This window comes from Methylobacterium sp. 17Sr1-1, assembly GCF_003173775.1.
Taxonomy (GTDB): Bacteria; Pseudomonadota; Alphaproteobacteria; order Rhizobiales; family Beijerinckiaceae; genus Methylobacterium.
The window spans coordinates 2580001-3037734 of sequence record NZ_CP029552.1 but is presented as its reverse complement, the minus strand read 5'-3'; the positions used below and the strand labels follow the sequence as shown (position 1 = coordinate 3037734).

The window sequence follows — 457734 nt, the reverse complement described above, 5'->3', positions numbered from 1 at the left end:
CTCGAACAGCCGTCACGTCGCCGTGGCGGACGGCCCCGGATCGCGCGTCGTCGCGGTCGCCGACCTCGCCGCGTCGCTCGGGGTCGACGCGCTGATCCGCCTGCACGAGGAGGATTTTTCGGGTCTGGCCCGGGTCGGCTGCGACCTCGTCCACTTCAACCTGGAGCGCACGATCAACCGCGCCGGCCTGCGCTACGCCCTGCTGCCGATCCGGCAGGCCGGCCGGCGCCGGCCGGGCGGGGCCGAGGAACTGCCGGTCCTCGACCCGACCCGGTTCCGCACCGGCCTGTGCGTGGCGGTGCGCCAGGGCGTGCCGGTGGAGGCGGTGCCGCCGGCACTGTTTCGCGCCTCGCTGCCGGCGATCCGCGACGCCGACGCCCTGGCGGCGGCCCTGGTGCGCCGCTACGCCGGCCTGTTTCCCGACCTCGCCCCGGCCGACCTCGTGGCGCGGGGCTGCGCGATCACGCGGCTGCGGCTCGCAGAGGACTGAGCGGTCTCGTGCGTTCCCGGGGGCGAGCCGGTGCGGGCTTCCTCTGGGGCATGCGCCGGCCGCGGCAGGACGAGACTTCGGTCCTGCCCAAGCGTCCATCGGTCCCGACGATCGAAGATCGGCCCCCGCTGACCCAACCTAACCGGTGCAATTCTGTGCGGTTCGCGCCGGAGCGGCCGAATCCCCCGATGTGTTTTACCGCTTCGCAACCGGCTTCCCGCCACGGTGCCGGGAGCCGAGGCTGGACCCGAACCTCTCATGCTGCAGACCGCCGAAACCCTGCTCGCCCTGCACGATGGGCGGCTCATCGGCCTGTCGCTGCTGATCGGCGTCCTGTCGGCGATCACGATGATCGACCTGTTCCAGCACGCCCGCGCCACCAGCGGCTCGAGCCGGGGGATCTGGATCTCGGCCGCCGGCATCGCCGGCGGGTTCGGGCTGTGGGCGAGCCAGTTCATCGCCCAGGCCTCGATCCGCCCCGCCGCCGAGCTGTTGCGCGGGAGCGAGACCCTGCTGCTCGGCCTCGTCCTCATGGTGCTGCTGGCCGGGGGCGGCCTGCGGGCCGCGGTCTCGGCGCCCCGGCGCATCGCCCGGACCCTCGGCGGGGTCCTGATCGGCCTAGGGCTGGCGGCGGTCGCCGCCGCGGTCTCGGCGAGCCTGCCGGGGGCGGGCGGACCGGCCTGGGTCGCGGGCCTCGCGCTCTCCGCCGCCGCCGGGATGGGGCTGTCCGGCCTCGCCCTGTCGTGCAGCCTGAAGGAGAATCCCGCGAGCCGCGCCGCCGGGGCCCTGTTCCTGTCCTGCGCCGCGCTGCTGCCGCACGCCGTCGGCCTCGTGGCGGCCGGCGGCGGGCTCCGCCCGGCCGTCCTCGACGGCGAGTACGCCGCCTCGCTCGGCTTCGCCAGCCTGACGCTGCTCGTCCTCGTCTTCCTCGGCCAGACCCTCGACGGCCGGGTGCGGCGTCGGCGCGAATCGCAGGACCTGATGAGCAGCCTCGCCGACGCCGCGGTCGAGGGCATCGCGATCTGCGAGGGCGGGCGCATCGTCACCGTCAATTCCAGCCTCGCCGAGCTGATCGGCCGGGCGCCGGCGGCTTTGATCGGCCGGCCGATCGGCGACATCCTGCCCGCTGCGGTGGTCGCGCGGCTCGATGCCGGTCCGGACGGCCAGGTGGTCGAGGCCGAGCTCGTCGGCGCGGAGGGCGAGCCCCTGCCGGTCGACGTGATCCGCCGGCCGCTCGGCAACCGGCCCTGCCGGGCGATCGCCGTGCGCGACCTGCGGGCGCGGCGCCAGGCCGAGCGCGACATCCAGTTCCTGGCCCACCACGACACCCTGACCGGCCTGCCGAACCGCGCGACCTTCCGCGCCCGCCTCGACGAGGAGATCGTCCGGGCGCGGGCCGGCGGCCGGCTGGTGGCGGTGCTCTGCCTCGACCTCGACCGGTTCAAGGACGTCAACGACCTCTACGGTCACGCCATGGGCGACGGGCTGCTCCAGGCCCTGGCGCGGTGGGTCGCGCCGGTGCTCGGGCCGCGGCAGTTGATGGCGCGCCTCGGCGGCGACGAGTTCGCGATCCTCCTGCCCGACGTCGAGCGGGACGAGGCCGGCCGGATCGCCGAGGAGGTGCTGCGGGTGATCCGCGAGGGCAACCAACGGGCGGGGAGCGGCCCGATCCTGGCGACCAGCATCGGTATCGCCCTCTGCCCGACCGACGCGGAGGACGGGCAGACCCTGCTCAACCACGCCGACGCCGCGCTCTACTGCGCCAAGAACCACGGACGGGGCGTGCACCGGTTCTTCGAGCCGGTCCTCGCGGCGCAGATCCGCGACCGGCGCTCGATGGAGCACGACCTGCGCCACGCCGTCGAGCGCGGCGAGTTGCGGATCGTCTACCAGCCGCAGATGGCGATCGACAGCGGCGTCGTGGTCGGGTTCGAGGCGCTCCTGCGCTGGCACCATCCGGAGCGCGGCACCGTCCCGCCCGACCTGTTCATCCCGATCTCGGAGGAGACCGGCAGCATCCTCGGCATCGGCGAGTGGGTCCTGCGCGAGACCTGCCGCGAGGCCGCGTCGTGGACGAAGCCCCTGCGCATCGCCGTCAACGTCTCGGCGGTGCAGCTCCACGCTCCCGGCTTCTCGGAGCTGGTGCACGAGGTGCTGTTCACCACCGGGCTGGCTCCCGCCCGCCTCGAACTCGAGATCACCGAGACCGCGCTCGTGCGCGACCCGGTCCGGGCGCTGTCCGCGCTCCGGCGGGTCAAGGCGATGGGGGTGCGGATCGCGATGGACGATTTCGGCACCGGCTACTCGTCGCTGTCGAACCTGCGCGCCTTCCCGTTCGACAAGATCAAGATCGACCGGTCGTTCATCCGCGCCGTCGACGTCAACCGGGAGACCGCCGCGATCATGCGGGCGGTGCTGGGCTTAGGGAGAGGCCTCGGGCTGCCGGTCCTCGCCGAGGGAGTCGAGACCTCGGCCGAGCTGGCCTTCCTCGGCGCCGAGAACTGCCACGAGGCGCAAGGCTATCTCCTCGGCCGCCCCGGCCCGATCGAGCAGTTCGCCGAGCACACCTTCGTGGAGCACGCCTCCTCCGAGAAGACCGGCGAGGCGCCCGGCGCCGAGACCGCGGCGGCCTGAAGCCCGCGTCGCCGCTCAGTCGACCCGCCGCAGCCCTTGCGCGAAGCGCTTGGCGTTGGCGACGTAGCGCTCGGCCGAGGCGCGCAAGCCCGCCACCGCCGTCTCGTCGAGCACCCGCACCGCCTTGGCGGGGGCGCCCACGATCAGGCTGTTGTCGGGAAATTCCTTGCCCTCGGTGACGAGCGCGTTGGCGCCGACGAGGCAGTTGCGGCCGATCTTCGCCCCGTTGAGGATCGTCGCGCCCATCCCGATCAGCGTGTCGTCGCCGATCGTGCAGCCATGCACGATGGCGCCGTGGCCGACCGTGATCCCCGAGCCGAGGGTGAGCGGGAAGCCCGCATCGGTGTGGAGCACCGCGCCCTCCTGGATGTTGGTGCGGTCGCCGACCGTGATCGGCTCGTTGTCGCCGCGGATGACCGCGCCGAACCACACCCCGACCTCGCGGCCGAGCCGCACGCGGCCGATGACGTGCGCGTCGGGGGCGATCCAGGCGCTGCCGTCGTCCGGCACGACCGGGCTGACAGTGTCGAGGGCGTAGAGCGGCATCGCGGGATCCTCCTGTGGTTGAGGCTTCCTTTCGCATGCCGGACGGGCGCCGTCAGCCCGATCACCCCCTTATCCTCCCATCGCCCAATCCTCCCATGGCCCACGGCATCGGCGCCGCGGCGCCGGCCCGGGAGGCGATCACCTGGTGGCCGGTGCCGTCGCCGGCGCTCTGGATCGCCAGCGCCACCTCGGTCAGGTGCAGCGCGAGGTCGGCGTCGAGGCGGCTCGCGCGGCCTTCCGCCTTCGCCGCCAGCATCTCCTGCGGCCCGAGGGCGAAGTTCATCGCCGTCGCGCCCTTCCGCCCGACCTTGGCGTGGGTGGGTCGTCCGGGGCGCAGGCGGCGGGTGAGGGGAGAGTCGATCAGGCGGCGGCGCACCACGTGCCGGCGCCGCACCCGCACGGCGGCGTCGTTCGACCAGCACTCGCCCACCTCCAGGATGCCGTCGTCGCCGAAGATCCGCAGCGAGTGGTCGTGCGGCGCCACCACCGAGCAGGTCAGGCGGGCGACCACCCCGCTCTCGAAGAACAGCGAGGCGCAGGCATAGGTGGGCGCCGCCGCCGCCCCCTCCGCGAGGGTCAGGCCAAGCACCTCGGCGGAGGCCGCCGAGACCCGGGTCACCGAGCCGAACATCGCGATCAGCCAGGTCAGGTAGTAGCCGGCATGCTGGAGGGCGCAGCCCACCGCCAGCTCGTCCTGCACCGGCCAGGGCGCGCCGGATTCGCTGCGCCAGGTCTCGTGCGGCGCGCGGATCAGGAAGCCGTCGTCGATCTCGGCATAGACCAGCCGCGGCGTGCCGATGACGCGCTCGCGCAGGGCCTTCCAGAGGATCTGGGCGCTCTCGCCCAGCGCGCTGCACGGCGCCGAGGCGAGCATCACGCCCCGCTCGGTCGCGACCCGGTGCAGGTGGCGGGCGTCGTCGAGCCGGGTGGCGAGGGGCTTCTCCGAGTAGACCGGCAGCCCGGCCTCCAGGCAGGCCAGGCTGACGGCGTAGTGCGAGCCCGGATTGGTCAGGTTGAGGATCAGGTCTGGCCGCCGGCCGATCAGGTCGTCGAGGCTCGTGGCGGCCGGGACGCGCCAGTACTTGCGGAAGGCGTGCAGCCGGTCGAGGTCGATGTCCCAGGCCCCGGCCACCGTCACCTCCGGCAGCGTCGCCAGGGAGCGCATGTAGTAATCGGCCACGAATCCCGTGCCGACGATGCCGATGCTCGCCACCTGATGTGCTCCCCGATCGCATGTTGCGCCGCGAAGGCTAGACCAGGGTGCGGCAAATCGAACGAGCGCAAAGGGCCGAGGAGCGGCCCGCACTCCAGGGGAGGAGTAAGTCGCCCCCTACCGCTTTCGGAGCGATCGCGACGGGCCACCCGGATGGGATTAAACAGCTGGGGAGTATCTAATCTGACGAATAACTGAGCCTGGGCCGCGAGCGGCAAGTGGAGGCGGCGTCCCGGCTCAGGCCTGCATGACGTAGTTTAAAATCGTTCAAGATTTGATGGCGATGAGACGGCTGTGCCTCAGGGGTCGGCCGGATGCAGGGGGCGTCGGGGGCGATGCTCTAGACCGACCCGACGGTCTTCAGCCGGGCCCGCGGGTGGATCTCGGCCTGGCTCATCACCGGTGTCTCGCGCCGGAAGCGCTCGATGATCGAGCGCACGAAGGGCCGGGCCTGGACCGAGGTGACGAGGACCGGCATCTCGCCCAGCCGCGCCGCCTCCTCGAAGCGGTCACGCACCGTGGTGACGAAGTCGGACAGCTTCGAGGGTTGCATCGCCAGGTGGCGCTCGTCGCCGTGGCCGACGATCGCCTCCATGAAGGCGCTCTCCCAGGCCGGCGACAGGGTGATGATCGGCAGGACGCCGCCCGGGCCCTGGTACTGGGCGCAGATCTGGCGGCCGAGGCGGGCGCGGACGTGCTCGACGATGTCGCGCGGGTTCTTGATGTGGCCGGCGACCTCGGCGATGCCCTCGACGATGGTGCCGAGGTCGCGGATCGAGACCCGCTCGGCGAGCAGGTATTGCAGCACCCGCTGGATGCCCGTGGTGGCGATCTGGCCCGGCACCACCTCCTTGAGGAGCTCGCCGTGCTCCTTCGGCAGTTCCTTCAGGAGCTTGTGCACCTCGACGTGGTTGAGGAGGTCGGCGACGTGGGCCTTGATCACTTCCGTGAGGTGGGTCGAGACCACGGTCGCGGCGTCGACCACGGTGTAGCCCTTGAGCTGGGCCTCGTCGCGCAGGGCCGCGTCGATCCAGGTCGCCGGCAGGCCGAAGGTCGGCTCCATCAGGTGCTGGCCCGGCAGCTGCACCTGGCCGCCCATCGGGTCCATCGCCATGAACTGGCCCGGGAAGACCTGGCCCTGGCCGGCCTCGATCTCCTTGACCCGCACCACGTAGGTGTTGGCGTCGAGCTGGACGTTGTCGAGGATGCGCACCGAGGGCATCACGAAGCCGAGCTCGGCGGCGAGTTGCCGGCGCAGGGCCCGGATCTGGTCGGTGAGCCGGTCCTGGCCCTCCGGCCCGTTGACGAGGGCGAGGAGCGCGTAGCCCATCTCGAGCTTCAGGTCGTCGAGCTTGAGGAGGTCGGCCGCGGTCTCCTCCTTCGCCGGTGCCCCGGGCCCGGCCACGGCGCCGTCGGCGCCGGGCGCGCCCCCGGTCGCCTCGTCCTCGGCGGGCTTCGGCAGGAGCGCGATGCGGCGGGCGAGGTAGGCGGCGCCGAGCCCCAGCGTCAGGAAGGGCAGCATCGGGATGCCGGGCAGGAAGCCGATCAGCAGCATCACGCCGGCCGACATGCCGAGCGCCTTCGGGTAGTTGGCGATCTGGCGCCCGAGCGCCCGGCCGGCGGCGCCGCGCACGCCGGCCTTGGAGACGAGCAGGCCCGCGGCTGTCGAGACGATCAGCGCCGGGACCTGGCTGACGAGGCCGTCGCCGACGGTGAGCAGGGTGTAGGTCTTGCCCGCATCCGAGAAGGTCATGCCCTGCTGGGCGACGCCGATGATGATGCCGCCGACCACGTTGATGAAGGTGATGAGGAGCGCCGCGATCGCGTCGCCGCGCACGAATTTCGAGGCACCGTCCATGGCGCCGAAGAACGAGGATTCGTCCTCCAGCGACTGGCGCCGGGTCCGGGCGGTCTTCTCGTCGATCAGCCCGGCCGAGAGGTCGGCGTCGATCGCCATCTGCTTGCCCGGCATCGCGTCGAGGGAGAAGCGGGCCGCCACTTCCGCGATGCGCCCCGAGCCCTTGGTGATGACGACGAAGTTCACGATGATCAGGATCGCGAAGACGATGATCCCGATCAGGAAGTTGCCGCCCATCACGAAGTGCCCGAAGGCCTCGATGACGTGGCCGGCCGCCGCCGTGCCCTCGTGGCCGTGGCCGAGGATCAACCGCGTCGAGGCGAGGTTGAGCGCCAGCCGCAGCATCGTGGTGATGAGCAGCACCGTCGGGAAGACCGTGAATTCGAGCGGGTTCTCGATGAACAGCCCGGTCATCAGGATCAGGACCGACAGGATGATCGAGATCGCGAGCAGGAGGTCGAGCAGCAGGGCCGGCAGCGGGAAGATCAGCACGACCAGGATGGCGAGCACCGAGACTGCGAGCACGAGGTCGCTGCGGCGCGTCAGCGCCATCAGGTCCGCCCGCGTCGGCAGGGCGAAGATGCGGCCAACGCCGATTGCCCCCGTCTCGCTCATCGCCATTCCACCTTCCCGTCGACCCGGCAATAACTGCCGGGTGCATGGTTAGGGAACGGTTAACGACGCCCCCGGCCGCCTGCCGCAGCGATCGGGCCGGCGCCCTGGTGCGCCGCACAATAAGGAATGTTCAGTTTCCGGCGGGAACAATCGTCGCGTTCCATTTTTGTGCGACGCGATACACACGAAAAACAAATGTTCTCTTCTGAACGGTCAAGCTCCGCACGAGCTTCCGCCAAATGCGGAGACCGTATTCGGTTCAACGTTACTCCTGCGGAACCAAGCCGCCCTGCAACGATTGAGAAGGCATCGATCAATCGGACAAGGTTCGAGGAGACCATGCGCAAGACCCTCATCACCCTCGCGGCCCTCGGCATGCTCGGCGCCGGCGCGGCGCAGGCGCAGACCACGGTGACGGGCGACCCGGCCCGCGACGCCAAGCCCAGCACCCACTCGCAGGGCCAGGAGGCGGTGACCCGGCCCAACACCGACATGATGGACAAGAGCAACCCGGGCACGACGGGCACGGTCGCCACCAACGCCAAGCTCGAGCCCGGCGCCAACAGCTTCACCGAAGCCCAGGCCCGCAGCCGCATGGAGCAGGCCGGCTTCAAGGACGTGAAGGACCTCAAGAAGGACGACCAGGGCATCTGGCGCGGCCAGGCCATGCAGTCCGGCAACACCGTGATGGTCGGCCTCGACTTCAAGGGCAACGTCTCGACCGCTCGATAACTGGATTTAGGCCCCGCATTCCCCCGCTCGAAACTTGAGGAGGACGCCCATGGCGACCCGTACCATCTCGGCCCTGTTCGACAGCTACGACGACGCTTCGGCGGCGGTGCGCAAGGTGGAGGCGGCCGGCGTGCCGCATTCCGACATCAGCATCGTGGCCAACAATCAGGGCGACCGCTATTCGGGCCACATCGGAACGCGTGACGCCACCACGACCGGCACCACCACGACCGGCGAGACCGCGCACGACGCCTCGAACGGCGCCGGCGCCGGCGCTTCGCTCGGCACCGTGCTCGGCGGCGGCGCCGGCCTGCTCACCGGCCTCGGCCTGCTCGCCATCCCGGGCGTCGGCCCGGTGGTCGCCGCCGGCTGGCTCGTCGCGACGGTCACCGGCGCCGGCGTCGGCGCGGCGGCGGGCGGCCTGATCGGCTCTCTGACCGGTGCGGGTCTCAGCGAGGAGCACGCCCACACCTACGCCGAAGGCGTACGTCGCGGCGGCACCCTGGTCACCGTGCGGGCGGACGACGCCCATGCGGACCGGGTCGCCAGCATCCTCAAGGAGCACGGCTCGGTCGACATCGACGACCGCACTCGCGGCTGGCGCCAGGAGGGCTGGACCGGCCGTCACGACGAGACCGCTCCCTCGCTGACCAACCCGGCGGCGGTCGCCGGCGGCTCGTCGGCGGTGGGTGCTGCCGGCAGCACCACCACGGGCCTCAACACCGGCGGCATGCCCTTCGCGGCCGGCGCTCCGCCGACCACCCAGTCGGTCGATGCCGGCCTGCCCGGCACCACCCGCGAGCGTCATGTCGGCATCGAGGACGAACTGCCCCCGGTCCGTCAGCCGATGGGCACCGAGCGGCGCTAACGCGACGGCGCTAAGCGCATCGAGTCGGTGTGAACAGGCGGCGGCAGGGGAGACCCTGCCGCCGCTTCCTTTTGCGCGTCGCACCTCCTGAGGCCGCGGTCCCGGGGCCGGATTGTCCGTCGCCTGCCCGGGCGGCGGGTCGAGCACCTCTCGACTGATGCAAACCTTGCGTTCGACTTCGTCGAACCGTGCGCCAGCGCACGCCGCCTCCTTCAATCGGAGGACGCGCGGCGCCGGGTTTTGGCATCTTTATGGCACCCGAGCGGCGCCGCGTGCGCCGGGGGGATGCCGGATGTTCGACGCCGATGCGTGGCCCGCCCTGCTGGGGCCGCTCTTCACCGCCTATGCTCCCGTCCTCGCCTCGCCCGGACCCAACCTGCTGGTGGTGCTGCGGGCGAGCGTCGCGGCGCCCGGGCGCGGCCCGGTCGTCGCCGCCCTGGGCGTCGCCTGCGGGGCCGGCCTGGCGGCGGCCTTGGCTGGCCTCGGCGCCTCGCTGCTGCCGGCGGGGCGCTTCGTCGCCGGGATCGGAACGGCGTTGTTCGTGCTCCTGATGCTGCGCGCCGCCTACCGGCTGGCCAGCGGCCGGGCCGGTCTGCCGGACGACCCGACCCGCTTCGCGCCGGGGCGCGACGTCGGCACCTTCGCCCTCGGGCTCGGGGCGGCGGTGACCAACCCGGTCAGCCTCGCCTTCTTCGCCGGCTTCTTCCTGGCCCATCCCGACCGGGCGGCGGTGCCGCTGGCGGGAGCTGCGGTGTTCTGCATGGCGGCGACGTGGTTCGGCCTTCTCGGCCTCGTGCTGGGGCGGCCGTCCTGCCGGGCGCGCCTCACCCGCGCCGGGCGCCTCGCCCGCCTCGTCCTGGCGGCGCTCCTCGTCGCCTGCGCGGCGCTCGCGGTCCGGCGCGCGCTCCAGGGGTGAGCGCCGGCGCGGTGCACCAGGCTTGAGCGCTGGCGCGATTCTCGAGCCTAGAGCGCTGGCGCGGCCGGGCCGTCCTCTTCTACAGTGTCGGCAACAACGATACCGGGAGGAAGACCTATGCGCTGGATCGCCGTCCTCGTCGCCCTCGCCTGCGCGGCGCCCTGTGCGGCGCCCGTCCGGGCCGAGGAGCCGCTGGCGTTCCGGGTCGATCCGGCTTGGCCGAAGCCGCTGCCGAACAACTGGATCATGGGCCAGGCCGCTGGCGTCGCGGTGGATGCCCAGGACCACGTCTGGGTGATCCAGCGCCCGCGCACGCTCACCGACGACGAGAAGGCCGCGAGCCTCAACCCGCCGCGCACCCGCTGCTGCGTCCCCGCCCCGCCGGTCCTGGTCTTCGACCAGGAGGGCAATCTCATCAAGTCCTGGGGTGGACCGGGCCAGGGCTACGACTGGCCGCAGAACGAGCACGGCATCCACATCGACCACAAGGGCTTCGTCTGGCTCGCCGGAAACGGCGAGCAGGACGGGCAGATCCTGAAATTCACCCGGGACGGCACTTTCGTGATGCAGATCGGCAAGTCCGGCCCGCAGACGAACAGCCGCGACACCACGCGGCTGGGCAAGCCGGCCAACATGCAGGTCGATCCGGAGACGAACGAGCTCTACGTCGCCGACGGCTACTTCAATCACCGGGTGATCGTGTTCGACGCCGAGACCGGGGCGTTCAAGCGGATGTGGGGCGCCTACGGCGAGCCGCCCACCGACGAGGCGCAAGGGACCTACGACCCGGCGGCGCCGTTGCCCCGGCAGTTCCGCAACCCGGTCCACTGCATCCAGGTCGCCCGCGACGGCCTCGTCTACGTGTGCGACCGCACCAACGACCGGGTCCAGGTCTTCCGCTGCGACGGCACCTTCGTGAAGGAATTCCGGGTCGAGCCGCAGACCCGGGCCAACGGCTCGGTCTGGGAACTCGCCCTGTGGCCGGACGAGGCGCAGACCTACCTGATGAACGCCGACGGCGCCAACAACGAGGTCCGCACCCTGCGGCGGGAGGACGGCGCGGTGCTCGGCCGCTTCGGCCGCAACGGCCGGATGGCCGGCGACTTCCACTGGGTGCACAACCTCGCCGTCGATTCCCGCGGCAACGTGTTCACCACCGAGGTCGATACCGGCAAGCGGGCCCAGAAATTCCTGTTCCAGGGCAACATGGTGCTGCGCAAGCGCACGCCGTGAGGGCGCTCACGCCTCGCCGTTCGTCTCCGGCCCGGAGAAATCGGCCGCCCGCTCGGCGAGGTCGTCGAGGTTGCGCCGCAGCTGCTCCAGGCTGAAGGCGAGCCAGAAGATGCGCCCGACGCCGTCGGTGGAGAGGGTCCGGGTCACCTGGCGCCGGCGCATCCCGTCGATGGCCTCGCGATAGCCGCCGATCGCCGCCGCCAGCGCCGCATCGTCGCCGGCCGGGCGGCGCCCGGCGCTCAGCGCCTCGGCGAGGTCGCGCAGGCGCGCGGCCGCCGCCCGGGCGGCCTCGCCCCAGGCCTCCGCCAGATGCACCCGCAGCACGTCCGCATCGGCCTCCGAGATGGCGCGGCGCAGGAGCACGAGGTCGTGGCGCAGGCGCATCAGGGTGCGCAGCAGCGGGTCCGGGTCGGGTGCGGCCGAGAGCCGGCTGCGGCGCTCGCGGGCCGCCTCGCCGGCCAGGGTCTCGAGGCGCGCGAGGCTCCGGCGCACCGTCGGCGGCAGGGCCTTGGCCTCCGGCGTCTCCTCCGCGTCGAGGCGCGCCAGTGCGTCGAGCTGGTCGGCGAGCAGGCGCGCGAGGCGGGCGGCCTGGCCCGTCACGGCGCGCGCAGCCCGGGCCGGCGCGACGAGAAGCGAGACGGCGAGCCCGACGACGCAGCCGAGCCCGATCTCGAGGATCCGGTCGAGGGCGAAGGCGAGGGGGCCGAGCGTCGAGCCGGTGGTGGAGAGCAGCACGATGATCGCGGTGATCGGCGCGATCCGGAATCCCGCCGAGACCGTCGCCGCGAAGGTAAGGGGGGCGACTGCCACGAACAGGGCCGCGAAGGTCGAGGCGCCGCCGTGATGCGGGATCGCGAAGGCCACCGCGCCGCCGTAGCAGGCCCCCAGCACCGAGCCGAGGAACCGGTCGAGCGCCGCCTTGAGCGAGCCGCCGACGCTGCTCTGCGTCACGATGAGCGCGGTGATGACCGCCCAGTAGCCCTGGGGCAGCCCGCAGGCCTCGGCCAGCACGAAGGTCGCGAGGCTCGCCACCGTCATCCGCAGCCCTTGCGTCACGCGCGGCCGCTGGCGGTCGAACCAGCGGCGCAGGTGATCGGAGCGGCTGTCGGGGAGCGAGTCCATGGCCGGGTCAGAGCGGCTGCCGGCCCTCGAGTCAACCGTCGCGGATGGCGTTCACGCGGGATCGTGCCGTCATCCGGGCTTTACCGCACCCCTGCACACTCCCTACGACTGAGAGAGTTAACGGCAAAGCAAGGGTCAGGGCGGTGACGATGCGCGAGATCATGGGAGTTGTGGGCGTTCTGGCCGTCTTGGCGGCTGTGCCGGCGGAGGCACGGTCGTTGTCCGCGATCAAGCAGGACGGCAGCTTGCGGGTCGGGCTGACCGGCGATTACGCGCCCTATTCCCTGCGCCAGCCCGACGGCAGCATCAAGGGTGCCGACGTCGTCATGGCGGGCGAACTCGCCCGGGCGCTCGGCGTCAAGGTCGAGATCGTGCCGACGACCTGGAAGACCCTGAAGGACGACCTGCTCGCCGACCGCTACGACGTCGCCATGGGGGGCGTCAGCGTGACCCCCGACAGGGCGGCGGTGGCCGATTTCTCGGTGCCGGTGCTCACCGACGGCAAGCGTCCGATCGTGCGCTGCGCCGATGCGAACCGCTATGTCACGATCAAGGACATCGACAAGCCGGAGGTCCGGGTCGTGGTCAATCCCGGCGGCACCAACCAGCGCTTCGCCGACGCCAACTTCCCGCACGCCTCGGTGCGGGTGTTTCCGGACAATCGCGCGATCTTCAAGGAGGTGGCCGAGGGCCGCGCCGACCTGATGGTGACGGACGGCGCCGAGGTCGATTACCAGTCGCGGCGCAATCCCGGCGTGCTCTGCCCGGCCGCCGTGCCGGGCACCTTCGACAAGGCCGACAAGGCCTACTGGATGACCCGGGACCCGGCCTTGAAAGCGGCGGTCGACGAGTGGCTGACGAAGACGCTCAAGAGCGGGGCCTACGCCAAGGCGCTGGCGAAGGCGGCGGAGTAGGGGGCGGGTCCTTCTCCATCGAGCATCAAAAACTCCGCGTCATCCCGGGTTCCGCTTCGCGGCCCCGGGATGACGCGGAGGGTGTCAGGGACCGTGATCCGGTCAGCCCCGGATCAGCCCAGGAACCCGATCGAGATCCACGGCACCAGGATCACCACTACGAGCCCGACCAGCAGCGCCGTCATGTAGCCGACGATCGGCTTGATGCCCGCATCCGGATGGATCCGGCTGATCGCGCAGGCGGCGTAGTACCCGACCCCGAAGGGCGGCGCGAACAGGCCGACGCCCATCGCCAGGATCACCACCATCGCGTAGTGCACCTCGTGCACGCCGACCTGCCGCGCGATCGGGAACAGCAGCGGGCCGAACAGCACGATCGCCGGGATGCCCTCCAGCACCGAGCCCAGGATCACGAAGGCCACCGCCGAGACGACCAGGAAGCCGAGCGCCCCGCCGGGCAGGCTCTTCATCATCACCGCCAGGCTCTGCGAGAAGCCCGACTGCGTCAGCGCCCAGGCCATGCCGGTCGCCGCCCCGATGATCAGCAGGATCGCCCCCGAGAGCGAGGCGGTCGAGACCAGCATCGGGTAGACCCGGCGCCAGTCGAACTGGCGGTAGATCAGCAGGCCGGCGAGGATCGCGTAGACGATGCCGATCGTCGAGACCTCTGTGGCGGTCGCCACGCCCTCGACCACCGCGGCGCGGATGACGAAGGGCAGGGCGATGGCCGGGAAGGCGATGACGAAGGCCTTGGCCACCTCGCCCTTGGTGGCGCGCTTGACGTGGCGCAGGTCCTCGCCGCGGTAGCGCCACCAGACGAGGGCGCAGAGCGTGATGCCGAGCACGATGCCGGGCATCAGGCCGCCGGTGAAGAGCGCGGTGATCGACACGCCGGTGACCGACCCGATGGTGATGAGCACCAGCGAGGGCGGGATGGTCTCGGTCTGCGCGCCGGTGGCGGCCAGCAGCGCGACGAGGTCGCCCTCCTTGGCGCCGCGCTTCTTCATCTCGGGAAACAGCACCGGGGCCACCGCCGCCATGTCGGCGGCCTTGGAACCCGAGATCCCTGAGACGAGGTACATCGCGCCGACGAGCACGTAGTGCAGGCCGCCCCGCACGTGGCCGAGCATGCTGGCGAGGAAGCCCACCATGGCCTTGGCCATGCCGGTCATCTCGATGAGCAGGCCGAGGAAGACGAAGAGCGGCACGGCGAGCAGGATGAGGTGGCTCATCCCCTCGTCCATGCGCCCGACCACCACCATGGCGGGGGCCCGGGTGGTGAGCATCAGGTAGCCGAAGGTGGCGAGCCCGAACGCGAAGGCGATCGGCACGCCGGTGAAGACAAGGGCGCCGACGCCGAGCACGAAGAAGATCAGGAGGTTCCAGTTGCCGAGCGTGCGCAGCAGCGGCTCGGCCAGCATCAGCGCGACGATGACGAGGCCGGTGACCGCCACCGCGCCGACCGCGTGGCGCCAGTCGGCGCATTCGATCAGGCGGAGTGCCGCCACCACCAGCATCAGGGCGAAGCCGACCGGGAGCGCGGCGGCGCGCCAGGCATTGGTGATCTCGAGCGCCGGCGTCTGGACGAAGACTTCTTCCGCCGCGAACTCGTAGGCCGGATGCAGCAGCATCAGCACGAAGGCGAGACCGGCGGCGAGCGCCACCGCCTCCAGGAAGGCCTGGGTCTTGATGGACGCCATGCTGACGAGGGCGGTCATCCGCATGTGCTCGGCGCGGCGATAGGCGACGACCGAGCCGAGCATGGCGAGCCAGAGGAACAGGATCGAGGCGAGCTCGTCCGACCACACGATGGGCGAGTGGAAGACGTAGCGGCTGACGACACCGGCGAGCAGCACCACCACCTCGGCCACCACCAGCAGGGCGGCCGGGATCTCGATCAGGGGCCCGAGCGCGGTGTCGAGCGTGCGCGCCCAGGCGCGCTTGGCCGACGCTGCCGGCAAGGCAGGCGTCTCCGTCGCGATGTCGACATGCATCGTGTGCCTCCCTCAGGCCAGCTTGCCGGAGACGGCCTCGAGGTGCTCCCAGGCGGCGTCGCCGTACTTGTTCTTCCAGTCCTTGTAGAATGTCGTGCGGCCGAGCGCATCGCGAAATTTCTGGCGATCGACCTCGACGAAGGAGATTCCCTTGGATCCGAGGTCCTGGCGCAGCGAGGCGCTGAGTTTGACGATGTCGGCGCGCTGGTCGTCGGCCGAGCGGTCGAGCTCGCGGGACACGATGGCGCGCAGGTCCTCGGGCAGGCGCTGCCAGGCCTTCTTGTTGCCGAGGATCCAGTAGCCGTCCCAGACGTGGCCGGTGAGACTGCAGCTCTTCTGCACCTCGTAGAGCCGGGTCGTCGCCGTGATGGCGAGCGGGTTTTCCTGGCCCTCGAAGATCTTGGTCTGCAGCGCCGAGTACAGCTCGTTGAAGTTGAGCGGCGCGGCGCCGGCATCGAGCGCCTTGAACAGCGAGGTCAGCATCGGCGACGGGGGAACGCGGATCTTGAAGCCCTTCAGGTCCTCCGGCGTCTTGATCTCGCGGGTGGAGGAGGTGATGTGGCGGAATCCGTTGTCCCACACCTTCGAGACGGTCTGGATCGGCGTCTTGGCGATCTGCTCGCGGACGTAATTGCCCAGGCCGCCATCCATCGCCTTCCAGACGTCGTCGTACTCCTTGAACGCGAAGCCGGTATTCGGCAGCGCGGCGGCGGCGACGAAGGTCGAGAGGATCGAGGTCGAGAGGTTGAAGAACTCGACGCTGCCGTTGCGCACCTGCGACAGCAGGTCGGTGTCGGAGCCGAGCTGGTTGGCCGGGAACAGCTTGATGTCGAGGCGGCCGTTCGAGGCCTCGCGGATGCGGGTGAGCGCTTCCTGGGCCCGGGTGTTGACCGGGTGGGTCGGGTCCTGGCCGGTGGCGAGCTTGTAGTCGAACTCGGCGGCGCGCACCGGGCGGGTGAACACCGTGGCGAGGGGGAACGCGGCGGCGCCGGCGAGCAGCGTGCGGCGGGAGAGGGCGTGGCTCATGGGGGTTTCCTCGGAAGGGGGAGGGCCGGTGAGCCGGCCTCTGGACGTGAGTGGTCGGTCTTTCCGCGGCGATGCCGCGGATTCCGGAAGAAGCGCGGGATCCCCTCTCCCGTTTGGGAGAGGGGTAGGGGTGAGGGTGGAGACGGTGCAGCAAGAAGACTGAACCAATCCGCTGCCAGCACCATGCTCAATGCACTACACTGCAGCGTGTCACCCTCACCCCCGGCCCCTCTCCCACACGGGAGAGGGGAGGTGTGCTTGAACTACTTGCCGTTCAGCGCGCGGTACGAGCCGATGACCTGGCTGTCGTCTTCCGCACCCGCCCCACGGCCCGACGCGGCGAGGAAGAGCTGATGGGCGAGGGCCGCGAGGGGCAAAGCCGCCTTCTCGCTGCGGCCGGCCTCGAGCACGATGCCGAGATCCTTGACGAAGATGTCGACGGCGCTGGTGACCCGCGGGGTCTCCTCCAGCATCCGCGGACCGCGGTCGCGCAGCATCCAGCTCGACGCCGACGAGCCGGAGACGATCTCCAGCGCCGTCGCGCCGTCGATCCCGACCTTCGCCGCCAGCGACAGGGCCTCCGCCGCCGCGGCAAGGTTGACCCCGCACAGGAGCTGGTTGACCGCCTTCATGGTGGCGCCCTGGCCGGGCTCCGGCCCGACATGGAACACCTTGTCGCCCATCGCCTCCAGCAGCGGCCGGATCTCGGCGATCACGGCGGAGGGGGCCGCCGCCATGATGGTGAGGGTCCCGGCCTCGGCACCGACGACCCCGCCGGAGACCGGCGCATCGACGAAGGCCCGGCCGGTGGCGGTCACCCGCTTGGCGAGCGCCGCGACGGCGGCCGGCGGGCAGGTCGCCATCAGGACGACGCCGGCGTCCGGGGCCAGGCGTTCCAGGGCGCCCGCGCCGAACAGGATGCTCTCCGCCTGGTCGGCGTTGACCACCATCAGCACCAGGGCCCCGGCACCCTCGGACACCGCCGCGATCGTGTCGGCGGGGGTGCCGCCGGCACGCGCGAAGGCGCTGCGGCCTTCCGCCCGCACGTCGAAGCCCCGCACGGGAAAGCCGTGCCGCACGAGGTTGCGGGCCATCGGCAGGCCCATCGAGCCCAGGCCGACGAAGGCAACCGGGGATTCTGCGCTCACAGCCATTCGCGGATGCTCCTCACCATGGCGCTCGTCGAGATGCCGTAGCGGTCGTGCAGGGTCGGCAGGGCGCCGGCATCGAGGAACTCGTCCGGCAGGCCGACCTGGCGGAAGGCCTTGGGGACCGTCCCGGAGCGCAGGAGCAGCCCCGCCACCGCCTCGCCCAAGCCCCCGACCACGGTGTGGTTCTCCGCGACCACGACCAGGCGTCCGCCCTTGCCGGCCTCGCGCAGGATCGTCTCGGTGTCGAGCGGCTTGATCGTCGGCACGTGCAGCACCGAGACGTCGATCTTGTCCTCGCGGAGCGCGTCCGCCGCCTCGAGGGCCCGCATGGTCATCAGGCCGGTCGAGATGATCAGGACGTCGTTGCCGTCCCGGATGGTCTTCGCCTTGCCGAGCTCGAACGTGTAGCCGTACTCGTCGAGCACGAGAGGGACGTTGCCGCGCAGGAGCCGCATGTAGACCGGCCCCTTGTGATCGGCGATGGCCGGCACGGCCTGCGCGATCTCGTGCGCGTCGCAGGGGTCGAGGATCGTCATGTTGGGCAGGCCGCGGAAGATCGCGATGTCTTCCGTCGCCTGGTGGCTCGGGCCGTAGCCGGTGGTGAGGCCGGGCAGCGCGCAGACGATCTTGACGTCGAGGTTCTCCTCCGCGATCGCCATGCAGATGAAGTCGTAGGCGCGCCGTGCCGCGAACACCGCGTAGGTGGTGGCGAAGGGCTGGAAGCCCTCACGTGCCAGGCCGGCGGCGGCGCTGATCAGGAGCTGCTCGGCCATGCCCATCTGGTAGAAGCGCTCGGGGTGCTTCTGGGCGAAGATGTGCAGGTCGGTGTACTTGCCGAGGTCGGCGGTGAGCCCGACGATCTCCGGCCGCTCTTCGGCGAGCTTCGCCAGCGCGTGGCCGAAGGGCGCCGGCGCGGTGCGCTGGTCGGGACCGGCGAGCGAGGCGATCATCGCCGAGGTGGTCAGGCGTTCACCCGTGTTGGCTTCCGTGAGCCACGCCGGGCGCGTGTATTTCGAGCGTTTCATGTGGGCCTCCCGGCATCCAGGATTTTTATCGCGTCCTGCCATTCCTGCGGCTCCACCCGCAGGAAGTGGTTGCGCTCGCGCGCCTCCAGGAAGGGGATGCCCTTCGCCATCGTGGTGTCGCAGATGATGATGCGGGGCTTTTGCTCCGCGCAGGCCTTGGCCGCGTCGAAGGCATGGACCAGGGCGTCGATGTCGTTGCCGTCGACCCGCTGGACGTGCCAGCCGAAGGCCTCGAAGCGCGACGCCGCCGGCTCGAAGCCGGTGACCTGCGAGGCCGGCCCGTCGGCCTGCTGGTTGTTGACGTCGACGATCGCGATCAGGTTGTCGAGCTTCCAGTGGCTCGCCGACCAGGCGCCCTCCCAGATCGAGCCCTCGCCGAGCTCGCCGTCGGAGATCAGGCAGTAGACGAATGACTCGGACTTCTTGCGCTTCAAGCCCAGGCAGAAGCCGACCGCGAGCGCGAGGCCGTGGCCGAGCGAGCCGCCGGTGATCTCCATGCCGGGGGTGTAGGCGGCCATGCCGGACATCGGCAGCCGGCTGTCGTCGGCCCCGTAGCTCGTCAGCTCGTCCTCGGGGAGGATGCCGGCCTCGAGGAGCGCGGCATAGAGCGCGATGGCGTAGTGGCCGATCGAGAGGAGGAAGCGGTCTCGTCCCTCCCATTCCGGCTCCTCGGGCCGGTAGCGCATGGCGTGGAAGTACGACACCGCCAGCACGTCGGCGATGCCGAGGGCCTGGGCGATGTAGCCCTGGCCCTGGACCTCGCCCATCAAGAGGGCGTTGCGGCGGATCCGGTAGGCCCGCTCGGCGAGCGAGGGGCTGTTCTGCCGGGGGGGTGATTCGGTGGTCGGCATGATCGGCTCCTCAGTGGATCAGCATGCCGCCGTTCACGTCGATGACGGCGCCGGTGATGTAGGAGGACAGGTCGGAGGCCAGGAACAGGCAGGCCTTGGCGACGTCGTCGGCGACGCCGAGGCGGCCGAGCGGGATGCCCTTGGCGATCTCGACCTTCAGTTCGTCGGTCAGCTTGCCGGCGGTGATGTCGGTCTGGATCAGGCCCGGGGTGACGCTGTTGACCCGCACTGAATCGGGGCCGAGCTCGCGGGCCATCGCCTTACCGAGGCCCAGCACGCCGCCCTTGGCGGCGCTGTAATGCGGCCCGCCGAAGATGCCGCCGCCGCGCTGCGCCGAGACCGACGACATGCAGACGATCGAGCCGGAGTGCTGCTTGCGCATCTGCGGCACCACCGCCTGGCTCATGTAGAGCGTGCCGCGCAGGTTCACGTCGAGGACGGCGTCGTAGTTGCCGGGCTCGATCTCCATGAACTTCAGCGGCTGGGTGATGCCGGCATTGTTGATCAGGACGTCGATGCGACTGAGCCGCGACACCACCTCGGCGGCGGCGGCCTCGCAGGCGGCCTTGTCGGTGACGTTGCAGGCGAGCCCGACATGACCCTCGCCGAGGGAGCGGGCGGCCTCTTCGGCCTGGCCGGCATCGAGATCGAGGATCACCACCGTGGCGCCGTGCTGGGCGAAGAGCTTCGCCGTGGCGCGGCCGATGCCCCGCAGCGATGCGGCGCCGGTGATCAGGCACACCTTGTCGTTGAGCAACATGTCGTCCTCCCTGGCTCGTTTCGGCGCGTGCCCGTTACGTCGGGCCGGCCTTCGGGCACGAGGGAGATTCTCAGCGGTGTGAAGGGCTCACCCCCGCATCGCCGCCCGCCCGTGGCGGTGCCTCCCTCGTCTCGTTGCGGGCACTGTGCCCGGCGGGAGGGAAGCGGACAAACGCGGAAATTGCAGCTGGAGGTGAATGAGATTCATGTGATGGGCGGCGAGGACGGCGCTTTCAGGCGCGGCCGCTTGCGTGCCGCAATCTTCGATCACCGATCATTTGGAGACGTGCAGGATTGTTCGGAGGAAGAAGGAGCGCGGGTCCCCCCTCTCCCGTGCGGGAGAGGGGCCGGGGGTGAGGGTGGCGCGCTTCCGCTCAAGGCGCTGAGCGTGGTGCTGGCAGCATGACGGTTCAGATCTATCCTGAAGCGTATCACCCTCACCCCTACCCCTCTCCCACACGGGAGAGGGGATCCCGCGCCTGAACTTCAAAGGGTTTGACCCGAAAGGGTTCGACTGGGACAGCCCGTCGGGATGAAACCCGGGCCGCCCCCCTCAGAGCGACTTCAGCAGCGTCTCCGCCCCCGAATGATCCGCCTTCGACGGCGCGTCCTCGACGTTGAGCGCCCGCACCACCCCGTCCTCGACCACCATGGCGTAGCGCTTCGAGCGCACGCCGAGGCCGAAGCCGGTGCCGTCCATGTCGAGGCCGAGCGCCTTGGCGAAGTCGCCGTTGCCGTCGGCCAGGAACTCGATGCCCTCGGCGCCGGCCGCCTTCGACCAGGCCTCGAGCACGAACACGTCGTTGACCGAGGTCACCGCGATCGCGTCGATGCCGCGGGCCAGGATGTCGCCGCGGCGGGTGACGTAGCCGGGCAGGTGGTTGCGGTGGCAGGTCGGCGTGAAGGCGCCCGGCACCGCCACCAGCACCACGCGGCGGCCCTTGAACACGTCGTCGGTGGTCTTCGGCGTCGGGCCGTCGGGGCCCATGACCCGGAAGGTCGCCTGGGGCAGGTGATCGCCGACCTGGATCGTCATCGTGGCTCTCCTCGCGAAAAAGTCGGGCGGGGTCTAGCGCGGCGGCCCCGGCGAGTCGAGGTTGCGGGACGAGGGGTGCACCACCGTCGTCCACCGCCCCGCGACCGTCTTTCACCGCTCCGCGACCGACTTTCACCGCTCCGCGACCGACTTTCATCGCTCCGCGACCGACTTTCATCGCTCCGCGACCGTCTTGCACCGCTCCGCGACGCGGGCGACGGGACCCCGCGGCCTCCCCGGGCGTTCCCGCACAAGCGGACTATGGACAACGCCGGGGCGGAGCGTAGCATGGGCTTCATGCGCAGCAGATTTCCACAGGACCTCCTCTCCCAGGACCCCGGCCAGAGCGGGGCGCCGGACCTGCGCGCCGGCGACCGGGAGGACCCGGCCCGCGGCGGGCCGAGCTACCTCGACGGGCAGTTGCTGGTGGCCATGCCGGGCATGGCCGACGAGCGGTTCTCGCGCTCGGTGATCTATCTCTGCGCGCATTCGGCGGAGGGGGCGATGGGGATCATCGTCAACAAGCCGGCCGCCGACCTCAACATGCCGGACCTCCTGGTCCAGCTCGACATCATCGGCCAGGACGACGCCATCCGGCTGCCGAGCCGGATCGGCCACATGCCGGTGCTGATGGGCGGGCCGGTCGAGGCGAGCCGGGGCTTCGTGCTGCACTCGCCCGACTTCCACATCGACCAGTCGACGCTCCTGATCGACGACGGCATCTGCCTCACCGCGACGATCGAGATTCTGCGGGCGATCGCGGTCGGCAAGGGTCCGGCGAGCGCGGTGCTGGCGCTCGGCTATGCCGGCTGGCAGGCCGGCCAGCTCGAGAGCGAGATCCAGGCCAATGGCTGGCTGCACTGCCCGGCCGATCCGGACCTGATCTTCAACAGCGCCCTCGAGACCAAGTACGACCGGGCCCTGCGCGGCATCGGCATCGAGCCCGCCATGCTCTCGGCCACCGCCGGCCACGCCTGACCGGCGATCCGGCCCCGGCGGACGAGCGCCTACTGGTCCTGCGCCCCGGCCTCGAAGCCGGGATTCATCCCCTCGACCGCCGGGGCGGGCCGCTTGCGGGCGGCGGGACGCGGCGCATTGCTGGCGGTCGGGGCGGCGCCCGAGAGGCCGAGGCGGGTGGCGAGCGACAGGGCCCGCGCTTCCGAGAAGCGCAGGTGGCAGAAGCCGTGCGAGCCCTCGCGGACATAGGCGCGGCAGAACTGCTCCCGATCGGCCGAGAAGGCGGCCTGCTCGGTCACGATCGGCCGCACGTCCTCGCGGGAGGCGCGCTTCGTCATCACCTTGTAGTTCTCCCGCACCGCCTTGTCGGCGACGCCGCGGGCCGAATCGAATTCCTGCGCCCGCGGCATCAGGGTGGCGGCGCCCGGCCCCCACAGGCCCTTCGGGGTGGTGGCGCAGTCGGCGGCCGTGAACACGCAAGCGTCGGCCTCGCCCAGAGGCGTGACCATCACGCTGCCCTCCAGGATCTCGAAGCGCAGCGGGCAGGACGCCCCCGCGGAGGCGAGCTGGGTGATGCCGTTGGGCTTGCCCTGGTCGGCGAGCGCGAGCGGCTGCCCGTCACCGATCGCGACCTTGCAGCTCTCCGTCGGCTGCGAGACCTTGGTGCCGGCGAGGGTCAGGCGCGCGGTGAAGCCGCCGCCCGCCCGCTCCAGGCGGAGCGACCCGGCATTGCCGTTCTGCTGCAGGTCCTGGCCGAGGATCGCGTCGTCGTTCGGGGTCTTCAGCACCACGGGCTTGGGCGGCGCGGGCGGCGCCGGCGCGGGCCGGGGGGCGGCGTCGGGCGGTGGCGCCTCGCCCGGGGGGCGGGCGCCCGGCACCGGGGCCGGGGGCACCGGTGGGCGGGCGGCGCGGCCGATGCCGAACAACTCCTCGAGGAAGGACTGGGCCGAGGCCGGGGCCGGCGCCGCAATCAGGACCGCCGCCAGAATCGCCGCGAGGGGCAGGGCCGCCAGCGCGGGCAGGGCCACCGGGCGGGGGGAGGGGCGAACGGGCTGCATCAGGCTCCAGGCGACAGACAAGGGGCGAACGGCAGGGGATAGAGCTCGCGCCGAGTCCTAGCATGGGGTCCGTGGCACGGGCGTGGCAAGTCCGCAACATTGTCGTGGCGGCTTGACCATAGGTCTGGGGAGGAGCGGCCCGGGCGAAACCGCCTCGGCGGGCCCGCGCGAAACGCGATGCGCGAGCCGGCCCGGCTCGCCTTGCGGCCCCGAAACGGCCTTCTTATATCCGGCTCGGCGCGGGCAACGCCCCCGCTCGCCGGTCCTCCGGCGATGCGTGGTCCGGTCCGGCCCGCCCCGGCTCAAACCATTCGACAAGTACCGCCATGGGCCGAGCTGCTTCGGGGCTCGGCGGTCTGCTTAAAAAACACCAACGAGGGATCCCACCATGGGTAAAGTGATCGGCATCGACCTTGGCACCACGAACAGCTGCGTGGCCGTGATGGAAGGCACGCAGCCCAAGGTCATCGAGAACGCGGAAGGCGCGCGCACCACCCCGTCGATCGTCGCCTTCACCGACGACGGCGAGCGGCTCGTCGGCCAGCCGGCCAAGCGCCAGGCTGTGACGAACCCCGAGCGCACCTTCTTCGCGATCAAGCGTCTCATCGGCCGTACCTACGACGACCCGATGACGCAGAAGGACAAGGGGCTCGTCCCCTACAAGATCACCCGCTCGAGCGGCGGCGACGCCTGGGTCGAGGCGGACGGCAAGCCCTACTCGCCGTCGCAGATCTCCGCCTTCACGCTGCAGAAGATGAAGGAGACGGCCGAGGCCCATCTCGGCCAGCCGGTCACCCAGGCGGTCATCACCGTCCCGGCCTACTTCAACGACGCCCAGCGCCAGGCGACCAAGGATGCCGGCAAGATCGCCGGCCTCGAGGTGCTGCGCATCATCAACGAGCCGACCGCGGCGGCGCTCGCCTACGGCCTCGACAAGAAGAAGACCGGCCTGATCGCGGTCTACGACCTCGGCGGCGGCACCTTCGACGTCTCGATCCTGGAGATCGGCGACGGCGTGTTTGAGGTGAAGTCGACCAACGGCGACACGTTCCTGGGCGGCGAGGACTTCGACAACCGCATCGTCGAGTACCTGGCGGCCGAGTTCAAGCGTGAGCAGGGCATCGACCTGACCAAGGACAAGCTCGCCCTCCAGCGCCTCAAGGAGGCCGCCGAGAAGGCGAAGATCGAGCTGTCCTCGGCGACCCAGACCGAGATCAACCTGCCCTACATCACCGCCGATGCGAGCGGCCCGAAGCACCTGGCGCTGAAGCTCAGCCGCGCCAAGTACGAGTCGCTGGTCGACGACCTGGTGCAGCGCACGATCGAGCCGTGCCGCAAGGCGCTCAAGGATGCGGGCGTCTCGGCCTCCGAGATCGACGAGGTGGTGCTCGTCGGCGGCATGACCCGCATGCCGAAGGTCCAGGAGCAGGTGAAGACCTTCTTCGGCAAGGAGCCCCACAAGGGCGTCAACCCGGACGAGGTCGTGGCGATCGGCGCCGCGGTGCAGGCGGGCGTGCTCCAGGGCGACGTCAAGGACGTGCTGCTCCTCGACGTGACCCCGCTGTCGCTCGGCATCGAGACGCTGGGCGGCGTGTTCACCCGGCTCATCGACCGCAACACCACCATCCCGACCAAGAAGTCGCAGGTGTTCTCGACGGCGGAGGACAACCAGAACGCGGTCACCATCCGGGTCTTCCAGGGTGAGCGCGAGATGGCGGCCGACAACAAGCTGCTCGGCCAGTTCGACCTCGTCGGCATCCCGCCGGCCCCGCGTGGCCTGCCGCAGATCGAGGTGACCTTCGACATCGACGCCAACGGCATCGTCAACGTGACGGCCAAGGACAAGGCGACGGGCAAGGAGCACCAGATCCGCATCCAGGCCTCGGGTGGCCTGTCCGACGCCGACATCCAGCGCATGGTGCAGGAGGCGGAGGCCAACGCGGCCGACGACAAGAAGCGCCGCGAGCTGGTCGAGGTGAAGAACCAGGGCGAAGGCCTGATCCACGCCACCGAGAAGTCGGTGGCCGAGCACGGCGACAAGGTCCCGGCCGGCGACAAGGCCGCGATCACCACCGCCATCGACGCCCTGCGCCAGTCCCTGGCCGGCGAGGACGTCGAGCAGATCAAGGCCCGCACCACCGACCTGATGCAGGCCTCGATGAAGCTCGGCGAGGCGATGTACGCGGCGAGCCAGGCCGCCCCGGACGCCGCCGCCGGCGCCCCGGGGGCCGAGGCCAAGAAGGACGACGTCATCGACGCCGACTTCCAGGAGGTCGACGACAAGGACCAGAAGAAGCGGGCGTAAATCACGCCTTGAGGTTGCCGCACGGATCTGAGATCCGTGCGGCCCAGTGATTACGATGCGACCCGGTCCCCGGCGCCCCAACGGCGCCGGGGACCGGACGTGTATGGACGATGCCCGACGGGGATACGGCGGGGCCGGGGACAGGAATGTCGAAGCGCGACTACTACGAGGTGCTGGGCGTCGCCCGCACCGCGACCGACGGTGAGATGAAGTCGGCCTTCCGCAAGCTGGCGATGGTCTACCACCCCGATCGCAACCCCGGCGACAAGGAGGCCGAGCTCAAGTTCAAGGAGCTCAACGAGGCCTACCAGTGCCTCTCCGACGGGCAGAAGCGCGCCGCCTACGACCGCTTCGGCCACGCCGCCTTCTCGCAGGGCGGCCAGGGCGGCCCCGGATTCGGCAACGAGTTCGGCGACTTCATGTCGGACATCTTCGACACGTTCTTCGGCGACGCCCGCGGCGGCCCTGGCGGCGGGCGCCCGGGCGCCGGTCCGGGCGGGCGGCCGGGCGGGGGCCGCGAGCGCGGCGCCGACCTGCGCTACAACCTCGAGATCAGCCTCGAGGAAGCCTTCACCGGCAAGACCGAGACGATCACGCTGCCGACCTCGGTCACCTGCGAGGTCTGCGCCGGCTCCGGCGCCAAGGCCGGCTCGAAGCCCAAGACCTGCCCGACCTGCGCCGGCTACGGCCGCGTGCGGGCGGCGCAAGGGTTCTTCGCCATCGAGCGCACCTGCCCGAACTGTCAGGGCCGCGGCGAGATCATCGAGGATCCATGCCCGGCCTGCTCGGGTGCCGGCCGCGTCACCCGCGAGCGCACCCTGTCGATCAACGTGCCGGCTGGCGTCGACGACGGCCTGCGCATCCGGCTCGCCGGCGAGGGCGAATCGGGCCTGCGCGGCGGGCCGGCGGGCGACCTCTACATCTTCCTGTCAATCAAGCCGCACCCGTTCTTCCAGCGCGACGGGGCCGACCTGTTCTGCCGCGTCCCGATCTCGATGGTGACGGCGGCGCTCTCGGGCGAGATCACCGTGCCGGTGATCGACGGTTCGCACACCTCGGTCCGGGTCCCGGCCGGCACCCAGACCAACAAGCAGTTCCGCCTCAAGGGCAAGGGCATGCCGGTCCTGCGCTCGCGCGACGTCGGCGACCTCTACATCCAGGTCTTCGTCGAGACGCCGCAGAACCTCACCAAGCGCCAGCGCGAGCTCCTGCAGGAATTCGACACCCACGGCAGCCAGGCCGACAACCACCCGGAGAGCGCCGGCTTCTTCTCCCGGGTGAAGGAATTCTTCGACGGCCTCAGCGGCTCCGGCCGCGCCTGACAGCCGGGCTCGCGGCTCCGGCCACGCCGATTCCAGGGGCTCGCGAACCGGCGCAATTCTCGCGCGTTCTCACGCGCGACGGGATTGCGTGGGGCGCGGGTCTCGTTCCGGGCGCGTCAGGCTTGACGGCGGCGCGCCTTTGAACGACAGCCGTTCCCCGAGCAATCTTTCTTCGCGTGTTCAAGGGTCTTCGGTCTTGCCTTTGCCTCACCGATCCAGGGCCAAAGCCGTCGCGGTCTCGAGCCCGCTGCCTCATCCGAAGCCCCAGAAGAAGCGCGACATCCTGGAGGACGAGGCGCGGTTCCTGCGCTCCTGGTTCGAGCGGCCCCTGGTTACCGGCGCCGTGACGCCGTCGGGCCGGATGCTCGCCCGCACCATGGCCTCCTACGTCGATCCGCGCCTGTCCGGACCGGTGATCGAGCTCGGGCCCGGCACCGGTCCGGTGACCGACGCGCTGGTGCGCCGCGGCATCGCGCCGGAGCGCCTGGTGCTCGTCGAGTACAACCCGGATTTCTGCAAGCTGCTGCGCCGGCGCTTCCCGAAGGCCACCGTGCTGCAGGGCGACGCCTACGACATCCGCGCCACCCTGGAGGGCGTGGTGGCCGAGCCGGCCTGCGCCACGATCTCGAGCCTGCCGCTCTTCACCAAGCCGCTGGAGCAGCGCCTCGACCTGCTGACGGCGGCCCACGATCTCATGCATGCGGACGCGCCGTTCGTGCAGTTCACCTACGCGGTGGTGCCGCCGATCCCGGCCAAGTCGACGACCTACACCGCCAGCCGCTCGAACAAGGTGTGGCTCAACCTGCCGCCGGCCCGGGTCTGGGTGTATCGCCGGCCCTGAGGGGCTCTTTGAGGCGGGTGGATGCGCACTGGGCCGCTTTCCCAACCGCGACCCTTCCCTGATGACCGCAGGGCTATACGGGAAAAGAAATGGCGCGGGTTTCCCCTCTCCCCGCGGGCGGGGAGAGGGCCGAGCCCTCGTCCAGAGGGCGCGGCAAGCGGAGGCGCAGCCGGAGCGAGGGTGAGGGGGTGTTTCCGGAGGAGCCTCATCCGGAGACACCCCCTCACCCCCGCCCTTCGGGCTCCCTGAGCCCCTTCGGAGCTCAGGCCTCTCCCTGCCCGCGGGGAGAGGAGAGTATCCGCGCCACTACTTTCCCCGGACAGCCCTGCGATAACCGGGCGTGGTCGATCAGCGTGGCAGCAAAGCTGCGAACTGCACCCCACTCCGCGCGCCGATCCCGGCCGGGGTCGCGCGGCCCTCACGCAGGCTGCTCTGCATCCTCCGCCGGCTCCGGCAGCGCCATCACCCGCGGCGAATGCCCCGTCGCCTCCAGGAAGCGGATCAGGTCGCCCGGCGCCACCGCGGTGGTGGCGCCGTTGTGGAGCGGGTGGAAGTTGACGGGGTCGTGCGCCATCAGCCCGGCATCGAGGATCACCGCCACCGTGCCGTCGCGGTCGTTGATGAGCCCGAACGGCGTCACCGAACCGGGGCGCACGCCGAGGCGCTCGTAGAGCAGCTCGGCCGAGCCGAAGGAGAGCCGGCCGGTGGCGCCGATCGGCCCGTGCAGGCGCTTGAGGTCGATCCGCGCCTCGGCCTCCGCCACGACCAGAAAAAGTTGCCCGCGCTTGTCCTTCAGGAACAGGTTCTTCGAGTGCCCGCCCGGCATGTCCGCCTTGAGGTCGCGGGACTCCGCCACCGTGTGCACGGGAACGTGCTCCACGGTGGCGTGGGCCACGCCGAGACCGTCGAGGAAGGCGAACAGGTCGCCCGGCGTCGCCATCATGCCCATGCGAATTGGCTCATGCGGCGAGATGCCGGGCGAGCGCCGCCGGATCGACGTTGCCGCCCGACAGGATCACGCCGACGCGCTTGCCCTTGACCGGCACCGCGCCTTCGAAGGCGGCAGCCGCCGCGAGGCAGCCGGTCGGCTCGACCACGAGCTTCATCCGCTCGACGAAGAACCGCATCGCCGCGACGAGCTGCGCGTCCGTGGCGGTGACGATGCCGGCCGCGTCCCGCTGGATGATCGGGAAGGTCTGCTGGCCGAGATGCGTGGTGAGCGCCCCGTCGGCGATGGAGACCGGGACCGGGATGCGCACCACCTCGCCCTTCGCCAGCGATTGCTGGCCGTCATTGCCGGCCTCGGGCTCGACGCCCCAGATCTCGATCCCCGGCGACAGGGCCTTGGCCGAGAGGCAGGACCCGGCAAGCAGCCCGCCGCCGCCGAGGCAGACGAGCAGCACGTCGAGGGGGCCGACCTCCTCGATCAGCTCACCCACCGCCGTGCCCTGGCCGGCGATCACGTCCGGATGGTCGTAGGGCGGGATCACCGAGAGGCCGCGTGCCTCGGCGAGGCTCCGGCTCACCGCCTCGCGGTCCTCCTTGTAGCGGTCGTACGTCACGATCTCGGCGCCGTAGCCGCGGGTCGCCGCGACCTTGATGGCGGGCGCGTCGTGCGGCATCACGATCACGGTCGGCACGCCCTGGAGCGCGCCCGCATAGGCGATCGCCTGGGCGTGATTGCCGGAGGAAAAGGCGAGCACCCCGCGCCGGCGCTGCTCGGGCGAGAGCGCCGCGATGGCGTTGCAGGCGCCCCGGAACTTGAAGGCGCCGGCCCGCTGGAGCGGCTCGGCCTTGAAGAACAGGGTGGCGCCCGTCCGCGCATCGGCGGTGCGGGAGGTGAGCACCGGGGTGCGGTGGGCGATGCCGGCGATCCGTCCGGCGGCGGCCTCGACGTCGGCGTAGGTGATGCTCATCTCAGCGGTTCTCGAAGTTGGGCTTACGCTTCTCGACGAAGGCCTTCATGCCTTCCTTCTGGTCGTGGGTGGCGAAGAGCCCGTAGAACACCCGGCGCTCGTAGCGGATGCCCTCGGTCAGGGTGGTCTCGAAGGCCCGGTCGACGCTCTCCTTGGCGACCATCACGGAGGGCAGCGACATCGACGCGATGGTCTCGGCGGCCTTCATCGCCTCGTCGAGGAGGTCGGCGGCCGGGATCACCCGGGCGACGAGGCCGGAGCGCTCGGCTTCCGCGGCGTCCATCATCCGGCCGGTGAGGCAGAGGTCCATCGCCTTGGCCTTGCCGACCGCGCGGGTCAGGCGCTGCGTGCCGCCGGCGCCGGGGATCACCCCGAGCTTGATCTCGGGCTGGCCGAACTTCGCAGTGTCGGCGGCGAGGATGAAGTCGCACATCAGCGCCAGCTCGCAACCGCCGCCGAGGGCGTAGCCCGCCACCGCGGCGATGATCGGCTTGCGGCGCCGGCCGACCTTGTCCCACTCGCCGAACGGGTCGGCCATGTAGAATTCGGGGTGGGTGCGGTCCTGCATCTCGCGGATGTCGGCGCCGGCGGCGAAGGCCTTCTCGGAGCCGGTGATGACGATGCAGCCGATGCCGTCGTCGCGCTCGTAGCCGTCGAGGGCGTGGTTCAGCTCGGCGATCAGCGCGTTGCAGAGCGCGTTCAGCGCCGCCGGACGATGCAGGGTGACGAGCGCCACCCGCCCGCGCGTCTCGACCCGGATGTTCTCGTAAGCCACGGCGTTCCTCCCGATCCTCTGCTGCTTGGCTAGGGGAGGGCGGCGCGGCGCGCAAGCGCCCGCGGGTCGGGTCAGCCCGGCGGCGGCGGGTCCGGTGCCTCCACCACCTCCTGGCGCTGGAGCTGGAGGGCGACGAACCAGCACAGGGACGCCCACGCGGCCCCGATGCACCAGCCGGCGAGCACGTCGCTCGGCCAGTGCACCCCGAGATAGACCCGGCTCATCCCGACCAGCAGCGTGGTGACGACGCCGAGCCCCATCACGAAGGCCTTGACCTTGCGCGAGCGCTCGACCCGGGCGAGCAGGATCGCGAGCGTCAGGTAGGCGATGGCCGACAGCATGGCGTGGCCGCTCGGGAAGCTCGCCGTGAAGGTTTCCATGCCGTGCGGCACCAGGTCCGGCCGCGGGCGGCGGAAGAACAGCTTCAGCCCGGTCGACAGCAGCTCGCCGCCGCCCACCGCCACGAGGACGAACAGGGCGGCGCGCCGCCGCGCCGTGACCGCGAGGTAGAGCACCACGCAGGCCGTGACGTAGACGATGCCGAACACGCTGCCGAAGGCGGTGATGTCGCGCATCGTCTCCGGCAGCCAGGAGGGGCCGATCGGCTGGGCGAGGTCGCCGGGCACGCGCAGGGCCAGCAGGAGGCGGTCGTCGAAGCCGAACGAGCCGCCCTCGCGGATCTCGTCGGCGAGCTTGAAGAAGCCGAAGCCGAACAGGCTGACGGCGAGCAGCGAAGCGAGCGGCCCGATTTCGTTGAGGCGGAGCCGCAGCCAGACCGCGGTGGCGTGGCGCCGGAACGGGATCTCCATCATGCGCCCCCGAACGGAAACCGGCCGCGGGCCTCCCACGGACCGCCGAGATAGCGCCAGAGCAGCAGGCCGGTGCCGGTGATCTCCCGTGGCACGAAGGCAGCCTCGAGCTCGCGGTGGAGCGCCCGCGCCTCCTCCGGCGCGACCTTGTTCTGCACCGTCACGTGCGGCCGGTAGCCCTGGCGGTCCTGCGGCGTCAGCCAGGGTTCGAACGCCGCGGCGAGACGCCCGCGCAGGGCCGACAGGCGGGGCGATTCGAGCCCGTAGGCGACGCCGCGGCCGATGAAGCGCAGGGACGCGACCTCGACCGGCAGCGGCGCTTGCGCCCGGACTTCGGCCGCCAGGGTCTCGACGACGCCGCGCTCCTCCTCGCCCGGGAGGTGGTGGAACAGCGTGACGTGGGCCGGAATCTTGTTGAGGGCCGGCGGGAAGTAGCGGCGGCGCTGGCCGTCGAACTCCGCGAAGGCGGCCTCGTCGAGTTCCAGGGTGAGGATCAGGGGGGGCTGCGACATTCTCCCGCCGAAAATGGCGCGGGCTTCGGGAATGGCCAGGGGCTGCGCTGTTCAGCTGGGTCCCGGCCCGCTACACGGCGCGGATGCGCGACAGCACCGACATGGTCCATCTCGGCCGGGATGGCTGGCTCTTCCTGACCGGCGGCACCAACCGGGTGCGGCAGCAATACCGGGCGAGCCTGCCCGTCGCCTGGCGGCTGTGGCGCTGGCGCCGGCTGATCGAGGCCCGCACCGCGACGGCGGCGGCCTTCGGCGTGCGCGCCTTCCACGTCGTGGTGCCGGAGAAGCTGAGCATCTATGACGACCGGCTCGACGGGCTCGTCCTCGATCCCGCCCTGTCGCCGGCCCGGCGCCTCGGCGCGCGCCTCGCCCGCTCGCCCGCGGCGCGTGCCTGGATCGACCTCGTCGGCCCGTTGCGAGCGGCGCGGGATGCGGAGCCGCCGCTCTACCTGCGCACCGACACCCATTGGAGCCAGGAGGGCTGCCGCCTCGCCTTCGGGGAGATCATGCGGGCGCTCGGCGCGGTGCCGCCGGCCGATCTCGCGACGCGGCCGTTCCACGACCATGACGGCGTGCTCGACCTCGGCGCCAAGCTCGATCCGCCGCGGCGCGAGACGATGCGGGTGTACGAGGTCCAGCGCGACGCCGTTCGCACCTACGCCAATCCGCTGGTCGAGGCCCACGAGGCACGGGGGACGGCCGCCGACCTCCATGTCGGCGCCCACGTGGTCTTCCGCAACGAGAGCCCGGCCGCCGATCCCCGCACGCTGATGCTGTTCGGCGATTCCTGCTCGCACTTCCACCCGATCTTCCTGACCGGGCTCCTCGCCGAGAGCTTTCGCGAGCTGCACTTCGTCTGGTCGGCGAGCCTCGACTGGGGTTACGTCGAGCGGGTGCGCCCGCACCTGCTGCTGGTCGAGGTGGCGGAGCGCTTCCTGGCGCGGGTGCCGACGGACCGGTTCGACGTTGCGGCGGAGGGGGCCAGGCGGATCAATGCGGGGAGGGGTGATGGAGGTGAGACCTGAGGTGTTTTCCGCTCGATCGACCGAAAAAAGCTAAAGCGCGTCTCCCCTCTCCCCGCGGGCAGGGAGAGGAGAAATTCCGTGCTCGACTTGCCTCGGAACAGATCGAGCAGGGACCTGGTCACTCCTCCGCCGCACACCGCGCCGCGCCCGATTCCGCCGCGTCGCACCAATTCGTTCCCGTCCACAGCCGCACCTGCACGGTGGCGACGCCGTCCGCGACGGTGATGCGGTTATACGCGTTGGGCTCGTTGCCGCGCAGGCGGGTCGAGGTGGCGGAGCCGGCCTGGACCGCGAGCAGCCGCCGGCCGGTCGCCTTCGCCTCCGGCCGGTCGATCTCGGCCTTCGGGCCGTCCGGGGTCGGCTCGGCGAAGCGGGCGTAGCCGCGGTGGAGGTGGCCGGCCAGCGTCAGGCCGACGCCGTGGCGCTGGAAGGCGTCGAGGGCCTCGTCGGCGCGGCCGACCAGGCGCGCCTCCTCGTCCCAGGGCGGCGGCATGAAGGGATGGTGGCCGACCACGATCCGGAACAGGCCCGGCGGCAGGGAATCGAGCCGCGCCTCCGTCCGCTTGATCTGCGCACGGGTGATCTTGCCCTGCGACCAGTCGGTCTCCGGCGCCCAGGTCCGCACGGTGTTGAGGCAGATCACCGCGATCTCGTCGTCCTGGAAGACCGGCTCGGTCTCGGGCGCGACGTAGCGGCGGTAGCGCCGGAACGGATGGAAGAAGCGCTGCCAGAGCCGGAACGGCGAGATGTCGTGGTTGCCCGGCACGGCGATCCAGGGATGCGGCAGCCGGTCGAGGAAGGCCTTCGCCTCCAGCCACTCCCGGGTGCGGGCGCGCATGGTGAAGTCGCCCGAGATGATGATCAGGTCCGGCTGGTCGCGGGTCAGCTCCGCCACCAGTCCCTCCACCACCGCCGGGTCGGTGCGGCCGAAATGCAGGTCGGAGATATGGGCGATCCGCTTCATCGGGGATCCTCCGCCGGCACGAGGACTTGCAGGGCGCTGCGGCGGAGGCGGTAGCGCAGGGGTGGGGCGATCAGCACGACCTCTCCGTCATTCATCACCCGCAGGGCCTTGCGGGCGTCGAGGGTCAGGGCGTCGGTCTCGTGCCGCTCCAGCCCGGGCAGGCGGCGCCACTCGCCGACCGCGAAGCCGAGCCCGAGGCGCACGAGCCGCGCCGCCGACAGGGTCTCGACGAGGTAGAGCGTGAGGTGCCCGCCGTCGACGCCCGCCCGCGACAGAACCTGGCCGAAACCCTCCCGGTAATCGCCGCAGACCACCGCGAGCGCCCGGAAGCGCACCCGCCTTGTGGTGCCGCGGAGGGTCAGCACGGCGCGCTCGCGCGGGTAGCGCCCGAGATGGCGCAGGAGACCGGCGGCCATCCGCAGGAGGTCGGGAAGTCCCATGCGGCCGCGCCGCGCCTCGCGGTGGCGCGCCATCCGGGCCGGCATGCCGAGCACCGAGTTGATCAGGAAGACGTGGCCGTTGACCTCGCCCGCATCGATCCGGTGCGCGAGGCCGGTCGCCAGCACGTGCACCGCTCCGTCGAGGTCGAGGGGCAGCCCGAGGTCCTTCGCCAGCAGGTTCATGGTGCCGAGCGGCAGGATGCCGAGGGGGACGTCCTGGCCGGTGAGCGCTTGCGCCGCGCAGGCCAGCGTCCCGTCGCCCCCCGCGACCGCGACGGCGTCGATGCCCGGAATCGTCGCGGCGGCCTTCAGCCGTTCCGGCAGGGGCGCGTCGGGACGCGGCTCCGGCACGACCGCGAGACCTGCCGCCTCCAGGCGCTCGCGCAGGCCGCCCGGCGTCAAGCCGCCGTCGACGAGCGAGCCCGCCGCGAGATTCGCCACCAGCACGACCCGGCGGGCGGGTGATTCACCACTCTGATTGGTCACACGGATCGTCCCGGGCGGCAGGGGCGCCGCCCGGGCAGGATGCCGGGTCCGTATCTCAGGCCGATGGCGGGGCCGGATTCGACCTCATGCTTCCCTTCATCCCACCCACACCCTCATCGTGAAGTGTCAGCCGATCGAAGATCGACTGACCTCGAAGGAAGCTTCCAGATCCCGCTGAGATCTCTGGGGGCCTCCTTCGAGGCCAAGCGATCTTCGATCGCCCGGCACCTCAGGATGAGGTCGCGGGTGGGGCGAGGAGATCGATCAGGGGATCACGCCGCCTGTTTCGCCGCCTCGCCGTAGAAGGTGCCGCCGCGCCCGGCCATCGCCACCAGCGTCTCCGGCGGGGAGAAGCGGGCGCCGTGCTTGGCTTCCAACTTGCGACAGAGTTCCACGAACCGGGCCGCCCCCATGAAGTCGATGTAGGACAGAGCCCCCCCGGTGAACGGCGCGAAGCCGAAGCCGAGGATCGAGCCGACATCGGCCTCGCGCGGGTCGGTGACCACGCCCTCGCCGAAGGTCCGGGCGGCTTCCAGCGCCTGGGTGACGAGGAGGCGCTGCTTCAGCTCCTGGAAGTCCACCGCGTCGGGATCGATCCGGGTCTCCTGGAGGTCACGCAGACCCGGCCACAGCTTCTTCGGGCCCTGCTCGGGATAGTCGTAGAAGCCCTTCCGGTTCTTGCGCCCGAGCCGGCCCTCGCCCTCGACGAGGGCGGTGAGCAGGCGCTCCTGCACCGGATTGACGGCGGCCTCGCCGACCTGCGCCTTCGTCGCCTTGACGATCTTGAGGGCGAGGTCGACGCCGACCTCGTCGTTGAGCGAGAGGGGGCCGACCGGCATGCCGGCCTGGCGCCCGGCATTCTCGATCATCGCGGCGGGCACGCCCTCGCCGAGCATCAGGTGGCCTTCGAGGATGTAGGCACCGACGCAGCGGTTGGCGAAGAAGCCGCGGGCGTCGTTGACGACGATCGGGGTCTTCTTGATCGCCCGGACGTAGTCGAGGGCGACGGCGAGCGCCCGCTCACCGGTCGCCTTGCCCATGATGATCTCGACCAGCATCATCTTCTCGACCGGCGAGAAGAAGTGGATGCCGATGAACTGCTCCGGCCGGCTCGACGCCTTGGCCAGCCCGCTGATCGGCAGGGTCGAGGTGTTGGAGGCGAAGATCGCGTCGGGCCCGATCACCGCCTCGACCTTGGCGATCACCTCGGCCTTGACCTTCGGGTCCTCGAACACCGCCTCGACGACGAGGTCGCATCCCGTCAGCGCGCCGTAATCGCCGGTCGCGGTGATGCGTCCGAGGAGCGCGTCGCGGTCGGCGGTCTTGGCGCGGCCCTTCATGATCTGGTCGGAGACGAGCTTGTGGGCGTAAGCCTTGCCCTTCTCGGCGGCCTCCGCCGACTGGTCGACCAGCACGACCTCCAGCCCGGCATTGGCCGAGACGTAGGCGATGCCCGCTCCCATGAAGCCGGCGCCGACGACGCCGACCTTCTTGAGCTGGACGGCGCCGACGCCCTTCGGCCGGCGCGCGCCCTTGTTGAGCTCGCCCATCGACAGGAACAGGGTGCGGATCATCGCCGCCGCTTCCGGCGAGCGCAGGATCTTGGCGAAGTACCGGCTCTCGACCTTGAGCGCCAGATCCATCGGCAGCTGCAGGCCCTCGTAGACGGCGTGCAGGATCGCCTTGGCGGCGGGGTAGTTGTCGTGGGTCTCACGGCGGTAGATGGCGTTGGCCGGCGGCCAGGTCATCATGCCGGCCGGCGAGTAGACCTTGCCGGACGGCGCCTTGAACTTCGGCTGGTCCCAGGGCGCGACGGCCGAGCCGCCGGCCTTGATCCACTCGCGCGCCTTGGCGACGATCTCGGCCTTCGGCGCGACCGCGTGGACGAGGCCCATGTTGCGGGCCATCAGCGGGCGGATCTGCTCGCCCTTGAACAGCATCTGCAGCGCGTCGCCGGTCTGCATCAGGCGGGCGACGCGCTGGGTGCCGCCGGCGCCCGGAAACAGCCCGACCTTGATCTCCGGCAGGCCGACCCGGGTCTTGTCGTCGTCCGACAGCACCCGGTGGTGGCAGGCGAGCGCCAGCTCGAAGGCGCCGCCGAGGCAGGTGCCGTGCACGGCCGCCGCGAACGGTTTCCCGCAGGTCTCGAGCTTGCGGTAGAGGAGCGTCAGCCGACGCGACTCCTCGAAGAAGAAGGTCATCGCCTCCTCCTGTCCGCGCTCGCGGGCCAGCCGCGCGTATTCGGCGCCGAGGCCCTGGAGCATCGTCAGGTCGGCGCCGCCCGAGAAGGTGTCCTTGCCCGACGTGATCACGCAGCCCTTGACGGCGGAATCGGCCACCACCGCGTCGATGATCTGGTTCAGCTCCTCCATCACCTCGGGGGTGACGACGTTCATCGAGCGACCGGGCATGTCCCAGGTGGCGAGCGCCACGCCGTCGGCATCGGTCTCGAAGCGGAAATTCGTGAGGTTCATGGCGAAGGCCTCGTGAGAGCGATTACGGCTTGGCCGGTGCAGGCGCCGGCGTCGGGGCCGGGACGCCTTGGGACGGCGGCGTCTGGCCGTTGCCCTGCTGCGACAGGGCCGCCAGCGAGAGCAGGTTCATCATCTTGGTCACCGCGTCCTTCGTGATGGTGGTGACCATCGAGGTCGGGTCGGCGTTGAGCGCCTGGAACTTCTGGTAGACCGGGTCGTCGTAGATCGAGACCAGCCGCTTCAGCTCGGCGGCGTCGAATTTCTGCGCGTATTCCTTCGACAGTCCGTCGACGAGGGTGTCGCGCTCCTGCGCGAAGGTCTTTTCCAGCTCCGGACGCAGCTTGGCCGATTGCTCGGCGCTCATCGAGGCGAGGGTCTTCTCCTCGGCCTGCTTGAACGCCTGCGTCAGGTTGCGGGCGACCGTCTTCGAGACGATGTCGCGGGCGAGCGCCAGTCGGTCGTCGTCGGCCCGGGCCGGGCCGGCGAGCGCCAGCCCGAGCGCCAGGAGGGGGAGGGCACGCATCGCCCTCACACCCGCTCGATGATCGTGGCGGTGCCCATCCCGGCGCCGATGCAGAGCGTGACCAGCGCCGTCCGCTTGTCCGTGCGCTCCAGCTCGTCGAGCACGGTGCCGAGGATCATCGCACCGGTGGCGCCGAGGGGGTGACCGAGCGCGATGGCGCCGCCGTTGACGTTGACCTTGGCCGGATCGACGTCGAAGGCCTGGAGGAAGCGCAGCACCACCGCCGCGAAGGCCTCGTTGACCTCGAAGAGGTCGATGTCACCGATGCTCATGCCGGCGCGCTTGAGCACCTTGCGGGTCACGTCGACCGGGCCGGTCAGCATCAGGGCCGGGTCGGAACCGATATTGGCGAAGGCCCGGATCCGGGCGCGGGGCTTCAGGCCCGCCTTGGCTCCGGCCTCTTGCGAGCCGATCAGCACCGCGGCGGCGCCGTCGACGATGCCCGAGGAATTGCCGGCATGGTGGACGTGCTCGACCGCCTCGACATCCGGATGCGCGTCGACCGCGACCGCGTCGAAGCCACCCATCTGGCCCATCTGGACGAAGGAGGGCTTGAGGCTGGCGAGCGACTGCATGTCGGTGCTCGGGCGGCGGTGCTCGTCGTGGTCGAGCAGCGTCAGGCCGTTGACGTCGCGCACCGGCACGACCGAGTTCTTGAAGCGGCCGTCCTCCCAGGAGCGGGCGGCGCGCTTCTGCGATTCGACCGCGTAGGCGTCGCACTCGTCGCGGGAGAAGCCGTACTTGGTGGCGATCAGGTCGGCCGAGACGCCCTGGGGCATGAAGTACGACTTGATGGCGATGGCGGGATCGACCGGCCAGGCGCCGCCCGACGCCCCGATGCCGATGCGGCTCATCGACTCGACGCCGCCGCCGACCGCCATGTCGTGCTGGCCGCTCATCACCTGCGCGGCGGCGAAGTTCACCGCGTCGAGGCCCGAGGCGCAGAACCGGTTGATCTGCACGCCCGGCACGTGGGTGCCGTAATCGGCGACGAGTGCCGCGGCGCGGGCGATGTCGCCGCCGGCCTCGCCGACCGGATCGACGCAGCCGAGCACCACGTCGTCGACGAGCGTGGTGTCGAGGGCGTTGCGGTCCTTGAGGGCGCGGAGCGCGGTCTCGGCGAGGCGGAGCGCCGTCACCTCGTGCAGCGAGCCGTCGGGCTTGCCGCGGCCGCGGGGCGTGCGGACGTGGTCGTAGATGTAGGCGTCGGGCATGGGGCGTCTTCCCGGGATTGTCTCGCAGGCGGCCCGTTCGCGGGCCGCAGGCACGTCGGGCCGTCCCGGTCGGGGACCGGGACGGCGTTCAGGCATCGGGTAAGCCTAGAACAGCTCCGCCGGCATCGCCATGACGGCGTCCGACCCGGCCGAGATCCGGGCGAGGCGGGTGCCGGTCTCCGGCAGCACGCGCTCGACGTAGAACCGGCCGGTGGCGAGCCGCGCGTCGAGGCGCTCGGCGATGCCCTCGCCGGACTTCTTCTTCTCGGCCGTGGCCTTGGCGATCCGGCCCCACATGTAGCCCATGGCGACGAGGCCCATCAGGTGCATGTAGTCGGTCGCCGCCGCGCCCGCATTGTCCGGCTTGGCCATGGCGTTCTGCATCAGCCACATCGTCGCCTGCTGCAGGTGGCCGAGGCTCTTCATCAGAGGGGCGCAGAACACCTTGAGGCTCTCGTCCTCGGCGTTCTCCTTGCAGAAGCCCTCGACCTCGGCGAGGAAGCGCATCATCGCCCGGCCGCCGTCGCGCGGCAGCTTGCGGCCGACGAGGTCCATCGCCTGGATGCCGTTGGCGCCCTCGTAGATCTGGGCGATGCGGGCGTCGCGCACGAATTGCGACATCCCCCATTCCTCGATGTAGCCGTGGCCGCCGAACATCTGCTGGGCGTCGACCGCGTTGGCGAAGCCTCGGTCGGTCAGCACGCCCTTCACCACCGGGGTGAGCAGGCCCATGTGGTCCTCCGCCGCCTGGCGGGCGGCCGGGTCCTCGGAGCGGTGGGCGATGTCGGCCTGGAGCGCGGTCCAGATCACCAGCGCCCGGGCGGCCTCGTTGAAGGCGCGGATGGTCAGAAGGGTCCGGCGCACGTCCGGGTGGACGATGATCGGGTCGGCGGGCTTCTCGGGCGCCTTGGCGCCGGTCAGCGAACGGCCCTGGAGCCGGTCGCGGGCGTAGGCGACGGCGTTCTGATAGGCGACCTCGGACTGCCCGAGCCCCTGGATGCCGACGGCGAGGCGGGCCTCGTTCATCATCACGAACATCGCGTTGAGGCCACGATTGGCCTCGCCGACGAGCCAGCCGGTGGCGCCGTCGTAGTTCATCACGCAGGTGGCGTTGCCGTGGATGCCCATCTTGTGCTCGATGGCGCCGCACGACACGCCGTTGCGGGCGCCCAGGCTGCCATCGGGCCCGACCAGGAATTTCGGCACCACGAAGAGCGAGATGCCCTTGGTGCCGGCCGGCGCGCCCTCGATCCGGGCGATCACCAGGTGGACGATGTTCTCCGACAGGTCGTGCTCGCCCGCCGAGATGAAGATCTTGGTGCCGGTGAGCGCGTAGGAGCCGTCGCCGTTCGGCACGGCCTTGGTCTTGAGCAGGCCGAGATCCGTGCCGCAATGCGGCTCGGTCAGGTTCATCGTGCCGGTCCAGGTGCCCTCGACCATCTTCGGCAGGTAGGTGCGCTTCTGCTCCTCGGAGCCGTGGACCAGGAGAGCGGCCATCGCACCTTGCGTCAGGCCCGGATACATCCCGAGCGCGACGTTGGCGCCGGAGACGAATTCCTGCATCACGCTGTTGAGGGTGTGGGGCAGGCCCTGGCCGCCATATTCCTCGGGCATCGACAGGCCCATCCAGCCGCCGCCCGCATAGGCGTCGTAGCCGGCCTTGAAGCCCTTCGGCGTCGTCACGCTGCCGTCGGGATGGCGGGTGCAGCCCTCTAGGTCGCCGACCCGGTTGAGCGGCGCCAGCACCTCCTCGCAGAGCTTCGCGCCCTCCGCGATCACCGCCTCGACCACGTCGGGCGTCGCCTCGGCGAAGCCGGGCAGGTTGCTGTAGCGCGCGATCCCGAACACGTCGTTGAGGAGGAACAGCACGTCCTCCACCGGCGCCTTGTAGCTCGGCATGTTTCCCCCGCTCCCACGATCTGATCCAGATCCGTCCGCGGAGCCTCCGCGGCGAGATAGTTCATATGTAAACTATCTCGGTGCGGAACGGCAAGGGGTGCACCGGCGCACCGCCGGGCTTCGTGCCCGACAAGGTTGACGCAGGATGAGCCCCGGGCGCGAGCCGAGGTGTGATCCGGGCGGCGCCCGCCCCCGCAGGGCGCCGCCAGAACTCCTGTCGCTCTCCGCCTCAGGCGCTCGCGACGGCCTGGCCGTAGCCCCGCAGCGCCTCGAGCGCCCGCTCGATCTCCGCCTTCTGGTTCTCCAGATGGGTGATCTGCTCGGCGACCTGGGCCGGGGAGAGGGCGAGCGTCGCACCGGCGCCGGCCTCGGCGAGTTCGTCGCCGTCGACCATCGCGGCGATCTCGCGCAGGGTGAAGCCGAGCTCCTTGCCCCGCAGGATGGTGGCCAGCCGCGAGCGGTCGTCCTCGGTGTAGAGCCGGGTCGTGCCGCGGCGCTGCGGATGCAGGAGGCCCTTCGCCTCATAGAAGCGCAGCGCCCGCAATGTTACGCCGAACTCCTCGGCGAGATCGCCGATGGTGAGCGTCGCCGGTGCCGTCGAGCGGCCGGCCGGCCGGCCGGTGCGCGGAGCGACCCCGCCGGAACGGGCGGACGCCCCTCTGCTGCTCTCGGTCTGCCGATCATAAGCCATGCCGATTCCCCCGTTGAGACACGCACGCTGTCGATACCAGGGACGCCACTCGGGTGCCCTGTGACACAAAGAAGGTCAAATGACCTACCTAAGGGAAAGGTAACGTCAACTTGAGCGTGTGTTACTTACGGTAAAATGGGCGATGTTTCAAGCTCTTACGACGGAAATCAGTTTACCGTTACGGGCTGCCAGCCGGAGGCGTGGAGCGGAAAATGCTCGTTCGGCTTGCGTCAAATCGCCCCCAGGTTGTGAACATAAATTGGTCATGAGTGAGTTGCGCGTGCAACGATCGAGAGCGTTAAGCGTGCCGGGGCGGACGTAAGGTTGCTGCTTAACCGCTTGTTTACCGTGTCGCTCGAAAGTGCGGGAGGGAACCTTCACAGGCGGCCGCCACTGACCGGATCTTCACGATCCAGCAGGGCGCAGGGTTCCTGCCGGCGACGCGCCGACGCCTACCCGCGAGATCCCCAGGCCCCTTGCGCAGAGCCCGCTATGAGACGGACCGCTCCCTCACTCGATGCTTTCGATCCGGAGCTGCGCGACGCCGCCCGCGAGGCTGCCCGGCGCGCCGGGTTGTCAGTGGACGAGTGGCTGGCCGAGGCGATCAGCGAGGGCTCCGCCCGCGCCGGCGTCCGTCAGCAATCGCGCCGCGTCGCCGGATCCCGCCGCGCGCGGCACGATCCATTCCAGGCCCAAGGTTTTCCGGAGGTCGAGCCCGAGGGCCGGCGGGCCGACCGGTCCTGGCCGCACGACGCGCCGCGGGCGCAGCGTCCGCGTCACGGGCGCGGCGCCGAACCCGCCATCGTCCCGACCGGCTCCGTCCCGGCCGCCTTGCCGGCGGCGAGCGACGCGCAGCTGGTCGAGGCCGTCGCAGCGATCGGCCGCCGCCTCGACGCGATCGACCGCCGCATCAGCGAGAACCGCGAGGCTGTCGACGAGGCGGTGACCAAGGCGGTGCAGGACAGGAAGGCGGAGCAGGCCGGTGCGGCCCGTCCGACCGACGATGCTTCCACCCCGCGCGACGCCGCGGCGCGTCCGGCCGGCCGTCGTACCCGCCCGGCCCCCAACAGCCTCGCTGCCGCCGTGGCGGAGATCCGCCAGCGCCAGCAGCAGCTCGACGACGGCACCCCCGGTGACGACCAGGAGATCCTGGTCGACGGCCTGCGGCGCGACCTCGCGCGGGTGATGGAGACGACCGAGGCCGCCGCCGACAAGCTCTCGCCGGCGATCGCCGGGTTGCAGGCCGAGACCACGCGCCTGCGCGAATCGATCGGCACGCTCGCCACCAGCGGCGATCTCGTGACCCTGGAACAGGCGGTCCGCACGCTGGCCGACGAGGTGCAGCGGGCCCGGGACCCGGCCGACCTCGTCGCCGTCGCCGGGCCGATCGACCTGATGCGGGTCCAGGTCGGCCGCCTCGCCGACGACGTCGCCGCCAACGTGCATGCCCGGGTGGCTCAGGACGTCGAGCGCCTGGCGCGGCAGATGGACGGGACGCTCGGCGCCGGCCGGACTGGGCTCGCCGACAGCGACGCGGCCGCCAAGCTGTTCGCCGAGCTCGAGGAGATCCGCGGGCGGCTGGCCGTGCTCGCCGAGCCGGCCCGGGTGCAGAACCTCGCCCGGTCGGTCGACGAGCTCACCGAGACCGTGACCCGGCTCGGCAACGGCATGCTCGACAGCCCGGCCCTGATGAACGAGCTGCGGCCGCTCCTGGAGGAGATCCGCGAGGGCGTGCGCGCCCCCGGCGCCGACGCGCCGGCCCTGGCCCAGGGCATCGCCGATCTCGACCGCAAGCTCGACGACCTGCGCGCCGAGCGGCGCGAGCAGCCGAACGCGGCCGGCGACATCCTCGGCCGCATCGACGCCCTCTCGGCCAAGGTCGACCAGGTCGCCTCGGTCAACACCGTCGGCGACGTGATGGGGCGGCTGGAGCAGATCGGCGAGGCCTTGCGCCAGCCGGCGCTGCCGAGCAGCGACCTCGCGTCGATCCACGGCATGCTGCGCAGCCTCGCCGACAAGCTCGACCGGGTCGGGCAGGGAGCGGGCGGCGAGACCCTCGACGGGCTCGAGCGTCAGGTGCTGGCGCTCGCGAGCCGCATCGACACCCGCGGCAGCGATCCGGCCCTGGCGGGCCTGGAGCGCACCATGGGCGACCTCCTGGCCCAGGTCGCGCTCCTGCGCGACGAGGCGCCGATCCAGGCCGCGGCGGAGCGCGCCGCCCGCAGCGTCGCCGATTCGATCGGGGCCGAGCGCAAGGGCGCGGCGGAAACCGAAGGCCTCGGCGGGCTGCAGGCGATGCTCGCCGACATGCGGGCGCAACAGGCGGCTTCCGACAAGCGCCTCCAGGCGACCATGGAGGGCGTGCATTCCGCCCTCGAGCAGCTCGTCTCCCGGCTGACCCATCTCGACGGCGAGCGCCGGAGCGAGGCCGGCCCGGCCGCCGTCGCGGCGCCGGCCCGTCACGCCCGCAACCTGCGCGACACGTTGCGCGAGACCACGACCCCGGCGCCCGAGCCGCGCCCGGCCCGCCGGCCGGAGGCGCCCAAATCCGGCCCGGCGAACCTTGGCCCGGCGAACCTTGGCTCGGCGAATCCCGGCCCGACGAGCCCGGCCGACGAGATGATCGAGCCCGGTGCGGTGCGTCCGCGCCAGCCGCACGGCGCCGAGACCATCTCCGCGCCGGAGCTGCCGGCCGGCGACATCAAGGCGAGCTTCATCGCGGCGGCCCGCCGCGCCGCCCAGGCCGCGGCGGCGGAGGCGGCCGGCACCGGATCGGTCCCGCCCGTGCCCGAGCGGAGCGTCGAGGCCCGGGGCAGCCTGGTTGAGCGGCTGCGGGCCACGATCGAGCGCCGCCGCCGGCCGCTGCTCCTCGGCATCGCCGCGATCGTGCTGGCGCTCGGCACGCTGCAGGCCCTGCAGAGCGCCGGCCCGCGTACCAGCACTCCGACGATCTCCTCGCACGAGGCGACGCCGGCCGATCCGACGACGACCCAGGCCACCGGTGCGCCCGCCCTGCCCAGGGGAACGCCCCCGGTCGCGGCACCCGCCGCAACGGCGGAGGCCAAGGGTGCGGACACCAGGGCCGTCGAGGCCAGGCCGGCTCCCGCCAAGCCCGATGCCGTCAAGCCCGACACCGTTCCCCAGAAGGGCGTGGAGACGGTGGCCCCCGAGGCGGCCAAGCCGAGCCTCGCCGCCAGGCCGACGACGCCGCGGGTGACCGACATGGCGTCCCTGAACAACGAGCTCGCCGGCCTCCCGGCCGGCGCCTCGTCCCTGCGCCAGGCGGCCCTCGACGGCGACGGTGCGGCGATCTACGAGCTCGCGAGCCGGGCCGTCGACGGCCGCGGCCTGCCGCGGGACACCGCGCTCGCCGCCAAGCTGTTCGACCGCCTGGCCGGCGCCGGCTACGCCCCGGCGCAGTACCGCCTCGGCAGCCAGTACGAGAAGGGCCTCGGCCTGGTCCGCGACCAGGAGAAGGCGCGGCTCTGGTACGGCCGCGCGGCGATGCAGGGCCATGTCCGGGCGATGCACAACCTCGCGGTGATGCTGGCCGAATCCGGCGCCGCCGGCGGCAAGCCCGACTACACCTCCGCGGCGACCTGGTTCCGCAAGGCCGCCGAGTACGGGGTGCGCGACAGCCAGTACAACCTCGCGGTGCTGCAGGCCCGCGGCCTCGGCGTCACCCAGGACCTGACCCAGGCCTATGGCTGGTTCGCGGCTGCCGCCGCGCAGGGCGACGACGATGCCGGACGCAAGCGCGACGAAGTCGCCGGCAAGCTGGCGCCGAAGGACCTGGCGGCGGCCCGCAGCGCGGCCGAGGCCTGGAAGGCGAGGGTCCCGGATCCGGCGGTGAACGATCCCCCGGCCGCCCGCGTCGAGACCGCGGCGACCCCCGGCGCGATGTCGCTGATCGGCGCGCCGCCGCCCCTCAGCGTCGGCAAGGGAACGGGACTGGGAACCGGCAAGGTGTAGGCACGCCGAAACACTCGAAGCCACAGCCGAGATCGACGGGCGCGGACCGGCCGGTTCGCGCCCGACCGCGTCCGGTGCCGGCGGTTTCCCCCGCGGCGCGACATGGTCTCGATCGCGTTGCAATCGTGGAGCGCTCTAGATCTCTGATCTTGCCGCATTTTCGACGACGAACCGGGATCCACTCGGTCGGAAAATGCTCTAGAGCGGGGATCCCCGCCGCACCGGATCCGCCCCGTCGTTGCAGATCTACCTTCCGATCGCCGAGATGCCGGTCAGCGTCCTCGTCCTCCTCGGGCTCGGCGCGGCGGTCGGCTTCGTCTCGGGGCTGTTCGGCATCGGCGGCGGCTTCCTGATGACCCCGATCCTGATCGTGATGGGCATCCCGCCGGCCATCGCCGTCGCGACCCAGACCGCCCCGATCGTCGCCTCCTCGGCCACCAGCGTGCTGGCGGCGCTCCGGCGCAACGCCCTCGACCTGCGGCTCGGCCTCGTCCTGGTGCTGGGGGGCTTCGTCGGCACCAGCCTCGGCGTCTGGTTCTTCGCCGCCATGCGGCGGGCCGGCCAGCTCGACCTCGTCATCACGGTCGCCTACGTGACGCTGTTCACGGTGGTGGGCGGGCTGATGCTGGCGGAATCCATGCGCAGCGCCTGGGCCCGCCACCGCGGCCGGCCCCGCCCGGCGCGGCTCGGCGGCGACCACGCCGCCTACCTGGCCTGGCCGCTGCGGATCCGGTTTCCGCGCTCGCGCCTCTATGCCAGCGTGATCCCGATCCTCGGCCTCGCGCTGTTCGTGGGCTTTGCCGGCGCGGTGCTCGGCATCGGCGGCGGCTTCATCCTGGTCCCGGCGCTGCTCTACCTGATGCGGGTACCGACCGGCGTGGTGGTCGGCACCTCGCAATTCCAGATCGTCTGCACCAGCTTCGTCGCGCTGGTGCTGCACGCGGTGCAGAACCAGGCGGTCGACATCGTGCTGGCGGTGATCCTGATCGCCGGCGGGGTGTTCGGGGCGCAGTTCGGCGCGCGGGCCGGGCGCAACCTGCGCTCGGAGTATTTTCGGTTTCTCCTCGCCATCCTGGTCCTGGCGGTGGGCCTGCGCTTCGCGGTCGAGCTGGGCCTGCGGCCCGAGGAGCCGTTCTCGATCGTGGTCCAGGAGGCGCGCTGATGCGCGCCGTTTTCGCCCATGGAGGCGCGCTGATGCGCGCCGTTCCTGCGCGTGGAGGCGCGCTGATGCGCGCCGTTTTCGCCATCCTGGTGGCCCTGCTCGCCGCGGGCCCGGCCCGGGCGGAATCCCTCGTCGTCAGCCTGTCGTTCAACCGGCTCGCCGTCACCTCGACCTATGCGGGCACGTCGGTCGCGGTGTTCGGCGCCATCGAGCGCGACGGGCAGGCGGCGGCGCGCTCCGGCGGCTACGACGTGGTGGCGACGATCCGGGGTCCGCGCCAGGCCCTGACCGTGCGCGAGAAGGAGGCCCTCGGCCCGGTCTGGGTCAATCGCGGCCAGCAGAAATTCGCCGAGGTGCCGAGCTTCCTGGCGGTCTTGTCCTCCCGCCCCCTGGCCGAGATCGCCGACGAGCCGACCCGCCGGCGCCTGCGGCTCGGCCTCACGGCCATCGTGGCCGCTCCCGACCTGACCCTCGCGGCGCCGGCGCCGGACGACCCTTTTCGCCGGGCGCTGCTGCGTCTGCGTCGGCGCGAGCGCCTGTTCAACGAGAACGAGGCGGGGATGCGGTTCCTGTCGCCCACGGTCTTCCGCGCCACCGCGCCGTTGCCGGCGACCGCGCCGGTCGGTTCCTACGACGTCGAGGTGCTGCTGCTCGCCGGCGGCGTGCCGCTCGCGCGGCAGGAGGCGCGGTTCGACCTCGTCAAGTCCGGCCTCGAGCAGGGGATCGCGACGGTGGCCCGCGATTGGTCGCTGGCCTATGGACTTGCCGCCGGCGCCCTCGCGCTCATCTCCGGCTGGCTCGCCAGCGTGATCTTCCGGAGAGACTGAATGCACCGCGCCGCGTCCCCCGCCGCCCTGATCCTCGGTGGTGCGGGCCTGATACCGTTCCTGGGGCTCGCCGCCCTGGTGATCCTCGGCCAGTCGCCGTTCGGGCTGGCGCCGCGCCCGCTGCTCGCGGCCTACGGCGCCGTGATCGCCTCGTTCCTCGGCGGCCTGCGCTGGGGCGCCGCCGCCGCCTCGCCGGAGGGGAGGGGCGTCGACTACGCTGTGTCGGTGGTGCCCTCGCTCATCGCCTGGGCGGCCCTGTTCGCGCCGGCGCCCTGGGACCTGCGGGCGCTCGGCGCCCTGGTGCTCGCCTGGGGCCTCGTCGACCAGGACCTGCCGCGGCGCGGGCTGGTGCCGGTCTGGCTCGGGCGGTTGCGGCTGGTGCTGTCGGGGGTGGCCGGGCTGGCGCTGCTGGCGGCGGGGTTTCTAGGATCCTCGTAGTATTCGACGACAATCCAGCGATCAGAATAAATCGCGGGATCCCCTCTCCCACACAGGAGAGGGGGGACGCGCTCGACTTGAAGGCCGCGTAGGAATCGTAGGATGGCGCGGCTCACTCCCGCGTCAACATCGTCCGCGCAATCGCGAAAACCCGCCCGTCCCCGATCAGGTGCGCGGTGAACCCGCCGGGAAACAGCCCGTCGAACGTCTCGGAGCGCACGTTGAGCCCGCCGGTCAGCGATCCGAAGGCGGGCATCACGAGGCGCGTCGCGTCGAGGACGAAGCAGCGCCGGCGCACGGCGCGGCCGCGCATCGCGACCTTGCCGACCGGGTGGTAGTGGCCGGCGACCTCGCCGGTCTCAGGCGCCGCCGCCGGCTCGTGCCGGAGCGTCAGGCCGCCGATCGTCAGGAGGTCGGCGAAGCGGCCGCCGATGCCGTCCTGGATCGCCCGGTCGTGGTTGCCGGTGATCCAGACCCAGTCGCGGCCCTCCTGCAGGGCGGCGATGAGCGCGCGGTCCTCGACCGCGAGGCGGGCCGGCCCCTGCGCGTCGTGGAAGGAATCGCCCAAGGCCACGACGCAGGCCGGGTCGAGCCGCGCCACCGCCTCGTGCAGGCAGGCCAGCGTCTCGCGGGTGTCGTAGGGCGGCAGGAACTGGCCCGAGCGCGCCGCGAAGGCGGAGCCCTTCTCCAGGTGCAGGTCGGAGACCACGAGGGTGCGGTGCTCCGGCAGCCACAGCCCGCCGCTGAGGTCGAGGGCGAGGGTCTCGCCGGCGAGCGTCACGCCGGGGGTCTTGTGGGTCTTCTCGAGCTTCAGCGGCAGCGCCACGATGTCACAGTCCTTCAAGCGGAGCGGGGCGCCCTCCGGTGTCACGCCAGCGCCTCGTCGAGCAGAGCCGCCTCGGCCTCGGCCAGGATCTCGTCCGCGCCCTCGCCGTAGACCCGCTCGCGCCCGATCTCGAGCATCACGTTCACGGCGAGCGGCGACACCCGGTCGAGGGCCTTGTGGATGATTCGCCCCTGGATGCGCGCAAGCATCATACCGAGGCGGGCCACGTCGAGGAGTCCGGTTGCCGCATCCTGCCGCGCCGCCCGCAGCAGCAGGTGGCCGGGCTGGTGCTTGCGCAGCACGTCGTAGATCAGGTCGGTCGAGATCGTGACCTGTCGGCCCGTCTTGCGCAGGCCCGGATGCCGCCGCTCGATCAGCCCGGCGATCACCGCGCATTGGCGGAAGGTGCGCTTCATCATCGCCGATTCGTCGAGCCACTCCTCGAGGTCGTCGCCGAGCATGTCCTGCGCGAACAGCCCGTCGAGGAAGCCGGGCTCGCGACCGATGCGCTCCGACAGGTCGCGGGTCCCGAAGACCGCGAGGCCGTAATCGTTGGCGGCAAAGCCCAGCGGCCGCATCCCGGCCCGCTCCAGCCGCCGGGTCAGCAGCATGCCGAGCGTCTGGTGGGCGAGGCGCCCCTCGAAGGGGAAGCAGGCGAGATAGTAGCGGTTGGCGCGCGGAAACGTCTCGACCAGGAGGTCGCGCGGGCCCGGCAGCACCGAGCGCCGGCGCTGCTGCACCAGGTAATCGGCGACCTGCGCCGGCAGGCGGTCCCACTCGAAGGGATCGGCGATCAGCGCCCGCACCCGGGCGGCGAGGAAGGTCGAGAGCGGGAATTTCGATCCGGCGTAGCTCGGGATCGCCGGGTCGGTGCCCGGGGGCCCGCGGGTGACCAGCGCCTCGTCCTCGTGCAGGCCCTCGAAGCGCAGGATCTCGCCGGCGAACAGGAAGGTGTCGCCGACGGTCAGGGTCTCGGCGAAATCCTCCTCGATCTCGCCGAGCACCTTGCCCCCCGCCGGCAGCACGCTGCCGGGCTTGGTGCGGTTGCGCCGGGCGAGCCGCACCTTGACCTTGGTCGACTCGATGATCGTGCCGATATTCATCCGGTACTGCTGCGCGGTGCGGGCGTCGCGCACCCGCCACAGCCCGTCCGGCCCGCGCAGGATCTTGGCGAAGCGCTCGTAGGCCCGGAGCGCGTAGCCGCCGGTGGCGACGTAATCGAGCACGAGCCCGAAATCGTCACGGGTCAGGTCGGCGTAGGGGGAGGCGGCCCGCACCTCGTCGTAGAGGTCGTCCTCGGAGAACGGCCCGGCGCAGGCCATGCCGAGCACGTGCTGGGCCAGCACGTCGAGGGCGCCGAGGCGCGGATCCGGCGTGTCCTGCGCCGCCTCCTCGACGGCGTCGAGGGCGGCGCGGCATTCCAGCATCTCGAACCGGTTGGCCGGCACCAGATAGGCCTTGGACGGCTCGTCCATGCGGTGGTTGGCCCGGCCGATCCGCTGCATGATCCGGCTTGCCCCCTTCGGCGCCCCGATATTGATCACGAGGTCGACGTCGCCCCAGTCGATGCCGAGATCGAGGGTCGCGGTGCAGACCACGGCGCGAAGCACGCCCGCCGCCATCGCGGCCTCGACCTTCCGGCGCTGGGTGGCGTCGAGGGAGCCGTGATGGAGGGCGATCGGCAGCCCGTCGTCGTTGAGGTTCCAGAGTTCCTGGAAGGTGTATTCGGCCTGGAGCCGCGTGTTGACGAAGACCAGGACCAGCTTGTGCTGCCGGATCAGGTCGTAGACTGCCGGCATCGATTGCCACGCCGTGTGCCCGGCGAGCGGCAGGGTGCGGCCGGTCTCCAGCATGCGCAGGTCGGCGCGCGCCCCGCCCTCGACGGTGATGAGGTCGGCCATCGCCGGTTCGGGCGCTTCTCCGGTTCCTTGCCCGCTTCCTTGCGGCACCAGGTAGCGACGGAGCGCATCGGGCTCGCGCACCGTCGCCGACAGGCCGGTCATGGCGAGGCCGGGCGCCAGCCGGTGCAGGCGGGCGAGGCCGAGGCTCAGGAGGTCGCCGCGCTTCGAGGTGACGAGGGCGTGCAACTCGTCAAGGACCACGCGCCTGAGGCCCGAGAACAATTCGGCCGCCTCGCGGTGGGCGATCAGCAGCGCCAGCTGCTCGGGCGTGGTGAGCAGGATGTGGGGCGGGCGGGCGACCTGGCGGCTGCGCTTGTGCGACGGGGTGTCGCCGGTGCGGGTCTCGATCCGGATTCTCTGCTCCAGCCCGAGGCCGGCGACCGGCGCGTCGAGGTTGCGGGCGATGTCGACCGCGAGCGCCTTGAGCGGCGAGATGTAGAGGGTGTGCAGGCCCCCCTTGGGCGTCCCCTCCGCCAGCTCGACCAGGGTGGGGAGGAAGCCCGCCAGCGTCTTGCCGGCCCCGGTCGGCGCCACCAGCAGGGCCGAGCGCCCGGCTTGCGCCGCCGCCAGCAGGGCGAGCTGGTGCGGCCGCGGCGCCCAGCCTCGCGCCGCGAACCAGCCCGCGAAGGCGGTGGGGAGGGCGGAGACTGGCGGCGAAACGGATCGCCCGGGAGCGGAGACCGTGCGGGCCGCCGTCTTGGGGGAGGATGTTTTGGGGGCGGATGTCTTGGGCACGCCCCCGATGTAGCGCGCGCAGCGGTTTCGTGGGATGGCGGCGGCCTCAATCGGTTCTCGGGAGCGCCGTCGTGGGTCTCGAATGCACGCCCTGGATCACCCTCGACGAGTCCGAGCTGGAGGAGAGCTTCGTGCGCGCCTCCGGTCCGGGCGGCCAGAACGTCAACAAGGTCTCGTCGGCGGTGCAACTGCGCTTCGACGTGCGGCGCTCGCCCTCGCTGCCGAACGCCGTGGCGATCCGCCTGATGAAGCTCGCCGGGCGGCGGCTCACCGCGGAGGGCGTGCTGGTCATCACCGCCCAGACCCACCGTACCCAGGAGCGCAACCGCGCCGAGGCGCGCGAGCGCCTGGCCGATCTCGTCCGCGAGGCCGCCGTACCCCCGACCCCGCGCCGCCCGACCCGCCCGACCCTTGCCTCGAAGAAGCGGAGGCTGGAGGAGAAGGGCCGGCGGGGGGACGTGAAGAAGCTGCGGGGCGGGAAGCCCGGGATGGATTAACCGGGTAGGTGGCAGCCCTGCATCGTCATCGGCTCCTCCTCACGGCCCCGTCGGCCGCATCACCCCGTCGGCGTCGCGCTTGAGCGGCGCGGGTTGCAGCGGCAGCGGCGCGCCCGGCACCGCGTCGACGCTGACGCCGTGCGGCCAGCCCGCCGGCGCGATGGCGACGTAGCGGGCATAGCCCCCGGTGCCGCCGAGCGGCTTGGCGAAGCCGATCGCCACCAGGGCGCCGGCCTCGGGCACGAGGTCGAGGTTGGTCACGCCCTCGGCTTGCGCGAAGTTGTTGTGCATCAGCCAGGCCTCGCCCTCGAGAGTCGGCGTCGTGTCGGTGTCGAGGGGCTCGTGGCCGTGGAACAGGATCTTGCGCTCGAGGTGCAGGAACTGCAGCGCCGCGAGGCTCACCCCCGGAAACGGCTTCTGCCGGAAGCGCTCGGCCTCGCCCCAGCGCTTCGACCAGTCGGAGCGCACCATCACGACGGCGCCGGCCGGGATGCGGCCGTGCCGCTCCTCCCAGGCCGTCACGTCGGCGACCTGAAGGTGATAGCCCTCGTCGCGGATGACCTTCTGCGAGATGTCGATCACCGCGAGCGGGCGCAGGGTGTAGGTCGCCGGCAGGTCGCTGATCGTCGCGCCGCGGGGATTCCAGTGCGCCGGCGGGTCGAGCTGGGTGCCGTACTGGTCGGTCGGCAGGTCGTAGGCGGTGGCGACGAAGCCGTGGGTCTCGTAGGTGAAGACGTCGCCTTCCTTGGCGAACCCCTCCAGCGTGCGCCCGGCCCGGGCCGGCTTGAACGTCGCGCCGGCAAAGCCCGGCCAGACCGGCTGCACCGGCGCGAAGGCGTGGGTGAGGTCGATGTACTTCGCCGACCGCAACGTCTTGTCGTAGACCGACCAGAGGGAGAGGTCGTCCGCGATGGCCGGGCGGGCGAGGAACCCCGCCGCCAGCACCATTCCGATCAGCCGCTTCATCGCGCATCCCCGCGGGTCGAGAGGCGCCCAGAGTGCCGGCCCGCGGGTGGAGCCGCAACCGTCGCGGCGATGCCGCGCTCTCGGCTTCCGGCGATCCGTCAACGTTACGGAACGCGGAACGCTCGTCCCTGCATCCGCCGGTCCGGATTCGCGGAGGCGCTGCGGATCGCCGTGGCGCGGATGCGGGTCGAGGTCGAGGGCGCGACCCTGTCGTTCACGGTCAGCGCCGGCCTCGCCGTCGCGGAAGCCGGCGACGAGGTCGATGCGCTGCTGCGCCGGGCCGACAATGCCCTGTACGAGGCCAAGCATGGCGGGCGCGACCGCGTCGTCGTGGCCGGCCAGACGGTGCCGGCGCGGGCGGCCTGACCGGCCCCGTCAGTTCGCGGTCTGCCGGTAGCAGCGGATCTCCGCCTCGGCCTGGGCCCGGCGCAGCTCCGCTACCTTGTCGTCGAACATCTTGGTCGAGCGGAACTCGTTGGCGCGCTGGCCGATGCCCTGGCGCATGCCGAGGATGGTCGAGGCCTGGACGTACTTGTCGTAGGGCAGGATCGCCGCGATGGCGTCGATCGAGCAGGCGCATTTCGTCAGCGCCTCGCGGGTCTGGCCGTTGGCCGCCATACAGCCGAACACGTAATCGGCCCGCGCCTCGGTCGGATAGTCGTTGTCGTCGGCGCGCGCGGGCCCGAACCCGGCCGCGACCAGCACGCCGCCGGCGATCAGCGCCTTAACCAGCATTCGGTTCATAGCTCAGCGTTTCCTGCAGCAGGATCCCGCCCTCCGGGCTCGTCGCCCGGGCGTCGATCGAGACGATCTGGCCGGGCACGGCGGCCGAGACCACGAAGGTGTAGGTCAGGCTGTCGAAGCCGCGCAGGCGGTCGCGCACCGGATCGTCGACGAGGGGCCGCGCCACCACGCGCCAGCCCGGCTTCTTCGCGCCGTCGACCTCGACCTCGGCCGGGGTCACGCTCGCGCTCTCGCGGAGCGCCCGCCGGATCGCGTTCTTGATGTAGCGCGGGTTGCCCTTGAGCACCCGGGCGAGATCGTCGAGGTGGTGCTCGAGGAAGCGCACCAGCACGGGGTTGCCCGGTACGTCCTCGTAGGTCGCGGTCGGCATCCGGCGCTCGCCGGAGAACATCTCGACCTTGAGGTTGCGGGTCTCAGGCGTCGCGCCCAGGCCCACCTCCTCGCGAATGCGGTCCTCGACCGGGGGGCCGAATGGCGCGCCGTCGATGCCGCTGAAACGGGTGTAGCGGTAGGTCAGGGGCCGGCCCGGCGGGGCATTGGCGAGCTGGTTGGTCTCGAACAGCAGCGCGGTGGCGTTCGGTGGCGATCCTTGCGGGGCCGCGTCTTGCTGTGACGGGTCTTGCGCGAGGGCCGGCCCGCCGAGGAGGGCGGAGAGGATGGCTGCCAGGACGAGGCGTCTCACACGGGCGCTCCCTCGGGGAGGGCGGCGCGGGGCGCGCCGCCGATGGTGCGGTACTGGTAGTCGGGCGCGGTCTCCAACGCCGATTCGGCGATGGCCAGGGCCTGCACCTTGCCGTGGAGGGGCGAGAGCGAGCAGGCCGGATCGGTGGCAGTGGCATCGCCGGCGAGCGCCAGGGCCTGGCAGCGGCAGCCGCCCCAATCCTTCTCGCGCCGGTCGCAGGAGCGGCAGGGCTCCTGCATCCACTCGGTGCCGCGATAGGCCCGGAACGCCGGTGAGTCGGACCAGATCTCAGCGAGCGAATGATCCTGGACGTGCCAGAACTCCAGGCCCGGGATCGTCTCGGCGGCGTGGCAGGGCAGCACCTTGCCGGTCGGCGTCACGTTCATCAGCCGCCGGCCCCAGCCGCCGGCGCAGGCCTTGGGGTACCTGGCGTAGTAATCCGGCACCACGAGGTCGATGACGAGCTGTCCCTTCAGGCGCTCGCGCGCCTCCTCGACGGTGCGGATCGAGCGGTCGACGTCGGCCTTGGCCGGCATCAGGGCGGCGCGGTTGACGTAGGCCCAGCCGTAATACTGGGTGTGGGCCACCTCCAGGCGCTTGGCGCCGAGGCGGACCGCCAGATCGATCAGCGCCGGCACCTCGGCGATGTTGCCGCGGTGGATTACGGCGTTCAGCGTCAGCGGCAGGCCGAGCGCCGTCACCCGCTCGGCGAAGGCGAATTTTTGCGGCTGCGCGTTCTTCAGGCCGCCGATGCGCTCGGCATTCCCCGCCTCGACCGCCTGCACCGAGAGCTGCACGTGGTCGAGCCCGGCCTCGGAGAGGGCGTCGAGCTTGTCGAGCGCGCCGGCCACGCCGGAGGTGATCAGGTTCGAGTAGAGGCCGAGCTCGGCGCAGGTCCGGGTGATTGCGACGATGTCCTGCCGCGCCGTCGGCTCGCCGCCCGAGAGGTGGACGTGGAGGACGCCGAGCGCCGCCGCTTGGCTGAGCACCCGCTGCCAGGTCGCCGTGTCGAGTTCGGCCGAGCGCCGGTCGAGATCGAGGGGGTTCGAGCAGTAGGGGCAGCGCAGCGGGCAGCGATGGGTCAGCTCGGCGAGGAGCCCGATCGGGGCCGGTAGGGTGGGCGTGACGGCGTTCATGACTGTCCCTCCGGGAGCCTCACGCCGCCGGCACGGTCTCGAGCACGCGCTTGAGCAGCAGGCCGTCCAGCATGGTGATGACGTCGGGCTCGATGACGCCGCGATCGGTCTCGTATTGCTGCGCCAGCGCCTCGGCGATGGCCCGGATGCTGCGCGTCCCGTCGACGAGGCCTAAGACCGCCACGGCGTTCTGGTCGAGGTCGAAGGTGCGCTCGGGCGCCAGCAGCACGTGGGCGTTGCGCACCGTGTCGTGGCGCAGCCGCACGCCCCGGGGCAGGCGCGGCACGCTGTCGGGGGTCAGGCTCATGCGCCTGCCCCCGTCCGCAGACCCTCGCCCGGGCGCCAGGCATCGGGCGGGATCATCCCCGGCGCTACGTAGGCGAAGTAGAGCGCGTCGAGCTGGGTCCACAGCACGTTGCACTTGAACCGCAGCGCGTCGAGGGCCTGGGCCTGCTGCTCCGGCGTCACGGCGTGGCGCTTGACGTAGTCGAGGGCGAAATCGGCGTCCCGCGGCGCCTGGGTCAGGCGCTTGTCGAAGTAGGACAGGGTCTCGCGGGTGATGAAGTCGTAGTTCTTCAGCATCCCGGACACCCGCTCCGAGATGATCGTCGGCGAGAACATCTCGGTGAGCGAGGAGGCGATGGCCTCCAGGAGCGAGCGTTCGCCGACGAAATGCACGTAGGCCTCGACCGAGAAGCGGGTGGCCGACAGGATCCCCCGGGTCGAGAGGACGTAGTCGCGGTCGAAGCCGACGCCCTCGGCGAGCTTCAGCCAGCGCTCGATGCCGCCGTCGCCCTCGTGGTCGCCGTCGTGGTCGACGATGCGCTGGCGCCAGATCCGGCGCAAGTTCGCGTCCGGCAGGCGGGCCAGCAGGGTGGCGTCCTTCACCGGGATCATCGCCTGGTAATAGTAGCGGTTGAGCGCCCAGGCCCGCACTTGATCCTTATCGAGCTTGCCGTCGTGCAGCAGGCGGTGGAACGGATGCAGGTTGTGATAGCGCCGCGCCCCGATGTCGCGGAGCGCCGCTTCGAGTTCGTCCGGGGAGAGCAGGCGGTCGGTGGGCTCGCTCGGGCTCACGGACAGGGCGAGGGAGGCGGTCATGGCGTCCTGGCGTTTCCGGTTTCTTCGGCGTTTCCGGTTTCTTCGGCGTTTCCGGTTTCTTCGGCGTTTCCGGTTTCTTCGTTGTCGGCGGTCCCATGGGGCGGGAGATTGATCCGCCGCGAGGAGGGGTCAAGGGGGACCAAAGTGATCGGGAGGCCGGAGACGGAGGATCGACCGGTCGCCGCTCACAGCCGCAAGGCCAGCCCGTCCTGCGCCACGACCCACCCCGCCGCCTCGACGCCGCGGCGCTCCTCGGAATCCTCGACCAGCACCGGATTGGTGTTGTTGATGTGGACGAACACCCTCCGCCCGATCGGCACCCCGGCCAGGGCCTCGACCGAGCCGCCCTCGCCGATCATCGGCACGTGGCCCATGCGCCAGCCGGTCTTGGTGCCGACGCCGGCGCGGATCATGTCGTCGTCGGCGAGCACCGTGCCGTCGAACAGGAGCGCGTCGACCCCGGAGATCCGCGCCTTCAGCCCGTCCGTGACGCGGGCGCAGCCCGGCACGTAGGCGAGGCGCTTAGTCCCGGCCTCGATCATCGCCCCGACCGTGCTCTCGGTCTCGGCGCCGATTTCCGGCGTGCCGTCCTCGAGCCAGAGCGGCACCTTGCCGGGGACGGGGAACAACGTGACGGTGAGGCCCGGCACCGGCGCGAACGGCTGGTTCAGCGCGATCTCGACGCGCTCGACCACACCGGACGCCATCACGTCGAAGACGCGATTCGCCCCGATCGAGTCGAGGATGCCGCGCGTGGCGTGGAGGCGGAAGGGCTGGCCCTCGCGCAGCGTGAGGAGGCCTGCGACGTGATCGACGTCGCCGTTGGTGAGCAGCACCGCCCGGATCGGCGAGTGCCGCAAGCCCTCGCGCGGATGCAGGGCCGGCGTGTCGAACAGCTGCTGGCGGATGTCCGGCGAGGCGTTCACCAGGAGCCAGTGATCACCGTCGGCGGAGACGGCGAGGCTCGACTGGGTGCGGGGCAGAACCCGGCGGTCGCCCGCCCGGGCCATGGCGCAGATCGGGCAGCGGCAGTTCCACTGCGGCACGCCCCCGCCCGCTCCGGATCCCAGAACGATGGCGTGCATGGTCGACCGTCGTTCCCGCTCAGTTGAAGGGATCGATCTCGGCGGACTCGTAAGAGGTGACCTCCATGCCGACGCAGATCTCGGCGACGACAGGCAACGACCAGGTCTTGGCGCAGGTCTTGTCGGTGGTCTTCATCGGCGTTCCTCCTGCGACTTCGGCGGACGGTCCGGCTTGTGGCGCCGGGCTTCTGAAAATGTCCGGGTCGAGCGCCGTCCGGCGGTGGCCGCCGGAGGCGCGAATCAGGCGAGCCCTTAGTTGAAGGGATCGATCTCGGCGGACTCGTACGAGGTGACTTCCATGCCGACACAGACCTCGGCGACGACGGGCATCGACCACTTCATGGCGTTTCTCCTGAGCGGCGGAACCCTCTAAGAGGTTCCTAAGACTTTGAGATGACAGTGTTTTCCGTCACCCCAGGATATATCGGCAATCGGCGCCCGGAGCGCAAGCGCTATTTTGCCGAATCCCCGGGACGGACGGGGCCCGTTCTTCTCAGACCGGTCTTATTGTGCATCACGGCCAGCGCTTTAGCCAGCATCGATTGCGCCCAAAATAATTTCGTCATTGACGGAATCCGGCCTCGTGCAGGTCGAGCATGAAGCCGCGGCCGCGCACGGTGACGAGGCTCGGGCCGCCGGCCCGGACGATGTCGGCGAGCTTGGTGCGCAGGTAGCCGACATAGACGTCGACCACGTTGAGCGAGAGGCCGCCCTGGCTCGCCCAGAGCCGGTCGAAGATGTCGCCCCGCGTCACCGGGCGGCTCGCCTGCTCCATCAGGATCGCCAGCAATTCGGCCTCGCGCTGGGTCAGGCGGGCGGTGACCTCGCCGAAGCGGACCTGCCGGGTTGCGAGGTCGAGGGAGAGGCGCCCGGCACTGACGAGGGTGCGCGATTCGCCGGTCACGCGCCGCCGCTGCAGGTGGGTGCGCAGGCGCGCGAGCAATTCGTCGAACACGAACGGCTTGACGATGTAGTCGTCGGCCCCGACCGCGAGGCCGTCGACTCGGTCGCCGACCTCGTCCTTGGCGCTCAGGAAGAGGATCGCCCCCGGATAGCCGCCCTCGCGGAGCGAGCGGCAGACGTCGTGGCCCGAGCCGTCCGGCAGCATGTTGTCGAGGAGCACCGCCTCGGGCACCCGCTCGCGGGCCGCCGCCAGCGCCTCGTCGACCCCGCCGGCGACGTCGACGGCGAAACCCTCGGCGGAGAGGCCCCGTGCCAACATGGCGCGGATGTCGCCGTCATCCTCGACGATGAGCACGCTCGTCATGCGCGCCGTTCCGGTCGCCCGGTCATGCCGCATCCTCCCTCGTGTCCTCGCCGGGCAGTTCCAGGGTGACCCTGGCGCCGAACCCCCGGCCAGCGGTCCGGCCTCTTGGATCCCCCGATTCCAGGCGGATCACCCCATCATGGCGCTCAACCACCCAGCGCGCCAGTGCGAGCCCGATGCCGAAGCCGGCCGAGCCCGAACCCGAACCCGAGCCGGGCCCGTCTCCGCGGCGGAAGCGCTCGAACAGGACGTCGGACTCGTCGGGGAAGCCCGCGCCGTCATCGGTCACCGTGATGGCGGCGCCGCTGCCGCTTGCGGTGAAGCCGACGCCCACCCGGGTCGCGCCGGCGGCGTGGCGGAGCGCGTTGTCGATCAGCCCCTCGACGATCTGGCGCAGCCACTCGGCATCGGCCAGGACCTCGACGTCGGCGGCGCTCGGCTCCAGGACGAGCGCGATGCGACGGCGCCCGGCCTCCGGCGCGCAGCTCTCCACCGCCTCGGCCAGGATGGCGGCGAGGCTCACCGGGCGGCGCTCCAGCGCGATCTGGCCGGATTCCGAGCGGGCGACCCGCAGCATGTCGCCGACCCGGCGGTGCAGCCGCAGGGCGCGCTTGCGGATGGTCGCGATCACCGGCCGGAGATGGTTGGGCGTGTCGGGGGAGCGGGCGGCGAGGTCGCACTCGCCGAGGATCACGGTGAGCGGCGTGCGCAGCTCGTGGCTGACATCGGCGAAGAAGCGCCGGCGCGAGCGGTCGATCTCCTCGAGCCGTGCATTGGCCCCGCGCAGGTCGGCGGTGGCGCGGGCGACGATCTCTTCCAAAGCCGCCCGGTCGGCGGCGACCCGGGTCTCGCGCCGCTTCAGTCGCGCCGCCATCCGGTTGAAGCTCGCGACGAGGAGGCCGAGCTCGTCGCGGCTCGCCACGGTCAGGCGGGTGTCGAGCTCGCCCCGGCCGATCGCCGCGGCGCCGGCCCGGATCGCCTCGATCCGGCGCAGGATCGGCCGCGTGAGGCTCTGGTGCAGCAGGACGAGGAGCAGCACGATCACCAGGGCCCCCGCCACCGCGGCGCCGCGCATCCGGGCCGCCAGCGTCCGGACCTCCGCCGCGGAGGCCTCGACCGCCCGGCGCTCGGCCTCGACCAGGAAGGTGAGGGGCTGGCCCGTCACCGCCCCGAAGGCGTTGAGCGCTCCCCGAATCGCGTCGGCGCGCCGGCCGGGCTCCGGCTCGCGCTGGATCTGCGCCACCTGCCGGTCGAGCATGGCGCGGGCGGCGCGCAGGCGGGCGAGCGGGCGGGCCCGGGCGGTGTACTGCGCCCGGTCGAGGACGCCCCCGGCCCCGGCCACCGCCCGGCTCAAGCCCTCGTCGACGGCGTTCAGCGCCCGGTCGACCTCGTTGCGGGCATTGGCCAGCCGCTCGGGCCGGCCCGGATTGTCGCTCACCGCCTCGACGGAGGCGAGGCCGAACTCGGTCAGGCGCCCGGACAATTCGGCGATCAGTTCCAGTCGCACCTGCGCGTCGAGCGTCGCGTCGAGGGTGCGCTCGGCGGCATGCATCGCCCCGTAGAGGCCGAGGGCCGCCAGCACCACGAGGGCGGCGGCGCTGCCGACGAGCAGCCCGAAGCGGAGTCTGAGCGATCCCATTCCCGGCTCTGTCCTCCCGTCGTTCCGGCCATCCTGGCACGGGATCGCGAGGGAGCGCGAGAGGGACACAAGGTGCCGTCTGGCGACCGGGGCAACGGCGTGTCACCCTGCCCGGCGACGCTGCGTCAGGAGACGACGACCATGCTGAGCATCTGGGGGCGACGAACGTCCTCGAACGTCCAGGCCCTGATGTGGTGCGTCGGCGAACTCGGGCTTCCTCACGAGCGGCACGATGCCGGACATCGCTATGGCGGGACCGACACGCCCGCCTTCCGCGCCATGAACCCGAACGGCACGATCCCTGTCCTGCGCGACGGGGACGGCGAGCCGCTGTGGGAGACCAGCGCGATCCTGCGCTATCTGGCCGGCCGTTACGGACCCGATGCGTTCTGGCCGGCGGAGAGTGCGGCGCGGGCGCGTGTCGACAAATGGGCTGAATGGGCCAAGCTGAACGTCGCCATGAACTTCACGGCGCCGATCTTCTGGCGGGTGGTGAGGACCGCCCCGGCCGATCAGGATCCGGTCGCGCTCTCCCGAGCCCTCGCCACCCTGGGCCGCTTCCTCGACATCGCCGAGGCACGCCTGTGCGGCTCGGCCTTCCTGGCGTCGGACGCGCTGACGCTGGCCGACATTCAGTTCGGACACGTCCTCTTCCGCTACTTCGACGTCGCGATTCCCCGGGAGGACCGACCGGCCCTACGCCGATACTATGACGGCCTCCTGGAGCGACCGGCCTTCCGTGAGCACATCGTCGTGTCGTACGAGGAACTGAGGCCGGACGGGCAGCAGGAGCGGCCGTGACGCCGGAGGCGGCGAGCCGCCGGCCCCGCGGGGATTCAGGTCGTCACGCGCAGCCCAGCCCCGCCAGCGTCTCGCGCACCGCCTCGTCCAGCGGCGTGTGGGGCTCGACCCCCAGAAATGCCACGAGCCCGGCATTGCCCATCCGCAACGGCTCCCGCCACAGGTAGCGCATCTCGCGGATCTCGCGCGCCAGCGGCCAGAAAGGCGCCGCCAGCGGCAGGAGACCCCAGGGGAAGCGCCGCACCCGCACCCGGCGGCCGACCGCGCGGGCGATGGCGGCGACCATCTGGCGGCCGTCCGGGTCCCAGTGGCCGTCCATGTTGAAGGCCGCGAAGCGGGGAAGCTCGGCCTCGCGGGCGGCCAGCCGCACCATGGTCTCGGCGACGTCGGGCAGGAAGGCCCATTGGTGGCCGATGCCGGGCGTACCGGGATCGAGCACCGCCCGCACCGGCCGGCCCGGCCGCACCAGGGCCGAGGAGAACCAGGAATTGGCGGTGGTGCGCGGCCCGAAGAAGTCGCCGGCCCGCACGACCAGGCTGCGCACGCCCGAATCGCGCAGGCGCTGCTCCATGGCGATGCGGATGCGGCCCTTGGGCGTACGGGGCGTCTGGGGGGCGTCGTCGCCCGGGTTCGGGCCGGCGTCGCGGCCGTAGACGTAGACGTTGCCGGGCAGGAGCAGGCGGGCGTCGGCCGCCCCGGCGGCCGCGATCGAGGCATCCAGCATCGGCAGGACCAGCCGGCCCCAGTCGCGGTAGCCGGGCGGGTTGACCGCGTGGACGATCAGCGACGCCCCCGCGGCCGCCGCGACCACGTCCGCGGGCACCATCGCGTCGCCCTGCCGCCACGCGAGCCCGTCCGCCTCCCGGCGCACCCGGGCGGGATCGCGGTGCAGCGCCCGCACCGTCCAGCCATCCGCCGCGAGGCGCCGCGCCACCGCGCCGCCCACCCCGCCCGTCGCACCCAGCACCAGGGCCGTTCTCGTCGTCATCGCACGCTCCTCGTTCGCCACGAGGGTGATGTGCCAGGGCGCCTGGAATACGAAAATTGCCGAATGCCGGCGATCGGCTATACGGTTTCGCATGACCGAGCCGAGTTGGGACCATTATCGCGCCGCGCTCGCCGTGCTGGAGGAAGGCTCGCTCTCCGGCGCGGCGCGGGCGCTCGGCCTGACCCAGCCGACCCTCGGCCGACAGATCGCGGCCCTGGAGCAGGCGCTCGGCGTCGCCCTGTTCACCCGCTCGCCCGCCGGCCTGACGCCGACCGGGGCGGCGCTGACTCTGGCGCCCTACGCCGCGTCCCTGAAGGCGACGGCGGACGCCTTGCGCCGGGCGGTGACGGCGGAAGCCGAGGGCCTGTCGGGCAGGGTGCGGATCACCGCCTCGGAGGTGGTCGGCGCCGAGGTGCTGCCGCCGATCCTCGCCGCCCTGCACGCGCGCCATCCCGGCCTCGCCCTCGACGTGGTGCTCTCAGACCGGATGCAGGACCTGTTGCGGCGCGACGCCGACATCGCGATCCGCATGGCGCCGCCGAGCCAAGCGGCGCTGGTGGCGCGCCGGGTCGGCACGGTGGAGTTGGGCCTCTACGGGCACCGCCGCTACCTCGACCGGCGCGGCGTGCCCGAGCATCCGGCGGAGCTCGCCCGCCACAGCGTGATCGGCTTCGACGCCGAGACGCCGTTCCTGCGGGCGATGATGCGGGCGGCGCCCGCCCTCGGCGAGACGCCCTTCGCCTGGCGCAGCGACAGCACGCTCGCGCAGCTCGCGGCGCTCCGGGCCGGCTTCGGCCTCGGCGCCTGCCACACGGCGCTCGCCGCCCGCGACCCGGACCTGGTCCGGGTGCTGCCGGAGCTGGTCTGGGCGCTGCCGACCTTCGTGGCGATACACGAGGACCTGCGTGCCTTGCGCCGCTGCCGGGTGGCCTTCGACGCGCTGGCGGAGGGAATGGCGGCCTATTGCGCAGAATAGTGCTGTGTCTGTCTTGCAGGTACCTGTTAGAAAAAAGCGCGGGATCCCCTCTCCCGTGTGGGAGAGGGGTAGGGGTGAGGGTGGAGACGGTTCAAACTAGAACTCGACTGTCGAGATGCCAGCACCACGCTCAGTGCATTAAACTGAAGCGCGCCACCCTCACCCCTAACCCCTCTCCCACACGGGAGAGGGGAACCGCGCTACACTGTCGAATATCGTAGCCGCACCAACCTGTAAGGGGCGAGACACCCGCTCATCACCCCTTCTCCAGCCCCGCGATCGCCCGGGCGAAGTCCCGCGCCGCGAAGGGCTCCAGGTCGTCGACCCCCTCGCCGACGCCGATATAGTGCACCGGCAGGCCGAACTTGGCGGCGAGCGCCACCAGGATGCCGCCCCGCGCCGTGCCGTCGAGCTTCGTCATGACGAGGCCGGTGACCCCCGCCATCTTCTGGAACGTCTCGACCTGGCTGAGCGCGTTCTGGCCCACCGTGGCGTCGAGGACGAGGAGCACGGCGTGGGGCGTCTCGGCGTCGAGCTTGCGGATCACCCGGATCACCTTCTCCAGCTCGGCCATCAGCCCGGCCTTGTTCTGGAGCCGGCCGGCGGTGTCGATCAGCAGGATGTCGGTGCCGGCGTCGCGGGCGGCCTGGAGCGCGTCGTAGGCGAGGCCGGCGGCGTCCGAGCCCTGCGGGCGGGCCACCACCGGCGCGCCGGTGCGCTCGCCCCAGACCCGCAGCTGCTCGATCGCCGCGGCCCGGAAGGTGTCGCCGGCAGCCAGCATCACGCTGTGCCCCTGCGCCCGGAATTTCTGGGTCAGCTTGCCGATCGTCGTGGTCTTGCCGGCGCCGTTGACGCCGATCATCAGGATCACGAACGGCTTCTTCGTCGTGTCGATGACGAGCGGCTGCGCCACCGGAGCGAGGGCGCGCTCGACCTCGGTGGCCAGGATCGCCCGCACCTCGTCGGGGGCGATGCCCTTCTCGTAGCGGCCCTTGCCGACCGCCTCGGCGATCCGGGTCGCGGTCTCGAGACCGAAATCGGCCTGGATCAGCGCGTCCTCCAGCTCCTCCAGGGTGTCGGCGTCGAGCTTGCGCTTGGTGAACAGCCCGGTCACCCGGTCGGACAGGGCCGAGGAGGTGCGCTTGAGACCCCCGGTCAGCCGGCCCCACCAGCTGCGCTTCTCCGCCGGCGCCTCGGTCTCCGCCGGGGGCTGGTAGATCACGAGCGCGGCAGGCTCGGAGTCGAGAGTCTCGGGCTCCTGGATCTCGCTCTCGTCGACCCCGAATTCCTCGACCGCGGATTCCTGCATCTCGGGCTCGGCGGCCGCCGGCACCTGGCCTTCCGGCTGCACGCCCTCCACCGGCTCCAGGTCGGCGCCGGCCAGCTCGTCGGGCAGGTCGTGCTCCGGCTCGGTGTCGGGCGAGGCTTCCGTCACGGTCGGCGGCGCCGGCAGCACCTCGTCGGCGCCGGTGGCGAAGTCGGGCACGCCCTCCGACAGGGTGCCGGTCGGCTCCGTCGGCATCGTCTCGGCGGGATCGGGCGCGGCACTGGTCTCGGGAGCCGCGGCGGGCGTCTCGGCGGGAGTCTCCGCCGGCGCCTCGGCCTTGCGGCCGAGCAGTCGGCCCAACCAGCCCGGCTTCTTGGTGTCACTCATCCGCACTTGCTCCCGACCCACCGGACGATCTAGGGCGGCCTGCCCCGGACTTCGCCCGCATCCGCCGCCCCTGCGACAGGCTCATGATCCAAAGGCCCATGATCGACAGGCCCATGATCGTCGACGACATACTCTCGCGGCTCCTCTACCGCGATGCCCTGGTGCTCGTCATCGACAAGCCGGCGGGATTGCCGGTGCATCCCGGGCCGAAGGGCGGCGAGACCCTGACCCGGCACCTCGACGCCCTGCGCTTCGGCCTGCCGCGCCGCCCGGAGGCCGCCCATCGCCTCGACCGCGACACGTCGGGCTGCCTCGCCCTCGGCCGGCACGCCAAGGCGCTGGCCCGGCTGAACGCCCTGTTCGCCCAAGGTCGGGCGGAGAAGACCTACTGGGCGCTGGTCGAGGGCGGCCCGTCGGAGGAGACCGGCGAGATCGATCTGCCGCTGATGCGCCGCTCCGACGACCCGCGCAGCTGGTGGATGAAGACCGATCCCGCCGGCGACCCTTCGCTCACCCGCTGGCGGGTGATGGGGCGCGATCCGGCCGCCGGGCGGACCTGGCTGGCGCTGACCCCGGTGACCGGGCGCACCCACCAGCTGCGGGTGCATTGCGCCGCGATGGGCTGGCCGATCCTCGGCGACTCCGTCTACGGCAGTGCCCCGCGCCAGGGCGGGCCGGGCCTGCAGCTCCACGCGAGGGCGCTGGCGCTACCGCTCTACCCGAAGAAGCCGGCGATCACGGTCGAGGCGCCGGCGCCGGGGCATATGCGGGAGGGGTTGAGAGCGTGCGGGATGGGGGAGGGGTGAAGGTCAGCAAAACTTCGGCCCTCGCCGTTTCGTCCGACCCACGCCACTCCACAACTCTCCTCGCCATCCCGGTGCCGCGAAGCGGAACCCGGGACGGCGATGGAAGATGGCACGACCGACGCCGGACATCCCTCACGCCGCCCGCAACACCCGCCCGTCATGCCCGGCGATGCGCAGATCGACCAGGGCCCCCGCCTCCATCCCTTCCGGCAGCCGCACCGGCAAAAAACCTTCCGTCCGCCCGGTGCCGCCGCGCTCGGCGAGCACCCGGCGGGTCTCTCCCACCTCGCGGTCGAGGCGGCGGGCGAAGGCCGCGGCGCCCGCCTCGCGCAGGCGCGCAGCCCGATCGCGGATCTCACCTGAGGCGACCTGCGGCATCCGGGCGGCCGGCGTGCCGGGGCGGGGCGAGTAGGGGAAGACGTGGAGCTGCGCGAGGCCGCATTCCTCGACGAGGTCAAGCGAGCGGGCGAACTGGGCCTCGGTCTCGGTCGGGAAGCCGGCGATCAGGTCGGCGCCGAACACCGCGTCGGGGCGCAAGGAGCGGATCTCAGCGCAGAACCGGATCGCGTCGTCCCGGCCGTGGCGGCGCTTCATTCGCTTGAGGATCAGGTCGTCGCCGGCCTGGAGCGAGAGGTGGAGATGCGGCATCAGCCGCGGCTCCTCGGCGAAGGCCGCGACCAGTTCCGGATCGGCCTCGACGGAGTCGATCGAGGACAGGCGGAGGCGGTCGAGCGCGGGCACCGCGCGCAGGATCGTCCGCACCAGCGCGCCGAGCGTGAGGTCGCCGAGGTCGCGGCCATAGGCCGTCAGGTCGACGCCGGTGAGCACCACCTCGCGGGTGCCCTGCTCGACCAGGGCGCGGACCTGCGCCACGGCCGCCGCCACTGGCACCGAGCGCGAGTTGCCGCGGCCGAAGGGGATGACGCAGAAGGTGCAGCGGTGGTCGCAGCCGTTCTGCACCGGCAGGAAGGCGCGGGTGCGCGCCCGCATCGGCGTCGCCTCGGGGAGCGGGTCGGCACCCGGCGCCATCACGTCGTCGATCCGCACCCGCTCGGGCGAGGCCTCGGCCCAGACCGCGGGATCGAGCTTGCGCCGGTTGCCGAGGATCTCCGCCACCTCCGGCATGGCGGCGTAGGCCTCGGTCTCGACCTGCGCACCGCAGCCGGTCACCACTACCCGCGCCGCGGGGTTGGCCCGCACGGCGGCCCGGATCGCCTTGCGGGCCTGCCGTCCGGCCTCGACGGTGACCGCGCAGGTATTGACGAGGAGAAGGTGGGTGCGGCCCGCCTCTTCCGCCTGCCGGCGCATCGCCTCCGATTCGGCGGCGTTGAGGCGGCAGCCGAAGCTCAGGACCTCGACGCTCACGCGGCCGCCTCGAATAGCGAGGCCGCGAAGGTGCCCTCGTGCTCCAGCTCGGTCGGGCCGGTCATGCGGACGTGGTCGTCCTCGCCCCAGGCGATGCGCAGGTCGCCGCCGGGCAGCGTCACCGTGGCCTCGCGGCCGGTGAGGCGCAGGCGCGCGGCCGCGACGAGCGCCGCGCAGGCGGCGGTGCCGCAGGCCCGCGTCAGCCCGGCGCCGCGCTCCCAGACCCGCAGGCGGATATGGGCGCGGTCGATCACCTGGGCGATGGAGATGTTCGCCCGGTCCGGGAAGATCGGGTGCGATTCGAGCAGCGGGCCGACCCGGGCGAGGTCGTAGGTGTCGGGATCGCGCTCGACGAAGAACACCGCGTGCGGGTTGCCCATGCTGACCGCGCCCGGCGAGTGCAGCACCGGGTCGTCGATCGGCCCGACCTGGAGCTCGATGCGGCGGGTATCGGGAAAGGGCTCGGCGAGGGGGATCTCGTTCCAGGCCAGCCGCGGCGCCCCCATGTCGACGGTGAAATCCAGGGCTGACACGCGCACGACCTCGAGGAGGCCGGGCCTCGTCTCGAGCACCAGATGCTCGCCGAGGGTCGGACGCGCCATCACGGGATCGTCGAGCATCGCCCAGGCGACGCAGCGGGTACCGTTGCCGCAGGCGCCGGCCTCCGAGCCGTCGGTGTTGTAGATCCGCACATAGGCGTCGGTGCCCGGGGTGACGGGGTCGTGCAGCACCATCATCTGGTCGAAGCGCGAGGCCGGGTCGGCGGCGATGGCCCGGGCCTCCTCCGGCTGGACCCGGATGTCGCTCCCGCGCAGGTCCAGCACCACGATCTCGTTGCCGAGCCCGTTCATCTTCAGGAAGCGGCGATGGGCGAGGGGGGACACGGGCGGGATTCTCCGGCGGGCGGGGCTGAGATGGGGTCGGGGCGGTGTATGGACCAGAACCGGCGCGGGGGCGAGCCGGGTGGGCATCGCTTCGAGACCGGCGTCCTCACGCTCTCGCGATGAGCCCGCAACGGCTTTGCGCTTGACGCGTTCGATCCGGCCGGCGATGCCGGCCCACGCTGAAGCCGCCCGGAGCGCTCCGCCCGTGATGAAGACCCGCCTCCCGACGATCGCGATCGGCCTCGCGGCCGCCCTGGCCTGCAGCGCCCCGGTCTTGTCCCAGCAAGTCCCGGCGCCGCAGCCCGCCCCGGCGCCGGCTCCCTCGCCCGCCGCGCCCCCGGCCGGCACGCCGTCGCCGGCGCAATCGACCCCGCTGCCGACCACGACGGCGCCCGGCCCGGGCCCCGGGACCAACCAGGCCCCGACCCCGCCGGCGCCCGAGAAGGCGCTGCCGCCCGCGACGCCGGTACCCCCGGCCGCGGGGCGCCCGCCGCTGGTCGCCAATCCGGGCGACCCGTCCGACGTCGACGAGGTGACGCTGCCGGCCAAGCCCGCCGCGATCCTGTCCGGCAACGCCAAGTGGGACCAGGCGCTGCCGAGCCTCAAGGACGCCATCGCCAAGGTCGAGGCGGCCCTCGGCCAGGCCGGCATCAAGGCCGTCGGCAAGCCGATCTCGGTCTTCACCCGCACCGACGACGACGGCTTCCAGTTCGAGGTGATGGTGCCGGTCGAGGCCGCCCCGAACCCGCGCCCGGCCGGGCTGCCGGACGACCTGCGCTTCGGCGCGACGCCGAGCGGCAAGGCCCTGCGCTTCACCCACAAGGGCTCCTACGAGGGCATCGACCAGACCTACGAGACGGTGACGGCCTATCTCGACGCCAAGGGCATCCTCGTCCAGGACGCCTTCGTCGAGGAGTACCTGACCCCGCTCGGGGGCCCGTCGGACGATGCGCTGGAGGTGAATATCTACGCGCTGCCCAAGTAGGGGTGAGGCGATAGCCTCACCCCTATCCCGGACGACTGGAGCGTCAGCGGAAGGAAATCCGGGACAGAGGGCGAGGTCTGAGCCTCGCCCCTATTGCATCGCCCGCACCCGGGCCAGGAACGCGTCGTAGTTCTCCGGCGTCAGGATCCCGACGAGCTTCTCACGAATGCGCCCGTCCGGCCCGATGACGAAGGTCTCCGGCACGCCGTAGACCCCGAGATCGATGCCGACGCGACCGGCCTCGTCGGCGCCCACGGCCCGGAACGGATTGCCGTGGCGGCCGAGGAAGCGGCGGCCGTTCTCGGGCTGGTCCTTGTAGTCGATGCCGACGAGGTTCACCCCGTCGCGGGACAGCCGCACCAGCATCGGATGCTCGACCTGACAGGGCGCGCACCACGAGGCCCAGACGTTCAGCACCGTCACCTTGCCCTTGAGGTCGGCGGCCGACAGGCCCGGTACCGCGGCGCCGTCCTGCCGGGCCAGGCCGGGCACCGGCGGCAAGACGAAGTCCGGCACCGGACGGCCGATCAGCGCCGAGGGGATGGCCGAGGGGTCGTAGCCGGTGGTGAGGAGCTTGCCGAGGAAGATCCCGGCCAGCGCCGCGAAAGCGAGGAGCGGCAGCAGGAACAGCAGCCGGCCGCGGCGCGGCGCCTCCTCGGTCTCCTCCACCGGGTGCACGGGGGCGTCGCTCACCGGCGGCCCCGCGGTGTCGGTTCCTGCGCGAGCCGGGCGAGCGCCCGCTCCTGCGCCCGCCGGTCGAGGATCGCGTTGGCGACCAGGCCGAGGATCACCAGGGCGGTGAAGCCGTAGGCGCCGAGGATGAAGGCGGCGTGAGGTCCGAGATCCATGCGGGTCAGGCCGCCTGCGGGGCGAGGAGGGCGGCGTCGAGCCGCTCGGCCTCGAGGATCGTGAGCGTGCGCACGCGCCGGCGCAGGATCTCGGTGCGCATCGCCTGGATGTGCAGGGCGATGCCGAGCACGGAGGCGGCGGCGATCATCACCAGCAGGGGATGGAGCATGGTCGGGTGGATGGTCGGCCCGCCCATCCGCAGGATCGAGGCCGGCTGGTGCAGGGTCGACCACCAGTTCACCGAGAACTTGATGATCGGCAGGTTGACGGCGCCGACGAGGGTCAGGATCGCGACCGCCCGGGCGGCCCGGTTCGGGTCCTCGATGGTGCGCCACAGGGCGAGCAGCCCGCAATAGATCAGGAACAGCACGAGCATCGAGGTCAGGCGCGCGTCCCACACCCAGTAGGTGCCCCACATCGGCTTGCCCCAGAGTGAGCCGGTGACGAGGCAGATCAGCGTGAAGGCGGCGCCGATCGGGGCGGCGGCGCGCTGCGCCACGTCGGCCAGCGGATGGCGCCAGATCAGGGTGCCGAGCGCCGAGACCGCCATGGCGCCGTAGAAGAACACCGCCATCCAGGCCGCCGGCACGTGGATGTACATGATCCGCACCGTCTCGCCCTGCTGGTAGTCGGGCGGGGCCACGAACCAGGTCATGTACTGGCCCACCGCCAGCAGCAGGAGGGCGAGGCCCGCCACCCAGGGCAGGAGGGACCCGGACCAGCGCATGAAGTGGCCGGGCTGCGCCAGCCGCGTGAGACGACCCATCGCCTTGGGACCCATCGCCTTGGCATCCATCGACATCGGCGCCGGGTGTAGCGCGCGGAGGCGTCGTTCAGCAATGCGGACGAACGGCGCAGCCCGGCGGGGCGGGGAGCGGTGGACGGCTCGGAACGAAGCGTGGCGGTGTCGGTTATCGCAGCGGCTTTTTTCTCGGACCGGAGTGCTCCCGCCATGTTGAAATGGGCGATCATCTTCTTCGTGATCTCGCTGGTGGCCGGCGCGCTCGGCTTCACCAACGTGGCGTCGGGCGCCCGCGGCATCGCGCGCCTTCTGTTCGGGCTGTTCCTGGTGATCGCCGTGGTGATCGTGATCGCGGCGGTGCTGATGGGGCAGGCGGTGTTCTAGGCCGGCGCCCCAGCGCAGTACGGGGGAAGGTGGTCACCTGCGTGACGGAGTCGCTCGCGTCACGCTACGGAAATACCACCCTCTTCGTCATTCCGGGGCCGCGCAGCGGAGCCCGGAATCCAGAACCGCGGATGGTTCAGGACAAGGCGGAGAGCGCTCCGCCTCTTTCTGCATAACCTGAGTGTATGGATTCCGGGCTCCGCTGCGCGGCCCCGGAATGACCCTGTGGGTGTGAAATCCGCCGGAGCCAAACGCCTGCCCTCACGCCGCCTCCGGCGCCGCCCCCACCAATTGCCGCGCCTGCAGGACCGACATCGGCTCGCCGAAGGCGAAGCCCTGCGCGTAGTCGCAGCCGATCTCGGCCAGCGCCAGGGCGTCGGCTTCCGACTCGGCGCCCTCGGCGACGATCTCGAGCCCCAGTTCCTGCGCCATCCGGACGATCGAGCGCAGGATCCCCGAGCGCCCGTTCGCCATCTGGCGCACGAAGGAATGGTCGATCTTGATCGTGTCGAAGGGGAAGCGCTGCATGTAGGTCAGCGCCGAGTAGCCGGTGCCGAAATCGTCGAGGCACAGGCCCGCGCCGAGCTCGTGGATGCGGGCGAGCATCTGGGCGGCGTATTCCGGGTTCTCCATCACCAGGGCCTCGGTCAGCTCCAGCTTGAGCGAGCCGGGGACGACGCCGGTGCGGGCGAGCACGGTCTTCACGTCGTGCAGCAGGTCGTGGCGCAGGAGCTGGCGCGAGGACAGGTTGACGGAGGCGAAGATCGGCGGCTCGACCACCAGCGCCTGCTGCCAGGCGGCGAGTTCCGCCGCGGTGCGCTCCAGGGCGAACACGCCGAGATTGACGATGAGCCCGGATTCCTCTGCGATCGGCAAAAAAACCTGGGGGGCGACGCGGCCGAGCCGCGGATGGTCCCAGCGCAGGACGGTCTCGAACCCCGCCACCGTGCGGTCTTCCAGGCGCACGATCGGCTGGAAGAGCACCTTGATCTCGTTGCGCTCCAGCGCCCGGCGCAGGTCGCTCTCCAGCATCATCCGCTCGCCGCGGTCGGAGCGCATGGTCGGGCGGTAGACCTCGATCCGGTCGCCGCCCTGGCGCTTGCCGTTGATCATGGCGAGCTCGGCGTTCTTCACCACGTCGTCGCGCTTCACCACCGCGCCCGCCTCGTGCAGGGCGACGCCGATCGAGGGCGTCAGGAAGATCTCGCGGTCGGCGTAGGTGATCGGCGTCGTGATCGCCCGGCGGATGCTGTCGGCGAAGGCGATGATCCGGTCGGGATCGCGCTCGGAGAGCAGGATGATGGCGAACTCGTCGCCGGCGACCCGCGCCAGCGTGTCCTGCGGCCGCAGCAGCCGGTTGAGGCGGCGCGACAGGGTCAGCAGGATCGAATCGCCGGCCGAGAGCCCGATCGCGTCGTTGACCTGCTTGAACCGGTCGATGTCGACCACGAACAGGGTGGGCTTCAGGCGCGGGTCCTGGCTCGCCAGCGCCAGCGCCGCATCGAGCCGGTCGTTGAACAATTCGCGGTTGGGCAGGCCGGTGAGGTTGTCGTGGACGGCGTCGTGCAGCAGCCGCTCCTCGGCGATCTTCGCCTCGGTCACGTCCGCGATGGTGCCGACGATGCGCACCACCTCGCCGTCGGTGCCGATCACCGGCCGCGCCTTGAGGCGGAACCAGTAATAGGGGCCTGCGGCCGAGCGCAGGCGGAAATCCTGGGAGATCCGGCCGCGCCGCTCCTCGATCACGGTATCGAGGGCGGCCGAGTAGCGCTCGACGTCGAAGGGGTGGAGCAGGGAGAGCCAGTTCGCCTGCGGCCCCTCGAGCGCCCCGCGCTTGAGGCCGAGCTGCCCCTCGATCTCGGGTCCGGCGAAGACCCGGTCCCCCGGCACGTCCCAGTCGAACACCACGTCGCCGGCGCCGGTCAGGGCCAGCGCCCGCCGCTCGGTGTCGGAGACGAGGCTGTTGCCGAGGCCCCCGCCCGCGAAGGCGTGCTGGAGCACCGTGAAGCCGATCAGCATCACGATCAGCACCAGGCCGCCGATGAGGGCCGGCTGGACGAGGTCGTTGTGGAGCTGGCCGGTGATGGCGAAGCCCGCCGCCACCACCCAGGCGAGCAGCAGCAGCCAGGTCGGGATCAGCAGGATCGCCCGGTCGTAGCCGTTGTGGATCGCCAGATAGACCACCAGCAGCAGCCCGACGCCGGCCACCGTGGCGACCGAGATCCGCGCCACGCCCGCCGCCACCGGCGGGTCGATGACGGCGAGGCCCACGAGACCGGCGAGGAACAGCAGCCAGATCAGCGCGACGTGGCTGTAGCGCACGTGCCAGCGGGCGAGGTTGAGGTAGGCGAACAGGAACACCAGCAGCGTCGCGCCGAGCACCGCTTCCGCCGAGGCGCGGTAGATCCGCTCCGCCGCCTCCGTCACCGGGAAGATGCGCTGGAAGAACCCGAAATCGATGCACGCATAGGCCAGCACCGCCCAGGCGAGGGCCGCCGCGGCCGGGAAGATGATGGCGCCCTTGACCACGAACACGATGGTCAGGAACAGCGCCAGCAGCCCGGCGATGCCGATGATGATGCCCTTGTAGAGGGTCAGCCCGGTCGCCTTCTTGCGGTAGGCGTCCTGGTCCCAGAGATAGACCTGCGGCACGTTCGGCGTGCGCAGCTCCGCCACGAAGGTGACGGTGGTGCCGGGATCCAGCGTGATGACGAACTGGTCGGCGTCCGGGCTCTCGTCGCGCTCAGGGCGAATGCCCTGGCTCGCCGTGATCGCGGCGATGCGCGAGCCGCCGAGATCGGGCCAGACCACGCCGGAGCCGACGAGGCGGAAATGCGGGGCGACGAGGACGCGATCGATCTGCTCGTCGGTGTCGTTGGTGAGCGCGAACACCATCCAGTCCGGCCGCGCCCCGGTCTCGCGCGCCTTCACGGCGATGCGGCGCACGATGCCGTCCTTGCCGGGCGCCGTGGAGATCTGGATCAGGTCGCCGTCGGAGCGGTAGCGCTCGATCGCCGGGGTGAGATCGATGGCCTGCGAATCGAGGGTGACGCGCACGGCCTCGACCGCGCGGGCCTCCGGCGCGGCGAGGAGCAGCCCGGCAAGGGCCGCGAGGCAGGCGAGGACGAGTGAGAGCGTGCGCAAGCTTCGGCGACTTCCGACCGGACAGGGACGGCCACGGGGCGGCTCGGGGAGGTGCCGGACCGTACTGACGCCCAAGCTTCCGAGCAAGGCGGAGGCCCCGGATCTCCCCTGTCGCCTACGAGCGCGACCGTCGTCCGGCTTCGATCGCTCCGCTTTGCGGCCAAATCAAGTTGTGCCGATCCCTTCGCGATCGGTGCCGACCGCTTCGTGACCGGGCTCGGCCAGCGAGACCACCTCCCAGCATTCCGGATGGCGCATCAGCTCGGTGAGGAACGCGAAGGTCAGCGCGTGGGTCGGGCAATTCGCCACGATGCGCCCGAGGATCGGCCGGCCGGCGAGAGCCAGATCGCCGACGAGGTCGAGGATCTTGTGCCGCACCGGCTCGTCGGGGAAGCGCGCGCCGCCGAGCACCCGTCCGCCGAGCAGGATCGCGACCCGCCCGGGACGGGCGCCGCGCAGCAGCGGCTCGCGGTCCCGCGGGTGCATCCGTTCCTCCGTCTCGGGACAGATCGAGCGCCGGCATTCCGGCCGCGTGACCGTGGGCACGAGGTCGTCGGCCCGCACGGTCTGGGACTCGAACGAGCGGGCCCAGAGTGTCTCCCGAGTCGACGCCGGCAGGAGAGTGCGGGCGAGGCGGGTCTTGAGCAGGGTGCGCCAGATCAGCGAAGCGTTGCCGAAGCTGCGGCTCGGGGCGATCTCGGCCCGGAACGTGGCCGGATCGATCGGGCCCGACCAGCGCAGCACGCCGAAGCCCGGCAGCCGGTCGGTGCTGACATCGACCTCGAAGGCGTCGGCCGGCTCGGCGCGCAGGAAGCCGTGCATTCCGTCGACCTGAAACGGCGCGCGAATGCGCAGAACCTGGCGTGGCCGGTCCTGCGGTACCCGCCCGGCGGCATCGATCAGCGCGCACCAGCGCGCCGCCGAGCCGTCGAGGATCGGGATCTCGGTCCCCTCGACGGTGACCGCCGCATTGTCGATGCGGGAGGCCGCGAGGCCCGCCATCAGGTGCTCGATGGTGCGCAACTTGCGCCCCTCGCCGACAGCGAGGGCGGTGCTCATCCGGCTCGCGACCCAGTCCGCCGTTCCGGCCGGCACCTCGGCCGAGGTCCCGGCGCAGCGCACCGCGAAGCGGATGCCGTGGCCGGCGGGCGCCGGTGCCAGGGTGACGCGGGCGGCCCGGCCGGTATGCAGCCCGGGCCCGCGCGCCGATACGCTCCGGCCCAGCGTCGCCTCGCGCCACGCGACGCTTTCGAATCCCATGTCTCGCACCCGACCGTTCCGCCGGCCGCCCCCGGCCGTCGTGTGCTTTTTCCAAGGCGCTGACGCGGTTGTTCCGTGGGCGGGAGGGCGTGAGCTGCCAATCTCCTCGACCCCGGGACTTCGGCCGCGCAGGACCTGCCTTCGGGCACTCGCGCGCTCGACTGCAGGTTGCTTCTACGGAGACTGGCGGAGAGCCGACACTCGACCGTTCGGCCTAGTTCGGGCGGCGGGGCAGCAGTCGAGACGTCTTGCTGCGCGCGGGATGGAGTCGATTCGATTGTCGATTTTGGGCGGAGCGCTAGGGAACACCTCGCGAGGGCGCCGCCCCGAACCCTCCCCCCTCTGTGGGGGAGGGTGGCCTGCGGAGCAGGCCGGGAGAGGGGCGGCGCGACGCTGATCCAGGTGGCGCCCTTCACACCGGTTCGGTCCTATCCGGAAGCGGCGTCCCCTCTCCCGCCCCACTTCGTGGGGCACCCTCCCCCGCAGAGGGGGAGGGTTAAGGCCGTGGCGCGTGCCGGGACCCGCTCACCCCGCCTTCAGCACCTTGCTCACCGCTTCCAGGCTCTGCAGCTTCTTGATCGGCCCGATCGCCGCGATCGTCGGCGCCCCGGCGATCAGCGCGCGGCCGGCCGCCCGCACGTCGTCGGGGGTCACGGCGTCGACCTTGGCGATCACCTCGGCGGCCGGGATCACCCGGCCCCAGGCCAGCAACTGGCGGGCCGTGCGCTCGATGCGCCCGCCCGGCGTCTCCAGCGCCGAGAGAAGGGCCACCTTGAGCTGGGCCTTCGCCCGGGCGAGCTCGGTGGAATCGACCGTGTCGGCCGCCTCGCGCAGGCAGGCGAGCGTCACCTCGACGAGGCCCGGCAGGTCGGCGCCGGCGGTGCCGGCGCCGATGCCGAACAGGCCGCAATCGCTGAACGGCCAGTGGAAGGCGTGGATCTCGTAGGCGAGGCCGCGGGTCTCGCGCACCTCGTGCCAGAGCCGCGAGGTCAGCCCGCCGCCGAGCACCTGCGCGAAGAGGTGCGTGGCGTAGTAGGATTCGTCCCGGAACGACAGGCCGGGCAGGCCGAGCACCAGGTTGGCCTGTTCGAGCTTGCGCGGCATCCTACGCTCGCCGCCGCGATACTGGCCGGGCACCGAATCGGGCGCGGACGCCGCCGGCATCGCCCCGAAATGCTTCTCGGCCGCAGCGACGATCGCCTCGTGCTCCACGGCACCGGCCGCCGCCAGCACCATCCGGCCGGGTGTGTATTCGCGAGCGAGATAGGCCTCGATCGCCATCTTGTCGAAGCTCTTGATCGTCTCCGGGCGCCCGAGGATCGGCCGGCCGATCGGCTGGTCGGGGAAGGCGGCCTCGGTGAAGGCGTCGTAGACGACGTCGTCGGGCGTGTCCTCGACGGCGGCGTATTCCTGGAGGATCACGCCCTTCTCGCGGGCGAGCTCGCCGGCCTCGAAGGCCGAGCGGGTCAGGATGTCGCCGAGCACGTCGAGGGCCACGTCGGCATCCTCGCCCAGCACCCGGGCGGTGTAGCTCGTCTGCTCGACGCTGGTGGCGGCGTTGATCTCGCCGCCGACATTCTCGATGTCCTCGGCGATCTGGCGGGCGGAGCGCGTCGCCGTGCCCTTGAACGCCATGTGCTCGATCAGGTGGCTGAGCCCGTGCTCCTCCGGCCGCTCGTTGCGCGAGCCGGCGCCGATCCAGACCCCGAGGGTCGCGGTGGCGACCCCGGGCATCGCCTCGGTGGCGACGGTGAGGCCGTTGGAGAGCCGCGTGATCTTGAGGTCCGGCGAGGCGCCGAGCGTCGCGAAATGCTGGTTCATGCGGCTTGTCCCAGGATGCGGGCGCGCTCGCGGATCGCCCGCTCGACCGCCGCCTCGTCGTTCGGCAGCACGGTGAAGCGCTCGCGGCGCTCCAGGAGGTCGGCGAGGTGGGGCGGCAGGGCCGGGCGGATGCCGGTCGCGGCCTCGACCGCGTCCGGGAACTTCGCCGCATGCGCGGTGGCGAGCGCCACCACCGGTGTCGCCGGATCCTCGGCCACGAGCTTGCGGGCAGCGCGCACGCCGATGGCGCTGTGCGGATCGATGATCTGGCCGGTGCCCTCGTAGACGTCGCGGATCTCGGCCACCACCTCGTCCTCGGGCACGGCGGCCGCGTCGAACTCGGCCCGGATCCGCGCGAGCGTCGCGGGGTCGAGCGTGAAGGCGCCCGACTGCTTGAGGCCGGCCATCAGCCGGTTCACCGCGGAGGCGTCGCGGTCGAGGGTCTCGAACAGCAGGCGCTCGAAGTTCGACGAGACCTGGATGTCCATCGACGGCGAGGTGGTCGGGGCCACGCCCCGGACCTCGTACGATCCCGTCGCCAGCGTGCGGGCCAGGATGTCGTTGGCGTTGGTGGCGATCATCAGCCGGCCGACCGGCAGGCCCATGCGCTTGGCCGCCCAGCCGGCGAGGATGTCGCCGAAATTGCCGGTCGGCACCGAGAACGAGACCGGGCGATAGGGGCTGCCCAAGCTCACCGCGCTGGTGAAGTAATAGACCGCCTGCGCGGCGACGCGGGCCCAGTTGATCGAGTTGACGCCCGACAGGCGCACGTCCTCGGCGAAACGCGGGTGCTGGAACAGCGCCTTCACGATCGCCTGGCAATCGTCGAAGGTGCCCTCGACGGCGAGCGCATGGATGTTGTGCGCGTCGACCGTGGTCATCTGCCGGCGCTGCACCTCCGACACCCGGCCGTGGGGATAGAGGATGAACACGTCGACGTTGTCGAGGCCGCGGAACGCCTCGACGGCGGCGCTGCCGGTATCGCCCGAGGTGGCGCCGACGATCGTCGCCCGGCTGCCCTTGGCCTTGAGCGCGTGGTCCATCAGCCGGCCGAGGAGCTGCATCGCCACGTCCTTGAAGGCGAGCGTCGGGCCGTGGTGCAGTTCGAGCAGGAAGAGGTTGTCGCCGAGCTGGGTCAGCGGGCAGACCGCCGGATGCCGGAAGGTGGCGTAGGCCTCGTCGATCATCCGGTCGAAATCGGCTTGTGCGATCTCGCCGTCGACGAGGGGCGACAGCACGGTCTTGGCGGCCTCCGCGTAGGGCCGTCCCGCGAGCCCCGCGATCGTCTCGGGGGAGATCTGCGGCCAGCTCTGCGGGATGTACAGGCCGCCGTCGCGGGCGAGGCCGGCGAGCAGCGCGTCGGTGAAGGTCAGCGGCGCGGCGGCGCCGCGGGTCGAAACATGAAGCACGGTGATCAGTCCTGAGGCTGCCGCAGGCCCTACACGAATCTGGCGCGCGCGTCAGCCGTGCGTGCGGGCAGGCCGATCAGGCGCCGGCGCCCGGCGCCTTGCGCAGGCGGCAGCCGGTGATCCGCCACGCCCCGTCCGCGTCGCGCTCCAGGGTGTAGAGCGCCTCCCAGTCGGTGCCGTCCTGGTCCTGGATGCGCACCCCTTGCGCGAGGCTGCCGTCGGGCAGTTCCTCGTCGGTGCCGAACTCGAACCGGCGGTTGCGGTAGATGGCGGCGTAACCCTGCCGCACCATGCCGATGAAGGTCTCGGGGCTCGTGAAGATCGACCGGATGGCGGGGGCCGCCTCGGCGTAGGCGGCAGCCGCGTCGTCGTGCCGGAACGCCTCCTGCTGGCGCAGGATCGCCCCGCGCACCGCATCCCGGTCGCCGCTGCCGGCGGCGAGCGCGCCCTGGCCGACGGCCAGCAGGGTCATCAGGGCGACGAGGGTGCGCATGGGCCAATGACCCTCTCGGGACGAACGGTCTCGTCCGGATGCCCTAGCGTAGCAGGCCGATCCGGTGCGCACAACTTGAAGTCGTTTGAACCTTTTGGGGGTTGCGGGATGGGGGATGATGGGAGCGTCCCTCGGTGCGGCGCTGGGGCTTCGTGCCTACCGCCGCCGAACGCTTGTCCCATCCGCGACCTCATCCTGAGGTGCCGGCGATCGGAGATCGCGCACGATCGAAGATCGCGGAGCCTCGAAGGAGGCCTCCAGATGTCGCCGAGACCACTGGAGGCCTCCTTCGAGGCTCACTTCGTTCGGACCTCAGGATGAGGTTGCGGGTGGGACGGAAACAGCACAGGGATGACCCCGAGTGGACGGATTCCGTCGTACGACGACGCAACCTACACCCCGCTCGCCTTCCGCCCCAGCTCCACCACCCGCAGGTTATTCGTCGTCCCCGCCCGGCCGAACGGGATGCCGGCCACCGCCACCACCAGGTCCGGCGCCTGCGCGAAGCCTTCCTGCGCCGCGACCTCGGCGGCGCGGTCGACCATGGCCTCGTAGGATTCGATCTCCGGGCCGAGCACGGAATGCGCGCCCCAGTACAGGCTGAGGCGGCGCGACACCGCCGTGTCGGAGGTGGCGGCGAGGATCGGCACGTTGGGGCGCTTGCGGGCGATGCGGGCGGCGGTGGTGCCGCTCGACGTGAAGGCGACGATCGCCGCCGCCTCGATCGCGTCGGCGAGGGTCGCGGCGGCGGCCGCCACGGCGTGGGGCGGGCTGTCCTCGACCTCCGGCTCGCTCGCCCGCACCAGCGAGCGGTAGAGCCGGTGCTGCTCGGTGCGGCGGATGATCCGGTCCATGATCGAGACCGCCTCGATCGGGTACCGCCCCGCCGCGGACTCGGCCGAGAGCATCACCGCGTCGGCGCCGTCGTAGACGGCGGTGGCGACGTCCGAGGCCTCCGCCCGGGTCGGGGAGGGCGCCGAGACCATCGATTCGAGCATCTGCGTCGCGACGATCACCGGCTTCACCGCGTGGCGGCAGGCGCGCACCAGCTCCTTCTGGCGCCCCGGCACGTCCTCGGGCGGGAGCTCCACGCCGAGATCGCCGCGGGCGACCATGATCCCGTCGGCGATGCGGATGATGTCCTCGATGTGATCGAGCGCCGACGGCTTCTCGATCTTGGCGATCAGCCCGGCCCGGCCGGCGATCAGGCCGCGCGCCTCCATCACGTCGGAGGGGGTCTGGACGAAGGAGAGCGCCACCCAGTCGACCCCGAGCGAGAGGCCGAAATCGAGGTCGCGCCGGTCCTTCTCGGTCAGCGGCGAGAGGGCCAGCACGGTGCCCGGCAGGTTGACGCCCTTGCGGTCGGAGATCGGCCCGCCCACCACCACGTCGGCGTCGATCGCCGCGTCGTCGACGCCGACGACCCGCACCCGGACCCGGCCGTCGTCGATGAGCAGCTCCTGGCCCGGCGCCACCGCGGCGAAGATCTCGGGATGGGGCAGGGGGATCGCGTCGGTTCCGCCCTCCCGGCCCTCGCGCACGAAGCGGATCCGGTCGCCGGTGGCAAGCTCCGCCTTGCCGCCCCGCAGGGTGCCGATGCGGATCTTCGGCCCCTGGAGGTCCTGCAGGATGCCGATCGGCCGGCCGGTCTCCTGTTCGAGCGCCCGGATCGCGGCGTGGACCTTGGCGTGGTCGTCGTGGGTGCCGTGGGAGAAGTTGAGCCGGAAGGTGTCGACCCCGGCGAGAAAGAGGGCCTTCAGCCGTTCCGGCGTGTTGCTGGCCGGGCCGACGGTGGCGACGATCTTGGCGTGGCGATGGCGGCGCATGGGGGTCGCTCCTTGCTGATCCGGATCAGGGCTTGGTGCGGCGGTAGACGGTGGCGAAGGTGACGTTCAGGCCGCCGCAGGCGCTGTTGTCCTCGGCGAGCAGGAATGGCGGCAGCAGCTGAAGGCGCAGGCGGCAATCGGTCGGCGCGCCGGCCGTGAAGGGGAGCGTGCCCTTGTCCCCCATGGTGAAGGCGAGGGTGTGGCCGCTCGGCGCCGCCTCTCCCGCGACGCTGCCCATGTTGACGGCGCCGCGACGGACCCGGTCGGGATCGAGGGTGCCGTAGGTCGCGTCGCCCTCGATCGCCAGGGTGCCGGCGGCCTTGCCCGGACGGATCGTGATCGTCTGCTCCGGCGCCGTCCAGGTGCCGGTCCAGTCCTTCGGTGCCGGCGCCGGTGGAGCCCGCTCCCGGGCCACCGCGCTCTCCGGCAGCCAGCCGGCGCGGACCGCGCCCTTCTGCCCGACGTAGGTGGCGCAGACGAAGCCCGGTACGGTGCCGCCGAGGATCACGGTATTGCCCGGCACCAGGAAGGCCTTCTCGCGGCAGGCGGGATCGGCCCCGGGGCAGCCCTTGCGGCCGGATGCGCTTGCCACGAACGGCACCCGCGCCTCGCCGGGCTTGATCGTGCCGAGGCTCGGACCGGAGCCGGCCCCGAGCGCGCCGTAATCGAAGCAATCGCCCTCGGCGGCGAGCGCGCTCCCTGCACCCGCGAACCAAGTCAGCGCGATCAGACTCGAAACGATCCGCTCCCGGCCGCGCCGCGTTCCGCCCCGCATCGTTGAGATTCCTTGGCCGTTGCCTCACCGCCGCGGAAGCTAGGGCATCTTGGACCAAAGGAGCACCCGTCGGCTCCCGAATAGCATCGCCTGCCGCAACGCCGTGCTCTTGACGGCGGTTATGCTGCATCGCACCCTGTCGCTCGCTAACCATTCGGCGACACGACGTCAGGGGGGTATCGACGGTCATGCTGTTCCAGCCGCCCGTCTTCGAGACGATCTTTCGCATCCCCGTCGAGCATCGCCTGGTGATCCGGGGCTCGCGCAGCCGCGGCGCCCCGACCGACGGCGTATGCTGGTACCACGACGAGTTCGACGCCGCCGGCACGCTCGTCGCCCGCTACGAGACCTACGACGAGATCGATGACGACGGCCGGGCCCGCTGCGGCTGGCGCCGCTACGACGCCGCCGGACGGCTGGTCGCGCGGCACGAGGTGGCGATGCGCTGGTCGGGCCTCGTCGCCCTGAAGCAGTCGCGCCGCGGCGCCGAGATCGCGCTGCAGCGCCATAGCGGGCACGGCACTCCTGCACCGCTCGCCCGCCGGGTCCAGGCCGCCGGATCCTGGCGGCCCGACATCGTTCCGGCCGCTTGACCCTCGGACCGGCTGCGGTCACGATTACCCCATGACCTTCCCACGCCCCATCGCGCCGCGGCGCCGAATTCTTCTCCCGGCCTGAAGCGTCGGGCCGGGTTGTCGGCTGTCCGCGTCCCCGTGACGCCCACGGCGCTCCTGTGGCGCCCCCGGAAGGTCTCGTCCCAGGCCCGTCACCGATGCGGTGCTGTACCTCCTGTGCGGCAAGATCTCGGCTGGACAATCGACGCTCGCCGCTGCGCTGGCCACGCGGCCCGGCACGATCCTGGTCCGGGAGGACCAGTGGCTCGCCGGGCTCCATCCGGGCGAGCAGGCGACCCTCGCCGATGACGTCCGCAACAGCCGGCGCCTGCGCGCCACGATGGGGCCGCACCTCGTCGCGCTCCTGCGGGCCGGCCTGTCGGTGGTGCTCGATTTCCCCGCCAACACGCCGGAGAGCCGGACCTGGATGCGGACGCTGTTTCGCGAGGCGGAGGTGGCGCACCAGCTGCACTCCCTCGCGGCCGACGACGCCCTGTGCAAGGTGCGCCTGCACCATCGCAACGCGGCCGGGACGCACGAATTCACCGTGAGCGACGAGGAGTTCGACCTGTTCACGCGCTACTTCGTGCCGCCGACCGAGGAGGAGGGGTTCACGGTGGTGCGGCATCGACAGGTCGAGGAGGGAGGGACGTCGGCTTGAGCCGGTGAGTGACGGCGCGTGCCTGTTCCGACACTTTCGTCGGTTCGATCGAGGGTATTGTTGCCCTCCTCGTCATCCCGGGTTCCGCTTTCGCGGCTCCGGGATAACGCAGTGAGCGCTCGATTCCTTGGGTCTTCTTACCAGGATGATCGAAAGTAATTACTCGTTGATTGGATTTTTAGCCTGCCGTCAGCCACACCAGATGCCCGTCCGGGTCACGCAACAGCGCATCCGCGCCGCCGCCGGGCCGCGGGCCGCCTCCGCCCGAGACCAATCGTCCGGCATGAGCGGCGCAGGCTGCTGCCAGAACCTCTTCATCCGCCATCGCGATCACCAGGCGGGTCGCCGCGACGTCGTTCACCGCGAGGTCGGAGGCCGGCCGGGAGGGGCCGCCGCGGTAGCACAGCAGCTCGACATGGGGCGGCCGCCCGTCCGGGAAGCCGAGACCCGTCACCTCGACCGTCGGGTCGGCGACGGCGTCGAGGCTTGCCTGTTCCGGTCCGGTATTGAGCGAGCGCGACGCCACGCGAAGCCCGAGGGAGTCGTAGAACGCGACGCTGCGGGCGGTGTCGGCGACCGAGATCGCCGAGTGGTCGAGGCCGAGGCAGGGATCGGACGCATCCGGCCGCCGCCACGCCGCGGGCGTCGCCGCGGGCGGGAAGGCCAGGAATTCGAGGGGATGGCCCTCGGGGTCGCGGAACTTGAACGCGGTCACGCCGCCGGACGAGTCGGGCAGCCGCACCGGCCCGTCGGTCGAGATCGGGCGCCAGCCCGGATGGGCCGACAGGCGGGCATGGGCCGCCGCCATGTCGGCGACGATGATGGCGCAGTGCTGGAACAGCGGGCTGAAACCCGGCACGTCGCCCGGATAGGGCCGGCCCGCCGGGGTCACTGCGACGAGGTCGAGGCGCTGGTCGCCGAGGCGAAGCGGCACGGTCCGTGCCCCGGGCACGTCCGAGGCCGGCGGCGCCTCGGCATCGGTGAAGCCCAGAGCCCCGCGGTAGAAGCCCGCCAGCGCGTCCGGATTGCCTGAGACGAGGACGATGCGGGCGAGGCGCAGGGCGCCCGAGCGACCGGCGCTCACGGCGTCTGCACCCCGCGCCGGTCGAGGAAGATGGAATAGAGCGTGTGCGAGCCGCCGATGAACAGGCGGTTCTTGGTCGGCCCACCGAAGGTGAGGTTCGAGACCGTGTGGGGCACCAGGATCTTGCCCATCAGCTTGCCCTCCGGGCTGATGCAATGCACGCCGTCGCCCGCGCTCGACCAGACGTTGCCGTCCTCGTCGACCCGCATTCCGTCGCAATAGCCCGGCGAGATCGTGTGGAAGATGTCGCCCCCCGACAGCGCGCCGTCGGGGGCGACGTCGAAGACACGGATGTACTGGCGCGGGTTCGGCTTCGACTGGTCGCCGGTCTCCGCCACGTAGAGACGGCGCTCGTCGGGCGAGAAGGCGAGGCCGTTCGGGCCGTCGAAATCGCCGGCCATCACCGTGATCTCGTTCGTCGCCGGATCGAAGCGGTAGAGCGCCGGCGGCTGCTCGGAGGTCTGGCGGCCGCCCTCGTAGTCGTTCGCGATGCCGTAGACCGGATCGCTGAACCAGATCGTGCCGTCGGACTTCACCACCACGTCGTTCGGCGAATTGAGGCGCCGGCCGGCGTGCCGCTCGACCAGCGTCGTGACCGTGCCGTCGTACTCGGTGCGGTACAGGCAGCGGCCGCGATGCGAGCAGGCGATCAGTCGGCCCTGCCGGTCGCGGGTCTGGCCGTTGGCGTAGTTCGAGGGCGCGCGGTAGACCGAGAAGCCGGCCCCCTCGATCCACCGCATCGTGCGGTTGCGCGGCAGGTCCTGGAACAGCAGGCAATCGGCGTCGCCCATCCAGACCGGGCCCTCGATCCAGCGGAAGCCGGAGCCCAGCTCTTCGAGCGGGGCGTTGCCCAGGATGTAATGCTTGAAGCGCTCGTCGTGGATCTCGAACCCATCCATGGCGTCACCGGAACCGGCAGGCCGCGCCGGTGGTCGGGGCCGAATCGTACTGGACGATCATCAGCACCGCCGGCTCGTCCCCGATCGTGCCGGAGCGGTGGCCCTTCTTGCCGTCGACTTCGCGCACGTTCTGGTCCTCGCCGAACGAGATCTCGCCCGGGCCCATCTCGACCCGCGTGCCGTCCATCGATTCGACGAACCAGCGGCCCGAGAGCGGGATGATCCATTGCGGCTTCGGGTTCGGGTGCCAGTCGCCGGTCCAGCCGACCGGCTGCACGGTGACGAAGACCGTGGCGCCGTCATGGGTCTTCTGCCCCTGCCATTGCGGCGGGGCCGGCGGGGACATCGACTTCTCCTCGAACTCGGTGAACGCGCACCGGGTCTGGTGGCTGATCCCGTCCGCGTCGGCCCAGAGGTGCCAGTAGGGGATTTTTGGCTTGTCGTCGCTCATCGGGCGGTCTCGCTGACGCTGTAGGGCTTCGACGAGGCGAAGGGGTCGGAGAAAAAAGTCTCGACGGTGCTCGCCCCGGTGCCGAAGGTGACGAGCAGAAACCCGCCGGCGAGCGCGAGGTTCTTCCAGAAATCCCAGAAAAGCTCGCGCCCCTTGCCGCCGGACCAGAAATCGCCCGGCTTCCAGAACTGCTTCCACAGGAGCGCGGTGACGCCGCAATAGCCGGCGAGCACGAAGGCGGCGAAGCGGTCGGCGATGCCCGTGAGGATGCCGAGCGACATCACGATCTCGACGAACAGGCCGGCGAGGATCAGCGCCGTGGCGGGTGCGGTGGCGTGGACCGCCTGCTTCGCCTGGCCCACCGCCCCGCGGAAATTCAGGATCTTGTCGAGCGCGCTGAACGGCAGGAACAGCATCACCAGGAGGAGCCGGACGCCGAAGGCGACCGCGATGCTGAAGCTGGCCATCGTCCCGGATCCCCGCTGCCTTGTTTCGCACTGCGAAAAGCTAACTGGGGCGGGTCGACGTTCGCGCCAGCCCCGCCATATCCGGCTCGCACGACCGAGCGGCCCGGATCATCCCGTGCCTGCCGCAGGAGGGACGACCGCCGATGAGCGAGAACCGGCATTACGACGTCGTCATCATCGGCTCGGGGCCGGGCGGCGGCACGATGGCGTGGCGGCTGGCCCAGACCGGCAAGCGCATCCTGCTGCTCGAGCGCGGCGACTACCTGCCCCGCGAGCGCGAGAACTGGGACAGCCAGGCGGTCTTCGTCGAGGCGCGCTACCAGGCGCCGGAGACCTGGTACGGTGCCGACGGCTCCAGCTTCCATCCCGGCCTGCACTACTTCGTCGGCGGCAACAGCAAGGTCTACGGCTCGGTCCTGCTCCGCCTGCGTGAGAAGGACTTTTTCGAGGTCCGCCACCCGGACGGGATCTCGCCGGAATGGCCGCTGAAATACGACGTGTTCGAGCCCTACTACCAGGCGGCGGAGGAGCTCTACTACGTCCACGGCCTGCGCGGCGAGGACCCGACCGAGCCGCCCGCCGCGAAACCCTACGCCTACCCGCCGATCACCCACGAGCCCCGGATCCAGGAGCTGTTCGACGGCTTGAAGCGCGAGGGCCATCACCCGTTCCACCTGCCGGTGGGCGTGCGGCTGGAGGAGCGGGACGGCAAGCCGCTGCCGCACTCGGCCTGCATCCGCTGCGACGCCTTCGACGGCTATCCCTGCATCACCAACGGCAAGGCCGACGCGCAGATCGCCTGCGTCGATCCGGCTTTGGCCGCGCATCCGAACCTGACCCTCAAGACCAAGTCCTACGTCGACCGGCTGCTGACCGACCCGTCCGGGCGGACGGTGACCGGCGTCGAGGTCAGGCGCGGCAGCGCGACCGAGACCTTCACCGGCGACATCGTCGTGGTGGCCTGCGGCGCCCTGTCCTCGGCGCTGCTGCTGCTGCGTTCCGCCAGCGACGCCCACCCGCACGGGCTGGCGAACCGCTCGGGGCAGGTCGGCCGCAACTACATGCGGCACAACAACTCGACGGTGCTGGCGATCTCCCGCACCCCGAACCCGACCAAGTTCCAGAAGACGCTCGGCCTCAACGACTTCTACTTCGGCGCCGACGACTGGGAGTTTCCGTTGGGCCACATCCAGATGGTCGGCAAGTCGGACGGGGTGCAGATCCACGGCGAGGGCCTGCCCGGCTTCCTGCAATGGTTCCCGGAGAAGCCGTTCGACTGGCTCGCCAAGCACTCGCTGGATTTCTGGCTCACCACCGAGGACCTGCCGATCCCGGAGAACCGGATCTTCTACGACGGCGACAAGGTGCGGCTCGACCTCAAGCAAACCAACGAGGAGGCGCTGCACCGGCTCAAGGCCAAGCTGCGCGACCTCTGCGGGAAGCTCGACATCCACCCGCACCTGTTCGACCGCTCGCTCTACCTCGGCAAGGACGTGCCGATCGGCGGCACCGCCCACCAGGCCGGCACGCTGCGCTTCGGCCCCGACCCGGCGACCTCGGTCCTCGACCTCGACTGCAAGGCGCACGAGCTCGACAACCTCTACGTGACCGATGCGAGCTTCTTCCCGTCGATCGGCGCCGTGAACCCGACGCTGACGATCATCGCCAACGCGCTGCGCGTCGCGGACCACATCATCGGGCGGTTGGGGGCGTGATACTCTCAACCCCTTTCCGGGCCCGGAACGGGCCTGCACGACTGGAACGAAGTGGAAGGAGATCCGGGATCCAGCGAAAAAAGCCGCGAAGCGTCCGTCCTTCTGGGACGGTGCACCATTCGGAGCCGCTTCGCGGCACTTCCTCCGCTGGATCCCGGATCTCCTTCCGCTTCGCTTCAGTCGTCCGGGAAAGGGTGGGGAGGCTGATGTCATTGCAGCGCGCAAGCCCCTACGCCTCCAGCGCATAGATGCCGCACCTCCGTACGGGCTATGACGGGACGCCCGCCTCGAAGGAGCCCCCGATGCCCCTGGACCCCGCCCTGCGCGACCGCATCATCACGGCCGTCGCCGACGGCTTTTCCGACCAGATCGCCCATACCCAGGCGCTGATCCGCTTCCCCTCGACCCGCGGGCAGGAGCAGGCGATCCAGGATTTCGTGTTCCGCAGCTTTCGCGAGCGCGGCTACGCCATGGACCGCTTCGCGATGGACCGGGAGCGGATCGAGGCGCATCCGGGCGGAGCCAGGTTCGCGCCTGAGCACTCCGACGCGCCGATCGTCGTCGGCATCCACCGGCCGCGGGAGGAGACGGGGCGCTCGCTGATCCTCCAGGCCCATGTCGACGTCGTGCCGGCGGGCCCCGCCGACCTCTGGACCCACCCGCCCTTCGAGCCGGTGGTGGAGGGCGACTGGCTCTATGGCCGCGGCGGCGCCGACATGAAGGCGGGCCACGCCGCCAACCTGTTCGCCCTCGACGCGCTCCGCCGCATCGGGCTCCAGCCCGCCGCCACCGTGACGCTGCAATCGGTGGTCGAAGAGGAATCGACCGGCAACGGCGCCCTGATGACCCACCTGCGCGGCTACCGCGCCGACGCGGTGCTGATTCCCGAGCCCGAGGAAGAGATGCTGGTGCGCGCCAATACCGGCGTGCTGTGGTTCCGGGTCGAGGTCCGGGGCCGGCCGGTGCACGTGCGCGAGATGGGCACGGGCGCCAACGCCATCGACGCCGCCTACCGGGTGATCGGGGCTTTGCGCGGGCTCGAGGCGCGCTGGAACGAGGACAAGGCCGGGCGCCCGCATTTCGGGGGCGAGGCGCACCCGATCAACCTCAATATCGGGCGGATCGAGGGCGGCGACTGGGCCTCCTCGGTGCCGGCCTGGTGCCGGATCGACTGCCGCATCGCGATCTATCCGGGCACCAGCGCCGCGGACGCGGCCCGCGAGATCGAGGCGGCGGTGGCGGCCTTCGCCCGGGACGACGCCTTCCTGTCGAACAGCCCGCCGAGCGTCACCTTCCACGGCTTCTTCGCCGAAGGCTACGTGCTCGACGAGGGCTCCGAAGCCGAGGCCGTGCTCGGCCGGGCGCACGAGGCGGCCACCGGCAGCGCGCTGAAGAGCTTCATGACGGCGGGCTACCTCGATACCCGGGTCCACGCCCTCTACGACCGGGTGCCGGCGCTCTGCTACGGCCCGAAGAGCGAGAACATCCACGGCTTCGACGAGCGGGTGAGCCTCGCCTCGCTCAAGCGCATCACCACCGCGATGGCGCTGTTCGTCGCTGAGTGGTGCGGGACGGAAGCCCTCTGATGGCGCGGGCCCTCGCGGGCCCGCGACCTCGCCGATCGAAGCTGCGCTTGTTCAATCGAAGCTGCGCTTGGCGCCCGACCCGCCGAGGCTGATCTTGCGGGCCTGGGGTGCCGCCGGGGCGGCCTGGACGGGCTTGGGCGGCGGCAGGTGGGCCTGGCCGTGGACCACGGCGCCGATCTCGCCGAGCGCCTTCACCAGGTCGTCCTTGCCGCAGGTGCGGGCGACGGTGAGGCCGAGCTTGTGGGTGTGGCTCTTGGCGTAGAGATAGCCCGCGAGCTTGGCGCGGGTCTCCACCGGCAGGGCGTCGAGGAGGTCCGGCAGGTCCTCCGGCTCGGCCCGGTAGATCTCCCCGAGGGTCGCGAGGGGAACCGGGCAGTCGCGGTCGGCTTCGGCGCCGCTGGTGGGATGGCCCTGGATCATGATGCGTCCTCCGGCTGATGGCGTGGCGCCGAAACTAGGGCCGTCCGCGGGAGGAAGAAACCGCAGGGGCCGCGAATCGGGGCGCTCGCGCTCCGGCGCCTCGATGCCCTATGCTCGCCCGGGAGACCAGGGGGCGCGGACACATCATGACCATGGACACGGCAACCGACGCGGCGCGGCCGCAGGGTGAACTGACGGTGCGCACCATCGCGATGCCGGCCGACACCAACGCCAACGGCGACATCTTCGGCGGCTGGGTGATGTCGCAGATGGATCAGGCCGGCGGCATCGCCGGGGTCGAGCGGGCACAGGGCCGCGTCGTCACGGTGGCGGTCGAGGGCATGACCTTCCTGCGCCCGGTCCGGGTCGGCGACGTGCTCTGCGTCTACACCCAGGTGGTCGGCACCGGCCGCACCTCGATGCGGCTCCAGATCGAGGCCTGGGCCCGGCGCTTCCGCACCCAGACCCGCGAGAAGGTGACCGAGGGCGTGTTCACCTTCGTGGCGATCGACGACGACGGCCGCCCGCGCCCGATCCCGCCGGCGGCGCCGGGCCTGTCGCCGTGAGCCCGGCCCACGCCGATCCGGACACGTTCGCCTGCCAGGAATGCGGCGCCTGCTGCGCCTACTCGGCCGAGTGGCCGCGCTTCAGCATCGAGGACGACGCCGACATCGCCCGGATCCCGGAGATCTACGTCGACGATCCGGCCGGGCGCATGCGCTGCGAGGGCGAGCGCTGCTCCGCCCTCGACGGCCGGGTCGGCGAGCGGGTGGCGTGCAAGGTCTACGCGGTCCGCCCCGAGGTCTGCCGCACCTGCGAGCCCGGCGACCCGGAATGCCTGATCGCCCGGCGGCATCACGGGCTGCCGGTTTAGGATCTGTCGTGACATAGTTCCCATCGGGTCGCGGAAGCAGGCGCAGGAACGGCCGCCATCGGCCACGCTCCCTGGGACACAACTGATAGTTGGTCGAGCAACGGAAAGGCGCGGGCGCGTCCGCGCCGAGTCGCTCCCCGCGTTGCGCGGCACCCTGTCGCATCTCATCATCCGACGGACGCCTCGGTCGCGGTGCGAATCCCCACCGAACGACTTGACGGCCGACGCTCGAACACATCTTCTGTGCAACTTGCACGATGCTGGGACGATCAGTTTATTGTCCTGCATCGTCGTGACGGACGACAGATGACGTGAATGCCGAAAGAGCATTCCGCCAGGGGGGATCGATGACCGACCTGACGCGCCGGGCGTGGCTCGGGGGCCTTTCCGCGGCCGGATTCCTGACTGCGACCGGGGCTGCCCAGGCCGCGATGGGACCGAACGACAAGTTCGACCTCGTCATCAAGGGCGGCGAGGTCATCGATCCGAGCCAGTCGCTGCGCGCCAAGCGCGACGTCGGCATCCGCTTCGGCCTCGTCGAGGCACTCGACCCCGACATCCCGACAAATCGCGCTCAGCGCGTGCTCGACGCGTCCGGCAAGCTCGTCCTGCCCGGCCTCGTCGATCTCCATGCCCACACCTACCCCTACGGATCGGCCATCGGCATTCCGGCCGACGAGACGGTGCCGTATTCCGGGGTGACCACCGTGGTCTCGGCCGGGGATGCGGGGGCCAACAACCTCGCGGCCCTGCGCCGGCACATCGCCGCCCAGACCCGCACGCGCATGTTCGCCTTCGTGCACATCGCGAATAACGGCCTGTCGGCCTTCCCGGTCGCGGAACTCTACAACATCGACAACGCCCAGGTAGAGGCCTGCGCGCTGGCGCTCGCGGAGAACCCGGACTTCGTGATCGGCGTGAAGGTGCGCATGTCCGAGAACGTGATCTTCAAGCACGGCGTCGAACCGCTCAAGCGGGCGATCCAGGCCTGCGAGATGTCCGGGCGGCCGGCCAAGGTCATGGTCCATATCGGGGGCGTCGAGACGGCCGAGCTGATGAGCCGGATCCTCGACCTGCTGCGTCCCGGCGACATCCTCACCCATTGCTATTCCGGCGCGCCGAATATCGGCGGCCAGTTCACGAACATCGTTCAGGACGGCAAGCTGCTGCCGGCCGCCCTCGAGGCCAAGCGGCGAGGCGTCGTGTTCGACATCGGCCATGGCGGCGGCTCGTTCGACTTCACGGTGGCGGAGGCGGCCATCGCCCAGGGCGCCCCGCCGGACACGATCTCCTCCGACCTCCACGTCGTCTCGGGCAACACGGCGGGCATGCCGTTCCTGCCCTGGGTGATGAGCAAGTTCCTGCCGCTCGGCTTCAGCCTCGAGCAGGTCGTGGCGATGACGACCTCGGCCCCGGCCCGGGTGATCGACCGCGGCGCCAAGCTCGGCACGCTCCAGGTCGGCGCACCGGGCGACGTCTCGGTGATGGAATGGGTGGAGAGGCCGGTCAGCTTCGTCGACACCCGCAACAACACCCGCAGCGGCACCGCCTATCTGAAGCCGGTGCAGACGGTGAACACGGGCGTGCCGTTCGGGCGACCGTTCCAGGCGCCCTTCGCGGTCCGATAGGGCGGCCATCGGAACCATCACGGACGACGGTGTCCGGGGACCGGTTCTCCGGTTCGGGATCGTCCCTGCGATCGCACGCTGTCGGCGAACGCGCTCGTGGTGCGGTCGCGGGTGTCCGCGCGCGAGGTGCCGCACCCTCTCGTGCCGCGCGTGCCCCTTGCGCCGCGGGCCCAAGGTCGGCACATCCGCCGGATGATCGATCATCCGACCCGGGACGTCGGCTTCGGGGTCTACCTGCACTGGCCCTTCTGCGCCGCGAAGTGCCCCTATTGCGACTTCAACAGCCACGTTCGCCACGGGCGCCTCGACCAGGCGCGGTGGCGGGCCGCCTTCGCGCGGGAGATCGCCCACGCGGCGTCGCTCGCGCCGGGGCGAACGGTCACCAGCATCTTCCTCGGCGGCGGCACGCCCTCGCTGATGGAGCCCGAGACGGTGGGGGCGCTCCTCGACGCGGTGGCGGGCGCCTGGAGCGTGGCGCCGGACGTCGAGGTGACGCTGGAAGCCAATCCCACCAGCGTCGAGGCCGGCCGCTTCCGCGGCTACCGGGCGGCGGGGGTCAACCGGGTCTCGCTCGGGGTCCAGGCCCTCGACGACCCCTCGCTGAAAAAACTCGGCCGGCTGCACAGCACCGCGGAGGCGATGCGGGCGGTGGAGACCGCCGCCGCGCATTTCGAACGCTACTCCTTCGACCTGATCTACGCTCGGCCCGACCAGACGCCGGAGGCCTGGGCCGCGGAACTGCGCGAGGCGATATCCAGAGCGGCGGAGCACCTGTCGCTCTACCAGCTCACCATCGAGGAGGGGACGCCGTTCTACGGGCTGGCCGCCGCCGGCAAGCTGACGGTGCCGGACGACGACACGGCCCGGATCCTCTACGACGTGACGCAGGAGGTCTGCTCAGGCGCAGGCCTGCCGGCCTACGAGATCTCGAACCACGCCCGGCCCGGCGCGGAATCGCGCCACAACCTGCTCTACTGGCGCTACGGCGAGTATGCGGGCATCGGCCCCGGCGCCCATGGCCGCCTGGTCCTGCCTGACGGCCGCACCGGCACCTCGACCGAGCGCAACCCGGAGGCCTGGCTCGCCCGGGCCGAGGGCGAGGGGCACGGCATCGTCGAGACGGAGCGCTTGAGCCCCGGCGACCAGGCCGACGAGTTCCTGATGATGGGCCTGCGCCTGCGCGAGGGCATCGACCCCGCCCGCTACGCGGCGCTCAAGGGCCGGCCCCTCGACCCGGAGCGCGTCGCCGGGCTCGTCGCGGCCGGGCTGGTCGCCCGGACGCCGGACTCGCGCCTCGCCGCGACGCCCAAGGGCGCGCCGGTGCTCAACGCGGTGGTGGCGGAACTGGCGGCATGATTACGTTCCCGACGGCCCCAGCGCCCGCGGCGCCGGGCTGACGATCGTCGTGGCGCCTCCGCGGATCTCGAACACCGCCAGCGTCCGGTCGCTGGTGCCCTCCGGGCGGAACCGGAAGGTGCCGTCGATCCCGGCGAAGCCCGAGGGGTTGGTGAGCGTCGTGTCGGCGAAGCGCTGCGACCCGTACTGGCGGTTCAGGGCCGCGGCGAGGGATACGGCGTCGTAGGAGAGCGTCGCGACCCGCACCGGATCCGCCCCGAACCTCGCCCGGTAGCGCTGGCTGAAGCCGGTGAAGCCCGCCGGATCGGCGGCGGCGAACCAGCCGCCCTGGAAGGCCGGCAGCGCGAAGACCCGCGGGTCGTTCCACACCGCGGTGCCGACCGGCTTGACCCGGGCCGGGCTGAAGCCGGCGCGGGTCAGCGCGGCGCCGGCGGCGCCGAGGCCCTCCGGCGTATCGGGCAGGAACAGCGCGTCGGCCTGCGGCGCCGGGCCGGAGATCAGCGGGGCGAGGCGCCCGACCGAGGCGGCGGGGTTGCCGGCGGGGTAGCGCTCGATCGCCACCACGCGGCCGCCGCGGCGGGCCACCGCCTCGCGGAACTGCGCCTCGACGACGTGGCCGTAGGTGGAATCCGGGATCAGGGCCGCGAAGGAGCGACGCCCCGCCGCCGTGGTCTCGTCGATGATCCGGTCGACCTCGGTCTGCGGCAGGAAGCTCAGCAGGTAGACGCCGCGCGCCGCGACGCTGGTGTCGGTCGAGAAGGCGATCACCGGCTTGCCGCTCGGCCGCACAGTGGCGGCGGCCGATTGCACCGTGGCGGAGAAGAGCGGGCCGATCACCAGCTCAGCCCCCTCGGCGAGCGCCGCCGCCGCGGCCTCGCGGGCGCCGTCCGGCGTGCCGCGGTCGTCCTTCACCAGGATCTTCAGGTCGGGGCTCTGCGATTCCTGCAGCGCGAGGTCGGCGGCGTTGCGCAGGGCCGCGCCCACGGACGCGCCGGGGCCCGAGAGCGGCAGGATCAGCGCGACCTTGACGCTGCCGGCGCCGAGCGTCGCCCCGTCGCCGGACGGGGCGGCCGGCGCCTCGACGACCGGCGCCGTGCGGGTGGCGACGACCGGGCTGTCGACCCCGCCGCAGGCGGCGAGCCCCGCCAGTACGGCGAATGCCAGGGCGCTCCGCTTGAGGCGCCTCACAGTGTCGAGGCCGATGCCCCCCATCGCCCGCTCCCCCGGTCCGGTCGTCCTGCGCCGCGAATCGGCGCCGGCAACCCGGCAGCAACATCCATGCCTCGGTGCATAAAGTCTGCCGCCGAAAAGTAAACGACCGCTCCCGTCCGCCGCGTTCTGGCGCCGCGCGGTCGAGCCGTGGCATTGTGGCGGCGATGACCCAGCGCAGCGACGATTCCCGCCCACGTTCCCACGGCCGCGCGACCGGTCGGGGACCGGCCGTCTACACCGCCTTCGGCCTCGCCGCCGAGGCCGAGCCCCTGTCCCCCGGCCTGCACGTGGTGGCGACCCCGATCGGCAACCTGAAGGACGTGACCTTCCGGGCGCTCTCGACGCTCGCCGCCGCCGACGCGGTGCTGGCGGAGGACACGAGGGTCACCCGCACGCTGCTCGCCCATTACGGCATCACCACCCCGCTCGTCGCCTATCACGAGCATTCGGGGGAGGGGGTGCGCGAGCGGATGATCGCCCGCATGAAGGACGGCGAGGCCCTGGCGCTGGTCTCGGATGCCGGTACGCCGCTGGTCTCGGATCCGGGCTTCAAGCTGGTCCAGGCCGCGATCGAGGCCGGGCTCGCCGTCACCCCGATCCCCGGCCCCTCGGCGGCGATCACCGCGCTCGTCGCCGCCGGCCTGCCGACCGACCGGTTCTTCTTCGAGGGGTTCCTGCCGCAGAAGAGCGGGGCCCGGCGCAACCGGCTCTCGGTGCTCGCCGGCGTGCCCGGCACGCTGGTGCTGTTCGAGGCGCCCCACCGCCTGCCCGAGATGCTGGCCGACGCCGCCGAGGTTTTGGGCGGCACCCGTCCCGCCGCGGTGGCGCGCGAATTGACCAAGCTGTTCGAGACCGTGCGCCGGGGCGACCTCGCGGGGCTCGCCGCGGAGTACGCGGCGTCGGGCCCGCCGAAGGGCGAGGTGGTGGTGGTGATCGGCACCGCGCCCGAGGACGCGCCGGGCCCGGAACACGACGCCGACCTCGACGCCCGGATCGAGGCGGCGCTCGCCCGACACTCGATCAAGGACGCCGCCAGCCTCGTCGCCGACGAGACCGGCCTCAAGCGGCGCGAGGTCTATGCCCGCGCCCTGGTGCTCGCCCGCCGCGCCGACGATGCCGGCGACGCCTGACGCCGCGCGCCGCCGGCTCCATCTCGCCCGCGGCCGGCGGGCCGAGCTGCTGGCGGCTTTCGCCCTCCTCCTCAAGGGCTACCGGCCGCTGGCCTGGCGCGTGTCCCTCGGCGGCGGCGAGATCGACCTGATCGTGCGCCGCGGCAGCGCGATCGCCTTCGTGGAGGTCAAGGCGCGGCCGACCCTCGACGCGGCGCAGGACGCGATCGACGCCCGCAAGCGGCGCCTGTTCTCCCGCGCCGCCCGGGCCTGGATCGCCCGCGCGCCCTGGAGCGCCGGCCTCACGCTGCGGGCCGACGCGGTGCTCGTGGCGCCGGGCCGCTGGCCCCGCCACGTCGTCTCGGCGTTCGAACTCGAGATGGGCCGTTAACCCGGATTCTCCGGTTCCGTTCATCTCGCGTGCAGCGCAGCATGCTTAAGCTCGCAGTCGCGATTGCGGGCGAGAGCAGGGGGGCACGAGATGCGCAGCGGTTTCGGATGCGAGTCCTGCGGCTCGCCGGGGGTTCGGCTGCCGGCCGACCTCACCGACGACGCGATGATCCAGTGCGACGGCTGCGGCTGCACGCTGATGGCCTGGGGCGCGTTCAAGCGCCGCGTCGAGGCGCAGGAGGCGGCCGACTCGCGCGAGCCGGCGGAGCGACGGACCGTGGCTGCGGCGCACCGGGGCGGGCGCTGAGGCTGTCTCGCCGTCCGGGCGTGAGTTGATGTGACAGGCGGGAGCTTGGGCTTTTCGTCTCGCCACGTCATGCCGATGACGCGGAACAATCCGTGGGCGTCAGGAGGCGCAGGACCTCCCCTCTCCCCGCGGGCGGGGAGCCGTACGGGGAAAATCCCTTTTGGAATCGAGCGCGGGATCTTCGATCCCCGCGGCCCTTCTCTCACATAGGAGAGGGGAGACGCGCCGTTTCTTTTCCCAGACAGCCGTGCGCCAACGGCGAGAGGGGAAGTAACAGCGCCTCTCGATTGGCGCGACAGTCAGGCTGATGCCCGGGACCGCCTGTCCCGAACCGACGGCCTCGAAGAAATTCTCGGAGATCCGAGCCCGCCCCTCAGCCCCCCGCCGCGATCGCGGCGATCAGGGTGCGCTTGAGGTCCTGCTGGCTGAACGGCTTCTGCACCACCGGGCGATCGCGGAACGGCTCGCGGATGCCGGCGCCGCCGTAGCCGGTGGAGAACACGAGCGGCAGGCCGCGGCGCACGATCGCCTCGGCGACGGGGTAGATCGGCTCGCCGGCGACGTTGACGTCGAGGATCGCGACGACGAAGCTCTCGCTCTCGGCCATCTCGAGCGCCTTGCTCAGCCGGGCCGCCGGACCCACGACCTCGCAGCCGAAATCGAGCAGCATGTCCTCCAGCAGCATCGAGATCGCCGCCTCGTCCTCCACCACGAGGACGCGGGCACCGTTCAGGAGGTCTTCGCTTGTGTCCGTGCCCACGCCGGAGTTCTTTCCCTCAACGCCCCGAATCGAGGCCCGATCGATCTGTCCCTGCCGCAGCGGCAACCGCGCGACCGTCAGGGGCTCCATCCGCCCGCAACCCAGGCGGGTCCGCGCCGGCCGCCACGGCCCGCGCCGGTGAGCCGTCGCCCGGAAAGCCAGACATGTCAAGCGCACGGACCTGGGACGCGATGCAGCGGCGGCCAGATACTCCCCACCCCTTGAATCGGAGGGGCCTGATCGCGGGGGGACTTGCGGGTCTGGCCTTCTCCGCGGATGCACGGGCCGACCGGCCGGTCGTCGTCGCCTCGAAGTCGCACGGGGAAGGGATCCTTCTCGGCGCCGTGATGGTGATGGTGCTCCAGCGGCTCGGCGTGCCGGTGACGGCCCGGCTCCAGCTCGGCCCGACCCGTATCGTGCGCACGGCGCTCACCGCCGGCGAGATCGACGCCTATCCGGAATATACCGGCAACGCCGCCTTCTTCTCCGGTACCGATACCGATCCGGTCTGGCGCCGGGCGGACACGGCCTATGCGGCGGCGAAGGCCTTCGATGAGAAGAATGGCCTCACCTGGCTGAAGGCGGCGCCCGCCAACAACACCTGGCAGATCGCCGTCAAAGGCGATCTTGCCCGGGCCGAGCGCCTCGCCACGATGGCCGACTTCGCCGGCGCGGTCCGCCGGGACCTGATCGAGCTCTGCGCCTCGGCGGAGTTCGTCGAGAGCCCGGCGGCCCTGCCGTCCTTCGAGCGCGCCTACGATTTCGTGATGCCGCGGGAGCGGATCGTGATGCTGCCGGGCGGCGACACCGCCGTCACCCTGCGGGCGGCGGCGCAGGGCATCAGCGGGGTCAATGCCGGCATGGTCTACGGCACCGACGGGGCGATTGCCGCCCTCGACGTCGCCGTGATGAGCGATCCGGCCGGCGCGCAGATCGTCTACGAGCCGGCGCCTTTGTTCCGCACCGCCGTCCTCGACCGCTATCCCCAGATCGCACCCGCCCTCGACCGTCTCTTCGCCGGCCTCGACCTCGCGACCCTGCGGCGGCTGAACGCCCAGGTCGCGGTCGAGGGCGACACCCCGGAGGCGGTCGCCCGCCGCTACCTCGGATCCCTCGCGCCATAATTCTCCAGCCATGATTCTCCCGCCATGATTCTCCGACCATGACTCTCGGCACCCTGACGTCCGGCTCCCTCATGCGCGGGATGACGACGCGGCCCGTCGCCTGGCTGCCCGCGGCGGCGGCCGGCCTCGCCGTCGCGAGCCTCGCCGGCCTGCCGTTCCTCACCCTGGCGCCGAATCGCCTCGTGCCGGGCAGCCCCGTCGGCTGCGGCCTCGCCGGGGCGGCGGCCGGCGCGCTCGCGGTCGGTGCGGCCGTGCTGCTCGCCGGTCCCCGGCGGCCCTGGCGCGCCTGGGCCGCCCTCGCGGCGGCGCTCGCCGCCTGGTGCGCGCTGCTGCTCGGGGCCGGGCAGGGGGCGGCCGGGCTCCTCGCGGGCCAGCCGCCGGCGGCGCGCGCCGCCCTCGGGTCGGGGGCGTGGCTCGCGCTCCTGGCGCTGGCGAGCCTCGCCGCGGACGCGGCCAGGGCCGCCCTGCCGCGCCGGGGCGGCCTCGTCGGCGCCCTGCTGCTCGTCGGCCTCGCGCTGATGATCGCGGGGGCGGGCCTCCTCGATTCGCTCTCGCTCGCGGTCGAGTACCGGGCGCGGGCGGGCGTCGTGGCGGCGGCCTTCGTGCAGCATCTCGGGCTCGCCGGCGCTTCGCTCCTGCTGGCGCTCGCGGTGTCCGTGCCCCTGGCGCTCCTGCGCCTGCGCGACGGGCCGGCCTCGCGCCTCGTCGACGGGCTCGTCGGCGGGATCCAGGTCGTCCCGGCGCTCGCCCTCTTCGCCGCCCTGGTGGCGGGACTGTCCGGCCTCCTCGCCCTGGTGCCGGCCCTGCGCGGCCTCGGCCTCTCGGCGATCGGGCCGGTGCCGGCGGTGATCGGCACCGGCGCCTATCTCGCCCTGCCGCTGGTGAGCGGGATCGCCGCCGGGCTCGCGGCGGTCGATCCCGACGTGCTCGCCGCCGCCCGGGCGATCGGTCTCACGCCGCGCGAGGTGCTGCTGCGGGTCCGCCTGCCCCTCGGCGCGCCGGTGCTGGTCGGGGCCTTGCGGGTCGCGGCGGTGCAGAGCGTGGGGCTTTCCACACTCGGCGGCCTCGTCGGGGCCGGCGGGCTCGGGGCGCTGGTCTTCGAGGGAATGGCGCAGTTCGCCCAGGACCTGATCCTGCTCGGCGCGCTCCCGGTGATCGGCCTCGCGCTCGCAATCGATGCCGGGCTCGCGCTCCTCGCCGGCGGGAGGGAGCCGGCATGACTCACGCACGCCGGACCCGCGCGCGCGCTCCCCGCGCCCTCCTGCCCCTGCTGCTGGGCCTGGGCCTCGCCGTCCTCAGCCTGCCGGACGTCGCCGGGTTCGTCGTCCGGATCCTCGGCCTCCAGGCGGGCACGCCCGTGCCGGCGGGGCGCCTCGCCTGGCTCGCGCGCCAGCATCTCGTCCTGGCGCTCGCAGGCTTCGGCCTCGCCGGCGGGGCCGGGCTCGGCCTCGGCATCCTGGCGACCCGCACCGCCGGCGCCTCGCTGCGCGCCACCCTCGACACCCTGGCGGCCGCCGCCCAGGCCGCGCCGCCGGTGGTGGTGGTGGCCCTGGCACTTCCGGTGATCGGCTTCGGGGCGCCGCCGATCCTGCTGGCGCTCGCCGCCTACGGGCTGATGCCGGTGATGCGCGGCACGGTGGGGGCGCTCGCCACCGTGCCGGAGGAGGTGCGCCGGGCGGCGACCGGGATGGGGCTCACGCCGTCGCAGACGCTGCTGCGGGTCGAGCTGCCGCTCGCCGCCGGGCCGATCCTGGAATCGTTGCGCGTGGTGCTGGTCCTCGCGGTGGCGACCGCGGCGGTCGGGGCGCTTGCCGGCGCCCAGACCCTCGGCACCCCGATCGTGGTCGGGTTGCAGACCCAGAACAACCTGGCGCTGATCCAGGGCGCGGCCGCCGCGGCGGCGCTCGCCTTCCTGACCGAGGCGGCGTGGCTCGCCGCCGCGGCTTGTGTGGGTCGGCTGCTGCGGCGGTAGCGGTTACGCCGCCAGCCCGCGCTTGCGCAGCAGCGGTCCGGTGCTCGGCAGCCGCCCGCGGAACGCCGTGTAGGCGCTGCGGGCATCGCGCAGGTTGCCGGCACCGTAGATGTAGGTGCGCAGGCGCTCGGCGGTGGCGGGATCGAAGATGTTCCCCGCCTCCCGGAAGGCGTCGAAGGCATCGGCGTCCAGCACCTCGGACCAGAGATAGCTGTAATAGCCCGCCGCGTAGCCTTCCCCGGCGAAGATGTGCTGGAAATGCGGGGTGCGGTGGCGCATCGCGATCTCGGCCGGCATGCCGATGCGGCGCAAGGATTCCGCCTCGAAGGCCAGCGGGTCGATGCCGCTCTCGGCCTGCGGCGAGAGGTGCAGGTCGAGGTCGACGATGGCCGAGGCCGTATATTCCACCGTGGCGAAGCCCTGGTTGAAGGTGCGGGCGGCGAGCAGCCGGGCCAGCAGGTCCTCGGGCATCGGTTCGCCGGTGCGGTAGTGGCGGGCATGGGCCCGCAACACCTCCGGCTGCTCCAGCCAGTGCTCGTAGAGTTGCGAGGGCAGTTCGACGAAGTCGCCCGCCACCGCGGTGCCGGCGAGCATCGGGTAGGTCACGTTCGAGAGCAGGCCGTGCAGGGCGTGGCCGAATTCGTGGAACAGCGTGCGGGCGTCGTCGAAGGACAGGAGCGCCGGCTCGCCCTCAGCCCCCTTGGCGAAGTTCATCACGTTGACGATGATCGGCGTGACCTCGCCGGTCAGACGCTCCTGCGAGCGGAAGCCGCTCATCCAGGCGCCCGAGCGCTTGCTCGGCCGCGCGAAGTAATCGCCGAGGAAGAGGCCGATCACCCGCCCGTCCCGGTCGGCGACCTCCCAGGCGCGCACCTCCGGATGGTAGCGCGGCACGTCCGACAGCTCCGTGAAGGAGAGGCCGAACAGGCGGTGCGCGGTGTCGAAGGCCGCCTGGATCATGCCTTCGAGGGGGAGGTACGGCTTGATCTCGCCCTCGTCGAGGGCGTGCTCGCGCCGGCGCAGGCGCTCGGCGTAGTGGCGCCAGTCCCACGGCGCGAGGTCGGAGGTCTGGCCGTCCTCGCGGGCGAGGGCCTGGAGCCGGTCGCGCTCGGCTTCCGCCCGGCGGCGGGCCGGCGCCCAGACCTCTTCCAGGAGCCCGACCGCGGCCTCGGCGCTGCCGGCCATCGTGTCGTCGAGGCGGTAGGCGGCGTAGCTCTCGTAGCCCAGCAGGCGGGCGCGCTCGGCGCGCAGGCGCAGGGTCTCGGTGATGATCGCCCGGTTGTCGGTGTCGCCGCCATTCTCGCCGCGGCTGATCCAGGCGGCGTAGGCGCGCTCGCGCAAGGCGCGGTTGGTCGAGAAGACCAGGAACGGGTCGATCAGCGAGCGCGACAGGGTGATGACGTGACCACCCGTCAGCCCGCGCTCCTCGGCGGCCCGCGCCGCGGCGGCGCGCAGGAAGGGCGGCAGGCCGGCGAGGTCGTCCTCACCGGTCAGCTCCAGCGCGAAGGCGCCCTCGTCGGCGAGCAGGTTCTGGCTGAACTGGGTGCCGAGCTCGGCGAGCCGCGCGGCGATCGCCGCCATCCGCTCCTTGGCCTCGGGCGCGAGCTCGGCCCCGGCGCGGCGGAAGCGCAGGCGGTAGCGCTCGCGCACCCGTTTCGCCTCGTCGGAGAGACCGTCCTCACCGACTGCGGAGACCCGCGCCCACAGGTCCGGGTTGAGGTAGATCGCGCTGCCGTGGCGGGCGAGCCGCGGCGCCACCGCCCGCTCGACGGCCTGAAGCTCCGGGTTGGTGTGGCTGCCGGTGAGGTTGAAGAAGGTCGAGGAGACCCGCCGCAGGGCCTGGCCGGAGCGCTCCAGCGCCTCGATGGTGTTGGCGAAGGTCGGCGGCTCGGGATTGCCGGCGATCGCCTCGATCTCGGCGATGTGCTGGGCGAGCGCCCGCTCGAAGGCCGGCTCGTAATGCGCGGGCGTGATGCGCTCGAAGGGCGGCAGCCCGTGCGGCGTGGTCCAGGCCGGCTCGGAGAAGGGGTTGGGCTCGTGCTCCGCCGTGACGCCGCGCATGCTGGTCCTCTCGCTGATTGGGCGGGCGACGATAGACCCTGGGGCGGGGGGCGCAAGCGCGGCCGGGATCGCGCGAGCGCGGCATGGTGCGCTGGAACGGTCACGCTTGCCTTCCCGTTGAGGAGTGGGACTCTGGGGAGGGCGGGATGCCGGGGACGATCGTGGGGCGGATCCTCGCCGCGCTGGCGGGGGCGGCCGTCGTCGCCGGTTCGGCGATGGGCCAGACAGCGCCGGCTCCGCCGCCGCTGAGCCGGGTTCCGGCCGAGCAGGTGCCGCTGCCGCCGCCGCGGCCCGAGGAGGCGAAAGTCCCGGCGACCAGCGAGCCGGCGGCCAAGGATGGGGCTCCCAAGGAGATCGCCAAGGACGCTGCCAAGGACGCTGCCAAGGACGCGCCGGCCGGCCCGATCCCCGCGCCGGCGCCGCTGCCGCCCGAGCGGCCCGCGGACGTGCCCTCCGGCCCGGCGCCGACCCCCGCCACGGCGGTGCCCGACGACACCGCCTGCCTGCGCCGGCTCGAACGCCTGGGCGTCAAGGCCGAGCCGGTCGCAGCCCTCGCCGACGGGATGTGCGGGGCGGCCAAGCCCCTGCGGGTGACCGCCCTGCCCGACGGCGTCGCCCTCGCGCCCGCCGCCACCCTTACCTGCGTCGCCGCGGAGGCCCTGGGCCGCTGGAGCACCGAGGTGCGGGCGATCGCCGAGCAGACCCTCGGCAAGGCGCCGCAATCCTTCCAGATCGGCGGCTCCTACGAGTGCCGGGGCCAGAACCACGATCCGAGCGCCAAGCTCAGCGAGCACGCCTACGCCAACGGGGTCGACGTGATGGGCTTCACCGTCGAGGGACGGGCGCCGGTGGCGGTGGGGGCGGCGCGCGAGGGGACCCCGGAGGCGGCGTTCGTGGCCGCGGTCCGGGCCCGCGCCTGCGGCTTCTTCCGCACCGTGCTCGGGCCGGGTTCGGACGCCGCCCACGCCAACCACCTCCACCTCGACGAGCGCGAGCGTCCGGCCGGCCACCGCCTGTGCCAGTGAGTGCGGGGAAATCCGGGAACGGGACGCAGCATCCGGCGCTTTTAGGACTTGCTGGTTTGACATGCGGGAGAGTGTCGGATGCGCAGGACGGCGAGGCTCGGGGTGGCTCTGCTGGTGGTGGGCCTGTCGGGCGCGGCCGGCGCCGCGGAAAATCCCCTGACCGCGGAGGCGATCAACCAGGCGCAGTTCGGCGCCGGAGCGCCCGATGGTCGGGAGAAGGGCAAGGACGCCGGGAAGAAGGAGACGAAGTCGTCGAAAACCGCCGACCCGCTGACCATTCGGGTCCAGGTGCTCCTCGACCGGGCCGGCTTCTCGCCCGGCGCCATCGACGGGCGCGACGGCGACAACCTGCGCGGGGCGCTCGCTGGCTTCGCCAAGGCCAAGGGGCTGACCGCCGCGAAGGAGCTCGACGCGCCGTTGTGGCAGGCCCTGTCCGGCACCAGCCAGGACCCCGCGGTGACGCAGTACACGCTGACCGAGCAGGACGTTTCCGGCCCATACGTGGAGGAGATCCCGCCGAAGATGGAGGAGCAGGCCGACCTGAAGGCGCTCTCCTACGCCTCGCCCGCCGAGATGCTGGCCGAGCGCTTCCACATGAGCAAGGGATTGCTGGACGCCCTCAACCCCGGCGCGGCCCTGACCAAGGCCGGCACGGTGATCACGGTCGCGGCGGTGCCGCCGCTCGAGACCGGCCGCATCCCGGGCAAGGAACTGCCCCAGGCCCCGAAGGTGACCCGCATCGAGGTCGACAAGGATGCGCTCCAGGTCCGGGCCTACGGCGAGGACGGGGCCCTGGTCCACCTCTACCCGGCCTCGATCGGCAGCGAGGAGAAGCCGGCGCCGAGCGGCGTCCTGAAGGTCGAGAGCGTCGCCTTCGATCCGACCTACACCTACAATCCGAAGTATGAGTTCAAGGGCGTCGAGGCGAAGCACAAGTTCACCATCAAGCCCGGCCCGAACAACCCGGTCGGCGTGGTCTGGATCGACCTGTCGGGCAATGACGGCTACGGCATCCACGGCACGCCCGAGCCGGAGAAGGTCGGCAAGACCGAGTCGCATGGCTGCGTCCGGCTGACGAACTGGGACGCGCGGGATCTCGCGAAACACGTCGCGAAGGGCGCGACGGTGGATTTCGGGAAGTGAGGGAGCCTTGCCGATTCAACAGCCCTGGCGACGGTACCCAAAATAGTAGGTTGTGCGGGAGCAGGAGCGACGGCCGCTGCGCAACTCGTTGTCTTGCGTCCTGTGGTTCCCATCATTCTGGGATCTGACGCCCGAACCCGGAATGACGCAGAGAACCTAAATCCTAGTCGAAGCAAAAGCCATCATCCAAAACGAAGAACGCCGTATCTGCGAGCTAGCTTGCTCACAGATACGGCGCTGCTCTTCAGGCAGATGAAAGGGCCCGATTAGTTCCCCTCGACCTCCCCGCCATCTCCCTCGATCTCGGCCTCCGCCTCGCCCTCGCCCTCGATGTGCTCGACCGACACCACCTTCTCGGTCTTGTCGGTGTTGAACACCGTGACGCCCTGCGAGGCGCGGCCGACCACCCGGATGTCGTCCACCGGAACCCGGATCAGCTTGCCCGCGTCAGTGACCAGCATGATCTGGTCGCTGGTCTCGACCGGGAAGGAGGCGACGAGGGTGCCGTTGCGGGCATTGACCTCCATCGCCTTGATGCCCTTACCGCCGCGGCCGGAGATCCGGTACTCGAAGGACGAGGTGCGCTTGCCGAAGCCGCGCTCCGACAGGGTGAGGACGAACTGCTCCGCCGCCCCCATGGCGATGTAGCGGTCCTGCTCGAGGTCGATCGAGGCCGCGGCCTCCTCGGCCTCGGGCTCGGGCGCCGCCGGCAGCTCGATCGCCTCGCCGGTGGCGCGCCGGTCGGCGTTGGCGCGCTTCAGATAGGCTTGGCGCTCCTCGGGCGAGGCCTCGAAATGGCGCAGGATCGTCATCGAGATGACCTGGTCGCCCTTGGCGAGGTTGATGCCGCGCACGCCGGTCGAATCGCGGCCCTTGAACACCCGCACGTCGGTGGTGGGGAAGCGGATGCACTGACCCGCCCCGGTGGTCAGCAGCACGTCGTCGGCTTCGGTGCAGATCTCGACATGGACGATGTGGTCGCCCTCGTCGAGCTTCATGGCGATCTTGCCGTTTCGGTTCACCTGCACGAAGTCGGACAGCTTGTTGCGCCGGACGTTGCCGCTGGCCGTGGCGAACATCACGTCGAGCGTCTCCCAGGACGCCTCGTCCTCGGGCAGCGGCATGATGGTGGTGATGCGCTCCTTGCCCTGATCGAGGGGCAGGATGTTGACGAGCGCCTTGCCCCGCGCGTTCGGCGCCGCGAGCGGCAGCCGCCACACCTTCTCCTTGTAGGCCTGGCCCTGCGAGGAGAAGAACAGCACCGGCGTATGGGTGTTCGCCACGAACAGCCGGGTGACGAAATCCTCGTCGCGCATCGACATGCCGGCGCGGCCCTTGCCGCCGCGGCGCTGGGCCCGGTAGGTCGAGAGCGGGACGCGCTTGATGTACCCGGCATGGGACACGGTCACGACCATGTCCTCGCGCTGGATCAGGTCCTCGTCCTCGACGCTCGAATCCCAGTCCAGAATCTCGGTCTTGCGCGGGGTCGCGTACTCGGCCCGCACCTCCGCCAGCTCGTGCTTGACGATGCCCATGATCCGGGCGCGGGAGCGCAGGATGTCGAGGTAGTCGGCGATCTCGTCGGCGAGCCGCTTCAGCTCGTCGCCGATCTCGTCGCGGCCGAGCGCCGTGAGGCGCTGGAGCCGCAGGTCGAGGATGGCGCGGGCCTGGGTCTCGGACAGGCGGTAGGTGCCGTCCTCGCTGACCCGGTGGCGCGGATCGTCCACGAGCGCGATCAGCGGCGCGATGTCCTCCGCGGGCCAGTCGCGGGCCATCAGGGCCTCGCGAGCGGAATTCGGATCCGGCGAGGTGCGGATCAGCCGGATCACCTCGTCGATGTTGGCGACCGCGATGGCCAGCCCGCACAACACGTGCGCCCGCTCGCGCGCCTTGTTCAGCAGGAACTTGGTGCGGCGGGAGACGACCTCCTCGCGGAAGTCGATGAAGGCCTGGATCAGGTCCTTGAGGTTGAGGAGCTCGGGCCGCCCGCCGTTCAGCGCCACCATGTTGCAGCCGAAGCTCGTCTGCAGCGGGGTGTAGCGGTAGAGCTGGTTGAGCACCACGTCGGCGACGGCGTCGCGCTTCAGTTCGACGACGATGCGCATGCCGTCGCGGTCGGATTCGTCGCGCAGGTCGGCGATGCCCTCGACGCGCTTCTCGCGCACGAGATCCGCGATCTTCTCGACCAGCGAGGCCTTGTTCACCTGGTACGGGATCTCGGTGAAGATCAGCGCCTCGCGCTCTTTCCGCAGCTCCTCGATGTGCGACTTCGCCCGCATGATCACCGAGCCGCGGCCGGTCATGTAGGCCGAGCGGGTGCCCGAGCGCCCGAGGATCGAGCCGCCGGTGGGGAAGTCCGGCCCCGGGATGATGTCGTTCAGGCCCTCGATGGTGATCGCCGGATCGTCGATGAGCGCGATGCAGCCGTCGATCACCTCGCCGAGATTGTGCGGCGGGATGTTGGTCGCCATGCCGACCGCGATGCCGCCGGCGCCGTTGACGAGGAGGTTGGGGAAGCGGGCGGGCAGGACCGCCGGCTCGTCCTTCGACTCGTCGTAGTTCGGGTTGAAGTCGACGGTGTCCTTGTCGATGTCCTCGAGGAGCGCCATCGACGGTTTGGCGAGGCGCGATTCGGTGTAGCGCATCGCCGCCGGCGGGTCGCCGTCGATCGAGCCGAAGTTGCCCTGGCCGTCGACCAGCATCAGCCGCATGGCGAAGTCTTGGGCCATGCGGACGAGGGCGTCGTAGATCGACTGGTCGCCGTGCGGGTGATACTGACCCATCACGTCGCCGACGATGCGGGCCGACTTCACGTACTTGCGGTCCGGCAGGTAGCCGTTCTCGTACATGGAGTACAGGATGCGGCGGTGCACGGGCTTGAGGCCGTCGCGCGCATCCGGCAGGGCCCGGCTGACGATGACGCTCATCGCGTAGGCCAGGTAGGACTGGCGCATCTCGTCGGTGATCGAGACGGGCTTGATGTCGGTCGCGGGCGGCGGTGCGCCGGTCGAATCGTTCTCTGCCAAGGTCTGTCTCTCGTCGCGGCCCGCGCGGGCTCACATTCTCTTGCCGGAGGGCTTAGCCGATTTGCGCTCCGGGTGCCAGCGGAACGCATGGAAGGCGAAGCAAATCAGCATCTTAGATGGGTGTTCCGGAGATGTTCCACAACCCCGCCGGACTTCGGTGGACGAGTGTCCCGCGAACTCGTTAGAGATTGGCAAAGGATGCGGGAATCGGGCGCCGGTCCTCATGCCCGCCCGAAGCGGGAGGCCGCCGATGGACGTCGTTCTGGACCACGCGCGGGCTTGCGGCCCGGGCCCGGCCGTCTCGTGATCGCGCAGAGGCGCTGGCCGGTCATCTCGGCGCTCGGCATCGTGCAGATCCTCGCCTGGGGCTGCAGCTACTACCTGCTGACGGTGCTCGGCCCCTCGATCGCGGCGGAGACCGGCTGGGGACTGCCCTGGATCTTCGGCAGCCTCACCGCCGGCATGCTGGCGGCGGGCCTCGTCGCGCCCTTCGCCGGCCGGACGATCGGCCGCCGGGGCGGGCGGCCGGTCCTGGCGGTGTCGGCCCTGCTGCTCGCCGCCGGGCTGGTCGTCCTGGGTCTTGCCCCGAACCTGCCGGTCTTCGGCCTCGGCTGGCTGGTGATCGGCGCCGGGATGGGGTCGGGCCTCTACGACGCCGCCTTCGCGACGCTCGGGCGGCTCTACGGCGCCGATGCGCGCCCGGCGATCACGACGCTGACCCTGTGGGGCGGGTTCTCCAGCACCCTGTGCTGGCCGCTCTCGGCCTTCCTGCTCGCGCATCTCGGCTGGCGCGGCACCTGCCTGACCTACGCCGCCCTGCAACTCGGCGTGTGCCTGCCGCTGATCCTGGGGGCGGTCCCGCGCGCCGCCCCGCGGCCGGCGGCAGGGGGCGGACGGTCCGATACGGTGTCGCTCGACGCCGACGAGCGGCCGGTCTTCCTGATGCTCGCCGCGATCGTGACTTGCACCGGCATCGCCACCTCGATCTTTTCGGTCCACCTGCTGACGCTCTTGCAGGATCGCGGCCTGTCGCTGGCGGCGGCGGTGTCGCTGGGCACCCTGGTCGGGCCGTCGCAGGTCGGGGCGCGGCTGCTCGAAGTGGCGAATCGCAGCCGGCACCACCCGATCTGGACGCTCACCGCCGCGGTGGTGCTGATGGCGGTCGGCCTACTCCTGTTGGGGAGCGGGCTGCCGGCACCGGGCCTGGTGCTGGTGGTCTACGGTGCCGGCAACGGGCTCTACTCGATCGGCCGCGGCACCCTGCCGCTCGCCCTGTTCGGGCCCGACCGCTACGCCGCCCTGCTCGGCCGGCTGGCGAAGCCGAGCCTCGCCGCGCAGGCCGTCGCGCCGTCGGCCGGGGCCTACCTCATCGCCCATGCGGGCGCCGACGCGACACTGGCGGCTCTGGCCGTCCTGGGGGTGATCGACGTCGTCCTCGTCGGCGCGCTGTGGCGGATCCGCCGCCGCGGCAGGCTCACGGTGCGGGTCGCGACCGAAAAAAAGCCCCTCCCGCAGGGCGGAAGGGGCTGAGCGCCTGCTTGTTAGGCGAGGACAGCGTTACGAGACGCTTTCCAATCCCATCTGCGACCCCATCCTGAGGTGCCGGGCAATCGGAGATCGCGCGGCCTCGCAGGCTCTGTAGTCGGGTCGGGCGCGGCTCGCGCCCGACTGTCATTTTAATGCGTCGTGACGTTCTCGACCGCGGCGGCGGCGCGGCGCCGGCGCGGGGCCGGCTTCGCTGCGGCCTCGGCCACCTCGGCCACGACCTTGGCCGCGGCGCTCTTGGCAGCAGCGGGTTTGCGGGCCGCCGGCTTGCGCACGGGCTTGGCGGCGACCGTCTCGGCGGCCGGCGCCTCGGCCGGCGGCGCCGCCGGCCGGGTGAGCTCCTGCTCGGCCAGGCGCCAGTAATGCTCGTCGCGGCCCGGCGCGCGGCCGTCCCGCTCCCACAGGGCGTAGGCCCGCTCGCGGATGCTCGTCTCGAAGTGATCCATCCCGACCTCCTCGGTGTTCAGTTGAGCGGACCATCGCGGCTCGTGGTTAAGGAAACCCTAACCCGCCGGTCCGAGCGGCCTGCCACCGGAAGCGGCGGGACTTCGGGAGGCGGGAGTTCGAAAGACGAGACTTCGAAAGGCGAGACTTGGCGCCACACTCCCCAGCCCGATACCCCCGTGGCGCTTGCCGCGGCGACACGCCTCCGGCACACCGGCGCAGGCGCGGGCGGGTTTTTGGGCGCGATGGCACTGGTGAAGAAGGCGAAGCTCGCGGCCCGGGACGGTGCGCCCACGGCGCCGGAGGCGGAACCCGCGCCCCGGCCGGGCCGGACCCGCGAGCCGGCGGATACGCGCCGCGAGCCAGCGGATATGCGCCGGCGGAAGGCGACCGAGCGCCTGGGCGCCGCCACCGAGGAGCTGGCGGCCGGCGTCACCGAGGCGTCGGCGGCGGCCGAGGAGCTGCGCCGGGCGATGGAGCAGATCGCCGGCGGGGCCGAGGAGGCCGCGGGTGCGGCGCAAGAGTCCCTCGCCGCGGTGGCGGCGATCGTCGGGCGCTTCGGTGCGGCGCGGGAGCGGGCCGACCTGTCGCGCCAGCGTACCGCCGCGTTCCAGTCCGTGCTCGCCGAGGCCAGCGTCCAGGCGACCCAGTCGGTCGCGGCGATCGAGGCCGAGGCCGGGCGGCAGGCCGCGACGGTCGCCATCGTCGACGACCTCGATCGCGGGGCGGCGAGCATCGGCGAGGTCACCGGCACGGTCGCGGAGATCGCCGACCAGACCGGGCTGCTCGCCCTCAACGCCGCCCTGGAGGCGGTCCGGGCCGGGGAGCACGGCCGCGGCTTCACGATCGTCGCCGACGAGGTGCGGGCGCTCGCCGAGACCGCGGAGGCCGGGGCCGGGGAGGTGCGGGAGCGGGCCGAGGCGATCCGGGCCGAGATCCGGGCGCTCGGCGCCGCGATCCGGGACGCCGCCGCACGGGCGGTGACGGAGGCCGCCTCGGGGACGGGGGTCGCCCGACGGCTCGAGGCGGCGCGGACCGATCTCGGCACATTGGCGGAAGGCGCCCAGAGCATCCTGGCGGCGGCGCTCCGGGCGGAGGCGACCACCCGCGAGGCGCAAGCCGGCGCCGAGCAGGTCGCGGCGGCGGCCGAGCAGCAGGCTGCCGCGGCCGAGGAGGCGCAACGCGCGGTGAGCCAGCAGACGGAAGCCCTCGACCAGGGCCAGGCCACCGCCGAGGCGCTGGCGGCCCTCGCCGAGACGCTGGGCGGCGCGAGCGCGGACCGCGCGCCTCCCGCGCAGCCCGCGGGCGTGGCCGGCGCGAATCCCGAGGCGATCGCGGGGGCCGCCGACGCGCTCTCCGCCTCGATCCAGGAATTGTCCGGCGCCGCGGCCGAGATCCTGGCCGCGGTCGACCAGATCAGCCGCGGCCTGACCGTCCAGAGCGCCGCGGCCCGGCAATCCGCCGCCGCGATGACGGAGATCGAGCGCGCCGCCGCAGAGGCCCGGACCGGTGCCGACCATGCGCTCGCGCAGGTCGCGGGCCTCGCCGGGACCCTGCGCGAGGCCCGCGCCACCCTCGGCGCCCTCGCCGACGGGGTCGGGCAGTCCCTCGACGGGATGCACGCCTCCCTCGACCGCCTCGGCGCGATCGAGGCCGATACCGGGCGCATCGAGACGATCGCGGAGGGCATCGCCCTCGTGGCGGTGCAGATCGGCATGCTGGCCGTGAGCGGCGCGATCGAGGCCGCCCGCGCCGGCGAGGCCGGTCAGGGCTTCGCTCTCGTCTCGGGCGACATCCGGGCGCTGTCGCGCGACGCGAGCGCCGGGACCGAGCGGATCCGCGCCACCCTGCGCACGATCCGGAATGGCGCCGCCGCGTTGCGCCGCGCCCTCGAACGCGCGGCGGCCGCCGCCGAGGCCGAGGTGGCGAAGAACCGGGCCCTCACGGCCGGCCTCGCCGCGGTGGCCGCCGACGTGGCGGAGCTGGAGCAGGCCAACCGCGAGATCGCCGGCGGGGCCGACGAGATCCTCACCGCCGCCGCCGATGTCGCGGCGGGCGCCCGCCAGATCGCCGCGGCCGCCGAGGAGGCCGACCGCGCCTCGACCGAGGCCGCCACCGCCGCCCGCCAGCAGGCCCGCGGGGCCGAGGACCTGGCGGCGGCGGTCGAGGAGATCGCCCTGCTGGCCGACGAGCTGCGGGCGGATGGCTGAGGCCGGGCGCGAGCGCGTCCTCGTCGTCGCCCTCGACGGCGAGGGCCTGCGCGTCGCCCTCCCGGCCGAGCTGGTGCGCGGCCTGGCGCCGGTCCCGGCCCTGACCCGGGTGCCGGGGGCGCCGGCATGCCTCGTCGGACTCGCCGAGAGCCGCGGCACGGCGCTCCCGGTCCTCGACCTCGCCCGGCTGCTCGCGCCGGCCTCGGTGCGAGAGACCCCGAGGCCGGCCCTCCAGGGTCGGATGGTGGTGGCCGAGGCCGACGGGCCGGTCGGGCTCCTGGTCGCCGGAATCGTCGGCCTCAAGGCGGATCCGGGCGGGGCCGCGATCCTCGACCTGCCGGGCCTGATCGCGGGCCGTCTCGCGCGACGGCCGGGGGGAGACGCCGATGCCGCGGCGTCGCGCAGCCATGCGGTTCCGCCGCGGGCCGTCCCCGACAGCGCTCCGGACGTCGCCTTCCTGGCCCTCACGGCCGCCGGGCGATCCTACGCCCTGCCGCTCGACGCGGTCGAGGCGGTGACGCGTCGTCCGGAGAGCGTCGCGCCGGCCTCCGATGCGAGGGCCGTCCCCCTCGGCACGATGTCGTGGCGCGGGCGGGCGCTGCCGCTCGTCGACCTCGCCGCCCGGCTCGGGCTCGCGGGCGGCGCCGGCACCCGGGTCGCGGTGCTCCGCGGCCTCGGGCTGGTGGCCGAGCGGGTCGGGCCGGTGCTGCGGGTGCGGCCGGAGGCGATCGACCCGGTGCCCCGAACCCTGCGCCGCGCCGGCCCGGCCGCCGGGCTGGCGGCGGGCTTCCTGCGCCGCGACGACGGGACCCTCGTCTGCCTCCTGTCGCCGCAGGCCCTCGCCGGCGCGGCGGAGCCGGCGCGGGCCGCTCCCTTCGCCGCCGGCACCGAGCCGATCGTCGTCGTCGACCTCGCCGGCAACGCCTACGGCCTGCCCGCCGGGGCGGTGCGCCGGGTGGAGCGGGCGCCGGACGCCCTCGTGCGGGTGCCCCGGGCGCCGGACGGCCTCGCCGGGATGCTGGCCGTCCGCGGCGGGACGCTGCCGGTCCTCGACCTGCGCCGGCACCCCGGCGTGCCGCCCGGGATCGGCTCGCGGCGCCTCGTGGTGGTCGAGGCCGGGGGCGCACGGGCCGGCCTCCTCGTCGATGGCGCGGCGCGGCTGGTGCGGCCGGAGACCGCGGCGATCCGTCCGGCGCCGCACGGGGCCGCCGGGGAATTTGCGGAGGGGCTCGGCGCCGCGCTGACCCGGGTCGCCGACCTGCCGGGCGGGCCGCTGCCGCTGATCGATCCCGCCGCGCTGCTCCGTCGTGCCGCGTTCGCCGGGAGGTCCGTGGCATGATCCGCCTCCTCGTGGTCGACGACTCGGCGCTGATGCGCAAGGTGCTGGGCGGCATCTTCGCCGCCGAGGGCGATTTCGAACTGGCCTTCGCCCGCGACGGGCTGGAAGCCCTCGACCTCTTGCCCCGCTTCGCGCCCGACGTGGTGACCCTCGACGTGACCATGCCGGGCCTCGACGGGCTCGCCTGCCTCGACCGGATCATGCTGGAGCGGCCCTGCCCGGTGGTGATGCTGTCCTCCCTCACCGGGGAGGGCGCGGAGGCGAGCCTCGACGCCCTGGCGCGGGGCGCGGTCGACGTCCTGGAAAAACCCGCCGGCGCGGTGTCGCTGGCGGTCGACCTCTTCGCGCCGGTGCTGGTGCGGACGGTGCGGGCGGCGGCCCGGTCCCGGCCGCGCACCGCCCTCGGGCTCGCGGCGCGCCTGCGCGCCCGGCACGCCGATCTCGCGCCACGCCCGGCGCCGGCGGCCCCCCCGGTGAACTCGGCCCCTCCGGCGAACTCGGCGCCGCCGGCGGATTCGACCCCGCCCGCGGACCCGGCCGGCGGCCTCGTCCTGGTCGGCGCCTCGACCGGGGGGCCTCCCGCCCTGACCGCCCTCCTGGGCGAGCTGCCCGCGGACTTCCCCTGGCCGATCGTCGTCGCCCAGCACATGCCGGCGACCTTCACCGGGCCGCTCGCCCGCCGGCTCGACGGGCTCTGCGCGCTCGGCGTGCAGGAGGTGACGGCGCCGGTGGTCCTGGCGCCGGGCCGGGTCTATGTCGGGCGCGGCGATGCCGACGTGATCGTGGTGCGCCGGCCCGGCGGCCTGATGGCGGCCCCGGCCCCGGCCCGGGCCCAGTATGCCTGGCACCCGAGCGTCGACCGCCTGGTGGAGAGTGCCCTCGACCTCGTGCCGCCGCGCCGCCTCGTCGGGGTGCTGATGACCGGCATGGGCCGCGACGGCGCCCGGAGCATGGCGGCGTTGCGGGCCCGCGGCGGGCGCACCATCGCGGAGGCCGAGGCGACGGCGGTGGTCTGGGGCATGCCGGGCGAGCTGGTGCGCGCCGGCGGCGCCAGCGTGGTCGCGCCGCTGGAGGCCATCGCGGCCGAGCTGACGGCTTTGGTGACATGACGCCTGACAGCGCCGGCACGCTCGCCGAGCCCGACCTCGCGCGGGTCTGCGACCTGCTCTACCGCCAGACCGGCATCCTGGTGCCGGGGAACCGGCGCGCCTTCGTCGAGCGCCGGGTGCTGGAGCGGATGCGCGCCACCGGCACCGGTGACCTGCCGGCCTACCTCGCCCGGCTGCGGGCCGATCGCGACGGCGAGGTGCAGCTCTTCGTCAACGCCTTCACGGTCAACGAGACCTACTTCAACCGCGAGGAGCACCAGCTGCACTGCCTCACCGGCTCGCTCCTCGCCGCCGTCACCGCCGGGCGAAGCTTCGGCGATCCGATCCGGATCTGGTCGATGCCCTGCGCCACCGGCGAGGAGCCCTACTCGCTGGCGATCTGGCTCCTCGAGCACTGGCCGGCGGTCGATGCCTGGGAGATCGAGATCGTCGGCTCGGACATCGACACCCGGGCGCTCGCCGCGGCGCAGGCCGGGCGCTACGGCGCCCGGGCGCTCGGCCGGCTGCCGCCCGCCGTGGTCGCGCGCTACTTCACGCGTGAGGAGGGGACGGCCGGGGGGCCGACCTGGCGCATCCTGCCGGAGCTGCGCGGCTCGGTGCGCTTCAGCCGCCGCAACCTCGTCGACGGGGCCGGGATGGCGCAGGAAGGGCGCTTCGACATCGTGTTCTGCCGCAACGTGCTGATCTACTTCGACGACGCATCGCGACAAATCGCTGCCGACAACCTCTTTTCCGCCCTGCGGCCGGGCGGCTTCCTCTGCCTCGGCCACACCGAGTCGATGGCCCGGATCCCGTCGCGGTTCCGCACCCGCCGCTTCCCCGAGGCCGTGGTCTATCAGCGCCCGGAGGACGCGCATGCGTGAGGCGCCCCCCGCCGACGACATGGTGGCGGATTTGGTCGCGGATTTCGTGGCCGAGGCGCGCGAGCTGATCCAGGCCGCGGCCGAAGACCTGCTGGCCCTCGAAGGCGCCCCCGATCCGGCGGTGCTGAATCGGGTGTTTCGCGCCGTCCACACCCTCAAGGGCTCGGCCGCCCTGTTCGACTGGCCCGACATGCTCGCCGCCCTCCACGCCGCCGAGGACGGGCTCTCCGCCGCCCGCGCCGGCCGGCTCGCGACCGGTGCCGGCCTCGTCGATGCGTCGCTCGCCGCCCTCGACGCCGCGTCGCGCTGGACCGGGGCGATCGCCGCGACCGGGGCGCTCCCGGCCGGGAGCGCGGCGGAATCGGCCCGGATCGTCGCGGGCTTCCGAACCCTGCTGGCCCCGCCGGGCGGAGCGCCCGATCCGGCGCCGGCCGGCCCGACATCGGGTCCGGTGCCCCGCTGGGCCGCCGACCTCGTGGCGGGTCTGCCCGCGCGGCCGGACGGTGCCGTCACCGCCCTGCGCTACGTCCCGCGGGCCGATTGCTTCTTTGCCGGCGACGACCCGATCGGTCTCGTGCGCCGGCTGCCCGGACTGCTCGCCCTCGACGTCGCCCCCGCCGCGCCCTGGCCGCCGGCGGAGACCCTCGACGTCTTCGCCTGCAACCTCGCGGTGACGCTGCTCACCGCGGATCCGCGGGAGGCGGTCGACGCGGTTTTTCGCCTGGTGCGCGACCAGGTCACGACTGTCACCCTGGCGCCGCCGGATCCGGCGGCCCCCGACACCGACACCGACACCGCTGCCGGCGCCGACGCGGCTGGGGGCGCCGACGCGGCTGCCGGCGCCGATTCGGCGCCCAGGACCCTGCGGGTCGATGCGGGCCGGATCGACGCCCTCGTCGCCCTGGCGGACGACCTCGCCACCGCCCGCGCCGCCCTCGGCGCGGTGGTCGCCAGGGCGATGTCCGGAGACGATCCCGCGAGCCTGGTCCCAGCCCTGCGGGCCAGCGACGAGCGCATCGGGCGGCTCTCCACCGAGCTGCACCGCGAGGCGGTGGCGCTGCGGCTCCAGCCCCTGGCGCGGGTCTTCCGCCGCTTCCCGCGGCCGCTGCGCGACATCGCCCGCGGGCTCGGCCGGGAGGTGGCGCTGACCCTGGAGGGCGAGGCGACCGAGGTCGACCGGGACGTGGCCGAGGGGTTGTTCGAGCCCCTGCTGCACCTCCTGCGCAACGCCGTCGACCACGGCATCGAGCCGCCCGCGGCGCGGGCCCGCGCCGGCAAGCCGGCGACGGGCCGGATCGTCCTGCGGGCCGAGAGCCGGGGCGAGCGGGTCGTGGTCTCGGTCTCCGACGACGGGCGCGGCCTCGATCCGGCCCTCATCCGCGACCGCGCCGCCGCCCGCGGGCTGATGGCGCCCGCGTCCCTCGCCGCCCTCGACGCGGCCGGGGTGATCGACCTGATCTTCGCTCCCGGCTTCTCGACCGCGACGGAGGTCGGTGCCGTCTCCGGCCGCGGCGTCGGCATGGATGCGGTGCGCGAGGCCGTCGCGCGCCTCGGCGGCCGCTGCACCGTCGAGAGCCGGATCGGGGAGGGGACCACGGTCCGGCTGATCCTGCCGCGCGCCCAGTCCCTCGCCCGGCTGTTCCTGCTCGGGATCGGCCCGGACCTCTACGGCCTGCCGATGGAGGCCCTGGACGAGTTCGCCCGGGTCCCGCGGGAGCGCATCCGCGACCACGGTTTCGGCGCCGCCACGGTCCTGCGCGGCCGGACGGTACCGGTGCTCCACCTCGCCGACCTGCTCGACTTAGGCCCCGGGCCGCCGCCGGCCGCCGCGCGGCTGGCGGTTTTGCGGCTCGGGGACGAGCGCGTCGCCGTCGAGGTCGATCGCTTCGCCGGCCGCCTCGACGGGCTGGTGCGGCCGCTGCCAGGCCTCGCCGCCCTGCCGGGCTTCGCCGGGACCGTGCTCACCGGCGACGGCGGCCTTCTCCTGGTGCTCGATCCGGAGGCCCTGGTCGCGCGGGAGCAAGCGTAAGGACATGGGCAAGAGATGGGAGGAGGCACGCCGTGACCGTGCGCCGCGACGGTGAGTGGATCCGCCTCGAGGGCGCCTGCCCGGTGGAGGAGGCCGAGACCCTGGCCGCCCTGCTCCTCGCCGATCCGGGCGCCGGGGTGGAGTGGAGCGCCTGCACCGGGCTGCACAGCGCGGTGATCCAGGTGCTGTTGCGGCTGCGCCCGCCGCTCCACGGCACCTGCGGCGATCCCTTCGCGGCCCGCTGGCTCGCACCGCTCCTGGCGGCGCCGGAGCGCTGACCGACCGCGCCGCGGCCCGGTCCATGACGACGGCATCGAGCCGTGGACGGGATGCTCTCCGCGCTTTGAGCATGGCCTGCCGAGCGCCCGGTCGGGCGGGCAGGCTAGAGCAGCGCCCGATCGCGATGCAACACGGTGCACGACACAGGAGGTTGCGCGGGTGTGGGAACGACGGCCACCGCGCCTGAACCCTCCCCCCCTCTGCGGGGGAGGGTGGCCCCCGCGTCAGCGGGGGTCGGGAGAGGGGACGCCGCTTCCGGAGAGGTCGCGAGCGTCCTGACAGGCGCCACACTTGGCACTGTCGCGCTGCCCCTCTCCCGCCCGGCTCCGCCGGGCACCCTCCCCCGCAGAGGGGGAGGGTTCACGCGCGGCGACCGCTGCTCTTGCGGCGCGCAGCCTGCTGCGTCGTGTACCGTAGCGTTACATTCGGGCGCTGCTCTAGATCTTTAGTTTTGCCGCATTTTCTTCGCCCAACCGGTAGCCACTTGGCCGGAAAATGCTCTAGCCCCTCACGGCTCCCGGATCCCCTCGTCCGCCACCTGCATCAACGGGTACAGGAAGTACGCGATCACCCGCTTCTGGCCGACCCTGACCTCGCCCTGCACCGCCATGCCGGGGATCAGGCCGGCACCCTCGGGCAGGGCGCGCAGGCCCGTGTCGTCGAGGCTGATGCGGGCGCGGTAGAACAGGGCCGGCGGCTGGCCCGGGCCGGAATTGCCGCGGCCCTCCCCGTCGGACGGGAAGGCGTCGCGGCTCACCGTGCGGACATGGCCCGAGACCGTGCCGTGCTTCTGGAACGGGAAGGCATCGAGCTTGATGCGCGCCGGCTGGCCCGCCGCGACGTGGCCGATGTCGCGGGGGTGGATCATCACCTCGGCCTCGAGCGGGCTGCCCGCCGGCACGAGCGTGAACAGCGCCTCGGCCTGCTTCGCCACCGAGCCGGCGCCGCGCTGGGCGATGTCGAGGACGGTGCCGTCGGCGGGCGCCGTCAGCGTCACGAGCTCGCGGCGCAGGGTCGCCTTGCGCAGCTCCTCGGCCGCGACGATGCGCTTCTCGCGCGCCTCCGCCAGGGCTTCGAGCACGGTGCGGCCGGTCTCGTCGAGGAAGGCCTGGCGCTGGGCCGTCGCCTTGGCGAGGTCGTGGCGCGCTTCCGTCTGCGCGCCGCGGGTGCGCACCAGCGAGGCCTCGACGTCGAGGCGGGCGTCGCGGGTCTGGAGCAGGTTGAGCTTCGAGCCGATCTGCTGCTCCAGCAGCGTCGTGCGCATGCCCTCGATCTCGCGCAGGCCGTCGAGGCGGGCGAGCAGCACCGTCTCTTCGCGGCGGTTGCGGGCGAGGCTCGATTCGGCCCGGGCCAGTTCCTCGTCGAGGCCGCGCAGGCGGCTGTCGCGGAGCGCCCGGCGCTGCTTGGCGAGGCGGGCCTCCAGCGCCTGCTCGGGGCGCTTCAGGTCGAAGGCGGCGTCGCGGTCCGCATCCTCGGCCTCGAGCCGCCGCACCAGGGCCTCCGCCGCGGCGAGCCGGGCGGTGAGCTGCTGCACGTCGGCCTCGCTGAAGGTCGGATCGAGGACCGCCAGCGTCTCGCCGGCCTTGACCGACTGGCCGACGGTGACGGCGATCGAGCGGATCGCCGCGGTCTCCAGGGGCTGGACGACGATGTTCGGCACCGTGGTGACGAGCCGGCCCCGCGTGCTGGCGATCTCGTCGATCTCCGACAGGCACGACCAGGCCACACCCGTCGCGAGGAGTGCGGCGACCGCGTAGAGCGTCGCCCGGGCGATCCGGGGCGGGGCGCGTTCCTCCACCGCCAGGGCGTCGGGCTGGAAATCCGAGACCAGGGCCGGCCGGCGCCGGGAGGGCAGGACCACGACCTCGCCGCGGGGAGGGGCCTTGGTGGGAGCCGGGTCCGATGCCGGCACCGAGGCGAGCGGCGGCCGGGCCGCGTCGTCACCGGAGCCGGCTTGGGGCTGTGTGGCGCTCATGCGGCCTGCCTCGTCTGCTGGTTCCACAGGTGGCGGTAGGTCGTGCAGGAGGTGAGCAATTGGTCGTGGCGCCCGGTCGCGACGAGGCGGCCGCCGTCGATCACCAGGATCGCGTGGGCATCGACCAGGGTGGCGAGGCGATGCGAGACGATCAGCACCGTCCGGCCCCGGGCGATCCGGCGCAGGTTGCGCCGGATGATCGCCTCGCTGTCGGGATCGAGCGCGCTCGTCGCCTCGTCGAGGATCAAGAGCCGCGGATCGGTGACGAGGGCCCGGGCGATGGCGAGCCGCTGGCGCTGGCCGCCCGAGAGATTCGAGGCGTTCTCCTCCAGAACCGTCTCGAAGCCCCGGGGCAGGCGCTCGATGAACTCGTCGGCGCCGGCGGCGCGGGCGGCCTCGGCGATCTCCTCGAAGCTCGCCGAGGGCTTGGCCGCCGCGATGTTCTCCCGCACCGTACCGCGGAACAGGAAGCTGTCCTGCAGCACCACGCCGACCTGGCGGCGTAAGTGCGCGAGGTCGATCTCGCGGATGTCGTGCCCGTCGAGGCGCACCAGCCCCTGCTGGACCGGATAGAGGCGCTGGATCAGCCGGGTGATCGTGGTCTTGCCCGAGCCGCTGCGCCCCACCACCCCGACGATGCTGCCGGCCTCCAGGGTGAAGGAGACGGAATCGAGGGCCGGCGGCCGGTCCGGCCCGTAGGCGAAGCGCACGTCCTCGAAGGTGATCTCGCCGCGCACCGGCGGGCACAGGCCGCGGGACGGCCCCTCGGCCTCCGGCGCCCGGTTCATCACCTCGCCGAGCATCCGCACCGAGAGCGCGACCTCCTGGTACTCGTGCGCCATGGTGAGCATCTGCACGAGCGGCCCCGAGACCCGGCCGGCCAGCATGTTGAAGGCGACGAGCGCGCCGACCGTCATCGAGCGGTCGAACACGTCGAGGGCCCCGAGCCCGATGATCGCCACCGAGGTGAGTTTTTCGAGGAGCCCGGTGACGGCCTGCGCGATGGCCGAGATCCGCTCGACGCCGTAGCGCATCTGCACGGCCTGCGCCGAGGCGTCCTCCCACTGGCGGCCCTGGAGGGGCTCCATCGCCAGCGACTTGATGGTGCGCATGCCCTGGACCGATTCGACCAGCAGCGCCTGGCGCTCGCCCTCCGCGTCGTAGAGCGCCTGGAGCCGGCGCCGGAACGGCCCGATCAGGCCTAGGATGGTGAGCGCGACGAGGCCGGTGAAGACCAGCACCACCAGGGTCAGCTTCGGGCTGTAGAGCAGCAGCACCGGCACGAAGACCAGGAGCGAGCAGGCGTCGAGCGCCGTGGTGAGGAGGCGCCCGGTCAGGAATTCCCGCACCCGGGAGGCCTGCTGCATGTGCTTGACCAGGATGCCCGCCGGCACCTGCTCGAAATGGGCGAGCGGCAGGCCGAGGAGGTGGGCGAAGGTCTTCACCGCGACCCGGATGTCGATGCGGTTCGAGGCGTAGAGCAGCAGGTAGCGCCTGAGGAACGTGAAGCAGGCCTCGAAGACCAGCGCCAGCACCACCCCGCCGGCGAGCACCGTGAGGGTCGCGTAGGATTCGTGGGTCAGCACCCGGTCGATGACGAGCTGCGAGAACAGCGGCACCGCGAGGCCGACGGCGTAGAGCGCGAGCGCCGCCACGATCACGTCGGAGAAGAGCCGGCGCTGGCGCAGGATCTCGGGCACGAACCACAGGAGCCCGAAGGGGCGGCGCCCGTCGGGCGTGCGCCGCCTGGCCTTGGGGCGCATCAGCAGCACCTCGCCGCCCCAGGCGGCGCAGAAGGCGGCCTCGTCGAGGAGGAACGGCTCGAGCCGGGCGGCCTTCGGGTCGAACACGATCAGGCGCGGCGTCTCGGCGTTCCGGTCGGTGCCGGTGACGACGACCCAGTTGCCGTTCCTCAAATGCGCCAGGGCCGGGAAGGCGCCGCCGAGATCGGTGAGATTCCGGAAGGACAGGCGGGTGCGGCCGGCCCGGAGGCCCACCTCCCGCGCCATCCGGGTCAGGCGCGGGGTCGACACCGCCTCGTCCCCGACCGCGTAGGCGTGGGCGAGGCGCTCAGTATCGAGGTCGACGCCGTGGTGGCGCGCGACGGCGACGAGGCAGTGCAGTCCGGTATCCACGGCGGCGCCCGAGCTTTTTTGGAGGATCAGGAGAAGTTCGGCGAGGTGTTGCGGCCCGGGCGGGCACCGGCGAAGGGCACGGCCTCCCGCTGGGGCTGGCCCGGATGAATGACACCGGACTCGATCAGGCTGTTCTTGACCTGCTGCATCAGGTCGGCGGCGTTGGCGAAGGCGTCGGCCGGGAGGATCAGGCGCTGGCGCACCATCGGCACCGGGTTGCCGTTGGCGTCGCGCTCGGACGGCGACAGGCTCATTAGGTCGACCCGGACGATCGAGCCGGTCACGGTGATCTCGCTGATGCCGTCGGTGTAGGTTTCGGTGATCATTGATGACGATCCCTGTGCGTTGTCAGATGCTTGCGAACGATTTTGTCCCATCCTCGACCTCATCCTGAGGTGTTAGTCGATCGATTGACCTCGAAGGAGGGCTCCAGAAGTCTCGGCGGTTTCTGGAGGCCTCCTTCGAGGCCAAGCGATCTTCGATCGCCCGGCACCTCAGGATGAGGTCGAGGGTGGGATGAGGGGGCTTGTGATGGTTCGTGCCGATCCTCACGCCGCCGCCGACGGGTTGAAGACGACGTCCACCCAGTAATTCGTCTTGTTGTAGGTGTTGGTCGGGAACAGGCTGGAGCTGCCGTAGGCGTAGACGCCGTTGCCGGCCGACGGCGCCGTCAGCGGGCCGCTCGTCACCGCGTTGGCGAAGCCGTTGGCGGTCTGCGAGTAGCGGCCGGTATTGGTGTGGTAGGACGCCGTGTAGGTGGCGCCGGGCGTCAGCGCGACCGGGTTCGAGAAGGTGGCGGTCTGCCAGCCGCTGGCAGACTCGTTGGTGAAGGTGGCCGTCGCGAGCTTCTGCCCGGTGCTCGACCACAGCGTGCCGGTATGGGTCCCGGTATCCTGCGTGCCCTTGTAGAACTTGACTGCGCTCACCGAGCCGGCCGAGGAGGCCTGGAACTGCACGCCGAGTTCGACCGGGTTGAGGTCGTTGGTGTTGGTCGCCGCCGGCGTCGCCGACGAGGAGAACAGGCTGACCGCGCCGGTGCTGGGGGCCAGCACCGTCAGGGCGACGCTCGCCGACGAGGTGCCGCCGCGCCCGTCCGAGATCGCGTAGGTGAAGCCGGCGGACCCGGTGTAGTTGGTGGTCGGCGTGAACGTGATGGTGGAGTTGGTGGAGTTGAGCGAGACGGTGCCGTTGGTGGCACCACTGACGCTCGTCACGCTCAGCGGATCGCCGTTCGGGTCGGTGTCGTTGGCGAGCAACGTCGAGGTCGAGAAGGTGACGGCGGTGTTCTTCGTCACCGCCGGGCCGGTGTCGTTGACCGCGACCGGCGACTGGTTGGTGGCGTTGCTGTTCGGGTTGAAGACGACGTCGACCCAGTAATTGGTATTCTGGTAGGTATTGGTCGGGAACAGGCTGGAGCTGCCATAGGCGTAGACGCCGTTGCCGGTGGACGGTGCGGTGAGCGGCCCGTTCGTCACCGCGCTCGAGAAGCCGTTGGCGGTGGTCGAGTAGCGACCGGCATTGGTGTGGTAGGAGGCGGTGTAGGTGGCGCCGGGCGTCAACGTCACCGGGTTCGAGAAGGTGGCGGTCTGCCAGCCGCTCGCGCTCTCGCCGGTGAAGGTCGCGGTGGCGAGAACCTGGCCGGTGCTCGACCACAGGGTGCCGGTATGGGTGCCGGTATCCTGCGTGCCCTTGTAGAACTTGACCGCGCTCACCGTGCCGGCCGAGGAGGCCTGGAACTTCACCCCGAGCTCGACCGGGCTGGTATCGTTGGTGTTGGTGGCCGCCGGCGTCGCCGAGGACGAGAACAGGCTGACCGGGGCGGTGCCGGGCGCCGACACCGTCAGGGCGACGCTCGCCGACGCGGTGCCGCCGCGCCCGTCCGAGATCGTGTAGGTGAAGCCGGCGGACCCGGTGTAGTTGGTGGTCGGCGTGAACGTGATGGTGGAGTTGGTGGAGTTGAGCGAGACGGTGCCGTTGGTGGCGCCACCGACGCTCGTCACGCTCAGCGGATCGCCGTTCGGGTCGGTGTCGTTGGCGAGCAACGTCGAGGTCGAGAAGGTGACGGCGGTGTCTTTCGTCACCGCGGGGCCGGTGTCGTTGACCGCGACCGGCGACTGGTTGGCGGCGGTGCCGCTCGGGTTGAAGACGACGTCGACCCAGTAGTTGGTGTTCTGGTAGGTGCTGGTCGGGAACAGGCTGGAGCTGCCGTAGGCGTAGACGCCGTTGCCGGTGGACGGTGCGGTGAGGGGCCCGTTCGTCACCGCGTTGGCAAAGCCGTTCGTCGTCGTCGAGTAATGCCCGGTATTGGTGTGGTAGGAGGCCGTATAGGTGGCGCCCGCCGTCAGCGCGACCGGGCTCGAGAAGGTGGCAGTCTGCCAGCCGCTCGCGCTCTCGTTGGTGAAGGTCGCGGTCGCCAGCGCCTGGCCGGTGCTCGACCACAGGGTGCCGGTATGGGTGCCGGTATTCTGGCTGCCCTTGTAGAACTTGATCGCGCTCACCGTGCCGGCCGAGGAGGCCTGGAACTTCACCCCGAGCTCGACCGCTCCGGTGTCGCTCTCGTTGGCGACCGCGGGAGTCGCCGAGGACGAGAACAGGCTGACCGGGGCGGTGCCGGGCGCCGACACCGTCAGCGCCGCGTTGGCCGAGGACGTGCCGCCGCGCCCGTCCGAGATCGTGTAGGTGAAGCCGCCCGGACCCGTGTAGCCGGCGGTCGGCGTGAAGGTGACGGTGGCGTTCTGGATGTTGAGCGATACGGTGCCGTTCGAGGGAGCGCTGACGCCGGTCACCGTCAGCGGATCGCCGTTCGGGTCGGTGTCGTTGGCGAGCAACGTCGAGGTTGCGAAGGTCGTGGCGGTGTCTTTCGTGACCGACAGGCCGGAATCGCTGACGGCGGTGGGGGCCTGGTTCGTCGTGGTGCCGCCGGCGTTGAACAGCACGTCGACCCAGAAATTCGTGTTGTTGAAGGTCTGGGTCGGGAACTGGCTCTGGTTGTAGGCATAGACGCCGCTGCTGGCGGTGAGCGGCCCGCTCGTCACGTTGCTGTTGAAGTAGTTCACGTCGCTCGAATAGTGCCCGAGCGTCGAGTAGTACGAGGCGGTGTAGCTCGTGCCCGCGGTGATCGGGACCGGATTCGAGAAGGTGGCGGTCTGCCAGCCGTCCGTGGTCTCGTTGGTGAAGGTCACGGTGGCGAGCTTCTGGCCGGTGCTCGACCACAGCGTGCCGACATGGGTCCCGCGGTCCTGGGTGCTCTTGTAGAAGCGGAGGCCGCTGATCGTGCCGGCGGTGGAGCTCTGGAACTTCACCCCGAGCTCGACCGGGGTGCTGTCGACGGTGTTGGTGACCGTGGGCTTCGCCGAGCCGGGGAAGATGGTGAGGGAGGGGGAGGCCGTCACCGTCAGGCTGCGCCCCGCCGACGGGGTTTCCAGGTTGACGCTGTCGTCGGTCGCCCGGGTGCGGATCTGGTAGGTCCCGGCGACCTGCGGCGCGAAGGTGTAGCTCCAGCTCTCGTCGCCGGTGGCGGCGCGCCAGGTGGCGCCGTTGTCCGTCGAGACCTCGACGCCCGCGACCACGCCGCCGCCGGCATCACTGGCGGTGCCGGTGATCGTCACCGGGGTGAAGGCCGTGACGCTCGATCCCGTCGTCGGCGTGGTGACGGTCGAGGTCGGCGCGGTGTGGTCGGTCGAGGCGGTGGCGGGTTTCAGGTTCGGGTCGAGGGTTCCCGGCTGCACGCCCATGTCGGCGAGCAGGTTGACCATCGCCTGCTGGATCCGCGGATCGGTCGGCGTCGCCTCGTTGTCGTGGTTGGCCGACAGGCCCCAGGACCAGTAGACGGTGCCGGCGCCGAAGACGAGGGCGCCGCTCGGGGCGCGGTAGAGCGTCAGGCTGTGGGTCGCCGTGCCCTTGCCGGTGGTGTTGCCGAAATCCTGGAGGTAGGTCGTCTCGTCGAGGGTGGTGGAGGACAGGCGCACCAGTCCGGCCGGCGCGCTGGCATTGTCGGGCGCTTCGTCCCACTCGTAGCCGAGATAGTTCTTGTTGAGCGAGGCGGTCTGACCCGGCTGCAGGTTGGCGATGCTGGTATTGCGCCAGAACCGCTGGTTGGCGTCGTCGTAGGGCACCGTGATCGTGTCGAGCACGTAGGCGTCGACCTGGAACATCGTGCCCGTGAGGGCATTCTCGGGGTCGTTGTTCCCCACCGTCCCGGCCGGCCCGCGCGGGTCGCGCCAGGTGCCGGTCCACTGGTTGCTCGGGTCGGCGTTCTGGTCGGCGTCCCAAGTCTCCTTGTAGGAGACCAGCGTGCGGTACGGCGTGGCGTCGCTGCTGATGCTGCTCGCGAACCGCGTGCGCCAGTAGACCTCGTTGCCGCTCCAGAACGCCAGGTTGACCCCGGCGTCGCGGGCCGCCTCGACGTTGTCGCGCTGCGGGCCCGACCAGTACTCGTCATGGCCGACATCGAGGTACATCTTGTGGTTCTTGAGCAGGCTGCCGTACCGGTCGGCATCGACGCCTGACATGTACGAGACGTCGTAGCCGTTCTGCTCCAGCCACATGATCGCCGGGAACTCGGCGCCGTAGATATAGTCCTGCGGCCCGGCCGCGAGGGTGCCGCCGCGGGTGGTGATCGGCCGGTTGTAGCTCACCGCGTAGGCGCGGCCCGCGCCCTGGCCGGTGGCCGGGCCGTTGCCGCCGTAGAAGTTGGCCCCGCCCCACGGGTTGTAGGCCTGCCAGGTCTGGTCCGAGGTCTGGAAGATGATGTCGCTGTGGCTCGAATCGTCCCGGACGATGAACGGGATCTCGTTCTCGCCCGCCGTGCCGTCCTGGCGCGTCAGCTTGGCGATGTAGACGCCCGACACCGCGTCCGTCGGCACGGTCCACGAGGCCGAGATCGACCAGTTGCCCGCATCGACCATCCCTGTCGCCGCGTCGCGCAGGGGATTCGGCTGGTTCTGCACCCCGGTATGCTGGATCGTGTCGATCTTGCGCGCACCCAGGCCCCCGTAATAGCCGAGCCGGTAGATGTCGATCCGGTAATTGCTCGAGTTGGTGTTGATCTTGAAGTTGACGGTCTTGCCGACATTCGTGCTGATGTCGGTCGCGAAGCCCTCGATGTTGTCGTCGCCCGAACCGTCGATGCCCCACTCGCTGACCGGGTTGCCGACCTTCTGGTTCTCCAGGACGATCTTGTTGGTGGTCGAGGCCGTCGCGGTGGTGCTGAGCGAGGTGGCGGTCAGGGAATTGGCGGTCAGGGTGTTCGTGCCGGACTTCGACGGCGCGACGGCGGTCGTGATCGGGCCGCTCAACTTGGCGATCTGGGTCTTGCTCGGGCCCGTCGCGGCGGTCTCGGCCCCGCCGGGCAGGGTGGTGACGGCGCCCAGCGGTGCGCTGCTGCCGTAGCCGGGCAATTGCCCGCTCGCCGACAGGATGGTGCTCGACGGCAGGTCGAGGATCCGCGTCGGGCAGTTCACGTAGCCGCAGGTGCCGCAGCAGAAGATCGCGTTCGAGGCCGCCGACGGGCCGGACTTCACCGTTGGATCCTGAAGGATCGAGGCGGCCGCCGGATCGGGCGCGCCGCTCGAGCCGACGGGGCTCGCGCCGAGCAGCGTGGCGACCTTGCTCGCGGAGGCCGGATCCTCGGCTCCGGGAGTCGGGGACGAGGCCGCAGACGAGGCATTGTCGCCGGTCTGGACCGGATTGAGGACCGGATCGACGGTCGTCTCGTCGGAATAGAGCATGGCGTCTGCTTTCGACAAGAAAGATTCGCGTTGAACGGCACTGTCACATCCTGGCCTGGATTGTGGAAGGAGCCATAGGCCGGCTGCGCACACAGCCTTTCGGTGCGGACGACAACTGTCGCCTACGCCTTTCGAGGGTGCTTCACGATTGATCCGCGCGATGCTTGTGTCGCCGGCAAGCCGGCCCGGGGCAGATCTGCGATTCGTGAAGGATATGGCGGTTGTCGCCAGTCGTCGCAGGTATGGTTTCGGGGATCGTCTTCGGCCTGCAAGTCGTCGCGCCCGATCCGATTGCGGGTGAGGCCGGCCTGGTCTGCGGGCGTCCCGGGCGCCGCACAATCGACGGGCAGCTTCACGGTCTTCAACATCGGCTCTCGTCGCCGGCCGCCACGCCATGTCCCATTGCGGGACGATCATTCATCTTATGTACGGCGCCCAATACGGATCGTCCGACAGCTGTACGAGCCAATTTGCCTGCTCTCAATACGGCTACGTTGCTGCGCCGCATCATGATGCCGAGAGTTGTCGCCGCCGATCTCTTGGCGCGGCGACGTCCGGATGCCGCACGGATTCCAATTCACTGCGCAAATTTTTCCGGTGAGAATCGGCGAATCACCGTTCCGTCCTGAATCGATATCGAATTATTTGCTGAAGTATCGGTAAGACTACATTTATTAACACAGGCTTGACAGGGAAACGTTGCTACTTATTGTCCGCTTCGCACATCGGATCGAGCCCCTGACGGGCGCTGATCTTCTCACGATGACGCATCCCTGCCGCCGCGTCCTGCGGCCCGGCACCCGTTCCACAGATCTGGAAGTGATACATGGCTTTTCAAACGGTCGCGCAGCCTTTTGCGCCGAGCAGCATTTGGAACACCCCGATTGGGTCGAACGCCCAGTTCCAGTCTGCATCCGGAGCGCAGACCGCCTCCATCCAGCACCAGGCCGGCGTGAACACCTGGATCGGCCAGGACGCGATCCCGATCTATCAGGCCAAGTCGACCGATCCGATGGCGACCTGGAGCTACGACAGCCGCGGCACCAATGCCGACTGGACCTTCGGCAACACCTCGTCGATGAACGGCACGTTCCAGATGCGGACGCCGACCGACGTGCAGTTCAAGACCGGCGACGGCTGGGCGATCATCGTCTCGGAGGACGGCAAGCACTACATCGAGACCTGGCTCGGCTCGAAGACCGGGAGCAACAGCTACCACGCCAACCTCGTCGTCGAGAACACCGTGACGGGTGACGGCATCGCCGACGTGCCCGGTGCGCACGAGGGCATCCGCGCCGCCGGCATGTCGCTGATGGGCGGCGTTGTGCAGAAGGCGGACCTCGACGCGGGCCACATCGACCACGCCGTGGCGATGGCGATCTCGACCACCCAGGCCGGCTCCGCCAAGACCCCCTACGTCTGGCCGGCGACCACCGCCGACAGCTTCAGCGGCAGCTACTCGGGCTCGATCCCGCTCGGCTCGCTGTTCGCGATCCCGAAGGACGTCGACCTGACCAAGATCGGCATCACGACCGCCGAGGGCATGGCGCTGGCCAAGGCCTACCAGAACTACGGCGGCTACGTCACCGACACCGCCGGCCCGAACACGCTCCAGCTCGCCTACCTCGAGAAAGGCGTGAGCCAGAGCCAGGTCGACAACCTGTTCAAGGACATGGCCGCCATCCGCTCGCATATCGAGCTGGTGACGAACAACACCGCCGCGACCCCGGCCGGCGGCGGCGACCACAGCGTGCCGAGCACGCCCACCACGACGACCCCGGTCACCACCGCGCCGGTCACGACGCCGTCGACCACGCCCGTGACGACGCCCGTCGCCGCGCCGTCGACCGGCGGCACCGCGCAGCCGAGCGTCAGCCTCGGCAGCGGCTCCGACCAGCTGCTGCTGAAGATCAGCCAGGACGCCTATAACGGCAACGCGCAGTACACCATCTCGGTGGACGGCAAGCAGATCGGCGGCGTGCAGACTGCGAAGTCCCTGCACAGCGCCGGCCAGTCCGACCTGATCTCGGTGCGCGGCGACTGGGGCCAGGGCGACCACGACGTGGTGGTCAAGTTCCTGAACGACGCCTGGGGCGGGACCGACGCGAAGGACCGCAACCTCTACGTCGACAGCGCCAGCTACCACGGCCAGGACGTTCCGAGCGCCCACATCACCTTGGCCGACAACGGCGCCAAGCACTTCACCTTCCACGACTACCTCGTCTGAGGCGCGCGACGCCCCGCCCGCCGGCCGGCGGGCGGGGTTCCTCGCGTCTCCTGCGATTTCCACGGGATCTGTCCAAATAAAGATAAAGCGCAACTCCCCTCTCCCGTGTGGGAGAGGGGTCGGGGGTGAGGGTGCTACGGTTCTGAGTCAGGCTCTGGCCGTACCGATATCAGCACCACGCTCAGTGACTTACACTGAAGCGTGTCACCCTCACCCCTACCCCTCTCCCACACGGGAGAGGGGATCCCGCGCTTGATCTTTATTTGCACGGATCAACCGGAATTCGTTTCCCTTGCATCCGCCGCGCCGCCCGCCCCGATCCGGGCCCGTTGCCGCGCGCCGACGACCGGAGCCCACCGCGCCCCATGACATCCTCCGCTTCCCACCTCCCGACGGCCGGCGCCGTCCGGCGCGCCCGCGACGCCGCCCAGAGGCTTGCAGCGCCGGCCTTGAACCGGGTGCGCGACCGCTTCGCCTCCGCCCCCGCCGGCACGACCGAACCCCCCGAGGACGGCCTCCGGCAGGACGCGCTGACGGCCTTCGGCCTCGGCCGGTCCCGGGCCGCCTCGGCGCCGCCGATGGTGGCGGCCCTGGCGCGGCTGCGCCACGTCGTCCTCGGCGTCGCCGTGCTCAGCGGCGCGGTCAACCTGCTGGCGCTCGCCGGCTCGTTCTACATGCTCGAAGTCTACGACCGGGTGATCCCGAGCCGCAGCGTGCCGACGCTGGTGGGCCTGAGCCTGATCGTGCTGGTGCTCTATCTGGGCCAGGGCTACTTCGACCTGATCCGCTCGCGCCTGCTCCTGCGGGCCGGCCGCGCCTTCGACGAATCCCTGAGCCGGCAGGTCTTCCGCGCCGTCGTCACCCTGCCCTTGCGCGGACGGGCGGAAGCCGACGGCCTGCGCCCGATGCGCGACCTCGACCAGATCCGGTCGGCGCTGGCCGGCGGCGGTCCCGGCGCGCTGTTCGACCTGCCCTGGATCCCGGTCTATCTCGGCCTGCTCTTCGCCTTCCACGTCTGGATCGGCCTGACTGCGCTCCTCGGCGCCCTGGCGCTCGTCGGCCTGACGATCCTCGCCGAGATCCTCACCCGCCATCACGCCCGCGACGCCCGCGAGGCCTCCGCCGCCCGCGGCTTCGTCGCCGAGGCGAGCCGGCGCAACGCCGAGACCGTGCGGGCGATGGGCATGGAGCCCGACCTCGCCGGCCTGTGGTCGAAGGTCAACGCCGCCTCGCACGCTACCCAGGAGCGCACCGCCGAGATCACGGGGGCGATCCACAACACCTCGAAGGTGCTGCGGGTGGTGCTGCAATCGGCGGTGCTCGGCGTCGGCGCCTTCCTGGTGATCCGCCAGGAAGCCACGGCCGGCGTCATCATCGCCGGCTCGATCCTGAGCGCCCGGGCGCTGGCGCCGATCGACCAGGCCATCGGCTACTGGAAGACCTTCTCCGCCGCCCGCGAGTGCTGGCGCCATCTCGGCAGCGCCCTCTCGGCCGCAGGCCCGGAGCCGGAGGGCCTGACCCTGCCAGCGCCGCGCGACAGCCTCACCGTCGAGCAGGCGAGCGTCGGCCCGCCCGGGGGCCAGCGCCTCACCGCCCTCGACGTCAGCCTGACGCTCCGGCCGGGGCAGGGGCTCGGCATCGTCGGCCACAGCGCGTCCGGCAAGTCGTCGCTCGCGCGTCTCCTCGTCGGGATCTGGCCCGCCGACCGCGGCGCGGTGCGCCTCGACGGCGCCCGCCTCGACCAGTGGCGGCCGCAGGATCTCGGCCGCCATGTCGGCTACCTGCCGCAGGAGGTCGAGCTGTTTCCCGGCACGGTCGCGGCCAACATCGCGCGCTTCCGGCCCGGCGCCGAGGCCGAGGGCATCATCGCGGCGGCCAGGGCCGCGCGAGTCCACGACCTGATCCTCGCCCTGCCGGACGGCTACCAGACCCAGATCGGCGAGCGCGGCGCGCTCCTCTCCGCCGGCCAGCGCCAGCGCCTGGCGCTCGCCCGCGCCCTCTACGGCGAGCCCTTCCTGGTGGTGCTCGACGAGCCGAACTCGAACCTCGACCAGGAGGGCGAGGCCGCGCTCACCGAGGCGATCGCCGGGGTGCGGGCCCGCGGCGGCATCGTGGTGGTGATCGCCCACCGGCCGAGCGCCCTCGCGGCGGTCGACCAAGTGATGGTGATGGCCCATGGCCGCGTGCAGGCGCTCGGCCCCCGCGACGAGGTGCTGCCCGCCCTCAACCGGCCGCGCCCGATGCAGCCGATGCAGGCCGGCTCGGCGAGCTTCGCGCCCGGCTTCTCCCTCAAGGTCGCCCAGGGAGGGCGCGCGTGATGAATCCGATCGCTCCCGAGACCCAGGCTTCGATCCGCCGTCATCTGCTCGCCGGCGTGGTCGGCGGCCTCCTCCTGTTCGTCGGCGCCGGCGGCTGGGCCGCGCTCGCCGAGTTCTCCGGCGCCGTCGTCACCGCCGGCTCGCTGGTGGTCGAATCCGACGTCAAGAAGGTGCAGCATCCGACCGGCGGCGTCGTCGGCGAGTTGCGGGTGAAGAACGGCGACCGGGTCGCCGCCGGCGACGTGTTGCTTCGCCTCGACGAGACGGTGCTGCAAGCCAACCTCGCCATCGTCACCCGCTCGATCGACGAATCGACCGCGCGGCGCGCCCGCCTTGAGGCCGAGCGCGACGGCACCGACGACGTCGCCTTCCCAGGCGAGCTGATCGCGCGTGCCGCCGACCCGGTAGTGGCCGGGCTGATGAACGGCGAGCGCCGCCTGTTCCAGACGCGCGGGAGCGCCCGGGAGGGCCAGAAGTCCCAGCTCGCCGAGCGCGTCGGCCAGCTCGCCGAGCAGATCCGCGGCCTCGACGAGCAGATCGCCGCCAAGGCCCGGGAGATTGTTTTGATCGAGCGCGAGCTCGGCGGGGTGCGCGACCTGTGGGAGAAGAAGCTGGTGCCGATCCAGCGGGTGAGCGCCCTCGAACGCGACCTCGCCCGGCTGGAGGGCGAGAAGGGGACGCTCGTCTCCACCATCGCCCAGGTGCGCGGCCGCATCACCGAGACGCGGCTGCAGATCCTGCAGATCGACCAGGATTTGCGCACCGAGGTCGGCAAGGAACTGGCCGAGATCCGCAGCAAGATGTCGGAATACGCCGAGCGGCGCATCGCCGCCGAGGACCAGTTGAAGCGCGTCGAGATCCGGGCGCCGCAGGACGGCCTCGTCCATCAGCTCGCGGTCCACACGGTGGGCGGCGTCGTGGCGCCCGGCGCCGAGATCATGCAGATCGTGCCGACCGCCGATCACCTGACCGTCGAGGCCAAGCTCGCGCCGCAGGACATCGATCAGGTCCATGTCGGCCAGGCCGCCACCTTGCGGTTCTCGGCCTTCAACCAGCGCACCACGCCGGTGATCATGGGGACGGTCTCGCGGATCTCCCCCGACCTGACCACCGATCCGCGCACCGGCCAGAGCGCCTACACCACCCGGGTCGCCGTGGCGGAATCCGAGCTGAAGCGCCTCGGCACGGTGCGGCTCACCCCCGGCATGCCGGTCGAGGCCTTCATCCAGACGCAGTCCCGCACGGTGATGAGCTTCTTCGTCAAGCCGTTGTCCGACCAGGTCGCCCGGGCCTTCCGGGAGAAGTAGGAGAAAGGGCCCGCCCCCGGACGCGGGGGCGGGCCCTCAGCATTCCTTAGCCGCCGATGACGCCGGAGGCGCCGACAACGGCCACCATCAGCCCGCAGGCCAGGACGCCGATCATCGCGTAGGTGATGGTCTTGAGCATCGAGGATCTCGCTGTGCCGGGTTGGTCGATGCCCGCCGCGGACCGCCCGCGCGGCCGGCGGGCGACTCTAACGTAAAACGGCGGACGCTGCGGAAAGTTCACCGCACCGCACCAATCGCTCAGGCGCGATTGAGACGAGGGCATCGGAACGTGCGCCGGCGCACCTCGACTGGTGCGTGGCCGGGACGTCCGGTCTGTCTCGAGGAAGCACGGGTTTCCCCTCTCCCCGCGCTTCACCCGAAACCCGACGATCACCGCACAGGCCGCCCCTGTGCCCCTGCCGCCACGCTCCCCGAAATCCCTGTGCGCCGCCCCCCGACGCCGCTTGAGGCAACGCCCCGTTGAGTGCGACCGCGGCAGGATGGTCGCCGGGCCGCAGCGGGAGTTCGAATGGGTATCGAGGGGTTCGTCGTCGACGGCCTGACGCAGGCGGCGCAGCGGCGGGCGGCGGATCCGCGGGCCTCGGCCTGGGTGTCGGCCAATGCGGGGGCGGGCAAGACCAAGGTGCTCACCGACCGGGTGGTGCGCCTGCTGCTGCACGGCGCGGCCCCGGCCAAGATCCTCTGCCTCACCTTCACGAAGGCCGCCGCCGCCAACATGGCGATCCGGGTGTTCGAGCGGCTCGGCCGCTGGGTCACCCTCGACGAGGCGCGCTTGCGCGAGGAGCTGACCGCCCTGGAGGGCGAGGCGCCGGACGGCGCGACCTTGCGCCGGGCGCGGCGCCTGTTCGCCCGGGCGGTCGAGACGCCGGGCGGGCTCAAGATCGAGACCCTGCACGCGCTCTGCGAGCGCCTGCTCCACCTCGTGCCGTTCGAGGCCAACGTGCCGGCCCGCTTCGTGGTGCTGGACGAAGCCCAGACCCGCGAGGCGATCGACCGGACCATCGACAACGTGCTCGCCGACGCGGTCGACACGCACCATCCGAATCTGGCCGCGGCGCTGAGCCTGGTCGCTCCCGAGGCGGCGGGCGAGGCCTTGCGCCGGGCGATGACGGCGGCGGTGCAGCATCGCGGCCTGATCGGGCACAAGGACGGGTTGCCGGCCCGCCTCGACGCCCTGCGCGGCGCCCTCGGGCTGGCCCCCGGCGAGACCCTGGGGGCGATCGAGGCGCGGATGCTCGATGGCGGGCCCGACCTCGCCGGGTTGATCCAGGCCCTGCGCACGGGCAAGGCCACCGACGAGAAGCGCGCGGACGCCCTGGCGCTGGCCGCCGCCGCCACCGGCCCGGCCCGGCTGACGCTCCTGCTCGCGGCCTTCTTCAAGGACGAGGGCGAGGGCGACGCCTATGCGGCCGCATCGCTCGGCACCAAGGCGGTGCCGATGGCGGCCAAGGAGGCCCTGCTCGCCGAGCAGGCGCGGCTGGCGAGCCTGCGCGACCGCCTCAAGGCGGCTCGGGCGTATCACCGCACCGAGGCCCTGTTCACGCTGGCGGCCGAGATCCACCGCCGGATGGAGGCGCAGAAGGCGCGGCTCGGCGCCCTCGATTTCGACGACCTGATCCACAAGACGCTGGACCTGCTGACCCGGGTCGATTCGGCCTGGGTGCTGTACAAGCTCGACCGCGGCGTCGACCACGTGCTGATCGACGAGGCGCAGGACACCAACCCGCAGCAATGGGAGATCCTGCGCCGGATCACCGAGGATTTCTGCGCCGGCGACGGCGCCCGCGAGGTGGGCAGCGGCCTTTCCCGCACGCGCTTCGCCGTCGGCGACCCGAAGCAGTCGATCTACAGCTTCCAGGGCGCGGCGCCGGAAGAGTTCGAGACCACGCGTCGGGCCTGGCGGCGCGACGCGGAAGGGGCCGGCCTGCCCTTCGCCGATGTCGGCCTCACCCTGTCTTTCCGCTCGGCGATCGGGGTGCTGCGGGCGGTCGACGCCACCTTCGGGATCGAGGACCATTACCGCGGCCTGTCCTTCGGCGACACGGCGATCGGCACCGTGCATTCGACCGCCCGGGTGCGGGCGCCGGGCCAGGTCGAGCTGTGGCCGGTCGAGCGGCCGAGCGCCGAGGAGGAGCCCGACGCCTGGACCCACCCGGTGGACGCGATCGAGGCCGGAGCCCCGGCGCTCGTCACGGCGCGCCGGGTCGCGAAGGCCGTGCGGCTCTGGACCACCTCGGGCGACGAATCCGGCCGGGTCTGGCGGCCGGGCGAGGTCCTGATCCTGGTGCGCAAGCGCTCGGCGGCCTTCGAGGGGGTGATCCGGGCGCTCAAGGCCGAGGGCGTGCCGGTGGCGGGCCAGGACCGCCTCGACATCGCCGCTCATATCGCGGTCCTCGACCTCGTGGCGGCGGGCCGTGCCGCCCTGCTGCCGCAGGACGACCTGACGCTCGCGACCGCCCTCAAGACGCCGCTCGTCGGCCTCACCGACGACGACCTCGTCGGCATAGCGGCGGGCCGCGATCCGGCCGAGTCGCTGGTCGCGGCCTTGCGCCGCCGCGCGGAAGCGGGCGATCCGGCGGCTCTGCGCGGCCGCGATGCCCTCGACGGCTGGGCAGCGCTCGCCCGGGCGCACGGGCCCTTCGGCTTCTACGCCGAGCTTCTGGGACCCCGGGGCGGCCGGGCGCTGCTGGTGCAGCGCCTCGGCGGCGAGGCGGGCGACGCCATCGACGTCTTTCTCACGGCGGCGGCCCAGGCCGAGGCCGGACCCGACGCGCCCTCGCTCACCGGGTTCCTCTCCCGCTACGCCCCGAGCGGCGGGCGCGACGCCGGCGGCCACACGGTGAAGCGCGACCTCGATTCGCCCCGCGACGAGGTGCGGGTGATGACGGTGCACGGCGCCAAGGGGCTGGAGGCGCCGCTGGTGCTGGTGCTCGACGGCTGCGACGCGCTCGGCCGCGATCCGCCGCTGATCCCGATGCGGCTCGCGGATGGCAGCACCGTGCCGGTCTGGTCGAGCGCCAAGGCCCATGACAGCCCGGCGGTCGGGACCGCCCGCGACGCCCTCCACGCCAAGGCCGGCGAGGAGCACAACCGCCTGCTCTACGTCGCGATGACCCGGGCCAAGGACCGGCTGGTGGTCGCGCCGTACGCGAACAACGACAAGGAGACCCCGGCCGAGGCCTGGTGCGAGATGATCCGCCGCGGCCTCGTCGCGTCCTTCGGCGGCGTCGAGGTGGCGGAGATGCCCTACGGCCCGGCCGAGAGCTGGCGCGAGGGCGCCGCGCTCCCGGAGTCCCCCGCCACCGCCGTGCCGGCGCCCGCGCCCGAGGCCGTGCCGGACTGGCTGCACCGCCCGGTCGTGCCCGAGTCCGAGCCGCTGCCCCCCTTGCGCCCCTCCGGCCTCGGTGCCGCCGACGAGCCGCGCCGCTCGGAAGCCCGTTCCAGCGACCCGGCGGCCCGCCGCCGCGGCGTGCTGGTCCACGCCCTGCTGGAGCATCTCCCGAGCCTCGCCCCCGGGCGACGCCCGGCGGCGGCCGAGGCCTTCGTCGCTGCCCGCGCCCCGGGCCTCGACGCGGACAGGCGCGCTGCAATCGCCGCGGAGGCGCTGCGGCTCCTCGACGATCCCGACCTCGCGGTGCTGTTCGGACCGCGGGCTCAGGCCGAGGTGACCCTCGCCGGCAGTCTCTCGGTCGGCGGCGCACTGCGCCCGGTGCATGGCCGGGTCGACCGCATCGCGGTGACGGAGGAGGCGGTCTGGCTCGTCGACTTCAAGACCGGCCGCCCGCCGGCCCCCGGCGCGCCGACGCCGCGGGGTCAGGCGGCGCAGGTCGCGCTCTATGCCCGCCTCCTCGGCACGATCTATCCGGGGCGCGCCCTGGTGCCGCTCCTGGTCTGGACCGCGGGGCCGGTCTTGCGCCGCCTGACGCCGGAGGAATGCGACGCTGCCCTCGGCGCGCTGGCGTGACCCGAGGTGCGGGAGCACACGGGCAGAGTGGGGATGGCGTGGCCGTCAAGCTTGATCGACCCCGATCCGGTTCTTACCTTCACCCTCACGCGAACCGGTCCGCGCCGTCGGCCGGCTTCATGACGAAAGGAATTTGGCGATGGCAACCGTGAAGGTGACCGACGCGAGCTTCGAGCAGGACGTGCTGCAATCGGCCGAGCCCGTCGTGGTCGATTTCTGGGCCGAGTGGTGCGGCCCCTGCCGGGCGATCGGCCCGGCCCTGGAGGAGATCTCCAGCGAGATGAACGGCCGGGTGAAGATCGCCAAGGTCAACGTGGACGAGAACCCGGGCATCGCCTCCCAGTACGGCATCCGCTCGATCCCGACCCTGATGATCTTCAAGGGTGGCGAGCTCGCCGGTCAGAAGGTCGGCGCCGCGCCGAAGGGCGACCTGTTCCGCTGGATCCAGGCCAGCGCCTGAGCCCTTCAGGATGGTTGATTAACGAGAAAGCCCGGCCGCGAGGCCGGGCTTTCTTTTTGATGCGTGTACGAACCGGTTATCGTAAATCTCTACCCTTTCCCGGACGACTGGAACGAAGTGGAAGGAGCTCCGGGAAAGGGGTGAGATATATTCTGGCTGTCGCCCGAAACTGCCGCCTCACCCCCGCCGCAGCAACTGCAACGGGCTACCGGGCCCGTACGCCACCCAGATCGCCTCGCAGGCCGCCCGCTTGTCGCTCCGCAAGCGGCCGTCGAGGTCGTCGAGGGCGGCCTGGAGGCGGACGGAGCGGGGCTTCTGGAAGAAGTCGGCGTGGTTGAGCTGGACCTGCGACGAGAAGGCCCGGAAATGCTCGGCATCGATCCGCACGCCGTCGCAGCGGCGGCTGGCGAGGTCGGCCTCGATGCCGGAGAGGAGCACCGGATCCTGGGGCGATACCTGCTCCCGGTGCGGCTGAGCGGTGAAGCAGAAGGCTGCCCAAGCGGCAGCGACGATGAGAGGCCGGATAATCATGGCAGCGCTCGTGCAAGGGCACGGGGTGATCCTGCGCCGGAAAATCGTCCGCGCCGACTTGCGTTCCCGCATTTGCGCGCCGTCATGTGCGCGAGCGCACGAGGCGTCGCGGTCCCAGGATCGGCCTGGTCGGGCGCGTCGTCGATCCGGCGCCTCGGTCAGCCCGCCCGGCCGTCCGAAGGCAACCAGGACGCCACGGCCTCCAGGACCGCCGCCATCGTGTCGGGATGGTTCATCAGCCAGGTGTGATGCGCGGGCACGGCGTGCCAGCGCTCGCCGGTGCCGAGCCGCGCGCTCTCCACGCTGACCAGGCCGTCATGCGGCCGCGGAATGCGGGTGCGGAAGAGCGGGATCGGTGCCCGCGTGCCGGCGATCGCGGCCATCGGGCAGGCCGGCACCGGGATCGCCCCGGCGGCGTCGGTGCGCAGGTCGCCGAGCGCCGGGCCGAACACGGCGCGCCCGAGCCGGAAGGTCGACACGCAATCGGCCGCCTCGCTGCCGCGGTTCGGCGTACCCAGCATCACGAGGCCGGCCGCCAGGGCGGGATCGGCCGCGGCGAGGTGCCGGGCGACGAGGCCGCCCATGGAATGCCCGACGAGGACGATCGGGACGCCGGCCCGGGCCCGGATCGCCGCGACGGCAGGTTGCAGGTGTACGGCACAGGCCGCGAGTCCGAGGCGGCGGGACGGGTAATCGAGAGTCTCGACGCGGTGGCCGGCCGCGGCGAGACGGGAGGCGAGCCGCGCCATGCTGCGCCGCGTGCGCCCGAGGCCGTGCAGGAGCACCACGGTCATGGGAGGCATGGAACGGCGCGGCTCCGCCGGAGCCGCCGCTTCGCTTGACGATCCATCGGGGAGGGGAGTGGTGGGCGCACTAGGGCTCGAACCTAGGACCCGCTGATTAAGAGTCAGCTGCTCTACCAACTGAGCTATGCGCCCGTCGCTCGCGAGAGCGAAAGGGGAACGGCCACCAACCGCTCCTGTAGTATCGGTAACCCTTAGGGCTCCCGGTTCAAGCTACCGCGAAGTAACCTGAGATCTTGTGGTGGGCGCACTAGGGCTCGAACCTAGGACCCGCTGATTAAGAGTCAGCTGCTCTACCAACTGAGCTATGCGCCCGCTCTCACAAGAGCGCCTCCGGGGAAGCCACCAAACCGCCCCGGCGGTGAGGGTCGTTTAAGGGGCCGGCGGCGGGCTGTCCAGCCCCGATGCCGCCGACCCGCCGATTTTTTGCCGGCGCCGCTTACTCGGCGGCGGCGTGCTGGGCGTGCAGGCGGCTGGCGCCAGCCATCAGCTTGTTCAGCGCGGCGAGGTAGGCCTTGGCCGAGGCGACCAGGGTGTCCGGATCGGCGCCGCGGGCGGTGACGATGCGGTCGTCCTGGCGCAGGCGCACCGAGACGTCGGCCTGGGCGTCGCTGCCGCCGGTCACCGCGTGGACGTCGTAGAGCTCCAGCGACGCCTCGTGCGGCACGAGCGCCTGGATGGCGTTGAACACCGCGTCGACCGGGCCGTTGCCGTCGACCTCCTCGGTGACGACACGCCCCTCGATGTCGAGCTTCATCGTCGCGCGCTGCGGGCCGCGGGTGCCGGCGACCACGGTGAGCGAGACCAGCCGGATCCGGTCGTGGGCGGTGGCCAGGTTCTCGTCGACCAGCGCCTCGATGTCCTCGTCGTAGACGTGCTTCTTGCGGTCGGCCAGCGCCTTGAACCGCTCGAAGGCGTCCTGGAACTGGTTGTCGGACAGCCGGTAGCCCATGTCGTCGAGCTTGGAGCGGAAGGCCGCCCGGCCCGAATGCTTGCCCATCACCAGCGAGGTCTTGTGCACGCCGACCGATTCGGGCGTCATGATCTCGTAGGTGGTCTGGTTCTTCAGCATCCCGTCCTGGTGGATGCCGCTCTCGTGGGCGAAGGCGTTCCGGCCGACGATCGCCTTGTTGTACTGGACCGGGAAGTGGGTGGCGCCGGCCACCAGCTTCGAGGCGCGCACGAGCTGCGTGGTGTCGATGCCCGTGGCGTAGGGCAGCACGTCGGCGCGGGTCTTGATCGCCATCACGATCTCCTCCAGCGCGGCGTTGCCGGCCCGCTCGCCGATGCCGTTGATGGTGCACTCGATCTGGCGCGCGCCGCCCTCGATGCCGGCGAGCGAGTTCGCCACCGCCAACCCCAAGTCGTTGTGGCAATGGACGGAGAAGACCGCCTTGTCGGAGTTCGGCACCCGCTCGCGGACAGAGCGGAACATCGCCCGGTACTCCTCGGGCGTCGCGTAGCCGACCGTGTCGGGCAGGTTGATGGTGGTGGCGCCCATCCGGATCGCCGCCTCGACGCAGCGGCACAGGTAGTCGATCGGGGTGCGGGTCGCGTCCATCGCCGACCACTCGACGTCCTCGACGAGGTCGCGGGCCTGGGCCACGGTGGTCAGGATGATCTCCAGGACCTCGTCCTCGGTCTTGCGCATCTGGTGCGCCAGATGGATCGGCGAGGTCGACACGAAGGTGTGGATGCGCCCGCGCTTGGCAAAGCGCACCGCCTCGCCGGCCCGCGCGATGTCGGCGGGAATCGCCCGTGCGAGGCCCGCGATCACCGCGGACTTCGAGCGCCGGGCGATCTCGGCCACCGCCTCGAAGTCGCCGTTGGAGGCGATCGGGAAGCCGGCCTCGATGATGTCGACGCCCATCGCGTCGAGCATCTCGGCCACCGCCAGCTTCTCCTCCAGCGTCATCGTGGCGCCGGGGCACTGCTCGCCGTCGCGCAGGGTGGTGTCGAGGATCAGCACGCGCTCGGCCGGGGAGGGGGTGCGGGCGGTCTGGTCGGTCATGGTCTGGAATCCTGGTTCGCCCGGGATCAGGGGTCGCGCGGGCGCGGCATTTGGGAAGGTGTCTCGGTCCTCAAGCTCCCCCAAGGGCCCAGGCGCATGCCCGGACGGCCCTCAGGGGCTGATAAGGAGGAGAAGGCCGCCGAGGAGGAGCGCGCGCGCCCGCGCCGCCGAAAGGGCGGTCGTCGGAAGCGTCAGCGGGGAGCCGGCATGAGCCACGGCTCGCGTCTCCTGAAGGGTTTGAACCCGGTGCGAGGGCCGCCTGTGTACCGGTCCGAGGGCAGGATGACAAGCCGTCGCGGATGGAGGCCCGTCCCGTGATTGACCGCCCCGCCGGTGCTTGCCACAAGCTTGGCCGCACGTGCTCACGTCAAGATGGAGCTGCCCCGTGTCGTATCGGAAGCCCGGGCTTGCCCTCGCGGCCCTTCTCGCCCTCGCCGCCTGCCAGTCGAAGCCGGCCGTCCCGCCGCCGGCCGCGCTCGGCCCCGTCGCCGCGCTCCCCGCCGGCGCGCTGCCCGCCGGCACCGGCTGCGGCCCGGCCATCGCCCGCACCCAGGCCGTCGTCGAGAGCGACGTCGCCACCGGCAACCTCAACGCCCCGGTCGGCAAGCGCTTCTCGGCCGATCTCGCCAACGCGTCGAACGCCTGCGCGGCCGGCCGGGACAGCGAGGCGCTGCGCCTGCTGGCGGCGGCGAAGGCCCGGTACGGCTACCCGTAGGGTCTTTTGAGACCGTTCGATTGGACCCTGCAGAATAACACCCTCCGGGTCATTCCGGGCTCCGCTACGCGGCCCCGGAATGACATGCAGGGGGTCAACTCTGTGGGCTCCAATCAGGCAGGCTCTCAATCCAGCGTCCCGCGCGATGCCTGGTCGAGGTCTGCGACCAGGTCCTCGGCCTCCTCCAGCCCGGCATTGAACCGGAACATCACGCCCTTCGGCAGGCTCTCGGGCGCGCGCCGCGGATGCACCGGCAGCGCCAGCGAGACGTGGCCGCCCCAACTCTCGGCGACGCGAAACAACAGCAGCGCGTCGACGAAGGCGTGGACCCGCTCGGCGGATAAGCCTTCGGCGAAGGCGACCGTGAACAGGCTGTTGCCGGCGCCGAAATACTGCCGGAACCGGGCGTGATAGGGGCTGTCCTCCCGGACGGGGCTGAGGATCCCGGCCGTGAAGGGCCGGCCCTCGAACCACCGCATCAGCGCCGCGGCGGTGGCAGCGTGCCGATCCAGGCGACTTCCCGCGCTGTCGACCCGGTGGAACAGGCGGGTGCAGGTCTGGGGCGAGACCGCGCCGTGGCCGCTGATCCGGAGCTGCCGGCGCAGGCGGGCGAGGTCGCCCTCGTCGCGCGCCACCACGATGCCGCTCGGCGTGTCGCCGTAGCCGCCCTCGTACTTCGTCGTCGCCTGGACCGCGATGTCGATGCCGTGGTCGAGCGGCCGGAAGCGCACGTGGCTCGCCCAGGTGTTGTCCATCACGGTGCGCAAGCCCGCCTGCCGCGCCTCCGCGACGATGCCGGCGATGTCCGGGATCTCGAAGGTGCCGCTCGCGGGCGCCTCGAGGTAGACCATCGTGTCGGCGGGGGCGAAACGCCGGCCCGCTTCCCGGACGAGCGCCCCGACCTCCTCTCCCGAGGCGCCGGACGGGTAGGTGACGAGCGCGGCCCGGCCGGTCTCGGACAGGTAGCGCCAGGCCGGGAAGTACAGGGCGTCCGGGATCAGCACGGCCTTCGGGGCGAAGGCGTCGAGCGTGATCGCGATCGCCGCCAAGCCCGACGCGGAGACGATCGCGCCGGCGCCGCCGTGCAGCTGCGCGAACTTGGCGCAGACCGCCTCCGCCTCCGGCGACAGGACGACGCCGTACTCGGCGCCGCCATAGACCGCGCGGCCGGCCGCGTCCGCCTGCTCGTACTCGCCGAGGCTGTCGAAGCCGACACTGCTCTGGCCGAGCGAGCCGAGATCGGAGAAGGCCCGGGCCTGCCCGAGGCCGCGGGGGTTGAGGTGGCCGCGCGAGGCGGCGAGGTCGACGATCGGCACGTGGATCCGGCGCGTCGCCGGCCGGCACCCGGCGAGGAAGGCCGCGCGCCGCTCGGGCTTGAGGCCGGCCTCGGTCGGCGATGGAGCGGGCGGGGAGTGGGACACGGCGGCGTCTCCTGCGGGGCGCGGGTAGCGTTTCGTATAGGCCCGGCCCGCCTCGTTCGCCACGCCGCCGGCGTCCGGAGCCGATGCCCGCCGGGAACGTCTGGCGCTGCCGGCGGTTCGGGTTCTCGGCCGTGCGTCCTCTCTCGCACCGCCCGACAGGAGCCCGGCCGAGCCGATGCAATCCCCGCCCGACAACCTCGACGCCCATGCGCTGGGCCGCGCCGCTCCCGAGAAGGGCCTCGCCCGCGAGGCCTGCCCCTATGCCGAGGGCACCGAGGCGCGGGAGCGCTGGCTGTCCGGCTACGACGAGGCCGTGGCGGCGGGGGTCGCGCCGGTGACCGGCGGCCTCAAGCGCGAACCGGGCCGCTGACCTTATCGCATGGACGCGCGCAATCCGGTCCGCGCCGGCCTCGACCGCAAGGCGGTCGGCGCCGTGGTGCTCGGCAACGCCCTCGAATTCTACGACTTCACCGTCTACGCCTTCTTCGCCAAGGCGATCGGCGAGGCGTTCTTCCCGGCTTCCGACGCGAGCCACAGCCTCCTCGCCTCGCTCGCCCTGTTCGGCGTCGGCTACGTCATGCGGCCGATCGGCGGCGCGCTGATCGGGGCGCTCGCCGACCGGGCCGGGCGCAAGCCCGCCATGCTCGTCACCATCGCGCTGATGGCGGTCGGCATGCTGATGCTCGCCGCCTGCCCGGGCTACGCGCAGATCGGCGGGTGGGCGCAAGCCATCGTCATCGCCGGCCGGCTGATCCAGGGCCTGGCGCTCGGCGGCGAGGTCGGCCCCTCGACCGCCTACCTGCTGGAGGCGGCGCCGGCCAAGCATCGCGGCTTCGTCACCAGCTGGCAGATCGCCAGCCAGGGCTGTGCGGCCCTGTTCGCCGGCCTGCTCGCGACGAGCCTGGCGCTGGTCCTCGGCGACGCCGCGATGGCGGAATGGGGCTGGCGGGTGATGTTCCTGGTCGGCCTCGCGGTGGTGCCGGTCGGCCTCGTCATCCGCAGCCACCTGCCGGAGACCGCGGGCGCCGCCGAGGACCCGGACGCCGCCGCCTCGACCGGGGCGGTGATCGGCCGGCTCCTGCGCGAGCACGGCCGCCTGCTCGGGCTGACCTTCCTGGTCATCGCCGCCTCGACGGTCTCGAACGCCGTCGGCACCAACATGCCGGTCTATGCCGGCGCGACCCTGGGGCTGTCCGAGACCGCCGCGACCGCGGTGCCGATCGCCCTCGGCCTCGCCTCGGTCGCCTTCCCGCTGCTCGGCGGAGTCCTGGCGGACCGCTACGGCCGGCGGCCGGTGATGATCTGGCCCCGCGCCCTGATCCTGATCCTGGCGGTTCCCGCCTTCGCCTGGCTCCTGCGGGCGCCGGGACCGGCGGCAGTCTACGCCGTGACCTTCCTGCTCTCGGCCCTGTCCTCGATCAACGCGGCGGCGATCATCGTCGGCATCCCGGAATCGCTGCCGCGCGCGGTGCGCAGCTCGGGCCTCGCCATCGTGTACGCGCTGGCCGTGTCGGTGTTCGGCGGCAGCACCAACTACGTCATCAACTGGCTGATCGCGGCCACCGGCGACCGAATGGCGCCCGCCTACTATCTCGCCGCCTTCAGCCTGATCGGCACGGTGGCGGCGTGGTGGCTGCCGGAGACGCGGGGGCGGGACCTGGAGGAGGGCGGTAGACGATCGGGGCCTGCTTGATTGCGCCGATTAGAGTTCCCCCGTCGATGTCATCCCGGGTTCTCGACTTCGTCGAGCCCCGGGATGACATCGAGAGCGCCAGTTGCGCCGAGGACCTGCCTGAAGTCGTCACGACAGCCGCCGGCCCCGCGCCATTCTCCCGAACACGACCGCCGCCGTCGCCGCCAGTCCCGCGGCGACGCCGGCGCTCGCCAGCGGGTGCAGGGTCGCCCGCGTGTAGGCGCTGGTGCGCATCACCGGGACCGGCGGGTCGCCGCGCTCCTCGCCGGCCCGCACCGGGGCGTGGAGGGCGCCGACGGGATCGCGCGGCGGTTCCCCGCGCTTCTGTAGGGCGATGATGGCGGGGGCGAGCTCGTCATAGGCGCCGGGCGCGAATTCCTTGCCCATCACGAACAGCTTGCCGCCGCCGCCGACGAAGACGTCGCGCTGCGGATGCACGGCGGCGTGCAGGATCGCGTTCGCGACCTCCTGCGGCGGGTAGATCGGCGGCGGCAGGGTCGGCTGGCGGTCCATGTAGTTGCGGGCCCGGTTCGGCAGCGGCGTGTCGACGGAAGCCGGCTTGACCAGCGTGACCGAGACCGGGGCGCCCTCGGCGATCAGCTCCATGCGCAACGTGTCGGTAAAGCCCTTCACCGCGTGCTTGGAGGCGGCGTAGAGGCCCTGGAACGGGAAGGCGAGGTCGGAGGCGATGCTGCCGACGTTGACCAGAGCGCCGCCCCGCTCGCGCAGGTGCTCCGCGGCGACGAGGGAGCCGTTCACCGTACCCCAGAAATTGGTGCGGATCAGCCGCTCGTGGTCCTCCTGGGTGATCTCGCGCAGGGGCCCGTAGACGGTGAGCCCCGCGACGTTGACCCAGGTGTCGAAGCCGCCGAAGGTCGCGATCGCCCTCTCGGCGATCGCCTCGACCTGCGCCCGATCGCCGACATCGGCGGTGACGGCGACGGCCCGGGCGCCGATCTCCGCGGCCAGCCGCGCGAGCACGTCGCCGCTGCGGGCCGCCAGCACCACCCGGGCGCCGCTCTCGGCGGCCATGCGGGCGGTGGCGAGCCCGATCCCGCTCGACGCGCCGGTGATCACGATGACCTGCTCGCGCAGCGGCTTGTGTCGCATCATACTCACCCTGAGTTCTTCGGCCCCGAGGTGACGTGCGACGGGCGGCAATGTTTCACCCTGTGCGGCTTTCGCGCACCCCGTCCCCTGTCGGAGGCTGAGCCCCACGCTCTTTCGGCCTTGCGCTCGCGGGCAAGCTCCGGCTCCTGTCGCGAACAATTCGGCCGCCGGCCGGGCGGTCGATGCGGGGGATCGGGCGTTGCATGACGGACGCGGCGCCGCCAGGGCCCGGAGAGCAAGGTGACATGAGCAGCAAGACCGCCTCCACCCAACGCTGGCGCTTCCTCGCCCCCGGCCGGCGTCTGCCGGGGTCGCCGCTGGCCTTCCTCCTCCTCGTCGTCGCGGTGGCGGCGGGCGGCTGGAACACCGTCGAGGGGGCGCGCAGCCGGGCCGAGGCCGACCGGCTCGGGCGCGTCATGGCGCTGAGCGAGCGCGTGCTCTCGAGCCTGAAGGACCTCGAGACCGGTCAGCGGGGCTTCGTCCTGACCGGCCGCGAGGATTACCTCGATCCCTATACGGCGGCGGTGGCCCGGATCGACGGCGAGCTCGCCGCCCTCGACGGCGTCACCCCCGACCGGGGATTGCGCGAGCGGCGCCGGGGCGTGATCGCGGCCGAGACGGATTACGCCGCCCGGGTCGTCGCCGCGCGCCGGGCCGGCGGCCAGGAGGCCGCCCTGGCGCTGATCCAGACCGGGGAAGGCAAGCGCACCATGGACGCGGTGCGCGACGTGACGCGGGAGGTCCAGGACCGGGCCGCGGCCGACCTGCGCCGCCTCGCCGCGGCCGATGCCTTCCGCACCCCGCTCCTGCCCCTCGTCACGCTCGCCGCCGCGCTGGCGGCGGTCGGGCTGCTGGCGCGCCTCGCCCTGGTGCGCCGCCGCGAGAGCCAGCGCATGGCCGACCTCCTGGAGAGCGTTCTGGAGAACGCCCCCGTCGGCCTCGGCTTCCTCGACCGCGACCTCAATCTCCGGCACATGAACCGGGCGCTCGGCAACATGAGCGAGCGCGGCTTCGGCGCCGATCTCGGCGCACCGATCTGGGCGCTGCTGCCGTCCCTGCGCGACGCGCTCGGGCCGAAGCTCGCGGCGGCGCGCGACAGCGGTCTCGTCACCGCCAACGTCGCGGTCGCGGTGCCGGCCCCGAGCGCGCCGGGCGGGACCCGCCACTTCGAGGCGAGCTTCTTCCCCTTGCGCCGCCGCGGCCGCGGCCCGGAGGCCGAGCGGGCCGACGGCGTCGGCATCGTCATGGCCGACGTGACCTTGGGAAAGATCGCCGAGCGCCGCCTCGTCGACAGCGAGGAGCGGTTCCGCTCCCTCACCGAGGCGACCTCGGCCATCGTCTGGACCACCACGCCGGACGGCGTCTTCCGGCAGGCGACCTCGGAATGGACCCGCTTCACCGGCCAGGCGCCGGCCGAGGCCGCCGGCCAGGGTTTCCTTGAGGCGGTCCATCCCGACGACCGGGAGGCGACGCGGGACGCCTGGGAGCGGGCGGTCGCCTCGCGCACGCTCTACGCCATCGAGCACCGGCTGCGCCGCCACGACGGGGAGTGGCGCCACATGGAGGGCCGCGCCGTCCCGATCCTGGAGGAGGACGGGCGCGTGCGCGAATGGGTCGGGGCGCATGCGGACGTCACCGCCCGCAAGGAGGCCGAGCTGGCCCTCGAGGCCGCCAAGGAGGCGGCCGAGGAAGCCAACCGCGCCAAGAGCCAGTTCCTCGCCAACATGAGCCACGAATTGCGCACGCCGCTCTCGGCGGTGATCGGCTACGCGGAGATGCTCCAGGAGGAGATGGAGGATCTCGGCGAGGAGAGCCTGCTCGCCGACATGCGCAAGATCGAGGCGAATGCCCGCCACCTCCTCGGCCTGATCAACGACGTGCTCGACCTCTCGAAGATCGAGGCCGAGCGGATGGAGGTCTATGCCGAGGAGCTCGACGTCGCCGAGACCGTCCGCGAGGTCGCCACCACCGTCGACGCCCTGGTGGAGAAGAAGGGCAACACCCTGACCCTGACCCTCGGCGATCATCTCGGGCGGGCGCATACCGACGCGACGAAGCTGCGGCAGTGCCTGATCAACCTGTTGAGCAACGCCGCGAAGTTCACGGAGGGCGGCACCATCACCCTCACGGCCGCGCGCGAGCATCGGGAGGGCGGCGACCGGCTGGTCTTCACCGTCGCCGACACCGGCATCGGCATGAGCGAGGAGCAGCAGGCGCGGCTGTTCCAGCGCTTCACCCAGGCCGACGCATCGACCACCCGCCGCTTCGGCGGCACCGGGCTCGGCCTCGCCATCACCCGGGCCTTCGCGCACATGCTCGGCGGCGAGATCACCGTGGCGAGCCGGCTCGGCGAGGGCACCACCTTCACCCTGGAGCTGCCGGCGCTCTACGAGGAGCGCGATCCGGCCGAGCCCTCCGGCCAGGGCATGCCCGAGGCGCCGGCCGCCGTCGCGGCCCGGCCCGATTCCGGCTCGAACCTCGTTCTCGTCGTCGACGACGATCCGGCGACCCGCGACCTCCTCGCCCGCTTCCTGCGCCGGGACGGGTTCACGGTCGCGACCGCCCCGGACGGCCGCGCCGGCCTGGAGGCGGCGCGCGCTCTGCGCCCCCGCGTCGTCCTCCTCGACGTGACGATGCCGCGCATGGACGGCTGGGCGGTGCTGCGGGCCCTGCGCGCCGACCCGGATTTCGGCGCGACGCCGGTGATCATGGTCACGGTGCTCGACGAGCAGAACCTCGCCTTCTCCCTCGGCGCCACCGACTACCTGCACAAGCCGGTCGAGTGGGGCGCGCTGAAGGAGGCGATGGAGCGCTTCCGGCCCGCCATCCACGAGGGCCCGGTCCTGGTGGTCGACGACGACCCGGACGTGCGCGAACGCATGACCACCATGCTGACCCGCGAGGGCTGGCGGGTGGCGAGTGCCGAGAACGGGCTCGCCGGCCTGGAGGCGGTCGGCGTGCGCAAGCCCGGCCTGATCCTCCTCGACCTGATGATGCCGGAACTCGACGGCTTCGGCTTCCTGCGCTCCTTGCGCGACCGGCCGGACTGGCGCGACATCCCGGTCGTCGTGCTGACCGCCAAGGACGTCACAGCGGAAGATCGCCGCCGCCTCGCCGGCCGGGCCGACCGCATCCTGCCGAAGGCGGGCCTCGGCATGGCCGACCTCGCGGCGACCCTGCGCGGGCTGATGAGCCCGGGGGTGGGCGGCGAGGCGGTGGTGGAGGCGCCGGATCGGGCGGTGGCGCCGTGAGGGAGGCGTGTCGGAGATAGTCGGGAAAGAGGGTGGCAGTCTATTCGCGAACCCGATTGGCTGCGCAGCAGAACGGCCACTGATCGTCCCGCCGCTTACAGTCAGAGTAATGGCGTCCGGTGGAAGAAAAGGCACAGGATCCCCCCCTCTCCCGTGTGGGAGAGGGGATCCCGCGTCTGCTTCTACCCCCGGATAGCCCTGTCATCAGAGGGCTCATCCCAGCCATGCTCGTCTACGGCGACGTTCGACGCCAGTCCGGTCCCGACGACGAGGTCGCCCGCCTCCTCGACGCCGTGGACGCCGCGCGCGGGCTCGGCCCCGGCCTCGCGCGGCACGCCGCGCTGGTGGGAGCGCTGATCGCGGCGGGCGAACTCGTGCAGGGCGTGGCCGACGCGGCGTTCCGGGAGACCGGCCGGGACGCGCACGAGGGCGCGACGGCCCGGCTCACCGGCTTGCTGGTGCGCCTCGCCGGGGCCGTCTGGGCCTCGTGGCGCAGCGGCTTCGCGGTCGGCGCGGTTCCCGATCGGGCCGAGATCGCCCGGGCCTGCGCCAGGCTCGGCCCCGCCCCCCTGGAGATCCGCCTGCCCGAGGGCTTCGCCTTCTACGCCGTCTACCCGGAGGCCTACGCCGCCGCAGCCGCAGCCTCCGGAAGAGGGGCCGGCACGACGGTGATCGGGCTGCGCAGCATCGGGACGAGCCTCGGCGCGATGGTCGCGGCCGGCCTCGGGTCTGCCGACCTCGTGACCGTCCGGCCGACCGGCCATCCGTTCCGGCGCGGCTTGCGCCTGTCGGAGCGCCTGCGCGACCGGTTGGGGCCGGGCGGCGGTTTCGCCGTCGCCGACGAGGGGCCGGGGCTCTCGGGCAGCTCCTTCGGGGCGGTTTTGCGCGAACTGGAGAGCCGGGGAATCGCGGCGGACCGGGTCGCGCTGTTCCCGAGCCATGCCGGGGTGCCGGGGCACGCCGCGAGCGAGGAGACGCGCCGGCTCTTCGGGCAGGCCCGGCGCCACATCCTCACCTTCGACGACCTCGTGCGCGGGGCCGAGCGGCCTGAGCACCGCCTGGAGGCCTGGCTCGCTCCGCTCGTCGGGCCGCTCTGCGCGCCGCTGGAGGAAGTCTCGGGGGGAGCCTGGCGGGCGCGATCGTTCGCCGATCGCGACGCCTGGCCGCCGGCCAACCCGATGCAGGAGCGGCGCAAGTTCCTGGCCCGGACTGCCGGCGGATCCTGGCTCGCCAAGTTCGCCGGCCTCGGGGCGGAGGGCGAGCGGAAGGTCCGGCGCGCCCGGGCCCTGCACGCGGCCGGGTTCACTCCGGAGGTGGCCGGGTTCTGCCACGGCTTCCTCGTCGAGCGCTGGATCGAGGGAGCGACGCCGCTCGCGCGCGGCCGCGTCGATCCGCTCCGTCTCGCCGAGCGGGTCGGCGACTATCTCGGCTTCCGCGCCGCGGCCTTCGCCCGCGAGCCCGGAAGCGGTGCCTCTCTCGACGCCCTGTGGGAGATGGCCCGCCACAACGCCGCCGAGGCGCTCGGCGACGCGGCGGCCCGAGCCGTCGACGGCTGGCGCGACGCCCTTCCGCGTCTCGGCGCGGGGGTCCGCCCGGTCGAGACCGACAACCGGCTGCACCCCTGGGAATGGCTGGTTCGGCCAGACGGCACGATCCTGAAGACCGACGCGGTCGACCACCACGCCGCCCACGACCTCGTCGGCTGCCAGGACATCGCCTGGGACCTCGCCGGGGCCGCGATCGAGCTCGGGCTCGCGGGCGCGACGGGGCAGCGTCTGCGCGCGGTCGTCGCCCGGCGGACCGGCCGCGAGCCGGATCCGGATCTGGTCGCGTGGCTTGAGATCGCCTACGCCGCCTTCCAGCTCGGCGCCGCGACGATGGCGGGTCAGGCCGCCGAGGCCGAGGAGCGGGCGCGGCTCGACGGCGAGGCCGGGCGCTACCGCCGTCACCTCGCGGCGCGGCTGCGCGTCGCGAGCCCAAGTTGAACCTGCGCCCTATGTCTCCCGCCATGATCCTGCTTCGCCATGGCCAGAGCCAGTTCAACCTCCACCATCACGCCACGGGCCTCGATCCCGGCATCGTCGATGCGCCCCTGACGCCGCTCGGCCACGAGCAGGCGGAGGCCGCCGCCCGCGCGCTCGCAGGAGAGGGCCTGCGGCGCATCCTGTGCTCGCCGCTGACCCGCGCGCTCCAGACCGCCGCCCCGGTCGCCGCCCGCCTGGACCTGCCCGTCCTGGTCACGCCGGCGGTGCGGGAGCGCAGGGGCGCGAGCTGCGACGTCGGCACCTGCCGGACCGACCTCGCCCGCGCCTGGCCCCATCTCGACATGAGTCAGTTGGACGAGGTCTGGTGGCGCGAGGCCGACGACGAGGAGGAGCACGAGCCCGACCACTTGTTCGCGGCGCGCATCGCCGCCTTCGGCACCGGGATGGCCGGGGATCCCGACTGGGCCCATACCCTGGTCGTGTGCCATTTCGGGTTCATCCACGCGGTCACCGGCTGCACCCTCGGCAACGGCGAGTGGGTCCGCTGCCGCATGGACGAGGGTGGGCGGCTGCTGGCGGTGGAGCGCTGACCTTTCGGTTAACCTGGGTCAAGGCGGTGGGGCGGTCGTTGCCGCATCCCCACTCGTAGGGCTGGCCGGTGCCCTGATGAGGCGCGGGTTTCTCCTCTCCCCGCGGGCGGGGAGAGGGCCGAACCGTCGTTCAGAGGGTTCGGCGAGCAGCGAACCGCAGGTTCGCCGCGAGGGTGAGGGGGTGTCTCCGGAGGAGCCTCACTCGTCGAGACCCCCTCACCCTTGCTCCGGCTGCGCCTCCGCTAGCTCCGTCGACGACAAGGTCGCCGGAGCCCTCTCCCCGCCCGCGGGGAGAGGAGAGATCCTGCGCCTCTCCTTGCCCTGGACAGCATGACCGATTCCTCACCCGACCGACCGGCCACGTCCCCGGACACACGGCCCCGCGACACCGCCCTCGTGCTGGCCGGCGGCAACGCCCTCGGGGCCTACCACGCCGGCGGCTACGAGGCGCTGCAGGCCCGCGGGATCGAGCCCGGCTGGATCGTCGGCGCCTCGATCGGCGCGGTCACGGCCGCCATCATCGCCGGCAACGCGCCGGAGCACCGGGTCGAGCGGCTGCGGCAATTCTGGGACGAGGCGACCCAGCACACCGCGCCCAGCGCCACCGAGATGCTCAAGCCGCGGCAAGTCTATAACGGCCTGCACGCGCTCCTGACCCTGACCTGGGGCCGCCCCAACATCTTTCGCCATCGCCTGCCCGGCCTGTGGTCGGCGCTGCCGTGGGTGCCGAACGACGTGGCGTTGTTCGACCACTCGCCCCTGCTCGACACCCTCGCGCGGCTCGTCGATTTCGACCGTCTGAACCGGGGCGACATCCGCGTCACGATCGGCTGCGTCGACGTCACCACCGGTGAGGAAGTGTACTTCGACACCGCGCACCAGGAAGTCCGTCCCGAGCACGTCCTGGCCTCGACCGCGATCATCCCGGCCTTCGCGCCGGTGGAGGTGGATGGCCGCCTGCTCTGCGACGCCGGCTACACCAACAACCTGCCGCTCGACCCACTCTTCGCCGCCGAGCCGCCGCGGGACCTGCTCTGTATCGCCCTCGACCTGTTCGGCCTCGAGGCGCCCCGCCCGGCCTCCCTCGACGCCGTCCTGGAACGGGCGAACGACCTGATCTTCGCCAGCGCCGGCCGGCGCGCCATCGCCGGGCTGGAGCGGGAATACGCCTTGCGCCAGCAGCTCGACCCGCACGGGCCGGCCGTCACGCTCCTGCACCTCGTCCACCGGGCCGAGGCCGACCAACTCGCGGCCAAGAGCTTCGACTTCTCGCCCTCCTCGATCCGCGACCGCTGGCAGGCCGGCAGCCGCGACGCCGGCCGCGGCGCCGACTGGCTCGCCGGCCGCGCGGAGCCTGAGCGCCGCTTCACTTATGTCAAAATCTAACGGTCTAGGCCGCTGCTCTTCGTCCGAATGAGGGTGGGTCGCCCCGCGCGACCAGTCCTTTCGGTCATCCCCCACGCAATACTGGCGCAACAAACCTCCGCCACACTGCGAGGTGAAAGCTGGAAGTTCGAATTTGTCTCTTATTTGATGTATTGATCATGCATCATTGTGATGAGACAGGTTCGTTTCCGTACTGTAACGATAGCGTCGATGTAGCGGTTTTCCCGGTCTCGAGAAGGGTCAACGCGATGACGGTTCAGGCACGGCGCATGGTCGACTTCTTGGAGAGCGCCACGACCGCGTCCGGCGAGGAGATCCGGGCGCATGTCAGGGCGCAGCTCGACAGGCTCGTCTCCGCCCTGAAGGCGGAGGGAGCGGGCGCCCGGCTCGACGCGGCCTGAACCTCAGCCCGCCCGTCGGAACGGATCGGCGACGATCGGCCAGAGCGGGCGGGCGGTCCTTGGCAGGCGCAGGGCCTTGAAGTCCGGATTGGCGCTGCCCGGCACGGCGACGTGGAGGATGCGGTCGGCCCGCGGGGCGAAGCCGGCGGTGAAGTGCTGGGCCGACTTGACGAACACCGTCGCGTAATCGGTCAGGCGCACGCCGAACTGCTCGAACACGCTCGGCTGGAAGACCTGGCTGCGCAAGGCGTTGAGCACGATGTGCAGGCCCCCGGCCTCGACCATTACGCAATCGCCCATCGGCTGCTTGCCGTTGCCGTAGGTCTGGACCGCGTCGGGCACGATGCCGAGGACGCGCACTGCGAGATCGACCGGATCGCCCGACATCGGCCCGGTCTTGCCGCCGATGCGCAGGGGCAGCCGCGCGCCCTCGCCGGCCTCGCGGCAGAGCCGGACAGCGACCGGATCCCAGAAGCTGCCGATGGCACAGGCCTTTGCGCCGGCCTCGACCAGGGCGCGCAGCAGGAAGGTCGAATCGCTCGCCGACCCCGCCCCGGCATTGTCGGAGACGTCGGCCAGCACCGTCACGCCCGCCGGCGGATCGAGCGCCACCCGCACCGCCTCGTCGAGGGAGAGCAGCCGGTCGGTCGTCGCCTCGCGCATCTCCCACAGCTCGCGGGCCAGCGCCTCGGCCGTGGCTTTGGCGCGTTCCGGATTGCCGTCGGTCACCGCCACCACCTTGGCGCCGACATCCGGGATGTCGGCCCAGGGGAAGCCGTGGGCGAGCGACAGCGACAGGATCCCGTCCCGCCCCTCCGCCGCGCTCATCCGGTCGACGAAGCCGCGGGTCGGCGGGTTGGGCGTGCGCCACACCGCCAGCATCCGGCAATCCGCCACCGCGATCACCGGATTGGTGCGGCCGGCCCGCGCGTCGTCGCAGAGGCGGAAGAGGTCGCGCGCCCGGTCGTCGACGTCGATGTGAGGGTATTCCTTGTAGGTGAGCAGCACGTCCGCAGCCGCGACGATCCGGTCGGTCAGGTGGCAATGCAGGTCGAGCTCGACGCCGATCGTCGTCGTGTCGCCGAGGATCGCCCGGGCCGCCGCGACGAGTTCGCCCTCGCAATCGTCCTGGCGGTCGGCGATCATCGCGCCGTGGAGGTTGAACAGGGCGATGTCGACCGGGCCGGCCGCTTTCAGGTCGGCGAGGATGCGGTCGCGCAAGCCTTCCCAGACGTCCTGGCGCGTCGGTCCGCCGGGCGGCGCGAAGGCCGCCAGACTCTCCACCACCTCGTAGCCGGCGGCCTCTCCCAACTCGCGCCAGACCCGGAGCGGCCCGGCGAACCAATGGTCCGAGCGGCGCGAGGCGCCGGTCTCGACGTGGAGATCGTCCAGGAAGGCGGCGCGCCCGGTCGGGATCGGCGAGAAGGTGTTGGTCTCGGTGCCGAGCGCGGCGATGAAGAGCTTCACGGATGCTTCTCCTCTGGGAGATTTTTCGACCGGGAATCGTCCGTCAAACCAAGGTTTTCCAAATGCTCCGCGCCATCCCGGGACTCGCCGCAGGCGAGAACCCGGAATGGCGATGGAGGGTGTCGAGGCCGTCTCGGATCGTACCGACCTTGTGGCCGCTCAGCGTTTCGCCGTCACATGCACCCCCGGCCGCCGGCCGTCGTTCCATTTCCCCCCGATCGCCCGCTCCACCTGCGCGGCGAGCTGGAGCAGCAGCCCGTCCTGCCCCTGGCGCGCCTGGGCCTGGATGCCGAGCGGCAGGCCGTGCTCGTTCCAGGCCAGCGGCATCGACAGGGCCGGAATGCCGCACAGGTTGGCGAGCGGCGTGTAGGCGAAGTTGCGCCACAGGTTCTCGAACCAGTCGTAGACCGACGGGTTGTCGCTGATCGTCAGGTACTCGGTCGTGCCGACGCGTGGCGTCGGCTTCGCGGTGATCGGCGTCAGGATGATGTCCCACTCCTCGAAGAACGCACCGAAGCCCCGGGCGGTGGTGTTGAACGCCGCCTGCATCGCGGTCCGCTCGGCGTAGGTCGCGTGGCGCCCGGCCTCCCAGATCCGGATGTTCATCGGCTCGATCAGGTCCTCCGGCGGACGCTCCAGACCCTTGGCGGCGATGAGCGCGTTGATGGTCTGGGCGAAGTTGGTGATGTAGCAGGTGGTCTGGGCCTCGAAGGCGGCCCGGATGTCGACCGCCGGCAGCGCCCACTCGACATGGTGCCCGAGGCCTTCGAGGAAGCGACCGATCCGCTCCAGCTCGGCGACGTGCTGGGGCACGGCGCGGTAATCGCCCCATTCGTGCGACAGCGCGATGCGCAAGCGGCCGGGATCGCGCTCGATCAGCGTCGCGTAGGGCTCGGGCGCCGTCCAGTACGGCATGAACTCGCCCGGCGCAGCCCCCCTGCAATGGTCGACGAAGGTCGCGGTGTCGCGCACGGTCCGCGACTGGCAGCCCTGGATCGACACGACGCTGGTGAGGTCCGAGCCGTAGGGGGCGATCGAGAACACGCCGCGCGAGGGCTTCAGCCCGAGATTGCCGTTCACCCCGGCCGGGATGCGGATCGAGCCGCCGCCGTCGGTGGCGTGCGCCATCGGCACCACGCCGGCCGCCACCGCGGCGGCCGAGCCGGCCGAGGAGCCGCAGGTGGTGAAATCGAGGTTCCACGGGTTGCGGGTGACGTAGACCGCCGGATTCTCGGCCGAGCTGCACACGCCGAATTCCGGCGTGGTGGTGCGGCCGACGAGATTGAGACCGGCCTGGCGCATCTTCGCCGTGAGATGGCTGTCGCTCGCCGCGCGGTTGCCGCGCATCAGGAGCGAGCCCATCTCCTGAAGTCGGCCCTTCAGGGTCGGGCCGAGATCCTTCATCAGGAACGGCACGCCCGCGAAGGCGCCGTCGAGGTTGGTGCCGGCCTCAGCGGGATCGGCGATCGCGTCGTCGAACAGCTCGACCACGGCGCTCGTCGCCGGGTTCGTCAGCGCCACGCCGGCGGCGGCCTGCGCGGCGAGCTCGGCCGCTGTCACCTCCCCGGCGCGCACCCGCGCGGCGAGCGCGCAGGCATCGTGCTGGGCCCATTCCTCCCACGTCATGGCGAGGGTCATTGGTGTAGTCCTGCTGTGGTTACAGTTACTGTTTCAAGACAAGGCGCGTTCCCCTCTCCCGTGTGGGAGAGGGGTTAGGGGTGAGGGTGCTACGGTTCTGAGTCAGGCACCAAGCGTTGATCTGTCAGCACCACGCTGAGCGGTTCACACTGAACCGTGTCACCCTCACCCCTACCCCTCTCCCACACGGGAGAGGGGATCCCGTGCTCGATCTTTATTCGGTGGCATCAGGCGGAGGCCGCTTCCTGGTGGTGCTCCGCCCCCCGCCCGAACTCCCGCCCCGGCGCCGCCTCGATCAGCGCCCGGGTATAGGCCGCACTCGGTCGGGCGAAGACCTCCCCGGTCGGGCCCTCCTCGACGATCCGGCCACGCTGCATCACGATCAGCCGGTCGCAGATCTGCGCCGCCACCCGCAGATCGTGGGTGATGAACAGGATCGCGAGGTCGAAGCGGCGCTGCACGTCGTCGAGAAGGGCCAGCACCTGGCGCTGCACCGAGACGTCGAGGGCCGAGACCGCCTCGTCGGCGATCAGGATCTCGGGCTCCATCGCGAGGGCCCGGGCGAGCGCGATGCGCTGGCGCTGGCCGCCGGAGAACTGGTGCGGATAGCGGGCGAGGGCCGCAGGGTCGAGGCCGACGAGGCCCATCAGCTCGCGCGCCCGCGCGGTCGCGGCCTCCGGCGTGGCACCGAAATTCACCGGGCCCTCGATGATCGAGGCGCCGACCGTCCGGCGCGGGTTGAGCGAGCGGAACGGATCCTGGAAGACCACCTGGATCTTCTGCCGCAACGGCCTGAGGCGGCGTTCCGGCAGGCGGGCGATGTCGTGGTCGCCGACCATGATCTGCCCGCCGCTCGGGGCGATCAGCCGGGCGATGCAGCGCGCGACCGTGGACTTGCCCGAGCCGGATTCGCCGACGATGCCGACGGTCTCGCCGCGATGAATGCGAAGCGCGACGTCGGCGGCGGCGTGGACCTCACGCGTCTTCTTGAACAGGCCGCCGCTGCGATAGGTCTTGGCGAGGCCGGCGGTCTCGAGCGCCAGCGTCCCGGTCACCGGGGGCCTGGGGGCTGGCGTCATCGTCGGCACCGCGGCGATCAGCATCCTGGTGTAGGCGGCTTGCGGGCTGCCCAGCACCTGCGCCGCCGGCCCCTGCTCGACGATGCGGCCGCGCTGCATCACCACGACCCGGTCGGCGATTTCCGCCACCACGCCGAAATCGTGGGTGATGAACAGGACGCCGGTACCGCGCCGCTCCTGCATCTCGCGGATGAGCCGCAGGATCTGCGCCTGCGTCGTGACGTCGAGCGCCGTCGTCGGCTCGTCGGCGATGAGGAGGGCCGGGTCGAGGATGAGCGCGGCGGCGATCATCACCCGCTGCCGCTGGCCGCCGGAGAGCTGGTGGGGATAGGAGGCGTGCATCCGCTCCGGATCGGGCAGGTGCATCGCCTCCAGCATCGCCAGCACCTTGGCGCGGCGCGCCGAAGGGCCGAGGTCGGTGTGGATGCGCAGCACCTCCTCGATCTGGTCGCCGACGGTCAGCACCGGGTTCAGCGCCGTCATCGGTTCCTGGAAGATCATCGCCATCCGGTCGCCGCGCAGCGCCCGCAGGCGCTGCGGGCTCGCCGTCAGCACGTCCTCTCCGAGCAGACGGATCGCCCCGGCGACGGGCTTCAGGACGCGCGCGAGGAGCCCCATCACCGAGAAGGCGGTGACCGACTTGCCGGAGCCCGATTCGCCGACGACGCAGACGATCTCGCCCGGGGCGACCGTGAAGGAGACGCCGTCGACGGCGCGCAGCCGGTCGCCGCCGCCGGGCAGCGCGATGGCGAGGTTCTCGACCTCGAGGACGGGGGAGGGCGCTTCGCTCATCGGCGCGGTCATCGGCCGGTCATCTTCGGATCGAGGGTGTCGCGCAGGCCGTCGCCGAGCATGTTCACGGCGAGCACCGTCAGGCCGAGAAAGATTCCCGGATACAGGATGTTGTGCGGGTAGACGCGGAACAGGTTGCGGCCCTCCGCCATGATGTTGCCCCAGCTCGGCGTCTCCGGCGGGATGCCGATGCCGAGGAAGGAGAGCACCGCCTCGACCAGGATCGCCGAGGCGGCGATGAAGGTGCCCTGCACGATCAGCGGCGCGATCGTGTTGGGCAGGATGTGGCGCGCCATGAGGAGCGGCAGGCGGGTGCCGGCCATGATCGCGGCCTCGACGTAGGGCTCCTCCCGCACCGAGAGCACGATGGAGCGCACCAGCCGCACCACCCGGGGGATCTCCGGCACCACGATCGCCGCGATGACCGCAGGCAGGCCGGCCCGGAACAGCGAGACGACCGCGATGGCGAGCAGGATGCCGGGGATCGCCATCAGCCCGTCCATCAGCCGCATGATCGGCCCGTCGAGGGGGCGGATGTAGCCGGCGACGAGCCCGAGCAGGAGGCCGATGGCGAGCGAGATGGCCGCCACCGAGACGGCGATCAGCAGCGAGACCCGGGCGCCGTAGAGCACGCGGCTGTAGACGTCGCGCCCGAGGCTGTCGGTGCCCATCCGGTGGCGGAAGGTGCTGGTCGTGCCGTCGTCGGCCCGGATCGTGCGCTCGAAACCCGGCGGGCGGTTGCGGGTGGCCGGGTTGATCGCGGTCGGATCGAGGGTGCCGAGGAACGGGGCGAACGCCCCGATTAAGGCCATCAGCAGCAGGAAGCCGGCGCCGAAGGCCACGACGGGGTTGCGCAGGAGGCGCGCGGCGAGCGACCGGCCGGGCGGCGGGAGCGCGGCCGAGGGCGCCAGCAGGGTCGGCTCGGCACTCATGACAGGCCCCTCAATGACGGATCCTCGGGTCGAACAGGCTGTAGGTCAGGTCGATCAGGAGGTTGATGAGGACGTAGACGCCCGAGAACATGAGGATCAGCGCCTGGATCGTCGGGTAGTCGCGGGCGAGCACCGCATCGACGGTGAGGCGGCCGAGGCCGGGGATGGCGAACACGCTCTCGGTCACCACCACGCCGCCGATGAGGAGCGCGATGCCGATGCCGACGACGGTGACGATCGGCACCGCGGCGTTCTTGAGCGCGTGGCGGAAGAGGATCTTGCGCTCGACCTGGCCCTTGGCCCTGGCGGTGCGGATGTAATCCTCGTTCAGGACCTCGAGCACGCTCGCCCGGGTCATGCGGGCGATGAGCGCGATGTAGACGACCGAGAGCGTCAGCGCCGGCAGGACCAGCCGGTGCAGGTAGCCGCCGAATCCTCCGGAGAGCGGCTGGTAGCCCTGGACCGGGAACCACCCGAGGGTGATCGAGAACACGTAGATCAGCCCGTAGCCGATCACGAAGACCGGCACCGAGAAGCCGAGGACCGAGGCGCCCATCACGATCCGGTCGAGCCAGGAGCCGTGGCGGTAGGCCGCCACGACCCCGAGCGGGATCGCGACGCAGACCGCGATCAGCATCGTGGCGGCGGCGAGCGACAGGGTCGGCTCGATCCGCCCGAGGATCAATTCGCCGATGCTCTTCTTGAAGAAGAACGACTCGCCGAGATTGCCCTGGAGCATATTGCCGATCCAGATCGCGAACTGCGCCGGCAGCGGCTGGTCGAGGCCGAGCTTGTGGCGCACCTGCGCGATCTGCTCGCTCGACGCGTTGTCCCCGGCGATCACCGCCGCCGGGTCGCCGGGCGTGAGCCGCAGCATCAGGAAGACCAGCACCGCGACGATCGCCAGGACCGGGATGGCGGCCAGCAGCCGCCGCAGCACGTAGCCGAGCATCAGACTATTTCTTCTTATCGACGTTCCAGAACACCGGCGCGGCGGCGGTCAGGATGCCGGAGATGTTCTTGCGCGCGGCGATCGGGATGTAGAACTGGCCGAGATGGACGTAAGGAACGACCTCGCGCCAGCGGGTCTGCACGGTCTCGGCGATCGCCTTCTGCTTCGCCGGATCGACCTCGCGGGCGAATTCGTCGCGCAGTTTCTCCATCTCGGCGTCGCAGGGCCAGCCGAACGGTGCCTTCTCGCAGCTCATGTTCATGAAGCTCGCCATCACCGGGTTCAGGATGTCGGCCGAGACCCAGGAGGTGTTCATCAGGTTCCAGCCGCCCTTGTCGGCCGGATCCTTGCGCACCCGGCGTGCCACCACGGTCTGCCAGTCGGACGACTGCATATCGACCTTGAAGCCGCCCTTCTCGAGCAGCTGCTTGGCGACCGGGCCGAGATTGGTCAGGGTCTGCAGGTCGGTCGAGTGCAGGAGGACGATCGGCGTGCCGTCGTAGTTCGCCTCCTTCAGCAGCTGCTTCGACTTGGCGAAGTTCGATTCGAGCAGCCCGTCCATCCCCTTCTCGGTGGCGAGCGGCGAGCCGCAGACGAACAGCGCCTTGCATGTCTTGTAGTAATCGGGGTCGCCCACCACGGCCTGGAGGAAGTCGGTCTGGTTGAGGGCGTAGGTCAGGGCCTGGCGCACCTTCGGGTTGTCGAAGGGCTTGATCAGGTGGTTCGGCCGCATCGCGTATTGCAGGCCGAGGGGATTGTAATCGACGAGCTGGACGCCGGAATCGCCCTTGAGCAGCGGGATCAGGTCGTAGGCCGGCTGCTCGATCAGGTCGATCTCCCCGGCGAGCAGGGCATTCACCGCCTGCTGCTGGTCCGAGATCGCCAGCCACTCGACCCGGTCGAGCTTGACCACCTTGCCGCCGGCGAGGCCCGAGGCCGGCTCCGCGCGCGGCTTGTAGTCCTTGAACTTGGTATAGACGATCTTGTCGCCGGGCTTCCACTCGTCGGTCTTCATCACGAAGGGACCGGAGCCGGTGAAGTCCGAGATCTGCTGGTTCGGGTCGGTCTCGGCGACCCGCTTCGGCATCATGAACGGCACGTTCGAGGACGGCTTGGCGAGGCCGAACAGCAGGAGCCCGGTCGGCGACTTCAGCTTGACGGTGAAGCGCTTCGCGTCGTCGGCGCTCATGCCCTCGACGAAGGTCATCAGCTTCTGGCCGAGGGAATCGCGGGCCGCCCAGCGCTTGATCGAGGCGACGCAATCCTCCGCCGCCACCGGCTTGCCGTCGTGCCATAGCAGGCCGTCGCGCAAGGTGAACGTGTAGGTCAGGTTGTCGGGCGACACGGTGTAGGTGTCGACCATCTGCGGTTTGACCTCGCCCTGTCCGTCGAGTGCGAACAGGGTGTCGTAGATCATGTAGCCGTGGTTGCGGACGATGTAGGCGGTCGTCCAGATCGGGTCGACGATCTTGACGTCCGAATGCATCACCGCCTTGAGCGTCTGCGCCGGCGCGACTCCGGGGGCGAGCAGGGCCGCGGTTGCGGCGACGAGGCCGAGAACGGACCGACGAAACGCCATCAAGTTGTCTCCTCGCAAGGCTCGCCGAAGTCGACGCTGCCATCAGGGGCGGGCGAGGCTGCCCGCGGCGACCGAGCATGCAATCGACAGACCAGCTTGCCGAAAGATGCCGGGAACGACGGATTGTTGTGAAGACGCAAGCTCGACGCAAATATCGGGACAGCAGACGCGGCGCCGCGCAGGTTGTCCCATGAGCAGGACGGCCCATGGTCCGAACTGCCGCGGACCGTCGCAGGATGCGGGAGGTCGGGCGGGCTGACTACGACGAAATCGTGCGAGGCGTGCACCGCTTTTCGTGGCACTTCCCGGGCGGTCAGGCCCTGACTTGGAGCAGTGCGGCCTCCAGGTCGCGACGCAGGCGCTCGGCGGCGAAGCTCGGCTGGCGGTCGGCCGGGACGCAGAGGTCGAGGGAGGTCTCGACCGGCATCGTGTCGGGGAAGGGCACCGCGACCATCGTGCCGGCGGCGATGCCGTCGGCCACGGTGGCGCGGGGCAGCACCCCGAGGGCGCCGGCCTGCACGATGAGCGTGCGCTGGAGGTCGAGGGAGGCGGCCTCGAAGGTCGGCACGATCCGGCACCCGGCCTCTGCCGCCGCCCGGTCGAGATAGGTACGCACGCCGAAATCCGGGCCCGGCAGCACCCAGCGATAGCGCGCGAGCGCGGCCGGAACGGCGCCGCCCTCCCGCGTCACCGGGTGGTCCGGCGGTGCGATGATGAATTGCGGCAGCCGCACCCGCTTGACCACCGCGATCGCGTCGGAGGCCGGGGCGAAGAAGGTGAGGGCGAGGTCGCAGGAGGCGTCCTCGATCGCCCGCACCGCGTCCTTCGCGGTTCCGGTGCGCAGCCGGGCGCGGACATGCGGGTGGCGGGCGGCGAAGGCGGCGAGGACCGGCACCAGGATCGCCGAGGCGACGCCCTCGGCGGCGTGGACGCCGACGAGGCCGCCGCGCAGGCCCTTCAGGTCGTCGATCAGGCGGACGACGTGGTCGAGCTCGTTGATCGTCCGGTCGAGCTTGGCGGCGAGCAGCTCGCCCGCCGCGGTCAGGCGGATGCCGAGGGGACTGCGCTCCAGGAGCGGCGCGTCCATGTAGTATTCGAGCTGCGAGATGTGCCGCGCCAGGACGTTCGGATGGATGTCGAGCTGGGTGGCGGCGTCGCGCAGCGACGTGCAGCGGGTGACGACCGCGAAGTAGTGGAGAGCGACGATCTTCGCCATGCCGGAGAGCCCGTGACCGAGACCGGCCCGCCTCCCCGAAGGATGGGGCGAGCCGGCGCGCAGGCCGCTATGTCACGAAACTCCCGCATCGTCATGGCGTGGCTCAGGCGCCGGGATTCGCGTTCGGGATCGTGCCCCGGAGCGCGGCGTAGCTCGTCATCAGGTTGCGGTAATCCGGGATATGGTCGCCGAGGAGCGTCGCCAGCCCCTCGACGTCCCGGCGCCAGTCGCGGTGCAGTTCGCAGGCGACCGCGAACCAGTTCACCAGCTGCACGCCCGCCGCCGACATCCGGTTCCAGGCGCCGTCGCGCACCACCGGGTTGAAGGTACCGGAGGCGTCGGTGACGGCGAACACCTCGTAGCCCTCCGCGATGGCCGACAGGGCGACGAAGGCGACGCAGACCTCGGTGACGACGCCGGCGATGACCAGCTGCTTGCGGCCGGTCGCCTTCACGGCGGCGACGAAATCGGGGTTGTCCCAGGCGTTGATCTGGCCGGGCCGGGCGATGAACGGCGCGTCCGGGAACTTGGCCTTCAGCTCCGGCATGATCGGGCCGTTCGGGCCTTCCTCGAAGCTCGTGGTGAGGATGGTCGGCAGCCTGAAGTAGGCGGCGAGGTCGGCCACCGCCAGCACGTTGTTCCTGAAGCGGTCGGGGTCGAGGTCGCGCACCAGCGACATCAGGCCGGCCTGGTGATCGACGAGCAGGACGACGGCCTGGTCGAGGTCGAGGCGGGTGTAGGGCTTCGTCATGGTCGTCTCCATCGGGGGCGGCCGGTGCGGCGCCGTTTCGATGGAGGGAGTATGTCTGCGGCGTTTCTGGCTGGAAACAGAAACGATGGAAAACGATCGTTTCCGAAATTGCACCGAACGGGGCGGGTGGTGATTTGGCTCGGCCTTGAGAGTGCCAAGACATCCAACGTCAGAATGGAGTCCAGCCATACGATTCTCGTCAGTCCGTCCCTTTCCCGGACGACTGAAACGAAGTGGAAGGAGATCCGGGATCCAGCACAAAAAGTCGCGAAGCGTCTCTGTGTCTGCAACGATACAGTAGACAGAGCCGCTGCGCGGCACTCTCTCTGCTGGATCCCGGATCTCCTTCCGCTGACGCTGCACTCGTCCGGGAAAAGGGGTCGGCTCCCGAGCAGCCGATATGACGGGGCGACGTGGTGTCGGACCTATCGGAAGCCGTGATCCTCCCGGACCCCGGCCCCGTCCCGGCTAACGGTAGAAACCGAGGATCGCCTTCGTCTCCAGGTACTCCTCCAGGCCCTCGCGGCCGTATTCCCGGCCGTTGCCCGAGCGCTTGTAGCCGCCGAACGGCGCGGCCGGGTCCCAGTCCGGGGCGTTGAGATGGACCTGGCCGGCGCGGATCTGTCCCGCCACCGCCCGCACGTGGTCCAGGTCGGCGCCCTGCACGTGGGCGCCGAGCCCGTAGATCGTGTCGTTGGCGATCTCGACTGCCTCGTCCACGCTGTCGTAGGGCAGGATCGCCAGGACCGGCCCGAAAATCTCCTCCTGGGCGATCGCCATGTCGCGGCGCACCTCGGAGAAGATCGTCGGGCGGGCGAAGAGGCCGGTCGTCAGGCCGTCGGGCCGCCCGGGGCCGCCGGCGACGAGCTTGGCGCCCTCCTCGATGCCGATCCGGATCATCTGCTGGATGCGGTCGAACTGCGCCCGGTTGGCGATGGCGCCGTGGGTCGTCGCCTCGCGCCGCGGATCGCCGACCACGAACGCGGCCACGGCTTGACCCGCCAGGGCCTCGACCTCGGCGAGGCGGGTGCGGGGCACCAGCATCCGGGTCGGCGCGCTGCACGACTGGCCGAGATTGCGCATCGCCGCGGCGACGCCGTGGGGAATGCAGCGGGCGAGATCGGCGTCCGGCAGCACCACGTTCGGCGACTTGCCGCCGAGCTCCTGCGCCACGCGCTTGACGGTGGGGGCCGCGGCCTGCGCCACCAGCACGCCGGCCCGGGTCGAGCCGGTGATCGAGACCATGTCGACTTGCTCGTGGGTCGCCAGCGCCTCGCCGACCACCGGCCCGGTGCCGTTGACGAGGTTGAACACGCCCGCCGGGCAGCCGGCCTCGTGCATCACCTCGGCGAAGAGGAGCGCGCTCAAGGGGGACAGCTCGCTCGGCTTCAGCACCACCGTGCAGCCCGCCGCCAAAGCCGGGCCGACCTTGGCGGTGATCTGGTAGAGCGGCCAGTTCCACGGCGTGATGAGCGCGCAGACGCCGATCGCCTCGCGGGCGATGGCGGTGGTGCCGCGCTGCGACAGGAAGGGGTAGGTCGCCAGCAGGTCGCGGGCGACCCGCAGATGGGCGGCGGCGAGCGGCACCTGCGCCTGGCGCGCGTACGAGATCGGGGCGCCCATCTCGGCGCTCAGCGCCCGGGCGAACAGCTCCAGCCGCTCCATCACCAGCCCGTGGACCCGGTCGAGGAGCGCGGCCCGCTCGGCGGCCCGCGTGCGCGACCAGACCGGGAAGGCCCGCCTGGCGGCGGCGACCGCGTGCGCGACGTCGTCTCGATCGCAGAGCGCGACCTCGGCGATCACCGTCTCGCTCGCCGGGTCGACGACGCCGGCGCGCTCCGTCCCCGCCGGCTCGCGCCACGCTCCGTCGCTGTAGAAGCGGCCGAGGAACCCGGCCTGCATCAGGTGCCGAAGCGGATCGGTCATTGGAAACGGTCCTTGAGGCGGTAATAGGCGCCGATCACCGGCAGGAACCAGGGCGGGCCGAAATGGCCCGGGATCGCCGGCCAGGCGAAGCCGCCCCAGGGATTCAGCTCGGCGCGCCCGTCCATCACCTCGGCCATGATGGTGCCCATCAGGGTCGACATCTGGGTGCCGTGGCCGCTGTAGCCCATCGAGTAGTAGACCCCGTCGCGCTCGCCGGCCCGGGGGAGGCGGTCGCGGGTCATGTCGACCATGCCGCCCCAGCAATAGTCGATCCGCACGTCCTTCAGCTCGGGGAAGACGTCGTGCAGGGCGGCGCGCAGGATCTCGCCGCTCTTCTCGTCCGAGGCCGGGTTCGAGACCGCGAAGCGGGCGCGGCCGCCGAAGAGCAGCCGGTTGTCGGGCGTGGTGCGGAAGTAGTTGACGAGGTTCTTGGTGTCGGTGGCGTTGCGGCGGCGCGGGGTCATCCGGTCGAGCATCGCGACGGGCAGCGGCTCGGTGGCGATCAGGAAGGCGCCGACCGGCACGATGCGCCGGCGCACCCAGCCGAGCGGCCCGGCCTGCGAGATGCCGCTGGCGAGCAGCACCTGACGCGCCCGCACCGTGCCCTTCGGCGTGCCGACGAGGTGGCCGCCGCCCGGTGCGGCCTTCAGGCTGGTCATCGGCGTGCGCTCGTGGACCGCGACGCCGCGCCGGGCGGCGGCCTCGGCGAGTCCCCGGACGAAGCGCCCGACATGCAGGGCCGCGCTCTTGCGGTAGATCAGGCCGCCGTAATAGCGCTGCGACCCGATCTCGGCGGGGAGGTCGGCGCGGCTGACCATCTCGGTGTCCGGATCGACGGTCGCGGCGAGCAGCTCCTGGCTGCGCGCCAGCTTGTCGTAGTGCTCGGGCTTCGCCGCGAGCTTGATCTTGCCGACCCGGGCGAAGCTGCAATCGATCCCTTCCTCCCGCACCAGCCGCTCGACCGTGTCGACCCCGGCATCGAAGGCGCGGTAGAGCGTGTTGGCGGCCTCCTGGCCGAGCTTGCCCGAGAGGGTGGCGTAGTCCTGCGCGAAGCCGTTGTTGCACATGCCGCCGTTGCGGCCGGACGCGGCGCCGCCGATCACGTCGGCCTCCAGCAGGACGACGCGGGCGCCCTTCTTGGCGAGCGCCAGGGCGGCGGAGGACCCGGTCAGGCCGCCGCCGATCACCGCGACGTCGCACGTGCCCTCGACCGGCCCCGTGGCGCCGCCCGTGAACGGGTTCGACGTGTCCAGCCAATAGGATGTGAGCTTCATAGCGGCACCGGGAGATTCGAGGTCGGGAGGGGCGAGGGCTTTTCGCGTCGCGCTAATGGAACGACTGGTTGGCGAGGGCGAAGAGGCGCGCCGGCCCGGCCGGCGGGAGAGCGCCGCGCACCATGGTGAGGGCGTCGCCGACCTGCGGCAGGCCGTTCCCGGTGAGCCACGGCGAGAGCCCGGCCCCCTCCGGGACGTCGATCCGCACGAACTGGCCGTCGAGCCGGGCGAGCGACGCTGCGATCAGGCGGCGCGCCTCGTCCGGGCTGCCGGCGACGACCGGGCCGATCACGTGGCCGCGGCCGAAGGGCCGGGTGATCGCGTAAGCCGCCGGCGCGCCGTCGCGCAGGAGCACCCGGCCCTCGCCGGCTGCGATTAGGCGCTCCAGCAGCGGGCGCCGCGCGAAGCCGGTCGCCGCCCGGTCGAGCGCCGCGATCGCTCCGAGGTCGCCCAGCGCCATCGCCCGCAGGTCCGGATCCGGCGCGGCCGCGCCGCGGTGCCGGTACGGGCCCTGGTGCTGCCGGACGGTGCCGGCCGGCTGAAAGCCGTAGCGCGCGTAGAGCGCGCGGCCCTCGGCGGTCGAGTTGAGGAGCAGGGTCCGGGGGCCGGCCGCGCCGAGCAGCGCCTCCACCAGCCGCGTCCCGTAGCCCCGCCCCTGGGCCGCACCCGCGACGATGATCATGCCGATCGTGGCGTGGTCCGCCTCGTCGGGGAACCAGGCCGCCGTGCCGATCACCGCGCCGTCGCGCTCCAGGGCGAAGCCGCGGCCGACCCGCAGGGCGAAGTCCCAATCCTCGAGCCGGTAGGGCCAGGACATTTCTCGCGATAGCGCGAGCGCGCCGGGCAGGTGCGCGGGCGCGAACGGCACAAGGGCGACTGGGTCGGCCGCGGTCCGGTGGTCCGGGAGGGTTGCGGTGTCCATGGCAGGTTTGTCCCGGTCGATGGGGCGCGCGCGACGCGGCCTCCGCCCGTCGGGGAGGGCGGTCCGCGCCGTGCGCGACGGACTTCGAGGAGTGTATTCGCCCGGTCTAGCTCAGGGCGTGCGCCGCCAGCCCGTAGACGCCGGGGCGCCCGGGCTCGACCGTGGGGAGCGGGGCGCCGCGGGTCAGCGTCCGCACCGTGTCGAACAGGCGCAGGCCCGCCGCCTCGAGGTAGCTGCGCAAGGGTCCCGTCTCCTGCCGGGTGTCGAGGCGGACGAATTGACCGTCGAGGCCGGCGAGCAGGCTGGCGACCAGCGCCGCGGCCTCCTCCTCGCCCTGCGCCACGACCGGGCCGATGACCAGGCCGCGCCCGAACGCCCGGCGCATGGCGTAGCCCACCAGGCGCCCGTCGCACCGCAGGCCGCGGATCTCGGCGGTCCGGGCGAGCTGCGCCATCAGCCGGGGGCGTTCGGCGCCGAAACCGGCCGCGTCGAGCGCCGCGACTTCGTCGAGATCGGCCGGCGCGAGCACCTCGACCGCGTCGGCGAGGCCGGGCAGGGGCGCGGCCGCCGGCGTCGCGTGGCCCTGGCACTGGTAGACGGTGGCCTGCGGCTCGAAGCCGAGCGAGACGTAGAGGCGATAGGCGGCGCGGGTCGAGTTCAGGATCAGCCGGCGCTCGCCGCATTGCCGGAGGATGCGCTCCATCATCCAGCGCCCGCCGCCATGGGTCTGGAGCCGCGGCGAGGTGATGACCATGCCGATCGTCGCGCAATTCTCGCCGTGGGGAAACCACATCGCCGAGCCGAAGACGCGGCCGATCTCGTCGATGGCGGCGACGCCGTGCCCGAGGGCCCGCAGGGCCTCCCAGTCGCCCGGGCGATGCGGCCACTCGACCCCGAGGGACAGGCCGTGGAGCGCTTCCACGTCGACGGTGGCGATGTCCTGCGTGGCGAGTTCGAAGGACTTCAGCCGCATCGTGTTGGGGGGCGTCGTCACCACATCCTCTCCTTGCCGGCCGGCGCCGTGCGGGCGACACGTCGGGCTCGAGGCCCGCGCCGCACCGCCATGGCGCCACCGCTCGCCACACAATGACCCGGACTGCGCCGACAATTCCGCTGGAGATCGGGCGGTCTTCGGAATTTTCGACCGAAGCCTCCCGGTTTACGGCAGGAGCCCCGGGTTCCCGCCGTTAAGCTCGTGCCGGTTCAAGGGGAAGCCGGCTCTGCGCCGCCGGTCTTCCGCGTCGATCCGCTTGCCGCCGGCGACCGGCGCGGCCGCGGATCCCGACACCCTACAAGCCCAGGAGACCGGCATGAGCCTTCTCGTCACCCTCGACACCGATCCGCGCTTTCCCCCCAAGGAGGCCCTGCCGCTGCCCGAGCGCCTGATCGCGGGCTCGCCGGCCTTCAAGACCTGGGCGCAGGACGACACCCGGGACGGGATGATCAAGACCGGCATCTGGGAGGCGACCCCGGGCGAGACCCACTCGATCAAGGGCACCACCTTCGAGTTCTGCCACATCCTCTCCGGCCTGGTCGAGATCGAGGAGACGGGCGGCGAGACCCGGACCTACCGGGCCGGCGACAGCTTCGTGATGAAGCCCGGCTTCGTCGGCATCTGGCGCACGATCGAGACGGTGCGCAAGATCTACGTCTGCGTCTACGAGTGAGCAGGAACTGACGCAGCATATCGTCGGGAATGGGTGAGGCGGCCGGGAGGCCGCCTTTTTCGTGTCTGGCTGGCCGGGGGAAACTTTTCCATTCTTTGCAGGTGCAGGGCTGCCCGGGCGAAATTTTTCCGAAAATCAAGCGCGGGATCCCCGCTCCCGTTTGGGAGAGGGGTGGGGGCGATCGAAGATCGCGCAGGGTGGCTCGGGTGCCGCAATGACCCTGAACCGTAGAGCTGCGCAGCTCTACGGTCCAAGCTTCATCCTGAAGCCGAGCCACCCTCACGCGGGATCTTCGATCCCCCCGGCCCCTCTCCCAAACGGGAGAGGGGAGACGCGCCATCTCCTTTCCCCAGACAGCCCTTTGCAGAGGGGGAAGGGTTCTGGCATGGCGGCTTCAATCGGATGGGAGTGAGCGGCTCAGGGCAGAGGTTGCGACCGCAGCAGATTGTTGCGCATCGCCCCTCGCCCCCGGCATCGCCGGCGCGTCGCCGGGACCAGCGATCCGCGCGGCCCGCCATTCCGACGAGACCGGACATCCCCCGCTCGCCGCGTTCCACAAATGGCTCCGCCCCGGATCCGTAGAGGAACGCCGCCGGCCGGAAGCGGTCGTCCCCGATCCGGCGCTCACGCCAGTCGATGCGGAGCTGCACGCCCCCTCTGTTCTGCCAAAACAAAAACGTCACCTCGCCCTCGACTGCACGACGCCCCGCACCGCCCAAGCTGTAACAGAGCCGGACATGCCGGGTCGTCGCCGGAGCGGCGCGCGGCGACCCGCCGCATAAATTTTGCCGGGACCGAAGATTCGGAATTTTGTGCCGTCCCCCTCCGTCGTTTCGGTGCAAACCGCGAGGCGGATCCGCCACACTGCTTCCATTGAGAGCCGGGCCGGGCCTCGATCCTCCGGAGGGTGAGGGCGCCGGACGGGATCGGATGGCACGGACATTGCGCCATCCGCGGAATTTCACCCGCCGCCGCCCGGATCGCCGGCGGCGTCGGGCGGCCCTCCCGCCGCAGGCGCGGAGCGGCACGATAGGAGCGTCACGGCCCGCGAGACCGGATGTCGCCCGCGTCCCGGGCTCTTGCCAGGGCTCGTGAACTCCCGGTCCGTTCGCGTCCTCGTCACGACCGTCGTCGCGGGATGTGGCCCGCATCGACGCGAAGAGCGTCCCGATCTTTCAAGCCGACGACGGATCACCGTCGCACCAGGAGACTTGCGATGAGCGACAGGATGGCCAACTGGACTCCCGGTGACGACGCGATGGTCGAGACCGCCATCCGGCGCGGCGCCGACCGGCGCGAATTGCTCAGGATGATGCTGGCGGGCGGTGTCGCCCTCTCGGCCGGCACCGCGATTCTCGGCCGCGCCGGCGCGGCGCTCGCCGCCGAGCCGATCAAGGGCGGCCACCTCAAGATCGCGGGCTTCTCGGCCTCGACCGCCGACACCCTCGACCCGGCCAAGGCCTCCAACGCCACCGACTACACCCGCTGCTGCGCCCTCTACAACCGGCTGACCTACATCAACGGCGCCGGCCAGCTGACGATGGAGCTGGCCGACAGCGTCGAGAGCGCCGACGCGAAGACCTGGACCGTCAAGTTGCGCAAGGGCGTGACCTTCCACGACGGCAAGAGCCTGACCGCCAAGGACGTGGTCTACTCGCTGAAGCGCCACCTCGATCCGGCCACCGGCTCGAAGGTCGCCACCATCGCCAAGCAGTTCGCCGACGTCACCGCCGCCGACGACCTGACGGCGACGATCACGCTCACGGCCGCCAATGCCGACCTGCCGACGATCCTGGCCCTGCACCACTTCATGATCGTGGCCGACGGCACCACCGACTTCACCAAGGGCAACGGCACCGGGCCGTTCGTGCTCAAGGAGTTCAAGCCGGGCGTCCGCTCGATCGTCGCCCGCAACACCAACTACTGGAAGTCGTCGGGTCCCTACTTCGACACCTTCGAGTATTTCGCCATTTCGGACGAGTCGGCGCGCCTCAACGCGGTCCTGTCCGGCGACATCCATGTCGGCGCCAATCTCAACCCGCGCTCGCTGCGGATCATCGAGGGCAATCCGGCGATCGCCCCGTTCATCAGCAAGCTCGGCACCTACACCAACCTCAACATCCGCCTCGACCTCGCGCCGGGCGACAAGGCCGGGGTGGTCGAGGGCTTCAAGTCCCTGATCAACCGCCAGGTGATCCAGAAGTCGGTGCTGCGCGGCCTCGCCGAGATCGCCAACGACCAGCCGGTCCCGCCGTGGAGCCCCTACTTCAACGCCGAGCTCAAGCAGCGCGAGTTCGATCCGGAGCGGGCGAAGTCCCTGTTCCAGAAGGCCGGCCTGCTCGGCCCGGAGATCCGCATGGTGGCCTCGGACGCCGCCAGCAGCTCGGCCGACTACGCCGCCGTGCTGCAGCAGGCGGGCGGCAAGATCGGGCTGAACCTCGTCATCGACCGCGTCCCCTCGGACGGCTACTGGTCGAATCACTGGCTCAAGGACGCGGTCGGCTTCGGCAACATCAACGCCCGCCCGACCCCGGACATCATCTTCTCGCAGTTCTACCAGTCGGCGGCGCCGTGGAACGAGAGCCGCTACAAGTCGGAGAGGTTCGACGCGATGCTGCTCGAGGCGAGAGGCGCCCTCGACATGCCCAAGCGCAAGCAGATCTACGGCGAGATGCAGGCGATGGTCGCCAACGAGGCCGGCACCATCATCCCGGCCTTCCAGTCGAACCTCGACGGCGTCTCGCCCAAGCTGAAGGGGCTGGTGGCGAACCCGCTCGGCGGCATGATGGCCTACGGCCTCGCCGAGTACGCCTGGTTCGGGGCGTAACAACCCATGGGTCCCGGGGGCGGTCCGCCGCCCCCGGGACCGCCCTCGTCGTCGCGGCCAGCGCGGGAGCGCCCATGAACACTCTCATCCTCCGCATGATCGCGGGCCGCGTGGTGGTCACGGTGGTGACGCTGCTGATCGTCGCCGTGGTCATCTTCTTCGCGACCGCGCTCCTGCCGGGGGATGTGGTGCAGATCCTGCTCGGCCAGGCGGCGACGCCGGAGGCGGTGAAGGGCCTGCGGACCGCCATGCATCTCGACCAGCCCGCCGCCCTGCGCTTCCTGATCTGGCTGAAGAACCTCGCGACGGGCGATCTCGGTATCTCCTACGTCAACAACATCCCCGTCGCCGAGCAGATCGCCGGCCGGCTGTCGAACTCGCTCAAGCTCGCCGGCGTGACGGCGGCGATCTCGGTGCCGGTCGCGCTGACCTTAGGGGTCACCGCCGCCATCCTGCGCGGCACGCTCGTCGACCGGATCGTCGCGGTCTTCACCATCGCGGTGATCTCCGTGCCGGAATTCATGGTCGCGACCCTCTCGGTGATCGTCTTCGCCGTGTATCTCGGCTGGCTGCCGGCCCTGTCGATGACCGGCGACGTCACGACGATCGGGGGCCTCCTCAAGGCCTATGCGATGCCGGTGCTGACGCTGAGCTTCGTCGTCTCTGCGCAGATGATCCGCATGACGCGGGCCGCCGTGATCGAGACCCTGAACACGCCCTACGTCGAGATGGCCCTGCTCAAGGGCGCCTCGCGTCGCCGCATGGTGCTGCACCACGCCCTGCCGAATGCGCTCGGGCCGATCGTCAATGCGGTGGCGCTCTCCCTGTCCTACCTCTTGGGCGGCGTCATCATCGTCGAGACGATCTTCAACTATCCGGGCATCGCCAAGCTGATGCTCGACGCGGTGTCGACCCGCGACCTGCCGCTGATCCAGGGCTGCGCGATGGTGTTCTGCCTCGCCTACCTGCTGCTGATCACGGTCGCCGACATCGTCACCATCGTCTCCAACCCGAGGCTGCGCCACGCATGAGCGTCTCCCTGTCCAGCACGCGGCCGGCTCGGCGCTGGCGCCTCGGCTACCGGATCAGCCCGGTCGGCGCGGTCGCCTTCCTGGTGATCCTCGCCTGGGCGGCCGTCGCGGTGATCGCGCCGCTGATCGCGCCCCACCCGGTCGGCGAGATCGTCGACTTCGACTTCTTCCAGCCGGTCTCGGGCGCCTACCCGATGGGGACCGACTATCTCGGGCGCGACGTGCTCTCGCGCATCCTGTTCGGCGCCCGCTACACGGTGGGGATCTCGCTGGCCGCGGTCGCGATCGCCTGCTTTTCCGGCGTCACCCTCGGCATGGCGGCGGCGGTGGTCGGCGGGTTCTTCGACGCCGCGCTCAGCCGCTTCCTCGACGCGCTGATCTCGATCCCGAGCAAGATCCTGGCCCTGGTGCTGGTGGCGGCGGTCGGCTCCTCGATCCCGGTCCTGATCCTGACGCTCGCCGTCATCTACATTCCCGGGTCCTACCGCTTCGCCCGGGCGCTCGCCGTCAACGTCAACGCGATGGACTACGTCACCGTGGCGCGGGTGCGCGGCGAGCGGCTCGGCTATCTCATCCGCGCCGAGATCCTGCCGGGCATCGTCGGCCCGGTCCTGGCCGATCTCGGCCTGCGCTTCGTCTTCATCGTGCTGCTTCTCTCCAGCATGTCCTTCCTAGGACTCGGCGTGCAGCCGCCGAACGCCGATTGGGGGGCGCTGGTGAAGGAGAATATCGGCGGCCTGTCCCTCGCCGCGCCGGCGGTGATCTTCCCGCTCATCGCCATCGCCAGCCTGACGATCAGCGTGAACCTGCTCATCGACAACCTGCCCCAGAAGATCCGCGACCGGAGCGAAGACGCATGAGCCGCCTCGTCGAAGTCCGCGACCTGAGGATCGCGGCGCGCACCGATGCGGGCCGCACCGTCGAGATCATCCGCGGCGTCTCGTTCGATATCGACGAGGGCGAGATCGTCGCCCTGATCGGCGAGAGCGGGTCGGGCAAGACCACGATCGCCCTCGACCTGATGGGCTATACCCGCCCCGGCTGCCGGGTCACCGGCGGCACCGTCACCCTCGACGGCGTCGAGATGGGGTCGCTGCCCGAGAGCCGGCGCGCCGCGATGCGCGGGTCGCTGGTCTCCTACGTGCCCCAGAGCGCGGCCGCCGCCTTCAATCCCGCCCACACGATCATGGACCAGGTGGTCGAGGTCGTGCGCATCCACGGCACGATGCCGATCGCCGAGGCCCGCGCCAAGGCGGTCGCGCTGTTCCGGGCGCTCGCGCTCCCCAACCCCGACACGATCGGCGAGCGCTACCCCCATCAGGTCTCGGGCGGCCAATTGCAGCGCCTCTCGGCTGCGATGGCGCTGATCGGAGACCCCAAGCTCGTGATCTTCGACGAGCCGACGACGGCCCTCGACGTCACCACCCAGGTCGAGGTGCTGCGCGCCTTCAAGTCTGTGATGCGCAAGGGCGGTATCGCCGGCGTCTACGTCTCGCACGACCTCGCCGTGGTGGCGCAGATCGCCGACCGGATCATCGTGCTGCGCCACGGCGAGATCCGGGAGGAGGGGCGCACGGCCGACATCCTGGAGCGCCCGCAGCACCCCTATACCCGCGAATTGCTGGCGGCCTTCCGCCCGGCTGCCGCGCCGCGCGCGACTCCCCTCGACCAGGACGAGGCGCCGCTCCTCGTGGTGCGCGACGTGGTGGCCGGCTACGGCAAGCCGGACGAAGAGGGCCTGCCGGCCCTGCGCATCCTCAAGGGCGTCGACCTGACGCTCGCCCGCGGTCGCAACCTCGGCATCGTCGGCGAATCGGGCTGCGGCAAGTCCACCCTCGCCCGGGTGATCGCCGGCATCCTGCCGGCGGCGAAGGGCGAGATCCGGCTCGACGGCCGGATTCTGGCACCCGACTTCCGCAGGCGCCGCCGCGAGGATCTTCGCGATTTGCAGATCGTGTTCCAGTCCGCCGACACCGCGCTCAACCCGCACCAGTCGGTCGGCGAGATTCTGGCCCGGCCGCTCGCCTTCTACCACGGCATGGGCGGTCGCGAGCGCGAGGCGCGGATCGAGCAGTTGCTCGACATGGTGCGGCTGCCCCGGCCCCTGCGCCATCGCCGCCCCGGCGAGCTCTCGGGTGGGCAGAAGCAGCGCATCAACCTCGCCCGTGCCCTCGCGGCGGATGCCCGGCTGATCCTGTGCGACGAGATCACCTCGGCCCTCGACACGGTGGTGGCCGCCGCGATCATCGATCTCCTGAAGGAATTGCAGCGCGAACTGTCGCTGTCCTACCTGTTCATCAGCCACGACATCGAGACCGTGCGGGCGGTCTGCGACGAGGTGGTGGTGATGTACAAGGGCGAGAAGGTCGAACAGCTCCGCCCCGACGTGAATGGCGGACACCCGACGCACGCTTATGCGCGGCTGCTGTTCTCTTCGGTGCCGCAGCTGCGGACCGGCTGGCTCGACGGCCTGACGCAGGATCCCGAGCTCACCCGGGTCTTCGCGCAACGATAACCGCGTCGGGGATCCCGGGCGCGGTCGTCAGAGCCGGAACATCGTGTCGAGCGGCAGGTACGACCGCACGATCGGCGACTTCAGCACGACGAAGCTGAAATACTGCTCGATGCCGATGTCCAGATCGAGCAACCGCTCCATCGTCGTCTGGTACTCGATGACGTCAACGGTGACGAACTTGAGCAGATAGTCGTAGCCGCCGGAGATCAGGTGGCACTCCATCACCGAATCGATCTTCTCGATCGCGGCCAGGAACCGGGCGAAGTCGGCCTGGCGGTGGTTCTTGAGCGTCACCTCGGTGAAGACCGTCAGGGCCTGGCCGAGCTTCGACAGGTTGATCTGCGCCGAGTAGTTCGCGATGTAGCCCTCGCTCTGCAGCTTCTTCACCCGCATCAGGCAGGGGCTCGGCGACAGGTTCACCCGTTCGGCAAGCTCGACATTGGTGATGCGGCCGTTCTTCTGCAGTTCGGAGAGGATTTTCAGGTCGATCCTGTCGAGCTTCATCGGGGTCTGTCTTGTTCGTCGTCGGCGCGGAGGCTCGGAGGAGGCTTGGAGGAGTTTTGCCGCTTTTGCCACGCCCCGCAATCGAGCGATCGGGCCTTTGGCCGGCACATTCCCCTCCGGTTTCGCGCGCGACGGCATGAAATGCCACCGGGCCGCCGCAGTGGCGTTCCGGCCGGTGCCGGCGCGGGCAGGGCGAGGACGGCGAGGCGCGCGGCTACGCACGCGAATTCCGGTTCGGCGTGCCAGACAATACAGCGATGTCCTTCAATCTGATGACGCGACCGGACTCGAATCGGCAGATAGATGCTGCCCGATCGGCCGCGTAGACCACGCAGTCTTTCGGCATACAGACAATAACCGGGATCCCGGGAGGGAGAGATGCGCTTGTTCGCTGCGCCGTTCGCGGCCTTGTTGATCGCCGGCTCTCTGGTGCCCGCAGCGGCACGCTGCCCGCTGTACCTGCCGATGCGCGTCGGCCCGACCACCGGCAACCCGGAGAAGGACACGGTCGGGCTGTTCTGCGCCCAGCCCGAGGCCGCTCTGCCCGCCGCACCCCGATCCGGCAGCCGCCCCTTGGCGCATGTGGGCGCGGCGATGGGAGACGCGGAGAAGGACACGATGGGATTCACGTCGTCGCCGGGCATGGAGCAGGCCGCGCGCTGACGCCTCGTCCAGGGCGAGAGTCGTGATCGGCCGGCGTCGCGCCGCTGCGGCATCGGACCTGCGCAAGGAACCTGGCAAAGTGGGCTTGGCAAAGGGCTTGCCGACGCCGTGGTCCCCAGGTACCTACGGGCAGGTCTTGCGTCGCCGTCTCTGCCGCGGAAGCGCCCGGGGACATAGGGACGAGGACCGAGGGCCTGTAGCTCAATGGTTAGAGCCGACCGCTCATAACGGTCTGGTTGTAGGTTCGAGTCCTACCGGGCCCACCAAGACACTCGACGGCTGATTTTCTGCAATATAATTCCACGGCGGGTGCGTCGAACCCGAGCTGTGCTGCGATGTGGCACGAACAGGCTCCATGTTGGGCCTTTTCTCTTAGCTTGCGCAGGATTGAAGCCCTCAGGGTCATTCCGGGGCCGCGCAGCTGAGCCCGGGGTGCCGCGCGCCCAGAACCGCAGAGGGTTCAGAATAAGGCGGCGCTCGTTCCGCTTCATCCTTCAGCATCAGCGTTTCTGGAGTCCGGGCTCCACTGCGCGGCCCCGGAATGACCCTGAGGATATTGAGCCTGTCAGGCGAGCCGAAACGGGCTCCGGCGCAAATCGAGCCGCCAGCCAGTCTACCCTCAACGATAGCGCGACCGCGACCATGGGCAGAGCCCGGCCCGGCACCCCAGGCGAAAATCCCCGTTTCAACGCCCGGCGGCGACGCGGCTCGGCGGCTCGTCGACCGAGAGGCTGCCGAGATAGGTCTCGACCACCCGGGCATCGCCCTGCAGCGTGCCGCTGTCGCCCTGGAGCACCACGCTGCCGCCGTCGAGGACGTAGCCGTAATCGGCGATCTGGAGCGCCGCGCGGGCATTCTGCTCGACCAGGAGGATCGCCACCCCCTCGTCGCGCAGGCGCGCCACCGTGCGCATCACCTCCGCGACGATGAGCGGCGCGAGGCCGAGGCTCGGCTCGTCGAGCATCAGGAGGCGTGGGCGGCCCATCAGGGCGCGGGCCATGGCGAGCATCTGGCGCTCGCCCCCCGACAGCGTGCCGGCGTGCTGGCGCCGGCGCTCGGCGAGGCGGGGGAAGAGGCGGTACATCTCGTCCAAGTCGCCGCCCCCGCCGGTCGCGCGGAACCGGAAGGCGCCGAGCTTCAGGTTGTCCTCGACGCTCATGGTCGAGAACAGCTCGCGGCGCTCGGGGATCAGGCTCAGGCCCTGCGCCACTCGCGCCTCGACCGGCAGCCGCGTCAGGTCGCGCCCCTCGAAGAGGAGGCGGCCGCGGGCCGGCAGCACCCCCATCAGGGCGTTGAGCAGCGTCGTCTTGCCGGCGCCGTTGGCGCCCAGCACCGTGACGAGCCGCCCGGGCTCGACCGTCAGCGACACGCCGCGCACCGCCTCGACCTTGCCGTAGGCGACGGAGAGGTTGTCCGCCTCGAGCATTGCTTGCGTCATGCGGCGCTCCCCAGATAGGCCTCGACCACGGCGGGGTCGCGGCGCACGGTCGCCGGCGCGCCCTCGCTCAGCTTGGCGCCGAAATTCATCACCACCAGCCGGTCGGCGAGCCCCATCACGAAATCCATGTCGTGCTCGACGAGGAGAATGCCCAACCCCTCCTGGCGCAGGCGGCGCAGGAGGTCGCCGAGCGCCTGCTTCTCCTGGTGGCGCAGGCCCGCGGCCGGCTCGTCGAGGAGGAGAAGCTGAGGCCCGAGGCAGAGCGCCCGGGCGATCTCGACGATGCGCTGCTGGCCGAGCGCCAGGCTCCCGGCCGGCAGGTCGCGGCAGGCGGCGAGACCCACCCGGGCGAGCTGGCGGTCGGCCTCGGCGAAGAGCGCCGCCTCCTCCGCCGCGTCGAGGCCGAGCGCGCCGCGGACCGGCCCGGCCGAGCCGCGCAGATGGGCGCCGAGCGCCACGTTCTCGATCACCGACATGCCGGCGACGAGCTTGACGTGCTGGAAGGTGCGGGCGCAGCCGAGCCGGGCGATGCGCCGGGCCGGGAGGCCCGCGACGTCGCGGCCGGCGAACCGCACGGCGCCGGCGGTGAGGCGCGCCACGCCGGTGACGAGGTTGAAGGTGGTGCTCTTGCCGGCACCGTTCGGCCCGATCAGCGCCACCACCTCGCCGGCCGCGACCTGGAAGCCGATGTCGTTGACGGCGACGAGGCCGCCGAAGGTCTTTTTGAGGTTGGCGGCCTCCAGCAGCACCGTGCCGGGGGCGGCGGCCGGGCGGGGTGGCAAGGTCTCGGTCACCGGGCCGCGATCGGGCGGCGCCGCGACGGAGCGCCGGACGAGCAGCGGCCACAGCCCGTCGGGGGCGCGCTGGAGCATCAGCACCAGCAGGATCCCGAACACGATCGCCTCGAAGTTGCCCTGCGCGCCGAAGACCAGCGGCAGCACGTTCTGGAGCTGGTCCTTCAGCACCGTCACCAGCACCGCGCCGAAGACGCCGCCGCCGATCGAGCCGGCACCGCCGATCACCGCCATCAGCAGGTACTCGATGCCGGCATTGATGCCGAACGGCGTCGGGTTGATGGCGCGCTGGATGTGGGCGTAGAGCCAGCCCGACAGGGCCGCCAGCAGGCCTGCGTAGACGAAGGCGACGATCTTCACCCGCGCCGTGTCGACCCCGAAGGATTCCGCCGCCACGACGCCCCCTTTGAGCGCCCGGATCGCCCGGCCGGTGCGCGAGCGTAAGAGGCGGTGGGTGAGCCACAGGCAGAGGCCCAAGCATCCCCAGGTCAGCAGCAGGGCTTCGCCGCCGCCGAGGATCGGATGGCCGAGAATCGCGATGGGCGGCAGGCCGGTGAGGCCGTCGTAGCGGCCGAGCGCGTCGGTGTTGCCGAGCACGTAGAAGAACGAGATGTTCCAGGCGATCGTGCCGAGCGGCAGGTAATGGCCCGAGAGCCGGAGCGTGATCGCGCCGATCACCCAGGCGGCGGCGGCCGACAGGAGCAGCGCCACCGGCAGGGACAGCCAGGGCGACAGCCCGCCTTGCGTGGTGAGAAGGGCGGTGGCGTAGGCGCTGATGCCGACGAACATCGCCTGCCCGAAGGAGGTGATGCCGGCGACGCCCGTCAGAACCACGAGCCCGGTGACCACGATGGCCGAGAGGCCCGCATAGGTCAGCAGCGTGAGCCAGAACGGCGGCACGCCGGGCAGGAACGGCAGGGCGACGACGACGAGCGCGGCGAGGCCGGCCAGGAAGGTGGTGGGCGTGAGGCGGGCGGGCATGGTCATTCCTCGTCCTCCACCGGGGCCGAGCGCAGGGAGCGCCAGAGCAGGACCGGGATGATCGCCATGAACACGATCACCTCCTTGAAGGCGCTGGCCTCGAAGGAGGCGACGGATTCGATGATGCCGACGAGGATCGCGGCGGCGGCGGCGGCCGGATAGCTCGCGAGCCCGCCGATGATCGCGGCGACGAAGCCCTTCAGCCCGATGAGGAAGCCGGTGTCGTAGTAGACGGTGGTGAGCGGCGCGATCAGCACGCCCGATAAGGCCCCGATGAAGGCCGCGACGGAGAAGCTGAGCCGGCCGGCGAGGGAGGGCGCGATGCCCATCAGCCGCGCGCCGAGGCGGTTGACGGCCGTTGCGATCAGCGCCTTGCCCAGCAGCGTGCGCGAGAAGAACAGCCAGAGCGCCACGATGATCGCGAGGGTCAGGCCGATCATCCACAGCGACTGCCCGCTGACCAGCAGGGGGCCGGCCGGGAACGAGGCTTCCGACAAAGGCGGGGTGCGCGAGCCCTCGGCGCCGAAGAACACGAGGCCGAGGCCGGTCAGCGCCAGGTGGACGCCGACCGAGGCGATCAGCAGCACCAGCACCGAGGCGTGGGCGAGGGGCCGGAACGCCACCGCGTGCAGGAACCCGCCCATCGGCGTCACGATGGCCAGCGTCAGCAGGATCTCGACGACGAGGCCGGGCTTCATCGGCGCGAGGAGCCAGGCCGCGAGCGCGACCACGGCCGGCAAGGCGAGGTCGCGCAGCGCGAGGCGCGCGAGCACGCGCCCGCTCATCGTCGGGCGCGCCTCGGCGCAATCGGCCAGGAAGGCGAGACCGCCGAGGCCGAGGAGCAGCGGCACTGTGCCCGGCAGGGTGCCGGTCTCCAGGCTCGCGAGCGTCAGCGCCCCGTAGGCGACGAACTCGCCCTGCGGGATCAGGATCACCCGCGTGACGGTGAAGACCAGGACCAGCGACAGGGCGATCAGCGCGTAGATCGCGCCGTTCACGACGCCGTCCTGGAGGAGGAGAAGGAGGATCGTGGCGTCCACGGGGGAGGGCTCGGGGCGTCTTCGGGAATGTCTTTATCGAGACGGGTCCCGCGCGCGACAGAAGGTGCGCGGCGACCTCGCGTGGCTTCCGCTTGATCCATCCGAAAGAAGCTTAGGGCGTGTCCCCCTCTCCCGTGTGGGAGAGGGGCTAGGGGTGAGGGTGGAGACGGTGCCGCAAGAAGGCTGGACCGTTCCGCTGCCAGCATGACGCTCTCAGCTTTACACTGAAGCGCGCCACCCTCATCCCTACCCCTCTCCCACACGGGAGAGGGGATCCCGCGCTTTACTAGCTTCTCGAACAGGTCGAGGCGGTAGCCCCGCCCGTCAGTTCGTCGCCGACAAGAGCTTCCACTTGCCGTTCTCGATCGTCACCATCACGCGGGCGCGGTCGTCCTGGCCGACATGGTCGGTCGGGGTCATGGTGACGACGCCGTTGGTGTAGACGACCTCCTTCAGGCCCTCGATCGCGTCGCGGAGCGCCGTGCGGAACTCCGGCGTGCCGGGCTTGGCGGTCTTGAGCGCGACGGGGATCGCGTTCGCCAGCAGCACCTCGGCATCGTAGGCGTGGCCGCCGAAGGTCGCCAGCGAGCCTGCCCCGAACTTCGCCTCGTAGGCCTTGGTGTAGTCGAGGGCGACCTTGCGCACCGGGTTCGATTCCGGCAGCTGCTCGGCCACCAGCAGCGGACCGGCCGGCAGCACCGTGCCCTCGAGGTCCTTGCCGCCGACGCGCAGGAAGTCGGCATTGGCGACGCCGTGGGTCTGGTAGTACTTGCCGGCGTAGCCGCGCTCCTTGAGCGTCTTCTGCGGCAGCGCCGCGGGGGTGCCGGAACCCGCGATCAGCACCGCGTCGGGCTTGGCCGCCATCACCTTCAGCACCTGGCCGGTGACGCTGGTATCGGTGCGGGCGAAGCGCTCGGTCGCGGCGAGCTTGATGCCCTTGGCCTCGAGCCGGGGGGTGATCTCGGCGAGCCAGCCGTCGCCATAGGCGTCGTTGAAGCCGACGAAGCCGACCGACTTCACGCCGGCCTTCGCCATGTGCGTGGCGATCGCCTCGGCCATCAGGCCGTCGTTCTGCGGCGCCTTGAACACCCAGCGGCGCTTGTCGTCCATCGGGGCGACGATCTTGGAGGAGGCGGCAAGGCTGATCAGCGGCACCTTGGCCTCGGCCGCGACCTCGATCAGCGCCAGCGAGACCGGGGTCACGGAGGAGCCGACGATGGCGTCGACCTTGTCGTCGCTCGCGAGCTTGCGGGCGTTGGCGACGCCCTTGGTGGTGTCGGTGGCGTCGTCGAGGACGATCCACTCGACCTTCTGGCCGCCGATCTCGGTCGGCAGCAGCGTCACGGTGTTGGCCTGCGGGATGCCCAGCGAGGCCGCCGGGCCGGTCTTGGCGATGGTGACGCCGATCTTGATCGGCTGCGCCAGCACGGGGCCGGCCAGCACGGTGCCGGCGAGGGCGAGCGCCCAGATGATGCGCTTCATGGTGATGTTCCTCCCCTTCAGCCGCGCCGGTTGAACTCCGGTCGCTGGCGTCACGGGCCTCCGCGAGCCCGCCCGTTGGTGCTTTGCAGCCCCGCGCGCTCTCCGTCCACCCTGGCGTTCGGCTAACGGCACGCGCGTTTGACTTCGCCCGCACAGCTTTATAATTTACCGTCCGGTTGGTCAATAGATCGCGCCGGCGGCGATGGCCGGCACAGGCGCGACGGGGAGGGCGCACCATGAGCGAGGCACAAGGCGAAACTCTCGTGCTGACGGAGCATCATGCGGGCTACCGCGTGCTGGTGCTCAACCGGCCCGACCGGCTCAACGCCTTCAACGAGCCGCTGCATCTGGCCCTGCGGAGCGCCTTGAGCGACGCCGCCGCCGATCCGGAATGCCGGGCGCTGATCCTGACCGGGGCCGGCCGCGGCTTCTGCGCCGGCCAGGACCTCGCCGCCCGCAACTTCGCGCCGGACGTCGAGCCCGACCTCTCGCGCACCCTCGAAGAATTCTACAACCCGCTGGTGACGCAGATCCGCGACCTGCCGATGCCGCTGATCTGCGCCGTCAACGGCGTGGCGGCGGGCGCGGGCGCCAGCCTCGCCTTCCACGGCGACCTCGTACTGGCGGCGCGCTCGGCCAAGTTTCTCCAGGCCTTCGCCAAGCTCGGGCTGATCCCGGATGCCGGCGGCACCTGGCTGCTGCCGCGCCTCGCCGGCCGGGCGCGCGCCCGCGGCATGGCGCTCTTGGCCGAGCCGATCACCGCCGAGCAGGCGGAAGCCTGGGGCATGATCTGGCGGGTGATCGACGACGCCGAGCTGATGGGGGAGGCGCATCGCCTCGCGGCGCAGCTGGCGCAGGCGCCGACCTACGGCCTGGCGCTGATCCGCCGGGCGCTCGACGCCTCGGAGACGAACGACCTCGAGGCGCAGCTCGCCGTCGAGCGCGACCTGCAGGGCGAGGCCGGACGCTCGCCGGATTACCGCGAGGGCGTGGCGGCCTTCCTGGACAAGCGCCCTGCGCGCTTCACCGGACGCTCCCGGTGACGCCGGAGGAGACGGCCCGCGCCTGCGCCGCGGCGATGTGGGCGGAGGACCGGGCGAGCCAGGGGCTCGGCCTATCCCTCGACCATGCCGGGCCGGGAGAAGCGGTGCTGTCGATGCGGGTGCGCGACGACATGGTCAACGGCCACGGCTCCTGCCACGGCGGCTTCATCTTCGCTCTCGCCGATTCGGCCTTCGCCTTCGCGTGCAACGCCTACGATCAGCGGGCGGTGGCGCAGCATTGCGCGGTGACCTTCCTGCGCCCGGGGAAGCGCGGCGAGGTGCTGACGGCGCGGGCGGTGGAGCGGGTGCGCGAGGGGCGCTCCGGCCTCTACGACGTGACGGTGAGCGATGCGGAGGGCCGGGTGGTGGCGGAGTTCCGCGGGCATTCGCGGACGGTGCCGGGGACGGTGCTGGCGGGGGAGGGTGGGGCGGATCGCAGGTAATCCCCCCACGGTTTGTCCACTCTCCGCGTCATCCCGGGGCCGCGCAGCGGAACCCGGGATCCATCGCCGCCGAGGTGGCAGGATGAGGCGGAACGCCAGACGCCGTTCCGGAAGAGGTCAGCGGTTGTGGATCCCGGGTTCTCGCCTTCGGCGAGCCCCGGGATGACGTGGAGAGTGCCGGATCTGTCGATGATCTCGTGTCGAACTTCATAAAAATACTTCAGGGAGAAGACGCCATGCTCCAGATCGCCCCCCGCAAGCTCGCCCGCATGGTGCCGGAGGCCTCCGAGCTCGACCGGTTCGAGACCGCCTCGCGGGCCGAACTCGCCGCTTGGCAGCGCGAGAAGCTGCGCGAGACCCTGCATCACGCCTACGCCAACGTCCCGCATTACCGCGCTGCCTTCGACGCCGCGGGCGTGCACCCGCGCGACTTCTCCGATCTGCCCGACCTCGCCCGCTTTCCCTTCACCGCCAAGGCCGATCTGCGGGCGAACTATCCCTTCGGGATGTTCGCGGTGCCGCGGGAGGAGGTGGCGCGCATCCACGCCTCGTCCGGCACCACCGGCAAGCCGACGGTGGTGGGCTACACCAAGGCCGATATCGACGTCTGGGCCGACGTGGTGGCGCGCTCGATCCGGGCCGCGGGCGGCCGACCCGGGATGCTGATCCACGTCGCCTACGGCTACGGGCTGTTCACCGGGGGGCTCGGGGCCCATTACGGCGCCGAGCGCCTCGGCTGCACGGTGATCCCGATGTCGGGCGGGATGACCGAGCGCCAGGTCCAGCTGATCCAGGACTTCAAGCCTGACATCATCATGGTGACGCCGTCCTACATGCTGGCGATCCTCGACGAGTTCCGCCGCCAGGGGCTCGACCCGCGCGCCTCCTCGCTCAAGGTCGGCATCTTCGGGGCCGAGCCCTGGACCAACGCCATGCGCCAGGAGATCGAGGAGGCGTTCGACCTCCACGCCGTCGATATCTACGGGCTGTCCGAGGTGATGGGGCCGGGGGTCGCGAGCGAGTGCGTCGAGACCAAGGACGGGCTGCACATCTGGGAGGACCACTTCTACCCGGAGATCGTCGATCCGCGCACCGGCGCGGTCCTGCCGGACGGGGAGGAGGGGGAGCTGGTCTTCACCTCGCTCACCAAGCAGGCGATGCCGGTGGTCCGCTACCGCACCCGCGACCTGACCCGGCTGCTCCCCGGCACCGCCCGGGCGATGCGGCGGATGGAGAAGATCACCGGGCGCTCCGACGACATGATGATCGTGCGGGGGGTCAACGTCTTCCCGAGCCAGATCGAGGAGAAGATCCTCACGATCCCGGCCCTCTCGGCCCATTACCAGGTGGTTCTCTCCCGCGAGGGCCGGCTCGACACCATGACAATCCGCGTCGAGGCGCGGCCGGAGGCCGACATCGCCGACCTGCGCGAGGCGGCGGCCGACCGGCTCTGCCACGCGGTCAAGGACACGATCGGCATCACCGCGACGGTGGAAGTGCTGCCGCCCGGAGGCATCGAGCGCTCCCTCGGCAAGGCCCGCCGCGTCATCGACCAGCGTCCCCGCGAATAGTGTGAGTAGCGACGAGCATGGCCCGCACCCGCGCCAGCGACTACGACGACAAGCGCCGGGCGATCCTCGATCGCTCGGCCGAGCTCTTCGCCGCCCACGGCTACGACCGCGCCTCGATGAGCCGGATCGCCGAGGCCTGCGGCGTCTCGAAGGCAAACCTGTATCACTACTATCGCGACAAGGACGAGATCCTGTTCGACGTGATCCGGCTGCACCTGGAGGAGCTGCTGGAGGCCGTCGAGGCCGCCGACCGCCCGGGTCTCGCGCCCGAGCCGCGCCTGCGCAGCCTCGCCGGCGCGCTGCTCGAGGCCTATCGGGACGCCGATGCCCAGCACAAGGTGCAGATCAACCATCTCGGCCTGCTCTCGGCCGAGCGGCAGGCGGAGCTGAAGGCGAGCGAGCGCGAGCTGGTGCGCCTGTTCTCCGAGGCGATCGCCGGGGTGGCGCCGCATCTCGCCGGTACGGCGCTCCTGAAGCCCGTGACCATGTCGTTCTTCGGCATGGTCAACTGGCACTATCTCTGGTTCCGGCCGGGCGCAGGGCTGACCCGGGCGGATTACGCGGATCTCGTCACGCGGCTGATCGCCGAGGGGGCGCGGGGGATCGCGGGGGGGCGGGTGCCGGAGGTGAGGGTGGTGGGGTGAGATTCTCTCCTGCCGTCGCGTGCGTTCCCCTCTTCCCGCCCGCGGGGAGAGGAGATGCCTGCGCTCTGCTGGTTACGCCGCGACGCGGAACGCGTCGGCCGGCAGAACGCTCGGCACCACCCGCCCGGTCGCCCGCACCATGCCGTCCGCGCCGTCGAGCGCGCCCGGCACGAGGTCGAGGGCCAGGAACCGCTCCGGCGCGTAGGGTCCGGGCAGGCCCAGGCTTCCGGCCCGCTCGCGGGTGAAGCCGAAGCGGGCGTAGTAGGGCGCGTCGCCCACCAGGATCACGGCGCGGTGGCCGAGAGCCGCGGCGCGGGACAGGGCCTCGCGCATCAGCCTGTTGCCGATGCCGAGCCCGTGCAGGCCCGGATCGACCGCGATCGGCCCGAGCATCAGGGCGGGGGTTCCGCCCGCATCGACGTCCCACAGGCGGACGGTAGCGACCAGCCGACCGTCCATCTCGACCACGAGGGCGAGGCCGTCCGCCGGAAGGCGCCCCTCGCGCAGGCGCTCGCAGGTCTTGGTGAAGCGGGCCTCGCCGAAGCAGACGTCGAGCAGGTGCTCGCGGGCGGCACTATCGGCGGCGCGCTCGTCGCGGATCTGGATCACGGCCGTACTCTCCCGAGACTCACGCAAAAACGGGCAAAGGACAGCCCTCGCACCCGCCGCGACGCGGCGGGCCGTCCGGGACTTCTGGGGGATCGTGGAGGCGCGGACGCGCCGGGCCCGATAGAACGGGAAGCCCGGCGCATCGTTCCGAGAAAACCGGCGCTCCGGGCGCCGATCGGTCAGATCACGTAGGACTGGAGCGGCGGGAAGCCGTTGAACGCCACCGCCGCGTAGGTGGTGGTGTAGGCGCCCGCGCCCTCGATCAGCACCTTGTCGCCGATCGCGAGCGAGATCGGCAGCGGGTACGGGGTCTTCTCGTAGAGCACGTCGGCCGAATCGCAGGTCGGGCCGGCGAGCACGCACGGCACCGTGCGGTCCTCGTCGCGGTCGGTGAGGATGCGGTAGCGGATCGACTCGTCCATCGTCTCGGCGAGGCCGCCGAACTTGCCGATGTCGAGATAGACCCAGCGCACCTCGTCGGCGGCGTCGGACTTCTGCGAGACCAGCACCACCTCGGCCTCGATCATGCCGGCATTGCCGACCATGCCGCGGCCCGGCTCGATGATCGTCTCCGGCAGCTGGTTGCCGAAATGCTTCGTCAGCGCCCGGAAGATCGCGTCGCCGTAGGATTCCACGCCCGGCACCGCCTTGAGGTACTTAGTCGGGAAACCGCCGCCGAGGTTGACCATCGAGAGATGGATGCCGCGCAGGGCGCATTCGCGGAAGATCATCGAGGCGGAGGCGAGCGCCCCGTCCCAAGCTTCCGTGTTGCCCTGCTGCGAGCCGACGTGGAACGACACGCCGTAGGCGTGCAGCCCCGCCCGGGTGCCGTGCTCCAGCACGTCCACGGCCATCTCCGGCACGCAGCCGAACTTGCGCGAGAGCGGCCACTCGGCGCCGGCGCCGTCGCACAGGATGCGGCAGAACACCTGCACGTCCTCGCGGGCGACCTTGACCGCGTCGGCGGCGCGGGCGATCTTGTCGACCTCGGCCTGGCAGTCGACGGCGAAGAGCCGCACGCCGAGCTGCAGCGCGCGGGCGATGCAGCGCTCCTTCTTGATGGTGTTGCCGAACGACACCCGGTCGGCGGTGGCGCCGGCGGCGAGCGCCATCTGGATCTCGACCACCGAGGCGGTGTCGAAGCAGGAGCCCATCTCGGCGAGGGCGCGCAGCACCTCGGGGGCCGGGTTCGCCTTGACGGCGTAGAACACCCGGGTGTCGGGGAGGGCGCGGGCGAAGGCGGTGTAGTTGTCGCGCACGACGTCGAGGTCGAGGACCATCACGGGACCCTCGTCCCGGCCGAGCTCGCGGCGCACGCGCAGGAAATCGCGGATGCGATCGGTCATGATCAGCCCCACCAAAGGTTCGAGAGGGCTCCCGCGGGAACCCGAAGTCGAGATCAAGACGGCGCGCGTCGGCCGTCCGGCGTCAGGGGGCGTTGCGACGCGGCGCGGACGTGCTGTGGAGACACGCCGTGCGACGCGGGCGCAGAGCACCCGGAAGCTGCCTTTGCTTGGAACGGGGAAACCCGATCCGCACTCGGGGCAAGGAGAAACAAGCCTCTTCGGTGTCGGCCTTTGGAGGGCCGACGAGACCAAAAAAGCCCGTTCGTCGTTGCTTTAAGCTGCGTCCCCCGTGGAGAGCGGGGTTCGCCGGTTTTGCCTCCGGCTGCCGGTTGTTGTCGGGGTCCGGTGTTGCCACCTGGATGCCGGCCGGAGGGATCCACCCTTCCCGGCCATCGATCCTTTAAGACCCCTGGCGGCTGTCCGGCCTCTTGTCCGGATGCCCACCAACCGGCACGCGGCCACAGGCACGTGCGAAATTGGGCAAGGCGGTAGATACGGACCATGCCCCCCGGCCGCAAGCCCCGATGCACCGATTTCCGCCGGATTTCCCCAGGGTGGCCGAAGTGCCACGGTCTCCGGCGCCGGCTCCTCCGCCGCGGAACGCTTCCCGCCCGCGGGGCCTTCTCAAGCGGCGCCGGACGGGCCATTCAACCGGCCGACGCGCACGCGCGTTCAGGACGCGCGCCTTATATCCGGACCGCCATGACCATCGCACCCTCGCGCCGCGCGCTCCTCGCCGGCCTGCTCTCCTCCGCCGCCCTGAGCCGGGCCGCCTCCGCCCAGGTCGGACCGACCCAGCCCGGGCCGAGCGCCCTGCCGCCGCCCGATCCGGCCCCGGCGCCGTCGGGCCCGCCCCGCTTCCGCTTCGACGAGGTGGTGCGCCGGGCGAAGGCGCTGGCCGGTGCGCCGTTCGAGGCCAACGTCGCGCCGCTGCCGGCCCCGCTCGGCTCCCTCGACTACGACGCCTGGCGCGACATCCGCTTCCGGCCCGACAAGGCGCTGCTGGGTGACCAGGATGGCCCGTTCCGGCTCCAGCTGTTCCATCTCGGCTTCCTCTACACCCGCCCGGTCACCGTGAACGTGGTGCGCGACGGGGTGCCGACGCCGATCCCCTACCAGCCCGGCCTGTTCGATTACGGCCGCACCACCATCGACAAGCCGCTGCCGGTCAATCTCGGCTTCGCGGGCTTCCGGCTGCACTATCCGCTCAACAAGCCGGGCGTGCTCGACGAGCTGATCTCGTTCCTCGGCGCCAGCTACTACCGCTTCCTCGGCCGCGACCAGCTCTACGGGCTCTCGGCCCGGGGCCTGGCGGTGAATGTCGAGAGCGTCGGCGGGCCGGAGGAATTCCCGGTCTTCCGCGAGTTCTGGATCGAGATGCCGCCGAAGGGCGCCGACCGGGCGGTGATCTACGCGCTGCTCGACGGACCGTCCTGCACCGGCGCGTTCCAGTTCCTGGTCTATCCGGGCGACGAGACGGTCGTCGACGTGCGCTGCTCGCTGCATCCGCGCCGCGAGCTCGCGACCGTCGGCATCGCGCCGCTGACCTCGATGTTCTTCATCGGCGAGAACGACCGCCACCACTCGGACGATTACCGCCCCGAGCTGCACGATTCCGACGGGCTCCTGATGCAGTCCGGCGGCGGCGAGTGGATCTGGCGGCCCTTGCGCAACCCCAAGGAGCGCTGGATCTCGGCCTTCGAGGACCGCAACCCGAAGGGCTTCGGCCTGATGCAGCGCGACCGGGTGTTCGAGGATTACCAGGACCTCGAGGCGTTCTACCACCGCCGGCCGGGCTACTGGGTCGAGCCGCAGGGCGAGTGGGGCGAGGGCACGGTGCGCCTCGTCGAGCTGCCGACCGGGAACGAGACCCACGACAACATCGTGGCCTCCTGGCAGCCGAAGCAGCCCTACAAGCCCGGCGAGGCGGTGGAACTCTCCTACAAGATCCGGGCCCTCGCCGAGACCGACGACCTGCATCCCGGCGGCCGGGTGGTGAACACCTACGTCGCCCGCACCACCGCGAGCGGCGGCACGGCGGATGCCAGCGAGCCGCGCACCCGGCGCTTCCTCGTCGACTTCTCGGGCGGCGACCTCGCCTACTGGCTCACCGATCCGAAGGCGGTCGAGATCGTGCCCTCGACGACGCAGGGCAAGATCACCGCGATCTCGCTGGTGCCGAACCTCCACGTGAAGGGGTTCCGCGCGGCGATCGACGTACGGCTCGACCAGGCCGGGCAATCGACCGAGCTGCGCGCCTTCCTGCGCGCCCGCGGCCAGACGCTCACCGAGACCTGGACCTATCCGTGGAAGGCCGCGTGAGCGGTCATCCCGCCTCCTCCTCGGCCGTGACGATCCGGCCGGCGGCGCCTGAGGACCTCGACGCCCTGATGGCGCTCGAGGTCGCGGCCTTCGCCACCGACCGGGCGGAGCGCCGGGCGATCCGCCACGCCATCGCGTCGCCGTCGATCTCGCTTCTCGTCGCCCTCGACGGTGCGGTGCTGGTCGGCGCCGCCACGATCGAGCGCCGGCGCGGCAGCCGGCGCGCCCGCCTGTCCTCGATCGCGGTGGCGCCGAGCCGGGCCGGCACCGGCCTCGGCCGGGTGCTGCTCGCCGCCGCCGAGGCCGAGGCCCTGGCCCGGGGCTGCGGCTTCTTGCGCCTGGAGGTCCGCGAGGACAACGGCGCCGGCATCCGCCTCTACGAGCGCAGCGGCTACCGACGCTTCGAGACCGTGGAAGAGTATTACGAGGACGGCACCACCGCCTGGCGCTACGAGAAGGCGCTCGGGGAGAGGGCTGAGACGCCTGCCCCGTCCTGATACAACCACGCTACGAGCGGGACGGGTCGCGATTCCACCGATGCCGCCGTCCCGGTGAAAATGTGCCGTAGCGGCATGGTTTCCGACTGGTTTCGATTGGCACGCCAGACGCAAGACACCCGGTAGACGAGGCACATCGTGCCTCACCCGAGATCTCGCGACGAGGTTGCAGCCATGGCCCTGACCAACGCCGATTTCCGCAGGATGGTCGCCGAGACCCGCGAGACCGCCGCCCGTCCGCTCCCGCCCCTGACCCTGCCCGACCGGATGCCGGCGCGCGTCGAGCGGGACCCGTCGCAGTCCGTCCCGCGCGAGAGCCGCGACGTGCGCACCATCGAGCTCGTCTGGACGACGGCACCCGCGCCGTCGGGCAGCCGCCTCCTCGCCGGTCTCGCGCTCGTCGCCAAGGTGCTGGCCCTGCCGGCGCTGGTCGCCGGCAGCGTCGTCGCCCAGCCGGCCTACGAGTGCCACAAGCAGAAGAGCCGCGGCATGCTGTATTACGGCACCACCGTGCAGATGTGCCTGAACGATCGTCTGGCCGAGCGCGCCGGGAGCGTGCAGGCGATGCTGGGTCGATCGACGCGGGCGATGTGATGAGCGTATTTTCCCCGGGTTCATCCGCGAATCCGACAACCACCGTGTCATCCCGGGGCTCGTCGGAGACGAGAGCCCGGGATCCATAACCGCTGATGTTGGAGGGAAGAAGCGGATCGCGTTCCGCCCGATCCTGAAGCCTCGGCGTTCATGGATCCGGCGTTCCGCTTCGCGGCCCCGGGATGACATCGAGGGTCGGGACTTCGGCCGCCCGACACAAACAGGCTTCTGGGGTGCAGGCTTCTGGGGTGGAGGCGGGAACGGCCAGCCTCCCTCGACGGCGTCGGGCAGCACGGAACGCGGAGCGACCCCTTTCACGCCTCCGCCGCACGCGATGCCGCACCCGCGCCCCTCCCGGGACCTCGCCGCCCGCCCGAACGTTTTGTGAGCGATCGCGTCGCGGCCCAACGGCCGAGGCGGCGCAGGCGCCCTCGCGCCGTCACCTCGTTTCGGGCCGGGAGGCACCATGGACAAGTCCGATTCCGCGCCGCGGTTGACGCGCCGGAGCGTTCTGGAGAGCGGCGTCGCCGCCGCGGCGGTACTGGGCTTCGCCGGACCGCTTCGGGCCGCGACCCCGCCGGCTCAAGCGCCCACGCCGCAGGCCCTCGCCGCAGAGCCGGCCACGCCGCGCATGCCGGTGACCCTCCAGGTCAACGGCCAGGCCCGGCCCCTCGAGGTCGATCCGCGCACCACGCTCCTCGATGCCCTGCGCGAGCGCATCGGCCTCACCGGCTCGAAGAAGGGCTGCGACCATGGCCAGTGCGGCGCCTGCACGGTTCTGGTCAACGGAAGGCGGATCAATTCGTGCCTGACCCTCGCGGTGATGCACGAGGGCGACGAGATCCGGACCATCGAGGGTCTGGCCGAGGGCGATGACCTGCACCCGCTCCAGGCCGCCTTCGTCAAGCATGACGGCTTCCAGTGCGGCTACTGCACGCCGGGGCAGATCTGCTCGGCCGCCGGAATGCTGAACGAGGCCAAGGCCGGCTGGCCCTCGACCGTGACCCAGGACCTGACCGCCAAGGTCGCCCTGACCGACGCGGAGATCCGCGAGCGGATGAGCGGCAACATCTGCCGCTGCTCCGCCTACCCGAACATCGTCGCGGCGATCCGCGAGGCCGGCGGCGCGGCGACGCGGCTCTGAGGGGGCGATCATGAAGGCTTTCACCTACGAGCGCCCCGCCAGCGTGGCGGAGGCCGCCAAGGCCGTGGCGGGCCAGCCGAACGCCCGCTTCATCGCCGGGGGCACCAACCTCCTCGACCTGATGAAGCTGCAGATCGAGACGCCGGCCCACCTCGTCGACGTCAACCGCCTGCCACTCGATAAGATCGAGGCGACGGCGGACGGTGGTTTGCGCATCGGCGCGATGGTGCGCAACGCCGATCTCGCCGCCGACGAGCGGGTGCGGCGCGATTACGGCGTGCTGTCGCGCGCGCTGCTCGCCGGCGCCTCGGGCCAGCTGCGCAACAAGGCGACGACGGCCGGCAACCTGTTGCAGCGCACCCGCTGCCCGTACTTCTACGACACCGCGATGCCGTGCAACAAACGCCAGCCCGGCTCCGGGTGCTCGGCGATTCAGGGGTTCAACCGCATCCTGGCGGTGGTCGGCACCTCCGAGCACTGCATCGCGACGCACCCTTCCGACATGGCCGTCGCCATGCGGGCGCTCGACGCCACGGTCGAGACGGTCACCCCGGAGGGCGCGGAGCGAAAGATCCCGATCGCCGACCTGCACCGCCTGCCCGGCGACACGCCGCAGGTCGAGACCACGCTCACGCCCGGCGAGATCATCACCGCCGTGACCCTGCCGGCGCCGGTGAAGGGCCGACACGTCTACCGCAAGGTGCGCGATCGCGCGTCCTACGCCTTCGCCCTCGTCTCGGTGGCGGCGGTGATCGAGGCGGAAGGCAACACGGTTCGCTCGGCCCGCCTCGCCTTCGGCGGCCTCGCCCACAAGCCGTGGCGGGTGACGGAGGCGGAAGCCGCTCTGGTGCGCGAGGGCGTCGGCGCCGCCGGCGAGGCGGCGTTGAAGGGCGCCCGCGGCTACGGCGCCAACGACTTCAAGATCCCGCTCGCCAAGCGCACCCTCGCGGCCGCCGTCGCCGAGGCGATGCGCGCCTGATCGCCGGATTCGGAGAACAGTCATGGACATGAGCCAGCCGATCGGCGTCACGCCCCTCGATACGCACGCGAACGGTCCGGTGGGCCAGCCGATCGACCGCGTCGACGGCCCCCTGAAGGTCACCGGCCACGCTCCTTACGCCTACGAGAGCCGGGAGATGGCGAATCCCGGCTACGGCTTCGTCGTGACGGCGACGATCGCCAAGGGCCGCATCCGCGACATCGATACCGCGGCTGCCGAGCGGATGCCGGGCGTCGTCCACGTGCTGACCCACCGCAACGTGCCGCCCCAGGGCGAGAAGAAGGAGCAGGTCGGCCCGCTGCTGACCGGCACCGAGATCAAGCATTGGGGTCAGCCGGTCGCCCTGGTGGTGGCCGAGAGCTTCGAGGAGGCCCGGGCGGCGGCGATGGCCGTGCGCGTGACGTACGACCAGGAGAAGGGATCCTACGTGCTCGCCGACGCGCTCGGCGAGGCACGAAAGCCCGAGAAGGCGAAGACGCCGCCGGATACGAGCCTCGGGGATTTCGAGGGCGGCTTCGCCTCGGCGCCGGTCAAGATCGACGTGCGCTACACCACGCCGGTGCAGAGCCACGCGATGATGGAGCCGCACGCCACGATCGCGGCCTGGGAGGGTGACAAGGTCACGCTGATCACCGCCAACCAGATGCCGAATCGCGGCCAGGACGCCCTCGCCTCGGTGTTCAAGTTGCCGAAGGACAACGTGCGGCTGATCAGCCGCTTCGTCGGCGGCGGCTTCGGCGGCAAGCTCCAGCCGCAGGCCGACGCGATCCTGGCGGCGCTCGCCTCGAAGACCCTGAACGGCCGGCCGGTGAAGATCGCGCTCACCCGCCAGCAGGTCTTCCACGTCACCACGCGGCGCTCGGACACGGTGCAGCGGGTGCGCCTGGGCGCCGACCGGGACGGCAAGCTGACGGCGATCGCGCACGAATCCTGGTCCGACACCACGCCGGGCGACAGCTTCTTCGAGACCTCGGCCAACGTCACCCGCTCGCTCTACGCCGCGCCGAACCGCCTGACGGCGCACCGGCTGGCCTCGCTCGACCTGCCGCTCTCCTCCTCGATGCGCGCCCCCGGCGAGGCGGTCGGCATGCTGGCCTTCGAATGTGCCATGGACGAACTCGCCGAGGCGCTGAACCTCGACCCGATCGAGCTGCGCATCCGCAACGAGCCGGCACAGGACCCCGAGAAGCACGTCCCGTTCTCGACCCGCCAGCTCGTGCCCTGCCTGAAGGAGGGTGCGCGCCGCTTCGGCTGGGACAAGCGCAACCCGAAGCCCGGTTCGGTCCGGGACGGGCAGTGGATGGTCGGCCACGGCGTCTCGGCGGCGGCGCGCCTCAACCCGCTTCAGCCGGCCAAGGCGCGGGTACGCCTCGACCCGGACGGAACGCTCACCGCCCGGATGGCGATGACCGACATCGGCACCGGCACCTACACGATCCTGAGCCAGATCGCCGCCGAGATGCTCGGTGTGAAGGTCTCTCAGGTGAAGATGGTCCTCGGCGACACCGCCGATCCGATGTCCTCCGGCTCCGGCGGCTCGTTCGGTGCGGCCTCGTCCGGCTCGGCGCTCTACATGGCCTGCGACGCCCTTCGCGCGCAGCTCCTGGCGAAGACCGACCTGGAGCCGAAGAACGCGGTCTTCGCTGACGGCCGGATCACCTCGGGCAACCGCTCGGCGGCCTTGGCCGACCTGATCGGTTCCGGAATGGAAGCCGAGGGCGAGATCAAGCCGGGCGAGAACGAGAAGAAGTTTTCGCAATACTCCTACGGCGCGCATTTCGCCGAGGTCGGTGTCGACTCCGACACCGGCGAGATCCGGCTGCGGCGGATGCTCGGCGTCTTCACCGGCGGGCGCATCCTCAACCCGAAGACCGCCCGCTCGCAGGCGATCGGCGGCATGGTGTTCGGCGTCGGCGCGGCCCTGATGGAGGCGATCGAGGTCGATCCGCGCTACGGCAGCTTCGTCAACCACGACCTCGCCGAGTACCACGTGCCGGTCCATGCCGACCTGCCGGAGATCGACGCGGTGTTCCTGCCGGAGCTCGACGACAAGGCGAACCCGCTGAAGAGCAAGGGCTTAGGGGAGCTCGGCATCTGCGGCGCAGGGGCGGCCTTGGCGAACGCGGTCTACAACGCGACCGGGATCCGGATCCGCGACTATCCGCTGACGCTGGACAAGATCCTGGAGGGGTTCACCGCGCGGGAGACCGGGCAGCGGCGGGCGTGAGCGTGCTCGCGAAAGCCCGATTGCCTGGGTCTGTCCAATAATGAAACCCTCCATGTCATCCCGGGGCTCGCCGCAGGCGAGAACCCGGGATCCATAGCCGCTGACAGCTCGGGACACAGCGACCGGCGTTCTGCTTCAACCGGCATCCTCGGCGGTTACGGATCCCGGATTCCGCTACGCGGACCCGGGATGACCCGGAGGATGTCAATCCTGCCAGTATCATCGGCCACCTTCCGGCCGACGCCTACGACCGGAAGATCCGCGTATACTGCGTCTCGTGCCGGAACGAGCCGAGATCGAGCCGCACGGTCGCCGTCCCGGCCTCGTCGAGGGGCACACCCTGCACCGCATGCGCCAAGGAAGCCGCCCGGGGCATCAGCGCCGCCACCACCCGCGTGCCGGCGGTCTGGCCGACGGGAGCCAGGCGCAGGCTGGCCGAGACGAGGTTCTGCAGGAAGGCCGCCAGATAGGCCGCCAGCACCGTGCCGCGGTCGAGCCCGTGGGCGCCCGCCGCCGCGCCGACCGCGACCGGGTAGGCCACCGGCCCGTCGAGACGGGCGCCGAGGTCCGCGAGGCGCGGGACGTCCCAGGCGGCGCGGGTCGCGTCGAGGAACGAGCGGCCCTGCTGGCTGGTCTCCAGGTGGAGCTCGCGCGAGGGGCTGAGCGCCAGGGCGAGGTCGTTCACCGCCACCAGCGCGTCCGCGTCGCCCGCCGCCGCCGCGTCGTGCGCGTGGGCGGCCAGGATCGCGTCGCTGCGGCCGGCACCGTGCTCCAGCACGTCGGCGAGCCAGTCGCGCAGGGACGCCTCGTCGCGCACGTCGCCGGCCTCCACCGCCCATTCGAGCCCGTGCGAATAGGCATAGGCGCCCACCGGGTAGCCGGGAGACAGCCAGGCGAGCAGCACCAGGGCGTCCGGAACCCGCTCAGCCATGGGAGTGGTCGTGCGAATGGCCGTCATGGTGGTGGTGCCCGTGCCCACCATGCCCATGGTCGTGCGCGTGCCCGCCCGCATAGGCCCCGCCTTCGGGCCGGAACGGCCGCTCCACCGGGGTCGCGGTGCCGCCCAGGCCCTCGACCATCGCGGCGAGCACGTGGTCGTGGGCGATCCACAGCGCGTCGGTGCCGATCTCGGCCGGGATGTGCCGGTTGCCGATGTGCCAGATCAGCCGCTTGAGGGCGCGGTCGGTGGGCGCCCGGATCTCGAGCAGCCGCTCGGGCGCGGCCTCGACCCAGATCAGGCGACCGTCCTCGAGGCGCAGCGCGTCGCCGTCGTCGAGCACGGCGGGTTCCGGCAGATCGAGCAGGAAGGCGAGGCCGCCGACGCCCCGCATCGCCATGCGGCGGCGGTGCCGGTCGCCGGAATCGAGCACGATGCGGTCGACGATCTCGCCGGAGCCGAGGGCGTCGCGGCGGATGACGCGGGTGGCGCGGATCATCGCGTCGCCTCGCGCCGCCACCAGCCGGCCCCGCGGATTGCATCGTCGCCGTGAGGGTCCGGCAGGAAGCCGGGCGTCAGGATCTCCTCGTCCGTGAACGAGCAGGATTCCGAAAAGCTGTCGTCGAACAGGGCACTCTCCAGCACGGCGCGGGCCTTGGCCTCGGGATAGACCTCCGCCACGAGCCAGGGAAGCTCCGGCCGCAGGCTCGGGCTGTCGTCGAGGCGGGACGCGACCAGCCGGCGCTGCCGGTCGATCGTGATCGCCCAGGCGTCGCAGCGCAGATCGACCTCCGCGGCCCAGGGCAGGAGGCCGGTCAGGATCACCCCGAGGCGGTCCCGGATCTCCCGCCGCTCGCGGTCGCCGAGGTCGCGGACGATCTCGGCGATGTGGGCATGGTCGATCGCCTCGACTTCGCCCGCCGCGAGGAGGTGCACCTGCTCCTCGGCCCAGGCGCTGAGGTCCATCGAGAACAGAGCGCGCCGGTCGGTCTCGCTCACGGCTCGAATTCCGGGTCGAGGATCTGATTGAGCGTGAAGGGCGCGGCCTGCGGAAAGAGGCGCGGATCCATTCCGGTCTCCCCGGCGGTATCCCGCGCCGCGTCCCGATAGGTCGCGTCGAGAATCGCCGCGGGATAGGCGCGCAGGCTCGGGTTGCGGGCGATCAGGCGGGCGAACGCCGTGCGCTGCGCCTTGAGAGTGTGACGCCAGCTCGGCGTCGCTCGCTGCGGCTGCATCCGGAACTTCAGCAGGTGGACGAGGAGCACGCACAGGTGGGATTCGAGCGCCGTACGCTGGCCGCGGTCCACGCTCTCCACCTCATCGAGCAGGTTGACGACATCGAGACGTGCGTGATCGCGGGAGGCGAGGGCATCGGCCTGCTCCCGGGTCCAGCGATGGAAGTCCGTGACGTAGGCGGCGCCGGGATCCGGCGCCCGGTCGGCGAGCCTGGGCATGACGATCGCTCCTGCCCGCCAGTTTACCTCAGAACAGGAAGTAGCGCTGCGCCATCGGCAGCACCTCGGCGGGCTCGCAGACCAGCAATTCGCCGTCGGCGCGCACGTCGTAGGTCTCGGGGTCGACCTCGATCACCGGGGTGGCGTCGTTGTGGATCATGCTCTTCTTCGAGATGCCGCCGCGCACGTTCTCGACCGCGACCAGCTCCTTCATGACGCCGAGCTGCTCGCGCAACCCCGCCTCGATCGCGGCCTTCGACACGAAGGTCAGCGCGGTCTTGGCCGGCACGCGGCCGAAGGCGCCGAACATCGGGCGGTAATGCACCGGCTGCGGCGTCGGGATTGAGGCGTTGGGATCGCCCATGGGAGCGGCCGCGATGGCGCCGCCCTTGATGATCAGGTCCGGCTTCACCCCGAAGAAGGCCGGCGACCACAGCACGAGGTCGGCGAGCTTGCCGACCTCCACCGAGCCGATATGGCGCGAGATGCCGTGGGCGATGGCCGGGTTGATCGTGTACTTCGCCACGTAGCGCTTGGCCCGGGCGTTGTCGTTGCCCGACGCATCGCCCGGGAGCGCCCCGCGCTGGCGCTTCATCTTGTCGGCGGTCTGCCAGGTGCGGATGATGACCTCGCCGACCCGGCCCATCGCCTGGCTGTCCGACGACATCATCGAGAGGGCACCGATGTCGTGCAGGATGTCCTCGGCGGCGATCGTCTCCTTGCGGATCCGGCTCTCGGCGAAGGCGAGGTCTTCCGGAATCGACGGGTCGAGGTGGTGGCACACCATCAGCATGTCGAGATGCTCGTCGATGGTGTTGCGGGTGAAGGGCCGCGTCGGGTTGGTGGAGGAGGGCAGCACGTTCGGCAGCCCCGCCACCTTGATGATGTCCGGCGCGTGGCCGCCGCCGGCGCCCTCGGTGTGGAAGGCGTGGATGGTGCGGCCCTTGAACGCCGCGATCGTGTCCTCGACGAAGCCCGACTCGTTAAGCGTGTCGGTGTGGATCATCACCTGGATGTCGTGGGCATCGGCCACCGACAGGCAGCAATCGATCGCGGCGGGCGTCGTGCCCCAATCCTCGTGCAGCTTCAGTGCGCAGGCGCCGGCCCGGATCATCTCCTCCAGGCTGTCGGGCTTCGAGGCGTTGCCCTTGCCGGCGAACGCCAGGTTCATCGGGAAGGCGTCGGCCGCCTCGATCATCCGGGCGATGTGCCAGGGGCCGGGGGTGCAGGTGGTGGCGAAGGTGCCGTGGGCCGGGCCGGTGCCGCCACCGAGCATGGTGGTGATGCCGGAATTCAGCGCCTCGTCGATCTGCTGCGGGCAGATGAAGTGGATGTGGCTGTCGAACCCGCCGGCGGTGAGGATTTTTCCTTCGCCCGCGATGACCTCGGTGCCCGGCCCGACCACGATGGTGACGCCGTCCTGGATGTCCGGGTTGCCGGCCTTGCCAAGGGCCGCGATCCGCCCGCCCTTCAGGCCGACGTCGCACTTCACGATGCCCCAGTGATCCAGCACCACCGCGTTGGTGATGACGGTGTCGACGGCGCCGCCCGCGTTGCTCGCCTGGCTCTGCCCCATCCCGTCGCGGATCACCTTGCCGCCGCCGAACTTCACCTCCTCGCCGTAGCGGGTGTGGTCGTGCTCGACCTCGATGACGAGGGCGGTGTCGGCGAGGCGGATGCGGTCGCCCTTGGTCGGCCCGAACATCGCCGCGTAGGCGGCACGGGGGAGGCTGGCGGGTTTGGGGGTGTTGGACATCAGACCGCTCTCCGCGCCGCGACGGCGGATTGATCGAAGATGGATTCGAGGGCCGCATTCGTGCCGCGGCAGCCGGCGACGACGCTCTCGGCCCAGGCGACGTAGTCGAGGACTCGGGTCCGGTCCCAGTCGTCAGGAGGGCTTGCCACAAGGGATCGCAGGTTGCTGATCTTGTCGGCGACCTTGATCGCCTTGGCATCCGGCGACTTGTGCGGTGCCCGCTCGACCTGCAGTCGCTTGCGCTCTGCCTTGGGCAGCGACTTGTCGTCGGTGACCTCGGCCACGAGGTCGGCCACGGCGGTACCGAACAGTTCCGTGAGTTCGGCGTAGGTCGTGCCGGTATCCTCGATCGTGTCGTGGAGCCAGCCGGCCGCGATCAGCCAGGCGTTCGGCTCGCTCAGGGAGTCAGCGAGGAGCGCTGCAACCTCTGCGAGATGATTTACGTAAGGTTCCCGGGCAGATCCCTTGCGACGCTGATCCGCGTGCCGACGGGCCGCGAAGTCGGCCGCCCGCGTCACCAGCGACACGTGATCGCGCAGAACCTTGTCGTAGGGGCTCACAGCACCCCCATCACGTCACCCCGGAACCCGTACACCGCGCGCCCGCCGCCCATCGGGATCAGCACCACCTCCCGGGTCGAGCCCGGCTCGAAGCGGACCGCCGTGCCCGGCGCGATGTCGAGGCGCTGGCCGCGGGCCTTGTCGCGGTCGAAGCGGAGCGCCGGATTCACCTCGAAGAAGTGGTAGTGCGAGCCGACCTGGATCGGCCGGTCGCCGGTATTGGCGACCTCGATCACCGTGCGGGGGGCGCCCTCGTTGAACACGATCTCGCCGTCGGGCGTCGTCACCGCGCCCGGCACGTCGGCGGCGGGAGTGCCGCGGATCGGGTGGTGGACGGTGACGAGCTTGGTGCCGTCCGGGAAGGTCGCCTCGACCTGGATGTCGTGGATCATCTCCGGCACCCCCTCCATCACCTGGTCGGCGGTGAGGACCTGGGCGCCCAGCCGCATCAGCTCGGCCACGGTGCGGCCGTCGCGGGCGCCCTCGACCACGAAGTCGGTGATCAGCGCCACCGCCTCCGGGTGGTTGAGCTTCACGCCCCGGGACAGGCGGTTGCGGGCCACCATCGCCGCCATGGCGACGAGGAGCTTGTCCTTCTCGCGGGGTGTCAGCAGCACGGGAGAATCCTCTGGGTCACGGGCCGCCCCATCCTTCACCGAGGCTCGGCCGCGAGGCAAGATTGGGCAGGCAAGAACCGAGCCGCGTGCTCAGGTCTGCCACACCCGCGGCAGGGGCCGGCCGCGGAACCCCTCGAGGATCCGCGCGGCGGCGAGGCGCAAGGGGCCGATCTCCGCCCCGAGCAGGCGCATCACCAGCATGCCGTTCCAGGCGCTCGCCCCGGCCTCGACCGAGAGGGCCTCGCAGCCGGCGGCCTCGATCAGCGCGCGGGCCTGGTCGAGGCGGCTCTCGGCGTCGGGCGCGAGGTGGAGGAGCGTCGCCATCGCGCGGGCGCCGCCGGCCACCGCCCGGCGGGCGAGCGTGTCCGCGATGGCCCCGTCGAGCCGGAAGGAGTCGGCGTAGGTCAGCCGCCCGGCGCGGCGCAGGCGCCAGGAATCCGCGAGCAGGCCGTCCCGCATCACCTCGCCCTTCGCGGCGCGGCCGAACACCAGGGCCTCGAACAGGGTGAGCCGCGCATCCGCCGCCATCTCGGCCGAGATGCTGCGGGTGAGCCGGGCGCCGTCGAACAGGATCGTCTCCTGGGGCAGCCAGGCCAGCGCGGCCTCGGGCTCCAGGGTCAGCGCCACGTCGAGCCGCGTCACCGGCCCGTCCGAGCGGTAGATCTTCTCCGCCGCCGTGGTGGTGAGCACGAGATCGGCGCCTGCCGCCAGCCGCGCCTCGACGGTGAAGCGGTCGCCGCAGGCGATGCCGCCGGCGCTGTTGAGCAGCACCGCCTCCATCGGGCCGGGCTCGGGCCGTGGCAGCCGCAGCCGCAGCGGGCCGGATTCGGCGAGGTCGGTGACCCGCGTGGCGCCGCCCGGCATCCGGGCCACGCTCAGCGCGACGTGCCCGACCGAGCGCTGGCGGCGAAGGGCGTCGGGAACCGGGGAAGCTTGCATCGTGAGCCCAAGGCTGACGCGGGAAGGCTGGCGCGGGAAGGCTGGCGCGGACGGCCTTCACGGTCACGCTTAGACCGCGCGAGCGGCCCCGCAGGCAAGCCCCTCGGGACAGAACCTTGGCACCATCCGATGATGCCGGCGAGCGGCCGGGCGCCCAGCAGAATCTGCCGCGAAGGCCGGCCTCTCCGGCGTCCGCGCGCGGGCGGCCCTGCTAGGCTCCGGCCGTCAACGGGAGCCCACCATGCCTGCACCTCTCCTCCACATCGACACCACGCCGGACCTGCCGGCCGCCGCCGAGGTGGTGGTGATCGGCGGCGGCGTGGTCGGGACCTTCACGGCCTATTACCTCGCGCGCCGGGGCGTCAGCGTGGCCCTGGTCGAGAAGGGCCGCATCGGGGGCGAGCAGTCGAGCCGCAACTGGGGCTGGTGCCGGCAGCAGAACCGCGACGCCCGCGAATTGCCGATGGCGACGAAGAGCCTCGACCTGTGGGACCGCCTCACGGCCGAGATCGGCGAGGATCCGGGCTTCCGCCGCTCCGGCCTGCTCTACCTCAGCAACGACGAGGCCGAGATCGCCCGCTGGGCGAAGTGGCGCGACTTCGCGGCCGGGGAGGGCGTCGTCACCCACATGCTGAGCGAGAGCGAGGCGCGGGCGCGGGGCGAAGCCACCGGACGGGCCTGGAAGGGCGGGGTGTTCTCGCCCACCGACGGCATCGCCGACACCTCGCGGGCGGTTCCGGTGGTGGCCCGCGGCGTGATGAAGGCCGGCGGCAGCGTGCACCAGTTCTGCGCTGCCCGCGGCCTGGAACTCGAGGGCGGCCGGGTGAGCGGCGTGGTGACCGAGAAGGGCACCATCCGCACCCGCGTCGTGGTGATGGCCGGCGGCGCCTGGGCCTCGTCGTTCTGCCGCCAGCTCGGCATCCGCTTCCCGCAATCGGCGGTGCGCTCGTCGATCCTGGCGGTCGGCCCCCATGTCGAGGGCCTGCCCGACGCGCTCCACACCGCCGAGATCTCGGTGACCCGCCGCGGCGAAACCGGCGGCCACACGTTGGCCATCAGCGGCCGGGCCAGCGTCGACCCGACCCCGCAGCAGATCCTGTTCGCGCGGGAATTCGTGCCGATGTTCGCCAAGCGCTGGCGCGCCTTGAGGCCGGGCGGCACCGAGGGCTGGCGCAGCGGCCACGAGACCGCCGCGCGCTGGCGCCTCGACGAGCAGACCCCGATGGAGCGCATGCGCATCCTCGATCCCCGGCCCGACGCGCGCCTGGTGGCCGAGACCCATCGCCGGGCCCTCGAGCTGCTGCCGGCCCTGCGCGGCACCGCGATCACCGCCTCCTGGGCCGGCTACATCGATTCGACCCCCGACGGCGTGCCGGGAATCGGCGAGGTCACGGGCGTGCCGGGCCTGATCCTGGCGGCGGGCTTCTCCGGCCACGGCTTCGGCATCGGCCCGGGCGCCGGCCACCTCATCGCCGACCTCGCCTCCGGCGCCGCGCCGATCGTCGATCCCAAGCCCTACCACCCGGACCGGTTCACCGCCTCGGCCTGGGGGAAGGTGGCGGATTTCTGAACCCGACGCCTTCGCCTATTCTGTCCTCCGCTCTGGAGCACCGTCCGATCGCATCGCCATCGAACGGTGCTCTCGATCGATGATTCTGCCGCATCCGCTCGACGAACCGGTATCCGCTTCGTCGGACGATGCTCCAGCGGAGGACGCGTCATGGACCTGTCGTCACCCCAGACCACCTGCCGGGTCGTGCGCCCGGGCCCGGACTACGTCGGCAAGCAGGCCCTCACCTACGCGCCGGCAGTCTCGGCCGAATCGGTGGGGTCGAAGGCGCTGCACATGCAGCTCGTCACCCTGCCGCCGGCGGCTCGCGCCAAGGCCCACCTCCACGAGGCGCACGAGACGGCGCTCCACGTGCTCTCCGGCGTCGCCGGCATGTGGTACGGCGAGCGGCTGGAGCAGCACCTCTGGAGCCGGGCCGGCGATTTCGTCTACATCCCCGCCGGGATGCCGCACCTGCCCTACAATGCCAGCCGGACCGAGACCTGCACGGCGGTGATCGCCCGCACCGACCCGAACGAGCAGGAGAGCGTGGTCCTGCTGCCGGAGCTGGACGGCTTGCGGCCGGCGGACGGGGATCTGATGGCGTAGGGAGCGTCACGCCCGGTTGGTCCGGGTCCGGAACCGCCCCGCGACGTGGCCGCGACCCCGTTCGCGGTCACTCGGCGTGCCGGTGCGAGACCTCGGGCGCTAGAGCATTTTCCGACCAAGTGGTCGCCGGTTGAGCGAAGAAAATGCGGCAAAATCAAAGACCTAGAGAGCTTCGCGATTGCAGCGCGATCGTGAAGTGCTCTAGAAAGATCTGCATGTGCATAGGTCTTGCAGATGCCATGATAGGAAAAAATGGATATTTGCGATGATTAGTGATTCCACGATTGTGCCGGATTTTGTAAGACCTTAGACCGGGGCAACCACCCGAAAGCCGATCGCCCCGTCCGAGATGCAAACGTTATTCACGACCGCCGACGTCCGTCCCGAGGACCGGTTTCGCCAGTGGCGTGAGCTCTGCGAGGATCGTTTGGTCCCCATGGTGCAGAGTAGCTCAAGCGACGAACCGTTCCACGCCGTGATCGAAGGCGCCACGGTCGGTTCGTTCGTCCTCACAAAGTTTTCCCTACAGAATTTACGCGCTTCGACAACGCCACAGACAATCCGGCACAAGAACAACAAGACAGATCATCTATTTTTGAGTGTCGTGCTCTCCGGATCCGTGAAGGCGAGCCAGAACGACCGCTCCAACATCGACCGGGCGGGGGATTTGTCGGTGCGGGATCCAAACACGCCTTGGACCATCGAACACGAAGGATATAGCGAAGTTCTGGCCATCGAGATTCCGCGCGATCGCCTGGAGCGCGTCCTCGGATCGTCGCGCCTCTTCGTCGGCTTGGGCGTGGGAGGACATCTTCCGGTCACGGCGCTCGCGCGGTCGTTCCTCAACAATCTCAGCCAGGTGAGTGAACAGCTGACGCCGGAAGCGGCAGAGCGCATGAGCGCGACGGGCATCGATCTCGTCGCTGCGAGTATCGCCGAGCGGATGGCGATGGAGGTTCCCGGATCCCTAAGATCGTCTTTGACCATGCAAAAGGCGAAGTCCTACATCGATAACAACATCGGCAATGCCGATTTGAGCCCGATGCAAGTATCGAGCGCCGTCGGCGTGTCCCTGCGCCATTTGCAGGTTTTGTTTCGCGAGAGCGGGCACAATATTGCCGCCTGGATCTGGCACCGGCGGCTGGAGAATGCGGCACGCCGTCTCGCCGATCCAATCAGCGCCCACATGATGCTGCAGGAGATCGCCTATCGATGCGGCTTCTCGGATCAGGCCCATTTCTCTCGACGATTTCGCAATCAGTTCGGCATGAGTCCGAGCGAATATCGCCATGAGGCGCTCGTTCGCAGAGCGAATGCGAGAACGACGAGCGGCTAACGGTTTTCCTTGTCGATCTGACGCCCGAATCCGCTTCGCTCCTGTCGGGTGGCTTCGGCCATCGGCGGCTGCCCGCGGTGGACCGTTACGGCCGGCGCCGCCGGCGCCGCACCATTCGCCGTCCGACCGGTGGCTGGATTGCGTCGGATGCGACCGAACCCGACGCTCTTGGCGAGTTTGGAGCGCTGGGCGGTGTAGTTGGCGGCGACCATCGGGTAGTCGGGTGACAGGCCCCACTTGCGGCGATACTCGTCCGGGGTGAGCCCGCGCGTGGTCAGGTGGCGCTTGAGCGCCTTGTAGGGCTTGCCATCTTCCAGGCTGATGATGTGATCCGGGGTGATCGTCTGACGAATCGACGTGGCCGGCAGCGGCTTGCCGTCCCCGGGCGCCGACGGGGGGCAAAGCTTCACCAAGGCCGCATGGGTTGCCGCCACGAGGCCCGGCACCTCGGAGACCGGAATGTTGTTTCTCATGGCGTAGGCGCCGACGAGATCGGAGGCGAGGCCACCGATGTCAGCGTCCTTCTGCGTGACGTCATCCATCCGAGAGGCCCGAACTCTCTATTGTCTGCAAAAGGACGATAGAGACGGCGCGTCGAGATGGATCAAGCCTTGATCCGCCGCATCAAAATGAATTGCGCGCTGGAGCAAATCCCGAGTAGCTCAAGTTGTGCTGCGCTCGCGCTCCGTCGCCTTGGTTGTGGCGGAACGGCTCCGCGCTCGACGGATGGCGGCAGCGCGCCCCGAGGCGACCCGTCGAGGATGGCCTCGCCGCTCCCGCGACCTCGGTGGCGAGGATCGTCTCGAACGAAGGCGCCGCCAGCACGCTGGCGAGGCCTCGCGGCGGTGGTGGAAGCGGGGCGATCGCAGGACCGAGATCGGCGGGACGGCGCGGGTGAGCCGTGCCCCGGCAACCCGACCTCCGCGTTCCTGCCGTCTCGTCAGGCGCCCGAAACCTCCCGCGGAGCGATCCCCTCCACCGCCGCGACCAGCCGCTCGAGATCCGCCGGCCCGGAGAGGCGGTGGTCGCCCTCCTTGATCAGGGTGAGGACCACGCCGGTCTCCGGCAGCCGCTCGACGAGCGTCATCGCGTGCCGCCAGGGCACGTCCGGATCGGCCATGCCTTGCAGGATGTGCACCGGGCAGCCCGGATCGATCGGTCCCCCGAGCATCAGGTGACGCCGCCCGTCCTCGATCAGCGCCCGGGTCACCGGGGTCGGCTCGGGCGAGTATTGCGAATCGCGCCGCCACACCCCGTCCCGCATCACCTGCTGGCGGATCTCGTCCGGGAACTGCTTCCACATCAGCTCTTCGGTGAAATCCGTCGCGGGGGCGATCAGCACCAGGCCGGCGGGCCGGATCGTCGCCGCGGCGAGAAGCGCGATCCAGCCGCCCATCGAGGAGCCGACGAGGACCGGGCGCTGAGGTGCCAGGGCGGCGACGACGTCCTGCGCGTCGGCGAGCCAGTCCGAGATCGTGCAATCGGCGAAGGTGCCCTCCGATTCGCCGTGGCCGGTATAGTCGAAGCGTACGAAGGCGCGGCCCTCCCGCGCCGCCCATTCGTCCAGGGCCTCGGCCTTGGTGGCGCGCATATCCGAGCGGAAGCCGCCGAGCCAGACCACCGGCGGTCCGGCACCGGGCCGCACCAGGGTAGCGAGGCGGCGGCCCCGCACGGGCAGCATCGCGGCAGGCGGATCTTTGGCAAGCGTGCGCGCGGGTTCTTGCATGACGTTATCCCCGTTATTCCGTGTGCAACCCTGGTCGCGGGCGGCCGGCGCCCAAGGTTTACCGATCCGCAACACGGTAGGGAGACCTTGATGCATCGTCCGTGAGCGGACCGCGACGGCCGGCTTCTACACCGGCGGCGGCCGGCGACCATATGCGAGAGAGGCCCGGCGTGCCGCCGGTCATCCATCGAGTCCTGCTGTCGAACCCTGCGCGGAGCGGGCACCGTCACGCCGCGAGTGCTGCGATCAGAACCCTGACCCGGAGTCCCATGCCGTCGAGCCAGGCCACGCCGTTCCCGGCCGCGAGCCATCCGCTGGCGGGCCGCACCGTGCTCCAGATCATCCCGGAGCTCGACGCCGGCGGCGCCGAGCGCACCGCCGTCGACGTGGCGGCGGCGCTCGCCGCCGCGGGCGCCCGCGCGCTCGTCGCCACCGAGGGCGGCCGCCTCGTCGGCGAGCTGCAGGCCAAGGGCGGCGCCTGGGTGCCGTTCCCGGCGCGGACCAAAAACCCCTTCGTGATGGCGCTCAATGTCGGGCGGCTGACGCGGATCTGCCGCGCGGAGCGGGTCGACCTGATCCATGCCCGCTCCCGCGCCCCGGCCTGGGTGGCCCTCGGCGCGGCGCGGCGGCTGCGCGTTCCCTTCGTCACCACCTATCACGGCAGCTATGCCGGCCGCTCGCCGGCGAAGCTCCTGTACAACTCGGTGATGGCCCGCGGCGACGCGGTGATCGCCAACTCGCACTTCACCGCCGACGCGATCCGGCGCCTGTTTCCGCAGGTCGCCGGGAACCGGGTGCGGGTGATCCACCGCGGCACCGATCTCGCGGCCTTCGCCCCCGCCCAGGTGACGCCGCAGCGGGTCGAGGCCCTGCGCCGGGCCTGGGGCGTCGCCCCGCACGAGCGGGTGGTGCTGCTCGCCGCCCGCCTCACGCCGTGGAAGGGCCACCGCGTGCTGATCGAGGCGGCGGCCGCCCTTCGCGCCCAGGGGCTGTCCGAGTTCACGGTGGTGCTCGCGGGCGATCCCCAGGGGCGCACGGGCTACCTGCGCGAGATCGACGCGATGATCGCCGCCCACGGCCTCGCGGGATCGGTGAAGCGCGTCGGCCATTGCAGCGACATGCCGGCGGCCTACCGGGCGGCCTCCGTCGTGGTGGTGCCCTCGACCGAGCCCGAGGCCTTCGGCCGCTCCGCGGTCGAGGCACAGGCCCTCGGCACGCCGGTCGTGGTCTCGGATCTCGGCGCCGTGCCGGAGACGGTGCTCGCCCCGCCGGAGGTGCCGGCGCACGAGCGCACCGGCTGGCGCGTGCCCGCCGGCGACCCGCAGGCCCTGGCCGGCGCCGTCGCGGAGGCGCTGCAGCTCGGCGCCAGCGCCCGCGACGCCCTGGTGCGCCGCGCCCGCCGTCACGTCGAGACGCATTTCTCCCTCGAGCTGATGCTGGCCGACACCCTGGCGATCTACGCCGAGCTCCTCGGCGCCGCGCCCGCGGGGGAGGGGTCCTGACCGGGGCGGCTTGCCGGGATCACGAACTTGCCGGGATCACGAATCCGGGATCGTCTCCCGGGCCGCCCCGGCTCCCGGCAACCAAGTTCCGCCTCCACGAGTTGACAAATCGGGCAATCTTGCCAAGGTGCTATCGTACACCACGAGTATGCCCGCGCGGTGGTTCGGGACCGGTCCGAAAGGACGTGGTCGGCGGGCCGCCGCCGGACGACGTGATTGAGGAGAATGAAGCCATTCGCAGACCTATGAGAGCCATGCCGGCCCCGCAGAAAGACGGGCCGCGCGCCAACCGGGACATCCGCGGCGTCCGCGAGGTGCAGCTCATCGACGATACCGGTCAGAACCGCGGTGTCATGGGCTTCTTCGAAGCGCTGCAGGTCGCCGAAGAGGCGGGCCTCGACCTCGTCGAGATCGCGCCGAACTCCGTGCCTCCGGTCTGCAAGCTTCTCGACTACGGCCGCTTCCGCTTCAACGAGCAGAAGAAGCAGGCCGAGGCGCGCAAGCGGCAGAAGACCGTCGAGGTCAAGGAGATCAAGCTCCGGCCCGGCATCGACAAGCACGACTACGAAGTCAAGATGAAGGCCGTGCAGCGGTTCTTCGAGGAAGGCGACAAGGTCAAGGTGACCCTCCGCTTCCGCGGCCGCGAGATGGCGCACCAGGATCTGGGCCTGCGTCTGCTCGAGCGCGTGAAGGCCGAGACGCAAGAGGTCGCCAAGGTGGAGAGCGAGCCGCAGCTCGAAGGCCGCCAGATGATCATGATCCTGGCGCCGCGCTGACGCGCACGGCGCCTTGTCCGCGCTGTCGGCGCGAGGCGGATCACGGAGCGCTCCGGGCGCGGGCCTCTCGCGAGAAGACCCGCGCGGGGAGCATCGAAGGGCCGGGCATGTCCCGGCCCATCGCTTTTTTACTTCAGCAACACCACTTCATTTCAACAGGACGACTTGCGCGTCGCCGGTCCGGCGCACCACGTTCACCGTCACGTCGCTGCCGTGGCGATGGATCAGCAGGTCGACGTGGCTGTCGCCGAGCTTCAGGTTGCGGATCAGCACGTCGTCGAGGAAGGCCGGCAGGATCGGGTCGCGGAAGCGGATCCGGTTGCGGTCGTGGCGCAGTTCCAGTCCGAGGCAGGCGGCGAGGAACGCGAAGGGCGCGGCCGCCGCCCAGGCCTGCGGGCTGCACGCCACCGGATAGTTCGTCGGTCCGCGCTGCTTGCGCTGGATGAAGCCGCAGAACAGCTCCGGCAGCCGCCGCCCCTCCTGGTAGAGCGAGGCGCCGTGCTGGCCCTCGAACACCCGGGCGGCTTCCGCCTTCAGGCCGTAGCGGGCGAGGCCCAGCGCCACCAGCGCGTTGTCGTGCGGCCAGATCGAGCCGTTGTGGTACGACATCGGGTTGTAGCGCGCCTCGCCGACCGCGATCGTGCGCACGCCCCAGCCGTTGAACCCGTCCTTCGACATCAGCACCGCGGCGACGCTCTCGGCCCGCTCCGGATAGGCGATGCCGGTGAACAGCGCGTGCCCGGCATTCGACGAGCGCACCGCGCAGGGGCGCTTCTCGCCGTCGAGGGCGAGCGCGTAGGTGCCGAGCTCGGGCAGGTAGAACTTCTCGTCGAAGGCCTCTCGCAGCCGCTCGGCCTCGCCCTTCAGGCGCTCGGACAGCACGTCGTCGCCCATGAGGGCGGCGAGCTTCGCGGCGCCCTTCTTGGCGGCGTAGACGTAGCCCTGCACTTCGCAGAGCGCGATCGGTCCCTGCGCCATGCGGCCGTCGGCGTGGAAGATCGAGTCGTGGCTGTCCTTCCAGCCCTGGTTGGCCAGGCCCTTCTCGGTCTCGCGGGCGTACTCGACGAAGCCGTCGCCGTCGCGGTCGCCGTACTCGTCGATCCAGTTCAGCGCCGCCAGGATGTTCGGCCAGATCGCCCGGATAGTCGCGAGGTCCCCGGTCTGCTCGTAATACTGCCCGGCCAGCATCACGAAGAGCGGCGTCGCGTCGATCGTGCCGTAATAGAGCTTGAACGGCACCTCGCCGAGGATCGCCATCTCGCCGTTGCGGGTCTCGTGCAGGACCTTGCCGGGCTGGGCGTCGGCGGCGGGGTCGACGGTCGTCGCCTGCGTCGCCGCGAGGTGGCGCAGCACGCCCTTGGCGATCTCGGGATCGATCCACAGCGTCATCATGGCGGTGATGATGCCGTCCCGGCCGAAGACCGTGCTGTACCAGGGGATGCCCGCATAGGGGTAGACGCCGTTCGGCGTGCGGCTCAGGAGCATGTAGAGGTCGGCCGTCGCGCGGCAGGCGGCCTCGTTGAACTGGTCGTTCGAGCTCTCGATCGTGGTGATGTTGGCGGTGGCCTTGCGCAGGTCGCGCCGTGCGTCGCGGTAGGCGAGCGCGAAGGTCATGCCCTCGCCCTTCGGGTGACCGTCCTCGCGGCGCGGGCTCGGATAGGCGGCATGGGTGAAGGGCAGGGCGCTGCCGACCGCGGCCACGCCCGCGCGGCCGAGATCGACCGTGTCGCAGATCGCCCGCACGAAGAGCGAGGCGCGCCCGCCGGGTGACAGCTTGACGTCGAACTCGGCCCGGTTCGCCTCGAGCCGCGCGGGCTTGGGGCCGAAGCGCAGGCGGGTGGTGCGGCGGCGCTCGTCGAGCCCGTCATAGGTGAACGTCACCTCGTTGGCGCCCGTCACCTCGACGCTGCGCTTGCCGCGATGCGCCCGGTCGCTGCCGCGCACCTCGAACAGATCGCGAAAGTCGGCATCGAAGCTCAAGGACACGCGCAGGTGGCGCGGCTTGGTGTCGTAGTTGCGTAAGCCCAGGCGGTCGTAGCAGGTGCCGCGAAACAGAAACTTGGTCCGCTCCAGCGCGATGATCTCGCGCGGGATGCTGGTCTCGTCGCCGGCGTCCAACCGGATGTCCGGCGTCGTCAGGTCGACCGAGAGGGCGCCGTTGTCGTCCTGCACCACCGAGCCGAGCAGCATCGGCCGCTGGCCCTCGACGGTCAGCTCCAGGCGCGACAGGAAGCGCGTATCCTGGAAGTACAGCCCCTCGGGCCCCGGGAAGACGCCGATATCGCCGTAGCTGTCGAGCACCGCGAAGGCGTCGCCGTGCTTGAGCGAGCGCAGCTGGCGCTCGACCAGCGAGGTCTGGGCCTCGATGTGGTATTGCGGCAGCGTCTCGTCGTCGGGGGCGGTCGCGACCATCGGCACGGCTTCACTCCTTGGGGCTCCGCGCGGCGACGCGGGGAAACGGGGCGGATCTCGGGGCGCCGGACGAAGGTCCGGGCGGCGGCGGGGAGGCGGCACCCGCGGCGATTCGCGGGTTGGACCCCACGCTAGAGCGAATGTGGGCCATCGTACGGCGGGCGCCAGGGGGGATCCGGCGCGGGGTCGGCCCGGATTTCAGGCAGGGGCGATCAAGGTGCGCGCAGGTACACCCTGTTCCGGTCGGCGCGTCGTCGTTAGCTCCAGAAGATCTCACACCCTCCGCGTCATCCCGGGTTCCGCTGCGCGGCCCCGGGATGACGCGGCGGAGATGAGGAACATTGCGCGAGGCGAAATTCTCCGCGCAAAACGAAAGGCCCGGCCCCCTCTCGGGGACCGGGCCTCGTCATCGTCGGGACCGTGAAGCGGATCAGACCGCGCGGAGCACCGGATGCGCGACGCCGTTGGCCGCGCCGTTGAGCGCCGCGGGCGCCCCGATGGTCAGGCCCGGGATCTTGATCGCGTCGAGGTCACCCGCGAGCAGCGACTCGTAGGCGGCGACGTAGGAGCGGGCCATGACGCTCGCGGTGAAGCGTGTCTCGAAGTAGCGGCGCACACCCTCGCGGCTCATCGCCTTGCAGGTCTCGACCGCGGCGATCGCCTCGTCCATCGAGTCGACCACCACGCCCGACACGCCGTCCTTGATGACCTCCGGCACGGAACCGTTGCGCCACGCGATCACCGGGGTGCCGGCCGACATCGCCTCGATCATCACCAGGCCGAAGGGCTCCGGCCAGTCGATCGGGAAGGCGAGCGCCAGGGCGTTGCCGAGGAATTCGTGCTTCTGGTCCTCGTTGATCTCGCCGATATATTCGACCAGCGGATGGTGGGTCATCGGCTCGATGACCTCGTCCCAGTATTCCTGGTCGGCCTTGTCAACCTTGGCGGCGATCTTCAGCTTCACGCCGGAGGCCTTGGCGATCTCGATCGCCCGGTCGGGGCGCTTCTCGGGCGAGATGCGGCCGAGGAAGGCGAGGTAGCCGCCGTCCTTGGGTTTGGCCGAGAAGCGGCAATTCTCCGCCGGCAGGCCGTGATGGATGGTCTGCAGCCAGTTGGCGTTCTCGGGCATCGGCCCGCGCTGGTGGTCGGAGATCGACACGAGCGGCATGCCGGTGAAGGTGCGGTAGACCGGCATGAAGTCCGGCACGTCGAGCCGCCCGTGCAGGGTGGTGACGCACTTGTGGTTCAGGTCCTCGAACAGCGGGTACTGCAGGAGGTCGATGTGGAAGTGGATGACGTCGAACTCGTCCGCGCGCCGACGCAGGTGATAGAGCATGGCGAGGTGGCTGGCGACGTGGTCGCGGATGCCGGCGAGCCGCAGGCCCTCGGGGCAGCAGGCGACCAGCTTGGCGCTCGTCTCGGAGTCGCCGCTCGCGAACAGCGTCACGTCGTGGCCCTGCCGGACCAGCTCCTCGGTGAGCCAGGACACGACACGCTCGGTGCCGCCGTAGAACTTCGGCGGAACGGCCTCCGCGAGAGGGGCTACCTGGGCAATGCGCACGACGGATTCTCCTGAGACGCCAGACGGGGGCGGTTCACGTTGGCGGGACTTAAGCAGGATGGGGCCTGAGCGGGACATGAACGAAACCGCGCACCCGAGCTTATGGTTCCGGTGCAATGCACAATGCCACCGCGGGGGCCCGGCCGTGCCCACCTCACACAGGCAAGCGCGGCCCGACGATGCGACGATTGCGCGACGCTCCGCTCCCTGCTATAGCGCGCCCCTCATCGAACCGCCCGGCCGTGAGGGCTGCCGTGGCGGTTCGTGTCGCTCCACATCGTCGATCGCGCGTGATCGTCGGGGCCCGCCCGTGGCGGATCCCCGGTGGAGTTCGCGTCAGGAGAGCAAAATGCCCAAGCTGAAGACCAAGTCGGGCGCCAAGAAGCGCTTCAAGATCACCGGGACCGGCAAGGTCATGTACGCCCAGGCCGGCAAGCGCCACGGCATGATCAAGCGGACCACGAAGCAGATCCGCAACCTGCGCGGCACGACCACCCTGTTCGAGGGCGATGCCGCCAACGTGAAGAAGTACTTCCTGCCGAACGCCCGGTAAGAACCGGCTTCGCGCCAAGAAGACGCTTCGTCCGTAAATCTGTTTCGTAGAATCCTCAGGAGATCACCATGGCCCGCGTCAAGCGCGGCGTGACCAGCCACGCCAAGCACAAGAAGGTTTTCAAGGCCGCCAAGGGCTATTACGGCCGGCGCAAGAACACGATCCGGATCGCCAAGCAGGCGGTCGAGAAGGGCATGCAATATGCCTACCGCGATCGTAAGAACAAGAAGCGCAACTTCCGCGCCCTGTGGATCCAGCGCATCAACGCCGCGGTCCGTCCGCACGGCCTGACCTATTCGCGCTTCATCGACGGCCTGTCCAAGGCCGGCGTGCAGGTCGACCGCAAGGCCCTGTCGGAGCTCGCCATCCATGAGCCGGCGGCCTTCGTCGCCGTGGTCGAGACGGCGAAGTCCGCCCTGCCGGCCGAGCTCGTCAAGGCGGCGTAAAGCCAATATTGGTCCCGCCCCCTCAGGCGGGCCCGAGACCTGTCGAGACTGCACCATCACGGCCCGCAAGCGCGGGCCGTTTTGCGTTGTGCAGGCTCTTTCCCAGCCCCGGGTTGACGGAGCGGGGCGGCGCGTTGCAGGGCATCCGCGAGCCCCGATTGAGCAGACCATGACCGATCTCACCAGCCTCGAAACCGATCTCCTCGCCAAGGTCGCCGACGCCGCCGACGAGGCGGCCCTCGACGGCGTGCGCGTCGCGGCCCTCGGCAAGAAGGGCGCCGTCTCCGAGCTGCTGAAGACCTTGGGCGGCATGAGCCCCGAGGCGCGCAAGGAGCAGGGGCCGTTGATCAACGGCCTGCGCGACCGGGTCCAGGGCGCGATCCAGTCGCGGCGCGACACCCTCGCCGAAGCCGCCCTCGCCGCGCGGCTCGCCGCCGAGCGGATCGACGTGACCCTGCCGGTGCGCGAGGGGCCGGAGACCCGCGGCCGCATCCACCCGATCACCCAGGTGATGGACGAGATCACGGCGATCTTCGGCGATATGGGCTTCTCGATCGCCGAAGGCCCGGACGTCGAGACCGACGAGCTGAACTTCACCGCGCTCAACTTCCCCGAGGGCCACCCGGCCCGGGAGATGCACGACACCTTCTTCCTGCGGCCCGACCGGGACGGCAAGCGCAAGCTCCTGCGCACCCACACCTCGCCGGTGCAGGTCCGCACCATGCGCTCCGTGCAGCCGCCGATCCGGGTGATCTGTCCGGGCCGCACCTACCGGCACGATTCCGACCAGACCCACACCCCGATGTTCCACCAGGTCGAGGGCCTGGTGATCGACAAGCAGGCGAACATCGCCCACCTGAAGTGGATCCTGGAAGAATTCTGCAAGGCGTTCTTCGAAGTCGACAGCGTCAAGATGCGCTTCCGGCCGTCGTTCTTCCCCTTCACCGAGCCTTCGGCCGAGGTCGACATCCAGTGCTCGCGCAAGGGCGGCGAGATCCGCTTCGGCGAGGGCGACGACTGGCTCGAGATCCTCGGCTGCGGCATGGTCCACCCGAACGTGCTGCGCAATTGCGGCCTCGACCCGGACAGCGTCCAGGGCTTCGCCTGGGGCATGGGCATCGACCGGATCGCGATGCTCAAATACGGCATGCCGGACCTGCGCCCGTTCTTCGAGGCCGACGTGCGCTGGCTCGAGCATTACGGCTTCCGGCCGCTGGACATCCCGAGCCTGGTCGGCGGCCTGACCGGCTGAGCGATTTCGCCCCGAGGGGCATCATGGCCGGGAGCGAGGTCCTGACCCGCACCTCGCCGCCTCCGGGCACGAGCGGGCCGCGCTGCCCTCCAACGACGACCGGCGCCGCTTGGCCGTCCTCCTCGTCACGAAGACCCGGCTCGCCTGAGCCGAGAGGTTTATCCCGATGAAATTCACCCTCTCCTGGCTCAAGGACCACCTCGACACCGACGCCTCCCTCGACACGATCGTCGAGACGCTGACCCGCATCGGGCTGGAGGTCGAGCGCGTCGAGGACAAGGCCGCGGATCTCTCGGCCTATCGCATCGCCGCGGTGCTCACCGCCGAGCAGCACCCGAATGCCGACCGGCTGCGGGTCTGCACCGTCGAGACCGGCGAGGGCGCCCCCGTGCAGGTCGTCTGCGGCGCGCCGAACGCGCGGGCCGGCATGAAGACCGTGTTCGCGCCTCCCGGCACCTACGTGCCGGGCAAGAACATCACCCTGTCGGTCGGGGTGATCCGCGGCGTCGAGAGCCGCGGCATGCTGTGCTCCGGGTCCGAGCTCGGCCTGTCGGACGACCACGACGGCATCCTCGATCTGCCCGCCGACGCACCGGTCGGCCAGTCCTACGCGGCCTTCGCCGGCTTCGACGACCCGGTGATCGAGATCAACCTGACGCCGAACCGGCCCGACTGCACCGGCATCCACGGCATCGCCCGCGACCTCGCGGCGGCCGGCATCGGCACCCTCAAGCGCGAGCAGCTGGCGCCGGTCCGCGGGGAGGGGGCCTGCCCGGTCGCGGTCACCCGCGACTTCGCCCCGGAGGACGCGCATCTCTGCCCGCTCTTCGGCCTGCGGCTGGTGCGCGGCGTCAGGAACGGGCCGTCTCCCGAGTGGATGCGCCGGCGCCTGACCGCGATCGGCCTGCGGCCGATCAATGCGCTCGTCGACATCACCAACTACGTCACCTTCGACCGCGGCCGGCCGCTCCACGTCTTCGACGCCGCCAAGGTGAAGGGCAACCTCACCGTGCGCCGCGCCCGGGACGGCGAGGAGATCGTCGCCCTCGACGGCCGCACCTACCGGCTCGACGACGGCGCGATCGTCATCGCCGACGAGAACGGCGTCGAGTCGATCGCCGGCATCATGGGCGGGGAGCATTCGGGCTGCGACGAGGGCACGACCGACGTGCTGATCGAATCGGCCCTGTGGGATCCGCTCACCATCGCCCGCACCGGCCGGCGCCTCGGCATCGTGACGGATGCCCGCTACCGGTTCGAGCGTGGGGTCGATCCGGCCTTCGCCCTGCCGGGCCTGGATCTCGCGACGAAGTTGGTGCTCGACCTCTGCGGCGGCACCCCGAGCCAGGCCACCGTCTCGGGCGAGGTGCCGGATACCGACCGCATCATCGACTTCCCGTGGACCGAGGTGCGCCGGCTGTCCGGCCTCGACCTGCCGCGGCCGGAGATGAAGGTGACGCTGGAATCGCTCGGCTTCCACGTCGCCGGCACCGGCGACCGGGCCAAGGTGCTGTCGCCGTCCTGGCGTCCCGACGTCGAGGGCAAGGCCGACCTCGTCGAGGAGATCGTGCGCATCGCCGGCCTCGACCGGATCGAGCCGAAGCCCCTGCCGCGGATCGAGGCGACCGTCATCCGCCCGGTGCTCACCGTGATGCAGAAGCGCACCCGGCAGGCCAAGCGCGAATTCGCCGCCCGCGGCCTCGTCGAGGCGGTGACCTGGTCGTTCATCGCGCATGACGACGCCACCCTGTTCGGCGGCGGCAAGCCGGAACTGGCGCTCGCCAACCCGATCGCCGCCGACCTCTCGGACATGCGCCCTAGCCTGGTGCCGGGCCTCGCCCGCGCCGCCCAGCGCAACGCCGACCGCGGATACGGCGACGTCGCCCTGTTCGAGGTCGGCCAGTGCTTCGCCTCCGATCAGCCGGAGGGCCAGACCACCAAGGCCACCGCGCTCCGCCGCGGCTCCGCCCGCCACGGCGGCGCCGGCCGGCATTGGGACGGGGCGGCGCGGCCCGTCGACGCCTTCGAGGCCAAGGCGGACGCGCTGGCGCTCCTCGCTGCCCTCGGCGTGCCGACCGGCGGCCTCCAGGTCGTGGCCGGCGGGCCGGACTGGCTGCATCCCGGCCGCTCCGGCACGCTCCAGTTCGGGCCGCGCAACCAGGTCGGGTTCTTCGGCGAGCTGCATCCGCGGGTGCTGAAGGCCCTCGACATCAAGGGCCCGGTGGTGGTCAGCGAGATCACGCTGGACGCCCTCCCGCTGCCGAAGCACCGGCCGACCAAGATGAAGCCGGCGGCGAGCCTGCCCGACTTCCAGCCGCTCACCCGCGACTTCGCCTTCGTGGTCGCCCGCACCGTCTCGGCGGGCGACATCCTGAAGGCGGCGCAAGCCGCCGAGCGCACCCTCGTCACCGGCATCGAGGTGTTCGACGTCTACGAGGGCGCCGGCATCGGCGAGGACCAGAAGTCCGTCGCCGTGGCCGTCCGGCTCCAGCCGACCGACCGCACCCTCACCGATGCGGAGATCGAGGCCGTGAGCCAGAAGATCGTCGCCGAGGTGACGCGCAAGACCGGTGCGACCCTGCGGGGTTGATCGCTGAAACAGCCGGCGGCGCCTCGGGCGCCGCCGATCGGGCGAGGAGCCGGGCATGACGGACGACACGGACAAGACGGATATCGGGCTCGTGCAGGAGCTCTCCCGGGCGGTCCACCTGCCGGAGGCCGCCCTGCGTCGGGCGGCGGCGGACCCGGAGACGATCACCGTCCCGGTCCTCAACTTCCTCTACCGCGCCGCGGCGGCCGGCCTTGAGGAGGGCACCGAGCCGCTGAACGACGCCGAAGCGAACGTGCTGTTCTGGGGCATCCACGTCCTGGCCTCGATCGGCGAGAGCCGGATCCACGAGCCGCTGATGCGCCTTCTGTGCCGCGACGACGAGGCGATCTCGTCGGCGCTCGGGGAGGACTACCCGACCACCCTCACGGGCCTGGTCGCCAGCACCTTCGACGGCGATGCCGACCGCCTGCTCGCCGCCATCGCCGGCGAGGCGCCCGACGGCCTCGTGCGGATGGAGCTGTTCCACGCCCTGGCGCTGCTGACCGCCGACGGCGACATCGACCGCGAGACCGTCCGGGCCTTCCTGGTCCGCTTCGACGACGAGCGCCTGGGCGATTCCGACGAGGAGGCGTGGCAGGGCTGGGAGGATGCCGTCGCGCTGCTCGGTTTCGACGACCTCCTTCCCCGCCTCAAGGCGGCGCGCAAGGACGGCCGCAACACCGGCCTCTTCATCGACTGGGAGTCGGTGCAGGAGACCCTGAAGGAGGCCCGCCTACGACCGAAGAGCCGCGAGCGCTTCAACCAGATGACGATCGGCTACCTCGACGACCTGATCGGGGCACTGGAGCACACCCGCGAGGGCGCCGACGCTCACTTGCCCAACCTCGACGAGGACGGCTATCCGATCCCCGAGCGCAACCCCTACCGCGACGTCGGCCGCAACGACCCCTGCCCCTGCGGCAGCGGCAAGAAGTTCAAGAAGTGCTGCCTCGACAAGGTCGAGCAGGGCCTCGCCGCCCTGCCGCCGCTGCCGCCGGCGCGCTGATCGCGAAGGGGCCGGACCGAGCCGGAGGGGGCGACGGTCCGGCACGTCCGCCGCCCTGATCTGTCGCGGACGCCGCGCCGCATTGTCGGGACGGCGCACGGGGTCACGGACTCTCCGTTCCGCACGAGGCGAACGTTCAAGCACGAAGCCGCGAATGCCGGCAGGTGCAACGGCTGGCGTGCTCGGTGGATGCCATGCGACGTGCCGGCTCTCAGGCGAGCAATGCTCGCCTCGGCTTGGCTTGCGGCATCGTCGAGATATAGAATAAAATCCTATTTATCGTAAGCCCAGGAATCTTTACGGAATCTTCCAAAATCTGTCGCAGCGTCGCCGCCCTCTCTCTGGCGGGTGAACGATCCGATGCGCATCCAAATGCGTGCACGCCTGTACGGCGGCTTCACGCTTCTGGCGATCCTCGCGGCCGTGATGGGCGGCTTCGCCTATCGGCAGACCGCAAGCCTCGACGAGATGTTCAATACCAGGGCGATGCTCGAGCGGGCGGCCCGCGAGCTGTACACGCTGAACGGCCTGACCGACCGCTTCCTGGCGCAGAGCCTGACGTACCGGATGACGCCGAGTGCGGACGGGGCGACCGGGATGCAGTCCAGCCTGTCGGAGATGACGCAGCTCGCCGACGGGCTCGCCGAGCGGGCCTTGTCGGACGAGCGGCGCACGCTCTACGCCGGTCTGCGCGACCAGTCGAGCCGTCTCGCCGCGGAGCTCCCCAAGCTGGTCGCGCTCGGCACGCAGATCCGCGAGAACAAGGCCGGCGTCTACAGCGCGGGCGACGACCTGACCAAGGCCTCGGGCGCGCTCGTCGCGCAGCTCCGGTCCGGCGGCGACGACGCGATCCTGGACCAGGCGGTGGAGATCGAGCGGACCCTGCTGCTGTTCCGCGTCATGAACTGGCGCTTTCTGGCGACCACCGACCCGAAGACCCGTGCGCTCTCGGCCGCGACCTTCACCACCGCCGAGGCATCGGTCGGAAAGCTGAAGGCGCTGAGCCTGACGCCGGCGCAGCGGCGCGATCTCGCTACCGTCGAGGAAGCCCTGCATCGCCTCAACCGGCACATCACGGCGGCGGCCTCCGCCATGATCGAGAGCGAGGCTCTGTACGAGCAGAGCCTGAAGCCCAAGGCGGAGGCGCTCGTCGGCACGGGCACGCAGGTCCGCACCAAGCTGGACGCGGTGCTTCAGGACATCACCGCGCGCAGCAACGCCACGATGGCCGCGACGAAGCCGGTGCAGGTCGGGCTGCTGGCGCTGATCCTGGCGATCAGCGCGGCGTCGGCCGTCCTGATCGGGCGCAGCATCACCCGTCCGATCTCCGGCATGACCCGGGCGATGAGCCGTCTGGCCGCGGGCGAGATCGCCGTCGCGGTCCCCTCGCAGGACGCGACCGACGAGATGGGCGAGATGGCCCGCGCCGTGGAGGTGTTTCGTCAGAACGCGGTAGCGCGCCTCGCGCTGGAGGCCGACCAGGCCGCGCAGGCCTCCGCCCGCCAGCGCCGCGCCGACCGGGTCGACGCGCTGATCGCCGCCTTCCAGCAGCGGGTCGCCGGCTCGCTCGAGATCGTCACCTCGGCCGCCTCCGAGCTCGACGCCACCGCCCGCTCGATGACTCAAGTCGCCGACGGCACCAATGCCCAGGCCGTCGCCTCCAGCGCCGCCGCCGAGGAGACCTCGGCCAACGTCCAGACCGTCGCGGCGGCCGCCGAGGAGATGGTGGCGTCGCTGCGGGAGATCGAGCGCCAGGTCGTGCATTCCCGCGAGGTCGCCGGCCACGCCGCGCACGAGGCCGACGCCACCAACACCGCCATGGCGAGTCTCGGCACCGCCGCGACCCAGATCGGGGCCGCCGTCACCATCATCTCGGCCATCGCCAGCCAGACCAACCTGCTCGCGCTCAACGCCACGATCGAGGCCGCCCGGGCCGGCGAGGCCGGGCGCGGCTTCGCGGTGGTCGCGGCGGAAGTGAAGGAGCTGGCCGGACAGACCGCGCGGGCCACCGAGGAGATCAGCGGGCAGATCACGGCGATCCAGGCGGCCACCGAGCAGGCGGGCGCCGCCATCCGGCAGATCGGCGGCACGATCGCGGCGCTGAACGAGATCAGCAGCGCCATCGCGGCGACGGTGGTGGAGCAGACCGCCGCCACGACGGAGATTTCCCGCAACGCGAACGAGGCGGCGCGCGGCACCCGGGATGTCTCGTCCAGCGTCGCCCGCGTGCGGTCGCTGGCGGACGAGACCGGCGGCGCGGCCGCACAGGCGCTCGCGGCCGCCGCCGACCTGGCGACGCACTCCCTGACGGTCAAGCAGGAGGTCGACGGCTTTCTGGGCGAGATCCGGGCGGCCTGACAAGGCTCGATGGCGGGACGGGCCTCAATGGTCCGTCCCGCTCAACGGATTGCCCGGGTCCCAGGCGTAGGACAGCGTCTCGAAGCGCAGGGAGCGGGCATCGACCATCAGCAGGCGGCCGACCAGGGGCTCGCCGAAGCCGGCGACGGCGCGGATGACCTCCAGCGCCATCAGCGATCCCATCAGGCCGGCGAGCGCGCCGAGCACCCCGGCCTCGGCGCAGGTCGGCACCGAGCCGGCCGGCGGCGGGCTCGGGAACAGGCAGCGATAGGTCGGGTTCGGCCGTCCGTCCGGCCCGGTCTCGTGGGCCCGGATCGTGGTGAGCGAGCCGTCGAACTGGCCGAGCGCCGCGGTCACCAGCGGCCGGCGGGCGCGGTAGCACGCGTCCGAGACGGCGTAGCGGGTCGAAAAATTGTCCGAGCCGTCCGCGACGAGGTCGTACGCCGCGATCAGCGCCTCGGCATTCTCGGGCGTCAGGCGGGTGGCGTGGGTCTCGACCCGGACATTCGGGTTGAGCCGGGCGATCGCGTCCGCCGCGCTCTCGACCTTCGGCCGCCCGATGTCGGGCGTGCCGTGGATCACCTGCCGCTGGAGGTTGGAGAGCGAGACCGTGTCGTCGTCGACGATGCCGACCGTGCCGATCCCGGCCGCCGCCAGGTATTGGATCAGCGGCGCGCCGAGGCCGCCGGCGCCGATCACCAGCACCCGCGCCGCCTTGAGGCGGACCTGGCCGGGGCCGCCGACCTCCCGCAGCACGATGTGGCGGGCGTAGCGTTCGATCTCGTCGGGGCTGAGCGCGGTCATGCGGCCTAGTTAGGCGAGACGCCGGTCGCCGGGAAGGGTCTCGAAGGGCGGGGGCCTCAGAGAGCAAGGGTCCCGACGCGGAAGCGGTGTCGATCGCGGCGGTTCTCATCAGGGCCGTTCGGCGCTACGGCTCGCGGCCACCGAGCCTTCGACTTCTTTGCGGATACACGCCGTGACCGATTCCCATTCCCCCCTCGCCCTGGCTCAGGGACTGATCCGCTGCCCCTCGGTGACGCCGCACGAGGGCGGGGCGCTCGCCTATCTCGCGGTAATCCTCAGCGAGGCCGGATTCACGGTCGAGCGCCCGGTCTTCTCGGAAGCGGGCACGCCGGACATCGAGAACCTCTACGCCCGGATCGGCGAGGGGCCGTGCCTGCTCTTGGCCGGCCACACCGACGTGGTGCCGCCGGGTGATGCCGCGGCTTGGCGCCACGACCCCTTCGCCGGGGCGGTCGAGGGCGGGGACTTGTTCGGCCGCGGCGCCGTCGACATGAAGGGCGGCATCGCCTGCATGCTGGCGGCGGTGCTGGCCTTCCTCGCGCGGCGCGGACCGGATTTCGGCGGCGCGATCGCGTTCCTGATCACCGGCGACGAGGAGGGGCCGGCGGTCAACGGCACCGTCAAGCTCCTCGATTGGGCCAAGGAGAGGGGCGAGCGCTTCAGCCACTGCCTGCTCGGCGAGCCGACCAATCCCGATACCTTAGGCGAGATGATCAAGATCGGGCGGCGCGGCTCGCTCACCGCGACCCTGACCGTGCACGGGGTGCAGGGCCACGTCGCCTATCCGCACCGGGCCGAGAACCCGATCCCGGGCCTCCTACGCCTTGCGCAGGGGCTCCTCGCCGGCCCTCTCGATACCGGCACGGCGCATTTCGACGCCTCGAACCTCGAATTCACCACGATGGATGTCGGCAATCCGTCGACCAACGTGATCCCGGCCGAGGCGCGAGCGACCTTCAACATCCGCTTCAACGACCTCTGGACGCCCGAGACCCTGGCCGCCGAGTTGGAGCGGCGCTTGAAGGAGGCGGCCGGCAACGCGGTGCGCTACAGCCTCGACGTGCGCCCGACCAACTCCGTTGCCTTCCTGACCACGCCCGACGCCTTCGTCGAGCGGGTGGCCGACGCGATCGAGGCCGAGACCGGCCGCCGGCCCGCCCTCTCGACCACCGGCGGCACCTCGGATGCCCGGTTCATCAAGGACGCCTGCCCGGTGATCGAGTTCGGGCTCGTCGGGCAGACGATGCACCAGGTCGACGAGCGGGTGGCGGTGGCGGACCTCGACCGGCTGGCGGCGATCTACGGGAGGGTGCTGGACGCGTATTTTCCCGCCGGACCCGCGACGCCGGGTCAGGCTTGACCGGCATTAGACGAAAGTTGAATCTGGCGACCTCGATCCGGGAGGCCGCCGATGTTCTTGAGCGCTGACGAGGTGACCCGATCCTTGCGCGGCACCGCCGGCCTGATCGGCCGCCGGCCGGACGCGCTCACCCATTTCGACGTGAGCGAGCGCGGCTTCTGGCGCTCCTTCGGGGCGGTCTGGCTCACCGCACCGGCGGTGACGGTGGCGCTCGCCCTGGAACGCGGGGCCGGCTCCGCGCCGTTCCAGCTCGACCACGTCACCGTGGCGGTCCTCGCCGGATGGGCGGCGGGGTTCCTGGCGGTGCCGCTGGCGATGATCGCGGTGCTGCGCCGTCTCGGTCGCACCCGGGCCTACGTGCCCTTCGTGGTGGTGACCAACTGGTGCCTGGCGACGGGCTTGGCCGCCCTGGCGCTGCCGGGCTGCCTGCTGCGTCTCGATCTGGCGACGCCGGGCCTCGCGGCGCTCGATGCCGGCGCCTTCCTGGTGGTGGTGCTCTGGCTGCACGCCCGCGCCGCCCGGACAATCCTCGGCCTGTCGGGGCCGGTCGCGGCGCTGATCACGCTCGCTTGCTTCGGGCTTATCGCCGGCTTTGCCGGCGGGGCGCACGTCCTGGTGTGAGCGGACTTCCGGCCATCATGGCCGCGCTCAATGGCCGGCAGGTGGCAGATAGCGGAAGGCAGCGATCATGATGCCGATGCCGGCGGCGACCAGCGCCCCGAGCTTCACGGTCATCCGCTGTTCCAAGAGCCTCATATCGGCTCGGCCCGCCGCCATGCCGAGATCCACGCGGTGAGACAGGTCCGTGACCCTCTTAGAAAGGTCCGTGATTTTCACGTCCAGGCGACCTTCGGACTCCCGCAGATCCGCCTCGAGCCGATCCTCGGTCTCACGCAGATCCGCCTTCAGCGAGGTCTCGACGTCCCGCAGATCCGCCCGCAGCGCGACCTCGCTCTCCCGCAGGTCGGTCTTGGTCGCCAGCGACGCCAGATCCGATTCGCGCCCATCCTTCAGCGCGCCCGTGATCGCCTCGGCCTGATCCTCGGAGAAGCCGGACGCCTTGAGCCGGCGGACCATGGCATACGTATCGAAGGCGATGGCGGTCATGGTCAGCGGCTCGGCTCCGGCGATGCTCACGATGCCAGAAACGCCGGACCTGGCCAAGCGCCTCGATGACGCAAGGTCATCCTAAATCCGCCGGATAATCCACCCCGATCAGCGTCAAGCCCCCCGAGGGCGCCAGCGGCCCGCAGCGGGTGCGGTCGCGGGAATCGAGCACGTCGCGCACGCCCTGCGGCGTCAACCTTCCGCCGCCGGCGAGCATCAGCGTGCCGACCATGCCGCGGACCTGGTGGTGCAGGAACGAGCGCGCGGCGGTGACCACCACGATCTCCTCGCCCTCCCGTGTCACGTCGAGCCGGTCGAGGGTGCGCACCGGGCTGTTGGCCTGGCACTCCGCCGCCCGGAAGGCGGAGAAATCGTGCCGGCCGAGCATGAGCTGCGCCGCCTCGTGCATCGATCCGGCATCGAGGGCCCAAGGCACGTGCCAGACGAAGCCGCGGGTCAGGGCCGGCGGGGATCGGCGGTTGAGGATGCGGTAGCGGTAGTGGCGCTTGATCGCCGAGTGGCGGGCGTCGAAATCCGGCCCGACCTCGGCGGCCGCGATCACCGCCACCGGCTCGGGCCGGAGGTGCGCGTTGGCGGCGTCGCGCACCGTGTCGGTGCGCCACGGCTTGTCGAGGTCGAGATGGACGACCTGATGCGTCGCGTGCACGCCGGCATCGGTGCGCCCGGCGCAGTGGACCCGCACCGGACCGCCGACGAAGCGGGCGATCGCCTCCTCCAGCGCCTGCTGCACCGAGCGGTCGGCGGCCTGCCGCTGCCAGCCGGCGAAGGCGGTGCCGTCATACTCGACGACGAGCTTGTAGCGGGGCATCAGGCGAGGCGGGCGCCCGGCGCGAGCTGCCGGCCGCGGGCGAAGTCCTCGAACGCCATCGCGCCCTTGCCGGCCGGCTGCACGGTGACGAGGCGTAAACAGCCCTCGCCGGCCGCGACCGTGCCGGCGGCGTCGAGCAGCGTGCCGGGCTCGCCCTGGCCTTGCGCGAGGCGTGCCCGCAGCACCTTCACCCGCTCCGGCCCGCGGCCGAGATCGGCCGTGACGTAGGCGCCCGGGAACGGGGACAGGCCGCGCACCCGGTCGTGCAGGGCCTTCGCCGGTTGCGACCAGTCGAGCCGCGCCTCCTCGTTGGTGATCTTGCGGGCGTACTCGACGCCCTCGGCGCTCTGCGCCCGAAACTGCAGGTTGCCGCGCTCGAGCGCGCCGAGCGCCCGCGCCATCAGGTCGGCGCCGAGCGGCATCAGCCGGTCGTGCAGCTCGCCGGCGGTCATGTCGGGGGTGATACCCACCCGCTCGACCATGCCGACCGGGCCGGTATCGAGGCCGGGCTCCATCCGCATCACCGCGACGCCGGTCTCCTCGTCCCCCGCCATCACGGCGCGCTGGATCGGCGCGGCGCCGCGCCAGCGCGGCAGCAGGGACGCGTGCAGGTTGAGGCAGCCGAGCGCCGGCGCGTCGAGGATCGCGGGCGGCAGGATCATGCCGTAGGCCACCACCACGGCGACGTCGGCCGCGTGACTCCGAAACGTCTCGGCGGCCTCGTCCGTGCGCAGGGTCTTCGGGGTCAGGACGGGGAGCCCGAACTTCTCCGCCAGCGCCTGGACCGGCGAGGGCCGCAGGGCCATGCCGCGGCCGGCGGGGGCCGGCGCGCGGGTATAGACCGCCGCGACCTCGTGGCCGCCGCCGACGATCTCGGCCAGCGTCGGCACCGCGAAATCCGGGGTGCCCATGAACACGACTTTGAGGGACATCGTCGTTACGCGGCTTCGCGCTTGGCCGCCTTGGCGAACTTCTTCATCACCCGGTCGCGCTTGAGCTTCGACAGGTGGTCGATGAACAGCACGCCGTTGAGATGGTCGATCTCGTGCTGGAGGCAGGTGGCCAGGAGCCCGTCGGCCTCCTGCTCCACGGTCTCGCCGTCGAGGGTACGGAAGCGCACCCGCACCCGGTCGGGCCGGATGACCTCGGCGTAGTATTCGGGGATCGACAGGCAGCCCTCCTCGTAGGGCCGGGTCTCCTCCGACGACCAGACGATCTCGGGATCGAGCAGGACCAGCGGCTTGCGGTCCTCCTTCTCCTTCGAGGTGTCGATGGTGACGATGCGCACCGGCTCGCCGATCTGGATGCCGGCGAGGCCGACGCCGGGGGCGTCGTACATCGTCTCCAGCATGTCGGCCGCGAGCTTCCGCACCTCGCCGGTGATCGTGCCGACCGGGGCCGAGATCTCGCGCAGGCGCGCGTCCGGCAGGATGACGAGGGGACGGATGCTCATTGGTGCGCCAGCGAAGTCGGGGAACCGGGCGCCGACGGGCACCCGCAAGTGTTTCGGGAGATAAGGTTTCGTGTCGCCCGGGTCAAACCCGATGTCGCAGCGCCGCTAGAGCATTGCCCGATCGCGCTGCGATCAGGCAGTGCTCTAAGCGTTTGATTTTGCCGCATTTTCTGCGACGAACCGGCGCCCACTTCGTCGGAGAATGCTCTAGAACGCCGTGCGCTGGCGGATCGCCGCCGAGAGCGTGCCTTCGTCGAGGTAGTCGAGCTCGCCGCCGACCGGCACGCCGTGAGCAAGGCGCGTGACCTTGATCGACAGGTGGGTGAGCAGCTCGGTGACGTAGTGGGCGGTGGTCTGGCCGTCCACCGTGGCGTTGAGCGCGAGGATCACCTCGCGCATCTCAGGCTGGCTCACCCGCTCGACCAGGCGGCTCAGGTTCAGGTTCTCCGGCCGTACCCCGTCGAGGGCCGAGAGCACGCCGCCGAGTACGTGGTAGCGCGCCGTCACGGCGCCCGAGCGCTCCAGCGCCCAGAGATCCGAGACGTCCTCGACCACCACCAGCATCGAGGGGTCGCGGCTCTGGTCGCGGCAGATCGTGCAGGGATCCTGCGTGTCGACGTTACCGCATTCGTGGCACACCACGATCCGGTCGGCGGCGACCTTCATGGCGTCGGCGAGCGGCGCCAGCAGCGTCTCGCGCTTCTTGATGAGCTGGAGGGCGGCCCGCCGGGCCGAGCGCGGCCCGAGGCCGGGCATGCGGGCCAGGAGCTGAATCAGCCGCTCGATCTCGGGGCCCGCGACGGCCTGGGGCATGGATGGCTCGACTTTCGTGATCGTGTCTCCCCGGCGGGGAGGGGCGATGCCCTAGAACGGCAGCTTCATGCCCGGGGGCAGGGGCAGGCCCTTGGTCAGCTCCTGCATCCGCTCCTGCGTTGCGCGCTCGGCCTTGGCCTTGGCGTCGTTGAGCGCCGCGACGATCAGATCCTCCAGGATCTCCTTCTCGTCCGGCACCAGCAGGGCGGGATCCAGGGTGAGGCCCTTCACGTCGCCCTTCGCGGTCATCGTCACCGAGACGGAGCCGCCGCCGGAAGCGCCCGTGACCTGGACGCCGTCGAGCTCGGACTGGATGTCGGCCAGCTTCTGCTGCATGGCCTGGGCCTGCTTCATCATTCCCATGATGTCCATGGCGGCGTTCTCGCGCTGGGAGAGAGAATTGAGGAGTGATGTGGGGTGCCGGCGCGCTGCCGGCTACGGGTGCGGGGCCGTCACAGATCCGGATCGTCGGCCTCGGGCGGCGGCGCGCCGTCGAGGGCAGGCGGCTCCGGGGTCTTGTCGCGCACGTCGACGATCTGGGCGCCCGGGAAGTTCTTCAGCACCGCCTGGACCAGCGGGTGGCTCGCCGCGCCCTGGTGGCGGCTCTCGACCGCGGCCTTGGCGCGGGCGTCGAGCGTCGCCTCGCCGGCCTCCTTCGACAGGGCGACCACCCAGCGCCGGCCGGTCCAGGCCTCGAGGGCGCGGGCGAGGTCGGTGGCGAGCGTCGCCCGCCCGCCCTCGGCGAGGCGGAATTCGATCCGGCCGTCCTCGAAGCGGACGAGGTGCGCCTCGCGCTCCAGCGCCATCTTCAGGCCGATGTCGCGGCGCTCGTCGGCCAGCGCCACCACGTCCTCGAACCGGCGCAGGCGCGGGCCGGATTCCGCCCTGGCGGCGGGTTTCGGCGCCGGGGCGGACTGGACCAGGGTCGGGCGCGGCGTCGCCGCGGGAGGAGGCGCGGGGCGGGGAGCCGTCTCGGCCGGAGGCGCCTCCGGCAGGCTGCGGGCCAGGGCCGGCGCGGCTGCAGTCGCTTGGCTGCGCAGGGCCGCGACGGGCGCGGATGCCGGAATCTCGCGCAACGCCGGCGCGGCCTGCAAGGATGCGGCTTGTGTAGGCGCGGCCTGCGAGGCGGGCTGCGTCACGGCCGGCGCCCGGGCCGGGAGGGTCAGGCTGCCGCCGTCGCGGATCTGGCGCAGGGCCTCGTCCGGGGTCGGCAGGTCGGCGGCGTAGATCAGGCGCACCAGGGCCATCTCGGCCGCGGCCAGCGGCCGGGTCGCCGCCTGCACCTCGGGGATCGCCTTCAGCAGGATCTGCCAGGCGCGGGACAGCGCCCGCACCGAGAGCCGGTCGGCGAAGTCGCCCCCGCGCACGCGCTCGACCTCGCTGAGCGAGGTATCGACGCGGGCCGAGTCCGGCGCGAGCTTCAGGCGGGTGACGAGGTGGGTGAACTCGGCGAGGTCGGAGAGCACGACGGCCGGGTCGGCCCCGGCCTCGTGCTGGGCCCGCAGCTCCGCGAAGGTCGCCGGCACGTCGCCGCGCATCGCCGCCTCGAACAGGTCGACGACCCGGGCGCGGTCGGCCAGCCCCAGCATGTCGCGCACCGTCTCGGCGGTGACGTGGCCGGCGCCGTGGGCGATCGCCTGGTCGAGGAGGGAGAGCGAATCGCGCACCGAGCCCTCGGCGGCCCGCGCGATGGCGGCAAGGGCCTCGGCCTCGGCCGCGACGCCCTCGGCGTCGCAGATCTTCTGCAGGTGGGCGATCAGCGCCACCGCCTCGACCCGGCGCAGGTCGAAGCGCTGGCAGCGCGACAGGATGGTGACCGGAACCTTGCGGATCTCGGTGGTGGCGAAGACGAACTTCGCGTGCGGCGGCGGCTCCTCCAGCGTCTTCAGGAAGGCGTTGAACGCCTTCTCGGACAGCATGTGGACCTCGTCGACGATGTAGACCTTGTAGCGCGCCGACACCGGGGAATAGCGGATGCCGTCGATGATCTGGCGGACGTCGTCGATGCCGGTATGCGAGGCGGCGTCCATCTCCAGCACGTCGATGTGCCGGGATTCCATGATGGCGGCGCAGTGCAGGCCGAGCCGGGGCAGACGGATCGTCGGCCCGGCCTCGGCATCGTCGGGCAGGGCGTAGTTGAGGCCGCGGGCGAGGATGCGGGCGGTGGTGGTCTTGCCGACCCCGCGCACGCCGGTCAGCATCCAGGCCTGCGGGATGCGGCCGGCCTCGAAGGCGTTCGCCAGGGTGCGCACCATGGCGCCCTGGCCGATCAGGTCGTCGAAATCCTTGGGACGGTACTTGCGGGCCAGGACCCGGTAGGCCGGGGCCGGCTGCCGGCCGGGCTGCCGGCTCTCGGCCGCGCTGAACCCGGGGAGACCCGGCTCGTCGATCGAGGGCGTGCCGGAGGTCTCGTCCATGCGCTCGCAGGGTCGTGAGGGCGGCCCCCGGGATGGGGGCGCACGCGCTCCTGAAAGGAGGTAGGGTGGGAGGCTGGACGAAAACCCGCTCGGTCTCGTTAGGGCTGCTTCCTTCCGGACCTGACCCGGTTGGCGAGTGAAACGTCCCTCGCCAACCTCCCGGGGCCTATATGGCGGCACGTCGCCGGAAACGCAAGCGCGGGACTGGCCGAGACGGACACGCTTGGTGAACGCTCACCGTCCCCGCTCATCTCCCCTTGCGCCACGGCGCGTCGCGCTCCCAGTCGCCGGCCATGATCGACCCGTACGGCTCGATCTCGTCGACGACCTGCGCCAGGTCGTATTTCGCGATCTGGGCCCGCACCGAGGCAGCGTCCTTGTAGGCCGAGGGCAGCTCCGAATGGTCAGGGATGCCGCAATAGGACCGGATGTCGAGGCCGCGCGCCTGCAACGCCGCGAGTTCCCCGGCGAGCGCGTCCCCGTTCTCTCGCAGGTGCTGCGTGCGCGAGGCGTTGCGGCCGGCGCCGTGAGGAGCGAAGCCGAGCGAGCCTTCGTGGTCGCGGTGTGCCGCGATGAGGATCGGTTCGCTCATGTTGAGCGGGATCAGGGTCCTGCCGTCATCGTCCGCCGCGTAGCCCGACCACGACGGCGTCGCGCCCTTGCCGTGGTAGAACAACCCGTCGGCGCGCTGGAACACGAAGTTGTGCTCGTTCCAGAACGCGTCGGCGACCGTGTTGCCGATCTCCTGGCGTACCATCGCGTGGATGATCGCGTGATTGGCCTTCGTCCAGCTCCGCACGACCTGGAGCGCCCGCCAGTAATCCTGGCCCTCCCGGCTGTCGGCCTCGATCCAGGCATTGTGCTCCGGCACCTCCGGCGCCACGATCGCGGTGTGGCGCCGCGCCGCCGTCATGCCGCGCTTGTAGAGCTGCGCGCCGAGGCCGCGCGAGCCGTGATGCGTCACGAGCGCGATCTGGCCCGTCGACTTGAGCCGGCCGACGAAGGCGAAGTGATTGCCGTCGCCTTGGCTGCCGAAATGCTTGAGCGCGACGGTCCCGAGGTCCTTCAGGAACGGGTTTTCCGAGAAGTCCGCCTCGCCCTCGAAGACCGGGCGAACCGGTACGGCGCGGCCGCCGGGTCCGAAATGCGTGACCCGCTGCACGGCGTCGAGCACCGTCACCGGATCGTCGTCGCGCGCGAAGACCGTGACCGCCACCGAGCAGCAGATGTCCGACGAGTGGAAACCGGGATGGATGGCGTTCTCGCACGCCACCGCGCCGCCGACCGGGATCGTGCCCATCTCCTTGCCGGAAGGGCAGGCATCCGGCATCACGGCGCCGGCCTTGATCGTCGGCACCCGCATCAGCGCGTCCATATGGGCCGCGACCGCCGCGGCATTCGCTCGCTCGGACGGCGTCTCGGCATCGAGGAACAGGCCGAAGGGCAGACCGCTCGCGCGCATCGGGACCTCGACCGGTGCGAGACTCCGCAGGCGGGCGAGGATCGCGTCGTCGCTCTCGCCTGCGGTACGCATGGCGTTGGCGGTCGCGATGCCCTGCTTGAACCAGCGCCCCGGCTGGAAGCCCCACGCGATCAGATTCGCTCCATCGATCACGGTGTCCTCTCCTGTCATGACGATCCGTGGTGGTCGGCCGTACCCCTTCGGGACGGCCGCGGAGCCGGCACTTCCTCTCCGGGGTCCGAACCGACGCGATCGGTGACAGGTTAACCCGACGGCAGGCAGCGTTCCAGCCGGCCTGCGATTCGCGGCGGTGCCCCGCCCGGCATCGTCCTCCCGAGCGGCGATCGCCATCCAGACGATCGAGGCTCCGCGACGAGGCAACCGGGTTGTAAGAGCTTCGCGTTCCGTTTGACGACACGCCCGCTGTTGGAGACTTGCCCGATGCGCCTCCCGCTCCTCGCCGCCGCCCTCCTCTCCGCCACGACGGCCTCGGCCGCGCCCTCCTACGGCCCCGAGCTCGAGGGCTTCGACTATCCCTATCCGGTGAAGCGCCACGCCTTCGCGTCGCAGGGGCAGGACCTGTCGATGGCCTACATGGAGGTGGTGCCGGAGCGGCCGAACGGCCGCACGGTCGTGCTGCTCCACGGCAAGAACTTCTGCGCCGCGACCTGGGGCGACACCGCCGCGGTGCTGGCGCGGGACGGCTACCGGGTGCTGGCCCTCGACCAGGTGGGCTTCTGCAAGTCGACGAAGCCCCTCGGCTACCAGTTCAGCTTCAACCAGCTCGCCACCAACACCCACGACCTGCTCGCGGCGCTCGGCATCGGGCGGGCCGCCATCGTCGGCCACTCGATGGGCGGGATGCTGGCGGCCCGCTACGCCCTGATGTTCCCCGATTCCGTCGAGCAGCTGGTGATGGTCGATCCCCTCGGGCTCGAGGACTGGCAGGCCAAGGGCGTGCCCTACCAGACCATCGACGCGGCCTACGCCGCCGAGCGCAAGACGAGCGCGGCCGGCATCAAGGCCTACCAGCTGAAGTTCTACTACAACGGCGAGTGGAAGCCGGCCTACGACCGCTGGGTCGAAATGCAGGCTGGGCTCTACGCCGGCCCGGGGGCCGAGCGCGTGGCCTGGAACCAGGCTCAGACCTCCGACATGGTGTTCACCCAGCCGGTGGTGCACGAGTTCGACCGCCTGCGCGTGCCGACGGTGCTGATGGTTGGGACCAAGGACCGGACGGCTCCGGGCGGCAACCGTGCCGCGCCGGAGGTAGCGCAGACGCTCGGACGCTACGACCTGCTCGGGCCCGAGGCGGCGGCGCGGATCAAGGGCGCGCGGCTGGTGATGTTCGAGGGCCTGGGCCACTCGCCCCAGGTCGAGGCGCCGGACCAGTTTTACGCCGCGCTGCTGCGGGAACTCGCGGCGAAATAGGCCTCTGTCGGGGGCCGGCGGGGGCGTCGCCCCCGCACGCCCGCCGAAGACCGGCGCTACTGCAGCGATTGCATCTCGCAATTCGCGTAGGCCACGCTGCCGTCGGCGTAGGCCTTGAGCTTGCGCGCATAGGCCTCGGCGCCGGTGCGGTAGGGGCCGAGCTGCGCGTTGTAGGCCTTGATCCCGTCATTGTAGGTGTAGGCCTCCCAGCCCGGGCAGCCGCCCTTGGCGTCGAGGCAGGCGGGCTTCTGCGGCAGCGCGGGCTTCACCGGCTTCTCGCTCGCCGGCGGCGGCGCCGGCGCGGTGCAGGCGGCGAAGGCCGCGGTCGGAACCGGCATCAGGAGCAGGAGGGCGGCGAGGGCGTTGCGCGGCACGGCTTGTCTCCTCAGGGGGCCGCCTCTCACGCCATCGTGTGGTCGGCCGAGCGGGTCAAACCTCCGCTCGCGGCTTATCTGTGGCGCATTCCGCACTGCACTCAGGTCCCGCATGACCGTCCACCCCCGGATCGCCGCTCCCCGCCCCGCCTCGCCGCGCATCGACTGGCCGTGGCTCGACCGGGCCGGCCGCCTGTCGCGGTTCAAGCTCGCGGTGTTCCTCCTCGCGTTGGCGCCCGGGCTGTGGTTCACCGCCGCCTACGCCCTCGACCGGCTGGGGGCAAAGCCCCTCACCGCCTACTTGCACGCCATGGGCGACTGGTCGGTGCGGTTCCTGATCCTGTCGCTCGCCGTCACGCCGATGCGGCGCATCGCCAATGCGCCGAAGCTGATCCTGGTGCGGCGGATGCTCGGGCTCACCGCGCTCGCCTACGCGCTGGTCCATTTCACCCTGTACGTCGCCGACCAGAAGTTCGACCTCGCCCGGGTGGCGAGCGAGATCGTGTTCCGCATCTACCTCACCATCGGGTTCGTCGGCCTGCTCGGCCTGACGGTGCTCGGCGTCACCTCGACCGACGGCATGATCCGCCGCCTCGGCAAGACCTGGCCGCGGCTGCACCGGCTGGTCTACCCGCTCACCGCCCTGGCGCTGCTGCACTTCTTCCTGCAATCGAAGATCGACGTCTCGAGCCCGGTCTACTGGAGCGGCCTGTTCCTCGCCCTGATGGGCTGGCGGCTGATGCACCAGCTCAAGGTGCCGAGCACGCCGCTGCCGCTCTTGGGCCTCAGCCTCGCGGCCGGCCTCGCCACGGCGGGTCTCGAGACGGCCTGGTACGCGCTCGCCACCGGGGTGCCGGCCGGCGCGGTGCTGGCCGCCAATCTCGACTTCTCCTACGACGTGCGGCCGGCCTGGTGGGTGCTCGCCACGGTGATCCTGATCGTGCCGCTCAACCTGTGGCAGAACCGGACGGCCTCGGGGGGGCGGGGCCCCGTCGGGCGGCCGGCGCCGGCGCGCTGATCCCGCCCGGCCGCTCTCCGGCATCGCGCCGAAAGCGGCCCCTGCGATCGGGAGGCCCCCGGGACGAGCCCTACGGCGCCGTCCCGCCGACCGCTCGCTCCAGGATCCCCACCGGATCGCCGGCGGGACCGGCGCCCGCGAAGGCCACGAACTGGTCGGGCCGCACCAGGATCAGGTCCGCCTCGTAGCGCGACAGGTCGTCCGAGCCCGGATCCTCGACCACGCTCAGCGGCACGCCGAGATCCGAGGCTGCCCGGGCGAAGGCGCCGGCCTGCCGCCGGCCCTCGCCGATCGCCAGGAGGGTGAAGCCGGGGCCGAGCGCGTCGTAGGTGCTGCGCCCGTCGGTGAGCGTGAGCGGCGTGAGATGGCGGCCGGCCCGGGCCGCGTAGGCATGCGTGCCGACGGCGCTCGGGGCGGCACCCGGCTCGGCCGGCACGATCGGCGAGCCGGCATAATGCGGCGCGTAGGCGCCGACCTCGGATTTCGCGCCGCTGCCCCGCGCGCTCCAGGCGGCCGCGAAGGCGGCGGGATCGCGGGCGGGATCGTGGGTCTCCAGGAAGTCGCGGTCGTCGCGGATCGCCCGCTCGATGAAGTCGCGCGCCGTCGAGGCGAAGACCGGCCGTCGCTCGGCGGTGTAGGAATCGAGCAGGTCCGGGCCGGCCCAGCCTTGCAGCGTCGCGGCGAGCTTCCAGGCCAGGTTGGCGGCGTCCTCGAAGCCCGTATTGATGCCGTAGCCGCCGTAGGGCGGGTGGCTGTGGGCGGCGTCGCCCGCGATGAACAGGCGCCCGGCGCGGTAGCTGTCGGCGGTGGCGAAGCGCAGGTCCCAGAAGCCGACATGCTCGATCGCGACGTCGAACGTCGCGCCGACCGCCTCGTGCAGCAGGGCGGCGAAATCGTAGTTGTCGCGGGTGGTGCCCGGCGGCACCGGCGCGTGGAAGAACCAGGTCGTGCCGAGATCGACCCGGCCGAAGAAGCGCCAGTAGCCCTTCAGCTCCGGGTGCAGCACGTTGTAGAACGACTTGCCGGGGAAGCGTTCGAGCAGCCGGTGCAGCTCGTGCGAGCGGAAGACCAGCAGCACCATCAGGCGGTCGTGGTCCTGGCGGGTCTGGGTGATGCCGGCCGCCTCGCGCACCACCGAGCGGCTGCCGTCGCAGCCGACCGCGTAGGCCCCGCGCACGCTCCGCCGCCCCGCGCCGTCCCGCGCCGCGATGTCGACCCGGATCCCGGTCTCCTCCTGCGTCACGCCCTCGGCCGACCAGCCGTAGAGGGCCTCGATCGCCGGCAGGGCCGCGGCGCGGCGGCGCAGGACCGCCTCGGTGGCGTATTGCGGCAGGCGCTCGTTGTCGGTGAAGTAGTAGGGCCGCACCAGCTCGCGCTGGAGCCAGTCGTAGGTGTGGCCGCCGAGCAGCGTGCCGTAGGCGGTGAGCCCGCCGATGCCGTAGCCGCGCGGCACCGTCCGGGCGGCGCGCAGCTCCGCCTCGCAGCCCCAGAAGTGGAAATGCTCCATCGTGCGCTGGGTCAGGTTCTGGCCGCGCGGGATCGGCTGCGGCTCGGGGGAGCGCTCGACGAGGATGGAGCGGATGCCGCGCTGGGCGAGGTCGATGGCGAGCCCGGTCCCGACGGGACCGCCGCCCACGATGACGACGTCGGTGGAAGAAGAAGCGTCGGACATGGTGGTCTCGTCTGGTCAGCGGCCGGTGGCGGCGGCGGGGTGGGCCTGCGGCGCGGGACGGCCGCGGGAGAGCGCCAGGGCGGCCAGCGCCGCGCAGAGCGCCGGCACGGCCGCGACCAGGAACAGGTCGCCCGTCGCCCAGTGCAGGGCGAGCAGCGCCCCGCCGACGAGCGGGCCGACGATCGACCCGACCCGGCCGATGCCGAGCGCCCAGCCGATGCCGGTCGCGCGGATCGCCGTCGGGTAGGCCGCGGCGGCGAGCGCATTGGAGGCGATCTGGCCGCCGACGATGCAGAAGCCGGCGCCGAAGATGGCCAGCGCCGCCGGCACCACCGCGTGGGCCGAGGCGCCGATCGCCGCCACCGCGCCGGCCGCCACCAGGTAGGTCAGCGCCAGCGCGCCGAAGGAGAAGCGGTCGATCAGGCGCCCGAGGGTGACCGTTCCGGCGACGCCCCCGACCTGGAGCAGCGAGCCGACGACCGCCGCGACCGGAACCGAGGCGCCGAGGTCGTTCAGCACCGTCGGCAGCCAGTTCGACAGGAAGTAGAGGTCGAGCAGGCTCATGAAGAACACGACCCAGAGCAGCACCGTCGTGCGCGCCCGGCCGTGGGAGAACAGGTGCGCCACCGGCAGGCCGTGGAGCGCCGGCTCGTGCACGGTGAAGCGCGCCTCGGGCGCGAGCCCCGCCGCCGGGAAGGTGCGCCGCAGGATCGCGGCGGCCTGCGCATCCGCCCGACCCGAGGCGGCGAGGAAGCGGACCGATTCGGGCAGGGACCGGACGAGAACCGGCACCAGCATCAGCGGCACCGCCCCGCCGATCACGAACACCGCCCGCCAGCCGAAGACCGGCATCACCGCTGCGGCGATCAGGCCGCCGAGCGCCGCGCCGATCGAGAAGCCGCAGAACATCGTCATCACCATGGTGGCGCGGCGCCGGTGCGGGCTGAACTCCGAGGTCAGCGCGATGGCGTTCGGCATCGCGCCGCCCAAGCCCAGCCCGGTGAGGAATCGCAGGGCCAGCAGGGTGGTCAGGTCCGGCGCGAAGGCGGTGGCGAGCGTGCCGAGCCCGAAGGCGGCGGTGCTGGCGACGACGATGCGCTTGCGCCCGATCCGGTCGGCGAGCGGCCCGAAGACGAGCGCGCCGAGCATCAGCCCGACGAGCCCGGCGCTGAAGACCGGCCCGAGGGCGCCGCGGGAGACCGCCCAGGCCCGGACCAGCTCGGGCGCGACGTAGCCGATCGCCTGCGTGTCGAACCCGTCGGTGAACAGGACCGCGGCGCAGAGGACGAGGAGCCGGATCTGGGCGCGGCCGACCGGCTGGCCGTCGATGAACGCCGTGACGTCGATCGGGCGCCTTGTGCCCTTCGGGATTTCGGCCGGACGCGGGGCGCTCTTCGGAAAGTCGGCCGGGCGCGGGGCGCCCTCGGGCTGGTCCATGGTTTCCTCCGCGCCGTCTCGCGCCCGGGCCGGACCCGGGCTGTGCCGGGCTGAGTCCCGGCATCGATCGCCCATGATAATCAGACGTCTGACGATTTGTCGACGGGCCGCTTGTCCGGCCCCGGCGCGCGGCCTATCAGGCGGCGCGCTCCCTCTTTCCTGGATCCGATGGCCGCCGACCCCCTGGACGACCTCTACGAGCGGCCCGGCTTCATGATCCGGCGCGCGCACCAGATCGCCGTGTCGGTGTTCCTGGCCGAGACCGACGATCTCGGGATCACCACGACCCAGTACGGCATCCTGTTCATGCTCCGGCACCGCCCGGGCATCGACCAGATCACGGTGGCGCGGCTGCTCGGCCTCGACCGCTCGACCACCGGCATGGTCGTCAGGACCCTGGAGGAGGGCGGCCTCGTCGCCCGGGTGGTCGACCCCGCCGACAAGCGCCGCCGCAGCCTCGAACTGACGCGAGAGGGCGGCGACCTCCTCGACCGGCTCGCCGCGCCGGCCGAGCGGGCGGTGGCGCAGCTCCTCGCGCCCCTCGATCCGGCGGAGCGGCCGGTCTTCCTGGCGCTGCTGCGCAAGCTGACGGGCGCCTTCGACGCGACCTCGCGGGTGCCGCTCGCCAAACGCTCGCGCGCCGAGGCCTAAGCGGACTTGCGTTGGCTTGCCAACGCTTCGGCCGCTTAGATTCTTGTTTTGTCGCAGGTTTTTATCGCAAAAACCGGCAGCCACTTTTGCGAAACCTGCTTAGCCGTCCACCGACCCGATTTGACAGCTGCCCGCGGCCACGCTCAAGGGACCACACTCGAGGAGCGCGGGAGCGGCGGGACATGAACGCGAACGAGGCGCGGACGCGGACGCTCCTTCACGAGCGCCGGGCGCTGATCGGCATCGTCGGCCTCGGCTATGTCGGGCTGCCGCTGGCCCTCGCCGCGCTCCGGGCCGGTTTCCCGGTGCTCGGCTTCGACGTCGATCCGGACCGGGTCGCGGCGCTGAACCGGGGCGAGGGGGCGTTCCACCACATCCCGGGCGAGGCCTTGGGCGACGCGCTCGCGGCCGGCACCTTCGCGGCCACCGGCGACATGGCGCGGCTCGCCGAGCCCGACGCGGTGCTGATCTGCGTGCCGACGCCGCTGACCCGCCACCGCGAGCCCGACCTGTCCTACGTCGAGGCCACCGCCCGGGCGATCGCCGCGGCGTTGCGCCCCGGCCAGCTCGTGGTGCTCGAATCGACCACCTACCCGGGCACCACCGCCGAGGTGATGCGGCCGATCCTGGAGGCTGGCGGCCTGCGCTCCGGCGCGGACTTCTTCCTGGCCTACTCGCCGGAGCGCGAGGACCCGGGCAACGGCGAGTTCGACACGGCCCGCATCCCCAAGGTGGTGGGGGCCGACGACGTCGCCGCGCGCGGCCTGGCGGAGGCGCTCTACGGGGCGCTGGTGGTGCGCACGGTGCCGGTCTCCTCGGCTGCCGCCGCGGAGGCGGTGAAGCTCACGGAAAACATCTTCCGGTCCGTCAACATCGCCCTCGTGAACGAATTGAAGCTCGTCTACGATGCGATGGGCATCGACGTCTGGGAGGTGATCCAGGCGGCGGCCACCAAGCCCTTCGGCTTCATGCCGTTCCAGCCCGGGCCGGGTCTCGGTGGCCACTGCATCCCGATCGACCCGTTCTACCTCGCCTGGAAGGCGCGGGAATTCGACGTGCCGGCCCGCTTCGTGGAACTGGCCGGCGAGGTCAACACGCGGATGCCCTATCACGTCGTCGAGCGCCTGGCGGCGGCCGTCGACCGGACCGGCCGCGCCTTCTCGGGCGCCCGGGTGCTGGTGCTGGGGCTCGCCTACAAGCGCAACGTCGAGGATACCCGCGAGAGCCCGGCCCTGAAGCTGATCCGGCTGATCGAGGCGCGGGGCGCGGCGGCGCTCTACCACGATCCCCTGGTGCCGGTCCTGCCGGCGACCCGCGAGCATCCCGAACTCGCCGGGCGGCGCTCCGAACCCCTCACCCCGGAGACCCTGCGCGGGGTCGACGCGGTGCTGGTCGCCACCGACCATGACGGCGTCGACTACGCCCTGGTGGCGCGGGAAGCCCGGCTGATCGTCGACACCCGCAACGTCATGGCGCGGCATGGATTGGAACATGGACTGACAGGTGCGACGATCGTGAAGGCGTAAAACCCGGAAAAATCACGGGTCGATCGACACATGGCCGGGCGCAAGCACGGCCGCACCCTGGCGAGCGCGGCCGCGCCGGGCTAAGAACACGGAAGGGCAGTACCGCATCCGCGGGGTCGAGGGCAGCAGATGGGTCGGCTCGCAGGGTTTCCCTTCTTCAAGGACGCGGGCATCGACCTGATCTCGTACGAATCGCGCTGCATCTGGCGCCGGTTCGACGCCAACGAGATCCTCGTCGATTTCGACGATGCCTCGACCGACGTCTACCTGCTGGCCTCCGGCGAGGTGCGGATCCTCAACCGGACGCAGTCGGGCAAGGAGGTGATCCTGGGCGAGATGCGGGCCGGCGAGTTCTTCGGCGAGCTCGCCGCCATCGACGGGGTCAGTCGCTCGGCCAACGTCACGGCGCTCACCCGGGGCGAGCTGTGCGTCGTACCGGCCGCGGTCTTCCGCGAGATCGTCTTCGCGGCGCCCCCGATCGCCGACAAGCTGCTGCGGCTTCTGGCCAAACGGGTGCGGATGCTCAATGCCCGGCTGATGGAGCACGCGGTCCTCGACCTGCGCCACCGTCTCTACGCCGAGCTCCTGCGCCTCTCCGCGCCCCGGCCCGGCACCGACGGCGAGCGGGCGGTGAGCCCGCCGCCCTACCACCACGTGCTCGCCGCGCGCATCGGCTGCCGCCGCGAGCAGGTGACCCGGGAATTCACCGTGATGGCCCAGGAAGGCCTCGTCGACCGCACCCGCGGCGCGCTGATCCTGCGCCGGCCGGACATCCTGGAGGCCCGGGTGGCGGAGGCGCTGCGGGAAGACGCGTGAGCGGATGCCCGCGGATGCGTGATACGATTTCCGCTTGATCCGGCCGGATAAAGTTCGAGCGCGTCTCCCCTCTCCCGTGTGGGCTACGGCCTTGACGGAAATGGTTCGGCGTCTGTGAGTTGGGCGTCTTTGCGGTTCAGCGAGGACAACCGATGCGAGGCTTTGGATCGGGCGACGTACGCACCGAGGCCCGGGGGGCGTGGCTGTTTGAGCGGATCGTCACCACCGGCAGCGTGGTGCTGAGCACGGTGGGCGGCAGCGAAGCCGGTACGGCGGCCGCCCATCGCTACCTTTCCTCGCCCTGCGCTGACTGGCAGGGCATCCTGCAGGCTTTTGCAGCCCGCACGGCCCAGGCCTGCGCCGGGCGTCCGATCGTGGCCGTCCAGGACACGAGCGAGATCAACTTCACCCCAGCTGCTGCTGGCCGCCATGGCCTGGGGCCGGCCGGCAACGGCCGCAATCCCGGCTTCTTCCTGCACCCGGTCATCGCCGTCGATGCCGAGGACGAGGCGGTGCTGGGCTTGGTCGACGCCCAGCTCTGGACCCGCGCCGCCCGCCAGACGGCGCCACGTCACCGGCGGCCAGTCGAGGACAAGGAGAGCCAGCGCTGGATCACCGGAGCGGCCGCTGCCGCGACGGCTTTGGCCGACACGGCCCGGAGCTTGATCGTGGTCGCCGACCAGGAGGGCGACATCTACAGCCACTTCGCCCGTCGGCCCGCGGGCAGCGATCTTCTGGTGCGGGCACGCCATGACCGGCCACTGGTTGAAGGGGGCAGCCTTCAGGACAAGGCGTCATGGCCCGTCGCGACAACCGGCACCGTGGAGGTGCCGGCTCGCCCTGGGGTGCCGGCCCGCATCGCCAAGGTGAGGCTGCAGGCCGGACCGGTCGAGGTGGTCCGTCCCTCCGGCCCAGGCGCCCGCGAGCCGGCCAGCCTGAGGCTGCATGGCGTCTGCGTGCAGGAACTCGAGCCGCCTGTGGGCGTGACGCCCTTGTGCTGGCGGCTTCTGACGACGCGGGCGGTGCCGGATGCCGCCGCCGCGCAGGACATGGTGCGGCTGTACCGGTTGAGGTGGCGGATCGAGGAGGTGTTCCGCGCTCTCAAGCGCGACGGGCTCGGCCTGGACGAGACACAGGTGCGGGTGCCAGACAAGCTGTTCCGGCTGAGTGCCTTGGCGCTGGGAGCCGCCGTGCGGATCCTGCAGTTGGTCGATGCCCGCGACGGCAGCCGACGACCGATGCAGGACGTTCTGGATAAGGCGGCTCTGCCAGTGGTCGCGGAACTGGGGCGGGCCTGCGAGGGCAGCACGGACCGCCTGCGCAACCCTCACCCCGTCGGCAACCTGAGCTGGTTAGAGTGGATCGTGGCCCGCCACGGCGGCTGGAACGCTCCCAACTCGCCACCCGGTCCCAAGGTCGTCGCGCGCGGATGGGAGCGCTTCTCGGCCATGCTCGCCGGTGCCCTCCTCGCGAGAGACTCACTTCCGTCAAGGCCGTAGCCCACTCGGGAGAGGGGAGACGCGCTCGGCTTGCTTCGGAATAGATCAAACGAAGACGGTATGAGCGGCTTCCCGCGCAGCGCTCGCCCCCGTTCCTGCGGTCCGCATGGGCCCGACCGTCACCGAACCGTCAAGGAGCCGTGATTGCCTCGGGGCGAACCAGCGCGCAGCCCCGGTCCGTCCCGGCGAGGCTGCCGGGAGGACGAGACCGCGATGTCGGACCACCACACCCTGACCCGCCGCACCACCCTGGCCGGTGCCACGGCCCTGGCGCTCGCCCCCCTCGCGGCGCGGGCACAAAGCGCGCCGGGGACGGGTCAGGGAGCCGGACAGGTCACCGGCGTCGTCTACGAGGACCGGGGCGGCAAGGGGCGGCGCGGGCCCGACGATCCGGGCCTGCCCGACGTGCTGGTCTCGAACGGCCGCGAGGTGGTCCGCACCGGCGCGGACGGGCGCTACACCCTGCCGGTCGGCGACGAGGCGGTGATCTTCGTGATCAAGCCGACGGGCTTCAGCCTGCCGCCCGGGCCCGACGGCCTGCCGCGTTTCTCCTACATCCACCAGCCGGCCGGCACGCCGCCGGACCTCGCCTTGCGCTATCCCGGCATCGCGCCGACCGGGCCGCTGCCGGCCTCCGTCGATTTCGGCCTCGTGCGACGCCCGGAGAGCGGCGACTTCGACGTGGTGCTGTTCACCGATCCGCAGCCCGAGAGCCACGCCGAGCTGACCTTCGTGCGCGAGACCGCCATCGCCCGGGTGCTCGGGATGCGGGACGCCTCGAACAGGATCGCCTTCGGCATGACCACCGGCGACGTGCTGTTCGACGATCTCTCCCTCTACCCGCGCCAGAACCGCCTCGTCGCCCAGATGGGCCTGCCGTGGTTCCATATCGGCGGCAACCACGACCTCAACTTCGAGGCGCCGGACGCCCGCCATTCCCGCGAGACCTTCAAGCGCAGCTTCGGGGCGCCGTACTACGCGCTGGAATACGGCGGCGTGCTGTTCCTGATGCTCGACAACGTCCATTACCTCGGCGCCCAGACCGCCGCGGGAAGCCGGGGCGGGCGCTACGAGGGCCGGATCGGCGAGCGCCAGCTCGCCTTCGTGGAGAACCTGCTGACGCTGACGCCCACGGACCGCCCGGTGGTGGCGGCGATGCACATCCCGCTCGCCAGCGATCTCGGGCCGGATGATCCCGGCATCAGCACCGCCGACCGGGCGCAGCTGCTGCGGCTCCTCGCCGGGCGCCCATCCTTCAGCGTCTCCGGCCACACCCATACCACCGAGCACCATTATCTCGGACCCGACGGGCGACCGGGGGCGACCGGCGAGGACGCCCACCACCACCACGTGCTCACCGCCGTTTCGGGCTCGTGGTGGAGCGGCCCGCCGGACCGGCGCGGCATCGCCACCGCCGACAGCCGCGACGGGACGCCGCACGGCTTTCACCTGCTCAGCGTCACCGGCGGGCGGTCCGTCACCACCCGCTACGTCCCGGCCAGCGACGATGCGGGGCGCCAGATGCGGATCGTGCTGGAGAGCCAGTTCCACGCCGACGACCTCGCCCGCCTGCCCGACACGCGGCTCTACGAGCTGCTCGGCGCCACCATCCCGGCCGAGAGCGCCGGCGGTACGAACGTGGTGGTCAACCTGTTCGACGGCGGGCCGCGCAGCCGAGTGTCGTTCCGGATCGGCGACGGGCCGCTCGTGGCGATGACCCGGACGCGCCGGCCCGACCCGTTCGTCGCCGCGCTCTACGCCCGCAACGCCGCGACGAAGAAGTCCTGGGTCAAGGCCGAGCCGTGCTCGCACCTCTGGGTCGCGCGCCTGCCGCGGGACCTGAAAGCCGGCACTCACCGCCTCACGGTCGAGGCGACCGACGAGTACGGCCGCCCGCACCGCGACGCGCTGGTGCTCGAAGTGCTGGACGGGGCGGGCAGGGCCGGCTGAAGGCCGGCCCGCGCCGGCTGAGGGCCGGCCCGCACCGGCCGGTCGTCACAGCCGGCTGGGCAGGGAGATCACCGCGTCGACCGTCTCCTTGATGGCGCGGCCGGCCGGGGCGAAATCGGGCATCGGCACGCCGAGGAAGCGGGTCGGCTCCTCCGCTGCCGGGCTCGCGGCCGGCTGGGCGGCGGCGCTACGCTGGTGCGCGTCGGGCTTTTCGCGCCGGGCGACCGGCTTCTCCGCCTGGTGCTTCTCGGCCGCGGGCTTCGCCGTCTCGGGCTTTGCCGGTTCGGCCTTGGCCTCCCGGACCGGCGCGGGTCTCGGCGTCGCTTTCGGCTCGGTCGTCGCGATGCGCGGCGGGGCGACCGGCTTGGAGTCAGCCTTGGTTTCGACCTTGGGTTCGACCTTGGCCTGCACCGCCCGGGCCGGCGGCAGCGGCGCGGGCTCGCGCGGCGCCGGGACGGCGCGGGGGATCGCGGCCTCGACGCTCGCCTTGGCCTCGCGGACGGGGGCCGGCCGGGGCGTCTCCGGCGCCTTCGCGGTGGCGGGCACGGGCTGGAACGTGGCAGCGGTGCCGGTCGCGGCCACGTCGGAAGCCGGCGACCAGGAGCCCCGCACCGGCGAGGTCTGTGCCAGCGAACCCGGTACGGGAGCGCTCTGCGGCGGCGCCGTCGCCACGGTCGACGCCGGATCGAGCAGGGCGGCGGGTGCCGCCGGTGCTTGAACGCCCGCCGCAAGGGTGGCTGGCGCTTGAACGATGGGAACCTGGCGCACCGGCGTCGTCCGCAGGGCGGGGATGCCGTCCTTGATCTCCGGCATCTCGGCGACGCGGCCGAAATGCACCTCCGGGGGGCGCGGCCGCAGCAGGTCGCTGATCGTCGGATAGGCCGCCGCGGCGAGGCCGGCGCAGCCGCCGATCCCGACCACGGCCAGGGCGGCCAGCATCGCCGGACGGCCGAGGCGCGCGCGAACGCTCTCGTGCGGGTCCGGGCGCGGCCGGCGCACCTCCGACGGGTCGATCTCCACTGGCATCATGGCACGGGCTCTCCGATGACCTGCCCTCAACCATGATCAGAACCACCGAATCAGGCGTGAAGATGTCGGTGGAAAACAGGCGTCCTGTGGATAACCTCGCGAAATCCCGCGAGACGTCGGGGCGATCGGCGATTGACTCGCGGCGGGCGCAGGCGCTTGTACGACGTCGCGGGGGCGTCGGGAGTGGACGCGAGGACGGGTGCAGACGAGAACGAAGAAGGGGATCGGCCTGATCGCGGCCGTCCTGGCAGTCATCCTGGCGGCGGGAACCGCCGCTGTCCTGGTGACGCGGCATCGCGCCGGCGGCGGGCAGGGCGTGGCGGCCTTCCGCGAGGCCCGGGCCTTCGCGGTCTCAAGCGAGCTCAAGCAGATCGACGGCCCCTACGGGCTGCTCCTCGGCGATTCGCAGATGGAGCGCCTCCACCTTCCGACCCTGTGCGGGCATCCTGCCGTCAATGCCGCCATCGCCGGCACGCGGATCTCCGGCTTGCGGGCGGTGGCGGAGTGGATCGCGCTGCCCCGGCCGCCGGAAGTGGTCGTGGTGACCATCGGCACCAACGATCTCACCCAGCGCCAGCGCTCCGGCCGCGACGCCGCGGCCGGGCAGTTCCGCGAGGAGGCGAGGGCGCTGTTCGCCGATCTCGTGCCCCGCGCCCGGCGCGTCGTCGCCACCGCGGTGCCGCCCTTCGACGCCGAGCGGCCCGGGGTGACGAAGTTCTACGACGTCGCCGCCGCGCCGGCCTACTCGGCGATCCTGTCGGAGGAATGCGCCCGCGCCGGCTGCCGCTTCGTCGATGCCTTCGCGGACCTGCGCGATGCGGCCGGCACGGGACGATCGCCGGACGGGGTCCATCTCGGCCTCGATGGTGCGGCGCGGGACCGCATCGCCGCGCGCCTGGAGGCGGCGGCCTGCCCTGATCTTGCCGCCCGTTCGCGCTGACGCGGTTCCGAGGCGTCGACCGGACGACGATGGTGAAGATCTACTTGCCTTAAGGGGGGCTTCATCCTCACCCTTACCACCTAGGACTGTGCAGCCGCGCCTCCATTCGGAGCGCCACCCTATTCGATGTCGCGTGGCGGCAAATGCCGAAATGATTTCGATGCTGCTCTGGCAGATCATGGCCGGGCGGCGATTTTGCCCGGGAAAGCTTTTGGAGTCGGCATCAGGCTCTTGGACAAATCGCGTCCTTGGGTTAGCAGAAGCAGGATTCGGGATTTAGCCGATTCGGCTGGGCCCGGGCGTCACGCGGGTGCCGGCCACCTCACGCTCGGCGCGGATGGCGTAGGAGAGCTGATGACGGCGCGGACCGCGCACCCGATCGCGGGCATCCCGGTCGACAGACCGGGCGACGCCCTCGGCCGTGCGCTTCCGGAGAGCGAACCGGGGATGATCGGGCTGCCGTCGCGCCTGATCCTCGACGCGTTGCCGCAGAAGATCTGGATGCTCGACTCCGACGGGGCGGTCCGCTTCGCCAACCGGGCGGCGCGGGAGATCGGCTCCAGCCTCGGCGAGCCCGACGGCTGGGACAGCGTGATCCACCCGAAGGACCGCCACCGCGCCGCGGCGGCGCGCAGCTCCGCCATCCGCTCCGGCCAGCCCTACGACCTGACGATCCGCCTGCGCGACACCAGCGGGCGCTGGCACTGGCACCAGACCGACGTGGTGCCGATCCGCGAGGGCGCCGGCATCACCGGCTGGATGATGACCGCCGCCGACGTCGACGACGTCGTGGCCGACAACCAGGCGCTGGAGGCCACCACCAACCTGCTGCTCCTCACCCACAAGGCGGCCGGCGTCGGCCTGTGGGACTGGAACATGCGCACCGGTGCGCTCTCGCTCTCGGCGGAGGGCGCGCGCCTGCACGGCCTCTCGGCGCAGGCCTGCATCATCACCTCCTCGGCCTGGACCGGGCTGGTCCATGCGGACGACCGCGCGATGCTGTGGGACGCGGTCACCAAGGCGGTCACCACCCGCACCCCGTTCTCCGTCGACGTGCGGGTGACGGCCGAGCACGGCGGCACCCGCTGGATCCAGAGCCTCGGCCGCGTCCTCGACGACGCCCACGGCCTGAGCGGCCGCATCGTCGGCCTGACCCTCGACATCACGGCCCGCAAGCGCGCCGAGCAGGCCCTGTCCCACGCCAAGGAAGGGGCCGAGCAGGCCAACCGCGCCAAGTCGGATTTCCTGGCGATGATGAGCCACGAGATCCGCAACCCGCTCAACGCGGTCCTCGGCTACACCGAGCTCATGCTCAGCCGCTCGCGCGAGCCCGAGACCCTGCGCCACCTCGCCGCCGTCCAGGAGGCCGGCGAGATCCTGATCCGGGTCGTCGACGACGTGCTCGACGTGGCGCAGATCGAGGCTGGCCAGGTCGCCCTCGATCCCGAATCCTTCCTGCTGGCCGACCTGATGGAGGGCACCGCCGCCGTCGCCCGGGGCGCGGCCTCGCGCAAGGGCGTGGCGGTGGAGGTGCTGCGCGACCCCGCCACCCCGGCCCTGGTGCTGGGCGATGTCGGGCGCCTGCGGCAGGTGCTGCTCAACCTCCTCACCAACGCGGTCAAGTTCACGCCCGCGGGCCGGGTGGTCCTGGCGGTGAGCCCGGACACCGCGCGGGGCGGGGAAGGGCGGCTGCTCTTCACGGTGAGCGACACCGGCATCGGCATGTCGGCGGCGCAGCAGGAGCGGCTGTTCGTGCCCTTCGGCCAGGGCGACGAATCGATCCGCCGCCGCTTCGGCGGCAGCGGGCTCGGCCTCGTCATCTGCCGCCACCTCGTCGAGCTGATGGGCGGGCAGATCGGTGTCACGAGCGAGCCGGGGCGCGGGACCCGGATGTGGTTCTCGGTGCTGCTGCCGCCGGCCTAGGAGGCTGGTTCCAGCGAGGGTTCGGACCTCTCGGCGCGGCGGTTCGAAGGGCTGGTGAAGGTGGTGAGCGGAACTCCGCGTCGACATTTCGGCGAGATCTTGAGCTGATGTCCCTCCGAGATGGGTCGATGGATGAACCGACACCAGTCTGTCTATTTCGCTCCGAAAGCATCGCGCCCGGGAGCAGCACGGTCGTATGTGCGGCCCCCCTCGACGTGGTTGTGAAAGCTTTTGGAGGCGGGGGCCATCACGATCAGGAAGGCTTGCGAGGCGCGTTCGGCGGCAATGCTTTCTTCCGCAATGACACCACCGGCGACGGCTTCCTTGGCGTGTGGGGAGCGCGAAACGCCTCTCGCTTCCGGACCGCACTTCGACGGGTCGCCACGATCGCGATCGTCCGGCTGCCGCCACCAGCGCGGCTCGCGTGGACCCACGCGATGCATACTCGACCCGCAACCTCGATGCAGCGCGGTATCGGCTGAAGCCGCAACGGGTTGAGGCGGCACTCACGGCAGGTCCCAGCCGATCGGGTTTCACTCCCGAAACCCGGTTCAGTTCCGCTCCCCGAGCGGCTATTGAGCCTCTTATGCAATGGACGGATGACGGGCTGGTTCTCGGGGCGCGGCGGCACGGCGAGACCGGCGTCGTCCTCGAACTGATGACGGCCGAGCACGGCCGGCATCTCGGCCTCGTCCATGGCGGGCGCTCGCGCCGGATGCAGCCGGTGCTCCAGCCCGGCAACCTCGTGCGGGCGGTGTGGCGGGCGCGCCTCGACGAGGGCCTGGGTTCCTACGCGGTCGAGCCGATCGTCAGCGCCAGCGCCCGGCTGATCGGCTCGCGCCTCGCGCTCTACGGCATCGGCTACGCCGCCGGGCTGCTGCGGCTCCTGCCCGAGCGCGACCCGCATCCCGCCCTGTACGCGGCCGCGCGGGTGCTGATCGAGCACCTGCACGAGCCCGCGATCGCCCCCGCCCTGATGGTGCGCTTCGAGCTCGCGATGCTCGCCGAGCTCGGCTTCGGCCTCGACCTCTCGGCCTGCGCGGCCACCGGCACCAACGAGTATCTCGCCTACGTCTCGCCGAAGAGCGGGCGGGCGGTGAGCGCGGCCGCCGGCGAGCCCTGGCGCGACCGGCTGCTCGCGCTCCCCGACTTCCTGGTCGACCGCCCCGACCGCCGCGGCCTCAACGTGCCGAGCGAGCGGGAGATCAAGCAAGGGTTTACCTTAACGGGTTATTTCCTCGACCAGCACATCTGGGGGCCGCGCGACCTCGCCGAGCCCGAGGAGCGGGTGCGGTTCGTCGCACTCGGCACCGCCGGGGCGGGCTGAGCCGCCCCCGAGCGCAAGGAAGGGTTGTCTCGCCTTCCTGGCAATCGGCATATGTTCGTGTTATGTTCTCATCTTGAGACCGCCGAAACCGTGAGTTGACGTCCGCCCATGGGAAAGCCCTTCGAGCCACCCTCCGACCGCGACGGGATCGAGAACGTCGACCTGAAGGCGGCGCTTGAGGAGCGCTACCTCGCCTACGCGCTCTCGACGATCATGCACCGGGCGCTGCCCGATGCCCGCGACGGCCTCAAGCCCGTGCACCGGCGCATCCTGCACGCGATGCGGCTGCTGCGCCTCGATCCCGGCAGCGCCTACAAGAAATGCGCTCGCGTCGTCGGCGACGTGATCGGCAAGTATCACCCGCACGGCGACGTCGCGGTCTACGATGCGCTCGTGCGCCTCGCACAGGACTTCGCCCAGCGCTATCCGCTCGTCGACGGCCAGGGCAATTTCGGCAATATCGACGGCGATAACCCGGCGGCGCAGCGGTACACCGAGTGCCGGATGACCGAGGTCGCCCGCCTCCTCCTCGAGGGGATGGACGAGGACGCGGTCGATTTCCGCCCGAACTACGACGGGCAGGAAGAGGAGCCGGTCGTCCTGCCGGCGGCCTTCCCGAACCTGCTCGCCAACGGTTCGCAGGGCATCGCCGTCGGGATGGCGACCTCGATCCCGCCGCACAACGCGGCGGAGCTGTGCGAGGCCGCGCTCTACCTCATCACCCACCCGGCCGCGACCTCCGAGCAGCTGACCACCTTCGTCAAGGGACCCGACTTCCCGACCGGCGGCATCGTCATCGATTCGGCGGCCTCGATCGCCGAGGCCTACCGCACCGGGCGCGGCGGTTTCCGGGTGCGGGCGCGCTGGCAGAAGGAGGATCTGGGCCGCGGCACCTGGGCGGTGGTCGTCACCGAGATCCCCTACGGCGTGCCGAAGGCCCGTCTGATCGAGAAGATGGCCGAGCTTCTGCAAGAGAAGAAGCTGCCGCTGCTCGCCGACGTGCGCGACGAATCGGCCGAGGACGTGCGGGTGGTGCTCGAGCCGCGCTCGCGCACCGTCGATCCCGTGGTGCTGATGGAATCGCTGTTCCGGCTCACCGAGCTGGAGAGCCGCATCTCCCTCAACATGAACGTGCTGGTCGGCGGCACGGTGCCGCGGGTGATCGGCCTGGCGGAGGCGCTGCGCGAATGGCTCGACCATCGCCGGGTCGTGCTGCAGCGCCGCTCGCGCCACCGCCTCGCCCAGATCGAGCGCCGGCTCGAGATCCTCGGCGGCCTGCTCATCGTCTATCTCGACCTCGACCGGGTGATCCAGATCATCCGCGAGGAGGACGAGCCGAAGGCCGAGCTGATGCGGGTCTTCGAGCTCACCGAGTTGCAGGCCAACGCCATCCTCGACACGCGGCTGCGCAGCTTGCGCAAGCTGGAGGAGATGGAGCTGAAGCGCGAGCACGACGCGCTGACCAAGGAGAAGGCCGACCTCGACGGGCTGATGGGCTCCGACGAGAAGCAGTGGAAGGCGATCGCGACCCAGATCCGGGCGGTGCGCAAGACCTACGGCCCCGAGACCCCCCTCGGCCGCCGCCGCACCACGCTGGAGAACCCGCCCGACACCTCCGGCATCGACTTCTCGGAGGCGATGGTCGAGCGCGAGCCGATCACCGTGATCGTGTCGCAGAAGGGCTGGATCCGGGCGCTCAAGGGCCACGTCGCCGACCTCTCGGCCGTGCAGTTCAAGGGCGACGACACGCTCAAGGTCAGCTTCCCGACCGAGACGACGGCGAAAATCCTGGTGCTCGCCTCGAACGGCAAGGTCTTCACCCTGGAGGCGGCCAAGCTCCCGGGCGGGCGCGGCTTCGGCGATCCGATCCGCCTGATGGTCGACATGGACGAGGGCTCGGAGATCGTCACCGTCTGGGCGCACAAGCCCGGGGTGAAGCTCCTGCTCGCCACCACCGACGGGCGCGGCTTCGTCACGCCCGCCGACGGGCTCGTCGCCAATACCCGCAAGGGCAAGCAGGTCATCGGCCTCGACGAGCCGGCCACCGCCAGCCTCGTCGTCGAGGTGGGGGAGGGCGACCACGTCGCGGTCTGCGGCACCAACCGCCTGCTGACGGTCTTCCCCCTCGCGGAGATTCCCGAGATGGTCCGCGGCAAGGGCGTGCGGCTGCAGAAGTACCGCGACGGCACGCTCGACTCGGTGGTGATCTTCCGCCTCGCCGACGGCCTGACCTGGCCCGACAGCGCCGGGCGGACCCGCTCGGAAGCCGGCGAGGAACTGGCGAAGTGGGTCGGCCACCGCGGCGGCGCCGGTGCGATGGCGCCCCGGGGCTATCCCAAATCCGGCCGCCCGTGACCGGGGCCCGGATCGCGCATGGCGAGCGGGCTGCAACCCGAAGGGACGGGTGAGGACGAGGACGACGAGGAGCGCGCGCAGTTCGCCCGCGACATCCTCGTCCACAACGAGCAGGTGAAGCTGACCGCGAACCTGATGAATATCGGGGCGGCCGGATTCACCATCACGGGCATCGTCGCCCCGCTCACCGCCGCCATGGCGACGACGGGCCGCGTCACTGCGCCCGCCCTCATGCTGATGGCCGTTTGGTTCGTGCTCGGCGTTGGTCTACACTTCGGTGCGAGGCTGACGTTGACGAACCTGCGATGATGAGCCTGACGACCTACGCCCTGGTCCTGGTGCCCTGCCTCGTGGGAGGCGCCGCGGCGCTCGGCGTGGTCGGCCTGCGCCGGTCGGCCGCCCGGCTCGACCGGCGCGCGGCGCGGATCGCCGCCGAGGCGGCACCGCCGCGCCATACCCGCGAGTATCGCCCCCGGTCGGTCCGGCGCGCAGCTGGGCGCTGAGCCCACCCATCGCGCTGGGACATCCGTTACTTGGCCACGCTCTCCCACCTGCGACCTCATCCTGAGGTGCGAGCGTGAGCGAGCCTCGAAGGAGGCCTCCAGAAGGCCTTGCGATTCCTAGAGCGCTCCTTCGAGGTCAGTCGATTTTCAATCGACTGACACCTCAGGATGAGGTTGCAGATAGGAAAAACGCGGAACCCGCGACAGGGTCTTTGCCGGTCGGCGAGACCTCACACCCACTGCCCCGCTTCCCCCTCCGCCGCCCGTCGGATCGCCGCGATGTTGTCGGCATAGGCCTCGCGCCCGCCCTTGAAGGTGGCCGAGCCCGCAACCAGCGCGTTCGCCCCCGCCCGCACGACCGCCGGCGCCGTCTCCGGCGTCACGCCGCCATCGACCTCGATGTCGATGGCGCGGCCGGCGACCATGGCGCGCACGCGCGACACCGTCTCGCAGACCGAGCCGATGAAGCTCTGGCCGCCGAAACCCGGATTGACGGTCATGCAGAGCACGAGGTCGACCATGTCGAGCACCGGCTCGACCAGGCTCGCCGGCGAGCCCGGGTTGATCGCCACGCCCGCCTTCTTGCCCAGCGCCCGGATGGTCTGGAGCGAGCGGTGCAGGTGCGGGCCGGCCTCGGCATGGACCGTGATGATGTCGGCGCCGGCTTCCGCGAAGGCCGCGAGGTAGGGATCGGCGGGGGCGATCATCAGGTGGACGTCGAACACGGCGCTCGTGTGCGGCCGCAGCGCCTTCACCACGACGGGGCCGAAGGTGAGATTCGGCACGAAGTGGCCGTCCATCACGTCGATATGGACCCAGTCGGCCCCGGCCGCGACGACGTCGCGGACTTCCTCGCCGAGCCGGGCGAAATCGGCCGACAGGATCGAGGGGGCGATCACCAGGGGACGGGTCATGGCAGAGCCTCTTTAAGACGCGCAAAAGGCCAGGGTTCTCACCCCAGCCCCGCGCAGACACAGGTCTTGTGGAGGACGGATCAGCGCCGGCGGAACTGGCTGCCGCCGCGGAACGGCGGGCGCGGGCCCGAGGAGCGCTCGTCCTTGTGACGGAACACCAGACGGCCCTTCTCAAGGTCGTAGGGCGACATCTCGACGGTGACCCGGTCGCCGGCCAGAGTCTTGATGCGGTTCTTCTTCATCTTGCCGGCCGTGTAGGCCACGATCTCGTGGCCCTGGTCGAGCTGCACGCGGTAACGCGCGTCCGGCAGGATCTCGAGCACGAGACCGTCGAACTGCATCAACTCTTCTTTCGCCATTCACACTCTCCACCCGGGTCGCCGTCGCGGTCGGCGCCGCCGGGAGCACATCTTCGGAATTCGATCGCGACGCGGCCGGCCGTACGGGTGCTCGGCCGAGATGCCGGGCGCGCTGATGGCCTTGTAACGCTCGCTGTGCATGTAAGGTGAGGCGAAGGGACGCGCAAGCCGCGCGTGTGACGCACGCACGGCTTCGTCAACGGAAAAAGGCCCGGCGCTCGAGGAGCGCCGGGCCGGCTCGAAGGCTCGTGATCGTTACTGGGTCAGCTCGTTGCCGGTGTAGTCGATCCGGCCGTCGCCGCCCTTCTTCCACATGTACATCACGTAGTCGGGACGGGTGATGTCACCCTTCTTGTCGTAGGAGATGTCGCCGATGACGGTCTTGAACGGCTTGCCCTCGGCCATGTAGGCCGCGACCTTCTTGCCATCGGTCGACTTGGTGGCCTCCATCGCGGCCTTCAGGATCTGCACCGCGGCGTAGGAGTACAGGGTGTAGGCCTCGGGATCGATGTTGCGGGCCTTGAAGGCCGCGACCACGTCCTTGGCGTTGGGGTTCTTGCGGGCATCCGGCGAGAAGGTCATCAGCGTGCCGTCGGCGCCCGGGCCGGCGATCTGGGCGAATTCCTTGTCGGTGATGCCGTCGCCGCTCATCAGCGGGGCGTTGAGGCCCTGGTCGCGCATCTGGCGCACGATCAGGCCGGCCTCGGTGTGCAGGCCGCCGTAATAGACCACGTCGGCCTTGGCCTGCTTCAGCTTCGAGACCAGAGCGGAATAATCCTTCTCGCCCGGGTTGATGCCCTCGAACAGCACGTCCTTGCCGCCCTTGGACTTCAGCGTCTTCAGGGTCTCGTCGGCCAGCCCGCGGCCGTAGGGCGTCTTGTCGTGCACGAAGGCGATGTTCTTGCCCTTGAACTTGTCCGCCAGCCAGGTGCCGGCGACCGCGCCCTGCTGGTCGTCGCGGCCGCAGGTGCGGAAGGTGTTCCACAGCTTGCGGTCGGTGTATTTCGGGTTGGTCGAGGCCGGGGTGATCTCGACGATGCCGGACTCGGCGTAGACGTCGGAGGCCGGGATCGACACGCCCGAGTTGAAGTGGCCGACCACGGCCTTCACGCCCTCGGCGGCGAACTTGTTGGCGACCGAGACGCCCTGCTTCGGATCCGAGGCGTCGTCGCCAATGACCAGGACGATCTTCTGGCCGTTGATGCCGCCGGCCTTGTTGATGTCGGTCACGGCCTGCTCGGCGCCGTTCTTGAGCTGGGCGCCGAAGGCGGCGTTGGCACCGGTGATCGGGCCGGCCACGCCGAGCTTGATCTGAGCCTGCGCCGAGCCGGCCCAGGCGAGGCCGGCCGCGAGGGCGAAGCCGGCCAGTAGCGTGCGCTTCATCTCTGTACTCCTCTGGGATCGACGGGAAACGTCGGGCTCGCGGGCCCTTTCGGCCGGGAGACCGTGGCCGGAAGACCGGGGCATGGGGACCCCGGATCGGTGCGCCGGGGCGAGAAAACCCCGGATCGATGGCAGCCCTCGCGCCGGACGGCGCGGGACGGGGCGGGCTTTCAGGCCTTCGCCCGCCAGGTGAGGGGGCCGCTGCGCTCGTAGAGCCAGCGGTACTGGGTCGTCATCTGCCGGGCGCGGGTGGCGCGGTAGCCGGCCGAGCCGATGACCAGCAGCACGATCGTGTCGACGACGTAGTAGTGCGGCGACAGGAAGCTGCCCTCGAACAGGGCGTGGTGGATGAAGCGCACGGCGATGCCGAGCAGCAGGAGCGACAGCACCGCCTGCCAGTACGGCTTCCAGCCGAGCGCGATGCCGCGCCCGATCATCCAGGCCATCCAGCCGCCCATCACCACCGTGACGAGCAGGAAGAGCCAGATCGTGCTCTCCTCGTAGAGGATCCCCTGCATCAGTGCCGTCCTCCCTCGAGATAGGCGGCCTTCACCGACGGGTCGTCGAGGAGCTGCTTGCCGGTGCCCGACATCGTGATCGTCCCCGTCACCATGACGTAGCCGCGATGCGCGAGTTTGAGGGCGTGGTAGGCGTTCTGCTCGACGAGGAACACCGTCATGCCGTCGCGCTCGTTGAGCTCCTTGATGGCGGAGAAGATCTGCTTGACGATCAGCGGGGCCAAGCCCAGCGACGGCTCGTCGAGCATCAGGAGCCGCGGCCGGCTCATCAGGGCGCGGGCGATCGCCAGCATCTGCTGCTCGCCGCCCGACATCGTGCCGCCGCGCTGGTAGAGCCGCTCCTTCAGCCGCGGGAACATCGCGCAGACCCGCTCCAGGTCCTGCTCGAAATGGGCGCCGCCATTGACGGCCGCCCCCATCTGCAGGTTCTCGTAGACGGTCATCCGCGGAAAGATCCGCCGCCCTTCCGGCGACTGCGCGAGGTTGAGGCGGGCGATCTCGTGGGTCGGCATCCTGGTGATGTCCCGGCCCGCATAGGTGATGGTGCCCTCGCGCGCCCGGGGGCTGCCGAAGATCGTCATCATCAGGGTCGACTTGCCGGCGCCGTTGGCGCCGATCAGCGTGACGATCTCGCCCTCGTTGACGTCGAGATCGACTCCTTTGAGCGCGATGATGTTGCCGTAATAGGTCTTCACCCCGCGCACGGTGAGGAGCGGGGCCCGCGAGCCGGCTTCCCGGGCGCGGGTCTCGTCGACCAGGACGTTGATGCCGGCGACGCTCATACCCCCACCTCCGCCTCGACCTGCTCCACCTCGTCGTCCTCGACGCCGAGATAGGCGGCGATCACGCTCTGGTCGCTCTGGATCTCCGCCGGCGTGCCGTCGGCGATCTTGGTGCCGTAATCGAGCACCACGACGTGGTCGGAGATCTCCATCACCACCGACATGTCGTGCTCGATCAGCAGGACCGAGGTGTCGTGGTCGTCGCGGATCGCCCGCAGCAGGTCGTTGAGCAGCAGCGATTCCCGCGGGTTGAGGCCGGCGGCCGGCTCGTCGAGGCAGAGCAGGACCGGATCGGTACACATGGCGCGGGCGATCTCGAGCCGGCGCTGGTCGCCGTAGGGCAGGGCGCCGGCCGGGTCGTCGGCGCGGTGCATCAGGTGGATGCGCTCCAGCCACGCCTTCGCCTTCTCGACCGCGGCCTTCTCGGCTCGCCGATAGGCGGGCAGGCCGAGCAGCCCCGCGATGGTGAAGCCGGAGGCGAGCATCAGCGGATTGTGCTGGGCCACCAGCAGGTTCTCCAGCACGGTCATGCCGGTGAACAGGCGGATGTTCTGGAACGTGCGGGCGACCCGCGCATTGCGGTTCACCGCGTAGCCGGGCAGCTGCTCCAGCAGGAACTCCGCGCCGTCGCGGTGGCGCAGGGTCATCATGCCTTCGGTCGGCTTGTAGAAGCCGGTGATGCAGTTGAAGACCGTGGTCTTGCCGGCGCCGTTCGGGCCGATCAGCGCCGTGATGTCGCCGCGGCCGACCCGGAACGACAGGTCGTTGACGGCGACGAGGCCGCCGAAGCGCATGGTCACGTGGTCGACCGCGAGGACCGGATCGGCCATGCGGGGGAGGCGAGCGTCTCGGCCATCAGCCGTGGCCCTCCTTCACGAGGGAGCCCGAGATGCGCTTGCGCTCCTTCAGCACGATCGAGGGGGCGCGCTCCGAGATCAGGCCGCGGGGGCGCCAGATCATCATGATCACCATGGCGAGGCCGAACAGCAGCAGGCGGTACTCGCTCGGATCGAAGCCCTCGCCGAACACCGCCTTGAGGAAGCCGAGGTTGCGCAGGAGTTCCGGCCCGCCGACCATCGCGACCGCCGCGACGGCGACGCCGATCTGCGAGCCCATGCCGCCGAGCACCACGATCGCCAGGATGATCGCGCTCTCGAGGAAGTTGAAGCTCTCCGGGCTGACGAAGCCCTGGCGCACGGCGAAGAACGACCCGGCGAACCCGCCGAACATCGCGCCGAGCGCGAAGGCCGTGAGCTTGGTGTTGGTGGTGTTGATGCCGAGCGAGCGGCAGGCGATCTCGTCCTCGCGCAGGGCCTCCCACGCCCGGCCGATCGGCAGGCGCCGCAGGCGCAAGGTGACGCCGTTGGTGATCAGCGCCAGCGCCAGGATCAGGTAGTAGAGGAAGATCACACGGTGCATCGGGCTGAAGTCGAGCCCGACCTTCGCGGCGAACCCGTCCTCGTCCGCCGTGAACGGAATGCCGAAGAAGGTGGCGCGCGGGATCGACGAGATGCCGGCGGCGCCGCCCGAGAAGTCGGTCCAGTTGATCAGCACCAGGCGGATGATCTCGCCGAAGGCGAGCGTCACGATGGCGAGGTAGTCGCCGCGAAGACGCAGGACGGGGAAGCCCAGCATCATGCCCCACAGGCCCGCGAACAGGCCGGCGAGCGGCAGGCAGACCCAGAACGACAGGCCGAACACCGTCGACAGGAGCGCGTAGGAATAGGCGCCGACCGCGTAGAAGGCGACGTAGCCGAGGTCGAGGAGGCCCGCGAGGCCGACCACGATGTTGAGGCCCCAGCCCAGCATCACGTAGGTGAGGATCAGGATGCCGAGGTCGATCCAGTAGCGCGACTCGCCGAGGCCCCCGGTGCCGAGCACCACCAGGAGGGGGAAGGCGAGGGTCACGCCGAGGAAGGCCGGCAGGGCGTAGGACGAGATCTTCTGCGAGGCGTTGGGCGTCGCGTCGACCGCCTCCGTCGCCTGGGTCGGCGCGGGCGTGAGCGCCCGGCGGGCGTCGCGGTTGGCGAGGACCAGCCTCTGCGCGAGCCGCGCGACGAAGACGATGCCGCACAGGATCGCGACGAGGCCCCAGCGCGGCACGAGGTCGAGGGCCGAGGTCTGGCTGAGATCGGTGCGGAAGGCGACGATCGGCACGCAGAGGCCGAGGGTGACGAGCGCGAACAGCGCCGCATCCTTGACGATCGCCGCCATGTCGGTGGCGGCGCGGTCGGCGGCGGGAGTCGCCGCCAGGGTGTTGGCCGGGTTCGCCATCAGACCTTCTCGACCTCGGGCCGGCCGAGGATGCCGGACGGCATGAAGATGAGCACGATGGCGAGGATCGAGAACGCCGCCACGTCCTTGTACTCGATGGAGAAATACGCCGACCAGAAGGTCTCGACGAGACCGATGAGCAGGCCGCCGAGCACCGCCCCGGGCAGGCTGCCGATGCCGCCGAGCACCGCCGCCGTGAAGGCCTTTACGCCGGGGGTGAAGCCGTCGGCGAAGGACACGACGCCGTAATAGAGGAGGTACATCGTGCCGGCGACCGCGGCCAGGGCCGCACCGAGCACGAAGGTCAGCGAGATGGTGCGGTCGACGTCGATGCCCAGCAGCGCGGCCATCTTGCGGTCCTGCTCGCAGGCGCGCTGGGCACGGCCGAGCGGCGTCTTCTGCACCAGGTACCAGAACCCGGCGAGCAGCACGACCGTGGTCAGCATGATGATGATCTGCTTGTAGGAGAGCGCGACCGCGTAACCGTTATCGCCGGTCCACAGCGTGATCACGTCGCGCATCATCGGCGGCGTCGGCTTGTTGCGGGCGCCCTGCACCACCTGGACGAAGTTCGACAGGAAGATCGAGACGCCGATCGCCGAGATCAGCGGCGCCAGGCGGAACGAGCCGCGCAACGGCCGGTAGGCGATGCGCTCGATCGACCAGCCCCACAGGGCGGTGAGCACCATCGCGCAGATCAGCACGATGAGGAGCGCCAGCGCGATCGACGAGATGCCGAGCCAGGTCGTGACGATCAGGAAGGTGATCAGCGCGATGAAGGCCGAGAGCATGAACACGTCGCCATGGGCGAAGTTGATCATGCCGATGATGCCGAACACCATCGTGTAGCCGATGGCGATGAGGCCGTAGATCGACCCCAGCGTCAGCCCGTTGATGAGCTGCTGCGCGAAGACCTCCATGCGGTCACGTTCTCCGTTCGCGGGCTCTTTGCCCAGGTCTCACTGGCCCAGTTCTCACTGGCCCGGGCCTCCCTGGCCGTGCCCCGTCGTCCGGGTGTCACGGCCGTCCCTTGACGTCAGGCTTAGCAAGCACCGCACCACTCGACAATCCGGGGCTGCCGGTCGGGTGTGCGAAAGGCCGGCTGGCCGTGACGCAACGGCTCCGCTACCGTTCCGGCGAAGCCCGTTTGACCACAACGATTGGGGGAAGCGCCGCCATGGCGATGACGATGACCGGCGAGGTTCTGCTGCCGGCCGACCAGCAGACCGTGTGGGAGAAGCTGAACGACCCGGAAGTGCTCAAGCGCTGCATCCCGGGTTGCGAGACCCTCGAGAAGGTTGGGGACAACGAGCTGCAGGCCTCGGCGAAGATCGCGGTGGGGCCCGTGAAGGCGACCTTCAAGGGCAAGGTGACGCTCACCGACATCGACCCGCCGAATGGCTACCGCATCACCGGCGAGGGCCAGGGCGGTGTGGCCGGCTTCGCCAAGGGTGGGGCGGTGGTGCGCCTGGAGCCGGCCGAGGGCGGCCAGACCAAGATGACCTACGACGTCGAGGCCAGCGTCGGCGGCAAGATCGCCCAGCTCGGCGGCCGCCTGATCAACGGCGTCGCCAAGAAGTACGCCGACAACTTCTTCGACACGTTCGCCAAGGAGGTCCAGGGCGGCGTCGCCGGCGAGACCTCGGCGGCCTGAGCCCGATTTCGATCGCCCGCGATCAACTTGTTGCGAGGCAAACGGGCAGGGTGCCCCGAATCGGCGGAAAACGGCCGGTTTGCGCGCCAAAATGCCGAGGCGGGGCGCCTTGACCGGCGCTTCCGCCCGGTTGACACTCGAATTCGAGCGATTCCAGAGAGGCACGGCCGACCCGGCCACCGCGAGCGACAGGGTCCGACAGACAGGACCCGCGGGTCTTTGGCCAAGTGTCCTGGGCCAGGAGGAGGACGTCACCCATGAGCGCTGTCAGCCTGACGGTGAACGGCAAGGCCGTGACCGCCGACATCGATCCGCGCACGCTGCTGGTGCAGTACCTGCGCGACACTCTCCGTCTCACCGGCACCCATGTCGGCTGCGACACCTCGCAGTGCGGCGCCTGCGTCGTCCATCTCGACGGGGAGGCGATCAAGGCCTGCACCGTCCTGGCGGTGCAGTGCGACGGCCGCTCCATCACCACCATCGAGGGTCTGGCGTCGGGCGGCGAGCTGCATCCGATGCAGGCGGCCTTCCGCGAGCATCACGGCCTCCAGTGCGGCTACTGCACCCCGGGCATGATCATGACCGCGGTGGACCTGGTGCGCCGGAAGGGCAACGCGCTGGACGAGCAGACCATCCGGCACGAGCTCGAGGGCAACATCTGCCGCTGCACGGGCTACCACAACATCGTGAAGGCGATCGCGGCGGGCGCCGAGAACATGGCGTCCGAGCCGCAGAAGGTCGCGGCGGAGTAGCGCGACGTGCCGATAACCCTCCCCTCTCTGCGGGGGAGGGTGCCCGGCGGAGCCGGGCGGGAGAGGGGACGCCGCTTCCGGATAGGCCTGAACCGTTCTGAAGGCCGCCACCTGGATCGACGTCGCGCTGCCCCTCTCCCGGCTCGCTCCGCTCGCCACCCTCCCCCGCAGAGGGGGGAGGGTTAGGCGTCGTGCCCTATGAAAAATGTCCGCGCCATCCGGACCAACAAGAAACGCCACAAAGGACCGAGGCCGGCCCCCGATGCCGGTCCGCCAGGCCAGATCCGGGAGAGACACGCCCATGACCGCCACGGGTATCGGCGCCTCGGTGCGCCGCAAGGAAGATCAGCGCTTCATCACCGGCAAGGGCCGCTACGTCGACGACTACAATCGTCCGGGCCAGGCCTACGCCTATTTCCTGCGCTCGCCCCACGCCCACGCCGAGATCCGCGGCATCGACACGGCCGCCGCCGCCGCCATGCCGGGCGTGGTCGGGATCCTGACCGGCGCGGACCTCGCCGCCGACAAGGTCGGCGGGCTGATCTGCGGCTGGATGATCCATTCCAAGGACGGCACGCCGATGAAGGCCGGGGCGCACCCCGCCCTCGCCCAGGGCAAGGTGCGCTACGTCGGCGACCACGTCGCGGTCGTCATCGCCGAGACCCTGGCCCAGGCCAAGGACGCCGCCGAGGCGATTTCGGTCGATTACGACGTGCTCCCGGCGGTGGTCGAGACCGCCAAGGCCTCGGGTGCGAGCACGGTGGTGCACGACGTCGCCCCCGACAACACCGTCTTCAACTGGCATCTCGGCAACCAGGCCGACGTCGAGGCGGCCTTCGCCCGCGCGGCGCACGTGACCAAGCTCGACATCGTCAACAACCGGCTGGTGCCGAACCCGATCGAGCCCCGCGCCGCCGTCGGCGAGTACGACGAGGCCGAAGAAGCCTTCACCCTCTACACCACGAGCCAGAATCCCCACGTCGCCCGCCTCGTGCTCTCGGCCTTCATCGGCATCGCGCCGGAGAACAAGCTGCGGGTGGTGGCGCCCGACGTCGGCGGCGGCTTCGGATCGAAGATCTTCATCTATGCCGAGGAGACGGTCTGCGTCTGGGCGGCGAAGAAGGTCGGACGGCCGGTGAAGTGGACCAGCGATCGCACCGAGGCGTTCCTGTGCGACGCCCACGGCCGCGACCACGTCACCCACGCCGAACTCGCGACCGACGAGAGCGGCAAGATTCTGGCGCTCAAGGTCCACACCATCGCCAATCTCGGCGCCTACCTGTCGACCTTCTCCTCGTCGGTGCCGACCTACCTCTACGCGCCGCTCCTGTCGGGCCAGTACAACATCCCGGCGATCTACTGCGAGGTCGACGGCGTCTACACCAACACCGCGCCGGTCGACGCCTATCGCGGCGCCGGGCGGCCGGAGGCGACCTTCGTCATCGAGCGGCTGGTCGAGGTCGCGGCGCGCGAGCTGAACCAGGAGCCGGCGAAGTTCCGGCGCAAGAACTACGTCAAGAGCTTCCCGCACCAGACGCCCGTCATCATGATGTATGACGGCGGCGACTATTCCGCCTCGCTCGACAAGGCGCTGGAGATCGCCGACCACAAGGGCTTCCCCCGCCGCCGGCGCGAGAGCGCCCGCAACGGCAAGCTCCGCGGCATCGGCTTCTCGTCCTACATCGAGGCCTGCGGCATCGCGCCCTCGCAAGCGGTGGGCTCCCTCGGCGCCGGCGTGGGCCTGTGGGAATCGGCCGAGGTGCGGGTGAACCCGACCGGGTCGATCGAGGTGCTGACCGGCTCGCACAGCCACGGCCAGGGCCACGAGACCACCTTCGCCCAGCTCGTCTCCGATCGGCTCGGCGTGCCGATCGAGAACGTCAGCATCGTGCACGGCGACACCGACAAGGTGCAGTTCGGCATGGGCACCTACGGCTCGCGCTCCGGCGCGGTCGGCATGTCGGCCATCGCCAAGGCGATCGACAAGGTGGTGGCCAAGGGCCGCAAGGTGGCGGCCTACGCGATGGAGGCCGGGGAGGACGACATCGAGTTCAAGGACGGCCGCTTCTCGGTCGCCGGCACCGACAAGTCTCTCGCTTTCGGGGAAGTGGCGCTGCAAGCCTACGTCGCCCACAAGTTCAGCGGCGCGCAGCTCGAGCCCGGCCTGAAGGAGGGGGCGTTCTACGATCCCACCAACTTCACCTTCCCGGCCGGGATGCACATTTGCGAGCTCGAGGTCGACCCGGAGACCGGTGTCGTGACGATCGAGCGCTTCACCGCCGTCGACGATTTCGGCAACGTCATCAACCCGATGATCGTCGAGGGCCAGGTCCATGGCGGCATCGCGCAGGGCGTCGGCCAGGCCCTGTTCGAGGGCGCGCTCTACGATGCGGACGGCCAGCTCGTCACCGCGAGCTTCATGGATTACCGCATGCCGCGGGCCGAGGACCTGCCCTCGTTCGAGGTCGGCATGACGGTGACGCCGTGCCCGTCGAACCCGCTCGGCATCAAGGGCTGCGGCGAGGCCGGTGCCATCGCGGCGCCGGCCGCCGTGATGAACGCGCTGACCGACGCCCTCGGCCACGAGAACATCGCGATGCCGGCCACGCCCCTGGCGGTGTGGCGGGCGGCGCAGGCGAGCCCCCACCTGCGCCCGGAAGCCGCGGAATAAGATCAAGTCTGGAGAGCATCATGTACGCTTTCGCCTATCACCAGCCGACCAGCCTCAAGGAGGCCGTGAGCCTGCTTTCCGGCGAGGACGCCAAGCTCGTCGCCGGCGGCCACACCCTGATCCCGACGATGAAGCAGCGCCTCGCCGCCCCCGGCACGCTGATCGACCTCGGCAAGGTGCCGGACCTCGTCGGCATCGAGCGCAGCCCGCGCTCGATCACCATCGGCGCCATGACCACCCACAGCGCGGTCGCCGAGTCGAACGACGTGAAGGAGGCGATCCCCGCTCTCGCCGAGCTGGCCGCGCTGATCGGCGACCCGGCGGTGCGTCACCGCGGCACGATCGGCGGCTCGGTCGCCAACAACGATCCCGCGGCCGACTACCCGGCGGCCTGCCTGGCGCTCGGTGCCACGATCAGCACCAACAAGCGCAAGCTCACGGCGGAAGAGTTCTTCACCGGCCTGTTCGAGACCGCGCTCGAAGAGGGGGAGATCGTCACCGGCGTCTCGTTCCCGATCCCCCACAAGGCGGCCTACGAGAAGTTCCGCAACCCGGCCTCGCGCTACGCCCTCGTCGGCGTGTTCGTCGCCAAGCGCCCGAGCGACATCCGCGTCACGGTGACCGGCTCGGGCTCCAACGGCGTGTTCCGCTGGACCGAGGCCGAGGAGGCTCTGGGCAAGCGCTTCGCCGCGAAGTCGCTGGAGGGGATGTCGCCGTCGGCTGACGGGCTCAACAGCGACATCCACGCCGATGCGGCCTACCGCGCCCACCTGATCGGCGTGATGGCGCGGCGCGCGGTGCAGAAGGCGGCGGACCGGTAGGGCGCTGGCCTTACCCTCCCCCCTCTGCGGGGGAGGGTGCCCCACGGAGTGGGGCGGGAGAGGGGACCGCGACGGCGCAGGATGTGGCGCCCTTCTTGACGGTCGCGGCCTCTCCGGAAGCGTGGTTCCCCTCTCCCGACCCCTGCTGACGCAGGGGCCACCCTCCCCCGCAGAGGGGGGAGGGACTGGACGGGCAGCGGCTCGCCTCAATATTCGACACCCTGAAGCCCCGGCGGACGCGACCGCCTCCCGCGAGAAGCAGCCTCCGCCACGATGAATCTCCCCACCTCGATCGACGCCACCCAGGCGCTGCTCTCCTCCGCCGGCTACGTCGCCGACCGGGCGCTCTCCACCGTCGTCTTCCTGTCGCTCAAGCTGAAGCGGCCGCTCTTCCTCGAAGGCGAGGCCGGGGTCGGCAAGACCGAGATCGCCAAGGTGCTGGCGAAATCCCTCGGGCGGCCGCTGATCCGGCTGCAATGCTACGAGGGCCTCGACGTCGCGGCTGCGGTCTACGAGTGGAACTATGCCGGGCAGATGATGGCGATTCGCCTCGCCGAGGCCGGCGGCGCCGTCGACCGCGAGCGGCTGGAATCCGAACTCTTCTCCGAGCGCTATCTGATCCGCCGGCCGCTGCTCCAGGCCCTGGAGCCGGGCGAGGGCGGGGCGCCGGTGCTGCTGATCGACGAGTTGGATCGCACCGACGAGGCCTTCGAGGCCTTCCTTCTCGAGGTGTTGTCCGATTTCCAGGTCACGATCCCGGAACTCGGCACCGTGCGCGCCCCCGAGCCGCCGCTGGTCATCCTGACCTCGAATCGCACCCGCGAGATCCACGACGCGCTCAAGCGCCGCTGCCTCTACCACTGGGTCGATTACCCGGACGCGGAGCGCGAGCTGCAAATCCTGCGCACCCGCCTGCCCAATGCCCCAGAGGCCCTGTCGCGCCAGGTCGTCGGCTTCGTGCAGGCGATCCGCAAGGAGGACCTGTTCAAGGCGCCCGGCGTCGCCGAGACCCTGGACTGGGCCACCGCCCTCGTCGAGCTCGACGCCGTCGCCCTCGATCCGACCCTCGTCATCGACACGCTCGGCGTGCTGCTGAAATACCAGGACGACATCCAGGCGATGCAGGGCGGGCGGGCCAAGGCGCTGCTCGACGAGGTGAGATCGTCCGGCGGATGAGCGACGCTCCCGCGGGCACCGGCCGGCTTCCCGACAACATCGCCTATTTCGCCCGGGCCCTGCGCGCCGCCGGCGTGCCGGTCGGGCCCGGGGACGTGATCGACGCCGTCGAGGCGGTCGAGGCCGCCGCCATCGGCAGCCGCGAGGATTTCTACTGGACGCTGCACGCCGTGCTGGTGCGCCGGCACGAGCACTCGGCCCTGTTCGCCGAGGCCTTCCGGCTGTTCTGGCGCCGGCGCGACCTCATCGAGAAGATGATCGCCCAGATGTCGCCGGTCGCCCCCGACAAGGCGCCGCGTAAAGACCCGAATGCCGGGGCTTTGCGGGTGCAGGAGGCGCTGTCGCCGAAGACGGAACGGCCCAAGCCCAAGATCACGGAGGAAGACCTCACCACCGTCACCCTGTCGGTGTCGCAGTCCGAGGTGCTGAAGGGCAAGGACTTCGCCCAGATGAGCGCCGACGAGGTGGCGCAGGCCCGCCGCCTGATCGCCTCGTTGCGGCTCCCCGACGACGCGACCCGGACCCGGCGGTTCGCGCCGCGCCCGCGCGGGCGCATCGATCCGCGCCGCAGCTTCCAGCGCACGGTGCGGGCGGGCGGGGCCATCGACCTCGCCTTCCGGGCGCCGCGGGAGCGCCCGCCGCCGATCGTCGCGCTGTGCGACATCTCCGGCTCGATGGCGGAGTATTCGCGGCTGTTCCTGCATTTCCTGCACGCGCTCTCCGAGCAGCGCCGGGTGCACAGCTTCGTCTTCGCGACCCGGCTCACCAACATCACCCGGGAGCTGACCCGCCGCGACCCCGACGAGGCGCTCGCCCGCGCCAGCGCCCGGGCGCAGGACTGGGAGGGCGGCACCCGCATCGCCGAGGCCCTGCACCTGTTCAACCGGCACTGGTCGCGCCGGGTGCTCGGCGGCGGCGCCGTGGTCCTGCTGTTCACCGACGGGCTGGAGCGCGAGGTGACGCCGGAGCTGACCCACGAGATGGACCGCCTGCGGCGCTCGTGCCGGCGCTTGGTCTGGCTCAACCCCCTGCTGCGCTTCGACGGGTTCTCGGCGCGGGCCAGCGGCATCCGGGCGATGCTGCCCCATGTCGACGATTTCCGGCCGATCCACAGCCTGTCGGCGATGGCGGATCTGTGCCGCGCGCTCGGCGCACATCAGCCGCGCGGCCGCGCGCCGAAGGCGTGGTTGCGCGACGCGAGCTGACACCTAATTTCTGGAACGGGGCCGACGGCCCCGGAGACCTTGTCACATGCTGTCGACAGATACCGACATCCTTGCCACCGCCGAATCCTGGCGCGAGGCCGGCCGCGGCGTGGCGCTCGCCACCGTGATCGAGACCTGGGGATCGGCCCCGCGCCCGGTCGGCAGCCACCTCATCATCGACGAGGAGGGAAATTTCCTCGGCTCGGTCTCGGGCGGCTGCGTCGAGGGCGCGGTCATCGCCGAGGCCGCCGACGTGATCGAGGACGGCAAGCCCCGGGTGCTCGAATTCGGCGTCGCCGACGAGACCGCCTGGCGGGTCGGCCTGTCCTGCGGCGGGCGCATCCGCGTGCTGGTCGAGCCGGTCGCGTGAGGCTCGACATCCTGCGGGAGATGAACCGGGAGCGCGCCGCCCGCCGCGCCGTCATCCTGGTCACCGACACCGCCGACGGCGCCCAGCGCCTGGTGCGCGAGGCCGAGGTCGAGGCCGATCCGCTCGCCTCCGAGCTGTCGGCGCGGTTCCGTTCGGGCAAGAGCGGGATCGTCGAGGCCGAGGGCCGCTCGCTGTTCCTCACCGTCCAGGTGCCGCCGCCGCGCCTCGTGGTGATCGGCGCGGTCCATATCAGCCAGGCGCTCGCCCCGATGGCGAAGGCGACCGAGCTCGACGTCGCGATCATCGATCCGCGCACCGCTTTCGCGACGCCGGAGCGCTTTCCGGACGTGACCCTGCTGGCGCTCTGGCCGGACGACGCCCTGGCCCAGCTGCCGCCCCTCGACCGCTACACCGCGGTCGCCGCCCTGACCCACGACCCGAAGATCGACGATCCGGCGCTCGTCGCGGCGCTGAAGGCGGAGTGCTTCTACGTCGGCGCGCTCGGCTCGCGGAAGACCCACGGACGGCGCGTCGAGCGCCTGACGGAAGCCGGCCTGAGCGACGAGCAGATCGGCCGCATCGCCGCGCCGATCGGCCTCGATATCGGTGCCGTCAGCCCGGCCGAGATCGCCGTCTCGGTGCTGGCGCAGGTGATCGCGGCCCTGCGCCGGGACCGGCGCCGGGCGCCCGCATGAGGTTCGGCCCGGTTCCGATCGGAGAGGCCGTCGGGCTGATCGCCGCCCACTCGGTCCGCGCCGGCGACGCGGTGGTGAAGAAGGGCCGGCCGATCGGCGCCGAGGACGCGGCCCGGCTCGAAGCGGCCGGCATCGCCGAGGTGGTGGCGGTGGCCCTCGAACCGGGCGATGTCGGCGAGGATGCGGCGGCGCGGACGCTCGCGGCCGCGGTGGCGGGGCCGGGCGTCACGGTCGAGCCGCCCTTCACCGGACGGTCGAACCTGCACGCCGCGCAGGCCGGCCTGCTCGTCCTCGACGAGGCGGCGATCGCCGGCGTCAACCGCGTCGACGAGGCGGTGACCCTCGCGACCCTGGTGCCGTTCAAGCCGGTGGTTCCCGGCGAGATGGTGGCCACCGTCAAGATCATTCCCTACGCCGTGCCGGGCGCGGTGCTCGACCGGGCGCTCGCCGCGGCCGCGCCGGCGATCCGGGTCGCGCCGTACCGCCTGGGTCGGGTGGCGGCGATCTCGACCCTGCTGTCCGGTCTCAAGGCCAGCGTCGTCGACAAGACCCTGCGCACGCTGGAGGCTCGCCTCGGCCCCGCCGGGGCGCGGATCGTCGGCGAGGCACGGGTGCCGCACGAGGCCGGTGCCGTGGCGCGGGCCCTGCGCGACGCGATCGAGCGGGACGGCGCGGAACTGGCGGTGGTGTTCGGCGCCTCGGCGATCGCCGACCGGCGCGACGTGATCCCGGCCGGGATCGAGGCCGCCGGCGGCGTGGTCGATCATCTCGGCATGCCGGTCGATCCCGGCAACCTGCTGCTGCTCGGCCGCCTGCGCCAGGATTCGCCGCACCCGGTGCCGGTGATCGGCGCTCCCGGCTGCGCCCGCTCGCCGAAGGAGAATGGCTTCGACTGGGTGCTGCAGCGGCTCCTTGCCGGCCTGCCCGTCACCCGCGACGACATCGTCGGGTTCGGAGTCGGCGGGCTGCTGATGGAGATCGTGTCGCGGCCCCAGCCCCGGGACGGTGGAGAGAGCGCGGATGACCCTTGAGCCGGTCGGTACGGTGCTGCTCGCCGCCGGCCGCGGCACCCGCTTCGGCGCGAGCCCGAAGCTGCTGAGCCGCCTCGACGGCAAGCCGCTGGTGCGCCACGCGGCCGAAGCCGCGGTGGCGGCGGATCTCGGACCGGTGGTGGCGGTGCTCGGCCATGCCGGTGACGAGGTCCGCGCGGCGCTCGCCGGGCTGCCGCTGATGCTGGTCGAGAACCCCGCCTACGCGGAGGGCCTGTCGACCTCGCTGCGCGCGGGGCTCGGCGCCCTGCCTGGACCCGTCCCGGCGGCGCTCGTCCTCCTCGGCGACATGCCGCGGGTCGGGCCCGGCCTGCTGCGGCGTCTCGCCGAGGCGTTCCGCAGGGCGGCGGCCGTGCCGTCGGCCGTGGTCCCGGTGCAGGGCGGTCATCGCGGCAACCCGGTGCTGCTCAACCGCATCCTCCTCGCGGACGGCCTTGCCGGTCTCACCGGCGACCGCGGCGCCGGGCCGCTGCTGGCGCGGCGCCAGGACGTGCTGGAATTGCCGGTGGATGAACCGGGCGTGCTGATCGATGTGGATACGCCGGCGGCCCTGTCGCGGCTGTCCTGAGCCGTTGCTCGAAACCGTGACCGGGGTCGCGCTGAGAGCCTGTTTCACTGGCCTCTACAGGTCACCCTGGCCAGACAGCTGAGCTGCTCCAATCAACCAAAAGCCGTTTGCCTCTGCACGTCCCCCACAGGAGAGGGGACGTGCGCTCTGTTTCGATTCAAACCGATCGCGCGGACATCGCCGGCCGCCCCTACGTCACGACCGACGGCTCCGTCCGCCCGGTATGCTGCACGATCCCGGCGACCGCCTCGGCGGCGGCCACGACCGGGGCCAGCATCTCGGCGGTCGGGGCGTCGAGCCGGTCCTTCGAGAAGCGCTCGAGATAGACCCGCAGGGTCGCCCCGACCGTGCCGGTGCCCGACAGGCGGAACACCACGCGGGCATCCTCGCGAAACAGGATCCGCACGCCCTGGCGCGCCGTCACCGAGCCGTCGACCGGGTCGGTATAGGCGAAGTCGTCCGCCGCCTCGACGGTCAGTTCGCCGATGCGCTGCCCCGGCAGCCCGGCGAGCTTGCCACGAAGCGCGCTCATCAGCCCCTCGGCGGCGGCGCTCTCCACCTCCTCGTAATCGTGGCGGGCGTAGTAGTCGCGGCCGTACGTCGCCCAGTGGTCGCGCACCACCTGGTCGGCGCGCTTCCCCGTCGCGGCGAGCAGGTTGAGCCAGAGCAGCACCGCCCACAGGCCGTCCTTCTCGCGCACGTGGTTCGAGCCGGTGCCGGCGCTCTCCTCGCCGCAGAGCGTGATCCGCCCGGCATCGAGCAGGTTGCCGAAGAACTTCCAGCCGGTCGGGGTCTCGAAGGCCGGAACGCCCAAGCGCGCCGCGACCCGGTCGGCGGCGCGGCTCGTCGGCATCGAGCGGGCGACGCCCGACAGCCCCGCCTTGTATCCGGGCGCCAGATGGGCGTGGGCGGCGAGGATCGCCAGGCTGTCGCTCGGGGTGACGAAGAGGTGGGGGGCGACGATCATGTTGCGGTCGCCGTCGCCGTCGGAGGCGGCGCCGAAATCGGGCGCGTCCGGGCCGGTCATCAGCGCCATCAGGTCGTGGGCGTGGACCGGGTTCGGGTCCGGGTGATGGCCGCCGAAATCGGGCAGGGGCTCGGCGTTGACCACCGTGCCGGCCGGGGCGCCGAGGCGCCGCTCCAGGATCTCCTTGGCGTAGGGCCCGGTCACCGCGCTCATCGCGTCGAACCGCATCCGGAAGCCGGACGCGAACAGCGCCTTGATGGCGGGGAAATCGATCAGCGTCTCCATCAGGGCGGCGTAATCCGCCACCGGATCGATCACCGTGACGGTGGCGTCGCCGAGAGCCACGTCGCCGAGCGCGTCGAGGTCGATGTCGGGTGCCTCGACGATGCGGTACTCGGTGATCGCCTTGGTGCGGGAGAAGATCGCCTCGGTCACCGGCTCGGGCGCCGGGCCGCCGTTGCGGGCGTTGAACTTGATGCCGAAATCGCCCTCGGGGCCGCCGGGATTGTGGCTCGCCGAGAGCACTACGCCGCCGATCGCACCGTATTTGCGGATCACGCAGGAGGCGGCGGGAGTCGAGAGCAGGCCGCCGCGGCCGACCAGGATGCGCGAGAAGCCGTTCGCCGCCGCGATCTTCAGGGTCGTCTGCACCACCTCGCGGTTGAGGAAGCGCCCGTCGCCGCCGACCACCAGGGTCGTGCCGGCCCGGTCGGGCAGGCAGTCGACGATCGCCTGGACGAAGTTCTCCACGTAACCGGGCTGGCGGAAGACCGGGACCTTCTTGCGCAGGCCCGAGGTGCCGGGCTTCTGGTCGGGGAAGGGCTGCGTGGGAACGGCCTTGACGGTCATGGGGTCTCGTCTCGGTGAAGGCGGGAGGACCAGCCCGATGCCGGCCGGTCCCTCGACCTCGGCTTATGCCGCCTCCCGCCGCCGCGTGCCAGCCTGCGCGGGCGGATTCACGCGGCGGCCTCCTCCCCGCGCGGCCGGCCGGTGGTCAGGTGGCGGAAGGCCTCGATCGGGGCCGGGCGGCCGAACAGGTAGCCTTGCGCCTCGTGGCAGGCCTCGGCCCCCAGGAAGGCCAGCTCGGCCGAGGTCTCGACTCCCTCGGCGAGCACCGGCAGCCCGAGGCCTCTCCCCAAGCCCAGCACCGTGCGCACGATCGTCGCGGCCTGCTCGCTCGTATCGACCGAGCGGGTGAAGGAAGAATCGATCTTGATCTTGTCGAACGGGAAGGCGCGCAGGTTCGACAGCGACGAGTAGCCGGTGCCGAAATCGTCCATCGCGATCCGCACCCCCATCGCCTTGACCCGCCGCAGGGTGGCGAGCGCCCGCGGCAGGTCGCGGATCAGCGCGGTCTCGGTGATCTCGAGTTCGAGGCGGGCGGGAGCCAGCCCGGTGGTGAACAGCACCTCGTGCACCAGCTCCGAGAAGCCGGGAGCGTGGAGCTGCACCGCCGAGACGTTGACGGCGATGCGCAGCGGTTTGTCCCAGGCCGCGGCCTCGCGGCAGGTCTCGCGCAGGACCCACTCGCCGATCTGCAAGATGCTGCCGGTCTCCTCCGAGATCGGGATGAACAGGTCGGGCGGGATGGTGCCGCGCTCCGGATGGTGCCAGCGCAGGAGCGCCTCGAAGCCCACCGCCTCGCCGGTATCGATGCGGGTCTGGGGCTGGTAGACGATCCTGAACTCCCCCCGCTCGACGGCGTGGCGGAGGTCGTGCTCGATCTGGCGCCGCTCGCGGACCTGCACGCCCATCCGCGCCTCGTAGAAGCGCAGGCGCCCGCGGCCCTCCTGCTTGGCGCGGTAGAGGGCGGTGTCGGCCTGGATCATCAGGGTCTCGGCCTCGACGCCGTCATGCGGGAAGACCGCGATGCCGAGGCTCGCCGCCGCGATCACCCCGGCCGGCCCGGTCTCGGCCTGACGGAGCGCCGCCAGGATCGCCTCGCCGAGGGCCTCGGCGCCGGCCGCGTCGAGATTCGGCGCCAGCACGGCGAACTCGTCGCCGCCGAGCCGCGCCAGCATCTGGCCGCGGCCGAGCACGGCGGTGATCGCCGCGCAGACCGCGCGCAGCAGGCCGTCGCCGGCGGCGTGGCCGAACAGGTCGTTGACCTCCTTGAACCGGTCGAGATCGGCGCAGAGCACCGCCAGCGGCCGGCCGGCGGCCTCTGCGAGCGCGAGCTCCTGCGCCAGCCGGGCGTTGAAGCTGTTGCGGTTCGGTACCCCCGTCAGGGCGTCGTGGTGGGCGAGGTAGGCGATCCGCGCCTCGGCGCGCTTGCGCGCCCGCAGATCGCGCACCGCCAGGGCGGCGTGCGGGCGACCGGCGAAGTCGATGACCCGGCGGATCACCTCGACCGGCACCAGGCCGCCGTCGTGCCGGCGCAGCTGCGCCTCGAGCGCCTCCGCGGCGTCGGTGGCGGCCGGCTCGACGAGGATGCCCGACAAAGCCGCCCCGGTCAGAGCCTCGGGGGTGAGGCCGACCAGGTCGGCGAAGCTGTCGTTCAGGGTGACGATCCGGTCGCCGTCGCAGACCACCAGCCCCTCGGCGGCGGCGTTGGCGAGCCCCCGCATCCGGTCGCCCTCGAGCACCGAGCGGCGCTCGTCGCGCAGGTGCAGCCACAGCCCGGCGAAGGCCAGGACCAGGATCGTGATGCTGGCCAGCGCCACCGCCACGGCGAGGATCGCCGCCGGCACCGCCGTGCCGGACAGGGCGATAGCCGGATCCGGCACGATCACCGCCGCGCTCATCGCGGTGAAGTGCAGGCCGCAGATGCCCGCCACCATCAGGCCGGCTCCGGCGAGCTTCACCCCGACGGACGCCGCCCGCAGGGTGGTGGCCAGCGCCAGGCTGCCGAGACCCGCACCCGCCGCGAGCGCCGCCAGGACGAGGCCGGGATCCCAGACGATGCGGCCGGCCACCTCGAAGGCCGCCATGCCGGTGAAGTGCATGGCGCCGACGCCGAGGCCGATCTGCGCGCCGCCGATCCACGCCGCCCCGGGCAGGCCCGGGCGCAGGGCGATCCAGAAGCCCGCCGCCGCCATGCCGATCCCGATCAAGAGGGACAAACCGGTCAGGCCGAGGTCGTAGGCGGAGGGAATGCCCGGCGAGAAGGCCAGCATGGCGATGAAATGCGTCGCCCAGATCCCTGTCCCGCCCGCCAGAGCGGCGGTGGCGAGCCACAGCCGGCGCTCCCGGCCAGCATTGACGCGGGCATGGTCGAGGAGCGCCAGGCTGGTCGCCGCAGCAAGGTTGCATACAACCGCCGCGAGCAAAACCAACTTGAGGTCGTGAGTTCCAGTAATACAATCGTAGAGGGCGATCACGATCAGCGTCCCATGTGCGGGCTCTTTGTGCCCAATCAGGTGCGCTGGGGTGATGAACATCCATGTTGTCTCTTGCCCGTCCCGATCATTTCCGTGTCACGTAGTGAATTTGTTCCTAATGAGCCCGGCGGCCGATCGCGACGGCGGCTCGGCGGGATTCCTTTCCGGGCCCTCCCGCCCCGGGCTCTTTCCTCGGGGTCCCTCCGGCTCTTGGCAGGCCGGAGCCGTCGACCGATATCCGTCCGCGACGAGGAACGGACGTGAGCGCGATGCAGAATGAAGAGCCCGGCGCCCCGGCGCGGCCGACGCTGGACGAGGACACGATCGCCTTCGCGGGCCGGGTCTTCCAGTATGCCCGCCTCGGCCACCACGCGGAGCTGGGCGAGCTGCTGGGCATGGGCCTGCCGCCCAACCTGCGCAACGACAAGGGCGATACGCTGCTGATGCTCGCGGCCTATCACGGCCACGTCGAGACGGTCGGCGTGCTGATGGCGCACAAGGCCGATCCGGAGATCGCCAACGACCGCGGCCAGACCCCCCTCGCCGCGGCGGCGTTCAAGGGCGCGATGCCGGTGGTGCTGGCCCTCCTCGATAGCGGGGCCGCCATCGACGGCGCCGGGCCGGACGGGCGCACCGCCCTGATGACGGCGGCGATGTTCAACCGCGTCGAGATGGTGGAGACGCTGCTCGCCCGCGGTGCCGATCCGGGCCGCCAGGACGCGAGCGGCCACACCGCCGAGAGCGCCGCCCGCGCGATGAACGCGCCGGATACGCCGGAGGTGCTGGCTCGGGCGACCGGCCAGTCGGGCTAGAGCATTTTCCGACGAAGTGGACACCGGCTCATCGAAGAAAATGCGGCAGTATCAAATATTTAGAGCGCTTGGCGATTGCAGCGCAATCGGGAAGCGCACTAAGTGCACCTCACAAAACTCCCGCCGCGCTGACGCCGCCACAGCCAGCGACAACGGCAATCGGGAGTTTTGTGAGAGACACTAAACCGCTGGCGGCGCCTTCACCATCAGCCCGCGCCGGGCCTCGATCGTCTGCCAGGCCATCAGCGCCGGCAGGCCCAGCACCACGTCCGGCACCCGCTTGACCAGGGAGAGGGCGAGCGCGGTGTGGGGATCGATGCCGAACAGGCTGCCGAGGAGCACGAAGCCGCCCTCCTGCACGCCGAGCCCGCTCGGGACCGGGAAGGCGGCGGACTTGATCGCCTGGCTGAGCGACTCGAGCACCACCGCCTCGGCGAGGGTCACGCCCTGGATGCCGATGCAGTGCAGGGCGATCCAGATCTCCAGGGCGCCGAGGAACCAGGCCGCGAGGTGGAGCAGGAAGCCCTGGCCGAGGGGCAGCCAGCGCCGGCGGTCCCAGACCGCGTCGAGGGCGGCCTGCACGCCGCCGCCGGCCGGCGTCGTCCCGCCCTCGGCGGCGAAGCGGCGGGCCAGCATCGTCACCCGGCGCTCGATGAAGGCGGCGCCGCCGTAGCGCTGCACGGCGAAGAAGGCGGCGAGGACGACCCCGCTCAAGGCGAGCCCCTTGGCGCACCACGCCGCCAGGGTCGCGGCTTGCTCGCCTTCGAGCTGCGACAGGAGCACGACGCCGGTCAGCGCGAACAGGGCCTGGGTGACGACCTGGAAGAACATGTCGACCAGGATGCCGGCGGCGCTCGCCGCTCCCGTCACGCCCCAGAAGGTGAGGAGGCGTGCGCCCAAAACCTCGCCGCCGACCGAGGCGACGGGCAGGAGCACGTTGACGCCCTCGCGCACGAAGCGCAGCAGCACGAACGGCCCGGCGGCCACCGCGACGAGGCCGGTGAGGGTCCGGGCCCAGGCGAGCCCGCACAGTCCGATGATCGCGACGCGCACCCCCACCACCGCGACGATGCCGAGGAGGCCGACGCGCCCGAAGGCGTCGGCCACCGCGCCGACGTCGTTGGCGGCGACGAGCCAGAGGGCCAGCACCACGCCGATCGCGGCGCCCAGCAGCGGCACCCGCCGCAGCAGGCGGCGGCCGAGGCTCGGACGCGTCCCGGCCCGGGCCGCTCCGGTTTCCGCCGCCGTCACGGCGCGTCGCCCGGGAGAAGGGCGTCCAGCATCGCGGCGGGTTCGAGGGTCGGATCGAGCACCAGGAGCCGGCCCGCGCCGAGGGAGCCGGCGGTGGCGAGCGTCAGGCTGCGCTTCGGGCACAGGCCGAGGCAGCCGGTCTCGACCACCCGCACCTTGCGGCCGCGGTGATCCGCCTTGAGGGCGCGCTTCAGCCCGCCCCGCACCGCCTTGGCGCCGACCCCCTGCCGCTTGGCGCACTTGGCGCACACCATCACGATCTCGGCGAAGGGCGCGGTCGCCGCCTTGGCCGGCCCGCGTTTCGTCACCTCGGCCTTGCTCACCGCGCCCCGGTCTCCCGTTCCGTCACCGTATCCTGGGGCGTGGTTAACCCTGGGCCGGAGCGGGCGCAACGCGGCATCCGGACTTAGGTTACGGCCTCGCTGAGCCGCACGCACCGCGCCGCATGGCCGGCCCCGACAGCAACCCGCGCCGGCAGGCCCTCCCGGCAGGCCGGGACGACGAGCCCGCAGCGGGGCTCGAACGGGCAGCCGGGGGGCGGGTCGGCGAGGTCGGGGGGCGAGCCGGGGATCGTGGCGAGCCGCACGCCCTTCGGCGAATCCGGGGTGATGCGGGAGGCGAGCAGCCCCCGCGTGTAGGGATGCGCCGGCGTGCCGACGACCGCGCCGCTCGCGCCGACCTCGACGAGGTGGCCGCCATACATCACCGCCACCCGGTCGGCGACCTGCACCGCCACGCCGACGTCGTGGGTGACGAAGATCACCGCGAGGCCGAGGTCGCGCTGCAGCTCGCGCAGCAGGAGCAGGATCTGGATCTGCACCGTGGCGTCGAGGGCCGTCGTCGGCTCGTCGGCGAGGAGCACCTTCGGCCGGCAGGCCAGCGCGAGCGCGATCATCGCCCGCTGGCGCATGCCGCCGGACAGTTCGTGCGGGTAGGCATCGAGCCGGCGAGCCGGCGAGGGGATGTGGACGCGCTCGAACAGTTCGAGCGCCCGGGCCCGCCCGGCGGCGCGCGACACGCGCTCGTGGCGCATCACGGCCTCGGCGATCTGGTCGCCGATGCGGTAGACCGGATCGAGGGCGAGGCCCGGATCCTGAAAAATCATCGCGACGGTGCCGCCGCGATAGGCCGAGAGCGCCTTCGGCTTCAGCGTCAGCACGTCGTGCTCGTCGACGCGCAGATGGCCGCCGATGCGGGTGCGCGATTCCGGCAGGAGCCGCATCAGCGCCCGCAGGGTCACGGACTTGCCCGAGCCCGATTCGCCGAGGAGCGCCAGGGCCTCGCCGGCCCGGATCGAGAAGTCGACCCCGCCGACCGCTCGGACCGGCTTGCGGCCACCGAGGAAATCGACCGTGAGGTCGCGGACCTCGATCAGGGCGTCGGTGGTGGCGGTGTCGGGGTTGCGCAGGGGTGCGTTCATGAGGGCCTCACGCCGCCAGCGGGATTGCGGGAGCCCTCGGATGGCCGGAGCCCGCCACCGCCATGTGGCAGGCGGCGAAGTGGGCCGGCGCGACCGGATCGAGGTCGGGCTCGCGGGTGCGGCAGACCTCCGCGGCGAACTGGCAGCGGGTGTGGAAGCGGCAGCCCGGGGGCGGGTTGATCGGGTTCGGCGGGTCGCCGGAGAGCGGAGCTTCCTCCAGCCGGGCGTCCGGGTCGGTCGAGGGTTGGGACGCGAGGAGCGCCGCCGTGTAGGGGTGGCGCGGTGCCCCGAGGATCGCGTCGGCCGGGCCGATCTCGGCGATCCGGCCGAGATACATCACCATCACCCGGTCGGACATGAAGCGCACGACGTTAAGGTCGTGCGAGATGAAGATGTAGGTCAGGCCGAACTCGGTCTTGAGGTCGGTGAGCAGGTTGAGCACCTGCGCTTCCACCGACTTGTCGAGGGCCGAGACCGCCTCGTCGAGGATCAGCAGCCGCGGCTCGAGGGCGAGCGCCCGGGCGATGTTGACCCGCTGGCGCTGGCCGCCCGACACCTCGTGCGGATAGCGCCCGCCGAAGCGCCGCGGCTCCAGGCCGACCCGGCGCAGGAGGTCGTGGGCGCGCGACAGGGCGGCCGCCGCCGAGAGACCGTGCGCTCGCGGGCCGAACGCCACCGACTCCTCGACCGTGAGCCGCGGGTTGAGCGAGGCGTAGGAATCCTGGAAGACCATCTGCACCTGGCGGCGATAGGCCTTCAGGTCGAGGGCGCGGGAGCCGAGCAGCTCGCCGTCGAAGACGATGTCGCCGCGATCCTGCTTGCTGATCTGCATCAGGAGGCGCGCCGTCGTCGACTTGCCGCAGCCGGACTCGCCGACGACACCCAGGGTCTCGCCCTTCATCACCGAGAAGTCGACGCCGTCGACGGCGCGCACCGCCGGGCCCTTGCCGAACAGGCCGCCCTTGCCGGCAAAATGCTTCACCAGGCCGTCGACGGTCAGCAGCGGCTGCGCGGGACCGCCGCGGTCGCGGGGATCGAGCTCGGTCACTGGCGCACCTCCATGGCCGAGCGCAGGCCGTCCGAGAGCAGGTTGAAGGAGATCGAGGTCAGGAAGATCATCACGCCGGGGAGCGCGGCCACGACCGGGTTGACGTAGATCGCGGTGCGCAGGGTGTTGAGCATCAGGCCCCATTCCGGCTCCGGCGGCTTCACGCCGAGGCCGAGGAAGGAGAGCCCCGAGGCCAGGATCATCGAGACCGAGATCAGGCTAGTGGCGTAGACGAAGACCGGTCCCAGCACGTTGCCGAGCACCTGCACCCGCACCACCGTGAACGGGTGGGCGCCCGAGACCCGGGCCGCCTCGACGTAGTCGCGGTTGCGGATCTGCACCGTGACGCTCTCGGCGACGCGGGTGATCTGGGGCACGAACACGACGGTGAGCGAGACGATCGAGTTCAGGATTCCGGCCCCGAGCGCGCCGGAGAGCGCGATGGCGAGCAGCACCGACGGGAAGGCGAAGAACACGTCGACCACGCGCATGATCAGCGTGTTGACCCAGCCGCCGGCATAGCCCGCGAGGATCCCGAGGCCGGAGCCGACGAAGAACGCGATGACGACCGGCAGCACGCCCATGAACAGCGACAGGCGGCCGGCATAGAGGAGACGCGTGAGCATGTCGCGGCCGAGCTCGTCCGAGCCGAGCCAGTAGGTGGCGTCGCCGACATGGCGCAGGCGCCGGACCATCGAGCCCTTGAACGGGTCCATCGGGGCGATCAGCGGCGCGAAGATCGCCGCGAGCACGATGCACAGGATCACGAAGGCGGCCGCCATCGCGACCGGATCGCGGGCAAGGCGCCGCAGGACGCTGCCCCAGTAGCCGCGCGAGGCGACGACCGGGATCTCGGGGGCCGCGACCGCCGCGACGGGATCGCCGGTGGCGAGGGAGGTCTGGATCGTCATGGGATCACGCCCTCTCGATGCGGGGGTCGAGGGCGGTCTGCACCACGTCGACCAGGAGGTTGAGGGTGACGAAGAACATCGCCAGCACCAGGATCGTGCCCTGAAGCAGCGGCAGGTCGCGCTGGAAGATCGCGGCGTTGAGGAGGAAGCCGGTGCCCGGCCAGGCGAAGACGGTCTCGATCAGGATCGAGCCGCCCAGCAGGTAGCCGAGCTGCAGCCCCATGATGGCGATGGCGGTGGGGGCCGCGTTCTTCACCACGTGGCGGAAGACGCCGAATTCCGACAGGCCCTTGGCGCGGAGCGCCTGGACGAAGTCCTGGTGCAGGATGTCGCCGACGAGGGCCCGGACGGTGCGGGAGATCACCCCCATGGGGATCACCGACATGGTGATGGCCGGCAGCAGGATGTAGCGCAGGTGCTCGAGGTCCGGGAACCAGTTGCCCGATCCTTGCGGCCCCGCACCCGTCGGCGGCAGCCAGCCGAGGGTGGCCGAGAACACGATCACCATCACGATGCCGAGCCAGTAGTGGGGCACGCTGACTCCGAACACCGCGATGGCGGAGGCCACCCGGTCGAGCCAGGAATCGCGGGCGTAGCCGGCGACGAAGCCGAAGAAGGTGCCGAAGGTGAAGCCGATCAGCGTCGCGACGGAGGCGAGGATCAGGCTGTTGCCGACGGCGCGGCCGACCTCCGCCAGGACCGGGCGGCCGGTGGCGATCGAGGTGCCGAGATCGCCGTGCAGCACCTTCCAGAGCCACAGGCCGTACTGCACCGGCAGCGGCTTGTCGAAACCGTAGGCGGCGCGCATCTGCGCCTGCATCTCGGCGGTGGCGTCGACCGGCAGGATCGCGCTCAGGGGATCGCCGGGGGCGAGGTGGACGAGGAGGAAGCACACCAAGCTGACGCCCAGGGCGACCGGGGCGGCGTAGCCGATGCGCTTGAGGATGAAGAGGATCATGAGGCGGCGCCGGTTGTCGGTGTCGTGGTCCGCCCGGCGGGAGGCCGGGCGGGATGTCCCATGGCCCGTCGCGCGAGACGGGTGGGTGTCAGGCGGTCACTTCGCCCTGGTGATCACCTTCTGGTGATCACTTCGCCATCGTGATCGGCGAGAAGTCCTGGAACCAGCTCTGGGCCTGGACGAAGCCCTGCACCTTCTTGCTCATCGCCCGCGGGTTGACGTCGTGGGTGACCATCAGGAACAGCGCGTCATCGACGAACTTCTCGTGGATCTTCTGCAGCACCGCGACCTGATCCTTCGGCTCGAAGGTCGAGCGGACCTCGTCGAACAGCTTGTCCATCGCCGGATCGCAGTAGTAGCCCCAGTTGGTGCCGTTCGGCGGCGCCAGGTTGCACTGGGCGTGGCGGATGAAGGCGGTGAACGGGTCCTGGATCAGGTAGGAGTAGTTCATCGCGGTGCCGCCGCGGGCGCTGTCGGACTTCGAGCCGGCGCGCCAGATGTTGATCAGCGTGTTCCACTCCACGACCTCGTAGTCGACCTTGATGCCGACTTCCGCGAGGTTCTGCTGGATGAACTCGTTCATCGGCAGCGGCTGCATCTGGCCCGAGCCCGAGGCCGAGATCAGCACCTTGGTGGTCAGCGGCTTGTTCGGGCCGTAGCCGGCCTCCTTCAGGAGCTTCTTCGCCGCTTCCGGATCGTACGCGACCTTGAAGGTGGGCTTGCCGAACCACGGATGGCCGGGGGTCAGGAAGCCTTCGGCCGGGGTGGCGAGGCCGCCGAGGAACTCCTTCAGGCCCTCGCGGTCGACGGCGAGGTTCGCGGCCTTGCGCACCCGCACGTCGTTCCACGGCGAGCCCTCGGCCCGCGACAGGTGCCAGGTCCAGTTATGCGGGTAGAGGTTCGTGACCAGGGCGAAGCCCGCCGACTTGAGCGACGCGACCGCGTCCGGCGCCGGCGCCTCGATCCAGTCGACCTGGCCAGACCGGAGCGCCGCGACACGGGCATTGGCCTCGGGGAGCGGGACCAGCACCATCTTGTCGAGCTTGGGCACCCGGCCCTTGTCCCAGTACTCCTTGTTCGGCACCAGCTCCAGGCGCTCGCGCGGCACGAAGCCGGTCACCTTCCAGGGCCCGGTGCCGGAGGGCGCTTTCGCCACCGCGTCCCAGCTCTTGCCCTGCTTCTCCCAGTTGGCGGGAGACGACATCAGGATCCAGGCGAGCTGGTAGGGGAAGGTCGCGTCCGGGGTCTTGGTGACGATCTCCAGCGTCATCGGGTCGACCGCCCGGTAGGAGGCGACGGCCGGGATGCGGGTGCGCCCCTGCGCCGACTGGCGCGGGTCGAATTGCGGGCTGTCCGACTTCAGCAGCTTGTCGAGGTTCCACACCACCGCATTGGCGTCGAAGGCGGAGCCGTCGTGGAAGGTGACGCCGGGCCGGAGCGTGAAGATCCAGCGGGTCTTGTCGGCGGGATCCACCTTCCAGGAGGTGGCGAGGCCGGGGGTCAGGTCGGAGGCCTTGTCGGCCCGGCTGAGGTCCCAGTTGATGAGGGCGTCGTACACCGTGTAGCCGGTGAAGCGCATGCCCTCGCCGCCGTTGTCGGCCTGGCCGGTGGTGAGCGGGATGTCGGAAGCGGTCATCCCGATGCGCAGCACGCCCTGCGCGCTCGCAGGCCCCACCAGCGCGAGGGCGAGAGCGAGACCGGAGAGGGTCCGCCCGAGCGGGCGCAGGGGCAGGCGGGTGGGCAGCGGCATCGTGAAACATCCCCGGTGGTGAGTGACGGGGACGGGTTTGCAAGAGACTTGCCAGTTGGTTCCCGGAGGCGAAGCCCGGTTTTCGGGCAACGACGATGCCTAAATTTCGGGCTGCCTCGTTCGAAGGCGAACGATCCCGCTCAAATTGCCCTCACGTGAGGCAGGCCTCCGCTTGCGCGGCATCGATCTGCCGGTCGGCGACGAGATGGGCGAGGCCGTGCACCAGGGCCCAGGCGCGCAGGGCCTCGCGCTCGGCGCGGTCCGAGGGCTCGCGCTCCGCCACGACGCTCCGCAACGCCCCGAACGCGGCGGCGGCGGCCTCGGCGAGGTCCGGGTGGCCTGCGCGCTCGATCACGCCGCCGAACATCAGTCGGAAGGTCGCCCGGTCGCGATCGGCGAAGCGCAGGTAGGCCCGGCCGAGGGCCTCGAGCCGGCCGGTCGGCCCCGCCTCGCTCCCGGCCTCCTCGAGTGCCCGGCGCAGCGCCTGGAACCCCTCGGTCGTGAGGGCGGCGAGCAACGCCTCGCGGCTGGCAAAGTGGCGGTAGGGCGCGTTGTGCGACACACCGGCATGGCGCGCGGCCTCCCGCAGCGTGACCGCTTCAACGCCGCCGGCCTCCAGCAGCTCGTGCGCCGCCGCGATCAGGCCACGGCGCAGGTCGCCGTGGTGATAGGCACTGCCGCCCTCGGATGTTGACAATGCCCACATTCCTCGTATGTTGCGCCTGTCAACATACGCGCGACGCGGCGGACCGCAAGGTACGGGAGCCGGCGCGCCTCGAGACGCCTCCGCCATGACCTTGCAGCCGCTCCTCCAGGCCTCGCCGGTGATCCAGGCCCACGCCGCGGCGGCGCTCGCCGCCCTGGTGCTCGGGGCGCTGCAATTCGGCCTGCGGCGCGGAGGCGGGCGGCAGCGGTGGCTGGGCCGGCTCTGGGTCGGGCTGGTGGCGGTGGTGGCCCTGAGCTCGTTCGGCATCTCCGGCCTGCGCCAGGTCGGGCCGTTCAGCTGGATTCACGCTCTGTCGGTGTTCACGCTCGCTGCTCTGGTGCGGGCGGTGCTCTACGCGCGGCGGGGCAACATCACGGCCCATCGCTGGACGATGATCGGACTCTATCTCGGGGCGCTGGTGATCACCGGATTGTTCACCCTGCTGCCCGGGCGCATCATGGGACACGTGGTGTTCGGGTGAAATCTTGAAGATCGTTCGTTGTCTTCTGCAAAATGGCCACCCTCCGCGTCATCCCGGAGCCGCGCAGCGGAACCCGGGATGACGCGGAGGGTGTCAGGACTGTCGATCACGTCGGGCAAGCGCCGCAACCCGGCGATCCGCAACCGGGTCAGCGCCGGCCCGCACCGAGCCGGTCGCGGTCCATCGCCACCGGCGGCCGGGTCGCCGGCGGCATCAGCAGCCGGTCGCGGCTCAGGCCCTTGTGGACATGGACCATCAGGGCGATGCCGAAGAGCGGCGTGAGGAGGTTGAGGACCGGGATCAGCATCAGCCCGGCGAGCAGCGCGCCGGCGAGCATCACGGTCCCGGTATGGTAGCGCCGCATGGCCCCGGCCTCCGGCAGCGGACGGAACCGGGCGGCGGCGAGTTCGAAATACTCGCGCCCCAGCAGGTAGGTGTTGGCGAGGAAGAACGCCGCGACGTTGATGCCCGGCACCAGCAGCAGCGCGAGCGCCGCGAGGTTGACGGCGAGCGCGAGGCCCGCGAACCGCACGGTGTAGAGCATCGCCTGGCTGAACGGCATCGCCCGGCCCGGCACCTCGTCCGGGAAGTCGGTGCGCTCGACGATGAGCGCGGCGTCGTCGAGGAAGTAGCCCGCCACCAGGATCGAGACCGGCGGCAGGATGTAGGCGAGGCCGACGAACAAACCGGCCCCCGCGAGGAACGACGCCACGGCGTTGACCATCGCGTAGTCGGTCGAGATCGGGTGGGCGGCGATCAGCGCCGCGATGCCCTTGGTGAGCAGGACCCAGATCAGGGCGAGCAGCCCGACCGTGAGGCCGAGCGACTTCCACAGGATCGCGCGGAGCGGGCGGGAGAAGACCTGCCGCAGGGCCGCGAAGGCGGCGTTGATGAGCATCGGGACCTCGGGGGTGGCGCACCGCTCACTTGATGCCGAACGGCCTCGCCGTCCAGGGGCGAACCGCGTCACGCTTCGCGGGTTGAGGCAGCACCAAACGTCACGTGTGCGGAATGGAGGTTCGACCGATGGACATCGCCGTTGACAAGGTCAGTGAGTTCATCCTGCGGGCCCGGGCCCTCGACGTGAAGGAGGGGTTGAGCGATCCCGATTCCGGCTCGAACCCGATCGACGACGGCGCCCGCGACGTGCTGGTCGACGGCACCGACGACGCGACCGAGGAGGAATTGCGCGAGATGATCGCCGGCCTCAACGACGACGAGCGGGCCGAATTGGTGGCGATCCTGTTCGTCGGCCGCGGCGACATGGAGCCGGAGGAATTCCCCGACGCGGTCCGCCTCGCCCGCGAGCGCGAGGCCGCCGGCACCCGCACCGCCGACTACCTGCTCGGGATCCCGAACGTGGGCGATCTGCTCGACGAGGGGCTGGCGGCGTTGGGACTGAACTCGGAGGTGTAACCAACTGATCGATCCGCTCTCGCGGATCTGAAACCCGCAGGGTCATCCCGGGGCCGCGAAGCGGAGCCCGGGATCCAGAGCCGCGGATCTGTCAGATGAAGGCGGGCAGCGTTCCGCCTCATTCGCTCTCACTTGAGTTTCTGGATCCCGGGCTCCGCTTCGCGGCCCAGAGATGACGCGGAGCGTGGCAGGATCATGGGAGTGAACATCCTCCGACAGTCCTGCCACCCCTACTACTCCGCGGCCACCGCCTGGTGCACCACCGGCACCGCCGGCGCGCCCTCCCAGCGGGAATTCGCCGGAATGGTCTCGCCCTTCATCACGATGGTGAGCGGGCGCAGCTGGGCGTAGTCGCCGACCTTGGTGTCGTAGAGCACCGTCGCGAAGGCGCCGACGCTGACGCCGCGGCCGACCTCGACCCGGCCGACCTTCATCACCCGGTCCTCGTAGAGGTGGGTCTGGAGCGCCGACATCCGGTTGACCGAGGCGAAGTCGCCGATCGTGACGCAGTCGAACTCGGTGATGTCGGTGGCGAGCATGCACACGCCCTCGCCGGTGCGGGTGCCGAACAGGCGCAGCACCCAGGGCAGGAACGGCGTGCCCATCAGGTGCTCGAGCAGCACCTTGCCGGCCAAGCCCCAGTACATCACCGCCACCGCTTCCGTGCGCATCGCCCACCACGACCACATCGGGTGCATGCCGGGCTCGTAGCGGCCCATCAGGAGCCACTTGACGCCGATCACCACCAGCGTCTGCAGCACCGCGATCACCACGCTGGTGGCGACGAAGCTGACGGCGAGACCCGCCCAGTCGCCGGCCAGGATCGCCGGGTAGAAGATGAAGTCGATCGCCAGGATGGCGAAGGTGATGAACAGCATCGGCGAGAACGACGAGGTGAACGCCTCGAAGATGCCGCGCCGCAGCCGCGGCCACAGGCCCGGCTCGAAGGTCTGGGCCTGGCCGAGATCGACCTTCTGGCGGACCGGCAGCTTGATCGGCGGCGAGCCGAACCAGGTCTCGCCCGGCGCCATGCGGTCGTTGGCCGGCGGCTTCGACTTGATGCCGATCAGCACGTCGTCCGGGATGATCGCGCCCGGCGGCACCACCGCGTCGTTGCCGACGAAGACCCGGGCACCGGTGCGGACCGGCGCCAGCTCCATCACGCCGCGGCGCACCTCCTCCTCGCCATACACCACCTCGTCGGCGATGAAGTTGCGCGGACCGACCTCGGCGAGGTCGTAGCGGCCGGCGAGGTTCGTCGAGATCTCGGCGCCCTGGCCCATCCCGGCGCCCATCAGCCGGTACCAGGCCCGCATGTAGACCGTGGCGAAGAGCGAGGAGAGGGTCTCGAGCGTCACCTCGGCGGCGAGGGCCACCGCCCATTTGCGCAGATAGGTGCCGCTGTGGATCGAGTAGCTGCCCTCGCGCAGGCGCGGCAGCACCGCCCAGCGGATGCCGGCGATCAGCCCGACCGTGCCGGCGGTCATCAGCATCGCGGTCGGCCAGGTCAGGAGCGGCAGGTAGACGTGGTAATCGACGTCGGTGAGCGTCGCCAGCGTGTCGCTGATCTGGTCGAAGATGTAGAAGGCCGGGAAGATCGGCAGCAGGCCCACCGCCGGGATCGCGGCGAGGAGCAGCGCGTAGATCAGGAAGAACACGGCGCGACGTCGGGGCGAGGCCTCCGGCACCGGATGCAGGTGCGAGACGTCGACCAGGCCGACCTTGCGGCCGGGCGAGCCGTCCCAGGCCTCGGCGCGGCCGACCAGGGTCCCGGACGGCACGGTGGTCAGGTCGGCGAGTTCGGCGTGGTCTTCGATCCGGGTGTCGTAGCCGACGACGCAGGAGGTGCCGATGGCGACGTCGTCGCCGATGAAGACGGGGCCGATGACGAGCTCGTTGCCGACCACCTCGGCATTGGCGAGCGTCAGCCGGCCGCCCAGCGAGGCGCCCCGCCCGATGCTGATGAGGTCCGGCGCGCCGATCTCGATGTCGGAGATGAGCGCGTCCTCGCCGATCTTGGCGCCGAGGAGCCGCAGGTAGATGCGGATCATCGGCGAGCCCTGGAGCCACTTCACGTGGACGAGCGGCGTCAGGCGCTGGGTCAGCCACCAGCGGAAATAGTAGGTGCCCCAGAGGGGATAGCGGCCGGGCTTCGTGCGGCCGAGCACCAGCCACTTCATCGCGATGGCGATCAAGGCCGTCGCGGCGTTGAGGCCGATATAGACCAGCAGCAGCACCGCCATCTCGGCGAAGAAGCCGAGTTCGCCGCCGGTGATCAGCAGGTAGGTGACGAAGATGCCGAGCCACTGCGCGGTCGCGAGCGCGATCACGAAGGGCAGCACCACCGCCTGCGCGAGGCCGCACAGGAAGCGCCGCATGAGCGGCGGCGGCGCGAAGGACAGGTCGTGGGTTGCGGCGGCCGCTCCCGCCCCGCCGGTGCGCTCGATCAGCGTCTCGGCCATCGCCCGCAGCGTGCGGCCGTTATAGACGTCCTGGAGCGTGATCGCCGCCAAGGCCGGCACCTCGCGCACCGCCGAGACGAAGCGGGCGGCGAGCAGCGAGTGGCCGCCGAGATCGCCGAAGAAATCGGCCTCGAACGGGATCGGCTGGTTGCCGAACACCTTCTGCGCCGCAGCGAGAAGGGCGGTCTCGGTCTCGTCGCGGGGCTCCTCCTGCTCGCCCGAGGGCTCGACCACCGCGAGCGGGCGAGCGCGCAGGGCCTTGCGGTCGACCTTGCCGGAGGCGGCGAGGACGGGGAGACTCTCCACCACCTCGAAATGCGCCGGGATCATGTAGGGCGGCATCGTCTCGGCGAGCGCCGCGCGCAGGCGCCCGCGGTCGAACTCGGCCCCGCGCTCGGGCACCACGAAGGCAACGAGCCGGTCGACGCCGTCGTCCTGGCGCAGCACCACCGCGGCGGAGGAAATCCCGGCCTGCGCCCGGATCCGGGCCTCGATCTCGCCGAGCTCGACCCGGAAGCCGCGGACCTTCACCTGGTCGTCGATGCGGCCGTGGAAGACGATGCGGCCGGCGTGATCCAGCGAGACCGCGTCGCCGGAGCGATAGAGCACCGGGTCGGACCCGTCGCCGCCATAGGGGTTGGCGATGAACTTCTCCGCCGTCAGCTCCGGCCGGGCGAGGTAGCCCTGGGCGATGCCGGGGCCGCCGATCAGGAGTTCGCCCTGCACGCCGGGCCCGACGAGGTTCAGCCCCTCGTCGGCGATGTAGGCGGTGTAGTTGGCGATCGGCCCGCCGATGGTGACGGGGTCGCCCGGCTTCATCTCGGCCGCGGTCGCCACCACGGTCGCCTCGGTCGGCCCGTAGGTGTTGAACAGCTTTCGCGAGGGCGTCGCCCAACGGGCGATCAGCGGCTCGGGGAGGGCCTCGCCGCCGAGCAGGATCAGACGCAGGCGCGGCACGTCCTTCGTCATCAGCCCGAGGAGGGTCGGCACCGTGTCGAGGACGGTGATGCCGGCCTCGATCAGGATGTCGGGCAGCGCCTCGGCATCGCCCATCTGGGCCGGGCTCGCCACGAACAGCGTCGCGCCGGCGAGATACGGAACCCAGATCTCCTCCATCGAGAGATCGAAGGCGACCGAGGCGCCCTGGAACACCACGTCGTCGCCGGTCACGCCGTAGAGGTCGTTGGCCGAGCGCAGGAAGTGGCAGATGTTGCGGTGGCTGATGACGATGCCCTTCGGCACGCCGGTCGAGCCCGAGGTGTAGATCAGGTAGGCGGGGTGCTCAGGCGTCAGCCCGGCGGCGCGCAGGTCCGGCGCCGGGCCGCTCGCCCCTGCGGCGACCTCGTCCGGGGTGAGGGCCGGGCAGGACTCGGGCGGCGCCTTGTCCTTGAGCGCCGAGGAGGTCACCAGCGCCTTGGCGTCGGCATCCTTCAGGCAGATTGCGACGCGGTCGGACGGCGCCTCGGCGTCGAAGGGCAGCCAGGCGGCGCCGGCCTTGGTGATGCCGATCTGTGCCACCAGGAGGTCGGGCGAGCGCGCCATCCACAGGCCCACCACGTCGCCGGGCCCGATGCCCCGCGCCGCGAGGCCCGAGGCGATCGCGTCGGAGCGCCGGTCGACCTCGGCGTAGGACAGGCGGGTGCGCGAGGCGGCGTCGCCGCCGCTCGCCGCGTCGATCAGCGCCGTGTGCTCGGGGCGGGCGCGGGCGGTCTCGCGAAACACCTCGGCCAGCACCTCGTCGCGGACGAGGTCCGGCCGGACGGGGCCGCGCAAAACCGCCGCGCCTGCGGGCGGGACGGCCGGCGGGCGCGTCCCGGGGCTGGGCGTGCGGACGGTCCCGGCGGTGTGGTTCATCAAGCGACTCCGCTGGCCCGGGCGGGCCGTTGAGCTTCAAGGCGCCGACCGGAACCGGCCTCCGGCGCTGACTTCGGCCCGATCTCGGGCCCGCGGGAGGTGGACGAGAACCGGGGCCGGTTCAAGGCACGGTCGGGCACAAAACGCGGCGTCATCCGGCGCGGGCTCGGGCACCGCCCGGGCGTCGTGTCCGGACCGCTCAGACCCAGCGCCGGGCGCCGCCCTCGAAGACCAGGATCCGGCCCTGGAGAATCTCCAGGTGGGGCGCCTCCTCGCTGTTCGCCGCGCCCAGCGTCACCATGACGGCGCGGGCGACGCCGCCATGCGCCACGATGACCGCCGGCCGGTCGAGGGCGTCGAGGAGCGGGCGCACCCGCTCGGCCACCATGGCGTAGCTCTCCGCGCCCTTGCCCGGCGGGCAGAAGCCCCAGCGGTCGCGGTCCCGCGCCTGGGAGCGGGCGGGATCGCTGCGCCGGACCTCCTTCCAGGTCAGGCCCTCCCAGGCACCGAAGCCGATCTCGCGCAGGCGCGGGTCGACCGTGTAGCCGGCCGGATCGAGGCCGAGCGCCGCGCGCAGGCCCTCCATCGTGTGGCGGGTGCGCTCCATCGGGCTGGCGAGGTAGGGCAGGGTGCCGATGGCATCGCCGAGCAAGGTCCGTAGGCGCTCGCCGGCCTCCGCCGCCTGGGCGTGGCCCTTGGCGTTGAGGGGCGTGTCGCGCTGGCCCTGCAGGCGGCCTTCGGCGTTCCAGTCGGTCTCGCCGTGGCGCACGAAGTAGAGCGGGGCGCGGCTCACCGGCCGCACCTCGCGGAACGGCCCCGCTTGCCCGCCGTTATTTCTTCCACGAATCGTCGCACGCCGCTGTCCCCGCCGGAGCCCCCACCTCCCGATGTCGAAGAAGACCCCGAAAGACAAGCCGGTTTCGCTCCCCGGCCATCCGCGCCCGTCCTCCGCCGCCTGGGCGAACGCGGCCGGGTCGCTGGCGGCCGCGAACCCCGCCTTCCTCGCCGAGCACGGCGCGACCCTGCCGGTGCCGCCGCCCGGGGTGGTGCAGTGCCGGCCCGAGGCGCCGTGCCGGCTCGCCGAGATCGACCCGGACGCGCCGGGCTCCTCCGACGGCAAGGCGGCGGCGGAGGAGGAGCTCGCGGCGGTGCGTGCCCGCATCCAGGCCTTGCAGGAGCGGCTCTACGCCGAGCGCAAGCGCAGCCTGCTGGTGGTGCTGCAGGCCATCGACACCGGCGGCAAGGACGGCACGATCCGCCACGTCTTCGAGGGCGTGAACCCGCAGGGCTGCCGGGTCTCGTCGTTCAAGACGCCGAGCCCGGAGGAGCTCGACCACGACTTCCTGTGGCGCTACCACCGCGAGGCGCCGGCCCGCGGCATGATCGGGGTGTTCAACCGCAGCCATTACGAGGACGTGCTCATCGTCCGCGTCAAGCAGCTGGTGCCCGAGGCGGTCTGGCGGCCGCGCTACGACCTGATCAACGATTTCGAGCGCCTGCTCACGCTCTCGGGCACGACCGTGCTCAAGATCTTCCTGCACATCTCGAAGGCGGAGCAGAAGGAGCGGCTGGAGAGCCGCCTCGCCGACCCGACCAAGAACTGGAAGTTCGACCCCGCCGACCTCGTCGAGCGGCAGGCCTGGGATTCCTACCAGGCGGCGTTCCAGGACGCGCTCACCCTGTGCGGCACGCGGCTCGCGCCCTGGCACGTGGTGCCGGCGAACCGCAAGTGGTTCCGCAACCTCGCGGTGGCGCGGCTGATCGCCGACACGCTGGAGCTGATGGACCCGCGCTTTCCGGAGCCAAAGGCGGATCTGACGGGGGTGACGGTGCCGGATTGACGAGCCCTGGTTGCACAGGTCCCTCCATCCAACCCGCGACCTCGTCCTGAGGTGCGAGTGAAACGAGCCTCGAAGGAGGGTTCCAGAAACCTCGCGATCCCTGGAGCCCTCCTTCGAGGACCGGCCGATCTTTCGATCGGCCGGGCACCTCAGGATGAGGTCGTGGGTGGGATAGAGACAGCGAGCCCTCAGGCCGCCTCGTCCCGCTTCCCCAGCCGCTTGTCGAGATACGTGTCCACAGTCTGGGTCAGCTCGTCGACCTTGCCGTCGAAGAAGTGGTTGGCGCCGTCGACGATCTGGTGCTCGATGATGACGCCCTTCTGGGTCTTCACCTTCTCGATCACCGGCATCACCTCGCGGGCCGGCGCGACCCGGTCCTCGGAGCCGTGCACGAACAGGCCGGAGGACGGGCAGGGGGCGAGGAAGCTGAAATCGTAGCGGTTGGCCATCGCGGCGATCGAGATGAAGCCCTCGATCTCCGGGCGGCGCATCAGCAGCTGCATGCCGATCCACGAGCCGAACGACACGCCGGCGATCCAGCAGGCCCGCGCCTCGGGGTTGACCGCCTGCACCCAATCGAGGGCAGCGGCCGCGTCCGACAATTCGCCCACGCCGTGATCGAACGCGCCCTGGCTGCGGCCGACGCCACGGAAGTTGAAGCGCAGGGCGGCGAAACCGCGATTCGCGAACGTGTAGAACAGGTTGTAGACGATCTGGTTGTTCATCGTGCCGCCGAATTGCGGGTGCGGATGCAGCACGATGGCGATCGGGGCGCCCTTCTGCTTCGGCGCCTGGTAGCGCCCCTCCAGCCGACCGGCGGGACCGGCGAAGATGACCTCGGGCATGAACGACCTCTTCTCGAGCTTCAAGGGTGCGTGAGCGCCGCGCTTAAACCGGACGATGAGCCCGGGCCCGCAGCTTGACTCGGGGTCCGTCTCCCATAAAAGCACCCTTAGAACGGTTCTAAAGGATTAGAATCGTTCTAAAGAACCGGGTGCCGCAGTCCCGCGCTTCGCACGGCTGAGAACGCACCATTTGATTACGTGTGTCCGGGGCGGGCCTTAGCACGGTCCCCGGGGGGAAAGGCAAAGGAATTCAGCGCATGGAGCGCGCGCGCGCCTATCTCGACCATAACGCCACCTCGGCCTTGCGGCCCGAGGTGGCGGAGGCGGTCGCGCGCGCGCTCGTGGACTTGCCCGGCAACCCGTCCTCGATCCACCGCGAGGGGCGGGCGGCCCGCTCAGCCGTCGAAGCGGCTCGGAGCAAGGTCGCGGCTCTCGCCGGGGTATCGCCGTCGCAGGTGGTGTTCACCAGCGGCGGCACCGAGGCGGCGAATGCCGTCCTGTCGGGTGCCCTGCGGCGGCGCGGCCTGCCGGCGCCGACCCGGCTGCTCATCGGCGCGACCGAGCACCCCTGCTGCCTCCAGGGTCACCGCTTCGTCGCGGACGACACCGAGATCCTGCCGGTCGATGCCGACGGCGTGATGCGCCTCGACGTCCTGGAGGCGCGGCTCGTGACTCTGGCGGCCGAGGGCGTCACCGCGCTCGTGTCGGTCCAGGCCGCCAACAACGAGACCGGCGTGGTCCAGCCCGTGGCGAGGATTGCGGCGCTCGCATGCCAGCACGGCGCCCTGCTCCACAGCGACGCGGTCCAGGCCGCTGGACGGATATCGGTTGCGCGCAATATATTCAGCGCCGACGCCCTGACCCTGTCGGGCCACAAGCTCGGTGCGCCGAAGGGCGTGGGCGCGATCGTCCTCGGGGAGGGCGCGACCCTGGACGCCGCATTCCTGCGCGGCGGCGGGCAGGAGGCGCGCCTGCGGGCCGGGACCGAGAACGTGCCGGGCATCGTCGGCTTCGGCGTCGCGGCGGAACTGGCGCTCGCGGCGATGCCGGCCGAGGCCGTCCGCCTCGCCGCCTTGCGCGACGCGATCGAGGCGGGCGTGCAGGCCCGCGCGCCGGACGCGGTGGTGTTCGGGGCGGGAGCCGAGCGTCTGCCCAACACATCGTGCTTCGCCGTGCCGGGGCTCAAGGCCGAGACGGCCCTGATCGCCCTCGACCTCGACGGCGTGGCGGTCTCGTCCGGGGCGGCCTGCGCCTCGGGCAAGGTGTCGCGCTCCGGCGTGCTCGCGGCGATGGGGGTGGCCTCCACCCTGTCCGCGGGGGCGCTGCGCGTGAGTTTGGGGTGGGACAGCCGGGAAGAGGACGGGGAAAGCTTCCTCGCGGCCTTCGATCGGCTGGTTTCATCCCTATATAAGCGCCGGGAACGGGCCGCGTGAGCGCGCAGCCCCTTCCGGCCGTGTCATCACCTCGCGGCCCTTGAAGCCGTCAGCGGTAGGAGACGGGTATGCCTGCAGTGCAGGAGACGGTCGATCGCGTCCGTGCCATCGACGTCGATCAGTACAAGTACGGGTTCGAGACCACGATCGAGATGGAGAAGTCCGAGAAGGGCCTCTCCGAGGACGTGATCCGCTTCATCTCGGCCAAGAAGGACGAGCCGGAGTGGATGCTCGAATGGCGCCTCGACGCCTATCGCCGCTGGCTCACCATGCAGGAGCCGAACTGGGCGCGGGTCGAGTACGACAAGATCAACTATAACGAGCTGTACTATTACGCCGCGCCGAAGCGCAAGGCGGCGCAGTCGCTCGACGAGATCGACCCCGAGATCCTGAAGACCTACGAGAAGCTCGGCATCCCGCTGCGCGAGGTCGAGGTGCTGGAGGGCATCGCCCCCGAGCGCCGGGTCGCGGTCGATGCGGTGTTCGACTCGGTCTCGGTCGCCACCACCTTCAAGGCGGAGCTCGCCAAGGCCGGCGTCATCTTCATGCCGATCTCGGAGGCCCTGCGCGAGCATCCCGAGCTGGTGCGGAAATACCTCGGCTCGGTCGTGCCGGTGACCGACAACTACTTCGCGACGCTGAACTCGGCGGTGTTCTCGGACGGCTCGTTCGTCTACATCCCGCCGGGCGTGCGCTGCCCGATGGAGCTGTCGACCTACTTCCGCATCAACGAGCGTGACACCGGCCAGTTCGAGCGCACGCTGATCATCGCCGACAAGGGCTCCTACGTCTCGTATCTCGAGGGCTGCACTGCCCCGCGGCGCGACGACAACCAGCTCCACGCCGCGGTGGTCGAGCTCGTCGCCCTCGACGACGCCGAGATCAAGTACTCGACGGTGCAGAACTGGTACCCGGGCGACTCAGAAGGGCGCGGCGGCATCTACAACTTCGTGACCAAGCGCGGCGATTGCCGCGGCGTGAACTCGAAGATCTCGTGGACGCAGGTCGAGACCGGTTCGGCGATCACCTGGAAGTACCCGTCCTGCATCCTGCGCGGCGACAACTCCCGCGGCGAGTTCTACTCGATCGCGGTGTCGAACGGCATGCAGCAGGTCGATTCCGGCACCAAGATGATCCATCTCGGCAAGAACACGACGAGCCGGATCATCTCGAAGGGCATCTCGGCCGGCCGGTCGCAGAACACCTACCGGGGCCTGGTCTCGGCGCACAAGAAGGCGAAGGGCGCGCGCAACTTCACCAATTGCGACTCGCTCCTCATCGGCGACCAGTGCGGCGCGCACACCGTGCCCTACATCGAGTCGAAGAACGCCTCGGCGGTGTTCGAGCACGAGGCCACCACCTCGAAGATCTCCGAGGACCAGAAGTTCTACTGCCAGCAGCGCGGCCTCTCCGAGGAGGAGGCGACCGCGCTGATCGTCAACGGCTTCGTCCGCGACGTGCTGCAGCAACTGCCGATGGAGTTCGCCGTCGAGGCCCAGAAGCTGATCTCGATCAGCCTGGAAGGCTCGGTGGGCTGACCTGAACGGCACCTTCGACGACGGCATGCTGGACGCTGCGCACAAGCACACGTCTCGGCATGCCGACGAGGTCGGGAGCAGCGCCCGGTGCGGATGCTTCTACTGCCTCGAAGTTTTCTCACCGAACGAGATCACGGATTGGATCGCCGAAGAAGGTACCGCCCTCTGTCCCCGTTGCGGCATCGATGCGGTGATCGGCGATCGGTCGGGCTTTCCAGTGGGAGACCGAGTTTTCCTACAGGCGATGCACCGGCGCGGTTTTGAAGGAATTTGACGAAAATGCTCGAGATCAAGAACCTGGTCGTCAACATCGAGGACAAGCGCATCCTCAACGGCCTCAGCCTGACCGTCAACGACGGCGAGGTCGCCGCCATCATGGGGCCGAACGGCTCCGGCAAGTCGACCCTGTCCTACGTCATCGCCGGCAAGGAGGACTACGAGGTCCTCGACGGCGAGATCCTGCTCGACGGCGAGAACATCCTGGAGATGGAGGCCGATGCCCGCGCGGCCGCCGGCATCTTCCTGGCCTTCCAGTACCCGCTGGAGATCCCCGGCGTCGGCACGATGACCTTCCTCAAGGCGGCGATGAACGCCCAGCGCAAGACCCGCGGCGAGGAGGAGCTGACCACCCCCGACTTCATGCGCCAGGTCTTCGCGGCCGCCGACAAGCTCGAGATCAACCGCGAGATGCTCAAGCGCGCCCTCAATGTCGGGTTCTCCGGCGGCGAGAAGAAGCGCATGGAGATCCTCCAGATGGCGCTCCTGTCGCCGCGCTTCTGCGTCCTCGACGAGACCGATTCCGGCCTCGACATCGATGCGCTGCGCATCGTCTCCGAGGGCGTGAACGCGCTCCGGGCCCAGAACCGCAGCTTCCTGGTCATCACCCACTATCAGCGCCTCCTCAACCACATCGTGCCCGACACCGTGCACGTGATGGCGCAGGGCCGGGTGGTGAAGTCCGGCGGCAAGGAGCTCGCCCTTGAGCTCGAAGCCTCGGGCTATGCCGAGTACCGGGCGAACGAGGCCGCGTGACCATGGCCGACGTCACCACGCTCCGCACCGCCGCCGAGACTGGGCTCTCGAAGCTGTTCGAGGTCCAGCGGCTCAAGCTCCCGGGTGCCGCGATCGCCCGCGAGGAGGCCTTTCGCTATTTCGAGGCGGCGGGCCTGCCGCATCGCCGCGTCGAGGCGTTCAAGTACACCGACCTGCGCGCCGCCGTTCGCGAGGCGGCACCGCCGGCCGACGCCCCGGATGCCGAGACCGCCCGCAACGCCGTCAAGACGGCCCGGGGCTTCGCCGGGATCGAGGCGGCGCGCCTGACCTTCGTCAACGGCCACCTGGTCGCGGCGCTCTCCGACCTCGCCGGCCTGCCCGAGGGCCTGGAGGTGGTGCCCTTTGCGAAGGCGATGGCCGAGGGGCACCCGCTCCTCGACCACCTCGCCCCGGTCGAGCAGACCCGCGAGAACCCGATCTACCAGCTCAACGCCGCCTTCATGGCGGACGGGGCGGTGATCCGGGTCGCCGAGGGCGCGAAGATCGAGCGCGCCCTGCACCTGCGCTTCGTCGGCACCGGTTCCGCGCCGTTCTCGACCGCGACCCGCGTGCTCGTCGTCGCCGGCGCGGAATCCGAGGTCACGCTCATCGAGAGCCACGAGGGCCCGGACGGGATCGCCTACCAGCCCAACGACGTCCTCGACGTCGTGGTCGGCGACCGCGCCCGCGTGCTGCACAGCCGGCTCAACATCGAGGGTGATGCGGCCATCGCGCTCTCGACCGTCTCGGCCCGCCTCGGCGCCGGCTCGCACATCGAGACCGTCAACGTGGTGACCGGGGCGGTGCTGTCGCGCCACCAGCTCTACCTGCACTTCGCGGGCGACGACGCGACCGCCACCGTCAACGGCGCCGCGATGATCCGCGACGGCCAGCTCGCCGACTCGACGCTGCTGGCCGACCACGCCGCCCTCGGCGGGATCAGCCGCGAGCAGTTCAAGACGGTGATCGACGGCGACGCCACCGGCGTGTTCCAGGGCAAGATCATCGTCCGCCAGGTCGCCCAGAAGACCGACGGCAAGATGAAGTCCGACTGCCTCCTCCTCACCGACGAGGGGCAGATGATGAACAAGCCGGAGCTGGAGATCTTCGCCGACGACGTGGCCTGCGGCCACGGCGCGACCTGCGGCGCGCCGGACGACGACCTCCTGTTCTACCTGATGGCCCGCGGCCTGCCGCGCGCCCAGGCCGAGAGCCTGCTGGTCCAGGCCTTTCTCGGAGAGGCGATCGAGGCGGTCACCCACGAGGGCGCCCGGGCGGCGATGATCGCCGAGATCGAGGGCTGGCTCGCCCGTCGCGGCTGAAACCAATCGTATCGGGCCGGCCTACGGGCCGGCCCCTCTCACGCCCCTGCACGAGAGCCCGCCATGAACGCACCCGTCCTCCAGACCCCCTACGACGTCGAGGCGATCCGGGCGCAATTCCCGATCCTGTCGCAGCAGGTCTACGGCAAGCCGCTGGTCTACCTCGACAACGCCGCCTCGGCGCAGAAGCCGAAGGCCGTGATCGACGCGATGTCGGGGGCGATGGAGACGGCCTACGCCAACGTGCATCGCGGCCTGCACTTCATGGCGAACGCCGCGACGGAAGGCTTCGAGGGCGCCCGCGAGACCACGCGGCAATTCCTCAACGCCCGCTCCACCGACGAGATCATCTTCACCCGCAACGCCACCGAGGCCTACAACCTGGTCGCGACCTGCATGGGCTGGGCCGGGCTGATCGGCGAGGGTGACGAGATCATCCTGTCGATCATGGAGCACCATTCCAACATCGTGCCCTGGCACTTCCTGCGCGAGCGCCGCGGCGCCGTGCTGAAATTCGCCCCCGTCGACGACGAGGGCAACTTCCTGGTCGAGGAATACGAAAAACTCTTCACGCCGAAGACCAAGATGGTGGCGATCAGCCACATGTCGAATGTGCTCGGCACGGTGACACCGGCGGCGGAGATCGTCCGCATCGCCCACGAGCGCGGCGTGCCGGTTCTGCTCGACGGAGCCCAGAGCGCGGTGCACCAGGCGGTCGACGTCCAGGCGCTCGATTGCGACTTCTTCGTCTTCACCGGCCACAAGGTCTACGGTCCGACCGGCATCGGCGTGCTCTACGGCAAGAAGGAGTGGCTGGAGCGCTTGCCCCCCTACCAGGGCGGCGGCGAGATGATCGAGATCGTCGAGGAGGAGCGCATCACCTACAACGCGCCCCCGCACCGCTTCGAGGCCGGCACCCCGGCGATCATCGAGGCGATCGGACTCGGCGCCGCGCTCGAATTCATGATGAGCCTCGGGCGCGAGCGCATCGCCGCCCACGAGGCGCATCTCCTCGCCTACGCGCAGGAGCGGCTGCGCGGGATGAACAGCCTCAGGATCATCGGCACCGCCAGGACCAAGGGCGCGGTGATTTCCTTCGAGATGAAGGGGGCCCACGCCCACGACGTCGCGACGGTGATCGACCGCCAGGGCGTCGCGGTGCGGGCCGGCACCCACTGCGCCATGCCGCTCTTGAGGCGGTTCGGCACCACCTCGACCTGTCGCGCGTCGTTCGGCCTGTATAATACGACGGCGGAGATCGACGCTCTCGTCTCGGCCCTGACCCGGGCCGAGCGGATGTTCGCGTGAGGATACCATGACCGAGACCCCTGCCGCGGGCGGCGCCAATGCCCCGCAGCTGAACGCCCAAGTGAACGCCTCCGCGATCCCGCCGGAGGAAATGGACCGGCTGACCGACGGCATCGTGGCGGCGCTCAAGTCCGTCTACGATCCTGAGATCCCGGCCGACATCTACGAGCTCGGCCTGATCTACCGGGTCGACATCGCCGACGACCGCACCATCGCGATCGACATGACCCTGACGGCGCCGGGGTGCCCGGTCGCCGGCGAGATGCCGGGCTGGGTCGAGAACGCCGTCTCGGCGGTGCCGGGCGTCGCCGGTTGCAACGTCACGATGGTGTTCGATCCGCCGTGGGACCAGAGCCGGATGTCGGACGAGGCCCGCATCGCGCTCGACATGTGGTGAGGCGGGTCAGCGCATTGCGTCGGTTATGCGGGCCGGGAAGGCGAGGCCGTCATAGACCTCCGCCAGGGCCAGCCGCGCGCCGATCTCGGGGAGTTCGATGACGGCGTCCGGTCCCTCGAACAGTTCCGGTCGCCAGCCCTCCGCCTCGTGGCGATAGAGCAGGGCGACCGGCGCGACGGTCTCAAGGAGCAAGATGTACCGGAGCGTCGGGTGGCGCTTGTACTCTTCCAGCTTCACGGTCCGGTCGACGGCGGTGGTGGAGGGCGAGGCGACCTCGACGACGAGGCGCGGCTCGCGGGCCTCGTGCGTGTCATAGACCATCTCGCCGCACTCGACCGTGACGTCGGGTCTCCGGATCGTGGTGATACTGGTGCGCAGCGAGACGTCGTCCGTGGTGGGACGACAGCGTGACCCGCGAAGCTGGCCGTACAAAATGCCAATGACGTTCACCGTCACCCGGTCATGCTGAACGCTCGCCCCGGTCATCATCCGGTGCTTGGGCACAGGAACGCCATCGACGAGCTCGAACGGCTCGTCCTGATGCTCCTGCCAGGCAAAGAATTCCTCCGGCGTCATCCGCCGGTGCGACGCATCCGCCATCGCCGCCTCCGTCACGTCCTGTCCTAGCACGTCCCGCGGTGGACCACGGGCGACGGGATGCTTATCTTGCGGCTGTAACGTCACGCCTCAACCGCCCGGGCCTTGAACCCGGCCGTCGGAGAGAGTTTTGAACATGGCACCGAGCTTCAAGGTGATGTCGCTGACCGACGCTGCCGCCGAGCGGATCAAGCGCATCATGGCCGACGCCGAGCGCCCCATTGCGGGCCTGCGCGTCGGAGTCAAGAACGGCGGCTGCGCCGGCATGAGCTACACGATGGAATACGCCGAGGAGCGCAAGGCCGGCGAGGACGTGGTCGAGGACAAGGGCGTGCGCGTCTTCATCGACCCGAAGGCGGTGCTGTTCCTGCTCGGCACCGAGATGGATTTCCAGACCACGAAGCTCGCGTCGCAGTTCGTGTTCAACAATCCCAACCAGACCTCGGCCTGCGGCTGCGGCGAATCGGTCGCGATCACCCCCGCCGACCCGAACGCGCTGGTCGCCGCCCACGCCTGATCGGGCTCACCGATCGCAGTCCCATCCTCCATCGTCATCCCGGGGCCGCGCAGCGGAACCCGGGATCCATAGCCGCCGACGGTTCAGAATGGGGCGGATCGCGTCCGGCGGAGTGCGGTGCCGCCAGCGGTGCCGGGCTCTCGCCAAAGCTCGCTCCGGGATGCGAAGGGACATGCCGGGGTTCGTAGCCAGCGCCCGATGCAGCCGGCAATCGCGCCCTGAGGCGCAAAACCTCGACCCTCGGCCGGCGCGCTCACGCCGTCCGGGTAAAAGGATCCCGTCGAGGACTCACGCGACGTCGTTCATGGTCTCGACCGGCACGCCGTCGTCGATCACCTGGTTGCGGCCCGCCCGCTTGGCGGTGAACATGCAATGGTCGGCGCGCTCGAGCAGCGACACCGCGGTGTCCCCGCGCCGGTAGGCCGCGAGGCCGACCGAGATGGTGATCCGCCCCAGGCTCTCGCCGGTGGAGCGCTTGACCAGCTCGCGGCCCATCACGCTGGTGCGGACCTTCTCGGCGATCTCCCGCGCCTCGTCCCGGTCGCTGCCCGGCAGGATGATGCCGAATTCCTCGCCGCCGAACCGCGCGATGGTCGTGCGCGGCTCGACCGATTCGCGCATGGTCATCGCCACCAGCCGCAGCACCTGATCGCCGGTGAGGTGGCCGTAGAGGTCGTTGAAGCGCTTGAAATGATCGATGTCGAGCACGATGAGGCAGAGCGGCTGGCCCTGCACCGCGGCGTGATCGACCGCCTTGTGCAGCATCTCCTCGAAATGCTTGCGGTTGCCGATGCCGGTGAGGGGATCGGTCAGCGACTCGACGCGCACCGCCTCCAGGGTCTCGCGCAGGGTCTCGATCTCGTTGCGGCTCTCGCGCATCCGCGCCTCGAGGGTGCGGTTGTTGGCGGCCACGTCCCGGGTGGTGACGACGAGCGAGGACACGATCTCCCGCACCCGGGCGCGGTTCACCGCCGGCGCGGCGAGATCCTGGGTGAAGGCTTGCAGCGAGGCGCCGTAGCGCGCCGTCGAGCCGAGCGCCGTGTCCAGCATCTCCATGATCTGCTCGATCTCGGCGAGCACGCCAGCGCTCGCTCGCTCGGTCTCGGTCGTGAGCCGGCGGCCTTCGAGATAGGTCTCGAAGAGCTGGTCGACCTGGGCGTCGGCCAGGATTCCGTGCTCGGCGGTGATCCGCTTGACGGCCTCGATGAGCTGTACGTTCAGGCCCGCGACGTAGGTGTACCAGACGGCGTAGCTGCGCGGCGTGGCTGACGAGCGATACGCCTTCATCAGCTCCATGGCACGCTGACCGAACAAGAAGCTCCGATCAAGCTCGGCGCTGCTCAGGTCAGGCATCGAACATCTCCGCGCTGGGCGCCGGCTTCGTGCCGCCGCCTTCCTCAGACCTGTAGAGGCGGTCCGTGGAGAAGCAGTTAAAGCGCGGAGGAATTTATGGCCTGACAGACGGACGAATCGGGGTCTATTCGCCCTCTGTCCGCTTCTTCAGTACAACCGGCCGTAGCAGGAAGGCTGGAACGTGTGCGCCCATGCCGATCTCGGCCTCCGGCATCGCGTCGTCGTCCCGGTGGCGGCCGCGGTCGTTGCGCCGGCCGGGGGAGCGCTCGTCGCCGTGACGGCGCTCGTCCGGGACGCGCCGCTCGGCGATCGGCCGCGGCGCCTCGCCGTTGCGGCGCGGGGGCGGCGAGGCGGGGGCCGCCTCCTGCGGGCGATCCTCTTGTGGGGCCTCCGACCGGTTGCTCCGCGCGCGCCGCCGGCGGGTCTCGTCCCGGCGGCCCTCGTCGCGCCGCGGCTCGTCGCGGCGGCCTGCAGGCCGTCCCTCGTCCCGGCGGCCGCGGCCGCCCCGGCCGCGGCGCTCGCCCGGCTCGGCGGCCTCGTCGTCGGGCAGGCTGGCGAGATCGCCCTCCGCCCAGGCAATCGGCTGGCCGATCAGGGTCTCGATCGCCGCGAGGGATTTTTCGTCGCCGCGGCCGACCAGGGTGAAGGCGGCGCCGGAGCGGCCGGCCCGGCCGGTGCGGCCGATCCGGTGGACGTAGTCCTCGGCGTGGTGCGGCACGTCGAAGTTGAAGACGTGGCTCACCGCCGGGATGTCGAGGCCACGGGCCGCCACGTCGCTGGCGACCAGCAGCGGCACCTCGCCGGAGCGGAACGCGTCGAGCGCCGCCATGCGGGCGCGCTGGTCCATGTCGCCGTGCAGGGCCGCGACGTTGAAGCCGTGGTTCGACAGCGACTTCTGCAGCTGCGCGACGTCGCGCTTGCGGTTGCAGAAGATGATGCCGTTGTTGAGCTCTTCCGCCGCGCGGATCAGCTTGCGCAGGGTCTTGCGCTTCTGGTGCCCCTCAGGCCCCGTCGCGACCAGCCGCTGGGTGATGGTCGAGGCGGTGGAGGCGGGGCGCGCCACCTCGATGCGCACGGGATTGTGCAGGAAGTCGTCGGCGAGCCGCTGGATCTCCGGCGGCATCGTCGCGGAGAAGAACAGGGTCTGGCGCGTGAACGGCACCATCTTCACGATGCGCTCGATGTCGGGGATGAACCCCATGTCGAGCATCCGGTCGGCCTCGTCGATGACGAGGAGCTCGACGCCGGTGAGCAGCAGCTTGCCGCGCTCGAAATGGTCGAGCAGCCGCCCGGGGGTCGCGATCAGCACGTCGACGCCGCGGGTGATCTTGAGGTCCTGGTCGGCGAACGAGACGCCACCGATCAGGAGCGCGACGTTGAGCTTGTGGTTCGAGCCGTAGCGCTCGAAATTCTCAACGACCTGCGCGGCGAGCTCGCGCGTCGGTTCGAGGATCAGCGTGCGCGGCATCCGGGCGCGGGCCCGGCCCTGCTCCAGCAGGGTCAGCATCGGCAGCGTGAACGCCGCCGTCTTGCCGGTGCCGGTCTGGGCGACACCCAGAACGTCGCGCCGCGCGAGGACATGCGGAATGGCTTGGGCTTGGATCGGGGTCGGCGTGGTGTAGCCCGCGGCCTCGACGGCCTGCTGCACCTTCTCGCTTAAACCCAGTTCGGCGAATGACATCCTGAAGAGAACCGTTGCGCGCGGGCGGGTCGGGCCGGCACGTAAGACACCGTCGCGGCAACGGCCGGCAGGCAAGGTCGTGTTGCAGCCTCGTCGCGCCGGCGGCGCCGGGGCGGGACGTTCACGCCATTGCTCCGTCGCGTCGGGCACGCGACCGCCCGCAGGACACGCCCGATGCGGGCCCATTTGTCAAGTGCTGACCGGGATTTATTCGGTGCAAAGGGCCGCCCGCCGCCGTGCCGCGACGCGGGCGCGCGTCAGGGGCGCGACGCCGCGCTGCCGAGCGTCAGGGGCGCAGGGGCGCGTTGCAGGGGTCGAGGCGCGTGCGCGCCGCGGGCCCGGCGATCGACCCGGTGGTCTCCGGCTCGACGAGGCCGCGCAAGGACGCGACCGTCTCCCGGCGCGGGTCGGCGACGTTGCGCGAGGCGAGGTAGTGAGTCGCCGCGAGCGAGCCCGCGACCGCGAACAAGGCGATCCTCCAGGTGCGGCGGAGCAGGGAAGGGGGTGCGGCCTCGCGCCCGGAAGCGTCCATCTCGGTTCCTCAGCGGTCATCCTGTGGATTGACCCTGGGGGAGCATGGTTAATCCTAAGTGACCGTGGTCGCTCGATTTTTCCGATCGGTGGTCGCCGCCGATTCACGTTTCGTTGACGGGTGGAGGGGTAAACCCTGGCCTCGTTGCAGGAATGCGACAGACCGGGTGACCGACCGGGGATAGAAGCGCGCCGGCTCTCGCCAACCAGGACCAGTAAGACAATGAAGAAGATCCTCCTCGCCTCCGTGGCCCTCGTCGGCCTGTCCGCCGCTGCGTCGGCCGCCGACCTGCCGCGCCGCGCCGCCCCGCCGCCGGTCTTCACGCCGGTGCCGGTCTTCACCTGGACGGGCTTCTACGCCGGTTTCAACGCCGGCTACGGCTTCGGCACCAGCGACAACCGCGCCGGCCCGGTGGTCGGTGTCGGCCCGGCCACCGGCCTCGTCGTCACCCCCACCGTGATCGCCTTCCCAGGCCAGCGTTCGACGGACGGCTTCGTCGGCGGCGGCCAGGTCGGCTACAACTACCAGTTCACCCCGGGCTCGGGCGTGGTGGTCGGCATCGAGGCCGACGCCCAGTACGTCGACTTCGGCCGTGACCGCAACCGCTTCGCCGCCACCGGCCCGATCGCCGCGCAGCAGGTGTTCAGCCCGGCCGGCATCGCGGGCCTCGACTACTTCGGCACCGTCCGCGGCCGCCTCGGCTACGCCTTCGACCGCACCCTCGTGTACGGCACCGGCGGCTTCGCCTACGGCTCGGGCGGCGGCCGCGACTTCGGCCTGCCGAACAGCTCGCGTGACGAGTTCCAGACCGGCTGGGTCGTCGGCGGCGGCGTCGAGTACGCTCTGCCCACCGACTCGTTCCTGAACTTCTTCCGTTCGTCGGCCGTGACCGTGAAGGTCGAAGGCCTGTACGTGAACCTGGATCAGGGCAACCGCAACAACGGCGCCTTCGCGATCAACAACGCCGGCACCGTGATCACCACCGCTTCGCCGGGCGTGGTCGTCGTGAACCCGGGCCAGGCCCGTCGCGACACCGAGTTCGCGGTCGTCCGCGCCGGCCTGAACTACAAGTTCAACGGCTTCTAGTCGTCGCACTCCGTCACCTCGACGGAGCGGAGCCCGGCCTCACGGCCGGGCTTTTCGCGTTGGGGCAGGCGCGGTCGTCCGTCACGGCGGGCACCGGCCGAACGCAAGAAGGGCCCGGCCGCTCGCGCGGCCGGGCCCTTCTTGCGTCGGAACCGGATCCGGGAACGGCAACGCCGTTCCCGGGCGATCGTCAGATATCGAGCTCGATCTCGTCGGCGAAGACCGCCCGCTCGGAGATGAAGGCGAAGCGGGCCTCGGGCTTGTTGCCCATCAGCCGCTCGACCGTGTCGCCGGTGGCGTCGCGCGCCTCCTCCACCACCTCGACCCGCAGGAGCGTGCGCTTCTTGGGGTCCATCGTGGTCTCCTTGAGCTGGCCGGGCATCATCTCGCCGAGGCCTTTGAAGCGCCCGATCTCGACCTTGCCCGACTTGAAGGTGGTCTTGAGCAGCTGCTCCTTGTGGCGGTCGTCCCGGGCATAGGCGCTCTTCGCCCCCTGGGTCAGCCGGTAGAGGGGAGGGACCGCCAGGTACAGGTGGCCGCCCTCGATCAGCTCCGGCATCTGCCGGTAGAAGAAGGTGATCAGCAGCGAGGCGATGTGGGCGCCGTCGACGTCGGCGTCGGTCATGATGATGACCTTCTCGTAGCGAAGGTCGTCGTGCCGGTACTGCTTGCCGATGCCGCAGCCGAGCGCCTGGATCAGGTCGGAGAGGAGCTGGTTGGCCCCGAGCTTGTCCCGGCTCGCCGAGGCGACGTTGAGGATCTTGCCGCGCAGGGGCAGGATCGCCTGGGTGGCGCGGTCGCGCGCCTGCTTGGCCGAGCCGCCGGCCGAATCGCCCTCGACGATGAAGATCTCGGAGCCGGCGGCGCCGGCCTTCGAGCAATCGGCGAGCTTGCCCGGCAGCCGCAGCTTGCGGGTCGCGGTCTTGCGGGCGACCTCCTTCTCCTGGCGCCGGCGCAGGCGCTCCTCGGCCCGGTCGATCACCCAGTCGAGGAGCTTGTTGGCCTGGGTCGGCGAGGCGGCGAGCCAATGGTCGAAGGCGTCGCGGATCGCCGCCTCGACGATGCGGGAGGCCTCCAGCGTCGCGAGCTTGTCCTTGGTCTGGCCCTGGAACTCGGGCTCGCGGATGAAGACCGACAGCATCGCCGCGCAGGTCGCCATCACGTCGTCGGCGGTGACCGAGGCCATCCGCTTGACCTGGCCGACCCGCTCGGCGTGGTCGCGCAGGCCCCGCAGCAGGGCCACCCGCATCCCGCTCTCGTGGGTGCCGCCCTCGGGCGTTGGAATGGTGTTGCAGTAGGACGACGAGAAGCCGTCGTCGTTCGCGAGCCAGGCCACCGCCCATTCGAGGGAGCCGTGGCTGCCGGGTTTGGTGACCTTGCCGGAGAAGACGTTGTCGGCGACGAGTTCCTTGCCGTCGATCTCGCGGGCGAGATAGTCCTTCAGGCCCGCCGGGAAGCGGTGCACGGCCTCGGCCGGCACGTTCTCGACGCCCTCCAGCAGGGACGGGGCGCAGCGCCAGCGGATCTCGACGCCGCCGAACAGGTAGGCCTTCGAGCGCGCCATCTTGAACAGGCGGCGCGGATCGAACCTGTGCTCGCCGAAGATCTCGGCATCGGGATGGAAGCGCACCTTGGTGCCGCGCCGGTTCTGCACCCGGCCGACCGTCTCGATCGGCCCCTGCGCGTGGCCGCGGGAGAAGGTCTGCCGGTAGAGGGTCTGGTTGCGGGCGACCTCGACCTCGAGCACGTCCGACAGGGCGTTCACCACCGAGATGCCGACGCCGTGCAGGCCGCCCGAGGTCTCGTAGACCTTCGAGTCGAACTTGCCGCCGGCATGCAGCGTGGTCATGATGACCTCGAGCGCCGACTTGCCAGGGAATTTCGGGTGCGGATCGATCGGGATGCCGCGGCCGTTGTCGGTCACGGCGAGGCAGCCGCTCTCCTCCAGCTCCACCTCGATGAAGCTGGCATGTCCCGCCACCGCCTCATCCATCGAGTTGTCGATCACCTCGGCGAAGAGGTGGTGCAGCGCCTTCTCGTCGGTGCCGCCGATATACATGCCGGGCCGGCGCCGCACCGGCTCCAGCCCCTCCAGCACCTCGATCGCCGAGGCGTCGTAGCCGGCCTCCTCCGCGGGTGGAGGCACGGCAACGGGCTTGATCCGCTTCACGGCCTCGGCCTTGAGCGGGTCCGCCGGCGGCTTCGATCCGGCGGGATTGGCACCGGGAGGCTTGCCCCCCGGTCCGAACAGGTCTCGTGCGGCCTCGCTCACGCGACGGCCTCGCGGTGGGGGAAGGGCTCTGGCAGCATTCGAGGTCATCCTTTCCCTATACCGGAACAAACGCGGAACAAAAAGAGCCTTTGCGCGGCTGCAGGGTGTGGCGAACGGGCGTGGCCGGGCGGCGTGGAATCGCCGCGCCGCAGAACCCGTACCAGAGTCACCGAGACGTAAACAAATTCCCTTAAAGCCCGGTGACGCGCACGATACCCCCCGGAACCTCGGCCGTGACCGCCCGTTGTCCGGGTGGCCGCTCCCGACGCCGGACGGGCGGCGCGCCGCAGGAGCGTTCCGACGATGAAATCCGTCAACCGCCATGCTCGTCATCTCTCCCTCGCCCGTGCCGAGCAGGCCGCCGGCCAGGCCTTCGGCTTCGCCGAGGAGGGCGTCGCCGCGGCCGCCGTCGGGATCGGCCGCGTGGCGATGACGGCGACCGGCGCGGCCGTCGCGGCGGCCTTCGCGGCGACCCTCGCCTGGGCGTTCTGAGGCCCCCGCGCGGACCGTCCCCGGCGACCACAGGGCCCTGCCATTGCCGCGGGCGGGGAGCGCCTTAGCTCCCGCCTCGCGATGCAACTCCCGCAATGCGGGATCGGCCCGCGGAACCTGCGCAATCCACCCGAATTTCCTGAGCGGCACCCCACGCCGTTCGCACACTCTTGCTCTTGAAGGATGGTGGCCCGATGCGGCGCACCCACAGCATGCCATTCGGTGCGGAAATCGGACCGGAGGGCGTGCGCTTCGCCCTCTGGGCATCGACCGCGGCGAGCGTCGCCCTGGTGCTCGACGGGACCGAGCATCCGCTGGAGGACCAGGGCGAGGGCTGGCGGCGCGTGACGGTGCCGGGCGTGCGCGCCGGCGCCCGCTACGGCTACCGGATCGACGGCGACCTCGTGGTGCCCGATCCGGCCTCGCGCTTCCAGCCGGAGGACGTGTCCGGCTTGAGCGAGGTGGTCGATCCCGCATCCTTCGCCTGGACCGACCAGACTTGGGCCGGGCGCCCGTTCGAGGAGACGGTGATCTACGAGTGCCATGTCGGCACCGCGACGCCGGAGGGGACCTACGCGGCGCTGACCGGCAAGCTCGAATCCTTGCGCGACCTCGGTGTCACCGCGATCGAGTTGCTTCCGCTCGCCGACTTCAAGGGCAGTCGCAACTGGGGCTATGACGGCGTGCTGCCCTACGCGCCGGATTCCGCATACGGTAGCCCCGACGACCTGCGCCGCCTCGTCGACCGGGCCCATTCCCTCGGGCTGATGGTCTTCCTCGACGTCGTCTACAACCATTTCGGCCCGGCCGGAAATTACCTCCACGCCTACGCCAAGTCGTTCTTCACCGAGCGGCACCAGACGCCGTGGGGCGCCGGCATCAATTTCGACGGCAAGACCAGCGGCGAGGTGGTGCGGGACTACTTCATCCACAACTCGCTGTACTGGCTAGAGGAGTTCCATATCGACGGCCTGCGCTTCGACGCGGTCCACGCGATCCTGGACGACTCCGACAAACACTTCCTCGGCGAGTTGGCCGAGCGAATCCGCGGGGCGTTCCCCGAGCGGCCGATCCACTTGATGCTGGAGAACGAGGCCAACCAGGCCTCGTGGCTGGAGCGGGACGACGCGGGTCAGCCGCGCTACCACAGCGCGCAATGGGCCGACGACACCCATCACGGCTGGCACATCCTGCTGACGGGCGAGGATTCCGGCTACTACGAGAGTTTTTCCGACAAGCCGGCCGCCCACCTCGCCCGCAGCCTCGCGGAAGGGTTCGCCTATCAGGGCGAGCCGTTCAAGACGCTCGACAACCACCCCCGCGGCGAGCCCTCGGCCCACCTGCCGCCGTCGGCCTTCGTCACCTTCCTGCAGAATCATGACCAGGTCGGCAACCGGGCGCTCGGCGAGCGCCTGAGCCACCTCGCCGATGCCGACAAGCTGGCGCTCGCCCGGGCCGGGCTGCTGCTCAGCCCGCAGATCCCGATGCTGTGGATGGGCGAGGAATGGTCGGCCTCGACGCCGTTCCTGTTCTTCGTCGACTTCGCCCCCGACGAGGATCTGAACAAGGCGGTCCGCGACGGCCGGCGTCGCGAGTTCAAGAGCTTCGCCGCCTTCGCCGACGAGGAGAAGGCGAAGACGATCCCGGATCCCACGGCCGAGGAGACGTTCCGGCGCTCCAAGCTCGATTGGGCGGAGCGGGAACGCTCGCCCCACCGCGAGGTCCTGGCCGACACCACCGCGCTGCTGGCGCTGCGCCAGCGCGAGGTGGTGCCGCTGACGAAGACCGCCTGGCAGGGCGGACGGTACGCGCTGCCGCGGCCCGACGTGATCGACGTGACGTGGCGCTATGCCGGGGGCTCCTTGCGCTTCGTCGGCGTGTTCGGCGGCGCATCCTACGAGCCCGGGCCGCTGCCCGGCCGCGTCGTCTGGCGTTCTCCTTCCGTCTCGCAGGACGAGGACGGCTCCCTGGTCCTGCCCGCGTGGTCGGGCGTGTTCGTGAAAGAGGTGGCTTGAGATGGCCGTGACCGAGGATGTCGTCGCGCGGCTCGCCGATGAGGCGGGCATCGCCGCGGACTACACCGACGCCTTCGGCCGGCGCGTCGAGACCCCGCTCTCCGTGCGCCAGGGGCTGCTCGCGGCCCTGGGCCTGCCGGCGGGGACCGACGCGGAGGCGCGAGCGAGCCTGGAGCGCATCCGCGCCCTGCGGCACGGCCTGGTGCCGCCGCTGGTGCCGGTCGAGGCGCGCCGCGCCGCGCGGGTCCCGGTCCGGCTGGGCGAGGCGGCCGGCACGGTGAGCTGGCGGATCGTCGACGAGCGCGGCACGGCGCGCGACGGGCGCGTGGCCTTGGGCCCCGAGGCCGACGCGATCGAGCTGCCGCCGCTCACCCCCGGCTACCACCGCCTCACGGTGACGTTCGGCGAGCAGCGCGCCGAGGCGACGGTGATCGCCGCGCCGCAGCGGTGCTGGCGTCCCCGGGCGCTCGGCGACGAGGGCGCGCGGGACTGGGGCCTGGCGGCCCAGCTCTACGGCCTGCGCTCCGACACCAATCTCGGCATCGGCACCTACGCCGATGCCGGGCGCGCCGCCGCCGATGCCGGGGCGCGGGGCGCCGCCTTCCTCGGCTTGAGCCCGGTCCACGCCCTGTTCTCGACCGACCGGCAGAAGGTCTCGCCCTACTCGCCGTCCTCGCGACTGTTCCTCGAGACGCTCTTCATCGATCCGACCTCGCTGCCGGGGCTTCCCGGCAGCCGGGCCGAGCGCCTCCTGAAGGACGCCAGTTCCGAGATCGCACGCCTGCGCGACGCCTCCCTCGTCGATCATGCCGGCGTCTGGCAGGTCTTGAGCCCGGTGCTCGAAGCCCTGTGGCTGGACTCGCCCGCCCGGGCCGGGCGGGACACGGACTTCCTCGCGTTCCGCGCCGCGGGGGCTGAGAACCTGGAGGCGCACGCCACCTTCGAGGCCCTGGCCGAGCATTTCTCGGGAGACGGCGCCAACTGGCTCGGCGACTGGCCGGAGGCTTACCGCCGCAACGGCACGCCGGAGGTCTCGGCCTTCGCGGCCGAGCACCAGGAGCGGGTCTCCTACCACGCCTGGCTGCAATTCCTCGCCGACCGGCAGCTCGCCCGCGCCGCGGCGCAAGGGCTCTCCTCCGGCATGCGGCTCGGGCTCTACCGCGACCTCGCGGTCGGCGCCGATCGCGGCGGCTCGGAGATCTGGTCGCATCCCGAGCGCTTCGCCGCCGGGCTGTCGATCGGCGCGCCGCCGGACATCCTGGCGCCGAACGGCCAGGATTGGGGCCTGCCGCCCTTCGATCCCCTGGAGCTGGAGCGCGACGGCCTCGCGGCCTTCCGGGCGCTCGTCCAGGCCAACATGCGGCACGCCGGCGCGATCCGCATCGACCACGCGTTCCAGCTCGCCCGGCTGTTCCTGATCCCGGTCGGGGTGGGCGCGAAGGGCGGCGCCTACGTGGCGATGCCGTTCGAGGCGATGCTGGCGGTCCTGCGCCTCGAGAGCCACCGGGCGAAGTGCCTCGTCATCGCCGAGGATCTCGGCACCGCGCCGGCCGGCTTCTCCGACGCGCTGATGCAGGCCGGCATCCTGAGCTACCGCATCCTGTCCTTCGAGCGGGGCGAGGGCGGCACGTTCAAGCGCCCGGCCGAGTACCCGCGCGACGCGCTCTGCGCCATCACCACCCACGACCTGCCGACCTTCGTCGGCTGGTGGCGCGGGGTCGACACGGAGCTGCGCCAGTCCCTCGGCCTCTACGACGCCGAGCGCGCCGGAGCCGAGCGCGAGGAGCGGGTGCACGAGCGCCGGCGCCTGACGGAGGCCCTGAACCAGGAGGGCCTGATCCCGACCGCCGACGTGCCGGGCGAGCCGCCCTTCGAGGCGGCGGTGCGCTTCCTCGCCCGGGCGCCGTCGGTGCTGACGGCGGTGCAGTACGAGGACATCCTCGGCGAGGTGAGCCAGGCCAACATGCCGGGCGTCACCGAGGGCTACCCGAACTGGCGGCGCAAGCTCGACCGCGACCTCGCGGCAATCGCGGCGCCGGGCGGGCCGCTCGCCAAGCTCGCCTCGTCGCTCTCGTCCGAGGAGCGCGGGCCGCGCTCTGGCGCGGCGCGGCTGGCCTCGCCGCCGCCGCGGGCGACCTACCGGCTGCAGTTCCACAAGGACTTCACCTTCGACCACGCGGCGAAGATCGTCCCGTACCTCGCCAAGCTCGGCATCAGCCACGTCTACGCCTCGCCGATCCACAAGGCGCGGCCGGGCTCGATGCACGGCTACGACATCGTCGACCACCGCGAGATCAACCCGGAGCTCGGCGGCGAGGAGGCGTTCATCCGCTTCAGCGATGGGCTGAAGGAGCACGGGCTGAAATTCCTGCTCGACATCGTGCCCAACCACATGGGCGTCGGCGGCGCCGACAACCCGTGGTGGCTCTCGGTGCTCGAATGGGGGGCGCTCTCGCCGGCCGCCGACGCCTTCGACATCGACTGGGGCCGGTTAGGGGCCCGCAACAAGCTCGTCGTGCCCTTCCTCGGCGACCGCTACGGCGAGGCCCTGGAGAAGGGCGACCTGAAGCTCGCCTTCGACCCGGAGGAGGGCTCCCTCAGCGTCTGGCATTTCGAGCACCGCTTCCCGGTCAACCCGCTGAGCTATCCGATCGTCCTCGACCGGGCCCTCGCGGCGCTGTCGGAGGTCGGCGACGAGGCCTCGGCGGAAGTGCTGTCGATCTCCGAGCGACTGCGCCGGATGGGTGACGAGACCAACGCGGAGCGTCAGGCCGCCTTCCCGGAGGAAGCGGAAGGATTGAAGCGGCGCCTCGCCCACGCGGTCGCGGCCTCGTCCGACCTGAAGGCGGCGATCGACCGGGCGGTGACCCTCGTCAACGGCTTCAAGGGCCATCCCGACAGCTTCGGGGCGCTGCACCGCATCCTGGAGGCCCAGGCCTATCGCCTCGCCCATTGGCGGGTCGCGGCGAGCGACATCAATTACCGCCGCTTCTTCGACGTGAACTCGCTCGCCGGCCTCAAGGTCGAGGACAAGCGGGTGTTCGAGGGCGCCCACGCGATGCTCTTCCGGCAGATCCGCGAGGGGCGGATCGACGGGTTGCGCATCGACCATATCGACGGCCTCGCCGATCCGGCGGGCTATGCCCGCGCGCTCCAGGCGGCGCTCGGCCCGGGCTTCTACATCGTCGTGGAGAAGATCCTGGAGCCGGGCGAGAAGCTCCGGCCCTGGCCGATCGCCGGCACCACCGGCTACGACGTGCTCAACCAGATCGACGGGCTGTTCGTCGACCAGGGGAAGCGCGAGGACGTCGCCAGGCTCTATGCCGGCGCGACCGGCATGGACGAGCCCTACGGTTGGCTCCTGCGCACCGTGAAGGGCGAGATCCTGGAGACCAGCTTCGCCAGCGAGCTGGAAGTCCTGACCTCGGACCTCAAGCAGGTGGCCGACGCCGACCGGCGCACCCGCGACTTCTCGGTCAACGCGCTGCGTCAGGCCCTGTCGGAGATCATCGCCCGCTTCCCGGTCTATCGCAGCTACCTGGGCTCGGACCTCGACGAGAACGAGATCGAGCCGGAGGACCTGAAGCTCATCGGCGACACGGTGCGCAAGGCCAAGCGCCGCTCCAGCCTGCCCGACCGCTCGGTGCACGACTTCACTGAGCGGGTGCTGCTCGGGCGGCTCGACACCGAGGGACCGGGCCGGCCCGACCCGGAGGTGGTGCGCCGCTTCCGCCGCCGCTTCCAGCAGCTCACCGGCCCCGTGATGGCCAAGAGCCTGGAGGACACCCTGTTCTACCGCTTCGTCGAGCTTCTGGCGCTCAACGAGGTCGGGGGTGATCCCGGCGAGTACGGGCTGACGGCCGAGCACTTCCACGCGCTCCAGGCCGCCCGCGCCCGCGACTGGCCGAACGCGATGATCACCACGGCCACTCACGACACCAAGCGCGGCGAGGATGCCCGCACCCGGCTGCTGGCGCTCTCCGAGATCCCGGCGGAATGGGAGGAGGCCTGGGCGTTGTGGGGGCGGCTGGTGCAGCCGCACCTGTCGGAGGTCGAGGGCGAGGCGGCGCCAGACGCCAACGATCAGTGGATGTTCCTGCAAGCCATCCTCGGCGCCTGGCCGCTGGAGCTGCTGACGGAGTCTCCCGAGACGAAGGACGTCGAGGAGTTCCGCAAGCGCCTCGGCGCCTATGCCGAGAAGGCGATGCGCGAGGGCAAGCGCCGGTCGAGCTGGGTCAATGTCGACGAGGCCTACGAGGGGGCGGTCGCCAAGCTCTTCGACGCCCTGGTGGCGCCTGGATCGGAGTTCCTCAAGGAATTCCGGCCCTTCGCCGAGCGGCTGGCGCGGGTCGGGATGGTGACGGGCCTCGCCCGTTCGGCGCTGAAATGCACCCTGCCAGGCCTGCCCGACATCTATCAGGGCACGGAGTTCTGGGATTTCTCCTTCGTGGATCCCGACAACCGTCGCCCGGTCGATTACGCCGAGCGCGAGGCGGCGCTCGGGCAGGACGCGGCGGTCGAGGACCTGCTGGCATCCTGGCCGGATGGACGAATCAAGCAGGCGGTCCTCGCCCGTCTGCTCGCCGACCGCGCCGCGTATCCCGGCTTCTACGCCGAGGCCGATTACGCCCCGGTCGCGGCCGAGGGGAAGGGTGCGGAGCGCGTCGTCGCCTTCCTGCGCCAGGACGCGACGGCGGGATCGGAGGCCGGCGACCTTCTCGTCGCGGTGCCCCGCCGCGTCGCGGCGGCGGAGACCCCGAACCTCGCCGGCGCCTTCGCCGGGACGAGCCTGCCGGTGCCGGAGGGCAGCGTCTGGCGCGATCTGGTGACGGGCGACGAGGTCCGTTCCGAGGGCGGACGCGTGAGCGTCGAGCGACTCTTCGCGCGTCTCCCCCTGGCGGTTCTGCGTCAGTCCGCCAGTTGAGACCTCGGGCTCAGCCGGACCCACCGGTCCGGCCGAGCCCGCCTGAATGGATCGAGAGAGAGCAGGCAGGACCGGGCCGATGAACGTACCCCGCACCAGCACCAAGCCGGCGAAGCGCACCCGCGAGGTGACGCCGCTGCCGGCGACCCTGGCGCCGCTGGCGGCCGGACCGCGGATCTACAACCTGTTTCCCCTCCTGGTCGGCCGGGTCTCGGCCTGGACCGCCGAACTGCCCCGCATCGCGGAGCTCGGCTTCGACTGGGTCTACCTCAATCCGTTCCACCAGACCGGCGGCTCGGGCTCGCTCTACGCCGTCGCCGACCCGGACCGGCTCGACGACCGCCTGCGCGACCTCGACGGTACGCCCGACGACGAGCAGATCCGCCGCTTCTGCGCGGCGGCCGCGGGCCACGGCCTGAAGATCATGACCGACCTGGTGGTGAACCACGCCGCCAATGACGGCAAGCTCGCCCACGAGCGCCCGGACCTGTTCGTGCGCGACGCCTCCGGCGCGCCGGTGAGCCCGCACGCGGTCGATCCCGACGATCCCTCGAAGATCACGGTCTGGGGCGACCTCGCCGAGTTCGACTACGTCGCCGCCGGACCCCGCACGGCGCTGACGGAATTGTGGAACGGCTACATCGCCAAGCTGCAAGGACTCGGGGTCGCCGGCTTCCGCTGCGACGCCGCCTACAAGGTGCCGCCGGACGTGTGGCGCAGCCTGATCGGCGCCGCCAAGGACCGCGACCACGCCGCGCTCTTCGCCGCCGAGACCCTGGGCTGCACCTTCGAGGAGGCGCGGGCCACGGCGGAAGCCGGGTTCGACTACCTGTTCAACTCCTTCGCCTGGTGGGACCTGAAGGCGCCCTGGGCGCTGGAGCAGTACGAGCGCCTGCGCATCCTGGCGCCCTCGATCGCGTTCCCCGAGAACCACGACATGCCGCGCCTCGCGGCCTCGCTGGAAGGCGGGCGCGAGGCGGTGGCGACGGAACTCAAGAGCCGCTACGCCCTGGCCGCCTTCTTCTCCGCCGGCGTGCTGATGCCGATCGGCTACGAATGGGGCTACGCCAAGCCGCTCCACGTGGTGGAGACCACCCCGGAGAGCCGCGAGCACCACACCGGCATCGACATCTCGGGCTTCATCGCGGCGATCAACCGCCTGCGCGCCGACCTGCCGGCGGCCAATGTCGAGGGCGCGCAGTGGCGTCTCTCGGCCCCCGACGCCTCGTTCATCGCGCTGATCCGGATCGATACCGGCCATCCCGGCTCGGCCGAGAACGCCGTGATCGTGCTGCACAACCCGACCGATAAGCCGGTCGCGGTCGATCCGGCGCCCCTGATCGCCGGCTCCGGCGGCGAGTTCGGGCCGTTCCAGGACCTGACGCCCGAGGCCGCCCCGCTCGTCTTCCGCGCCGACCAGTCGATCGGCCTGGAGCCGCGCGCAGTGCGCATCCTCGCGGCCCGCCGCATCGGCGCCGTGCGCCGGCCGCGCCGCACCACCCCGGGCGGGGAGGGGCGCGTCGTCATCGAGGCGGTGAGCCCTGAGATCGACGGCGGCCGCTCGGCGATCAAGCGGGTCGTCGGCGACCAGGTCCATGTCGAGGCCGACATCTTCACCGACGGGCACGACGTCATCAACGCCGCGGTCCTCTCGCGGCTGGCCGGCGAGACCGAGTGGCGCCGCGACCCGATGCTGTTCGTCGACAACGACCGGTGGCACGGACATTTCCCGCTGACCCGCAACGCCCGCTACGAGTACACGGTCGAGGCGTGGCGCGACGACTTCTCGTCCTGGCTGCGCGGCCTGGAGAAGAAGCGCAAGGCCGGCATCGACGTGCGGCTCGAGACGCAGGAGGGCGTCGGCCTCGTCAGGAAGGCGGCCTCCCTCGCAGAAGGCAGCGACGCGACCGCGCTGAGCGCCCTGGTGGCGGCTCTGGAGGCCGACGAACCGGGATCTGCGGCGCAGCTCCACCGCCTCCTGGAGCAGACGGCGCTGATCCACCGCAACTCCGAGCGGGTGAACCTCTCGCGCTATCCCGTCGTGCTGGAGGTCTTCGCCGATCGCTTGGCGGCGCGGTTCTCGGCCTGGTACGAGATTTTTCCGCGTTCGCAATCCGGCGACCCGAACCGCCACGGCACCTTCGACGACGTCATCGCCCGGCTGCCGGAGATCCGCGAGCTCGGCTTCGACGTGCTCTACTTCACGCCGATCCACCCGATCGGTCGCACCAACCGCAAGGGCAAGAACAACTCGCTGAAGGCGAAGGAGGGCGATGTCGGCTCGGTCTACGCCGTCGGCGCCGAGGAGGGCGGCCACGAGGCGGTGCATCCGGAACTCGGCACCCTCGACGACTTCCGGCGGCTCGTCGCGGCGAGCCACGCCCACGGCATGGAGGTGGCGCTGGACTTCGCCATCCAGTGCTCGCCGGACCATCCCTGGATCAAGCAGCATCCGGAATGGTTCGACTGGCGGCCCGACGGCACGATCAAGTTCGCCGAGAACCCGCCCAAGAAGTACGAGGACATCGTCAACGTCGATTTCTACCGCGAGGGCGCCTGCCCGTCGCTGTGGGTCGAGTTGCGCGACATCATCGTCGGCTGGGTCGAGCTGGGGGTGAAGATCTTCCGGGTCGACAACCCGCACACCAAGCCGATCCCATTCTGGGAGTGGATGATTCGCGACGTCAACGACCGCTATCCCGACGTGCTGTTCCTCGCCGAGGCCTTCACCCGGCCGAAGATGATGAAGAAGCTCGCCAAGGCCGGCTTCCAGCAGAGCTACACCTACTTCACCTGGCGCAACACCAAGGACGAGCTGGCGGCCTACTCGACGGAGCTGGCCGGCGAGATGGGCGAGTATTACCGCCCGAACTTCTTCGCCAACACGCCGGACATCAACCCGGTCTTCCTGCAGACCAGCGGCCGGCCAGGCTTCGTCATCCGCGGCACGCTGGCGGCGACGTTGTCGAGCGTCTACGGCATCTATAACGGCTTCGAACTCTGCGACGCCGCCCCGGTGCCGGGCAAGGAGGAGTACCTCGACTCCGAGAAGTACGAATTGAAGGCCTGGGACTATTACCGGCCCGGCAACATCCGCGACCACATCATCGCGCTGAACCGCATCCGGCGCGAGAACCCGGCCCTGTGGGATTTTCGCAATGTCGTCTTCACCCCGGCCTGGAACGACCAGATCCTGGCCTATCTGCGGATGACGCCGTCGGGCGACAACGCGGTGTTCTGCATGGTCAACCTCGATCCGAGGAACCGCCAGGAATGCACCTACGAGGTGCCGCTCTGGCAGCTCGGCCTGCCCGACGACGGCGCGGTCGAGGTCGAGGACCTGCTGCTCGGCTACAAGTTCGAGCTGCGCGGCAAGACCCACCGCATCGCCCTCGACCCGGCCGAGCGCTCGGTGGTGATCTGGCGCCTTCGCCGTCCCGAGCGCCTTGCGGCGCCCGGCGGCACGTGGCAGCACGGCTCTGCCTAGCCGGGCTTACCGGCGCGGACGGATCACCCGTCCGTGCCGGCAGGCTTCAAGGCTCCCGAACTCTCCCCGGCGCCCCGCGTTGAGCCCAAGCCCGACGACAGGCCTTCCGCCCGGCGCCACGACCCGATCGAATGAGGCTCTGACGCGATGATCGATCGCAGCGATCCGCAATGGTACCGTGACGCCATCATCTACCAGGTGCACGTCAAGTCCTTCTTCGACGCGAACAACGACGGCATCGGCGATTTCGACGGCCTGACCGCGAAGCTCGATTACATCCGGGACCTCGGCGTCACGGCGATCTGGCTGATGCCGTTCTATCCCTCGCCCCTGCGCGACGACGGCTACGACATCGCGGATTACCGCGACATCAACCCGTCCTACGGGACGATGGACCAGTTCCGCACCTTCGTGGACGAGGCCCATGCCAGGGGCCTGCGCGTCATCACCGAGCTCGTCATCAACCACACCTCGGACCAGCATCCCTGGTTCCAGCAGGCCCGCAACGCCCCGAAGGGGTCGGAGTGGCGCGACTTCTACGTCTGGTCGGACACCGACGAGCTGTACACCGACACCCGCATCATCTTCCTCGACACCGAGGCCTCGAACTGGACCTGGGATCCGGTCGCCAAGGCATATTACTGGCACCGCTTCTACTCGCACCAGCCCGACCTGAACTTCGACAACCCGAAGGTTCTGGACGCGGTGATCGAGGTGATGCGCTACTGGCTCGACATGGGGGTGGACGGGTTGCGCCTCGACGCGATCCCCTACCTGATCGAGCGCGACGGCACGAACTGCGAGAATCTCCCTGAGACCCACACGGTCATCAAGAAGATCCGCGCCGCCCTCGACGAATCCTATCCCGACCGGATGCTGCTGGCCGAGGCCAACCAGTGGCCGGAGGAGACCGCGCAGTATTTCGGCGACGGCGACGAATGCCACATGGCGTTCCACTTCCCGCTGATGCCGCGGATGTACATGGCGATCGCGCAGGAGGACCGGCACCCGATCACCGACATCATGCGGCAGACGCCGGAGATCCCGGAGGGCTGCCAATGGGCGATCTTCCTGCGCAACCATGACGAGCTGACGCTCGAGATGGTGACCGACAAGGAGCGCGACTACCTCTGGAGCTTCTACGCCGCCGACCGGCGCGCCCGCATCAACCTCGGCATCCGCCGCCGCCTCGCGCCCCTGCTCGAGAACGACCGGCGCAAGATCGAGCTGATGAAGTTCCTGGTCCTCTCGATGCCCGGCACCCCGGTGCTGTACTATGGCGACGAGATCGGCATGGGCGACAACATCTATCTCGGCGACCGCGACGGCGTGCGCACGCCGATGCAATGGTCGCCGGACCGCAACGGCGGCTTCTCCCGCTCCGACCCGGCCCGCCTGTTCCTGCCGACGATCCAGGACCCGATCTACGGCTTCGACGCGGTGAACGTCGAGGCGCAGACGCGCGCCCAGACGAGCCTGCTCAACTGGACGCGGCGGATGATCGCGATCCGCAACAACCACGTCTCGCTCGGGCGCGGCGCCCTGCGCTTCCTCTATCCGGACAACCGCAAGGTGCTCGCCTGGATTCGCGAGCACGACAACGAGCGCGTGCTCTGCGTCGCCAACCTGTCGCGGGCGCCGCAGGCGGTGCAGCTCGACCTTTCCGACCTGCGCACCGCGGTGCCGGTGGAGCTGACCGGCGGCACCTCGTTCCCGCCGATCGGCGACCTGCCGTACCTGCTGACCATGCCGGCCTACGGCTTCTACTGGTTCTCGCTCTCGACCGCGAATGCCGGCACGATGGGCCCGAGCCCCGAGGCGCCGGAGCTGTTCACGCTGGTGCTCACCGGCGGCGTCGAGACCCTGATGCGGGGCCGCGAGCGCCAGGCCTTCGAGCGCACCGTCGCGCCGCGCTTCATCGGCTCGCGGCGCTGGTTCGGCGCCAAGGGCACCCGCATCCGCGGGGTCGAGGTGACGGACAGCGCGATCCTGCCGGCTCTGAGCGGCACCGGCGGCTTCCTCCTGCCGCGCATCGCCGTCTCGCTCGCCAACGGCGAGACCCAGGATTACTTCGTGCCCCTCGCCGTCGACGAGGGCCGCGAGGACGAGTCGCTGATGGACCACGCGGTCGCCCGGGTGCGCCGGGGTCCGCGGATGGGCCTCCTCTACGGCGCCGCCTCCTCGGCCGACTTCGCGCTCGCGATGGTCGATGCGATGCGCCACGGCCGCGAGATCGCGTCCGAGAAGGGCAGCATCCGCTTCACCGCGACCTCGCTGTTCGATCCCGAGCTGGAGCTCGACCCGGCCGATATCCGCCGGCTCTCGGCGGAGCAGAGCAACACCTCGATCGCCTTCGGCTCGCGGCTGATGCTCAAGCTCCTGCGCCGGCTCCAGCCGGGCGCGCATCCGGAGGTCGAGGTCGGCCGCTTCCTCACCGAGGAGGCCGGGTTCAGGAACACCCCGGCGCTGCTCGGCGTGGTCGAGCATGTCGGACCCGACGGCACCGCGACGGCGCTCGGCCTGCTCCAGGCCTTCGTGCGCAACCAGGGCGACGCCTGGACCCTGATGCTCGAATACCTGCGGCGCGACCTCGACGCGATCGTGCTCGTGCCCGAGAGCGAGGCGCATTCGCCGGAGGAGACCTTCGCCACGCATCTGCGCTGGGCCGGGCTGCTCGGCCAGCGCACCGCCGAGATGCACAAGGCGCTCGCTACCGAGACGGCCGACCCGGCCTTCGCCGCCGAGCCGTTCACGGCGGAGGATCTGTCGGCGCTCGCCGCCGACACGCGGCGCCAGGCCGAGAAGGCCCTGCGGGTCTGCGCCTCGCTCGGCTTCACGGCCCCCGAGAGCGCCCAGGAGGCGGCGTCCGCGATCGTCGCCGCCAAGGCGGAGATCGAGGCGCTGATCGCCTCCCTGAGCGAGGGTGTGCCGACGGGCGCCCACCGCACCCGCATCCACGGCGACTACCATCTCGGCCAGGTGCTGGCCTCGCAGGACGACCTCATCATCGTCGACTTCGAGGGCGAGCCGTCGCGGCCGGTGGACGAGCGCCGGGCGAAATCGACGCCGCTCCGCGACGTCGCCGGCATCCTGCGCTCCTTCGCCTATGGCGGCGAGACCGTGACCCGCGAGGTCTCCTCGCGCTTCGCCGAGGCCGGCGAGCGGGCGAAGACTGCCGTCGCCGCCTGGCGCCAGATGGTGAGCGGGGCCTTCCTGGAGGCCTACGCCGCCACCGTGCAGGGCAGCCGCGCCGCGGTGACGGACGCGGGCACCCATGACCGCCTGCTGCGGCTCTGCCTGCTGCAGAAGGCGCTCTACGAGATCGATTACGAGGCCAACAACCGTCCGGACTGGATCGAGATTCCAGCCCGCGGCGTGCTGGCCATCCTGGAAGACCAGAAAGGGGCGTGACCCATGGACGACGAGACCAGCGCCCGGAAGCCGGCCGCTCGCCGGCGCCAGACCGACCGCAACCTTGAGACGAGCGTGACCGGGAGCGTGACGACCGGGAAGCCCGGCAAGGGTGCGACCGTGAAGGCGAGCCTCGTGGCACCCGTGACCGTGAAGGCGAAAGCCGGCAAGGACAAGGACGGCAAGAAGGGCAAGGGAGCCGCCGACGGAAAGGGGCACAAGCGCGCCGTCAAGCACGCCTCGCTGCGGGTCGCCGCGATGCAGGCCGCGGCCTCGCCCCGCGTGTCGGGACCGGCGCCGAGCCGCCCGGCGCGGCCGCCGGTGCCGGGGCGGGCCTACGCGGTCCATCCCGACGCCGTCGAGGCGATCATGCGCGCCGAGCACGGCGATCCCTTCTCGGTGCTCGGCCCCCACCAGACCGGTGAGGGGCAATGGGAGGTGCGCGCGGTGCTGCCGGAGGCCCGCGCCGCCACGGTGGTGATCGGCGACACCCGCGTGCCGATGGAGCGGCGCCACCCGGCCGGCTTCTTCGTCGGGAGCTTCGCCCATCCGCAGCGGCCCGATTACCGCATCGCGGTGGAGGGTTGGGACAACACCGAGCGCACGCGCCGCGACCCCTACGAGTACGGCGCCACCCTGACGCAGGCGGAAATCGGCCTGCTGCGCGACGTCGGCAACGACGCGGTGCACCGGGTGCTGGGGGCGCAGGCGGTCGAGATCGGCGGCACGCCGGGCTTCCGCTTCGCGGTCTGGGCGCCGAATGCCCGCCGGGTCTCGGTGGTCGGCGACTTCAACGACTGGGACGGCCGGCGCCACCCGATGCGGCTGTGGCAGGATGGCGGTGTCTGGGAGCTGTTCATCCCCGAACTGAAGAAGGGCGGCCACTACAAGTTCGAGATCCGCGGGCCCGACGGCGCGCTCCTGCCGCTCAAGGCCGACCCGGTCGCCTTCGCGGCGCAGCAGCCGCCCGAGACCGCCTCGCGCCTCGAAGGGCTGCCGAAGCCGGCCTGGCGCGACCAGGCCTGGATGCAGAGCCGCAACGCGCTGGATCACCGCCACGGCCCGATCTCGATCTACGAGGTCCATCTCGGCTCGTGGGCGCGGGTGCCGGAGGAGGGCAACCGCTACCTCACCTACCGCGAGCTCGCCGCGCGCCTGATCCCCTACGCCAAGGAGATGGGCTTCACCCATATCGAGCTCCTGCCGATCACCGAGCACCCGTTCGACGGGTCCTGGGGCTACCAGCCGGTCTCGCTCTACGCGCCGACCAGCCGCTTCGGCTCGCCCGAGGACTTCTCGGAGTTCGTCAACGCCGCGCACGAGGCCGGCATCGGCATCCTGCTCGACTGGGTGCCGGGCCACTTCCCCCTCGATGCCCACGGCCTCGGCCAGTTCGACGGCACCCACCTCTACGAACATGCCGACCCGCGCCAGGGCTTCCACCAGGACTGGGGCACCTACATCTACAATTTCGGGCGCACCGAGGTCTCGGCCTTCCTCGCCTCGAATGCCCGGTTCTGGCTCGAGCACTACCATCTCGACGGACTGCGCGTCGATGCGGTGGCGTCGATGCTGTATCTGGACTACTCGCGCCGGGCCGGCGAGTGGATCCCGAACCAGTACGGCGGCAACGAGAACCTGGAAGCCATCGACTTCCTGCGCAAGACCAACGAGGCGACCTACAGCCATGCCCCCGGCACGATGACGGTGGCGGAGGAATCGACCTCCTGGCCGGGCGTCTCGCACCCGACCTATACCGGCGGCCTCGGCTTCGGCTTCAAGTGGAACATGGGGTGGATGCACGACACCCTGCGCTTCATCTCGAAGGAGCCGGTGCATCGCCGCTACCACCACCACGACCTGACCTTCGGCCTGCTCTACGCCTTCTCCGAGAACTTCATCCTGCCCCTGTCCCACGACGAGGTGGTGCACGGGAAGGGCTCGCTGCTCGGCAAGATGCCGGGTGACCGCTGGCAGAAATTCGCCAATCTCCGCGCCTATTTCGGCTTCATGTGGGGGCATCCCGGCAAGAAGCTCCTGTTCATGGGCGGCGAATTCGGCCAGGAGAAGGAGTGGAACCACAACCAGAGCCTGGACTGGCACCTGCTGGAGGATCCCTTCCACGCCGGCCTGAAGGCGCTGGTGCGCGACCTCAACCACCTCTACGCCGCGACCCCTGCGCTCTACTCGCGCGACACCGAGGCCGCCGGCTTCCAGTGGCTGGTCTCGGACGATGCCGAGAACAACGTCATCGCCTGGGCCCGCAAGGGCCGCGCGCCGGGCGAGATCGCGATCGTGGTGTCGAACTTCACGCCCGTGGTGCGCCACGGCTACCGCATCGGCGTGCCGATGGCCGGCCATTACCGCGAGGCGTTCAACTCGGACGCCGAGGGCTATGGCGGCAGCAATGTCGGCAATTACGGCGGGGTCGACGCGGTGGCGGAGGCCTCGCACGGACAGGAGCACTCGCTGACCCTGTCGCTGCCGCCGCTCGCCACGCTGATCCTGGTGCGGCAGGGCTGAGGCCTGCACGGCGCGGCCCGGCGGGGCCGCGCCGGATCCCGTCGCTCCGGCCGAGCCGGAGCGACCTTCTTGTCATTCCTTCCAGCTTGCGCCGCGGCGCGCCTCTTGCGAAGCCTTGGGCCTCGAATCGCTTCGCTCGAAGGCCCCCGCATGACCGTCCCGCCCCTGCCCGACACGATGCCGCCGGTGAGCCGCGAGGCGGCCGGGGTGCTGCCGAGCGGCATCGGCGCGCTCGTGGCCTACGGCGTCGAGCGGCCCGGGCTGATCCCGCTCTGGGTCGGGGAGGGCGACCGGCCGACGCCGGCCTTCATCGGCGAGGCGGCGCAGCGGGCGCTGCGCGACGGCGCCACCTTCTACACGAGGATGCTCGGCATACCGCCCCTGCGCGAGGCCCTGGCGGAGTACGTCTCGCGGCTCTACGGCGATCCCGTCGGGCCGGGGCGGTTCTTCGTGACGGTGGGGGGCATGCACGCCTTCCACACCGCGATCCGCATCGCCGCCGAGCCCGGCGACGAGGTGGTGCTGCCGACTCCGACCTGGTCGAACTTCTTCGGCGCGGTCGCGATGCAGGGCGCGCGGCCCTTAGCCGTGCCGATGCAGTTCGACGCGGCAGCCGGCTGGAGCCTCGACATCGCCCGGATCGCCGCGGCGATCACCCCGCGCACCCGGGCCATCGTGCTCAACACCCCGGCGAACCCGACCGGCTGGGTCGCCACCCGGGCCGATCTCGAGGCGGTGCTGGCGATCGCTCGGGAGCACCGGCTCTGGATCGTCGCCGACGAGATCTACGGCCGGTTCTGCTTCGATCCAGCCCACGAGGCCTCAGGCCGGGCGCCGTCGATCCGCGACGTCTGGCAGCCCGAGGACCGCGACCGGGTGCTGTTCGTCCAGACCTTCTCGAAGAACTGGGCGATGACCGGCTGGCGGGTCGGCTGGCTGGAGGGGCCCGAATCGATCGGCCGGATCGTCGACGGGCTCGTCCTTTACGGCACGTCCGGCATCGCCACCTTCCTCCAGCACGCCGCCGTCACGGCGATCCGCGAGGGCGAGGCGCTGGTGGCCGAGCAGGTGGCGCAGGCCCGGGCCGGGCGCGAGATCGTCCGCAACGCCTTGAGCGCCGTGCCGGGCGTCGAGCTGCCGGCGCCTCCCGGCGCCTTCTACGCCTTCCCGCGCGTGCCGGCCGAGCCGGACGACGTCCGCCTCGCCAAGCGCCTCGTCGACGAGGCGAATGTCGGCCTCGCTCCAGGCTCGGCCTTCGGGCCCGGCGGCGAGGGATTCTTACGGCTGTGCTTCGCCCGTTCGGCGGCAGATCTCGCCGAGGCGATGCGGCGGATGGTGCCGGTGCTGAGCGAACTCTAGGCACAGCCCATGACACCTGCGTCATCCCGGGGCTCGCCGCAGGCAAGAACCCGGGATCCAAACCGCTGACGATTCGGAAGATGTCGGAACGCGCTCCGCCTCGCCCGGCAGCGTCAGCGGTTAGGGATCCCGGGTTCCGCTGCGCGGCCCCGGGATGACGTGGAGGGTGATCCCACTCACCGCTTGCGCACGAATTCCGTGCGCAGCACCAGCCCCTTGATCGTGTCGTGGCGGCAATCGATTTCGTCGTCGTTGTCGGTGAGGCGGATCGAACGGATCACCGTACCCTGCTTGAGGGTCTGGTTGGCGCCCTTGACCTTCAGGTCCTTGATCAGGGTGACGGAATCGCCGTCGCTCAGGAGCGTGCCGGAGGCGTCGCGCACCTCGCGGACCGCGGCGGCCTTCATCTCGCCGGCGGGGCGCCACTCGCCCGTCGCCTCGTCGTACACGTAATCGTCGTCCGCACCCGTCACGCCCGTCCATCCTCCGTTGCGCGGGCGTTGTCACCGGGCGGAGCGGCCCGCCGCAAGGGGCGGCGCGTCAGATAACGGGTAAACCGCGCTGCTTGGCCTCCTCGGCGGGCTCGACGTGGATCGTCACCACGGCGCCCGCCACCGCGCCCTCGATCGCCGATTCCAGCCGGTCGCAGATGGCGTGCGACTCCGCCACCGTCATCTCGCCCGGCACCACGAGGTGGAAGTCGATGAAGGTGACCTGGCCGGCGTGGCGGGTGCGCACGTCGTGGGCTTCCAGCGCGCCCTCGCCATGCTCGGAGATCAGCCGGCGGATCTGCCCCACCATCTCGGCCGGCGCCGCCTGGTCCATCAGGCCGCTCACCGAGTCGCGCACCATGGCGCCGCCCGACCACAGGATGTTGAGGGCCACCACCACGGCGATGACCGGATCGAGGATCGCCCAGCCGGTCGCGGTGGCGAGTCCCAGCCCGATCAGCACGCCGCCGGAGGTGAACACGTCGGCCAGCACGTGCTTGCCGTCCGCCACCAGGGCGGGCGAGCGCCAGTCGCGCCCGCGCCGGACCAGCATCACCCCCCAGACGAGGTTGATCACCGTGGCGAGGCCGTTCACCGCGACGCCGGCGAGCGGCGCGTCGAGCATCTTCGGCGCCTGGATCGCATCGTAGGCGTCGCGCAGGATCACCACCGCGGCGACGATGATCAGCGCGCCCTCGATCACCGCCGAGAAGTACTCGGCCTTGTGGTGGCCGTAGGGGTGGTCCTGGTCGGCGGGCCGGGCGGCGACGCGCAGGGCCACGAAGGCGGTCATCGCCGCCACGACGTTGATGATGCTCTCGAGCGCGTCCGAATAGAGCGCGAGGCTCCCGGTGATCCACCAGGCGCCGAACTTGAGGGCGAGCACCAGAAGGCCGACCCCGGCGCTGGCGAGGGCGGCGGCTTGCGCACGTTCCATGACGATGTTCCGAGACTGGTCGTGGCCGTGCCGCGGGAGCCTTCCGCTGCGGCGCGGCGCCGCTCCCATAAGGCGGCGTGGGTCGGAAGGCCACGGCACAGGTCATAGCCGGGGCTAACCCGGGTTGTGCGCCTCGCGCGGAACCTTGGCGTGGACCCGCGCATTGCCTGCTTCATGAGCATCGCCTTCGTTCGCGAGAAGGAGGGCGGGGAGGCCTTCGAGGATCTCCCCGACCGTCCCGTCTCCCCGCACCCGAACTTCGTCACGCCGGAGGGCCTCGCCTTGATCGACGCGGAGCTGGACCGGCTGCACACCGAGCATGCCGGCCTGTCGCCCGACGACAAGGCGAACATGGCGCGGGTGAACCGCGACCTGCGCTACTGGACCGCCCGGCGCAACTCGGCCCAGGTGGTGGAGCAGCCGCCCGGCGACACGGTCCATTTCGGCTCGACCGTCACCATCGCGCGCGAGGACGGCACCGAGCAGACCTTCCACATCGTCGGCGAGGACGAGGCCGACCCGGCCAAGGGCTCCCTTGCTTACGTGGCGCCGCTCGCCCGGGCCCTCACCGGCAAGCAGGCCGGCGACACCGTCGAGGTGGCGGGTCACGAGGTCGAGATCGTCTCCGTGCGCTGAAGCGGGACGCGGCCCTCGATCAGGTCGCGCTCGCGGGCGATCGCGTCGCCGACGAAGTCGAGGAAGGCCCGCACCCGGGCGGCCCGGCGCAGGTCCGGATGGGTGAGGAGCCAGAGTCCGGCGGCGAGCTCGGGCTCCGGCCCGGAGAGCCGCACGAGAACGGGCCGGCGATCGCCGATGACGCAGGGCAGGGGACCGATGCCGATTCCGGCCTCCACCGCATCCGCCAGGCCCTGCACGGTGTCGAGGCGCAGCACGACGCGCTCGGGGGTCGTGCGCTCCTGGACGTAGCGCGCGACGGCGGCCGCCCCGAGCCGCGGTGCCGGCGAGACCCAGCGCTGCTCAGGCAACGGGACGGTCCGGTCGAGGTCGGCCCGGCCGTAGAGCGCCCAGGCGATGGTGGCGAGGCGCCGGCCGACCAGGGTGTCGGGCGGGTCGTTGGTGGCGCGGAGCGCCACGTCGGCGTCGCGCTTGGCGAGGTTGAGCGCCTGCTCCGACACCACCACGTCGAGGCGCACCTCCGGGCAGCGGGCGCAGAACGCCGCGAGGATCGGGGTGAGCAGGCCGGTCAGCAGCGAGGCCGCGGTGGTGATGCGGAGTTCGCCGGCGGGGCTCAGGCCCTGGCCCTCGATCCGGCGGGTGAAGGCGAGCACCTCCTCCTCCATCCGGGCGGCGATGCGCGCCATCTCCTCGGCGGCCGGCGTCGGCACGTAGCCGGTGCGGTGGCGCTCGAAGAGCGGCGTACGCAGGGCCGCCTCGATCTGGCCGAGGCGCCGGAAGGCGGTGGAGTGGTTGATGCCGAGCCGCTCGGCGGCCTGGGTCAGACCGCGCTGGTCGGTGATGGCCTTCACCAGCCGGAAATCGTCCCAGGCGAGGGCGGCGGTCATGGGGGTGGCCTCCTGACCTTGCGCATGTGCAAGCGCGGGCTTGCAGCATAGGCCATTTTCGGCGCGCCCGCGATCCGCGATGGTCCGCCCCCGACACGTGAAGGAGATCCCCCGATGGCGAAGGTTCTGGTCCTCTACTACTCGACCTACGGCCATATCGAGCAGATGGCCTACGCGGTGGCCGAGGGCGTGCGCGAGGCCGGCGCCGAGGTCGTGGTCAAGCGGGTGCCCGAGCTGGTGCCGGAGGAGATCGCGCGGACGTCGCACTACAAGCTCGACCAGGCGGCGCCGATCGCCACCGTCGACGAACTGCCGTCCTACGACGCGATCATCTTCGGCACGCCGACCCGCTACGGCAACATGGCGTCGCAGATGAAGAACTTCATCGACCAGACCGGCGGCCTGTGGGCCAAGGGCGCCCTCGTCGGCAAGGTCGGGTCAGTCTTCACCTCGACGGCTTCGCAGCATGGCGGCCAGGAATCGACGATCCTGAGCTTCCACACCGTGCTCCTGCATCAGGGCATGGTGGTGGTCGGCCTGCCCTACAGCTTCCAGGGCCAGCTCGGCACCGCCGAGGTGATGGGCAACTCGCCCTACGGCGCCTCGACCATCGCGGGCGGCGACGGCAGCCGCCAGCCGAGCGCGGTCGAGCTGGAGGGCGCCCGCTTCCAGGGACGCCACGTCGCCGGCATCGCGGCGAAGCTCGCCGGGTGAGGCGTTCTGCCAAAGAAAAAGCCCGGACAGGTCCGGGCTTCTGAGGCGGAAGGTCGATGGGGGCTTAGGTGACCTTCTAGGCCCTCTCAACGCGGGGCCGGCGGGAGTGGTTCCACGCGATCTTCAAAAAAGTTCGGCCGGCCCCTCGAAGCCCTTTCGGACGATGCTCTCCGTCCCTCCCGCTCGCGACCTCATCGTGAGGTGCGAACGCAGTGAGCCTCGAAGGAGGGCTCCAGATTCCTCGGCGGGTCCTGGAGCCCTCCATTGACGCCAACCGATCTGCGATCGGCCGGCACCGCAGGACGAGGTTGCGAGTGGGAGAGTAGGTTGTGGCGTGGGCCGCTTCTCTCGAGCCGCACAACCGCTCACCGCGGCGCCGCCGCCCGCGCCAGCCGGTCGCGGATCGCCTCGCCCAGCCCGTGCTCCGGGATCGGCGCCACCGCGATCGTCGCCGGGCCGGCGGCGTCGAGGCGTCGCAGGTGGGCGAAGAGGTGGGACGCCGCCTCCGCCAGGTCGCCGGCCGGGCTGAGGTTGAGCGAGAGCGCGGCGTCGGCGAGCCCGTCCGGTCGGACCGGCCCGAACAGCAGGGCGGCCTCGCCGGGCCGGATCCCCGTCGCGTCGAGGCGGACCGCGGCGCGGGGCGCGTAATGCGAGGCCAGCAACCCCGGCGAGACCGGCGCAGCCCCTTCCGGCGCGCTCGGCAGGGCCAGTTCGCGGCCGAGAACCGCCTCGATCGCGTCCCGCGGCACGCCGCCGGGGCGCAGCAGCACCGGCGGGCCGTCGAGGCAGGCGACGATGGTCGATTCGACCCCGACCGGGCAGGATCCGCCGTCGAGGATCGCGGCGATCCGGCCGTCGAGGTCCCCGAGCACGTGATCGACTTCCGTCGGGCTCACCCGCCCCGAGCGGTTGGCCGAGGGCGCCGCCACCGGACGGCCCGCCGCCGCCAGCACCGCCCGGGCCAGCGCACTGCCCGGCACCCGGAGCGCGACGCTCGACAGCCCCGCCCGGGCGAGGTCGCAGACGGTGCCCCCCACAGCCACCGGCACCACCAGGGTGAGCGGTCCGGGCCAGAAGTCCTGGGCCAGCGACAGGGCGTCCGGACCGAGAACCCCCTCGCGCCGGGCCGCCGCAACGTCGGGCAGGTGGGCGATCAGCGGGTTGAACCGCGGCCGCTCCTTGGCGGCGTAGATGCCCGCCACCGCCGCCGGATCGCTCGCATCGGCCCCGAGGCCGTAGACGGTCTCGGTGGGGATCGCCACCAGCTTGCCGGCGCGCAGAAGGGCGCCGGCCTCGGCGACGCCCGCGGCATCGGCGGCGAGGCGGCGGGTCGGCATTGACCCGCGATCATCGTTCACGTCTAAACTATCCGTCACCATGCCGCCGGCCGTAGCGTCGGCGGCCGCCGCACGTCAAATCCAAAGGGTGGTTCGCCCGGCGAAGCCGCCTTGAGCTCTGTCGGGAGGAGCCCTCGATGACCTATCGCGCGCCCGTGGCCGAGATGGCCTTCACCCTCCGTCACGTCGCCGGGCTCGACCGCGCCATCGCCGAGGGGCTGCACGGCGACCTCTCGGACGATCTCGTCGACACCATCCTGGAGGAGGCCGGCCGCTTCGCCAACGACGTGGTGGCGCCGTTGAACACGGTCGGCGACCGCCACGGCACCCCGCTCAAGGACGGCGTCGTGACGATGCCGCCGGGCTACCGCGAGGCCTACCGTGCCTGGACCGAGGGCGGCTGGAACGCCCTGCCGGGCCCGGTGGAGTATGGCGGCCAGGGCCTGCCGATCCTGCTCAACGCCGCCTGCATCGAGATGTGGAACTCCGCCGCGATGGCCTTCGGCCTCGGGCCGCTGCTCACCGCCGGCGGCGTCGAGGCGCTGAGCCGGCACGGCAGCGAGGAGTTGCGCGCCCGCTACCTCGAGAAGCTGGTCTCGGGCGAGTGGACCGCCACCATGAACCTCACCGAGCCGCAGGCCGGCTCGGACCTCTCGGTGATGCGCACCCGCGCCGAGCCCGCCGGCGACGGCAGCTTCCGGATCTCGGGCGAGAAGATCTACATCACCTGGGGCGAGCACGACCTCACCGACAACATCGTCCACCTGGTGCTCGCCCGGCTCCCCGACGCGCCGGCCGGCACCCGCGGCATCTCGCTGTTCCTGGTGCCGAAGGTGCTGCCGGACGGCTCGCGCAACGCGCTGAAATGCGCCGGGATCGAGCACAAGCTCGGCATCCACGGCTCGCCGACCTGCACCATGGTCTACGACGGCGCCATCGGCTGGCTCGTCGGTGAGCCGAACCGGGGGCTGGCCTGCATGTTCACGATGATGAACAACGCCCGCCTCGGCGTCGGCCTCCAGGGCGTCGCCATCGCCGAGCGCGCCTACCAGCAGGCTCTTCTTTACGCCCGCGACCGCCGCCAGGGCCGGGCGAGCGCTGCGGGCGAGGGCGCCAGCGCGATCATCGAGCATCCCGACGTGCAGCGGATGCTGCTCACCATGAAGGCGCTGACGGGCGCTTCCCGCGGCATCTGCTACCTCACCGCCGAGGCGATCGACCGCGCCCACCGGGCGCCGGACGAGGCGGGGCGCCGGGCGGCGCAGGCCCGGGCCTCGCTGCTGACCCCGGTGGCGAAGGCCTTCTCGACCGATATCGGCATCGAGGTCGCCTCGCTCGGCATCCAGGTCCATGGCGGCATGGGCTTCGTCGAGGAGACCGGCGCCGCCCAGCACCTGCGCGACGCCCGCATCGCGGCGATCTACGAGGGCACCAACGGCATCCAGGCGATCGACCTCGTCACCCGCAAGCTGCCGCTGGAGAACGGCGCGGTGGTGCGCCGCCAGATCGGCGCGATGCGCCTCGTCGCCGAGCGGGTGCTGAAGGAGGGCGGGCCCGCCTTCGGCCACACCGCCCCGCGCCTGCGCGAGACGATCGAGTCCCTCGACCGGGCGACGAGCTACCTCCTGAAGGCGCTGGGCTCGAACCGGCCCGAGGAGGCGCTCGCCGGCGCCACCCCGTACCTGCGCCTGTTCGGCCTCGCGCAAGGCGGCACCTGCCTGGCGCAAGCGGCGCTGGCGGCGCATGCGGCGGCGCAAGGAGGCGAGAGCGACCCGGCGCATCCGGCCCGCATCGCGCTCGCCCGGTTCTTCGCCGAGAACCTCGCGACGGCCGCGCGCGGGCTGGAGGAGACGGTGACCGGGGGCGGCGGCTTCCTGCAGGACGGGGCGCTGGCGCTCGCGGGGTGAGGGGGCGCTGTGCGGTACCTCTCCGAGATCAAAATCCTGTCCTGACCCCCTCCGCGTCATCCCGGAGCCGCGTAAGCGGAGCCCGGGATCCAGAACCGCGGATGGATGAGACTAGAGCGAGGCGCGTTCCGCTTCTTTCTATACCACCTGCGGTTCTGGATTCCGGGCTCCGCTTCGCGGCCCCGGAATGACGCGGAGGGGGTCATTCCGTTGATTGGGCAGACCATTGCCCGCTCGAAACTATCTGCTGGTGACTCCATGACCGACCACGTCCGCATCACCGACCAGCCCGGCGGCGTCCGCCTCGTCCAGCTCGTCCGCCCCGAGAAGAAGAATGCCCTCACCGGCGCCATGTACGACGCCATGCGCGAGGCGCTGGAATCGGCGGATCACGAAGGCTCGGGCGTCGGCGCCGTGGTCTTCGCCGGCGTCGAGGGGGTGTTCACCGCCGGCAACGACATCGCCGATTTCGTCGCCCGGGCGGAAAAGTCCTTCGGCGAGGCGCCGTCGTTGCGCTTCATCCGCCAGCTCGCCGTGACCCGCACGCCGATGGTGGCGGCGGTGGACGGGCTCGCGGTCGGGGTCGGCACCACGCTGACGCTGCACTGCGACCTCGTCTACGTCGCGCCCGCCGCGACCTTCCGGATGCCGTTCGTCGATCTCGGCCTCGTGCCGGAGGCGGCGTCGAGCTACCTTCTGCCGCGCCGGGTCGGGCTGCCGAAGGCGACGGAGCTCCTGCTCCTCGGCGAGGCCTTCGGGGCCGACGAGGCGGTGCGGCTCGGCCTCGCCAACGCGGTCGTCCCGGCCGACGGACTGCTCGAACACGCCCTGGCGCAGGGTGCGAAGCTGGCAGCGAAGCCCCGCCAGGCGCTCGCCGCCGCCCGCCGGCTGATTCGCGGCGACCACGAGGCGATGCGCGCCGCCATGGACGCTGAGGCCGCGGCCTTCGATGCGGCGCTCCGCTCGCCCGAGGCGCAAGCGGCGTTCCAGCGCTTCCTGTCCCGCGGCACCCGGTGAGGCCTGCCGGAATCCCGGATCTCTCTGGAAAGGTCTGCCTCGTCGCCGGCGCCTCGCGCGGGGTCGGGCGCGGCATCGCGCGGGCGCTCGGCGAGGCGGGGGCCACGGTGGTCGTCACCGCCCGCTCCAGCGAGACCGGCCGGCGCACCGACCAGCGCAACGAGGCTCTGGAGGACACCGCCCGGGAGGTCGACCTCGCGGGCGGGCGCGGCCACCACTACCTCTGCGACCACACCCGCGAGCCGGAGGTGGACGCGATGGTGCGCTGGGTCTTACGCCGCTTCGGCCGCATCGACGTCGCGGTGTCGAGCGTCTGGGGCGGCAACGAGGGCTATGACGGCGTGCGCTACCCCGACGGCGCCACATGGGGCACCGCCTTCTGGCGCCGCGGCCTCGCCCCCTTGCGCCACAACCTCGAGACCGGCCCGCTCGCCGGCCTGATCCTCGCCCGGGCGGTGGCCCCCGCCATGGTCTCGGCCAAGGGCGGCCTGCTGGCGCTGGTCTCGTTCGACACCGACGCCTATCTCGGCGACCTGTTCTACGACCTCGCCAAGGCCGCCACCAACCGCCTCGCCTTCGCGATGGCGGAGGAATTGAAGCCCTACGGCGTCACCGCTCTGGCGCTGGCGCCGGGACTGGTGCGGACCGAGCGGGTGGTGGAGGCCGGGATGGGGGACGAGGCGGGGGAGAGCCCGCTCTACGCGGGAAGGGCGCTCGCGGCGCTCGCGGGCGACCCCGGGGTCAAGGCCTTCGCGGGCCGAGTGCTGCATGCGGCCGACCTGGCGCGGTCTTACGGCTTCACCGACGAGGACGGAACGCGGCCGGAGCGGTACCGGCCGGCGATCGCGTAGGTCCTCCTCCGAGCCGGCCGATGCAACCGCGGCGCGGCCGGCCGATCCCCCCGATCGCGTCTCACTTGAACATCGCGTCGAGATCCGCCGCGCTCCGCGTGCCGGCCGCGTAATCGCGTTCGCCGCGGCTCTGCACGTAGCCCAGATACGAGGCGAGCAGCCGGGCGGACTTGACGGAGACGTTGTAGCCCTCGTCGTAGCGGCCCTTGTTGCGCTGGATGCGGCCGCCCGTCGAGCCGTCCTCGTTGACGAAGAAGACGATCTCGGTCGAGGACTTGCCGTCGATCTTGTCGCCGTCGCGCGGGCACGACGCCTCCGGGAAGCAATCGACCCGCTTCCGGTAGTGGCGCCGCACCTCGTTGCGGTGGGCGATCTCGGACCAGAGCGAGATCTTGCCGATGGCTTGCTTCATCCGGTCGAGCTGATCGGGGGACAGGTCGATGACCGACCGCTTCTGGTCGACGCCGGCCCGCGGATCGACGAAGACCATGTCATAGGACAGGCGGCCGGTATCGCCGACCCGGGGCTCGACCCAGAACCGTCCGCTCTCCCGCGTCCCGGGGATGTAGTAGGGCACCTTGGGGAATTGCTCGGACGCCGCACGCGCGGTGCGGCCGAGATCCTGGTCGTCCGGCTTGGTCGGCGTCAGGTACGAGGCGCGATTGGCCGCCGCCTGCTCGAACCGGGCACTCAGGCCCGCGAGCGCGTCCTCGTCGGCCGCCGGCAGGCGCTCGGCCTCCGCTTGCGCCGCCTGACGGGCGGCGGCGGCCGCCTCGCGCTCGCGCCGCTCCTGCTTCTCCTGGTTGGCGCGCACGAGGGCGGTGAGTTGCTCGACCTGCCCGCGCAGCCGCACGGCCTCGGCCTCCCCGGTCTGCACGACCACCTGCGTGGTCTGGGCGAGGGTGGGCGCCGGGCCTTGCAGGCCGCGGGTGCAGCACCCGACGTAGCGGCCGTAGACCCACCCGGTCTCGCCGTCGAGCAGGCGCACGTTGTACCAGGCGCCCTGCCGCCCGATCACGCTGAACAGCGTCCCCGGCCCCAGCTTGCGCAGCCGGCTTCCCTCCTGCGTCGCCGGCTGGCTCCGGAGGGCCACGAAGTTGTCGCCGTTCTCGTCGAGCCCGACCGGATAGCTGTAGCCGCTGCTCTCGGCCCGCGCGATGCCCGCCGAGGTGAGGATGATGGCCGCCAGAACCCACCGCTTCAGCATCACGCACATTCCAGTCTCGACGGGCGGACCACGGACATCCGGGTCGCGCCTCCGGTCCTCTTGCAGGCTGGGACGCTGGCGTCGAAACGTTCAGAAATCCTGAAATGCAATCGTTCGCCCCTGCAGGATGGATGGGCGCCGGTTAGGAATTTCAATCAAAATCGATGGATGCTCTGAGTGGAACGACAATGTAGGCTCGTTATCGCGCTTCTCCTGCCGGACCCGCGTTCGTGAACATCACATTCAGGAGCGGGGCCCCCGCGTACCGACATTGCCGATGGCGGGGCTTCGGACACGAGGCTGACGCTGCCGGTTACGGAAAGGTGAAGTTTCTGATGCGCGTTCCCGTCCTTGTGCTCGCCGCCAGCCTGATCCCATCGGTGGCTGCCGCCAAAGCTTCCTCCTTCGAGACCCCGTTCTACGTCGGGATCTGGTCTCCGTCGGCCAAGGCCTGCAAGGCGGACCCGCTCAAGGTCGAGGGTGCGATATTCCGGATCGAGCGGTCCCAGATCATCTGGAACGAGACGACCTGTACCTTCAAGCTGTCCGCGGCGCGCGCGACGGCGGGCGGGATGAGGATCCCGGCGACCTGCGACTCCGAAGGGACGACCAGCAGGACGACCTACGCGTTCGACAGGGTCGACGGGCGCATGCGCATGAACGGGCACGTCATGGCGCGCTGCAAGGACAGCGACTGGCGGACCGGCTACGAGTGACCGGCCCCGAGGTCACGGCGCGGCGATGGAGTTCTCGTCCGATCCGGGCCGGATCGTCAGTAAGTTCCACCCGCCACTCCCGCCGTCACCAGTGCCACGCCCGAACTCGTACCGAGCCGCGTCGCGCCCGCCGCGATCAGGGCGCGGGCGGCCTCCAGGCTGCGCACGCCGCCGGACGCCTTGACGCCGACGGCGTCGCCCACCGTCGCGCACATCAGGGCGACGTCGGCCGCGGTGGCGCCACCGGTCGAGAAGCCGGTCGAGGTCTTGACGAAATCGGCGCCGGCCTCGACCGCGAGGAGGCAGGCGAGGCGCTTCTGCGCATCGTCGAGGAGGCAGGTCTCGACGATGACCTTCAGCACCGAGCCCCGGCAGGTGGCCCGGACCGCCGCGATGTCGGCCCGGACGGCGGCGTGGTCGCCCGCCTTCAGGGCGCCGAGCGCGATCACCATGTCGATCTCGGTCGCACCCCGGCCCACGGCGCCGGCGGCCTCCGCCGCCTTGTCCTCCGGCCGCACCGCCCCGAGGGGGAAGCCGACCACGGAGCAGGGGGCGACGTCGCTGCCGGCCAGGACCCCGGCGACGAGGCCGACATGGACCGGGTTGACGCAGACCGCCTTGAAGCGGTGGGTCAGCGCCTCCTCGCACAGGCGGCGCACCTCGGCCGGGGTCGCGTCGGCCCGCAGGAGCGTGTGGTCGATCAGGCGGGCGAGGGCGGACGCGTCCACGGTCAAGTCTCCGGAGCGGTTCGGGGAAGCCCGGCGCCGCGACGGTCACGCGTTCCATCGCGGCGGGCGGACCGTCAAGCGCCGGGAACCGCAGTCCGGCCGGATCTACCGTCCGCTCGCCTGGCGGATCGCCGCGACCGTCTTCTCGACGAAGGCGACGCCCGGCTCGGTGAAGGTGATCTCGTCGTCGCTCAGGGTCGCGAGGCCGCGGGTCTCGACCTCGGCGGCGCCCTCGGGATCCGCCTGGTGGCCGCGGCCGTCCCGGCGGACCACCGAGCTGATCGGCTGGCCGCTGATCAGGTGGTGGTAGGCCGCGAAGGCGAAGATCGACAGGGCGCGGTCGGAGAGGGCGTTGGTGTCGGCAGCCATCGGGTCGGGCCTCGGGGGTCGGGCGGTGGTCAGGAATGCGCCGCAGGATGCGGGCGCGGTCCCGGCCCAACGCCCGGGATCTGGAAAGGTGGTGCGTCCCCGATGCCGCAGGGCTCTGAGTCCTTCACGATCGCCTCGCGATCGCGAAGGACTCTAGGTTTTTGATTGTGCCGCATTTTCTAAGACGAACCGGTTTCCACTTCGTCGGAAAATGCTCTGGCGGAGGATCCTCACCGCAGCCGGGCCGGGAGCGGCATCGCCGAGGTCTTCTCGTCGTAGAGCACCGCGTAGCGGCCCGCCTCCAGGTCGAACATCGCGTAGTCGATCCCCTTGATGGTCTCGGTCCGGAAATGTACCCGCTGGCCGCCGCGGGTGATCGCCGCGAGGCGGTGGGACAGGGCCGAGACCGGCAGCATCCCGGTCACCCGCTCCGGCCCGTCCTCGAGCTGGACCCGGAAGGTCAGGTCGTGCCCGTTCCAGGCCAGGGCCTCGAACCGGGTCGCCTCCCGGCGGTCGAGCCAGCGCAGCATCTGGGCCGCCGAGATCATCGCGACCCCGCGCTCGCGGGCCGCCGCGACGAGGTGGTCGAAATAGCCATCGGTGTAGTCGTAGTGGGTGCCGAAGGCGCCGAAGAACTGCTCGGGGCCGAGCGCCCGGTCGAGCATCGTGGCGATGCCGGTGCGCTGGTCGACGCCGTTCTCGTTCACCAGGTGGCTGGCGGCCTGGTAGATGTCGAGGACCCGCCCGTCGAAGTCGGCGAAGCGCATCGGGAAGCCGGACCCGTTCATGAAGCCCGGCCGCCGGCGGATCCACGAGCCCGGCCAGTAGTAGTAGCCGAGGTCGAGGCGGATCCCCGCCGCCCGCTCGATCTTGGCGGTGTCGGCCCAGCCGTTCCAGGTGACGCAGTGCAGGCGGTGGGTCTCCTGGGGCGGCAGGCCGAGCTTCTCGCCGATGCCGCCGACCTGCCGGCTCAGCGCGAGGCCGAGGGTCGCGCCGTCGACGTCGCGGCAGCCGGTATCGGCGTGGATCCCGGTCTCGAAGCCGAGCGCCGCGTAAGATCGCGCGTCGTCCGATCCTAAGCGCGTCGCCGGCGTGACGTAGGAGGTCGCCCGCGCGCAATCCCAGGCCTCGGGCCGGCAATCGAGCGGGCTCTCGGCGACGAGGCGCTTGTAGGAATCCAGGGTGCCGCGGCGCGTGGCGTGGTCGTCCCCGGCCATGATCAGGGCGGCGCGGCGCTCGTCGGGCAGGTACCAGACCCGCGGCAGCGGCAGCCGCTCGGCGCTCATCGTCACGATCAGGTTGGCGAGCAGCCGCTGCTGCTCGTCGGCCTGCGGGATCGCCACACGCGACAGGTCGAGGTAGTCGGGGAAGAACAGGTCGTTCGGCCGCCGCGGCGGCAGCCCGTCCCGCTCCTGGCCCGCGAAGGCCGGGTTGCCCTGGCGCAGGCGCACCACCGAGGTGGCGAGGTCGAAGGCGAAGGCCGCCGCCTGGCCCTGGCCGGCGCGGTGCAGCGAGACCGCCGGCCAGGGCAGAGCCTCGGCGCCGGTCGAGAGGCGGGCGAGGATTGCGGCGTCCTGCGTGGCGTAGCGGGTGGCGGGGCCGTGGAACTGCATCGCCCGATGGACGATGCCGCGGACGGCCGGGGCCTGCGCGTCGACCTGGAGATATCGCCCGGCCGAACCCTCTTCGCCGAGAGGATTCCCGGCCGGGGCGAGGCCGAACAGCGGCAGCCACGCGCCCTCTGGGCGGATCGCGATCAGGTTGCCGCCGTCCTGCACCCAGTCGGAGAGCCGCGCGGCCAGGGCCTCGTCCGGCGCCTCCGTCATCAGCACCAGGGCGGTCCGGGCGAGGCGCTCCGGCGTGAGGTCCTGCGTCGCGACCACCGAGAACAGGTTCAGCCCCTCCGCCCGCAGGATCTCGGCGTAGTACGGCCCGAAGGGATTCTTGGGCCCGACCGCCACCAGGACCGGCGCGCCGGGCACCTCGGCGAGTGTGGGCGTCGCCGCCACGGTGAAGCGCCCCTCCGCGGGCTGCCGCAGCGCGAGCCCCAGGACGCTCTCCGGCCGGCTTCCGGCCCCGACCGCGATCCGGTACGTCGCGCCCGCCCGCAGGGGCGCCTGCGGCACCAGCCGGGCGGAGCGCTGGGCCGCGTCGTAGGTGATGGCGGCCGCGACCGGCGCACCGGCCTCCTCGCTCAGCGCGATCGTCGCGGGCCCGATCGTCTCCGGCGCCATGTCGCGAGAGAAGCCGACGGCGATCGGCAAGCCGGGATAGACTTCCGTAGCGCCGTCGAGCGGCATCAACGCCAGCACACGCGGAGAGAGTTGCTCAAGCAAGAGGAGGAGCGATGCCGCAAGCATCATACATAAGACTACTGATATCAGCAGGCGCATGACGACACGTTGCATCACATTTCTCGCCGAATACGATTGTTGTATGGCGGATGCTTAGCAGGCCGATCCACGGGAGGACAGCCGAGACGGCGCCGACGCGCGCATCCCTTGGTGGAGGGGGCGGGGATCGCCTACCGCTTTGGGGGAGGGGCCGAACGCGCGAAACACGCGCGACGCCGCGCGAATGGCGGACCGGACCCGACAATCAGCTTTGTCCCGAAGATCCGGCCGGTGGCGCTCCCAAGGGGACTCGAACCCCTGTTTTCGCCGTGAGAGGGCGACGTCCTAGACCGCTAGACGATGGGAGCTGGCCCGGCGGGATGGCGGCGGTATAGCGACGGTCCGGCGGGGGCGCAAGCCTTCCGGACCGACAATCTCGCTCGAAGGCGGCGGCCACCTGCGGCCGCTTCGTTAAGCTTTCCGGTTTATGACCGCCTCGACCCGCGGCCGCGAAGCGACGGCGCGCACGCCCCCATGCCGACCCCCGCATGCCGACCTTCCGCCCGCTTCCTCCCTCCCGGCGCGCCGTCCTGACCGGCTGCACCCTCCTGGGTTTCGGCGTCCTGACCCTGCAGCATTCTTGGCCGAATTCTTGGCCGGCGCCCGCCGTGCAGCGGATCGCGATGGCCGAGATGACCTGGGTCGAGGTGCGCCAGGCCCTCGACCAGGGCTACACGACCGCGCTCGTCCCGAGCGGCGGCCTGGAGCAGAACGGCCCCTATCTCGCCATCGCCAAGCACGACAGCATCGTCGCCTGGACGGCGCGGCGCATCGCGGAAGGACTCGGCCACACGCTGATCGCCCCGGTCGTGTCCTACGTGCCGCAGGGCGACTTCGACCCGCCGACCGGCAACCTCGTCCTCCCGGGCACGCTCGGCGTCTCCGAGGAGGCCTATGCGGGCACGCTGGAGGGCATCGCCCGCAGCCTGAAGGGGCAGGGCTTCCGCACCATCCTGTTCATCGCCGATCACGGCGGCTCGCTGGCGCCCCAGCAGCGGGTCGCGGCAAGGCTCGACCGCGACTGGGCCCCCCAGGGCGTGCGGGTGCTGAGCGTCGACGACTACTACGTCGCGGGCAATCGGGCGCAGACGCTCTGGCTGGAGGCGCAGGGCGAGACGGCGGCCACGATCGGAGGCCATGCGGGCCTCGCCGACCACGCCTCCCTGATGGCGACCGCGCCCGAGCGCGTCGACTTCGACCGGGCGCCGCCGCCGCTCCTCGCCCGGCTCGGGCTCGCCGGCGACGGCAGCAGCGGCGATCCCCGCCGCGCCACGGCGGAACGCGGGCGCGCGCTCCTGGCCCTCCAGGTCGAGGCGGCGCTGGCGCAGATCCGCCGGTTCATGACCCCGAAATCCTAAGCAGATTTCGCAAAAGTGGTGGCCGGTTTTGCGATGAAAATCTGCGACAAACTAACAACCTAAGCGGATGAAGCGTTGGCCTGCCAACGCAAGTCTGCTTAGCCCAAGATCTTGGTTCGCAAGCAAGGTTCGCGACGATGCCGACCGTTCCGACGCCGCCCTCTCTCTGGAGCGTGATCCAGAATCTCGGCCAGAGCACCGCCAGCATCGTGCTGCTGCTGACGATCCTGGGCCTGCTGTTCACGGCGATCGCCTGGGTCGCCCGGGCGTGCAATCCGGGCCGGCCGTGGTGGCGCAAGCCCGACATCGTGACGGATGTCTGCTACTGGTTCGTGATCCCGGTCGTCTCCGGCTACGCCCGGATCTGGCTCCTGGTCATCGGCCTGTTCCTGCTGAACGGGCTCCCGGCGACGCTCGGGCTGCCCCGCCTGTTCGGCGAGGGGATCGGGCCGCTCGCCGGCCTGCCGGTCTGGGTGCAGGCGCCGCTCTACCTGATCCTCTCCGACCTCGTGATGTACACGACGCATCGGCTGTTCCACACGATGCGGCTGTGGCGCTTCCACGCCATCCACCACTCCTCCGAGGAGATCGAGTGGACCTCGGCCGCCCGTTTCCACCCGGTCGACGCGGTCTTTCACGGCGCCCTCGCGGACGTGGTTCCGCTCCTCCTCGGCATCTCGCCGGACGTGCTGATCGCCCTCGTGCCGTTCAATGTCGGCGTCTCGGCGCTCGCCCACGCCAACCTCGACTGGACCTTCGGCCCGTTCCGCTACGTCCTGGTGAGCCCGGTCTTCCACCGCTGGCACCACACCGGGCCGGACCAGGGCGGCAACAGCAACTTCGCCGGCTGCTTCCCCGTCATCGACCTGATCTTCGGCACCTACTACATGCCGAAAGGGGTCCTGCCGCAGGATTTCGGCAACGGCGATCCGGCGTTCCCGCGCGGGTTCGGCGAACAGCTGGTGCATCCGTTCCGGTCGCAGGAGCGGCCGGCCGGGCTGGAGCCGGGGTCGTCTTCGTAGGGCTTCCATCTTTTGGAGGAGGCAGCCTGCGGACTCGACCGCAGCCTGCCTTTGCCCTATGCGAGCGTTCTCTGAAGTCCTATTTGATGCTTATCAACAATATTGAAATTCTCGCGGTCATTCCAAGGCCGCACAGTGGAGCCCGACATAATCCTGCAATCCTCAAGAATTGCACAGATGATAATCGCCTCAGTCAACAAAATCAATCAAACATCGATCTTAAATCCAAGATCCATTTCGCTGGCCGGCTGGCCAGACAGCCCCCAATTTTCCTGATCAACCTCAATCAAAATGGTCTTTATGTCGGCTGCAGGGACTTCGAACTGTGCCAGCTCCTCCGAGATTGCCCGATAAAGACGGCGCTTCGCATCCATCGACCGTCCGGAGAAGAGGGTGATTTCAATCACCATATATCTCGACCCCTTCGTGGGAGGCGTGATCAACAGGTGATCGTCGAATTCCTGAAGAAAGATGCAACGGTCATGCTCTGGGATGAGCAAGCCTTTCGACAATGCCTGCTGTACGGCCTCTATAACCTCGCGATGACGTCCGGCGATCCAACCCTGTCGGGTGCTAATACGGGTTGATGGCATGCGAATCGCCCTGTGCGTCGTGGACGATCCTGCTCGAAGATCATCGCTTCCGCAACGTCTCCTAGGTAGTCTCTTAGGGCCATGTCGGTCCGATGCAGCAAGGTACCAACAAGAGAGAGTCCCGGCGCTGCGCGCATTCGACACGACAAGGCCCGGGAGGGATACCGCGCGTCCGCGGCACCCGTCCCGGGCCCCCTCTCATTCCGACGCTCCGAAAAAACCTACTCGGCCGCCTCGATCCGCGGGTGCTCGTGCTGCCGACGCTCGCGCTTGACGAGGTCGGCGGTCAGGAACGCCACTTCCAGCGCCTGCTCGGCGTTGAGGCGCGGGTCGCAATAGGTGTGGTAGCGGTCGCGCAGGTCGTCCGCCGTCAGCGCCCGGGCGCCCCCGGTGCACTCGGTGACGTTCTTGCCCGTCATCTCGAGGTGGATGCCGCCGGCATGGGTCCCTTCCGCCTGGTGGATGTCGAAGAAGCCCTGAATCTCCTTCATCACCCGCTCGAACGGCCGGGTCTTGTAGCCGCTCGCCGTCACGGTGTTGCCGTGCATCGGGTCGCAGGACCACACCACCTTGCGGCCCTCGCGCTCCACCGCCCGGATCAGGCCGGGGAGGTGGTCCCCGACCTTGTCGGCGCCGAAGCGGCAGATCAGGGTCAGGCGGCCGGCCTCATCGGTCGGGTTGAGCAGGTCGACGAGCCGGATCAGGTCGTCGGCCTTCAGCGACGGGCCGCATTTGAGGCCGATCGGGTTCCGGATGCCCCGGGCGAACTCGATATGGGCGTGGTCGGCCTGGCGGGTGCGGTCGCCGATCCACAGCATGTGGCCCGACGTGGCGTACCAGTCGCCGCTGGTCGAATCGACCCGGGTCAGGGCCTCCTCGTAGCCGAGCAGCAAGGCCTCGTGGCTGGTGTAGAAATCGGTCTGGCGCACCTCCTGGTGCGTCTCCGGGTTGATGCCGATCGCCCGCATGAAGTCGAGGGTCTCGGTCATGCGCTGGGCGAGGTCGGCATAGGCCGAGGACTGGGGCGAGTCCTTGACGAAGCCGAGCATCCAGCGATGCGCGTTCTCGAGATTGGCGTAGCCGCCGGTCGCGAAGGCACGCAGCAGGTTCAACGTCGCGGCCGACTGACGGTAGGCCTCGGCCTGCCGGCGCGGATCGGGCACGCGCTCGGCCTCCGTGAAGCCGATGCCGTTGACGATGTCGCCGCGGTAGCTCGGCAGCGTGACGCCGTCGACGGTCTCGACCGGCGAGGAGCGCGGCTTGGCGAACTGCCCGGCGATGCGGCCGACCTTCACCACCGGCGAGCCGCCCGCGAAGGTGAGCACCAGCGCCATCTGCAGGAAGACGCGGAAGAAGTCGCGGATGTTGTCGGCGGAGTGCTCGTCGAAGCTCTCGGCGCAGTCGCCGCCCTGGAGCAGGAACGCCTCGCCCGCCGCGACCTTGGCGAGCCCCTGCTTCAGCTTGCGCGCCTCACCGGCAAACACCAGCGGAGGAAAGCTCGCGAGCTGCCGCTCCACCGCCTCGAGGGAGGCGGAATCCGGATAGTCCGGAACCTGCTGGATCGGCAGCCGCCGCCAGCTCGTGGGGGTCCAACGCTCGCTCATCGTCCTCTCCTCGCGCACCTCTTCGATAACCGGTCAGGTCGGTCGCGGAAGCCGGGCTTATAGGGGGGTTTGCCGCGCCGCGCGAGGGGTCTTGCCGCAACGGTCCGGCACGATGTCCGTGGGGCCGCGCCGGCGCCACGCCGCGCAAGCCGGCTCGCGCGCGAAGGCGAACGACATCGATGCTCGGCACTGGACGTATCCGGCAGTGCATGACAGTATTGGCATCGGATCGGTGCTGCCATGATTGATACTCATCAAAGCAAAGGCTTCGCCGTATCGTGGCGGATTGTTCGCACTTCGATCGTGCGGAGCAGTCCGCCATGAGGCGGAGCATGCGACAGGCCGAGCCGGTGGACGCCCCACCCCCTCCCGCGGTCCAGGATCCGGACGCCCTGGCCCGGGACGCCCTGACCGTGGAGCGCCACCTCGCCGCCATCCTGGTCGCCGACGTGGTCGGCTATACCCGGCTCAGCGAGATGGCCGAGGAGGCGACCCACCGCCGCCTGAAGGCCTTGCGCGCCGGGATCATCGATCCGCTGATCGCCGAGCGCGGCGGCCGGATCGTCAAGAACACCGGCGACGGCTTCATCGCCATCTTCCCGGAGGCGGGCCCGGCGGCGGATTGCGCGCTTTCCGTGCAGCGCCGCATCGCGCAGGCGACGGAGGGCGAGCCCGCCGAGGCGCGCCTGACCTTCCGGATGGGCGTCAACCTCGCCGAGATCATCGTCGAGGACGGCGACGTGTTCGGCGACGGCGTCAACGTCGCGGCCCGGCTGCAGGCCTATGCCGAGGCCGGCGATGTGATCGTCTCGGAGGCGGTATTTTCCCGGGCGAGCGCGGCGGCGCGGGCGCTCGCGACCGATCTCGGGCCGCTTCCCTTGCGCAACCACGCCCGGCCTGTCCGGGTCTTCGCCCTGCGCTCCGGGACCGGCTCGGGTTTGCGCGCGGGCGAATGCGCGCCGGGCGCCGAGGCGCGGGCCTCGATCGCGGTGCTGCCGTTCCGGGCCTGCGCGACCGACCGCCTGACGCTGGCCGACGGCTTCACCGACTGGATCGTCCGGGCGCTGTCGTCCCTGCGCGACCTGTTCGTGATCTCCCGCGGCTCGACCCTGGCCTATCGCCGCGGGCGCCCCGACCCGGCGGCGTTCGGCCGCCGCCTCGGCGTGCGCTACGTCATGGACGGGACGATCCAGCATCACGGCGACACCCTGCGGGTCTGCACCGCCCTGATCGAGTGTGCCACCGGGGCGGTGGTCAGCGCCGACCATTACGAGGGCCTGATCAGCCAGGTCTTCGCCCTCCAGGATGCCATCGCCCTCAAGCTGGTGCGGACCATCGCGCCGCACGTGCGCGAGCGCGAGCTGCAGCGGGCCCTGCGCAAGCACCCGGCGAGCCTGACGAGCTACGACCTGCTGCTCCAGGCGCTGGACCTGCTGCACCGGATGGATGCCGAGAGCTTCGCCCGGGCCGGCGGCCTCCTGCAGCAGGCGATCGCCCTCGATCCGTCCTACGCGCCGCCCTTTGCCTACGCGGCCTGGTGGCACGTCTTCCGGGTCGGCGAGATGGGCTCGCCCGATCCCGACGGCGACGGGCGGGCGGCGGCGGAGAGGGCCCGCGCGGCGATCGAGCGGGACGGCAACGACCCCCTGGCGCTGGCGATCCACGGTCACGTCCAGGCCTACCTGTTGCGCGACGCCCGCACGGCGCGGCACTTCCTCGACCGGGCGATCGAGGCGGGCCCGAGCCTCGCCATCGCCTGGACGATGAGCAGTGCCGCCCACGGATTCGCCGGCGACGGCCGGCAGGCGGTCGCGCACGGCGAGACCGGCCAGCGGCTGGCGCCCAGCGACCCCTACACCTTCTGGCACGAGGGGCTGCTCGCCCAGGCCCACTACGTCGCGGGCGATTACGACGCCGCGGTGGCCTGGAGCCTGAGCGCCGTGGCGCGCAACCGCGCCATCCGCTTCACCCTGCGCACCCTCGCGGCGAGCCTGGCGGCGGCCGGCCGCCTGCCCGAGGCGTCGGAGGCGGCCGGCGAGCTGATGCGGCTCCAGCCGGGCTTCCGGCTCGGGTCTTACGCGCCGCGCTGCCCCTTCGCCGATCCGGTCCAGGGGCGCTGGATCGGCCATCTGCGGGCGGCGGGGCTGCCGGATTGAGCGGGGGTCTCTCCGCTCGCGGCGCCGGCCCGCACCGGGTCGAGACGGGAGACGCGGATCGGGGAGGGGAGCGATGACCGGCAATACGGGCAACACGGGCAATACCGGGAACACCGGCAATACGGGCAACACCGGCAATGCCGGCATCAGCGGCGATGCCGGCGGCTGGTTCGTGCCCGACCGGCCGGATTTCCCGTTCTCCCTCGAAGCGACGCGGGAGGGGGCGGAGATCGGGACCTTCCGGCGCCCGGTCTTCATCCGCGACGAGACGCCGGCGGGCGCCGCCCGCAGGCGGATCGCCTTCCGCAGCCTGGACGAGCCGTCCGGCCGTTCGCTCGCCTTCGAGGACCGTGCCTGGACCGGGCGCTGGTACGCCTACCGGGTGCTGCGGGACTTCGCCGCGACGGCGTGGGACACCGACGCCCTCCACGACGCGATGGCGCAGATCCTCCTCGACCTGCGCGAGGAGACGGGCGGCGGGAAGGGCCAGGCGATCGAGCTCGACACGCTCCTGGTGCTGGCGCGGGACGAGCGCGCCTCGGCCCTGGGCGAGATCCTGGCCCAGGACGTCGAGTTCATCACCGCCTTCATGGAGGTCCTGTCGATCACGCCGGCCTCGCATCCGCGTACCTACCGGGTGCTGCACGTCGCGAGCCTCGTCGGCTCCTTCGCGGCCCTGCGCTTCAAGGAGGAGTTCGAGCGGCCGCGGCCCTCCTTCCTCTGCCCGGCCCTGCTGCCGCCGGTGCCGGTCCCGGGGCACGCCTCCTTCCCGAGCGGCCACGCCACCCAGGCACGCCTGATGGCGCGGTGCGTCGCCGGGACCTTACGCCTCGCCGGCCTGCCGCATGCCGAGCGACGCCCGGTCGACGAGACGCTGAAGGCCCTCGCCCGGCGCGTCGCCCGCAACCGCGAGATCGCCGGGCTGCACTATCCGAGCGATTCGACCGCCGGCCGCCGGCTCGCCGACGCAGTCTTCGCCGGTCTGTCGGCCCATGGCGGCGACGGCCTGAGCCGCGGCGACTATGCCCTGCCGCGCTTCGGCGACGCGATGATCGCGGCCGCCCGGGAACTCAACCCGGATCTCGTCCTGCCCTCGGACGGGCGTTGAGCGGAGGCGTATCGCGATGCCCCGGGATTCCGGCGACCGTGCGATTCACCTCGCCCCGCCCCTCGCCCTCCGCCCGCTCCCCCTGCCGCCGGGCGATCTCGACCTGATTCGGGCCGGTCCGGATCTCCTCGACCCCTACGGCCTGCCGGCGCCGCGGCCCGAGGACGGCCCGGCGGCGCGCGCCTTCCGCCGCGCCTTCGTGGCGCCGCCGCCGGGGCGCCGCCTGCGCTTCGTGGCGGCGCCCCGGCCGGCCCCGGCCCCGCGCGCCGCGGCTCCGGAATTCGTGGTCGCGCGCACGCCAGCGCCCGTGCCGGCGCGCCGCAGCGTGAACTGGTCGGGGGCCTCGCTCACCGCGCTACACGGGCGCAGCCTCGTCGGCGTGATGGCGCGCTGGCGCGTGCCGGCGGTGACCGGGGCGGCGGGCCGGCCGGCCCGCGCCTCGGTGTGGATCGGCCTCGACGGGCAGGGCGCCTACCGCAATGCCAGCCTGCCGCAGATCGGCACGCTTCAGATCTGGGACGGAGCCCGGGCGCATTACGAGACCTGGGTGCAATGGTGGGCGAAGGGCGAGAACAACGCGCCCCAGCCCCTCGGGCTCGCGGTCGCGCCGGGCGACGTCGTGAGCGCGATCCTGACGGTTCGCGATCCCGCGACCGTCCGCATCAACCTGAAGAACGAGACCGCCGGCACGATGCTCCAGGCCTTCGACCTCGCGGCGCCGGGCGGCCGGCACGTCTCGGGGGCGAGCGCCGCGTGGATCCTGGAACGGCCGAGCCCGCTCGGCGCGGACGGCTGGCACCCGTACCCGCTCGCCGCCTATGGGTCGCTCTCCTTCGCCGACGGCCTGGCGCAGTCCCGCGGGCCCGGCGAGACGATGCTGACCGAGCACGACCTGTCCCGTGCGAGCCTGATCCGCATGATCGCCCTCGACCGCGTTCCGGGTCACGCCCGCACGATTTCCTCCCCGGCGCGGGTGACGGGGGATCGGCGGGCGCTGACGGTGAGGGACGGGGCGTCGTTCCCGACGGGTAGGCTCACCCCACCGCCACCGGCTGCTTGACCACCGAGGGCGTGCGCATCGTCACCAGCTCCTCGCCGGCGGTGGGGTGGACCGCGATCGTGCGGTCGAAATCGGCCTTCTTCGCCCCCATCGTCACCGCGATGCCGACGGCCTGGATGATCTCGCCGGCATCGTGGCCGAGCACGTGGACGCCGACCACCCGGTCGCTCGCCCGCTCGACGATGATCTTCATCAGGATCCGCTCGTCGCGCCCCGAGAGGGTCGCCTTCATCGGCCGGAAGCGGGCCTCGTAGACGTCGATCTCGCCGCAGAGGCGCCGCGCCACCTCCTCGCCGTGGCCGACGACGCCGATCTCGGGGGTCGAGAACACCGCGGTCGGGATCAGGTCGTGATCGACCGCCCAGGGCTTGCCCCCGAACACCGTGTCGGCGAAGGCATGGCCCTCGCGGATCGCGATCGGGGTGAGCGCCGCGCGGTTGGTGACGTCGCCGACGGCGTAGATCGAGGGCGCTGCCGTCTGCGAGAAGCGGTCGACGGGAATGGCGCCCACGGCATCGAGGGCGATCCCGGCCTTCTCCAGCCCGAGGCCGGCGACGTTCGGGCGCCGCCCGGTCGCCACCAGCACCTGGTCGACCATCAGTTCGCTGCCGTCGCTCAGGGTGGCGAGAATCGCGCCGTCGCGCCGGTCGAGGCGGTGGACGGTGGTGTTCAGGCGCAGGTCCATCCGCTTGGCGTAGGCCTCGCCGAGGGCCTGGCGGATCTCGCCGTCGAAGCCGCGCAGCAGCCGGTCGCCGCGGTGGAGCAGGGTGGTGCGGGTACCGAGGCTGGCGAACACGCCCGCGAACTCGACCGCGATATAGCCGCCGCCGACCACCAGGATGCGCTCCGGCTGCGTCTCCAGCTCGAACACCTCGTTCGACGTGATGGCGAGTTCGGCGCCGGGGATCAGCGGCTCCTTCACCGGATGGGCGCCGACCGCGACCAGGATATGGCGGGCGCGCACGCGGGTGCCGGCGCGGACGAGGCGCACCGTGTGGGGATCCTCGATCACCGCCCGGTCGGCGACGACCTCGACGCCGGCCCGCATCAGGTTGGTGGCGTAGATGCCCTCGAGCCGCGTCACCTCGGCGTCGCGCCGGGCCTTCAGGGTCGCCCAGTCGAAGCGCGGGGTACCGACCTCCCAGCCGAAGCCGGCGGCGTCCTCGAACTCGTCGGCGAACCGGCCGGCATAGACCATCAGCTTCTTCGGCACGCAGCCGCGGATCACGCAGGTGCCGCCGACCCGGTACTCCTCGGCGAGCTGCACGCGCGCGCCGTAGCCGGCGGCGATGCGGGCCGCCCGCACCCCGCCGGAGCCGCCGCCGATCACGAACAGATCGACGTCGAAAGCCTGATCTCGGGTCTCGGTCATGGCGGTCACCGCTCTGTTGTCAGGGCTTGTATCTGATAGTTCACGGCGCGCAGCCAGGCGATGGCCGCGCCGACGCCGGCGGTCCACCAGGCCTGCCAGGCACCGTGCTCCACGAAGGCGACGATGCCCGCCGCCGCGAGCAGCGCCAGCGCGGTGCCGCGGGCGAGGCCCGTCCAGGCCGCGAGAGCCCGCAGGGTCAGGACCAGGACGAGGGCTGCCAGCGTCGCGCCGACGATCCCGAGCTCGGCCCAGACCTGCAGGAAGCTGTTGTGCGGGTGCCCGACCGCCAGCATGAAGCGCATCTCGGGCTCGATCCGCTCGGCCACCGGCGCGTCCTGGAAGCGCCCGGAGGTGCCGTAGCCGGCCCCGCGCCACGGATCGGCGGCGACCGCCGCGCCGAAGCTGCGGGCGATGGCGACCCGGGCCCGGGTGCTGCTGCCGGCGAGCCGCTGGTGCAGGGCGTCGGGCATGGTGCGGGCCAGAAGATCGCCCTCGACCGGCGCCAGCACCAGCGCCCCGAGGAAAGCGGCGCCGGTGAGGCCGATCCCGGCGCGAGCGGGCAGCCAGCGCACCGCACCGAAGGTGAGGGCGCCGGCGGCGAGCCCCAGCACCGTCGCGCCGCTGACCGAGCGCCAGGCCGCCACCGCGAAGACGGCGACAGTCAGCGCCGCCAGGCCGCGCCGGCCGCGCGCCGCGAGGAGGGCCGCGAGGGGGGAGATCAGCAGCATCCCGGTCAGGAGCGGCCGGTTGAACGCGAAGGCGGCGACGCGCTGGCCCAGGGCCTCGCGGATCACGAGGCCCGAGGCGAGGTCGGCGACCACGTAGAGGCAGGTCGCGATCAGGATCCAGGCCGCCGGCCCGGCGACGGACGCCAGGTGCGGCGGCGCGAGGCGCGCCACCAGGTACGCGCCGAGGAGCGCCGGCAGGAACTCCGACAGGGTGCGCAGCGACAGGCCGGGCAGCGGGCTCCAGGCGAGACTTACCGCGCACCAGGCCAGGAAGGCGAGGGCGGCGATCCCGGCGGGCGTCGCGAGCGGCGCGACGAGGAGCGGCCGCAGCGGGCGCCGGGCCACCAGGCTGCCGGCGAGCAGCAGGAGCCCGGCGAGGCCGACCACCACCGGGCTCGACCGGTTCGCCACGGCCATGCAGGCCGGCAGGGCGGCCACGACGATCGCGCCGAGACGATCGAGCCCTGCCGCCCGCTCGCCGGCCGTGCGGGCGGTCACTGAAGCTGGTGGCCGCGCTTGCCCATCTCGGCCCGGACACGGACCATCATGTATTCCGAGACCTCCTGGGTCCAGGTCTGCATCGACTGCACCATGTCGTCGAGCACCTGGGGCTGGGTCTCGACGTAGCGCTTGCCCGAGGGCGACCGGAAGAAGGCCGCGATGTCGCGCAGCTCCGCCTCGGTGAGCCGGGTCGCGTAGATGCGCGAGGCGGTCTCGATGATCCGCTGCTTCTGCAGCTCCAGCTCGGGCTGCATCTTCTCGATGACGTCGGCGAGGTCCTTGGTCAGCTCGGGCCGGGTGACCGCCGCCTGCTTGATCTGCTCGCCGAAGGCCGGAAGGATCGAGTCGAAGGAGCGGGCGATGCCGGAGGAGAGCATCACCTCCTTCGCGAGCGCGAGGTGGCCCGGGGTGATGGCGGCACCTTGCGGCGCGGCGGGAGCCGCGGGGGCCGGAGCGGCGGGCTTCGTCTGGGCGAGAGCGGGACCGGACAAGGTCGCGGCGAGGAGGCCCGCCAGGAGGACTCGGGAACGGCGCGGGGACATCGGTTTGCTCCGGAAGTCGGCGCCCGGGCGGGGCGGCCGTGACGAGGATGGGGGGCGGGCGGCGCGTCAGGCCGCCCCGAGGGTGACGATGCGGGGCTGGCCGTCGGCCGCCTCCGCAACGATCGCGCCGGTGGCGAGCCCGATGAACAGGCCGTGCTCGACGACGCCCGGCACCGCCACCAGGGCGCGGGCCAAAGCCTCCGGATCGGGGATGCGGGCGAGGGCGGCGTCGAGGATCAGGTGACCGCCATCGGTGAGGAACGGCGCCCCGTCGGCGCCCTCCCGGATCGTGAGGGGGCCGTCGCAGCCATGGGCCTGGATCGCCGCCGCGACCGCCCGGGTGGTAGCGCCGAGGCCGAAGGGCACCACCTCGATCGGCAGGGGGAAGCGGCCGAGCGTCTCGACGCGCTTGGCGCCGTCGACGATGACCACCATGCGCCGGCTCGCCGCCGCCACGATCTTCTCGCGAAGGAGCGCGCCGCCGCCGCCCTTGATCAGGCGTAAGCGAGGGTCGATCTCGTCGGCGCCGTCGATCGTGAGGTCGAGCGCGGGGGTGTCGTCGAGGGTGGTGAGCGGAATGCCGGCGGCCTCGGCCGCCGCGCGGGTCGCCTCGGAGGTCGGCACGCCGACGACCGAGAGCCCGGCCCGGACCTTCTCGCCGAGCAGCTCCACGAACACGGCCGCCGTCGAGCCGGTACCGAGGCCGAGGCGCATGCCGTCCTCGACCAGCGCGACCGCCCGGGCGGCGGCGGCGCGCTTGAGTTCGGCGGGGCTCAACGCCGGCCTCCGCGGGATGGACGGATCTGGGACATCGGCTCGGTGCCTCGGTTCGTCTCTCTCATGCGCCGTGACCATCACCCAGAGCAGCGTCTCTCGGGCGACAGCAAGGCGGGCGGGGGCGCCCTGACGGCCGGCCCCGCTGATCGAGAGGCCCCGTAGCACGCGACCGGGGGAGGCGGAAGCGGCCATCCGGCCTCGCCCGGACGGCACCGCGCCCCGGTCCCGTCGAGCCTAGACGCTTGCTATGCCGGAGCCGGCGGCAATCAGGGCTTGCCCGCCGCGGCCGGCGCCGCGCTGCCGGCATTGCCCTGCGGCGTGCAGACCACGGCGTCGTCGAGCACGTAGCAGATGCTCATCGCGCCGGTGCGCTGGTTGACCCGGAAGACGCCGGCCTCGCGCAGGTGGCGCGAGGCGACCAGGCTGTACTCGGAGGGGGCCTGCGGCCCGGCGCCCTCGCCCGGGCCGAAGCACAGGGTGGTGCCGATGGTGTTCTCCTGCAGGCCGTACTGGCAGGAGATGACCTCGCCGGTCGCCTTGTCGACCCGGTAGACCCGGTTGAGGTCGGCCTGGGGCGCCGGCACGAACTCGTAGGACGCGGCCTGCGCCGCACCCGCGACGACCAGGCCCGCCGCCAGACAGGCGATCCTGATCGGGTAACCCGTTCTCCCGCGCATGGCGCGCCGCTCCTCGAACCCGTCGCGGCGACCGACCGCACCGTCGCGGCAGGCGGCTCGCCCATCTCGCGCTGTTATAGCTCGCTTCCGCTTGTCCCAGGCTTGTCGCGTCCCGGGGCGGACATGTCACGGCCGGGCCCCCCGGCGCGGGTTCCGCGCCGCGACGCCCGGCTGTATGGGAGACGATCTTTGCCGCCCCAGCCAGCGAGAGCCCATGCCGACGTCCCATCCAGACGCCCTGCCGCCGATCGTCGTGTTCGACCTCGACGGCACCCTCGCGGAGACCGCGGGCGACCTCATCGGCACGCTCAACGTGATCCTGGAGCGGGAGGGGCTGCCCCCGGTGGCGGTGTCTCAAGCCCGGGAGCTGATCGGGGCGGGCGCGCGGGCGCTGATCCAGCGCGGCTTCGCGGCCGGTGGGCGCGAGCTGACGCCGGACCGGCTCGACGAACTCTTTCTGGTCTTCCTCGCCCATTACGGCCAGCACCTGTGCGACGTGTCGCACCTCTTTCCCGGCGTCGTCGCCTCCCTCGACCGGCTGGAGGAGGCCGGCTACCGCCTCGCGGTCTGCACCAACAAGCCGGAGGACCACTCGGTGCGGCTCCTGGAGCTGCTCGGGGTGAAGGACCGCTTCGCGGCCATCTGCGGGCGGGACACCTTCCCGTACTTCAAGCCCGATCCGCGCCATCTCACCGAGACGATCGCGCGGGCCGGCGGCGATCCGGCCCGGGCCGTGATGGTGGGCGATTCGCGCACCGACATCGCCACCGCCAAGGCCGCCGGCATCCCGGTGGTGGCGGTGCCGTTCGGCTATACCGACGTGCCGGTGGAGGAGCTGGAGCCGGACGTGGTGATCCAGCACTTCGATGCGCTGTACGAGGCGGTGCGGCGGCTGGACAGCGGCGCGGCCTGAGGCTCGGGTCCGACTAGTCCGACACGCTCGATGTCATCCCGGGGCCGCGAAAGCGGAACCCGGGATCCACCCACACCGAGGGCTCAGGATGAAGCGGAACACTGACCGCCTTTCCCCTCCAGCGCCAGCGGTTATGGATCCCGGGTTCCGCTGCGCGGCCCCGGGATGACACGGAGGGAGCCAGCGGCGTAAAGAACGCTGTCCTGGTTGTCACTGCTTTCGTCGGAAAGGAATGGTGGGCGCGACAGGGATTGAACCTGTGACCCTTCGCGTGTGAAGCGAATGCTCTCCCGCTGAGCTACGCGCCCGACGATCGGTCCCGTTGCGGGGGGTGATGCGGCGCTTCGACAGCGACCGCATCGCGGACCGAACCTCTTCGACGGCGAGTCTGCGTGGCACGGGACGCCACCGGATCACACCATCGGATTATCAAAAGGGTGGTGGGCGCGACAGGGATTGAACCTGTGACCCTTCGCGTGTGAAGCGAATGCTCTCCCGCTGAGCTACGCGCCCTGTGAGCCGGCTTCTAGGCGGGGCGACGCAGCGCGTCAAGGCGCTTCGTCGCCCATATGCTTCGGCGCCTTTGCACCTCGTCGCCCTCGGCCGGGAGCGGCTACTGCGCCGGCATCGCCGCGACGAGATCCGTCGGCACGAAGCGGCCGTCCTCGCGCCGGGTCATGTCGATCCGGCGGTCGTGGAAGGCGGTCAGCGTCGAGCGGTGGCCGATCGAGACGATCGTCGTGTCCGGCAATTCCTGGCGCAGCATGCGGTAGAGCGCGGCCTCGGTCGGCTCGTCGAGGGCGGCGGTGGCCTCGTCGAGGAAGAGCCAGTCGGGCTTCGCCAGCAGCGCCCGGGCGATGGCGAGGCGCTGCTGCTCGCCGAGCGACAGGGCTTGGGCCCAGGGCGCCTCCTCGTCGAGGCGGGAGGCGAGATGGGGCAGGCGGGCCGCCTCGAGCGCCGCGCGGATCGCCGCGTCGTCGCGGCTGCCGGCGGGCTCCGGGTAGGTGGCGGCGGCGCGCAAGGTTCCCATCGGCAGGTAGGGCCGCTGCGGCAGCAGCATCAGGCGCGCGCCCTCGGGCGTCGTGACCGAGCCCTCGCCGAAGGGCCAGATGCCCGCGATGGCGCGAAACAGGGTCGACTTGCCCGAGCCCGAGGGACCGGTCAGCAACGTCGTCTCGCCGGGCCGGAACGACAGGGACGGCGCCTCGGCGATGCGCCTTCCGTCCGGCAGGTCGAGGGCGAGGCCCTTGAGGTGGAGGCCGCCGCGGCCGGCCGGCAGGACCGAGAGGGCGCTGCCCGCCGCCATCGCGTCGGCCCGGGCCATCGCGGCGTCGAAGGTGGTGAGCCGGTCGACCTGCGCCTTGTAGTCGGCCAGCGTCACGTAGAACGTGATGAAGAACGACATCGTGCCCTCGACGCGCGAGAACGCGCCGGCGGTCTGCGTCATCACCCCGAGCGGGATCTGGCCGGCGAAGTAGTAGGGCGCGACCAGGATGTAGGGGATCACCACGTTGACCTGCTGGTAGCTGACCGTGAAGGCGGCGAGCTTCTTGCGGCGGTCGACGATGGCGTAGAAGTTCTGGATCAGCGCGCCGAAGCGCTCACCGAGCGAGGCCCGCTCGGCCCGGGCGCCGCCGAGGAGGGCCACCTGCTCGCCGTACTCGCGCAGGCGGGCGAGGGAGAAGCGGAAATCCGCCTCGCGGCGCTGCTGCTCGAAATTGAGCCCGACCAGGGCCCGGCCGATGCGGTGGGTGAGCCACGTGACCAGCGCCGAATAGATCAGCGCGCCCCAGACCAGGAAGCCCGGCACGTGCCAGTCGGTCCCCGGCACCGTGAAGGCCGACGAGATGTTCCACAGGATCACCGAGAACGAAATCAGGTTCGAGACCGCCGAGATGAAGCTGATCGTCAGCGACTGGGTGGTCTGGGTGAACTGGTCGATGTCGTCGGCGATGCGCTGGTCGGGGTTGTCGGCCTGGGCGCCGGAGAAGCCCATGCGGTAATGGGTGTTCTGTCCGAGCCAGCGGTCGACGTAGTGCCGGGTCATCCAGGCCCGCCAGCGGATCCGCAGGAACGACTGGATCACGTACTGGATGATCGCGCTCGCCACGTAGACCGCGGCCCAGAGGCAGAACACCGAGAACAGCAGCGACCAGAACGCCGTCGCATTCTTGCCCTGGATGGCGTTGAACCAGTCGCGGTTGAAGTACGACAGGCGCACGTTGATGGCGACCTGGGCGAACTCGATGCCGATCACCATGACCGCCATGGTGAGCGCGACCCAGCGCTCCTGCATCTTCACCGCCGGCAGCGGCCACAGCCGCACCGTCGTGACCTCGCGGGTGGTGTAGTAGGGATAGGCCAGGCGCCAGATCTGCAGGAGGGCCTGCTTCAAGCCGTGCATCGCGGTCTCCGGGCCGCCCGGCGGGCGGGCCTCAAGCGGGCCCGCCGGGAGGACGGGCCGGTGATTCGGTTGCGGTCAAGAGCGCGCCGGGATCGGCAAGCGGCCTTGCGATCCGCCATGGGTCAGCCCCGTGGCAGGACCATGGCGCCGTTGCCGTTGCAAGTTAAACCCCGTCCACCTGCGGCAGGGCGGCACTCCGGCACCCTCGCCGAGACGTGAACGCGCCGTCGCCGCCGCCGGCGGCGTCCACTGTCAGACCAAATGCCGCGGTGCCCCGCCGCTGCCGCAATCCGCCCCGATGGTTCCGTGGTTTCCGGCAGGCCGCGGGATGCGCGGCCGCGGAACAGCCGCCGCCTGACCTGACGAGTGCGATCATCCCATGTCGTCCCTCTCGATCCTCGACGTCGACGCCGTGCGCGCCGCCCCCGTCGCGCACGACCCCTACCATTACTTCCTCGGCCGGCAGGTTCTGCGATCCGAGGCGATCGCCGACCTGAAGCGCGACTTCCCGGCCATCGCCAAGCCCGGCTACCTCACGGTGGACGAGGTGCAGCTCACCGGCCGCTTCAAGGACCTGATCGAGGAACTCGAGAGCGACGACTTCTCGCGGGTGCTCGGCGAGAAGTTCGGCCTCGACCTCGTCTCCTGCCCGCGGCTCACCACGATCATGCGCCGCTCGCAGCCGAAATACGGCGCGATCCACACCGACGGCCCCTCGAAGGTGATGACGCTGCTCGTCTACATGAACGACGAGTGGGACGCGCCGGAGGCCGGGCGCCTGCGCGTGCTCTACGACGGCGAGCGGTTCGAGCCCTACGCGGTCGAGGTGCCGCCGACGATGGGGACGATGTTCGCCTTCCTGCGCGCCGACAATTCCTGGCACGGCCACCGGCCCTTCGAGGGCGAGCGCCGGGTGGTGCAGGTCGCCTGGGTCAAGGACGCGGCCGAGCTGGAGCGCAAGCGCAAGCGCAACCGCACGGCGCAGTTCCTGAAGGGTATCTTCGGCCGATAGATGATCGGCCGTTAGGACAGTGTCCGACGGGAGACACCGACGATTTCGCTGCGTGCCCGGCCCCGGGACCCATGTCCACGGGGTTCGCGCGCGCTCTAAGACTTGACCGCCGGCATCCGCCGGGGGACGCTTGGGGGCATCATGAGGGCGTTTCACCGCGCGGGCCTTGTCGCGGCCGGCCTGTTCGTGCTGGCCGGGGCGGCCTGCACGCTCGGGCCGGGCCGCGCCGTCGCGCAGTCGGACCTCGAGATGCCCGCCGATCCGCCGGTCCTGTCGAAGCCCTACCGCTCCACGATCCCGATCTACCGCCGCCGTCCGCCACCGGACGCCGTGCCGCCGGAGGCGGGCCAAGCGGGCGGATGGCGCGAGCCGCCGGGCCGGATCGGCGCCCGCGACGGGGCGCCGCAGGAGGGCGCCGCGGCGTTGCGGGACACGCCGTCGGAATCCGGCTTCGGCCCGGTGAAGGCCGCGCCGGCCCACGACCTCGCGCCCGATGACGATCCGGAGGAGCGCTCGCCGGTCCGGGCCGCGACGGCGCCGACGAAGCGGGAGCTGGGCGAGGAGGCCCGCCGGAATGGCGGGCCTGAGACCCGCGCCGCCGGGCGCCCGACCGGACGCGAAGCCCCCGCGCGGGAGACGCCGCGCCAAGTTGAAACCCGCCAACAAGTTGAAACCCGCCAGACCGAGGCCGCCGCCGAGGACGACGAGGAGGAGGCTGCGCCGGCCTATGCGGGTGTATGGGGCCCGAGCAATGCGGCTTGCGCCCGGAGCCGCTCCGCCCGTCGCGGCTTCCTGCCCGCCGTGATCCGGCCGGGAAGCGCGCGAGCCGGCAAGACCCTGTGCCAGTTCCGCGACCGGCGGCGCGACGGCCGCACCTGGACCGTGACCGCCGCCTGCCGCAGCGCCGGCCGCAACTGGACCTCGCGGGTGCGCCTGACCGTGGCGGGAAGCCGGCTGACCTGGGCGTCCGAGCGCGGCTCGGCCACCTACACCCGCTGCTCCGGCGGCTGAGCCTGCAGGTCGGCGGGGACAAGCCGGCCGGCACAAGTCGACGGGCAAAAATCGACAGGGACGAGACAGTCGACGGGAAACGAACTGCAACCGCGCTTGACTCGCCGCAAACACCGGTGGTGGAAAGGGGGCCCGCCGTGAAGAGAGCCCCGATGGCCCCGTCAAGCCCGCCCGCCGCCTCGCCGCGGCGGACCCGCATCCCCGTCCCGCGGCCGGGCCGACGCGCATGACCGGCAAGCTCGTCGCTGTCGCCAACATGAAGGGCGGCGTCGGCAAGACCACCAGCGTGGTGATGCTCGCCGACGCGCTCGCCGCCGGCGGCGCCTCGGTGCTGGTGATCGACCTCGATCCGCAGGCCAGCGCCTCGGTGTGCTTTGCCGGAGACGGGATCCTGGCCGAGATGATCACCGGGGGCCGCACCCTCGACTATTATCTCGGCCTGCGCATCGTCGACCGCGACAAGGCCGCCCTGCCGGACTTCATCCGCGACTACGTCTCGAGCACCACCCATCTCGGCGAGCCGCTGCCGATCTCGCTGCTCGCCTCCGGCCCGTCGCTGCGCATCGTCGAGCGCGAGATCATCTACGCGCTCACCAAGCGCAAATACTCGATGCACGCCATCGAAGGCCACCTGTGGAAGCTGTTCCAGGAGGACTTCGTGCCCCTGCGCGAGCAGTACGACTACGTGCTGTTCGACTGCGCGCCGGGCATCTCGCCGATGACCGAGGTGGCGATCCGGGCGAGCGACCTCGTGGTGGTCGCCTGCATCTCGGACTTCCTCTCCACCTACGGCCTCAAGGCGTTCTACGAGACGATCTGGGGCGTCGGCAGCGCCTCCGAGAGCATGCTGGCGCCCCGGCGCCCGCCGCACGTGCTGATCACCCGCTGGCAGAACACCAAGCAGCAGGCGACGACCTACGCCACCCTGCAGGAGAGTGCCGCTGCGGAAGGAGCACGGTTCCGTCTGTTCAAGACCCGGGTGCCGCAATCGGCGGCCCTGGCGAACGCGCTGACCCTGGAGTATCAGACCTTCGCCAACAAGTATCGTGACCAGACCCGCGACCTGATCGGCGAGGTGATCACGCCGGTGGTGACCGAACTGAAGGAGGCCCTGGATGGCGCTTGAGATCGACGGCCTCGCGGTCCTGTGCGCGATCGCGGAGGCGCCGCAGGCGTTTCCGGCGATCCGCAGCGACGTCACCAAGGCCGCCCACGCCCTGGTGACCAAGCAGCTGAAGGCCAAGACCCTCGACCTGGCGGGCCTGCGCGCGGTGCGCGAGGCGCTGGGCCCCCAGCCCCTGGCGCTGATCGTCGACGGGCTCAAGGATGCCGAGGTCAAGGCCCTGGTCACCCGCCTCGACAAGCACCACCCGGACCTCAAGGACGGCCCGGCCGTCGCGCATCGCCGCCACCTGATGGCGATCGCCGCCGACCTCGACCCGGTCGCGAGCCCGGCGGCGAAGCCGAAACCCGCGAAGGCGCCCGCCAAGGCGCCGGCGAAGCCGAAGCCCGCCGCCAAGGCGGCCGACGCGGCGCCGGCCGAGCCCGCTGCCGATCCGGCACCCGAGCCCGCGCCGCCGGCTCCCGCGAAGGCGCGTGCGCCAGCCCGCGGCAAGCCCGCCCCCGCCGACGCCCTCGCTTCCGCGGCGATGGCGGCCCGCCCGCCGCGGCGGCCCAGGCAGCAGGAGTGATCGGGATCGGGTTTCCGTTGACCTGATCCGATCAAGATTCGAGCGCGGGTTTCTCCTCTCCCCGACAGATCCCGGGCTTGCCCGGGATCTGCAAGCGATGAGCGAAGTCGGGCAGGCCCGACTTCGTCGCGGGGAGAGGAGGAACCCGCACTCAATTCTTTAAACCAACCTGACCAACCCCGCCGTCACCCCCGCATCAGCGTCGGCGTCCCGAGCCGCGGAGTCACGCCCTCGCGCATCACCAGGCGGCGCAACGGCGCGATGGTCGAAAGCGCCAGCAGCCCCGCGCCACGGGCGAGGTCGCTCGGCAGGAAGGCGGTGAGCAGGCTGCGGTTGAGGGTGTCGACCGCGCCGGTGCGCAGGCGGGCGTCGAGCGCCCGGCCGCGGGCGAAGCCCGACAGCACCGACTCGGCCCCGGCGTCGCGCGCCCCCGCCACCGCGTCCCGCAGCGCCGCGGCGTCGCGAAGGCCGAGGTTCAGCCCCTGCGCGCCGATCGGCGGGAAGACGTGGGCGGCCTCGCCGACCAGCGCCAGCCGCGGCCCGACCGGGCGCGGTACCGACAGGCCTCGCATCGGCACGAGACCCCGCGGCCCGTCGATCCGCATGGCGCCGAGCATCGATTGCGCCTGGCGCTCGATCGCGGCGGAGAGCGCCGCATCGTCGAGGGCGAACAGGCGCTCGGCCCGCGCTTCCGCCGAGACCCAGACCAGGCTGGAGCGGCGCCCGCGCGGCAGCGGCACCAGGGTGAAGGGCCCCTCGCGGGTGTGGAACTCGGTCGATACCTCGCGATGGTCGCGGGCGTGCGCCAGGATCGTGGTCAGGGCCTTCTGCGGGTAGGTCCAGCGCCGCGCCGCGAGGCCCGCCTCCTCGCGCAAGGGCGAGCCGCCACCATCGGCCGCGACGACGAGGCGGGCCGCGACGCGGCCGCCGCCCTCCAGCGACAGCACCGCGCGATCCTCGGCAACCGTGCAGCCGGCGGCGTCGTGCTCGACGAGGGTCAGCTCCGGCATCGCCCGGGCGCGGGCCCGCAGGGCCTCGACGAGGCGCGCGTTCTCGATGTTCCAGCCGAAGGCGTCGAGGCCGATCTCGCGGGCGACGAACCGGGCAGGCGGCGGGCGGAAGAGGCTGCCGGTGTCGTCGATCAGATGCATCTCGGCGAGCGGGGCGGCCTGGGGCTCCAGCCCCTCCCAGGCGCCGAGCGCGCGCAGCAGCCGCACCGAACCGTCGAGGAGCGCCACGGTGCGCCCATCGGCCATGGGGGCGTGGCGGCCGACGAGCGCCGTCCGCAGGCCGTCGCGGGCGAGCGCCAGGGCCGCCGCCAGCCCGACCGCGCCGGCGCCGACCACCGCCACGTCGTAGAGGGGGCCTTCAGGGTTCGGGTCGGCTGGCTGTGTCACGGAACGGGTCCTCGCGCGGTCTGCCGGGAGATCTGGGTCGCGCGGGGCCGGTCCGCCATCCCGGCCATTGCCGAACACGGGGCCGCACCTATCATCCCGGCCGGACGACAAGACCAAGACGGGAGCGGGCGATGCCCAAGGCGATCCGGGTTCACGAGTATGGCGGCCCCGAGGTGATGCGCTACGAGGAGGTGAGCGTGGCCGAGCCCGGCCCCGGCCAGATCCGGGTGCGCCAGAGCGCGGTCGGCGTCAACTTCATCGACATCTACTTCCGCTCCGGCCACTACAAGGCGCCCCAGCTCCCCTTCACCCCCGGCAACGAGGGCGCCGGCACGGTGGTGGCCGTGGGCGAGGGCGTCACCGGCTTCAAGCCCGGGGAGCGGGTCGCCTACGGCTCGGCCGCCGGCACCTATGCCGAGGAGGCGGTGATCGACGCCCGGCAGGTGGTGCGCCTGCCCGACGGCATCGACGACGACACCGCCGCCGCGATGATGCTCAAGGGCCTCACCACCCAGTATCTGCTGCGGCGCACCTACAAGGTGCAGCCCGGCGACACGATCCTGTTCCACGCCGCCGCCGGCGGCGTCGGGCTGATCGCGACGCAATGGGCCAAGCACCTCGGCGCCACGGTGATCGGCACCGTCGGCTCGGAAGACAAGGCCGAGCTCGCCCGCCAGCACGGCTGCGACCACGTCATCCTGTACCGCAACGAGGATTTCGTCGCGAAGGTGAAGGAGATCACCGGCGGCAAGGGCTGCCAGGTCGTCTATGACGGCGTCGGTCAGGCGACCTTCCCGGCCTCGCTCGACTGCCTGCGACCATTCGGCTATTTCGTGAGCTTCGGCAGCGCCTCGGGGGCGATCACGCAGTTCGACATGAGCCTGCTCGCCCAGAAGGGCTCGCTCTACGCCACCCGGCCGACCCTGTTCACCCACACCACCAACCGGGCGGTGCTGGAGGAGATGGCCGCCGACCTGTTCGAGGTGGTGCAGAGCGGCGCGGTGAAGATCCCGGTCCATACGCGGGCGAAGCTCGCCGACGCACCGAAGGTCCATGCCGACCTCGCCGGGCGGCAGACGACGGGTGCGACGGTGATGCACCCCTGATAGGCTGACGGCGCGGCATCCGGGGCGGCTCGCCCCGGATGGACGGAGGATGTTTCGCGATGGCTTCGTACGCCCTGCAAGCGACCGAGACCGACCTGCTCCTCGTCATCGACGTCCAGGCCGACTTCCTGCCCGGCGGCGCGCTCGCGGTGCCGGACGGGGATGCGGTGATCGCGCCGATCAACGCGCTGGCGCGCCGGTTCAGGCACGTCGCCCTGACCCAGGACTGGCACCCGGCGGGCCACGCCTCCTTCGCCACGAGCCATCCGGGCAAGTCACCCTTTGGCACCGTGGAACTGGCCTACGGCACGCAGGTGCTGTGGCCGGAGCACTGCGTGCGGGGCACGCCCGGCGCGGAGCTGTCGCCGAGGCTGGACCTGCGCCACGCCGAATTGATCATCCGCAAGGGCTACCGGTCCGGAATCGACAGCTACTCCGCCTTCCGCGAGGCCGACCGCACAACCCCGACCGGGCTGTCCGGCTACCTGCGCGAGCGCGGCTTCACCCGGGTGTTCCTGTGCGGGCTCGCCACCGATTACTGCGTCGGCTGGAGCGCCATCGACGCGCGGGCGGCGGGATTCCAGGCGGTGGTGGTCGAGGATGCCTGCCGGGCGATCGACCTCGACGGCTCGCTCGAGCGGTCCTGGGGCGACATGGCGGGGGCAGGTGTGGAGCGGGAGCAGAGTGGGGCGATCGGGGGGTAGGACCTGTTCCAACGTCCTATCGGACCTGACACCCGCCGCGTAATCCCGGGGCCGCGAAAGCGGAGCCTGGGATCCAGAATCACAGTAAAGGGATGGTCGAGCGGGACGCATGCCGCTCCCTTCTGCAGCACCTCTGCTGTTCTGGAATCCGGGCTCCCCTTTCGGGGGCCCGGAGTCAAGGTGAAAGGGGGAAGTCTGTCGAGTACATCAAGAGATGCCAAGGGGGACTCAGCGCCAATCCTCGGGCCGGCCCCACTTGCGGTCGAAGGCGCGGGCCATGTGGCGCGCGTAGAGCAGACCGCCGGCACTGAGGACGACGGCGGTCACGGCGACCTGTATGGTCAGGGTCCAGGTCAGCATGTCAGTCCTCACTGCGCAGGAACGTGAACGCACTCTGTGCTGCACAATGTAGGACGAGTCCGGTCACGAGCCAAACGAGACTCTTCGGCCATGCCCGTGTCATGTCGGCCACCGTCGGGATGATGACCCCGGCGCCGATCACGCCGAGAGCCAGGGCGTTGAAGAAGCTCGCGAGCAGCTTCAGCCGCTCGTTGATCCGCTTGGCCGCGAGCTTGCGCGCCTTGGTGCGGGCCGCCTCGTCCACCGCCTACACCGCCACCCCATGCAGGTCGTAGGCATCCGCCGACTCGATCTTCACCGTCACGATGTCGCCGACCCGCACCGGGCGGCGGAAGGCGACGTGGACGTTGCCGTCGATCTCGGGCGCGTCGTATTTCGAGCGGCCCTTGGCGACCGTCGGGCCGGCGGCGTCGATGATCACCGGCAGCCGCTTGCCGACCTTGGCCTTCTGGAGCTTGAGCGACACCGCCTGCTGCGTCTCCATGAACCGGCGCTGGCGCTCGGCCTTGACCGCGTCCGGCACGGCCTCGGCCACCGCGTTGGCGGGAGCGCCGCGGACCGGCTCGTACTGGAAGCAGCCGACGCGCTCGAGCTTGGCCTCCTTGAGCCAGGTCAGCAGTTCCTCGAACTCCTCCTCGGTCTCGCCAGGGAAACCGACGATGAAGGTGGAGCGGATGGCCAGATCCGGGCAGGTGGTGCGCCAGGAGCGGATGCGCTCCAGCATCTTCTCCTGGTTGCCCGGGCGGCGCATGCGCTTGAGCACGGTGGGGCTCGCGTGCTGGAGCGGCATGTCGAGGTAGGGCAGCACCTTGCCCTCGGCCATCAGCGGGATGACCTCGTCGACATGCGGGTAGGGGTAGACGTAGTGCAGGCGCACCCAGGCGCCGAGTTCGCCGAGTTCCTTGGCGAGGTCGTAGAACCGGGCCCGTACCTCGCGGTCGCGCCACTGGCTCGTGGCGTAGCGGGTGTCGATGCCGTAGGCGCTGGTATCCTGCGAGACGACGAGCAGTTCCTTGACGCCGGCCTTCACCAGCTTCTCGGCCTCGCGCAGCACGTCCGCCGCCGGGCGGCTGACGAGGTCGCCCCGCAGCTGCGGGATGATGCAGAAGGTGCAGCGGTTGTTGCAGCCCTCGGAGATCTTCAGGTAGGCGTAGTGCCGCGGCGTCAGCTTGACGCCCTGCGGCGGGACCAGATCCAGGAACGGGTCGTGGGCCGGGGGCACCGCCTCGTGGACCGCCGCCACCACCGATTCATAGGCCTGCGGCCCGGTGACCGCGAGCAGGTTCGGGTATTTCTCCCGGATCTCCTCCGGCTGGGCGCCCATGCAGCCGGTGACGATCACCCGGCCGTTCTCCGCCATCGCGTCGCCGATCGCCTGCAGCGACTCGGCCTTCGCCGAATCGAGGAAGCCGCAGGTGTTGACGATCACCACGTCGGCGCCGTCGTGCTTGCGCGCCAGCTCGTAGCCCTCGGCGCGCAGGTGGGTGAGGATGCGCTCGGAATCGACCAGGGCCTTGGGACAGCCGAGCGACACGAAGGAGATCTTGGGGGCGGGTGCGTTCATGGCGGAGGAGATTTCGGCAGGGCAGGATTTCGGCAGGGGCGGGATGCGGCACCGGCCCACGGCCAAGGCGGCAGCGAGCAGGATCAAGGATTTAGGGAAGGATGCTGGGGCAGGCCTCTAGCACAGGGCAGGGCGGGCGTCACGGGTCCGACATCTTGGCCCGACGGACGGCTTCCGTCGCAACCCCGGCCTCCGCTATCACGACGCGATGTGGAGTCGCCGCGTCACCCCCCCAGGATCCTGCCGCCGCCGCGTCCCGCCTACGCGGCCGACATCCGCGCGGGCGATCCGGCCTCGCGCTCCTCGACAGCGCGATGCGGCACGACAGCCTCGGGCGCCACTCCTACCTCGCCGCCGACCCGTTCGGGTGTTTTCGGGTGCGCGGCGGCCGGGCCTTCTGGAACGGCGCACCGGTGCCGGGGGCGCCTCTCGCGGGCCTCAGGACGGTGCTCGCCCCCTGGCGCATCGCGCCGGATCCCGCCCTGCCGCCGTTCCAGGGCGGGGCGATCGGCTACGCGGCCTACGATCTCGGCGCCAGGCTGGAGCGGGTGGCGCCGCCCGCGCGCCGCGCCGGGCTGACCGACGATCTCGCCGTCGACCTCTACGCCACGGTCGTCGCCTTCGATCACCGGGCCGGCACCTGCCACCTGATCGCCACCGGCTTCCCCGAGACCGATCCGAGTGCCCGTGCGCGAAAGGCCGCATCCGACCTCGACGCGCTGGAGGCGGCGCTCGCCGGCCCCGAGCCGGCGCATGCCACCGCGCCGGTGCCGCCCCTCGCCTGGCGCTCGAACTTCACGGCGGACACCTACGCCCGGGCGGTCGAGCGGGTGCGGGACTACATCCGGGCCGGCGACATCTACCAGGCCAACATCGCCCAGCGCTTCGAGGCGGCGCTGCCGCCCGGCTTCGACGCCTTCGCGTTCTACCGCCGCCTGCGGGCCCTCAACCCCGCGCCCTTCGCGGCCTACCTGGAGTTCGACGGGCTGACCGTCGCCTCGTCCTCTCCCGAGCGCTTCCTGCGCCTCGACGGAAGACGGGTCGAGACACGGCCGATCAAGGGCACGGCGCCACGCTCGGCCGATCCGGCCGAGGACCGGGACCGGGCCGAGGCGCTCCTCGCCAGCGCCAAGGAGCGGGCCGAGAACGTGATGATCGTCGATCTCCTGCGCAACGACCTGTCGCGGATCTGCGCGCCCCGCAGCGTCGCGGTGCCGACGCTCTGCGGGCTCGAGACCTATGCGGGCGTCCATCACCTCGTCTCGGCGGTCACCGGCACGCTGCGGGAGGGGGCGGACGGGCTCGACCTGCTGGCGGCCACCTTCCCGGGCGGCTCGATCACCGGAGCGCCGAAGCTGCGCGCGATGGACATCATCACGGAGATCGAGGGCGATGCCCGCGAATTGTATTGCGGGGCGATCGGCTGGATCGGGTTCGACGGCAGCCTCGACACCAGCATCGCCATCCGCACGGTGCTGATGGACGACGACCGCGCCGTGCTCCAGGCCGGGGGCGGGGTGACGCTCCTGTCGGACCCGGAAGCCGAGTACCGCGAGACCCTGACGAAGGCCGAGCGGGTCTTCGCGGCCTTTGCGAGCGGGGAGGACGCATGATCCTCGTCATCGACAACTACGATTCCTTCGTCTTCAACGTGGTGCGCTACTTCGAGGAACTGGGCGCCGCGGTGCAGGTGGCGCGCAACGACGCCCTCGACGTGGCGGGCATCCGGACCTTGAGCCCGGACGCGGTGGTGATCTCGCCCGGGCCGTGCAGCCCGGCGGAGGCCGGGGTGTCGCTCCCCGCCATCCGCGCCTTGTCGGGCGAGGTGCCGCTCCTCGGGGTCTGTCTCGGCCACCAATGCATCGGGGCGGCCTTCGGCGGCCGGGTCGCGCGGGCCAGGCAGCCGCTCCACGGCCACGCGACGCCGATCCGCCATGACGGGCAGGGGGTGTTCCACGGCCTGCCGGCGCCGCTCACGGTCGGGCGCTACCACTCGCTGATCGTGGAACCGGCGCCCGGCATGGCGGAGCACCTGCGCGTCGATGCGGTCTCGCCCGAGGGCGAGGTGATGGCGCTCTCGCACCTCCGGCACCCGACCTGGGGCGTGCAGTTCCACCCGGAATCGGTGCTGACCGAGCACGGCCACGCCCTGTTCGGCAATTTCCTGGACCTCGCCCGGCGCTGGCACGACGCGGGAGGACGGCACCGTGCTGTGGCGTGACGGACGCGTGCAGGAGGGGACGACCGCGCCCTTCGACCTCGCCGACCGCGGCCTGCTCCTCGGCGACGGGGTGTTCGACACCGCCATGGCGCTCGGCGGCAGGGTGGTGGCGGAGGAGGCGCATCTGGCGCGGCTCGTCGCGGCCGCCGCGTCCCTCGGTTTCCGCTTCGACGCGGAGGAAGCCCGCACGGCGATGCGGGCGGTGGCGGCCGGCCATGCGCGGGCAGCGATCCGCACCACCGTGACCCGCGGGTCCGGGCCGCGGGGTCTGCGCCCACCGGCCGAGCCGCGTCCGGTCCTGTGGGCCGGCGCCGCGCCGTTGCGCTCAAGCACGGTCTTCGCCGAGCTCTCGCTCGGCTGGAGCGCGATCCGCCGCAACGAGACCTCGCCGACCGCGCGCCACAAGACGCTGGGCTACCTCGACGCAGTGCTGTCCGCCGAGGCGGCGGCGCGGGAGGGCTACGACGAGGCGCTCTTCCTCAACATGGCGGGGCGGGTCGCCTGCGCCGGGACCGGCACCCTGTTCGCGGTGTTCGGGACGTCGATCGTCACGCCCTCCCTGAGCGAGGGAGTGCTGGCCGGCATCGTGCGGGCGAGGCTGCTCGCCCTCGCTCCCGGGCTCGGCCTCGTCCCGAGCGAGCGCCCGCTCGCGCCGGAGGACCTGGCGGGGGCGGAAGCCGTGTTCGTCACCAATTCCCTGCGGCTCGTCGCGCCGGTGCGGCGGATCGCCGGGCGGGACTATGCCAGCGCCGGGCACCCGACGGTGCGGGCGGTTCGGGCGGCCCTGTCGGCGGAGATCGCGCAAGCCTGCGGGATGGCGCCGGAGGGGTGAGGCGGAGCGCACGCCGCTGAACCCTCCCCCGCAGAGGGGGGAGGGTCGGGGTCGGCGCTTCAGCCTTCCGCCGGCTTCGCCTCGGCCTTCGGGCCGCCCTTCGCCACGCCGACCAGGGCCGGGCGCAGGACGCGGTCGCCGATGACGTAGCCCGACTGCACCACCTGCACGACCGTGCCGGAGGTGACGTCGGGGTTGGGCACCTCGAACATCGCCTGGTGCAGGTTGGGGTCGAAGCGCTGACCCTGCGGATCGACCCGCTTCACGCCGTGGCGCTCCAGGGTCTTGAGCAGGTCGCGCTCGGTCAGCTCGATTCCGTCGACCAGGGCCTTGAGTGGGCCCTCGGCGGCGGCGCGGGCATCGGCCGGCACGCTCTCGAGGGCGCGGCGGACGTTGTCGGCAGCGTTGAGCATGTCGCGGGCGAAGTTCGTCACCGCGTAGGTGCGGGCATCCGTCACCTCGCGCTCGGTGCGCCGGCGCAGGTTCTCCATGTCGGCGAGCGTGCGCAGCAGCTTGTCCTTGAGGTCGAGCTTCTCGGCCTCGAGCGCGGCGAGCGCGTCGGCGTTCGGCGCGGCCTCCGGCGCGGAGGCGGGAGCGCCCTCAGCAGCCTCGGGCTCGTAAGCCCGCGCGGCGTTCTCCGTGTCGTTCGGCGTCATCGTCATTCCAAAAAGGGGTCCGGGAATGACCCCGATATCAGGTGGACGGCCGGCGAAATCAAGCTTCGCCGGCGGCCGGGGCCGCCTCGCCCGCCTCGTCCTTGAGGTTGTCCCGGCCCGCGCCGCGGCGGCTCCGCTCGCCCCGGGGCAGGTCGGCCTCGAACACCGCCATCACGGCCCGGCGGATCGTCGCCTGCCGGTCGGGCTGGGTCACCTTGGTGCCGGTGAGATCGGTGACGTAGAACACGTCGACCGCCCGCTCGCCGAAGGTCGCGACGTGGGCCGAGGTGATGTTGAGGTTGAGCCGGCCCAGCGCCGAGGTGAGATCGAAGAGCAGGCCCGGCCGGTCGAGGCCGGAGATCTCCAGAACCGTCTCGCGGGCCGAGAGCGCGTTGTCGATCGACAGGTCGGGGGCGACCTGGAAGGTGCGCGGCCGGTCCTTCGCCGGGTGCTTGTCGGCGACGAGGTCGGCGATGCGGATCTCGCCCTTCAGCGCCCGCTCGATCGCGGTGGCGATGCGCCCGGCCCGGCGCAGCTCGTCCTCGTCGCGCTCGAAGGCCCGCGACAGGGTGATGGTGTCGAGGACGAAGCCGTCGGCGGTGGTGAAGATCTGCGCGTCGACGATGTTGCCGCCCGACGCCGCGCAGGCGCCGGTGAGGATCGCCAGCAGGCGCGGATGATCCGGCGAGTAGACGCAGAGCTCGGTGACCCCGCGCGAGAGGTCGGTCTCGAAGGTGGTGGCGACGGTGTTGCCGGACTCGGTCGCCGCCCGGATGAAGCGGGCGTTCTTGAGCTGGCGCCCGGCATCGACCTTGAGCCAGTAATGCGGGTAGTGCCGGGCGGCGTAGGTGTCGAACTCCTCCGCGTTCCAGTCGGTCAGCTGCTCGCGCAGGCGCATCTGGATCAGCCGCACCCGGTCGGTGCGCGGGATCTCCGAGCGCCCGCCCGACAGCACCATCTCGGTCTCGTAGTAGAGCGTGCGCAGCAGCGTCGCCTTCCAGGCGGTCCAGGTGCCGGGGCCGACCGCCTTGATGTCGGCGATGGTCAGCACGAGAAGCAGCTTCAGCCGCTCCAGGCTCTGCACCACGCCCGCGAAGGTCTCGATCGTCTTCGGATCCGAGAGGTCGCGGCTCTGCGCCGTCATCGACATCAGGAGGTGGTGCTCGATGAGCCAGGCGACGGTGTTCGTCTCGGCGGCGTCCAACCCGAAGCGCGGCCCGAGCTTGCGCGCCACCGCCGCGCCGGCGATCGAGTGGTCGTCCTTCCGGCCCTTGGCGATGTCGTGCAGGAACATCGCCACGTAGAGGGCGCGGCGGTTCTGGATCGTGCCGACGATGCGGTGGGCGAGCGGATGCTCGTCCTCGAGTTCCCCGGCCTCGATCTTGCCGAGCACACCGAGGGAGCGGATCAGGTGCTCGTCCACCGTGAAGTGGTGGTACATGTTGAACTGCATCATCGCGACGATGCGGCCGAAATCCGGCACGAAGCGCCCGAGCACTCCGGTCTCGTTCATGTGCCGGAGCACCGTCTCGGGGGCGTTCTGCGAGGTCAGGAGCTCGACGAACAGGCGGTTGGCCTCCCGATCGACCCGCACCATCGGGCCGATCAGGGCGAGCGACCGCGTCGCGAGCCGGCTGGCATCGGGATGGATCGCGAGGTCGTGCCGGTCGGAGAGCCAGAACAGCCGGATCAGGTTGACCGGATCGCGCTCGAAGGCGGCGTCGTCGCGCACGTCGAGCCGGCCGGTATGGATGCGGAAATCGTCCGCCTCCAGGTCTGGCGCGTGAAAGTGCTGCTTGAAGCGGCGCAGCCAGCGGTCGAGCACCGGCGGGCGCTTGGCGTGGCGCGCCTCCATCTCGGCGCAGACGATGGCGGTGAGGTCCCCGACATCCTTGGCGATCAGGAAGTACGACTTCATGAACCGCTCGACCGCCGCCAGGCCGCCGCGCGCGCCGTAATCGAGCCGCTCGGCGATGCGCGGCTGGAGGCCGAAGGACAGCCGCTCCTCCGCCCGCCCGGTGACGAAGTGCATGTGGCAGCGCACCCGCCACAGGAACTCGTCGCAGCGCTGGAACAGCCGGAGCTCGTCGGGCGTGAACAGGCCGGCCTCGACCAGGTCCTCGGCCTCCTTCACCCGGAACGTGTACTTGGCGATCCAGAACAGGGTGTTGAGGTCGCGAAGCCCGCCCTTGCCGTCCTTGACGTTGGGCTCGACGAGGTAGCGCGAGGCGCCGCTCTTCTGCACCCGCGCGTCGCGCTCCTTGAGCTTCGCTTCGACGAACTCGGCCGCCGTGCCCTGCACCACCTCGCGGTCGAAGCGGGTCTCCAATTCGTCGAACAGGGCGCGGTCGCCGAACAGGAAGCGCGATTCGAGGAGGGCCGTGCGGATCGTCATGTCGCCGCGGCCCTCGCGCAGGCATTCCGCGACCGAGCGGGTGGCGTGGCCGACCTTCAGCTTGAGGTCCCACAGCACGTAGAGCATCGCCTCGACGACGCTCTCGCTCCAGGCCGTCTGCTTGTAGGGCAGGAGGAACAGGAGATCGATGTCGGAGCCCGGCGCCAGCAGGCCGCGGCCGTAGCCGCCGGTCGCCACCACGGCGATCTGCTCGGCCGCGGTCGGGTTGTCGGCCCGGTAGAGCCGCCTGACCACCGCGTCGTAGATCGCCCGGATCACCGCATCCATCTGGGCGCAGATCAGCCCGGCGCAGGCATGGCCGTCGCGCTCGGCGAGGAGCTGCCGCTCGGCCTTCGCGCGGCCCGCCTCGATGATGCGGCGCAGTTCAGGCACCAGCCGCTCGCGCAGGCGGGTCGGGTCGCTCAGGGACTGGTCGATGCCGGCGAGCAGGGCCTTGAGGGCGGCGTCGGTGTCGGACGGGTCGATGGCGGTGATGTCGGGCATGGCAGCCGGGCTTGTCAGGAGGAGAGCGCGGCCGGGTCCCGTCGCGTTCCCGCCTGTTTCGCATCACGGCCGACGGAAAGCCAACGCTTCCGCGCGTCATGCCGGTGCCAGCGGGCCGGGTCGTTCGATACAAAGGCTAATCCGCTTCATCGTCCGGATCGTTTGACACTCCGAACGGTGCGCTCTAGCTATGGCGACGGTCCGCCCGCATTCGAGAACAGCCCGCGGCCAGCCAGGGAGAGACGATGCGCATCCATCGCCGCGCGCTCATCGGCGCCGCCCTCGGGGCCGTCGGCCTCGCCGCCGCCGGCACGTCGGCCCTCGCGCAAGGTGCCAAGGAGCCCGCGAAGGAGGTGCGCCTCGACTGGGCGACCTACAACCCGGTCAGCCTCGTCCTGAAGGACAAGGGCCTGCTCGAGACGGCGCTGGCGCCCAAGGGGATCACGGTGCGCTGGGTCCAGTCGCTGGGCTCGAACAAGGCGCTCGAATTCCTCAATGCCGGCTCGATCGATCTCGGCTCGACCGCCGGCGCGGCGGCCCTGCTGGCGCGGATCAACGGCAACCCGATCAAGGCGGTCTACGCCTTCTCGCGGCCGGAATGGACCGCCCTCGTGACCCGGCCGAATACCGGCATCGCCGCGGTGAAGGACCTGAAGGGCCGCCGCGTCGCGGTCACCCGCGGCACCGACCCGCACATCTTCCTGATCCGCGCGTTGCGCGGTGCCGGCCTGACCGAGCGCGACGTGAAGCTGGTGCTGCTCCAGCACCCGGACGGGCGCACCGCCCTCGACCGCGGCGACGTCGATGCCTGGGCCGGCCTCGACCCGATCATGGCGGCGGCCGAGATCGAGAACGGCGACGTGCTGTTTCACCGCGACGCCGCCGCCAATACCTGGGGCGTGCTCAATGTCCGCGAGGATTTCGCCAAGCAGAACCCGGACCTGACCCGCACGGTGCTGGCGGCCTACGAGGAGGCGCGCAAGCTCGCGCTGTCAGATCCCCAGGAGCTGAAGCGGATCCTGGTGGCGGCGACCAAGCTGCCCGAGCCGGTGGTGGCGCGCCAGCTCGAACGCACCGACCTGTCGCAGCCGGTGATCGGCAAGCTTCAGGCCGAGACGATCCTGGATGCCGGGACCGCGCTCCTCGATGCCGGGGTGATTCCGGCCGGGACCGATGTCGGCGCCGCGGTCGAGGCCCTGATCGACCCGCGCTTCGGGCCGGCGGCGCCGTGAGGCCGGCGGAGGCGGATCCGCTTCCCCTCGCGATCGCGACCGATCCCCGGTCCAGGACGGCGTCGCTGCGCCTGCCCGGCGGGCGGGCCCTCGTCGGCCTCGTCCTGCCGCTCGCGCTCGCCCTCGCCTGGGAGGCCGCCGTCAGGGCGGGGCTGGCCCAGGGCCGGCTGGTGCCGCCGCCGAGCCGGGTGCTGGCCACCCTGTGGGGCCTCGCGGCGAGCGGCGAGCTCTGGACCCACGTGCTCGCCAGCCTGACCCGGGTCGCGGCCGGGTTCGGCTTCGGGGCGCTCGCCGGGATCCTGGTCGGGGCGCTCACCGGCACCCTGCCGCTCGTCCGGCGCCTCGTCGATCCGAGCCTCCAGGCCCTGCGGGCGATTCCCTCGATCGCCTGGGTGCCCCTGTTCATCCTGTGGTTCGGCATCTTCGAGGCCTCGAAGATCACCCTGATCGCGGTCGGGGTGTTCTTCCCGGTCTATCTCGGGGTGGCGGGCGCCATCGCGGGCGTCGACCGCAAGCTGGTCGAGGTCGGCCGGGTTTTTCGGCTGTCGCGCCTGGATCTCGCCCGCCGGATCCTGCTGCCGGCAGTGCTGCCCGCGACCCTGGTGGCCCTGCGCACGGGGCTGGGCCTCGGCTTCATGTTCGTGGCGGCGGCCGAATTGCTCGGCGCCTCGGAGGGCCTCGGCTACCTCCTCCTCGACGGCCAGCAGCTCGGCAAGCCGGACCAGATCGTCGCGGCGATCCTGGCCTTCGCCGGCCTGGGCAAGCTCTGCGACGCGGTGCTGGTGGGGCTGACCCAGCCGCTCGCCCGCTGGCAGGACACCGCGCGGGACACCCTCTGAGATGCGGGCGCCACCATGCTGATCCTCGACCGGCTGTCGAAGACCTATGCCGACGGCACGCGGGCGCTCGCCGACATCTCGCTCGACCTGCGGCCCGGTGAGATCGTGGCGCTGATCGGCGGCTCGGGCTGCGGCAAGACCACCCTGCTGCGCCTCGTCGCCGGGCTCGACCGGGCGAGCGCCGGAACCGTCAGCCTCGACGGCGAGAGGATCACGGCGCCGCATCCGGGCGTCGGCATCGTGTTCCAGGAGCCGCGGCTGCTGCCCTGGCTCAGCGTCGCCGGCAACGTCGCCTTCGGCCTCGCCGATCTGCCCAAATCCGAACGCCGGGCCCGGGTGGCGCACGCGCTCGAGCGCGTCGGCCTCGCCGAGCAGGGCGGGCGCTGGCCCCGCGACCTGTCGGGCGGCCAGCAGCAACGGGTGGCGATCGCCCGCGCCTTCGTCGCCGCGCCGAAGGTGCTGCTCCTCGACGAGCCGTTCTCGGCCCTCGACGCCCTGACCCGGGCCGGGCTGCACCGCCATCTCCTCTCCCTGTGGGAGGAGAGCCGGCCGACCGTGCTCCTCGTCACCCACGACGTCGCCGAGGCGGTGGCCCTCGCCGACCGCGCCGTGGTTCTGCGCCCGAAGCCCGGCCGGATCGACGACACGATCCCGCTCCCCTTGAGCCGCCCGCGACAGGCCTCGGCCCCCGGCAGCGAGGCCGCCGCCCGCACCATCCTGGCGAGCCTCGACCGCTCGCTGCGCCCGGAGGGCGAGACGGACCGCGCCAAGCCCGACGCCTCCGCCCTGTGGTGGTGAGCCCCTGGCGAGGGGCGGCTGCCGGATGCTAAGCCGTTCGCCCATAAACAGGGAGGACACACGATGGACGCCACCGAACTGCGCTCGCTCCAGGCCCCGATCAAGGACCGCTACCGCGGCGATCCGGAGGCGGCGGTCGTGACCCTGAAAGCGCAGGGCTCGCTCGACGACGGCGGCATCGCCTGCAAGGTCGAGACCGGCCGGGCACTGGCGGTCGCAGGCCTCCACCCGGCGAGCGGCGGATCGGGCGCCGAGCTCTGCTCCGGCGACATGCTGCTCGAGGCGCTCGTGGCCTGCGCCGGCGTGACCCTGAAGGCGGTGGCGACTGCGCTTGAAATTCCTTTGCGCAAGGGCGTGGTCAAGGCCGAGGGCGACCTCGATTTCCGCGGCACGCTCGGCGTCGACAAGGGCGCGCCGGTGGGCTTCCGGTCGATCCGGCTCAGCTTCGAGGTCGACACGGACGCGCCGCAGGAGAAGCTGGATCAGCTCCTGAAGCTGACCGAGCGCTACTGCGTGGTGTTCCAGACCATCAACCAGAAGCCGCAGCTGGACGTGGTGATGACGCGGGGGTGAGGCAGCATAACCCTTCGCTCGACACCGGTATGACGAGCGTCCGGACGGGCATCCATGGCGGATGACCGTCCATTGAACAAGTCTTCTTCCTTGACGGTTGCTTCCTACCCGTGAAATCTGACGCTGCGTTCGAGCGCGGACAGAGCGGACGATGGTAGACAGCGGGAGAGGTATGCAGTGGATCAGGATCGCAAGAAACTGGTCTCCAACGAGCAGGCCAAGCTGACGGCCACCTACGTCAATGGCATCGCCATCGCGACCTTTGCCGTCGGCTGCCTTGCTCCGTTGATCGCTGCGGGCGGCACCATCCACGACTTCGATCCTGGATTGGCGACCGGGGTCATGCACTTCCGGATCAACGCCTCCGGCGCCTCGCTCGTGATCTCTGTCGTTTGCTTCTTCACCAGCGGGTTCCTACATTGGGTAGCCAGACGCATGCTCCGGAGCCTCCAATGACGAGCTATCTGCCCTTGCTCGCGCTTCTCGTGGTTCCCATCGGCGCTCTGACCCTCGCCGGCTGGGCGGTCTGGCTCACGAAACGCACTCACTGAGTTTCCTCACCCTCACTCCCCCCGCGCCAGGAACTGCCGGAATCGTTCCGACCGCGGCGCGGAAAACACCTGTTCCGACGGCCCGTCCTCCAGGATCCGCCCCTCGTGCAGGAAGACCACCCGGTGGGCGACGTCGCGGGCGAAGGCCATCTCGTGGGTGACGACCAGCATGGTGCGGCCCTCCTCGGCCAGCGCCCGCATCACCCTTAAGACCTCGGCGACGCGCTCGGGGTCGAGGGCGGAGGTCGGCTCGTCGAAGAGCAGCACACGCGGATGCATGGCCAGCGCCCGGGCGATGGCGGCGCGCTGTTGCTGGCCGCCGGAGAGGTGGGCCGGGTAGTGGTCGCGCTTGTCGGCGATGCCGACCTTGGCGAGCAGCCCCTCGGCCTCGGCGACGCATTCGGGCTTCTTGCGCCCCAGCACGTGGACCGGCGCCTCGATCACGTTCTCCAGCACCGTGCGGTGGGACCAGAGGTTGAAGCTCTGGAACACCATGCCCACGCGAGCGCGGATGCGGTCGACTTGGGCCCGGTCGGCCGGCACCCGGCCGCCGCGGCGCTCGCGCCAGGCCACCGCCTCGTCGCCGACCACCACCTCGCCCGCCTCCGGCACCTCCAGGAGGTTGATGCAGCGCAGAAGCGTCGACTTGCCGGAGCCGGATGAGCCGAGGATCGCCACCACCTCGCCCTCGCGGGCCGAGAGCGAGACGCCGCGCAGCACCTCGTTGCGGCCGAAATGCTTGTGCAGGTCGCGGACCGCGACGGCCTCGGGGCGGGTGGGCGAGGGGGCCAGCATGGCGGGTTCCGGGGTCAGGCGGGGTGGGCCACCGGGCGCGGGCGCAGGTCCGGCGACAGCCGGGCCTCGGCGAGCCGCAGGATCCCGATGATCACGAAGGTGAGGGCGAGGTAGAACGCGCCGGCGCAGACGAAGACCTCCAGCGCCCGGAAGCTCTGGGCGATCAGCTTCTGGGCGATGCCGGTGATCTCCATCAGCGTGATGGTGGAGGCGAGCGAGGTCGCCTTGACCACCGAGATCACCTCGTTGCCGTAGGCCGGCAGGGCCTGGCGGGTGGCGAGCGGCAGGGTGATGCGGCGAAACAGCAGGAGCCGCGGCATGCCGCAGGCCCGCCCCGCCACCAGCGCCCCGTGCGGCACCGAGAGGACCGCACCCCGGAAGATCTCCGCCGTGTAGGCGCCGGTGTTGAGGGCGAGCGCCAGCAGCGCGCACCAGTACGGCTCGCGGAAGACAGTCCACAGGCCCCAGGCCTGCAGGGTCGGCCGGAACTGGCCGAGGCCGTAATAGATCAGGAAGATCTGCACCAGGAGCGGCGTGCCGCGGAAGACGAAGATGTAGAGGCGGGCGAGCCAGTCGGCCGGCGCGACGCCGGAGAGCCGGCCCCAGGCCGCGAGCGCCGCCAGCACGCCGCCCAGCGCCACCGAGCCGGCGGTGAGGCTCAAGGTCAGGGGCAGGCCGCCGAGCAGCGCCCGCACGGTGGCGCCGAGGAAGTCGAAATCGATCATCGTGCGCCCCGGCGGGCACGGGCCTCGGCCCTGGAAAAGCCCCAGGTCGAGAGCGACGTGATGGCGAGGTAGAGGGCGGCCGCCGCGAGGTAGAAGGTGAAGGGCTGGCGGGTCGAGCCGGCACCGACCTGGGCCTGGCGCAGGAGTTCGATGAGGCCCGTCACCGAGACCAGGGCCGAGTCCTTGAGCAGGATCTGCCAGACATTGCCGAGGCCCGGCAGGGCGTCGCGGGCGACGAGGGGCGCCACGACCCGGCGCAGGATCAGCCCGCGATGCATGCCGACGGCGCGGGCCGCCTCGATCTGCCCGCGGTCGAGGGCGAGGTAGGCGCCGCGAAACACCTCGGCCTGGTAGGCGCCCGAGATGATCCCGAGCGCCGCGACGCCGACCCCGAAGGCCGGCACGCCGACGAAGCCGGTGACGCCGAACAGGCCCGCGATGCTGCCGAGCGCCGCGCTGCCGCCGAAATACAGGAGGTAGATCACGAGCAGGTCGGGCACGCCGCGCAGGAGCGTGGTGTAGCCGTCGGCCAGCACCCGCAAGGGGAGGAGGCCGGAGAGCTTGGCGCCCGCCGCCAGCCCGCCGAGCAAGGCCCCGAGGAGGAAACCGCACAGGGCCAGCGCGAGGGTAGTGCCGGCGGCGAGGAGCAGCGCGCCGCCCCAGCCGCCGGGGCCGAAGCCGAGAAGGGTGAAGGCGCTCACGCGGCTCCCTTTGTCTGGTCTCTGCCAGTGTCCGTCAGCCCTGCGGGGTCAGGTCGGCCTTGAACCACTTGAGCGAGAGCTTCTTCAGGGTGCCGTCGGCGACCACCGCGTCGATGCCCTCGTCGAGCCGTGCCTTCAGCTTGGCCTCGCCCTTGCGCAGGCCCATCGCCACGCCGCGGCCGAGGACGCCGCCGCGGAAGCGGGGGCCCGCCAGCATCACGGTGTCGGCGAATTCCGGCTTCTCGGCGGTCGCCCGCAGGGGGGCGTCGTTGGCGAAGATCGCGTCGATGCGGCCGGCGGCGAGGTCGAGGTCGTGCTGCTCGGTGGTCTTGTACTCGCGCACCTCGATCGTGCCCTTGAGGTACTTGTCCATGAAGGCGGCGTGGATGGTCGAGACCTGGACGCCGACGGTCTTGCCCTTGAGGAGCGGCTTGATCGTGTCGAGCGCCTTCTGCGCCTCGGCCTCGTCCGCCAGGCTGAACTTCTGGCCGCCGAGCGGGAGCTTCGCCAGCGGCCCGTTGCGGTCGACCGCAAAGCCCGAAGAATCGCCGCTATAAGGCTTGGTGAAGTCCACCACCTTCAAGCGGGCGTCGGTGATGGTCATGCCGGACATGATCGCGTCGAATTTCTTGGCGTTGAGGCCCGGCACGACGCCGTCCCAGTCCTGGGCCACGAACTCGCATTTCAGCTTGGCGCGGGCGCAGATCTCGCGGCCGAGCTCGATCTCGTAGCCGTCGAGGGTGCCGTCGGGCTTGGTGAAGTTGTAGGGCGCATAGGCGCCCTCGGTGGCGATCCGCACCGTTGCCGGCACCGTGTCCTCGGCCCGGGCCGTCCCGGCGGAGCCGAGCGCGAGGGACAGGACGAGGGCGAGAGCAGACCTGATTCTCATTGTGGCGTCGTTCCCGGACCTTTGAGGCGTTCCACGCTCAGCTAACCCGCAAGGCGTGCCTCAACGCAAGCGCTTGCACGTCAGGATGATGCGAGCGGCATGCCACCGGCGGTTTGCACTCACAGGCAAGCGCTGCTATGGCGCCCCCGCGGGCGATGGTGCCGGGCAGCGGGCGAGGTGTCCGCAGGGATGGGCGAGGCGCCCGCAGGGATGGGCAAGATGCCCGCCGGGAGACGAGCGATGGCCCCGAGGGCAGAGGCGCGACGACGGATCGGCTGACCGATCCGCCCATCCTGTGACGCCTGCCTCTGAGAGTGTGCCCGTGACCACGCTTCCCCTTGTCATCCGGCCCGAGACCCCGCGCGACAACGACGCCATCGAGCGCCTGCACGAGCGGGCCTTCGGCCCCGGCCGTTATGCCCGTACCGCCTTCCGGCTGCGCGAGGGCGTGCCGCACCTCTCCGATCTCTCGTTCACGGCGCTGGTCGGCACGCTGCTCGTCGGCTCGGTGCGGGTCTCGCCGGCCCGGGCCGGCGGCGCGAGCCCGCTCCTGGTGCTCGGGCCGCTGACCGTCGATCCGGCCTTCGGCAGCCGCGGCATCGGGGGAGCGCTGATGCGCGCCTCCCTCGACGCCGCGAGGAGCGGCGGCCACGGCCTCGTCATCCTGGTCGGCGACGCGCCGTACTACGCCCGTTTCGGCTTCCGGGTGCTGCCGGCGCGCAAGCTCACCCTGCCGGGCCCGGTCGATCCGGGCCGGTTCCTCGCGCTGGAGCTGCGCGAGGGAGCCCTGGCGGAGGCCGGGGGGAGCGTCGTCGGGGGCGTCTGAGCGCCTGTTCGATTTGCCCGGACTGCAATGCGGGGCACATTTCTGTCCCTTCCAGAACCTCATCCTGAGGTGCCGGACGATCGCAGATCGCGCGGCCTCGAAGGAGGCCTCCAGCACTCTCCGCGAGATCTGGAGCCCTCCTTCGAGGTCAGTCGATTTCCAATCGACTGACACCTCAGGATGAGGTCGCGAATGGGACGAAATTTACCGAACATTCGAAGTGGAGCTGAGCCGACCGCGAAGATCCTCGTCGCAGCGATGAGAAGAATCGCCACGAAATCCCCTCTCCATCTGAGAGAGGGGAAATGCTCGCTTCCTTAGGTCATTAGTCCTTCATGATCTGGCCGTCCGGACCGACCTTCACTTCCTTCTCGTTGTCGGCAAGCGCCACCTTGATCTCGTAGGCGACGGCCGAGCCCTCGCGCTCGACCTCGGCCTCGTAGGCCTTGCCGCCGCCGGCCTGCTTCTCGGCGATCGCCAGAGCATCCTTCAGCGAGACCTTGGCGTTGTTGAAATCGGCGACCTTGAGGCGGGTGAAGTAGCGCTCGATCGGCTGGTTCTCGCTCTTGTAGAGCTCGCCGGTATCGGCGTTGATGCCGTGCTCGACCAGCTTGCCGTCCGGGTAGACGACCTTGATCGACCAGTGGGTCGGGTTCTTGCTGTCGGCCTTCTCGAAATCGGCGTCGATGGCGCGGCCGTTGCCGTCCTTCTTCTCGGCCGTGGCGATGGCATCGGCCAGGCTGACCTTCGCCAGCTTGGCGGCCTGCCACTCCTTCATGTCCTTCGCGTCGGCTGTCGCGGCAGGAGCCGTGGTCGCCGGGGCCGTGGTCGCCGGGGCGGTGCCGGGAGCGGTCGGCGCCGTCGGCGCGGTGGTCTGGGCGAGAGCGAGGCCGGTGGTGAGGGCGAGGGCGCCGGCGGTGGCGAGGAAGCGCGTCAGCATCACAGTCTCCGAGGAGGGTGCGTCGAGGACACCGGAAACGCCGCGGGGCCGACTTGGTTGCCCGCTGGGCATCCTGCTTTGCCGGAAGGCAGACCGCCCGATCCGGAACAGGGATACTCCCCGCCAGTTGGTTCGGCATCGCGGCCCGCCCGCCGTGGTGGTCCTTCGCCTCACCGGAGCTCGTCCGTGCTGCCTCTCCGCGCCCTGCTGGTGCTCGCTCCCCTGGTCGTCGCTGCTCCCGCGCTCGCGCAGGGAACGCCCTTCCCCGGCGGGCCCTTCCTCGATCCCGACGCGACCGGCTCGCTGCGCGGCGGACGCGCGGGCGACGACCGCCCGCCGCGCACCGGCCCGCAGGCCTGCCAGCGCTGGTGCGAGACCGATTACGTCCCCTGCGACCCGCCGAACTTCAAGATCGCCGACGGCCGCTGCCGGCCCTTCGGCGGCGGCCGCTTCTGACCGCCCGCCCCTCGATCCGGAGACCGACCCGCATGACCGACTTCCCGAAGCCGCCCTTCGACCGCCAGAAGCTCATCCCGATGCCCGGGCGCGACGCCGAGATGGATCCCCGGCCCGATTACGGCGAGACCCGCTACAAGGGCTCCGGGCGGCTCGCCGACCGCAAGGCGATCATCACCGGCGGCGACAGCGGCATCGGAAGGGCGGTGGCGCTCGCTTTCGCCCGCGAGGGCGCCGACGTGCTGATTTCCTACTACGACGAGCACGACGACGCCCGCGAGACCGCCAGGCTGGTCGAATCCGCCGGCCGCCGGGCGGTGCTGGTGCCGGGCGACATCAAGGATCCGGCCCATTGCCGCGCCATCGTCGAGAAGGCGGTGGCGGCGTTCGGGCGGGTCGACGTGCTCGTCAACAACGCCGCCCACCAGGCCACCGTGTCGTCGATCGAGGAGATGAGCGACGAGGAGTGGGACGTCACCTTCCGCACCAACATCCACGCGATGTTCTACCTGACCAAGGCGGCGGTGCCGCACATGCGGCCGGGCTCGGCGATCATCAACACCACCTCGATCAACGCCGACACGCCGAGCCCGCAGCTGCTGGCCTACGCCACCACCAAGGGGGCGATCCAGAACTTCACCGGCGGCCTGGCGCAGCTGCTCGCCGAGAAGGAGATCCGGGTGAACTGCGTCGCTCCCGGCCCGGTCTGGACCCCGCTCATCCCCTCGACCATGCCCGAGGAGAAGGTGCGCCAGTTCGGATCCCAGGTGCCGATGAAGCGCCCCGGCCAGCCGGTCGAGCTCAGCCCCGTCTACGTGATGCTGGCGAGCGAGGAGGCGAGCTACGTCTCGGGCGCCACCGTGGCGGTGACCGGCGGCAAACCGATGATCTGATGGTGGGACGGGCCGCGCTCTGATAGATTCGCGCGGGCTTCGGCCCGGAGCCTGCGCGATCTCCAAGGATGCTGCGATGAACCGCGGCGAAGCGCTCGCCCATCTGAGAGCGATCGAGCCGGACCTGCGGGCGCTCGGCGTCGGCGGCCTCTCCCTCTACGGCTCCGTCGCCCGCGACGAGGCGCGGCCGGATTCGGATCTCGACGTCCTGGTCGAGCCCGGCAGCGACGACTTCCACGACCTGCGCAACTACATGGGCGCCTATGAGCGGCTGGCAGCGGCCGTCCCGGGTCTGGCGATCGGCTATTCCACGCGCGCCGGACTCTCGGCGCATATTCGCACGCAGGTGGAGCGCGAAGCGGTTCGGGTGTTTTGATACAAGTCTCGGCTAGTCTGTCTTTCTAAAAATAGAGCGCGGGATCCCCTCTCCCGTGTGGGAGAGGGGTAGGGGTGAGGGTGCTACGGTTCCACAGAAATCTCGGACCGTTCCGCTGCCAGCACCACGCTCAGCGATCCACACTGAAGCGCGCCACCCTCACCCCCGGCCCCTCTCCCACTCGGGAGAGGGGAAATGCGCCCTACATTTACTCGACAAAGCCAAGCATAGATCGCGCAATCCATTCACAAATGCATAAATTCTTCGGAGATGCACGAACCATGCAATCTCAGCGCTTGCCCACAGGGGAATGACGGCCCCGCCGCCATCCCGTCACTGCGCCGCCAGCGACACCCGGAACACCGTCCGCCCGGTCTCGTCGCGCACGTTCATGGCGAGGATCGCGCCGGCGCTCCGGGCCGGGTCGAGGGCGCAGGAGCGCAGGGCCTGGACCGCCTCGGCATGGGCGGCGCCGGCATCCATGAGCACCACCCCGATCGTGTCGCGGGCATCCCAGGTTCCGGCATCGAGGTCGAAGAAGTAGCGGTGCACGGCGTGTCCTCCCTGCTCGCCCCGGTCTTGCCGGGCCCAACGACAAGCAGCCTTAACGCAGGCTAAGACTCGTGACGCAAAGTCCGGGCCGCTCCGACGCGGACCGCGAGGGCGATCCGGCGCGGCTCTTGCGTCACCCTACCTCGGCAGTGGGAAGGGGCTCAAGCCGTGCGCTACACTTTAGGTTGCCGTCTCGCCTACGATATCGTGACCGAGACGGTGTTCATCTTCAACCTCGAGGTCGCCCGGCTGAGCCGGCACCACGACCTGCGGGAGACGCTCCGCCTCGATCCCGACCTGCCGGTACGCCGGCACGAGGCGCCGGAGACCGGCAACCGCTACGTGGCGGTCACGGTGCCGCCCGGGCGGTTCAGCCTCGATTACGAGGCGGAGGTGACCCTCGATCCGCACCGGGCCGATCCCGCCGGCATCCGGGAGACGCCGGTGAAGGACCTGCCCCTCGACATCCTGCCCTACCTGCTGCCGAGCCGCTTCGTCTCCTCCGACCGGCTCACGCCGTTCGCCGAGGCCGAGTTCGGCGACGCCCCGCGAGGGTTCGAGCGGGTGGCCCGGATCTGCAACTGGATCCACGACCACATCGCCTATGTCCGCGGCGCCAGCGACGAGGAGACCACCGCCGACGAGACGCTGCTCAAGCGGGCAGGGGTGTGCCGCGATTTCGCGCATCTCGGCGCCGCCTTCTGCCGGGCGCTCGGCATCCCGGCCCGCTTCGTCAGCTGCTACGCCTACGGCCTGGTGCCGTGCGACTTCCACGCCGTGTTCGAGGCCTATCTCGACGGCCGCTGGTTGCTGTTCGACGCGACGCGCCAGGCCAACCTCGACGGGCTGGTGCGGATCGGCGTCGGGCGCGACGCGGCCGAGATCGCCTTCTCGACCCCGTTCGGCGAGATGAAGCCGACGGCCATGGAGATCCGCATCGACCGGGCCGACGGCGCGCCGGAGCAGGGCGAGCGCACGGTCGCGGCGATCGCGACGGCGGAGGGGTCCTGACGCCGGGGGGCACCTGCCTTAGGTTTTCCCCAGGAGGCGCCGCATGAGCTACCGTCACGTCGTCGGATCCCGGACCTTCGTCTTTTCCGACCTCGCCGAGCTGATGGCGAAGGCGAGCCCGCCCCGCTCCGGCGACCGGCTCGCCGGCCTGGCGGCGGGCAGCGCCGAGGAAGGCGTGGCGGCGCGCTGGTGCCTCGCCGAGGTGCCGCTCAGCCAGATCCTGGCCCGGCCGCTGATCCCGTACGAATCCGACGACGTCACCCGGCTGATCCTCGACACCCACGACGCGGCGGCCTTCGCGCGCATTGCTCATCTGACCGTCGGCGACTTCCGCGAGTTCCTGCTCACCGCCTCGCCTGAGACCCTGGCGGCGATCGCACCCGGCGTGACGCCGGAGATCGCCGCCGCGGTGTCGAAGATCATGCGCAACCAGGACCTGATCGTGGTCGCCCGCAAGGCGCGGGTGGTCACGCGTCTGCGCAACACGATCGGGCTGCCCGGCACCCTGGCGGTGCGGCTCCAGCCCAACCATCCGAGCGACGACCCCGCCGGCATCACCGCCTCGATTCTCGATGGGCTCGCTTACGGCTGCGGCGATGCCTGCATCGGCATCAACCCGGTCTCGGATTCGGTGCAGGGGCTGACCGGCCTGCTGCATCTCCTCGCCGAGATGATCGACCGCTTCGCGATTCCGACGCAAGCCTGCGTGCTCACCCACGTCACCACGACGATCGAGGCGATGAACCGCGGCGTGCCGGTCGATCTCGTGTTCCAGTCGATCGCCGGCACGCAAGGAGCCAACGCCTCGTTCGGCGTCACCCTGCCGATCCTGAAGGAGGCGCACGAGGCGGCCCTGGCACAGAAGCGGGGCAGCGTGGGCGACAACGTGATGTATTTCGAGACCGGCCAGGGCTCGGCCCTCTCGGCGAACGCTCATCACGGCATCGACCAGCAGACCCTGGAGGCGCGGGCCTACGCGGTGGCGCGGGCCTTCCGGCCGCTCCTCGTCAACACGGTGGTGGGCTTCATCGGCCCGGAATACCTCTACGACGGCAAGGAGATCATCCGGGCAGGACTGGAGGACCATTTCTGCGGCAAGCTGATGGGCGTGCCGCTCGGGGTCGACGTCTGCTACACCAACCACGCCGAGGCCGACCAGGACGACATGGACACGCTACTGACGCTCTTGGGCGCGGCCGGCGTGACCTACATCATGGGCGTCCCGGGGGCCGACGACGTGATGCTGAACTACCAGTCGACCTCGTTCCACGACCAGCTCTACTTGCGCGAGGTGATGGGATTGAAGCGCGCGCCCGAATTTTCGGAATGGCTCTCCCGGATGGGGCTGACCGACGAAGCGGGCACGCTGCTGCCGGGCGGGGCGGCACCGCTCCTGACGGGGCTCGCCGCGTGAGCCGCGCCGACGATCTTGCCGCGGCTTGGCAGCGCCTCGCCGCCCTGACCCCGGCCCGCATCGCGCTCGGCCGCGCCGGGGCCGGCCTGCCGACCCGCGAGGTTCTGCGCTTCGGCCTCGCCCATGCCCAGGCCCGCGACGCGGTCCACACCCCCCTCGACGCCGACGCCATGCGGGCCGGCATCGCGGCGCTCGGCTTCGAGACCCTGTCGGCCGCCTCCGCCGCCCCGGACCGGGCGACCTACCTGCGCCGGCCCGATCTCGGCCGCCGGCTCGACGAGGCCTCGGAAGGCGCGCTCGCGGCCGCCGCCGGCGAGCCGGTCGACCTCGCCCTGGTGGTGGCCGACGGCCTCTCGGCCCGCGCCGTCCACGAGGGCGCGGTGCCGCTCCTCGCCGCACTCAGGCCGGCGCTGACCGGCTCCGGCTGGCGCCTGGCGCCGGTGGTGGTGGCGACGCAAGCGCGGGTGGCGCTCGGCGACGCGGTCGGGGCCCTGCTCAAGGCCCGCGCCGTCGCGGTGCTGATCGGCGAGCGGCCCGGCCTGTCCTCGCCCGACAGCCTCGGCATCTACCTCACCTTCGATCCGCGCCCCGGCCGGACCGACGCCGAGCGCAACTGCCTGTCGAACGTGCGGGCGGCGGGGCTGAAGCCGGATCTCGCGGCGTTCAAGCTGCACTGGCTGATCGCCCAGGCGCTGAGCCGGCGGCTCACCGGCGTGGCGCTGAAGGACGAGAGCGACCGGGTGCTGGCGGGGCCGGAGAGGCAGGGGACGCTGGAGGGCTAAGCAGATTTCGCAAAAGTGGTTGCCGGTCTTGCGACGAAAATCTGCGAAAAAACAAAAACCTAAGCGGACGAAGCGTTGGCCTCGCCAACGCTTCGTCCGCTTAGGGCGCGAGGCGTCTTTGCGCGCATTCGTGCCCGGACGATGAGCCGTCTGTGCGTCCAATTCGCCAAGGCCTTGCGGAAATGAGCGGAAACCCGCCAGAAGTGGCGATTGGCCGGGCGCCCGCCCGCGACGAGTGGAGAGCAGAGCATGAAGCGCGCGTCCCTGGCGGTGGTTCTCGGTGCCGCGACCGCCCTGGCGGCAAGCCTGCCGGCCGGCGCCAAGACGCTGGTCTACTGCTCCGAGGGCAGCCCGGAGAATTTCTATCCGGCCGTGAACACCACCGGCACCTCGTTCGATGCCGGGTCCCAGATCTACTCGAACATCGTCAATTTCGAGCGCGGCACCACCAACGTGGTGCCCGACCTCGCCGAGAAGTGGGACATCTCCGAGGATGGCAAGACCTATACCTTCCACTTGCGCAAAGGCGTGAAGTGGCATTCCAACAAGACCTTCAAGCCGACGCGCGACTTCAACGCCGATGACGTGATCTTCTCGTTCGAGCGGCAGTGGAAGGAGAACCACCCGTTCTTCCGGGTGACCAGCGCCAACCACACCTACTTCAACGACATGGGGCTGCCGAAGCTGCTCACGTCGATCGACAAGGTGGACGACCACACGATCCGCTTCACCCTGACCGGACCGGAGGCGCCGTTCCTCGCCGATCTGGCGATGCCCTTCGCGGCGATCCAGTCGAAGGAATACGCCGACGCGATGATGAAGGCCGGCACGCCGGACAAGCTCGACCAGGAGCCGATCGGCACCGGACCGTTCTACCTGCTGCAATACCAGAAGGACGCGATCGTCCGCTATCGCGCCTTCCCGCAATACTACGCCGGCAAGGCCGCCCTCGACGACCTCGTCTTCGCCATCACGCCGGATGCCTCGGTGCGCTGGGCCAAGCTCCAGAAGGGCGAGTGCCACGTCATGCCGTATCCGAACCCGGCCGACGTCGACGCGATGCGCAAGGACCCGAACGTCCAGGTGCTGGAGCAGCCCGGCCTCAACATCGGGTATCTCGCCTACAACACCCAGAAGAAGCCGTTCGACGACGTGCGCGTGCGCAAGGCGTTGAACAGTGCGATCAACAAGAAGGCGATCATCGACGCGGTCTACCTCTCGACCGGCGTCGCAGCGAAGAACCCGATCCCGCCGACGCTGTGGTCCTACAACGACGCGATCAAGGACGACCCCTACGATCCGGAAGCCGCCAAGACGCTGCTCGCCGATGCGGGCCTCGGCAACGGCCTCACGATGGACCTGTGGGCGATGCCGGTGCAGCGGCCCTACAACCCCAACGCCCGGCGCATCGCCGAGCTGATGCAGGCCGATCTCGCCAAGGTCGGGGTGAAGGCCGAGATCAAGTCCTACGAGTGGGGCGAGTACCGCAAGCGCGTCCAGGAGGGCGAGCACCAGACCGCGATGTTCGGCTGGACCGGCGACAACGGCGATCCCGACAACTTCCTGCACACCCTGCTCGGCTGCGCCGCGGCCCAGAAGGGCGGCGGCAACGCCGCCAAGTGGTGCGACAAGACCTACGACGACCTCGTCACCAAGGCCAAGACCATCACCGACAAGGCCGAGCGCACCAAGCTCTACGAGCAGGCGCAGGTGGTGTTCAAGGAGCAGGCGCCCTGGTTCACCATCGCCCACGCGGTGCAGCTGAAGCCGGTGCGCAAGGAGGTGGTGGACTTCAAGCTGTCGCCGTTCGGCCGCCACACCTTCTACGGCGTGAGCCTGAAGTAAAGGCGCCCGCGTGCTCCGCTTCCTCCTGACCCGTGCGTCCCTGGTGATCCCGACCTTCCTCGGGATCACCCTGGTGGCGTTCTTCCTGATCCGCCTGGTCCCCGGCGACCCGATCGAGACGATGGCGGGGGAGCGGGGCATCGACCCGGCGCGGCACGCGGCGCTCCGCGCCGAGTACGGCTTCGACAAGCCCCTGCTCGCGCAATACGGCATCTACCTCGAGCGCCTCGCCCACGGCGATCTCGGCCGCTCGATCAGCACCAAGGAGCCGGTGATCGCCGAATTCGCGAGCCTGTTTCCGGCGACGATCGAGCTCGGGGTCTGTGCGATCCTGTTCGCGCTCCTCGTCGGCCTGCCGGCCGGCATCCTGGCGGCGCTCAAGCGCAACTCGGTCTTCGACCACGGGGTGATGGGGCTGTCGCTCACCGGCTACTCGATGCCGATCTTCTGGTGGGGCCTGCTCCTGATCCTGCTGTTCTCGGTGCAGCTCGGCTGGACGCCGGTCTCGGGCCGCATCGACGTGCAGTACTTCATCGAGCCGGTGACCGGGTTCCTGCTGATCGACACGCTGCTGTCGGACGAGTCCGGCGCCTTCCGGTCGGCCCTCTCTCACCTGATCCTGCCGGCGGTGGTGCTCGGCACGGTGCCGCTCGCGGTCATCGCCCGCATGACCCGCTCGGCGATGCTGGAGGTGCTCGGCGAGGATTATATGCGCACCGCCCGCGCCAAGGGCCTGCCGGCCTGGCGCATCGTCGGGCTGCACGCTTTGCGCAACGCCCTGATCCCGGTCGTCACGGTGATCGGCCTCCAGGTCGGCGTGCTGTTCACCGGTGCGATCCTCACCGAGACGATCTTTTCCTGGCCCGGTATCGGCAAGTGGCTGATCGAGGCGATCGGCCGGCGCGACTATCCCGTCCTCCAGGGCGGCATCCTCTTGATCGGCGCGGTGGTGATGGCGGTGAACCTCCTCGTCGACCTCGCCTACGGCCTCGTGAACCCCCGCATCCGGCACGCCCGATGAGCGCCGAACAGCCATGAGCGCCGAACTTCTCGACACCCCCGCCGCGTCCGCGGCCCCCGCCGGCCCGCCGCACCCGCTCGCCGAGTTCTGGACGAGCTTTCGCGCCAATACGGGCGCGGTGATCGGCCTCGCGCTGATCGTGCTGGTGCTGCTGATGGCGGTCTTCGCTGACGTCGTCGCCCCGCACCCGCCGAACCTCACCGACAACGCCGCCTTCCTCAAACCCCCGTTCTGGCAGGAGGGCGGCTCGCTCACCTATCCGCTCGGCACCGATGCGATCGGCCGCGACATCCTCTCGCGCCTGATCCACGGCGCCCGGCTGTCCCTGTCGATCGGCATCGCGGTCGTGACGGTGTCGATCCTCGTCGGCACGATGCTCGGGCTGGTCGCGGGCTTCGTCGGCGGCGCCACCGGCATCGTCATCATGCGGGTGATGGACATCATCCTGACCCTGCCGTCGCTGCTGCTCGCCATCGTCATCGTGGCGATCCTCGGCCCCGGGCTGATGAACGCGATGCTGGCGGTCGCGGTCGTGGTGCTGCCGCACTACGTCCGCATCGCCCGCGCGGCGGTGATCGCCGAGAAATCGAAGGACTACGTCACGGCGGCCCGGGTCAGCGGGGCGGGGCCCTGGCGCCTCATGCTCGGCGAGGTGCTGCCGAACTGCGCCGCCCCGTTGATCGTCCAGGCCTCGCTCGGCGTCTCGACCGCGATCCTGGATGCCGCGGCCCTCGGCTTCCTGGGCTTGGGCGCCCAGCCGCCCTCGCCGGAATGGGGAACGATGCTGGCCGACGCCCGCGAGTTCGTGCTGCGGGCCTGGTGGGTGGTGACCTTCCCGGGGCTGATCATCCTGATCACCGTGCTCGCCTTCAACCTCGTCGGGGACGGTCTTCGCGATGCCCTCGACCCCAAGCTGAAGCGGTGAGGGCCCCTATGCCGCTCCTCGACATCCAGAACCTCTCCGTCGAGTTCCCGTCCGCCGGCGGGACTTTGCGCGCCGTCGACGGCGTCAGCCTGACCCTCGAGGAGGGGGAGGTGCTCGGCGTCGTCGGCGAATCGGGCTCGGGCAAGAGCGTGACCATGATGGCGCTGATGGGCCTCGTCGCCTATCCGGGCCGGGTCCGGGCCGACCGCCTCGCCTTCGACGGCCGCGACCTCCTCGCCATGCCGACCCGCGAGCGCCGCCGCCTCACCGGCCGCGACGTGGCGATGATCTTCCAGGAGCCGACCACCAGCCTCAATCCCTGCTTCACGATCGGCTTCCAGATCACCGAGTCCTTGCGCCAGCATCTCGGCCTCGACCGCAAGGCGGCGAAGCGCCGGGCGATCGAGCTCCTGGAGCAGGTCGGCATCCCGGCGGCCGAGAGCCGGCTCGCGGCCTATCCGCACCAGCTCTCCGGCGGCATGAACCAGCGGGTGATGATCGCCATGGCGATCGCCTGCAACCCGCGCCTCCTCATCGCCGACGAGCCGACGACGGCACTCGACGTCACCATCCAGGCCCAGATCCTCGACCTCCTGCTCTCGCTCCAGCGCGAGCGCGGCATGGCGCTGGTGCTGATCACCCACAACATGGGCGTCGTCGCCGAGACCGCCGACCGGATGATGGTGATGTATGCCGGCCAGGTGATGGAGGAGCAACGCGCCGACGCGCTGTTCGCGAACCCCCAGCACCCCTACACCGCAGCCCTGCTCGCGGCGCTGCCGGAACGCAGCGCGGGCGGGCGGCTCGCCACGATTCCGGGCGTGGTGCCGGGCCTCTACGACCGGCCGCGCGGCTGCCTGTTCGCGCCGCGCTGCACCTACGCCACCGATCATTCCCGCGAGGAGCGGCCCGCCCTGCGGTCCTGGCAGGACGGCTTCGTGCGCTGCCACTACCCGTTGGGCGATCCCTCCCGCGACGTCCGCATCCGCCAGGACCACCCCGTCGGCGCGAGCGCCGATAGCGCCGCCACCGCCGAGGCGACCCCGTGAGCGCCCCCGTCGTCGTCGCCGGCGATCTCCGCCAGACCTACGAGATCCGCCGCGGCCTGTTCCGTGCGCCGGCCCGGCTCCAGGCGGTCGGCGGCATCTCGTTCGCGATCGAGCCCGGCCGGACGCTCGCCGTGGTCGGCGAATCCGGCTGCGGCAAGTCGACCCTCGCCCGCATGGTGACGCTGATCGAGCCGCCGTCGGACGGCGACCTCACCCTCGACGGGATCGACGCCGTCGACCCGCCGGCCGCGGAGCGCCGCCGCCTGCGCCGCACGGTGCAGCTGGTGTTCCAGAACCCCTACGGCTCGCTCAACCCGCGCAAGCGCATCGGGGCGATCCTGGAGCAGCCGCTCGCGATCAATACCGGCCTGTCGGGCCCCGAGCGCCGCGAGCGGGTGCGCGCGATGATGGCCAAGGTGGGCCTGCGCCCGGAGCACGACGCGCGCTACCCCCACATGTTCTCCGGCGGCCAGCGCCAGCGCATCGCCATCGCCCGCGCGCTGATGCTGTCGCCCAAGCTCGTCGTCGCCGACGAGCCGGTCTCGGCCCTCGACGTGTCGATCCAGGCCCAGGTGCTGAACCTGCTCGCCGACCTGCAACAGGAACTCGGCCTCGCCTACCTGTTCATCTCCCACGACCTCGGCGTGGTGGGCCACATCGCCCACGACGTGCTGGTGATGTATCTCGGCCTCGCCATGGAGCAGGGCCCGAAGGACGCGATCTTCGCCCGGCCCCTCCACCCCTACACCCAGGCCCTGATGGCGGCCACGCCCGGCGTCGGCCCGCGCACCCGCGCGCGGATCGTGCTGCGGGGCGAGTTGCCCTCGCCGCTCAACCCGCCGCAGGGCTGCGTGTTCTCGACCCGCTGCCCCCACGCCACCGAGCGCTGCCGGCAGGAGCGGCCGCAGCCGCGGCCGCTCGCGGGCCGGGCGGTGGCCTGCCACTACGCCGAGGCCTTCCTGGAGGGGGCGCCGGGGGAGGGGCGGGTGGTCGCGGCGGGGTAGGGCAGGCCGGACGGCGCGAGCCACGAACATCGCCGATATTCCGCTTGACGCTCGATGAGGGCGGCGACAATGTCGCAGAGCATGATCAGGAACTCGACCCGCTGTGCCCGACGCCGACGCCGCTGCCTCCCAGCGGTGGCCCTTCCGGCTGCGCGTCGATCGGTGTCCCTCCGTATGGTGACGGCCTCTTAAGCGGTCCCATCCACCGGAGCGGCGCTCGAGCCGCGGTCCTGAAACAGCCCCCGCAGCCCCCGGCTCCGGGGGTTTTTCTTTGCCCGCACCCCAGAGCGGCCCCACTCCCGAGAGGACATCCCCATGAGCATTCGCGTCGGCATCGTCGGCATCAGCGGTTTCGGCGGCGGCGAGGCGTTGCGCCTGATCGCGGGCCATCCGGACTTCGAACTCGTCTACGCCGCGGGCGAGGGCAGCGCCGGCAGCCGCCTGGCCGACCGCTTCCCCGGCGTGCCGGCGCGGCTCGCCGACCTCGTGATCGAGAAGTGGGATCCCGCAGCCCTGCCGCCGCTCGACGTGCTGTTCGCCTCGCTGCCCACCGGCACCTCCGCCGAAGCGCTGGCGCGCGTGCCGGCGAGCGTGAAGATCGTCGATACCGGCGGCGACCACCGCTACGTCGAGGGCTGGACCTACGGCCTCGCCGATATCTGGCCGGAGCGGATCGCGGGGCGGACCCGCGTCGCCAATCCCGGCTGCTTCCCGGCCGCGACGCTGACCGCGCTGGCGCCGCTCCTGGCGGACGGGCTGATCGCGCCCGGCCACATCGTGGTCGATGCCAAGACCGGCATCTCCGGGGCCGGCCGGGGCGGCGGCGACAGCCGGTTCGGCTACGCCGAGACCAACGAGAACCTGATCCCCTACGGCCTGCTCAAGCACACCCACATGCCCGAGATCGCCGCCACGATCGAGCGGATGAGCGGCGGCAGCGCGGCCGGGTTGGTCTTCACGCCGCACCTCGTGCCGATGACCCGCGGCATCCTCGTCACGATCTACTGCCGCGGCCGCGCCACCACCGAGCAGTGCCTGGACGCGGCCCGACGCTTCTACGCGGGCCGGGCCTTCGTCCGCGTCACCGACAGGCCGCCCCAGACCAAGTGGGCGACCGGCTCGAACCTCGCCTTCGTCGGTTACGCCGCCGATCCGGAGCGCGACCTGGTGATCGCGATGGGCGTCGTCGACAATCTCGGCAAGGGGGCCGCCGGACAGGCGGTGCAGAACGCCAACCTGATCTGCGGCCTCACGGAGACCGCCGGGCTCGAGGGCGCCCCCGTCTGGCCGTGAGGCCGGCCACGGCGCCCGGCCGTCGATTCCATGGCAAGACAGGTCATGGCAAGACAGGTCATGGCAAGACAGGTCATGGCAAGACGATCCCGCCATGCTACGGGACAGGGCGCCGCAGGCGGATGGCGCCGCATCAGGAACAGAACGTCCGTGAGAGCCGTCCCGCGTCAGTCCGCCGAGCGCTCCGGGTCCCCGGTCCCGGGGCGGGCCTGGCGGGATGCCGGCTGGACCGCCGCGATCGTGCTGCCCTGCGCGCTCGCCGCGATCCTGACCACCCGGCTGCTCGGGCCGCTGGCGCTGTTCTGGCCGGCGAACGCGGTCCTGCTCGGGATGCTGCTGCGTCATCCGGAGCGCGCCTCGGCCGCCGGCTGGCTCGGCGCCCTGGTCGCCTTCCTGGCGGCAGACCGGATCGCCGGCACCGGCTGGGGGCCGACCCTGTGGCTCAACCTCGCCAACATGACCGGCGTCGCGGCGGGCTACCTCGTGGCGACCCGCCTCCTGCCGGCCGGCGCGCTCCGCCTCGACCAGCCGCGCGCCATGCTGTCGATGCTGCTCGTCTGCCTCGCCGGCGCCGCGGCCGAGGCGCTGGTCGGCGGCGCGGCCGGCCCTGTGCTGTTCGGGCGCGGCCTCGTCCCCAGCCTGCTCGACTGGTTCAACGGCCAGCTCGCGATCGACATCCTCCTGCTGCCGCTCTTCCTCGCCGCGCCCCGGTCGCGGCCGCTCGACGGCCTCGTCGCGCGCCTGCGGGCGCCGTCCCGCTGGCACCCGCACGACGTCCTGCCGGTGGCCGCCCTTGCCGTGTCCCTGGCCGTGGCCATCGTGCTCGGGGGGCCGGGGGTGCTGGCCCTGCCGGTCCCGGCGCTGATCTGGTGCGCGCTGCGCTACCCGGTCTTCCCGACGCTGGTGCTGACGGCGCTCATGAGCACCGCCCAGCTCTTCGCCATCCTGCTCGGCCTCCTGCGGCTGCCGGACATCGACCTCTTCTACCTCGACGCCCTCCTGTCGGCGCGCCTCGGCATCGCGCTGGTGGCGCTTGGGCCGATGGCGGTGGCGATCGTCGACGGGGCGCGCAACGACCTGCTGCACCGGCTCGACCACCTGGCCCGCCACGACCACCTGACGGGGGCGCTGCGGCGCGGCGCCTTCCTCGACCGGGCCGGCGGGCTGCTGGCGGAACTCGCCGCGGCGGAGGAGCCGGCGGCGGTGCTGATGATCGACGTCGACCACTTCAAGCAGGTCAACGACCGGTTCGGCCATGCCGGGGGCGACCGGGTGCTGGCGGCGGTCGCCGCCGCGCTCCAGGCCGAGCTGCCCCGCGACGCGCTCCTGGGGCGCCTCGGCGGCGAGGAATTCGCCGTGCTGCTGCCCGGCGCCGGGCCGGCGCAGGCCGGAGCCGTGGCGGAGCGGCTGCGGCGACGGGTGGCGGCCCTGCCTCTGCCGGATGCGACCGAGGCGGGCGGACCGCCCCCGGCCGGGGTGACTGCGAGCTTCGGCCTCGCGACCTGCGACGCCGGCCGGCCGCAGGGGCTGGAGCGGCTGCTGGCGCGGGCCGACGCCGCGCTCTACGCCGCCAAGGCGGCCGGGCGGAACCGGGTCGAGGCGGCCGGGGCGCTCGTGGCGGATCCCGGCTCCGGGCGTTCGTCGGGCTGACCGCTCGGAAATACCCAAGCTCACGGCCTGTTCAACCCCGGGGGGCTTCGCTCCGGCGCCGCGCGCGCTACCATGAGGGGATCGGGAGGCCTGCGACGGGATCCGTGACAGAGCACGTTGCGACGGCCCGGCCGCGGGCCTTCACCAGAGACCGCCTGACCAGGGCCTTGCCGCTCGCCCGCGCGCTGACCTTCCGGGCGGGGCTCAGGGTCGCGCGCCTGCGCCACTGGCTCGCCGGCCGGCTGCCGCCCCGGGTCCGCGGGCGGCTGGCCGGGAACGTGCGGGCCGCCGAGCTCGCCGGGCTCGCCTTCGCGTTCCGGGCCCGGGCGGTCGCCATCGTGGTCGTGTCGCTGTGGCTCCTGGTTCTCGTGCCCTGGCCGCGCGACCTCTACTACCTCGCCGTCGCCGGCCTGTTCTTCCTCCTCGGCTACGTGCCGTACCGCCTGCGGCACCACGCCCGGGCGGGGACGATCAAGCTCGCCTTCACGGTGCTCGACATCGCGCTCATGGCCGCGGCGATCATCGTGCCGCCGCCGGCCGGGCTCGGGGTCGACTGGCCGATCCAGACCCGGCTGCGCACCCCGGAATTCCTCTATCTGCTGCTGCTGCTCGGCGAGGCGGCGCTGACCTACTGGCCGGTGGCGGTGCTCTGGACCGGGACCTGGATCGCCGCGATCTGGTCGCTCGGCGTCTGGCTGGTCTACAGCCGCGCCGACACGGTGCGCTTCTCCGACGTCGCCCGCGACGGGCGCCTGAGCGCGCAGGCCTCCCTGAAGGTCTTCCTCGACCCGGCCTATGTCGGCCTGACCCCCCTCTGGACGCAGGTCATCGTCACCGGCCTGTTCACGCTGCTGCTGGCCATCGCGGTGTGGCGGAGCCGGGGCACGATGCTGGCGCAGGTGCGCGCCGAGGTGGTGCGGGCCGATCTCGCGCGCTACGTCTCGCCCGACGTCGCCGACGCGCTGGCGGCCCGGGCCCATGCGGGCTTCGGCGCGCCGCAGACCCGGGTGGTGGCCGTGCTGTTCGCCGACGTCGTCGGCTTCACCGGCCTGAGCGAGGGGATGGCGCCGGAGCGCGCCTTCGCGCTCCTGCGCGGCTTTCGCGAGCGCAGCTGCAAGGTGGTCTTCCGCCACGCCGGCACCCTCGACAAGTTCCTCGGCGACGGCTTCATGGCGACCTTCGGCGGCCTCGACGGCCGCGGCGACGGCGCCGCCCGGGCGATGGCCTGCGCGGTCGCCCTCCAGGACGAGATCGACGCCTGGAACGCCAAGCGCGAGGCCCGCGGCGCCGCGCCGGTGCGGGTCGCGATCGGGGTGCATTGCGGCCCGGTGGTGATCGGCAATATCGGCGCCGACCAGCGGGTCGAGTTCACGGTGATCGGCGACGTCGTCAACGTCGCGAGCCGCCTGCAGGCGGCCACCCGCGAGGTCGGCGGCCGCATCCTCGCCTCCGATTGCTGCCTCGCGGTCGCCGGGCCGGAGGTGGCGGGCCGCTTCACCCGCACGCTGCCCCTGACCCTGCGCGGCCGCCTCCAGCCGATCGTGGTGCACGTGGCGGAGTGACGCCGCGGGCGTGCCTATCCGCGCTGCAGGATCTCGATGCGCACGCCGTCCGGTCCCTCGAAGAAGGCAATCCGCAGGCCCGGCTTCACGTCGGTGATCCCTGAGACCAGCGGGATGCCGCGGGCGGCGAGATCCGCCACCGTCGCCTCGATGTCCTCGACGCGCAGCCCGATATGCTCGATGCCGCGATGCGGCGGCACGGCGGCGGGCCCGGTGCCCTCCGGCGCCTGCTCGATGAACATCCTCATCCCGCCGAGATCGAGGATGATCCGGCTCGGGCTCTCCCCGCCCTCGCGCCCGGTCTCCCGCGCCTCCAGCACCTCGACGTAGAACCGGGCCGCCGCCACCGCGTCCCGGCTGCGCAGGTGGAGATGGTCGTACACGTAGCCCATGCGGGTCTCCCTCGTGGCGCTCCGCGCCTCGTCCCGGCGCGCAGGGTACGTCGCCCGGGCGCCGCACGATAGGCGTTCTTCCACCCCTTGCCCCCCTTCGGACCCCGGTTGACGCATCGCCGCCGCCCGCCCTACAGAAAGGGCACCGGGGACGCAGGCTCCCGCGGCCGGAAGGGTGGCCGAGTGGTTTAAGGCAGCGGTCTTGAAAACCGCCGTGGGGGCGACTCCACCGTGGGTTCGAATCCCACCCCTTCCGCCACTTTGTTTTTCGATTTTACCCGCTAAATCAAATACTTATCGCTTATCCTCGGCACGTGACCCAGCGCCAGGGTACGATTTTGCCCAACGCGACGTCCGACATCGCCGCCGGCCGATGCCCGAGTTTCTGACGCGACGCCAGGGCTTCTGGCACTTCGTCCGGCGCCGGCCGGAGACGTTCGCCGCCCTCGACCGGCGCGGCATCGTCAAGCGCACGACCTACAGCCGGATCGCCGACGACCCGCGGCGCCTGCGCGCCGCACGTGCCGCAGCGCAGATGAACGGCGAGCCCGAGGCCTTATACCAACGGTCGTTGAAAACGACCTTTGGCTCCGTTCTCGAATGCTCGCCAAGCCTTTGGCTTGGCATCGAAAATGCGAGATGGGTCAACGGCCTCGTCGATCTCGGGCAGGCTCGAGATCGACGTTGATGCGTCAGCATCTTAGGCCGCTGGTATGATTGGCAGGGCCTCGCCGGCGGCCAGAGCGCGGAGGCGACGGCGCGCGGAGAGGCCGCATGCCAGCGCGCCCGGCAGCTCGGATTCGGTTCCATGCCGGCCGCGGCGGTAGCGGCGTAGCCGCTCGGCGAGGTCCTGGCGCGGATCGCGACCGATCCGTCGCGCGAGAGCCGGCAGGAGATCGCCCGCCGCTCCGGCGCTGGGTCGTCGGCGGACAGGTCCTCCTGCTTCGGGGATGTTTTCAGAACGAGCCTTTACACGCTGGCGGCCTGCGCCACCCAATGCCCGGGAGCGATCTCCTCCAACGGTCCGGCATCCGGGATGGCGACGGGCGGCGCCTCGCGCACCGCCCGCAGGCGGGCCCGCTCGGCCGCCGGGTCGGGCACCGGCACCGCGCCGAGCAGCGCCCGCGTGTAGGGATGTCGCGGATCCTCGTAGAGGGTGTCGCTGTCGGCGAGTTCGACGAGCCGCCCGCGCCGCAGCACCGCGACCCGGTGGCAGAGGTAGCGCACCATCCGCAGGTCGTGGGAGATGAAGAGGGTGGACAGGCCCAGCTCCTGCTGCAGGTCCTGCAGCAGGTTGACCACCTGGGCCTGGATCGAGACGTCGAGGGCGGCGATCGGCTCGTCGGCGACGATGAAGCTGGGTTTCAGCGCGATCGCCCGGGCGATGCAGAGCCGCTGGCGCTGCCCGCCGGAGAATTGATGCGGGTAGCGCCCGGCGAAGCGCGGATCGAGCCCGACTCGTTGAAACAGGCCGGCCACCGCGTCGCGGCGCTCCGCGCCTCCCATGTCCGGCCTGTGCAGTCGGAACGGCTCGGCGACGTAGGCGCCGGCGCTCATCCGCGGGTTGAGGGCGGCGTAGGGGTCCTGGAAAATCATCTGGATGCGCCGGCGCATCCGCCGCATCTCCCGGGCCGGCAGGGTCCCCAAGTCGGTGCCCTCGAAGGCGATGGTCCCGGAGGTCGGCGGGTTCAGCATCGTCACCGCCCGACCGATCGTCGACTTGCCCGAGCCCGATTCGCCGACGAGGCCGAGCGTCTCGCCGGGCGCGATGTCGAAGCTCACGTCCTCGACCGCGCGGAAGACGGACGCCTTCCCGCCCCACCAGTGGCGCAGCGGGTAGTGCTTGCGGAGATTGCGCACCGCGAGCAGCGGCTCGGGCTTCACCGGTCTCATCGCCCGGCCCCTTGCGCCAGCAGCGCCGGCAGGTCGTACCAGGCGGCGGCCAGGTGGCCCGGCACGCTGCCTCGAACCTGCGCCAGCGGCGGCGCCTCCGCCCGGCAGCGCGGCGTGGCGTAGGGGTTGCGTGGCGCGAAGGGATCGCCTGGCGGCGGATGACGCATGTCGGGCGGGCTGCCCTCGATCTGGCGCAGGCGCTCGCGCCCGGCCCGGCCGCGGCTCAGATCCGGCAGCGAGCGCAGGAGCCCCAGCGTGTAGGCGCTGCGCGGATCGGAGAAGACCGCGTCGACCGGCCCACGCTCGACGATGCGGCCGGCATACATCACCTGCACGGTGTCGGCGATGCCCGCGACCACGCCGAGATCGTGGGTGATCCAGACGATCGCCATCCCGATCTCGCGCTTGAGTTCCTGCACCAGGGCGACGATCTCGGCCTGCACGGTGACATCGAGGGCGGTCGTGGCCTCGTCGGCGATCAGGAGCTTGGGCCGGCAGGCGAGCCCGATCGCGATCATCACCCGCTGGCGCTGGCCGCCGGAGAACTCGTGCGGGTAGTGGTCGAGGCGACGCGCCGCATCGGGGATGCGCACGAGGTCGAGGAGGTCGCGGGCCCGCGCCCTGGCCTCGCGGGCGCCGAGGCCGAGATGCAGGCGCAACGGCTCGGCGATCTGCGCCCCCACATTCATCGCCGGATTGAGCGAGCTCATCGGGTCCTGGAACACCATGCCGATCTCGGCCCCGCGCACCCGGCGCAACTGCCGCTCCGGCATCGCCAGCAGATCGCGGCCGGCGAAGAAGACCTGCCCGCCGGTGATCCGGCCGGGCGGGCGCGGGACCAGCCCGAGCATGGCCAGCACGTGGACGCTCTTGCCCGAGCCCGACTCGCCGACGATTCCCAGGGTCTCGCCCTCGCGCAACGGGTAACTCACACCGTTGACGGCATGGACGGTGCCGCCGTCGGTGTCGAAGGCGACCGCGAGGTCGCGCACATCCAGCAGGGGAGGGGCGGTACTCATCGGCGCTCGCGCGGGTCGAGGGCGTCGCGCAACCCGTCGCCGACGAGGTTGAAGGCGAGCACTGCGAGGAAGATCGACACTCCGGGCCAGATCGCCATCCAGGGCGCCTGGTCGAGGAAGTTCTTGGCGGTGTTGAGCATCGAGCCCCAGGACGGTTCGGGCGGCTGCTGGCCGAGGCCGAGGAAGGACAGGCTCGCCTCGGCGATGATCGCCGCCGCGATCGTGAGGGTGGCCTGGACGAGGATCGCCGGCACGATGTTGGGCAGGATGTGGTGGAGCGCGATGCGCCAGGGCGGGTTGCCGACGGCACGCGCCGCCTCGACGAAGTCCTCCGCCGCCACGGCCTGCACCTGCGCCCGGGTGAGACGCACGAAGATCGAGGTCGCCGAGAGCCCGATCGCCACCATGGCGTTGGTGAGGCTGGGGCCGAGAAAGGCAGCCAGCGCAATGGCGAGGATCAGGAACGGGATGGCCAGCAGCGCGTCCGTCAGGCGCATGATCGCCCCGTCGATGACGCCGCCGGCATAGCCCGCCAGCATGCCGAGCGGCAGGCCGAGTGCCACCGCCAGCGCCACCGAGGTCAGCCCCGCCCCGAGCGAGGCCCGCGTGCCGTAGACGATGCGCGCGAGCACGTCGCGCCCGACCTCGTCGGTGCCGAAGAGGTGGGTGAGGTCGGGCGCCGCCCGCACCGCCCCCCAGTCGGTGGCGGTCGGATCGAACGGCGCGATCCACTCGGCGCCGAGCGCCAGGACGCCGAGGAGCACCACGACGACGAGACCGGCGAGCGCCCCGCGCCGGCGGCTGAACCGGTGCCAGAAGGCGCGAAGGGCCCCCGGCTCCGGCGGAAGCACGGCGACCGGGGGAGCCGCCACCTCGGCGGCCGTGGAGAGACCGGCTTCGCTCATGCGCGCCGGAGCTTCGGATTGACCAGCGCCGAGGCGAGATCGGCCGCGAGGTTGAGCAGGATGTAGGTGGTGGCGGTGCAGATCACGACGCCCTGCACGGTCGCGAAGTCGCGGTTGAACACGGCATCCACCATCAGTTTGCCGAAGCCGGGAACGGAGAATACCTGCTCGGTCAGCACCGCACCGGAGAGGAGCTGGCCGAATTCGAGGGCGCCGAGGGTGATGATCGGGATCGCGGCGTTGGGCAACGCGTGGCGCAGGACCACCCGGGCGGTCGGCACGCCCTTGGCCCGCGCGGTGCGGACGTAGTCGGATTGCAGCACGCCGAGCATCGCCGCCCGCGTGTGGCGCATCATCACCGCCGCGATGGCGTTGCCGAGCACGAAGGCCGGCATCGCCATCGAGCGGAGATTGTCGCTGAGGCTCTCGCCCGGCGGCACGTAGCCGGAGGCCGGCAGCCAGCCGAGCTGCACGGAGAACAGCAGGATCATCAGGATGCCGAGCCAGAAATTCGGCACCGACAGGCCCCACAGCGCGACCCCGTTGGCGAGGCCGTCGATCCAGGTCCCGGGCCGGACCGCCGAGAGGATCCCCATCGGCACGCCGATGACGAGCGCCACCAGCATCGCCAGGCAGGCGAGTTCGAGCGTCACCGGCAGCTTCTCGCGGATCAGCTCGATCACCGGCTTCTGCAGCCGGATCGACTCGCCGAGATCCCCGTGCAGGACGCCGCCGGCCCAGTAGGCGTATCGGACCGGCAGAGGCCGATCGAGGTGGTACTTGGCGCGGATGAAGGCGATCACCTCCGGGTCGCGCTCCTCGCCCGACAGCGCGGTGGCGGTGTCGCCCGGCAGGAGCTGCTGCAGGGCGAAGATGATCATCGAGGCGATGATCAGGGTCGGAACCGCCAGCGCCAGGCGCCGGGCCAGAAATTTCACCATTCAACGACTCGGCATCAGTCGAGCTTCAGGCCGGTGAAGCGCACGAGCCCGTCCGGGTACTCACCGAAGCCGGTGAGCCTCTGCGAATAGGCCCAGAGCAGCTTGCGGTGGAAGAGGTAGACCAGCGGCTTGTCGGTGAGCACCCGGTCGGCGAGGCGCTTCCACGCCGCCCTGCGCTGGTCCGCATCGGTGGTCAGCCGCTCGGCGTTCATCGCCGAATCGGCCTCCTGGTTGCAGTAGCGCGCGTAGTTCAGCGGCATCTTGCAGGCCAGGAAGCTGTAGGTGTTGCCGTCCGGGTCGGGCCGGCCGCTCCAGTTGTAGAGATAGGCCTCGAAATTGCCCTTGTCGGCCTGGTCGAGGGAGGTGGTGAAGTCGGTGGCCTGGAGCTTCACGTCGAAGCCGGCCTCACGGGTCATCGCCTGGATCACCTGGCCGACCTGGGGCGCGTCGTTGTTGGCGTAGACCATCATGGTGATCGAGGGCTTCTCGATCCCGGCCTCCTTCAGGAGCGCCTTGGCCTTGGCGACGTCGCGCTTCGGCACCGGGTGGTCCGTGACGTAGTTCGGGTTCCGGGGCGAGACCCACTGGTTCCCGGCCAAGTACTCGCCGTTATAGACCACCTGCGTGATCGCGCTGCGGTCGATCGCCGCCTCGAAGGCGGCCCGCACCCGGGGATCCGCCACCGGGGATCCTTCCCGGGCGGTGTTGAACACCACGCCGGAGAAGCCGAGCTCGTAGGCCTGGCCGACCTTCAGCTTCGGGTCGCGCTTCACCTGCGCCAGGTCGGTGGGAGCCAGGCGCTCGATCAGGTCGAGCTGGCCGGCCCGGAGATTGGTCAGCCGCACCGTGGTGTCGGGGATCGGCCGGAACTCGATCCGCTTGATCTGGATCGCGTCCTTGTTCCAGTAATCGTCGAAGCGCTCGACCACGATACGGTCCTGCGGCACCCGCTCGACGAACGTGTACGGCCCGGCGCAGACCGGCGCGGTGGCGAACTTGTCGCCGAGCCGCTCGGCGGCCTTGGGCGAGACGATCATGCCGGCCCGGTCGGTGAACTGCGCCAGCAGCGGCGCGAACGGCGTCTTCAGGTTGATCTTCACGGTCAGGTCGTCGACCGCCTCGATCGTGTCGATCGGCGCGATCTCGCCGCGGCGCTGCGAGCCCGGCAGCTTCAGGTGGCGCTCGAGCGAGAATTTCACCGCCGCGGCGTTCAACGGCTCGCCGTCGTGGAAGCGCACGCCCGGCCGCAGCGTGAGCGTCAGGGCCTTCTGGTCGTCGGACCACGCCCATCGGGTGGCGAGCTGCGGCACCGGCTTCAGGTCGGGCCCAATGTCGGCGAGCTTGTCGCAGAGCGCCGCGAACACCATGCGGCCGGCGAAGGTGCGGGCGAGCGTCGGATCGAGGGCGTCAGGATCCTCCATCAGGCCGAAGCGCAGGGTCTGCGCCTGGGCGCCGGTCGCCAGCGGGGCAGAGACGGCGAGCCCTGCGAGCAGGCAGGCGGTGAAGAGACGCGGCATCGCGCTTCCTTCTGCGGGGAACTTGCTGCGGGATCTTGGCGGGGACCCTGGGCGAGAATTCTGGCCCGGAGGCTCGTTCCCCCGGCCGTGACGCGCCAGAGGCCAGGCAGTATCCGTGCCACCGAGTTCCCCTTGGAGTTCTTCCCGCGATCGTTGACGCCACTCTGCGCCCGCTCCGGGTCGTGGCGCAATGCCGATGCAGCTCGCCACCACGGGGGAGCGGCGCACATGGCTTGATGCGTCGTCCGAGGAGGCGTTGCGGCTGCGGCGTCCGCTCTCGGACGAGATGATGGCCGGGGTGGCGCGGGGCTCGCGCGGGTCTCTCGGACACCGCCGTCGACGTATGCGCCCGCCGGTTCGCGAGCCTGCACGCCGCACCTACCCGACCGGCACCGTCATCGCGAAGTGCAGGCCGTCCGCGTCGATGGTCCGCTCGAAGCGCCCGCCCAGGCTGCGCTCGATGGTCTGCCGCAGCAGGCGCGAGCCGAAGCCGGTGCCGTCCGCCTTCGGCGCGGCCGCGCGGGCGGAGCTCTCGTCCCAGGTCAGCCGCAGGTGCCCGTCCGCCACGTCGCCCCGCAGGCGCAGCGAGCCCCCGCCGGACAGGGCGCCGTACTTGGCCGAGTTGGTCGCCAGCTCATGGAAGATCATGGCGTAGTCGTTGACCCTGTCCGGGGCGGCGACCGCGTCGTCGGCGATGGCGAGCGCGATGTCGGCGCCGTCGCGGTAGGGCGCCAGGATCCGGTCGGCGAGGTCGCCGAGCCGCACGTCGCCCTGGTCGAGCCGGTGCGAGCGGGTGGCGAGCACGGTGGCCTCGTGCAGGATGCCGAACCGCCGCGACAGGTCCTCGGCGAAGGTCGGTGCCGAGGTCGCGTCCCGGGCGACGATGGCGGTGAGCGCCCGGGCGACGGTGAACATGTTCGAGACCCGGTGCGCCAGCTCGGCGGTCAGCAGCCGCTCGGCCTCCTCCGCGCGTCGGCGCTCGGTGACGTCGAGGAAGATGGCATGGAGCCATTCGCCGACGCGCCCGGCATTGCCGCCGATGCCGCGGGCCGAGATCCAGCGCGCCTGCGCGCCCTCGCCGATGCGGAAGTCGAAGCTGTAGGGTTGCGGGTCGGTCGCGCTCGCCATCCATTCGTGCATCATGCCGTCGCGGTCCTCGGCGTTCACCCGCGCGAACAGCGCATCGATCGGCACGACTGCCTCGGTCGTGCCCCAGAACGCGCGGCAGAGCCCGTCGAGGCGGGCGAGGCGCCGCTCAGGCGACCAGGCCCAGAGGCCGACGCCGCCGCGGTGGATCGTGTCGCTGAATTGCGCGAGCGTCCAATCCTCTCCGGTCATCGTCTCGCCGGTCGCCGCCTCGCCTGCGCTCATGCTCGTCCCTGGTCCTGTGCCTGCGAGATGCCCGATGGGGGCCGTCGGCCGTCGCGCAGGCCGGCTTCGGCTCACGCGACCCGTCCCGAAACTATCTGGCCTCTCACAGTCGGCCGGCAACGGAGGTCGGGCCCGCCCGTCCCGGCCGCGATCGCCGCAGGCTCGCCGGATCGCGCCGGCGCGTCGGTCGACGGGCGGGAACCGGATGCGCGAAACACCGTTCCCGTCGTAATGACAGCAAGCTGTCAGAATGACATGCCACTACGAAGAGATGGCCTCCCATGAAATCCGCTGGCCTGCCGGGCGACCCCGAGCGCTCGCGGCGCGCCTTCTCCGATCTCGTCGTCGACGTGTTCCGCCTCAACGGCGACCTGATCGAGGCGGGCGACGCCCTCGTCCACGACCTCGGGCTGACCAGTGCCCGCTGGCAGGTGCTGGGCGCCGTCGCCCTCGCCCCGGCGCCGCTGCCGGTCGCGCACGTCGCCCGCAACATGGGCCTCGCCCGCCAGTCGGTGCAGCGCGTCGTCGACGACATGCGCGCCGACGGGCTCGTGCGGCTCGACCCCAATCCCCATCACCGCCGCGCCCCGCTGGTGGCGCTGACCCCGCGCGGCGAGGCCGCCTACGGGCAGGCGATGGCGCGCAAGGATCTCTGGGCCGACGGGCTGACCGAGGGGCTGCCGCCGGAGGCCATCGAGGCCGCCGGCACGCTCCTGCGCGCCCTCCAGCAGCGGGTCGGCGCCTCCTACGACCGCATCGCCGCCCTCGCGACATCCACAGGACGGGAGACCCAGGAATGACCCGCACCGACACGTCCTCGGACACCGACGCCGACGTCATCGTGGTCGGAGCCGGCCCGATCGGCCTGACGACGGCCTGCGCCCTGCGCCACCACGGCGTGTCGTGCCTGCTCCTCGAGCAGCGCACGGAGACCAAGGCGTATTCGCGCGCCAACAACCTGTGGGCGCGGCCGCAGGAGCTGCTCGCCGGCATCGGCCTGCGCGATGCCCTCGCCGAGAACGCCTACCCGGTCCGCACCATCAACTTCTTCGTCGACGGCACGCCCACGACCCCGATCCCGATCGCCGACGTCGCCAGCCCGTACCCGGAGGTCCTCTACAGCGGGCAGGACGTGATCGAACGGACGCTGACCTCCGCCTTCGCGGCGCGCGGCGGCCGGCTCGACCGGGGCTGCACGGTGACCGGCCTCGTCGAGGATGAGGCGGGCGTCACCGTGACGGTCCGGCGGGGCGGGGAGGGGCCGGAGGAGCGGCGGCGCGCCCGCTACCTCGTGGCCGCGGACGGCGCCCGCAGCACGATCCGCCCGCTCGTCGGCCTGGATTTCACGCCCGAGCGGTTCGCGCGGTGCATGAACCGGCAGGTCGATGCCCGGCTGTCCTGGCGGCGCTCGATGGAGCCGGACCAGCTCTGGTTCTTCTACTACGAGCGGGGCTTCGCCGGCATCATGCCGGTCTGGGGCGGCTACCACCGGCTGTTCTTCCTCGCCGACGACACCGGCGTGCCGGACCGCGACCCGACGCTCGACGAGATCCAGGCGCTCGCCCGCGAGGTGACCGGCGACGACACCCTCGCGCTGTCGGATCCGCAATGGCTCACCCACAGCCGGTTCGAGTACGGCGTCTCGCCCGGCTATGCCCGCGGCCGGGTGTTCCTGGCGGGCGATGCCGGGCACCTGTCCCTGCCGATCGGCGGGCAGGGGATGAATGCCGGCCTGCACGACGCGGTCGAGATCGCGTGGCGGCTCGCCATGACGCTGCGGGGCGAGGCGGCGCCCGTCGTCCTCGACTCCTACGACGGCGAGCGGGGCGGGGAACACGCCCGGCTGAGCGCCCAGCAGGCGCGGGGCTTCCGCTGGACCGTCTATCGCGGGCCGGTCACCGACACGGTGCTCGGGCTCGCCGCCAGGGCACTGCCGAATCTCGGCTCGCTGCTGCAGGGCACGGACGACATGCAGCAGATGAAGGTCGCGTATCCGAAGAGCAGCCTGAACGAGGACCGCCTGTCGGGACTGACGAGCCTGCTGCGATCGGGACCGAGGCCGGGCGAGCGGGCGCCGGACGCGGAGGTGACGGCGGGCCGGGAAGCCACGACCCTGTTCCGGTTCCTCGCCAACCCGGACGGGCGCACGACGGGCTGGGCCCTGCTCGGCTTCGACGGGCGCACGGCCTCCGCCCGGGACACCCTGCGCGCCGCCGTCGCGGCCGTCGCGCCCTGGCCGTGGGTGCGGCCGCGGCTGGTCCTGGCCGGTCCGCTGGTCGCGGACGTGGACGTCCCGGTCCTGTCCGACCTCGACGGCAAGGCGCACGGAGCCTACGGCCTGGAGGGCCGGCCGGCTCTGGTGCTGGTGCGCCCGGACGGGCACATCGCCTTCCGGGGCGAGGCCGGCCGGACCGACCATCTCGTGGCGTATTGCCGGCGGGTGTTCGGGCCGGGGGCCGGGGGTGACGCCGCGCCGGCCGATGCCCGGGAGGAACCGGTGCTCATTGAGTGAGGGTTGTCTGGCTCAGTGGGACATCCACTTCAAACCTCTCCCACCCTTTCCCGCACGAAAGCAGCGAAGTGGAAGGAGATCCGGGATCCAGCATGAAAAGTCGCGAAGCGTCTGCTTGTCTGCAACGATGCAATAAGCAGAGCCGCTTCGCAGCACTTCTCTCCTGGATCCCGGATCTCCTTCCGCTGACGCTCCAGTCGTCCGGGAAAGGGGGAGCTCGTGATTGACGACCCGCTTGTCCGGGATGGCGGTCCATCACTATGACGGACGACAGCAACGGTCCGGCGCGGCCGGGGAGGAGACACGCATGAGATCCGTGGTGCTGGCGCTCCTGATGCTCGGTCTCGGTCCGGCCCTCGCCGGGGAGAACAATGCCGGCCGTGGTCCGGTGCTGCCGACCCTCGACTACGCCAACACCCGCTACTCGGGGCTCGACCAGATCACGACCGCGAATGTCGGGCAATTGAAGGCCGCCTGGACCTACTCGACAGGGGTATTGCGCGGGCACGAGGGCGCGCCGCTCGTCATCGGCCACGTCATGATCGTGCACACGCCCTTCCCCAACACCGTCACCGCCCTCGACCTCGACCAGGACGGCCGGATCCTGTGGCGCTACGCGCCGCGGCAGGAGGCCGGGGTGGTCGCGGTGATGTGCTGCGACACGGTCCATCGCGGCCCCGCCTACCAGGACGGCCGGATCTTCCTGCAGCTCGCCGACACCACCGTCGTGGCGCTCGACGTCGAGACCGGGCGGGTGCTGTGGTCGGTGCGGAACGGCGATCCGGCCAGGGGCGAGACCAACACCGCGGCGGTGATGCCGGTGGGGGACAAGCTGATCGTCGGCCTGTCGGGCGGCGAGTACGGGGCGCGCTGCCCCGTCACCGCCTACGACCAGGCGACGGGGCGGCGCCTGTGGCGCGCCTACGCCACCGGGCCGGACCACGAGATGCTGGTCGATCCCCTCAGGACCACGGAGCTCGGCAGGCCGGTCGGCGAGAATTCCTCGCTGAAGAGCTGGGAGGGCGAGCAGTGGAAGACCGGCGGGGGCTGCGCCTGGGGCTGGTTCTCCTACGATCCGGAGCTGAACCTGATCTATTACGGCACCGGCAATCCCTCGACCTGGAACCCGGCGCAGCGCCCGGGCGACAACCGCTGGGCGATGGCGATCGTCGCCCGCGACGCCGGGACCGGCGTGGCGCGCTGGGTCTACCAGATGACGCCCCACGACCAGTGGGACTATGACGGCGTCAACGAGATGATCCTGACCGAGCAGGAGATCGGCGGGCGCCGGCGCCGGCTCCTGACCCATTTCGACCGCAACGGCTTCGGCTACACCCTCGACCGGGAGACCGGCGAGGTGCTGGTGGCGGAAAAATTCGATCCGAGCGTGAACTGGGCGAAGCGGATCGACCTCGACCGCGCCTCCCCGACCTATGGCCGCCCGGTGGTGGACGCGCGCTACGCCCCGGGCCTCACGGGCGAGGACGAGACCGTGACGGGCATCTGCCCGGGGGCGCTGGGCGCCAAGAACCAGCAGCCCGCCGCGTACTCGCCGCGCACCGGCCTGTTCTACGTGCCGACGAACCACATGTGCATGGACTACGAGGCGTTCCACGTCACCTACACGCCGGGCCAGCCCTATGTCGGGGCGACGCTGACGCTGCACCCGCCGCCGGGCACCGAGCGCACCGGCGCCTTCATCGCCTGGGACAACCTGTCGGGTCGGATCAAGTGGTCGATCCCCGAGCCGTTCTCGGTCTGGTCGGGGGCGCTCGCCACCGCCGGCGGGGTGGTGTTCTACGGCACCCTCGAAGGGTACCTGAAGGCGGCCGACGCCGAGACCGGCCGGGAGCTCTACCGCTTCAAGACGCCGTCCGGCATCGTCGGCAACGTCACCACCTACCTGCACAAGGGGCGGCAATACGTGGCGGTCCTGTCCGGGATCGGCGGCTGGGCCGGGATCGGGCTCGCGGCGGGCCTCACCGACCCGGCCGAGGGATCGGGCGCCGTCGGCGGCTACGCGGGCCTGTCGCAATACACCGCCGCGGGCGGGCAGCTCACGGTCTTCGCCCTGCCGGAGCGCTGACGTGCGGGGTTGACCCGGGACGGGCGGGCGGCACTCTCCCTTGATCACCGACAGGGAGGATCCTCGATGCGGGTGCCGATCGCGCTCCTGTGGCTGCTCGCGGCGCCGGCCGCCCTGGCGCAGACGCCGCCGGCGGACGATCCCGGAATGGCCGCCTGCCTGCCCGGCCTCGTCGCCCGGGCGCGGGAGCAGGGGGTGAATCCGGCCCTCGCCGAGGCGCAGCTCTCGGGGCTCACCGCCGATCCGGACGTGCTGGCGGCGACGCAGAAGCAGGCCGAGTTCGAGAAGCCGGTCTGGGCCTATCTCGATTCCGCGGTGAGCGAGGAGGCGGTGGCCGACGGAACGGCGAAGCTCGCGGCGGAGGCGAGCCTGCCGGCGATCGAGGCCGCCTACGGCGTCGACCGGCACGTGCTGGTGGCGATCTGGGGCATCGAATCGGGCTACGGCTCCGTCCTGAACGATCCCCGCAAGGTGCGGCCGGTCCTGCGGTCGCTGGCCACCCTGGCCTGCGCCGGCGGTCCGCGGGTCGCGACCTGGACCGAGGAGTTGGTCGCCGCCCTGCGCATCCTCGATCTTCACCGCACCACGCCGGAGCGCCTGACCGGCTCCTGGGCCGGCGCGATGGGCCACACCCAGTTCATGCCGACGACCACCCTGCGCCACGCCCTCGATTTCGACGGCGACGGGCGGGCCGACATCTGGACGTCAGTGCCGGACGCGCTCGCCTCGACGGCGCAGTACCTGCGTACCCTGGGGTGGCGCCCGGGCGAGGGCTGGGGCGGCGAGGTGGTGCTGCCGGCGGGCTTCGACTATCGCCTCGCCGACGAGACGACGATGCGGACGGTTGCCGAGTGGCGCGCCCTCGGCCTCAAGCCCGCGGGCCGGGAGATCGGGGCGGACACCGACACGGCGCGCCTGGTGCTGCCGGCCGGCGCCCGCGGGCCGGCCTTCCTGCTGCGGCCGAATTTCCAGGCCTTGCTCGGCTACAACACCGCCTTCTCCTACGCGCTGGCGGTGGCGCATCTCTCCGACCGGTTGCGGGGCGAGCCCGCCTTCGTGCAGCCCTGGCCCCGGGGCGACCGGCCGCTCGGCGCCGACGAAAGGCGGGAGATCCAGACGGCGCTCGAGGCGAAGGGGCACCCGGTCGGCGGGGTCGACGGGCGCATCGGCCCGCGCAGCCGCGCGGCGATCCGGGCCTGGCAGGCGGCGGCCGGATTGGTGCCGGACGGATACGCCGATGCCGCGCTGCTCGACCGCCTGCGGGCCGGAAACTGATTCCCCGCCAACGCACGATTCGGGGCTTCGGTACCACCGCGATCGACGCGAAGCGCCTGACTCCTGTGGAGAAAAGGTTGTCGACTCCTGAATCGGAAGGCCCCGGGCTTAACGCTTGACTCTCCGTCGCCCGACTCCGCCAAACTACGCCTGGAAGCTCGGATGAGGCTCGAAAGCGTAGATGTCGAAGGCGGCCGACAGTCGAATCATCGGGCGGAAGCAGGCCTCCCCCGCGCCGTTCGACGCCGTGATCGCGGCCCATGCCGAGGCGCTGACGCGTCAGCTCGCCCGGGCGGGCGGGCGGTTCAGCCCGCCTTCGCTGCCGCGCGAGTTGCGCCGCTTCCCGACCGGGGAGGCGGCGCGGCTGATCGGCATCACCGACGCCTATCTGCGCCAGCTGATCCTCTCCGACGAGGCGCTGGAGCCCGAGAAGGGACCGGCGGGCCGGCGGCTGTTCACGCTCGGCCAGATCAACGACCTGCGTCGGCGCCTGGCCCGGACGCGGCCGGGCTACCTGCGCCACCGCCGGGCGGGCGAACACCTGCAAGTGATCGCCGTCACCAACGTCAAGGGCCGCTCGGGCAAGACCACGGCGGCGGCGCACCTGGCGCAGTACCTGGCGTTGCAAGGCTTTCGCGTGCTCGCGGTCGATCTCGACCCGCAGGCGGCGTTGTCCGGCCTGCTCGGCTGCCGGCCGGAACGCGATGACGGCGTGAGCCGGACGCTCTACGGCGCGGTGCGGCGGGACGGGGCCGAGCGGCCGCTGGCCGAGATCCTGCGCCCGACCCACTTCCCGGGCATCGACCTCGTACCCGGCCACCTCGAGTTGATGGCCTGCGAGCACGGCGCGGGCCCCGAAGGCATTGTGGGCCGTGTCGCCGGGGCGCTGGCGAGCGTCGCCGACGCTTACGACGTCGTGGTGGTCGATTGCTCGGCCCAGCTCGGCGTCCTGACCCTCGGGGCGCTCTCGGCCGCCACCGGCATCCTGGTGACGGTGCAGCCGCAACGGCTCGACCTCGCCGGCCTGTCCGGCTCGCTGCGGATGACCGCCGACCTCCTCGGCGCGGTGCTTCGCGACGCCGGTGGCGCGCCGCGGCACGACTTCCTGCGCTACCTCGTCACCTGCCACGCGCCGGCCGACGGCCCGCAGACCCAGGTCGTCGGGCTCCTGCGGGCTCTGTTCGGCGAGCAGGTGATGACCCACGCGGTGCCGTTCTCCCCGGCGATCGCCGAGGCGGGGGCGGCCGGCCGCACGCTCTACGAGGCGGGCCGCGAGGGCCTGTCGCGGCAGGCCTACGACCGGGCGGTCGAGGCCCTCGATGCGGTGAATGCCGAGATCGCCGGCGAGATCGCGCAGGCCTGGGGCCGGGCCGCGTGAGCCTGCCGCTTCCCCTCGTCCCGGAATCCTGCCCCGGATGAGCGCTGCGTTCCGCGGCGCCGATTAACCCCGCCCCACGGCGGTTCCCCTCACGCGAAACAATGAAAGGATCGATCCGGCAAAAGAAAAAGGCCCCCGAAGCGACGCCCCGGAAGCCCTTCTCTTAGTGCCTGGCAGCCTGAGAGAATCAAATCCGGCACATTCTGTCAAGCGCGGCGCCGATTCGGCGAACCCTTTTCTGTTGCCTGACGACAGGCACAGCCATGTCCCAGATCAGACCGACGACGCCCTTCGGGCGGCGGCCGCTGTCGCTCGCCATGATGGCGGCGCAGGCGGCGGCGAAGGCCTGCCCGGAGGAGGCCGCGAGCCACAAATGGCGCACCTTCCGTCACCTGACCGAGGCCAAGCAGCGCCTCGGTCTCGGGGACCGGGCGCTCGCCGTGCTCTCGGCACTGCTCAGCTTTCATCCCGAGACGGCGCTCACGCCGGGTCCCGACCTCGTGGTCTTCCCGTCGAACCGCGAATTGTCGGTGCGCGCCCACGGGCCGTCGCCGACGACGTTGCGGCGGGCGCTCGGCCAGCTCGTCGAGGCCGGCCTGGTGATCCGGCGCGACAGCCCGAACGGCAAGCGCTACGCCCGGCGCGGCGAGGGCGGCCGGATCGAGCAGGCCTTCGGCTTCGACCTCTCGCCCCTGGTGGCGCGGGCGGGCGAGTTCGAGGCGCTGGCCGCCGAGGTGCGGGACGCCGCGAAGGCGCGGGCGCTCCTGCGCGAGGAGATCTCTCTCCTGCGCCGCGACATCGGCAAGATCGTCGCCTTCGCCCGCGAGACCGGCCTGGGCGGCGCGTGGGACGAGATCGAGGACCAGCTGCAGGGCGCCGGCGCGATGCCGCCGCGCTCGGCCGGGAACGCCGTACTCGGCGAGATCGCCGCGGGGCTGCGGGTCTTGCGGGCCGCCGTGGATAAGTGCCTGGCGGAATCGCTCGAATTCCCGAAAACGGGCGCCAGTGAGTCCCAGGCCGGCTGCCACCATCAGAGTTCAAAACCTGAGTCTCTTCAGAATCTTGAACCAGGTCTGCGGGGAGACGGGATCGCGGTCGTCGAGGGCGGAGCGGGGAGCGTGGTGCCGGCCGCCTGGGCCGTGCCGCTGCGGCTGGTGCTCGAGGCCTGCCCCGACATCGCCCCTTACGCCCGCCGCGGGATCGCCAACTGGCGCGACTTCCTCGGAGCGGTCGTGGTGGCACGGGCGAGCCTGGGAATCGGGCTGCCGGCCTGGAACGCGGCGGTCGAGGCGATGGGCGAGGAGCAGGCTGCGGTGGTGGTCGCGGGCATCCTGCAGCGCGGGACGGCCATCGCCGCGCCGGGCGCCTATCTGCGCGACCTCGCCGGGAAGGCGCGGACCGGGCGGTTCTCGGTCTGGCCGATGGTGATGGCGTTGTGGCGGGTGCGGGAGGGGACGAGCGGACAGGAAGCCAACCCGTCGCCCGTCCTGGCGCAGCTCTCCGGTCGCGTGCTGACGTCGCGCTTCAGGTCCGCGGTCGATCTTCCATGACGGTGCTGGACATGAATGGGCCCGGAAGCGGGTCGCTCCGACGAGCAGGCCGTGGGTGGTCTAGGCTCGCAGCGACACCATCCCATCCGTTGAGGAGGGGAGACGTCGTGATCGACCAGCATCGAGCCGGACTTCCGAAGGACTCGGCCGGCTGCTGGGTCATGGATGCCGATGGACGGATGAGGATGGCCGGCGCGAGACACGCATCCCTGGACGACGCGGCACCCGCGGGCGCGGTCGGGACCACTTATCCGGCAAGGACCAGCGTGTCGGCCCGCGCGACGTACACCGTCAGGATCACGAAGACGAGGACCGTGAGCGCGTTCCAGGCCAGGTAGCGGCTGCGGTCGATCAGGGTGCGGGTCTTGACGGCGGCGGGCATGGACAAGGCTCCTCGATGGGAGGGGCGAGCGGCGCCCGCGTGGTGGCTCGGAAGGGACGCGTGGCGCGTCGACCTGAGAGACACATTCAACCGGCAGCCCGCCGACGGGTCAATGAACGCGCCTCCCAAAGTGCCCCGCGTCGAGGGAAGATTTTTGCTTCCCGATCGCGGTTTGGGAGGATATTTTTCTTATTGCCCACGGTGCCTCGACCCCGACCGATGATTCGGTTCTTCGGCGCACCGCTCCGCCAGTCTCCTTCATCTCGTCCCGGATCCGCCGCCCGTCTGAGCGCGACGGAACACCGGCGGAGCGGCACCGTTGCCGCTGACGCAACGACGCCGGTCAGCGTCCCCGAGACGAGCAAGGTCCATCCGTGATGCAGGCGCCGATCCGCTTCGATCCCTCTCTGGAGAGCGTGCCGCCCGACGAAGAGGAGGTGCAGGCGGAGATGATCCGCGTCTTCGACAGGATCCAGGCGACGACGCTGAAGGATTACGGCCACGCGGTGCGCGGCGTCCACGCCAAGAGCCACGGTCTCCTCACCGGCCGGCTGACGGTGCTGCCGGATCTGCCCGCGCCGCTGGCGCAGGGCCTGTTCGCGGCGCCGGGCACCTACGACGCGGTGCTGCGGCTCTCGACCAATCCGGGCGACATCCTGGACGACAGCGTCTCGACCCCGCGCGGGCTGGCGGTGAAGGTGATCGGCGTGCCCGGCGAGCGGCTGCCGGGCGCCGAGGGCGACACCCAGGATTTCGTGATGGCGAACGCCCCGGCCTTCACGGCTCCGGACGCCAAGACCTTCCTCAAGAGCCTCAAGCTGCTCGCCGCCACCACCGACACGCCGCAGGTGTTCAAGAAGGTCTTGTCGGCCGCGCTCCGGGGCGTCGAGAGCGCGCTCGAGGCGGTGGGGAGCAAGAGCGCGACGATCGTCAGCCTCGGCGGCCATCCGGAGACGCATATCCTCGGCGAGACCTTCTACAGCCAGGCGGCCCTCCGTTGGGGCGACTACGTTGCCAAGGTCGCGGTGGCGCCGGTCTCGCCGGCCCTGACCGCGCTGACGGGCGCGGCGCTGAACGTGAACGGCAAGCCGAACGGTCTGCGCGAGGCGGTCTCGGACTTCTTCGCCGCCCACGAGGGCGTGTGGGAGCTGCGCGCCCAGCTTCTCACCGACCGCGCGGCGATGCCGGTCGAGGACGCCTCGATCCCCTGGCCGGAGGAGAGGAGCCCCTACGTTCCGGTCGCCCGGATCACGGTCGCGCCGCAGGAGAGCTGGAGCGACGAGACAGTGCATCGCCTCGACGACGGCCTCGCCTTCAGCCCGTGGCATGGGATCGCCGCGCACCAGCCCCTCGGCTCGGTGATGCGGGTGCGCCGCGCCGTGTACCGGAGCTCGGCCGGCTTCCGGGCCCGGCACAACGGCTGCCCGATCCAAGAGCCGACTCGCCACGAGCCCACCCGCGCCTGAAGGATTGTCGTGATGGTGTTTCCGTCCCTGACCGCCGCCTACGGGGCCGTGCTGGCGCTCCTCTTCGCCGGCCTCTCCGGCTGGGTGATGGCCCGCCGCCTCTCCGCCAACGTCTTGCACGGCGACGGCGGCGACGCCGTGCTGTTGCACCGCGCCCGGTCCCAAGCGAACTTCGCCGAATACGTGCCGCTCATCCTGCTCCTCATCGGCCTGCTCGAGGCGCAAGGGGCGAGCCGGATCCTGGTGCACGGCCTGCTCCTGGTGCTGCTGGTCGGCCGGGTGCTGCACCCGTTCGGCATGACGGCGCCGGCGAACTCCCCCCGGCAATATGCCTGCCGCGGCGGCGGCATCCTGGCGACCTTCGCGGTCCTGATCGTCTCAGCCCTGGCGCTGCTGCTGCGGCTCGCCTGAGCGTCACCGCGCCCGGGCCGCCGCGGTCGCGGCGAGGAGCAGCGCGCCCGCCCCGAGGGCGAGGCCCAGGCTGAGGCGCCGGGCGGAGGGCACGCCGTGCCGCGCGCGCCAGCCGCCGCTCGTGGACCGGCGGTCGTCGAGGGGCGCCCGCAGCGCGCCGTGGGTCACCGGCGCCGGCCGCGCCCGGTCGAGGGCGCGATGGATCGCGAGGCCCATCAGGTGCTCGGTCGGGCCCGGTGCGAGGGCGTAGGCCGCTTGCGCCGCCCGGGCCGGCCAGCCGACCGCGACCTCGTCGTGGGGGTGGCGCGCGAGCTGCACGAAGGTCCCGGCGACGTCCTCCGGCGCGTAGACGAGGGGGCCGGTATCGATGCGCTTGCCCGACACGTTGGCGCCGTGGTCGAGCCCGGGCGTGTCGACCATCGCCGGGAAGACCGAGCAGACATGGATGTGCCGGTGCCGGCGCAGCTCCTGGCGCAGGGCCGCGGTGAAGCCGCGCAGGCCGAACTTGCTCGCCGTGTAGGCCGCCGCGAACGGCGCCGGCGCCCAGCCGCCGAGCGAGATGTTGGTGATCAGCGTGCCGTGTCCCTGGCGCAGAAACACCGGCAGGGCCGCGTAGGCGCCGTGCATGCCCCCGAGCAGGTTCACCGCGATGGTCAGGCGGTGGAGGTCGAGGGGGGCGTCCTGGTAGGGGCCGAACACGCCGGTGCCGGCATTGTTGATCCAGACGTCGATGCCGCCGAAGGCCTGCTCGGCCTCGTCGGCCAGCGCCTGCACGGCCTCCGGGTCGGTCACGTCCGTCGGCACGGCGATCGCTTCTGCGCCGAGGCGCCGGCAGGCCTCCGCCACCTCGTCCAGGGCATCGTGGCGGCGCGCCGCCAGCACCAGCCGGGCGCCGCGCCGGGCGAAGGCCAGGGCGGCGGCACGGCCGATGCCGCTCGAGGCGCCGGTGAGCACCACGACGGCGTTGGACAGGTCGGTCATGCGGGCCTCCGTGCTGGGGGTGAGTATCGATCCCCTGGCGCAACCGGGCGACCCGCCGGATGTTCCGCCGGCGTCAGGCTCGCCGGATCGGCGCCCCGCTGCCGGTCTCGGCCGTGACCGCCCCACCGTCGACGATCACCCGGCCGCGGCACAGGACCGTCTCGGGCCAGCCGGTCACCTCACGGCCGGCATAGGGCGTGAAGCCGGTGCGGTCCTCGACCATCGCGTCCGAGAGCGTCACGCGCCTGGACGGGTCCCAGAGGCAGAGGTCGGCGTCCATCCCCACCGCCACCGAGCCCTTGTTCGCGAGGCCGTAGATCCGCGCCGGCGCCGTCGCGGTGATCTCGACGAACTTCTTGAGGCCCAGGCGCCCGCCCGACACCATCGCGTCGAAGAGGAGCGGCAGGCGCATCTGCAGGCCCGGCATGCCGTTGGCGATCTCCTTGAAGGTCGCGTTCGCGCCGGCCTTGAGCTTGCCGGTCTCGTCGTAGCGGTAGGGCGCGTGGTCCGAGGAGACGGTCTGGAGGTCGCCGAGATCGAGGGCGCGCCACAGGGCCTCCTGGTCGCGGGTCTCGCGCAGCGGCGGGGAGCACATCCACTTGGCCCCCTCCAGGCCCGGCCGGTCGAGGTCGGATTCGGTGAGGAAGAGGTATTGCGGGCAGGTCTCGGCATAGACCTTGGCGCCCTCGCCGCGGGCCCGGCGCAGGATCGCGGCGCCCTCCTCGGTCGAGACGTGGAAGATCATCACCGGCTGGTCGAGATACTGCGAGAACCGCACCACCCGCTCGAACGCCTCCGATTCCGAGAGGCGCGGATGGCTCGCGGCGTGGTATTTCGGCGCCGTCTTGCCCTCCTTGAGGAGCTGCCGGCTGGCGAAGGCGATCAGCCCGTGATTCTCGGCGTGGACGCAGACCAGCGCGCCGACCTCCTTCGCCGCCGCCATCAGGTCGAGCAACGCCTCGTCGGCGAGCCGCAGGCGGTCATAGGTCATGAACGCCTTGAGCGAGGTATGCCCGGCGCGGGCCAGCGCCGGGATGTCCTGGCTCAAGGCCTTCTCGGTCGCGTCCGCGATGATGAGGTGGAAGGCGTAGTCGATCACTGCCCCGGCCCGCGCCAGTGCCGTGTAGTCCTCGACCACCTTCGCCAGATCCATGCCGACATGCTGGGCCGCGAAGGCGATGACGCTGGTCGTGCCGCCGAGCGCCGCCGAGCGGGTGGCGCTCTCCCAGGTATCGGCGTTCATCAGGCCGGAGGCCGAGAGCTGCTCGATATGGGCGTGGCTGTCGACCCCGCCCGGCAGCACCAGTTTGCCCGTGGCGTCGATCTCGTGCCGGCCGGGGGCGAGGTCGAGGCCGATCGCCGCGATCTTTCCGTCGCGCAGGCCGAGATCGGCGGAGAAGACGTCGCTCGCGGTCGCGACGGTGCCGCCGCGGATCACGGTGTCGAAGGTGGGTTCACTCATACTGACGCTCCTCGTCCGAAACTTGCTAGCCTGAAGGTCCGACACATCAGGAGACCACCATGACGGCCAGCCGGCGCATCCTCGTCATCAACCCCAACTCGAACGAGGCCGTGACCCGCGGCCTCGACGGGGCACTGGCGCCCATCGGGCGGCCCGGCATCGCCATCGACTGCCGTACCCTCGCCGAGGGCCCGTTCGGCATCCAGTCGCAGGCCGATGTCGAGCAGGTGGCCCTGCCGTTGCGCGACCTCGTGCGGCGCGAGGCGGCGGACGCCTACGTCATCGCCTGCTACTCCGATCCCGGCCTCCACGTCTGCCGCGAGGCGACCGACCGGCCGGTGCTCGGCATCGCCGAGTGCGGGATCCTCACCGCGCTCGCCCGGGCCGACCGGTTCGGCGTCATCGCGGTGGCGAGCCGCTCGATCCCGCGCCACCTGCGGGCGTTGCGCCAGATGGGCGTGATCGAGCGGCTGGCGGGCGAGCGGGCGCTCGAGATGACCGTTGCCGAGACGGCGAGCGGCCCGGACACGCTGTCCCGGATGATCGCCGTCGGCCGCGACCTGCGCGACCGGGACGGGGCAGGGGTCATCGTGATGGGCTGCGCCGGCATGGCGGTCCACCGGCGCGGCCTCGAGCAGGAGCTCGGCATCCCGGTCATCGACCCGACCCAGGCCGCGGTGGCGATGGCGATCGGGATCGTGGCTGTCGCCTAACGTCACTCTGGCAGCACCACGCCGGTCTGCGCGGTGATGCGGCCGTAATGCTCGATGCGGCGGTGGCGGGCGAAGTCGAAGATCGTCTCCTTGCCGAACCGGGTCTCGTCGAGGTCGCAGGGGTGGACGATCACCCCGTCGGCCTCGCCGGGGAGTTCCGCCACGATCTTCCCGTTCGGATCGACGATCAGGGTGCCGCCGGTGAGGTGGTGCCCGTCTTCCGATCCGGCCTTCGCCACCGCCACGACCCAGGTGGCGTTCTGGTAGGCGCCGGCCTGGACCGAGAGGCGGTGGTGGAAGAGCCGCTCCTCGATTCCTTCCGCGCCGCGCTGCGCGTTGACCGAGGGGGTGTTGAAGCCGAGCATCACCATCTCGACGCCCTGCAAGCCCATCACCCGGTAGGTCTCGGGCCAGCGCCGGTCGTTGCAGATGCACATGCCGAGGATGCCGCCCAGCATCCGCCAGACCGGGAAGCCGAGATCGCCGGGCTCGAAGTAGCGCTTCTCCAGGTGCTGGTGCGAGCGCTCATGGTCGAACTCGTCGTGGCCGGGCAGGTGCACCTTGCGGTACTTGCCGACGAGGGTGCCGTCGCGATCGACCAGGATCGAGGTGTTGAAGTGCCGGCCCTCCGGCGTCAGCTCGGCATAGCCGAAGGACATCGCCATGCCGTGCTCGCGCGCCTTCGCGAAGAGCGGGGCGGTGGCCGGGCCGGGCATCTCGCGCTCGAACCAGTGATCGGCCTCGGCCCGGTCCTCGTGGTACCAGCGCGGGAAGAAGGTGGTGAGCGCCAGCTCCGGATAGACGATCAGGTCTGCGTCCTGGCGTTTCGCCTCGTCCATCAGGGCGATCATCCGGGCGACGACGCTGTCGCGGTCCTCGGCCTTCTGGATCGGCCCGAGCTGGGCGGCGGCGGTGCGGATCACGCGCATGAAGAAAATCCTGTAACTTTTTGTGAAAAAACAGATTCGACTACGAGATCTCCCCCACCCACCACCTCATCCTGAGGTGTGGGGCGATCGCAGATCGCGGAGCCTCGAAGGAGGGCTCCAGTGAGGGCAGAGGCGTCTGGAAGCCTCCTTCGAGGCCGCTGCGCGGCACCTCGGGATGAGGGTGTGGGTGGGACAGACGTCGATGTGCCACGCCGGTGCCGGCCTCACGCCGCCGGCTCCGCCGCGAACCCGCGCGGCGCGCCCGGCCGGAAATGCGGGATCGCCGCCAGCAATTCCCGCGTGTAGGCGGTGCGCGGCGTCCGGAAGAGGTCGCGGCTGACGCCCTCCTCGACCACCCGGCCGCCCTGGAGCACGAGGGTGCGCTCGCACATCATCCGCACCACGTTGAGGTCGTGGCTCACGAACAGGAAGGCGAGGCCGTCCTCGCGCCGCAGGTCGTCGAGGAGGCGGAGCACCCCGGCCTGGACCGAGACGTCGAGGGCCGCCGTCGGCTCGTCGAGCACCAAGAGCCGCGGCTTGACGGCGATCGCCCGGGCGATGCCGATGCGGGCCTTCTGGCCGCCGGAGAGCTGGTGCGGGAACCGGTCGAGGAGGGCGGCCGGCAGGCCGGCCCGCTCGGCGCTCTCGATCACCCGCAGCCGCAACGCCTCACCGCGGAGCGGCGTCAGGCGCTTCACCGGATGGGCGATGCAGTCGAAGGCCGAGAAGCGCGGGTTGAGGCTGTCCGTCGGGTCCTGGAACACGATCTGGATCGCGCGCCGGTGGGCCGAGCGGTGGAAGTCGCGGGCCGGAATCGTGCCGATCGATTCGCCGTCGAACAGGATCTGTCCCGCGCTCGCATCGAGGAGGCGGCAGATCATCCGCGACGTGGTGCTCTTGCCCGATCCCGATTCGCCGACGAGGCCGAGGCTCTCGCCCTCGCGCAACGCGAACGACACGTCCTCCACCGCCATGGCGCCGCCGAAGATCTTGCCCAGGCCCTGCACCTCGAGGAGCGGCGGGGTGCCGGGGGCGGGTGCCGGGCGCGGGGAGGCCGGCGGGCGGACGCCCTCCGGCACGAGGTCGGCCAGCGTCGAGGTCGGGGTCGGCGAGGCGGCGACGAGGCGCCGGGTGTAGGGGTGGCGCGGCGCGGAGAACAAGGCCCCGGGCTCGCCCTCCTCGACGAGGCGGCCCTGCTCCATCACGGCGATGCGGCCGCAATACTGGGCGGCGAGGCCGAGATCGTGGGTGATCAGGATCATCGCCATGCCGCGCTCGGCGGTGAGCCGGGCGACGAGGTCCATCACGGTCTTCTGGGTGGTCACGTCGAGGCCGGTGGTCGGCTCGTCGGCGATGAGCAGGGCCGGGCGGCAGGCGAGCGCCAGCGCGATCATCACCCGCTGGCACATGCCGCCGGAGAGTTCGTGCGGATAGGCGTCGAGGCGCCTGCCTGCGTCGCGGATGCGCACCGCCTCCAGGCTCTCCAGTGCCCGCTCCCGCGCCTGGGCCTTCGACGCGCCGCCCGCCACCAGCACGTCGGCGAGCTGACGGCCGACGGTGCGGATCGGGTTCAGCGCCGCCCGCGGGTTCTGGAAGATCATGCCGATGGCCGAGCCGTGCGCGGCGCGCAGATCGGCGGCCGAGAGCCGGGTGACGTCCTGGCCGCGGAAGCGGATCCGCCCGCCGGTGATCCGTCCGGCCCGGTCGAGGAGCCGCGCCGCCGCGAAGGCGGTGACGGACTTGCCGGAGCCGGATTCGCCGACGAGGCCGAGGCTCTCGCCGGGTGCGACCGCGAGGGAGACGCCGCGCAGGGCCTCGACCGGGCCGCTCCGGGTCGCGAAGGTGACCTTCAGGTCCTCGATGGAGAGAAGGGAGGGCTGCATCAGGTCCGCATCCGGGGATCGAGGATGTCCCGCAGGCCGTCGCCGAGCAGGTTGAAGCAGAGCACCGCCAGCATCAGGGCGAGGCCCGGGAAGGCGACGAGCCACCACTTGCCGGTGGTGATGAAGCGCGCGCCCTCCGCGACCAGGATCCCCCATTCCGGCGTCGGCGGGCGCACCCCGAGGCCGATGAAGGACAGGCCCGCGGCGTTGAGGATCGCCCAGCCGAGGTTGAGCGAGATCTGCACCGCCATGGCGGGCAGGACGTTCGGGAGCAGGAAGCGCAGCACCACCGCGAGGTGGCCCTCGCCGCCGGCCCGCGCCGCCTCGACGTAGCCGGCATCGCGCCGCACGTTCACCTCGGCCCGGGCGAAGCGGATGTAGAACGGCAGGTTGATGATGGCCGTCGCGATGACGATGTTCTCGACCCGGTTGCCCAGCGCCGCGACCAGCGCCATCGCCAGCACGAAGAGCGGGAAGGCCATCAGCACGTCGACGAGGCGCCCGACCACCCGGTCGAGCCGGCCGCCGGCGTAGCCGCTCACTCCCCCGATGACCGCGCCGAGGGCAAAGGACAGGCTCACCGCCGAGAGCGCGATGGCGAGGTCGAGCCGCGTCGCCGCGATGATGCGGCTGAGGACGTCGCGGCCGAGCTGGTCGGTGCCGGCCCAGTGCGCCGCGCTCGGCGGCTGGAGCGCCACCGAGACGTCGGAGGCGACCGGATCGTAGGGCACGAGCCAGGGGCTGAAGACGGCGACGAGGCAGAGCAGCGTGCTGCCTGCGGCGGCGACGGCGGTCAGCGGATTCTCGCGCAGCACGTGAGCGGCGTGGCGCAAGGTACTGGGCGGTGGGGCGAAAGTGGGGGAGACGGCGTTCATCGGATCACTCGATCGAGACGCGCGGGTCGGCGAGGCCGTAGAGCACGTCGACCGTGAGGTTCACGATGACGAACAGGCTCGCCATCAGCAGCACGAAGCCCTGGACCGGCGCGTAGTCGGAGGAGAGCAGCGCATCGAGGGCGTAGGAGGCGACGCCGGGCCAGGAGAAGACCTTCTCCACCAAGACGTTGGCCCCGAGCATGGTGGAGAACACGATGCCCGCGATGGTGAGCACCGGCAGGATCGCGTTGCGCAGCGCGTAAGTGACGATCACCCGCCGGCGCGGCAGGCCGAGCGACCGGGCGGTGCGGATGAAGTCGCTGCCGAGCACGCTCAGCATCGCCGCCCGGGTGATGCGGGCGAGCGGCGCCAGCACGAACAACGCCATGGTGAGCGCCGGCAGGATCAACTGGCCTGCCGCGGCGCGCCAGCCCTCCCAGTCGCCGACGAGCAGAAAGTCGATCAGCAGGAAGCCGGTGATGTCGGGCGGGCTCGCGGCGAAGACGTCGATGCGGCCGGTCGGATCGGGCGCGACGCCGAGCAGGTAGTAGAACACGTAGATCAGCAGCAGCCCCGACACGAAGGTCGGCACGCAGACCCCGAGCGCGCAGAGGAAGCGCACGGCGTGGTCCACCACCGAGCCCGGTCGCAGCGCCGCCGCGATGCCGAGCGGAATCGCCAGGGCGAGCGCGATGACGAGCGCCGTCAGGGTCAATTCGAGCGAGGCCGGCAGGCGCTGGCGGAGATCCGCCAGCACCGGCTGGCCGGTGGTCATCGAGCGGCCGAGCTGGCCGCGCGCCACGTCGCCGAGATAGCGCACCAGCTGCTCGGGCACCGGCTTGTCGAGGCCCATCTGGCGGCGGATCTCCTCGATCTCCGCCTTGCCGGCATTGGGCCCGGAGGCGAAGAACACCGCCGGGTCGCCGGGCAACACCCGCATCAGCAGGAAGGTGAAGACCAGGACGCCGAGCAAGGCCGGCAGCGAGGACAGGAAGCGCCGCCCGGTGCGCCGGGCGATGCCGGAGGCGGAGGCCATCCGCCTACTTCCTCGACAGGTCGCGGTAATCGACCTGGCGGTGGAACTGGTAGGTGTAGCCCTCGACGGACTGGGCCATCACGGCGTCCTGGTTCGGCTGCCAGATCGGGATCTGCGGCATCAGGGCGAGATGGCGCCTGTTCAGGGCCCGGGCCTCGTCGTCGTACTTCGCCGGATCGCGCTCGAACCGGGCCTTGGCGGCGAGCTCGTTGATCTCCGGATCGTCGATCGAGCTGTAGTTCCAGCGCTGGTTGCCGGTGTAGAAGTTGCGGTAGAAATAGTCCGGCGAAGGCAGCCAGGCGACGATGCCCTCGGTGAAGAACGGCAGCTTCTTCTCGCTGACCTGCGTCGACATCTGCGCGTCGGGCAGCTTCTGGATCTCGACCTTGACGCCGATCTTCTCGAGCGATTCGCGGATCAGCGCGGCCATCGGCTCGGCGGTGGCGGCCTGGCCGACGTTGAAGCTGAAGGTGGTCGAGAACCCGTCCGGCAGTCCGGCCTTGGCGAGGAGCGCCTTCGCCTTCGGCAGATCGAGGCTCACCGGCTGGGCCACGGGGAAGACGGCTTTCGGATCGCCCTCGCCCCAGGTCGCGCCGAAGAGCGGCTTGCCGCGGCCGAACAGGGCGGCCTTGAACATCGCGTCGTAGGGCAGGGCGTAGGCCAGCGCCTGGCGCACCTCGACCTTGTCGAAGGGCGGCATCTTCGTGTTGAAGGAGATCAGCGTCAGCGCGTTGAATTGCGGCGTCGCGATCACCTTCAGCTTGCCCCGCTCCTTGAGCGCGAGCGCGTCGTTGGCCTGGAGGTCGATGACGATGTCGGCGTCGCCCTTCTCGACGAGGTTGGCGCGGGTCGCAGGATCCGGGATGGTCTGGGCGATGATGCGCTTGAAGCCGGCGGGCTTGTCCGGCGCGGCGCCCGTCCAGTCGGCGTTGCGCTTCAGCACCACCTGCTCGCCGGGCTTGAACACGTCGACGCTGTAGGCGCCGCTGCCGACGGCGTGGTCCTTCAGCCAGGCTTGCGCCCAGGGGTCTTCCGGCGTCGCGTGCGCCTTGGCGGCCTTGGAGTTGATGACGATGGCGTAGACGGTGGCAAGGTTCGGCAGCGCCAGCCGGTCGGGCTTCGGCAGCGTGACCTTGAAGGTGTGGGGATCGACCACCGTGAACTGGTCGGGGCTCGTCAGCGATCCGGTCAGGAGCTGCGGCCCGGCGAGCGACTTCGCCGAGACGGCGCGGTCGAGCGACCACTTCACGTCGTCCGCCGTGACCGGGGTGCCGTCCTGGAACTTGGCGTCCTTGCGGAGAGTGAAGGTGAGGGTCAGGCCGTCGGGGCTGACCTCGTAGCGCTCGGCGAGCTCGCCGCGCACCGAATCGAGGTCGAACACCCAGTTGTCGCCGAGCTTCTTGCGGCCGAAGGTGACGAGACGGTCGTAGGTCGAGAGGCTGATCGCGAAGGCCTCGCGGGTGGTGCCCGGCATGGTCGGATCGAGGGTGTTGACCGCGGCTCCCGTGACGTAGCGCAGGGTCTCGGCCCGGCTCTGGGCGTTCGCCGGAGCCGTCCCGGCCACGAGGGCGACGATGACGGCGCCCGAGAGGCTGCCCAAGAAGAGGCTGCCGGTTTGGCCGCCCATCCGCATGCTGGTCTTCGTCACGCCCGTCCCTTCCTGCATCCCTGATTCGGCCGGCCTTCTTGCAAGGGCCGTTCCAGCAGGGGCCATTCGAGACCAGGGACGGGCTTGGGGGCAAGTGCGAACAAGACCGCGAAGGCGAACCTGCGCGGATCAGCGCAAAACCGCCTGGGGCACGTCATAGGCCCGGAAGTCGGCCCACAACCGGTCGAGGTCGGCGGTGAACAGCCCGCGGGTTACACCGGAGACGAGGCGCGGCACGGCGGTCGTCATGGCGTTGATCGACGAGCCGGAGGGGCCGTGGCTCACCGTCGAGGCGATGCCGAACAGGTGGATGTCGCGGATCCACGGCGTCAGGCCGGGCTCGCGCTCGGCGAAGGCGTAGTCGTCGCCGAGGTAGGGATAGGCGGCGAGGCGCGCGTCGCGCTCCTCGGGCGGGGGCGCGTAGCGGTCGCCCCAGGTGGCGATGTTGTGGGCAAACGCTAACAATTCGGGCCGCGCGGCGTAATCGACCGTGATGCCGGTGGCGGCGATGACGAGATCGGCGGCGACCTCCCCCTTCGGCGTATCGAGGCGGACCGCGCCGCCTTCCATGCGCGCCGCGGTGACGGGGGTGCCCGGGAGGAAGCGAAAGTTTGCATGTCGGGCGCAGCGGTCCCAGGTCGCCTGCGGAAAGCCCTCGCGCAGGCCCATCACCGCGCTCATGAAGCGCCAGCGCCAGGCATCGTCGAGGTCGCCGAGATGGCGCAGGAAGCCCGCGAAGGTGAGCCAGCGATAGGGCTGCACCACCTGCGCCTCCGCCCGCCGGCAGAGCAGGATGACCTCGGCGGCACCGGCTTCGAGCGCCGTCGCCGCGTTGTCGAAGGCCGAGGCGCCGGCGCCGATCACCGCGACGCGCCGGCCCTCGAGATTCGCGAAATCGACCGGGTCGTCGGTGCGGGCGACGCGCCCGGCCGGCAGGCCGGCCAGCACCTCCGGCAGGGCCCAGGCCCCGGCGCCTTCCTGGCCGGTGGCGAGCACCACCTTGCGGGCGTAGCGCACGGTGCCGCCGGCATCGGACACGGCCAGGAGCCCATCCGCCGGCCCGATGCCGGTGACGGCGACGCCGTTCTCGACCGGCACGCCGGTCGCCTCGCGCACGAAGGCGAGGTAGGCGGCCCAGTCCTCCCGGGGGATCAGGTCGAGGGCGTCCCAACTCGCCTGCCCGTAGCGGGCCTCGTGCCAGGACTGGTAGGTCAGCGCCGGCAGGCCGAGATCCGGCCCGGTGAAGTCCTTCGGGCTGCGCAGGGTGCGCATGCGCGCGTAGGTGAGCCAGGGCCCTTCCAGCCCCTTCGCCGCCCGGTCGAGCACCAGGATATTCGTCACCTGCGCCCGCATCAGCCCGAAGGCGACGGCGAGGCCGGACTGCCCGGCCCCGACCACGATCACGTCGTGGGCGGGCCGTCCGTCCGGGCCGGTGCGGGGGGTGAGCCAGGGCGCCCGGGGATGGGCCGTGCGGGCGATCTCGTCGCGGACGCGGGCATGGAGGGCGTCGAGGGACATGGTGAAGGACATTGGCAGATCCGTCAGGCCGCGAGCCAGCCGCCCTCGACCGGCAGGGCGGCGCCGGTGGTGAAGGAGGCGGCGTCGCTGGCGAGGTAGAGGACGGCCCGGGCGACCTCCTCGGGCTGCCCGAGGCGCTTCATGGCGTGCCGGGCCTCGGAGGCGGCGCGGGCGGCGGCCGGATCGGCGGCGCGGCGGAAGCTGCGGGCGAGCATGGGCGTCTCGATGGCGCCCGGCACCACGGCGTTGACGCGGATGCGGTCGGCGGCGAAATCGAGCGCCATGGTGCGGGTGAGGCTGAGCACCGCGCCCTTGGCGGCGAGGTAGGCGCTGTTGCCGCGCCCGCCGGCGAGCGCCAGCTGCGAGGCGACCGTGACGATCGCCCCGCCGCCCCGCGCGCGCATCGACGGCACCGCCTGACCGGCCCAGAGCCAGGTCCCGCCGACATGGGCGCGGAACACCGCGTCCCAGTCCTCCGGCGAGGTGGTCTCGACGGTGCCGCCGACGGAGAAACCCGCCGCCGTCACCAGGACGTCGATGCCGCCGAGGGCCGCGACGATCGCGCGCGCGTCGGCCGCGACCGCGCCGGGATCGCCGACATCCGAGGCGCGGAACAGGCCGCCGATCTCGGCCGCCACGGCCTCCGCCGCCGGAACGTCCCGGTCGATCACCGCCACCCGGGCGCCGGCCTCGGAAAAGAGCCGCGCCGTCGCGGCGCCGATGCCGGAGCCGCCCCCCGTCACCACCGCGACCTTGCCGTCGAGCCTCACGGGCGATCCTCCGTCATGCGTGTCTGCCAGGCCAGGAACGCGTCGGCCGAGGCGTCGAGGCCGTGCGCCGCCTCCCAGCCGAGCTCGTCGCGCAAGCGTACGGTGGCGAGCGGCGGCCGGTCGCGGTCGCCGTGCAGCGAGATCGTCGGGGTCTCCCCCGATGCGGCGAGGCGGCAGACGAAGCCGGGGCGCGCCGGAGACTTGGCCAGCCGCTCGCCCCAGGCGAGGACCGGCCAGATCGCGGGGCTCGACACGTTGTAGAGCGGGAACCCCAGGCGCTCCGCCGCGATCAGCCGCGCCACAGCCTCGGCGGCGTCGGGGGCGTAGAGCCAGTCCCGCCGGCCCGGCCGCGGCAGCAGCGCGGGACGGCCGGCCTCGGCGGCGGCCCAGATCTGCGCCTGCGGGCTCAGCGTGTCGCGCAAGCCCGTGTCGCGCTCGAATGGGCCGAACACCGCGCTCAGGCGCACGCTCACCCCGTCGAGGCCCCAATGGCCGCAGAGCCGGGCGAGCACTTTTTCCGATGCGAACTTGGTGACGGCGTAGAGGCTCTCCGGCCGCGCCGGCAGGTCCTCGGACAGGATGTCGTCCTGCGCGGCCCCGTAGGCCGCCGCCGAGGACAGGTTCACCACCCGGCGCACCCCGGCCCGGCGGCAGGCCTCCAGGATCGGCACCATCGCGCCGAGATTGACGGCGAGGATCGTGCCGGGATCCGCCGCCTCGCGGGCGGCGTCCGCCGTCACCGCGGCGGCGATCACCACCGCGTCGGTGCCGGGCCGGATGGCGGCTGCGAGGCAGGCCGGATCGGTGACCTCGCCGAGGTCGAGGGAGAGGGCGCCTGCCTGCGCGTCGAGCCTGCGCAGCAGGGACGGCGGGGGCGGGGCCCGGTCGAGGAGGCGCACGGCGAGCCCGCGCCTGAGCAAGGCCTCGGCGAGGTTCAGCCCGACGAATCCGGCGCCGCCCAGAATGACGGTGCTCATGGTGATGCGCATGGCGATGTCGCGGGACTCGGCGCGCCCGGGTCGTCGCGGTGGCAGGGTGTCGGCACGCGCTGTCCTCGTGATCGGGTGCCGCGCTTCATGCACGAAGCGGGCCGGCCGGCGGCCAGGAGCGTCATGGAACGCGAGCGCGCCTCCGCGTGCAACCTTCGCGTTTGCCGGCCGACGGTGTTGCTGGCCGGGGTGCGGCAACCTTCGGCAATGCGGGGACGGACCGCTCCACGATCGTGGAATGCCGCCGTGCCGGACGGGCAAACGGGTCCGCTATGCCGGCGCCGCGACGCACGCCCCGCCGCAGGCACAGCGTGGCTGTCACCATCCGCCCGGCTGTCATGAAACCATCATGGCCACTGACCAAGAGGTTTCCCGACAGGGCCAGCGCGAAACACGCGCGGCCCACGGGAGCGCGGGCCCCGGCCGCCTTCGGGTTGCTCCAAGCTGGTCACGAAGGGTGTGATTCTCGTATACGTTGCGGTCCGGGGACGGAGCGCGGCGGGACGCCGGCGGGCCTGCGCCGCGGAGTAGGGGAGCGGGACATGGTGCAAGACGCGGCCGCACAGGCCGGCCCGGGCCGATCCGGTCCCGGCGCCGCGGAGCTGCCGGCGGCACGGCCCGATTCGGGCCTCGGGGCGCTGGCCCTCGTCGCCTCGTTCCACCAGATCCCCTGCGAGCCGGCGCAAGTTCGCCACGACCTCGGCCTCGGCCAGGCGCCGATGGGCGGCGTCGACATCGTGCGCGGCGCGCGCCGGCTCGGCCTCAAGGGGCGCCTCCTGCAGAACCAGAAGCCGGCCCGGCTCGACGGCATCCCGCTCCCGGCGATCCTGGAGGTCGACGACGGGCGCTTCGTCGTCCTCGGCCGCCGCTTCGAGGATGGCAAGCTCCGGATCATCGATCCCGTCGCCCGCACCGCCGAGCATGTCGAGGCCGAGGCGTTTCTGCCGCGCTGGACCGGCACCATCGTGCTCGTCGCGCGCCGGGCCAACATCCAGACCGCGCTCCACAATTTCGGCCTGACCTGGTTCGTGCCGTCGGTCTGGCGCTACCGCAAGCCGCTCGTCACGGTGCTGGTCGCCTCGCTGTTCATCCAGCTCTGCGCCCTCATCACTCCGATCTTCTTCCAGATCACCATCGACAAGGTGCTGGTCCATCGCGGCTACTCGACCCTGACGCTGGTCGCGGTCGGCCTCGTGGTGCTCGGCCTGTTCCACGTCGTGCTGCAATACCTGCGCGGCTACATCCTGACCCATACGGCGAGCCGCATCGACGTCGAGCTCGGTGCGCGCCTGTTCGACCACCTGATGCGCCTGCCCCTCGGCTACTTCGAGACGCGGCCCGCCGGACAGACCGTCGCGCGGGTGCGCGAGCTCGAGACGGTGCGCAACTTCCTCACCGGCCAGGCGCTGACCTCGGCGATCGACGTTCCGTTCACGCTGCTCTTCCTCGCCATCCTGTACTTCTACTCGCCGCTGCTCGCGCTGATCGTCACCCTGTCGATCCCGTGCTACATCCTGGTGGCGGTTTTGCTGCGGCCGATCCTGCGCGACAAGACCCTGGAGCGGTTCAACCGCTCGGCCCTGTCGAGCCAGTTCCTGATCGAGTCGGTGGTCGGCATCCACACCGTCAAGGCGCTCGCCGTCGAGCCGACCCTGAAGAGCCAGTGGGAGGAGCGGCTCGCCGCCTACGTCAAGACCTCGTTCGTCGCCGGCCTCGTCGCCAGCATCGGCCAGAACGCGATCCAGTACATCTCCAAGGTCACGACCGCGCTGGTGCTGTTCTTCGGCGCCTACGCGGTGATGAACGGCGAGCTGACCGTCGGCAGCCTGATCGCCTTCAACATGATCATGGGCCAGGTCACGGCGCCGATCCTGCGCCTCAGCCAGCTCTGGCAGGACTTCCAGCAGGTCAAGGTGTCGCTGGAGCGCCTCGGCGACGTGCTGAACTGCCCGCCCGAGACCCGGGCGCTGGCCCAGGCCCACCTGCCGCCGGCCAAGGGCCAGGTCACGGTGCGCGGCGTGTCGTTCCGCTACCAGCCCGGCACGCCGGAGGTGCTGAGGGACGTCAGCCTCGACATCCCGGCCGGCCAGGTCATCGGCATCGTCGGCCCCTCGGGCTCGGGCAAGTCGACCTTCACCAAGCTGCTGCAGCGTCTCTACGTCCCCGAGAAGGGCCAGGTGCTGGTCGACGGCGTCGACATCGCGCAGGTCGATCCGGCCTGGCTGCGGCGCCAGATCGGCGTCGTGCTGCAGGAGAACCTGCTCTTCAACAAGACGGTGTTCGAGAACATCGCGCTCGCCAATCCCGGACTGTCGCGGGCGCAGGTGATGCAGGTGGCGCGCCTCGCCGGCGCCGACGAGTTCATCAACCGCCTGCCGCTCGGCTACGACACCCCGATCGAGGAGCGCGGCGCCAACCTCTCGGGCGGGCAGCGCCAGCGGCTCGCCATCGCGCGGGCGCTCGCCACCAACCCGCGCATCCTGATCCTGGACGAGGCGACCTCGGCCCTCGACTACGAGAGCGAGCGGATCATCCAGGAGAACATGAAGCACATCGTGCGCGGGCGGACCGTCATCATCATCGCCCATCGGCTCGCGGCGGTGCGGATCTGCGACCGCATCATCGCGCTCCAGGACGGGCGCATCGTCGAGGACGGCACCCACCGCGAATTGGTCGAGCGGCCGGCCTCGCTCTACGGCCGCCTCTGGCGCCTCCAGTCCGACCACGGCTCAGCCCAGGGAGAGGCCGCGTGAGCGCGAACCCGCAGCCCGCTCCCTCGTCCCCCAACCTGCCGGCGCCGCGGCGCGCGAGCCCGCCGCCGGCCCGCTTCAGCCCGCGCGGCCTGACCGAGCGGGTGCGGCGCATGGCCGACGACCGCTCCGACCAGGAATTCCTGCCGGCCCACCTGGAAATCCTCGACACCCCGCCCTCGCCCTATGCGGTGGTGTTCACCTGGGTGATGTGCCTGATGTTCGGGGCGGCCCTGGTCTGGAGCATCTTCGCGAAGATCGACATCCACGCGGTGGCGACCGCGCGCATCCAGCCCTCCGGGCGCTCGAAGGTCGTGCAGCCCTTCGACACCGGCAAGGTCCAGACGATCGCGGTCGAGAACGGCAGCCGCGTCCAGGCCGGCGACGTGCTGCTGACCCTGGAGCCGACCGAGGCGGAGGCCGACCTGTCCTCGCGCCAGGGCGACCTCGCGGCCCTGGAGGCCCAGATCGCGCGGCGGCGCGCCACGATCGCGGCGGTGGAGACGAACAAGCCGACCGCCAAGGTCGATTTCCCTGCCGCGGTGCCGCCGGCGGTGCGCGCCCGCGAGGAGGGCGCGATGCTGGCCGAGATCGGCCAGTACGTCACCACCCGCGAGGCGTTCGAGGCCCAGCTCGCCGAGAAGGTCGCGACCCAGGAGCGGTTCTCCGCCAGCATCGCCGCAAGGATGCGGCTGCAGGCGGTGCTCAAGGAGCGCGCCGACATGCGCGAGACCCTGGTGGCCAAGTCCGCCGGCACCCGTGCGGCGGTGATCGACGCGGTGCAGCAGGTCGAGCAGGTCGCCGCCGACCTCGCCTACGACCGCGGGCAGCTGACCGAGGCCAAGGCCGGCGCCGTCTCGCTGCAGCGGCGCATCACCCAGCTCACCAGCGAGACCGTGGCGCGCCAGTACCAGGCGCTGACGGAGGCGGCGCAGAAGCGCGACGCCCTGGTGCAGGACGTGGTGAAGGCGCAGCTCAAGCGCGAGCGCACGGCGCTGAAGGCGCCGATCTCCGGCACGGTGCAGCAGCTCGCCGTGACGACACTCGGCCAGGTCGTCACCGCCGGCCAGCCGCTGATGGTGGTGGTGCCGGCGGACGGACCGATCGAGGTCGAGGCGCAGGTCCAGAACAAGGATATCGGCTTCGTCCTGCCCGACCAGGAGGCGGTGGTGAAGATCGACGCCTTCCCGTTCACCCGCTACGGCTCGATCGACGGCAAGGTGGTGCGGGTGTCGCGCGACGCGGTCGACGACCGCGAGGCGGGCGGCGGCAGCGACGCGCTGTCGGTGGCGCGCGGCCAGGGCGTCAACCCGGTGACGGGGATGCCCAAGACCCAGAACCTGATCTTCCCGGTGACGGTGGCGCTCGCCAGGACCACGATCATGGCGGACGGCAAGGAGGTGGCGCTGACGCCGGGCATGACCGCGACGGTGGAGATCCGCACCGGCCGGCGGCGGGTGATCGACTACCTGCTCTCGCCGGTGCGCGAGACGACGTCCACGGCGGGGCATGAAAGGTAAGTCGGTTCTAATTGCCCTTGCGGTACCCACGTCCTCCGCGTCATTCCGGGCTCCGCTGCGCGGCCCCGGAATGACGATGGAGGGTTTGAATTCGCCTGTAGAAAGTCGAACGGGCGCTCAGCCCAGATCCGCCCCCTGCGTGTTGACGTAGAGCGCGTAGAGCGAGCGGGTGGAGGCCATCAGCAGGCGGTTGCGGTCGCGGCCGCCGAAGCAGAGGTTGGCGCAGCGCTCCGGCAGGCGGATGCGACCGATCATCTGTCCCGCCGGCGAGAGCACCACGACGCCGTCCTCGGCCTCGCCCATGCCCCAGCCGCACCAGAGATTCCCGTCGCGGTCGGCCCGGAAGCCGTCGGCGGTGCCCTTGCCGCAATCGAAGAACACCCGGCCCTCGCTGGAGAGGCCGGTGCCGTCCGGGCTCACGTCGTAGGCACGGATCAGGCGGTTCGGCTCGGCCCGGGCCTCGATGACGTAGAGAATGCGCTCGTCGGGAGAGAAGCACAGGCCGTTCGGGCCCTTGAGCCCGCGGGCGACCGCCTGGACCGCGCCGGTGGCGGGATCGACCCGGTAGATAGTGCCCGGCAGCTCGGGGGACGCCATCGCCTCGAGCGGGTTCGGGCCGAAGGCCGGGTCGGTGAACCAGACCGCGCCGTCGGAGCGGCAGACGACGTCGTTCGGCGAGTTGAGCGGCTTGCCCTCGAACCGGTCGGCCAGCACCGTGATGCGGCCGTCATGCTCGGTGCGGGTCACCCGGCGGGTGCGGTGCTCGCAGGTGAGGAGCCGGCCCTGCCGGTCGCGGGCATTGCCGTTGGCGTAGTTGGACGGCTTGCGGAAGGTCGTGAGCTCGCCGGTCTCCTCGTCCCATTTCAGGATGCGGTCGTTCGAGACGTCGCTGACCAGGAGCATCCGCATGTCGCCGAACCACACCGGTCCCTCCGCCCAGCGGAAGCCGGTGGCGAGGCGCTCTACGGCAGCCAAGCCGATGCGGTACTTGGCGAAGCTCGGATCGAGGACCTCCACGGCGGGGTCGGGCAGCCTCTGCGCCGGCTCGAAGGCCCGCGCCGCGCTCGCCGCGACCGTGGCGGCGCCCGCCGCAAGGAATGTCCTGCGGTCGAAACTCATGATGTCCTCCCTCTCGCGGTGCCGGTTTCTCCGGCATTCGTCACTGCGCCTCGTTAGCCGCGCAACTTCTGCGGCTCACGGATCAAGATTGTCGTTGCATGATCATCAAGCCTGGACTGGAAATATCATCCCACCCACGACCTCGTGTTGAGGTCGTGGGTGGGATGAGGACGAGACCGGCCGGCCTCGCGGAGGCGGAACGCCCTCAGGTGATCGGCGCCGGGTTGAACAACGTCAAATCGTTGTAGAGGCCCCAATGGTCCGACCACGGCTTCTTCACGCCGCTCGCCACGTCGAGGATCAGGCGAAACAACTCCCAGCCGGTCTCCTCGATCGTCGCCTCGCCGGTGGCGATTTTTCCCGCGTCGAGGTCGATCAGGTCGGACCAGCGCTGGCTGAGTTCGGTGCGGGTCGCGACCTTGATCACCGGCGCCTCGGCGAGGCCGTAGGGCGTGCCGCGGCCGGTGGAGAAGACCTGGAGGGTGATGCCGGAGGCGAGTTGCAGCGTGCCGCAGACGAAGTCGCTCGCAGGCGTCGCGGCGAAGATCAGGCCCTTCTGGCTCACCCGCTCCCCGGGCGCGAGCACGCCGCGGATCGCGCTGGTGCCGGACTTCGCCACCGAGCCGAGCGCCTTCTCGACGATGTTGTTGAGCCCGCCCTTCTTGTTGCCGGGCGACGGGTTGGCGCTGCGGTCGGCCCCGCCCTGCGCCAGGTAGTCGTCGTACCACGCCATCTCACGCACCAGCGCGCGGGCCACCTCCTCGGTCTCGGCCCGGGGGGTGAGGAGGTGGATCGCGTCGCGGACCTCGGTCACCTCCGAGAACATCACCGTGGCGCCGGCCCGCACCAGGAGGTCGGCGGCGAAGCCGAGCGCCGGGTTGGCGGTGACGCCCGAGAAGGCGTCGCTTCCGCCGCATTGCAGGCCGACGACGAGATCGGCGGCCGGGCAGGTCTCGCGGGTGCGCCGGTTCAGCACGGCGAGCCGGGCTTCCGCCATCGCCATGATGCTGTCGAGCATCATCCCGAAGCCCTGGTGAGCCTCGTCCTGGAGGCGGACCACGCCGTCGGCCTGTCCGTCCGGCAGAAGCCGCTCGGAGACCAGCTTCTCGCAGCCGAGGCCGACCACCATCACCTCGCCGCCGAAATTCGGGTTCCGGGCCAGGCTCTGGAGGGTGCGGATCGGGATCACTGCCTGCGGCGCGTTGATGGCGACGCCGCAGCCATAGGCGTGGGTCAGCCCGATCACGTCGTCGACGTTGGGATAGCGCGGCAGCAGCTCCGCCTTGATCCGGCGGATCGCCACCTCGAGGGTGCCGGCGACGCATTGCACGCTGGTCGAGATCGCCAGGATGTTGCGGGTGCCGACCGAGCCGTCCGGATTGCGGTAGCCCTCGAAGGTGTAGCCGTCGAGCGGCGGCAGCGGGGCCGGCACGCGGGTGGCGAGGGGAAGCTGGTTGAGGTCGGGCGCGGTCGGGGTGCGCACCCGCGATTCCTCGACCCAGCCGCCGCGGGGGATGTCGCTGAGCGCCGTGCCGATCACCTCGCCGTAGCGGCGGATCTCGGCGCCTTCGGGAATGTCCGCGAGCGCCACCTTGTGCCCTTGCGGCACGAATTCCCGGAGCACGAGGCCATCGGGGAAAGCCGTGCCGGCCGGCAGCCCGAAGGCGTTGACCACGATCGCGACGTTGTCGGTCTCGTGCAGGCGGATGGTGCGGGGCGCGTCGCCCCGCGGCACGGGGGCCGTCGCGACGTCATGTCCCTCGGTCGTCCGCGGCTCGTCCAGCATCGGCTCCCTCCTGGCGTTGCCGGCATCGTGACGCGCCGGTTCTCGAATGGAAACGGCGGTGCCGCCCTCACGGACGGCACCGCCCAAAACGTCTTCTACGCTTATTCGGCGGCGAGCGCCCGGGCCGGGCTGATCCGGTCGACGAGGGCCTGAAGCTCCGCCTGCTCGGCGGCGGTGAGGTCGGTGAGGGGAAAGCGCACCGGGCCGGAATCGCGCCCGACCGCCCGCATGCCGGCCTTGATGATCGAGACGGCGTAGCCCTTGCGGCGGTTGCGGATCTCGATCAGCGGCAGGATGAACTCGCGCAGGCCCTTCGCCACCGCCTCCCGGTCGCGGCGGCGCACGGCGGCGTAGAAGTCGAGGGCGAAGCCCGGCACGAAGTTGAACACCGCCGAGGAATAGGTGGTCACGCCCATCTCGAGATAGGGCAGGGCGAAGGTCTCGGCGGTGGGCAGGCCGCCGATATAGGTCAGCCGGTCGCCGAGCCGCGAATAGACCCGGGTCATCAGCTCGATGTCGCCGATGCCGTCCTTGTAGCCGACGAGGTTCGGCAGCTTCTCGCAGAGCCGCGCGAGCGCATCGGGGCCGATCACCGCGTTGTCGCGGTTGTAGACGATCACGCCGAGGCCGGTCGAACGGCACACCGCCTCGATATGGGCCGAGAGGCCGTCCTGCTCGGAGCCGACGAGGTAGGGCGGCAGCAGGAGCAGGCCGTCGGCACCGGCCTTCTCGGCGCTCTTCGCCATCTCGCAGGCGATGGCGGTGCCGTAGCCGGCGCCGGCCAGGACCGGCACCCGGCCGGCGGTCTCGGCGACCGCCACGCCGACCACGCGGGCGACCTCGGCCGGGGTGAGGGAGAAGAACTCGCCGGTGCCGCCCGCCGCGAACAGGCCGGCGACGTCGTAGCCGCACAGCCAGTCGAGGTTGCTGCGGTACTGCGCCTCGTCGATGGCGAAATCGGCGGTGAAGGGGGTGACCGGGAAGGAGAGCAGGCCGGCACCGAGGCGCTGGGCCATGTCGACGGGCGAGAGCGCGGTGGCCATCGGGTGTTTCCTCAACTCAAGCTTCGGGATTCTTGGCTCGGGGCTGTCCCCGCTGGTCCCGAGGTCTAGCCCCACGGATCATGCCCTTCCAGCACCATGTCGGCATGGTTCAATCCAATTCCGGCATCGATGCCGCGAGATCGGCCAGGATCGGGATCAACGGGTTGTCGTTGCCGCGGCGCCAGACGAGAAAAAGCTCCACCGGCCGGCGCGGCGCCGGGATCAGGGGCCTGAGCGTCACGCCGGCGACCCGGAGCGAGGCCGCCGATTCCGGCACCAGGGCGAGGCCGAGGCCGGAGCGCACCAGCGACAGGATGGTGTGGATCTGCGCCAGGTGCTGCACCGCCCGGGGGTTGAGGTCGGCCTCGGAAAAATAGTCGCCGACGAGGTCGTGGAAGTAGCGCGCCTCGTCCGGCGCGTAGGCGATCAGGGGCTCGGCGGCGATCGCCTCCGCCGTCACGCCCGCGCTGCTTGCGAGGGGGTGGTCGTTGGGAAGCGCCGCCACCAGGGCCTCGCGGGCGATGCGCAGGGAGCCGTCGGCCGCCGGCGGCAGGGGCGGGCGCATCAGGCCGAGATCGATTCCTTGCGACCCCAAGGCCTCGGCCTGGGCGGCGCTGACCATTTCCTTCAGGTGGATGTCGGCCTCCGGCAGGCGGGTGCGGGCCGCCCGCACCAGGTCGGGCAGGGTGCGGTAGGCGGCGGCCGCCGTGAAGCCGAGGGTGACGCTGCCGGCCTGGCCCGCCGCCACCCGGCGGGCGGTCGCGGCGGCTTCGTCCGACAGGCGCAGGATCCGGCGCGCCTCGACCAGGAAGCGGCGCCCGGCCGGGGTCAGGCGCACGGCGCGGCTGGTGCGGTTGAGGAGCGCGACGTCGAGGACGCGCTCCAGTACCTGGATCTGCCGGCTCACCGGCGGCTGGGTCAGGTGCAGCCGCTCGGCGGCGCGGCCGAAATGCAGCTCCTCGGCCACCGCCACGAAACAGCGCAGCTGGCTCAGTTCGAACATTCGGAGTACTCCGCGCCAGCGGGATGAAAACCGGGCGCTCGCGCGTTCTCAACCCGGGGCGTCGGGCGATCCGCCGGCCGTGATCTGCAAAGAGAAGGCCGTCGATGTCCTCGCCGCTCCACCTCGTCCGGCATGCCGTCCCGTTCACCTCCTACCCGTACCGGGGCGAGGGGATGGCGTGCAATCTCTGCGGCGGGACGCAGACCCTGACCGTGGCCGAGACCGACCGGCGGCTGAAGCGGCTGCGCTCGGTCGCCTGCACGGAATGCGGGCTGATCCGCACCGACCCGATGCCGACCGCCGCCGAGCTCGACGCCTACTACGCCTCGGCCTACCGCGCCGCCTACCAGTTCGCCCTCGGCCGGCGCCCGCCGCGCCACCACCTCCACCGCTCCCGGCGCGAGGCGGGGTTCCGGGCCGACCTGCTCGGCCCCGCCCTGCGGCCCGGGGCGCGGGTGCTCGATTTCGGCTCGGGCTCGGGCGAGTTCCTGGCCGCCGCGGTCGCCCGGGGCTGCACCGTCACGGGCATCGAGCCCGGCCGCTCCTACGCCGCCTTCGCCCGCGCCGAGCACGGCGCGCGGGTGCTCGACGGGTTCGAGGGCTTGTCGTCCGAGGAGCGCTTCGACGTCGTCACCGTGCACCACGTGCTGGAGCATCTGCGCGACCCCGTCGACACCCTGGCGCGGCTCGCTCTGCGGCTCGCCCCCGGCGGCGTGCTCTACGCCGCGGTGCCCAACATGGCGGCGACGGGCAAGCCGCCGCACGAGCGCTTCCACTTCGCCCATGTCCACGGCTTCGTGCGCGAGACCCTGGACCGGGCGGCCCGCCGCGCCGGGCTGGTGCCGCATCCGGATTACTGGCGCGAGGACACGACGGTGGTGTACCGGTCCGCCGAGGCCTCCGACGGGCCCGCCCCGGCCGCGCCCGGCCTGGCGCAGGACCTCGCCGCCGCCCTCGCGCCGGTCCGCCCCGGCGCCTACCTCGCCTCGGGCGCCTGGCTTCGCCCGATGGTTCGGCGGAATGCCAAGGCGATCCGGGATACGTTCGGGGGGCGGTAGGGGCGGCCGGGTTCGAGGGATGGGGCGACAGCCGGCTTCCTTCCCTGGTTCCGCAGCAGGGCAATTCTCTCAAGACGAGGCGCGGATCGTCTCCTCCCCCCGCGGGCGGCAGGGCTATCTGGGTAACAGAGAAGGCGCGGGCTTTCCCCTCTCCCCGATAGATCCCGGGCTTGCCCGGGATCTGCAGGCAACAGACGAAGTCGGGCGAGCCCGACTTCTCGCGGGGAGAGGCCTGAGCTCCGAAGGGGCTCAGGGAGCCCGCGCAGCGAACCGCATGTTCGCCGCGAGGGTGAGGGGGTCTCGACGAGTGTGGCTCCTCCGGACACACCCCCTCACCCTCGCTCCGGCTTTCGCCTCCGCTTGCCGTGTTCCCTGAACGGGAACACGGCCCTCTCCCCGCCCGCGGGGCTACGGCCTTGACGGAAGTGAGTCTCTCGCGAGGAGGGCACCGGCGAGCATGGCCGAGAAGCGCTCCCATCCGCGCGCGACGACCTTGGGACCGGGTGGCGAGTTGTGAGCGTTCCAGCCGCCGTGGCGGGCCACGATCCACTCTAACCAGCTCAGGTTGCCGACGGGGTGAGGGTTGCGCAGGCGGTCCGTGCTGCCCTCGCAGGCCCGCCCCAGTTCCGCGACCACTGGCAGAGCCGCCTTATCCAGAACGTCCTGCATCGGTCGTCGGCTGCCGTCGCGGGCATCGACCAACTGCAGGATCCGCACGGCGGCTCCCAGCGCCAAGGCACTCAGCCGGAACAGCTTGTCTGGCACCCGCACCTGTGTCTCGTCCAGGCCGAGCCCGTCGCGCTTGAGAGCGCGGAACACCTCCTCGATCCGCCACCTCAACCGGTACAGCCGCACCATGTCCTGCGCGGCGGCGGCATCCGGCACCGCCCGCGTCGTCAGAAGCCGCCAGCACAAGGGCGTCACGCCCACAGGCGGCTCGAGTTCCTGCACGCAGACGCCATGCAGCCTCAGGCTGGCCGGCTCGCGGGCGCCTGGGCCGGAGGGACGGACCACCTCGACCGGTCCGGCCTGCAGCCTCACCTTGGCGATGCGGGCCGGCACCCCAGGGCGAGCCGGCACCTCCACGGTGCCGGTTGTCGCGACGGGCCATGACGCCTTGTCCTGAAGGCTGCCCCCTTCAACCAGTGGCCGGTCATGGCGTGCCCGCACCAGAAGATCGCTGCCCGCGGGCCGACGGGCGAAGTGGCTGTAGATGTCGCCCTCCTGGTCGGCGACCACGATCAAGCTCCGGGCCGTGTCGGCCAAAGCCGTCGCGGCAGCGGCCGCTCCGGTGATCCAGCGCTGGCTCTCCTTGTCCTCGACTGGCCGCCGGTGACGTGGCGCCGTCTGGCGGGCGGCGCGGGTCCAGAGCTGGGCGTCGACCAAGCCCAGCACCGCCTCGTCCTCGGCATCGACGGCGATGACCGGGTGCAGGAAGAAGCCGGGATTGCGGCCGTTGCCGGCCGGCCCCAGGCCATGGCGGCCAGCAGCAGCTGGGGTGAAGTTGATCTCGCTCGTGTCCTGGACGGCCACGATCGGACGCCCGGCGCAGGCCTGGGCCGTGCGGGCTGCAAAAGCCTGCAGGATGCCCTGCCAGTCAGCGCAGGGCGAGGAAAGGTAGCGATGGGCGGCCGCCGTACCGGCTTCGCTGCCGCCCACCGTGCTCAGCACCACGCTGCCGGTGGTGACGATCCGCTCAAACAGCCACGCCCCCCGGGCCTCGGTGCGTACGTCGCCCGATCCAAAGCCTCGCATCGGTTGTCCTCGCTGAACCGCAAAGACGCCCAACTCACAGACGCCGAACCATTTCCGTCAAGGCCGTAGCCCGCGGGGAGAGGGGATTGCCCGCGCTACTTCTTTCCCCAGACAGCCCAGTGGAGGCGACGCCCCCACGTCGTTGCGAAATTGCCACGAGCCCTAACATCCACCGCGCAATCCGGGATTCCGCCTTCGCATCCCGACCCGGCGTGCTAGAAAAAATTGAGCCAGAACAACAACTTAGTATCATTCTAAAGAGCGGCGTCACCCCGGGTGGGTCATCCTCCCAGGGCAGGTGGGCCGTTGCCCGAAGGTCTCGCCATGCGTTCCCATCCCCGCCGTCCCGTCCGGTCCTGCCGCCTCGTCGCCGCCCTCGCCGGCGGCGTCTCCCTGATCGGCCTCGCCGCCGGGGGCGCGGCGGCGCAGGAGGCGACGCCGCCCCGCCAGGGTGCGGCCGCCGGCGGCGCGATCCAGCTCGAGGCGATCGACGTCGCCGGCAACGGCGCGGCCAACGGAGCGCCGGCCGGTGCGACGGTGATCGCGGCCCGCCCGAAGGAGGATCCGCGCGGCCCGATCGACGGCTACGTCGCCAAGCGGACGCTCACCTCGACCAAGACCGACACGCCGCTGATCGAGACCCCGCAATCGGTCACCGTGATCGGGCGCGAGCAGCTCGACGCCTTGAAGCCGCAGCAGGTCGCCGACGCGGTCGCCTACTCGGCCGGCGTCTACGGCAACGTGTTCGGGCCGGATCCGCGGGTCGACTTCTTCCTGATCCGCGGCTTCACGGCGAACGACACCGGCCTGTACCGGGACGGCCTGCAGCTCTTCAACTACGGCTTCGCCACCTACAAGGTCGACCCGTTCGGCCTCGAGCGCATCGACGTGCTGCGCGGGCCGGCCTCGGTCCTGTTCGGCCAGGGCGGCCCCGGCGGCCTGATCAACCTGATCAGCAAGAAGCCGCCCACCGAGCCCCTGAACTACGTCGAGGTCGGCGGCGGCTCGTTCGGCCAGAAATACCTCGCCTTTGATTTCGGCGGTCCGGCCGACAAGGAGGGCCACTGGTTCTACCGCCTGACCGGCATCGGCCGGCAGGGCGGCACCCAGATCGACGGGCTCGACGAGAATCGCGGCTACATCGCCCCGTCCTTCACCTACAAGCCGGACGGCGCCACCACCTTCACGCTGCTGTCGAACTTCCAGTACGACGATACCGGCCGCCTCAACGCGTTCCTGCCATATTACGGCACGGTCCGGCCGACGGTGCTCGGCCTGCGCATCCCGCAGAACGCCAACGTCTCGGATCCGTTCAACAACACCTACCGGCGCAGCCAGGCCAGCGTCGGCTACGAGTTCGAGCACGTCTTCGACGACACCTGGACCTTCCGGCAGAACCTGCGCTACGCCTTCAGCGATTCGCTCGACGACGCGTTCCTCGGCGGCCTGTTCGGCCTGAACGGCACCGGCTACGCCGACGCGAACCAGACCCAGATCGCCCGCTACCGCTTCCGCGCCTCTTCGCGGGCCCGCCTGTTCAACGTCGACAACCAGGCGGTGGCCCGGTTCGACGACGGCCTGTTCAAGCACACCTTCCTGCTGGGCCTCGACTACAAGAACTTCCAGCTCAACGACAACAACGCCACCGGCGGCTTCGTCGGCCCGACGGTCGCCAACTTCAACATCATCACGCCGAACTACGGCAGCCCGAGCGTCCCGGTCGCGCCCTACCTCGTCAATTACGACGTGTTCCAGCAGCTCGGCCTCTACTACCAGGACCAGATCAAGCTCACGCCCGAGCTGACCCTGGTCGTGTCCGGCCGCGGCGACTTCACCTCGAACGAGGTCAACAACCGGCTCGCCAGCACGCAGACGCGGCAATCGGCCAATGCCTTCACGCAGCGCTACGGCCTGATCTACAACTTCGATTTCGGCCTGGCGCCGTATGTCAGCTACGCGACCTTCTTCAACCCGCAGGTCGGCACCAACGCCTTCAGCCAGCCGTTCAAGCCGACCACCGGCGACCAGTACGAGGTCGGCGTCAAGTACGAGATCCCGGGCGCCAACGCCTTCCTGACGCTCGCCGCCTTCGATCTCGCCCTCGCCAACACCCTGACCCCCGACCCGAACTTCGCGACCAACCAGCTCCAGCTCGGGGAGACCCGCTCGCGCGGCTTCGAGGCCCAGCTGGTGGCCAACATCACCAAGGATTTCAACGTCGTCGCGTCGTTCACGAGCTACAACCTCGAAGTCACCAAGGGCGATGTCGGCGTGATCGGCAAGACGCCCGTCAACACGCCCGAGACCCTGACCTCGGTCTTCGCCGACTACACGATCCCGACCGGCGACTGGGCCGGCTTCGGCTTCGGCGCCGGCGTGCGCTATGTCGGCCGCTCCTTCGCCGACGTGAACAACACCCTGACGGTGCCCGAGCGGGCCCTGTTCGACGCGGTGGTCCATTACAGCCGCGACAACTGGCGCTTCGCCATCAACGCCGCCAACCTCGCCGACAAGCGCTTCGTCTCGTCGTGCCAGTCGGTCACCGCCTGCTTCTACGGCGAGCAGCGCCGCATCACCGCGAGCTTGAGCTACAAGTGGTGAGGCGAGAGGCGGGAAGGTCGCTTCCCGCCCGTCACCCCGGGATCATCCCGAGGACGTGGCGCGGGAAGTCGGGGAGCGCGACCGCGCCGCTCTCGTAGACCTGGAACACCCGGAGCGTCCCGTCCCGCAGGGCGTCGAGGGGCAGCAGGATCTCGAAGCCGGCGGTCAGCGCGTCGGAATCCCCCAGATGCGCCGCCACGTCCTGCCGGGTGACGCTCTCGGCGATCATGAACCGACGTCCGCCCCGGCCGCCCCAGCGGGCGATCCAGGCGAGCGGCCGGCCGCGCCCGGGGGCGAAGCACCAGCCCGTCGCCGTCACGGGGGTGCCGAGGAGGGCTGAGACCTCCCCGACCGTGACGGCGTCGAGGTTCGGGCGGCTGCGCGCTCGCGCGATCCAGGCCCGGCGCAGGGCCGGCGGCGTCTCGGCCGTGACGAGGCAGGCGCGGGCGCCGGGCGCGACGAACAGCGTGGTGCCGGTCTCGTGGAGGTCCGCCCTGCTCTCGTCGCCGACCAGGGCGCGGAGGTGGTAACGCCCGGGCGGGATGTCGCGCAGGTGCGCCTCGGCACCGAGCCGCGCCGTCCCGTCCTCGTCGCGCCGCACCGCCCGGGTCCAGGCCGTGCCCGCGTCGCTCGACAGGATCAGGTAGGACGGACCGCGCCGCGCGCCGTCCGGCACCAGCACGTCGAGGCGGGTGCGGCCGCCCTGGCGCGCCACCGGCACGCCCTCGACCAGCGGCAGCCCGTGGCCGGCGAGGCGCGCGGGCGCCGCGCTCCGGCGCAACGCGGCCTCCGGCACCGGCAGGCCGGTCCGCCACGGCGTGACGGGACCCGGCGCGGGGAAGCCCGGGGCGGTGAAGCGCGCGACCTCCCGGGCCGCCGCGACGTGGTCGGAGAAGACCTGGAGCAGGTCGACCGCGTGCAGGACCGCCGGCAGGTCCGCGGTGCGAATCTGCGCCGCGAAACCGGCCTGCTCGGCCCGGCCGGTGCCGAAGCGGCCGGCGAGCTCGGGGCGGCGCTCGGGAAGGGCGGCGACGTAGCGGGTGGCGGTCGCCGAGCGCAGCCGCAGCCAGGTCTGCACCGGGCGCCCGGCCTCCGGCCGCCAGATCCAGCCGCGCAGCGAGAGGCTGTCGCCGGCCGCGCAGGCGCCGATCCGGCCGGGCAGCCGTTGCCCGTCGGCGACGAGGTCGGCGATCTCCCAGGACAGGCCGGGATCGCCCGGCGCCAGCGCCCGCTCGGGCAGGGCCGCCACCGCCGGCGGCAGGGCCTCCGTGACGGCGCTCGTCTCCTCCGCCCCGTCCCAGACGATCGCCGGGTCGGTCCAGTCGGGGTGGTTGAGGCGGTATCCGAGATCGAGGGCCGAGAGGGTGAAGGGCGCCGACGGCTCGCCGGGCGCGGCGTGCGGGACGGGCCGGGCCGCGATCAGGTCGCGGTAGAGCGCCGCCATCTGCGCCGCGTGCCCGGCGACGGTCGGAAAGGTCTTCTCCGCGATTCTTGCGCGCAAGGCCGCGACGAGGTCCGGATCGTGCGCCAGCCGCCGCAGGGCGTGGCGCACGGCGCCGGACTCGCCGGGCGGGACCTTGAGGCCGTCGACGCCGTCGGTGACCCGCTCCCCTGGCGCGCCGAGATCGGTGACGATCGGGATTAGGCCGGCCCGCCACGCCTCGGTCAGCGAGATCATGTAGGTCTCGGGCCAGAGCGAGAGGTGGAGCGACACGTCGCAGCCGGCCAGCAGCGCCGGCACCTCGTCGCGGGTGTAGCCGCCGCGCAAGGTCAGCCGCTCCCCCGCCTGCGCCTCGAAGGCGGCGACGAGGTAGCTCTCGACGTAGCCCAGCACCTCGAAGACGATGGGCTCGCCCTCCGTGATGCGCACGAGTTCGAGCAGGGTCCGGGCGCCCTTGTGGTCGACGACGTTGCCGAGCACCGCGACCCGCAGAGGAGGGCGCTTCCCGGGGGCGGTCGTCTCGAGGATGGCCGTCTCTTGGGCGGCGGGCGCCGGCTGCGGCGGGGAGGCGGGCTCCGCATCGACCATCTCGATCACCGCGACCCGGGCCGTCGCCTCCGGGTAGAAGGCCCGGACATAGTCGGCGGTGGCGGGCGTGCTCGTCACGAAGGCGTCGATGCCGGCGATCATCCGCGCCACGAACCCGTCGCGCCGGGCCTTCGCGCCGGCGGGCAGCCCCTCGGTGCCGGCGAGGCAGCCGTCGCACTGTCCCTCGCCCCGGTCGACCACGTCGCAGAACCGGCCGTGCTGGTTCATCAGGGTGTAGCGGTGGCAGACCAGGAAGAAGTCGTGCAGCTGGGCCACCACCGGCACGCCCTGCGCCCGGGCGATCGCCGGCAGGCTCAGGGGCAGGCCGAGCAGGTGGTGGACGTGGACGAGGTCGATGCGGCGCTCGACCAGGATGCGCTCGAACAGGGCCTCGATCTCGGGACTCGCGAGCAGCCGCTCCGCCGGTGGGATCGGCAGCGCCTCCGAGGTCTCGCCCTCGTCGAGGCGTAGCACCCAGGCCTCCTCCTCGAAGGAGGGATAGAGGAACAGGGGCTGGAACCCGTCGAGCGCCTCCGCGAGCTGCTCCTGGTAGAACTCCACCCCGCCGCCCTGGCGCCGCCCGGCCCGGTTGTGGGCGACGAAGAGCAGGCGCGGCTTGGGCGCGGCCGGCACGGGCGCGGCCGCAACGGTCGCGCGCTCCCGGACCGCCCGCACGATCACGTCGACCCGGTGGTCGTAGAGGTGCTCGGCGCGGGTGCGCGCCCGGGCCCGTCCGGCCATGGCGATGCGCTCGTCCGGGTCGGCCAGCAGGGCGGCGATCGCCTCGACGGCGTCCTCCTCGGCGCAGGCGCGGATCTCGCGCCCGGCCTCGTAGTAGGCGAAGGTTTCCGGATCCGCGCCGACCACGAGCTGCGCGCCGCCGGCGAGCGCCACCTCGAACAGCCGCGGCGGCGGCGTCGTGCCGGACGGGGTCTCGTCGGCGCCCGCGGTGAAGATCCGGGGCAGGGTCAGCACCACCCGGCTGGCATTGGCGAGCCGGGCGAAATCCTCGTTGCCGCAGCGCCAGTCGACGATCAGGTCGTCGCGCACCAGCACGGCCGGCGGCAGGTAGGCGTTGGCCGGCAGCGCGATCTTCACCCTCAGGTCGCGGGGAAAGGCCGACAGGATCCGGTTGAGCGTCGCGACCCGGTTCGGCCAGGCGGTGCCGACGAACAGGAGGTCGTAGCGGTAATCCGCGTCGTCCGGCCGGACCGGCAGGTCCTGGAAAAGGGCCGTGGCCGCCAGCGGCAGGTGCCGGGCGCCGGCGCGATAGCGGGACAGCGAGCCGCGATCGTTGGTGAAGACGAGGTCGAAGCAGTCCGAGAGCCGGGCATTGGCGGCGCTCAGGTAGGGGTCCTCGGTGGTCCAGAGCGCGCTGGTGCCGGCGAGCGCGCAGAGGCGCCGCAGCAGCGCGTGGTGGCGGCTCGCGCCGCCCAGCGCCAGGACGAGGTCGAACCGCTCGCCCAGTGCCAGGGCTCTTTGCGCCAGCGCCACCGCGTCGGCATGGGTCGCCCGCACCACCCGCGCGACCGACGGGTGGCGCCGCAGGGCGTCGGCGACCGCGAGCGCGATGTAGGCATTGCTGGTCCGCGGCTCGGTATCGAGCAGGAGCACCGAGAGAGGCGCGGGGAGGGGCAAGACGATTCCCTTGGCGGTTGCGGTCACGCGGCCATCACCGCCAGGATGGTCTCGGCCCGGTGGCGGTAGGTGTGGGCGTCGAGGACCCGCGCGCGGGCGCGCTCGGCCATCGCCTCGAAGGCGGCGGGCTCGCGGCGGGAGCGGGCGATTGTCTCGGCGATCTCGTGGACGTCGTCGAAGAGCAGGATCTCCCGGCCCTCCTCGAAATAGTCCAGGATCTCGAGCCCGGCGGCGAAGCAGAGCTGCGGCGCGCCGGCGAGCGCGGCCTCGAAGACCCGCGGCCCCGGCGTCGCGGCCGGCAACCGGAAGCGCCGGTTGGCGATGTCGAGGTCGCGGCCGACCGCCAGGGTGAGGCGCGCCGCGCTCGCCCGGTCGGCCATCGCGGCGGGCTCCAAGCGGATGTTCTCGGCGAAGGGCAGGGCGGCCGGCCAGCCCGCGCCCCGCACCTCGACCCGGCACTCCGACAGGCTGCCTTGCGCCCGCTCCAGGAGCGCGATCCGGTTCGGAAAGGCGGCGCCGCAGAAGAACAGGTCGAGGGTCCGCTCCGCCATCGGCCGTACGCGCCGGTCGTGGGTCCGGCGGCAGGCGGCGAGCGGCAGGTGCGAGACGGAGGGGTGCCGGTAATGGGCCAGGGCCCAGCGGTCGTTGGTGAAGACGTGGTCGGCCAGGGCCTCGGCCTTGGCCGCGTAGTCGAACTCGTAGGGATCGTCGTGGAGCCAGAAGGCGAGGCGGGCGCCGGCCCGCCGGACGCCGCGCGCCAGCCCGCGCAAGGGGGCGGCATCCACCGCGACGCTGCCGAGCGCCACGACGAGGCTCGGGCGGAAGTCCGCGACCGCCTCTTCGGCGAGTTCCAGAGGGCTCGCCCGCACGGCGCCGGCGCCGAGCACGTCCGCGAAGCCGTCGCGCAGGGCGTCGCGGATCGGGACGTTGTGGTTCACCGCGTCGGGGCTCGTGCTCGCCACCAGGACCTTTGCGGGAGACGAGCCTCTCAGGAGCATGCGGACCGGCGCGGCGAGGGGGCTGATGCGGGCGACACAGGGATCGGGAAAGGCACGGGGATTGAGAACGATATGGGGGTGGCGGATGCCGAACACGCAAAAGCCGCCGAGATCAAGGCGTCGCGCGTCGCCGCATCCGCCCCGCCCCCGTCGCTCCGGCCCTTTGCCTTGGGGAACCCGATGCGGAACCCGACGCGTCCTCGCACGCTCTTCCCCGGATTCGCGGCCGTCCGCGTCCGGACGGTCCGGCGACAGGTCGCCTCGTGGGTGATAGGACAGAAAGCCATGATTGCCCGCACGCCTCCGCCGCGCCACCCTTCCGCACCCGGCGCCTCGCGAAGCGGGTCCGGCTCCGTTCCGCATGCCATCCGCGGCTCGACCCGTTGCCCGGCCTCATGAACGCCCCGGATTACCGCAGCCTCTTCGAGGCCGCCCCCCATCCCTACCTGGTCCTCGACCCGCAGGGCCGCGTCGTGGCGGCGAACCAAGCCTACCGACGGGCCTGCCGCGACGGGGCGGATGGCGACGCGGACGACCTCGTCGGCCGCCACCTCCGGGAGGTGTGCCCGGACGAGAGCGCGCCGCTTCAGGCCTCGGTCGCCCGCGCGGTCGCGACCGGCCGGCCCGACAGCGTGGCGCCGGACGGCGGCGCCTGGAGCGTCACCCACATCCCGGTGCGCGACGCCGCCGGCGCGGTCGGCGCGGTGCTGCACCACCGGACCGGCCCGGTTGCCGTCTTCTCGCAGGAGGCCTCGGCCGTGCAAGAGGCGCAGGAGCGGCGCGAGCAGATCTTCCAGCAGATGCCGGGCTTCGTCGCGGTTTTGCGCGGGCCCGCCCACGTCTTCGAATACGTCAACGACGCCTACGTGACGATCGCCGGCGAGCGCGACTTCGTCGGCCGCACCGTGCGCGAGGCCTTTCCGGAGCTCGCCGACCAGGGTTTCCACGAGCTCCTCGACACGGTCTACCGCACCGGCCGGCCCTTCGCGGCCCGCGCGATGCCGATCCTCCTCACCGGCGACGAGGCCGAGCGCGCCATCGACCTCCTGTACCAGCCGCTGCGGGACGGGTCCGGCGCGGTCACCGGCATCTTCGTCGGCGGCTACGACGTCACCGAGCAGGTCCGCTCGCAGGCGGCTTTGCGCGACAGCGAGGACCGCTACCGCACCCTGCTCGAGAGCCTCGACGTCGGGTTCTGCATCATCGAGATGAAGTTCGACGGTGCCGGCCGCGCGGTCGATTACCGGATCGTCGAGGCGAACCCCGCCTTCGCCCGCCAGACCGGGGCCGACGTCGCGGGCCTGTGGGTGAGCGAGTTCGCCCCCGACCTCGAGCGGCACTGGTTCGACACCTACGGCCGCGTGGCGCTGACCGGCGAGCCGGTCCATTTCGAGAACCAGGCCGACGTGTTCGGGCGCTGGTTCGACGTGCGGGCCCTGCGGGTCGGCGATCCGGCGCTCGCCCGGGTCGCGGTGTTCTTCAGCGACATCTCGGACCGCAAGCGCATGGAGGAGGCGTTGCGGGTCCTCAACGCCTCGCTGGAAGAGCAGGTCGCCCAGCGCACCGCCGAGCGCGACCAGATCTGGCAGGCCTCGACCGACCTGTTCTGCGTCGCCACCCTCGACGGGTATTTCGCGAGCCTCAACCCGGCCTGGACCGCGCTCCTCGGCTGGAGCGAGGCCGAGCTCCTGGCCCGCCCGTTCCTCGCCTTCGTGCACCCGGACGACATGCCGACGACGGTCGCGGCGGCGGCGGACCTCGCCGGGGGCGAGGCGCTGCCGACCTTCGAGAACCGCTACCGGCACCGGGACGGCTCGTATCGCTGGCTGTCCTGGAACGCCGTGCCGCGGGACGGGCGCATCTACGCCACGGTGCGCGACGTCACCGCGGTCCGGGTCCAGGCCACCGCGCTCGCCCAGGCCGAGGAGGCTTTGCGGCAGTCGCAGAAGATGGAGGCGGTGGGCCAGCTGACCGGCGGCGTCGCCCACGACTTCAACAACCTGCTCACCATCATCCGCTCGTCGGTGGACTTCCTGCGCCGGCCCGAGCTGCCGGAGGCGCGCAAACGCCGCTACCTCGACGCGGTCTCCGACACGGTCGACCGCGCCGCCAAGCTCACGGGCCAGCTCCTCGCCTTCGCCCGCCGCCAGGCCCTGTCGCCGGCGGTGTTCGACGTCGGCGACAAGGTGCGGGGCGTCGCCGACATGCTCGACACGGTCACCGGCACCCGGGTGCGGGTGGTGGTGGCGGTGCCCGACGAGCCGTGCTTCGTGCGTGCGGACCTGAGCCAGTTCGAGACCGCGCTGATCAACATGGCGGTCAACGCCCGCGACGCCATGGAGGCCGAGGGCACGCTGACCTTGAGCCTCACCGGCGGCGTCCCGATGCCGCCGATCCGGGGCCATGCCGGCTCCCAGAACGCCTTCGCGGCGATCTCGCTGACCGATACCGGGCCGGGCGTGCCGCCGGACCTGATCGGCCGCATCTTCGAGCCGTTCTTCACCACCAAGGAGGTCGGCCGGGGCACGGGCTTAGGGCTCAGCCAGGTCTTCGGCTTCGCCAAGCAGTCGGGCGGCGACGTCGACGTGACGAGCCGCTCGGGGCACGGCGCCACCTTCACCCTCTACCTGCCGGAATCTCCGGCCGCCGCGTTCCAGGACGACGGCACCGCCGACGCCTCGGCCTCGCCGATCGGCGCCGGCGAGAGCGTGCTCGTCGTCGAGGACAACATCGAGGTCGGCCGCTTCTGCACCCAGATCCTGCAGGACCTCGGGTACCGCACCACCTGGGCGATCAACGCCGAGGAAGCGCTGGACCGGCTCGGACCCGACGGGGCCGGGTTCGACGTGGTGTTCTCCGACGTGGTGATGCCCGGCATGGGCGGCCTCGCGCTCGCTCACGAGCTGCGCCGGCGCCTGCCGCGCCTGCCGGTGGTGCTCGCCTCCGGCTACAGCCACGTGCTCGCCCAGGACGACGCCCACGGCTTCGAGCTCCTGCACAAGCCGTACTCGGCCGAGCAGCTCGGCCAGATCCTGCGCCGGGTCACCGGCCCGGGCTCGCGGCGGCGGGCGGGGTGAGACGGTGGCGCCCGCGATCGAGCCCGACAGCATCGTCCTTGCGGCCAACGGGTTCGTGCCGAACAACCCGGTCCTTCCGGTGCTGCACTATCGCGGCATCGCCGCGGGCGCCGCTGATCCGGCCGCCGCCCTGGAAGCGCTCTTCTCCCGCAACGGCTGGCCGGCGCAGTGGCGCGACGGCGTGTTCGCCTACCACCACTACCACTCGACCGCCCACGAGGTGCTGGGCATCGCCGAGGGCCGCGCCCGCCTGGTCCTCGGCGGCGAGGGCGGCCGCGCGGTCGAGGTCGAAGCCGGCGACGTCCTGGTGCTGCCGGCCGGCACCGGCCATTGCCGGCTTTCGGCGAGCCCGGACTTCCTGGTCGTCGGCGCCTATCCGCCGGGCCAGAGCTTCGACCTGTGCCGCGCGGCCCCGGACGCCGCCGCGCTCGCCCGCATGACCGACCTCGGCTTTCCCGACAGCGACCCGGTCCACGGGCCCGGCGGCCCGCTGACCCGGCTGTGGCGCCGGCCTCTCGTTCCATAATCTTCCTTATGCGAATCAAGGGGGGCCGGCTCGGATCCTCCTCCCCTCGCCGCGCGGGACGCAGGGCCCGCCGCGTCCCGCTACGCGCGTCTACCCGAGCGCCTGGTTGGCGAGGGTGAAGATCCGGGCCGGGCCGGTCGCGGGCGGCGCGCCCCGGGTCATCGTCACCGACAGGTCGACATTGGCGAGCCCGCAGGCCTGCGCGAAGGCGACGAGCGGCCCGTCGCGCTCCGGCGTGTCGAGGCGCAGGAACGTGCCAGCCTGATCCCGCACGTGCGGGCTGGCGAGCGCGACCGCGGATTCCGCGTCCGCGGCGACGACCGGACCGACGATGTGGCCGCGGCCGAAGGGCCGGCAGACCGCGTAGCCGGTGATCCGGCCGCCATCGTCCAGGACGACGGTGCGCCCGGCACGGGCCAGGGCGTCGAGCATCCGGCTGCGGTCGCCGCCCGAGGCCTCGCGGTCGAGGGCGGCGATGGCCGACCGGTCGGCCTCCGTGGCCGGGCGCACCCGCGGATCGTCGACCGCGGCGGCGGCATCGACGATCCCCTGGTACTGCGTGTTGGATCCGGTGACCCGAAAACCCTCGGATTCGTAGAGCCGCCGGCCCGCCTCCGTCGCGGTGAGCCGGATCGTGCGCGGGCCCGCCGCGGCGAACAGCTCCCGCATCAGCCGCCGTCCGGTGCCCCGGCCCTGCAGCCGGGGCGAGACGATCACCATGCCGATGGTGGCGAGCCCGTCGCCGAAGGGCCACCACATCGCGCAAGCCGTGACATTGCCGTCCATGACCTGGCCGTCCGCGTCGCAGGCGACGAGGCCGTGGCCGATCTCCAGCATCAGGCGCCAATCCTCGGCCCGGTGCGGCCAGCGCACCTCGAGCGAGAGGCCGTGCAGAGCCGGGATGTCGGCCTCGGTCATCGGGCGGACCGTCGGCACGCCGTCCGTCCGCGTGAGGGTGGCGGGGTTCGTCATCGCGTCGGGTCTCCGTGCCGCGGGCCGGGAAGGAAGAGGCGCCCCGGCAAGCGCACAAGGCCAGGGCGCCGGAGAAGGACGGTCAGAGGCCGCCCATGTGGAACGACTTCAGCTCCAGGTACTCGTCGATGCCGTAGGCCGAGCCCTCGCGGCCGAGGCCCGACTGCTTGACGCCGCCGAAGGGCGCGGCCTCCATCGAGACCGTGCCGGTGTTGAGCCCGACCATGCCGAAGTCCAGCGCCTCGCCGACCCGCCAGGCCCGGCGGATGTCGGCGGTGTAGAAGTACGAGGCGAGGCCGAACGGCGTCGCGTTGGCGATCGTGATCGCGTCCTCCTCGCGGGAGAAGCGCATCAGGGGCGCGAGCGGGCCGAAAGTCTCCTCCGAGGCCAGCCGCATGCCCGTCTCGGCCCCGGTCAGCACCAGCGGCGGCACGAAGCGGCCGCGCAAGGCGTCCGGATCGCCCGCCACCAACCGCGCGCCCCGGGCGAGCGCGTCGTCGAGATGCGCCGTGACCTTGGCGGCGGCGGCGTCGTTGATCAGCGGGCCGATGGTGACGCCGGCCTCGAAGCCGTTGCCGACCCGGAGCTTCGCCGCTTCCTCCGCCAGGCGGGCGGCGAGGCGGTCGTGGATGCCGTCCTGCACCAGGATGCGGTTGGCGCAGACGCAGGTCTGGCCGGCATTGCGGAACTTCGAGGCCATGATGCCGGCGACCGCCTGGTCGAGATCGGCGTCGTCGAAGACGATGAACGGCGCGTTGCCGCCGAGCTCCAGGCTCAGCCGCTTGATGGTCGGGGCCGACTGGGCCATCAGCAGCCGTCCGACCGCGGTCGAGCCGGTGAAGGACAGCTTGCGCACGGTCTCGCTGCCGGTCATCTCGGCGCCGATCGGCGCCGCCTGGCCGGTGACCACGCTGAACACCCCCTTCGGCACCCCGGCCCGCTCCGCCAGCACCGCCAGCGCCAGCGCCGAGAACGGGGTCAAATCGGCGGGCTTGACTACGATCGGGCAGCCGGCGGCGAAGGCCGGCGCCACCTTGCGGGTGATCATCGCGATCGGGAAATTCCACGGCGTGATCGCCGCGCAGACGCCGACCGGCTCCTTGAGCACCAGCACCCGGCGGTCGCCGGCGGGCGCCGTGAACACGTCGCCGGTGATGCGGCGCGCTTCCTCCGCGAACCACTTCGCGAAGCTCGCCCCGTAGGCGACCTCGCCGCGGGCCTCTGCCAGCGGCTTGCCCTGCTCGGCGGTCATAATCGCCGCGAGGTCCTCGGCGTTCTCGAGGATCAGGGCGTTCCAGCGCTCCAGGATCACCGCGCGCTCTGCCGGCGGCGTGCGGCGCCAGGCCGGAAAGGCGGCGTCCGCCGCCGCGATCGCCGCGCGGGTCTCCGACGCGCCGCAATCCGGCACGGTGCCGAGGGTCTCGCCCGTCGCCGGATCTGTCACCGACAGGGTGCCGCCGGCCTCGGCGTCGCGCCACTCGCCGGCGATGAAGGCCTGGAAGCGCAGGAGCGCGGGATCGCGCAGGCGGTCCTTGGTGAACATGGGTCGTCCTCGGGCAGGTCGGAGGTGGATCGGGACGTGCGGCGCCGGCCGGATCCGACCTTCAGCCGGATCGCGGCGCGGCCCGCGTCCTCACAGGCCGAGCAGGCCCGGCAGGCCGCGGATGTCCTTGATCTCGTGGTAGCCGTAATAGGGGTTGGCCGGCTCGTGGCCGCGGTTGACCCACACCTTGTTGGTGATGTGCATGTCGTGCGCGGTCATCAGGTCGTAGCGGAAGCTCGACGAGCAGTGCAGGATGTCCTCAGGCGCGCAGCCGAGCTGGTCGAGCATGTACTCGAAGGCCTGCATCCGCGGCTTGTAGGCCTGGGCCTCTTCCGCCGTGTAGGCGGCGTGGAACGGTGCGCCGAGCTTGGCGACGGAGTGCGGGATCAGGTCCTTCATCGAGTTGGACAGGATCACCAGGGGGAATTCCTTGGCGACCTTGGCGAGCCCCTCGACCGTATCCGGATGCGGGCCCCAGGTCGGCACCGCGGCGTAGACCGCGTCGGCGTCGCTGTCGCGGTATTCCACCCCGTTGCGCTTGCAGGTGCGGATCAGCGCGTTGGCGACCACGTCCTTGTAGGGCTTCCAGGCGCCCAGCACCTCGTCGAGGCGATAGGCCGAGAAGTCCTCCACGAACGCGTCCATGCGCTCCGCGGGAACGCGGTCGGCGTAGAGCCGGCGGGCGACGGGCGCCATCTCGAAGTAGATCAGCGTGCCGTAGCAATCGAAGGTGATGTACTTGGGCGCCAGGCGGGTCATCGGGATCTCCCTGCGGTGTTCGACCGTGGTGAACCTTAAGACCGCCCGGCCGCACCCGGACGCCGATCTGGCGCCCCCGGAGGCGGTATTCCTGCGCTTTCGCCGCCGCCGGACGGCATGTCGTGCCGGAGGGACCGCGCCGCAGCCTCTGCCGTCGCGGGCGTACCCGTCGCGACGTTCCGCCTGCCGATGCCCCGTGATTCAGCGCCTCCGGCGGGCGACAGCCCCCTATCCTTCGTCCATCGGCGGGACCGCCCGGACGGGCGCCGCTTCTTCGAGCCAGCGAGGCCCCCATGACCAGACCTGTCATCGCCTACAAGTCGGACCCGGTCCGCGGGGCCGTCTGGCACGAGATCTTCTCCCGCGAAGCGCCCGACCTGTGCCTCGTCGACTGGGAGCCGGAGGGCGAGGCGGCCGAGGCCCCCTACCTCGTCGCCTGGACGCCGCCGCCGGATCTCTCCCGCGCGATGCCCCGGCTTCAGGCCCTGTTCTGCATCGGGGCCGGCATCGACCACCTCCCCGTCCACGAGCTGCCGCAATCCGTGCAGGTGGTGCGGATGGTCGATCCGAACCTCACCGCCTCGATGGTCGAGTACGTCGTGATGGCGGTGCTGGCGCTCCACCGCGACCTGCCCTTCTATCGGACCGAGCAGGCGGCCGGACGCTGGACCCCGCGTCCGGTGCGGCCGGCGACGGAGCGCCGGGTCGGCCTCATGGGGCTCGGCGTGCTCGGCCAGGCGGCGGCGCGGGCGCTCGCCGGTTTCGGCTTCCCGGTCCGCGGCTGGAGCGCGTCCCCCAAATCCCTCGACGGGATCGAGACTTTTTCGGGGGGTGCCGAGCTCGGCCGCTTCCTGTCCGGTACCGACATCCTGGTCTGCCTGCTGCCGCTCACCCCGGCGACGCGCGGCCTCCTGAATCGCGACCTGTTCGCTCGGCTGGCCCCCGGCGCCGGGCTGGTGAATGCCGGCCGCGGCGGCCACGCGGTCGAGGCCGACCTCCTCGCCGCCCTCGAGAGCGGACAGCTCTCGGGCGCGGTCCTGGACGTGCTGGCGACGGAGCCGCCGCCGGCCGATCACCCGCTCCTTGCTCATCCGCGGGTCGTGGTGACGCCGCACGTGGCGAGCGCCACCCAGCCGGCGGGTGCGGCGCGGCAGGTGATCCAGGGGGTGCGCGCGCATCTGCGCGGCGAGCCGATCGCGCATGCGATCGATCGCTCGCAAGGGTACTGACGTCGCCTCTTGAACGCAGGGCGTGCATGCCCATCTAGGGTACACGCCGGCCGCGGGGTCGGGGCAGTCCCCTGCCCTCCCCCATCGCCTCGACCGGATCCCTCCGGGTCCGATCGAGTTGACAGGCGAGCCGGCTACCCTTAAACGACCGCTCACCGACGGGGCGCCGAGACGAACGGCCCGCCTCGAAGGACTTCCTCAGAGACGATGAAGCAAGGGCCAGGGCAACCCGGCGCTGCTTTCTGTTCTCCAAGGGCACGAGATCTGGCTTCCGGCCCGATCAGCTCTTTGACAAGTTCATACGAGAAAGAGAAGCGTGGACGGCGTCGTCCCTGCGGATCCTGCCTCCGGGTGGGATCATGAGTAGGATGATGCTGGTCTTAACGTTTCGGTGCTCACACGATCAGGTGGAAACGCCGGTCGGTCGTGAGCCTCCGTTTTAGTTGTGATCAGCTATGATCAGCTCTTCAACTTGAGAGTTTGATCCTGGCTCAGAGCGAACGCTGGCGGCAGGCTTAACACATGCAAGTCGAGCGGGCCCTTCGGGGTCAGCGGCAGACGGGTGAGTAACGCGTGGGAACGTGCCCTTCGGTTCGGAATAACTCAGGGAAACTTGAGCTAATACCGGATACGCCCTTTTGGGGAAAGGCTTGACTGCCGAAGGATCGGCCCGCGTCTGATTAGCTAGTTGGTGAGGTTACGGCTCACCAAGGCGACGATCAGTAGCTGGTCTGAGAGGGTGATCAGCCACACTGGGACTGAGACACGGCCCAGACTCCTACGGGAGGCAGCAGTGGGGAATATTGGACAATGGGGGCAACCCTGATCCAGCCATGCCGCGTGAGTGATGACGGCCTTAGGGTTGTAAAGCTCTTTTCTCCGGGACGATAATGACGGTACCGGAGGAATAAGCCCCGGCTAACTTCGTGCCAGCAGCCGCGGTAATACGAAGGGGGCTAGCGTTGCTCGGAATCACTGGGCGTAAAGGGCGCGTAGGCGGCTGATTTAGTCGAGGGTGAAAGCCTGTGGCTCAACCACAGAATTGCCTTCGATACTGGTTGGCTTGAGACCGGAAGAGGACAGCGGAACTGCGAGTGTAGAGGTGAAATTCGTAGATATTCGCAAGAACACCAGTGGCGAAGGCGGCTGTCTGGTCCGGTTCTGACGCTGAGGCGCGAAAGCGTGGGGAGCAAACAGGATTAGATACCCTGGTAGTCCACGCTGTAAACGATGAATGCTAGCCGTTGGTCTGCATGCAGGTCAGTGGCGCCGCTAACGCATTAAGCATTCCGCCTGGGGAGTACGGTCGCAAGATTAAAACTCAAAGGAATTGACGGGGGCCCGCACAAGCGGTGGAGCATGTGGTTTAATTCGAAGCAACGCGCAGAACCTTACCATCCCTTGACATGGCATGTTACATGGAGAGATCCATGGTCCTCTTCGGAGGCGTGCACACAGGTGCTGCATGGCTGTCGTCAGCTCGTGTCGTGAGATGTTGGGTTAAGTCCCGCAACGAGCGCAACCCACGTCCCTAGTTGCCATCATTCAGTTGGGCACTCTGGGGAGACTGCCGGTGATAAGCCGCGAGGAAGGTGTGGATGACGTCAAGTCCTCATGGCCCTTACGGGATGGGCTACACACGTGCTACAATGGCGGTGACAATGGGCAGCGAAGGGGCGACCTGGAGCGAATCCCCAAAAGCCGTCTCAGTTCGGATTGCACTCTGCAACTCGGGTGCATGAAGGCGGAATCGCTAGTAATCGTGGATCAGCACGCCACGGTGAATACGTTCCCGGGCCTTGTACACACCGCCCGTCACACCATGGGAGTTGGTCTTACCCGACGGCGCTGCGCCAACCGCAAGGAGGCAGGCGACCACGGTAGGGTCAGCGACTGGGGTGAAGTCGTAACAAGGTAGCCGTAGGGGAACCTGCGGCTGGATCACCTCCTTTCTAAGGATGCTGTTGGCAGGATGGCAGACGCAAGTCGGTCCTCTCCTCGTACGGCGTCATTGGAATCAGGGCTCAGTCAGAGCCCATTTGGCGGGACGCGCCGTCTTCGTTTCTCTTTCTCATCATCCGGACACGCTGGCGGGATGCCAGTGACGGGCCTGTAGCTCAGGTGGTTAGAGCGCACCCCT

The 457734-nt window shown here is 71.2% G+C and carries 383 protein-coding genes, 8 tRNA genes, 1 rRNA gene, 1 other RNA gene and 1 pseudogene (2 of these 394 cut by a window edge); 192 read left to right on the top strand and 202 right to left on the bottom strand.

Annotated features, from left to right (window positions below; translation table 11 throughout):
- Together DK412_RS13675 and DK412_RS13670 are read left to right on the top strand one after the other, a co-directional pair.
- On the top strand, positions 1-490 hold the 3' portion of the coding sequence (locus DK412_RS13675; protein WP_109972387.1) for a hypothetical protein. 14 nt of this gene lie to the left of the window's left edge; 490 of the gene's 504 nt are visible here — the last part of the coding sequence; its start codon lies off the left edge, out of view; the stop codon is at positions 488-490.
- Positions 491-748: 258 nt separating this feature from the next.
- Positions 749-3124 (top strand): EAL domain-containing protein, encoded by a 2376-nt coding sequence (locus tag DK412_RS13670; protein WP_109972386.1) that lies wholly within the window; start codon positions 749-751, stop codon positions 3122-3124.
- Between the two features lie 15 nt (positions 3125-3139).
- Here DK412_RS13670 and DK412_RS13665 read toward each other — a convergent pair whose 3' ends face one another.
- The 3 genes from DK412_RS13665 to flhA all read right to left on the bottom strand — a co-directional run bounded on the left by DK412_RS13665 (position 3140) and on the right by flhA (position 7356).
- Positions 3140-3670, bottom strand: a complete 531-nt coding sequence (locus tag DK412_RS13665; protein WP_109972385.1) for a gamma carbonic anhydrase family protein — start codon at positions 3668-3670, stop codon at positions 3140-3142.
- A gap of 61 nt (positions 3671-3731) precedes the next feature.
- Entirely contained in the window at positions 3732-4883 is a 1152-nt protein-coding gene (locus DK412_RS13660; protein ID WP_204165563.1) for a Gfo/Idh/MocA family oxidoreductase, read from the bottom strand.
- A gap of 340 nt (positions 4884-5223) precedes the next feature.
- Positions 5224-7356 (bottom strand): flagellar biosynthesis protein FlhA, encoded by a 2133-nt coding sequence (gene flhA / locus DK412_RS13655; RefSeq protein WP_109975260.1) that lies wholly within the window; start codon positions 7354-7356, stop codon positions 5224-5226.
- 339 nt (positions 7357-7695) lie between these two features.
- On the opposite strand from flhA, the gene DK412_RS13650 reads away from it, so the two are divergent.
- The 4 genes from DK412_RS13650 (at position 7696) to DK412_RS13635 (ending at position 11105) form a co-directional block, all read left to right on the top strand.
- On the top strand, positions 7696-8088 hold the full coding sequence (locus tag DK412_RS13650) for a hypothetical protein (protein WP_093564282.1): 393 nt from the start codon (positions 7696-7698) through the stop codon (positions 8086-8088).
- A gap of 49 nt (positions 8089-8137) precedes the next feature.
- On the top strand, positions 8138-8956 hold the full coding sequence (locus DK412_RS13645) for a hypothetical protein (RefSeq protein ID WP_109972384.1): 819 nt from the start codon (positions 8138-8140) through the stop codon (positions 8954-8956).
- Positions 8957-9248: 292 nt separating this feature from the next.
- Positions 9249-9872 (top strand): LysE family transporter, encoded by a 624-nt coding sequence (locus tag DK412_RS13640; protein WP_162596198.1) that lies wholly within the window; start codon positions 9249-9251, stop codon positions 9870-9872.
- Between the two features lie 117 nt (positions 9873-9989).
- Positions 9990-11105 (top strand): hypothetical protein, encoded by a 1116-nt coding sequence (locus DK412_RS13635; protein ID WP_109972382.1) that lies wholly within the window; start codon positions 9990-9992, stop codon positions 11103-11105.
- Between the two features lie 6 nt (positions 11106-11111).
- On the opposite strand, the gene DK412_RS13630 is transcribed toward DK412_RS13635, so the two are convergent.
- On the bottom strand, positions 11112-12227 hold the full coding sequence (locus DK412_RS13630; RefSeq protein WP_109972381.1) for an FUSC family protein: 1116 nt from the start codon (positions 12225-12227) through the stop codon (positions 11112-11114).
- Positions 12228-12445: 218 nt separating this feature from the next.
- On the opposite strand from DK412_RS13630, the gene DK412_RS13625 reads away from it, so the two are divergent.
- Positions 12446-13141, top strand: a complete 696-nt coding sequence (locus DK412_RS13625; protein WP_245447642.1) for a transporter substrate-binding domain-containing protein — start codon at positions 12446-12448, stop codon at positions 13139-13141.
- 113 nt (positions 13142-13254) lie between these two features.
- Here DK412_RS13625 and DK412_RS13620 read toward each other — a convergent pair whose 3' ends face one another.
- The 7 genes from DK412_RS13620 to DK412_RS13590 all read right to left on the bottom strand — a co-directional run bounded on the left by DK412_RS13620 (position 13255) and on the right by DK412_RS13590 (position 20983).
- Positions 13255-15135, bottom strand: a complete 1881-nt coding sequence (locus tag DK412_RS13620) for a TRAP transporter large permease subunit (RefSeq protein ID WP_109972380.1) — start codon at positions 15133-15135, stop codon at positions 13255-13257.
- Between the two features lie 12 nt (positions 15136-15147).
- Positions 15148-16161, bottom strand: a complete 1014-nt coding sequence (locus tag DK412_RS13615) for a TRAP transporter substrate-binding protein (RefSeq protein WP_109972379.1) — start codon at positions 16159-16161, stop codon at positions 15148-15150.
- A 263-nt stretch (positions 16162-16424) separates the two neighbouring features.
- Positions 16425-17309, bottom strand: coding sequence for an NAD(P)-dependent oxidoreductase (locus DK412_RS13610; RefSeq protein ID WP_204165607.1), 885 nt, complete (start codon positions 17307-17309; stop codon positions 16425-16427).
- Positions 17306-18337 carry a transketolase family protein gene (locus DK412_RS13605; protein ID WP_109972377.1) on the bottom strand — a complete coding sequence of 344 codons (1032 nt, stop codon included), beginning with the start codon at positions 18335-18337 and terminating at the stop codon, positions 17306-17308. Before DK412_RS13605 ends, DK412_RS13610 begins: the two co-directional genes overlap by 4 nt.
- Positions 18334-19188 (bottom strand): transketolase, encoded by an 855-nt coding sequence (locus DK412_RS13600; RefSeq protein WP_109972376.1) that lies wholly within the window; start codon positions 19186-19188, stop codon positions 18334-18336. The genes DK412_RS13605 and DK412_RS13600 overlap by 4 nt, the downstream gene beginning before the upstream one ends.
- A gap of 10 nt (positions 19189-19198) precedes the next feature.
- A complete protein-coding gene (locus tag DK412_RS13595) occupies positions 19199-19948 on the bottom strand; it encodes a glucose 1-dehydrogenase (protein WP_109972375.1) in 750 nt (249 codons plus the stop codon).
- A gap of 552 nt (positions 19949-20500) precedes the next feature.
- Positions 20501-20983, bottom strand: coding sequence for a peroxiredoxin (locus tag DK412_RS13590; RefSeq protein ID WP_109972374.1), 483 nt, complete (start codon positions 20981-20983; stop codon positions 20501-20503).
- Between the two features lie 432 nt (positions 20984-21415).
- On the opposite strand from DK412_RS13590, the gene DK412_RS13585 reads away from it, so the two are divergent.
- Complete coding sequence (locus DK412_RS13585) at positions 21416-21961, top strand: YqgE/AlgH family protein (RefSeq protein WP_245447753.1); 546 nt, start codon at positions 21416-21418, stop codon at positions 21959-21961.
- Between the two features lie 29 nt (positions 21962-21990).
- Here the strand turns inward: DK412_RS13585 and DK412_RS13580 are convergent, their stop codons facing one another.
- Positions 21991-22998, bottom strand: coding sequence for a hypothetical protein (locus tag DK412_RS13580; protein WP_245447640.1), 1008 nt, complete (start codon positions 22996-22998; stop codon positions 21991-21993).
- 388 nt (positions 22999-23386) lie between these two features.
- Here DK412_RS13580 and dnaK point away from each other — a divergent pair, with 388 nt between their 5' ends.
- The 3 genes from dnaK to DK412_RS13565 all read left to right on the top strand — a co-directional run bounded on the left by dnaK (position 23387) and on the right by DK412_RS13565 (position 27466).
- Entirely contained in the window at positions 23387-25303 is a 1917-nt protein-coding gene (dnaK, locus tag DK412_RS13575; RefSeq protein ID WP_093564306.1) for a molecular chaperone DnaK, read from the top strand.
- Between the two features lie 146 nt (positions 25304-25449).
- Entirely contained in the window at positions 25450-26625 is a 1176-nt protein-coding gene (dnaJ, locus tag DK412_RS13570) for a molecular chaperone DnaJ (RefSeq protein WP_109972373.1), read from the top strand.
- 196 nt (positions 26626-26821) lie between these two features.
- Entirely contained in the window at positions 26822-27466 is a 645-nt protein-coding gene (locus DK412_RS13565; protein ID WP_204165562.1) for an rRNA adenine N-6-methyltransferase family protein, read from the top strand.
- A 418-nt stretch (positions 27467-27884) separates the two neighbouring features.
- Here DK412_RS13565 and DK412_RS13560 read toward each other — a convergent pair whose 3' ends face one another.
- The 5 genes from DK412_RS13560 to DK412_RS13540 form a co-directional block, all read right to left on the bottom strand.
- Entirely contained in the window at positions 27885-28409 is a 525-nt protein-coding gene (locus DK412_RS13560) for a prolyl-tRNA synthetase associated domain-containing protein (RefSeq protein WP_109975256.1), read from the bottom strand.
- Positions 28410-28425: 16 nt separating this feature from the next.
- On the bottom strand, positions 28426-29382 hold the full coding sequence (locus DK412_RS13555) for a threo-3-hydroxy-L-aspartate ammonia-lyase (protein ID WP_109972371.1): 957 nt from the start codon (positions 29380-29382) through the stop codon (positions 28426-28428).
- A gap of 1 nt (position 29383) precedes the next feature.
- Positions 29384-30157, bottom strand: coding sequence for an enoyl-CoA hydratase (locus tag DK412_RS13550; protein ID WP_093564314.1), 774 nt, complete (start codon positions 30155-30157; stop codon positions 29384-29386).
- Between the two features lie 71 nt (positions 30158-30228).
- Positions 30229-30969 (bottom strand): phosphatase PAP2 family protein, encoded by a 741-nt coding sequence (locus tag DK412_RS13545; RefSeq protein ID WP_109972370.1) that lies wholly within the window; start codon positions 30967-30969, stop codon positions 30229-30231.
- Entirely contained in the window at positions 30966-31478 is a 513-nt protein-coding gene (locus DK412_RS13540) for a 2'-5' RNA ligase family protein (protein WP_109972369.1), read from the bottom strand. The genes DK412_RS13545 and DK412_RS13540 overlap by 4 nt, the downstream gene beginning before the upstream one ends.
- Before the next feature lie 83 nt (positions 31479-31561).
- Between DK412_RS13540 and DK412_RS13535 the strand changes: the two genes are divergently transcribed.
- Complete coding sequence (locus tag DK412_RS13535; RefSeq protein WP_109972368.1) at positions 31562-32503, top strand: hypothetical protein; 942 nt, start codon at positions 31562-31564, stop codon at positions 32501-32503.
- 118 nt (positions 32504-32621) lie between these two features.
- Here the strand turns inward: DK412_RS13535 and DK412_RS13530 are convergent, their stop codons facing one another.
- The 7 genes from DK412_RS13530 to DK412_RS13500 form a co-directional block, all read right to left on the bottom strand.
- Positions 32622-33467, bottom strand: a complete 846-nt coding sequence (locus DK412_RS13530; RefSeq protein WP_109972367.1) for a metallophosphoesterase — start codon at positions 33465-33467, stop codon at positions 32622-32624.
- Positions 33464-34393, bottom strand: coding sequence for a diacylglycerol kinase family protein (locus DK412_RS13525; RefSeq protein ID WP_109972366.1), 930 nt, complete (start codon positions 34391-34393; stop codon positions 33464-33466). The genes DK412_RS13530 and DK412_RS13525 overlap by 4 nt, the downstream gene beginning before the upstream one ends.
- A 272-nt stretch (positions 34394-34665) precedes the next feature.
- Positions 34666-36867 (bottom strand): 3-hydroxyacyl-CoA dehydrogenase NAD-binding domain-containing protein, encoded by a 2202-nt coding sequence (locus tag DK412_RS13520; RefSeq protein ID WP_109972365.1) that lies wholly within the window; start codon positions 36865-36867, stop codon positions 34666-34668.
- A gap of 22 nt (positions 36868-36889) precedes the next feature.
- The gene (locus tag DK412_RS13515; protein ID WP_245447638.1) at positions 36890-37390 is read right to left on the bottom strand and encodes a hypothetical protein; all 501 of its coding nucleotides are present in this window, start codon (positions 37388-37390) and stop codon (positions 36890-36892) included.
- A gap of 5 nt (positions 37391-37395) precedes the next feature.
- Positions 37396-38604 (bottom strand): acetyl-CoA C-acetyltransferase, encoded by a 1209-nt coding sequence (locus DK412_RS13510; RefSeq protein ID WP_109972364.1) that lies wholly within the window; start codon positions 38602-38604, stop codon positions 37396-37398.
- A gap of 105 nt (positions 38605-38709) precedes the next feature.
- Positions 38710-40503, bottom strand: coding sequence for an acyl-CoA dehydrogenase C-terminal domain-containing protein (locus DK412_RS13505; protein ID WP_109972363.1), 1794 nt, complete (start codon positions 40501-40503; stop codon positions 38710-38712).
- 229 nt (positions 40504-40732) lie between these two features.
- Positions 40733-41194: a MerR family transcriptional regulator gene (locus DK412_RS13500; RefSeq protein WP_093564333.1), complete on the bottom strand. Its 462-nt coding sequence runs from the start codon at positions 41192-41194 to the stop codon at positions 40733-40735.
- A gap of 492 nt (positions 41195-41686) precedes the next feature.
- On the opposite strand from DK412_RS13500, the gene DK412_RS13495 reads away from it, so the two are divergent.
- The 4 genes from DK412_RS13495 to DK412_RS13480 all read left to right on the top strand — a co-directional run bounded on the left by DK412_RS13495 (position 41687) and on the right by DK412_RS13480 (position 47593).
- Positions 41687-45166 (top strand): SEL1-like repeat protein, encoded by a 3480-nt coding sequence (locus DK412_RS13495; RefSeq protein ID WP_109972362.1) that lies wholly within the window; start codon positions 41687-41689, stop codon positions 45164-45166.
- Between the two features lie 238 nt (positions 45167-45404).
- The gene (locus DK412_RS13490; protein WP_109972361.1) at positions 45405-46328 is read left to right on the top strand and encodes a sulfite exporter TauE/SafE family protein; all 924 of its coding nucleotides are present in this window, start codon (positions 45405-45407) and stop codon (positions 46326-46328) included.
- Between the two features lie 65 nt (positions 46329-46393).
- Positions 46394-47155 carry a TIGR02186 family protein gene (locus tag DK412_RS13485; RefSeq protein WP_109972360.1) on the top strand — a complete coding sequence of 254 codons (762 nt, stop codon included), beginning with the start codon at positions 46394-46396 and terminating at the stop codon, positions 47153-47155.
- The gene (locus DK412_RS13480) at positions 47156-47593 is read left to right on the top strand and encodes a DUF3429 domain-containing protein (protein WP_109972359.1); all 438 of its coding nucleotides are present in this window, start codon (positions 47156-47158) and stop codon (positions 47591-47593) included.
- Positions 47594-47705: 112 nt separating this feature from the next.
- Here the strand turns inward: DK412_RS13480 and pdeM are convergent, their stop codons facing one another.
- Positions 47706-48419 carry a ligase-associated DNA damage response endonuclease PdeM gene (pdeM, locus tag DK412_RS13475; RefSeq protein ID WP_109975255.1) on the bottom strand — a complete coding sequence of 238 codons (714 nt, stop codon included), beginning with the start codon at positions 48417-48419 and terminating at the stop codon, positions 47706-47708.
- A gap of 41 nt (positions 48420-48460) precedes the next feature.
- Complete coding sequence (locus DK412_RS13470) at positions 48461-51055, bottom strand: ligase-associated DNA damage response DEXH box helicase (protein WP_109972358.1); 2595 nt, start codon at positions 51053-51055, stop codon at positions 48461-48463.
- 71 nt (positions 51056-51126) lie between these two features.
- Between DK412_RS13470 and arfB the strand changes: the two genes are divergently transcribed.
- A complete protein-coding gene (gene arfB, locus DK412_RS13465; RefSeq protein WP_048461935.1) occupies positions 51127-51552 on the top strand; it encodes an alternative ribosome rescue aminoacyl-tRNA hydrolase ArfB in 426 nt (141 codons plus the stop codon).
- 39 nt (positions 51553-51591) lie between these two features.
- Here arfB and DK412_RS13460 read toward each other — a convergent pair whose 3' ends face one another.
- Positions 51592-52518: a cyclase family protein gene (locus DK412_RS13460; RefSeq protein WP_109972357.1), complete on the bottom strand. Its 927-nt coding sequence runs from the start codon at positions 52516-52518 to the stop codon at positions 51592-51594.
- Between the two features lie 69 nt (positions 52519-52587).
- Between DK412_RS13460 and DK412_RS30945 the strand changes: the two genes are divergently transcribed.
- Positions 52588-52884: a diguanylate cyclase gene (locus tag DK412_RS30945; RefSeq protein WP_109972356.1), complete on the top strand. Its 297-nt coding sequence runs from the start codon at positions 52588-52590 to the stop codon at positions 52882-52884.
- Positions 52885-52893: 9 nt separating this feature from the next.
- Here the strand turns inward: DK412_RS30945 and DK412_RS13450 are convergent, their stop codons facing one another.
- The 9 genes and pseudogenes from DK412_RS13450 to DK412_RS13405 all read right to left on the bottom strand — a co-directional run bounded on the left by DK412_RS13450 (position 52894) and on the right by DK412_RS13405 (position 60172).
- Entirely contained in the window at positions 52894-53253 is a 360-nt protein-coding gene (locus tag DK412_RS13450) for a hypothetical protein (protein WP_204165606.1), read from the bottom strand.
- Positions 53243-53944, bottom strand: a complete 702-nt coding sequence (locus tag DK412_RS13445; RefSeq protein ID WP_109972354.1) for a hypothetical protein — start codon at positions 53942-53944, stop codon at positions 53243-53245. The genes DK412_RS13450 and DK412_RS13445 overlap by 11 nt, the downstream gene beginning before the upstream one ends.
- A complete protein-coding gene (gene pqqE, locus DK412_RS13440) occupies positions 53941-55080 on the bottom strand; it encodes a pyrroloquinoline quinone biosynthesis protein PqqE (protein WP_109972353.1) in 1140 nt (379 codons plus the stop codon). Before pqqE ends, DK412_RS13445 begins: the two co-directional genes overlap by 4 nt.
- Before the next feature lie 19 nt (positions 55081-55099).
- Positions 55100-56181, bottom strand: a pseudogene (pqqC, locus tag DK412_RS13430) (pyrroloquinoline-quinone synthase PqqC).
- 185 nt (positions 56182-56366) lie between these two features.
- Positions 56367-57266, bottom strand: a complete 900-nt coding sequence (gene pqqB, locus DK412_RS13425; protein ID WP_109972350.1) for a pyrroloquinoline quinone biosynthesis protein PqqB — start codon at positions 57264-57266, stop codon at positions 56367-56369.
- A gap of 19 nt (positions 57267-57285) precedes the next feature.
- Positions 57286-57402 (bottom strand): pyrroloquinoline quinone precursor peptide PqqA, encoded by a 117-nt coding sequence (gene pqqA, locus DK412_RS13420; protein ID WP_109972349.1) that lies wholly within the window; start codon positions 57400-57402, stop codon positions 57286-57288.
- Positions 57403-57518: 116 nt separating this feature from the next.
- Positions 57519-57608 (bottom strand): pyrroloquinoline quinone precursor peptide PqqA, encoded by a 90-nt coding sequence (gene pqqA, locus DK412_RS13415; RefSeq protein WP_048426854.1) that lies wholly within the window; start codon positions 57606-57608, stop codon positions 57519-57521.
- A gap of 220 nt (positions 57609-57828) precedes the next feature.
- Positions 57829-58533: a response regulator transcription factor gene (locus DK412_RS13410; RefSeq protein WP_109975253.1), complete on the bottom strand. Its 705-nt coding sequence runs from the start codon at positions 58531-58533 to the stop codon at positions 57829-57831.
- Between the two features lie 22 nt (positions 58534-58555).
- Positions 58556-60172: an ATP-binding protein gene (locus DK412_RS13405; protein ID WP_109972348.1), complete on the bottom strand. Its 1617-nt coding sequence runs from the start codon at positions 60170-60172 to the stop codon at positions 58556-58558.
- A 141-nt stretch (positions 60173-60313) separates the two neighbouring features.
- Here DK412_RS13405 and DK412_RS13400 point away from each other — a divergent pair, with 141 nt between their 5' ends.
- Entirely contained in the window at positions 60314-60973 is a 660-nt protein-coding gene (locus tag DK412_RS13400; RefSeq protein WP_109972347.1) for a glutathione S-transferase N-terminal domain-containing protein, read from the top strand.
- A 43-nt stretch (positions 60974-61016) separates the two neighbouring features.
- Here the strand turns inward: DK412_RS13400 and DK412_RS13395 are convergent, their stop codons facing one another.
- On the bottom strand, positions 61017-61961 hold the full coding sequence (locus DK412_RS13395; protein WP_109972346.1) for an NAD(P)H-binding protein: 945 nt from the start codon (positions 61959-61961) through the stop codon (positions 61017-61019).
- A gap of 91 nt (positions 61962-62052) precedes the next feature.
- Between DK412_RS13395 and DK412_RS13390 the strand changes: the two genes are divergently transcribed.
- Entirely contained in the window at positions 62053-62937 is an 885-nt protein-coding gene (locus tag DK412_RS13390; protein WP_109972345.1) for a LysR family transcriptional regulator, read from the top strand.
- A gap of 256 nt (positions 62938-63193) precedes the next feature.
- On the opposite strand, the gene ftsY is transcribed toward DK412_RS13390, so the two are convergent.
- Positions 63194-64591 carry a signal recognition particle-docking protein FtsY gene (ftsY, locus tag DK412_RS13385; protein ID WP_109972344.1) on the bottom strand — a complete coding sequence of 466 codons (1398 nt, stop codon included), beginning with the start codon at positions 64589-64591 and terminating at the stop codon, positions 63194-63196.
- Positions 64592-64704: 113 nt separating this feature from the next.
- On the opposite strand from ftsY, the gene DK412_RS13380 reads away from it, so the two are divergent.
- Complete coding sequence (locus DK412_RS13380) at positions 64705-65397, top strand: RluA family pseudouridine synthase (RefSeq protein ID WP_109975252.1); 693 nt, start codon at positions 64705-64707, stop codon at positions 65395-65397.
- A gap of 132 nt (positions 65398-65529) precedes the next feature.
- Here DK412_RS13380 and mtaB read toward each other — a convergent pair whose 3' ends face one another.
- Complete coding sequence (gene mtaB / locus DK412_RS13375; RefSeq protein WP_109972343.1) at positions 65530-66762, bottom strand: tRNA (N(6)-L-threonylcarbamoyladenosine(37)-C(2))-methylthiotransferase MtaB; 1233 nt, start codon at positions 66760-66762, stop codon at positions 65530-65532.
- Positions 66759-67646: a diaminopimelate epimerase gene (gene dapF, locus DK412_RS13370; RefSeq protein ID WP_109972342.1), complete on the bottom strand. Its 888-nt coding sequence runs from the start codon at positions 67644-67646 to the stop codon at positions 66759-66761. The genes mtaB and dapF overlap by 4 nt, the downstream gene beginning before the upstream one ends.
- 208 nt (positions 67647-67854) lie before the next feature.
- Here dapF and DK412_RS13365 point away from each other — a divergent pair, with 208 nt between their 5' ends.
- The gene (locus tag DK412_RS13365) at positions 67855-68631 is read left to right on the top strand and encodes a GyrI-like domain-containing protein (RefSeq protein ID WP_245447636.1); all 777 of its coding nucleotides are present in this window, start codon (positions 67855-67857) and stop codon (positions 68629-68631) included.
- 90 nt (positions 68632-68721) lie between these two features.
- Here the strand turns inward: DK412_RS13365 and DK412_RS13360 are convergent, their stop codons facing one another.
- Genes DK412_RS13360 through DK412_RS13350 form a run of 3 tightly spaced genes read right to left on the bottom strand, consistent with a single transcriptional unit; the run spans position 68722 to position 70246 of the window.
- Positions 68722-69309, bottom strand: coding sequence for a DsbE family thiol:disulfide interchange protein (locus tag DK412_RS13360; RefSeq protein WP_109975251.1), 588 nt, complete (start codon positions 69307-69309; stop codon positions 68722-68724).
- 11 nt (positions 69310-69320) lie between these two features.
- Complete coding sequence (ccmD, locus tag DK412_RS13355; protein WP_109972340.1) at positions 69321-69479, bottom strand: heme exporter protein CcmD; 159 nt, start codon at positions 69477-69479, stop codon at positions 69321-69323.
- A 5-nt stretch (positions 69480-69484) separates the two neighbouring features.
- Positions 69485-70246, bottom strand: a complete 762-nt coding sequence (locus tag DK412_RS13350) for a heme ABC transporter permease (protein WP_204165605.1) — start codon at positions 70244-70246, stop codon at positions 69485-69487.
- A 186-nt stretch (positions 70247-70432) separates the two neighbouring features.
- Here DK412_RS13350 and DK412_RS13345 point away from each other — a divergent pair, with 186 nt between their 5' ends.
- A complete protein-coding gene (locus tag DK412_RS13345) occupies positions 70433-70606 on the top strand; it encodes a DUF1328 domain-containing protein (protein ID WP_093564380.1) in 174 nt (57 codons plus the stop codon).
- Positions 70607-70867: 261 nt separating this feature from the next.
- Here the strand turns inward: DK412_RS13345 and DK412_RS13340 are convergent, their stop codons facing one another.
- From DK412_RS13340 to DK412_RS13310, 7 genes are all read right to left on the bottom strand, one after another.
- Positions 70868-73750, bottom strand: a complete 2883-nt coding sequence (locus tag DK412_RS13340; RefSeq protein WP_109972339.1) for an EAL domain-containing protein — start codon at positions 73748-73750, stop codon at positions 70868-70870.
- Between the two features lie 165 nt (positions 73751-73915).
- Positions 73916-75010, bottom strand: coding sequence for a UDP-3-O-acyl-N-acetylglucosamine deacetylase (locus tag DK412_RS13335; RefSeq protein WP_109972338.1), 1095 nt, complete (start codon positions 75008-75010; stop codon positions 73916-73918).
- A gap of 525 nt (positions 75011-75535) precedes the next feature.
- Positions 75536-76831 (bottom strand): pitrilysin family protein, encoded by a 1296-nt coding sequence (locus DK412_RS13330; RefSeq protein ID WP_109972337.1) that lies wholly within the window; start codon positions 76829-76831, stop codon positions 75536-75538.
- Positions 76828-78240 (bottom strand): threonine synthase, encoded by a 1413-nt coding sequence (gene thrC / locus DK412_RS13325; RefSeq protein ID WP_109972336.1) that lies wholly within the window; start codon positions 78238-78240, stop codon positions 76828-76830. The genes DK412_RS13330 and thrC overlap by 4 nt, the downstream gene beginning before the upstream one ends.
- Before the next feature lie 76 nt (positions 78241-78316).
- Positions 78317-78733 carry a DUF4864 domain-containing protein gene (locus tag DK412_RS13320; protein ID WP_109972335.1) on the bottom strand — a complete coding sequence of 139 codons (417 nt, stop codon included), beginning with the start codon at positions 78731-78733 and terminating at the stop codon, positions 78317-78319.
- Between the two features lie 392 nt (positions 78734-79125).
- Complete coding sequence (gene pyk / locus DK412_RS13315; RefSeq protein WP_109972334.1) at positions 79126-80559, bottom strand: pyruvate kinase; 1434 nt, start codon at positions 80557-80559, stop codon at positions 79126-79128.
- A gap of 25 nt (positions 80560-80584) precedes the next feature.
- Complete coding sequence (locus DK412_RS13310; RefSeq protein WP_109972333.1) at positions 80585-81334, bottom strand: hypothetical protein; 750 nt, start codon at positions 81332-81334, stop codon at positions 80585-80587.
- Between the two features lie 188 nt (positions 81335-81522).
- Here DK412_RS13310 and DK412_RS13305 point away from each other — a divergent pair, with 188 nt between their 5' ends.
- Both DK412_RS13305 and DK412_RS13300 read left to right on the top strand, forming a co-directional pair.
- The gene (locus tag DK412_RS13305; protein ID WP_245447634.1) at positions 81523-81927 is read left to right on the top strand and encodes a hypothetical protein; all 405 of its coding nucleotides are present in this window, start codon (positions 81523-81525) and stop codon (positions 81925-81927) included.
- 184 nt (positions 81928-82111) lie between these two features.
- Positions 82112-82609, top strand: coding sequence for an ATP-binding protein (locus DK412_RS13300; RefSeq protein ID WP_109972332.1), 498 nt, complete (start codon positions 82112-82114; stop codon positions 82607-82609).
- A 178-nt stretch (positions 82610-82787) separates the two neighbouring features.
- Here the strand turns inward: DK412_RS13300 and DK412_RS13295 are convergent, their stop codons facing one another.
- The 4 genes from DK412_RS13295 to DK412_RS13280 are packed head-to-tail and all read right to left on the bottom strand — an operon-like array spanning position 82788 to position 85510.
- Positions 82788-83693 (bottom strand): VOC family protein, encoded by a 906-nt coding sequence (locus DK412_RS13295; RefSeq protein ID WP_109972331.1) that lies wholly within the window; start codon positions 83691-83693, stop codon positions 82788-82790.
- The gene (locus tag DK412_RS13290; protein ID WP_109972330.1) at positions 83690-84592 is read right to left on the bottom strand and encodes an SMP-30/gluconolactonase/LRE family protein; all 903 of its coding nucleotides are present in this window, start codon (positions 84590-84592) and stop codon (positions 83690-83692) included. The genes DK412_RS13295 and DK412_RS13290 overlap by 4 nt, the downstream gene beginning before the upstream one ends.
- 4 nt (positions 84593-84596) lie before the next feature.
- A complete protein-coding gene (locus tag DK412_RS13285) occupies positions 84597-85043 on the bottom strand; it encodes a cupin domain-containing protein (RefSeq protein WP_109972329.1) in 447 nt (148 codons plus the stop codon).
- On the bottom strand, positions 85040-85510 hold the full coding sequence (locus DK412_RS13280; RefSeq protein ID WP_093564403.1) for a DoxX family protein: 471 nt from the start codon (positions 85508-85510) through the stop codon (positions 85040-85042). Before DK412_RS13280 ends, DK412_RS13285 begins: the two co-directional genes overlap by 4 nt.
- A 143-nt stretch (positions 85511-85653) precedes the next feature.
- On the opposite strand from DK412_RS13280, the gene DK412_RS13275 reads away from it, so the two are divergent.
- A complete protein-coding gene (locus DK412_RS13275) occupies positions 85654-87225 on the top strand; it encodes a GMC family oxidoreductase (protein WP_109972328.1) in 1572 nt (523 codons plus the stop codon).
- 302 nt (positions 87226-87527) lie between these two features.
- A complete protein-coding gene (locus tag DK412_RS13270; protein WP_109972327.1) occupies positions 87528-88811 on the top strand; it encodes an ArgE/DapE family deacylase in 1284 nt (427 codons plus the stop codon).
- A 51-nt stretch (positions 88812-88862) separates the two neighbouring features.
- On the opposite strand, the gene DK412_RS13265 is transcribed toward DK412_RS13270, so the two are convergent.
- Positions 88863-89231, bottom strand: a complete 369-nt coding sequence (locus DK412_RS13265; RefSeq protein ID WP_109958616.1) for a hypothetical protein — start codon at positions 89229-89231, stop codon at positions 88863-88865.
- 146 nt (positions 89232-89377) lie between these two features.
- On the opposite strand from DK412_RS13265, the gene yciA reads away from it, so the two are divergent.
- From yciA to hemW, 4 genes are all read left to right on the top strand, one after another.
- Complete coding sequence (gene yciA, locus DK412_RS13260) at positions 89378-89797, top strand: acyl-CoA thioester hydrolase YciA (RefSeq protein WP_109972326.1); 420 nt, start codon at positions 89378-89380, stop codon at positions 89795-89797.
- Positions 89794-90105, top strand: a complete 312-nt coding sequence (locus DK412_RS13255) for a YkgJ family cysteine cluster protein (protein ID WP_109972325.1) — start codon at positions 89794-89796, stop codon at positions 90103-90105. Before yciA ends, DK412_RS13255 begins: the two co-directional genes overlap by 4 nt.
- 347 nt (positions 90106-90452) lie before the next feature.
- The gene (locus tag DK412_RS13250; protein ID WP_109972324.1) at positions 90453-91733 is read left to right on the top strand and encodes an amidohydrolase/deacetylase family metallohydrolase; all 1281 of its coding nucleotides are present in this window, start codon (positions 90453-90455) and stop codon (positions 91731-91733) included.
- Between the two features lie 192 nt (positions 91734-91925).
- A complete protein-coding gene (gene hemW / locus DK412_RS13245; RefSeq protein WP_109975249.1) occupies positions 91926-93089 on the top strand; it encodes a radical SAM family heme chaperone HemW in 1164 nt (387 codons plus the stop codon).
- Here the strand turns inward: hemW and DK412_RS13240 are convergent, their stop codons facing one another.
- Positions 93090-94301 carry a penicillin-binding protein activator gene (locus tag DK412_RS13240; protein ID WP_109972323.1) on the bottom strand — a complete coding sequence of 404 codons (1212 nt, stop codon included), beginning with the start codon at positions 94299-94301 and terminating at the stop codon, positions 93090-93092. It abuts the gene before it with no gap.
- A 164-nt stretch (positions 94302-94465) separates the two neighbouring features.
- Here DK412_RS13240 and rsmI point away from each other — a divergent pair, with 164 nt between their 5' ends.
- The 3 genes from rsmI to DK412_RS13225 all read left to right on the top strand — a co-directional run bounded on the left by rsmI (position 94466) and on the right by DK412_RS13225 (position 96107).
- A complete protein-coding gene (gene rsmI, locus DK412_RS13235; protein ID WP_109975247.1) occupies positions 94466-95431 on the top strand; it encodes a 16S rRNA (cytidine(1402)-2'-O)-methyltransferase in 966 nt (321 codons plus the stop codon).
- Positions 95415-95801 (top strand): YraN family protein, encoded by a 387-nt coding sequence (locus tag DK412_RS13230; RefSeq protein ID WP_109975248.1) that lies wholly within the window; start codon positions 95415-95417, stop codon positions 95799-95801. The genes rsmI and DK412_RS13230 overlap by 17 nt, the downstream gene beginning before the upstream one ends.
- 90 nt (positions 95802-95891) lie before the next feature.
- Positions 95892-96107, top strand: a complete 216-nt coding sequence (locus tag DK412_RS13225; protein WP_109972322.1) for a hypothetical protein — start codon at positions 95892-95894, stop codon at positions 96105-96107.
- 373 nt (positions 96108-96480) lie between these two features.
- Here the strand turns inward: DK412_RS13225 and DK412_RS13220 are convergent, their stop codons facing one another.
- Positions 96481-96867 carry a response regulator gene (locus DK412_RS13220; protein WP_093564427.1) on the bottom strand — a complete coding sequence of 129 codons (387 nt, stop codon included), beginning with the start codon at positions 96865-96867 and terminating at the stop codon, positions 96481-96483.
- A gap of 239 nt (positions 96868-97106) precedes the next feature.
- Between DK412_RS13220 and DK412_RS13215 the strand changes: the two genes are divergently transcribed.
- From DK412_RS13215 to DK412_RS13205, 3 genes are all read left to right on the top strand, one after another.
- Positions 97107-97991 carry a glycine betaine ABC transporter substrate-binding protein gene (locus DK412_RS13215; protein WP_245447749.1) on the top strand — a complete coding sequence of 295 codons (885 nt, stop codon included), beginning with the start codon at positions 97107-97109 and terminating at the stop codon, positions 97989-97991.
- A gap of 80 nt (positions 97992-98071) precedes the next feature.
- Positions 98072-99211 (top strand): ABC transporter permease subunit, encoded by a 1140-nt coding sequence (locus DK412_RS13210; protein ID WP_109975246.1) that lies wholly within the window; start codon positions 98072-98074, stop codon positions 99209-99211.
- Positions 99208-99963 (top strand): ABC transporter permease subunit, encoded by a 756-nt coding sequence (locus tag DK412_RS13205; protein WP_109972320.1) that lies wholly within the window; start codon positions 99208-99210, stop codon positions 99961-99963. The genes DK412_RS13210 and DK412_RS13205 overlap by 4 nt, the downstream gene beginning before the upstream one ends.
- A gap of 3 nt (positions 99964-99966) precedes the next feature.
- Here the strand turns inward: DK412_RS13205 and DK412_RS13200 are convergent, their stop codons facing one another.
- Positions 99967-102024 carry a M3 family metallopeptidase gene (locus tag DK412_RS13200; RefSeq protein WP_109972319.1) on the bottom strand — a complete coding sequence of 686 codons (2058 nt, stop codon included), beginning with the start codon at positions 102022-102024 and terminating at the stop codon, positions 99967-99969.
- A 146-nt stretch (positions 102025-102170) separates the two neighbouring features.
- On the opposite strand from DK412_RS13200, the gene DK412_RS13195 reads away from it, so the two are divergent.
- Together DK412_RS13195 and DK412_RS13190 are read left to right on the top strand one after the other, a co-directional pair.
- Complete coding sequence (locus DK412_RS13195; protein ID WP_109972318.1) at positions 102171-103049, top strand: extensin family protein; 879 nt, start codon at positions 102171-102173, stop codon at positions 103047-103049.
- Positions 103050-103127: 78 nt separating this feature from the next.
- Positions 103128-104192, top strand: coding sequence for a L,D-transpeptidase family protein (locus DK412_RS13190; RefSeq protein WP_109972317.1), 1065 nt, complete (start codon positions 103128-103130; stop codon positions 104190-104192).
- A 266-nt stretch (positions 104193-104458) separates the two neighbouring features.
- Here the strand turns inward: DK412_RS13190 and gyrA are convergent, their stop codons facing one another.
- Positions 104459-107218, bottom strand: a complete 2760-nt coding sequence (gene gyrA / locus DK412_RS13185; RefSeq protein ID WP_109972316.1) for a DNA gyrase subunit A — start codon at positions 107216-107218, stop codon at positions 104459-104461.
- A 303-nt stretch (positions 107219-107521) separates the two neighbouring features.
- On the opposite strand from gyrA, the gene DK412_RS13180 reads away from it, so the two are divergent.
- Positions 107522-108748, top strand: coding sequence for an MFS transporter (locus DK412_RS13180; protein ID WP_109975245.1), 1227 nt, complete (start codon positions 107522-107524; stop codon positions 108746-108748).
- A 146-nt stretch (positions 108749-108894) separates the two neighbouring features.
- Here the strand turns inward: DK412_RS13180 and DK412_RS31390 are convergent, their stop codons facing one another.
- Positions 108895-109209, bottom strand: a complete 315-nt coding sequence (locus tag DK412_RS31390; RefSeq protein ID WP_109972315.1) for a DUF2934 domain-containing protein — start codon at positions 109207-109209, stop codon at positions 108895-108897.
- A 243-nt stretch (positions 109210-109452) separates the two neighbouring features.
- Here DK412_RS31390 and DK412_RS13170 point away from each other — a divergent pair, with 243 nt between their 5' ends.
- The 6 genes from DK412_RS13170 to DK412_RS13145 are packed head-to-tail and all read left to right on the top strand — an operon-like array spanning position 109453 to position 117035.
- On the top strand, positions 109453-111417 hold the full coding sequence (locus DK412_RS13170) for a methyl-accepting chemotaxis protein (protein ID WP_109975244.1): 1965 nt from the start codon (positions 109453-109455) through the stop codon (positions 111415-111417).
- Positions 111410-112756, top strand: coding sequence for a chemotaxis protein CheW (locus tag DK412_RS13165; protein WP_109972314.1), 1347 nt, complete (start codon positions 111410-111412; stop codon positions 112754-112756). The genes DK412_RS13170 and DK412_RS13165 overlap by 8 nt, the downstream gene beginning before the upstream one ends.
- Entirely contained in the window at positions 112753-113865 is a 1113-nt protein-coding gene (gene cheB / locus DK412_RS13160) for a chemotaxis-specific protein-glutamate methyltransferase CheB (RefSeq protein WP_109972313.1), read from the top strand. The genes DK412_RS13165 and cheB overlap by 4 nt, the downstream gene beginning before the upstream one ends.
- Positions 113862-114728, top strand: a complete 867-nt coding sequence (locus tag DK412_RS13155) for a protein-glutamate O-methyltransferase CheR (protein ID WP_109972312.1) — start codon at positions 113862-113864, stop codon at positions 114726-114728. The genes cheB and DK412_RS13155 overlap by 4 nt, the downstream gene beginning before the upstream one ends.
- Entirely contained in the window at positions 114721-116757 is a 2037-nt protein-coding gene (locus DK412_RS13150; RefSeq protein ID WP_245447632.1) for a chemotaxis protein CheA, read from the top strand. The genes DK412_RS13155 and DK412_RS13150 overlap by 8 nt, the downstream gene beginning before the upstream one ends.
- 32 nt (positions 116758-116789) lie before the next feature.
- Positions 116790-117035, top strand: a complete 246-nt coding sequence (locus DK412_RS13145; protein WP_109972311.1) for a hypothetical protein — start codon at positions 116790-116792, stop codon at positions 117033-117035.
- A gap of 509 nt (positions 117036-117544) precedes the next feature.
- Here the strand turns inward: DK412_RS13145 and DK412_RS13140 are convergent.
- The 4 genes from DK412_RS13140 to DK412_RS13125 form a co-directional block, all read right to left on the bottom strand.
- Positions 117545-119011 (bottom strand): HlyD family type I secretion periplasmic adaptor subunit, encoded by a 1467-nt coding sequence (locus DK412_RS13140; RefSeq protein ID WP_109972310.1) that lies wholly within the window; start codon positions 119009-119011, stop codon positions 117545-117547.
- Positions 119008-121146 (bottom strand): peptidase domain-containing ABC transporter, encoded by a 2139-nt coding sequence (locus DK412_RS13135; RefSeq protein ID WP_109972309.1) that lies wholly within the window; start codon positions 121144-121146, stop codon positions 119008-119010. The genes DK412_RS13140 and DK412_RS13135 overlap by 4 nt, the downstream gene beginning before the upstream one ends.
- A 26-nt stretch (positions 121147-121172) precedes the next feature.
- Positions 121173-121472 (bottom strand): hypothetical protein, encoded by a 300-nt coding sequence (locus tag DK412_RS13130; RefSeq protein ID WP_109972308.1) that lies wholly within the window; start codon positions 121470-121472, stop codon positions 121173-121175.
- A 222-nt stretch (positions 121473-121694) separates the two neighbouring features.
- A complete protein-coding gene (locus tag DK412_RS13125; RefSeq protein ID WP_245447630.1) occupies positions 121695-126893 on the bottom strand; it encodes a DUF4082 domain-containing protein in 5199 nt (1732 codons plus the stop codon).
- 934 nt (positions 126894-127827) lie between these two features.
- Here DK412_RS13125 and DK412_RS13120 point away from each other — a divergent pair.
- The 5 genes from DK412_RS13120 (at position 127828) to trxA (ending at position 137172) form a co-directional block, all read left to right on the top strand.
- The gene (locus tag DK412_RS13120) at positions 127828-129102 is read left to right on the top strand and encodes a carbohydrate-binding domain-containing protein (protein ID WP_245447629.1); all 1275 of its coding nucleotides are present in this window, start codon (positions 127828-127830) and stop codon (positions 129100-129102) included.
- 365 nt (positions 129103-129467) lie between these two features.
- Complete coding sequence (locus DK412_RS13115) at positions 129468-131420, top strand: type I secretion system permease/ATPase (protein ID WP_245447627.1); 1953 nt, start codon at positions 129468-129470, stop codon at positions 131418-131420.
- A complete protein-coding gene (locus DK412_RS13110; RefSeq protein ID WP_109972306.1) occupies positions 131420-132727 on the top strand; it encodes an HlyD family type I secretion periplasmic adaptor subunit in 1308 nt (435 codons plus the stop codon). The genes DK412_RS13115 and DK412_RS13110 overlap by 1 nt, the downstream gene beginning before the upstream one ends.
- Positions 132728-133256: 529 nt before the next feature.
- Positions 133257-136712, top strand: coding sequence for a double-strand break repair helicase AddA (gene addA / locus DK412_RS13105; RefSeq protein ID WP_109972305.1), 3456 nt, complete (start codon positions 133257-133259; stop codon positions 136710-136712).
- Positions 136713-136851: 139 nt separating this feature from the next.
- The gene (gene trxA, locus DK412_RS13100) at positions 136852-137172 is read left to right on the top strand and encodes a thioredoxin (protein ID WP_093564472.1); all 321 of its coding nucleotides are present in this window, start codon (positions 136852-136854) and stop codon (positions 137170-137172) included.
- A 177-nt stretch (positions 137173-137349) separates the two neighbouring features.
- Here the strand turns inward: trxA and DK412_RS13095 are convergent, their stop codons facing one another.
- The 5 genes from DK412_RS13095 to DK412_RS13075 form a co-directional block, all read right to left on the bottom strand.
- Positions 137350-137703: a hypothetical protein gene (locus DK412_RS13095; protein ID WP_109972304.1), complete on the bottom strand. Its 354-nt coding sequence runs from the start codon at positions 137701-137703 to the stop codon at positions 137350-137352.
- Positions 137704-137861: 158 nt separating this feature from the next.
- Positions 137862-138506 (bottom strand): alpha/beta fold hydrolase, encoded by a 645-nt coding sequence (locus DK412_RS13090; protein ID WP_109972303.1) that lies wholly within the window; start codon positions 138504-138506, stop codon positions 137862-137864.
- A 59-nt stretch (positions 138507-138565) separates the two neighbouring features.
- Positions 138566-138641, bottom strand: a tRNA-Lys gene (locus DK412_RS13085).
- 104 nt (positions 138642-138745) lie between these two features.
- Positions 138746-138821, bottom strand: a tRNA-Lys gene (locus DK412_RS13080).
- A 124-nt stretch (positions 138822-138945) separates the two neighbouring features.
- Positions 138946-140517 (bottom strand): 2-isopropylmalate synthase, encoded by a 1572-nt coding sequence (locus tag DK412_RS13075; RefSeq protein WP_109972302.1) that lies wholly within the window; start codon positions 140515-140517, stop codon positions 138946-138948.
- A 385-nt stretch (positions 140518-140902) separates the two neighbouring features.
- Here DK412_RS13075 and DK412_RS13070 point away from each other — a divergent pair, with 385 nt between their 5' ends.
- Complete coding sequence (locus DK412_RS13070; RefSeq protein WP_109972301.1) at positions 140903-141232, top strand: hypothetical protein; 330 nt, start codon at positions 140903-140905, stop codon at positions 141230-141232.
- A 125-nt stretch (positions 141233-141357) separates the two neighbouring features.
- Here DK412_RS13070 and DK412_RS13065 read toward each other — a convergent pair whose 3' ends face one another.
- Positions 141358-142653 (bottom strand): PLP-dependent transferase, encoded by a 1296-nt coding sequence (locus DK412_RS13065; protein ID WP_109972300.1) that lies wholly within the window; start codon positions 142651-142653, stop codon positions 141358-141360.
- Positions 142654-142828: 175 nt separating this feature from the next.
- Here DK412_RS13065 and DK412_RS13060 point away from each other — a divergent pair, with 175 nt between their 5' ends.
- Both DK412_RS13060 and DK412_RS13055 read left to right on the top strand, forming a co-directional pair.
- Positions 142829-143023, top strand: a complete 195-nt coding sequence (locus tag DK412_RS13060) for an Rmf/CrpP family protein (RefSeq protein ID WP_109972299.1) — start codon at positions 142829-142831, stop codon at positions 143021-143023.
- A 9-nt stretch (positions 143024-143032) separates the two neighbouring features.
- Complete coding sequence (locus tag DK412_RS13055; RefSeq protein WP_109972298.1) at positions 143033-144346, top strand: MFS transporter; 1314 nt, start codon at positions 143033-143035, stop codon at positions 144344-144346.
- A gap of 108 nt (positions 144347-144454) precedes the next feature.
- On the opposite strand, the gene DK412_RS13050 is transcribed toward DK412_RS13055, so the two are convergent.
- On the bottom strand, positions 144455-145456 hold the full coding sequence (locus tag DK412_RS13050) for an SDR family oxidoreductase (protein ID WP_109975240.1): 1002 nt from the start codon (positions 145454-145456) through the stop codon (positions 144455-144457).
- Positions 145457-145701: 245 nt separating this feature from the next.
- On the opposite strand from DK412_RS13050, the gene DK412_RS13045 reads away from it, so the two are divergent.
- The 5 genes from DK412_RS13045 to DK412_RS31385 all read left to right on the top strand — a co-directional run bounded on the left by DK412_RS13045 (position 145702) and on the right by DK412_RS31385 (position 153069).
- Positions 145702-148707, top strand: coding sequence for a response regulator (locus tag DK412_RS13045; RefSeq protein ID WP_109972297.1), 3006 nt, complete (start codon positions 145702-145704; stop codon positions 148705-148707).
- 224 nt (positions 148708-148931) lie between these two features.
- Positions 148932-150692, top strand: a complete 1761-nt coding sequence (locus DK412_RS13040) for a hypothetical protein (protein WP_204165560.1) — start codon at positions 148932-148934, stop codon at positions 150690-150692.
- Positions 150693-150715: 23 nt separating this feature from the next.
- Positions 150716-151282, top strand: a complete 567-nt coding sequence (locus DK412_RS13035) for a histidine phosphatase family protein (protein WP_109972296.1) — start codon at positions 150716-150718, stop codon at positions 151280-151282.
- Between the two features lie 330 nt (positions 151283-151612).
- Complete coding sequence (locus tag DK412_RS13030; protein WP_109972295.1) at positions 151613-152668, top strand: patatin-like phospholipase family protein; 1056 nt, start codon at positions 151613-151615, stop codon at positions 152666-152668.
- A gap of 269 nt (positions 152669-152937) precedes the next feature.
- Positions 152938-153069 carry a hypothetical protein gene (locus tag DK412_RS31385; protein WP_280953984.1) on the top strand — a complete coding sequence of 44 codons (132 nt, stop codon included), beginning with the start codon at positions 152938-152940 and terminating at the stop codon, positions 153067-153069.
- A gap of 3 nt (positions 153070-153072) precedes the next feature.
- Here DK412_RS31385 and DK412_RS13025 read toward each other — a convergent pair whose 3' ends face one another.
- The 12 genes from DK412_RS13025 to DK412_RS12970 all read right to left on the bottom strand — a co-directional run bounded on the left by DK412_RS13025 (position 153073) and on the right by DK412_RS12970 (position 168591).
- Positions 153073-154536, bottom strand: coding sequence for a M81 family metallopeptidase (locus DK412_RS13025; RefSeq protein WP_109972294.1), 1464 nt, complete (start codon positions 154534-154536; stop codon positions 153073-153075).
- A gap of 159 nt (positions 154537-154695) precedes the next feature.
- Positions 154696-156174 (bottom strand): amidase, encoded by a 1479-nt coding sequence (locus DK412_RS13020; RefSeq protein WP_109972293.1) that lies wholly within the window; start codon positions 156172-156174, stop codon positions 154696-154698.
- 227 nt (positions 156175-156401) lie between these two features.
- Positions 156402-158057, bottom strand: a complete 1656-nt coding sequence (locus DK412_RS13015) for an ABC transporter ATP-binding protein (RefSeq protein ID WP_245447625.1) — start codon at positions 158055-158057, stop codon at positions 156402-156404.
- A complete protein-coding gene (locus tag DK412_RS13010) occupies positions 158054-158977 on the bottom strand; it encodes an ABC transporter permease (protein WP_109972292.1) in 924 nt (307 codons plus the stop codon). The genes DK412_RS13015 and DK412_RS13010 overlap by 4 nt, the downstream gene beginning before the upstream one ends.
- Before the next feature lie 10 nt (positions 158978-158987).
- The gene (locus DK412_RS13005; protein WP_109972291.1) at positions 158988-159929 is read right to left on the bottom strand and encodes an ABC transporter permease; all 942 of its coding nucleotides are present in this window, start codon (positions 159927-159929) and stop codon (positions 158988-158990) included.
- Positions 159930-159933: 4 nt separating this feature from the next.
- Positions 159934-161508: an ABC transporter substrate-binding protein gene (locus DK412_RS13000; RefSeq protein ID WP_109972290.1), complete on the bottom strand. Its 1575-nt coding sequence runs from the start codon at positions 161506-161508 to the stop codon at positions 159934-159936.
- 313 nt (positions 161509-161821) lie between these two features.
- On the bottom strand, positions 161822-162724 hold the full coding sequence (locus DK412_RS12995) for a LysR substrate-binding domain-containing protein (protein WP_109972289.1): 903 nt from the start codon (positions 162722-162724) through the stop codon (positions 161822-161824).
- Between the two features lie 103 nt (positions 162725-162827).
- Positions 162828-163475, bottom strand: a complete 648-nt coding sequence (gene ycaC / locus DK412_RS12990; protein ID WP_109975238.1) for an isochorismate family cysteine hydrolase YcaC — start codon at positions 163473-163475, stop codon at positions 162828-162830.
- Between the two features lie 468 nt (positions 163476-163943).
- Positions 163944-165401, bottom strand: coding sequence for an aldehyde dehydrogenase family protein (locus tag DK412_RS12985; protein WP_109972288.1), 1458 nt, complete (start codon positions 165399-165401; stop codon positions 163944-163946).
- Positions 165398-166675, bottom strand: coding sequence for an FAD-binding oxidoreductase (locus DK412_RS12980; RefSeq protein ID WP_109972287.1), 1278 nt, complete (start codon positions 166673-166675; stop codon positions 165398-165400). The genes DK412_RS12985 and DK412_RS12980 overlap by 4 nt, the downstream gene beginning before the upstream one ends.
- A 52-nt stretch (positions 166676-166727) precedes the next feature.
- The gene (locus DK412_RS12975; RefSeq protein ID WP_109972286.1) at positions 166728-167597 is read right to left on the bottom strand and encodes a GNAT family N-acetyltransferase; all 870 of its coding nucleotides are present in this window, start codon (positions 167595-167597) and stop codon (positions 166728-166730) included.
- A gap of 106 nt (positions 167598-167703) precedes the next feature.
- Positions 167704-168591 (bottom strand): GNAT family N-acetyltransferase, encoded by an 888-nt coding sequence (locus tag DK412_RS12970; protein ID WP_348629389.1) that lies wholly within the window; start codon positions 168589-168591, stop codon positions 167704-167706.
- Positions 168592-168907: 316 nt separating this feature from the next.
- Here DK412_RS12970 and DK412_RS12965 point away from each other — a divergent pair, with 316 nt between their 5' ends.
- The 5 genes from DK412_RS12965 to DK412_RS12945 all read left to right on the top strand — a co-directional run bounded on the left by DK412_RS12965 (position 168908) and on the right by DK412_RS12945 (position 175637).
- The gene (locus DK412_RS12965; protein ID WP_109972285.1) at positions 168908-169264 is read left to right on the top strand and encodes a cupin domain-containing protein; all 357 of its coding nucleotides are present in this window, start codon (positions 168908-168910) and stop codon (positions 169262-169264) included.
- A gap of 1216 nt (positions 169265-170480) precedes the next feature.
- Complete coding sequence (locus tag DK412_RS12960) at positions 170481-172091, top strand: ABC transporter substrate-binding protein (RefSeq protein WP_109972284.1); 1611 nt, start codon at positions 170481-170483, stop codon at positions 172089-172091.
- 74 nt (positions 172092-172165) lie between these two features.
- The gene (locus DK412_RS12955; RefSeq protein WP_109972283.1) at positions 172166-173122 is read left to right on the top strand and encodes an ABC transporter permease; all 957 of its coding nucleotides are present in this window, start codon (positions 172166-172168) and stop codon (positions 173120-173122) included.
- A complete protein-coding gene (locus tag DK412_RS12950; RefSeq protein ID WP_109972282.1) occupies positions 173119-173982 on the top strand; it encodes an ABC transporter permease in 864 nt (287 codons plus the stop codon). The genes DK412_RS12955 and DK412_RS12950 overlap by 4 nt, the downstream gene beginning before the upstream one ends.
- On the top strand, positions 173979-175637 hold the full coding sequence (locus DK412_RS12945) for an ABC transporter ATP-binding protein (protein ID WP_109972281.1): 1659 nt from the start codon (positions 173979-173981) through the stop codon (positions 175635-175637). Before DK412_RS12950 ends, DK412_RS12945 begins: the two co-directional genes overlap by 4 nt.
- Before the next feature lie 27 nt (positions 175638-175664).
- Here the strand turns inward: DK412_RS12945 and DK412_RS12940 are convergent, their stop codons facing one another.
- Positions 175665-176141: an Lrp/AsnC family transcriptional regulator gene (locus tag DK412_RS12940; protein WP_093564527.1), complete on the bottom strand. Its 477-nt coding sequence runs from the start codon at positions 176139-176141 to the stop codon at positions 175665-175667.
- A gap of 378 nt (positions 176142-176519) precedes the next feature.
- Between DK412_RS12940 and DK412_RS12935 the strand changes: the two genes are divergently transcribed.
- Positions 176520-176804, top strand: a complete 285-nt coding sequence (locus DK412_RS12935) for a hypothetical protein (RefSeq protein WP_109972280.1) — start codon at positions 176520-176522, stop codon at positions 176802-176804.
- Positions 176805-176994: 190 nt separating this feature from the next.
- Positions 176995-177070, top strand: a tRNA-Ile gene (locus DK412_RS12930).
- Between the two features lie 419 nt (positions 177071-177489).
- Here the strand turns inward: DK412_RS12930 and DK412_RS12925 are convergent.
- The 4 genes from DK412_RS12925 to DK412_RS12910 form a co-directional block, all read right to left on the bottom strand.
- A complete protein-coding gene (locus DK412_RS12925; RefSeq protein ID WP_109972279.1) occupies positions 177490-178242 on the bottom strand; it encodes an ABC transporter ATP-binding protein in 753 nt (250 codons plus the stop codon).
- Positions 178239-180017: a branched-chain amino acid ABC transporter ATP-binding protein/permease gene (locus tag DK412_RS12920; RefSeq protein WP_109972278.1), complete on the bottom strand. Its 1779-nt coding sequence runs from the start codon at positions 180015-180017 to the stop codon at positions 178239-178241. The genes DK412_RS12925 and DK412_RS12920 overlap by 4 nt, the downstream gene beginning before the upstream one ends.
- Before the next feature lie 2 nt (positions 180018-180019).
- Positions 180020-181057 (bottom strand): branched-chain amino acid ABC transporter permease, encoded by a 1038-nt coding sequence (locus DK412_RS12915; RefSeq protein ID WP_109972277.1) that lies wholly within the window; start codon positions 181055-181057, stop codon positions 180020-180022.
- A 324-nt stretch (positions 181058-181381) separates the two neighbouring features.
- Entirely contained in the window at positions 181382-182539 is a 1158-nt protein-coding gene (locus DK412_RS12910; protein WP_109972276.1) for an ABC transporter substrate-binding protein, read from the bottom strand.
- A gap of 236 nt (positions 182540-182775) precedes the next feature.
- Between DK412_RS12910 and paaG the strand changes: the two genes are divergently transcribed.
- The 4 genes from paaG to DK412_RS12890 all read left to right on the top strand — a co-directional run bounded on the left by paaG (position 182776) and on the right by DK412_RS12890 (position 186240).
- Positions 182776-183582: a 2-(1,2-epoxy-1,2-dihydrophenyl)acetyl-CoA isomerase PaaG gene (paaG, locus tag DK412_RS12905; protein WP_109972275.1), complete on the top strand. Its 807-nt coding sequence runs from the start codon at positions 182776-182778 to the stop codon at positions 183580-183582.
- 35 nt (positions 183583-183617) lie between these two features.
- A complete protein-coding gene (gene paaI, locus DK412_RS12900; protein ID WP_109975236.1) occupies positions 183618-184025 on the top strand; it encodes a hydroxyphenylacetyl-CoA thioesterase PaaI in 408 nt (135 codons plus the stop codon).
- A gap of 236 nt (positions 184026-184261) precedes the next feature.
- Positions 184262-185596, top strand: coding sequence for a phenylacetate--CoA ligase PaaK (gene paaK / locus DK412_RS12895; RefSeq protein ID WP_109972274.1), 1335 nt, complete (start codon positions 184262-184264; stop codon positions 185594-185596).
- Between the two features lie 17 nt (positions 185597-185613).
- Complete coding sequence (locus DK412_RS12890; protein WP_109972273.1) at positions 185614-186240, top strand: TetR/AcrR family transcriptional regulator; 627 nt, start codon at positions 185614-185616, stop codon at positions 186238-186240.
- A 72-nt stretch (positions 186241-186312) separates the two neighbouring features.
- Here the strand turns inward: DK412_RS12890 and DK412_RS12885 are convergent, their stop codons facing one another.
- Positions 186313-186849, bottom strand: coding sequence for an N-acetyltransferase (locus tag DK412_RS12885; protein WP_109972272.1), 537 nt, complete (start codon positions 186847-186849; stop codon positions 186313-186315).
- Between the two features lie 179 nt (positions 186850-187028).
- Complete coding sequence (locus DK412_RS12880) at positions 187029-188195, bottom strand: type III PLP-dependent enzyme (protein WP_109975235.1); 1167 nt, start codon at positions 188193-188195, stop codon at positions 187029-187031.
- A 702-nt stretch (positions 188196-188897) separates the two neighbouring features.
- On the opposite strand from DK412_RS12880, the gene DK412_RS12875 reads away from it, so the two are divergent.
- The 6 genes from DK412_RS12875 (at position 188898) to DK412_RS12850 (ending at position 195979) form a co-directional block, all read left to right on the top strand.
- Complete coding sequence (locus tag DK412_RS12875) at positions 188898-190517, top strand: glucan biosynthesis protein G (RefSeq protein WP_109972271.1); 1620 nt, start codon at positions 188898-188900, stop codon at positions 190515-190517.
- Complete coding sequence (locus tag DK412_RS12870) at positions 190514-191014, top strand: GNAT family N-acetyltransferase (RefSeq protein ID WP_245447623.1); 501 nt, start codon at positions 190514-190516, stop codon at positions 191012-191014. The genes DK412_RS12875 and DK412_RS12870 overlap by 4 nt, the downstream gene beginning before the upstream one ends.
- 174 nt (positions 191015-191188) lie before the next feature.
- Positions 191189-191608, top strand: a complete 420-nt coding sequence (locus DK412_RS12865; protein ID WP_109972270.1) for a hypothetical protein — start codon at positions 191189-191191, stop codon at positions 191606-191608.
- 466 nt (positions 191609-192074) lie between these two features.
- Positions 192075-192752, top strand: a complete 678-nt coding sequence (gene paoA, locus DK412_RS12860; protein ID WP_109972269.1) for an aldehyde dehydrogenase iron-sulfur subunit PaoA — start codon at positions 192075-192077, stop codon at positions 192750-192752.
- 10 nt (positions 192753-192762) lie between these two features.
- On the top strand, positions 192763-193731 hold the full coding sequence (locus DK412_RS12855; RefSeq protein ID WP_109972268.1) for a xanthine dehydrogenase family protein subunit M: 969 nt from the start codon (positions 192763-192765) through the stop codon (positions 193729-193731).
- Between the two features lie 22 nt (positions 193732-193753).
- Positions 193754-195979 (top strand): xanthine dehydrogenase family protein molybdopterin-binding subunit, encoded by a 2226-nt coding sequence (locus DK412_RS12850; RefSeq protein ID WP_109972267.1) that lies wholly within the window; start codon positions 193754-193756, stop codon positions 195977-195979.
- Between the two features lie 244 nt (positions 195980-196223).
- Here DK412_RS12850 and DK412_RS12845 read toward each other — a convergent pair whose 3' ends face one another.
- From DK412_RS12845 to DK412_RS12810, 8 genes are all read right to left on the bottom strand, one after another.
- Positions 196224-196910, bottom strand: a complete 687-nt coding sequence (locus DK412_RS12845) for an urease accessory UreF family protein (RefSeq protein WP_245447621.1) — start codon at positions 196908-196910, stop codon at positions 196224-196226.
- Positions 196903-197415, bottom strand: coding sequence for an urease accessory protein UreE (locus DK412_RS12840; RefSeq protein WP_109975233.1), 513 nt, complete (start codon positions 197413-197415; stop codon positions 196903-196905). Before DK412_RS12840 ends, DK412_RS12845 begins: the two co-directional genes overlap by 8 nt.
- A complete protein-coding gene (locus DK412_RS12835; RefSeq protein ID WP_109972265.1) occupies positions 197412-197915 on the bottom strand; it encodes a DUF29 domain-containing protein in 504 nt (167 codons plus the stop codon). Before DK412_RS12835 ends, DK412_RS12840 begins: the two co-directional genes overlap by 4 nt.
- Positions 197912-198370: a DUF29 domain-containing protein gene (locus DK412_RS12830; RefSeq protein ID WP_109972264.1), complete on the bottom strand. Its 459-nt coding sequence runs from the start codon at positions 198368-198370 to the stop codon at positions 197912-197914. The genes DK412_RS12835 and DK412_RS12830 overlap by 4 nt, the downstream gene beginning before the upstream one ends.
- 28 nt (positions 198371-198398) lie before the next feature.
- Positions 198399-200126, bottom strand: a complete 1728-nt coding sequence (gene ureC / locus DK412_RS12825) for an urease subunit alpha (protein ID WP_109972263.1) — start codon at positions 200124-200126, stop codon at positions 198399-198401.
- Positions 200126-200665 (bottom strand): HD domain-containing protein, encoded by a 540-nt coding sequence (locus DK412_RS12820; RefSeq protein WP_109975232.1) that lies wholly within the window; start codon positions 200663-200665, stop codon positions 200126-200128. Before DK412_RS12820 ends, ureC begins: the two co-directional genes overlap by 1 nt.
- 17 nt (positions 200666-200682) lie before the next feature.
- A complete protein-coding gene (locus DK412_RS12815) occupies positions 200683-201303 on the bottom strand; it encodes an urease subunit gamma (RefSeq protein WP_109972262.1) in 621 nt (206 codons plus the stop codon).
- A 90-nt stretch (positions 201304-201393) separates the two neighbouring features.
- Positions 201394-202242, bottom strand: coding sequence for an urease accessory protein UreD (locus DK412_RS12810; RefSeq protein ID WP_109972261.1), 849 nt, complete (start codon positions 202240-202242; stop codon positions 201394-201396).
- 241 nt (positions 202243-202483) lie between these two features.
- Between DK412_RS12810 and DK412_RS12805 the strand changes: the two genes are divergently transcribed.
- From DK412_RS12805 to DK412_RS12795, 3 genes are all read left to right on the top strand, one after another.
- Positions 202484-203812 carry an FAD-binding oxidoreductase gene (locus DK412_RS12805; protein WP_109972260.1) on the top strand — a complete coding sequence of 443 codons (1329 nt, stop codon included), beginning with the start codon at positions 202484-202486 and terminating at the stop codon, positions 203810-203812.
- A 150-nt stretch (positions 203813-203962) separates the two neighbouring features.
- A complete protein-coding gene (locus tag DK412_RS12800) occupies positions 203963-204400 on the top strand; it encodes a cupin domain-containing protein (protein WP_109972259.1) in 438 nt (145 codons plus the stop codon).
- Positions 204401-204749: 349 nt separating this feature from the next.
- Positions 204750-205736, top strand: a complete 987-nt coding sequence (locus DK412_RS12795; protein ID WP_109972258.1) for a helix-turn-helix domain-containing protein — start codon at positions 204750-204752, stop codon at positions 205734-205736.
- Here DK412_RS12795 and DK412_RS12790 read toward each other — a convergent pair.
- Positions 205733-206278, bottom strand: a complete 546-nt coding sequence (locus tag DK412_RS12790; RefSeq protein ID WP_109972257.1) for a MucR family transcriptional regulator — start codon at positions 206276-206278, stop codon at positions 205733-205735. The genes DK412_RS12795 and DK412_RS12790 overlap by 4 nt on opposite strands.
- 398 nt (positions 206279-206676) lie before the next feature.
- Positions 206677-207417, bottom strand: a complete 741-nt coding sequence (locus DK412_RS12785; protein ID WP_109972256.1) for an alpha/beta hydrolase — start codon at positions 207415-207417, stop codon at positions 206677-206679.
- A gap of 314 nt (positions 207418-207731) precedes the next feature.
- On the opposite strand from DK412_RS12785, the gene DK412_RS12780 reads away from it, so the two are divergent.
- Both DK412_RS12780 and infC read left to right on the top strand, forming a co-directional pair.
- Positions 207732-208964 carry a glycosyltransferase family 4 protein gene (locus DK412_RS12780; protein ID WP_109972255.1) on the top strand — a complete coding sequence of 411 codons (1233 nt, stop codon included), beginning with the start codon at positions 207732-207734 and terminating at the stop codon, positions 208962-208964.
- A 254-nt stretch (positions 208965-209218) separates the two neighbouring features.
- On the top strand, positions 209219-209740 hold the full coding sequence (gene infC / locus DK412_RS12775; protein WP_063928361.1) for a translation initiation factor IF-3: 522 nt from the start codon (positions 209219-209221) through the stop codon (positions 209738-209740).
- A gap of 147 nt (positions 209741-209887) precedes the next feature.
- Here infC and DK412_RS12770 read toward each other — a convergent pair whose 3' ends face one another.
- The gene (locus DK412_RS12770; RefSeq protein ID WP_109972254.1) at positions 209888-212152 is read right to left on the bottom strand and encodes an amylo-alpha-1,6-glucosidase; all 2265 of its coding nucleotides are present in this window, start codon (positions 212150-212152) and stop codon (positions 209888-209890) included.
- A 430-nt stretch (positions 212153-212582) separates the two neighbouring features.
- Positions 212583-213713, bottom strand: a complete 1131-nt coding sequence (locus tag DK412_RS12765) for a glycosyltransferase family 4 protein (protein WP_109972253.1) — start codon at positions 213711-213713, stop codon at positions 212583-212585.
- Positions 213714-214062: 349 nt separating this feature from the next.
- On the opposite strand from DK412_RS12765, the gene rpmI reads away from it, so the two are divergent.
- The 6 genes from rpmI (at position 214063) to DK412_RS12735 (ending at position 221918) form a co-directional block, all read left to right on the top strand.
- A complete protein-coding gene (gene rpmI / locus DK412_RS12760; protein WP_007561407.1) occupies positions 214063-214266 on the top strand; it encodes a 50S ribosomal protein L35 in 204 nt (67 codons plus the stop codon).
- Between the two features lie 68 nt (positions 214267-214334).
- Positions 214335-214712: a 50S ribosomal protein L20 gene (gene rplT / locus DK412_RS12755; RefSeq protein WP_109972252.1), complete on the top strand. Its 378-nt coding sequence runs from the start codon at positions 214335-214337 to the stop codon at positions 214710-214712.
- Between the two features lie 169 nt (positions 214713-214881).
- Positions 214882-215964, top strand: a complete 1083-nt coding sequence (gene pheS, locus DK412_RS12750; RefSeq protein ID WP_109972251.1) for a phenylalanine--tRNA ligase subunit alpha — start codon at positions 214882-214884, stop codon at positions 215962-215964.
- A 166-nt stretch (positions 215965-216130) separates the two neighbouring features.
- Positions 216131-218554: a phenylalanine--tRNA ligase subunit beta gene (gene pheT, locus DK412_RS12745; RefSeq protein WP_109972250.1), complete on the top strand. Its 2424-nt coding sequence runs from the start codon at positions 216131-216133 to the stop codon at positions 218552-218554.
- 55 nt (positions 218555-218609) lie between these two features.
- Positions 218610-219560, top strand: coding sequence for a DUF1186 domain-containing protein (locus DK412_RS12740; protein ID WP_109972249.1), 951 nt, complete (start codon positions 218610-218612; stop codon positions 219558-219560).
- Between the two features lie 372 nt (positions 219561-219932).
- Positions 219933-221918: a HAMP domain-containing methyl-accepting chemotaxis protein gene (locus tag DK412_RS12735; protein ID WP_245447617.1), complete on the top strand. Its 1986-nt coding sequence runs from the start codon at positions 219933-219935 to the stop codon at positions 221916-221918.
- A 24-nt stretch (positions 221919-221942) separates the two neighbouring features.
- On the opposite strand, the gene moeB is transcribed toward DK412_RS12735, so the two are convergent.
- Positions 221943-222722, bottom strand: a complete 780-nt coding sequence (gene moeB, locus DK412_RS12730) for a molybdopterin-synthase adenylyltransferase MoeB (RefSeq protein WP_109972248.1) — start codon at positions 222720-222722, stop codon at positions 221943-221945.
- 163 nt (positions 222723-222885) lie between these two features.
- Here moeB and dapE point away from each other — a divergent pair, with 163 nt between their 5' ends.
- Positions 222886-224082, top strand: coding sequence for a succinyl-diaminopimelate desuccinylase (dapE, locus tag DK412_RS12725; RefSeq protein ID WP_204165602.1), 1197 nt, complete (start codon positions 222886-222888; stop codon positions 224080-224082).
- A 51-nt stretch (positions 224083-224133) separates the two neighbouring features.
- Positions 224134-224703, top strand: a complete 570-nt coding sequence (locus DK412_RS12720) for a hypothetical protein (protein WP_109972246.1) — start codon at positions 224134-224136, stop codon at positions 224701-224703.
- Positions 224704-224730: 27 nt separating this feature from the next.
- Here DK412_RS12720 and DK412_RS12715 read toward each other — a convergent pair whose 3' ends face one another.
- From DK412_RS12715 to DK412_RS12675, 9 genes are all read right to left on the bottom strand, one after another.
- Positions 224731-225189 (bottom strand): DUF1640 domain-containing protein, encoded by a 459-nt coding sequence (locus DK412_RS12715; protein ID WP_109975230.1) that lies wholly within the window; start codon positions 225187-225189, stop codon positions 224731-224733.
- A gap of 76 nt (positions 225190-225265) precedes the next feature.
- The gene (truA, locus tag DK412_RS12710; RefSeq protein WP_109972245.1) at positions 225266-226018 is read right to left on the bottom strand and encodes a tRNA pseudouridine(38-40) synthase TruA; all 753 of its coding nucleotides are present in this window, start codon (positions 226016-226018) and stop codon (positions 225266-225268) included.
- Positions 226018-226950 carry a methionyl-tRNA formyltransferase gene (fmt, locus tag DK412_RS12705; protein ID WP_109972244.1) on the bottom strand — a complete coding sequence of 311 codons (933 nt, stop codon included), beginning with the start codon at positions 226948-226950 and terminating at the stop codon, positions 226018-226020. Before fmt ends, truA begins: the two co-directional genes overlap by 1 nt.
- A gap of 5 nt (positions 226951-226955) precedes the next feature.
- A complete protein-coding gene (gene def, locus DK412_RS12700; protein ID WP_109972243.1) occupies positions 226956-227471 on the bottom strand; it encodes a peptide deformylase in 516 nt (171 codons plus the stop codon).
- A 207-nt stretch (positions 227472-227678) separates the two neighbouring features.
- The gene (gene recR, locus DK412_RS12695) at positions 227679-228284 is read right to left on the bottom strand and encodes a recombination mediator RecR (protein ID WP_109972242.1); all 606 of its coding nucleotides are present in this window, start codon (positions 228282-228284) and stop codon (positions 227679-227681) included.
- Positions 228285-228335: 51 nt separating this feature from the next.
- Positions 228336-228656: a YbaB/EbfC family nucleoid-associated protein gene (locus DK412_RS12690; RefSeq protein ID WP_109972241.1), complete on the bottom strand. Its 321-nt coding sequence runs from the start codon at positions 228654-228656 to the stop codon at positions 228336-228338.
- A gap of 80 nt (positions 228657-228736) precedes the next feature.
- Positions 228737-230701: a DNA polymerase III subunit gamma/tau gene (locus DK412_RS12685; protein WP_109972240.1), complete on the bottom strand. Its 1965-nt coding sequence runs from the start codon at positions 230699-230701 to the stop codon at positions 228737-228739.
- A gap of 64 nt (positions 230702-230765) precedes the next feature.
- Positions 230766-230862: signal recognition particle sRNA small type (ffs, locus tag DK412_RS12680), an RNA gene on the bottom strand.
- Between the two features lie 86 nt (positions 230863-230948).
- On the bottom strand, positions 230949-232334 hold the full coding sequence (locus DK412_RS12675; protein WP_204165557.1) for an RtcB family protein: 1386 nt from the start codon (positions 232332-232334) through the stop codon (positions 230949-230951).
- Between the two features lie 270 nt (positions 232335-232604).
- On the opposite strand from DK412_RS12675, the gene DK412_RS12670 reads away from it, so the two are divergent.
- The gene (locus DK412_RS12670; RefSeq protein WP_109972238.1) at positions 232605-233594 is read left to right on the top strand and encodes an alpha/beta hydrolase; all 990 of its coding nucleotides are present in this window, start codon (positions 232605-232607) and stop codon (positions 233592-233594) included.
- Positions 233595-233650: 56 nt separating this feature from the next.
- On the opposite strand, the gene DK412_RS12665 is transcribed toward DK412_RS12670, so the two are convergent.
- Complete coding sequence (locus DK412_RS12665; protein ID WP_093569642.1) at positions 233651-233932, bottom strand: hypothetical protein; 282 nt, start codon at positions 233930-233932, stop codon at positions 233651-233653.
- 148 nt (positions 233933-234080) lie between these two features.
- Between DK412_RS12665 and DK412_RS12660 the strand changes: the two genes are divergently transcribed.
- Positions 234081-234986: a protein-methionine-sulfoxide reductase heme-binding subunit MsrQ gene (locus DK412_RS12660; RefSeq protein ID WP_109972237.1), complete on the top strand. Its 906-nt coding sequence runs from the start codon at positions 234081-234083 to the stop codon at positions 234984-234986.
- Positions 234987-235056: 70 nt separating this feature from the next.
- Here the strand turns inward: DK412_RS12660 and DK412_RS12655 are convergent, their stop codons facing one another.
- Entirely contained in the window at positions 235057-236658 is a 1602-nt protein-coding gene (locus DK412_RS12655; RefSeq protein WP_109972236.1) for an FAD-dependent monooxygenase, read from the bottom strand.
- A 15-nt stretch (positions 236659-236673) separates the two neighbouring features.
- Positions 236674-238095, bottom strand: a complete 1422-nt coding sequence (locus DK412_RS12650) for an MFS transporter (protein WP_109972235.1) — start codon at positions 238093-238095, stop codon at positions 236674-236676.
- A gap of 168 nt (positions 238096-238263) precedes the next feature.
- On the opposite strand from DK412_RS12650, the gene DK412_RS12645 reads away from it, so the two are divergent.
- The 5 genes from DK412_RS12645 (at position 238264) to DK412_RS12625 (ending at position 244537) form a co-directional block, all read left to right on the top strand.
- Positions 238264-238746 carry a MarR family transcriptional regulator gene (locus DK412_RS12645; RefSeq protein WP_109972234.1) on the top strand — a complete coding sequence of 161 codons (483 nt, stop codon included), beginning with the start codon at positions 238264-238266 and terminating at the stop codon, positions 238744-238746.
- Positions 238747-238928: 182 nt separating this feature from the next.
- Complete coding sequence (locus tag DK412_RS12640; protein ID WP_109972233.1) at positions 238929-240272, top strand: nucleotide sugar dehydrogenase; 1344 nt, start codon at positions 238929-238931, stop codon at positions 240270-240272.
- A 129-nt stretch (positions 240273-240401) separates the two neighbouring features.
- On the top strand, positions 240402-241088 hold the full coding sequence (locus DK412_RS12635) for a Crp/Fnr family transcriptional regulator (RefSeq protein WP_109972232.1): 687 nt from the start codon (positions 240402-240404) through the stop codon (positions 241086-241088).
- A gap of 152 nt (positions 241089-241240) precedes the next feature.
- Positions 241241-242587 carry an IS4 family transposase gene (locus tag DK412_RS12630; protein WP_109971307.1) on the top strand — a complete coding sequence of 449 codons (1347 nt, stop codon included), beginning with the start codon at positions 241241-241243 and terminating at the stop codon, positions 242585-242587.
- Between the two features lie 213 nt (positions 242588-242800).
- On the top strand, positions 242801-244537 hold the full coding sequence (locus tag DK412_RS12625) for a calcineurin-like phosphoesterase family protein (protein WP_109972231.1): 1737 nt from the start codon (positions 242801-242803) through the stop codon (positions 244535-244537).
- Positions 244538-244582: 45 nt separating this feature from the next.
- Here the strand turns inward: DK412_RS12625 and DK412_RS12620 are convergent, their stop codons facing one another.
- Positions 244583-245566 carry a chemotaxis protein CheA gene (locus tag DK412_RS12620; protein WP_109972230.1) on the bottom strand — a complete coding sequence of 328 codons (984 nt, stop codon included), beginning with the start codon at positions 245564-245566 and terminating at the stop codon, positions 244583-244585.
- A 199-nt stretch (positions 245567-245765) separates the two neighbouring features.
- Between DK412_RS12620 and DK412_RS12615 the strand changes: the two genes are divergently transcribed.
- From DK412_RS12615 to DK412_RS12590, 6 genes are all read left to right on the top strand, one after another.
- On the top strand, positions 245766-246506 hold the full coding sequence (locus DK412_RS12615) for an SGNH/GDSL hydrolase family protein (RefSeq protein ID WP_109972229.1): 741 nt from the start codon (positions 245766-245768) through the stop codon (positions 246504-246506).
- A gap of 354 nt (positions 246507-246860) precedes the next feature.
- Complete coding sequence (locus DK412_RS12610) at positions 246861-248429, top strand: PAS domain-containing hybrid sensor histidine kinase/response regulator (RefSeq protein ID WP_162596195.1); 1569 nt, start codon at positions 246861-246863, stop codon at positions 248427-248429.
- Between the two features lie 586 nt (positions 248430-249015).
- Positions 249016-249756 (top strand): DNA repair protein RecO, encoded by a 741-nt coding sequence (gene recO / locus DK412_RS12605; RefSeq protein WP_109972227.1) that lies wholly within the window; start codon positions 249016-249018, stop codon positions 249754-249756.
- Positions 249757-249864: 108 nt separating this feature from the next.
- On the top strand, positions 249865-252111 hold the full coding sequence (gene parC / locus DK412_RS12600) for a DNA topoisomerase IV subunit A (protein WP_109972226.1): 2247 nt from the start codon (positions 249865-249867) through the stop codon (positions 252109-252111).
- Positions 252112-252129: 18 nt separating this feature from the next.
- Entirely contained in the window at positions 252130-252420 is a 291-nt protein-coding gene (locus tag DK412_RS12595) for a hypothetical protein (RefSeq protein ID WP_109972225.1), read from the top strand.
- A complete protein-coding gene (locus tag DK412_RS12590) occupies positions 252417-252614 on the top strand; it encodes a hypothetical protein (protein WP_109972224.1) in 198 nt (65 codons plus the stop codon). Before DK412_RS12595 ends, DK412_RS12590 begins: the two co-directional genes overlap by 4 nt.
- Positions 252615-252844: 230 nt before the next feature.
- On the opposite strand, the gene rpe is transcribed toward DK412_RS12590, so the two are convergent.
- The 8 genes from rpe to DK412_RS12550 form a co-directional block, all read right to left on the bottom strand.
- Positions 252845-253528: a ribulose-phosphate 3-epimerase gene (rpe, locus tag DK412_RS12585; RefSeq protein ID WP_109972223.1), complete on the bottom strand. Its 684-nt coding sequence runs from the start codon at positions 253526-253528 to the stop codon at positions 252845-252847.
- A gap of 80 nt (positions 253529-253608) precedes the next feature.
- Positions 253609-253887, bottom strand: a complete 279-nt coding sequence (gene infA, locus DK412_RS12580; RefSeq protein WP_048429304.1) for a translation initiation factor IF-1 — start codon at positions 253885-253887, stop codon at positions 253609-253611.
- 255 nt (positions 253888-254142) lie between these two features.
- Entirely contained in the window at positions 254143-255270 is a 1128-nt protein-coding gene (locus DK412_RS12575; RefSeq protein ID WP_093569567.1) for a branched-chain amino acid ABC transporter substrate-binding protein, read from the bottom strand.
- 170 nt (positions 255271-255440) lie between these two features.
- The gene (locus DK412_RS12570) at positions 255441-255788 is read right to left on the bottom strand and encodes a DUF6867 family protein (RefSeq protein ID WP_109972222.1); all 348 of its coding nucleotides are present in this window, start codon (positions 255786-255788) and stop codon (positions 255441-255443) included.
- On the bottom strand, positions 255788-256570 hold the full coding sequence (locus DK412_RS12565) for an ABC transporter ATP-binding protein (RefSeq protein ID WP_109972221.1): 783 nt from the start codon (positions 256568-256570) through the stop codon (positions 255788-255790). Before DK412_RS12565 ends, DK412_RS12570 begins: the two co-directional genes overlap by 1 nt.
- Complete coding sequence (locus DK412_RS12560; RefSeq protein ID WP_109972220.1) at positions 256567-257400, bottom strand: ABC transporter ATP-binding protein; 834 nt, start codon at positions 257398-257400, stop codon at positions 256567-256569. Before DK412_RS12560 ends, DK412_RS12565 begins: the two co-directional genes overlap by 4 nt.
- 25 nt (positions 257401-257425) lie before the next feature.
- Positions 257426-258844, bottom strand: a complete 1419-nt coding sequence (gene livM / locus DK412_RS12555; RefSeq protein ID WP_109972219.1) for a high-affinity branched-chain amino acid ABC transporter permease LivM — start codon at positions 258842-258844, stop codon at positions 257426-257428.
- Positions 258844-259764 carry a branched-chain amino acid ABC transporter permease LivH gene (locus tag DK412_RS12550; protein WP_093569562.1) on the bottom strand — a complete coding sequence of 307 codons (921 nt, stop codon included), beginning with the start codon at positions 259762-259764 and terminating at the stop codon, positions 258844-258846. The genes livM and DK412_RS12550 overlap by 1 nt, the downstream gene beginning before the upstream one ends.
- A gap of 257 nt (positions 259765-260021) precedes the next feature.
- Here DK412_RS12550 and DK412_RS12545 point away from each other — a divergent pair, with 257 nt between their 5' ends.
- The 10 genes from DK412_RS12545 (at position 260022) to DK412_RS12495 (ending at position 269805) form a co-directional block, all read left to right on the top strand.
- A complete protein-coding gene (locus DK412_RS12545) occupies positions 260022-260498 on the top strand; it encodes a carbon monoxide dehydrogenase subunit G (RefSeq protein ID WP_109972218.1) in 477 nt (158 codons plus the stop codon).
- 257 nt (positions 260499-260755) lie between these two features.
- Positions 260756-261250 (top strand): (2Fe-2S)-binding protein, encoded by a 495-nt coding sequence (locus DK412_RS12540; RefSeq protein WP_109972217.1) that lies wholly within the window; start codon positions 260756-260758, stop codon positions 261248-261250.
- A 301-nt stretch (positions 261251-261551) separates the two neighbouring features.
- A complete protein-coding gene (locus DK412_RS12535; RefSeq protein WP_109972216.1) occupies positions 261552-263921 on the top strand; it encodes a xanthine dehydrogenase family protein molybdopterin-binding subunit in 2370 nt (789 codons plus the stop codon).
- 20 nt (positions 263922-263941) lie between these two features.
- Positions 263942-264742, top strand: a complete 801-nt coding sequence (locus DK412_RS12530) for a xanthine dehydrogenase family protein subunit M (protein WP_109972215.1) — start codon at positions 263942-263944, stop codon at positions 264740-264742.
- Between the two features lie 273 nt (positions 264743-265015).
- Complete coding sequence (locus DK412_RS12520; RefSeq protein WP_109972214.1) at positions 265016-265918, top strand: MoxR family ATPase; 903 nt, start codon at positions 265016-265018, stop codon at positions 265916-265918.
- Positions 265915-267123, top strand: a complete 1209-nt coding sequence (locus DK412_RS12515; RefSeq protein ID WP_109972213.1) for a VWA domain-containing protein — start codon at positions 265915-265917, stop codon at positions 267121-267123. Before DK412_RS12520 ends, DK412_RS12515 begins: the two co-directional genes overlap by 4 nt.
- A 46-nt stretch (positions 267124-267169) precedes the next feature.
- Entirely contained in the window at positions 267170-267493 is a 324-nt protein-coding gene (locus DK412_RS12510) for an XdhC family protein (protein WP_093569555.1), read from the top strand.
- Positions 267490-268188: an XdhC family protein gene (locus DK412_RS12505; RefSeq protein WP_109972212.1), complete on the top strand. Its 699-nt coding sequence runs from the start codon at positions 267490-267492 to the stop codon at positions 268186-268188. The genes DK412_RS12510 and DK412_RS12505 overlap by 4 nt, the downstream gene beginning before the upstream one ends.
- Positions 268185-269219: a molybdopterin-binding protein gene (locus tag DK412_RS12500; RefSeq protein WP_109972211.1), complete on the top strand. Its 1035-nt coding sequence runs from the start codon at positions 268185-268187 to the stop codon at positions 269217-269219. The genes DK412_RS12505 and DK412_RS12500 overlap by 4 nt, the downstream gene beginning before the upstream one ends.
- Entirely contained in the window at positions 269209-269805 is a 597-nt protein-coding gene (locus DK412_RS12495; protein ID WP_109972210.1) for a nucleotidyltransferase family protein, read from the top strand. The genes DK412_RS12500 and DK412_RS12495 overlap by 11 nt, the downstream gene beginning before the upstream one ends.
- Positions 269806-269995: 190 nt before the next feature.
- Here DK412_RS12495 and DK412_RS12490 read toward each other — a convergent pair whose 3' ends face one another.
- Positions 269996-271621, bottom strand: a complete 1626-nt coding sequence (locus DK412_RS12490; protein ID WP_109972209.1) for an alpha-D-glucose phosphate-specific phosphoglucomutase — start codon at positions 271619-271621, stop codon at positions 269996-269998.
- A 107-nt stretch (positions 271622-271728) separates the two neighbouring features.
- Positions 271729-274092: an EAL domain-containing protein gene (locus DK412_RS12485; protein WP_245447616.1), complete on the bottom strand. Its 2364-nt coding sequence runs from the start codon at positions 274090-274092 to the stop codon at positions 271729-271731.
- A 269-nt stretch (positions 274093-274361) separates the two neighbouring features.
- Between DK412_RS12485 and DK412_RS12480 the strand changes: the two genes are divergently transcribed.
- Complete coding sequence (locus DK412_RS12480; RefSeq protein WP_109975229.1) at positions 274362-274904, top strand: ankyrin repeat domain-containing protein; 543 nt, start codon at positions 274362-274364, stop codon at positions 274902-274904.
- 180 nt (positions 274905-275084) lie between these two features.
- Here the strand turns inward: DK412_RS12480 and DK412_RS12475 are convergent, their stop codons facing one another.
- The 8 genes from DK412_RS12475 to DK412_RS12440 all read right to left on the bottom strand — a co-directional run bounded on the left by DK412_RS12475 (position 275085) and on the right by DK412_RS12440 (position 282939).
- Positions 275085-276155, bottom strand: a complete 1071-nt coding sequence (locus DK412_RS12475; protein WP_109972207.1) for a lysylphosphatidylglycerol synthase domain-containing protein — start codon at positions 276153-276155, stop codon at positions 275085-275087.
- Entirely contained in the window at positions 276152-276478 is a 327-nt protein-coding gene (locus tag DK412_RS12470) for a (2Fe-2S) ferredoxin domain-containing protein (protein WP_109972206.1), read from the bottom strand. The genes DK412_RS12475 and DK412_RS12470 overlap by 4 nt, the downstream gene beginning before the upstream one ends.
- Positions 276479-276561: 83 nt before the next feature.
- Entirely contained in the window at positions 276562-277575 is a 1014-nt protein-coding gene (locus DK412_RS12465; protein WP_109972205.1) for an ABC transporter ATP-binding protein, read from the bottom strand.
- 7 nt (positions 277576-277582) lie between these two features.
- Positions 277583-278623 (bottom strand): ABC transporter ATP-binding protein, encoded by a 1041-nt coding sequence (locus DK412_RS12460; protein WP_109972204.1) that lies wholly within the window; start codon positions 278621-278623, stop codon positions 277583-277585.
- A complete protein-coding gene (locus DK412_RS12455) occupies positions 278620-279534 on the bottom strand; it encodes an ABC transporter permease (RefSeq protein ID WP_109972203.1) in 915 nt (304 codons plus the stop codon). The genes DK412_RS12460 and DK412_RS12455 overlap by 4 nt, the downstream gene beginning before the upstream one ends.
- A 4-nt stretch (positions 279535-279538) precedes the next feature.
- Entirely contained in the window at positions 279539-280492 is a 954-nt protein-coding gene (locus tag DK412_RS12450) for an ABC transporter permease (protein WP_093570284.1), read from the bottom strand.
- A 127-nt stretch (positions 280493-280619) separates the two neighbouring features.
- Entirely contained in the window at positions 280620-282242 is a 1623-nt protein-coding gene (locus tag DK412_RS12445) for an ABC transporter substrate-binding protein (RefSeq protein WP_109972202.1), read from the bottom strand.
- Positions 282243-282393: 151 nt separating this feature from the next.
- Positions 282394-282939 carry a TetR/AcrR family transcriptional regulator gene (locus DK412_RS12440; protein WP_162596193.1) on the bottom strand — a complete coding sequence of 182 codons (546 nt, stop codon included), beginning with the start codon at positions 282937-282939 and terminating at the stop codon, positions 282394-282396.
- Positions 282940-283033: 94 nt separating this feature from the next.
- Here DK412_RS12440 and DK412_RS12435 point away from each other — a divergent pair, with 94 nt between their 5' ends.
- A complete protein-coding gene (locus tag DK412_RS12435; protein ID WP_109972200.1) occupies positions 283034-283429 on the top strand; it encodes a DUF2306 domain-containing protein in 396 nt (131 codons plus the stop codon).
- Between the two features lie 148 nt (positions 283430-283577).
- On the opposite strand, the gene DK412_RS12430 is transcribed toward DK412_RS12435, so the two are convergent.
- Positions 283578-284327 (bottom strand): sulfate transporter family protein, encoded by a 750-nt coding sequence (locus DK412_RS12430; RefSeq protein WP_109972199.1) that lies wholly within the window; start codon positions 284325-284327, stop codon positions 283578-283580.
- A gap of 128 nt (positions 284328-284455) precedes the next feature.
- On the opposite strand from DK412_RS12430, the gene DK412_RS12425 reads away from it, so the two are divergent.
- The gene (locus DK412_RS12425; RefSeq protein WP_093570281.1) at positions 284456-284845 is read left to right on the top strand and encodes a DUF3775 domain-containing protein; all 390 of its coding nucleotides are present in this window, start codon (positions 284456-284458) and stop codon (positions 284843-284845) included.
- Positions 284846-285078: 233 nt separating this feature from the next.
- Here DK412_RS12425 and DK412_RS12420 read toward each other — a convergent pair whose 3' ends face one another.
- Both DK412_RS12420 and DK412_RS12415 read right to left on the bottom strand, forming a co-directional pair.
- A complete protein-coding gene (locus DK412_RS12420; protein ID WP_109972198.1) occupies positions 285079-289161 on the bottom strand; it encodes a Pls/PosA family non-ribosomal peptide synthetase in 4083 nt (1360 codons plus the stop codon).
- Positions 289162-289360: 199 nt separating this feature from the next.
- Positions 289361-289954: a histidine phosphatase family protein gene (locus DK412_RS12415; protein ID WP_109975228.1), complete on the bottom strand. Its 594-nt coding sequence runs from the start codon at positions 289952-289954 to the stop codon at positions 289361-289363.
- Positions 289955-290048: 94 nt separating this feature from the next.
- Here DK412_RS12415 and DK412_RS12410 point away from each other — a divergent pair, with 94 nt between their 5' ends.
- Positions 290049-291002, top strand: a complete 954-nt coding sequence (locus DK412_RS12410; protein ID WP_109972197.1) for a polyphosphate kinase 2 family protein — start codon at positions 290049-290051, stop codon at positions 291000-291002.
- A gap of 188 nt (positions 291003-291190) precedes the next feature.
- Here the strand turns inward: DK412_RS12410 and DK412_RS12405 are convergent, their stop codons facing one another.
- The gene (locus tag DK412_RS12405) at positions 291191-291847 is read right to left on the bottom strand and encodes an alpha/beta hydrolase (protein ID WP_109972196.1); all 657 of its coding nucleotides are present in this window, start codon (positions 291845-291847) and stop codon (positions 291191-291193) included.
- A 257-nt stretch (positions 291848-292104) separates the two neighbouring features.
- On the opposite strand from DK412_RS12405, the gene DK412_RS12400 reads away from it, so the two are divergent.
- The 6 genes from DK412_RS12400 (at position 292105) to DK412_RS12370 (ending at position 298877) form a co-directional block, all read left to right on the top strand.
- Entirely contained in the window at positions 292105-293280 is a 1176-nt protein-coding gene (locus tag DK412_RS12400; RefSeq protein ID WP_109972195.1) for a cysteine desulfurase family protein, read from the top strand.
- A 68-nt stretch (positions 293281-293348) separates the two neighbouring features.
- Positions 293349-294818 carry a Fe-S cluster assembly protein SufB gene (gene sufB, locus DK412_RS12395; protein ID WP_109972194.1) on the top strand — a complete coding sequence of 490 codons (1470 nt, stop codon included), beginning with the start codon at positions 293349-293351 and terminating at the stop codon, positions 294816-294818.
- A 279-nt stretch (positions 294819-295097) separates the two neighbouring features.
- Entirely contained in the window at positions 295098-295850 is a 753-nt protein-coding gene (sufC, locus tag DK412_RS12385; protein WP_060847531.1) for a Fe-S cluster assembly ATPase SufC, read from the top strand.
- 2 nt (positions 295851-295852) lie between these two features.
- Positions 295853-297172, top strand: coding sequence for a SufD family Fe-S cluster assembly protein (locus tag DK412_RS12380; RefSeq protein WP_109972192.1), 1320 nt, complete (start codon positions 295853-295855; stop codon positions 297170-297172).
- 63 nt (positions 297173-297235) lie between these two features.
- Positions 297236-298480, top strand: a complete 1245-nt coding sequence (locus DK412_RS12375) for a cysteine desulfurase (protein ID WP_109972191.1) — start codon at positions 297236-297238, stop codon at positions 298478-298480.
- 91 nt (positions 298481-298571) lie between these two features.
- Complete coding sequence (locus DK412_RS12370) at positions 298572-298877, top strand: SUF system Fe-S cluster assembly protein (RefSeq protein WP_245447747.1); 306 nt, start codon at positions 298572-298574, stop codon at positions 298875-298877.
- Between the two features lie 6 nt (positions 298878-298883).
- Here the strand turns inward: DK412_RS12370 and DK412_RS12365 are convergent, their stop codons facing one another.
- Positions 298884-299477: a Uma2 family endonuclease gene (locus DK412_RS12365; protein ID WP_109975227.1), complete on the bottom strand. Its 594-nt coding sequence runs from the start codon at positions 299475-299477 to the stop codon at positions 298884-298886.
- A 133-nt stretch (positions 299478-299610) separates the two neighbouring features.
- Between DK412_RS12365 and sufA the strand changes: the two genes are divergently transcribed.
- The gene (gene sufA / locus DK412_RS12360; RefSeq protein WP_109972189.1) at positions 299611-299991 is read left to right on the top strand and encodes a Fe-S cluster assembly scaffold SufA; all 381 of its coding nucleotides are present in this window, start codon (positions 299611-299613) and stop codon (positions 299989-299991) included.
- A gap of 288 nt (positions 299992-300279) precedes the next feature.
- On the opposite strand, the gene DK412_RS12355 is transcribed toward sufA, so the two are convergent.
- The 3 genes from DK412_RS12355 to DK412_RS12345 all read right to left on the bottom strand — a co-directional run bounded on the left by DK412_RS12355 (position 300280) and on the right by DK412_RS12345 (position 303557).
- Positions 300280-301344, bottom strand: coding sequence for a GGDEF domain-containing protein (locus DK412_RS12355; protein WP_109972188.1), 1065 nt, complete (start codon positions 301342-301344; stop codon positions 300280-300282).
- A gap of 124 nt (positions 301345-301468) precedes the next feature.
- Positions 301469-303025: a DEAD/DEAH box helicase gene (locus DK412_RS12350; RefSeq protein ID WP_109972187.1), complete on the bottom strand. Its 1557-nt coding sequence runs from the start codon at positions 303023-303025 to the stop codon at positions 301469-301471.
- Between the two features lie 286 nt (positions 303026-303311).
- The gene (locus DK412_RS12345) at positions 303312-303557 is read right to left on the bottom strand and encodes a hypothetical protein (protein WP_109972186.1); all 246 of its coding nucleotides are present in this window, start codon (positions 303555-303557) and stop codon (positions 303312-303314) included.
- A gap of 222 nt (positions 303558-303779) precedes the next feature.
- On the opposite strand from DK412_RS12345, the gene DK412_RS12340 reads away from it, so the two are divergent.
- Positions 303780-304643 carry an outer membrane beta-barrel protein gene (locus tag DK412_RS12340; protein ID WP_109972185.1) on the top strand — a complete coding sequence of 288 codons (864 nt, stop codon included), beginning with the start codon at positions 303780-303782 and terminating at the stop codon, positions 304641-304643.
- Between the two features lie 190 nt (positions 304644-304833).
- Here DK412_RS12340 and parE read toward each other — a convergent pair whose 3' ends face one another.
- Positions 304834-306915 (bottom strand): DNA topoisomerase IV subunit B, encoded by a 2082-nt coding sequence (gene parE / locus DK412_RS12335; protein ID WP_109972184.1) that lies wholly within the window; start codon positions 306913-306915, stop codon positions 304834-304836.
- Between the two features lie 303 nt (positions 306916-307218).
- Here parE and DK412_RS12330 point away from each other — a divergent pair, with 303 nt between their 5' ends.
- The 7 genes from DK412_RS12330 (at position 307219) to DK412_RS12300 (ending at position 325126) form a co-directional block, all read left to right on the top strand.
- A complete protein-coding gene (locus tag DK412_RS12330) occupies positions 307219-307407 on the top strand; it encodes a hypothetical protein (RefSeq protein WP_109972183.1) in 189 nt (62 codons plus the stop codon).
- A 194-nt stretch (positions 307408-307601) separates the two neighbouring features.
- On the top strand, positions 307602-309422 hold the full coding sequence (treZ, locus tag DK412_RS12325; protein ID WP_109972182.1) for a malto-oligosyltrehalose trehalohydrolase: 1821 nt from the start codon (positions 307602-307604) through the stop codon (positions 309420-309422).
- Position 309423: 1 nt separating this feature from the next.
- Positions 309424-314346 (top strand): malto-oligosyltrehalose synthase, encoded by a 4923-nt coding sequence (locus tag DK412_RS12320; RefSeq protein ID WP_109972181.1) that lies wholly within the window; start codon positions 309424-309426, stop codon positions 314344-314346.
- A gap of 79 nt (positions 314347-314425) precedes the next feature.
- The gene (locus DK412_RS12315) at positions 314426-317833 is read left to right on the top strand and encodes a maltotransferase domain-containing protein (protein ID WP_109972180.1); all 3408 of its coding nucleotides are present in this window, start codon (positions 314426-314428) and stop codon (positions 317831-317833) included.
- Positions 317834-317980: 147 nt separating this feature from the next.
- Positions 317981-321244, top strand: coding sequence for a maltose alpha-D-glucosyltransferase (treS, locus tag DK412_RS12310; RefSeq protein ID WP_109972179.1), 3264 nt, complete (start codon positions 317981-317983; stop codon positions 321242-321244).
- A 369-nt stretch (positions 321245-321613) separates the two neighbouring features.
- On the top strand, positions 321614-323767 hold the full coding sequence (gene glgB, locus DK412_RS12305) for a 1,4-alpha-glucan branching protein GlgB (RefSeq protein WP_245447745.1): 2154 nt from the start codon (positions 321614-321616) through the stop codon (positions 323765-323767).
- A 150-nt stretch (positions 323768-323917) separates the two neighbouring features.
- Positions 323918-325126: a pyridoxal phosphate-dependent aminotransferase gene (locus DK412_RS12300; protein WP_109972178.1), complete on the top strand. Its 1209-nt coding sequence runs from the start codon at positions 323918-323920 to the stop codon at positions 325124-325126.
- 176 nt (positions 325127-325302) lie between these two features.
- On the opposite strand, the gene DK412_RS12295 is transcribed toward DK412_RS12300, so the two are convergent.
- Positions 325303-325599 carry an alkylphosphonate utilization protein gene (locus tag DK412_RS12295; RefSeq protein WP_109972177.1) on the bottom strand — a complete coding sequence of 99 codons (297 nt, stop codon included), beginning with the start codon at positions 325597-325599 and terminating at the stop codon, positions 325303-325305.
- 67 nt (positions 325600-325666) lie between these two features.
- A complete protein-coding gene (locus DK412_RS12290) occupies positions 325667-326554 on the bottom strand; it encodes a cation diffusion facilitator family transporter (RefSeq protein WP_109972176.1) in 888 nt (295 codons plus the stop codon).
- Positions 326555-326728: 174 nt separating this feature from the next.
- Here DK412_RS12290 and greA point away from each other — a divergent pair, with 174 nt between their 5' ends.
- A complete protein-coding gene (gene greA, locus DK412_RS12285) occupies positions 326729-327190 on the top strand; it encodes a transcription elongation factor GreA (RefSeq protein ID WP_109975225.1) in 462 nt (153 codons plus the stop codon).
- Here greA and DK412_RS12280 read toward each other — a convergent pair.
- On the bottom strand, positions 327160-328077 hold the full coding sequence (locus tag DK412_RS12280; protein WP_109972175.1) for a LysR family transcriptional regulator: 918 nt from the start codon (positions 328075-328077) through the stop codon (positions 327160-327162). The two genes, greA and DK412_RS12280, sit on opposite strands and share 31 nt — an antisense overlap.
- A gap of 114 nt (positions 328078-328191) precedes the next feature.
- Here DK412_RS12280 and wrbA point away from each other — a divergent pair, with 114 nt between their 5' ends.
- On the top strand, positions 328192-328791 hold the full coding sequence (wrbA, locus tag DK412_RS12275) for an NAD(P)H:quinone oxidoreductase (RefSeq protein ID WP_109972174.1): 600 nt from the start codon (positions 328192-328194) through the stop codon (positions 328789-328791).
- Between the two features lie 365 nt (positions 328792-329156).
- Here wrbA and DK412_RS12270 read toward each other — a convergent pair whose 3' ends face one another.
- Positions 329157-330170: an L-threonylcarbamoyladenylate synthase gene (locus tag DK412_RS12270; RefSeq protein ID WP_109972173.1), complete on the bottom strand. Its 1014-nt coding sequence runs from the start codon at positions 330168-330170 to the stop codon at positions 329157-329159.
- A gap of 95 nt (positions 330171-330265) precedes the next feature.
- On the opposite strand from DK412_RS12270, the gene DK412_RS12265 reads away from it, so the two are divergent.
- The 3 genes from DK412_RS12265 (at position 330266) to DK412_RS12255 (ending at position 333903) form a co-directional block, all read left to right on the top strand.
- A complete protein-coding gene (locus tag DK412_RS12265) occupies positions 330266-332035 on the top strand; it encodes an acyl-CoA dehydrogenase (RefSeq protein WP_109972172.1) in 1770 nt (589 codons plus the stop codon).
- A gap of 258 nt (positions 332036-332293) precedes the next feature.
- A complete protein-coding gene (locus tag DK412_RS12260) occupies positions 332294-333052 on the top strand; it encodes an enoyl-CoA hydratase-related protein (RefSeq protein ID WP_109972171.1) in 759 nt (252 codons plus the stop codon).
- A complete protein-coding gene (locus tag DK412_RS12255; RefSeq protein ID WP_109972170.1) occupies positions 333049-333903 on the top strand; it encodes an SDR family NAD(P)-dependent oxidoreductase in 855 nt (284 codons plus the stop codon). The genes DK412_RS12260 and DK412_RS12255 overlap by 4 nt, the downstream gene beginning before the upstream one ends.
- 61 nt (positions 333904-333964) lie before the next feature.
- Here DK412_RS12255 and DK412_RS30620 read toward each other — a convergent pair whose 3' ends face one another.
- Entirely contained in the window at positions 333965-335110 is a 1146-nt protein-coding gene (locus tag DK412_RS30620) for an SH3 domain-containing protein (RefSeq protein WP_245447614.1), read from the bottom strand.
- A 335-nt stretch (positions 335111-335445) separates the two neighbouring features.
- On the opposite strand from DK412_RS30620, the gene DK412_RS12245 reads away from it, so the two are divergent.
- Entirely contained in the window at positions 335446-335826 is a 381-nt protein-coding gene (locus tag DK412_RS12245) for a hypothetical protein (RefSeq protein WP_162596192.1), read from the top strand.
- Positions 335827-335882: 56 nt separating this feature from the next.
- Here the strand turns inward: DK412_RS12245 and deoC are convergent, their stop codons facing one another.
- The 4 genes from deoC to DK412_RS12225 form a co-directional block, all read right to left on the bottom strand.
- Positions 335883-336554 carry a deoxyribose-phosphate aldolase gene (gene deoC, locus DK412_RS12240; RefSeq protein ID WP_109972168.1) on the bottom strand — a complete coding sequence of 224 codons (672 nt, stop codon included), beginning with the start codon at positions 336552-336554 and terminating at the stop codon, positions 335883-335885.
- A 105-nt stretch (positions 336555-336659) separates the two neighbouring features.
- The gene (locus tag DK412_RS12235) at positions 336660-336923 is read right to left on the bottom strand and encodes a hypothetical protein (RefSeq protein WP_093567383.1); all 264 of its coding nucleotides are present in this window, start codon (positions 336921-336923) and stop codon (positions 336660-336662) included.
- Positions 336924-337153: 230 nt separating this feature from the next.
- Entirely contained in the window at positions 337154-339283 is a 2130-nt protein-coding gene (locus DK412_RS12230) for an Ig-like domain-containing protein (RefSeq protein WP_280953989.1), read from the bottom strand.
- Between the two features lie 265 nt (positions 339284-339548).
- Positions 339549-339624: transfer RNA gene (locus tag DK412_RS12225), tRNA-Glu, on the bottom strand.
- 180 nt (positions 339625-339804) lie between these two features.
- Here DK412_RS12225 and DK412_RS12220 point away from each other — a divergent pair.
- Both DK412_RS12220 and DK412_RS12215 read left to right on the top strand, forming a co-directional pair.
- Positions 339805-340674 carry a creatininase family protein gene (locus DK412_RS12220; RefSeq protein WP_109972166.1) on the top strand — a complete coding sequence of 290 codons (870 nt, stop codon included), beginning with the start codon at positions 339805-339807 and terminating at the stop codon, positions 340672-340674.
- Positions 340675-340811: 137 nt separating this feature from the next.
- The gene (locus DK412_RS12215) at positions 340812-341696 is read left to right on the top strand and encodes a sterol desaturase family protein (RefSeq protein WP_109972165.1); all 885 of its coding nucleotides are present in this window, start codon (positions 340812-340814) and stop codon (positions 341694-341696) included.
- Positions 341697-341902: 206 nt separating this feature from the next.
- Here DK412_RS12215 and DK412_RS12210 read toward each other — a convergent pair whose 3' ends face one another.
- The gene (locus DK412_RS12210) at positions 341903-342289 is read right to left on the bottom strand and encodes a tautomerase family protein (RefSeq protein ID WP_109972164.1); all 387 of its coding nucleotides are present in this window, start codon (positions 342287-342289) and stop codon (positions 341903-341905) included.
- 221 nt (positions 342290-342510) lie between these two features.
- On the bottom strand, positions 342511-343893 hold the full coding sequence (locus DK412_RS12205) for a 3-deoxy-7-phosphoheptulonate synthase class II (protein WP_109972163.1): 1383 nt from the start codon (positions 343891-343893) through the stop codon (positions 342511-342513).
- 332 nt (positions 343894-344225) lie between these two features.
- Between DK412_RS12205 and DK412_RS12200 the strand changes: the two genes are divergently transcribed.
- The 3 genes from DK412_RS12200 to DK412_RS12190 all read left to right on the top strand — a co-directional run bounded on the left by DK412_RS12200 (position 344226) and on the right by DK412_RS12190 (position 348217).
- Positions 344226-346049, top strand: coding sequence for an adenylate/guanylate cyclase domain-containing protein (locus DK412_RS12200; RefSeq protein WP_162596189.1), 1824 nt, complete (start codon positions 344226-344228; stop codon positions 346047-346049).
- 73 nt (positions 346050-346122) lie between these two features.
- Positions 346123-347157: a hypothetical protein gene (locus DK412_RS12195; protein WP_109972161.1), complete on the top strand. Its 1035-nt coding sequence runs from the start codon at positions 346123-346125 to the stop codon at positions 347155-347157.
- Between the two features lie 16 nt (positions 347158-347173).
- Positions 347174-348217: a G1 family glutamic endopeptidase gene (locus DK412_RS12190; RefSeq protein WP_109972160.1), complete on the top strand. Its 1044-nt coding sequence runs from the start codon at positions 347174-347176 to the stop codon at positions 348215-348217.
- Here DK412_RS12190 and gor read toward each other — a convergent pair.
- The 5 genes from gor to DK412_RS12165 form a co-directional block, all read right to left on the bottom strand.
- The gene (gene gor, locus DK412_RS12185) at positions 348192-349589 is read right to left on the bottom strand and encodes a glutathione-disulfide reductase (RefSeq protein WP_109975224.1); all 1398 of its coding nucleotides are present in this window, start codon (positions 349587-349589) and stop codon (positions 348192-348194) included. The genes DK412_RS12190 and gor overlap by 26 nt on opposite strands.
- A gap of 5 nt (positions 349590-349594) precedes the next feature.
- A complete protein-coding gene (locus tag DK412_RS12180; protein WP_245447610.1) occupies positions 349595-350815 on the bottom strand; it encodes an O-antigen ligase family protein in 1221 nt (406 codons plus the stop codon).
- A complete protein-coding gene (locus DK412_RS12175) occupies positions 350812-351360 on the bottom strand; it encodes a DUF2059 domain-containing protein (RefSeq protein ID WP_109972159.1) in 549 nt (182 codons plus the stop codon). Before DK412_RS12175 ends, DK412_RS12180 begins: the two co-directional genes overlap by 4 nt.
- 66 nt (positions 351361-351426) lie before the next feature.
- Positions 351427-352137, bottom strand: a complete 711-nt coding sequence (gene rpiA / locus DK412_RS12170; RefSeq protein ID WP_109972158.1) for a ribose-5-phosphate isomerase RpiA — start codon at positions 352135-352137, stop codon at positions 351427-351429.
- A 266-nt stretch (positions 352138-352403) separates the two neighbouring features.
- Complete coding sequence (locus DK412_RS12165) at positions 352404-352814, bottom strand: hypothetical protein (protein WP_109972157.1); 411 nt, start codon at positions 352812-352814, stop codon at positions 352404-352406.
- 214 nt (positions 352815-353028) lie between these two features.
- On the opposite strand from DK412_RS12165, the gene gph reads away from it, so the two are divergent.
- Positions 353029-353727, top strand: coding sequence for a phosphoglycolate phosphatase (gene gph / locus DK412_RS12160; protein WP_109972156.1), 699 nt, complete (start codon positions 353029-353031; stop codon positions 353725-353727).
- 233 nt (positions 353728-353960) lie between these two features.
- Here the strand turns inward: gph and DK412_RS12155 are convergent.
- The 3 genes from DK412_RS12155 to DK412_RS12145 all read right to left on the bottom strand — a co-directional run bounded on the left by DK412_RS12155 (position 353961) and on the right by DK412_RS12145 (position 356131).
- Positions 353961-354035 (bottom strand) — tRNA-Val (locus DK412_RS12155).
- 130 nt (positions 354036-354165) lie between these two features.
- Positions 354166-354240: transfer RNA gene (locus DK412_RS12150), tRNA-Val, on the bottom strand.
- 100 nt (positions 354241-354340) lie between these two features.
- Complete coding sequence (locus tag DK412_RS12145; protein WP_109972155.1) at positions 354341-356131, bottom strand: ABC transporter ATP-binding protein/permease; 1791 nt, start codon at positions 356129-356131, stop codon at positions 354341-354343.
- A 379-nt stretch (positions 356132-356510) separates the two neighbouring features.
- Here DK412_RS12145 and DK412_RS12140 point away from each other — a divergent pair, with 379 nt between their 5' ends.
- From DK412_RS12140 to DK412_RS12125, 4 genes are all read left to right on the top strand, one after another.
- Positions 356511-357143: a 2OG-Fe(II) oxygenase gene (locus DK412_RS12140; protein WP_109972154.1), complete on the top strand. Its 633-nt coding sequence runs from the start codon at positions 356511-356513 to the stop codon at positions 357141-357143.
- A gap of 141 nt (positions 357144-357284) precedes the next feature.
- Positions 357285-358154 (top strand): hypothetical protein, encoded by an 870-nt coding sequence (locus DK412_RS12135; protein ID WP_109972153.1) that lies wholly within the window; start codon positions 357285-357287, stop codon positions 358152-358154.
- Positions 358155-358380: 226 nt separating this feature from the next.
- A complete protein-coding gene (locus tag DK412_RS12130) occupies positions 358381-359280 on the top strand; it encodes an AAA family ATPase (RefSeq protein ID WP_109972152.1) in 900 nt (299 codons plus the stop codon).
- Complete coding sequence (locus tag DK412_RS12125) at positions 359270-359845, top strand: hypothetical protein (RefSeq protein ID WP_109972151.1); 576 nt, start codon at positions 359270-359272, stop codon at positions 359843-359845. The genes DK412_RS12130 and DK412_RS12125 overlap by 11 nt, the downstream gene beginning before the upstream one ends.
- Before the next feature lie 185 nt (positions 359846-360030).
- Here the strand turns inward: DK412_RS12125 and DK412_RS12120 are convergent, their stop codons facing one another.
- Positions 360031-361242: a UbiH/UbiF family hydroxylase gene (locus tag DK412_RS12120; RefSeq protein ID WP_109972150.1), complete on the bottom strand. Its 1212-nt coding sequence runs from the start codon at positions 361240-361242 to the stop codon at positions 360031-360033.
- A 131-nt stretch (positions 361243-361373) separates the two neighbouring features.
- Between DK412_RS12120 and DK412_RS12115 the strand changes: the two genes are divergently transcribed.
- Both DK412_RS12115 and pncA read left to right on the top strand, forming a co-directional pair.
- Positions 361374-362348 (top strand): quinone oxidoreductase, encoded by a 975-nt coding sequence (locus tag DK412_RS12115; RefSeq protein WP_109972149.1) that lies wholly within the window; start codon positions 361374-361376, stop codon positions 362346-362348.
- 59 nt (positions 362349-362407) lie between these two features.
- A complete protein-coding gene (pncA, locus tag DK412_RS12110) occupies positions 362408-363052 on the top strand; it encodes a bifunctional nicotinamidase/pyrazinamidase (RefSeq protein WP_204165555.1) in 645 nt (214 codons plus the stop codon).
- A 228-nt stretch (positions 363053-363280) separates the two neighbouring features.
- Here the strand turns inward: pncA and DK412_RS31380 are convergent, their stop codons facing one another.
- Genes DK412_RS31380 through rimO form a run of 3 tightly spaced genes read right to left on the bottom strand, consistent with a single transcriptional unit; the run spans position 363281 to position 364976 of the window.
- A complete protein-coding gene (locus tag DK412_RS31380; protein WP_280953983.1) occupies positions 363281-363412 on the bottom strand; it encodes a hypothetical protein in 132 nt (43 codons plus the stop codon).
- Between the two features lies 1 nt (position 363413).
- A complete protein-coding gene (locus tag DK412_RS12105; protein ID WP_109972148.1) occupies positions 363414-363656 on the bottom strand; it encodes a hypothetical protein in 243 nt (80 codons plus the stop codon).
- Between the two features lie 3 nt (positions 363657-363659).
- A complete protein-coding gene (gene rimO / locus DK412_RS12100; protein ID WP_109972147.1) occupies positions 363660-364976 on the bottom strand; it encodes a 30S ribosomal protein S12 methylthiotransferase RimO in 1317 nt (438 codons plus the stop codon).
- A gap of 314 nt (positions 364977-365290) precedes the next feature.
- Between rimO and pabB the strand changes: the two genes are divergently transcribed.
- From pabB to DK412_RS12085, 3 genes are read left to right on the top strand one after another with little or no spacing between them, the layout of a single operon-like run.
- Positions 365291-366589 carry an aminodeoxychorismate synthase component I gene (gene pabB / locus DK412_RS12095; protein WP_348629387.1) on the top strand — a complete coding sequence of 433 codons (1299 nt, stop codon included), beginning with the start codon at positions 365291-365293 and terminating at the stop codon, positions 366587-366589.
- A complete protein-coding gene (locus DK412_RS12090) occupies positions 366586-367197 on the top strand; it encodes an aminodeoxychorismate/anthranilate synthase component II (protein WP_109972145.1) in 612 nt (203 codons plus the stop codon). Before pabB ends, DK412_RS12090 begins: the two co-directional genes overlap by 4 nt.
- Entirely contained in the window at positions 367184-368029 is an 846-nt protein-coding gene (locus DK412_RS12085) for an aminotransferase class IV (RefSeq protein WP_109972144.1), read from the top strand. The genes DK412_RS12090 and DK412_RS12085 overlap by 14 nt, the downstream gene beginning before the upstream one ends.
- Before the next feature lie 59 nt (positions 368030-368088).
- Here the strand turns inward: DK412_RS12085 and grpE are convergent, their stop codons facing one another.
- Positions 368089-368685, bottom strand: a complete 597-nt coding sequence (grpE, locus tag DK412_RS12080) for a nucleotide exchange factor GrpE (protein ID WP_109975221.1) — start codon at positions 368683-368685, stop codon at positions 368089-368091.
- Positions 368686-368743: 58 nt separating this feature from the next.
- Positions 368744-371584, bottom strand: coding sequence for a [protein-PII] uridylyltransferase (locus tag DK412_RS12075; RefSeq protein WP_109972143.1), 2841 nt, complete (start codon positions 371582-371584; stop codon positions 368744-368746).
- 245 nt (positions 371585-371829) lie between these two features.
- On the opposite strand from DK412_RS12075, the gene DK412_RS12070 reads away from it, so the two are divergent.
- The 5 genes from DK412_RS12070 to DK412_RS12050 all read left to right on the top strand — a co-directional run bounded on the left by DK412_RS12070 (position 371830) and on the right by DK412_RS12050 (position 375482).
- Positions 371830-372816: an aliphatic sulfonate ABC transporter substrate-binding protein gene (locus DK412_RS12070; RefSeq protein ID WP_109972142.1), complete on the top strand. Its 987-nt coding sequence runs from the start codon at positions 371830-371832 to the stop codon at positions 372814-372816.
- A 32-nt stretch (positions 372817-372848) separates the two neighbouring features.
- Positions 372849-373655, top strand: a complete 807-nt coding sequence (locus DK412_RS12065; protein WP_109975220.1) for an ABC transporter permease — start codon at positions 372849-372851, stop codon at positions 373653-373655.
- A gap of 15 nt (positions 373656-373670) precedes the next feature.
- Entirely contained in the window at positions 373671-374453 is a 783-nt protein-coding gene (locus DK412_RS12060) for an ABC transporter ATP-binding protein (RefSeq protein ID WP_109972141.1), read from the top strand.
- A 63-nt stretch (positions 374454-374516) separates the two neighbouring features.
- Positions 374517-375026, top strand: coding sequence for an OsmC family protein (locus DK412_RS12055; protein ID WP_109972140.1), 510 nt, complete (start codon positions 374517-374519; stop codon positions 375024-375026).
- Between the two features lie 177 nt (positions 375027-375203).
- Entirely contained in the window at positions 375204-375482 is a 279-nt protein-coding gene (locus DK412_RS12050) for an amino acid transporter protein (RefSeq protein ID WP_109972139.1), read from the top strand.
- Positions 375483-375589: 107 nt separating this feature from the next.
- On the opposite strand, the gene DK412_RS12045 is transcribed toward DK412_RS12050, so the two are convergent.
- Genes DK412_RS12045 through DK412_RS12030 form a run of 4 tightly spaced genes read right to left on the bottom strand, consistent with a single transcriptional unit; the run spans position 375590 to position 378687 of the window.
- The gene (locus tag DK412_RS12045; protein WP_109972138.1) at positions 375590-376372 is read right to left on the bottom strand and encodes an ATP-binding cassette domain-containing protein; all 783 of its coding nucleotides are present in this window, start codon (positions 376370-376372) and stop codon (positions 375590-375592) included.
- Between the two features lie 14 nt (positions 376373-376386).
- The gene (locus tag DK412_RS12040) at positions 376387-377097 is read right to left on the bottom strand and encodes an ABC transporter permease (protein WP_109972137.1); all 711 of its coding nucleotides are present in this window, start codon (positions 377095-377097) and stop codon (positions 376387-376389) included.
- On the bottom strand, positions 377094-377798 hold the full coding sequence (locus DK412_RS12035; protein ID WP_109972136.1) for an ABC transporter permease subunit: 705 nt from the start codon (positions 377796-377798) through the stop codon (positions 377094-377096). The genes DK412_RS12040 and DK412_RS12035 overlap by 4 nt, the downstream gene beginning before the upstream one ends.
- A gap of 34 nt (positions 377799-377832) precedes the next feature.
- Positions 377833-378687 carry a transporter substrate-binding domain-containing protein gene (locus tag DK412_RS12030; protein ID WP_109972135.1) on the bottom strand — a complete coding sequence of 285 codons (855 nt, stop codon included), beginning with the start codon at positions 378685-378687 and terminating at the stop codon, positions 377833-377835.
- Between the two features lie 322 nt (positions 378688-379009).
- On the opposite strand from DK412_RS12030, the gene DK412_RS12025 reads away from it, so the two are divergent.
- A complete protein-coding gene (locus DK412_RS12025) occupies positions 379010-379513 on the top strand; it encodes an N-acetyltransferase (RefSeq protein ID WP_109972134.1) in 504 nt (167 codons plus the stop codon).
- Positions 379514-379838: 325 nt separating this feature from the next.
- Here DK412_RS12025 and DK412_RS12020 read toward each other — a convergent pair whose 3' ends face one another.
- On the bottom strand, positions 379839-380453 hold the full coding sequence (locus tag DK412_RS12020) for a PepSY domain-containing protein (protein WP_109972133.1): 615 nt from the start codon (positions 380451-380453) through the stop codon (positions 379839-379841).
- Between the two features lie 186 nt (positions 380454-380639).
- On the opposite strand from DK412_RS12020, the gene DK412_RS12015 reads away from it, so the two are divergent.
- From DK412_RS12015 to DK412_RS12005, 3 genes are all read left to right on the top strand, one after another.
- Positions 380640-380909, top strand: coding sequence for a hypothetical protein (locus DK412_RS12015; RefSeq protein ID WP_245447608.1), 270 nt, complete (start codon positions 380640-380642; stop codon positions 380907-380909).
- Positions 380910-380941: 32 nt separating this feature from the next.
- Positions 380942-381802, top strand: coding sequence for an SDR family oxidoreductase (locus DK412_RS12010; RefSeq protein ID WP_109972132.1), 861 nt, complete (start codon positions 380942-380944; stop codon positions 381800-381802).
- A gap of 76 nt (positions 381803-381878) precedes the next feature.
- Complete coding sequence (locus tag DK412_RS12005) at positions 381879-382178, top strand: nucleotidyltransferase domain-containing protein (RefSeq protein WP_109972131.1); 300 nt, start codon at positions 381879-381881, stop codon at positions 382176-382178.
- A gap of 333 nt (positions 382179-382511) precedes the next feature.
- Here the strand turns inward: DK412_RS12005 and DK412_RS12000 are convergent, their stop codons facing one another.
- Positions 382512-382730: a hypothetical protein gene (locus tag DK412_RS12000; protein ID WP_099955069.1), complete on the bottom strand. Its 219-nt coding sequence runs from the start codon at positions 382728-382730 to the stop codon at positions 382512-382514.
- A 168-nt stretch (positions 382731-382898) separates the two neighbouring features.
- Here DK412_RS12000 and DK412_RS11995 point away from each other — a divergent pair, with 168 nt between their 5' ends.
- From DK412_RS11995 to DK412_RS11945, 11 genes are all read left to right on the top strand, one after another.
- Positions 382899-383741: a transglutaminase family protein gene (locus DK412_RS11995; protein WP_109972130.1), complete on the top strand. Its 843-nt coding sequence runs from the start codon at positions 382899-382901 to the stop codon at positions 383739-383741.
- A 43-nt stretch (positions 383742-383784) separates the two neighbouring features.
- Positions 383785-385155: an ethanolamine ammonia-lyase subunit EutB gene (locus tag DK412_RS11990; RefSeq protein WP_109972129.1), complete on the top strand. Its 1371-nt coding sequence runs from the start codon at positions 383785-383787 to the stop codon at positions 385153-385155.
- Positions 385152-385937: an ethanolamine ammonia-lyase subunit EutC gene (gene eutC / locus DK412_RS11985; protein ID WP_245447606.1), complete on the top strand. Its 786-nt coding sequence runs from the start codon at positions 385152-385154 to the stop codon at positions 385935-385937. Before DK412_RS11990 ends, eutC begins: the two co-directional genes overlap by 4 nt.
- Positions 385938-386186: 249 nt before the next feature.
- Positions 386187-387782 (top strand): ABC transporter substrate-binding protein, encoded by a 1596-nt coding sequence (locus tag DK412_RS11980; protein WP_109972127.1) that lies wholly within the window; start codon positions 386187-386189, stop codon positions 387780-387782.
- Between the two features lie 10 nt (positions 387783-387792).
- Positions 387793-388803, top strand: a complete 1011-nt coding sequence (locus tag DK412_RS11975; protein WP_109972126.1) for an ABC transporter permease subunit — start codon at positions 387793-387795, stop codon at positions 388801-388803.
- Between the two features lie 13 nt (positions 388804-388816).
- Entirely contained in the window at positions 388817-389728 is a 912-nt protein-coding gene (locus DK412_RS11970; protein WP_109972125.1) for an ABC transporter permease subunit, read from the top strand.
- Between the two features lie 8 nt (positions 389729-389736).
- Positions 389737-390777 (top strand): ABC transporter ATP-binding protein, encoded by a 1041-nt coding sequence (locus tag DK412_RS11965; RefSeq protein ID WP_109972124.1) that lies wholly within the window; start codon positions 389737-389739, stop codon positions 390775-390777.
- Positions 390774-391781, top strand: a complete 1008-nt coding sequence (locus DK412_RS11960) for a peptide ABC transporter ATP-binding protein (protein ID WP_109972123.1) — start codon at positions 390774-390776, stop codon at positions 391779-391781. Before DK412_RS11965 ends, DK412_RS11960 begins: the two co-directional genes overlap by 4 nt.
- Before the next feature lie 315 nt (positions 391782-392096).
- Positions 392097-393074 (top strand): N-acetyl-gamma-glutamyl-phosphate reductase, encoded by a 978-nt coding sequence (gene argC, locus DK412_RS11955; RefSeq protein ID WP_109972122.1) that lies wholly within the window; start codon positions 392097-392099, stop codon positions 393072-393074.
- Positions 393075-393224: 150 nt separating this feature from the next.
- On the top strand, positions 393225-394724 hold the full coding sequence (locus DK412_RS11950) for a GGDEF domain-containing protein (RefSeq protein WP_109972121.1): 1500 nt from the start codon (positions 393225-393227) through the stop codon (positions 394722-394724).
- A gap of 104 nt (positions 394725-394828) precedes the next feature.
- Complete coding sequence (locus DK412_RS11945; protein WP_245447604.1) at positions 394829-396286, top strand: adenylate/guanylate cyclase domain-containing protein; 1458 nt, start codon at positions 394829-394831, stop codon at positions 396284-396286.
- 14 nt (positions 396287-396300) lie between these two features.
- On the opposite strand, the gene DK412_RS11940 is transcribed toward DK412_RS11945, so the two are convergent.
- Complete coding sequence (locus tag DK412_RS11940) at positions 396301-396678, bottom strand: VOC family protein (RefSeq protein WP_109972120.1); 378 nt, start codon at positions 396676-396678, stop codon at positions 396301-396303.
- Positions 396679-396847: 169 nt separating this feature from the next.
- Between DK412_RS11940 and DK412_RS11935 the strand changes: the two genes are divergently transcribed.
- Both DK412_RS11935 and DK412_RS30185 read left to right on the top strand, forming a co-directional pair.
- Positions 396848-396937: transfer RNA gene (locus DK412_RS11935), tRNA-Ser, on the top strand.
- Between the two features lie 114 nt (positions 396938-397051).
- Positions 397052-397366, top strand: coding sequence for a hypothetical protein (locus tag DK412_RS30185; protein ID WP_162596187.1), 315 nt, complete (start codon positions 397052-397054; stop codon positions 397364-397366).
- 281 nt (positions 397367-397647) lie between these two features.
- Here the strand turns inward: DK412_RS30185 and DK412_RS11925 are convergent, their stop codons facing one another.
- The 6 genes from DK412_RS11925 to DK412_RS11895 all read right to left on the bottom strand — a co-directional run bounded on the left by DK412_RS11925 (position 397648) and on the right by DK412_RS11895 (position 404324).
- Entirely contained in the window at positions 397648-398571 is a 924-nt protein-coding gene (locus DK412_RS11925; RefSeq protein ID WP_109972118.1) for an ATP-binding cassette domain-containing protein, read from the bottom strand.
- On the bottom strand, positions 398568-399590 hold the full coding sequence (locus tag DK412_RS11920; protein WP_109972117.1) for an ABC transporter ATP-binding protein: 1023 nt from the start codon (positions 399588-399590) through the stop codon (positions 398568-398570). Before DK412_RS11920 ends, DK412_RS11925 begins: the two co-directional genes overlap by 4 nt.
- Positions 399587-400495 (bottom strand): ABC transporter permease, encoded by a 909-nt coding sequence (locus tag DK412_RS11915; protein WP_109972116.1) that lies wholly within the window; start codon positions 400493-400495, stop codon positions 399587-399589. Before DK412_RS11915 ends, DK412_RS11920 begins: the two co-directional genes overlap by 4 nt.
- Entirely contained in the window at positions 400492-401436 is a 945-nt protein-coding gene (locus tag DK412_RS11910) for an ABC transporter permease (RefSeq protein WP_109972115.1), read from the bottom strand. Before DK412_RS11910 ends, DK412_RS11915 begins: the two co-directional genes overlap by 4 nt.
- A gap of 14 nt (positions 401437-401450) precedes the next feature.
- The gene (locus DK412_RS11905; RefSeq protein ID WP_109972114.1) at positions 401451-402953 is read right to left on the bottom strand and encodes an ABC transporter substrate-binding protein; all 1503 of its coding nucleotides are present in this window, start codon (positions 402951-402953) and stop codon (positions 401451-401453) included.
- A 378-nt stretch (positions 402954-403331) separates the two neighbouring features.
- Positions 403332-404324 (bottom strand): HWE histidine kinase domain-containing protein, encoded by a 993-nt coding sequence (locus tag DK412_RS11895; RefSeq protein WP_109972113.1) that lies wholly within the window; start codon positions 404322-404324, stop codon positions 403332-403334.
- 281 nt (positions 404325-404605) lie between these two features.
- On the opposite strand from DK412_RS11895, the gene DK412_RS11890 reads away from it, so the two are divergent.
- From DK412_RS11890 to repC, 6 genes are all read left to right on the top strand, one after another.
- Positions 404606-405124, top strand: a complete 519-nt coding sequence (locus DK412_RS11890) for a MarR family winged helix-turn-helix transcriptional regulator (protein ID WP_109972112.1) — start codon at positions 404606-404608, stop codon at positions 405122-405124.
- Entirely contained in the window at positions 405121-406836 is a 1716-nt protein-coding gene (locus DK412_RS11885; RefSeq protein ID WP_109972111.1) for an FAD-dependent monooxygenase, read from the top strand. The genes DK412_RS11890 and DK412_RS11885 overlap by 4 nt, the downstream gene beginning before the upstream one ends.
- Before the next feature lie 307 nt (positions 406837-407143).
- Positions 407144-408922, top strand: a complete 1779-nt coding sequence (locus tag DK412_RS11880; protein ID WP_109972110.1) for a methanol/ethanol family PQQ-dependent dehydrogenase — start codon at positions 407144-407146, stop codon at positions 408920-408922.
- A gap of 66 nt (positions 408923-408988) precedes the next feature.
- Complete coding sequence (locus DK412_RS11875; protein WP_109972109.1) at positions 408989-410197, top strand: lytic murein transglycosylase; 1209 nt, start codon at positions 408989-408991, stop codon at positions 410195-410197.
- 181 nt (positions 410198-410378) lie between these two features.
- Positions 410379-411575 (top strand): plasmid partitioning protein RepA, encoded by a 1197-nt coding sequence (gene repA, locus DK412_RS11870; protein WP_109972108.1) that lies wholly within the window; start codon positions 410379-410381, stop codon positions 411573-411575.
- A gap of 263 nt (positions 411576-411838) precedes the next feature.
- Positions 411839-413125, top strand: a complete 1287-nt coding sequence (gene repC / locus DK412_RS11865) for a plasmid replication protein RepC (RefSeq protein WP_109972107.1) — start codon at positions 411839-411841, stop codon at positions 413123-413125.
- A gap of 247 nt (positions 413126-413372) precedes the next feature.
- Here the strand turns inward: repC and DK412_RS31375 are convergent, their stop codons facing one another.
- The gene (locus DK412_RS31375; protein ID WP_280953982.1) at positions 413373-413507 is read right to left on the bottom strand and encodes a hypothetical protein; all 135 of its coding nucleotides are present in this window, start codon (positions 413505-413507) and stop codon (positions 413373-413375) included.
- Between the two features lie 377 nt (positions 413508-413884).
- Between DK412_RS31375 and DK412_RS11860 the strand changes: the two genes are divergently transcribed.
- Together DK412_RS11860 and DK412_RS11855 are read left to right on the top strand one after the other, a co-directional pair.
- A complete protein-coding gene (locus tag DK412_RS11860; RefSeq protein ID WP_109972106.1) occupies positions 413885-414973 on the top strand; it encodes a catalase family protein in 1089 nt (362 codons plus the stop codon).
- A 12-nt stretch (positions 414974-414985) separates the two neighbouring features.
- Positions 414986-415384 (top strand): MAPEG family protein, encoded by a 399-nt coding sequence (locus tag DK412_RS11855; RefSeq protein WP_109972105.1) that lies wholly within the window; start codon positions 414986-414988, stop codon positions 415382-415384.
- 3 nt (positions 415385-415387) lie between these two features.
- On the opposite strand, the gene DK412_RS11850 is transcribed toward DK412_RS11855, so the two are convergent.
- Both DK412_RS11850 and hydA read right to left on the bottom strand, forming a co-directional pair.
- On the bottom strand, positions 415388-416365 hold the full coding sequence (locus DK412_RS11850; protein WP_109972104.1) for an SDR family oxidoreductase: 978 nt from the start codon (positions 416363-416365) through the stop codon (positions 415388-415390).
- 73 nt (positions 416366-416438) lie between these two features.
- A complete protein-coding gene (gene hydA, locus DK412_RS11845) occupies positions 416439-417827 on the bottom strand; it encodes a dihydropyrimidinase (protein ID WP_109972103.1) in 1389 nt (462 codons plus the stop codon).
- Between the two features lie 59 nt (positions 417828-417886).
- Between hydA and DK412_RS11840 the strand changes: the two genes are divergently transcribed.
- Complete coding sequence (locus DK412_RS11840; protein ID WP_109972102.1) at positions 417887-418540, top strand: aspartate/glutamate racemase family protein; 654 nt, start codon at positions 417887-417889, stop codon at positions 418538-418540.
- Between the two features lie 2 nt (positions 418541-418542).
- Here DK412_RS11840 and DK412_RS11835 read toward each other — a convergent pair whose 3' ends face one another.
- The 8 genes from DK412_RS11835 to DK412_RS11800 form a co-directional block, all read right to left on the bottom strand.
- Positions 418543-419469 (bottom strand): N-carbamoyl-D-amino-acid hydrolase, encoded by a 927-nt coding sequence (locus DK412_RS11835; protein ID WP_109972101.1) that lies wholly within the window; start codon positions 419467-419469, stop codon positions 418543-418545.
- Between the two features lie 224 nt (positions 419470-419693).
- Positions 419694-421352 carry an ABC transporter ATP-binding protein gene (locus DK412_RS11830; RefSeq protein WP_109972100.1) on the bottom strand — a complete coding sequence of 553 codons (1659 nt, stop codon included), beginning with the start codon at positions 421350-421352 and terminating at the stop codon, positions 419694-419696.
- The gene (locus DK412_RS11825) at positions 421352-422227 is read right to left on the bottom strand and encodes an ABC transporter permease (RefSeq protein WP_109972099.1); all 876 of its coding nucleotides are present in this window, start codon (positions 422225-422227) and stop codon (positions 421352-421354) included. The genes DK412_RS11830 and DK412_RS11825 overlap by 1 nt, the downstream gene beginning before the upstream one ends.
- Before the next feature lie 4 nt (positions 422228-422231).
- Positions 422232-423263 carry an ABC transporter permease gene (locus DK412_RS11820; protein WP_109972098.1) on the bottom strand — a complete coding sequence of 344 codons (1032 nt, stop codon included), beginning with the start codon at positions 423261-423263 and terminating at the stop codon, positions 422232-422234.
- Positions 423264-423267: 4 nt separating this feature from the next.
- Entirely contained in the window at positions 423268-424911 is a 1644-nt protein-coding gene (locus DK412_RS11815; RefSeq protein ID WP_245447602.1) for an ABC transporter substrate-binding protein, read from the bottom strand.
- Positions 424912-425040: 129 nt separating this feature from the next.
- A complete protein-coding gene (locus tag DK412_RS11810) occupies positions 425041-426441 on the bottom strand; it encodes an NAD(P)/FAD-dependent oxidoreductase (RefSeq protein WP_245447600.1) in 1401 nt (466 codons plus the stop codon).
- Between the two features lie 11 nt (positions 426442-426452).
- Positions 426453-427199 (bottom strand): SDR family oxidoreductase, encoded by a 747-nt coding sequence (locus DK412_RS11805; protein WP_109972097.1) that lies wholly within the window; start codon positions 427197-427199, stop codon positions 426453-426455.
- Positions 427196-428188, bottom strand: a complete 993-nt coding sequence (locus DK412_RS11800; protein ID WP_109972096.1) for an NAD(P)-dependent oxidoreductase — start codon at positions 428186-428188, stop codon at positions 427196-427198. The genes DK412_RS11805 and DK412_RS11800 overlap by 4 nt, the downstream gene beginning before the upstream one ends.
- 542 nt (positions 428189-428730) lie before the next feature.
- On the opposite strand from DK412_RS11800, the gene DK412_RS11795 reads away from it, so the two are divergent.
- Both DK412_RS11795 and DK412_RS11790 read left to right on the top strand, forming a co-directional pair.
- Positions 428731-430941 (top strand): type I secretion system permease/ATPase, encoded by a 2211-nt coding sequence (locus DK412_RS11795; RefSeq protein ID WP_109972095.1) that lies wholly within the window; start codon positions 428731-428733, stop codon positions 430939-430941.
- Positions 430938-432458 (top strand): HlyD family type I secretion periplasmic adaptor subunit, encoded by a 1521-nt coding sequence (locus tag DK412_RS11790; protein ID WP_245447598.1) that lies wholly within the window; start codon positions 430938-430940, stop codon positions 432456-432458. Before DK412_RS11795 ends, DK412_RS11790 begins: the two co-directional genes overlap by 4 nt.
- A gap of 117 nt (positions 432459-432575) precedes the next feature.
- On the opposite strand, the gene DK412_RS11785 is transcribed toward DK412_RS11790, so the two are convergent.
- From DK412_RS11785 to DK412_RS11770, 4 genes are all read right to left on the bottom strand, one after another.
- Entirely contained in the window at positions 432576-433577 is a 1002-nt protein-coding gene (locus DK412_RS11785) for an SMP-30/gluconolactonase/LRE family protein (RefSeq protein ID WP_109972094.1), read from the bottom strand.
- Between the two features lie 205 nt (positions 433578-433782).
- On the bottom strand, positions 433783-435363 hold the full coding sequence (garD, locus tag DK412_RS11780) for a galactarate dehydratase (RefSeq protein ID WP_245447596.1): 1581 nt from the start codon (positions 435361-435363) through the stop codon (positions 433783-433785).
- Positions 435364-435464: 101 nt separating this feature from the next.
- Positions 435465-436406 carry a 5-dehydro-4-deoxyglucarate dehydratase gene (gene kdgD, locus DK412_RS11775; protein ID WP_109972093.1) on the bottom strand — a complete coding sequence of 314 codons (942 nt, stop codon included), beginning with the start codon at positions 436404-436406 and terminating at the stop codon, positions 435465-435467.
- A gap of 109 nt (positions 436407-436515) precedes the next feature.
- Positions 436516-437409 (bottom strand): LysR family transcriptional regulator, encoded by an 894-nt coding sequence (locus tag DK412_RS11770; RefSeq protein ID WP_109972092.1) that lies wholly within the window; start codon positions 437407-437409, stop codon positions 436516-436518.
- 104 nt (positions 437410-437513) lie between these two features.
- On the opposite strand from DK412_RS11770, the gene DK412_RS11765 reads away from it, so the two are divergent.
- Positions 437514-438467 carry a class I SAM-dependent methyltransferase gene (locus tag DK412_RS11765; RefSeq protein ID WP_109972091.1) on the top strand — a complete coding sequence of 318 codons (954 nt, stop codon included), beginning with the start codon at positions 437514-437516 and terminating at the stop codon, positions 438465-438467.
- Between the two features lie 408 nt (positions 438468-438875).
- On the opposite strand, the gene DK412_RS11760 is transcribed toward DK412_RS11765, so the two are convergent.
- Positions 438876-440222: an IS4 family transposase gene (locus DK412_RS11760; RefSeq protein ID WP_109972090.1), complete on the bottom strand. Its 1347-nt coding sequence runs from the start codon at positions 440220-440222 to the stop codon at positions 438876-438878.
- A 324-nt stretch (positions 440223-440546) separates the two neighbouring features.
- On the opposite strand from DK412_RS11760, the gene DK412_RS11755 reads away from it, so the two are divergent.
- Complete coding sequence (locus tag DK412_RS11755; protein ID WP_109972089.1) at positions 440547-442823, top strand: TonB-dependent siderophore receptor; 2277 nt, start codon at positions 440547-440549, stop codon at positions 442821-442823.
- A gap of 31 nt (positions 442824-442854) precedes the next feature.
- Here the strand turns inward: DK412_RS11755 and DK412_RS11750 are convergent, their stop codons facing one another.
- Both DK412_RS11750 and DK412_RS11745 read right to left on the bottom strand, forming a co-directional pair.
- Entirely contained in the window at positions 442855-446490 is a 3636-nt protein-coding gene (locus DK412_RS11750) for a glycosyltransferase (RefSeq protein ID WP_204165554.1), read from the bottom strand.
- Between the two features lie 23 nt (positions 446491-446513).
- Positions 446514-447452 carry a glycosyltransferase gene (locus DK412_RS11745; protein ID WP_245447594.1) on the bottom strand — a complete coding sequence of 313 codons (939 nt, stop codon included), beginning with the start codon at positions 447450-447452 and terminating at the stop codon, positions 446514-446516.
- 431 nt (positions 447453-447883) lie between these two features.
- On the opposite strand from DK412_RS11745, the gene DK412_RS11740 reads away from it, so the two are divergent.
- Positions 447884-450565: a PAS domain-containing protein gene (locus DK412_RS11740; protein ID WP_109972087.1), complete on the top strand. Its 2682-nt coding sequence runs from the start codon at positions 447884-447886 to the stop codon at positions 450563-450565.
- 4 nt (positions 450566-450569) lie between these two features.
- Positions 450570-451091: a cupin domain-containing protein gene (locus tag DK412_RS11735; RefSeq protein ID WP_109972086.1), complete on the top strand. Its 522-nt coding sequence runs from the start codon at positions 450570-450572 to the stop codon at positions 451089-451091.
- A 90-nt stretch (positions 451092-451181) separates the two neighbouring features.
- On the opposite strand, the gene DK412_RS11730 is transcribed toward DK412_RS11735, so the two are convergent.
- The 3 genes from DK412_RS11730 to DK412_RS11720 form a co-directional block, all read right to left on the bottom strand.
- A complete protein-coding gene (locus DK412_RS11730; protein ID WP_245447592.1) occupies positions 451182-452063 on the bottom strand; it encodes a GNAT family N-acetyltransferase in 882 nt (293 codons plus the stop codon).
- An 82-nt stretch (positions 452064-452145) separates the two neighbouring features.
- The gene (locus DK412_RS11725; protein ID WP_109972085.1) at positions 452146-453606 is read right to left on the bottom strand and encodes an NAD-dependent succinate-semialdehyde dehydrogenase; all 1461 of its coding nucleotides are present in this window, start codon (positions 453604-453606) and stop codon (positions 452146-452148) included.
- Between the two features lie 90 nt (positions 453607-453696).
- Positions 453697-454365 (bottom strand): haloacid dehalogenase type II, encoded by a 669-nt coding sequence (locus DK412_RS11720; RefSeq protein WP_109972084.1) that lies wholly within the window; start codon positions 454363-454365, stop codon positions 453697-453699.
- A gap of 293 nt (positions 454366-454658) precedes the next feature.
- Between DK412_RS11720 and DK412_RS11715 the strand changes: the two genes are divergently transcribed.
- From DK412_RS11715 to DK412_RS11705, 3 genes are all read left to right on the top strand, one after another.
- A complete protein-coding gene (locus DK412_RS11715) occupies positions 454659-455594 on the top strand; it encodes a glyoxylate/hydroxypyruvate reductase A (protein ID WP_109972083.1) in 936 nt (311 codons plus the stop codon).
- 468 nt (positions 455595-456062) lie between these two features.
- Positions 456063-457546: ribosomal RNA gene (locus DK412_RS11710) — 16S ribosomal RNA — on the top strand.
- 154 nt (positions 457547-457700) lie between these two features.
- Positions 457701-457734 (top strand) — tRNA-Ile (locus tag DK412_RS11705) (it continues 43 nt past the right edge of the window).

Excerpts from the sequence above, each read along its gene's own strand:
- DK412_RS13670 (WP_109972386.1), top strand. The coding sequence starts at position 749 with ATGCTGCAGACCGCCGAAACCCTGCTCGCCCTGCACGATGGGCGGCTC.
- DK412_RS13665 (WP_109972385.1), bottom strand. The coding sequence starts at position 3,670 with ATGCCGCTCTACGCCCTCGACACTGTCAGCCCGGTCGTGCCGGACGAC.
- flhA (WP_109975260.1), bottom strand. The coding sequence starts at position 7,356 with ATGAGCGAGACGGGGGCAATCGGCGTTGGCCGCATCTTCGCCCTGCCG.
- DK412_RS13650 (WP_093564282.1), top strand. The coding sequence starts at position 7,696 with ATGCGCAAGACCCTCATCACCCTCGCGGCCCTCGGCATGCTCGGCGCC.
- DK412_RS13645 (WP_109972384.1), top strand. The coding sequence starts at position 8,138 with ATGGCGACCCGTACCATCTCGGCCCTGTTCGACAGCTACGACGACGCT.
- DK412_RS13640 (WP_162596198.1), top strand. The coding sequence starts at position 9,249 with ATGTTCGACGCCGATGCGTGGCCCGCCCTGCTGGGGCCGCTCTTCACC.
- DK412_RS13635 (WP_109972382.1), top strand. The coding sequence starts at position 9,990 with ATGCGCTGGATCGCCGTCCTCGTCGCCCTCGCCTGCGCGGCGCCCTGT.
- DK412_RS13630 (WP_109972381.1), bottom strand. The coding sequence starts at position 12,227 with ATGGACTCGCTCCCCGACAGCCGCTCCGATCACCTGCGCCGCTGGTTC.
- DK412_RS13620 (WP_109972380.1), bottom strand. The coding sequence starts at position 15,135 with ATGCATGTCGACATCGCGACGGAGACGCCTGCCTTGCCGGCAGCGTCG.
- DK412_RS13615 (WP_109972379.1), bottom strand. The coding sequence starts at position 16,161 with ATGAGCCACGCCCTCTCCCGCCGCACGCTGCTCGCCGGCGCCGCCGCG.
- DK412_RS13605 (WP_109972377.1), bottom strand. The coding sequence starts at position 18,337 with ATGAAACGCTCGAAATACACGCGCCCGGCGTGGCTCACGGAAGCCAAC.
- DK412_RS13600 (WP_109972376.1), bottom strand. The coding sequence starts at position 19,188 with ATGCCGACCACCGAATCACCCCCCCGGCAGAACAGCCCCTCGCTCGCC.
- DK412_RS13595 (WP_109972375.1), bottom strand. The coding sequence starts at position 19,948 with ATGTTGCTCAACGACAAGGTGTGCCTGATCACCGGCGCCGCATCGCTG.
- DK412_RS13590 (WP_109972374.1), bottom strand. The coding sequence starts at position 20,983 with ATGACGATCCAGGTCGGCGATCACCTGCCCCAGGCGACCTTCCGGGTC.
- DK412_RS13585 (WP_245447753.1), top strand. The coding sequence starts at position 21,416 with ATGCCGGGCATGGCCGACGAGCGGTTCTCGCGCTCGGTGATCTATCTC.
- DK412_RS13580 (WP_245447640.1), bottom strand. The coding sequence starts at position 22,998 with ATGCAGCCCGTTCGCCCCTCCCCCCGCCCGGTGGCCCTGCCCGCGCTG.
- dnaK (WP_093564306.1), top strand. The coding sequence starts at position 23,387 with ATGGGTAAAGTGATCGGCATCGACCTTGGCACCACGAACAGCTGCGTG.
- dnaJ (WP_109972373.1), top strand. The coding sequence starts at position 25,450 with ATGTCGAAGCGCGACTACTACGAGGTGCTGGGCGTCGCCCGCACCGCG.
- DK412_RS13560 (WP_109975256.1), bottom strand. The coding sequence starts at position 28,409 with ATGATGGCGACGCCGGGCGACCTGTTCGCCTTCCTCGACGGTCTCGGC.
- DK412_RS13555 (WP_109972371.1), bottom strand. The coding sequence starts at position 29,382 with ATGAGCATCACCTACGCCGACGTCGAGGCCGCCGCCGGACGGATCGCC.
- DK412_RS13545 (WP_109972370.1), bottom strand. The coding sequence starts at position 30,969 with ATGATGGAGATCCCGTTCCGGCGCCACGCCACCGCGGTCTGGCTGCGG.
- DK412_RS13540 (WP_109972369.1), bottom strand. The coding sequence starts at position 31,478 with ATGTCGCAGCCCCCCCTGATCCTCACCCTGGAACTCGACGAGGCCGCC.
- DK412_RS13535 (WP_109972368.1), top strand. The coding sequence starts at position 31,562 with ATGCGCGACAGCACCGACATGGTCCATCTCGGCCGGGATGGCTGGCTC.
- DK412_RS13530 (WP_109972367.1), bottom strand. The coding sequence starts at position 33,467 with ATGAAGCGGATCGCCCATATCTCCGACCTGCATTTCGGCCGCACCGAC.
- DK412_RS13520 (WP_109972365.1), bottom strand. The coding sequence starts at position 36,867 with ATGAACCTCACGAATTTCCGCTTCGAGACCGATGCCGACGGCGTGGCG.
- DK412_RS13515 (WP_245447638.1), bottom strand. The coding sequence starts at position 37,390 with ATGCGTGCCCTCCCCCTCCTGGCGCTCGGGCTGGCGCTCGCCGGCCCG.
- DK412_RS13510 (WP_109972364.1), bottom strand. The coding sequence starts at position 38,604 with ATGCCCGACGCCTACATCTACGACCACGTCCGCACGCCCCGCGGCCGC.
- DK412_RS13505 (WP_109972363.1), bottom strand. The coding sequence starts at position 40,503 with ATGCCGAGCTACAAGGCGCCGGTGGAGGACGTGCTGTTCCTCCTCAAC.
- DK412_RS13500 (WP_093564333.1), bottom strand. The coding sequence starts at position 41,194 with ATGGCTTATGATCGGCAGACCGAGAGCAGCAGAGGGGCGTCCGCCCGT.
- DK412_RS13495 (WP_109972362.1), top strand. The coding sequence starts at position 41,687 with ATGAGACGGACCGCTCCCTCACTCGATGCTTTCGATCCGGAGCTGCGC.
- DK412_RS13485 (WP_109972360.1), top strand. The coding sequence starts at position 46,394 with ATGCGCGCCGTTTTCGCCATCCTGGTGGCCCTGCTCGCCGCGGGCCCG.
- DK412_RS13480 (WP_109972359.1), top strand. The coding sequence starts at position 47,156 with ATGCACCGCGCCGCGTCCCCCGCCGCCCTGATCCTCGGTGGTGCGGGC.
- DK412_RS13460 (WP_109972357.1), bottom strand. The coding sequence starts at position 52,518 with ATGAAGCGGCTGATCGGAATGGTGCTGGCGGCGGGGTTCCTCGCCCGC.
- DK412_RS30945 (WP_109972356.1), top strand. The coding sequence starts at position 52,588 with ATGCCGCGCTCTCGGCTTCCGGCGATCCGTCAACGTTACGGAACGCGG.
- DK412_RS13450 (WP_204165606.1), bottom strand. The coding sequence starts at position 53,253 with ATGCTGGTTAAGGCGCTGATCGCCGGCGGCGTGCTGGTCGCGGCCGGG.
- pqqE (WP_109972353.1), bottom strand. The coding sequence starts at position 55,080 with ATGAACGCCGTCACGCCCACCCTACCGGCCCCGATCGGGCTCCTCGCC.
- pqqB (WP_109972350.1), bottom strand. The coding sequence starts at position 57,266 with ATGCACGCCATCGTTCTGGGATCCGGAGCGGGCGGGGGCGTGCCGCAG.
- pqqA (WP_109972349.1), bottom strand. The coding sequence starts at position 57,402 with ATGAAGACCACCGACAAGACCTGCGCCAAGACCTGGTCGTTGCCTGTC.
- pqqA (WP_048426854.1), bottom strand. The coding sequence starts at position 57,608 with ATGAAGTGGTCGATGCCCGTCGTCGCCGAGGTCTGTGTCGGCATGGAA.
- DK412_RS13410 (WP_109975253.1), bottom strand. The coding sequence starts at position 58,533 with ATGACGAGCGTGCTCATCGTCGAGGATGACGGCGACATCCGCGCCATG.
- DK412_RS13405 (WP_109972348.1), bottom strand. The coding sequence starts at position 60,172 with ATGGGATCGCTCAGACTCCGCTTCGGGCTGCTCGTCGGCAGCGCCGCC.
- DK412_RS13400 (WP_109972347.1), top strand. The coding sequence starts at position 60,314 with ATGCTGAGCATCTGGGGGCGACGAACGTCCTCGAACGTCCAGGCCCTG.
- DK412_RS13395 (WP_109972346.1), bottom strand. The coding sequence starts at position 61,961 with ATGACGACGAGAACGGCCCTGGTGCTGGGTGCGACGGGCGGGGTGGGC.
- DK412_RS13390 (WP_109972345.1), top strand. The coding sequence starts at position 62,053 with ATGACCGAGCCGAGTTGGGACCATTATCGCGCCGCGCTCGCCGTGCTG.
- ftsY (WP_109972344.1), bottom strand. The coding sequence starts at position 64,591 with ATGAGTGACACCAAGAAGCCGGGCTGGTTGGGCCGACTGCTCGGCCGC.
- DK412_RS13380 (WP_109975252.1), top strand. The coding sequence starts at position 64,705 with ATGATCGTCGACGACATACTCTCGCGGCTCCTCTACCGCGATGCCCTG.
- DK412_RS13365 (WP_245447636.1), top strand. The coding sequence starts at position 67,855 with ATGAAGACCCGCCTCCCGACGATCGCGATCGGCCTCGCGGCCGCCCTG.
- ccmD (WP_109972340.1), bottom strand. The coding sequence starts at position 69,479 with ATGGATCTCGGACCTCACGCCGCCTTCATCCTCGGCGCCTACGGCTTC.
- DK412_RS13350 (WP_204165605.1), bottom strand. The coding sequence starts at position 70,246 with ATGGGTCGTCTCACGCGGCTGGCGCAGCCCGGCCACTTCATGCGCTGG.
- DK412_RS13345 (WP_093564380.1), top strand. The coding sequence starts at position 70,433 with ATGTTGAAATGGGCGATCATCTTCTTCGTGATCTCGCTGGTGGCCGGC.
- DK412_RS13335 (WP_109972338.1), bottom strand. The coding sequence starts at position 75,010 with ATGGGATTCGAAAGCGTCGCGTGGCGCGAGGCGACGCTGGGCCGGAGC.
- DK412_RS13330 (WP_109972337.1), bottom strand. The coding sequence starts at position 76,831 with ATGAACCAGCATTTCGCGACGCTCGGCGCCTCGCCGGACCTCAAGATC.
- DK412_RS13320 (WP_109972335.1), bottom strand. The coding sequence starts at position 78,733 with ATGCGCACCCTCGTCGCCCTGATGACCCTGCTGGCCGTCGGCCAGGGC.
- pyk (WP_109972334.1), bottom strand. The coding sequence starts at position 80,559 with ATGCGCCGCCATCGCCACGCCAAGATCGTCGCCACCGTCGGCCCGGCC.
- DK412_RS13310 (WP_109972333.1), bottom strand. The coding sequence starts at position 81,334 with ATGCGGGGCGGAACGCGGCGCGGCCGGGAGCGGATCGTTTCGAGTCTG.
- DK412_RS13305 (WP_245447634.1), top strand. The coding sequence starts at position 81,523 with ATGCTGTTCCAGCCGCCCGTCTTCGAGACGATCTTTCGCATCCCCGTC.
- DK412_RS13290 (WP_109972330.1), bottom strand. The coding sequence starts at position 84,592 with ATGGATGGGTTCGAGATCCACGACGAGCGCTTCAAGCATTACATCCTG.
- DK412_RS13285 (WP_109972329.1), bottom strand. The coding sequence starts at position 85,043 with ATGAGCGACGACAAGCCAAAAATCCCCTACTGGCACCTCTGGGCCGAC.
- DK412_RS13280 (WP_093564403.1), bottom strand. The coding sequence starts at position 85,510 with ATGGCCAGCTTCAGCATCGCGGTCGCCTTCGGCGTCCGGCTCCTCCTG.
- DK412_RS13275 (WP_109972328.1), top strand. The coding sequence starts at position 85,654 with ATGAGCGAGAACCGGCATTACGACGTCGTCATCATCGGCTCGGGGCCG.
- DK412_RS13270 (WP_109972327.1), top strand. The coding sequence starts at position 87,528 with ATGCCCCTGGACCCCGCCCTGCGCGACCGCATCATCACGGCCGTCGCC.
- DK412_RS13265 (WP_109958616.1), bottom strand. The coding sequence starts at position 89,231 with ATGATCCAGGGCCATCCCACCAGCGGCGCCGAAGCCGACCGCGACTGC.
- yciA (WP_109972326.1), top strand. The coding sequence starts at position 89,378 with ATGACCATGGACACGGCAACCGACGCGGCGCGGCCGCAGGGTGAACTG.
- DK412_RS13250 (WP_109972324.1), top strand. The coding sequence starts at position 90,453 with ATGACCGACCTGACGCGCCGGGCGTGGCTCGGGGGCCTTTCCGCGGCC.
- hemW (WP_109975249.1), top strand. The coding sequence starts at position 91,926 with ATGATCGATCATCCGACCCGGGACGTCGGCTTCGGGGTCTACCTGCAC.
- DK412_RS13240 (WP_109972323.1), bottom strand. The coding sequence starts at position 94,301 with ATGGGGGGCATCGGCCTCGACACTGTGAGGCGCCTCAAGCGGAGCGCC.
- rsmI (WP_109975247.1), top strand. The coding sequence starts at position 94,466 with ATGACCCAGCGCAGCGACGATTCCCGCCCACGTTCCCACGGCCGCGCG.
- DK412_RS13230 (WP_109975248.1), top strand. The coding sequence starts at position 95,415 with ATGCCGGCGACGCCTGACGCCGCGCGCCGCCGGCTCCATCTCGCCCGC.
- DK412_RS13225 (WP_109972322.1), top strand. The coding sequence starts at position 95,892 with ATGCGCAGCGGTTTCGGATGCGAGTCCTGCGGCTCGCCGGGGGTTCGG.
- DK412_RS13210 (WP_109975246.1), top strand. The coding sequence starts at position 98,072 with ATGACGACGCGGCCCGTCGCCTGGCTGCCCGCGGCGGCGGCCGGCCTC.
- DK412_RS13205 (WP_109972320.1), top strand. The coding sequence starts at position 99,208 with ATGACTCACGCACGCCGGACCCGCGCGCGCGCTCCCCGCGCCCTCCTG.
- DK412_RS13200 (WP_109972319.1), bottom strand. The coding sequence starts at position 102,024 with ATGCGCGGCGTCACGGCGGAGCACGAGCCCAACCCCTTCTCCGAGCCG.
- DK412_RS13195 (WP_109972318.1), top strand. The coding sequence starts at position 102,171 with ATGCCGGGGACGATCGTGGGGCGGATCCTCGCCGCGCTGGCGGGGGCG.
- DK412_RS13190 (WP_109972317.1), top strand. The coding sequence starts at position 103,128 with ATGCGCAGGACGGCGAGGCTCGGGGTGGCTCTGCTGGTGGTGGGCCTG.
- DK412_RS31390 (WP_109972315.1), bottom strand. The coding sequence starts at position 109,209 with ATGGATCACTTCGAGACGAGCATCCGCGAGCGGGCCTACGCCCTGTGG.
- DK412_RS13170 (WP_109975244.1), top strand. The coding sequence starts at position 109,453 with ATGGCACTGGTGAAGAAGGCGAAGCTCGCGGCCCGGGACGGTGCGCCC.
- DK412_RS13165 (WP_109972314.1), top strand. The coding sequence starts at position 111,410 with ATGGCTGAGGCCGGGCGCGAGCGCGTCCTCGTCGTCGCCCTCGACGGC.
- cheB (WP_109972313.1), top strand. The coding sequence starts at position 112,753 with ATGATCCGCCTCCTCGTGGTCGACGACTCGGCGCTGATGCGCAAGGTG.
- DK412_RS13155 (WP_109972312.1), top strand. The coding sequence starts at position 113,862 with ATGACGCCTGACAGCGCCGGCACGCTCGCCGAGCCCGACCTCGCGCGG.
- DK412_RS13150 (WP_245447632.1), top strand. The coding sequence starts at position 114,721 with ATGCGTGAGGCGCCCCCCGCCGACGACATGGTGGCGGATTTGGTCGCG.
- DK412_RS13140 (WP_109972310.1), bottom strand. The coding sequence starts at position 119,011 with ATGAGCGCCACACAGCCCCAAGCCGGCTCCGGTGACGACGCGGCCCGG.
- DK412_RS13130 (WP_109972308.1), bottom strand. The coding sequence starts at position 121,472 with ATGATCACCGAAACCTACACCGACGGCATCAGCGAGATCACCGTGACC.
- DK412_RS13115 (WP_245447627.1), top strand. The coding sequence starts at position 129,468 with ATGACATCCTCCGCTTCCCACCTCCCGACGGCCGGCGCCGTCCGGCGC.
- DK412_RS13110 (WP_109972306.1), top strand. The coding sequence starts at position 131,420 with ATGAATCCGATCGCTCCCGAGACCCAGGCTTCGATCCGCCGTCATCTG.
- addA (WP_109972305.1), top strand. The coding sequence starts at position 133,257 with ATGGGTATCGAGGGGTTCGTCGTCGACGGCCTGACGCAGGCGGCGCAG.
- trxA (WP_093564472.1), top strand. The coding sequence starts at position 136,852 with ATGGCAACCGTGAAGGTGACCGACGCGAGCTTCGAGCAGGACGTGCTG.
- DK412_RS13095 (WP_109972304.1), bottom strand. The coding sequence starts at position 137,703 with ATGATTATCCGGCCTCTCATCGTCGCTGCCGCTTGGGCAGCCTTCTGC.
- DK412_RS13090 (WP_109972303.1), bottom strand. The coding sequence starts at position 138,506 with ATGCCTCCCATGACCGTGGTGCTCCTGCACGGCCTCGGGCGCACGCGG.
- DK412_RS13075 (WP_109972302.1), bottom strand. The coding sequence starts at position 140,517 with ATGACCGACCAGACCGCCCGCACCCCCTCCCCGGCCGAGCGCGTGCTG.
- DK412_RS13060 (WP_109972299.1), top strand. The coding sequence starts at position 142,829 with ATGCAATCCCCGCCCGACAACCTCGACGCCCATGCGCTGGGCCGCGCC.
- DK412_RS13055 (WP_109972298.1), top strand. The coding sequence starts at position 143,033 with ATGGACGCGCGCAATCCGGTCCGCGCCGGCCTCGACCGCAAGGCGGTC.
- DK412_RS13050 (WP_109975240.1), bottom strand. The coding sequence starts at position 145,456 with ATGCGACACAAGCCGCTGCGCGAGCAGGTCATCGTGATCACCGGCGCG.
- DK412_RS13045 (WP_109972297.1), top strand. The coding sequence starts at position 145,702 with ATGAGCAGCAAGACCGCCTCCACCCAACGCTGGCGCTTCCTCGCCCCC.
- DK412_RS13040 (WP_204165560.1), top strand. The coding sequence starts at position 148,932 with ATGCTCGTCTACGGCGACGTTCGACGCCAGTCCGGTCCCGACGACGAG.
- DK412_RS13035 (WP_109972296.1), top strand. The coding sequence starts at position 150,716 with ATGATCCTGCTTCGCCATGGCCAGAGCCAGTTCAACCTCCACCATCAC.
- DK412_RS13030 (WP_109972295.1), top strand. The coding sequence starts at position 151,613 with ATGACCGATTCCTCACCCGACCGACCGGCCACGTCCCCGGACACACGG.
- DK412_RS31385 (WP_280953984.1), top strand. The coding sequence starts at position 152,938 with ATGGTCGACTTCTTGGAGAGCGCCACGACCGCGTCCGGCGAGGAGATC.
- DK412_RS13020 (WP_109972293.1), bottom strand. The coding sequence starts at position 156,174 with ATGACCCTCGCCATGACGTGGGAGGAATGGGCCCAGCACGATGCCTGC.
- DK412_RS13015 (WP_245447625.1), bottom strand. The coding sequence starts at position 158,057 with ATGACCGCGCCGATGAGCGAAGCGCCCTCCCCCGTCCTCGAGGTCGAG.
- DK412_RS13010 (WP_109972292.1), bottom strand. The coding sequence starts at position 158,977 with ATGAGTGCCGAGCCGACCCTGCTGGCGCCCTCGGCCGCGCTCCCGCCG.
- DK412_RS13005 (WP_109972291.1), bottom strand. The coding sequence starts at position 159,929 with ATGCTCGGCTACGTGCTGCGGCGGCTGCTGGCCGCCATCCCGGTCCTG.
- DK412_RS13000 (WP_109972290.1), bottom strand. The coding sequence starts at position 161,508 with ATGGCGTTTCGTCGGTCCGTTCTCGGCCTCGTCGCCGCAACCGCGGCC.
- DK412_RS12995 (WP_109972289.1), bottom strand. The coding sequence starts at position 162,724 with ATGGCGAAGATCGTCGCTCTCCACTACTTCGCGGTCGTCACCCGCTGC.
- ycaC (WP_109975238.1), bottom strand. The coding sequence starts at position 163,475 with ATGACGAAGCCCTACACCCGCCTCGACCTCGACCAGGCCGTCGTCCTG.
- DK412_RS12985 (WP_109972288.1), bottom strand. The coding sequence starts at position 165,401 with ATGACCGATCCGCTTCGGCACCTGATGCAGGCCGGGTTCCTCGGCCGC.
- DK412_RS12980 (WP_109972287.1), bottom strand. The coding sequence starts at position 166,675 with ATGAAGCTCACATCCTATTGGCTGGACACGTCGAACCCGTTCACGGGC.
- DK412_RS12975 (WP_109972286.1), bottom strand. The coding sequence starts at position 167,597 with ATGGACACCGCAACCCTCCCGGACCACCGGACCGCGGCCGACCCAGTC.
- DK412_RS12965 (WP_109972285.1), top strand. The coding sequence starts at position 168,908 with ATGAGCCTTCTCGTCACCCTCGACACCGATCCGCGCTTTCCCCCCAAG.
- DK412_RS12960 (WP_109972284.1), top strand. The coding sequence starts at position 170,481 with ATGAGCGACAGGATGGCCAACTGGACTCCCGGTGACGACGCGATGGTC.
- DK412_RS12955 (WP_109972283.1), top strand. The coding sequence starts at position 172,166 with ATGAACACTCTCATCCTCCGCATGATCGCGGGCCGCGTGGTGGTCACG.
- DK412_RS12950 (WP_109972282.1), top strand. The coding sequence starts at position 173,119 with ATGAGCGTCTCCCTGTCCAGCACGCGGCCGGCTCGGCGCTGGCGCCTC.
- DK412_RS12945 (WP_109972281.1), top strand. The coding sequence starts at position 173,979 with ATGAGCCGCCTCGTCGAAGTCCGCGACCTGAGGATCGCGGCGCGCACC.
- DK412_RS12940 (WP_093564527.1), bottom strand. The coding sequence starts at position 176,141 with ATGAAGCTCGACAGGATCGACCTGAAAATCCTCTCCGAACTGCAGAAG.
- DK412_RS12935 (WP_109972280.1), top strand. The coding sequence starts at position 176,520 with ATGCGCTTGTTCGCTGCGCCGTTCGCGGCCTTGTTGATCGCCGGCTCT.
- DK412_RS12925 (WP_109972279.1), bottom strand. The coding sequence starts at position 178,242 with ATGACGCAAGCAATGCTCGAGGCGGACAACCTCTCCGTCGCCTACGGC.
- DK412_RS12920 (WP_109972278.1), bottom strand. The coding sequence starts at position 180,017 with ATGCCCGCCCGCCTCACGCCCACCACCTTCCTGGCCGGCCTCGCCGCG.
- DK412_RS12910 (WP_109972276.1), bottom strand. The coding sequence starts at position 182,539 with ATGAAGCGCATCATCTGGGCGCTCGCCCTCGCCGGCACCGTGCTGGCC.
- paaG (WP_109972275.1), top strand. The coding sequence starts at position 182,776 with ATGAGCGAGGCACAAGGCGAAACTCTCGTGCTGACGGAGCATCATGCG.
- paaI (WP_109975236.1), top strand. The coding sequence starts at position 183,618 with ATGTGGGCGGAGGACCGGGCGAGCCAGGGGCTCGGCCTATCCCTCGAC.
- paaK (WP_109972274.1), top strand. The coding sequence starts at position 184,262 with ATGCTCCAGATCGCCCCCCGCAAGCTCGCCCGCATGGTGCCGGAGGCC.
- DK412_RS12890 (WP_109972273.1), top strand. The coding sequence starts at position 185,614 with ATGGCCCGCACCCGCGCCAGCGACTACGACGACAAGCGCCGGGCGATC.
- DK412_RS12880 (WP_109975235.1), bottom strand. The coding sequence starts at position 188,195 with ATGACCGATCGCATCCGCGATTTCCTGCGCGTGCGCCGCGAGCTCGGC.
- DK412_RS12875 (WP_109972271.1), top strand. The coding sequence starts at position 188,898 with ATGACCATCGCACCCTCGCGCCGCGCGCTCCTCGCCGGCCTGCTCTCC.
- DK412_RS12865 (WP_109972270.1), top strand. The coding sequence starts at position 191,189 with ATGGCCCTGACCAACGCCGATTTCCGCAGGATGGTCGCCGAGACCCGC.
- paoA (WP_109972269.1), top strand. The coding sequence starts at position 192,075 with ATGGACAAGTCCGATTCCGCGCCGCGGTTGACGCGCCGGAGCGTTCTG.
- DK412_RS12855 (WP_109972268.1), top strand. The coding sequence starts at position 192,763 with ATGAAGGCTTTCACCTACGAGCGCCCCGCCAGCGTGGCGGAGGCCGCC.
- DK412_RS12850 (WP_109972267.1), top strand. The coding sequence starts at position 193,754 with ATGGACATGAGCCAGCCGATCGGCGTCACGCCCCTCGATACGCACGCG.
- DK412_RS12845 (WP_245447621.1), bottom strand. The coding sequence starts at position 196,910 with ATGGCTGAGCGGGTTCCGGACGCCCTGGTGCTGCTCGCCTGGCTGTCT.
- DK412_RS12840 (WP_109975233.1), bottom strand. The coding sequence starts at position 197,415 with ATGATCCGCGCCACCCGCGTCATCCGCCGCGACGCCCTCGGCTCCGGC.
- DK412_RS12830 (WP_109972264.1), bottom strand. The coding sequence starts at position 198,370 with ATGCCCAGGCTCGCCGACCGGGCGCCGGATCCCGGCGCCGCCTACGTC.
- ureC (WP_109972263.1), bottom strand. The coding sequence starts at position 200,126 with ATGTCCAACACCCCCAAACCCGCCAGCCTCCCCCGTGCCGCCTACGCG.
- DK412_RS12810 (WP_109972261.1), bottom strand. The coding sequence starts at position 202,242 with ATGCAAGCTTCCCCGGTTCCCGACGCCCTTCGCCGCCAGCGCTCGGTC.
- DK412_RS12805 (WP_109972260.1), top strand. The coding sequence starts at position 202,484 with ATGCCTGCACCTCTCCTCCACATCGACACCACGCCGGACCTGCCGGCC.
- DK412_RS12800 (WP_109972259.1), top strand. The coding sequence starts at position 203,963 with ATGGACCTGTCGTCACCCCAGACCACCTGCCGGGTCGTGCGCCCGGGC.
- DK412_RS12795 (WP_109972258.1), top strand. The coding sequence starts at position 204,750 with ATGCAAACGTTATTCACGACCGCCGACGTCCGTCCCGAGGACCGGTTT.
- DK412_RS12790 (WP_109972257.1), bottom strand. The coding sequence starts at position 206,278 with ATGGATGACGTCACGCAGAAGGACGCTGACATCGGTGGCCTCGCCTCC.
- DK412_RS12785 (WP_109972256.1), bottom strand. The coding sequence starts at position 207,417 with ATGCTGCCCGTGCGGGGCCGCCGCCTCGCTACCCTGGTGCGGCCCGGT.
- DK412_RS12780 (WP_109972255.1), top strand. The coding sequence starts at position 207,732 with ATGCCGTCGAGCCAGGCCACGCCGTTCCCGGCCGCGAGCCATCCGCTG.
- infC (WP_063928361.1), top strand. The coding sequence starts at position 209,219 with ATGCCGGCCCCGCAGAAAGACGGGCCGCGCGCCAACCGGGACATCCGC.
- DK412_RS12770 (WP_109972254.1), bottom strand. The coding sequence starts at position 212,152 with ATGGTCGCGACCGCCCCCGACGACGAGACGCTGCCGCAATACCACATC.
- rpmI (WP_007561407.1), top strand. The coding sequence starts at position 214,063 with ATGCCCAAGCTGAAGACCAAGTCGGGCGCCAAGAAGCGCTTCAAGATC.
- rplT (WP_109972252.1), top strand. The coding sequence starts at position 214,335 with ATGGCCCGCGTCAAGCGCGGCGTGACCAGCCACGCCAAGCACAAGAAG.
- pheS (WP_109972251.1), top strand. The coding sequence starts at position 214,882 with ATGACCGATCTCACCAGCCTCGAAACCGATCTCCTCGCCAAGGTCGCC.
- pheT (WP_109972250.1), top strand. The coding sequence starts at position 216,131 with ATGAAATTCACCCTCTCCTGGCTCAAGGACCACCTCGACACCGACGCC.
- DK412_RS12740 (WP_109972249.1), top strand. The coding sequence starts at position 218,610 with ATGACGGACGACACGGACAAGACGGATATCGGGCTCGTGCAGGAGCTC.
- DK412_RS12735 (WP_245447617.1), top strand. The coding sequence starts at position 219,933 with ATGCGTGCACGCCTGTACGGCGGCTTCACGCTTCTGGCGATCCTCGCG.
- moeB (WP_109972248.1), bottom strand. The coding sequence starts at position 222,722 with ATGACCGCGCTCAGCCCCGACGAGATCGAACGCTACGCCCGCCACATC.
- DK412_RS12720 (WP_109972246.1), top strand. The coding sequence starts at position 224,134 with ATGTTCTTGAGCGCTGACGAGGTGACCCGATCCTTGCGCGGCACCGCC.
- DK412_RS12715 (WP_109975230.1), bottom strand. The coding sequence starts at position 225,189 with ATGACCGCCATCGCCTTCGATACGTATGCCATGGTCCGCCGGCTCAAG.
- truA (WP_109972245.1), bottom strand. The coding sequence starts at position 226,018 with ATGCCCCGCTACAAGCTCGTCGTCGAGTATGACGGCACCGCCTTCGCC.
- fmt (WP_109972244.1), bottom strand. The coding sequence starts at position 226,950 with ATGTCCCTCAAAGTCGTGTTCATGGGCACCCCGGATTTCGCGGTGCCG.
- def (WP_109972243.1), bottom strand. The coding sequence starts at position 227,471 with ATGAGCATCCGTCCCCTCGTCATCCTGCCGGACGCGCGCCTGCGCGAG.
- recR (WP_109972242.1), bottom strand. The coding sequence starts at position 228,284 with ATGCCCCAGGCCGTCGCGGGCCCCGAGATCGAGCGGCTGATTCAGCTC.
- DK412_RS12690 (WP_109972241.1), bottom strand. The coding sequence starts at position 228,656 with ATGGACATCATGGGAATGATGAAGCAGGCCCAGGCCATGCAGCAGAAG.
- DK412_RS12685 (WP_109972240.1), bottom strand. The coding sequence starts at position 230,701 with ATGGACGAGACCTCCGGCACGCCCTCGATCGACGAGCCGGGTCTCCCC.
- DK412_RS12675 (WP_204165557.1), bottom strand. The coding sequence starts at position 232,334 with ATGACAGGAGAGGACACCGTGATCGATGGAGCGAATCTGATCGCGTGG.
- DK412_RS12670 (WP_109972238.1), top strand. The coding sequence starts at position 232,605 with ATGCGCCTCCCGCTCCTCGCCGCCGCCCTCCTCTCCGCCACGACGGCC.
- DK412_RS12665 (WP_093569642.1), bottom strand. The coding sequence starts at position 233,932 with ATGCCGGTTCCGACCGCGGCCTTCGCCGCCTGCACCGCGCCGGCGCCG.
- DK412_RS12660 (WP_109972237.1), top strand. The coding sequence starts at position 234,081 with ATGACCGTCCACCCCCGGATCGCCGCTCCCCGCCCCGCCTCGCCGCGC.
- DK412_RS12655 (WP_109972236.1), bottom strand. The coding sequence starts at position 236,658 with ATGTCCGACGCTTCTTCTTCCACCGACGTCGTCATCGTGGGCGGCGGT.
- DK412_RS12650 (WP_109972235.1), bottom strand. The coding sequence starts at position 238,095 with ATGGACCAGCCCGAGGGCGCCCCGCGCCCGGCCGACTTTCCGAAGAGC.
- DK412_RS12645 (WP_109972234.1), top strand. The coding sequence starts at position 238,264 with ATGGCCGCCGACCCCCTGGACGACCTCTACGAGCGGCCCGGCTTCATG.
- DK412_RS12640 (WP_109972233.1), top strand. The coding sequence starts at position 238,929 with ATGAACGCGAACGAGGCGCGGACGCGGACGCTCCTTCACGAGCGCCGG.
- DK412_RS12635 (WP_109972232.1), top strand. The coding sequence starts at position 240,402 with ATGGGTCGGCTCGCAGGGTTTCCCTTCTTCAAGGACGCGGGCATCGAC.
- DK412_RS12630 (WP_109971307.1), top strand. The coding sequence starts at position 241,241 with ATGCGAGGCTTTGGATCGGGCGACGTACGCACCGAGGCCCGGGGGGCG.
- DK412_RS12625 (WP_109972231.1), top strand. The coding sequence starts at position 242,801 with ATGTCGGACCACCACACCCTGACCCGCCGCACCACCCTGGCCGGTGCC.
- DK412_RS12620 (WP_109972230.1), bottom strand. The coding sequence starts at position 245,566 with ATGATGCCAGTGGAGATCGACCCGTCGGAGGTGCGCCGGCCGCGCCCG.
- DK412_RS12610 (WP_162596195.1), top strand. The coding sequence starts at position 246,861 with ATGACGGCGCGGACCGCGCACCCGATCGCGGGCATCCCGGTCGACAGA.
- recO (WP_109972227.1), top strand. The coding sequence starts at position 249,016 with ATGCAATGGACGGATGACGGGCTGGTTCTCGGGGCGCGGCGGCACGGC.
- parC (WP_109972226.1), top strand. The coding sequence starts at position 249,865 with ATGGGAAAGCCCTTCGAGCCACCCTCCGACCGCGACGGGATCGAGAAC.
- DK412_RS12595 (WP_109972225.1), top strand. The coding sequence starts at position 252,130 with ATGGCGAGCGGGCTGCAACCCGAAGGGACGGGTGAGGACGAGGACGAC.
- DK412_RS12590 (WP_109972224.1), top strand. The coding sequence starts at position 252,417 with ATGATGAGCCTGACGACCTACGCCCTGGTCCTGGTGCCCTGCCTCGTG.
- rpe (WP_109972223.1), bottom strand. The coding sequence starts at position 253,528 with ATGACCCGTCCCCTGGTGATCGCCCCCTCGATCCTGTCGGCCGATTTC.
- infA (WP_048429304.1), bottom strand. The coding sequence starts at position 253,887 with ATGGCGAAAGAAGAGTTGATGCAGTTCGACGGTCTCGTGCTCGAGATC.
- DK412_RS12575 (WP_093569567.1), bottom strand. The coding sequence starts at position 255,270 with ATGAAGCGCACGCTACTGGCCGGCTTCGCCCTCGCGGCCGGCCTCGCC.
- DK412_RS12570 (WP_109972222.1), bottom strand. The coding sequence starts at position 255,788 with ATGCAGGGGATCCTCTACGAGGAGAGCACGATCTGGCTCTTCCTGCTC.
- DK412_RS12565 (WP_109972221.1), bottom strand. The coding sequence starts at position 256,570 with ATGAGCGTCGCCGGCATCAACGTCCTGGTCGACGAGACCCGCGCCCGG.
- DK412_RS12560 (WP_109972220.1), bottom strand. The coding sequence starts at position 257,400 with ATGGCCGATCCGGTCCTCGCGGTCGACCACGTGACCATGCGCTTCGGC.
- livM (WP_109972219.1), bottom strand. The coding sequence starts at position 258,844 with ATGGCGAACCCGGCCAACACCCTGGCGGCGACTCCCGCCGCCGACCGC.
- DK412_RS12550 (WP_093569562.1), bottom strand. The coding sequence starts at position 259,764 with ATGGAGGTCTTCGCGCAGCAGCTCATCAACGGGCTGACGCTGGGGTCG.
- DK412_RS12545 (WP_109972218.1), top strand. The coding sequence starts at position 260,022 with ATGGCGATGACGATGACCGGCGAGGTTCTGCTGCCGGCCGACCAGCAG.
- DK412_RS12540 (WP_109972217.1), top strand. The coding sequence starts at position 260,756 with ATGAGCGCTGTCAGCCTGACGGTGAACGGCAAGGCCGTGACCGCCGAC.
- DK412_RS12535 (WP_109972216.1), top strand. The coding sequence starts at position 261,552 with ATGACCGCCACGGGTATCGGCGCCTCGGTGCGCCGCAAGGAAGATCAG.
- DK412_RS12530 (WP_109972215.1), top strand. The coding sequence starts at position 263,942 with ATGTACGCTTTCGCCTATCACCAGCCGACCAGCCTCAAGGAGGCCGTG.
- DK412_RS12520 (WP_109972214.1), top strand. The coding sequence starts at position 265,016 with ATGAATCTCCCCACCTCGATCGACGCCACCCAGGCGCTGCTCTCCTCC.
- DK412_RS12515 (WP_109972213.1), top strand. The coding sequence starts at position 265,915 with ATGAGCGACGCTCCCGCGGGCACCGGCCGGCTTCCCGACAACATCGCC.
- DK412_RS12510 (WP_093569555.1), top strand. The coding sequence starts at position 267,170 with ATGCTGTCGACAGATACCGACATCCTTGCCACCGCCGAATCCTGGCGC.
- DK412_RS12500 (WP_109972211.1), top strand. The coding sequence starts at position 268,185 with ATGAGGTTCGGCCCGGTTCCGATCGGAGAGGCCGTCGGGCTGATCGCC.
- DK412_RS12495 (WP_109972210.1), top strand. The coding sequence starts at position 269,209 with ATGACCCTTGAGCCGGTCGGTACGGTGCTGCTCGCCGCCGGCCGCGGC.
- DK412_RS12490 (WP_109972209.1), bottom strand. The coding sequence starts at position 271,621 with ATGACCGTCAAGGCCGTTCCCACGCAGCCCTTCCCCGACCAGAAGCCC.
- DK412_RS12480 (WP_109975229.1), top strand. The coding sequence starts at position 274,362 with ATGCAGAATGAAGAGCCCGGCGCCCCGGCGCGGCCGACGCTGGACGAG.
- DK412_RS12465 (WP_109972205.1), bottom strand. The coding sequence starts at position 277,575 with ATGAACGCACCCCTGCGCAACCCCGACACCGCCACCACCGACGCCCTG.
- DK412_RS12455 (WP_109972203.1), bottom strand. The coding sequence starts at position 279,534 with ATGACGATCCAGACCTCCCTCGCCACCGGCGATCCCGTCGCGGCGGTC.
- DK412_RS12450 (WP_093570284.1), bottom strand. The coding sequence starts at position 280,492 with ATGATCCTCTTCATCCTCAAGCGCATCGGCTACGCCGCCCCGGTCGCC.
- DK412_RS12445 (WP_109972202.1), bottom strand. The coding sequence starts at position 282,242 with ATGCCGCTGCCCACCCGCCTGCCCCTGCGCCCGCTCGGGCGGACCCTC.
- DK412_RS12435 (WP_109972200.1), top strand. The coding sequence starts at position 283,034 with ATGACCTTGCAGCCGCTCCTCCAGGCCTCGCCGGTGATCCAGGCCCAC.
- DK412_RS12430 (WP_109972199.1), bottom strand. The coding sequence starts at position 284,327 with ATGCTCATCAACGCCGCCTTCGCGGCCCTGCGGCAGGTCTTCTCCCGC.
- DK412_RS12425 (WP_093570281.1), top strand. The coding sequence starts at position 284,456 with ATGGACATCGCCGTTGACAAGGTCAGTGAGTTCATCCTGCGGGCCCGG.
- DK412_RS12420 (WP_109972198.1), bottom strand. The coding sequence starts at position 289,161 with ATGAACCACACCGCCGGGACCGTCCGCACGCCCAGCCCCGGGACGCGC.
- DK412_RS12410 (WP_109972197.1), top strand. The coding sequence starts at position 290,049 with ATGTCGAAGAAGACCCCGAAAGACAAGCCGGTTTCGCTCCCCGGCCAT.
- DK412_RS12405 (WP_109972196.1), bottom strand. The coding sequence starts at position 291,847 with ATGCCCGAGGTCATCTTCGCCGGTCCCGCCGGTCGGCTGGAGGGGCGC.
- DK412_RS12400 (WP_109972195.1), top strand. The coding sequence starts at position 292,105 with ATGGAGCGCGCGCGCGCCTATCTCGACCATAACGCCACCTCGGCCTTG.
- sufB (WP_109972194.1), top strand. The coding sequence starts at position 293,349 with ATGCCTGCAGTGCAGGAGACGGTCGATCGCGTCCGTGCCATCGACGTC.
- sufC (WP_060847531.1), top strand. The coding sequence starts at position 295,098 with ATGCTCGAGATCAAGAACCTGGTCGTCAACATCGAGGACAAGCGCATC.
- DK412_RS12380 (WP_109972192.1), top strand. The coding sequence starts at position 295,853 with ATGGCCGACGTCACCACGCTCCGCACCGCCGCCGAGACTGGGCTCTCG.
- DK412_RS12375 (WP_109972191.1), top strand. The coding sequence starts at position 297,236 with ATGAACGCACCCGTCCTCCAGACCCCCTACGACGTCGAGGCGATCCGG.
- DK412_RS12370 (WP_245447747.1), top strand. The coding sequence starts at position 298,572 with ATGGACCGGCTGACCGACGGCATCGTGGCGGCGCTCAAGTCCGTCTAC.
- DK412_RS12365 (WP_109975227.1), bottom strand. The coding sequence starts at position 299,477 with ATGGCGGATGCGTCGCACCGGCGGATGACGCCGGAGGAATTCTTTGCC.
- sufA (WP_109972189.1), top strand. The coding sequence starts at position 299,611 with ATGGCACCGAGCTTCAAGGTGATGTCGCTGACCGACGCTGCCGCCGAG.
- DK412_RS12355 (WP_109972188.1), bottom strand. The coding sequence starts at position 301,344 with ATGCCTGACCTGAGCAGCGCCGAGCTTGATCGGAGCTTCTTGTTCGGT.
- DK412_RS12350 (WP_109972187.1), bottom strand. The coding sequence starts at position 303,025 with ATGTCATTCGCCGAACTGGGTTTAAGCGAGAAGGTGCAGCAGGCCGTC.
- DK412_RS12345 (WP_109972186.1), bottom strand. The coding sequence starts at position 303,557 with ATGGACGCTTCCGGGCGCGAGGCCGCACCCCCTTCCCTGCTCCGCCGC.
- DK412_RS12340 (WP_109972185.1), top strand. The coding sequence starts at position 303,780 with ATGAAGAAGATCCTCCTCGCCTCCGTGGCCCTCGTCGGCCTGTCCGCC.
- DK412_RS12330 (WP_109972183.1), top strand. The coding sequence starts at position 307,219 with ATGAAATCCGTCAACCGCCATGCTCGTCATCTCTCCCTCGCCCGTGCC.
- treZ (WP_109972182.1), top strand. The coding sequence starts at position 307,602 with ATGCGGCGCACCCACAGCATGCCATTCGGTGCGGAAATCGGACCGGAG.
- DK412_RS12320 (WP_109972181.1), top strand. The coding sequence starts at position 309,424 with ATGGCCGTGACCGAGGATGTCGTCGCGCGGCTCGCCGATGAGGCGGGC.
- DK412_RS12315 (WP_109972180.1), top strand. The coding sequence starts at position 314,426 with ATGAACGTACCCCGCACCAGCACCAAGCCGGCGAAGCGCACCCGCGAG.
- treS (WP_109972179.1), top strand. The coding sequence starts at position 317,981 with ATGATCGATCGCAGCGATCCGCAATGGTACCGTGACGCCATCATCTAC.
- glgB (WP_245447745.1), top strand. The coding sequence starts at position 321,614 with ATGCGCGCCGAGCACGGCGATCCCTTCTCGGTGCTCGGCCCCCACCAG.
- DK412_RS12300 (WP_109972178.1), top strand. The coding sequence starts at position 323,918 with ATGACCGTCCCGCCCCTGCCCGACACGATGCCGCCGGTGAGCCGCGAG.
- DK412_RS12290 (WP_109972176.1), bottom strand. The coding sequence starts at position 326,554 with ATGGAACGTGCGCAAGCCGCCGCCCTCGCCAGCGCCGGGGTCGGCCTT.
- greA (WP_109975225.1), top strand. The coding sequence starts at position 326,729 with ATGAGCATCGCCTTCGTTCGCGAGAAGGAGGGCGGGGAGGCCTTCGAG.
- DK412_RS12280 (WP_109972175.1), bottom strand. The coding sequence starts at position 328,077 with ATGACCGCCGCCCTCGCCTGGGACGATTTCCGGCTGGTGAAGGCCATC.
- wrbA (WP_109972174.1), top strand. The coding sequence starts at position 328,192 with ATGGCGAAGGTTCTGGTCCTCTACTACTCGACCTACGGCCATATCGAG.
- DK412_RS12270 (WP_109972173.1), bottom strand. The coding sequence starts at position 330,170 with ATGGTGACGGATAGTTTAGACGTGAACGATGATCGCGGGTCAATGCCG.
- DK412_RS12265 (WP_109972172.1), top strand. The coding sequence starts at position 330,266 with ATGACCTATCGCGCGCCCGTGGCCGAGATGGCCTTCACCCTCCGTCAC.
- DK412_RS12260 (WP_109972171.1), top strand. The coding sequence starts at position 332,294 with ATGACCGACCACGTCCGCATCACCGACCAGCCCGGCGGCGTCCGCCTC.
- DK412_RS30620 (WP_245447614.1), bottom strand. The coding sequence starts at position 335,110 with ATGCTGAAGCGGTGGGTTCTGGCGGCCATCATCCTCACCTCGGCGGGC.
- DK412_RS12245 (WP_162596192.1), top strand. The coding sequence starts at position 335,446 with ATGCGCGTTCCCGTCCTTGTGCTCGCCGCCAGCCTGATCCCATCGGTG.
- DK412_RS12235 (WP_093567383.1), bottom strand. The coding sequence starts at position 336,923 with ATGGCTGCCGACACCAACGCCCTCTCCGACCGCGCCCTGTCGATCTTC.
- DK412_RS12230 (WP_280953989.1), bottom strand. The coding sequence starts at position 339,283 with ATGCTTGCGGCATCGCTCCTCCTCTTGCTTGAGCAACTCTCTCCGCGT.
- DK412_RS12220 (WP_109972166.1), top strand. The coding sequence starts at position 339,805 with ATGCCGACCTTCCGCCCGCTTCCTCCCTCCCGGCGCGCCGTCCTGACC.
- DK412_RS12215 (WP_109972165.1), top strand. The coding sequence starts at position 340,812 with ATGCCGACCGTTCCGACGCCGCCCTCTCTCTGGAGCGTGATCCAGAAT.
- DK412_RS12210 (WP_109972164.1), bottom strand. The coding sequence starts at position 342,289 with ATGCCATCAACCCGTATTAGCACCCGACAGGGTTGGATCGCCGGACGT.
- DK412_RS12205 (WP_109972163.1), bottom strand. The coding sequence starts at position 343,893 with ATGAGCGAGCGTTGGACCCCCACGAGCTGGCGGCGGCTGCCGATCCAG.
- DK412_RS12200 (WP_162596189.1), top strand. The coding sequence starts at position 344,226 with ATGCGACAGGCCGAGCCGGTGGACGCCCCACCCCCTCCCGCGGTCCAG.
- DK412_RS12195 (WP_109972161.1), top strand. The coding sequence starts at position 346,123 with ATGACCGGCAATACGGGCAACACGGGCAATACCGGGAACACCGGCAAT.
- DK412_RS12190 (WP_109972160.1), top strand. The coding sequence starts at position 347,174 with ATGCCCCGGGATTCCGGCGACCGTGCGATTCACCTCGCCCCGCCCCTC.
- gor (WP_109975224.1), bottom strand. The coding sequence starts at position 349,589 with ATGACCGAGACCCGAGATCAGGCTTTCGACGTCGATCTGTTCGTGATC.
- DK412_RS12175 (WP_109972159.1), bottom strand. The coding sequence starts at position 351,360 with ATGTCCCCGCGCCGTTCCCGAGTCCTCCTGGCGGGCCTCCTCGCCGCG.
- DK412_RS12165 (WP_109972157.1), bottom strand. The coding sequence starts at position 352,814 with ATGCGCGGGAGAACGGGTTACCCGATCAGGATCGCCTGTCTGGCGGCG.
- gph (WP_109972156.1), top strand. The coding sequence starts at position 353,029 with ATGCCGACGTCCCATCCAGACGCCCTGCCGCCGATCGTCGTGTTCGAC.
- DK412_RS12145 (WP_109972155.1), bottom strand. The coding sequence starts at position 356,131 with ATGCACGGCTTGAAGCAGGCCCTCCTGCAGATCTGGCGCCTGGCCTAT.
- DK412_RS12140 (WP_109972154.1), top strand. The coding sequence starts at position 356,511 with ATGTCGTCCCTCTCGATCCTCGACGTCGACGCCGTGCGCGCCGCCCCC.
- DK412_RS12135 (WP_109972153.1), top strand. The coding sequence starts at position 357,285 with ATGAGGGCGTTTCACCGCGCGGGCCTTGTCGCGGCCGGCCTGTTCGTG.
- DK412_RS12130 (WP_109972152.1), top strand. The coding sequence starts at position 358,381 with ATGACCGGCAAGCTCGTCGCTGTCGCCAACATGAAGGGCGGCGTCGGC.
- DK412_RS12125 (WP_109972151.1), top strand. The coding sequence starts at position 359,270 with ATGGCGCTTGAGATCGACGGCCTCGCGGTCCTGTGCGCGATCGCGGAG.
- DK412_RS12115 (WP_109972149.1), top strand. The coding sequence starts at position 361,374 with ATGCCCAAGGCGATCCGGGTTCACGAGTATGGCGGCCCCGAGGTGATG.
- pncA (WP_204165555.1), top strand. The coding sequence starts at position 362,408 with ATGGCTTCGTACGCCCTGCAAGCGACCGAGACCGACCTGCTCCTCGTC.
- DK412_RS31380 (WP_280953983.1), bottom strand. The coding sequence starts at position 363,412 with ATGCTGACCTGGACCCTGACCATACAGGTCGCCGTGACCGCCGTCGTC.
- rimO (WP_109972147.1), bottom strand. The coding sequence starts at position 364,976 with ATGAACGCACCCGCCCCCAAGATCTCCTTCGTGTCGCTCGGCTGTCCC.
- pabB (WP_348629387.1), top strand. The coding sequence starts at position 365,291 with ATGCGGCACGACAGCCTCGGGCGCCACTCCTACCTCGCCGCCGACCCG.
- DK412_RS12090 (WP_109972145.1), top strand. The coding sequence starts at position 366,586 with ATGATCCTCGTCATCGACAACTACGATTCCTTCGTCTTCAACGTGGTG.
- grpE (WP_109975221.1), bottom strand. The coding sequence starts at position 368,685 with ATGACGCCGAACGACACGGAGAACGCCGCGCGGGCTTACGAGCCCGAG.
- DK412_RS12075 (WP_109972143.1), bottom strand. The coding sequence starts at position 371,584 with ATGCCCGACATCACCGCCATCGACCCGTCCGACACCGACGCCGCCCTC.
- DK412_RS12070 (WP_109972142.1), top strand. The coding sequence starts at position 371,830 with ATGCGCATCCATCGCCGCGCGCTCATCGGCGCCGCCCTCGGGGCCGTC.
- DK412_RS12060 (WP_109972141.1), top strand. The coding sequence starts at position 373,671 with ATGCTGATCCTCGACCGGCTGTCGAAGACCTATGCCGACGGCACGCGG.
- DK412_RS12055 (WP_109972140.1), top strand. The coding sequence starts at position 374,517 with ATGGACGCCACCGAACTGCGCTCGCTCCAGGCCCCGATCAAGGACCGC.
- DK412_RS12045 (WP_109972138.1), bottom strand. The coding sequence starts at position 376,372 with ATGCTGGCCCCCTCGCCCACCCGCCCCGAGGCCGTCGCGGTCCGCGAC.
- DK412_RS12040 (WP_109972137.1), bottom strand. The coding sequence starts at position 377,097 with ATGATCGATTTCGACTTCCTCGGCGCCACCGTGCGGGCGCTGCTCGGC.
- DK412_RS12030 (WP_109972135.1), bottom strand. The coding sequence starts at position 378,687 with ATGAGAATCAGGTCTGCTCTCGCCCTCGTCCTGTCCCTCGCGCTCGGC.
- DK412_RS12020 (WP_109972133.1), bottom strand. The coding sequence starts at position 380,453 with ATGCTGACGCGCTTCCTCGCCACCGCCGGCGCCCTCGCCCTCACCACC.
- DK412_RS12010 (WP_109972132.1), top strand. The coding sequence starts at position 380,942 with ATGACCGACTTCCCGAAGCCGCCCTTCGACCGCCAGAAGCTCATCCCG.
- DK412_RS12005 (WP_109972131.1), top strand. The coding sequence starts at position 381,879 with ATGAACCGCGGCGAAGCGCTCGCCCATCTGAGAGCGATCGAGCCGGAC.
- DK412_RS11990 (WP_109972129.1), top strand. The coding sequence starts at position 383,785 with ATGAGCTACCGTCACGTCGTCGGATCCCGGACCTTCGTCTTTTCCGAC.
- DK412_RS11980 (WP_109972127.1), top strand. The coding sequence starts at position 386,187 with ATGAAGCGCGCGTCCCTGGCGGTGGTTCTCGGTGCCGCGACCGCCCTG.
- DK412_RS11970 (WP_109972125.1), top strand. The coding sequence starts at position 388,817 with ATGAGCGCCGAACTTCTCGACACCCCCGCCGCGTCCGCGGCCCCCGCC.
- DK412_RS11965 (WP_109972124.1), top strand. The coding sequence starts at position 389,737 with ATGCCGCTCCTCGACATCCAGAACCTCTCCGTCGAGTTCCCGTCCGCC.
- argC (WP_109972122.1), top strand. The coding sequence starts at position 392,097 with ATGAGCATTCGCGTCGGCATCGTCGGCATCAGCGGTTTCGGCGGCGGC.
- DK412_RS11940 (WP_109972120.1), bottom strand. The coding sequence starts at position 396,678 with ATGGGCTACGTGTACGACCATCTCCACCTGCGCAGCCGGGACGCGGTG.
- DK412_RS30185 (WP_162596187.1), top strand. The coding sequence starts at position 397,052 with ATGCCCGAGTTTCTGACGCGACGCCAGGGCTTCTGGCACTTCGTCCGG.
- DK412_RS11925 (WP_109972118.1), bottom strand. The coding sequence starts at position 398,571 with ATGAGACCGGTGAAGCCCGAGCCGCTGCTCGCGGTGCGCAATCTCCGC.
- DK412_RS11920 (WP_109972117.1), bottom strand. The coding sequence starts at position 399,590 with ATGAGTACCGCCCCTCCCCTGCTGGATGTGCGCGACCTCGCGGTCGCC.
- DK412_RS11915 (WP_109972116.1), bottom strand. The coding sequence starts at position 400,495 with ATGAGCGAAGCCGGTCTCTCCACGGCCGCCGAGGTGGCGGCTCCCCCG.
- DK412_RS11910 (WP_109972115.1), bottom strand. The coding sequence starts at position 401,436 with ATGGTGAAATTTCTGGCCCGGCGCCTGGCGCTGGCGGTTCCGACCCTG.
- DK412_RS11905 (WP_109972114.1), bottom strand. The coding sequence starts at position 402,953 with ATGCCGCGTCTCTTCACCGCCTGCCTGCTCGCAGGGCTCGCCGTCTCT.
- DK412_RS11895 (WP_109972113.1), bottom strand. The coding sequence starts at position 404,324 with ATGAGCGCAGGCGAGGCGGCGACCGGCGAGACGATGACCGGAGAGGAT.
- DK412_RS11890 (WP_109972112.1), top strand. The coding sequence starts at position 404,606 with ATGAAATCCGCTGGCCTGCCGGGCGACCCCGAGCGCTCGCGGCGCGCC.
- DK412_RS11885 (WP_109972111.1), top strand. The coding sequence starts at position 405,121 with ATGACCCGCACCGACACGTCCTCGGACACCGACGCCGACGTCATCGTG.
- DK412_RS11880 (WP_109972110.1), top strand. The coding sequence starts at position 407,144 with ATGAGATCCGTGGTGCTGGCGCTCCTGATGCTCGGTCTCGGTCCGGCC.
- DK412_RS11875 (WP_109972109.1), top strand. The coding sequence starts at position 408,989 with ATGCGGGTGCCGATCGCGCTCCTGTGGCTGCTCGCGGCGCCGGCCGCC.
- repA (WP_109972108.1), top strand. The coding sequence starts at position 410,379 with ATGTCGAAGGCGGCCGACAGTCGAATCATCGGGCGGAAGCAGGCCTCC.
- repC (WP_109972107.1), top strand. The coding sequence starts at position 411,839 with ATGTCCCAGATCAGACCGACGACGCCCTTCGGGCGGCGGCCGCTGTCG.
- DK412_RS31375 (WP_280953982.1), bottom strand. The coding sequence starts at position 413,507 with ATGCCCGCCGCCGTCAAGACCCGCACCCTGATCGACCGCAGCCGCTAC.
- DK412_RS11860 (WP_109972106.1), top strand. The coding sequence starts at position 413,885 with ATGCAGGCGCCGATCCGCTTCGATCCCTCTCTGGAGAGCGTGCCGCCC.
- DK412_RS11855 (WP_109972105.1), top strand. The coding sequence starts at position 414,986 with ATGGTGTTTCCGTCCCTGACCGCCGCCTACGGGGCCGTGCTGGCGCTC.
- DK412_RS11850 (WP_109972104.1), bottom strand. The coding sequence starts at position 416,365 with ATGACCGACCTGTCCAACGCCGTCGTGGTGCTCACCGGCGCCTCGAGC.
- hydA (WP_109972103.1), bottom strand. The coding sequence starts at position 417,827 with ATGAGTGAACCCACCTTCGACACCGTGATCCGCGGCGGCACCGTCGCG.
- DK412_RS11840 (WP_109972102.1), top strand. The coding sequence starts at position 417,887 with ATGACGGCCAGCCGGCGCATCCTCGTCATCAACCCCAACTCGAACGAG.
- DK412_RS11835 (WP_109972101.1), bottom strand. The coding sequence starts at position 419,469 with ATGCGCGTGATCCGCACCGCCGCCGCCCAGCTCGGGCCGATCCAGAAG.
- DK412_RS11830 (WP_109972100.1), bottom strand. The coding sequence starts at position 421,352 with ATGCAGCCCTCCCTTCTCTCCATCGAGGACCTGAAGGTCACCTTCGCG.
- DK412_RS11825 (WP_109972099.1), bottom strand. The coding sequence starts at position 422,227 with ATGAACGCCGTCTCCCCCACTTTCGCCCCACCGCCCAGTACCTTGCGC.
- DK412_RS11820 (WP_109972098.1), bottom strand. The coding sequence starts at position 423,263 with ATGGCCTCCGCCTCCGGCATCGCCCGGCGCACCGGGCGGCGCTTCCTG.
- DK412_RS11810 (WP_245447600.1), bottom strand. The coding sequence starts at position 426,441 with ATGTCCTTCACCATGTCCCTCGACGCCCTCCATGCCCGCGTCCGCGAC.
- DK412_RS11800 (WP_109972096.1), bottom strand. The coding sequence starts at position 428,188 with ATGCGCATCACCATGAGCACCGTCATTCTGGGCGGCGCCGGATTCGTC.
- DK412_RS11795 (WP_109972095.1), top strand. The coding sequence starts at position 428,731 with ATGGTGCAAGACGCGGCCGCACAGGCCGGCCCGGGCCGATCCGGTCCC.
- DK412_RS11785 (WP_109972094.1), bottom strand. The coding sequence starts at position 433,577 with ATGAGTTTCGACCGCAGGACATTCCTTGCGGCGGGCGCCGCCACGGTC.
- garD (WP_245447596.1), bottom strand. The coding sequence starts at position 435,363 with ATGCTGGACGAGCCGCGGACGACCGAGGGACATGACGTCGCGACGGCC.
- kdgD (WP_109972093.1), bottom strand. The coding sequence starts at position 436,406 with ATGGCCACCGCGCTCTCGCCCGTCGACATGGCCCAGCGCCTCGGTGCC.
- DK412_RS11770 (WP_109972092.1), bottom strand. The coding sequence starts at position 437,409 with ATGTTCGAACTGAGCCAGCTGCGCTGTTTCGTGGCGGTGGCCGAGGAG.
- DK412_RS11765 (WP_109972091.1), top strand. The coding sequence starts at position 437,514 with ATGTCCTCGCCGCTCCACCTCGTCCGGCATGCCGTCCCGTTCACCTCC.
- DK412_RS11760 (WP_109972090.1), bottom strand. The coding sequence starts at position 440,222 with ATGCGAGGCTTTGGATCGGGCGACGTACGCACCGAGGCCCGGGGGGCG.
- DK412_RS11755 (WP_109972089.1), top strand. The coding sequence starts at position 440,547 with ATGCGTTCCCATCCCCGCCGTCCCGTCCGGTCCTGCCGCCTCGTCGCC.
- DK412_RS11740 (WP_109972087.1), top strand. The coding sequence starts at position 447,884 with ATGAACGCCCCGGATTACCGCAGCCTCTTCGAGGCCGCCCCCCATCCC.
- DK412_RS11730 (WP_245447592.1), bottom strand. The coding sequence starts at position 452,063 with ATGACGAACCCCGCCACCCTCACGCGGACGGACGGCGTGCCGACGGTC.
- DK412_RS11725 (WP_109972085.1), bottom strand. The coding sequence starts at position 453,606 with ATGTTCACCAAGGACCGCCTGCGCGATCCCGCGCTCCTGCGCTTCCAG.
- DK412_RS11720 (WP_109972084.1), bottom strand. The coding sequence starts at position 454,365 with ATGACCCGCCTGGCGCCCAAGTACATCACCTTCGATTGCTACGGCACG.
- DK412_RS11715 (WP_109972083.1), top strand. The coding sequence starts at position 454,659 with ATGACCAGACCTGTCATCGCCTACAAGTCGGACCCGGTCCGCGGGGCC.